The organism is Achromobacter sp. B7, from assembly GCF_003600685.1.
Lineage (GTDB): Bacteria > Pseudomonadota > Gammaproteobacteria > Burkholderiales > Burkholderiaceae_B > Achromobacter > Achromobacter spanius_B.
The window spans coordinates 3,378,020-3,831,734 of sequence record NZ_CP032084.1 but is presented as its reverse complement, the minus strand read 5'-3'; the positions used below and the strand labels follow the sequence as shown (position 1 = coordinate 3,831,734).

The following is a 453,715-nucleotide window of genomic DNA, read 5'->3' as shown; positions in this document are numbered from 1 at the left end:
CGGCGGACAGCTTCGTGGGTTCCTGGAGCGGCGCTTTCGGGATGACGCAGTTCATTCCGACGTCCTTCTACGAACTGGCCGCCGATGGCGACGGCGATGGCCGCATCGATCTTTACAATTCGCTGCCTGACGCGCTGGCGTCTACCGCCAACCATCTGCGCAAGCGCCGCGCCAAGTGGACGCATGGGCTGCCGGCCGTGGTGGAAGTGCGCGTGCCGGCCGAATTGGCCGCCGCCATCCCTCCTGAACCGGACGCGGAGTATGTGGGCTCGCAAGACCGCCGCACGATTGCCCAATGGGCGCAGGCCGGCTTGAAGCAGGGTGATGGGTCGGTGCTGAAGCTGCCGTCGGGCAATGACGAGCAAGCCTATCTGTTCGCGCCCACCGGCGCCAAGGGGCCGGTGTTTCTGGCGACGGTGAACTTTGACGCCATCCTGCATTACAACCAGTCGCGCCGTTATGGGCTGGCGGTGTCGTTGCTGCTGAACCGCTTGCAGGGCCGCCCGGGCATCATCGCGGCGTGGCCGACAGATGACCCCGGCCTGTCGCGCGCCGAGATCAAGCAGTTGCAAGAAGAGCTGTACGGCCGGGGCTACGACGTGGGCGAGGCGGACGGCATACCCGGCGCCAAGACCCGCGACGCGGTGCGCGCCGAACAGGAACGCCGCAACCTGCCGCAAGATGGCCGGGTGGGCAAACGCATTCTGGATGCGCTGAAGGCCGACAAGCCCGACGCCCTGCGCGCGCGGCCCGCGAAGTAAGCCCGCCGTACCGGGGCGGCTACTGTCATGCGTCGCCTTGCGCCGCTATGATGTAGCCGCCCCGTTTTCTTTTCGACTGTCATGCCGCACGCCGCATTTCCTGACGTTTTCCTGACACCCCGCTTGCGCGCCGAGCGCATGCGTCAGTCGCACCTGTCGTTCATCACGCAGATGCATGCCAATGCGGACGTGATGGCCACCATGGGCGGTACGCGCGACGCCGCCGCCAGCCGGTTGTACTTGGCGCAAAACGTGGCCCATTGGCTGGACCATGGCTACGGCATGTATGTGCTGCAAACCCGGGAGCATGGCGCGTTGGCAGGGCGCGCCGGCCTGAAGTTCACGCTTACCGATGAAGGCGGCGCCATCGAGCTTGCCTACGCGTTCGAGCCGGATTGCTGGGGCCGGGGTTACGCCGTCGAGATCTCAACGGCGCTGGTCGGATTGGGTTTCAGGCTGCTGCCGGTGGACACGTTGTGCGCGGTCGCGATCCGATCCAACGCGGCATCGCGCCGGGTGTTGGAAAAGATCGGCATGCGCCTGCTTGGCGATGTGGAGGCGGCAACTGACAACGCCAACAACGCCAACGCCAAGCCCGACTCCAACACCAAGGTCCGCTACGAGATTCACCGCAGGCAATGGCGCGACCAGCAAGACGTGGCCGATGCAAATACAGCGTTGCCGTCGCGTTAACATCCGGCCATGAGCACCCGCCTACCGACCCCGCCCGACGACGATCCCATCCCCGTCCCGCCGGAACCGCCCGCGCCGGATGAATGCTGCAACAGCGGCTGCATCCCCTGCGTGTACGACCGGTATGACGAAGCCATGGAAAACTATCGCCAGGCCTTGAAAGCCTGGCGTAGCCGTCATGAGGCGGTCAGCCCGCCAGCTTCATGTGAATGATGGGGAAGGGGCGGCCGGCGTCATCGTGCGCCGAGCGGCCGGTGTCGACGAACCCGTAGTGCTTGTAGAAGCCATGCGCCTGCGGGTTTTGTTCATTGACGTCCACCAGCAGCGTGCCATGCAGTGAACGGGCAAAGTTCAGCAGGCGGCGGCCCGCGCCCTTGCCGCGCTTGCTGGCATCCACGAACAGCATGTCGACCTTGTTGCCCGTCAGCCCCATGAAGCCGGCGATGTCGCCGTCTTCGTCTTCGCAGACCCACACCCGCACGGACGGCAGGTAAGTGTTGAGGACCTGCGGGTACATGCCCTGGATTTCTTTTTCGGTCAGGAAGGAATGCGTGGCGCGCACCGAACGGAGCCAGATGTCCGCCAGGGCCAGGTCGTCGCCGTGATTGCGTTCTCGGATATTCATTTCTTATTGGTCTTTACAGCCCTGAGCGGTACAGGTCAGTCGCCGCCAGGACGGTTTCCATTTGCACAGTATGCGCGAAGATAAAGCGGTCGCCGTAGACCGTTTCATCCGGAAACTCGGAAATCAGCGCCAGCGGAAGTTCTTCGCGGTCGGTCTCGGTGATCTGCACGGGAATGCCGTTCATGACATCGAATCCCGTTTCGAGCGCATGCGCGTGAAACAGTTCCAATTGGCGCGCATTGAATTCCACCAGCCCCGGCACGTTACGCGCCAGCCGCGCGGTGACGCCTTCTATCAAGCGGCGCGCTCGGTCGCCCCAGCCCGGATGATGGCGCAGCACCAGGAAGAATCCCTTGGGAATCGTCCACAGTTCAAAATTGCGGGGCAGGTAGCCCGATAGCGGCCGGGTCCATTCGTGCGCGGGGTAGCCGTGCAAGTTGATGTGCAATTGCGCGCCGCTGATGGCATGCGCCTGATGGCGCCCGTCGCGTTCGAAAAACGGGGCGTGCTCGCGATACGCGATGTCGTCGCCTAGCGCGCTGTAGCGCGAGGCATGCAGCATGTGGCGCGGGTGGTGTTCGCGCAGGCGGTTGAACAGGGCGTAGCCATCGGGGTTTTCCAAGGCGATCAGCGCGAAGTGCGCGTCGCCGCGTTCGGCCAGCGCCTGGGTGGCGCGCAATGCGCCGACGACGCCCGAGGTTTCATTGGCATGCTGCGCGCCCGAAATGAACACGGCGGGGCCGGGGCCACGGACATAAGTCCCCAGCACCGGGCGGCCTTGACGCGACACTGCCTGGAAGGTGTCGCCGCCAAAAGCCGCCACACAGCCGGCGATCTGGCCCGCCGTCAGGGGCTCGCGGCACTGCGCCAACGGGGCGTTGGGCGGCACGGGCGTGACCGGTGCGACGTGCGTAAACGGCTCAAGCGATATCTGCACTCGCGCCGCGCCGTCATGCCGGCGGATGTCGGGAATGATCTGGCCCGGTTGCAAGCCGCGGTCACCCGACGGGCGGCCGGAATGATGCTGAAAATGTTCCAGCAACGTGAAATATACGTCCTCGTGCAGGGCTTCGAAGGTGCTGACGATTTCTTCATCTACCGGCAGCGCGAAGTCCATGCCGGGCAGGTCCACGCGGATCTCCAGGCGGTCGAAATACGGTTCATGCGCGCCCCACGGGTGGTTGCGCACCGTGTCCACGATGCTGCGGAACGCCTGCTGGTATTCCGTCGATTGCGCGCCATCGGTTTGCACGACGCCGTCAGCGTCCTGCACGCGCAGCCAGCCGGTAGGCGACAGTTCGGGCGTGCCATCCTGGGCCGCGCCCACGACGTTGGGGGCGAACACGCGTGCGTCAACCTGGCGGCCGTCGGCGTAGGTCAGGGTGACGTCGTAATGCAAGTCGTTGGCGCCGGCCTGCATGACGACGCGCACGCCGTCCAGCAAAGCAATCAGCGGATACGCTTCGAGCGTGAAGCGCTTGGCCTGCGCGTGTTCATGCAGCGGGTAGCGCACCAGCGCGGACACCAGGCCCTCGCGCTGGACGTCTTCCAAAAAGAAATGCAGCAGCGGCTTGTAGGCGCTGCGAAAACGCGCGGTGACGCCGGCCTGCGCCAGCCGGGCCTGCGCCGCGCGGCGGGCTTGCACGCCTTCGAACAGCCAGCCTTCCACGACCGCGCCACGCCAGGCGGGCGCCAGGTAGGCATGGGTCCAGGCGTCCAGCGTGCGGTCAAATGTTTTATCAAGCAAAGACATGCTTTGTGTTCCTTCGGGGTTCAGGCGGCATCCTGCAAATTCACAAATGCCCCTTGCGGGGCATTTGGTCTTTTACACCTTTCCGGTGGGGTCCAGGCGGTCGCGCAGCCAATCGCCCAGCAGGTTCAGGCCTAACACGGTCAGCATGATCGCCACGCCGGGAAAGACGCTGACCCACCATGCGGTCTGCATATACGTGCGGCCATCGGCCAGCATGCCGCCCCAGCTGGGAATCATGGGATCCACGCCCAGGCCCAGGAAGGTCAGGCTGCTTTCCAGAAGGATGTTGTTGGCCACGTTCAAGGTCATCAGAATCACCAGCGGGCCCAGCAGGTTGGGCACGATGTGGTGGCGGATCATGGCCAGGTCACGCACGCCGAAGGCGCGGGCGGCCAGCACGAATTCGCGTTCGCGCAGCGCCAGCACCTGGGCGCGCACCAGCCGCGCATACTGCACCCACTGCGACACGATCATGAAGAAGATCACGTTGAACAGGCCGCCGCCCAGGATGGCAATGAACGTGATGGCCACCAGGATGAACGGCAGCGCCAGCTGCACGTCGGCAAAGCGCATGACGATCATGTCCCAGAAGCCGCGGTAGTAGCCGGCGATCAGGCCCATGACGATGCCCAGCAGCGCGCCGCCGATCACGGACGCAAAGCCCACCATCAACGAGATCTTGCCGCCGACGATGACACGCGCCAGCACGTCGCGGCCCAGCGGGTCGGTGCCGAAGGGATGCGCGGCCGACGTGAACGGGGCCATCAGGCGGGCGGCCAGGTCCATGGATTCGCCGCCATCGGGAAACAGCCAGCCCGACGTCAGCACCAACAGGATCATCACGCCGGTCAGCAACGCGCCCAGCACGAATTCCAGCGAACGATAGCGGCTGCGCGGCTTGAAAGGCTTGGGCGCGGCGGCGGTGGAGGAGGTTGTCTGCATAAGGCTCAACGCGTGCGGATACGGGGGTCGACGATGCCGTAGGCGATGTCGACGATCAGGTTGACCAGGACGATGACGGTGGCCAGCACGGTGACCGTGCCTTGCAGCACCGGGTAGTCGCGGCCCGAAATGGCGTCGAACGCCAGCGTGCCCAGGCCCGGCCAGTTAAAGACCATTTCAATGACGACGATGCCGCCGATCAGGCCGCCAAATTGCAGGCCCAGATACGTGATGAGCGGAATCGCGCAATTGCGCAGCGCATGCTTGTACAGCACCACGCGTTCCTTCAGGCCCTTGCTGCGCGCCACCATGATGTATTGCGCCGACAGCGTTTCCAGCATGGTTGTGCGCACCAGGCGGATGTTGGTGGCGCTAAGGATGATGGCCATCGTCAGCGACGGCAGCACCAGGCTGGCCGGTCCGCTCCAGCCCGAAGGCGGCAGCAGCGGAAAGGTGATCGACAGCAGCAGCACCAGCATCAGCGCCAGCCAGAAGTTCGGAAACGACAGGCCCACCAGCGACAGGATGCGGATGGCCTGGTCGGTGGCCTTGCCGCGCTTGATGGCCGCCTGGATGCCCAGCGGCAGCGAGATCAGAATCGACACGATCAACGACGTAAACGCCAGCATCAGCGTGGCGGGCAGGGCGTCGCCGATCAACTTGGCGACAGACGTGCCGCCCATGAAGCTGCGGCCGAAATCGCCGTGCAACAGCCCTTGCATGTACGACAGGTATTGTTCGTGGAAGGGGCGGTTCAGGCCCAGCGCCTGGCGGATGTTGGCCAGGTCTTGTTCGGTCACGCTGCCCGAACCCTGGCTGAGCATCAGCGCGGGGTCGCCGGTCAGGCGTACTGCATAGGAAACCAGCAATGTCACGGCGACGATCACGAAGACCGCCTGCAACACGCGCTTAATAAGAAATCCGGTCATGAGGCGCCGCCCCGGTTTTCACCGGGGCGGATCAGTGAGTGAATGCTATGAGTCCTGCTCGAACCCTGCCAGGGAGGGCCGCGAGGCCGGCCTTGCCGGCCGCGGGCTTGTCCCTGGGGCGAAGCGCCTGGCGCTTCGGGGTCGTTACTCCACGCTGGTCTGAAGGAAACGGAAGCGGATATCGCCGGGCACTTCCAGGTTCTTCACGCGCTTGTTCACGCCCACGATCGTGTTCAGGCTGTACAGCGGCATTTCCAGCGCCTGATCGGCGACGTACGCAGCGATTTCCTGCAACATGGCTTCGCGCTTCTTCACGTCATAGACGGTGCGCTGCGCTTCCAGCATGCCGTTCAGTTTGGCGTCGTTGTCGTACGGGTTCCATTTCTGGCCAGTGTGATACATCAGGTACGCGGTGTTGTCGTAGTCGTACGTCCAGCCGCCCCATTGGTTCTGCCACATCTCGCCCGTCTTGCCGCCCGGGATGATGTCGTTGAGCAGCACGCCGGTTTCATACGGCTTGATGGTGGCGCGCACGCCCACGCCTTGCAGGTAGCCGGACACGGCCTGGGCCACTTCGCGGAAGTTCGAATCGCTGCCGCGCACGTCGATCTGCACGGTGGCGCCCGGCTTCACGCCGGCGGCGGCCAGCAGCTTCTTGGCTTCGGCGGGGTTGAAGGGCAGCGGCTTTTGGTCGGGGTTGTAGCCGAACGATTGCGGGCCCTGGAAGCTGGCAATGACCTTGGCCTGGCCCAGCAGCAGCTGCTTGACGATGGCCTCGCGGTCCACCGCCATGATCAGCGCGCGGCGCACGTCACGGTTCTGCGTGATGCCGCCGGTGGTCTTGTAGCGCAGCGCAAAGGCAACCGGGCCGCCCGTCGAGATAACGTCGGCGTTGCCCGACTTCTTCACCGTTTCGATCAGGCCCAGCGGGATCAGCGTGGCAATGTCGATGCGGCCGGCTTGCAGCTCGGCCACTTGCGTGCCGGGTTCGCTGATGAAGCGGTACACGACCTTATCCAGCTTGGGCTTGCCGCCCCAGTAGTCGTCGTTGCGCGCCAAGGTCACGTTGACCTTGGGTTGATAGCTTTCAAACTTGAACGGGCCGGTGCCGACCGGGTTCGTGTTGAAGTAGTCCTCGCCTTTTTCCTTGATGTACTTGGGTGGCACGATCATGGCGCCGTAGCCGGCCAGCTTGGTCAAGAGCACGGGGTCCGGCTGCTTCAGGATGAAGTCGACGGTGTACTCGTCCACCACCTTGATTTCGCCGATGGAATCGTAGTTGGACTTTTGCGGGCCCTTGGCGCCTTCCGCGCCCAGCAGGCGTTCAAACGTGAACTTCACGGCTTCGGCGTTGAAGGGTTCGCCGTTATGGAACTTGACGCCTTCGCGCAGCTTGAAGCGCAGGCGCTTGTTGTCGTCCAGGTATTCCCAGCTGGTGGCCAGGCCGGGTTGCAGCTTCAGGTCGGCGCCGCGCATGGTCAGGCCGTCATACAGGTTGCCGCCCACCGAGCCCCAGAACGTCACAAAGGTGTCGATGGGATCCCAGCTGCCCGGGTCCTGGTTGATGGCTACGCTGAGCGTGCCGGCGGCATGCGCGGTCGAGAAGACGGCGGGCATCGCGCCGCCCAACGCCAGGGTCAGGGCGGTGGCGGTGAAGGTGGTGCGTAGGAATTGCATGTTCGCTCCAGGGACGGGAACTCGGATCACACCGAGGAAAAAAGGGGGGCTGAGGCTAGGCCGCGCGGGCCACTTGGTGGCCGGGCGCGAATTCAGTCAGCGGAATAATGGCCGGTTCGTCGCCGACGCGGCGTACCGGGCTAGGGATTTCACCTTCGATCAGCGACGTGTCGATGTGGCGGCCGGGCTCGGCCACCGGCACGGCGGCCAGCAGCTTGCGCGTGTACGGGTGCTGCGGCGATTCAAAGATCTGCCGGCGCGTGCCCAGTTCCACGATCTGGCCCAGGTACAGCACCGCGACACGATGGCTGACCTTTTCCACCACCGCCATGTCGTGCGTGATGAACAGGTATGACAGGCCGCGGTCCTTTTGCAGATCCATCAGCAGGTTCAGGATCTGCGCCTGGATGGACACGTCCAGCGCCGACACGGATTCGTCGGCAATGATCAGCTTGGGGTTGCTGGCCAGGGCGCGCGCGATGCACACGCGCTGACGCTGGCCACCCGAGAATTCATGCGGATAGCGCTTGGCATGCTCGGGCTTTAAGCCCACCTGTTCCAGCAGCTCGCCCACTCGGCGCGCGATGGCGTCTTCGCCATGCAGCAAGCCGTGCGTGCGGATCGGTTCGGCAATGCTGAAAGCCACCGTCTTGCGCGGGTCCAGCGACGCGTACGGGTCCTGGAAGATGTACTGGATTTCCTGGCGCAGGCGTTGGCGGCCGGCGGCGTCCATCGAAAAAATGTCCTGGCCGTTGTAGCGCACGGCGCCCGAGGTGGGGGCCACCAGCTGCTGCAAGGTCTTGCCGATGGTCGACTTGCCGCTGCCGGACTCGCCCACCAGCGCCAGCGTTTCGCCGGGATAGACGTCAAAGCTGACTTCTTCCACGGCGTGCACGCGGTGCGTGACGCGGCCGAACAAATTGTGGCCGACGTCAAAACGCGTCGTCAGTTTTTCCACGCGCAGCACGGGGGCGTCGTAGGTGGCCGTGTCTTGTTCGCGGGTTTCGCCCACTTCGCGCAGCGTGTCGCCTTCCAGCACGGTTTGCGGCGTGCGCAGCGGCAGGTCGCGGCCGGTCAGGCTGCCCAGGCGAGGCACGGCGGCCAGCAGCGCGCGCGTGTACGGGTGCTTGGGCGCATTGAAAATTTGCTCGACGGTGCCTTGTTCGACTTTCTTGCCGCGCAGCATCACGACCACGTCGTCGGCCATCTCGGCCACCACGCCCATGTCATGCGTGATGAAGATGACGGCGGTGCCCAGGTCGCGTTGCAGTTCGCGGATGGTGTTCAGGATCTGTGCCTGGATGGTGACGTCCAGCGCGGTGGTGGGTTCGTCGGCGATCAGCAGGCGCGGCTGGCACGACAGTGCCATGGCGATCATCACGCGCTGGCGCATGCCGCCCGACAGTTGATGGGGATAGCGGTCCAGCAGCTGCTTGGCGTCCGGCAGGCGCACCTTGTCCAGCAGCTTGCGCGCGCACGCGCGTGCGGCCGAGCGCGACAGCTGCTGGTGCAGCATGATGGCTTCCACGATCTGGTCGCCGATGGTGAACACGGGGTTCAGCGACGTCATCGGTTCCTGGAAGATCATCGCGATGTCGTTGCCGCGAATGGCGCGCATCTGCTCGTCGGTGGCGCGGGTCAGATCGGTTTCGCGGCCGTTGTCGTCGCGAAACAGGATCTGGCCGGTGGCGATGCGCCCGTTCGAGTAATCCGTCAGCCGCATGATCGCCATGGACGTGACGGACTTGCCCGAACCGGACTCGCCAACAATCGCCAGCGTCCGGCCCGGCTGGACGTCAAAGTCCAGGCCGTCGACGGCGCGAAACACGCCGTTGTCGGTATTGAAGTCAACCGATACGCCGCGCACGGACAGCAGCGGGGCGGATGAAGAAGCGGTGGTGCTAGACAACGTGGATTCTCACAGCGAGGTGGCGGCGCGGGCAGCCTGGTCGTACAGGCCCGACAGGGCGCGCAGGGTGTTGGCCAGCTGGTGGCTGGCTTCGTCCGCGGCGGGCGAGTCGATGAACGACTTGACCAGGCACTGCTCGCGCACTTCGGCGTAACGCGCAATGGCGGCGGCGCCGGCGTCGGTGGTGGTGTAGATCACTTCCTTGCCCGTCTTGGCGCTTTGCACGACGCCCAGCCGCTCAAGTTTCTTAAGCGAATAGTTCACCAGGTGCGTGTCTTCGACGTTCAGGGTGAAGCAGATGTCGGCCAGCTTCTTGCCGCGTCCACGGTGATACACGTGGTTCAGCACCAGGATGTCCAGCGAGGTCAGATCGGGCAGGCCGGCGCAGGCCATGCAGCGCACCATCCAGCGGTTGAACGCGTGCGACGCGATGATCAGGCCAAATTCCACCTCGGATAACTGCGGGGCGGACGTGGCCAGATGGGCGGAAGAAACGATGGCGTCCCGGATGGAGGCAGACATGGCAGGTGTAAAGGGACGGATCGATGACAAAACGTTGGCGAATTATTGACGATTTGTTGTTATGCAGGCATTCGGGATAACCCTGGGTAATAAGGGCCAGGGCCGGGCGCACACCTACAAGCGGTGCGAGAGGCGAGGGCTACTCAGATCCATTTTAGTAATCGTCCTGGTGCTGATTGGGAATCTTCTGATAGTTCTTGCGCGGCCGCTCCCTATCATTTTTCAATCGCTTTGGCCTCAAGTCGGACACGGGCCGCCTTGAGGCCAAAGCCCTTGAAAATCACAATAAAAATGGAAGTGGGATGCGGGATCTCAAGACGTTACTTAAGCGGGTGCTGTTCAAGTTGTCCCCAAGAACGGCCGAACGGTTGAATATCGATTTCCGCCTTCGCGCGCCGAACCGCGACTTTTTGGAGGAATCCGTATTCGGTTATCTGAATGAAATGGCGGCCGTAGCGGACCACGACATCAAAACCCTGTTCGTGGGCATCGACAAGCACAACTGGCATTACCCGCGCTTATTGCTATGCCAGTTTCATTCGCTGGATATCGAGGCGCGCAAGGCAGTGTATGGGCGGCCGGGTAGCCATTGGACGGGGAGCGCCATCCACATGGCGGATCACTATGGCCGGAACGCGTTCGATGTGGTGGTGGCAAACGGCTTGTTGGGTTTCGGTATTAATAACGCAGCCGAGTTCAGGCGTCTGCTGACGCAATGCGAACTCGTATTAAAGCCGGGTGGCCTGCTGGTGCTGGGCTATAACGACCGACCGGATCGGGCACCGTTTCCAGTGATGCCCGTAGTACGCGAGTATTTCGAATCGTTCGTGCCGCCGATTGTCGGGGTGCAGGCTGACATTCATCGCGTGGACGACGACTTTCAGCACGTGTTCGTCTTTGCTAAAAAGCGCAAGGCGCCGCCTCGCCAGGCGCGACTAACCGACATGGCAGAGGCCACCTCCGGCGTCTGAAAAATCTATGCAGGAGCGCTTTCCCGTAGCGACCACGTCCCGTCGTCGCCGCACGTTAAATAGTGCGTGGGGCCGATCCGGTCCTGAAACGCCGCATCGTGCGACACCACCACCATGGCGCCGGGGTAATGCGCCAAAGCGTCTTCCAGCGCCTGCGCCGAGGCCATGTCCAGGTGGTTCGTGGGTTCGTCCAGCAACAGCAACTGCGCGGGTTGCTTTCGCCACAACGCGCAGGCCAGCGCCGCCTTGATGCGTTCACCGCCGCTTAACGTGGCTGCGGGCGCCTGGACCTGCGCTGCGCCCAGGCCCAGCAGGGCCAGCCGGCTGCGCAGTTCGCCCGGTGACAGCGGCGCGCCCTGCGCCTCCAGGGTTTGCAATAGCGACGCGTTTGCGGGCAATGCGTTTGCCGGCAATGCGCTTGCGGGCAATGCGTTTGCAGGCCATGCGCTTGCAGGCAATGCATTTGCGGCCTGGTCCAGCATCGCGGTGGGCACGCGCACGTCGCAGCGGCCGGCACGCGGGGCAAGCACACCGGCCAGCATCGCTAGCAGTGTGCTTTTGCCGCAGCCGTTGGGGCCTTGGATTGCCAGCCGGAACGGGCCGTCCAACGTCAAGCTAAGCGGTTTGGCGCGGGGCGGCCACGGGGGCAGGGCGGCCTCCAGGTGTAGAACGCGCCGCCCGGCCGGCACCGTGGTGTCGGGCAATGCCAGCGCCACGTCCGCGGCCGTGGGGGCCAGCGAGGCGGCCTGTCTGACGGCGACGTCCAAGGCGGCGGCGGCGTCCTGACGGCGCTGGCGATCACGTCCCGCGTGCGCTTGCGCGCTGGCCTTTTTGCCGCCCAGCAACACGGCGGCCTGATTGGTTTCGCGGGCGTTGCGGCTGTTGCGCGCGGTGCGCTGCTGCTGGGCGTCGTGCTGTTGCCGCAGCGCACGCAGGCCCTTGGCGCGTTCATGGCGCGCATGCGCCAGGGCCGTGTGCGCGGCGGCGTCCTGGCTGTCGCGTTGCGCGCGCCAGGCGCTGTAGTTGCCGGCGTGGCCGCGAAGGGCGGCGTTGTCCAGTTCGACGATGCTGTCCATGGCGTCCAGCAAGCGGCGGTCGTGGCTGACGACGATCAGCGCGCCGCGCCATGCGTGGATTTTTTCTGTCAGCCAATCGCGGGCGCGCGTGTCCAGGTGGTTGGTGGGTTCGTCCAGCAACAGGGCGTCGGCGCCTTGCAGGAAGGCGCCGGCCAGTGCCACGCGGGTCAACTCGCCGCCACTTGCCGCGCAGGCGGGATTTGCGGGTTGCCAGTCCGGCAGGGCGGCGTCGGCAAGCATGCGCGCCCAGTCTTGATGGATCAGCCAATGGCCTTCCGCCAAGTCAAAGTCTGCCCGGTCGGTGCTACCTGCTTCGATATTGGCCAAGGCGCGAAACACGGGACCCAGGCCCGCAACATCCGCCAGCGTGGCGGTATCGGGCCAAGCCGGCGTCTGCGCCACATGGGCCAGTTTCCCGTGGCGCACAACGCGGCCGGACTGCGGCGGCAGGGTGCCGAGCATGACGCGCAGCAGCACTGATTTACCCGCGCCGTTGCGCCCGATGACGCCATGGCGGACGCGCGCGAAGTCGTGGGTGACGTCGTCTAGCAGCACGCGGCCGTCGGGCAGCGCGAAGCTGACATGCTGCAAACCAAGGAAGGACGACGCCGAATGCGTCAAGGGTTGCGCCGGGGGCGGCGCGCTGGATGACCGGGCCATGGATAGCTCTCCGAAATAATGAAACGCTTTGCGCGGCAGCGGCCATAGGGCAGCGCACTGCAAGGCAAAGGGAAATCAAAGGGAGTGCTTAAAGAATCATGGCCTGGGGAGTCTCCGGGAGAGTGCGGGCGGCACTGGCGTTCGAACCGCATCGTACGCGAAAGTTCCCGCTCCGGCCCACCGACGTAGCCCTTTCAGGTCTCCAACAGCCGCAGATCGGGCGGCCGGTTTTCGATGATGGCTTCCATGCTGAAAAAGCCCGTCACAGTCGACAGTTCGAAGTCTGTGATGAGCTTTTGGTAGAAGCGGTCGTAGCCGGCCATGCCCCGGCAGACCACCTTGATCAGGTAGTCCCAATCGCCACCGATGCGATAGAACTCGGTCACTTCGGGCAGGCGCTCGACGTGTTGGCGAAAGCCGTCGGCCCAGGCCTTGGCGTGGTGGCTGGTTCGGATCATCACAAACACGGTCAGGTCCAGCCCCAGCGCCACCAGGCTGACCTCGGCGCGGGTGCCGCGAATGATGCCGCATGCGTTCAAGCGCTGTAGCCGGCGCCAGCACGCGTTCTGCGAAAGGCCGACCCGGTCGGCCAGCTCGCGCTGGGACAGGGAACCGTCTTTTTGCAGGCAAGCAATGATGCTCAGATCAAGCTTGTCTATTTTCTCCATCCGTTCGTTCATATGACCCAAGTTATATTGATTTACGCAAAATAACGGTGATGTTTGTTGTCGGCTTCCATCGTATGATATTTCGCATCAATTGGAAGACTTATCATGACGACGCTTACCGCCTCGGCCACGGCCGGGGCCTCAAACACCGCAAGTCCCTTGCAGCAGTTTCAAGACAGCCTGGCATCCCCCGACATCGCGGCCCAGCTTGCCGATGGCCTGATTGGCAAAGACGCGTTCGTCGACGGCCCGTTTGGCCGCAAGCCGCTGGTCTATGCCGACTACGTGGCCTCGGGCCGCGCGCTGATGCAGGTCGAGCGCTTTGTCATGGAACAAGTGCTTCCGTATTACGCCAATTCGCACACCGAAGCCTCGTATTGCGGCGGTTTCATTACCCGCTTGCGCCGCGAGGCCCGCGCCGCTGTCGCGCGTTGCTGCGGCGCCACCGACGCCCATGCCGTGATCTTCGCCGGGTCCGGCGCCACGGCGGGCATCAACCGCCTGGTGCATTTGTTTGGCGTGCATGCGGCGGTAGCGGCAGGCAAGCCCGTCCGCGTCATCATCGGCCCGTACGAGCACCATTCCAATATCTTGCCGTGGCGCGAATGCGGCGCGCAGATTGTGGAAGTTGCCGAAGCCGCCGAGGGCGGTCCCGACTTGGCGGCGCTGGACGCCGCGCTGAACGCGCCCGCCGGCACGCTGCTGATCTGCGCGTTGTCGGCCGCCTCGAACGTGACCGGCATCGTGGCTGATGTGGCCGGCATCACCCGGCGCGTCAAGCAGGCAGGCGCCAAGATGTTGTGGGACTACGCGGGCGGCGCGCCGTACCTGCCGGTCCGTATGTCGCCGGCACCCAATGCGCACATCGACGCCATTGTGTTCTCGCCGCATAAATTCATTGGCGGGCCGGGCGCATCCGGTGTGCTGATCGTTCGCCGCGATGCGGTGATCGACACCACGCCCACCTGGCCGGGCGGCGGCACCGTCAAATTCGTGTCGCCCGAGGGTCATGACTACAGCGCCAGCCTGGAATCGCGCGAAGAGGCGGGTACGCCCAACGTGGTGGGCGACATCCGCGCCGCCTTGGTGCTCCTGGTCAAGGAAGCGCTGGGCGCCGACTTCATGCGTGAGCGCAACGCGCATTTCGTGCAGCGCGCGCTTGCCGCCTGGCAAGGCGCGGAACCCCTGGAATTGCTGGGCTCGCTGACGGCCGAGCGCTTGCCGATCTTCTCGTTTCGGGTACGCGACGGCAAGGGCGGCTATGTGCACCAGCAATTGGTGACGCGCATGTTAAGCGACCGTTTCGGCATCCAGGCGCGCGGGGGTTGCGCCTGCGCGGGGCCGTATGTGCACCGGCTTCTTGATATCGGGCCGGCGCAGTCGCGGCAGATGCGGCAAGCCATCCTGGACGGCCGCGAGATTGAAAAGCCCGGCTTCATCCGCCTGAACTTCAGTGTGCTGTTGCCGGACGCCAAGGCGGATTTCATCCTGGAGTCCGTGCTGGCGCTGGCGGCCGACGCGACGCAGTTCGAATCGCGTTACGGCTTCGATCCCAGCCGCGCCATTTTCTACCCGCAAAGCGTGGAAATGGAAATGACGATCTGAGCGATCGGCAAGGCGGCGGGACAACGGAGGGCAAGGGCCAATGGGCTTATTGACCGACCGGTCGGCCCTTCGCCCCCACTTGCCGTCTGTTCTGCGGTGGGTCCGCGGTCAGTCTTTCATCTGGCGGCCGCAGGTGCGGACCCACGCCGCCTTTGCGTCGGCCAACTCGTCCGACGCGCGAGTCAGGTCGCGCACGACCGACTCCGAGAACGTCGTGCCGTTGCGGCGGCACGCCTCGAAATCATCGACCAACGCATAGCGGGCATCCAGCAGGTCCAGCCGACCCTGGCACAGCTCGCGGTTCAATTGCAGATTGTTGGCGGCTTCGCGCGTGCGCTGCACATCCTGCGCGCGCTTGATCGAGCGCAGTTGCTCGTCGACGCGCGACACACACGCGTCGTCCGCGTGCGCGGACCCGGCGGCGCATGCCGTCAGGATCAAAAAAACGGCCAGGGGCCGGCGGGGGGTTGCTGCCATGCGAAAAGCCTTGGTATGACGTGGTGTGCATCATAACTGGTGCGAAAAATGCCCCGTGGCATGGTGCGCCGCACGCCTGCCACTGCATGGAAAACCAGTATGGTGAATCGCCCGAACGCGTCTACCATCAATCAGCACATCGATCACCGTTCACCTTTTCAAAATGACCCGACCCGCAACGGGATCGGGCGCCTTCTTGGCTGCTGTTCTGTTTTATCAACACGTACGTTGGAGATGAAAGAGAATGACGACACCCCTCATCACGGTCGACCTGGACCAGTCCCCTTACGAAAACAAGCACATCCATAATCGGTGGCACCCCGATATCCCCATGGCCGTCTGGGTCAAGCCGGGCGACGACTTCGTGCTGGAAACCTATGACTGGACCGGCGGCGCCATCAAGAACGACGACAGCGCCGACGACGTGCGCGATGTGGACCTGTCCACCGTGCACTTTCTGTCGGGGCCGGTGGGCGTAGAAGGCGCGCAACCCGGTGACTTGCTGGTGGTTGACCTGCTGGATATCGGCGCCAAGCCCGACAGCCTGTGGGGGTTCAACGGCTTTTTCAGCCGCAATAACGGGGGCGGTTTCCTGACCGAACATTTCCCCCATGCGCAAAAATCCATCTGGGATTTTCACGGCATGTTCACGTCGTCCCGCCATATCCCCGGGGTGAATTTCGCGGGCCTGATCCATCCGGGCCTGATCGGTTGCCTGCCCGACAAGAAGCTGCTGCAAACGTGGAACCGGCGCGAACAGGCGCTGATCGACACCAACCCCAACCGTGTACCGCCGCTGGCGAACCCGCCCGCGCCCAAGACGGCCCACATGGGCGCTTTGCAAGGTGCTGACCGCGACCGCGCAGCAGCCGAGGGCGCACGTACCGTGCCGCCGCGCGAGCACGGCGGCAACTGCGATATCAAGGACTTGTCGCGCGGCGCCCGCGTGTTCTTCCCGGTGTACGTCGACGGCGGCGGCTTGTCGGTCGGCGATCTGCACTTCTCGCAGGGCGATGGCGAAATCACGTTCTGCGGCGCGATCGAAATGGCGGGCTGGGTGCACATGCGCGTGTCGCTCATCAAGGGCGGCATGGAAAAGTACGCCATCAAGAACCCGATCTTCAAGCCCAGCCCCATCACCCCGGCCTACAAGGACTACCTGATCTTCGAAGGCATCTCGGTGGACGAAGAAGGCAAGCAGCACTACCTGGACGTGAACGTGGCGTACCGGCAGGCGTGCCTGAACGCCATCGAATACCTGAAGAAATTCGGCTATTCCGGCGCCCAGGCCTATTCGCTTCTGGGCTGCGCGCCCGTGCAAGGCCACATCAGCGGCGTGGTCGACATCCCCAATTCCTGCGCCACGCTGTGGCTGCCCACCGAGATCTTCGACTTCGATATCCAGCCCTCGGCATCCGGGCCGATCAAACATATCCGGGGCGGGGTAGACATGCCGCTGTCACGCGACCGCCAGGAGAACCGCGATGCCCATGTATGACTATTCCTGCGGCGGATGCGGCGACTTTGCCGCGTTGCGGCCGCTGGCGCAATGGCGCGACCCGGCCGCGTGCCCGCAATGCGGCGCGTTGTCCGCGCGCATCATCGGCGGCGCGCCGGCCATTTCGGCCTTGTCGTCCGCCGTGAACCGCGCGCGTGCGGTCAATGAACGCAGCGCAAACGAGCCGCGAAGCTCGCGCGCGGGCCATGGCATGAACTGCGGGTGTTGCTCGGGCGGCCGTGCGTCCGGCAAGACGCGAACCAGCACCGACGGGGCGAAGTCCTTCGCGGGCGCCAGGCCCTGGATGATCAGCCACTAGTCAGGCGAGCAAGGTCAGGGCGCGTCGTCTTGCGGCGCGTCCTTGTCCATGCCTTGCATGTTCTCCAGCAGCTTCAACAGATAGTGCAGCGTGTGGCTCAGGTCGCCAACCGAGAAGTCGGCCAGCGCGTCTTCGTAGTAATCATGGATGCGCGGAACGGCGTCGTGCACCCACACTTTGCGACCGGATGGCGTCATCGTGATCAAGCGCGAGCGCCGGTCGCGCCCATCCGGCGCACTGCCGATATGGCCGTCACGCTCCATCCGGCCAAGCAAACCCGACAGGCTCTGGCGGCTGACCATCAGGTAGCGCGCCAGATCGCCCACGCTCATTCCGTCGGCCGCCTCTGGCCGCGATAACGCGCCCAATACCGCCCATTGCTGCGTGGTCAGCCCCAGGTGTTCCACCGCTCGGCTACCTGTTTTATGCAGCATGTTGGCGCATTGGTATAACCGGAAGAACAACCGGTTGGCTAACTCCATTCTGGCAGTTTCGGTGTTTTTATTAGGGTTTTTCATAAGCTTCGTACCGTGTTTCGCAACTTGATGCGGCGTCGCCAAGTCTCTAATATACGTCAACATGTTTACGTATATGGGCTTGGCCTGATTCGTTGGCAAGGATACCAAGCCTGCAACCCGCGCAGAGGAAATCATGCAAAGACTGGCAGGCAAGACGGCTGTGGTAACGGGCGGCGGTGGGGGGATAGGGGGCGCGACCTGCGCGCGTTTCTCCAGGGAAGGCGCTGCCGTGGCCGTGCTGGACTTGAACGAAGAGCATGCGCGGCGGGTAGCCGAAAAGATCGAAGCGGCGGGCGGGCGCGCGTTGGCCATCGCTTGTGACATTACTCAGCGCCACGAGGTGGACGCGGCCATCGCCGAAACGGAAACCGTGCTGGGGCCCATCGACATCCTGGTCAACAACGCCGGGTGGGACGTGTTCAAGCCATTCACCAAGACGGAACCCGCGCAATGGGAACGGCTGATCGCCATCAACCTGGTGGGCGCCTTGCATTTGCACCACGCCGTGCTGCCCGGCATGGCGGCGCGCAAGGCGGGGCGCATCGTCAACATCGCGTCGGACGCGGCGCGCGTCGGGTCTTCGGGCGAAGCGGTGTACGCGGCGTGCAAGGGCGGCTTGGTGGCGTTTTCCAAGACCATCGCCCGCGAGCACGCGCGTCATGGCATCACGGTCAATGTGGTGTGCCCGGGCCCGACGGACACCGCGCTGTTCGCCGATTACAAGGAAGGCGCCGGCAACCCCGAGAAATTGCTTGAGGCCTTTACCCGCGCCATTCCCTTGGGCCGCATCGGCCAGCCGGACGACCTGCCCGGCGCGATCCTGTTCTTTGCCAGCGATGACGCCGCCTACATCACCGGGCAGGTATTGAGCGTGTCGGGCGGTTTGACGATGAACGGCTGAAGGCGGACGACACCGCTTTCGCATGCCCCTTGAGGAGCCAAGATGGACTACGAAGACATTCTCTACGACGTGCGCGATGGCGCCGCCTGGATCACGATCAACCGGCCCGAAAAGATGAACGCGTTTCGTGGCCGCACCTGCGACGAACTCATTCACGCCATCAACCGCGCCGGCTACGCGCCCGACATCGGCGTCATCGTGCTGGCGGGCGCGGGCGACAAGGCGTTCTGTACCGGCGGCGACCAATCCGCGCACGCCGGCCAGTACGACGGACGCGGCACCATCGGCCTGCCCATGGAAGAACTGCACAGCGCCATTCGCGACGTGCCCAAGCCGGTGATCGCGCGCGTCCAGGGCTACGCCATCGGCGGCGGCAACGTGCTGTGCACCATTTGCGACATCACGATTGCGTCCGATAAAGCCGTGTTCGGCCAGGTGGGCCCGAAGGTCGGGTCGGTGGACCCGGGGTACGGCACCGCGTACCTGGCGCGCGTCGTGGGCGAAAAGAAGGCGCGCGAGATCTGGTACCTGTGCCGACGCTATCCGGCCTCGGAAGCCTTGGCCATGGGCCTGGTCAACGCCGTCGTGCCGCACGAACAACTGGACGACGAAGTGACCAGGTGGTGCGCCGAGATCATGGAGAAAAGCCCTACCGCCATCGCCATCGCCAAGCGCTCGTTCAATATGGACACGGCGCATCAGGCGGGCATCGCCGGCATGGGCATGTACGCGTTGAAACTCTATTACGACACCGAGGAATCCCGCGAGGGCGTGCGCGCGTTCCAGGAAAAGCGCAAACCGGATTTCCGCCGCTACGCGAAATAACCGAGCCTGCGCCGCAACGACCGGCGCGCCGGAGGAGACAACATGAATCCGTACATCGACGAAGACCTGTCCGTCTTGGCCGAGCACGCGGGGCGATTCGCGGACGGCCGCGTGGCGCCCGGCTACCTGGAGCGCGACAGGACCCGCGTGCTGGATCGCGGCCTGATGCGCGAAATGGGGCAGTTGGGGTTCATCGCGCCCGAGTTGCCCGAGGATTGTGGCGGACAGGGCCTGGGCTGCATGGCGGCCGGCGTCATCCACGAGCAGATCGCGCGCGCCGACTTGAGCTTTTCCTACGTCAATCTGCTGGCTTCGTTGAATGGGCAGATCCTGGCGCAGCATGGCCAGCGCGAGGTCGCCGCGCCGTGGCTGACCCGGCTGACGCAGGGCGATGCGTTGCTGTCCATTGCCTTGACGGAGCCGCGCGGCGGTTCGGATGCCGCCAACCTGCGGCTGCGGGTCGAGCGCGTGGACGGGCACTACGTGGTCAACGGTGAAAAAACATCCATCTCCGCTGCGGACCAAGCGGACGCCGCCATCGTGTTCGGCCGCAGTGGCACCGTGGAATCGGGCGCGCATGGCGTGACGGCCTTGCTGGTGCCGATGGACTTGCCCGGCATCACGCGCAACCGCTTTGACTGCCACGGGCAACGCGCCATCGGACGTGGCTCGCTGTTCTTCGAAAACGTGCGGGTGCCGGCGGACCACCGGCTGGGGCAGGAAGGCCACGGCTTTGTCCAGGTCATGCAGGGCTTTGATTATTCGCGCGCGCTGATCGGGCTACAGGTGCTGGCGGTGGCGCGCGCAGCGCTGGATGAGACGTGGGCGTATGCCGCCCAGCGCGAGGCCTTCGGCAAACCCTTGACCGCATTCCAGGGCGTGTCGCATCCGCTGGCCGAGGCCGAAACCCAGCTTGAGGCGGCGCGGCTGCTGTGCCTTCAGACCTTGTGGCTGAAGGACCGCAACCTGCCCCACAGCGCGCAAGCCGCCATGTGCAAATGGTGGGCACCGAAGCTGGCGTACGACGTGGTGCATCAATGCCTGCTGACGTTCGGCCATGGCGGATACGACCACGGGCTGATGGAGCAACGGCTACGCGACGTGCTGGGATTCCAGATCGGCGACGGCACCGCGCAAATCATGAAAATCATCATCGCTCGCGAGCGCGCGGGTCGACGCGCCGTGGCCGCTTGATATCCCCGCATTCCTTGCAACCTCTCTGGGAGACGCATCCATGGAATTTGACGCCGTATTGATTGCGCCGCGCCGGGCGTTGAGCATCGCGCGCGGCTGGTGGCGGGACGTGACCATCAACGACCTGCTGGACAAATGCGTGGCGGCGGATCCCGACAAAGTTGCATTGACGGCCGTGCAGTCCGACGCCGGCACGCAGCGCACATTCACCTATCGCGAAATGGCGGCGCTGGCCGACCGCGCTGCCGTGGGGCTGGCGCGCCTGGGCGTCGGGCGCGGCGACGTGGTGGCGTGCCAGTTGCCCAATGGCTGGGAATTCGTCGTCACGTATCTGGCCTGCTCGCGCATCGGCGCGGTGATGAATCCGCTGATGCATATTTTTCGGCAGCGTGAGCTCTCTTTCATGCTGCGCCATGGCGAAGCGCGCGTGCTGATCGTGCCGCATCGGTTTCGGGGCTTTGACTACCCGGAGATGGTGGCCGGCTTGCGCGCGGATCTGCCAGCGCTACAGCATGTGATCGTGGTCGGTGGCCAGGGCGCCGACAGCTTCCAGGCGCTGCTGGCGGGGCCTGAATGGGAACGCGAGCCGGATGCCGAACGCATCCTGACCCAGTCTCGCCCCGGCCCGGATGATGTCACACAACTGATGTACACGTCTGGCACCACGGGCGAGCCCAAGGGCGTCATGCACACCGCCAACACCTGCTTGTCCAACATCGCCGCTTACGCCGAGCGGCTGCGCCTGGGCTCGGACGATGTTGTGCTGATGGGCTCGCCTATGGCGCACCAGACCGGCTTTATGTACGGCTTGATGATGCCGTTCTACCTGGGCGCGAGCGCCGTCACGCTGGATATCTGGAATGCCGAGAAAGCCGTTGCGCTGATGCGCGAACTGGGCGTCACGTTCAGCATGGCATCGACGCCGTTCCTGACGGATATCGCACGTCAGGTGGCGCAGTCGGGCTTGACGGTGCCCACGCTGCGCGTCTTTCTTTGCGCGGGCGCGCCCATCCCCGGCCCCCTTGTCGAACAGGCCACTCGCGCGCTGGGCGCGAAAATCATCTCGGCCTGGGGGATGACGGAAAACGGCGCGGTCACGTTGACGTTGCTGGACGATGACGACACGCGGGCCTGCACGACCGACGGCAAGCCACTGCCCGGCGTTGAAATCAAAGTCAGGGACGCGTCGGGCGCAGCCTTGCCCGCCGGCGTCGAAGGCCAGCTTTGGCTACGGTCATGCTCCAATTTTGGCGGCTACCTGAAGCGGCCGCAGTTGAACGCCACCGACGCCGACGGCTGGTTCGATACGGGCGACATGGCCCGCATCGACGCCGACGGCTACTTGCGCATTACGGGGCGCAGCAAGGACGTGATCATCCGAGGCGGCGAGAACATCCCCGTGGTTGAAATCGAGTCGCTGCTGTATCGGCATCCCGCTGTGGAGATGGCGGCCATCGCGGCGTATCCGGACGCGCGCCTGGGTGAACGCGCCTGCGCGGTGGTAACGCTCAAGCCCGGGCAGGCATTGAGCTTGCAGGATCTGGTGCAGTTCTTAAAAGGCTTCGGCGTGACCAGGCAGTACATTCCCGAACGCCTGGAAGTGCTGGACCAACTGCCGACCACGCCCACGGGCAAGGTCCAGAAGTTCAAGCTGCGAGAGATGCTGAGTGCAAGCCTGGGCGAGGGGCAGGGCGGGACACCGGGGTAGGCGCGGACATCGGACATCGGACATCGCATCGGAGATCACATCGGACATCACGTCGGACATCACATCGGACGTCACCTCGGAGCGCGCGTGTCGGACATCACACCGGCTAGCGCACCGGCTAATGCACCGGACATCGCACCGGACGTCACCTTGGGCAACGCCCCGCCCGCGTCGCTCGCATAACGAAGCGGCGGGGCGCGCCCGCCAAAACAATCCGGCTCAGGCCCCCGTCGCTTCCAGCGGCGCCACCGCCGCGCCCTGGATCTTGTGACGCGCCAGCGCGTCGGCCACGAACCCGGCCTTCTTCATCGCTTCCACATAGGCCGACAGATACGCGCTGGCCTTGTCGCCCCGGCTCTTGGGCACGCCCATTGCCTGGCGTATCAGCATGAAATGGCCGTCCAGTAGCCGGAGGCCGCCCAGGCGCGCGGCGTCGGCTTGCAGCTGCTGCTTGACGCCTGCGGCCACTTCCAGATTTTCTTTCATGAAGGTATCGACGACGGCGGGCGAGGTCGGCGCGCGGAAGATCTCGGCGTGCTTCAGTTCGCGCGTCAGGTACAGGTCGTAGGCGCTGCCTTTGCCGACCGTCACTCGCACGCCCTGGCTGTCGACCTGTTCCATGGCGGTGACCGGCGAATCGTCGCGTACCAGGTAGGCGCCTTCGATCACGACGTAGGGGGCGGTAAAGGCGATTTGTTCGCCACGCAAGGGGTCGATCGCGAAGAACCCCACGTCCGCCTGCTCGGCCGCCACCGCGTTGACCGATTCGCCGGCCGATTTGAAAACCACCAATTCCAGCTTGACGTCCAGGCGCCGCGCCAGTTCCGTGGCCAGGTCCACCGAGACGCCAACCGGCTGGCCGGTGGCCGGGTCGGTGTTGGCCAGAATGGGATTGCCCAGGTTGATGGACGCGCGCAGCGTGCCGGTGGGGGCGAATGCGGAAAGCAGCTCGTGGTCGGTCTTCATGGCTTCCTTGATCGGTATGCGCCGCGCCGTCAGGGCGCAGCGGTTTGCCCTCAAGAATAGCCGGATCGACGGCGCCTGTGCATTGCGGGCTTCGCGCCCGCACACGGCCGCACCTGGCTCCTGGAAGTCGCACCTGTGTCCGCGTGCTTTCGCGCCGGCACGAAGCCCGACCCGCGCCTTATTGCGCGCGGCGCAGCACGTAGTGCGGGGCCAGTGGACCCGTGGGGCGGGTGCCGTCGCGGTACAGCATCGTCACCTGGTTCTCGGCGACGAAGTAGCGCTGGCTGTCGCCGGAAGCGTCCAGGCGGATGGTGCTGCCGTCCGACTCCCAGCTGAACGTGCCGGTCACGATTTCGGGTTGCGGCTCACGGTCGAGGTACTGGGTCTGGCGCTCGTAGCGGTCGCCCTTGAGCAGTGTCAAGCGCGTCTTGATGCCGGGGCAATCCGCGCAGGGCAGCGTGCCTTCGTAGCTGCCTGGCCAGTCCAGCGCATTGCGGGCGGTGTGGTTATCGGCGGGCGTATCGCGCGCGTCATGCGACTTGAACGGCGCGCAGCCGGCAACCAAGGCCAGGCTCAGGGTGCAGGTCAGGGTGGTTTTCATCATGGCGAGCTCCTGTGGGTTAGTGTTTTTGCCGGAACATGTCCTGCCGGATTCACGATACGGACAGTAACGGGAGGGTGCTGAAACGGGATGTAAAGTGCCGCAATCCGTTGCGGGAAGGGTGCATGGCAAGGCAGAACTGCTGGGGTAGACTGCCGGCTTAATCTCTTGATGCGCCATGGACCCTGAACTGCTCAACCTGCTGGTGACCCGCGACATGCCGTTCGGCAAGTACAAAGGGCGACTCATCGCCGACCTGCCCGGCCCTTACCTGGCGTGGTTCGCGCGCAAGGGCTTTCCGCCCGGCGAGCTGGGCCGCCTGCTGGCGCTGATGCATGAACTGGATCACAACGGCTTGTCGTCCTTGCTGGCGCCGCTGCGTACGTCGCGGTCCGGGTCTGCGCCCAAGGCGTAGCACCGGATTCAGGCCCAGATTCAGCGTCGGATTTAGCCGCAGATTTGGCCCCGGGTTCAGGCCCGGATTTAGCCCCGGATTTAGCCCCGAGCTTTGCTTCGGACCGAGCCATCTGGGGCCGCCCCAATGCCCGATGGCATGGCCGGGTCGGAAACGGCGCGAAACAACTGCGGGGGCGCTTGTAGCGGTTTGGCACGACGAGAGCGCGCACCGGGCGCTACGATTAGCCGGCGCGCCCCGGGCGGCCGCGCATCCACAATCCGGTCGCCAAGGGCGCTTGCCCATTAAAGAAGAGGTCCCCATGAAGAAATTCTCCGTTCCTGCCGCCGTGTTCGCCGCGCTTTGCACGCTGGGCGCCGCAAGCGTGACGCATGCGCAGTCCATGCAAAGCCCCGCGCCCGCATCCCAGGAAATGCAATTTCCCAGCATGCCTTCCAAGGACGGCAGCCAGTCGCCGCCGTCGACCTTGCGCATGACCGTCACGCCTGACCCGAGCGCACCCCCGCCAGTCATGCGCGACACCGAGGAAAGCCGTGCGCAGTATGTGCGCTGCCGTGAAGTGTCTGACCGCGCGGCGGTGTCCAACGCGCAGATGCAGGCCGGCGTTGCACAGTGCCTGAAAGAGCTGGAACAACGCCGCCAGCAGCAGTAAGCCGTACACCGGACGCGCCGGACCGGGCCGGCATCGGCCAATTGCTGGATTCTGCCGTGTTCTGTTGCCCGCCGGACCGGGTCGGCATCGGCCAATTGCTGGATCCTGCCGGGTCCAGTTGCCCGCTGGACCGAGCCGACTTCAGCCGTTTGCAGGACCCGGTCGGTGTCGCTTGCCGGCCGAGAGCAGCCGTGCCAGCCTGGATGCCGGTTGCTCAGGGCGTGCATTGCAAAATGCCGCTGCGGCGTTCCCAAGATTCATCAGCGCGGTGCCGTATTGATGGCCAGCTTGGGCAGCGCGGCGCTTGCCTTGGGCGGCGAACGCGGCGGCCCCTTGGGCGTGCTTGCCTTGGGGTTGGCCGCCGGGGTGAAGAGGGGCGCGGGCGGAGTCGGCGTCGGCTTGGATGCCTCGGCCAGCAGCGTTTGCGGCAAGACGAACCCGTCAAAACTCGCTTGCGTGAACGGGTTATTGGATTTCTCGGCCGTGATGCGATAGCGCATCGCGCCGTCGTTGGCGGAAAAGCTCAGGTCCACGCTATTGGCCGTTGCGCTGTCCAGGCGCGCCTGGCTCAACAGGCGAAACATCGACCACGACCCGCGATACACCAGCCCGCTGCTGGTGCCCGCCGCGCTGACCAGCGTGATGCGGCTTTCCGTCGAGTCGCCCAGATTGTTCGGCCAGATCAGGCCGACGCTATTGCTAGGCCCGTGGCTGTAGGCAATCAACTGCCCTTCGACGCTTAGCACGCTGCTGCGTCGGCTGGACGTCAGCCCCAGCGGTTCGATACTGAACTGCACGCCCAGCGCCCCTCGGCTGTTGAAGAAGGCATCGCGGATTCGGTCGGCTGCCTCAAGCTGCTCCAGCACGTCCATGCGAACCAGGTAGCCGCCTCGGCGTTCCGAATACAAGGCTTCAAGGTTGTCGTCAAAGAACAATTTCAAGTATTGCTCCTTGAACTGCGCCAGCCTGCCTTGCGGCCCGAACAGCGCCGTGAAGTCTTCCAGCGAGGCGTCCACGCGGCTGTTCGGATTGAACGGATAGCGCCCGGCCAGCCGTTCCTGGTAATAGCGGTAGACGTCGGTGTCCCACCGCCGTTCCAGTTCCTTCAGCGCCTCGATCAGCAGCACCTGCGAGGATTCGTCCGCCAGCTTTTTCACTTGCCGGTTCAGCGGTTCGGGCAGGCCCACCGCCACGCGTTGCAGGTTGCCGATGGGGTCGGCCCCCTTGAGCGCAAAGCGGTCCAGCACGACGGCCAGCGCGGCCTTGCCGGGTTCAGCGCTGTCATGCACGCCTTTCAGCGTGTCGTGGACGCGGCCAATGGCGCCCATGCTTTCGTCCAGGTACGAAGGCTTGTCGCCCTTGGACAGCAGCAGTTCCGACAAGGGCGCAAACGGCCGCGCAATGACCGCCACCTGCGGAACGTTGGCGCCGGTGATGGCATTGGCCGTCACCGGCTCGACCTTGTCGGTGGGCTGGCCCGGCGTGGCGACCCCGGGCGAGGGTGGGCTCAATACCGTGTTGTCGCGCACGGTCTCGAGCAGCCGGCGCAGCGGCGCGGCCGGGCTGGTGACATTGCCCAGCACCGTTACCGCCTGGCCCAGGTCGTTGAAGTCCACCACTTCAAGCTGGTTCAGGTTGCGTTGCCAGGTGTCGATGTAGTCGCTGCTGTACAGCGCGCGCACGCGTTCGGCCAGCACCTGTTTATCGGCCTCTGAATAGTCGATGCGTTGGCGCTCGCCCAGCGTCCAGCGGTCGATCATTGCCAGGTCGGTAAAGTCCTTGCCGTGCGCGGCAAAGTAGCCGTGGTAGCCCGCCGCCGTCAGCAGCGGATCGATGCGCGTGGTCGCGCCCGCCGTGCTGCCCGGCGCGGCCGGATCCTTGTACAGGATGTCGAACGCCGGGCCGACCTCATGGCGCAGGTCCAGCGGCGAATGCAGGATCTTGCCCGCCTGTTCGCGCATCGTCATGTAGACGCGCTGCGGCATGGGCAACTGTCGCAGGCGCTGCTGGACGTCGGCGATGCGCGCCTGGTGTTGGGGAAGCTCGGCGTCGGCATATTTCATGGCGTAGTCCAGATGCCGCATCAGGCCGTTCTGCACCGAGCCCTGGCCCGGGTACGCGGCCTGCCATTGCTGTGTCATCCAGTCTTCGACAATGGGCGCGCGGCGGTTGTCGCGGTCTTCGATCATGCGATAGACGCGCAGCGCCGCCAGTTGCTGGTTGCTGCCCGAGGGCGCGCTATTGATGGCGTGCATGACGCCGCTGGCCAACTCCGGCAGAAAGCGCTTCGACAGCAATTGCAAATAAGCCTCGTCGACCTTAGGCCCGATCTTGCGGCCTTGGTGCAGGCCCAGCTCGGACACCACCGGCCAGGCACTGCGGTAATCGCCCACGACCGCGACGGCGCTGCGAATCTGGTCCAGCGGCTGCAACAGGTTGCGGCCCGTGGGGTCGCTGCTGCCGTCAATCTTGTGGACGCTGAATTCGCGGCTTTTTTCCAGCACGGACATTGCCATCTGGCGGTTGACGCCGTGGTAGTGGTACCAGCCGCCGGCCATCAGCAGGCAGCCCAGCCCGGCCACGCCAAACCCCACCAGCAGCGTGCGGCGCTTGTCGGCCATGACCTTCAGGTTGTCGCCCGCCAGGCCGGCCTCGGGGTAGATGATGCGCTGGAACACCTGCTGCGCGAAATACACCACCGAGCGGCCGCTGGGCTTGGCATGCGCGGGCGCCTCTTCAAGGCCATACGATTGCGACGCGGCATTGATGAAGGCGTCGCACAGCAGCCCCTGCTGATAGACGGACGAAAAATACACGCCGCGCGGCAGGGCGGGCGTGATGTATCGGTCACTGCCCAGGACGTCTTCCAGAAAGCTCAGCAGCACCGGCCGCATGCCGGCCAATTGCCGCACCAGCGAAAACAGTGCTTCGCGCGCCTGCATCGTGGCGGCCTCGCCCAGCGCGTCGAATATCTGTTCGTTCAAGCGTTGGATGAAGCCGTCATAGCGGCCGGCCAGCTCGTCCAGCCACGCGTCGTAGTCGTGCACCGAGTCCAGCGTGAAGGTGAAGCCGAAGATGTCTTCGCGCACGGCACGCGGCAGACGGGCAAAGAACGGTTCGAATCCGTTGAGCAGGTCGAACTTGCTCAGGACCACATACAGCGGCGGGCGCGTGCCCAGGTGGCGGCTCAGTTCCGCCAGGCGCGTGCGCAGCAGAATCGCCAAGGCCTTGCGGTCGCTGGCTTTTTGATTCAGCAGCGTCACCAGGTCAACCATCAACACGACGCCGTTCAGCGGGCGCCGGCTGCGGTTGCGACCCAGCCAGTCCAACAGCCCGGCCCACAGTCTTGCGTGCGCGCCGGGCGGCAACAAGACCTGCCCCAGCGAGCGCGACGAGGGCGCCGCCAGCGGGGGAGATTGTGGGGGAGATTGCGGGGTGACTGGACCGTCGGCTTGGTCGGCGACTTGCGCGCCGCTTTGCGGGGCGGCCTGAGCAGCAGCTGCCGCCGCGCCGCCGGACATGGCGCGATCCGATACACGGTCCGCGACTTCTGGCGCGGGCGCGGCCTCTGTCTGGCTGACAAGTTCGCCGGGTGGGTCGATCAGCACCGCTTCATCACCCATCCACCAATCGATGTCATACGCCAGGTCCGGGTCCGCATACGCGCGGCGCACGCCGGCCTTGATCTCGTTGCTTAGTGAAAAGCTTTGGCTGGATCGGTTGATGAAGCTGGTCTTGCCGGTATTTTCCTGACCCAGCACCAGGTACCACGGCAGCTCGTAGATCGCGTTGCGGCCCTTCAGGTTGGAACGCAGCACGTTCAGGCTTTGATCCAGCGCGCGCTCTTGCGCCTGCACGAAGCGCAGCACCGGGTCGTCTTCGCGCTGCGCCAAGGCGCCGCGCTCGGCCTCCAGCCGGCGATTGCGTCGGCGCAGCGCCCACAGCCACCCCAGCGCCGGCGCCATCAGGATCAGCAGCGTGCACAGGATACGCAAGGTCAGATCGGCAAGGGGTTGCTGGCCACGCCAGGTCCAGAACGGGCCCAGCCACCAAAGGCCGATCAGCAGGAACACGATGGCGATCAGCACCAGGATCGGCATGGCGCTTTTGAATTGGCTGGCGACCGGCATGCCGTAGCGCTTGATCATCGACCACACATTCTTCATCGCAGGACTCCTTGGCTCTTGCTGTCCGCGTCGCTGGCGGGGCGGACGGGCAGGTATGGGTTCAATTGTTCGGCCAGCTCGGGCTCCCATTCGTGGGCGGGCATCGCGCGCAGCGTGACGGCCACATTCGTGTAGAGGTTCTGAGCCAGCCATGACAGGCCGCGAGCGGCAAGCAGGTCCGCTGCGATGACGGTGGCGTACGCGCGCTGGCGTGGCGATTCCGAATTGCCCTGTTGTTCTTGCAGCCGATGCAGCACGGTTTCGACACCGTCGCTGTCCAGCTGCGCAATCAGTTCTTCACGCAGGGCGGCAAATTCCGGATGCGGGCCGACGCTGCCGTCGTGGGCATCCGCGCCGCTGATCCAGGCCAGTGTTTCGCTGTCGACAAAGGCCCGGCCGTCGCTGAAGCTCAGGTCCACTAACGCGGGAATGCGGCGCACGAAGCGTTCCGTGGCAAGCCGGATCGCGGCGGCGGCGTCCTTCATTTCAAGGCGCGCGGCGATACCGGCTGCCAGAAAGCTGCCGCGTATCCAGTAGGGCGAGGCGACGACGCTTTTTTCAACCCGTTGCAGCAGCGCCGGGTTGACGGCGTTGCCGGCCAGGGCTTCGCCGTAGCCGTCCACGATATCGGCCGGCACCGCCATTAATTCGGTGCGCATGCCGTGGCGCGTGTTGGGCGCCGCGTGCAGATGCGCCCACAGGGCGAAGCGGCGCAGCTGGTAACCGGTGGGATCGTAAGCGTCCTGCTGGTTGATGAATTCGGCCACGCTCAACAGGGAACGGCGGTTCTCGCGCTCGTCGCCGGCGCTAAGCGAGGCGGTTGGCGCGGCGCTGGAAAAGGAGCTGGCAGGGGTGCCAGCAGACCCACTGGCAGACCCACCGGGTCCGCCGAAAAAGCTCTCGCTGATGGCCTGGCCGCCTTGTTGCCCGGCACCTCTTCTGGGGGCGGCCGATGCCGCGGCGTCGGGATAGCGGGCCTGTTCGACACGGCGGGAAAAGTGCGCTTCCAATCGGGTCAACAATGCCTGGTCCAGCTTGGCCTGGGGCGCACTGGCCTGAAGCCGGTCCAGCGCGTGCTGCGCGCGCGCCTGATCCGCCTGGTTGAAACTGGCGGCCGGCAGCGTTTCCAGCGCGTCGCGCAGGCGGTCGGCCAACAAAGACACCAGTCGGCGCTTGCCCAGGTAACCCGTCGGGCCGGGCTTGGGATGCCCGGTCTCCCAGTAGTGCTCGACCATGCCCGCCAGCACATCGGCCGCTTCGGCCCAGCGGCGCCATGAGCCTGCCTTGATGCGCGCGGAAATCAAGTGGCCCGCGACGCGAAAATGCTTGCACTGTGACGCCAGGTACTGGCGAGCGGCCTCGTCCACGTACAACCAGTCCAGCCGCGCTTCTTGCAGACCGCCCAGTTTGATCATCTCGTGGTCGATCGCCTGGAAGGTTTCGTCTTCTTCGTCGAAGTGGCCGGCGGGCTGGCGGGCATCCAGTGGCGCCAGCAGGGCATCCATGTCAAGCGGGGCGTAGTGCGTCACCAGTGACACGCCTCGCGCTGGCGCGACAACAGCGCTTGCAGGCCCGTGGCGTCGAACGTCAGGCCGTTGACAGGCGCATAGTCGCTTTCCACACGCAGCCGCGCGCCCGCGACGAAGGGCCGCAGTTGTTCGATGGCAACCAGGCCCCGGCCGGCGTCCGCCACGTTGCCTTCGTCCAGCACGCGCCACGGCCGCGCGGGCGACAGCGGACGGTCGTCCATGTACAGCCGCACCGACATCTGGTGCCGTTCAAACGGCCGGTCGGCCAGTAGCTGCAACCGCGAAATGTTGGACAGGCAGGTGATGGCCAGATAGATAGGCGGGCGCATGTTCAACGCGGGCGCGGAAATCACCACGCGCTGCTGTCCGGCGGGCGGCTCGTTCGAGTCGCTTATCAAAAACGATCTGTCGTTCTCCGGGCGTGTCGATTCGTTCTGCCTGACGATGTCGTACGCACGGGCCGAAGGCGGCAGCAGTGCGGTCGACGCGTCGGGGGCCGGGGCCGGCTCGGCGGTCGAGGGGATGCCTGCGGCCGGGTCCAGCGCAACCGTGTGCCGATGGCCGTTCAGCGGCGCGGAGAGCGTGGGCGGTGTGCCCGCCGCCGCGTCAAAGCAGGCCAGCCGTTCAACGCCGGACACGATCTGCGTGCAGTCGCGCGCGAACGCGTCTAGGTCGTTGGCCGCCTGCCCGACGGGCGCGGCCAGCATCAGCACAACCAAGCTAGGGGCAAGTTTCATGAAGTGTGGTCCTCCCGATCCAGATTCCACGCCTGACAGCGGCGCGCCAGCGTACGTTTGGGGATACCCAGGCTTTGGGCCGCCCGGGTGCGAGATCCATTGACTTGCCGCAGGCGCGCACGGATGACCAGGCTTTGAAAGGCGTCCAGCGCCTGCGGCAGGTTGTCCGTATGCAGCAGGCCATGCAGCAGATCGGCGCCGGCGCTGTGGCCCGCCAGCGGCGGCACGTCGCCCTGCGACAGTTCAAGCGTGTCGGCGCGGATGGCCTGGCCTGGCGCTGTTCTTTCGGACGCCACCAGGATCAGGCTGCGAAGCTGGCGCACGTTGCCCGGCAGGGCGTGCGCCGCCAGCACCGCGAGGGCGTCCGGCGCGATACCCGCCACGCGAGTCTGCCGTTCTCGGTTGTGTTGCAGAACGGTGTGCAGGGCCAGCGCGGGAATGTCTTCCGGACGCTCGCGCAGTGGCGGCAGGGCCAGCGTCAGCTGCCGGATCCGAAAGTACAGGTCTTCGCGAAAACGGCCATCGCGGATCAGCTGCGGCAATGGTCGGTGGGTAGCGCAGATCAGGCGGAAGTCCGAGCCGTGCTCGCGCGTGGCGCCCAGCGGCCGGAACTTCTTTTCATTGAGTAGCCGCAACAGCGTGCCTTGCAACGCCATGGGCATGTCGCCGATCTCATCCAGGAACAGGGTGCCGCCGTCGGCTTCGGCAACCAGGCCGGTACGCGCCTGCACGGCGCCGGTGTACGCGCCGCGCACGTTGCCGAACAACTCGGCTTCGATCAGGTCTTGCGGAATGGCCGCGCAGTTCACGGGCACGAACTTGCCGTTGCGTGACGAGGCCTGGTGTATCAACCAGGCGGCGTGGTCCTTGCCTGTGCCCGTTTCGCCCGTCAGCAGCACGGCCAACGCCGAATCCGCGAAACGCAGCATCGCTTCCCGTGCCGCTTTCGCCGCCGCGCTGACGCCAATGAATTCGGCCGCCAGCAAGCGCGCGGCGCGCTGTTTGCCTGCGTCGGCCGCCGGGGTCTGGCGTAGCGCCTGTTGGTAGCGCGCATCGTCGGCGGCATGCGCCTGGGCGTGCAGCCGTGCGAAAAGCGCTTCGTGCATCGCTTGCAAGGCGCGCCAGACTGGGTGGTCGCGCCACGTGGACAAGGTCAGCGACGGCCCCGCCAGAACCAACACGGCCAACGACTGCCGGCGTGCATCGAGCAAGGGCAGGACCAGCAAGCCATGCCGCGTGCCCAGGCGTTCACGCAGCCGTTCGAAGCCGGACCCCACGCCCACCAGAGCGGACATCTGCTCTACCAGGCAGGGCTTGCCACTGGTCATTGCGTAGACCAGGGGGTCGTCCAGCGCGTCCATGCTGATGTCGTGCAGGTCGGGGCCGGGAGACCCGGCCGACGCCAACGGCACCAGCGCGTCGCCCGTGGCGTTGCGCGCGTACAGGCAGGCGGCCGAGATGGCGGGCGCTGCCGCGCAGGCGGCCACGAACACTTGCGCCAGCGCGTCGGGCCGGCTGGCGCTTGCCATGTCGCGGGCAACGTTTGCCACGCTTTGCGCGTCCATGTCGGGCCTCAATGCAACTGGGCGGTGAATGCGCCCTCGGCCCAATGCAGATGCGCGCCGCCAATGGACTCGCCCGTAGCCAGCCGCCGCAGCACGGCTAATGACAGCGGCGGCAGCAGTTCGCCATCGATGCTGGCGTCGAGCAGGCGCGCACCGTTTTCGTGGCGGATGCAGCGTCCGCGCAACTCGTCGCGGGCGCTTGCCGTAATGTCCAGGGTGGCGTCGTAGCGGGCGGCAAACTGCACGCGCAGGCGCTCAAGGCGGCTATGGATGATCTGGTCCAGCACGTCTTCGCCCAGGTACTGGTAGGGAACCAGCTGCATCCGCGCAAGCAGAGCGGGCTTGAAGAAGGCGCCCAAGCGGGCGCGCAAGGCGTCTTCGGACAGGTCGGCAAGCTGCCCGTCCTGTTGGTCGAAGCCCAGGTTCGAAGTCAGGAAGAACAACACGTTCTTGCAGTCGATCTGGCGGCCTTCGCCGTCGGCAAGCTCGCCTTTGTCGAAGGCCTGGTAGAACAGGCTCATGACTTCGGGGTGGGCCTTTTCCACTTCGTCCAGCAGCACAATGGAATAGGGCTGACGCCGGATGGCTTCGGTCAACACGCCGCCTTCGCCATACCCGACATAACCGGGAGGCGCGCCCAGCAGCCGCGACACCGTGTGCCGTTCCTGGAATTCCGACATATTGATCGTCGTCAGGAACTGCCTGCCGCCAAAGAGCGCGTCGGCCAGCGCCAGCGCCGTTTCGGTCTTGCCCACGCCGCTGGGGCCGGCCAGCAGAAATGCGCCCAAGGGCGTTCCGGGCCGGCGCAGGTCGGCCATGGCGGTCAACAGGTGCTTGTGGATGCGGTCGATGGCCGCGTCCTGGCCCTTGATGCGCGCGCGCAGAACGTCGGGCAATTGCGTCAGCCGTTCCATCTGGCCACGACTGATGGTGGTGGCGGGGATGCCGGTCCAGTCGGCGATGACTTGTGCGATCTGTTCGTGGCCGACGTCGGCGTGCAGCAGCGCGCCATCGCGTTGCAGGTGGTGAAGTTCAGCGACCGTGGCGGCCAGCACGTCGCCATCGCCCGAGCCATCGCCCGAGCCGTCGCCATCTGCGACGGCGCCATCCGCGACGGCGCCATCCGCGACGAGGTTATCCGCGACCGCGTCTTGCGACGGCAGCGCGGCGCGCAGGCCCAGGATCTTATCCACCAGTGCCTGTTGGCGCTCCCATGCCTGTTGCAGCGCCACCATGCGCTCGGTCACGGCCACGCCATCCGTTTCAAGCTGGGCAATGCGACGCGGGTCGGGCGCGCGGCCCGCGCGCGCATCGCGCCGCAACTGGGCCAGTTCCGCCGTGATCTGCATCTGCTCGTGCTCCAGCGCGGTCAAGCGGCGAGGGGGCTCGGCCAGCGCGGTCGCAACGCGTGCGCTGGCGGTGTCCAGCACATCGATGGCCTTGTCGGGAAGTTGACGGCCGGACAGGTAACGCGCGGACAGGCTGACGGCGGCCCGCAAGGCGTCATCGCCGATGTAGACGCGATGCGCCTGTTCGTAGGTCGCCCGCAGGCCGCGAAGAATATGCACCGCTTGTTCCTGGGTGGGCTCTTCCAGTTTCACCAGCTGAAAGCGACGCGTCAGCGCGGGGTCTTTTTCAAAGTACTTTTTGTATTCCGACCATGTGGTGGCGGCGATGGTGCGTAGCTCGCCGCGCGCCAGGGCGGGCTTGAGCAGGTTGGCGGCATCGCTGCCGCCGGCCACATTACCCGCGCCGATCAGCGTATGGGCTTCGTCAATGAACAGGACGATGCGGCCCGCCGACGCCTTGACTTGGTCAATGACGCTTTTCAAGCGCTTTTCGAATTCGCCCTTGACCGACGCGCCTGCCTGCAACGCGCCCAGGTCCAGGCCCCACAGCGCAACATGACGCAATGGTTCGGGCACACGCTGCTGCACGATGCGCAGCGCCAGCCCTTCCACCACCGCGCTTTTGCCCACGCCCGCGTCGCCCACCACGATCGGGTTGTTCTTGCGACGCCGGGAAAGGATGTCGATCATCAAGTCGATTTCGGCGTCGCGGCACAGCACCGGGTCAACCGTGCCCGCGCGGGCCTGCGCGGTGAAGTCGTGCCCGTATCTGGCAAGGGCCGTGTCGTCGCCATCGATCGGCGTGGCGGGCGCGTCCGCCCCGGGACCGGGCGATTCCGCCGACTGCGCGAACAGCGTGTTGAACGCTTTGCGCAGCGCTTCGCGGTTGACGTGTTCGAACAGGGTGATGGCGGCCAATGGCAGGTAGCGCCCGGGGTTCAACAGCGCGGCCAGCGCCAGACTGCCGCCGCGCAGCTTGACCTGTGCAAGTTCAAGCGACGCCAGCAGCCAGGCCTCTTGCAGCCATTCGATCAGCAGCGGAGAAAAGCTGGGGTATTGGCCCGGCGCGGCCTCGTGATAAGGGTTGCCGCCGGCCAGCGCCTGCCGCACGGAATCGGCGTCAAGGCCGGCGTGCTGGATCAGCACGCGCATGTCGGACAGCGGCTGATCCACCAGCTTGGTCAGGACATGCGCAACGGTGATTTCGGCGCAATGCTGGCTGATGCACAGGCTGGCGGCTTCTTCGACCGCCTGGCGGCAGATGGGGTTCAAGCGATCGATGAGGGAAGAGAGATCAATTCTGATCATGACTCACACACTTTCGAACAAAGAAGTAATCCGCAACGACACCATGGCGCGGTTTTTATTTCCATAGGAGGAATCAGAAAGACATAAATATCGCGGTTACTACTAAGTCGAAAAGCCCACATTCGCGAATGTTCCGGCGTTTTCTTATTCGTCCTATTGCGACTTCGTATCCCACGCTCTTAGCATCCCAGCACTACTTATCGCGGTAGCCCCGAGTGGTTTGTCTTATTCACAACAGGAGCTTTCATGTCGAAGAAATCGGTCTCCGTCGCCCCGCCGGAACGGATCAACATCAAGTACGTGCCCGCCACCGGCGACCAGCAAGCCGAAGTGGAATTGCCGTTGAAGATGCTGATCACCGGCGACTTCAAAGGCCACGGTGAAGAGACGGCGTTGGAAGAGCGCCAGGCCGTTCGCATCGACAAAGACAACTTTGACGACGTCATGGGCGAAGCCGGCCTGGCCCTGACGATGCAAGTGCCTTCGCGTCTTGGCGAGGCGGGGCAGGAAGACGACACGCTGAACGTGTCGCTGAACTTCAAGCGCATGAAGGACTTCGCGCCTGACGCCATCGCCCGGCAGGTGCCCGAGCTGAACAAGCTGCTGGACCTGCGCGAAGCGTTGGTGGCGCTTAAGGGCCCGCTGGGCAACGTGCCGGCGTTTCGCAAACAGTTGCAGACGCTGCTGGCCGATGACAAGGCGCGCACGGCGCTGGCCAAGGAACTGAACCTTGTGTTGGACAAGCCGGCCGCGTAAGCCGCCCTTGCTGTCGCAATGCCAAACCGCAATCAAAGGATATGAGCATGAAGGCCCAAGCCGCCGCAAAGTTGGAAGATAAGCCGTCGATCGGGTTGCTGGAGCAGATCATGGCCCAGACCCGCATCGAACCCAGTCACGAAGGCTATGCCGTGGCCGAGCGCGGGGTTGCCGCGTTCATCTCGGAAATTCTACGAACGCAAGAACCGCAACAACAGGTCAACAAGCAGCTGGTCGACCAGATGATTGCGCAGATCGATCGCAAGCTGGGTCTGCAAATGGACGCCATCCTGCACCAGGCGCCGTTGCAAGAGCTGGAGTCGGCCTGGCGCGGCCTGAAGCTGCTGGTGGACCGTACCGATTTTCGCGAGAACATCAAGATCGAAGTCCTGCACGTCACCAAAGACGAAATGCTGGAAGACTTTGAAGGCGCCGGCGACATCACGCGCAGCGGCTTGTACAAGCAGGTCTACACGGCTGGCTACGGCCAGTTCGGCGGCGAGCCGGTGGCCACCATCGTCAGCAATTACACGTTCGGCCCGTCGTCGCCCGACATCAAGCTGCTTGCCTATGTGGCTTCCGTGGGCGCCATGTCGCACGCGCCGTTCCTGGCCGCGGCCGGGGCAGAGTTCCTGAACATCAAGAGCTTCCAGGAACTGCCCAACCTGAAGGAAGTGCGAGACATCTTCGAAGGCCCGCGCTTTACCAAGTGGCGCGGCCTGCGCGAATCCGAAGACGCGCGCTACCTGGGCCTGACGATGCCGCGCTTCCTGCTGCGCCAACCGTACGACCCGCTGGAAAATCCCGTCAACAGTTTCAACTACCGCGAAACCATCGACGGGGCTCACGAGAACTACTTGTGGGGCAACACGTCGTACCTGCTGGCCAGCCGCATCACCGACAGCTTTGCCAAGTACCGCTGGTGCCCCAACATCATCGGCCCCTTGTCGGGCGGCGCGGTGGACGACCTGCCGGTGCACCTGTACGAATCGCTGGGTCAGTTGCAGGCCAAGATCCCCACCGAAGTGCTGATCTCGGACCGCAAGGAATTTGAGCTTGCCGAAGAGGGCTTCATCGCGCTGACGATGCGCAAGGACAGCGACAACGCCGCGTTCTTCTCGGCCAACTCGGTGCAAAAACCCAAGCTGTTCCAAAAGACGCCGGAAGGCCAGGCCGCGCAGACCAACTTCAAGCTGGGCACGCAACTGCCGTACATGTTCATCGTCAACCGCCTGGCGCACTACATCAAGGTATTGCAGCGCGAGCAGATCGGCAGCTGGAAAGAACGCCAGGATCTGGAGCGCGAACTGAACACGTGGCTGCGGCAGTACATCGCCGACCAGGAAAGCCCGTCCGCCGATGTGCGCAGCCGTCGCCCGCTGCGCGCCGCCAAGGTCATGGTGCAGGACATCGATGGCAATCCCGGTTGGTACCAGGTGTCGCTGGCGGTGCGTCCGCACTTCAAGTACATGGGCGCCAACTTCGAGCTGTCGCTGGTTGGCAGGCTGGACAAGGAATAAAGGGGCAGGCGGATGCCCAGGTCGCGGGGGCAGGGCAGTTTGTTTGAACGGCTGGTGCCGGACGCCCAGCCCCGGCGCACCCGTTCCCGGCAGGAGCTGGCCGCCGAACGTATCCACGCCATCAAACGTCACCTGGAACGCATCCTCAATAGCCGGCGGGGCTGCTCGATGAGCAGCCCCGAGTTGGGGCTGCATGATTTCAACGACGCCGCGATGGGCAGCGCCGACTTGCTCGCGCACGTCAGCCAGGACATCCGCGCGTCGGTTCTGGCTTTTGAACCGCGCATCAAGGTCCTGCATGTGCATTCGCGGCCGGACCCTGCCCAACCCCTTAGTTTGAACTTCAGGCTGGAATGCCTGGTGCCGGTCATGAACCACGAAGAACAAGTGGAGATCGATCTGGTGATTCACCATCAGGACCGGTACGCCCGGGTTGTTTGAGCGCGGTGCCACGGAGGCGGGACGACATGCCGTTGCGAGGAAAATTTCGCGAAGAGATCGATTACCTGCGGCGGCTTGGACGCGAGTTCGCGCGTGACAACCCACAGCTGTCGCAGTTTTTGGGGGACGAGGCCGCCGACCCTGACGTGGAACGGCTGCTAGAGGGCTTTGCATTCCTGACGGCCAAGCTGCGCCTGAAGATCGAAGACGACCTGCCGGAACTTACCCATTCGCTGCTGCAACTGCTTTGGCCGAATTACCTGCGGCCCTTGCCCAGCGCGACCATCATGCGGTTCAACCCGGTCGAACGCGCGATCACGACGCGGCAGGTGATTCCGAAGGGCACGCGCGTGCTGTCGCGGCCGGTCGATGGCACCCGTTGCCAGTTTCGTACCAGCACGGATGTGGTGATCTATCCGCTGGAAATCGTCGAGGTCAGCGATGCGCATACGCGCGAGAAATCCATCATGCGCGTCGATCTGGCGCCGCTGGCGGGAAATGCCATCGATACCTTCGACTGCGACAAACTGGATTTTCATCTGTCGGGCGACGACACCACCGCCATGACGCTGTACCTGTGGCTGTCTTGCTACCTGGGCGAAATCCGCCTGGAAGCCGGGGGCAGACGCGCACGCTCTCGCCCCGGCAGGTCACGTTTCCCGGTTTTGCGCCCGAAGAATCGCTGCTGCCGTATCCCAGGAATGTCTTCGATGGGTATCGCATCCTTCAGGAATATTTCATTTTCCCGCGTCGCTTCCTGTTCTTCAGCCTGAATGCGCTGCGCTCGTTGTGGCCCGAGGCCACGACCGAACGCGTGCGGCTGGAGTTCCATTTCACGCGGCCCATGCCCGCCGACATCCGGCTGCGCATCGGTGATCTGGCCTTGTATTGCGCGCCCGCGGTGAATCTGTTCGAGCAGGATGCCGAGCCGATCAACCTGAATGGGCGCGCGGTGGACCAGCGACTGTTGCCCGGCGGCCACCGCGCCGACGCGTGCGAAATATTCAGCATCGACGAAGTCACTGGCTGGCAGAGAGTCGCCGAAGGCAAGCGCGGCCGCTACCTGCGCACGTTTCATCCGTTTGAATCGCTGCAACATGAAATCGAACACGCACGCGGCCGCCACGCGCTGTACTACCGCAGCCGCATCGAAAACGCCATCGGCGAGCAGGGCGTCGCGCATCGCATTGCGTTTATCCGTGGCGACGAAACCGACTACATCGACGAAGACGAAACCGTCTCGCTGGCGCTGACGTGCACCAATCGAGACTTGCCGCTGGCATTGGGCGTGGGCGATATCTGCGTGCAGACGCAGACGACGCCCACGTTCGCCACCTACAGCAACATCGTGCGCCCGACCGCGCCGTACCGGCCGGTATTGGACGGCGCGTTGCAGTGGACGCTGATTTCAAACCTGTCGCTGAATTATCTGTCGCTGCTGTCCACCGAACCGCTGAAGGCTGTCTTGCGTGCCTATGACTTCGCGGCCTTGCATGACATCCAGCATGCGCGCGCCGGCAGCAAGCGGCTGGACGGAATCGGCGACGCCGTCACGCAACCCACCGACCTGCTCATGAAGGGCTTGCCGATACGGGGCCTGAAGACGCGGCTCAAGCTGGATCCCGCCGCGTTTCTCTGCGAGGGCGATCTGTATCTGTTCGGCACGGTGTTAAGCCACTTCTTTGCCTTGTACGCCAGCATCAATTCCTTCCACCTGCTGGAAGCCGCCAACACCGGTAACAACGAGCACTACGAATGGCCGATGCAAACAGGAAGACAACCGCTGATCTAGCGGACCATTTGCTGGCCGATGCGAAGAACTACGACTTCTTCCGGTTGCTGGAGCAACTGCACGGCCTGCATGACGATGACCTGGAGTCCCGGGACAGCCACGAGCCCGAGCGCCAGCGTGTGCGCCTGAGCAGCTACGCGGGGCTGGGGTTTCCCGCATCGGACGTGGCGTTGGCGGAACGCATGCCTGCCGGCGCGCGCGCCGACTACCACGTGCAGGCAACGTTCTTCGGCCTGCACGGGCCGGACTCCCCGTTGCCCGGCCACTACCTGGACCGGCTGGCCTACGAGTACGGCCAAGGCGTGGGCATCCGCCCGGCGTTTCTGGATTTTTTCAACCATCGGTTGTTGACGCTGCTGCATCAGGCGTGGCGCAAATACCGCTACTACGTCAGGTTCCGGCGGGAAGCGCGGGATCGGTTTTCTCGCTATGTGTTTGCCATGGTGGGCCTGGGCGACGTCGAACTGCGCGGCGCCACGCCCATCCCCTGGAGCCGGCTGTTGAGTTTTGCCGGCGTTATCGCCAGCCGCAGCCGCTCACCGCAGGTGGTGTCGGGCATTGTCGCGCATTGCTTTGACCTGAAGCACGTGGGCGTGCGCGAGTTCGAGCAGCGCTACATGCATGTGGCGGACAGCCAGCGCTTGCGGCTTGGACGCCGCAACGGAGTGCTGGGCGACAGCTTCGTGGTGGGCGGGCGGGTGCGCACGCGCTACAGCAAGTTCTCCATTGTGATCGGCGATCTGGATCAGGCGCGGTTCCGTGAATTTTTGCCCAGCGGCGAGAACTTTGAACGGCTGCGCAAGCTGATCGACTTCCTGTTGCGCGACCCCGCCGCCTATGACCTGGAGCTGGGCTTGCGGCATGACCAGGTGCCGCCCTTCAACCTGGGACGCGACACCGGCGCCCACCTGGGCTGGACCAGCTTTGTCCAGCACACGGCGGCGCGCCGACCATTCACCGTTCGTATCAAGGCCCGTCTATGACCGCTACCGCAACCTTGCCCACGGCGTTGGCGCTTGTTGTCGCCAACCCCGGATCCCTGATTCACGGCAGCAAGCCGCGTCACAGTTTTGACGCCGCCGGCGGCACGATAGGGGGACGTGGCGCCGATTGGACGCTGCCCGACAAGAGCGGACGCGTCGACCCGATTCATAGCGAAATCGTCTATCGCGATGCCGCCTTTTGCGTCGTGGACCGCAGCGGCCAGACGCGCGTGAATGATGCCGACGCGCCGCTGGGCAAGATGGTCGCCGCCAAGCTGCGTGACGGCGACGTCCTGCACATAGGGCCGTACCACATCACCGTGCACCTGAATCATCCGCACCAGGAATTGCTGGACCCGGCGCGGCACCTGGCGCAGTACGGCGTAGGCGAGATCCTGGAAGGCGAGTCCAGCGGCCATGACGACTTGCCCGCCGGTTCCTACGTGTTTGAACAAGACGCCGCGCCAGCGCCTGTGGACGCGGACTTTCTGGCGCTGAGCACACCGTTTGACGCGCGTGCCGACAGCGACCCCTTGCGGGCGCTGGATGCCGCCGAGCGCGCCGCCGCGTCGCCTCCCGTGGTGATGGAACCGTGGGATGTGCGCCGCGGCGGCTCGGCCGCGCCGACCCAGGCAGACCTTGCCACCACGCGATTCGAAGCCGTGACGGGGTCGCCCGTGACCGGCTCTCCCTTGCCATTTCCCGGAGAAGTTTCCATGCCGAAGTCCCTGCATAAACCATCGCCCCAACCGTATCGCCTGAACAACCGGCAGGCCATGGTGGGCGATCCGACCGAGGCCGCCGAGCTGTTGATGCAAGGGCTGGAGGTGCCGCTGGGGCCGCTGGACGCGCAGGCCGGACAAGCGCTGTTGCACGAGGCCGGGCAGGCGCTTAATGCCGCCATTCGCGGCATCGCCCGGGTCTACGCTGAGCAACCGGACGCCGCGCAGCCACGGCGGCTGTTGGGCCGCAGCCTGCAACCGATTGAAGACAACCCCTTGCGACTGGGCCTGAGCTATCCCGACACGGTGCGCGCCATGTTCGCCACCGATCGCAGCGTGGTGCACCTGTCGCCCAAGGCGGCGGTCGACGAAAGCCTGGCGCAGTTGCACGCGCACCACGGCGCGGTCACGCTGGCGATCCAGGCCGGGTTGGACGCGGTATTGCGCAGCCTGGCGCCGGCGTTGCTGCTGCAACGCTTCAACCGTTACCGCCCCGACCAGGCATCGGACGCGGGCGGCGGCGATGGCTGGGCGTGGGGCATGTACACGCACTACTACGACGAGCTGGCATCCACACGCCAACGCGGCTTTGAAAAACTGTTCTGGGACGTGTTCGAGCAGGCGTACGACCGGGTGTTGCGGGCGGAGGCCGAATGAAGCGGCTTGTTGTCGTTGTCTTGCTGTCCACGCTGTTGACTGCCTGCGGCACGGTGGGCGATGTGCTGTCCAAGACGGGGCAGATTCTGATGGACCCGTCCATTCCGATCGGGCCACCCGATGAACAGCCCTCGCTGGTCGGCCTGAGCCTGTACGCCGCCGCCGACGTCAACCCCAACCCCGCCAGCATGCCGGACGACAGCGCCGATACCGGGCCGGACCCCGCGTCCAACCGTGAAGAGGGGCCGCTTGAGGTCAAGCTGAAAAGCGGCGACCGCCAGGAGCTGATCGAAAGCCTGCGCAGCCTGCTTGAGGAACTGGAAGAGGGGCGCCCGTCCTTGCACCCCTTGCGGCGCGTGGATACCGGGTCGTCCAAGTTGTGGCGTGATCCGGCCGAGGTGGCGCAGGAGACGGAGGTGGCGGACGTGGCGGACGCGCAGGGCGTGGAGGGTGTGGCAAGCCATGCACCCCCCAAGTCCGTGCCTGCGTCCGGTCCGTCGACGGGCGCCGTCGTCACGCGCGACCTGACGGTGCCGCCGGGCATTTCGGCGCACTACCTGCCGGGGCGGCAATTTGGTTCCGGGCGGCACGTGCTGGAGCAGGACTTTTCAGGCGTGCCCTTGCCGCTGGGCGGTGGCTTGGCCAGCGCGCCGGCGACCGAAGCGCCCGGCGCGATGTCGCCGATGGGGGGCGCGGGCGACCTGGGTTCCGCCACGGGCGGCGACACGGGCACGGGTTCGGCCACCGGCACAGGCCTGGGCCTTGGGCTGGGCCAGTACAGCCGAGGGGCCAGCCTGCCACCGGCCGATCCCGCCCCGCCGCCGCGCGGCGCCGCGACCCCCATCGCCTTCAGGGTGCTGCAACTGAAAGACGATTCGCTGCTGCTGAACGCGGACCCGGAGCAACTGGCCAAGGATTTGAAAAAGGCGCTGGGCAGCACCTATATCAGCCAGGACGACTATGTGTTGCAGCCGGGCCAGTTCAAATTCATCGACTTCGCCCGCATCGATAAAGACACCCGCTACGTCGCCATCGTGGCCGACTTCCACGATCAGAACGGCGCGGTATGGAAGCAGGCTTTCCGACTGGAACCCAATGGCCGCCGCTACGCGCTGTTGATGACGTTGCACGGCAACCGCGTCGGCATTGTCGATGAGAGCTTTCGCGCGTCGCAACCGAGATCCCAACCATGACTACACGCAACCCCGTCATCTGGAACGAAGGGCTGTTCGTCAAGCCCCAGCACTTTCAGCAGCAGGCCCGCGCCCTGGAACACCACGCGAACCAACGCATCGGCGGGGTCAGCGAACACCTTTATGGGCTGAGCGAACTGGAGCTGAACCAGGAATACCTGAGCTTCGGCAAAATCGCCATCGTGCGGGCCAGAGGCGTGATGCCGGACGGCACGGTGTTCGATATCCCCAACGACCAGCCGCCGCCCGTGCCGCTGGCCATCACCGACACGTCGTCCGTCAACCAGACCGTCTACCTGACCCTGCCGCTGCGTTCGGACGGCGTGCTGGAAGTGCAATGGCCGGACACTTATGCCAAGGCACGCTACGTGACACGCAGCGAAGAGGTGCGCGATACGCACAGCCAGGAAGGCGATTACGTGTCGATGGACCTGGCCGCGCCCAACCTTCAGCTGACGCTTGAACGCGAGGACCGCAGCGCGTTCACGGGCGTGGCGCTGTGCCGATTGCTGGATCGGCGCCCGGACGGCAGCCTGCTGTTGGACGATGCGTTCTACCCCACCGGCATGTCGCTGAACGCCATTCCGCCGCTCAAGCGTTACCTGGGCGAGATCGCGGGCCTGATGCGGGAACGCGCCAAGAACATTGCCGAACGCATCGGCTCGCCGGGGCAGGCAGGCGTGGCGGACGTCACCGACTTCAACCTGCTGCTGGTGTTGAACCGACTGCATCCGTGGTTTTTGCACCTGTCCCGCTTGCGCCATGTGCACCCCGAACAGCTGTACATCGCGTTCAGCCAGGCGTGTGGCGAGCTGGTCACCTTTACCGACGAAGGGCGCTTGCCGCAAGAGTTTCCGGCCTATCAGCACGACGACCCCCGACTATCGTTCCGGATGCTGGAAGACACGCTGCGACGCGCGCTAAGCACGGTGTTGCAGCCGCGCGCCGTCTCGCTGCCGATTGAGCGCCAGCAATATGGCGTGCTAACCGCCGCCGTGCATGACCGCGCGCTGTATGCGGACGCCGACTTCATCCTGGCGGTGCGCGCGCGCATGCCGCTGGACCGGTTGCGCCAGCAGTTCATGCAGCAGACCAAGGTGGCGTCGATGGAAAAGCTGGGCGAACTGGTCAGCCTGCAACTGCCGGGTATCCCCTTGCAGCCGTTGCCGGTCGCGCCGCGCCATTTGCCGTTCCACGCGGGGTTCACGTATTTCCAGTTCGACCGCAGCCATCCTTCCTGGCAGATGCTTCGGGATACCGCGGGTTTCGGCCTGCACATCGCCGGCGACTACCCCGAGATGGAATTGCAACTGTGGGCCATCAGGAGCCAATGACATGACGACCCCCGCCACCACCGAGCGTCCCAGCGGCAAGTTCCTGCGCACATCCGCCACGCCCGAAATCAATGACAAAGCGCGCATCGGCTACGACACCATCGGCCATATCGACCGCGACGAAGACCTGGGCTTTCAGCTGCGCGGCCACGGCTACAACCCCTTGGTGGACGGCGCGCTGCCGCTGTTCGGCCTGGTGATCCGCCTGCGCAAACTAAGCGAATACGACGACATCCAAGACCTCTACGCCACCGTACGCGACCAGATATCCGCGCTGGACGAAGAAATCCGCCAGCATGGCTACGACGGCGCCACGCAACTGGCGTACCGCTATGCGCTGTGCACCTTTATCGACGAAGCCGTGATGGGCACGCCCTGGGGCGCGCATTCATCATGGGCGGAACGCTCGCTGCTAAGCGTGAACCACAGCGAAACTTGGGGCGGCGAGAAATTCTTCACGGTCCTTTCGCGCATGATGATGGACCCCGCGCGCTATCGCGACGTGCTGGAATTCAAATACCTATGCCTGTGCCTGGGCTTCAAAGGCAAGTACGGCTTGCAGCACAACCAGAACGAGGCACTGCAAACCATCATCGTCAAGCTGCACCGCGCCTTGCGCGAACTGCGCGGCGAAACCCCGGAAGCCCTGACAGACGCCAGCACCAACATCGCATCCCGCCGCTATCGCGTCGGCCGCCAATGGCCCTGGTGGACGCCCTGGCTCAGCGCCGCGCTACTGCTGGCCGCCCTATACGCCGCATTTGCGCTCAGCCTGGGCAGCACCACCGACATCGTGCTGCATTCGCTGGACGGGATCTTGAAGAACTAGGCTGATGAGCGCGGGCGCGCGCGTGGGGCCGGGGCGGCAAGGAGTCCCGATCTCGTACCGTTCCGATGTGCGGTTTGAGTTTTTCGGTTCAGGCCGGCCCCGCCGCACATAAGTCGCCGAATGGCGCATTTAGGGACAGACCATGACCGCTGCGTCCGGGTGAAGCGAGTACACTTGTCCGCCGTTTTGCTTTCAGCCCCAGAATTCTCCATGATCTCCACCGCATGCGGCGTCGACTTCGGTACGTCTAACTCCACCGTCGGCTGGAGCCGCCCCGATCAGCGCGCGCTTCTCGCCCTGGAAGACGGCAAGACCACCTTGCCGTCGGCCATTTTCTTCCATGACGAAGACGCCGAGGTCAGCTACGGCCGCGCGGCGATTTCCGATTATCTGGCGGGTTACGACGGACGCTTGATGCGTTCGATGAAAAGCTTGCTGGGCAGTTCGCTGATCGACGGGTCCACGGAAGTGCAGGGGCGTTCCATTCCGTTCCGCGTGCTGCTGACGCGCTTTATCGCCGAGCTGAAGCGGCGCGCCGAAACGGCTGCCGGCCGGGACTTTACGCGCGCCGTGCTGGGCCGGCCGGTGTTCTTTGTTGATGACAACACCACCGCCGACCAGACCGCGCAGGATACGCTGGGCGAGATCGCGCGCAGCGTCGGGTTCACCGATATCGAATTCCAGTTTGAGCCGCTGGCCGCCGCGTTCGACTACGAATCGCAGATTGACCGCGAAGAGCTGGTGCTGGTCATCGACATCGGCGGCGGTACGTCGGACTTTTCCTTGATCCGGCTGGGTCCGGGCCGCGCCGCCAAGGCGGACCGGCGCGAAGATATCCTGGCGTACGGCGGCGTGCATATCGGCGGGGTGGATTTCGACAAGCAACTGAGTCTGGCGCACGTGATGCCCTTGCTGGGGCTGGGCAGCCAGTTGCGTAGCGGCAAGGATGTGCCGTCGACCCAATACGGCAACCTGGCCTGCTGGCACACCATCAACCAGGCCTACACGCGCAAGGCGGCAGAGCACTTTGCGTACATCCGTGCCGAAGCCGGCGACCGCGACAAGATCGACCTGCTGTTGAACCTGGTGAAGCAGCGTGCCGGCCACTGGGTGGCGGTGCAGGTGGAAGAGGCCAAGATCGCGCTGTCTGAAAATCCGGCCGCGCGCATTGATCTGTCGCGCGTGGCCCCGGACTTGGGCGTGGACGTGACGCGGGCCTCGTTTGACGCCTGCGTCAGCCGCCTGATTGAAAAGGTGGAAATCACCGTTGGGGCCTTGCTGCGCGACGCGGGCGTGGCCACGGCCGATGTGGACACGGTGTTTTTTACTGGCGGCTCCAGCCGCGTGCCGCGCTTGCGCGAGACCGTGTCGGCCCTGGTGCCGGGCGCGCGCAGCGTGGAAGGCGACCTGTTCGGCAGCATCGGCGCCGGCCTGGCGCTGGACGCCAGGCGCAAGTTCGACTAAGCCTCGCCGTTGCAGGACGCCGGGGGGGCAGGGATGCCTTGCTTCAGTCCGGCGCTGGACGCCTGAGACAAGCGGGTTCAAGCCCGTGCGCGACCCGTTAACGCGCCGCGCCCGGCGGCGATGGTAAGCTGCAAAGCTTGCCCGGGGCGGCCCGCCGCCCGCTTGTTTCAACTGACCCAGTTGCCGTCATGACCCGCCCATCTTCCGTTAGCGATACGCATCTTGTCGAAACGCTGGTGAACAGCGAAGCGCCGTTTGAAGGCAGCTTTTTGAAGGTTCGCCGCGATACCGTCAGCCTGCCCAACGGCCACACCGCCACCCGCGAATACATCGTGCATCCGGGCGCTGTCGTGGTGATTCCGTTGCTTGACGACGGCCGGGTTTTGCTTGAACGCCAGTTCCGCTACCCGATCGGTCGCGTCATGACCGAATTCCCCGCCGGCAAGCTCGACCCGGGCGAAGACCCGCTGGTGTGCGGCAAACGCGAATTGCTTGAAGAAACCGGCTATACCGCCGACCAGTGGGCGCATGCCGGCGCGTTGCATCTGGCGATTGCCTATTCCACCGAGATCATCCACATCTTTTTTGCGCGCGGCCTGCGCGCCGGCGACAGGCAACTGGACCAGGACGAATTCCTGGATGTGATCAGCGCCGACCCCAGCGAACTTCTGGCTGCATGCAGCCGTGGCGAAGTCACCGACGCCAAGACCTTGACGTGCGTGTTGTGGATGCAAAACGTCTTGTCGGGCGCGTGGAAGCTGGACTGGCAAGACAACGCCGCCTAGCCGTCACGGCAAGCCAGTCGCCATGGCCGCATTCCCTGTCCTGGTCCAGCCGTCCGGCCTGCGTTTCGATGCCGAGGCGGACAGCTCGGTGCTGTTGGCGGCCCAGGCGGCCGGCATCAAGCTGCCCAGTTCGTGCCGCAACGGCACGTGCCGGGCCTGCATGTGCCTGATGCTGGATGGCTCGGTGACGTACGCGGTCCAGTGGCCCGGGTTGTCGCGGGACGAAAAGGAAGAGGGTTGGATCCTGCCATGCGTGGCCCGCGCGACCTCGGCGCTTGAGATCCAGGCCCCGCTTGCCGAGCCGCTTGCGCCCACGGCGCCGGTCGCGCGCCCGTTGACCGGGGCGCGGCGCTGAAGGCAGCCAAGGAAGCTCGAGCGCCCTGAGCCCGTCTATACGCGCCCTAAGTCCGTCTCTGCGCGCCTTAAGCCCGTCTCTGCACGCCTTAAGCCCGTCTCTGCGCGCCTTAAGCCCGTCTCTGCGTGCCTTAAGCCCGTCTCTGCGTGCCCTAAGCCCGTCTCTGCGCGCCCTAAACCCATCCCTGCACCCCCCTAAGCCCCTCTCTGCACGCCCTAAGCCCATCTCTGCGCGGCCAAAGGCAGTACCGCCATCGCCATGCCTGCCGCCATGCCCAGTACCAAGCCGACAAACGGCGCGGCGCCGGCCGCTAGCGCCATCCCCACGCCCAGCCGTGCGCCGAGCACCATGCCGGCAGCCATCAGCGCGGCGCACAACATGCGCGCCCCGGTCGACGGCACGCCGGGCCAGGGCGCCAGCGCCGCCAGTGCCATCGCGACGCTGGTGGCGGGCATCAGGACGGCATGCCGCCACGCCAACTCCCACCAGGTGCCCGGCGCGCCGCATTCGCTGGCGAGCAAGGGCGCGGGCGTCTGGCGTGTGTCGATGGCCAGCCCGATCAGCATGGCCGCCACGCAAGCCAGCCATAGCCGTGCCATGGCGCGCGCTGCCCGCGTAGCGGCCCGCGCCCTGCTAGCCGCCCGCGCCGCGCTAGCCGCACGCGTGGCAGGCCGACGGGGCGTTGTCGTACCGGTCATGGTGGCGCACCCAGTCGCCCAGGTTGAAGTGCGGGCCGGATTCGTTACGGCCCAGTGGCGCGAATTCCAGGTAGTTGTAGGCGCCCACCAGGCGTTCCACGCCGCGTTCGAACGTTGAATAGGTGTGGAAAATCTCACCGTCCGGGTCACGGAAAAACGCGCTGATGCCTGATCGCTCTTGCACGCTGCCGTCAGCCTGGGCCACCGAGGCCTGCATGTCGAAATTAAAGTCGCAACCTTCGGACGACACCCATGGAAACTGCCAGCCCATCCGTTGCTTGAACGCTTGCAGCTTGCCCAGCGGCGCGCGCGATACGGCAACTACCGACACGTCGTGATGGCGCAGATGCATCATTGCCGCCTCCAGATGGTCGACCAGGAACGAGCAACCTACGCAGCCTTCCTGCCAATCCGGCCCATACATGAAGTGGTAGACCAGCAACTGGCTGTTGCTGGCGAACAGATCGGCCAGGCCCACCGGCCCGTGCTCGCCTTGAAACTGGTAGCGCTTCTGGACCTGTACCCAGGGCAGCTCAAGGCGTTCGCGGGCCAGCGCGTCCTGGTTGCGGGTCAGTGCTTTTTCGCGGGCCAGCAGCGCCAGGCGCGCGGCTTCCCATTCGGGGCGTGATACGACGGCGTGATTTGTCTGCATGATGCGGCTCCTGATGGCGGGCCGGTCCGGCCCGCGGGCGGCAAGGCAACTCAGACGGCGCTTGCCAGGTGATCCGCCAGCCGATCCATGGCGCCCGCCCAGCCGGCTTCGTGGCCGTCTCGGGTGGGCTGATCGACAAACGGGGTTTGCAGGAAGGCCAATTCGGTGCCGCCCTGCGCGGGGGTGAATTCAAGCGTGATCAATGAGGTGTCGTCGGGCGTGTCGCGCCATGCCCAGGTGAACACCAGGCGGCGCTGCGGTTCGACTTCCTGGTACACGCCGCTGGCGTAATGCGCCTGGCCGTCTTCCGTCACAAAGCCCACTTCATAGGCGCCGCCTACGCGCACGTCGGTGTCGGCCTGCAACACGCGCTGCGTGCCGGTGGGGCCGAACCATTGCATTAGCGCTTGCGGGTCGGTCCACGCGCGCCAGAGGCGTTCGGCCGACGCGGTGAAGCGTCGGGTGAGTCGGAGTTCAAGCGGGGCGCTGGCGTCGGCGTCGCGGCCGGCGCTGCGGCGTTGGTCGCGGCCGGAAGTTGCGGCGCTGTCGCTGGGCTTGTTCGGGATGGGGTCGGTGGGCATGGGTGGATCTCCTCGTCGTGATACAGGTATCGGGCCAGTGAATCCAGTTGCCCGGTCCAGAACTTCTCGTAGCGCGCCAGCCAGTCGGATGCGGCCCGCATCGGCTCGGGCGACAGGGTGCAGCTGACCACGCGCCCGTCCTTGGCCCGTGCGATCAGCCCCGCGTCTTCCAGCACCCGCAGGTGCTTCAGGAAGGCGGGCAAAGACATGGCGTGCGGGCGCGCCAGTTCGCTGACGGACGCGGCGCCGTTTTCCAGGTCGGCCAGCACCCGGCGCCGCGTGCCGTCGGCCAGGGCGGAAAAGACGCTGTCCAGCGTGTCATCGTTTAAGTTAACCATAAGGTTAAGTATCCGCCCGGAAAAAAGCCGGCGTCAAGCCGGCGGTGATTGGGAATTTCCCTGACGTCAATCGTGGCGGTGCATGGCGGATTGATGCTTGGTGTCTCGCATCGTGGCATACACCAGCAGGGACACGAAGATCACGCCCGCCAGGTAGTAGTAGAACCATTGCTCGTGGCCTTGCTGCTTGAAGAACAGCGCGATGGCCGGCGCCGTGCCGCCGAAGATCGACACGGTAATGGCGTAGGGCACGGCCACGCCCGTGGCGCGGATGTTGGTGGGAAACAATTCCGCCTTCACGACAGCGTTGATCGATGTGTAGCCCGCCGTGAAAACCCAGGCGCCGCAGATCAGCAGGAACGCGATGAAAGGGGACCGGGTGTGCGACAGGGTCATCAAAATGGGCACGGTCAGCGCCGCGCCCGCAACGCCGAAGAAAATCAGCAGCGGCTTGCGGCCTACCTTGTCGGACAGCGCGCCATACAGTGGCTGAAGGATCAAGGCAAAGATCAACGAGCCGGCGATGATGTAGGTGGTGGTGATGTCGGTAAAGCCCGCCGTCTGGCGAACAAAGGTCTGCATATACGTGGTGAACGTGTAGAACGCAGCCGTGCCGCCGGCTGTCAGGCCAACCACGATGGCGACCTCGCGCGGGTACTTTGTCAGGCCGCGCAGCGAACTCGTTCTGGGCTTGGCTTTTTGTGCCTCTTGCGCCGCTTTATACGAATCGGTTTCCGGCATGTCGCGCCGCATCAGCGCCGTCACGATGGCCAGCAATGCGCCGATCACGAACGGAATGCGCCAACCCCATTGCACCAGTTCTTCATGCGTCAGGAACACGTTCTGCAACAGCAGCAATACCAGGATGGCGCAAAGCTGGCCGCCGATCAGCGTGACGTATTGGAAGCTGGAATAAAAGCCGCGATGTTCGGGGTCGGCAATTTCGGTCAGGTAGGTAGCGCTGGCGCCATACTCGCCGCCCAGGCTCAGGCCTTCGACCACGCGTGCCAGCGCCAGCAGGGCGGGCGCGGCCAAGCCGATCGTGGCGTAGGTGGGCGTCAGCGCGATGATCAGCGAGCCCACGCACATCATCCCCACCGATACCATCAACGACAGGCGCCGCCCGTGCCGGTCTGCAAGGTGGCCGAACAGCCAACCGCCCAATGGCCGCACGATGAAGCCGGCCGCGAACAGCGTGGCCGCATTCAACTGCTGGACGACGGGATCGTGCGAAGGAAAAAAGGCGGGCGCGAAATACAGCGCAAAGGCGGTGTAGGCGTAGAAGTCGTACCACTCGACCAAGTTGCCCATGGAGCCGATGAAGATGGCCTTGATGCGGCGTTTTGCGTCGGGCATGGCCAGATACGTTTGCGTCATGACTGTTCTCAAGGTGAGCTTGTCGGGGAGTCGCCGGACACGCGAGCGCGCCTAGTCCTCGCCCGTCAAGATCGCAAGGTCAGCCGCGAAATGGAACACGCATGGGCAATATGTTGCGCCTGGCCGCCGCGAAATGCACGCGTCGGCAAGGGCGATTCTTTAAGGATGTAGTCAGGTATGCCGCTTGCGGCCAAGGCACATTCCGCCCCATTGCCGTGCATCGGTACGCATCGCACAGCGCGGCGGCAGGCACGCTATAGAGGCTGTTGGCCGCCTCTGTTTGCCACCTATTTGCCGCGCGGCTTGATGATGTCGCACGCGGCGGCGCGATCGTCCGTCTGGGCGTCGCTGCCCAGCAACGCCTGGGCGCCGCAGACCGATGTGAACATGCCCTTGTTGTCATGCCCGACGCCGCCCACCTCGAAGCTGCTGCGATGCAAAGGCACGGGTTTCGGGCCACGCCCGGCCAGCACATATTCGTATTGGATATAGCCCGTGCCACGGGCCAGGCGCGTGGCGCCCTGGGCTTCGGCGCCGCAGGTCTTGTCCAGCAGCCGGTGTTCGGGGTTGTTGTCGGCGCCGCCCAACAGATAGGTGACGTCGCGCGCCGCGTAGCGTACGAACAGCCGGGTATCGTCGGTTTCGCGGGCGTAGGCGGGCAGCTTGTCCGTGCCGTACTTGTACTGGTTATAGGTGGGACAGATGCCGCGTTCGTAGGGCGCATAGCCCTTGCCGTCGGCGCGGGGGCGCTCGTTGGTCAGGTACAGGTAGGACGACGGGTTGGCGATGACGTAGCGCAACGCCAGGCCATCGCGCCGCAGCGCGCCGTCAACGTTGTTCAGGATGGCGTAGCGTTGCACCAGCTGCGCACCGGCGGAGTGGCCGGCCAGCACGATGCCTGCCAAAGCGGGCAGGCGCTTGCGGTCGTCCAGGCTGCGCAGCAGGTCGTCCAGCACCTGGAACGAGGCCACCGGCGCGGGGCGGCCGCTGGCCTGGATGCTTTCTTCGCCGTCTTCCCAACTGGATTTGCGCCACGCGGCCATGCCGCCAAAGCCCGAGTCGATCGACCCCGAAAACCGGGGCGCCAGAATCAAAGTGTCGCGGGCGCGGTCGGGGTTGTGCGACAGCAGCTGCGCGGCGGTGTCGTAGTAGCGGTCGGCGTCGCGCTTGACGCCGTGCACCACGATCAACACCTGCTTGATGTCGCGCAGGTCGTCCTTGGTCAGGTTGCGGTTGGCGTAGACGGGAATCTTGTAGCGATGGCCCGGCTTGCCCAGTTCAACGGGCTGCCAACGCAAGGGCGCGGCGCGTTTGGGCGCGGGCACCGTTTCGTCGTAGTCATAGGGGTCGGGCAAGGGGGTCTGCGCGGGGGCAAGCCTTGGCGCAAGCAAGGCAGCCAGGGCCAGCGACACGCCCAGCGCTACGCCAAGCGCCCGCCAGGAGGCGGGGCGCGTGGTGGGGCCGACGGCGGCACGAACGCTGGCGAGCGCGGCGTGGGCAGCGGACGGGGCAGGCGCGCGTCGCATGGCGCGGCGGGCGTTCAGCAGGCCTCGTGGCCCAGCAGTTGCTTCAGGGCGGGCAGGTCCAGGATGCGGACCTCGCGCTGGTTGATCTTGATCAGGCCTTCGCGCGCGAATCGGGAGAACAATCGGCTGACGGTTTCCAAGGTCAAGCCCAGGAAGTTGCCGATTTCTTCGCGGCTCATGCGCAGCACGAACTCGGTCGACGAATAGCCCAGCGAGGCATAGCGTTGCGACAGATTCAACAGGAAGGCGGCCAGGCGCTGCTCGGAACGCATCGAACCCAACGAGGCCAGCATCTGGTGCGACCGCGTGATCTCGCGGCTCATCAGGCGGCGAAACTGCTGTTGCAGCGAGGGCAGGTGCGCAGCCACGCGATCCACTTCGTTCAGGCGGATGACGCAAACCTCGGAGTCTTCCAGCGCGACGGCGGCGGACACGTGCTTGCCTTCAAGCATGCCGTCCATGCCGACGATTTCGCCCGGCAGGTGAAAGCCGGTGATCTGGATCTGGCCGGTGGCGTCTTCCAGCTGCGTCTTGATGCTGCCAAAGCGCACGCCATAGACAGCATCAAGCGGGTGGTCCAGCGAGTACAGCATCTTGCCTTTCTCAAGGCGTACGCGTTCTTGCACCAGCTCGTCCAGCTTTTCCACTTCGGCGGCTGCCATGCCCACGGGCACACACACGTGGCCCAACATACACGTGGAACAGTGGGCGGCATCCGGGGCGACGGGAACCCGTTTTTGCATACGATGACCTTTATAGTGCCCGTCGCGCCAGGAATGGCGCGTACGGGTGTACAAGCGTGAAGACAAAAAGCATTGTAGTCGGTTGTTACTACGGGCGTCTTACGTGCCCTTGGTTGCCGGACGCGATTGCCGATAGGCGATCCAGTCGTCTGCCGGGATATCCACGGCCAACGCTCGCAGCGACGGATCAATGGGATAGTACTGGCAGTGCACGTCCCGCGCGCCGTTCAGGGGCGAATCCAGGCGCGCGATGGTCTCCCGGCGCACGAAACAGCAGGCTTGCCCGGGTACGTATTCTTCGATCTCGTCCATCAGCGCGATCAGCGCCGGGTCGACCCGATACACATCGCCGCGCACCCGCCGCCCGTCATCCACCGGGATTAGGCCGGGCCATGAGCCGAAGTCGACCAGCATGCCGGGCACCGTGGCCGGGCCTATCCAATGGGCCTCGGGCAGGCCGCGCCGGGCGGCGGCTTGCGCCAGATCATTGATTTCGCCCGTGCGTAGGGTGCCGTAGACGAAAACGTATATGCTCATAAATCGGTTTATCTCGCACGTCGAAGCAGTGAAGTGGGCGGCAGGGTGTTGAAATTTTGTCATCCGGCCACATATTCAGGGTATCGAGCCAGCCGGCACGTATCGGTCAGGCTCTCCAACAAGCCAAACGACCATTATGCGATTCGACAAACTAACCACCAAGTTCCAGCAAGCCCTGGCCGACGCCCAAAGTCTGGCCGCGCGCAACGACCACCCCTATATCGAGCCCGTGCACGTGCTGTCTGCGCTGCTATCCGACCCGGACAGCGGCGCGGGCAGCCTGCTGGCGCGAGCGGGCGTGGCGGTCAACCGCCTGACCCCCGCGCTTGAAGCAGCGATGAAGTCGTTGCCGCAAGTGCAGGGCGACGACAACGTGCAAGTGGGCCGCGACCTGAACGCGGTGCTGACCCGCACCGACAAGGAAGCCGCGCGCCGTGGCGACACCTATATTGCCAGCGAGCTGTTCCTGCTGGCGCTGGCCGAAGACAAAGGCGAGGCCGGCCGCATCCTGCGTGAAGCGGGGTTGCAGAAGAAAGCCCTGGAAGCCGCCATCGACGCCGTGCGCGGGGGCGAAAACGTGTCCGGCGCCGAAGGCGAATCCAACCGCGAAGCCCTGTCCAAGTACACCCTGGACCTGACCGAGCGCGCGCGCCAGGGCAAGCTGGATCCCGTGATCGGCCGCGATGATGAAATCCGCCGCACCATCCAGATCCTGCAACGCCGCACCAAGAACAACCCCGTGCTGATCGGCGAACCCGGCGTGGGCAAGACCGCCATCGTCGAAGGCCTGGCGCAGCGCATCGTCAACGACGAAGTGCCCGAAAGCCTGCGCGGCAAGCGCGTGCTGTCGCTGGACCTGGCGGCGCTTTTGGCCGGCGCCAAGTTCCGTGGCGAATTCGAAGAACGCCTGAAGGCCGTGCTCAAGGAATTGGGCCAGGACGACGGCAGCAACATCGTCTTCATCGACGAGCTGCACACCATGGTCGGCGCGGGCAAGGCCGAGGGCGCGATGGACGCGGGCAACATGCTCAAGCCCGCGTTGGCACGCGGCGAGCTGCACTGCATTGGCGCGACCACACTGGACGAATACCGCAAGTACATCGAAAAGGATGCCGCGCTTGAACGCCGCTTCCAGAAGGTGCTGGTGGACGAGCCCGACGTGGAATCCACCATCGCCATCCTGCGCGGCCTGCAAGAGCGCTACGAGATACACCACGGTGTTGAAATCACCGACCCGGCCATCGTCGCGGCCGCCGAGCTGTCGCACCGCTACATCACCGACCGCTTCCTGCCCGACAAGGCCATTGACCTGATCGACGAGGCCGGGGCGCGCATCCGCATGGAAATCGATTCCAAGCCGGAAGTGATGGACAAGCTCGACCGTCGCATCATCCAGCTGAAGATCGAGCGCGAAGCCGTCAAGAAGGAAACCGACGACGCCTCCAAGCGACGCCTGGGCGTCATCGAAGACGAGCTGGAAAAGCTGCAACGCGAATACAACGACTTCGAGGAAATCTGGAAGGCCGAGAAGGCCGCCGTGCAAGGCACGCAGGCCATCAAGGAAGAGATCGACAGCGTGCGCGCCGAAATGGCGGAATTGCAGCGCAAGGGCCAATTCGACAAGCTGGCCGAACTGCAATACGGCAAGCTGCCTGACCTGGAATCGCGACTGAAGGCCGCCGAAGTGGGCGCCGCGCAGGCCGCGGAAAACGCCGAGGGCGACAATGGCCGTCCGCGTCTGTTGCGCACGCGTGTGGGGGCGGAAGAAATCGCCGAAGTCGTCTCGCGCGCCACCGGTATTCCGGTGTCCAAGATGATGCAGGGCGAACGCGAAAAGCTGCTGCACATGGAGGAATTCCTGCACAAGCGCGTGGTCGGCCAGGACGAGGCCGTGCGCCTGGTGTCGGACGCCATCCGCCGTTCGCGTGCGGGCTTGGCGGACCCGGCTCGGCCTTATGGATCGTTCCTGTTCCTGGGCCCCACCGGGGTAGGCAAGACCGAACTGACGCGTGCGCTGGCCGAGTTCATGTTCGACTCTGAAGAGCACCTGATCCGCATCGACATGAGCGAGTTCATGGAGAAGCATTCGGTGGCGCGGCTGATCGGTGCGCCGCCCGGATATGTGGGCTACGAAGAGGGCGGCTACCTGACCGAAGCCGTGCGTCGCAAGCCGTACAGCGTGGTGCTGCTGGACGAAGTCGAAAAGGCGCATCCGGACGTGTTCAATGTGCTGCTGCAAGTGCTGGACGACGGTCGCCTGACCGATGGCCAGGGCCGCACGGTGGACTTCCGCAACACGGTGATCGTGATGACGTCCAACCTGGGTTCGCATCACATCCAGAGCCTGGCGGGCCAGCCGTACGACGTGGTCAAGGAAGTGGTGTGGGGCGAGCTCAAGCAGACCCTGCGTCCTGAGTTCCTGAACCGTATCGACGAAGTGGTGGTGTTCCATGGGCTGGAAGCGCAGCACATCGAGTCCATCGCCCGGATCCAGTTGCGCCGCCTTGGCGCCCGGTTGGAAAAGCAGGAGATGCGGCTGGAAGTCACCGAGGCCGCGCTGGCGGAACTGGCGCGTTCCGGCTTCGATCCGGTGTTTGGCGCACGCCCCTTGAAGCGTGCCATCCAGCAGCAGATCGAAAACCCGGTCGCGCGCCTGATCCTGGAAGGCAAGTTCGGGCCGCGCGATGTCGTGCCGGTGGATTGGCGCGACGGGGAATTCGTGTTCACCCGCACGTTGCAGTAAACCGGTAGCGTTGCGGTAAACAAAAAGCCTGGCATTGAAAAATGCCAGGCTTTTTTTACGCTCCGTGCAGGACTTACTGCGCAACCGTCACGAACACCGGGTTCGAATAGAACCACAGGTCGTTGTAGTTGCGCGCGTTGATCGCGTTAAAGCGCGCGACGTTGTCGGCCAGGTCCACCTTGGCGTCGGGCAGCGGTTCACCGGCCGCCGTCTCGCCGGTAACGTCAACGCCAAGATTGGTGCCGCGCAAACGCAGGTACTGGCTCTTGTCTGCCGTGATCGTGGTCTTGATGACGTTGTAGCCGTCGGCGTCCACCGTCCAGTCGGCGCGTGTGTAGCGGGCCAGCACACGGGTGGACGGGTTGGTGTCGGCGTCATATCCCGGGGTGCCGGCGGCGGCGCGTGCCCCGACGTCGCCCACGATCAGGTCCACGTGGTTGACGGTGGGCTTGACGTAGGTGGGGTTGCCGCTTTCGATCGGGTATTCGTAATGGTTGCTGTCCGGGCTGCGAAAGCGGATGGTGACTTCCACCTTTTCGCCCTTCGTGGCTTGCAGTTCGCCGCCCATGTGCACGACGCCGGCCGCGCCTTGCGCCTGGAAGTCCAGCGCATCGATCAGGTCGCCGAACACGCCGAAGACCCGGCCGCTTTTCAAGCCGGCCACCACCGCCTTCATGTCGTCGCCGTCCTTCCACACATGCGTCTTGGCGTATTCGCCCGGCGCGTAGCCCGAGCTGTACAGCCCTGAGGCGGTGCGGAAGTGGAAGTCGGAATCGGCCACCGTCCAGATGCGTCGGCCTTCGCCCAGCAGCGCGTCCCAGGTGCCGCCCAGGTGCGCCACCAGATAGTCCACGCCGCCGTACGTGCGGTTGGGCAGGAACGCGTTGGTGTAGGCCGTGGCGTAGCCGCCGCGATCCGGTTCCATCTGGTTGCCGACCATGCCTTCGATGGCGAAGAAGATGCCGGGCGCCAGGTCGTTCATTTCGCGCAGCTGCGCGGCGGTGTACTTGCCCGCGTAACGCGACGGGTGGTTCAGCAGCATGTAGCTGTCGGGGTGCTTGTCGCGCAGCCACGCCAACGCCGCCAGCGAATCGGCATGCGTGGTGTAGGCGCGCGTCTGGCCCGCCAGGCGCGACACCAGCAAGGGGTCGAACAGGGCAGGGGCGCGGTTGGTGAACAGGTATTCGAATTCGGCCACGGCTTGCAGCGACTTGTCCGACAGCGGGTCGTCGGTGCCGATGCCGATGTTCACGTGGTCATGCGTCGGCATGTCCCATTCGAACGACGAGAAGATGATCTTGTCGGCATAGCGCCCGGCGGCCTGCGCGGTCTTGATGAACGGCACTTCATACTGCGCCATGCCGGTGGAAAACGGGATGGCGCCGCCTGCCAGCGTAGTGCCGGTATGGTCGCGTCCCGATAGCCGCAGGTGGTTTGAAATGGCCGCCCAGTCCAGCTTGTAGCGGTCAAAGGCCTGGTCCAGCGCGCTTTCCAGGCTGACCTGCGCGTCGTCGGACTGATAGGTGTGCACGTGCAGGTCGCCCGTGGTCCAGGCGCCGGTTTCGACGGGCTTGGTGGGCTCGACCGGCGGCGCCGGCTCGGTCACCACAGGCGGGGTGGGGGGCGCGACGGGTTCATCGTCGTCGTCGCTGCCACCGCAAGCGCTCAACAAGGTGACGCAAGCCAGCGACAGGGGCAAGATGGCCCGCCGCACGCGGGATACTTCGAACTGCATGGACACACTCCAACGTCTGGCGACCCGCAGCGGCGGGCCGCAAAACGCCGAACTATGCCCACGACGAGTGACGCGGGCATGACAGCAGGCCACCGCGATACGACGCGGGTGCCTAACGCTTGCGCGTGCTGCCGCCCTTGGCCTTGCCCACGCCCGAGCCCGCGCCGGTGCCCGCGCCGGTGCCCGCTTCGGCGAGCGCCTGCGTGATGATGGCGTTGGCCGTCCAGCGCACCACGTCCGTGACGGCGGGCAGGTCCAGTTGCCAGATGTCTTTCAACACCAGGAACACTTCGGTGCCATACACCAGCGAAAGCGCTTGCGCCACGCGGTCCTGTTGCGCGGATGTCAATGTCTGCGCCAGCGGCGCGATGGCGCGCTTGAGGATGTCGACGCGATGGCCGCGCACCAGTCGAGGCTCGGCGGCGTCCTTGCCGGCGCTGGCTTGCGCATGCTGCTGTAGCGACACCATGATGGCCGCGCGCAGCGGCGCTTCGTGGGACGCCAGCCGGGGGTAGGCAAAGCGCAGCAGTTCGTCGACACGGGCGGCTGCGTCGGACGAGTCGGAATCCCAGGCGAGGATGGGGCCCAGGCTTTCGTCCACCACGGCCGCGATCAATGCGCTTTGGCTGGGAAAGTAGCGATACGCGGTTGCGCGCGACACCTTGGCATGTTCCGCCAATTCCGCTACCGACGGGGTGATGCCCTGGGCCATCAGCTGTTGCGCTGCGTCCAGCAAGGTCTTGCGCATGCGGGCGCGTGGCCCGTGCGGCGGTTCGCCGCTGGCCTCGGCCTGACGGCTGGCGGGCGCGATCAGCCGGGCTGTGCCGCTCGTGGCCGAACGGCTGGCCGGGACGGCGGGAGTTTGACGTGAGACAGGCGTCTCAGTATGATTCTTTCGTCTCATTTCTTGATTCTACACAGGCCTTCAGGGCCTCACATATCGAGGCGCGCACCGAGTGTAGCCGCCCGCGGAGGAGCCATGACGCATTCGAACCGGCGGGTATTTGTTGCCGCCACCTATGACACCAAGGGCCAGGAAGCCGAGTACGTGGTGGACCTGCTGCGCCGCGACGGCGTGGACGTGGTGTCGGTGGACGTGTCCACCACGGGCGCGCCCAGTGCCGCGCAGATTCAGGCGCGCGACGTCGCCGCCAGCCACCCGGGCGGGGCGGAAGCCGTGTTCACCGGTGATCGCGGCACGGCCATCGCCGCCATGGCGCTGGCGTTCGAGCGCTACGTGGCCGGCCACGCCGGCATCGGCGCGCTGTTGGGCCTGGGCGGCTCCGGCGGCACGGCGCTGATCGCCCCGGCCATGCGCGCGCTGCCCATCGGCACGCCCAAGGTGATGGTGTCCACGATGGCATCGGGCAACGTCGCGCCCTATGTCGGCCCGTCCGACATCGCGATGATGTATTCCGTGACCGACGTGGCCGGGCTGAACCGCATTTCGCGCCGCGTGCTGGCCAATGCGGCGGGGGCCATTGCCGGCGCGCATCGCATGGCCGCGGCTAGCGCCACCGCCGATGATGGCCGCCCCGCCGTGGGCATCACCATGTTCGGCGTCACGACGGCCTGCGTGCAGCAGGTGACCCCGCTGCTGGAATCGCGCTATGACTGCCTGGTGTTCCACGCCACGGGCACGGGCGGGCAGTCGATGGAAAAGCTGTTGGACAGCGGCTTGCTGGCCGGCGTGCTGGACCTGACGACCACCGAAGTCTGCGACTTTCTTTTTGGCGGCGTGCTGGCCTGCACGCAAGACCGCTTCGGCGCCGTGGCTCGCACGGGCGCGCCCTATGTGGGGTCTTGCGGCGCGTTGGACATGGTCAATTTTGGCGGCATGGACACCGTTCCCGAGCGCTATCAGGGCCGCCAGTTCTATCCGCACAATCCGCAGGTGACGCTGATGCGCACCACGGTCGAGGAAAATCGACGGCAGGGCGAGTGGATCGCCGAGAAGCTGAACCAATGCAATGGACCCGTGCGCTTCTTGATACCGGAAGGCGGCGTATCAGCGCTGGATGCACCGGGCCAGGCGTTCTGGAACCCCGAGGCCGACGCCGCCTTGTTCGCGGCGCTTGAGGCCAATGTGGTGCAGACCGCCGACCGCCGCCTGGTGCGCGTGCCGTGCCATATCAACGACCCGCTGTTCGCCAGGACGGCGGTGGACCAATTTCTTGACATCGCTACCCGTTGAATTCGCTACCCCTTGAATTCGCTACCCATTAAGGAAGGCCCCATGCCGCGTTTTGACCGTAACGAACTGCTGGACAAGTTTCGCGCCATGGTGCGCGCCCGCACGCCTATCGTCGGCGGTGGCGCGGGCACGGGCTTGTCGGCCAAGTGCGAGGAAGCGGGTGGCATCGACTTGATCGTCATCTATAACTCGGGCCGCTATCGCATGGCGGGACGCGGCTCGCTGGCCGGCTTGCTGGCCTACGGCAACGCCAACGAGATCGTGGTCGACATGGGCCGCGAAGTGCTGCCGGTGGTCAAGAAGACGCCCGTGCTGGCCGGCGTGAACGGCACCGATCCGTTCTGCGATTTCGATGTGTTCCTGGATGACCTGACACGCCAGGGCTTTGCCGGCGTGCAGAACTTTCCCACCGTCGGCCTGATCGACGGCACGTTCCGCGCCAACCTTGAAGAAACCGGCATGGGCTACGCGCTGGAAGTCGACATGATCCGCCTGGCCCATCAAAAGGGCATGCTGACTACGCCGTACGTTTTCAACGAGGACGACGCCGTCGCCATGTCGAAAGCGGGCGCGGACATCATCGTGGCCCATATGGGCCTGACGACGGGCGGGTCCATCGGCGCGGAAACGTCGCAGACGCTGGACGATTGCGTTGCCGCCATCGACCGCATTGCCGATGCCGCGCTGGCGGTGCGTCCGGATATCATCGTGCTATGCCACGGCGGGCCCATCGCCACCCCCCAGGACGCCGCTTACGTGCTGCGCCACTGCAAGCAATGCCATGGTTTCTACGGCGCCAGTTCGATGGAACGCCTGCCCACGGAACTGGCCTTGACCGCCGCCACCCGCGAATTCAAAAACCTGACCTTCTGAGGTGCTCATGTCGCATACCGTCTTCGTCAGTGCCGTTGTCCACGCACCGCTTGAACAGGTGTGGCCGTGCTTTCGCGATTTCAACGGCCTGGCCGCCTGGCATCCGGGCGTGGCGCAAAGCCGCCTGGAAGCGGACGGGCGCCATGACGCGGTGGGCAGCGTGCGGTATCTGGCGCTTGAACCATCGGGCTTTGTGCGCGAACAGTTGTTGATGCTGGACGACCCCAACGCGGCGCTGCGCTATTCGATCATTGAAACCGACCTGCCCATGCGCGACTACACGGCGGGCGTGTCCTTGCATCGCATCACGCAGTCTGAGCAGACATCGGGGCAGCCATCGGGCGAACACACGCTGGTGCAATGGTGGGCGGACTTCCGTGTCGAAGGCGCCGAGCTTGCCGATGTGGCCCATGCCGTGGGGCAGAATGTGTTCGCGGCGGGCCTGGCGGCGCTGGACGAAAAGCTGCGCGCCGGCCAGGCATAGCGGATAGCGCAGTCGCCTCCGCTAAGCCAGCGGCATCTCGGTCAGCGGCATTTCGGTCAGCGGCATTTATTTCAGCAGCATTTAGGTCAGCGGCATTTCGGCCAGCGTCTTGCGGCTGGCAGGCACGCGCTTGCACCCGGCGGGCAGTGGCGCGCCGCGCAGGTAATCGTGGATCGCGCGGATCAACGCCTGCGCCGCCGGACTGGTCGGGTATTCCTTATGGCGGATGACGCACACCGTGCGCACCACCGTCGGGCGCGCCAGCAGCGCATAGGCCAAGCCGGGTTCCTGTACCCGGGCGGCGGCCAGCGCCGGCAACAGCGCCACGCCCAGCCCGGCCTTGACCAGCGCCGCCTGCGACGTGGTGCTGGACGCTTCGTAGAACGGTGCGCCGGCCTCGATCGGCAAGTCGGCGCGGGCGCGCAGCAACGCCATGATGCCGGTTTCGTCCACCACCCCCACCAATTTGCGCCCCGCCAGGTCCGACCAGCGCATCGTGCCGTCCCGCCCCGGCTTCAGATGCGGGTCATCGGCCCGGTACAACACGCCGAAGCGGTCTTCCAGCAAGGGTTCAAAGTGCAGACCGGGCGCATCGGCCCACCGGCTGGTCAAGCCGAAGTCCACTTCGCGCGCCGCCACCTTGCGCTGGATGCGGCCGGAATTGTCGTCGCTCAGGTATAGGCGCACGGCGGGATATTGGGCCGCGAATGCGGCCGCCGCCGGCGCGATGATTTCGGTGATGGCCGATGGCGCGGCGGCCACGCCCACGCGCCCGCGCTCCAGCGCGCCATAGCGCACCACGTCTTCGATCACGCCATCAAAATCGGCCAGCAAGCGCATCACGCGCGGCAAAAATTCTTCGCCCGCCGCGGTCAGCAGCACGCGCCGGCTGGTGCGCGCGAACAGCTGCGTGGCCAGCGCGTCTTCCAGCTGGCGCACCAGGCTGGTCACGGACGATTGGGTCTGGAACAGCCGCTTGGCGGCGTGCGTGAAGCTGGATTCCTGGGCCACCGCGACAAACGCGGTCAGGTGCTTCAAGGTGACATGCTTGGGCAGGCGATTCATTTCAAACCACGATAGATGGATCAATAAAAACAATTTTTCCAGATTGATTGGCCGGACGATACTAGGGGCTTCATCCAGGCAGGACGAACATGCAACACGGAAAATTGGATCTGATCATTGAAGGCGGCTGGGTCATCGATGGCCTGGGCGGCCCGCGACGGCTGGCGGACGTAGGGGTGAAAGACGAACGCGTGGCGGCCATCGGCGACCTGGCCCAGGTCCAGGCCACGCGCCGCATCGATGCGCGCGGCAAGATTGTGGCGCCCGGGTTCATCGATTCGCACGGTCACGATGACTTGATGTTCGTGGAAAAGCCCGGCTTGCCGTGGAAGACCAGCCAGGGCATTACGTCGGTGGTGGTGGGCAATTGCGGCGTCAGCGGCGCGCCCGCGCCCTTGCCGGGCAATACGGCGGCGGCCTTGGCGCTGCTGGGCGAAACGCCGCTGTTTGCCGACATGCACGCCTATTTCGATACCCTGCGCGCGCAGCAACCCATGATCAACGTCGCGGCGCTGGTGGGCCACGCCAACCTGCGCCTGGCCGCCATGCGCGACCCGACCGCCACGCCAACGCCGGACGAGCAGGACACCATGCAGCGCATGCTGGACGATGCGTTGACGGCCGGCGCGGTGGGTTTCAGCACAGGGCTGGCCTACCAGCCGGGCGGCGCCGCGCAACAAGATGAACTGGACGGCCTGGCCCGCGTGGCGGCCGCGCACGGCGCGCTGCACACCAGCCACATCCGCAACGAAGGCGACGAGGTTGAAGCCGCCGTGGACGAGGTGCTTTCCGTCGGGCGCAACACGGGCTGCGCCACGGTGCTGTCGCACCACAAGTGCATGATGCCGCGCAACTGGGGCAAAAGCCGCGTCACGCTGGCCAACATCGACCGCGCGCGCGCCGAGGGCATCGACGTGGCGCTGGACATCTACCCGTATCCCGGCAGCTCGACGATCCTGATTCCCGAACGCGCCGACAGCATCGACGACATTCGCATTACGTGGTCGGTACCGCATCCGGAATGCAGCGGCGAATCGCTGGCCGACATTGCCACGCGCTGGGGCTGCGACAAGACGCAGGCCGCGCAGCGGCTGTGTCCGGCAGGCGCCATTTACTTCGCTATGGACGAGACCGAAGTGCAGCGCATCTTTCAACACGAATGCTGCATGGTCGGGTCGGACGGCCTGCCCAATGATGCGCACCCGCATCCGCGCCTGTGGGGCAGCTTCACGCGGGTGCTGGGCCGCTATGTGCGCGAGGCCGAATTGCTGACGCTTGAAGCCGCCGTGGCCAAGATGACGGCGTTGCCCGCGCGCGTGTTCGGGCTGTCCGGGCGCGGCCAGCTCAGCGTGGGCGCCTGGGCGGACATCGTGGTGTTCGACGCGGACACCGTGGCCGATTGCGCCACCTGGGACGCGCCGACGCTGCCGTCCATTGGCGTTGAACACGTGCTGGTCAATGGCCAACCGGTATTCCCGGAAACGCCGGGCATGAACCGCCCCGGCAAGATCTTGCGGCGCGAAGCCACATACAAAAACCCCAAGGAGACAAACCCATCATGATGCAAAAGACATTGATTGCCCTGGCGCTGGCGGCGCTGTTGCCCACCGCCCACGCCGCGTTCCCGGACCATCCCATCACCCTTATCGTGCCGTTCCCGGCGGGTGGCCCCACCGACATCGTCGGCCGTGTCGCAGCGGCCAAGGCGGGCGAGATCCTGGGCCAGCAGATCGTGGTGGAAAACCGTACCGGCGCGTCCGGCACCATCGGCATGGCGGCCACGGCGCGCGCCAAACCCGACGGCTACACCGTGGGCCTGGCCACCGTCAGCACGCACGGCACCGCGCCGCACTTGTTCCCCAACCTGGCCTACGACCCGGTCAAGGATTTCACGCCGATCAGCAACCTGGTCACCAGCCCCAATATTCTTAGCGTCAACCCGAGCTATCCGGCACGGACGCTGGCCGATTTTGTGGCGCACGTGCGCGCCAATCCGAACAAGGACGGCTACGCCAACGCGGGCGCGGGCGGGGTGAACGACTTGGGCATGATCTGGTTCTTGCAGATCATCGGCGGCAAGATGAACAGTATTTCGTACCGGGGCTCGGCGCCGGCGTTAACCGATACGGTGGGCGGCGTGGTACCGGTCATCTTCGATAATTTCCCGTCGTCGCTGCCGTATGTGAAAAGCAAGCATCTGCACGCGCTGGCCATCACGGGCACCGAGCGCAACCCGCGCCTGCCCGATGTGCCGACGTTCGCCGAGCAGGGTTACAAGGACTACGACGTCACGGCCTGGTACGGCGTGGTGGGCCCGGCCGGCATGCCCGCCGATGTGCGCGACAAGCTGGCCCAGGCGTTTGCGCAAGCCGTGCGCGACCCGGCCACGGCGGCGAAGATGGAGGAAACGGGCGCCTTTGCACTGGGCAATACGCCGGCGGAATTCGCGGAACAAATTCGCACGGAACGCGACCGCTGGAAGACGGTGATCGACCGCGCGCAGATCAAGCTGCAATGAGATCTGGCTGTGATGCGGGCCGGCTGTGATGCGATCAAGCTGCGATGCGATCAAGCTGCAATGAGATCGATCCGCGCGAGATCAAGCCGCAATCAGCAACTGGGGCCGGGCTGCGGCAGGTCCCGGCTGCGATAGTGTCGGGCGCAGCGCCGTAGCCTTAGTACACGTCGCGCCGGTAACGGCCGGCGTGCAGCAACGCCTGCAAGGCGTCGTCGCCCAGCACGTCTTGCAGTGCCGCGTCTACCCCGGACGCCATGCCTTGCAGGCTGCCGCAGACGTAGATGGCGGCGCCGTCCGCCACCCAGGCGCGTAACGCATCGGCTTGCTCGCGCAGCACGTGTTGCACGTAGCGGCGCTGGGCTTGGTCGCGCGAATAAACGGTGTCCACGCGTTCCAGCGTGCCGTCGGCTTTCCAGACGTCGATGTCGGCGCGGCAAAATGCATCGTGCGCGGCGTTGCGTTCGCCGAAGATCAGCCAGTTGCGTCGATGCCCCGCCGCGCGTCGCGCCTTGATCAGCGCGCGCAGCCCGGCCAGCCCGGTGCCGTTACCCACCAATATCATCGGACGGCCATCGTCCGGCGCATGGAAGTTGCGATTGGTGCGTACGCGCAGATCGATCTGATCGCCCACCTGCGCCACCTGTGTCAGCCAGCCGCTACCTACGCCCAGGCCGCCGTCTGCCCCGGGCATCTGGCGCACCAGCAGGTCAATGGCCCCCTCTTCCGGCAGCGACGCAATGGAATATTCGCGGTGTGCTTGCATCGGCCCGCCGCGTTCCAGCCGGGGGCCGATTTCCGCGATATCGCCAGCCAGCCAACTTGGCTTGCCGTGGGCCGGCGGGGTTAGCGTCAACAGGTAGCATGGACCGCCCGCGCTGCCGGGGTTTTGCAGCGTGCGCGCTGCGAGCCGCCACGGTTCGTAGTCCGGCGCCTGCCAATCGGGCAGGTCGCTGCGGCCGGTCAACAGGCTCAGGTGATGTTGCCAGTGGCGCAGCGCAGCGGGGTCGCCGTTGTCCACTTCCACCATGTCGAACAAGGGGGTGGCGCCCTGGGCGTGCAGCCAGTCGTTCAGCTGATGCCCAAAACCGCAGAACCGCGTGTATTCGCTATCGCCCAGCGCCAGCACCGCAACCTGCACACCGGCCAATGCCCGGGAGGGCGCGGCCTGCATCTGGCTGGCAAAGGCGGCCGCGGCGTCGGGCGGATCGCCTTCGCCATAGGTGCTGACCACGAACAGCACGCGGCGGTAGGCGGGCGATTGCCCCGACAAGCGCGCCACATCCAGCTGCCCCAGCGACGCCACATGCACCGTCAGGCCGCCCGCGCGCAGTGATTGCGCGGTTTGTTCGGCCAGGGCCTCCGCATAGCCGGTCTGGCTGGCATATGCGATCAGCACGGCATCGGAATCAGAACCCCCGTCGGCGTTCAGGCTCAAGGCGGCCAGCGCCCGCGCCTGGCTGGCCTGATGCCGCCGCGCGCGGCGCCACGCCCACAGGCACAGCAGCAGCCACACTGCCACCACGCACGCTGCGGCGAACAATCGGGTAGGGCTCATCGGGTCAGGAAGTTCGGGCCAGCGCCTGAAACGCCGGGGTGGCGACGACGCGGTAATCGTGGGCGTCGCGCAGGATGAACAGGGACGCCAGGTCGTGGCGGCGGGCGTAGGCCAGGCCGTCGGCCTCGCCCAGCACCGTCAAGACCGTGGCCAGCGCGTCCGCCTGCATGCATTCGGCGTGCAGCACGGACACGGACGCCACGTTGTTGCGCACCGGCTGCCCGCTACGCGGATCGATGGTGTGGGCATAGCGTGCGTCGCCGCTGCCGGCGTGTCGCCGATAGTCGCCGGACGTGGCGATGCAAAGGTCTTGCAGGGGCAAGGCCAGCGCGTGCTGGTCGCTGGCATCCGGCACCTCGATCGCGACGCGCCAGGCTTGGCCATCGGGCCGCCTGCCGCGCGCGCGCAATTCGCCGCCCACTTCCACCAGGTATTGCGAGATACCGAGCGCGTCCAGCGCCAAGGCCGCGCGGTCCACGCCATGGCCTTTGGCGATGGAAGACAGATCCAGGTACGTGCCGCCGGGCTGCATCGCGGCTTGCCGTGCCACGTCCAGCGGCACGCGGCGCCAACCGCAACGCGCGCGCGCCGCGTCGATGGCGGCAGGCGAGGGCGGTTCAAACGCGCGCTGGTGCGGGCCAAAGCCCCAGGCGTTGACCAGCGGCCCCACCGTTGGGTCATACGCGCCGCCGCTGTCCTCGGCCAAGGCCAGGGCATGGCGCAGCACGTAGAAAAAACCGTCGGGCAGCACCTGCCAGCCTTCTGGGGCCCGGTTGAACCGCGTGATGTCGGAGGCCGATTCCCAGGTACTCATCTGCGCCACGACGTCGTCCAGCGCCGCCTGGATAGCGCGGCGCGCGGCGGCACTGTCGATGCGGGCCGGCAGCGCCAGGCGTGCGGACCACGTTGTGCCCATGGTCGCGCCCGCTAACGCTGCCAGCGCGGGCTGTGCGGGCGGGGCAGGCAGCGCGGTCGGCGCGGACCACGTGGCCACGGCGGGCAACGCTGACAAGGCTGGCGATGCTGACAACGCTGGGGATGCGGGGCGCGCCGCCGGCATGGCGCCATAGCTCACGCGCACGGCGGGGGGCGCCGTGCCGCGAGGCGCATAGGACCGGGCTGCCGACACGCGCACGCCTCAGGGTTGCAGCACTTCGACGGTGCCGGCGTAGGACAGGCGGCGCTTGGTTGCCTTCGGCACGCTGACCTTGGCGTCTTCCATGCCGGCCTCGATCCAGTACAGGCCGGGCTGCGGCCACTTGACCGAGAACTTGCCGTCCTTGTCGGTGGTCAGCTTGATCTCGCCGACCTTGTCGCGATAGCGGCTGCCGCCGGGTACGACGTTCACTTCCAGGTTGGCGGCGGGCTGGCCGTCCAGCAGCATCTGGAAGCTGGCCGCTTCGTCCGTGAATAAGTCGTTCGGGTGCGTGACCGGCGCCAGCTCCAGGCCACGGCCCACCGGCTTGATGGTCGACGGCTTGCCCGCCGTCACGAACGTTTCGACTCGGCCCAGGCTTTGGGACACTTCCAGTTCTTGCGCGTTGGCGGGTACCGCCTGCGCCATGCCTTCGACCTTGCCGAAGTAGCGCTTGTTCTTGCCGTCTTCCTTCCAGCGCGCAAACACGCCGTCGTTGACCACGGCCACGCGATACGTGCCGCTTTGCTTCAGTTGCAGGTCGAACGTGCTGCGCAGCTTGCCACGGTTCAGGTTTTCGGCTTCGGCGGGGTTGCCGTCCGGCGCGATGACGGCCAGGCCGTCCAGGCGCATCGGCGCATGGTTGAAGTAGAACTTGTCGTTGCCGACGGCGGCGTCAACGGTGATCCAGCTGTCGGTGCCCGACAGCACGGTGGACGACGGCACGATCCACACGTCATGCGCGTGGGCGGCAAAGGGCAGGCACAGCGCCAGGGCGGCGGCCAGTTTGGCGGCGGATTTCATGGTTGCGGTCCTTGAAGGCATGCGGGGCATCAGGGTTTGAGGTTGAGCGCGATGGCGCCCAGTTCGTGTTCGCCTTGCGCGGTCAGTTGTTCGGCCTTTTGCGCGGGCCACTGGAAGGGAATGCGCACCAATTCACGGCCGCCGACTTCACGCGCCGCTTCCACCACGACCGCGTACTGGCCGGGTTTGAGGGATGCCAAGGGCTTGGAGGCCGCGTCAAAGCTCAGCGTGTGCTTGCCCACGGGCTTGGTCGCGCCGCTGACTCCGTCCACCGGGAACTGCTGGTTGCGGCCGCTGCGGCGCCACCATTGGCGCATGTCCTTGAGCCACTCGGTGCCTTCGTTGTTCTTCTTGGCCACGTCGTACCAGACGGCCAGGTCGGCGGCCACGCTCTGGTCGGGGTTTTCGATCCAGATCGCGACGTACGGGCGGTGGTATTCGGCCACATCCAGGCGCGGCACCTCGATGGACAGGCCGATGTCGGCCGCATTGGCCGTTCGGGCGATCGCGCCGGCCAAGAGGGCCGACAACAACAGTTTGCGCATGGAAATCTCCAGGGGCGGATCGAAGGAATCAGGGGACGAGCATCAGTGGATGAAGAGCAGCGCCAGGACGACGGGAATCACGACGCCCAGCCCCACCATGGGCCAGGTGGCGCTGCGGTTGCCGGCGTGCATCTTCAGCAGCACCAGCCCGGTCAGCGAAAAGACCAGGCAGGCAACGGCGAAGATGTCCAGGAACCAGCTCCAGGCCAGGCCGGTGTTGCGGCCCTTGTGCAAATCGTTCAGGTAAGACACCCATCCGCGATCGGTGCGCTCGTATTCGACATCGCCGCTGGCGCGGTCGATGGACAGCCAGGCGTCGCCGCCCGCGCGGGGCAATGACAGGTAGACCTCGTCGGCGGACCATTCGGCGGCCCTGCCCGCGGCCCCGGCATCCAGCGTATCGTCCAGCCACCGTGCGACAGGGGCCGGCAACGGCGCCTTTTTCTGGTCGGACGGCGCGGTCAGTTGCTTAAGGACGGGGCCGGGCAATTGCGCTTGCCGGCTCGTTACCACCGCACGGGATTCGATGTGCGACGCGTTGTTCAGCGTGAGGCCGGTGACAGCAAACAGCAGCATGCCCAGCAGGCATAGCGCCGAGCTGATCCAATGCCATTGATGCAGCGTCTTGAGCCAGTAGGCCCGGCGCCGTGGAGTGGGTTGACTGTCCATGCGGGATTCGGTTTGAAGCGGCGGATTCTAACATTTAATGAGAATTACTCGTATAAAAGACCGGGCGGTTCACGGACGCTGATTTCAATCGATTTCGAAGGCGGCGCGGGGGCAAAGCGGGTGGCGCGTTGACGGTTCCCACGCGCCGGCGCGTTCACGATCCCTACGCCGCTGCGCGTTGACGGTTGTTGCGCGGCTGCGCCTTGGGCGCGTTATGCTGCTGCTGGTCTTTTGCCTTGCGCGCCGGCCGATGTCAGGCGCCCCGACTTATGTCTGCCTATCAAACCCTGATCCCGTTGAATTTCCTGGCCGTGGGCCTGGGCGCCGTGCTGGGTGCCTGGACGCGTTGGCTGGTCAGCCTGTGGCTGAACGTCGAGTCGTGGCCCTGGGGCACGTTCACGGTGAATCTGGCGGGCGGTTATTTCGTGGGCGTGGCGTTGGCGCTGGTGGCCGGGCACCCCGAATGGCCGACGTGGATCCGGCTGGGCGCCATCACCGGGTTCATGGGAGGCTTGACGACGTTTTCCACCTTCTCGGCGGAAACGGTATCGATGCTTGAGCGCGGCGCGTATGGTACGGCCCTGGGCTATGCGGGGGTGAGTCTGGCGGGGTCCTTGGCGCTGACGGCCGCGGGCATCGCCACGGTGCACTGGCTGCGCTAGGGGCAAGGCGCGATGCGCGATGCGCGAGGCGCAAGGCGTTAGGCGTAAGGCGGTAGGCGTCAGGCGCCACGGTTAAGTGCCGCGGCAAAACGCTGGGGTTGGGTGCTACGGCCAAGCGCTACGGCCAAGCCCTGCGGCTACGCGCTACGGCCAAGCCCTGCCGCTACGCGCGGGCGGCGGGCTTGCGCCCGCCGCGTTCACGCGTTAATCGGCGCGGGGGTTCAACACGCGAGCGGCTTGCAGGCCGCTGCGCACCGCGCCTTCCAGCACGCCGGGGTAGCCGGTATCGGTCCAGTCGCCCGCCAGGGCCAGCGTGCGCCATGGGGTAGTGTTCAGTGGGCGCGTCACGCCCGGCACCGCCGCGAAAGTGGCGCGCTTTTCAATGAGCAGTTCGGCCGCCGTCACTTCCGGCATGGGGGGCAAACGCGCGGGATGGCGCGCCGCCTGTTCGGCCACCTGGTCGATCAGCGCTTCGATCACCTGGCGCCGGTTGCGTTCGGCGATGCTGGTGGCGGCGCTGGCCACCACGGCAAATTCGCCCGCCTTGGCGTCACCCGCCAATTGCGCACGGTCAAAAACCCATTGCCCCACATGCCCGCGCGCGGCTTCCTCGCGCAGCATCATCATGGGTTCGGGCAGCCGCCAGGGTTCGGCCAGCCGCACGTTCAGGGTGGCGATGGGCAGGTAGTCAAAGGCCTTCAGCGCTTCCAGCAGGCCCGTCGCGCCGGCTTGGCGCAAGGACGCGTCCAGCAAGCGAGCCGCGTACGTCGGGGGCACGGCCAGCACGGCGGCGTCAAAGCGTTCCTGGTTGACCACAATGCCGTCGTCCGACGGATGCAGCTGGCGCACCGTGTTGCCGTAGCGCATGGTGACCTGGCGCGCCGCGGCGTCGGGCCACAGCGCCGACAGGTCGGTGCAGGGCAGCAGCAGATCGCTGTCTTCGCGCGTGCCTGCCAGGCTGTCGCGCAACACGCGCGCAAACAGTGTGGCGCTGGCGGTGGCGCACGGGGTGTTCAGCGCCGCCAGGCACAGCGGTTCCCAAAGCTGCCGGATCAGCGCATCGGACTGCGCGTGATAGTGCAGCAGATGCAGCACTGTCCAGTCGCGCGGCGGAGACCAGGACATGGCTTTCAAACCGCGCATCAGGCGCAGCGACGCATAGCGGTCGGCCCAGCTCAGGCCGCGTGCAAACAGCAAGGCGGCGGCCATGTGCAGGGGCGCGGGCAGCCGGGGCGCGGACAGGCGAAAGCGCCCGTCCAGGCTGGCCAGCCGCAGCGGCCGGCGCATCAGCAGCGCATCGGGGTTGCGGCCCACGCGGCGCATCAGCGCCAGCGTATGCCGGTAGGCGCCCGACAAAATGTGCTGGCCGTTGTCCAGCGGCGCTTCAAACGATTCATGGAAGACGCGGCGCGCGCGGCCGCCGGGCGTGTGGCCGGCTTCAAATACCGTGACCTTGGCGCCGGCTTCGCGCAGCGCGATGCTGGCCGCCAAGCCGGCCCAGCCCGCGCCGATTACCGCCGCCTTCACCGCGCCAGCCGGCGGACCAGTCCGCGTCCGCCGCCCACCCACGTTTTCCAGGCCAGCCACAGCTTGCGCAGTGGCGTGAGCGAGATGCGCTGGTGCAGCACCTGCCAGTTGTCGCGCTCGATTTCATCAAGCAGCGCGTAGTAGATGGCCGCCATCATCAAGCCCGGCCGCTGCGAACGGCGGTCGACCTCGGGCAGGTTGCTCATGGCTTCGCGATAGAGTTCGCGGGCGCGATCGGCCTGGAACTTCATCAGCGCGCTGAAGCGCTCGGAGTATTCGCCATTCAGGATGTCCGAGGCCTTGACCTCGAACTGCTGCATGTCGTTGACCGGGATGTAGATGCGGCCCCGGCGCGCGTCGTCGCCGACGTCGCGGATGATGTTCGTCATCTGGAACGCCAGGCCCAGCTTTTCGGCATAGACCAGCGTCTTGGGATCGCTATAGCCGAACACGCCGGCGGACAATTCGCCCACCACGCCGGCCGCGTGCCAGCAGTATTTGCGCAGGCCGGGCCAGTCCAGGTAGCGCGTCTGGTCCAGGTCCATTTCCATGCCGTCCACCACGGCCAGCAAGCGTTCGCGGGTGATGGAACAGGTTTGTAGGTGCGGTTGCAGCGCGCGCGTCACGGGGTGATCGGGCTTGCCGTCGAACATCTGGTCGACCTGCGTGCGCCACCAGGCCAGCTTGATGCGGGCCAGCGACGGGTCGGTGCATTCGTCGACCACGTCGTCCACTTCGCGGCAGTAGGCGTAAAGCGCCGTGATCGCGCGGCGGCGTTCGGGCGGCAGGAACAGGAATGAGTAGTAGAAGCTGGAACCGCTTTTGGCGGCTTTCTCCTGGCAATATTCGTCAGGGGTCATAGATAGGCAGGGCCTGTTACTTGATAGAGCGCCACAGCATGATGGCCCAGTCTTTGGCGCCCAATTCGGGGCGGTTCATGAATACATCGTAGCCGCTCGCCTCGATACGCTCCAGCACGCGCAGCCCGCCTTGCACCACCAGGCGCAGCTCCAGGCCGATGCGGCCGGGCAAGCGGCGCGCCAGCGGAGCGCCGAAGTGTAGCAGTGCACGCGTGCGTTCGACCTCGAAGGCCATCAGCTCGCGCCATTGCGGGGTCAGCCGGCACGCCGCCAGGTCTTCTTCGGTAATGCCATGGCGGCGCAGGTCTTCTTGCGGCAGGTACACGCGCTGCTTGTGCCAATCGACCCGCACGTCCTGCCAAAAGTTCACCAGCTGCAAGCCGGTGCAGATGGCGTCGCTTTCGGCCACGTCCTGGGGGCTGCACGCGTCGAACAGATGCAGCATCAGGCGGCCCACCGGGTTGGCCGAGCGCGTGCAGTAGTCGGCAAGCGTGCCGTAGTCTTCGTAGCGCTTGACGGTGATGTCCTGCTCGAATGCGGACAGCAGGTCGTAGAACGGCGTGATGGGCAGTTGGTGGCGCGCGATGGTCTGGGCCAGCGGCGTAAAGATGTCGGCCAGCGGCGGCAAGCCCGGCGCGGGCGTCACGCCCGGTTCGGCGCCGATGCGGTGCAGTTCGGTGCGGAAAGCCGCCAGTTGCGCCAGCCGTTCTTCGTCGGACGCGCTGCCTTCATCGGCAATATCGTCCGCGGCGCGGGCAAACCGGTAGATATCGGTCACGGCGCCGCGCAGCCTGCGCGGCAACAGCAGCGAGGCGACGGGAAAGTTCTCGTAGTGATCGATGGACATGGATAGCGGTACAGAGGGCGGTCCCGGGACGGGATCGCACCATTTTAGAGTAGTCGCCTTTGGGGGCGCGATGCCATCAGAGATGTCATTGCAGATGCCCTCCCTCTCGGGCGGCGATCAGTTAGACTTAAGCGCCACAGGATCCCACACCATGCCGCGCCCCATATCCGCCACCGTCTCCGTCTCCGCGCTTGCGCACAATCTTGCCACCGTGCGCCACCATCTTGAACAGACCGCCGCCGCCGCGGGCGGGTTGCCGCCGTCCATCTGGGCAGTCATCAAGGCCAATGCCTACGGCCATGGCATCGAGCAGGCGGTGACGGGGTTTTCCAAGGCGCAGGGCCTGGCCATGCTGGACCTGGACGAGGCCGTGCGCTGCCGCGAGGCCGGTTGGGGCGGCCCGATCCTGCTGCTGGAAGGGTTCTTCAAACCCGCCGACCTGGATCTGGTCGACCGCTATCACCTGAGCACCACGGTACACAATCGCGAGCAGCTGGACATGCTATCGCGCGCCCGTTTCACCCGGCGCGTGGATGTCATGCTCAAGCTCAACAGCGGCATGAACCGCCTGGGTTTCAGCCCGGCTTCCTACCCCGCTGCCCATGAACGCGCCATGTTGCTACAGCAGCAGGGCACGCTGGGGTCGGTGGGCAAGATGACGCACTTTGCCTGCGCCGACGGCCCCCAGGGCGTGAGCGAGCAGCTGGCCCTGTTTAATTCGGTGACGCATAAGATGCCCGGCACCATCAGCGTCTGCAACTCGGCCGCCACGCTGCGCTTTGCCGACATCGCCGTCAGCTCGCCCACTCAGACCCATTGGGTGCGCCCGGGCATCTGCCTGTACGGCGCGTCGCCGTTCGCGGATGCCGAAGCCGCGTCCTTCGGCCTGAAGCCGGCCATGACGCTGGCCTCTGAAATCATCGCCGTGCAGGAACTGAAGGCGGGCGATTCCGTGGGCTACGGTGCGATTTTCCGCGCCGAACGCGCCATGCGGATCGGCATCGTCGCCTGCGGCTACGCCGACGGCTACCCGCGCCACGCCACCACCGGCACGCCCGTGGTCGTGGCGGGCATCCGTACGCAATTGGTCGGCCGCGTGTCGATGGACATGCTGATCGTCGACCTGGACCCGATTCCCGCCGCCGGTGTCGGCGCGCCCGTCGTGTTGTGGGGCGAAGACGGCCCCTCGGTGGACGAAGTGGCACAGGCCGCCGGCACCATCGGCTACGAATTGCTGTGCGCCCTGGCGCCACGCGTGCCGGTCAGCCGCGACGCCTGAGCGTATCGCCGCCCGACCTGGCCGATTTTGGCCGGGTGTCCGGTGGGCAGAAATTGCTACGCAATTTACAAGACAGCCATCCCCGGATGGTGTCTACTTGGAACACCGGGCGCCCACGCGCCCGTTTTTGACCCAGCAATCTGACGACGAGGTTTCAATCCATGAAGGACAAATGTGTGCTCATTACGGGCGCCACCAAGGGCATAGGCTGGGCGCTGACGCAGCGTCTGTCCGACATGGGCTGTCATGTGGTCGGCATTGCGCGCAACACCACCGATGTGGACTTTCCCGGCTATCTGTATGCCTGTGACCTGGCTGACGCCGGCCGCACCGAGGAAGTGCTGCGCGAAATCCGCGAGAAGTTTCCGGTGGACGCCGTGGTCAACAACGTGGGCATTGCGTCGCCGCAGCCCTTGGGCGAAATCGACCTGGCCACGCTGTACAACGTGCTGGACCTGAATGTGCGCGTGGCGGTGCAGGTCACCCAGGCGTTCATCGAATCCATGAAGGTGCGCCGCGCCGGCCGCATCGTCAACGTGGTCAGCCGCGCCATCCATGGCGGGTTGGACCGTACGGCGTACTCGGCCGCCAAGAGCGCACTGGTGGGCTGCACCCGCACGTGGGCCCTTGAACTGGCCGAATACGGCGTGACCGCCAACGCGGTCGCGCCCGGCCCGATTGAAACGGAAATGTTCCGCGCCACCCGCCCGGCAGGTAGCGATGGCGAAAAGCGCGCGCTGGCCTCCGTGCCCATGAAGCGACTGGGCACGCCGGCCGAAGTGGCGGCCGCCATTGCCTTCCTGCTGTCGGACGACGCGGGGTTCATTACCGGCCAGGTGCTGGGCGTGGACGGCGGCGGCAGCGTGGCCGGCCGATCCTGATCACGGTCATGTCCAAACAAAAAGCGCACCGGAATTAGTCGGTGCGCTTTTTTTCTGCCCGTTTGATGCGTCGCGGATTCAGTAGGGGCCTTTGCCCGCCGCCACCGGCCGCACGTCCTTGAATTCGCCGGCCAGGTTTTCCGCCGCGCGCGCCAGCAACACGGCATCCACGCCAACTGCCACGAAGGTCGCGCCCAACGACAGGTAGTGCTTGGCCTGCGCCACGCCGCTGTGCAGGATGCCCGCGGCCTTGCCAGACCGCACGATGCGCGCAATGGCCTGGTCGATGGTTGCCAGCACCTCGGGGTGATCCGGCTGCCCCAAAAAGCCCATGCCCGCGGACAAATCGGCTGGGCCGATGAAGGCCCCGTCCACGCCATCCACCGCCAGGATGTCGTCCAGCGCGTCGATGCCGGCCGGCGTTTCAATCTGCACCAGCACGCACATCTGATCGTTGGCGCGTTCCAGGTAGTTGGGGATGCGGTTCCAGCGCGACGAACGCGCCAGCGCGCTGCCCACGCCCCGGATGCCGGCCGGCGGATAGCGCACCGCCGCCACGGCCGCGCGCGCTTCGTCGGCGGACTGGATCATCGGCACCAGCAAGGTCTGCGCGCCGGTGTCCAGGATCTGCTTGATCTGCACCGGGTCGTTCCACGCCGGGCGCACCACGGGCGCCACCGGATAGGCGGCCACGGATTGCAATTGCGACAAGGTGGTCTGCAAGGTGTTCGGCGCATGTTCGCCGTCGATCAGCAGCCAGTCGAAGCCGGCCCCCGCAATGATTTCAGATGTGTAGGCGCTGGCCAGGCCGGCCCACAGGCCGATCTGGGGTTGGCGGTCGCGCAAGGCTTGCTTGAAGGTATTGGTCAGGATGTCCATGGACGGCGTGCCGTGTTAGTTGAAATGACAGTTGACGGAACCCAGCGCCCCGTAATCGACGTGGAAGGTGTCGCCCGGCCGGGCGGCAACGGGGCGGGTGAAGGAACCCGACAGAATGATCTCGCCCGCTTCAAGCGCCACGTCGTGGGCGGCCAGCTTGTTAGCCAGCCATACTACGCCATTGGCCGGGTGATTCAAGACGCCCGCCGCCACGCCGGTTTCTTCGATCACGGCGTTGCGCGACAAAATCGCGCCGACCCAGCGCAGGTCGAAATCGCCCATCTTTATAGGCCGCCCGCCCATCACCACGCCTGCGTTCGCCGCGTTGTCGGCGATGGTGTCGAACACCTTGCGCGGCCGCTTGGTGTCGGGGTCGATGCCGTGCGAGCGCGCGTCGATGATCTCCAGCGCGGGGATCACGTAGTCCACCGCGTCATACACCTGGAACAGCGTCACGTGCGGGCCTTGCAGCCGCTTGCCCAGCACGAAGGCCAGCTCGACTTCCAGACGCGGCAGGATGAAGCGGCCGGCGGGAATGGTGCCGCCATCCTCGAAGAACATGTCGTCCAGCAGCATGCCGAAATCGGGCTCGTCGATCTGCGATGACTGCTGCATCGCGCGGGACGTCAGACCGATCTTGTGACCGCGCCGGGTGCGGCCTTCGGCCAGCTTGATGTCCATCCAGGCGCGCTGGACGGCGTAGGCGTCGGCGATATCGATGTCGGGATGGTCCAGCGAAATCTGGCGGATCTGCGTCCGCGTGCGTTCTGCTTCATGCAGGCGCGCGGCGATGCTGCGTACGGTTTGGGTGTCTAGCATGGAAGGTCCGGATTAGGGTTAAGACGGGAAGGGCGCCAGCGTGTTGACCAGCCTTCCGACGCCTTCGATTTCCGTCACGACCACGTCGCCGGGCATGACGTTGACGATGCCGTCCGGCGTGCCGGTCAGGATCAGGTCGCCTGGGGACAAGGTCATGAAACTGCTGAAATATTCAATCAGCGCAGGCACGTCGAACACCATGTCGCGCGTGTTGCCAAGCTGGGTCTGAACGCCGTTGACCGTGGTGCGCAGCGTCAGGTTCATGGGGTCGGGCACATCGTCGCGGTCCACCAGCCAGGGGCCCAGCGGCGTGCACGTATCGCGGTTTTTCACGCGCAGGTTGGGGCGATACCAATTTTCAAGGTAGTCGCGCAGCGCATAGTCGTTGGCCACCGTGTAGCCCGCGACATAGTCGTAGGCCAGCCCGCGCGTGACGTTGCGCGCCGTCTTGCCGATGACCACGGCCAGCTCGCACTCGTAGTGCATGAATGCCACGTCGGCCGGGCGCAGTGTGTGCGCGCGATGGCCCACGAACGTGTTGGCGGCCTTCAGAAAACCCAGCGGCTCGTCGGGCGCCTTGAACGCCAGTTCCTTGGCGTGATCCGCGTAGTTGATGGCCAGTGTGAAGGTGGTGCGCGGTTCGATGGGCGGCAACCATGTCACCGCGTCTTCGGCCAGGACGCGCCCGTCCGGCAGCAGTACGCTGCCCGGCTCGCCGTCGGCTTCGGTAACGGAGTGGATGACGCCTTCGTAAGCGATGCGTGCGTGTTTCATGGTGATGTCCTCAGGTTGCGGCCAACGTGTTGCCCAGCGTGCCGACCTGCGCGATGCGGATGTCATAGCGTTGCCCCGCGCGCACGCGTGGCGCATCGTGCGGCGTACCCACCAGCAGGATGTCGCCGGCGTCAAAGCTCATGAATTCGGTCACGTCGGCGATCAGGCGCGCAACGGGGCGGAACAGGTCGGCCGTGCTGGCGCGCTGCCTGACGACGCCGTCCACCAGCACTTCGATGTCCAACGCATCCGGATTGATTGCCGGCGATACCGGCGCCAGCGTGTCGCCGATGGGGCAGAACCCATCGCGGCACTGTTGTTTAAGGGCGGGTCGGAAATAGCTGTCGTGCGGCACGCAAAGGTCCGCCACCACGCGATAGCCCGCCACGTAGTCCAGCGCATCCGCCTGGCTGACACGACTGGCGCGGCGCGCGAACACCACGCCCAGGCAGGCGACTACCTGCACCTCTTGCACATCGGCGGGTAGCGTGATGGTGTCGCCGTCGCGCGCATAGGTGTTGGCGGGCTTGATGTACAGCACGGGTGCGCGCGGGGCGGCCTTGTAGGGCGGCGCGTTGACGGCGTCGCCCAATGCGTCAAGCGACTGGCGCGTGTTGAGCGCCACACCGACCACGGTGCGCGGCGGCTGCGCCAAGGCCGCGCTGGCCGCTTCGGCGCGTTGCGCAAGATAGTGGCGGTAGTTGTTGTGCTTGTAGTTCAGCACCGGGTCCGCTTCTTCGATCTGCATCGAAATGCCCAAGGGCCGCATGGCCAGGTGCGGCGCCAGCGCGGTGTTCAGCGCCAGGAACACCCGCTCGCCCAACGCGGCCTTTTGCGCGTCGGTGCGGCCGTGGCCGATGCGCAGCACCACGTGCACGAACGCGTTGTCGGGGTGGCCGTCCACGATCAGGCAGTCGTCCACACGCAGTGCCCGGGTGCGGGCGCCTGCCAGCGGAAACAAGCTGCCGTCGCCGACGGCGGCGCCTTGCACCGCGCGCATCAGCGCACGGGTATCCAGGGCGAGGTTGCCTGAATACTCGATCCAGATATGGGGCATGGTGTCTCCGCCAAAATAGTTAGCATGTTAATTAGAATAGCGGGAAAGCGGATCGACGGCAATGCGCCAGACGCGCGATGCGACCCGGGAATCCCACCGTTGACAGCGCCATCCCGGCAGCATAAAGTTAACGTGTTAATTAAATGGGGCGACGCATTGCGCCGCGATAAGAACGAGGAGCCGCACGTGAGCATCAAGCATTGGATCAACGGCCAGCAGGTCGATAGCGCTGACCGCTTCGTCACCTACAACCCCGCCACGGGCGAGGCCATTGCCGAAGTGGCGGCGGGCGGGCAGAAAGAAATCGACGCGGCCGTGGCGGCGGCGGCGGACGCGTTTCCCAAGTGGGCTAACACGCCCGCCAAGGAGCGCGCGCGGTTGATGCGCCGCCTGGGCGAACTTATCGACGCCAACGTGCCGCACCTGGCCGAACTGGAAACCCAGGACACGGGCCTGCCCATTTCGCAAACGCGCAAACAGCTGATTCCGCGCGCGTCCGAGAACTTCAATTTCTTTGCCGAAGTCTGCACCCGCATGAACGGCCACACCTATCCGGTGGACGATCAAATGCTGAACTACACGCTGTATCAGCCGGTGGGCGTGTGCGCGCTGGTGTCACCGTGGAACGTGCCCTTCATGACGGCCACCTGGAAGACGGCGCCGTGCCTGGCGCTGGGCAATACCGCCGTGTTGAAGATGTCTGAATTGTCCCCGCTGACCGCCGACCAATTGGGCCGGCTGGCGCTCGAAGCCGGCATTCCCGCCGGCGTGCTGAACGTGGTGCAGGGCTATGGCGCGGACGCGGGCGATGCGCTGGTGCGGCACCCGGGCGTGCGCGCCATCTCGTTCACCGGCGGCACGGTCACCGGCAAGAAAATCATGGCCAACGCGGGCGGCATCAAGAAATATTCGATGGAGCTGGGCGGCAAATCGCCCGTGCTGATTTTTGACGACGCTGATGTCGACCGCGCGCTGGACGCGGCGCTCTTCACGATTTTTTCGCTGAACGGCGAACGCTGCACCGCGGGTTCGCGCATCTTCGTGCAGCAATCCATCTACGACGATTTCGTGCGAAAGTTCGCCGCGCGCGCCCAGCGCCTGGTGGTCGGCGACCCTGCTGATGAGGCCACTCACGTGGGCGCGATGATCACGCGTCAGCATTGGGAAAAGGTCACCGGCTACATTCAGCTGGCCGAACAGGAAGGGGCGCGTATCCTGGCGGGCGGCGCGGGCAAGCCGGAAGGGTTGCCCGCGCATCTGGCGCGCGGCAATTTCGTGCGGCCCACGGTGCTGGCCGACGTGGACAACCGCATGCGTTGCGCGCAGGAAGAAATTTTCGGGCCGGTCGCCTGCCTGATCCCGTTCAAGGACGAAGCCCACGGGCTGGCGCTGGCCAACGATGTCAAATACGGCCTGGCCTCGTACATCTGGACGAGCGACATCGGCCGCGCGCACCGCTTGGCGCGTGGCATCGAAGCAGGCATGGTGTTCATCAACAGCCAAAACGTACGCGATCTGCGCCAGCCGTTCGGCGGCACCAAGGAATCCGGCACGGGACGCGAAGGCGGGGAATACAGCTACGAGGTGTTCGCCGAAATCAAGAACGTGTGCGTGTCGATGGGCAGCCACCACATCCCCAGATGGGGCGTGTGAATGCAACAAGGAGACAACCATCATGGGTAAGCTTGCACTGGCCGCCAAGGTGACCCACGTGCCGTCGATGTACTTGTCGGAGCTTCCCGGCAAACATCACGGTTGCCGCGAGGCCGCCATCGAAGGCCACCGCATCATCGGCCAACGCTGCCGCGAGCTGGACGTGGACACGATCGTGGTGCTGGACGTGCATTGGCTGGTGAACGCGGGGTATCACGTCAACGCCAACCGCGCCTTCAAGGGCTGCTACACCAGCAACGAACTGCCGCATTTCATCAAGGACATGCACTACGCGTACGACGGCAACCCCGATCTGGGTCGCCGCATCGCCGAAAGCGCCAACGCGGCGGGCGTGGGCACGCGCAGCCACGAAATCGACAGCCTGGAACTGGAATACGGCACGCTGGTGCCCATGCGCTACATGAACGCCGATGGCCGCTTCAAGGTGGTGTCGGTAGCGGCATGGTGCGCCTGGCACGGCCTGGACGAAAGCCGGCGCTTTGGCGCGGCGTTGGGCCAGGCCATCCAGGCCAGCGACAGCCGCGTTGCCGTGTTGGCCAGCGGGTCGTTGTCGCATCGCTTTAACGACAACAACAGCCCCGAAGCCGCGATGCACCAGATCAGCCGCGAATTTTTCAAGCAGGTGGACTTGCGCGTCGTCGATCTTTGGCGCCAGGGCGACTGGAAGACGTTTTGCGCCATGCTGCCCGAATACGCCGATTTGTGCGTGGGCGAGGGCGGCATGCACGACACCGCCATGCTGCTGGGCCTGCTGGGGTGGGACGGCTACGACAGGCCGGTGGAAATCGTCACCGACTACTTCACCAGTTCGGGCACGGGGCAGATCAACGCGATCTTTCCGGTGCCGGACTAAGTTTCGGCAGGTGGCGGGCCGATGCTGCTACGCGTCGGCCGTTTCCTTGGCGTCGGCCGGGGGCGGGTCGCGGCGTATCAGCTCGACCATTGTGTCCACGTCCTGATACAGGCGGTCGAGCAATTCCTTGCCGATCTTGGCCTCGATTTCCTGATACTTCGCGTCCACCTGCGGGCGCATGCGGTCGATCAGCTTGTGGCTTTTGGGCGTCAGGGATATTTCCTGGCGACGCTGGTCCGCGCTGGAGCGGGCACGCTTGATCAGGCCCTGTTCTTCCATGCCGGCCAGCATCCGGGTCAGGCTGGGGCTGAGGATCTGGCAACTGCGCGCAATCTGGTTGGGCTCCATCGCGCCCGTTTCGCTAAGGGTGCGCAACACCCGCCATTGTTGCTCGGTGACGCCGGCCGCGTGCAGCACGGGGCGGAAATGCGCCATCAGGGTTTCGCGCGCGTATAGCAGCAGGTGGGGAAGATTGCGGTGGTGGAAGCTGGGACTCATGGCGGCTATGTTAGCAAGAAGCCGCCCATTTTTTGACCACAAATTTTGATGCGTCTTGCGCCCATCAGGCGCCGCCGGCGGCGCCTGATGGGCGCGGCGGGCGGCGGTGCGGGCAAGCAGTGCGGCGTCGCTATGCCCTGCCGTCAAGCGGGGTTCTGCTGCGCCAATTCCTGCAAGTCGTCGGGCAAGGCCAGGTCGGGCGCGCCTTGTTGCAGTTCGTGCAAGGCCTGCACGGCATCGGCTTGCTGGTCGTCTTGCACCAACTGCCGGATGTGCGCCACGCGGGCTTCGATATCGGCTTCGCTGAACGCCACGACCTCGGTGGCGGTGGCGTCGCCTTCCTGTGCAACGCCCGCGGGGGCGGCTTGCGGTTGCGGTTCGGCGGTGGCTGCCGGTAGCGGCGGGACAGCGGCAGGTTCGTTTTGGGGGGCAGAGACGCGTTGGGCCACAGTGGCCGACTTGCCCACCAGTGCTTCCGTCAATGCAATGGGGGCGGGGTTGCGGTCGGTGCTGCTGTCATGGGAGGCGGTCAGCGGCGAATTCTGCTCGTGCATGTCCGCGGCTTCGCGCATGTCCGTCCAGGCGAACAAGCCGGCGACCATGGCGGCGCAGGCGGCGGCTGCCCAGCCGGGGTGCCAGCTGTGGCCAGGGTGCCAGGCACGACGTACCGCCGCGTCCAGTTCGGGGCTGCTGCCGGGTCCGGGCTTGCGGTACAGGGCGCGCAGATCCCGTTCATCGTCTTCGTCGAAGGGGGGCCGATAGGTAATGCTCATGCGCGTACTCCTCGCGGCGGCGTCTGGTGGCAAGACGCCTACGCGTTTGACCTTGCTGGGCGCCGCGCCGGTGGTCCGGCGGTCTCGTCGTGGCTAGGGTCGTGTTCCGGTTTATGCGGCCAGGGCCGCAGGGCGAATGCGCCGCGATTCCCGTTGCCGCGCCCTGAGGGGCGTTCGGCGCCGGGTATGCCGCCCTGGGCTGGGCGGTTCGACAATGCGCTGCACTGGACGATTATGCGCGATTTGCGCGATTCCGGGCGGGGTTTTCTTGCACGGCGGCGATGTTATTTTGGCCCGGCCCTGTTATTGAAAGCAGATTGAAATCTTGCGCTTGCCGGTACACTTTCGCGCATGGCCAAATCCCGAACCGTATATGTGTGCGCCGACTGCGGCGGCACCACCCCGAAGTGGCAGGGCAAATGCCCGCATTGCAACGCCTGGAACACGCTGGAAGAAACCGTCGAGTCCTCGACGCCCGCCGCCGCCGCGCACCGTTACGCGCCGCTGGCCTCTGCCAGCCCGGTGCGCAGCCTGTCTGAAATCGAAGCCCGCGAAACACCACGCCAGCCGACCGGGCTGGACGAATTCGACCGCGTCCTGGGCGGCGGCCTGGTCGCGGGCGCCGTGGTGCTGATCGGCGGCGATCCGGGGATCGGCAAATCCACGCTGTTGTTGCAGGCGCTGGCCTCGCTGTCCGAAACCACCAACGTGCTGTATGTGACGGGCGAGGAATCGGCCGAACAGGTCGCCTTGCGCGCACGCCGGCTGGACTTGCAGACGGGCAACGTGAACCTGCTGGCCGAGATCCGCCTGGAAGCGATCCAGGCCGCCGTGTCCGAACAGAAGCCTACCGTGGCCGTCATCGACTCGATCCAGACCCTGTACAGCGGCGAACTCAGCGCCGCGCCGGGTTCGGTGTCGCAGGTGCGCGAATGCGCGGCGCAATTGACGCGCCTGGCCAAGCAGACCGGCATCGCGATCGTCATGATCGGCCACGTCACCAAGGACGGCGCGCTGGCCGGCCCGCGCGTGCTGGAGCACATTGTGGACACCGTGCTGTATTTCGAAGGCGACACGCATTCCTCGTTCCGGCTGGTGCGCGCATTCAAGAACCGCTTTGGCGCCGTCAACGAGCTGGGCGTTTTTGCGATGACCGACCGTGGCCTGCGCGGCGTGGCCAACCCGTCCGCGCTGTTCCTGTCCCAGCACGAGCAGCAGGTGGCCGGTTCCTGCGTGATGGCCACGCAAGAGGGCACGCGCCCGCTGCTGGTTGAGATCCAGGCCTTGGTCGACAGTTCGCATTCGCCCAATCCGCGCCGCCTGACGGTGGGCCTTGAAGGCAATCGGCTGGCCATGTTGCTGGCGGTGATGCACCGGCACGCGGGTGTCACCACGTTTGACCAGGACGTGTTCGTCAACGCCGTGGGCGGCGTGCGCATCACCGAACCGGCCGCCGACTTGCCGGTGCTGCTGGCCATCATGTCTTCGTTGCGCGACAAGCCCTTGCCGCGCGGCCTGATCGCGTTCGGCGAAGTTGGTCTGGCCGGCGAGATCCGTCCCGCGCCGCGCGGTCAGGAACGCTTGCGCGAAGCCGCCAAGTTGGGTTTTTCGATTGCGCTGATTCCCAAGGCCAACGCACCGCGCCAACCCATTGAAGGGTTGGAGATCTGGGCGGTGGACCGGCTGGACGCCGCGTTGGACAAGTTGCGCTGACGCGCTGTTTTCCCCTTGCCGCGCAGGCAAGGGCTGTTGGAGCAAGACGTGAGTCTGTTAGTGATTGCCGCGTGCCTGGCCGCGGGTAGCCTGATTGGTTTCATGGGCGGCGTGCTGGGCATCGGGGGCGGGCTCATCGCCATTCCGGCGCTGGTGCTGTTGATGGGCATGTCGCAGCAGTTGGCGCAGGGCACCGCGCTGATCATGGTGCTGCCCGCCATCACCATGGCGGTGCGGAAATACAACCAGCAAACGCGCATCGACAAGCGCGTGGCGGCTGCCGGGGCGGCCGGCGCGGTGGTGTTCACGTGGGTGGGCGCGCGGCTGGCGCTGGGCATTGATTCCAGCGTGCTGCGTCGAAGCTTCGCCGTGTTCCTGTTCTTTATCGCGCTGTTCTACGTCTGGCAGACCTGGCGTGCGGGCCGCCTTGCCGCGCGCCGTGCAGCAGGGCAAGCGCCGTCCAAAGCGCAGTCCGACCACAAGCCGCAGTCCGACCAGAAGCCGCACTCCGACCACAAGCGTGCGCCGGTCTTCACCCCGCGCCGCGCCAGCGTGCTGGGCATGCTGTGCGGCACGTTGGGCGGCTTCTTCGGCGTGGGCGGTGCGGTGCTGGCCGTGCCCATCATCACCACGGTGTTCCGCTTGCCGCAGACGGTGGCGCAGGCCTTGGCCCTAAGCATGGTGATCCCCGGATCGACCATCGCGCTGATCACGTATGCATGGGCCGGCCAGGCGGACTGGACGGTGGGCGTGCCCTTGGCCATCGGCAGCCTGCTGTTCGTGCCGGTCGGTGTGCGCCTGGCCTACAAGCTGCCTGAACGCAAGCTGAGAGTCTGCTTTGCGTTGATGCTGTTCGCCACCGTGGCCTTGCTGGCGTTTGAGTCGTAGGCATAACCGTAGGCATAACTTCAAGCCATATCCTTAAGCCATATCCTCAAGCCATATTTCCAAGCGTTAGCAGCCGAAATTTTCTGGTTCCGCGTTGAACCTTCGCAGCCGGTGAACTTCAAACGGAGTACGGGGTAAGCGGCGATGTTGCCGCCCCGTGTCGGTTAGGCTTCGGCCTTGCACATTCAGGAGTTCATGTAATGACGACTCACTCCCGTATCGCTGCGTTCTTATCCACCTCGGCCTTGTGCCTCGGTCTTGCTGCTGCGCCTTCGGCGTTCGCGGCGGGCGCCGATGCCACGACCAAGGCGGGTGATACCAAGACCCACGCGCAGCATAAGCATCACAAGTCTGACAAAACGTCCGCCAAACCGGCGGCCGCGAAATCAGGCGCATCAAAGATGGACCATTCCGGCGCCACGACGCCGGCGAAGTAGGCAGGGGGCTGAAAAGCCCGATGTAGTTCCTTTGCAGGAAGACTACCGACCTCTTGGGGCCGGAAAGTCGAAAGCCTCTCGGTATGGGCACCGAGAGGCTTTTTCGTTTTTGCTTTCTGTTCTTTTGCTATCTGCTTGGCCGCGCCATCGCGCGGCGGCGTTCATTCCACCGGCGTAATCACGTGGCCCGTGTCGAAGTACGCCTTCAGGTTGTCCAGCATCAGGTTTTCCATGGCCAGGCGGGTCTCCAGCGTGGCGCTGCCGATGTGCGGCAGCACGACGGCGTTGTCGCTGGTCTTCAATGCGTCCGGCACCTTGGGTTCGTGCTCGAACACGTCCAGCGCCGCGCAGCCCAGCTTGCCCGCTTCCAGTGCGGCCACCAGCGCGGCCTCGTCAATGACCGGCCCGCGCGCGATATTGACGATGATGCCCTTGGGACCCAACGCTTCCAGCACGGCCTGGTTGACCAGGTGGCGCGTGCTGGGCCCGCCCACGGTGGCGACCACCAGGAAGTCCGCCCACGCGGCCAGGTCCACCAGCGATGCTTCGTAGCCGTACGCGATGTCGTCGCGCTTTCTGCGGTTGTGATAGCGCACGTCCATGTCGAAACCCGTGCCACGCTTGGCGATGGCTTCGCCGATGCGGCCCAGGCCCACGATGCCCAGCTTCTTGCCGCTGACGCGCTGGCCCAGCGGGATGCTGCCGTGCACCTGACCCCATTGGCCGGCGCGCACAAAGCGTTCGCCCTGGCCCATGCGGCGCGCACCCGCGATCAACAAGCCCCAGGCCAGATCCGCGACGCAGTCCGTCAGCACGTCCGGCGTGTTGCTGACCTGCACGCCACGTTTTTTGGCGGCGTCCACGTCGATGGTTTCATAGCCCACGCCCCAGCTGCAAATGGCTTTCAGGTCGGGCAGCGCGTTGATCAGTTCGGCGTCCGCGCCAAAGTTGGCCGACGTGACGACGGCAGCGATGCCCTTGCCATGTTCAGCCAAGGCCGCCTTGCGGTCGGGGAATTTCCATAGCTCCACGACGTCATAGCGCTCGGCTAGGTTCTTGTTGGCGGAAGGCGAGCCGGCCAGCGAGCCGACCTGGATGATGCGATGCTTGGTGGTCATGTTGTCGTACGGATGGGTGGCAAAACGGTCATGCTACTTGATTCGACCTTGAAAACCGCTGAGGGGATGCCCGTAGGCATCCCCTCGCGGTTGCCTGGCCCTGGCCCTGGTCCTGGCGCTGGCCTTGGCCTTGATCGGGCGTGGCGGTTTTCACTCCAGCTGGATGTTCGCCTTCTGGATGACGTCCTTCCAACGCTTGACCTCGCCTTGCTGGAAGGCGGTGAACTGCTGCGGAGTATTCGCCACGACTTCAAAGCCCAGGCCTTGCAGCGTCTGCTCGGTCTTCGGGTCGCGCAACGCCGTCTGCAAAGCCTTGGACAGCTGTTCAACGACTGCCGGCGGCGTGTTCTTGGGCACGGCAAAGCCTTGCCAGGAATACACCACCATGTCCTTGATGCCGGCTTCGGCCAAGGTCGGCACGTTGGGCAGGTCGGTCGCTCGGGCATCGCCGGTGATGGCCAGCGCCTTGAGCTTGCCGGCCTTGATGTGGTTTTGCACCGCGCCCAGGTTCTGGAACGACACGTTCACCTGTCCGCCGATCAGGTCCGCGATGGCAGCGCCGCCGCCCTTGTAGGGCACGTCCACGCCCGTGCTGTCCGTGCGCTGGCGAAACAGCACCGCCGACAGGTGGTCGGACGACCCGGTGCCGGACGACGCGTACGACACGCTGCCCGGATTCTTCTTGGCATAGGCCACCAGTTCGGCCACCGTGCTGGCGGGAAAGTTGGGAGACGCGACCAGCACATTGGGGTTGCGCACCGCCTGCGTCAGGTAAGCAAAGTCCTTGCTGGGGTTGTAGGACAGGTTCTTGTACAGCGCCTCGTTGATAGCGAAGGTGCCGATCGAGCCCACCATCATCGTGTAGCCGTCGGGCGTGCTGCGGGCCAGCGCCTGTGCACCGATGGCGCTGTTGGCGCCGGGCTTGTTCTCGACCACGAAGGTCTGGCCCAGGATCTTGGTCAGCGCGGGCGTGACCGAGCGCGCGGTGATGTCGGACGAGCCGCCCGGCACGAAGGGCACGATCATGGTGACCGGCTTTTCCGGATAACCGGCGGCCTGCGCCGCGGGTCCGGCAAGTAGAACGGCGCCCGCCGCGGCAGCCGCGCAGAACAGTTTATTCATGTTGTCTCCTGGTTCGCGTGGTGATGAAAAGCCCGGCGCTCACGCGTTGCGCACGGGCCTGAATCTGCGTTGGTTCAGTCGACTTTCGCGCCCGAGGCTTTCACCACCTCGGCCCACTTGACGGTCTCTTGCGCCATGAACTGTTTGAACTGCGTAGGCGTGTTGCCCGACGGCGTGGCCCCTTGCGCCTGCAACTGCGCGCGCACCGGCTCTTGCTGCAAGGCCGCGGCCACGTCGCGCTGGATTTTTTCCACGATGGCGGGCGGGGTGCCGGCAGGCGCCAACAGGCCGAACCAGCTGGATGCCTCGTAGCCCTTCACGCCGGCTTCGGCCATCGTGGGCACGTCGGGCAGCGCGGGTGAGCGGGCCGCCGTGGTGACGGCCAGCGGGCGCAGCTTGCCGCCCTTGATGTAGCCCATGGACGAAGGCAGGTTGTCGAAGATCAGGTCGGCCGAACCGCCCATCACGTCGGTCAGCGCGGGGCTGCTGCCCTTGTAGGGCACGTGCGTCATGCGCGTGCCCGTCATTGTCTGGAACAGTTCGCCCGACAAGTGCGTGGACGTGCCGTTGCCGGTGGACGCCATGTTGACGCTGTCGGGATTGGCCTTCAGGTATTTGATCAGGTCCGCCACCGTGCGGATGCCATGCTTGTCCGCGAATTTGGGATTCAGTTCAAGAATGTTCGGCACTGGGATGACCAGCGTGACCGGTACGAAGTCCTTCACCGGGTCGTACGGCAGCTTGCTGTAGACGGACTGGTTGATGGCGTGCGTGCTGACGGTGCCCATCAGCAAGGTGTAGCCGTCGGCCGTGGCGCGCGCGGCTTCGGCCGTGCCCACGTTGCCGCCCGCGCCGGCCTTGTTGTCGACCACCACTGATTTGTTCCAGCTTTTGCCCAGTTCCGCAGCCACCACGCGCGCGGCGATGTCGGCGGTGCCGCCGGCAGGGAAGGGCACGATGATCTTCACGTCGCGTTCGGGATAGTCGGCGTGGGCCTGCGCGGCGGGCAAGGTCAAGGCGATGGCCGTGAGGCTGGCGGCAGCGAGCAGCCGGCGTCGCGCGAATAGGGCATGCATGGTGTTGTCTCCTCGGTGTGCGCGTGGCCGCGCATCGTTTGTGGGATGTTCTGGTGATGCCGTTTCACTTGTCAAACAAATATAGGTATTGAGAATATGCTTGTCAACCAAGTATACTTTTTTCACCTTACTTATCTGACAACTGGATCAGCCAGGAGCCCCGTCCATGAAAACTTCCCCGGTCACCGCGCAGGACTTGCAACGCTCGGTCATTGCCGTGCCGCCTCTGGCGCGCCACGACGATCTTTCGCTGAACGAAGCCGCCAACAAGGCCCTGCTTGGCCATCTGGAAGCAGGCGGCGTGCGCAACGTCATGTACGGCGGCAACGCCAATTTCTACAACGTGGGCGTCAGCGAATACGCGCGCATCGTGGACATGCTGGCCGGCCTGGCCGGCGCGGACACATGGATCCTGCCGTCGGTCGGCCCTGACTACGGCAAGATGATGGACCAGGCCGCCATCCTGCGTTCGCGCGCGTTTCCCACCGGCATGCTGTTGCCGATGTCGTTCCCGTACACGGACGCCGGCCTGGCCGACGGCGTGCGCCGCTTTACCGATGCGCTGGGCAAGCCGGCCGTGGTCTATATCAAGTCGGCCGACTACCTGGCCCCCGAGACCGCCGCGCGCTTGATCGAAGAAGGCCGCATCGCCGCGTTCAAGTACGCCGTGGTGCGCGATGAACCGGCCAAGGACGCGTACCTGTCGTCGATGCTGCAAGCGGTGGACGCGCGCTGGATCGTCAGCGGCATCGGTGAACGCCCCGCCATCGTGCACTATCGCGATTTCGGCTTGAAGAGCTTCACGTCGGGCTCGGTCTGCATCGCCCCGCGCGGGTCCATGCGCTTGCTGCATCTGCTGCGCGATGGCCGCTACGACGAAGCCGAATCCGTGCGCCAACATTATCTGGGCCTGGAAGACTGCCGCGACGGCATCAGCCCGATCCGCGTGCTGCACGACGCGGTGACCTTGTCCGGCGTGGCGAACATGGGTCCCATGTTGCCGCTGCTGACCGGCATTTCCAGCGCCGAACGCGAACGGGTGGCGCCCGTCGCGCGCGAGTTGGCGGCCTGGGACCGGGAAGCCGTGGCGGCCTGAACGTGAACGGCTCGGCCGCGCATCGCCCGTCTTGCCGCCGGTTGGCGGTACGATGGGCGCTGTCCGCGTAAAGGCGGGCAGGCCTTACGCATTCAGGAGGTTTCGTGGCCCGATCCAAAGCAACACCATCATCCGAACCGCAAGCGCCGGCCGAGGCCGAAGTCGCCGGTTCCCATGTGCTTGAACGGGGACACCGGGTGCGGCTGGCGGACCAGGTCTACGGGCAAATCTTCGAACAGATCGTGTCGGGCGGGCTCAATGTCGGCGACAAGCTGCCGTCCGAAAACGAAATATCGGAACGCTTCGGGGTCTCGCGGCCGGTGGTGCGTGAAGCGCTGCTGCGGCTGCGCGCCGATGGCCTGATCACCGCGCATCAGGGGCTGGGCACCTTCGTCAGCCACCAGCCCGCGCCACGCCTGAAAACGTTCAACGATGTGCAGAACGTCAGCGCGTACCTGCGCGCACAAGAGGTGCGCGTGGCGCTGGAAGGCGATGCCGCGCGGTTGGCGGCGCTGCGCCGCACCGACGAACAGCTCAAGAAGATCACTGACGCGCACGCGGCCTTTGCCGACAGCCTGACGCATGGCCAGGTCTCGCCCGAGGCCGACCTGGCTTTCCACGCCAGCATCGCCGAAGCCAGCGGCAATGATTTTTATCTGGGCGTGCTGGAAAGCATCCACGAATCCATCAACGGTTTCATGCGCCTGACGTTGAGCCTGACCCGCACCGGCTCGCGCCAGCGCGCGCAGCGTGTCGTGGACGAGCACGCCACCATCCTGGACGCCATCCGCGAACAGGACAGCGAACGCGCCCGCGTCGCCATGCAGTTTCACCTGGGGCAGGCGCGCCATCGGTTGGTGGACCGCGAACGCGACTGATCCATCCCGCGTGGCGCGCCGCCGCCCTTCACCACATCAAACGGAGACAACCCGTGCAAGGCAATGGAGCAACAGCGAGAAACGTGCCGGTAGAGCAGGTGCTTGAACAGATATTGCAGGTCTTGCAAGCGTGGGGCATGGACGAAGACCTGGCCCACACCACCGCCGGCCTGATGGCGCGGACGGATCTGCTGGGAATTGATTCGCATGGCATTTCGATGCTGCCTTCGTACGAGGAAAAGTGGCGTGCCGGGTCGTTGCGGCTGGATGCCCGCGCGCGCGTGGTGCGCGACAGCGGCGCCAGTGCACTGATCGACGGCATGGGCGGGCTGGGCTATCCGGTGGCGGCGCAGGCCATGCATCTGGCCGTGGACAAGGCGCTGGAACACGGGGTGGGCGCGGTATCCGTCTGCAATTCGCATCACTTCGGCGCGGCCGGCGTTTACGCGCGCATCGCGGTGGAACGCGGCGTGGTCGGCCTGGTGACCAGCAGCGCCAACGGCATCATCATGGTGCCCACGCGCGGCGCCATGCCCATGCTGGGCACCAACCCCATTGCGTTCGGCGCCCCGGCCGCGCACAACGAGCCTTTCGTGCTGGACATGGCCACCACGACAGTGGCCGCGAACAAGGTCAAGGTGTATGACTTTTTGGGCAAGCCCTTGCCGCCCGGCTGGGCGGTGGACGGGCAGGGCGCGGCGGTGACCGATGCCGACGCGGCCATGCAGTACATCTTCAAGCAGCCAGAAGGCGGGCTGACTCCCTTGGGCGGCACACCCGCAATGAGCAGCCATAAGGGCTACGGCCTGGCCATGATGGCGCAGATTCTGGGCGGCACGCTTAGCGGCAGCGCGTTTGCCGCGCGCCGCGCGCCTACGCGCAAGGCCGGTGAACCGGATGACGTGGGCCACTTCTTCCTGGCGCTTAACCCCGATGCGTTCCGCGCGGCGGGCTCGTTCGAATCCGATATGGACGACATGATCGACGCGCTGCACGACACGCCGCCCGCCAATCCCGACGAACCCGTGCTGGTGGCGGGCGAGCCCGAAGCGGCCGAGCGCGCGCGTCGGTTGCGCGCGGGCATACCCATTTCGGCAGCCCTGGCCGAACGCCTGCGCGGCATCTGCGAGCGCGCGGGCACGCCCTATCTGCTGGACGATATCTGATCGCACGGCGCTTGTTGCACTGATTTTGTTGTACCCAAAACAGCAGACCCGGCCACCGGGCTCATTCCCCAAGAAAAACCATACGGAAGAGACAACCATGCAACAACCCAAACCTTCGGCGCGCAGACGCCTTGCCGTGCTCGCGGCGGCCACGCTTGGTGCCCTGACGCTATTGCCCGGGGCGGCCATGGCGCAGGCGGCCTGGCCCGCCAAACCGGTCAAGCTGATCGTACCTTTCCCGGCCGGCGGCAGCACCGATTCGGTCGGCCGACTGCTGGCCGCCGAGCTGTCCAAAGAGCTGGGCCAAAGCGTCATCGTCGAGAACAAGGGCGGCGCCAACGGCAACATCGGATCGGACGTCGTGGCCAAGGCGGAGCCTGACGGCTATACCTTGCTGCTATCGGGCGTGGGTTCCAACGCCATCAGCTACGCGGTCTACCAAAACATGCCGTATCGCAACAGCGACTTCGCACATATCTCCTTGCTGGCCACCGGCCCCAATGTGCTGGTCGCGAACATGGAGTTTCCGGGCAAGACGTTCGCCGATTTCATCAAGTTGGCGCGCGAAAATCCGGGAAAGTACACGCATGCGAGTTCGGGCAGCGGCTCGTCCGGCCATCTGGCCATGGAGATGCTCAAGCAAGACGCCAAGATTGATTTGGTGCACGTGCCCTACAAGGGCGGCGCGGCCGCGATTACCGACATGATCGGCGGGCGTGTGTCAGTGATGTTCTTGAATCAGGACACGCTGCTGCCGCAAGTCAGGTCGGGCAAGCTGCGCGCGTTGGCCGTGGCCAGCGCCAAGCGCAACCCCGCTTATCCCGACACGCCCACGGTGGCGGAATCCGGCTATCCCGGTTTTTCGGCTGAATCGTGGTTCGGCTTGTCGGCGCCCGCCAAGACACCGCCTGCCGTGATCCAGCGCTTGAACCAAGCGACGGTAAAGGCGTTGGCGTCGCCCGAGATCCGTCAAAAGCTCGAAAGCGTGGGCTTTGTGGTGGTGGGCGACGACCCGAAGTCGTTCTCGGCGTTTGTCGATAACGAAATCGCCAAGTGGGGCAAGGCGGCCAAGGCATCGGGCGCGCGCATGGATTAATACGGGCGCGCCGGGTCATGGCCCGGCGCGTTGTTTCTGGTTTTTATTTTGCGACATTGGACGTGGCAATGAACTCACCTTTACCCAACCGTTTCCGCCAACGCATCCTGGCGCGCGAGCGGCTCATCGGCTTTTGGATGTGTATGTCCAGCCACATCACGGCAGAGCTCGTCGGCCTGGCGGATTTTGACTGGCTGCTGCTGGATGGCGAACATTCGCCGAACGAAGTGCCGATGTTCCTGCAGCAGCTACAGGCCTTGCAGGGCAGCGCCAGCGCGGCCGTCGGCCGTCCGTCGTGGAACGATCCGGTGCAGATCAAGCGCTTGCTGGATATCGGCTTCTACAACCTGCTGATCCCGTTCATTGAATCGGAAGCGGACGCGCGGCTGGCGGTAGCCGCCACCCGTTATCCGCCCGAGGGCATACGCGGCGTGGCCGGCGCGCAGCGCAGCAACCGTTACGGCACGGTGCCCGATTACCTGCAAACCATCAACGACAACATCTGCGTGCTGCTGCAAATTGAAAGCCGTCCGGGCATCGATGCGGTGGACGAGATTGCGGCGGTGGAAGGCGTGGACGGCGTGTTCATCGGCCCGTCGGACCTGGCGGCGGCGTTGGGCCACATCGGCAACCCGAGCCACCCCGAAGTGCAAGAGGTCATTCGGCATCTGCACGAACGCGTGTCGGCCCAGGGCAAGGCCGTGGGAATCCTGGCGCCGGTGCAGGCGGACGCGCGCCGCTATCTGGACATGGGCATGCACTTTGTAGCGGTGGGCACGGACCTGGGCGTGTTCAAGCAGGCCACGTTTGCCTTGCGGGAAACCTTTCCCAGCTGATTGCGCCGGCCGGCGTTGATATGCAAAAACGCCCCGCGATGATGCGGGGCGATTTGCATTGCGCGCGCTGTTTGCAGTGCTTTGTTGGTGGTGCTTTGTTGGCAGTGCTTTGCTTTCAGTGCTTCGCTTTCAGTGCTCTGGTGTGGCGCTTTGAGCGTTGTGCCCGGTGTTGCCCGGCGGTCAGTCTTCCAGCGCCAGCAGTTCGCTCACCGTCTGGCGGCGACGGATCAGCCGCGCCTGGCCGTTGTCCAGCAACACTTCAGGCGCCAGCGGCCGGCTGTTGTAGTTCGATGACATCGACGAACCGTACGCGCCCGCGTTGTGCAGCACCATGAAGTCGCCAATGCGCGGCTGCGGCAGCAGCTGGTCCGACATCACGCCGCCTTCTTCCTGCGTGAACACGTCACCCGATTCGCACAACGGCCCGGCGACGGCAATGCGCGTTTGGGCCGCGCCCTGCGGGTCGGAACCGTCCGGCGCATGCACGGAAATGCGGTGGTAGCTGCCGTACATGGCCGGGCGCATCAAGTCATTGAAGCCCGCATCCACCAGCGCGAAGTCGCGCTCGGGGCGGTGGTTGACGGCGTGCACTTCGGTCACCAGCACGCCGGCCTCGGCGACCAGGAAGCGTCCGGGTTCGATCTCCAGGCGGATTGGGTGTTGCAGAAACTGTTCGATGCGCTTGCGGGCCGCGTCCCATTGTTCGAAATAATGGTCGCAGTCGATGCGCGGCTCGCCATCGCGGTAGGGAATCGACAGGCCGCCCCCGGCCGAGATCGCTTCGATGTCGTGGTCCAGCGAGCGCACCACGTCGACCATGGCGTCGCAGACGCTGGACAGGTGGCCGTAGTCCACGCCCGAACCGATGTGCATGTGAATGCCGACCAGCTTCAGGCCGTGGCGGCGCACGATGGACACCGCCCGGGCCACGTCGTCGATCCAGATCCCGTGCTTGCTTTGCGGGCCGCCGGTGTTGGTCTTGTTGCTGTGACCATGGCCGAAGCCGGGGTTGATGCGCAGCCAAACGCGGTGGCCGCGCGAGGCCTGGCCCACGCGGTCCAACATGTCCAGCGAGCCGGCGTTCACGGTGATGCCGTGCCGAAGTACGGTGGCCAGCGTGGCGTGGTCGATCAGGTCGGCCGTGAAGACCATGCCTTCCGGTTCACCCTTGGGGTCGAATCCGGCGGCCAGGCTGCGCTCGATCTCGCCTAGCGAAACCGCGTCGACCACCGCGCCTTCCTCGCGCATCAGGCGCAGGATGTGCAGGTTCGAGCACGCTTTCTGCGCGTAGCGGATGGTGTCGAAGCGGCGCAGCTGCGCGATGCGTTCGCGGATGACGCTGGCGTCGTACACCCACAGCGGCGTGCCATGTTGCGTGGCGAGTTCGGTAAGTTGGCGCGGATCAAAAGCCATGAAGCATGAACCTTGAAAAAGGAAAGGAAACCAGGCGGCATGATGCCGGGTTCGTGTCATCCAGTAAAATGCTTATATGTTGAAGGGTCATTCATTCCTGATATGGAGCGCACCGTGTTGACGCATCGCCATATCGAAGTATTCCGCGCGGTGATGATCGCGGGCAGCGTCACGCGCGCGGCGCAACTCTTGAGCACGTCGCAACCGACCGTCAGCCGTGAATTGGCGCGGATGGAGCAGGGCATCGGCTTTGCCTTGTTTGAACGCGTGCATGGGCGTTTACGGCCCACCATGCCGGCGCTGGCGCTGTACGACGAGATCCGGCAATCGTATGCGGGGCTGGAGCGCGTTGTGTCGGCGGCGGCCCGCTTGCGCGAATTCCGGGGCGGGCAGCTGTCCGTGATCGCTTTGCCGGCGTTCTCGCATTCCATCTTGCCGGATGCGTTTCGGCGTTTTCACGATCTTCATCCTGGCGTCAGCCTGTCCGTGGAGACGCAAGAATCGCCGTTTCTGGAGGAATGGCTGACGGCCCAACGCTACGATCTTGGGTTGACCGAGCGGGATGCCGCGCCGGCCGGCACGCGCTTGCAGCTGTTGCTGCAAGTGGACGAGGTCTGCGTGTTGCCCGATGGGCATCCGCTCTTGGCGCGCCAGGAAATCGATCTTGCTGATTTCGAAGGGCATGCCTTTGTCAGCCTGTCCGCCCACGATCCCTACCGGGTACAGATTGACGAAGCCTTTGCTGAAGCCGGCGTGTTGCGGCGCTCGGTGGTCGAAACGCCCACCGCCGTGTCGGTCTGCACTTTTGTCAGGCAAGGGCTGGGGCTGGCCATCGTGAACCCGCTGACGGCGCTGGACTTCGTCGGCAGGGGCCTGCATATCCGCCCGCTGCGGCGTTCGCTGCCATTTCGCGTGAATGCAGTCTTTCCTGAACACCGGCCCGCCAATCCCTTGGTGCAAGCGTTCGTGGCATCCTTGACCGACGCCGCCAAAGCGATCAAGGCCCGGCTGGCCGGCGGATGATGGCTCTGCTTGTTCTATCGTTCAGGCACCGAAACGACTCAGGCCGCCCGACTCAGGCAGCCCGACTCAGGCAGCCCGACTCAGGCAGCCCGACTCAAGCAGCCGATCCGTTCAGGCAACAAAAAAGGATGCCCGAGGGCATCCTTCTTTATTTGCCGTATTCATGACGCCCCAGAAAGCGGGGCGGCAGAATCTTAGGCCAGCGCCTTGATAGCGGCAGCCAGGCGGCTCTTGTGGCGAGCAGCCTTGTTCTTGTGGATGATGTTCTTGTCAGCCACGCGATCGATCACGCTCGAGGCCTTCTGGAACACGTCGCCAGCCGCAGCTTTGTCGCCAGCGGCGATAGATTGGCGAACGCGCTTGATGGCGGTGCGCAGCATCGAGCGCAGGCTGGAATTGTGCTTGTTGCGCTCAACGGATTGGCGAGCGCGCTTGCGGGCTTGGGCGGTATTGGCCATGTTGCTATATAAGTTGAATTCGGCAAAGTCGAACATTGTAGCAAGTCCCGATGGGATTGCAAGCTTTTAATGTCAGATCTGTCGATGGAGCGCCCGTCAACCGGGCGGGGGGCGCTGGGGGGAAATGTTCCCGGGCTAAAGAGCCCTGGCTAGAGAACCCTTTCGGATGATCCCCTGCTAAAGCCTGAAACACAGCCTTGAGGAAAACCCGCGGCGCCTACTGGATAAAAACACGGTGCTGAGTATACAACGAAGCGGGCGCCAGGCACAGGCGCGCGGCATAGCGTTGTCACGTCGCGACGTTGATAGAGACAAACCACGGGGTAAAGCGGCGGACATGGATGGGCATCATCTCTTGCAGGGTGTCCAGCGCGGCGTTGGTGTCGTCCAGGGGGAAATGCCCCGAGACGGGCAGGCCGCCGGCCGCCATCGACACGCGCAGCGTACCGGTGCGATAGGGGCGCAGCGCCGCAATCACTTCCGCCAGGGGGCGGCCCCGGGCGTCGACCCAGCCGGATTCCCATGCGGCTTCCGCCATCAGCTCGGCGCGCGGGATATCCATGCGTGACACGTCGAACCGCGCGCCCGTTCCCGCACGGACGGTGCCGTGCGCGCCGGCCATCGTTTCGACTTCGACCTCGTGTTCATGCACCACGACCACGGTGCGCTGCGCTTGCTGGCGCACCATGTACCGGGTGCCCAATGCGCGCACGGTGCCTTCGGCGGTCTGTACCAGGAAGGGGCGGCGCGCGTCGGGCGCCACCGAGACTGTTACGGCGCCGTCCAGCAGGCGAACCTGTCGGTAGGCGGGCGTGAAATCCAGGTTGACGCGGCTGCGGGCGTCCAGCAGCAATTGGCTGCCGTCGGACAGCAGGTAGCGGCGGCGTTCGCCGGTGGCCGTGGCCGCATCGGCGGCAACGTTGCTCAGCGGATAGAAGGCGTTGCCGACATAGGCGGCGCCGGCTGCCGTACTGGCGAGCGCCAGCGAGCCGGCCAGAAATCGGCGGCGTGGCGGCACGATGGCCGGGGGCGGAGGGATCAGCGGCTGCGACGTGGGGGCGGCTCCGGCGGCGTACCCGGCTGCGGGATAAGCGTCGCCTAGCCGTCCAAACGTCGAACCTGCCAATGAGCCCGTCAGCTGTTGCCAGGCGTTCTCATGGACAGGGTCAGCCGCACGCCACGCCAGGAAGTCGTTGTAGTCCTGCGCTGTCGCTTTACCTGAGCGCAGCAGTAGCAACCAATTGATCACCTGGTCCGCCATGGGTTGTCCTTGGGCGTACTTCACTTCATGTTCCCGCCCGTGAATCGGCGGGGGTTCCTCTCGATGGCAATTTGTAAATAATAAAGGTTTTTTACCAAAGATTACCGGGCTGTTGGCATTTCTTGACGAATCCAGTGCAAAAAGCCGGCGGGAAGCCGGCTTTTTGGTGGGATTGTCTGCGCAACGGCCGAAATCAGACTTTTGGCCGACGTCCAAAGTCCTTAAGCCGGAAGCCAAAGAGTAACAACGTTCCGAAGTACACCACCCCGCTTGCCACCAAAACGCCACCCAGCAAGCCGGCGCGCTGTCCCGCATGGGCCTGCATGCCCAGCCAGTCGATTTTGCCGTCGGCGTACCACAGCAATGCCGCCAACGCCGCCAGGGCAGGCAGCAGGCGCAGCACGAACACGGTCCAGCCCGGCCCCGGCTGGTACACGCCCCGGCGGCGCAAGCCGATCAGAAGCGCCAAGGCGTTCAGGCAGGCGCCCAGGCCAATGGCCAGCGCCAGGCCGGCATGCGCCATGAACGGTACCAGCACCAGGTTCATGAACTGTGTCAAAACCAGCACGCCGATGGCGATTTTGACGGGCGTGCGGATGTCTTGCTTGGCATAGAACCCCGGGGCAAGAATCTTGACGGCCAACAGGCCGATCAAGCCGGCGGAGTACGACATGACGGCCAGGCGCGTTTGCAGCACGTCTTGCGCGGCGAAGGCGCCATAGTGGAACAGGGTGGCTACCAGGCCGTCCGACAGCAGCGCCATACCCACCGCGGCGGGCAGGCCCAGCAGCAGCACCAGACGCAAGCCCCAATCCAGCAGGCCGCTGTAGCCGCCATGGTCATCGCGGGCGTGGGCGGCGGACAGGCTGGGCAGCAGCACGGTGCCTAGCGCGACGCCCAGCAAAGCGGTGGGGAACTCCATCAGCCGGTCGGCGAAGGACAGCCACGTGACGCTGCCTGGCGTGAGCCAGGTGGCGATGTTGGTGTTGATCAGCAGGGATATCTGCGCCACCGACACACCCAGCGTGGCGGGCGCCATTTGCTTGAGGATGCGCTGCACGGTGGGGTCGGCCCAGGCTTGGCGAAAGCGCAGCGAAAAGCGCGGAGTCAGCCCCAGGCGGGCCAGGGCCACCCATTGCACGGCCAGTTGCGCCACGCCGCCGATCATCACGCCGACGGCCAGTGCGTAGACGGGCACATCCATACGCGGCGCCAGCCAGATGCACGCGGCGATCATCGACAGGTTGAGCAGCACGGGCGTGAAGGCCGGTACGGCGAATCGGCGCCAGGTGTTCAGCACGCCGGAGGCGAACGCAATCAGAGACATGCAGAAGATGTAGGGAAACATCATCCGCGTCATCCAGACGGCAGCGCCGAACTCGGTATCGCGGGCAGCGCCACGCAGGCCGCTGGCCATGGCCGACACCACCCAGGGCGCGGCGACGATGCCGATCAACGTGATCAGCATCAGCGTGGCGGTCAGCAGCAGCGCCACGCGGTCCAGCAAGATGCGGACTTCTTCTTCAGACCGCTTGTTGCGCGCGGCGCCGAGTATGGGCACGAACGCCTGGGCAAACGCGCCCTCGGCGAACAGGCGGCGCAGCAGGTTGGGAATGCGGAAGGCGACCCAGAAGGCGTCGGTGATAGGGCCGGCGCCAAAGGCGCGCGCGACCAGGATGTCGCGAATCAGGCCGGAAATGCGGGACAGCAGGGTGAAGCTGCTGACGGTGGCCGCCGAACGAAACAGGCTCATGGATGGGACTACGAAAAATTGGGGCGGACTGGCCCCGCAAACACAACGCCTGTTGAAAGGACCGGTGCGCTCCCCGCCCACGCACTACGCAAGAATGCCCTTTCCCCGCCGGGCCGCCCCAAGGGGAAAGACGCCCCCTCGGGGGGCAGCAAGCGTGCGAAGCATGCGCGGCGTGGGGGCATTCTTACTTCGGCGGCATGCGGATGGCGCCGTCCAGGCGGATGGTTTCGCCGTTCAGCATGTCGTTCGTGATGATGCTGTAGACCAGCTTGGCGTAGTCTTCCGGACGGCCCAGGCGGGCGGGGAAGGGGATGCTGGCGGCCAGCGAATCCTGCACTTCCTGCGGCATGCCGAAGATCATCGGCGTGCCGAAAATGCCCGGGGCGATGGTCATGCAGCGGATGCCGGTCTTGGCCAAATCGCGCGCGATCGGCAGGGTCATGCCCGCCACGCCCGCCTTCGATGCCGCGTAGGCAGCCTGGCCGATCTGGCCGTCGAAGGCGGCAACGGACGCCGTGTTGATCATGACGCCACGTTCGCCCGTGGGTTCCGGGGTATTGGCGCTCATGGCTTCGGCGGCCAGGCGCATCATGTTGAAGCTGCCGATCAGGTTGATCGACACGACCTTCTGGAACAGTTCCAGCGGGTGCGCGCCGTTCTTGCCGACGATCTTTGCGGCAGGCGCGACGCCCGCGCAGTTCACCAGCCCAAACAACGCACCCAGTTCCAGCGCGGCCGCCACGGCGCTTTTGCCGTCGGCTTCCTGCGTGACGTCGCAATGCACGTAGCGCTGGCCCAATTCCTTGGCCAGGGCCTGGCCCGGCTCGTCCTGCACGTCGGCGATGACGACCTTGGCGCCGTTTTCCACCAGCATGCGCACGGTGCCCGCGCCCAGTCCCGATGCGCCACCCGTAACGATGAATACCTTGTTCGCGATTTCCATGTCTCTACCACCAGTTCAATTCAAAGGGGATGAAAGCGGCGCGGCAGGCGCCGAATGCGACAAGGCCTTCGGGCCGATGCTGGAGCGCAGTGCGTCCAGCCGGCGCCGAAGGCCTTTGGGCCAACCAAGCGCCTATCAGCTGTTGACAGCCTCGAACAGGCGCGACTTGATTTCGTCGACGGCGCCCACGCCCGAGATCTTGCGGTACTTCGGGGCTTCGGCGGCGTTCTGCTGTGCCCAGGTCGAGTAGTAATCAACCAGCGGACGGGTCTGTTCGCGGTACACGGACAGGCGATGGCGCACCGTTTCCTCGCGATCGTCGTCGCGCTGGATCAGTTCTTCGCCGGTGAGGTCGTCGCGGCCTTCAACCTTGGGCGGGTTGAAGCGCACGTGGTAGCTGCGGCCGCTGGGCTGGTGCACGCGGCGCCCGCTCATGCGTTCGATGATGTCCTCTTCGGGCACTTCGATTTCCACCACGTAGTCCAGCTTGACGCCGGCGCTTTTCAGCGCGTCGGCCTGCGGGATGGTGCGGGGGAAACCGTCGAACAGGTAGCCGCCGGCGCAGTCGGGCTGCTTCAGGCGGTCCTGGACCAGGCCGATGATGATCTCGTCGGAAACCAGACCGCCGGCATCCATGACCTTTTTGGCTTCAATACCCAAGGGCGTGCCCGCCTTCACCGCGGCTCGCAGCATGTCGCCGGTGGAGATCTGGGGAATGCCGAAGTGTTGGGTGAGAAACGCGGCCTGGGTGCCTTTGCCGGCGCCGGGAGGTCCGAGCAAGATGAGACGCATGAGTGCTCCTGATGGGGTTTATTTTTTGTGATCCGGGGGATTATGCCGCAACGCAGCAGCCAATGCGGGGCTGCGCCATGGGAAATAACCCTTACATCTGTTTGCTGTAGACCAAGCGCACGCGTTCCAGATCCGCCGGGGTATCTACGCCCGCTGCGGGAGGGTTGAGCGTACGGTGTACGACGATTTGATGGCCATGTTCCATGGCGCGCAGCTGTTCCAGCGCCTCGAAGCGTTCCAGCATGCCTTGCGGCAGCGTCGGGAAGCGGCGCAGGAACGACACGCGGTAGGCGTACAGGCCGATGTGATGCCAGGCGGGCAGCCCGTCGGCCAGCACACGTTCGCCGCTGGCCAGCGCATCGCGCGCCCAGGGAATCGGGGCGCGCGAGAAATACAGGGCGCGATCGTCGGCGGTGCACACGACTTTCACGACATTCGGGTTGAAGAGCGCCTCGGCGTCGGCCAGCGGGCAGGCGGCGGTGGCGATATCGGCGTGGGCGCAGGCTTGCAGCTTGGCCGCCACGGCGTCGATCAGTTCGGGTTCGATCAGCGGTTCATCGCCTTGCACGTTCACGACGATGGCGTCGTCCGGCAAGCCCAGTTGCTGGACGGCTTCGGCCAGCCGGTCCGTGCCCGTGGGATGGTCGCTGCGCGTCATCAGGGCGGTCAGGCCATGGGCCTGCACGGCCGCCTGCACGCGCGCGTCGTCCGTGGCGATGTACAGCCGGGATGCGCCGGACAGCGCGGCGCGGTCGGCGGTGCGCACGACCATCGGCTTGCCGGCGATATCGGCAAGGGGCTTGTCGGGCAGGCGGGTCGAGGCGGCGCGCGCCGGGATCAAGGCGATGAAACTCACGGGGCGGCGGTCAGGTGGGGGCGGTTTCGTCCAGCACTCGGGCTTCCGACTCAAGCATGACGGGGATGCCGTCGCGAATCGGGAAAGCCAGGCGGTCGGCGCGGCAAACGAGTTCGGCGTGCTGCCGGTCGTTTTCAAGGCGCCCCTTGCACAGGGGGCAGACGAGGATGTCGAGAAGTCGGGATTCCATGACCGGGATTCTAAAACAGTTTGCGGCGGGCAAGGCCCGGCGGGCCCGGGCGAGAGTCAGATTTTCAAGTCGGCGGCCGCGCTTGGGTGACTGCCGATGTCGACTTTGGAGCGAGACGTTGGTGTAGCGTTTGTGCCAGCCAGTCAAACAACCGGGCGTCGGAAAAAGCCGCCGTGACGGGGACTTCCCACAGGCGCGCGTCGTGCAGCGCGGCACATTTGATGGCGTCCTTGGACGTCACCAGAATCACGTCGGCCATCAGGCCCTGGAAGGGCGAATCGGCGTAGTCGTGATGGTCGGGCAAGGGCAGCGTCGCGTCCAGTTCGATTCCGGCCGCGCGCAGTGTCGAGAAGAAGCGTTCCGGGTTGCCGATGCCCGCGGCGGCCGCCACGCGCGGCTGGCCCGCAAAGGCAGAAAGCGGGCGCGTTGCGCCGTCTTCGATGTGGCGGGCGTCGCCCGGTTCCAGCCACATCCGCACCGGACGCGGGCGGCGGGCGGGAACAGCGTCGGCGTTGGCGTTAGCCTGGACCCCGGGGCCGACCGGCGTGCCGATGTTGGTGACGACCACATCCACGTCCTGCAAGCGGTGCGCGGGTTCGCGTAGTGGGCCGGCGGGCAGCAGCCGGCCGTTGCCCACGCCGCGCGCGTCCTGCACCACGATTTCGACGTCACGCGCCAGCGCCAGATGTTGCAGGCCGTCGTCCGAGACAATCACGTCCACATCGGGATGCGCCTGGAGCAGCGCACGGGCGGCCAACGCGCGTTTCGGGTGCACGGATACCGGGGCGCCCGTGGCGCGCGCGATCAACGCGGGCTCGTCGCCAAAGCGATCAGCCGCCAATGCACCGACGCCGACCCGGGCTTTGCGGCCGATCTTCACGCCATAGCCGCGGCTGACCACGCCCGGGGTGAACCCGCGCGCCCGCAAGCCTTGCACCGTGGCGATCACCATGGGCGTCTTGCCGGTGCCTCCGACGTAGATGTTGCCCACCACCACGACCGGCACCGGCGCGCGGTAGCTGGGCTTGGCGCCGCTGAGGTAGGCGGCGCGCTTTCTGGCGACCGCCCACTCGGTCAGCGCAGCCAGGGGCGACAGCAGGGTCGACAGCCAGCCGCCATGCTGCCACTGGCGGGCCAGCAGCGAAGGAGACGAACGCGGGGTGCTCACCGTGAGGTCTGGGCGGCGAAGTTGACGCGCCCGATGCCGGCCAGGCGGGCGGCTTCCATGATGTTGATCACGGATTGGTGGGTGGCTTGGGCGTCGGCGTTGATGATGACCAGCGGCTCGGTCTTGCCGGCAGCCGCCTGACGCAGTACGTCGGCGATTTCAGGAGGCGTGGAGACGTCGATCAGCGTACCGTTCAGCGCATAGCGCCCATCCTGGCTGACGGCCACTTCCAGCGCCGGCGGCGTGTCCTGCTCGGACGAGGCCTGCGGCAGGGTCACCTTCAACTGCGTGAAGCGGGTGAACGACGTGGTGGCGGCCAGGAAAATCAGGATGACCAGCAAGACGTCGATCAGCGGGATCAGGTTGATGTCCAGCTCGTCGCGATCGCCCCGGGAACCGCGGAAATTCATGAACGCCCCTCGCGTGCGGGGTAGGCTGCGGGATGGGTGGAAGGGGCCGGCGGCACGGGCGACACGGCGCGGACCAGGCGCGAGGCGGATTGCTCCATGGCGCTGAGATAACCGTCGACCCGACCGCGCAGGTAGCGGTGGGCAATCATGGCGGGAATGGCGATCAGGATGCCGAAGCCGGTGTTGTACAGCGCGATGGAGATGCCGCGCGCCAGTTGGGCGGGGTCACCGCCGCCGGGCGTGTACGACCCGAAGATCTCGATCATGCCGACCACGGTGCCGAACAGCCCCATCAAGGGCGCGACGACGGCGATGGTGCCGATGGCGGGGATGTAGCGGCTGAGGTCATGCGCCACGGCCCGGCCGGTGTCTTCGACCACGTTGCGCAGTTCTTCGCGGGGCAGATGGCGGTGACGCATCACTTCGGCCAGAACCCGGCCCAGCGGCGAGTTTCGTTCCAGGCGGTTGATGGCTTCGGGCGTGTCCTGGCGGTTGCGCAGCATGTCCACGACCTGTTCGTTCAGGCCGCGGGGCAGGATAAGGCTGCGGCGCAGGGAGAGGAAGCGCTCGAAAATCAGCGCCAGTCCCAGCACGGATGTCGCCAGCAGGGGCCAGATGGGCCAGCCGGCCTCGCGCAAAATGGAAAGCAAAGCGTTCAACTCCCGGGGGCCATAGGGCGGCAACAGTGCGTGCGCCGTGGCATCAGATCAAGCCGAAACTGTAACGGCGCGGCGGGTTTGTGGCAAGGCGGGAAGGCCCGCGATTTATCCACAGAAATTGTGGATAATTCTGTGCAAAACTTCGCCGGAACGCTTGTGGGCACAGGGCTTGCGCTTGTTTGCTTCAAATTAGCGCAATCGAGTTTTTATAATTTATATATAAAAATCAATAACTTGCACGGAGTTTGCTGGCTTTCGGGCCTGCCGCTGCAAAAATCTATGGACGCGGTATCATTGCGCCCCGCTACGTATGCCCTGTGGACAGGTACGCATCGGAAAGCCTCATGACAATTGAATTTGCAGTCACAAACAACGCATTCACGCGGGATATCCTGACAGTTGCCCAGCTAAACCAAGCAGTGGGGCAGTTGTTGGAGCGCAGCATCCCGGCTTTATGGGTGCGCGGAGAGATTTCGAACTTCACGCAGGCGGCATCCGGGCATTGGTACTTCACGCTCAAGGACAGCCGGGCCTCGGTGCGGGCTGTCATGTTCCGAAGCCGCGCCAGCGCAGTCGGTTTTGTCCCAAAGGCGGGCGACCAGGTCGAAATCCGTGCGCGGGTGTCCCTGTACGAGCCGCGCGGCGACTACCAGTTGCAGGCCGACGCCATGCGCCGGGCCGGTCTGGGCAATCTGTATGAAGCGTTTCTACGGCTGAAAGAGCAATTGGCCTCGGAAGGCCTGTTCGACCCGGCCCGCAAGCGCGAGCCCGCCCGCTTGCCGCGCGCAATCGGGGTCATTACGTCGCTGCATGCAGCGGCGCTGCGCGATGTGCTGTCGGCGCTTGCCCGGCGCGCGCCGCAAGTGCCCGTCATCATCTATCCGGCCCCGGTTCAGGGCGCCGATGCCGCCAGCCGCCTGGCCGCCCAAGTGCGCTTGGCCAACGCCCGCGCCGAGGTCGACACCTTGCTGCTGGTGCGCGGCGGGGGCAGCATCGAAGATCTGTGGAGCTTCAACGACGAAGACCTGGCGCGGCAGGTCGCGGTCAGCGAAATTCCGGTGATCAGCGGCGTGGGGCATGAAACCGACTTCACCATCGTGGACTTTGTGGCCGATGTGCGCGCGCCCACGCCCACGGCCGCGGCCGAATTGGCCTGCGTGCCCCGTTCCGAATTGATGGGCCGCGTCATGCAGTCGGCCCAAGCCATGGTTCGGGGCCAGCAACGGCGGCTGGAACGCGCCGCGCAGCGCCTGGATCGTGCGTCCGGGCAGTTGGTGTCGCCGTCGCAACGGCTTGAGCACCAGCAAGAACGCCTGAACAGCCTGCGCTTCCGGCTTGCGTCCGCGTGGTCGGGCCCACAAGCCCGGCGCACCGCGCGCGTCAATCTGCTGACGCAACGCCTGGCGCATCGCGTCCCCGATACCGGGCGCGCCGCCGACCGCCTGGCAGGCGCCGTGCGTCAGCTCGGCCAGGTGCATGCACGCCTGCTCGTGCAGGGTCGCAACCGGTTGGCGGCGGCCACGGCGCAGTTGCGCGCGCTGGACCCGGGCAATACCTTGTCGCGCGGCTACGCCATCGCGCGGGACGCCGATGGCCGCATCGTGCGGGATGCCGCAAGTCTGGCGGCCGGGCAGGCGCTGGACCTGAGCTTTGCACAGGGCGGGGCGCAGGTGCAGGTGCAGCAAACCCGCAATAGCCGCGACGCCGGTTAAGCAGAAACGATCCGCCGGCCGGCAGCGCCCACGCATTCGGCGGGGGCGCCGGCGGGGCGGTGCACGACAGGTTGACGCACTCTGAGGCGATGCAATGCGGCACAACGAAAGCATGGGTTGGATGGCCGGTGTGTTGGCCGGAACGGTCATGGCGCTGGGGCATGTAGCGCTAGTGGAAGCGGCAGAGGCCACACCAGTGCCGGTATCAGCGCAGGCAACATCGTCGGAATCAGCACAAGGACCGGCACGGGTATCAGCGCAGGAATCAGCGCAGGTACCGACCCAGACCCCGGCCCAGACCCCGGCCAAGACACCGGCCCAGACCCCGGCCAAGACACCGGCCCAGACCCCGGCCCAGACCCCGGCCCAGGCCGCAAGCCAGCCCCCCGCCGCCAACTGCGATTGCCAGTCGCCCTACCCCGACTACAAAGAGGCCGACACCCCCGACACCCGGGCACTGTTTGCCGCCGTACGCAACAACGATCCGGACGCCTTTGCCTCTGCATTGGCGCAGGTCCGGCAGCCCGGCGACTACGCGCTGGACGGCGTGCCGCTGCTGCACGCGCTGCTCAAGCCGGCGCGCGAATTGCGCGCTCAGAACGTGTACTGGGGCATTTCAACCGAGGATGCCGATCGCATACGCCAAGCTCACCAGGCCACGCTGCCTGCGCGCACGCGCATGCTGGCCGCGCTGCTGGCCACCCGGCCACCGCTGAACGACGTCACCTACGAATCGCGTCGTCCGCCGCTGCATCTGGCGCTGCTGTATGGCACGCCCGAACTCATGGACATGCTGCTGGCGGCCGGTGCCGACGCCAATCAGCGCGGCGATGAACACCGCACCCCACTTGAATTCCTGTTGAATCGCGATTTTGAATTCGCGGTGCGCATGACGTACCTTCCGCGTCTGGTCGACCGCCCATCAATGACACACATGGTGCTGGCCTTGTTCAAGGCCGGCGCCGCCAAGCCCTATGCCGACGCGGGCGCCGACGTGGCGGATTACCTGGCGTGGTCGCCCATGGTTGAACTGACCGAGGGCGCGGCACCGTTGCAGGCGCTGGCCGCCACCGGCACCAAGCCGGCGTATGAAGACGGGCTGACCGCCTTGGCGCTGGCCGCCTACCTGGGCAATGCCGGCGCGGTGCTCGTGTTGAAGGAACTTGGGCCGCGCCAAATCCCCAACACCGGCTACGGCCAGAGCGGCCAATACGACCTCTGGCTGGACGCCGCGCAGGCGGCGGTGCAGGGCGGCCATCCCGATATTGCGGCGCAGTTGCTGCAAAAGAACATGCCGTTCGCTCAACGCGGCCCACAAACGGGTTCCAGCGCGGCGCTGTTCACCAAAGTGGAGTCCGACGCCCAGCCCATCATGAACCTGGCGGCGCGCCGTGGCGACGTGCAAACGCTGCAACGTTTGCTGGCGCTGGGGGCGCCAGTCGATGGCGACCCGCAAGATCAAAACGGCAACACGCCGCTTGCCGATGCGGTACAGGCCCGCAAACCGCAAGCCATCAAGCTGCTATTGGCCGCGGGCGCCGACCCCCGCGCCAAGCGTGAAGGCTATGACGTGAAATCGCCCGTCGATGTCGCGGTGCAATCGGGCGATGCCGCAACGCTGCGCCTGTTTGCCGATGCGGGCTTCGACCTGAAGGCGCTGGGCACGGGGGCGATCCGGCGCGCGCTGGAAAACCGCGATACGTCATTGGCGTTGATGCTGATCGAAGCTGGCGTGCCCACGGAAGTGAAGGCGGGGGACGCGGATAGCGGCGACGGCGCGCCGCTGTTGCTGCTGGCCGCAGCGTCGGGGCAAGTGCCCGTCGTTGACGCCTTGCTGGCCAAGGGCGCGGACCCGGTCGGCCTGGCGCCCGATGGCGAAAGCGCGCTGTATTGGCTGATCGGCAGGCAAGACGCCGCGATGCTGGAACGGCTGCTGCGGGCAGGCGCCAAGTTGGACGATCCACGCCTGCCGCGCGCCCCGGCTTCGTACGCGCTGTTGAACGCGGCGGTGGCCTCGGGCGACATCGCGCTGGTGCGCCGCATCAGCAAAGCCACCGGCCAACCCGTGGCGCAAGCCTGCATGCCCGAACGCGGCGAAGCCAGCCTGATCGAAGCGCCGGGCTATATCGCGGCATTGCAGGCGGCCGGTTTTACCGGCAAGCCCTCGACCTGCGCGCCCGACGCCGCGCCGCTGTCGCGACGCGTTGTGGTTCAGTTGCTTCATAGCCGGCAGTGGTACGTGGCCCGGCAGGAAGAACTTGTGCAGCTGCTGCGGTTCGTGAACGCCACCGGTGGGTCGCTGGACGCCGCACTGGACGACGGCGCGACGCCCTTGAACACCGCAATCGAACTGGGCCGCGAAGACCTGGTCCGCGCCATGCTCACGGCCGGCGCGCGTCCCGACCAGGCCGACGCCATGGGCCGCGGGCCGGCGTGGGTGGCGTTGCAATCCAGCCAGCCCGCCATGCTGTCATTGCTGGCGCGCCACGGTGCGCGTTTTGACAAGGTCGCCGCACCGCCTGGCCAGTCCTTCGCCCACACGCTGGCATGCCAGTCCGCACCCGCGTTCCAGCGTGTCGTCCAAGCGGCCGGTGCATCTCCGCCGGCCACTTGCCCGTCCCCCGCGCCGTCCAGGCGAGGGGCCGCCAAGGTTGCCAGCAAATCCGCCGACTCCGCGGGCTTGGCGGGCCTGTATGTGCTGAACGGTGTGCGTGAAGTCGGCAGCCAATTGCTGTTGTCGCCGGACGGCAGCTTTGACTACATGCTGAGCTACGGCGCCGTCGACATCGCGGCGCGCGGCGCCTGGCGCAGCGACGGCAAACAGGTGTTTCTGGACACGCCGCCGATCCAGCCGTATTCGCCTATCCAGGACGTGCGTGCTGATACCCGGCCCGCACGCCCCGCCCAGCCCGGCTTTTTGTCCGTGCGCGTTTTCTACCGCGATCGCCCGGTGAAAGTTGACGTGGCGATGTCGTCGGCGGATGCCGATCACGGGGGCGGTCCGCGCCCGTCCGAAGGTGAAGACGGCATCAGCGCACCCATCGAGCCGGGCGCCTTGAAAACACTGGCCGTGTTTGTGCCGCTGCCCTCGGGCGCGCGTTGGCATCAGGTGGACATCAGCAAACTGGACGCCGGCACGCGCGCGATACGCGTGGACCTGGACGTACCGGAAGAAGCCGCCGGTGCACCGCTGCACAAGACATTCGCCGTGCACAAAGACGGCACGCTGGTGGAGTCGGAAGGCGGCAGGGAACTGCGATACGAGAAAGAGTAGCGTTTACAAAAACCCAGTGCGACACGCCGTGCGTCGGCGTGAATGCGCATATGCTCATGCGCGCCGTTAACCCCGCGCGGACGCGGGGTTAACGCGGTATCCTCATTAGTTGCCGATACAATTGACCGGCTTGATCGTGCACTCAACAGAAGGAACCAACACATGGCACATACTCTTCCCCCCCTGCCTTACGAACTCGACGCCCTGGCCCCGCACATTTCCAAGGAAACGCTGGAGTTCCACTACGGCAAGCATCACCAGACTTACGTCACGAACCTGAACAACCTGATCCCGGGTACGGAATTCGAAACGCTGTCGCTGGAAGACATCGTGAAGAAGTCCTCGGGTGGCATTTTCAACAACGCCGCTCAAGTCTGGAACCACACGTTCTACTGGAATAGCCTGGCCCCCAAGGCCGGCGGCGCACCCACCGGCAAGCTGGCTGATGCCATCAACGCCAAGTGGGGCAGCTTCGACGCTTTCAAGGAAGCGTTCAACAAGTCGGCAGCCGGCAACTTCGGTTCGGGCTGGACCTGGTTGGTCAAGAAGGCCGACGGTTCGGTTGACATCGTCAACACCAGCAACGCCGCCACGCCGCTGACCACCGCCGACAAGCCGCTGTTGACCTGTGATGTCTGGGAACACGCGTACTACATCGACTACCGCAACGCGCGTCCCAAGTACCTGGAAAATTTCTGGGCACTTGCCAACTGGGATTTCGCCGCCAAGAACTTTGCCTGATCGGTAAAGACAAGCCGGGCCACACACGTGGCCCGCAAGAAAAAACCCCTGGTGCTTTGCACAGGGGTTTTTTTATTCCCTTTCAGGAAGAATTCAGCTGACATAACCCTGTCGATTGTCGATTTCATTCCAGGGAAATGACAAAGAAACAACCTTTTCTTTAGGGTTATCCCTAGGAATCCCGACCGCTATTGTTGCCAGTGGTCAGGGCCGAACCACGGGGCCAACGGATCGCGGCATGCCCGCTTACAACCGGGGTAACTACAGGGAAGGGAAGCATGTTTCGCTTATTTTCAGGCTTGCGCATTGGGGCGCGCCTGTCGGGCGCGTTTTTGCTCGTGGCGGTAATCGGCGGTGCCATCGGGGCCTTTGGTGTTTGGGGGCTGTCGCGCATCAACGAATTGAATGACCGGCTGTACGACACCGAGCTGCGTGGCATCTCGGACTTGAAAGAATCCAATCTGAATCTGATCTACGCGGGCCGCGCCCGCAGCGGCTACCTGGCCGCCAGCACCGATCAGGATCGCCAGGCGTTGAAAAAGCAGTTTGACGACGCCGTCAAGAACATGGACGTGCTGCGCGACAAGGCCGCGAAGAATTTCCACGAAGAAGAGGGCAAGCGCCTGCTGGCGCAGTTTGTCGAAACCGAACAGGTGTGGAAGCGGGAGTCGGAAGCGTTCTTCACGGCGGCGAAGTCGCAGTCGTTGACGCAAACCGATCCGCGTGTGGCCGAGATCGAAAAGCGGGTTATCGCCTCGTCGCAAAAGCTTGACGACCTGATGACCAACCTGGCCGTGGGCAAGGAAAAAGCCACCGCGCAATCGGTGGACGAAGCCACCGACCTGTACGACACCGTGCGCGCCGTGATGATCATCCTGGCCGTGGCCGGCGTGGTGATCGGCATGCTGTTGGGCTGGCTGGTCACGCGCGGCATCGTGCGTCCGCTGGAACAGGCCGTGAAAGCCGCGCGCCAGGTCGCCGCGGGCGATCTGACCACCGACATCCAGGTGGCCACGCGTGACGAAACGGGCGACTTGATGACGGCACTGAAGGCCATGAACGAAAGCCTGGCGCGCATCGTCGCGGACGTGCGCGATGGCTGTGAAAGCATCGCCTCGGCGTCCTCGCAGATCGCGCAAGGCAACTCCGACCTGTCGCAACGTACTGAAGAGCAAGCCTCGTCGCTGGAGCAGACTGCCGCGTCGATGGAAGAGCTGACCAGCACCGTGCAGCAAAACGCCAACAACGCCAGCGAGGCCGATCGTCTGGTGACGCAGGCGTCCACCGTGGCAGTGCGCGGGGGCGAAGTGGTGGAAGGCGTGGTGCAGACCATGAGCGCCATTTCGGACAGCTCGCGCCGCATCGCCGATATCACGGGTGTGATCGACGGTATTGCCTTCCAGACCAACATCCTGGCGCTGAACGCCGCCGTGGAAGCGGCGCGCGCGGGCGAGCAGGGCCGGGGCTTTGCCGTGGTCGCGGGTGAAGTGCGCACCTTGGCGCAACGCTCGGCGGTGGCCGCCAAGGAAATCAAGGCGCTGATCGACGAATCCGCCGCGCGTGTGCAGGGCGGTACGCGCCAGGTGGACGAGGCAGGCCGCACCATGCGCGAAGTGGTCGACAGCGTGCGTCAGGTCGCAACGCTGGTGCGTGAAATTGCCAGCGCATCCGAAGAGCAATCGTCCGGCATCGGCCAGGTCAACCAGGCCGTGGCGCAGATGGATACCGTGACGCAGCAGAACGCCGCGCTGGTTGAAGAAGCCGCCGCCGCGGCCGCCAGCATGCAAGAGCAGGCCGGCCGCCTGGCGCAGGAAGTGCGCCGCTTCAAGGTGGACGCCGCCGCGGGTTCCGGGCGTGGCGCCGAGGCGCGCTTGATTACGCCCACGCCCGCGTCCCTGGCCGCGCGCAAGCCGGCAGCGACCGTGGCACGCGCCAGCCAGGCGCGGCCGGCGCTGGCGCACGCGTCGGACGACGACTGGTCCTCGTTCTAAGCAGCCGCCGGGCGCTGCCGCGCGGGATTGCGCGGTAGCGCCCGGGCGGTAAGTCTGTGGACGGCGGAATCGTGGCCGGCGAGGTTGTGGCCGGCGAGGTTGTGGTCGGCGAAGTTGTGGGCTGCGAGTCAGGTGGGAATGTTAAGGTTAGCGACTTTCCGCCGCATGCCAGCAGCCCATGAGCCTGACTGAACCTTTCCGCCGGACCTCCGCCGCCACCCGCCGCCTGATGCGGCGCAAAGTGCGTCAGATCAACCGCCTGTCGCGCAAGAGCCTGCAAATGGCACTGCTGTTGGGCGGGGCCGGCCTGGTCGCGCTGATGTCGCTCGGTTTTGCGTATCTGGCCGACAAGGCGCTGGACTGGAACCGCGAATGGGTGGGCCACAACGGCTGGCTTGCCTTGCTGGTGCTGCCGTTCAGCCTGGCCGGCTTGCGCTGGCTGACGCTGCGCTTTGCGCCCAACGCGGCCGGTAGCGGCATTCCCCAAGTCATCGGCGCGCTGTCATTGCCGCCGGGGGCCAGCCAGACCAGCCTGGTGTCGCTGGCGCAAACCCTCTGGAAAATTCCCCTGGCGTTCTTCGGCATGCTGGCCGGCGCGTCGATCGGCCGCGAAGGCCCGTCGGTGCAGGTGGGCGCCGCGCTCATGCTGGCATGGGGGGATTTCTGGAAGCGTCGCGGCGTCAAGCTGCGGGGCTTTCACGCCAATGAACTGATCGCGGCCGGCGCGGCCGGCGGCCTTGCCGCCGCCTTCAACGCGCCGCTTGCCGGCGTGATCTTCGCCATTGAAGAGCTGGGCCGAGGCACGGTGCTGCGCTGGCAGCGCCTGGTGCTGATCGGCGTGCTGGCAGCGGGGTTTCTGGTGGTCGCGGTGCAGGGCAACAACCCGTATTTCGGCGTGTTCGGCGGTGCGCCGCTGGCCCATGGCATGGTGATGTGGATTGTCATCTGCGGCGCGATCAACGGCGCGTTGGGCGGTATTTTTGCGCGGCTGCTGGGCAAGGGCGCGGCAGGCGCGGCGCCCGCGGCCTGGCGCGCCTGGATCCGCGCGCATCCTATCTGGACGGCTTTCATCATGGGCCTGGTGCTGGCCGTGATTGGCCTGTGCACGGCCGGCAGCGTGTACGGCACGGGCTATGGGGTGGCGGCCGATCTGCTGTCGGGCAACGACACGGCGCCGGTCGGCTTCGGGCTGGCCAAGCTGGCCGCTACCGTCGCATCGTATTGGGCGGGCATCCCGGGCGGGATCTTCACCCCCGCACTAACCACGGGCGCCGGCATCGGCCAACACATCTGGGAACTGGCGGGCGAGGGCGTGGACCAGCGTGTGCTGGTGCTGGTGTCGATGGCCGCCTTTCTGGCCGCCGCCACGCAGGCACCGTTGACGGCCAGCGTGGTGGTCATGGAAATGACGGGCAGCCAGCCGATGTTGTTCTGGTTGCTGGTGGGGTCGCTGCTGGCCTCGGGCGTGTCGCGGCAGTTCTGCCCGCAGCCGTTCTATCACCTGGCTGCGGGGCGCTTTCGGCGGCAAGCCATCGTCGAGGCAGGTCGCGCCGCGCAGTCCGGGGCGGGCGCCGCAACGGCGCCTTCCAAGCCCGCATCGCCCTGAAGGCCTGCGTCCGGCTTGGCGATCAGGGTGAACGCCTACCGGACACTGTCCATGAGACGGACACCCCAGGTGTGCACCAACTTGGCGCTAAATGCGGTGCGCTAAGATCGTCCGATCCCGAATTTTTCACTTCACTCCGAGCTTCCCATGACCGTGAATGCCTTTATTTGTGATGCGATCCGCACCCCCTTCGGCCGCTACGGCGGTGCGCTGGCCAGCGTGCGTCCTGATGACCTCGCCGCCGTCGCCATCAAGGCGCTGGTAGCGCGCAACCCCGGCGTGCGCTGGGAAGAACTGGACGACGCCATCATGGGCTGCGCCAACCAGGCCGGTGAAGACAACCGCAACGTGGCCCGCATGGCCACGCTGCTGGCCGGCCTGCCCATCGAAGTCCCCGGCGCCACGGTCAACCGCCTGTGCGGTTCCGGCCTGGACGCCATTGGCACCGCCGCCCGCGCCATCCGCGCCGGCGAAGCCGGGCTGATGCTGGCCGGCGGCGTTGAAAGCATGAGCCGCGCGCCCTTCGTCATGGGCAAGGCCGACAGCGCGTTCTCGCGCAATGCCGCCATTTTCGACACCACCATCGGCTGGCGCTTCGTCAACAAGCTGATGAGGGCGCAATACGGCGTCGATTCGATGCCCGAAACGGCCGAAAACGTCGCTGACGACTTCAACATCAGCCGCGAAGACCAAGACCTGTTTGCGCTGGCCAGCCAGCAAAAGACGGCTCGCGCGCAGAAAGAAGGCGTGTTCGACGCCGAAATCGTGCCGGTTTCGATTGCGCAGAAAAAGGGCGATGCCATCATCGTCTCCAAGGACGAGCATCCGCGTGAAACCAGCCTGGAATCGTTGGCCAAGCTCAAGGGTGTGGTCCGCGAAGGCGGCACCGTCACGGCCGGCAACGCGTCGGGCGTGAACGACGGCGCCGCCGCGCTGCTGTTGGCTGACGAAAAGGCGGCCGCCCGCCACGGCTTGACCCCGCGCGCTCGCGTGGTCGGCATGGCTACCGCCGGCGTCGCGCCGCGCATCATGGGTATCGGCCCGGCCCCGGCCACGCTGAAGGTGTTGGCCCAGACCGGCCTGACGCTGGACCAGATGGACGTCATCGAGCTGAACGAAGCCTTCGCCGCGCAGGGCCTGGCCGTGCTGCGCCAACTGGGCATTGCCGACAACGACCCGCGCGTGAACCCCAACGGCGGCGCAATCGCCCTGGGTCACCCGCTGGGCGCATCCGGCGCCCGCCTGGCTACCACCGCGATCAACCAGCTGCACCGCACCGGCGGCCGCTATGCGCTGTGCACGATGTGCATCGGCGTGGGCCAGGGCATCGCGCTCATCATCGAACGCGTCTGAGCTTGCGGCTTCAAGCCTGAAACCTGAAGTGTTGTTTTTTCCGCCGCGCGGTTCGCGGCGGAATCAAAAAAGGGAGCCTCTCGGGGGCTCCCTTTCTACATCCGGCTGGCGCACTGGCGCCCCGGGGCGCCCGACTCAGGGCAGCCCGTCTATTTTCCGGCCCGCCTTGATGCCATGCTCGTCGAACCAACCTTGGGTCATTTCCAGGGCGTAGCGCACGGGCTTGCGGGCGCAATGCGGGTCTTCGGTCTGCGGCGCCATGTCGTCGATGTTGACGATCGTGCCGTCGTCGGCGATAAAGGCAATCGAGAGCGGCAAAAGCGTGTTGCGCATCCAGAAGCACTGCACGTCGGGCCGCTCGAAGACGAACAGCATGCCATCGTTGCCGGGCAGTTCTTTGCGGAACATCAGGCCGGCTTGGCGCGTGGCGTCGGTGTTGGCAACTTCGGCGCGGATAATATGGATGCCGGCTGACAGTTGCGTGGTGGGCAAGGGCGGTTGCGGCCCGGTTTGCGCATGGGCGCCCGCGCCCAGCATCAATGCCGCGCTGGCCAGTGCCGCCGATACGGCTTTAAGGAATGCGGGTTTTATGAACGCCGTCTTGAACAACGTAGGAGTGGCAGGTAATAACTTCGCATTCTTCAGCATGACTGGCGCAGTAAAAAGAAAATAACAAGGCGGGGCCCGAAAGCCCCGCCTGGATAATGGTGCAACCTTACCGCTGCACTTTATAGGGTGTTAGGCGGCCGTGATATTAAGCGCCTGCTTGCCCTTAGGCCCCTGGATGATTTCGAAAGCCACTTTCTGGCCTTCCTTCAGGGTTTTAAAACCATTCATCTGTATGGACGAGAAGTGGGCGAACAGATCTTCACCGCCGTCGTCGGGCGTAATGAAGCCAAACCCCTTTGCATCGTTGAACCATTTGACGGTACCCGTCGATTTGGGATTGTCCCCTTGGACGGCGGTTGCGGTCGTATCAGACATGCGGACTGCCTCATTGAATCGTATGTTGACAGAAGGGCATCGCGGTCTAGACCTCTGTCCCCCCCTCCGGCTTCCTGGCAGATTTTCGATGAGTTGAAAACCCCAGAATGCGGTGATAATGCGCCGCTTTTCTTTGCGTCGTCAAGTATGGAAACTACGTATTTCCGCGTGTAATTTTAAGTAAGTTGCACGTTAGGCGTCCCCAGTTTAAATAGAATAGCCGCCCTATGAGTTCTACCTTGGATACCCAGCATGATTTGGCCGTCGAGAAGGCACCGGCACGCGCCGCGCCGCCTCCGATGTATCAGGTTCTGCTGTTGAACGATGACTACACGCCGATGGAATTCGTCGTGAAAGTCCTGCAAAAATTCTTCAATAAAAATCATGAAGAGGCCACGCGGATCATGTTGCAAGTGCATCACGAAGGGCGCGGAGTTTGCGGGGTGTACCCCCGTGACCTCGCCGCCACCCGCATCGCCCAGGTAGGACAGTATGCGCGGGCGCGCCAGCACCCGCTGCAATGTGTGATGGAACCCGTTTAATACCAAGAATGAAGACGCCGCCCTCGAAGGCGGCGTTCTGCTGTGCGCCAATGGCACGGCAATGTCCGCGTTCGGGGAAGCGCGCGGATCCGGATGGTCGGCAGCTCCGCCGCTAAGGAGCGTTGTATTCGAGTAGGCGGAGGGGTTTGCCGTGAGTGGAAAGGTTAGTAAGACCTGGCTGGCGGTTGCCGGCGTTGTGGTGTTGGCCGGCGCCATAGGCGTGGGCTGGTGGATGGGCAAGGGCAAGCAGGCTGCGGCTCCGGGTGCGGCCCCTGCGGTGTCCGCCCCGGCTCAAAGCCCCGCAGCGGCCCCGCCGGGCGAGGCAAAATCCACGTTGGGCGCCAGCGCCACGGTCGGCGCGCCCGATCCGTTCGCCGCACTGACCTGCCAACCACGCCAATATAACGACGCGCTGTCGTTGTCCGTCACGTTCACCCAGCCGGTGGATGCCAAGGGCAAGCTGGATGACTTCCTTCAGGTCACCGATCTGGGCGCCTCGTCGGGTAAAGCCGACCAGGACAGCGAAACGGCCTCCAACGCCGGCGATCAGCCCGCCTCGGTGAAGCCGGGCGACTCCGCCCCGCAAGGCAAGATCGTCAAAGGCAGCTGGATTGTGGGTGACAACCCGCGCATGGTGTATTTCCCGTATATCCAGCCGCAACGCAAGTACGCCATCACCGTGCGCTCCGGTTTGCCGGGCGTGGGTGACAAGGTCGTGCTGGCGCAATCGTCCAATTGCGAAGTGAACACGCAGGCGATGCCGCCGTCGTTCTATTTCGCCAGCCGTGGCGTGGTGCTGCCGGCCGGCCAGAACGGCGGTTTGCCCGTGGCTACCGTCAACGTGCCGGAAGTGGACGTGCAATTCCTGCGTGTCGCGCCCGACCGCGTGCCGGAACTGTTCGAAACGGTGCTGGGCATTGGCCGCAACACCGCGCAGGCGTCCGATGACGAAGAAGAGGGCGGCTACAACGAAGAAGACAGTTGGCGCTATTCCGACAACCGTGGCCTGAAGGGTTCGGTCAGCAACTGGGATCTGGACCGCCTGAATTCGCTGACCACCAGCGTCTATCAAGGCCGCTTCATCACCGACGACAAGCCGAACCGCCGCCACGTTACCTTCCTGCCCGTTGAGGGCGTGAAGGAACTGCAAGAGCCCGGCATCTATATCGCGGTCATGAGCCAGCCCGGCCGTTTCCGCTACGAATACCAGGTCACGTACTTCTACGTCAGCGATATCGGCCTGCACGCGCGCCGCTACAGCGACCGCGTGGAAGCCTATTCCGTGTCGCTGAAGTCCGGCCAGGCCATCTCCGGCGCGGTCTTTGAACTGGTCGACGGCGCCGGCAAGACGCTGGCCAAGGCCGCTGCCGATGGGCAAGGTCATGTGCGCTTTGATGGCAGCTTCACCAACGCGCGCGTCATCCGTGCATCGCGCGACAAGGAAATGACGGTATTGGCGTTGGCCGAGCCCGCGCTGGATCTGTCGGAGTTCGATACGGGCGGCCATGTGTCGCGCCCGAATAACTTGTTCATTTACGCCGGCCGCAACCTGTATCGCCCTGGCGAAACGTTCAACGTGTCGGTGCTGCCGCGCGACCTGGACGGCCGCATGCTGACGCCCGCGCCGCTGACCGCCACCATCAAGCGCCCCGATGGCCGCGTGGTGCAGAACACGCTGTGGCAGCCCAAGAAGGATCTGGTCGGCTATGTCGAGCGCGCAATCGAATTGCCGCTGGATGCGCAGACCGGCTCGTGGCTGCTGGAACTGCGTGTTGACCCGGCCTCGCGCGCACCCGATGCGTCGTGGAAGTTCCAGGTCGAGGAATTCCTGCCTGAACGTATGAAGATGGCGCTGACCTCTGAGCAAGAGGTGCTGTCGCCAGACGAGGAACTGCTTGTCGATGTGCAGGGCGATTACCTTTACGGCGCACCCGCCGCCGGCAACCGCCTGCTGTCCACCTTCCAGGTCAAGCGCGACCGATTCGCGCAGGCCCAGAAATGGCCGGGCTTCATCTTCGGCGACGTCGCCGATGACACGCGCCGCACGTTTGGCGAACTGCCCGAAGAGGCGCTGGACGACAAGGGCGCTGCTCAGATCAGCGTCAACCCCAACGCGGCAGGCACGCATTCGCCCATGAAGGTGCGCGTGTCGGCCAGTCTGCTGGAATCGGGCGGCCGCCCGGTGGTGCGTTCCATCGAACGCAGCGTCTGGCCCGCCGACAAACTGATCGCCGTGCGGCCCCAGTTCGATAGCGACGTGGCGCGCGAGAGCGCACCCGCCGGATTCGAAGTGATCCGCGTCAACGCCCAGGGCGAGATCCAGCCCCTGGCTCAGGCCCAGATGCGTTTGTTCCGCGAAGAACGCCAATACTATTGGCGCTTTGACGACCAGCGCGGGTGGAACAGCGGCTACACCGAAACCGAAGAACTGATCGATTCGCGCGAAGTGGCGCTGAACGATCGCGCCCAGTTGACCGTGCCGGTCAAGTGGGGCCGTTACCGCCTTGAAATCGCCGACCCGGAAACGGGCGAGACGATGCGCTACCGCTTCTATGCCGGCTGGAACGCGCAGGACGCCGACGCGATGGGCAACCGCCCCGATCGCGTGCAGATGAAGCTGGAAGGCGTGCCGGCCAAGCCGGGCGACACCGTCAAGGTCACTTTGACGCCGCCGCACGACGGCCAGGCGCTGGTCACCGTCGAAGGCGACCGCATGTTGTGGTCCACCTGGGTGGCCGTGAAGGCAACGGGCACCGTGGTCGAAATCCCGGTCAGCAAGGACTGGAAGCGCCACGATCTGTACGTGGCCGCCGCCGTGTTCCGCCCGGGCAGTGAAGGCGACCGCGTGACGCCGGCCCGTGCGCTGGGCCTGGCATTCCTGCCGATTGCCAGCACCGATCGCAAGCTGGATGTAAAGCTGACGGCCGCGCCCAAGGCCGTGCCCGAAACCAAGACGACGGTGCGCGTCAAGGTCGACGGCGCGCACGGCAAGCAAGCCACGGTCACGCTGTCCGCGGTGGACGTGGGCATCTTGAACATCAACCAGTACGCCACGCCCGACCCGCTGGACTACTTCTTCGGCAAGCACCGCTACGCGCCCGAACTGTTGGACATGTACGGCAAGCTGATCGAAAAAATGGACGGCACCAAGGGCAAGCTGAAGTGGGGCGGTGACGCCGCCATGCGCGGCGACAGCAAGAGCCTGCCCAAGAAGGTCAAGCTGGTCGACCTGTTCTCGGGCCCGGTCACGCTGAACGCGCAAGGCGAAGCGGACATCCCGCTGGACCTGCCCGATTTCAACGGCACCTTGCGCCTGATGGCGGTGGCGTTCACGGCCGACAACTACGGCAGCACCGACACCGAAATGGTGGTGGCCGCGCCGATCGTCGCCGAATTGAACACGCCGCGCTTCATCACGCCGGGCGACCAGGCCGCCATTGCGCTGGATCTGACCAACCTGAGCGGCGCCGAGCAAAAGATCAGCATCAAACTGGAAGCGCTGGACCCGCTGGCCATTACGGACGGCGTGCGCACGGTGACGCTGAAGGACAAGCAGCGCACCACCTTGCGCTTTAACGCCACCACGACCGGCTCGTATGGCCTGGGCCTGATGCGCCTGACCATCGACGGGCAGGGCGGCGCCAAGCCGGTGCACATCGTGCGTGAATCGGTGTTGCAAGTGCAGCCGGCCTACGCAGGCGAACACCAGGTGCGTCGCCTGCGCCTGAACCCGGGTGAAACCAACGTGGCGCAGGCCTCGTGGGTGTCGTCTTACTACCCGGATTCGGCGCTGGTCAGCCTGACCGTGTCGAATCGCCCGCCGTTCAACGTGAACAAGCTGGTTGAGGGGTTGCTGGCGTATCCGTATGGCTGCGCCGAGCAGACCATCAGCCGCGCCTTGCCGTGGGTGTTGATCGATGACGCCGTTGCCAAGCAGTTCGGCCTGAAGCCGCATTCGCAGGTGGAACGCGCCGCGCAGGTGTCCGGCGCCATCGGCCGCCTGTCCGGCATGCGCAACGCGGTAGGTTCGTACAACCTCTGGAGCGGTTCCAGCTCGCGCGATGTGTGGCTGACGGCCTATGCCGTCGGCTTCCTGCAAGACGCGCGCGACCAGGGCTTTGAAGTGCCCGAAGCCACGCTGGACCGTTCGCGCCAATGGTTGCTGGAGCAAGTGCAGCAGACGTCGAACACCTTCGGCACGTGGTCGGTGAACCTGCGCCGCAACGTTGAAGCCGGCCGCATCGACGGCAGCGATGCCAACGTCCTGCGCGAAGACCACCGCCGTTTTGCCGGCTTGTCGACCGCCGTGCTGGCGTTGGCTCGCGACAAGAAGGCGCCGTTGTCGACGGTGCGCCAGCTGTTCGACAACTATCAAGAGCGCGCGCGTTCGCCGTTGCCCCTGATCCAGCTGGCAGCGGCGTTCAAACTGATGGGCGACGAAGGCCGCATGAAGTCCGCGCTGGACGCCGCGATGACGCGCGAATACGGTTTCCCGCGCCGCAATTACAACGGCTACTACGACGAATGGCTGGGCGACTACGGCAGCAGCGTGCGCGATTACGCTTTGTCGTACGCGCTGGCCAACCAGTACGGCCTGAAGCACGAACGCCTGGAAAATCTGCTGACGCAACTGACTTCGCGCCTGGGCAACCGTTCGTACCTGTCCACGCAGGAACGCATGGCGCTGTTGATGGCGGCACGCGCCATCGGTGGCGACAAGGGCACGCCGTGGGAAGCCGCGCTGACCGTCAATGGCGTGCGCAAGCCGCTGGACGGCGGAAAGACCGACCAGACCGTCGGCCTGACGGCGGCCGATCTGGCCAACACGCAAATCCTTAACACGGGTGCGCAGTCCTTGTTCCTGGAATACGACATCCAGGGCAGCCCGACGGTTGCGCCCAAGCCGCGCAACGACGTGATCCAGCTCAAGCGTGGCTGGTATCGCCCGGACGGCAAGCCTTGGGATGGCGGCACGCTGCAAAGCGGCGACATGCTGGTGGTGTGGGTGCAGGCCAGCGCCAACCAGAACATTCCGGATGCGCTGATCGAGGACCGTGTGCCGGCGGGTTTTGAAGTCGAAAACCTGAACCTGTCGCAAAGCCCCGAGATGCAGGAATGGACTATTGGCGGGCGCCGCGTGGCCGAAGCCATGGCCGATTCCAACATCAAGCATCGTGAGTTCCGCGATGACCGTTATGTGGCCGCCGTGTCCCTGGGCCGTGGCAAGGTCGACGTGTTCTATCTGGTGCGCGTCGTGACGCCGGGCCGCTATGCGGTGCCCTCGACCGTGGCGGAAGATATGTATCGCCCGGAGATCCGCGGCGTGGGTGAGCAATGGAGCACGGTCGAAATCCGCGATCGCGGCGCCAAGCGTCCTTGACCGCCGCCGCCACCCCCACGGCGGGCGCCTTGCGCGCTCGCCGGTGGCGGCGGCGCGGCATCATCGCGGCCAGCGTGTTGTTTACGCTGGCCGCGTTGTTATTCGTGCTTGACCGCCTTTACCCGCTGCCGCCTGTCGATTCCGGCGGCGCCGCCGTCGTCGTGGCCGCCGACGGCACGCCGCTGCGCAACTACCCCAGCCGCGACGGCATCTGGCGCTATCCGGTCACGCCGGACCAGGTGTCCCCGCGCTACCTGGAAACGCTGCTCACGTACGAGGACCGCTGGTTCTACTGGCATCCCGGCGTCAACCCGGTGGCGTTCGCGCGGGCCGGCTGGCAATGGGCCACGAACCGCCGCATTGTTTCGGGGGGATCAACCCTGACGATGCAGGTCGCCCGCCTGATTGACCCCCAACTGGCGGGCAAGCCGTCGCGCTCCATGTCGGCCAAATTGCGACAGGCGTGGCGCGCGGTGCAACTGGAAATGCACTACAGCAAGGATGAAATTCTGTCCTTGTACCTGACCCACGCGCCCATGGGCGGCATCGTGGAAGGCGTGGAAATGGGTTCGCGGCTGTGGCTGGGCAAGGCTGCCCGTGATCTCGGCCCCGCCGAGGCCGCCATGCTGACCGCGTTGCCGCAAGCCCCCTCGCGCCTGCGTCCCGACCGCCACCCCGAGGCCGCGCAGGCTGCGCGCGACAAGGTGCTGGACCGCATGGCCGAACTGGGCCGCTGGACCCCGGCGGAAGTTGCCGATGCCAAGATCGAAAACGTAATCGCGCCGCCGCTACGCGCACGTTGGCTTGCGCCCCTGGCCGCACAGCGCCTGTTGCAGGAAGCCGGTACCAAAACCACCGCAAGGCGGCCGGGCCAGCGCCCGCCGCTGGTCGCATCGACATTGGATGCTGACATGCAGGCATCGGTGGAACGAATGTTGCTGGACCGTGTCGATAATTTGCCGCCCAAAGTTTCCATGGCGGTGCTGGTGATGGATAACGATACGCTGGAGGTCAAGGCTTACGCGGGGTCCGCCGATTTTTCCGACGATACCCGTTATGCCCACGTGGATATGGTGCGTGGCGTGCGCTCGCCGGGTTCTACTCTTAAACCGTTTCTGTATGCGCAGGCGCTGGACGAAGGGCTGATTCATTCGGAAAGCCTGCTGATCGATGCGCCCATGTCATTCGGCGGCTATGCACCCGGCAATTTCCAGGCCGCTTTTTCGGGCCCGGTCAGTGTGGCGCAGGCGTTGCAGCGGTCGTTGAATGTGCCCGCGGTGGACTTGCTGGACCGTGTCGGCCCCGCCAGTTTTGCGTCGGTTATGCTGACTGGCGGCGTGCGGTTACGAATGCCGGCCGGGGCTGCCCCAAATTTAAGCTTGATTTTGGGCGGGGGTGGCACCACATTGGAAGAACTGGTCGGCGCTTACCGGGCTTTGGCCCGCGATGGCGTCTCGGGACGGCCCCGCCTTCGGACGGAGCAGCCTCGAATCGAGTCCCGTATGATGAGCCCTGGAGCCGCCTGGATCGTTCGCGATATTCTTGAAGGCGGCGGGCATCCCGACCGGCCTTTCTACCAGTCGGGCAGCCCGACCCGGCGGCTGGCCTGGAAAACCGGGACCAGCTTTGGTTTCCGGGACGCCTGGGCAATCGGGGTGACCGACAGATGGACGCTAGGCGTCTGGGTAGGTCGCCCGGACGGCACGCCGAACCCCGGTTTTTTTGGGGCGAATGTGGCGGCGCCGTTACTGCAAGATATTGTGGCCGCGTTGCCGGAAGGCGCGCAGCAGGTCCGTAGCCGGCCCGAAACGGTGCAGGCGGCGGTCACATGTTGGCCACTGGGTTATCGGTTGGGCAGCGTGCCGTCGGGGCAATGTCCCGAACAGCGCGCCGCGTGGCTGTTGAACGACACGGCGCCGCCGTCATTTGCCGGTTACGCCGACGCTACCCAAGGGCCGTTGCGCGTGGGTGGCGTGGCCAGCGGTTCGGTCCTTCGGCCCGTGCCGGGCAGCCGGCAAGTGGCGCTGGATGTAGATGTGCAAGGCGCCGAAGGAGAAGTATGGTGGATGCTTGATGGCCGCGTGGTGAATCACGGCGCGTCGAGTCATCCGTTTAAATTAGTGCTGGCGCAAGACGGCCGGTATACGCTAACCGTCATGGACACGCTAGGCCGCCACGATAGAGTGGTTTTTGAAATCGCTGGCGTTACGCCATGATCGGCATAGAATATGAATCGTGTATTTGACCGCTTCGATGCAATACGGAGGAAGCGTGATTTCTCAAGAGCTTGAAGTCAGCCTGCATATGGCTTTCGTCGAGGCCCGTTCGGCCCGGCACGAATTTATTACCGTCGAGCACCTGCTGCTGTCGCTGCTCGACAACGCTTCGGCAGTCGAGGTTCTGCGCGCATGCGCGGCCAACCTCGACGACTTGCGCCGCAACCTCCGTCAGTTCGTTTCGGAAAACACCCCGGTGATTCCAAGCGGCGCCGAGGTCGACACGCAACCGACGCTGGGCTTTCAGCGCGTGATTCAACGCGCAATCATGCATGTTTCCGCAGGCGGCACCGGCAAGAAACCGGTGACGGGCGCAAACGTGCTGGTGGCCATTTTTGGGGAAAAGGACTCGCATGCCGTGTACTACCTGCAACAGCAGGGCGTCACGCGCCTGGACGTGGTCAATTTCCTGTCGCATGGCATTACCAAACAGCCCCAGGTGGAGTCCGCCGCCGTGCAGAAAGAGCAGCAGACCAACGGTGAAGAGCAGGGCGAATCGCGTCAGTCGCCGCTTGACCAATACGCCACGGACCTGAACGCCGCCGCGCTGGCGGGCCGCATCGATCCCCTGATCGGACGCGAGCACGAAGTCGAGCGCGTCATTCAGGTGTTGTGCCGACGCCGCAAAAACAACCCGCTGCTGGTCGGTGAGGCCGGCGTGGGCAAGACCGCCATTGCCGAAGGCCTGGCCTGGCGCATCACGCGCGGCGAAGTCCCCGAAATCTTGCAAGCCGCCCAGGTCTTTTCGCTGGACATGGGCGCGCTGCTGGCGGGTACCAAGTACCGCGGTGATTTCGAACAGCGCCTGAAGGGCGTGCTCAAGCAGATCCGCGGCAACCCCGACGCGATCCTGTTCATCGATGAAATCCATACGCTGATCGGCGCCGGATCGGCCTCGGGCGGCACCTTGGACGCGTCCAATCTGCTCAAGCCGGCCCTGTCTTCGGGCCAGCTCAAGTGCATCGGCGCCACCACGTATACCGAATATCGCGGCGTCTTCGAAAAAGACCACGCGCTGTCGCGTCGCTTCCAGAAGATTGACGTGCCGGAGCCCAGCGTCGAGCAAACCGTGCAGATCCTGCGCGGCTTGAAGAGCCGTTTTGAAGAACACCACAGCGTGCGCTATTCCGCTGCCGCGTTGTCGGCGGCCGCTGAATTGTCAGCCCGCTTCATCAATGACCGCCATCTGCCCGATAAGGCGATTGACGTTATCGACGAAGCCGGCGCCGCCCAGCGCCTGCTGCCGCGCTCGCGCCAGAAGAAGGTGATCGGCAAGGTGGACATCGAGAACATCGTGTCCAAGATCGCCCGCATTCCGCCGCAGTCCGTCTCCAACGACGACCGCAGCAAGCTGGCCACGCTGGACCGCGATTTGAAAACCGTGGTGTTCGGCCAGGACGGCGCCATCGATGCCTTGTCCGCCGCCATCAAGATGGCGCGCTCGGGCTTGGGCAAGCCGGAAAAGCCTATCGGCGCTTTCCTGTTGTCCGGTCCCACCGGCGTGGGCAAGACCGAAGTGGCGCGTCAACTGGCGTTCACGCTGGGGGTCGAGCTGCTGCGTTTCGACATGTCGGAATACATGGAACGCCACGCGGTGTCGCGCCTGATCGGCGCGCCTCCGGGATACGTCGGATTCGACCAGGGTGGCCTCTTGACCGAAGCCATCACCAAGCAGCCGCACTGCGTGCTGCTGCTGGACGAAATCGAAAAGGCGCACCCGGATGTGTTCAACATCCTGCTGCAGGTCATGGACCACGGCACGCTGACCGACAACAACGGCCGCAAGGCGGACTTCCGCAACGTCATCCTCATCATGACGACGAACGCGGGCGCCGAGACCTTGAACCGTCCGTCGATCGGGTTTGCCAATTCGCGGATGCTGGGCGACGAAATGGCGGAAATCCGCCGCATGTTCACGCCCGAATTCCGCAACCGCCTGGACGCAATCATCCCGTTCGCCGCGTTGGACCGCGAGGTCATCCTGCGCGTGGTGGACAAGTTCCTGATGCAGCTGGAAGATCAGTTGCACGAGCGCCGCGTGGAAGCCGTGTTCACCACGAAACTGCGCGAACACCTTGCCAAGGAGGGGTTCGACCCGCTGATGGGCGCGCGTCCCATGCAACGTCTTATCCAGGACACCATCCGCCGCGCGCTGGCCGACGAACTGCTGTTCGGCAAGCTGGTGGACGGCGGTTCGGTTACGGTGGATCTGGACGACACGGGCAAGGTGACGCTGGACTTCGACGACAACGGGAAACCGCCGTCTTCGGATGCGCCGGACAAGCAGGAAGTTGAACTGATCGATTGATGACCGCGGACAGCCAGCCGCTGATCGAGTGCGAACATTGCGCAAGCGTTTATCGCCGACATCAGCTTGAACCTGGCGAGACCGCCAATTGCGCCCGCTGCGGGGCCACGTTGTGGCGCTACAGCGGGCTTACTTTGTCCAATTGGCTGGCGCTTGCCATCACGGCCCTGATCGTTTTCGGGGTGGCTAACGCCTACCCGGTCGCTTCCATGTCCGTGCAGGGCATGGTGCAAGAAGCGTCCCTGCTGGACGCCATTTCCATTACGTGGCGCCAAGGCCACTGGGTGGTCGCCGTGATGACGGGGCTGGCCGGTTTTGCCTTGCCGTTGCTGCAACTGACCGTATTGCTGTGGGTGCTTGGCCCCTTGTCGCGGGGCCACGAGCCCGTCGGGTTCCGCGGCGCCATGCGTCTGCTGGGGTTCCTCTCGCCGTGGTGCATGGTGCCGGTGTTTTTGCTGGGCGTGCTGGTCGCGGTGGTCAAGCTGGCGGGTATGGCGGCGGTGCAACCCGGTATCGGCCTGGGCGCCTTCGGCCTGCTGACTGTTTTTCTGACGATGCTGGGGCGCTTGTCGCCGCACGTACTGTGGCGTTACGCCGAAACGGCGGGCGTGGCCCCCGTGCATATTCCCGAAAGCGGTCCGGAAACCGTGCTGGCCGGCTGCCATGTTTGTGGCCAGGTGCAGGCCTTGCCGCGCGATGCCGATCCCGAAGAAGAACATCACTGCGTGCGTTGTGACGCCATCGTGCATTACCGCAAGCCGGATCACCTGGCGCGCACCTGGGCGCTGCTGCTTGCCGCGGTCGTGTTCTATATCCCGGCTAACGTCCTGCCCGTCATGCAGGTCAGTTCGGTGTTGGGCGACAGCGCCCATACCATCCTTGGCGGCGTTGTCGAGCTCTGGCAGATGGGGTCCTGGGATATTGCGCTGATCGTGTTTATCGCCAGTGTGGCCGTGCCGCTGACCAAGCTGTTGGCGCTGATCCTCTTGCTGCTGACCGAGCAATGGCGCAGCACCACCAATCTGCGGCCGCGTACCCGCTTGTATCAGATGGTCGAGTTCATAGGCCAATGGTCGATGCTGGATGTTTTTGTCGTTATATTGCTGGCGGCGCTGGCCGATTTCCAAGGGCTGATGGAGATCAGCGCCGGCGCGGGGGCGGCGGCGTTTGGCGTCGTTGTGATCCTGACCATGCTGGCGGCCATGAGCTTCGATCTGCGCCGCAGTTGGGATCTTGAAGGCGAGGTCGACGTCGACTTCGACGCGCCCGAGATCGAGGGCCGGGCGCATCCGGCCCAGGCGGCGCATCATGCGCCGTCCGTGACAAGCAGGGAAGTGGGCTAGCAACAACCGTGGTTCCCGCTCAAGAAGAAAAAGGAAAGTAGATGTCCGACCAAGCACCCGGTGCCGGTGAAGAGAAGTTCAAATCGCCGACTATCTCGCGCAAGCAGAAGCGCCGGATTTCATGGATATGGCTCGTGCCCATCGTGGCGGCGCTGATGGGCATGTCGCTTGTCATACGCACCTGGATGCAGGCCGGCCCGGATATCTCGATCTCGTTCAATACGGCCGAAGGGCTGGAAGTGGGCAAGACGCAGCTGCGCTACAAAGACGTGAACATCGGCACGGTGAAGTCCATCGGCTTTAATTCCGACCGCAGCAAAGTCGTGGTGAAGGCCGAGCTGGCCAAGGAAGTGTCGGACCTGGCGCGTGAAGGCACCAACTTCTGGGTGGTGCGTCCGCGTCTGGATGTCAGCGGCGTATCGGGCCTGGGTACCTTGTTGTCGGGCGCCTACATTGGCGTGGACGCGGTGGAAGGCAAGAACGGCGAGGAAAAGGCCACCAAGTTCAGCTTTGAAGGGCTGGAAATCCCGCCTGCCGTCACGCATGACCGGGCCGGCAAGCGCTTCATGCTAAAGGCGTCGGACCTGGGGTCCCTGGACATCGGCTCGCCGGTCTATTTCCGTCGCATCAATGTGGGCCGCGTCATCGGCTACGAGCTCGACAAGACCGGCACGGCGGTCAACGTCGAAGTGTTTGTCGACGCGCCGAACGACAAGTTCGTCACCAACGGCACGCGCTTCTGGAACGCCAGTGGCGTGGACTTCAGCGTCAACGCCGATGGCCTGAAGGTACGCACGCAGTCGCTGGTGTCGATGGCGGTGGGCGGCGTGGCATTTGAATCGGTGCAAAGCGTGCGCGACGGCAGCGCCGCCGCGCCGGCCGACGCGCACTTCGATCTTTACCCCACCGAGGCCGCCGCCAAGGCCAACCCCGACGGCGAAGCCTTCCCGATCCGCATGCGCTTCGATCAGTCGATTCGCGGCCTGACCGTCGGTGCGCCCATCGACTTCAACGGCATCACGCTGGGCAACGTTACGCAGATCAATCTGGACTTCGACCCCGCCACCAAGCGCTTCTATTCCATCGTGGACGCCACGCTGTACCCGGAACGCCTGGGCCGCGTGTACGAAGAAGTGCGCGAACGCGCGCTCAAGGACGGCGACGAGGCCGGCAACCGCCTGCTGGGCGTGATGATCAAGTACGGGCTGCGCGCGCAGTTGCGCACGTCGAACCTGCTGACGGGCCAGCTGTACGTGGTGCTGGATAACTTCCCGAATGCCAAGCCGGTGGAATTCACCCCGTCCGACCCGGCCGTGATCCCCACTATCCCGGGCAACCTGGATCAGTTGCAGCAGCAGGTCAGCAACATCGTCGCCAAGATCGAGAAAATTCCGTTCGACAAGATTGGCGAGGATCTGCGCACCACCCTGGCCAGCACGTCCAAGCTGATGAACCGGCTGGACAAGCAGGTGGCCCCGGAGGCGCAGGGCATGCTCAAGCAGGCCCGCGAATCCATGGCGAACATCAACTCGATGCTGGCTTCCGACGCGTCGCTGCCGGTCAATACCGAAAAGGCCATGCAGGAACTGAGCCGCGCCGCGCGCTCGTTGCGGGCATTGGCCGATTTCCTGCAATCGAACCCCGAAGCCTTGCTGCGCGGCCGTGGCAAAGACCCGATTCCCGGCTCCGGCCCTGTCAGGAACTAAAGAATCATGACTTTATCTTCCCTGCGCCCTGTCCTGTCCTTGCTGGTGCTGAGCGCCGCCCTGGCCGGCTGCGGCTCGTCGCCGCCCGTGCATTACTACACGCTGCAAGGGCCCGCCGCGCCGTCCACCGCCGCGCCCGCCGGCTCCGCGGACTTTTTGATCGAGGTACAACCGGTCAGCCTGTCCACACAAGCCGACCAGCCCCAGTTGATGGTGCGCACGGGCGACGGCAGCGTATCGGCACTGTATTCCGAGCGTTGGAGTTCGCCGCTGGGCGACGAGGTGCGCGGCGCCTTGTCCGATGCCCTGAAGGGCGAATTGGGCGCGCTGGACGTGCAGATGGTCAAGCCTGGCCCGGGCGCGCCCGTGTGGCGGGTGCAAACCGACGTCCAACGCTTCGAGCTGGTCTCGGGCAGCATGGCGCAGCTGGATGCCACGTGGCGCGTCCGGCCCGTCAATGCCAAGGGCACGGGCTTGCTGTGCCGCAGCGTCGTCACCGAAAAGGTGTCCGAGACGGGCATCCCGGCGCTGATCGCGGCCCAACAGCGCGCCGTCGTGGCGCTAGCCGGTGCCATGGCGTCCGCCATACGTGGTCAAACCCCAGCGGGCTCGGCGTCCGTGCAGATGCTGGGATGTTCGCCCCTGAAGGACGCGCCGAAAGACCAGGACTGACATGGGCGCTTCCCGGTAAACCTGCGCCAAGTCAATCGGTTAACCTAGGGTTAACCTTAATACAAGCCGGGTTGCAACCTGTTTAGCATACGGTCCTACCCATACTGGGTTTCGTTCGAGTCCAGTATCACCTTTGCCATGCGACAGGAAGCAATCTCTTATGGCCAGCACGACCCTCGGCGTCAAAGTTGACGACGCACTGCGCGACCGCTTGAAGGCGGCCGCGAACAAGCTCAACTGCACGCCCCACTGGCTGCATAAGCAGGCAATCCTTTCTTATCTGGACAAGATCGAGCGTGGCCATCTGCCCGCCGAAATGTCGCACCTGGGCGTGGACGCCGGCACGGAAGACGACACGGGCGATGCGCCCGCCGCGCCCACGCCGCCGTTCTACGAGTTTGGGCAGGACGTGCAGCCGCAGTCCGTGCTGCGCGCCGCGATTACCGCTGCGTATCGCCGCCCCGAGCCCGAATGCGTGCCGCTGTTGCTGGGCCAGGCCCGTGTGCCCAATCTTGAAAAAGTGCACGCGATGGCCTCCGACCTGGTCAAGAAGCTGCGCGGCAAGCGCAGTGGTGGTGGCGTTGAAGGGCTGATCCAGGAATTTTCGCTGTCCAGCCAGGAAGGCGTGGCGCTGATGTGCCTGGCCGAAGCGCTGCTGCGCATTCCCGACCGCGCCACGCGCGACGCGTTGATCCGCGACAAGGTCGCCCGTGGCGACTGGAAGTCGCACATGGGCGGCTCGCAATCGCTGTTCGTCAACGCCGCCACCTGGGGCTTGATGATCACCGGCAAGCTGGTGGCCGTCAGCAGCGAACAATCGCTGTCCAAGGCGCTGACCCGCTTGATCGGCAAGGGCGGGGAACCCCTGGTGCGCAAGGGCGTGAATATGGCCATGCGCATGATGGGCGAACAGTTCGTCTCGGGCCAGACCATCTCTGAAGCCCTGGCCAACAACCGCAAGATGGAAGCCCGCGGCTTCCGCTATTCCTACGACATGCTGGGCGAAGCGGCCACCACGGCCGAAGACGCCGAGCGCTATTACGCGTCGTATGAGCAGGCCATCCACGCCATCGGCAAGGCCGCGGCCGGCCGTGGCATCTATGAAGGCCCTGGCATCTCGATCAAGCTGTCCGCACTGCACCCGCGCTATTCGCGCAGCCAGCGCGAACGCGTCATTGCTGAACTGCTGCCGCGCGTGAAGGCACTGACGGCGCTGGCACGCAGCTACGACATCGGCCTGAACATCGACGCCGAAGAAGCCGACCGCCTGGAAATCTCGCTGGATCTGCTGGAAGCGCTTTGCTTTGCGCCCGAACTCGAAGGTTGGAACGGCATCGGTTTCGTCATCCAGGCTTATCAAAAGCGCGCGCCGTTCGTGATCGACTACGTGATCGACCTGGCCCGCCGCAGCCGCCATCGCATCATGGTACGCCTGGTCAAGGGCGCCTACTGGGACAGCGAAATCAAGCGCGCCCAGGTCGACGGCCTGGAAGGCTACCCCGTCTACACCCGCAAGCTGTACACCGACGTCGCCTACCTGGCCTGCGCGCGCAAGCTGCTGGGCGCACCCGAAGCGGTGTACCCGCAGTTCGCCACGCACAACGCATACACGCTGGCCGCCATCTACCAGCTGGCCGGCCAGAACTACTACCCCGGCCAATACGAATTCCAGTGCCTGCACGGCATGGGCGAGCCCCTGTACGACGAAGTGGTCGGCCCGCTGGCGCAAGGCAAGCTGAACCGGCCGTGCCGCATCTATGCGCCGGTCGGCACGCACGAAACGCTGCTGGCTTACCTGGTGCGCCGCCTGCTGGAAAACGGCGCCAACACCTCGTTCGTCAACCTGATCGGCGACGACAGCATTCCGGTGGAAACGCTGGTGGCCGACCCGGTGGACGCGGCGTCGCGCATCGTGCCGCTGGGTGCGCCGCACGAAAAGATTCCGCTGCCGCGCGAGCTCTACGGCAATCTGCAACAAGGGGCGCGCGCCAACTCGGCCGGCCTGGACCTCACCAACGAACACCGTCTGGGCTCGTTGTCGGCCGCGTTGCTGGCCAGCGCGGGCACGCCGTGGCGCGCCGGCCCCATGTTGGGCGAAGGCGAACAGGCTTGGGACGCGGCGCGCGCCGTTGAAGTGCGCAACCCGTCCAACCTGCGCGATGTCGTTGGCCACGTGATCGAAGCGCAAGCGGACGAGGCCGACGCCGCCTTGCGCGCCGCCGCCAATACCGCGCCCATCTGGCAATCCACGCCCGTGGCGGAACGCGCGCAGTGCCTGCGCCGCGCCGCGCAATTGCTGGAAGAGCAGATGCAGATGCTGCTGGGCCTGATCGTGCGCGAGGCCGGCAAGTCGCTGCCGAACGCCATCGCCGAAGTGCGCGAAGCGGTGGACTTCCTGCGCTACTACGCGGACCAGGCCGAACGCGAATTCAGCAACGACACGCACCGCCCGCTGGGCACCGTGTTGTGCATCAGCCCGTGGAATTTCCCGCTGGCCATCTTTACCGGCCAGGTCGCGGCCGCGCTGGCCGCCGGCAACACCGTCGTGGCCAAGCCCGCCGAACAAACGCCCTTGATCGCGGCGCAAGCCGTGGCCATTCTGCGCGCCGCCGGCGTGCCGGCTGGCGCCGTGCAGTTGCTGCCGGGCCGTGGCGAAACCGTGGGCGCGCAGCTGGTTGCCAGCCCCGCCGTGCGCGGCGTGATGTTCACGGGGTCGACCGACGTGGCGCGCATCATTGCGCGCACGCTGGCCGACCGCCTGGACGACGACGGCCACACCATTCCGCTGATCGCCGAAACCGGTGGCCAAAACGCCATGGTGGTGGATTCGTCCGCGCTGTCCGAACAAGTGGTGTTCGACGTGTTGAGTTCGGCCTTCGATTCGGCCGGCCAACGTTGTTCTGCGCTGCGGGTGCTGTGCGTGCAGGAAGACAACGCCGATCACGTGCTGACGATGCTGCGCGGCGCGATGCGCGAGCTGTCCGTGGGCAACCCTGACCGCCTGTCGGTGGACGTCGGGCCGGTGATCGACACCGACGCCCGCAACGGCATCCAGCGCCACATCGAGACGATGCGCACCGCCGGCCATCGCGTGGACCAGGTAGAACTGAACGGCGAATGCCGCCACGGCACCTTCGTTCCGCCCACCATCATCGAAATCGACCACATCAGCGAATTGACGCGCGAAGTGTTCGGGCCGGTGCTGCACGTGGTGCGCTATAAGCGCGACGAACTGGATGCCTTGCTGGATGCCATCAACGGCACCGGCTATGGCCTGACGTTTGGCGTGCACACCCGCATCGACGAAACCATCGCGCACGTGACGGGGCAGGTGCATGCCGGCAACGTCTACGTCAACCGCAACATCGTGGGCGCGGTCGTGGGCGTGCAGCCGTTTGGCGGCGAATGCCTGTCGGGCACCGGCCCCAAGGCGGGCGGCCCGCTGTATATGTACCGCTTGCTGGGCACGCGCCCGGCCGGCCTGCCGCCGGCGCTGGACGCCGCCGCGCCGCTGCCCCAGCGCATCGCGCTGCCGGGTCCCACCGGTGAAACCAACACCTATATGGTCGAACCGCGTGGCGCCGTGTATTGCGTGGCCGCCACCGAAGCCGGTGCGCGGGCGCAGTGGTCGGTTGCCCGTCTGACCGGCAACCACGCCTGGTTTGCGGACACGCCCGCTGCCCAGGCGCTGCTGGCCACGCTGGACGCCGAGCAACAAGGGCAAGCCGGCATCCTGGCTGACGATGAGGTCGATCAGGCCGACTACCAGGCGGTTCTGTTCGAAGGCGATGGCGACGCGCTGCAAGCGCTGAACCAGCGCATCGCGCAGCGCCCGGGCGCCATCCTGTCGGTGCATGGCCTGACGTCCGACGCCCTGGCGGCCGGCGCCAGCTACGTGCCGGAGCGCCTCTTGACCGAGCGTTCCATCAGCGTCAATACGGCCGCCGCCGGGGGCAACGCCAGCCTCATGACGATCGGCTAAGGGTGACCGAGGGGTAACCCTCGATGACCGAGGGTTATCTCCAATATCGGGCAGGTTGCACTGGAACGAAAATCCGGTCGCACTTCAAGTCCGGATGTCGCAACCCGACATCCGGACTTTGCAGAAAATGCATACGCGGGACCGGGCCACAGCCCGGCTCGCGGTAGTAGAAAAAACCAAAAGCCTGGCTATAAGCTCAGGTATAACAAGGCCTTAAGACCAAGGCCAACTGTCCCGATACCCGGAGGGTTTTCCCATGAAGTTCCGCACCACTTTGAAGCTTCTCGCCGCCAGCATCGCCGCTGTGGGCATGACGGCCGCCGCGCAGGCCGCCGACATCAAGCTTGGCTTTGCCGCCCCCCTGACCGGTCCGCAATCGCACTACGGCGAAGACATGCAGAACGGGCTGAACCTGGCTTTGGAAGAAGCCAACAAGAACGGCATCAAGGTCGATGGCCAGCCCGCCAAGTTCGTGCTGGTGTCGCGTGATGACCAGGCCGACCCGCGCGTGGGCGTGCAGGTGGCGCAGCAGCTGGTCGACCAGGATGTCGTGGGCATTCTGGGCCACTTCAATTCGGGCACCACCATTCCCGCGTCGCGCGTCTACCATGAGGCCGGTCTGCCGCAGATCGCCATGGCGACCTCGCCGGAATACACCAAGCAAGGCTACGAAACCACGTTCCGCATGATGACCAGCGACACCCAGCAGGGCGCCGCGGTCGGCAAGTTCATGGTGCAGAACCTGAAGGCCAAGAAGGTCGCCATCATCGACGACCGCACGGCTTACGGCCAGGGCCTGGCCGATGAAGTGGAAAAGGCCGTCAAGGCCGCCGGTGGCGAAGTGGTCCGCCGCGAATACACCACCGACAAGGCCAACGACTTCACCGCCATCCTGACCAACATCAAGGGCGCGGCGCCCGACGCCATTTTCTACGGCGGCCTGGACGCGCAGTCCGGACCGATGAAGCGCCAGTTGGCCACGCTGGGCCTGAAGGCGCCGCTGGTCTCGGGCGAAATGACCCGCAGCGACACCTTCATCAAGCTGGCCGGCGACGCCGCCAACGGCACCTTCGCCTCGCTGGCCGGCGTGCCGCTGGACAAGATGACCGCGGGCAAGGACTTCGAACAGCGCTATCAGGCGCGCTTCAAGAAGGCGCCGGGCGTGTACGCGCCGTACGCCTATGACGGCGCCTGGAACATGATCACGGCCATTGAACAGGCCGGTTCGTCCAAGCCCGAGAAGTACCTGCCGGTGCTGGCCAAGCTGGACCGCAAGGGCGCCACCAGCGAGCACATTTCCTACGACGCCAAGGGCGACCTGAAGGAAATCTCGGTCACCATCTACGAAGTCAAGAACGGCAAGTGGGAGATGGTTGAAACGATGGTCAGCCAAGCCAACTAAGGCCGGCTGAACCCGTAGGGCGGACGTGCCGGCGCTGCCGGCGTCCGCCAACGCTTTGCGCACACGCCGCTCGGCGTGTCGCCGCGAGCGCCGCGTTCCATGCATCATGGCGCGGGCCGCTGCAGCGCGATTTTTCCAGGCTTATTTTCGCGGCCCCTATGGATATCTTCATTCAACAACTGATTAACGGCGTCACGCTAGGCAGCGTGTACGCCCTGGTCGCCCTTGGCTACACCATGGTGTACGGCATCATCGGGCTGATCAACTTCGCGCATGGCGACGTCGTCATGATCGGCGCCATGGCGGCCACCACGATCGCCATTTCACTGGTGGGCGGCGACCCTGGCGTGTCGGCGTTCGTGGTGCTGGGCGTGGGCCTGCTGGTGTCCGTGCCGCTGTGCATGGCGGTGGGCTGGACGGCCGAACGCGTCGCCTACCGGCCGCTGCGACGCGCGCCCCGGCTGGCTGCGCTGATCACCGCCATCGGCGTGTCCATCATTCTGCAGAACGTGGCCATGATGGCCTGGGGCCGCAATTACTTGAACTTCCCGCAGGTGCTGTCGCCGCGCGTGTTCGAGTTTGCCGGCGCGCGCATGAGCACGCTACAGATCGCCATCGTGGTGATCGCGGCGCTGATCATGGGCGGCCTGCTGGCCATCGTGCACAAGACGCGCCTGGGCACGGCGATGCGCGCCACCGGGCAGAACCGCGAGGTGGCGGGGCTGATGGGCGTGAACATCAATACCGTGATTTCGGCGGCGTTCCTGATCGGCTCGGCGTTGGCCGCCGTGGCGGGCATGATGGTGGCCACCTATTACGGCGTGTCGCAATACACCATGGGCTTCATGCTGGGCCTGAAGGCGTTTACCGCCGCGGTGCTGGGCGGCATCGGCAGCATGGTGGGCGCGATGGTCGGCGGCCTGTTGCTGGGCGTGATCGAATCGCTGGGCGCGGGATACATCGGCGACATCACCGGCGGCTTCCTGGGCAGCCATTACCAGGACGTGTTTGCGTTCTTCGTGTTGGTGCTGGTGCTGATCTTCCGCCCCTCGGGCCTCTTGGGCGAACGCGTGGGAGACCGGGCATGAACACCTCCTTGAAACACAGCGGGCTGTCGACGCGCAACCTGATTGGCATTGCGCTGATCGGTATCGTGCTGGCGGTGCTGCCCTTTGTGATCGGCATGGCCGGCCAAAGCTGGGTGCGCATCCTGAACTTCGCGTTGCTGTACGTGATGCTGTCGCTGGGCCTGAATATCGTGGTGGGCTTTGCCGGGCTGCTGGACCTGGGCTATATCGCGTTCTACGCGGTGGGCGCCTACACGTGGGCGCTGCTGGCGTCGCCGCATTTCGGGCTGCACCTGCCGTTCTGGGCGATTCTGCCGATTGCGCTGGCGGTGGCCTGCCTGTTCGGCGTACTGCTGGGGGCGCCCACCTTGAAGCTGCGGGGCGATTACCTGGCTATCGTGACGCTGGGGTTTGGCGAAATCATCCGCATCTTTTTGAACAACTTGAATGCGCCGGTCAATATCACCAACGGGCCGCAGGGCATCAACCGTATCGATCCGTTCAAGGTCGGTGAATTCACGTTCGGGCGTACCGAGACCTTGATGGGCATCCGCTTCACCGGGCCGGAAAAGTACTACTACCTGCTGCTGGCGCTGACGCTGATCATCATCGTGGTATGCGTGCGTTTGCAGAATTCGCGTATCGGCCGCGCCTGGGAAGCCATCCGCGAAGACGAAATCGCGGCCAAGGCCATGGGCATCAATACGCGCAACATCAAGCTGCTGGCGTTTGCGATGGGGGCGTCTTTTGGCGGCGTGGCCGGTGCGTTGTTCGCGTCGATGCAGGGCTTTGTCAGCCCCGAAAGTTTCTCGCTGATGGAGTCGATTTCGATTCTGTGCATGGTGGTGCTGGGCGGTATGGGCCACATCCCGGGCGTGATCCTGGGCGCGCTGATCCTGGCGGCCTTGCCGGAATTCCTGCGGGCCGTGGTGGAACCCTTCCAGCACATGGTGTTCGGCGCGGTGGTGCTGGACCCTGAAGGCATCCGCATGTTGTTGTTCGGCCTGGCGATGGTCTGCGTCATGCTGTTCCGCCCGGCCGGCCTGTGGCCGTCGGCGGTGCGCAAGCGTGAGCTGTCCACCAAGACGCAAGGGGGGCCGGCATGAGCAAACTGCTGCAAGCTCAGGGGCTGGGCAAACGCTTTGGCGGCCTGCAAGCGCTGTCCGACGTCAGCTTCGATATCGAACAGGGCGAAATCTATGGCCTGATCGGCCCGAACGGCGCGGGCAAGACCACGCTGTTCAATGTGCTGACCGGCCTGTACATCCCGGAAGACGGCAGCTGCACGTTCAACGGGCAGTCGATGTCGGGCAAGAAGCCGCACGAAGTCGCCCACGCGGGCCTGGCGCGCACGTTTCAGAACATCCGGCTGTTCGCGAATTTGTCGGCAATTGAAAACGTGATGATCGGCCGGCACCTGCGCACGAAGGCGGGTGTGTTCGGCGCGGTGCTGCGCACACGCCGCACGCGCGCTGAAGAAGCGGCCATCGAGGCCCGGGCGCAGGAACTGCTGGACTACGTGGGCATCGGCCATCGCGCCAACGACGTTGCGCGTTCGCTGCCGTATGGCGACCAGCGCCGTCTGGAAATCGCCCGCGCCCTGGCCACGGACCCGAAGCTGCTGGCGTTGGACGAACCGGCGGCCGGCATGAACGCGTCGGAAACGGTGGTGCTGCGCAAGCTGGTCGAAAAGATCCGCAACGACGGCGTCACGGTGCTGCTGATCGAGCACGACATGAAGCTGGTGATGGGCCTGTGCGACCGAGTGCTGGTGCTGGAATACGGCAAGGTGCTGGCCATGGGCAAGCCCGCTCAGGTGCAGCGCGACCCCAAGGTCATTGAAGCGTATCTGGGTGCGGGCGCCGCGCAAGACCCGCTGATTCACAAGGAGAGCCCGGCATCATGACGGCATCCCAACCCTTATTGGAATTGCGCGGCCTGCAAGTCGCGTATGGCGGCATCCGCGCCGTGCGCGGCATCGACCTGCGCGTGGACGCAGGTGAACTCGTGTGCCTGATCGGCGCCAACGGCGCGGGTAAAAGCACGACGCTGCGCGCCATCTGCGGCCTGGTGCCGCTGGCGGGCGGCGAAATCGTCTACGACGGGCAGTCCATCGGCGGTCAGAAGTCGCACGAGCTGGTGCGTCGCGGGCTGGTCATGGTGCCCGAAGGTCGGGGCATCTTCGGCCAGCTGACCATTGAAGAAAACCTGGCCATGGGCGCGTACATTCGCCGCGACGCCGCGCAGGTCAGGCAAGACACCGACCGCGTGTTCACGCTGTTTCCGCGTCTTGCCGAACGCCGCAAGCAGGCGGCCGGCACCTTGTCGGGCGGCGAGCAGCAGATGGTGGCCATGGGCCGCGCCATGATCGCGCGCCCCAAGCTGTTGCTGCTGGACGAGCCCTCGATGGGCCTGGCGCCCTTGATGGTCGAGAAGGTGTTCGAGGTGGTGCGCACCATCGCCAGCGAGGGCGTCACGATTCTGCTGATCGAGCAGAATGCGCGCCTGGCGCTGGAGAACAGCCATCGCGGCTATGTGATGGAATCGGGCGAGATCATCTTGTCCGGGCCGGCCAGCCAGATGCTGCACGACCCCAAGGTCAGGGCGGCGTATCTGGGCGAAGTCGAGGGCGCGCCGGCCTGACGGCGACGCGCGCCTTGACGTGCGCAACAAAAAAAGCCCGGCATGTGAATGCCGGGCTTTTTCTTGCGGATGCGAATCGACGCGCCTAGGTGGGCTTAAGCGGGCCTAAGGGATCTTAAGCGGGCACAGGCACCACCCGCTTCTTGCCGATTCGCAGTGCAATCACCGCGGCGATCAGGCCCGTGGCGCCGGAAATCAAAAAGGCCATCATGTAGCTGCCCTGGGCTTCCCGGATCGCGCCGGCCATCCAGGCGGCGCTGGCCGCGCCCAGCTGGTGGCCCGCGACAATCCATCCGAACACAATGCCGGCGTCGCGTTCGCCGAAGGCTTCCGTCGTCAGCCGCAAGGTGGGCGGCACGGTGGCAATCCAGTCCAGGCCGAAGAAAATGGCGAAGATCGACAGGCTGTAGAACGAGAAATCGGAATAGGGCAGGTAGATCAGCGACAGGCCGCGCAGGGCGTAGTAGACAAACAGCAGCTTGCGCGGGTCGTAGCGGTCGGTCAGCCAGCCGGATGCCGTGGTGCCGACCAGATCGAACACGCCCATCAGCGCCAGCAGGCCGGCGGCTTGCACTTCCAGCATGCCGTGGTCGCCGCACAGGGCGATCAGATGCGTGCCGACCAGGCCGTTGGTGGTGAACCCGCAAATGAAGAACGTGGCGAACAAGAACCAGAATGTGGGGGTCTTCGAGGCCCGGGCCAAGGCGCCAAAGGTGGCGGCCAACATGCCGGTGCGCGGCGCGACGGGGGCGGGCGGCGCGTCGGGGTCGCTGCCGAACGGCGTCAGGCCGACGTTGGCCGGGCGGTCGGGCACCAACCACCAAGCCAGCGGCACCATGGCGGCAGCGGCGGCTGCAACCGTCCAGACGACGCGCGTCCAATCCCCGGACGAGGCCAGCGTGGCCAGCACGGGCAGGAAGACCAGCGTGCCGCTAGCGGTGCTGGCGGTCAGCAAGCCCATTACCAGGCCCCGATGCTTGGTGAACCAGCGGTTCACGATGGTGGCGCCCAGCACCGAGGCCACCGCTCCGGAACTCAGGCCCGAGAACACGCCCCACGTCATCAGCAGGTGCCAGGGCTCGGTCATGTAGGCGCTGACGGCGCTTGAGGCCGACATCAGCACCAGGGCGCTGATCAGCACCCGGCGCAGGCCGAAGCGTTCCATCGCGGCGGCGGCGAAGGGGCCGACCAAGCCATACAAAAAGATGCCAGCCGCCGCCGCGAACGAGATCGAGCTGCGGCTCCAGCCGAAGGCTTCCTCTAGTGGCACCAGCAGCACGCTGGGCGTAGAGCGCAAACCGGCGGAAACCAGCAAGGCCAGGAAAATGACGGCAACCACGACAAAGGCGTACTTTTGTCCGGCGCGCTGAAAGGGAAGCGGAGGTTGGGCTATACTCATGTTACTGACCGGTACGTATCTGGTTTGAGATCAGCGAATAGTACGTACCGGTCAGTAACATCGTCAAGCGATTTTTCGGCGATTTGTTTTTTGAAGGCGCGGCCGTCCGCTCGTGTTGCGGGAACGCCGTCCGCCTTCCGTTTCAGGAGTCCAGCATGGCCAGCAAGCCTTCCAATGCCTCAGGCGCCACCGCAAAAGCCGGCCCCAAGCCGCTACTGGCGGCAGACCGCATCCGCAAGACGGCACGCGAAATGTTCTACCGCGACGGCATCCGCGCCGTGGGCGTTGACGCCATCGTCAACCAGGCCGGCGTGACCAAACCCAGCCTGTACCGCAGCTTTTCGTCCAAGGATGAATTGGCGGCGGCCTATCTGCGCGACTACGACGCCGAATTCTGGGCCCGCTTCGACGCCGCCTGCGCCGCGCATCCCGGCGATCCGCACGCACAGCTGCTGGATTATCTGTCGGGGCTGGCGACGCGCGCCGTGGCAAACGGGTATCGCGGCTGCGGCCTGACCAATGCCGCCGTTGAATACCCTGAACCCGAACACCCCGCGCGCGCAGTGGCCGTCGAGCACAAGCTGCAATTGCGCCGGCGCCTGAACGAGATGGCGTTGGGCATGGGCGCCCGAGACCCCGCGGCCCTGGCGGACGGCCTGCTGCTGTTGATTGAGGGCGCGTTTGTCTCTAGCCAGCTGTTTGGCGAAGGAGGCCCGGCGGCGCGGGTTGCCGACATGGCCGACAAGCTGATCCAGGCGCATCGGGCCGGCTGAATGGGGGAGGGCGCTGCACAAGACTAGTGCTTAATGTGGTGCCGCATGCACCGTAATGGTGGTGTTTGTCCCCATTGCGCAACGATTAAAAAAATGCTTGAAGTTTTTATTGCGACGCAACAAACGCGGATCTAACATCAAGTCGTGTTGTTCCACATCGCGCTTTCTCAAGGAGAGAATCATGAGCGATACCGCGTTGAAAAATGCCCGTATGTCGGATGCGCTGGAGCGGTCCTTGATCCGCGAGGCCGTCAAAGCGGAAACCTTGTCCGGCCCCTTCAACCGCGGTCTGTGGTTGCGCCTGAAGGTGCGCATGGCCTCGTTGGGCGGCGCCGTCGGCGAAATCCTGCACGACATGGACGCCGGTCGACAGCAGCATCCGGTGATCTCCGCCCGCCACTGAAGCGCCCGGGGCCAGCTAAAAAAACGCCAGCATATGCTGGCGTTTTTTTTGGGCGAGCCCGCTTCAAGCCACCATGTCGATCAGCAGATAGCCATCAAGAATGACGATGCCGACGGTGGCGCCGACGGCGGCCCAGGCCCAGGCGCCGCGCAGCGCGTATGCGCCCATCACCTGTTTGCGGCAGGCCAGCACCACCAGCGGTCCCAACGCGAAGGGCAGCGCCAGGCTCAGGATGACCTGGCTTAACACCAGCAGTTCGTCGGGGTCCTTGCCACCGGTGAAGATCAACAGGCCGACGGCCGCCGCGCCCGCGATCAAGCGCGTTGCCAGCGCCCGGCGCCGATCCGACCAGTTGCTGCGAATCTGAAACCCCTTGGACAGGATGCGCCCGGCCAGCACGCCGGTAATCGTCGAACTTTGGCCCGCCGCATACAAGGCAACGGCAAAGACGATGGCGGCGCCCACGCCCAGCGTATGGCCGATGACGGCATGCGCGTCGTCCAGGCTGGATACGATCAGGCCGGATCCGGACAGCGATGCCGCCGCCACGATCATGATGGCCGAGTTGATCAGCATGGCCACGCTCAACGACACGATGGTGTCGTTGCGCGCCACGCGCATGGCCATGTCGCGCGCCGAAGCTGGCAGGGACTGCGCGCGTTCGGCCAACGAGCCGGAATGCAGGTAGAGGTTATGCGGCATCAACGTGGCGCCCAGGATGCCCAGCGCGATCAGGAAACCTTGGGGGTCGCGCAGCGCCTGGCCGGTCTGCGTCATGCCGTGCGCCACGGCGGTCCAGGCGGGGTTCGCCTTGAACAGCAGGAAAACGAATGACGCGGCAACCACGCCCAGCAACACCGCGATGACGCGCTCATGGCGGTCGGCATTGCCGCGCGTCAGCGCCAACACCGCGAATGTGCCGACGCCGGTCACCGCCACGCCGGCGATCAAAGGCAGGCCGAACAGCAGGCGCAGCGCAATGGCGCCGCCGATGAGTTCGGCCAGGGCGGTAGCCAGGATGGCGGCCTCGCCGGCCAGCCAGGCCGCCTTGGACCAGCGCGGCGACAGGTGGCGGGCAGTCAGCGTGGCCAGGTCTTGGCCGGTGGCCAGCGCCAGGCGCGACACCAGAATCTGAAAACCCAGCGCCAGCAATGCGGAGCAGATGACGACCATCAACAGGCCGTATCCAAAGCCGCTGCCGCCCGCGATGTCGGTAGCCCAGTTGCCCGGATCGATGTAGCCCACGGCCACCAGGATGCCCGAGCCGACCATGCGCCGCAGGTTGGCCGACACCCGCGCGTCCTGAGCCAAGGCGGCCTTGCCGCCAGAAATTGCGTAGATGAATCCGGTCATGCGGCACTCCTGAGAATGGTTCTCATTTTCTTGAAGTGCTGGAAGACCGTCAAATTGATTTTGCCCAAGCCCGGGATAGGGCCGACCAATGGCGCGGCCCGGGACAGGACGCGCCATTGGCCAGGCGCAGCGCTTAGGACTTGAGCTTGGCGTCCATGGTGATCTTGGCGTTCAAGACCTTGGACACCGGGCAGCCCTTTTCAGCCTTGCGGGCGGCGTCTTCGAACGCCTGCGCGGTGGCTCCCGGGATGACGGCTTCCACGGTCAGGTGCACGGCGGTGATGGAAAAGCCGTCGTCGACTTTGTCCAGCGTCACTTCCGCCTTGGTGTCCAGGCTGGTGGCCACCAGGCCGGACTCGGACAGGATGTTGGACAAGGCCATCGTGAAGCAGCCTGCGTGCGCCGCGCCCAGCAGCTCTTCGGGGTTGGTGCCCGGCGTGTCGCCAAAGCGCGTGTTGAAGCCATAGGGCTGGGCCTTGAGCGCGCCGCTTTGCGTGGAGATCGTGCCTTTGCCCGTCTTCAAGTCGCCCGACCAGGCGGCGGATGCGGTTTTCTTCATAGTGACTCCTGTAGAGGGGGCGCGCGCGTGGTGGCGCGGCCGGTGCAAAAAACGACCGCCGGTGACGGCGGTGTGCGTTGCCTTGCAAGGCATGAACGATGATACGGCGATGCCGGGGGGCGGACGCGGAATCCACCGGTGCGCAACGGCAAGCCGATGTAACGGCCCACGGGCATCAGGCAAAATAGCGGCATCCGTTTCAACCGTCCCAAGAGCTGCTGTCATGTCTCGCACTTTTCTACGCTATGCCTGCGCCGTTGCGCTGGCGCTGCCCGCCTTGTCCGCCCATGCCGAAATCGTGATTGGCGTGGATGTGTCCACGACCGGCCCCGCCGCCGCCATCGGCATCCAGACCAATAACGCCATCCGCCTGTGGCCGCAGACGCTGGGCGGCGAACCGGCGCGCTATGTGGTGCTGGACGATGGCACCGACGTCAGCCGCGCGGTCAAGAACATGCGCAAGCTGACGTCCGAAGACAAGGTCGACGCCATCGTCGGCCCCAACACCACGGCGGCTGCCCTGGCCGCGCTGGACGTGCTGGCTGAAACCAAGACACCCATGATTGCGCTGGCCGCCTCAAGCGTCATCGTGGAACCTTTGTCCGACCCCAAGCGCGCCTGGGCGTTCAAGATGCCCCAGAACGATTCATTGATGGCCACCGTGCTGGTGGACGACATGAAGAAGAAAGGGTTCAAGAACGTGGCCTTCATCGGCTTCGCGGATTCCTACGGCGACAGCTGGTGGAAGGAATTCACCGCGGCGGCCGGCACTGACTTGAAGGTCGTGGCGCAGGAACGCTTCCAGCGCACGGACGCGTCGGTGGTGGGGCAGGCGTTGAAGGTGATTGCCGCCAAGCCGGACGCGGTGCTGATCGCAGGCGCGGGCACGCCGTCGGCCTTGCCGCAGAAGACGCTGCTGGAACGCGGTTACACCGGCGCCATCTACCAGACGCACGGCATCGGCACGCTGGAATTCCTGCAAGTGGGCGGTCGCGATGTGGAAGGCACGCTGTTCCCGACCGGCCCCGGCGTCGTGGCGCGCGAGCTGCCGGACAGCAACCCGGTCAAAAAGGTCGCCGTGGAATTTGCCGACAAGTATGAAGGCCAGTACGGCGCCAATACCCTGACGCAATTCGCGGGCGACGCGTATGGCGCCTGGATGCTGCTGGATTCGGCAGTGGGCCGGGCACTGAAAACGGGCGCCAAGCCCGGCACGCCGGAATTCCGCGGCGCCTTGCGCGACGCGCTGGAAAACACCCGCGACTTGATCGTTCCCAATGGGGTCCTGAACATTTCCAAGCACAACCACCAGGGCTTCGACGAGCGGGCACGAGTGATGGGCGTGGTCAAGAACGGGCGCTTCTCGTACGCCCAGTAGCCGCCGCCACGGATTTCTACGTACCGTAACGTTTGCTAACGATTCATAGGGCAACGGACGCTAAAAGCGGGCTTAGGCCCGCTTTTTTACGCCCATATGATTAGTGTCGAAATCATTTAATAGCGTATTATTTTTAGCGAAGCCATGCACCTAGAAATAGATTCGGGAGAAATCATTCATGACCTTGCTGCAATCCAAACGCTTGCTGTTGGCCCTGGGCCTTGGCGTGTTGGCCGCGTGTTCGGACTCGGGCGGAGACAAGCCCGCGCCCGCTACCGGCGGCGCGCCGGCTACCGCAACCAGCACGCTTGACGCCGCCAAGGCCGCCGGCAAGATCCGTATCGGCTATGCCAACGAGGCGCCGTTTGCGTACATGGACAGCAAGGAAGCCAAAGTCACCGGCGAATCGGTCGAGATTGCGCGCGTGGTGCTCAAGCGCATGGGCATCAATGAAGTGGAAGGCGTGCTGACGGAATTCGGCTCGTTGATTCCCGGCCTGGCCGCCAAGCGTTTCGACATCATTGCCGCCGGCATGTACGTCACCCCCGAACGCTGCCAGCAGGTCGCGTTTTCCGACCCCACCTACGGCGTGGGCGAGGCCTTCCTGGTCAAAGAGGGCAACCCCAAGAACCTGCACAGCTATGAAGACGTGGTGAAGAACCCCGACGCCAAACTGGGCGTTGTCGTGGGCGCCATCGAAGGCGAGTACGCCGAAAAAGTGAAGGTGCCCGCCGGCCAGGTGGTGGTCTTCCCCGACGCCGTCAGCGCCTTGTCCGGCGTGCAGGCGGGCCGCGCGGACGCCTACGCGGCCACGGCGCTGACCATCAACGACCTGATGGGCAAGACACAAGCGGGCAGCGGCCTGGAAAAGGCGGAGCCCTTCACCGACCCGGTGATCGATGGCAAGGGTGTGCGCGGCTATGGCGCGTATGCCTTCCGCACCGACGACAAGGCCTTTGCCGATGCCTTCAACGCCGAACTCGCCAAATTCATCGGCACCGACGAGCACAAGAAACTGGTGGCGCCGTTTGGCTTCACCGATCAGGAACTGCCGCAGGGTGTGACGGCCGCCAAGCTCTGCGCCGGCCAGTAAGGATCGCCGATGCAAGTCGTTTCCGAACACATCGCGACACTCGTGCCGCCCTTGCTTGAGGGGCTGGTGGTGACGCTGCAAATCATGGGGGGCGCCGTCGTATTGGCGGTGCCGCTGGCCCTGGCATCGGGCGTCGGGCGCTTGTCGCCCGTGCGGCCATTGCGGTGGCTGTCGTCCGTGTACGTTGAAGTCTTCCGGGGCACGTCGGCCCTGGTCCAGCTGTTCTGGTTCTATTTCGTGCTGCCGCTGTTTGGCGTGCAACTGCCGGCCATGCTGGTGGGCATTGTGGTGCTGGCCCTGAACGCGGGCGCCTATGGGGCCGAAGTCGTGCGCGGCGCGATCCGTGCCGTGCCGCCCGGCCAGCGCGAGGCGGGCGTGGCCCTGAACCTGACTCGCGCGCAGATCCTGCGGCGCATCGTGGTGCCGCAAGCGATTCCGGCCATGCTGCCGCCCGCCGGCAACCTGCTGATCGAACTGATGAAGAACACCGCGCTGGTCTCGCTCATCACCATCACCGACCTGACCTTCCGCGGCCAGCTGTTGCGCAGCGAAACCCTGCGCACGACCGAGATCTTTGCCTTGATGCTGCTGATGTACTTTGCCGTCGCCCTGGTGATCACGGCCGGCGTGCGCGCCCTTGAGCGGAGGGTCCGAGTCCGATGACACCGATATTCGATTGGGCTTTCGCGCTGGAGATCCTGCCTACGCTCGGTTCGGCGCTCATCATCACGATCGAGGCCACGGTGCTGGGCATGCTGGTGGCCGTCACCCTGGGTCTGGTCCTGGCGATGATGCGGCGTTCGCGCCTGCGCATCGTGTCGCTGCCCACCGCCTTCGTGATCGAGTTCATCCGCAGCACGCCCCTGCTGGTGCAGATGTATTTCCTGTTCTATGTGCTGCCGCTGACGGGGGCGCAGATGTCGCCGCTGGCCACCGGCATTGTGGCGCTGGGGCTGCATTACGCCACGTATTGCGCCGAGGTCTACCGCGCCGGCATCGAAGCGGTGCCGCGTGGGCAGTGGGAAGCGGCCACGGCGCTGAACATGTCGCGCTGGCGCACGGCGGTGGGCGTGGTGTTGCCGCAGGCGATTCCGCCCGTGGTGCCGGCGCTGGGCAACTACCTGGTTGCCATGTTCAAGGACACGCCGCTGCTGTCGGCCATCACGGTGGTTGAACTGCTGCAACAAAGCAAGATGATCGGGTCGGCCACGTTCCGGTACACCGAACCGCTGACGCTGGTGGGCGTGCTGTTCCTGGCGTTGAGCCTGGTGGCGGCATGGGGTGTGCGCGGCCTGGAGGCCCGCCTGCAACGATATGGAGGAAAGCGATGAGCGCCAGCTTGACCATCAAGAATCTGCACAAGCGTTACGGAGAGCTGGAGGTGCTGCGCGGCATCAACCTGGAAATTCCAGCGGGCCAGACGGTGGCCGTGATCGGGCCGTCGGGTTCGGGAAAATCCACCTTGCTGCGGGTGCTGATGACGCTGGACCAACCCACCAGCGGCGACATTGAAATCGACGGGCAGCCGATGTGGACCGATGATCAGGGCCGGCCGGTGGGCGTCAATTCCGAATACCTGCGGCGCGTGCGCGGCAAGATCGGCATGGTGTTCCAGCACTTCAATCTGTTCCCGCACATGACGGCGCTGGGCAACACGATGGAAGCGCCGGTGCATGTGCTGGGCATGACGAAGGACCAGGCGCGTGAACGCGCCGTGGAATACCTGGACATGGTGGGGCTGGGCGACAAGCTGGACGTTTACCCCGCGCAGTTATCCGGCGGCCAGAAGCAGCGCGTGGGCATCGCGCGCGCGCTGGCGATGTGCCCGGAAATCATGCTGTTCGATGAAGTGACCTCGGCGCTGGACCCCGAGCTGGTTGGCGGCATCCTGGAGATCCTGCGCAAGCTGTCGGCCCGCCGCAGCATGACGATGATCATCGTGACGCACCAGATGAAGTTCGCCGAACGCAGCTCGGATCGCACGCTGTTCTTCGACCAGGGCAACATCGTCGAGGACGCTGAATCGTCCGTGCTGTTCAGCCAGCCGAAAGAAGCGCGCACGCGTCAATTCCTGGATTCGGTGATCGAAGGGCAATAGGGGCAGCGGCCGCACGCATTTAACCCTGACGGGGGCGATGGGATTGCGGCCGGTGTCATGGCCGGGGCGCTATGCTTTCGCATCCCAAGCCCGGAGGCCTACATGAGTCACCTGTTCAGTCCCACGTCGGTTGGCAACGTCCAGCTGTCCAATCGCATCGTCATCGCGCCGATGTGCGAATACTCGGCCGAAAACGGCTGTGCCAACGACTGGCACATGATCCACCTGGGTCACCTGGCCCTGTCCGGTGCGGCGCTGCTGTTTACCGAAGCCACCGCCGTCGAGCCCGACGGTCGGATTTCGCCGGGGGATCTGGGCCTGTGGTCTGACGAGACGGAAGCGGCACTGGGCCGCGTGGTGGCGGCGGTGCGGCGCTATTCGCCCATCAAGCTGGGCATCCAGCTGGGCCACGCGGGGCGCAAGGCGTCCAGCGACGCGCCCTGGAACGGCGGCCAGTTGGTGCCGCCGTCGGCAGGCGGCTGGCAAGGCTGGGCGCCATCGGCCATCGCGCACAAGGCCTCCGAACCGCCGCCCCATGCGCTGGACGAAGCCGGCCTGGCGCGCGTGCGCAACGCCTTCGTGGACAGCGCGCGGCGCGCCATCAGGCTGGGCTTTGACGCCATCGAGGTGCATGCCGCGCACGGCTATCTGCTGCATCAATTCCTGTCGCCGGTGGCCAACCAGCGCGACGATGCCTATGGCGGTTCGCTTGAAAACCGCATGCGCTTTCCGCTGGAAGTCTTCCAGGCGCTGCGTGAAGTCGTGCCGGCGTCGATGGCTTTGGGCGTGCGCGTGTCGGCCACCGATTGGGTCGAGGGCGGTTGGGACCTGGACCAGACCATTGCGTTCGCGCATCGGCTGAAGGCGCTGGGATGCGAGTTCATCGACGTGTCCAGCGGCGGCGTATCGTCGCAGCAGCAGATTCCCGTGGCGCCGAATTACCAGGTGCCGTTCGCGGCCGAGATCAAGCGGCAGGTTGGCATGCCGACGATCACGGTGGGCCTGATCACCGAGGCGCAGCAGGCCGAGGACATCCTGGCGCAAGGGCAGGCCGACATGGTCGCGCTGGCGCGCGGCATGCTGTATGACCCGCGCTGGCCGTGGCATGCGGCCGCGCAACTGGGCGGCCAGGTCGCCGCGCCGCATCAGTACTGGCGTTCGCAGCCGCGTGAGTTCAAGGAACTGTTCGGCGAAACGCGCTTCGGCCAACGCTGACATCCCGGCCAGCCGGGGCACAAAAAAAATCGCCGCGTATCGCGGCGTTTTTTTTGTCCGAACGAGGATGCCTTCGGATTACTTCAGGCGTGCGTAGGCCTGTTCCAACTCGCGCGCCATCGCATCGGCAAAATCGGCGCTGGTCGGGTCCAGTTGCGACAGCAGGCGCGCCAGCACCACGTTGTCTTCTTCGCCGTTCCAGATCTTGATGTACGTGCCTTCCTTGTAGCCATGTTGCTGGCGGAAGATGTTCAGCACGTTCTTGGACACGTACTGGGTGTAGGCGTCGTTCCAGCTCATTTCGCACGCCGTCATGGTCTGTTCCAGCACCTTGTAGCTGGCGCGGCCGCAAACGGCCAGGCCGCCGATCAGCTCCAGCAGTTCCGGCACGGGCAGGCCGTCCAGCGCGTAGGCGCGGCCATCAAGCGTGACGGAGGCGGGCGTGGCCAGGTCTGCCATCAGCGCGCTGGCCGCCTCGGCTTGCTGGCCGCCGGCCTGGACGATGGTGTGCGACAGGTAAAAGTGCAGGATGTCGACCAGTTCCATTTGCACCTGGGGCAGGTCGATGGTCTGCTTTTTCCACCATTTCCAGCCGTAGTGCTCAAGCGCCTCGGCCGATTCGACGAAGGCGGCGCGCAGGAAGCGCGAACCGCCGTTGACCCAGTCAGGATTGATCATGCTGTTCAAGTGGTCTTGCAACTTCAGCATCGTGGCCGCCTGGGCCTGGTTCAATCCGACAACGTTATTCACTTTCACTCCGTAATTCTTCAAGGGTCTTTGCGACAGCGGCGGAAATGTTAGCACCATTGCCATGCGCGTCCGCCCGGCTTCAGCTGTCCTTGCGATACGAAGACGTCTTCAAGGGCGGCAGCTTGCCCGGCGACATACCGCGCGGCTTGCGCGCGCTGCCGGCCGCCTTGAGCAGCATGAAGGCGAAGAAGGCCAGGAACACGGCGGGCATCAGCTGATCAAGCTCGAAATGCGAAGCCCGCAGGGCGCGGAACGCGATGTTGACCGCCGCCCAACCGGCCAACACGCCGCCGATGGTCAGGATGATGCCAACCTTGCGCTGGCGGGCGCGCCCCGCCAGCGATGCATCGGCCGCGTCCGACGGGGCAGTGGCGCCCGGCGCGCCGGCGGACGAGCGCGGCGATGCGGTATTGCCCCAAGGGGCGGTGGACAAGGAATCGCCCGTGGCGGGCGCGGGCACGGCTACCGTGGCTGTCGCCTGAGCGGACGCACGGCGCTTTTCGGGCACCTTGCCTGGCGTGACGCCGCCCGCCTGCGACAGGTTTTCGATGTAGCGCGCGAAATCGCCGTCTTTGGGCTCCAGGTCTATCGCCATGCCAATTCTCCGATCAGTTGCTGCGCCGTTGCCGCGCCGGCTGGCGGCGCTTGCGCACCATCGCCAGCAGAAGCCCGCATCCTAGCAGCACTGAGAGGCCCGCGCCGATCATCATGGCGATCTGCTGCGCATTTTCCGCGGTACCCAGACTGCGCGCGGTGATGTAGCCCGGCGCCAGCATCAGCGGCATCCAGAGCAGGGCCGACATGACGTTGGCCAATTGGAAGCGGTGATGCGCCATGCCCATCACACCGGCCACCGTCGGGATGGTCGAGCGAATCGGGCCGAGGAAACGGCCTATCAGTACCGACGCAAAGCCATAGCGGTAGAAAAACAGCCGCGCACGCGCCACGCCGGTGCGTTGCTGCTTGAGCGGCCAGCGGCGCAACACGCCCGGGCCGGCCCAGCGCCCCAGCCAATAGGAAATTGCATCGCCGACGATGGCGCCCGCGATGCCCCACGCGATGACGCCCCAAGGGTCCAGCGTGCCGGCGCCGATCAAGCCGCCGGTCAGCAACATCAGGGCCGTGGCGGGGATGAACAGGCCCACCAATACCAGCGATTCCCCAAGCGTCAGCAGGAAGGTGATGGGGCCGGCCCACACCTGGTTGGCCTCGATGAACAGCCCGATTTTGTCGATATATTGATCCATGAAGGCGAAGTCTGAAAATTAGCTGAAAGCAATCGGGTATCTTAACGCCTACCTGGATGGCCAAATGTTATCTAGGCTGTCTGATTGATGCGGTGCGACTGACGGGGTTGATTGGGAAGCTATGGATTCGGTAACACAAGCGGTGCTGGGCGCGGGCATACAGGGCGTCATGCTGGGGCGGTTTCAGGGGCGCCGGGCGTTGGTGTACGGGGCGGCGCTGGCAACGGTGCCCGACCTGGACGTGCTGATGCGCTATCCCGACCCGGTGTCGCTGATGACCTACCACCGGGGGTTTTCCCATTCGATATTCGTGCTGACCGGGCTGGCGCTGTTGCTTGCCTGGCTGATACGCAAATATTGGCCGCAGGCGCCGTATAGCGGCAGGCGGCTTTTCCTGACCTTATGGCTGGTGCTGGGGACGCACCCGGTGCTGGACGCCTTCACCGTGTATGGCACTCAGCTTTTCTGGCCACTGACGCCCGTTCCCGAAAGCTGGTCGGCAATCTTCATCATTGACCCGGTCTATACCGTGCCCTTGCTGCTGGCGGTGCTCTTCGCCATCGCCGTCGGCATGACGGGCCGCGCGCGGCGCCTGATGGCCGGCGCGCTGATCTTCAGCACGGCGTACCTGGGTTTCGGCCTGGCCAGCCGCATGGTGGCCGAAGACCGCGTACGCGACGCGATGCGCCAGGAAGGCATTGCCGTGACCGAGCTGCGGGCCGTGTCGATGCCGTTCAACACCCTGGTGTGGCGGGTCATCGCCAAGACGGCGGACGGCAATTATTACGAAGCCGTCAGCAGCCTGTTTGATCGCGACCGGCCGGAATGGCTGCGTCAGCCGCTGAACCTGGACCTGGCCCGGGTGCTGGACGATGTGCCCTTGCACCAACGCCTGCGTTGGTTTACCGATGATTGGCTGCGCTATGACGCCATTGGCGACGCGCTGGTCGTCAGTGACCTGCGCATGGGCATGGCAGGCCATTACACCTTTCGCTTCAAGATGGCCGAGCGCACGCCCGGCGGCGGCTGGACGCCGGTGACGCCGTCCACCTGGCCCAGCGAGCGGGGCGGTTGGGCGGAATTGAAGCTGGTGCTGGCGCGCATCCTGCATGCGCAGCCGCCGTTGCCGCTGGCGCAGTGGTCCACGCTTGCCGACCGCTAATCGCCCGCGCTGAAACCCACGCGGTCCCAGCCTCCAGCCCCCGGCACCCCGGGGGCTTTTTCTTTGCGGCAACGATCGGTATTGACCGCGTTCCGCGCCCGCATTATCCTTGTTCTCTATTAAGGAACCCAGGTTCCGGTTTATGGAACAAGCATGAGCATTCTCGATGGAGTCCAGCGCGTCCTGTCGCTCTACGCGGACGGCGCCATGGAACTGAGCTTTACCGACGTCGCCGCGCGCCTGGCCATGCCCAAGAGCACGGCATCGCGCCTGCTGAACCATATGCAGCGTTACGGCATGCTGGATCAGGACCCCGCCACGCGCCGCTATCGGCCTGGCGCCTTGCTGGCGCAGGCGGTACGCGCCGGCATGGCCGCCACCCCGCTGGACGAAGCCTGCCGCGATGTGCTGGTACGGCTGTCCGAAGACAGCGGGCTGACCGCCTACCTGTCCACCTTGAACCAGCGCGAAACCGTGGTGCTGCAACGTTTGAACGGGTCCCATCCCGTGCAGGTGCTGTCGCCGCCCGGTTCCCGCCGCAACGCGTCGGGCACCGCCATGGGCCGCGCACTGCTGTCGCGCTTGAGCGATGCCGAATTCCAGGCGCTCTATGGCGCCGACCCCGCGCAGCCGCTGCCCACTGAAGGCCGCGATTGCCCCGCTACCGTGGGCGACTTGGCGCGGCTGGTCGAGCAGACGCGCGCCGATCACTACGGCGTCGCCATCGATCAGGCCATGCCCGGCATCGGCGCCGTGGCCGCCGCCGTGCGCGACCCGGCCACCGGCGAATTGCGCGGCCTGTGCCTGTCGTTCGTGTCGTTTCAGGCTGATGCCGAGCGCGTGGCGCGCTTGCGTGAATTGGTCCTGACGCAAGTGGCCGGCCTGGGCCGCAAGTTGAACGACCCCTACTGGCTGACCTGAATTCTTCCCTTTGCCTTGTTGATGGAATCTTCCCCATGAACCTTTTGCTACTCAGCAATTCCAGCAGCGACGCCGGCTACCTGGTGCACGCCATGCCGGATATCCGCGAGCTGATCGAATCCTTGCCGCAAGGCGCGCCCGCCGTTTTTGTGCCGTTCGCCGGCGTCACGCGTGACTGGGACGACTACACCGCGCTGGTGGTATCCGCGCTGGCGGACACCGGCCTTGCCATCGAAGGCCTGCACCGCGCGCAAGACCCGGTAGCGGCGCTGGAAAAGGCCGCCGTCATCATCGTGGGCGGCGGCAACACCTTCAACCTGCTGGGCCAGCTGCGCCGTCAAGGCCTGCTGGACGTGGTGAAGCGCCGCGTGCGCGAGGGCGCGGCGTATCTGGGCTGGAGCGCGGGCTCCAACCTGACGTGCCCCACCATCTGCACCACCAACGACATGCCCATTACCGACCCGGGTGGTTTCGACGGCCTGGGCCTGATCACGTTCCAGATCAACCCGCACTACACCAACGCGCATCCCCCCGGCCACCGAGGCGAAACGCGGGCCCAGCGCCTGGCCGAGTTCTGCACCCTGAATCCCGACATGCCGGTGTTGGGGCTGCCCGAAGGCGCGGGGCTGCGCGTGCGCGGCGCCAAGGTGGCGCTGGTCGGCCCGCATGATGCGCCGTTGTTCCTGGGTCACACCGAGCCGCGCGTGTTCCGCCCCGGCCCGCTGGAGATCGCGGCATGAAGCAGGTGATAGACACCATCGAACTCCTGTCCTCGGCGCACATCACCGGCGAGGCGGTGGCGCGGGTGCTGCGCGACGCGGGCGATTGCGAGGTGCAAGTCACGCACCTGGAACGCGACGGCGCGGCGACCGATTTTTTGTCCATCGTCATTCCGGGCCTGGATGCATCCGCGCCGCAACTGGGCATAGTCGGCCGCCTGGGCGGCATCGGCGCGCGGCCCGCCGTGACCGGCCTGGTGTCCGATAGCGACGGGGCGGTGGTGGCGATTGCCGCGGCGCTCAAGCTGATGGCCATGGCGCGCCAGGGCGACGTGATGCCGGGCACCGTGCGCATCCGCACGCACATCTGCCCGCGCGCCGGCACGCGTCCGCATCATCCCGTGCCGATGATGCGCTCGCCTTTTCCCATGCGCGAAATGATGTCGCACGAGGTGGACCCGCGCATGGACGCCATCCTGTCCGTGGACACCACGCGCGGCAACCGCCTGGTGAACAAGCGCGGCGTGGCGCTGACGCCGGTGGCCAAGCAGGGCTATCTGCTGCGCATTCCCGAAACGATGCTGGACGTGATGGGCTGGGTCAGCGGCGAACTTCCCGTGACGCTGCCTTTGACGACGCAGGACATCACGCCCTACGAAAACGGCCTGTGGCACGTGAACTCGCTGATGCAACCGGCGATCGTCACCGACGCGCCTGTCGTTGGCGTGGCGCTGACGGCGCAAACCACCGTGCCCGGCTGCGCCACCGGCGTGACCAACGCGGTGGATGCCGACGTAGCGATGCGTTTCTGCATAGAAATTGCCAAGCTGTATGGCCTGCGCACGATGACGTTCTTCGATGATGCGGAATGGCGCGCGCTGCAATCGCGATACGGATCCATGGCGCACTTGCAAACCGTTGGGCATGACGATGGCGGTGCAGCATGAGCGCCGCCGCGACACGTCGCGTGGCGTTCTTCACCATCGGCCAATCGCCGCGCAGCGACGTCGTGCCCGAAATGGCGCGCCTGCTGGGCGAGGCCGTACATATCGATGAATTTGGGGCGTTGGACGGCTTGGACGCGGCCGCGCTGGCTGCAATGGCCCCGCGCGACGGGGAATATCGCTTTGCCACCCGCATGCGCGACGGCACGCAAATCGAGCTGGACGCCGCCGCCGCCGAAGCCCGGTTGGCCCAGGTGATGCGGCAGGCGGACGACGCCGGTTACGACGCGCTGGTGCCCCTGTGCACGGGCACCGCCATCGCGCCCATGCGCACCTTGGTGGTTGAGCCGCAGCAGGTCGTCGACCACCTGGTCGCGGGCCTGTCGCAGCACTGCCGCAACGTGGGGCTGGTTGTGCCCCTGGCTGAACAGGTCGACTTCTTTCACCTGGCGGTGCCGCTGGCCTGCGGCACGCAGATCGTGCATGCGTCGCCCTATGAAGCCGATGCGCTGCGGGCCGCGCAGAACTTCGCCCAAGCCGGGCAGGCCTTGGCATCGTGCGACCTGATCGTCATGCATTGCATGGGCTATGGGCAGCAGATGCGCGACGCGGTAGCCCAAGCCTCGGGCCGGCCGGTGCTGTTGTCCAACCGCATCGTGGCGCAGGCCTTGTCGCAATTATTGGAATAAAGCCGCCGATGTTTCAGCACGGCGTGGCGGTGGCGTTTTCATGCGCCGTCATGCCGGATGAGCGGCATGGGGAGACGAAGCTGTCTTCGTCAATTTATTGTTGGGAGTTGTTTTCATGTTCAGCCGTACCTTGCACCGCGCCGTTGGCGCCTTGTCCGCCGTTACTGTCTTGACGGTCTTGCCCGCGCTGTTGGCGCCCGCCCACGCCGCCGACGCGTGGAAGCCCACCAAGCCCGTGCGGCTGCTGGTGGGCTTTGCGCCCGGCGGCTCGGCCGACACCTTGGCGCGTCTGCTTGCCGATCCGCTGTCCAAGCGCCTCGGGCAGTCCGTTGTGGTTGAAAACCTGGCCGGCGCCGGCGGCAACATCATGGCGTACCGCCTGTCGCAATCGGCTGCCGACGGCTACACCATCGGCATCGCGGCCGCTGGTTCCATGGCCATCACGCACGTCCTGAATCCCAAGGGCACGAACTACAAGCCGTCGGACTTCACGCCGATCACGCTGGCTGCCGTGCAACCCAACGTGGTCATCGTCAACAAGGACGTGCCGGCCAATAATCTGGCCGAGTTGAAAGCGTATTTTCAGAATACGCCAACCGCTACCTACGGCACGGCGGGCGTGGGCATTTCCAACCACCTGATCGCCGAGACCATGCTGTACAAGTTGGGCGTGAAGGTGCCGCACGCGGCCTATCGTGGCGCGGCGCCGGTCATCACGGATTTGCTGGGCGGGCACATCGCCATGACGATGGACAACATCTCGACCGCCGCGCCGCTGGCCGCGCAAGGCAAGGTCAAGGCGATTGCCGTGGCCTCGCTCAAGCGCGCGCCGCAGCTGCCCAATGTGCCGACGCTGGATGAGCAAGGCCTGAAGGGCTTCGACATGCCAACGTGGCAGGGCGTGTTCGCACCCGCGGGTTTGCCGGCCGACGTGCTGGCCGCCTATTACGCCGCGCTGCAAGACGTGCTGAAAGACCCGGCGCTGGTTGAAAAGATGGCGGGCCTGGGTTCCGAGCCGGTTACGGAAATGACGCCGGAGAAGACGGCGCAGTTTCTTGAGAAGGATCGGCAGCAATGGGCCGATATCGTGAAGGCCGCGAACATCAGCCTGGAGCAGTAAAGCAGAAGGGCCCGCAAGGGCCCTTCTTTTTTTTTGGCGGAGAGCTGCCGGTCGGTGAGATGTGGATTGGCAAGAAACTGGCTGGCAAGAAACTGGCGCGCAAGAAGGGGGCCGCAAAGATGCGGCCCGAAAAGAATTTACTGGGAAAGATCTAGGCGGTAAAGAATTAGGCGGTAAAGAACTAGCCGGGAAAAATATCAGCCCGGTACGCGCGCCGCGATTTCGGCGATCAGGCGGCGGGCCGCTTCCAGCTTGTCACCCGCCGGCAGCGGGTGCGCGCCTTGCTCGTCGAACAGCACCAGTTCGGTGGTGTCGGCGTCCATGACCTTGTGCGCCAGGTTGCCCACCAGCAGCGGGATGCCCTTGCGCTGGCGCTTGGCTTCGGCATGTTCGGCGAGCTTTTCGGTCTCGGCCGCAAAGCCCACGCACCAGGGGCCGTTTTCCAGCTTGGCCACTTCAGCCAGGATGTCCGGATTCGGTTCGAATTCCATCACCGGCGCGCCGCCGCCTTCGCTGGTCTTTTTCAGCTTTTGCGTGCTGACGTTCTTCACGCGCCAGTCGGCCACGGCAGCCACGGCGATGAAGATGTCGGCGTCCGCCGCGCTGGCCATGACCGCGTCGTGCATCTGGCGCGCCGTCATGACGGACAGCGCCGTCACGCCGCGCGGCACGGGCAGGAACGTGGCGCCGGTAATCAAGGTGACGCGAGCGCCCGCTTCACGCGCGGCGCGGGCCAGCGCGTAGCCGGTCTTGCCCGACGAACGGTTGCTAAGCACGCGCACCGGGTCCACGGGTTCGGACGTGGGGCCGGCGGTCAACAACACATGGCGCCCGGCCAGCAGCTTGGGCTGAAAGAAAGCGATCAGGTCGGTCAGAAGCTCGTGCGCTTCCAGCATGCGGCCGTCGCCCGTTTCGCCGCAAGCCTGCTCGCCAGCCGACGGCCCCAACACGCTGACGCCATCCGCGCGCAGTTGCTGCACATTGCGCTGCGTGGCCGGGTTGGCCCACATCTCGCGGTTCATGGCGGGCGCCACCAGTAACGGGCAGGCGCGCGCAAGGCATAGCGTGGACAGCAGGTCGTCGGCCATGCCGTGCGCCAGCTTGGCCATGAAGTCGGCGCTGGCGGGCGCGATCAGCACGGCGTCGGCGCCGCGCGTCAGGTCGATGTGCGCCATGTTGTTGGGCACGCGCGCGTCCCAGGCGTCCACGAATACCGGGCGGCCCGACAGGGCCTGCATCGTCACGGGGGTGATGAAGTGCGTGGCCGCCTCGGTCATCACCACATCGACGGTGGCGCCTTGTTCGGTCATGCGCCGCACCAGCTCGGCGATTTTGTAGCAGGCGATGCCCCCGGTCAGACCGAGGACGATGCGTTTGCGGGCGAGATCGAGCATGAGGGCGTGGCGGCGGGTTCAGCGCCGTGAAATCAAGGAATGGAGGGTGATTTTATTCTGCATTGCGGCATTGCGCCGTTCGTCATGCATTCAGGGGGTATCAAGCGAGGCAAAAGCCGGGGGGGGCAGGGGCGGCCGGGGCAGAGCGCCCCGGCGCGAAGGCGTCAGGCCTGAGGCTTCTTACGGGCGCGGAGCAACTCGTCCAGCACCAGCAGCACGGCGCCGCAGCTGATACCCACGTCGGCCAGGTTGAAGGCCGGAAAGTAGGACTCGTTCCAGTAGAACAGCAGGAAGTCCACCACGTGGCCATAAGCAACGCGATCAATGACGTTGCCGATGGCGCCGCCCAGGATCAGCGTCAGCGCCAGGCTGAAGCGCGGCTGGCCATGCGTGCGACGCAGGATGATCGTGATGACCACGGCGGCCACGCAGCCCAGGCCGGTGAACAGCCAGCGCTGCCAGCCTTCCTCGGACGCCAGGAAGCTGAACGCCGCGCCGCGGTTGTACATCAGCGTGAAGTCGAACACCGGCAGCACGTTGACGCGTTCGCCATACTGAAACGAGGTGTTGAAGTACACCTTGGTCAGTTGGTCCAGCACGATGATCAGCAGCGCCAGCGCCAGCCAGCCGCCCACGCGCGCGGGCGCGGCGCGGGTGGCTGGGGCGGCCGAGGCTCCGGCGTCAGAGGGGCGGGCCATGTTCACGCCTTGTCGCGCGCTTCGCCCGAACCGAACAGGTTCGACACGCAACGGCCGCAGATCTCGGGGTGGTCGGCGTCCTGGCCAACGTCCAGGCGCCAATGCCAGCATCGTTCGCACTTTTTGTGCGTCGACGGCGTGACATCGATGCGCGTCTCGCCTTCACCCGCGTGCACGGTGGCGCGCGACACGATCAGCACAAAGCGCAGGTCGTCGCCCAGGCTGGCCAGCAGTTGCTGGTCGTCGCCGCTGGCGTAAAGATCCACTTCGGCCTGCAACGACGAACCGATATCACCCGCCGTGCGCACCTCTTCCAGCTTGCGCTGGACTTCGGCACGAATGGCGCGCAGGCGCGACCACTTTGCGGACAGCGCATCGGCGTCGGCAAACGGCGGCAACGCGTGGTAGACCTCGGTGAAGATGGTCGTGCGCGCGGCGTCGGCCTGGTGCTTGAGTGCCGAGCCAACCAGTTCCTTCCAGGCTTCTTCGGCCGTAAAGGACAGGATCGGGGCCATCAGCTTGAGCAGCGTCTGGGTGATATCCAGCAACGCCGTCTGCGCCGAGCGTCGCGCCACGCTGCCCGGAGCCGACGTGTACAGGCGGTCTTTCAGGATGTCCAGGTAGAACGCGCCCAGGTCTTCCGAGCAGAACGTCTGCAAGCGCGATACCGCCGGGTGGAAGTCGTAGCGTTCGTAGTTGGCCTGCACTTCGGCCTGCATCTGCGCCGTCATGGCCAGCGCGTAGCGGTCGATTTCGAACAGGTCGCCGTAGGGCACGGCTTGCGACACCGCGTCGAAGTCGGCCACGTTGGCCAGCAGGAAACGCAGCGTGTTGCGGATGCGGCGGTAGCCTTCGACCACGCGCTTCAGGATTTCGTCCGAGATGGACAGCTCGCCCGAATAGTCGGTAGAGGCCACCCACAAGCGCAGGATTTCCGCGCCCAGCGAGTCGGACACCTTTTGCGGGGCGATCACGTTGCCCACCGACTTGCTCATCTTGCGGCCCTGGCCGTCAACGACGAAACCGTGCGTCAGCAGCGCCTTGTACGGCGGTTGGCCGTACAGCATGCAGCCGGTCAGCAGCGACGAATGGAACCAGCCGCGATGCTGGTCCGAGCCTTCCAGGTACAGGTCGGCGGGCCAGCCCAGTTCGGCGCCGTGCGAGCCGGCGAAGTCGCCGTCCTTGCCGCCCAACACCGTGGCGTGCGTGCTGCCGGAATCGAACCAGACATCAAGCGTGTCGCGGTTCTTTTCGTATTGGTCGGCTTCGTCGCCAAGCAGGTCGCGCGGTTCAAGCGCTTGCCAGGCTTCAATGCCGCCTTGCTCGACGCGCTGCGCCACCTGTTCCAGCAATTCGGTCGTGCGCGGATGCAGCTCGCCGGTTTCCTTGTGCACGAAGAAGGCCATCGGCACGCCCCACTGGCGCTGACGCGACAGGGTCCAGTCCGGGCGGTTCGCGATCATGGCGTGCAGGCGGGCGCGGCCCCAGGCCGGGTAGAAGGCCGTGGCATCGATACCGGCCAGCGCCGATTCGCGCAGGGTCGGGCCGCCGTCTTTCGGGGCCACGTCCATGCCGGCGAACCATTGGCTGGTGGCGCGATAGATGATCGGCGTCTTGTGGCGCCAGCAGTGCATGTAGCTGTGCTTGTGCTTTTCGACGTGCATCAGCGCGCCGGCTTCGGTCAGCGCTTCGACGATCTTGGGGTTTGCGTCCCAGATGGACAGGCCGCCGAACAGCGCCAGGCTGTCCACGTACTTGCCGTCGCCCATGACGGGGCTGATGAAGTCGGTGTCTTTCATGCCGTGCGCCTTGCACGACACAAAGTCTTCAATGCCGTAGGCCGGGGCCGAGTGCACGACGCCCGTGCCCGAGTCGGCCGTGACGTAGTCGCCCAGGTAGACGGGGGCGCGGCGATCGTAGGCCGGGTTGAACTGCGCCAGCGGATGGCGGAATTCGATTTCGGACAGCGCTTGGCCGGGCGCCGTGGCGATGATTTCGCCTTCCAGGTTCCACGACTTCAGGCACGCTTCTACGCGGTCTTTGGCCACCAGCAGCAGCGGGCCGAACTTGGGCGCGGGCGATACACGCACCAGCGCATATTCGATTTCGGGGTGCACGTTCAGCGCCTGGTTGGACGGGATGGTCCAGGGCGTGGTCGTCCAGATGACGATCGCGCCGTTGTCCACCGAGTCCAGCCCGAAAGCCGCCGCCAGCTTGGCCGGTTCCGCGAACGGGAAGGCGACGTCAACCGCAGGGTCGACGCGGTCGGCGTATTCGACTTCGGCTTCGGCCAGTGCCGAACCGCAGTCAAAACACCAGTTCACGGGCTTCAGGCCACGGAACACATAGCCCTTGTCCAGGATGCGGCCCAGTGCGCGGATTTCGTCGGCTTCATTGCTGAAGTTCATCGTCATGTACGGGCGATCCCATTCGCCCAGCACACCCAGACGCTTGAAATCCTTACGCTGGCGGTCGATCTGCTCAAGCGCGTAAGCGCGAGCCTTCGACTGCACTTCGGCCACGGGCAGGTGCTTGCCGTATTTCTTTTCGATCTGGATTTCGATCGGCATGCCGTGGCAATCCCAGCCGGGCACGTAATGCGCGTCATAGCCGGCCATGTTGCGGCTCTTGACGATGATGTCCTTCAGGATCTTGTTGACCGCGTGGCCGATGTGAATGTCGCCGTTCGCATAGGGCGGGCCGTCGTGCAGCACGAAACGCGGCCGGCCGCGGCTGGCCGCACGAATCGCCTGGTAGACGTGGTTTTCCTCCCACTGCGAAATCCAGGCGGGCTCGCGCTTGGCAAGGTCGCCCCGCATGAGGAAGGGGGTATCGGGCAGGTTGAGGGTCTTTTTATAGTCCATGAACGGCAAAATAGGCGCGCGCGTTTCGCGCGTCTTCGGCGATGGCGGCAGTCAGGGAAGGGAGGTCAGGAAATTTTTCTTCATCCCGCAGCTTGTGCAGGAATTCGACGCGTACGAGTTTACCGTAAGCGTTGACGGTGTCGTCGAGCAGGTGTGACTCAAGTAGCACTCGGCCACGGTCTTCAACGGTTGGGCGCACGCCCAGGCTGGCCACGGCGGGCAACGGCCGGTCGGCCAGGCCATAAACCTGCACCACATAAATGCCCGAGCGCGCGGCGCAGCGTTCGGCCACGCGCAGATTCATCGTGGGGTAGCCCAGCGTGCGGCCCAGTTTCTGGCCGTGGATGACGTGGCCGCTGATATGGTACGGATGGCCCAGCAGATGGCGCGCACGGTCCAGATCGCCTACGGCCAAGGCCGTGCGGACTTCGGAACTGGAAATGCGATGACCTTGCTGGTCGGTGACGTCGGCAAGCGTTTGCACCTCGAATCCGTGGTGCATGCCGGCTTCACGCAGCAGGTCGATGTCGCCGCTGCGTTTATGGCCAAAGCGGAAATCCTCGCCCACCAGCAGCCACTTGGTTTGCAGGCCCTGCACCAGCAGGTTTTCGATGAAGGCGTTGGCCGACATCTCGGCCAGCCGGGCGTTAAAGCGCTGCACCACGACTTGGGAAACGCCGTAGCGCGCCAGCGCCGACAGCTTGTCGCGCAGCCCGGAAACCCGGGTCGGCGCCAGTTCGGGGCGTTGGTTCAAGGTGGCGAAGTACTCCCGCGGATGCGGTTCGAACGTCATCACGGAAGGGGTAAGCCCGCGCTCGCGGGCGGCTTCGCAGACGCGCGCCAGCATGGCTTGATGCCCGCGATGGACGCCGTCGAAATTGCCGATCGTCAGCGCGCAAGGAGCGCGCCGGTCGGGCGGAGGCAGGGATCGGTAGATACGCAGCGATGGTTTCACGAGCGAGAGTTTACAATTTTGGATTCCGGGTTTGTTCCAATCCCCCCAATCGTTCACGCGCCGACCGGTTTTCATGGCGTGGGAAGAGGGCGGACAAGCCCGCTGCGCCAAGCGAACCGCGTCCCAGCCGGGCGCGTTGGGGGCCATCTTTGGATTCTTTATCTTGCCGGAAACACAACTTTCTAAGCGCCGCCTTGTCATCCTGATTTCAGGGCGGGGCAGCAACATGCAGGCGCTGGCCGAGGCCTGCCGAAATGAGGGCTGGCCGGCTGACATTGCCGCCGTCATCGCCAGCCGCCCTGACGCGGGCGGCCTGGAATGGGCGGCCGCCCAGGGCATTCCCACCGCGGCCCTGTATCACAAGGACTACGCCAGCCGGGATGCTTTCGATGCCGCGCTGGCCGCCGAAATCGACCGCTATGCGCCCGATTACGTCATCCTGGCCGGCTTCATGCGCGTGCTGACGCCGGGTTTTGTCAACCATTACGCCGGTCGGCTGGTCAACATTCACCCGTCGTTGCTTCCGGCGTTTCCCGGCCTGCATACCCACGCGCAAGCGCTGGCGACGGGCGTGCGGGTGCACGGTTGCACGGTGCATTTCGTGACCCCGGTGCTGGATCACGGCCCGATCATTGCGCAGGGCTGTGTGCCGGTTCTGGCCGGTGATACGCCCGAACTGCTGGCCAACCGCGTGCTGGCAGTGGAACATCAGGCTTTTCCGGCCGCCGTGCGCTGGCTGGCCGAAGGCCGGGTTACCCTGACAACCGACCATCGAGTGGACGTGCAGGGGGATCCCGCACGCCTTTTCACCTGGTCGCCGGCCGCCTGAGCGGCCCCGAATCGCTTTTATCGGGCGGAACTCCTCCGCCCCACTGGAACACACCATGACTAAACCCCAATCTCCGCGTTCTCGTCCGGCAGGCTCCCCGAGGGCCGCTTCCGAAGGGCGCGACGGTCGGTCCTTTTTCTCGCGTCCGAAGGGCGAAGCCCGCGAGGCGCCGGCGCGCGAGCAGCGTACCGAGCGAGGGCGCGATGAGCGTCCCGCCCGCGATGCGGGCCGCCCGGCGCCGCGCGCGTCGTTTGACGCCCAACGTGGCGAAGGGCGCGGCGAAGGCCGTGCCGGGGCGCGCGGCGATCGCGGCTCCTTTGGCGGCGATCGCGGCTCGTTCGGAGGTGACCGCCGGGAAGGGCAAGGCCAGGGCCGCCCGGCCCCCCGCCCGTCCTACGACGCCCCGCGCGGTGAAAACCGTGGCGGCGAGCGTGGTTCCTATGGCGCGGAGCGCCGTGGTGGCCAAGGACAAGGCCAAGGCCGCCCGGATTCGCGTCCGTCCTATGGCAACGGCCCGCGTGGCGAGAATCGTGGCGGCGAACGTGCTTCCTATGGTTCGGAACGTCGTGGTGAACAAGGGCAAGGCCAAGGCCGCCCGGATTCCCGCTCGTCCTACGGCAACGGCCCGCGTGGCGAGAATCGTGGCGGCGAACGTGCTTCCTATGGTTCGGAACGTCGTGGTGAACAAGGGCAAGGCCAAGGCCGCCCGGATTCCCGTTCGTCCTACGGCAACGGCCCGCGTGGCGAGAATCGTGGCGGCGAACGTGCTTCCTATGGTTCGGAACGTCGTGGTGAACACGGCCAAGGCCAAGGCCGCCCGGATTCCCGTCCGTCCTATGGCAACGGCCCGCGTGGCGAGAATCGTGGCGGCGAACGCGCTTCCTATGGTTCGGAGCGTCGTGGTGAGCACGGCCAGGGCCAAGGCCGCCCGGATTCTCGTCCGTCCTATAACAATGGTCCCCGTGGTGAAAGCCGTGGCGGCGAACGCGGTTCCTACGGGGCCGAGCACCGTGGGGGTGAGCGCGGTACCTCCTATGGCGCCGAGCGCCATGAACGTCAGTCGCGCCCGTCCTACGACGGCCCTCGTGGGGATGACCGTGGGGAGCGCGGCCAGTATGCCGGCCCGCGCGGCGGTGACGCCGGGCAGGGCAATCGCGAACAGTCGTCGCAAAAGCCGCAGTTCAACCGTCCGCGCCAATCGTATGCGGCCATCCGCATCGATCAAGTCCAGCGCGTGCTGGGCGAAATTCTGCAATGGACCTATCCGGCCGACGCCGCGCTGTCGCACTGGCTGCGCCACCACCCGAACCTGGGCGCGCGCGATCGCTCCGAGGTCGCCGAAGCCGTTTACGACGTGCTGCGTCACCTGCGTCGCTACCGCCAATTCGGCGAAAGCGGCGTGGGTCCCGCGTCGCGTCGCCTGGCCATTCTTGGTTTGAACGCCACCCTGGGCGCCGAAGCGCTGGAAGAGGGCCTGGATGCCGCCGAAGCGGAATGGCTCAAGCGCGTGTCGCAGATCGATTTGTCCACGTTGCCGCGCGCCGTGCGAGGAAGCATCCCTGACTGGCTCGACGAGCGCCTGGCGCTGATGGACAGCCCGGACACGCTGGTCGAAGCGCTGAACCGTCAGGCCAGCCTGGATCTGCGCGTCAACCCGCTTAAGGTCGAACGCGACGCCATGCTGACGGAACTGCAACAAAGTGCAGGCCGCTACGAGCCCGTCGCCATGCCGTTTTCGCCCTGGGGCATCCGCATGGAAGGGCGTCCGGCGATCAACCGCTGGCCGCAATTCGAAAACGGCAGCATCGAGGTTCAAGACGAAGGCAGCCAGTTGCTGGCCCTGCTGGTCGCGCCGCGCCGTGGCGAAATGATCATCGATTTCTGCGCGGGCGCCGGCGGCAAGACGCTGCTGCTGGGCGCGCTGATGCGCTCCACCGGCCGCCTGTACGCGTTTGACGTGTCGGCCGCGCGCCTGGCCCGTGCCAAGCCGCGCTTTGCGCGCAGCGGTCTGTCGAACGTGGTGCCGGTTGTGATCGACAGCGAGAACGACGCCCGCGTAAAGCGCCTGGCCGGCAAGGCGCAACGCGTGCTGGTGGATGCCCCGTGCAGCGGTATTGGCACCTTGCGCCGCAATCCCGACCTGAAGTGGCGCCAGCACCCGCAGGCACTGGCCGAACTGGGCCAGTTGCAGGAGCGCATTCTGAACAGCGCCGCGCGATGCGTGGCGCCGGGCGGACGCCTGGTGTACGCCACGTGCAGCCTGCTGGCCGAAGAAAACGAAGTACAGGCCGAGCGCTTCCTGGCCAGCCATCCCGACTTTGAACGCGTGGACGCGGCCGAGATCCTGGCTTCGCGTTGCGAAAACCTGAAGCTGGAAGGCCCGTATCTGCAACTGCGTCCTGACGTGCACGGCACGGACGGCTTCTTCGCGGCGGTATTCGAGCGCAAAAAGAAGGGCGCGGCCACCGACACGGCAGCGGGTGCGGACGCCGTTGTGGCAGCGGAAGCGGCCGACGCCGATCTTCTGGAAGATGGCATCCCTGACGAGCAATCGGATCGGGAACTGGAAACGGCGACCGCGACGGCCACCCCGCCGGCAGCCGTCGATTCCGAGGCTGGGGACGATGCCCAGCTGATTCCTGAGTCGGCAGCGTCTGAGGCGGTATCCGATCCGGCAGCCGACGCCGGTAAGCAGGACAAACCCGCCTGACGCTCCGGGTGGGCGGCGACACGGTCGGTGGGCGGGTCCTGCGATCTTCGGATTGCTCCCCGCTTGCCGGGCCGAGCCTACCGGGCCGGCGCCACGCCGATGGTCGCGCTATAGCGCCGGGTGCCCAGCGTCTTGTTCTGGTATTTCACTTCCCAGGCCAGGGTGTCGGCGCCCGGTTGATCCGCGGCGTACACCACCTGCGATACCGGCACGGCCTTGTAAGCGCACCGCCCGCTGTCACTGGACTGGCCGCGCGTCTGCACGATGCTGGCCTTGCCCAGCGTCGGGTTTTGCGTGATCACCACTCGTGGCGCCCGCAGCGCCAGGCAGTCAGACCCCCGTATCTCGTAGTACGACGCCAGCACGGTTACATCGCCGGACTTCAAGTTCTGCGCTAGCGCGGGTGTGTGGGCGGTCAGCGCCATCAGCGTCAAGGCCGCGAAAAATAAGGGACGGGTTTTTCTGAACAGCATGAGTGGGGCAAAAGAGACAGTTTTGGACCGCATTGAGCGCAACAAACAGGCATCGCAAGGCGCCTCGGCGGGCGGAACGCTGTTTGCTGACAGGAACTTTAGTACCGGAATGTAGCCAAAACCTGGTGTCTTTGCGAATACCCCCCACATAGAAGGGGTAGCCGGCCCTGAAGGCCGTCTATCGGCGAGACCAGCCTCGCGATCGGCCTGAAGCGGTCGCGAGAGAGGGTTTTTGTGCTCTGAAATCGGGGCTTAGTCCTTGATTTCGCTCAAAAACTATTTTGAAACTCCCTTGTCATAAGTCGGCAAAGGTAAGCTAAACTTCAGGCACTTAACAAGCGAGGCTCATAACAGCTTTATGGATTACATCCTCTCCTTCATTGCCGGTGGTCTGACCCAAGCCTCTTGGTGGCAGATCGTCGTATTCACCTTGGTCGTGACGCACATCACGATTGTTGCGGTCACCGTCTTTCTCCATCGCAGCCAAGCGCACCGCGGTCTGGATCTCCATCCTGCCGTCATGCATTTCTTCCGCTTCTGGCTCTGGATGACGACCGGTATGGTCACCAAGGAATGGGTTGCCATTCACCGCAAGCACCACGCCAAGTGCGAAAAGGAAGGCGATCCTCACTCGCCCATGTTGTTCGGTATCTGGAAGGTGCTGTTCCGCGGCGCGGAGCTGTATCGCGAAGAATCGAACAACAAGGAAACCATGGCCAAGTTCGGCCACGGTACGCCTGACGACTGGCTCGAACGCAACGTCTACAGCAAGCACAGCTTGTGGGGCGTGCTGTCCATGCTCGCCATCGACGTCGCCCTGTTCGGCGCGGTCGGCGTGACGGTGTGGGCGGTTCAGATGGCCTGGATTCCCTTCTGGGCAGCCGGCGTCGTCAACGGTATTGGCCACTATTGGGGCTACCGCAACTACAACAGCCCGGACACCAGCACCAACGTGTTCCCCTGGGGCATCGTGATTGGCGGCGAAGAGCTGCACAACAACCACCACGCCCACGGCACGTCGGCCAAGTTCTCGGCCAAGTGGTACGAATTCGACATCGGCTGGTGCTACATCAACATCCTGAAGTTCTTTGGCCTGGCCAAGATCAAGAAGGTTGCGCCCAAGCTCAAGCTGGATGACAGCCGTACCGGCATCGACCTGCGCACGTTGCAAGGCGTGATCACGCACCGCTACGAAGTCATGGCCCGCTACGCGGACGTGATCAAGAGCGCCGCTCGCGAAGAGATGAACAAGCTGAAGGCCTCGCGCCAGGAAGGCAACGCAGACTGCGACTACACCAAGTTGCGCCAAGTGCGTCGTGCCATCCACCGCAACGAGGAAATCCTCCAGCCTGAACAGCTTGCCGCCGTGGATAGCGCCATTGCCAAAAACAAGTCGCTGTCGACCTTGGTGCAGATGCGTCGTGAACTCGGCCGCATCTGGGAAAGCTCCAGCGCCAGCAGCGAACAGCTTCTTCATGACCTGCAGGCCTGGTGCCAGCGCGCCCAGCAAAGCGGCATCGCCGGGCTCGAGCAATTCGCTCAACATCTGCGCCGCTACGCGGCATGATGCTAGAGAAGCTCAACCCTGAACAACGCGCCGCAGTAACGTTAGAACCGCAGCACGCCCTGGTCTTGGCCGGGGCGGGCAGCGGCAAGACCCGGGTACTGACTACCCGCATGGCCTGGCTGATTCAAACCGGCCAGGCTTCGCCTTTTGGGCTTCTGGCGGTTACGTTCACCAATAAGGCCGCGCGCGAAATGCTGGCGCGTATGTCGGCGATCTTGCCGATCGATACGCGCGGCTTGTGGATCGGCACGTTTCACGGCCTTTGCAACCGCATGCTGCGCGCGCATCACCGCGATGCCGGCTTGCCGCAAAGCTTCCAGATCCTGGACGTGACGGACCAGCTTGCCGCCATCAAGCGCCTGATGAAGGCCAATGGCGTCGACGACGAAAAGTATCCGCCCCGGGACGTCCAGCGCTTCATCAACGGCGCCAAGGAAGAAGGCCTTCGTCCGCAAGACGTCGAGGCCTATGACGCCCATCGCCGCCGCCTGATCGAGATCTATCAGCTGTACGAAGCCCAGTGCCAACGCGAAGGCGTGGTCGACTTCGCCGAGCTGCTGCTGCGCGCCTACGAATTGCTGTCGCGCAATGCGCCGGTACGCGAGCACTACCAGCGCCGCTTCCGCCATATTCTGGTCGACGAGTTCCAAGACACCAACACGCTCCAATACAAGTGGCTGCGCCTGCTGGCCGGCGGTGGCGCGGCCATCTTTGCCGTGGGCGACGACGACCAATCCATCTATGCGTTCCGTGGCGCGAACGTCGGCAATATGTCCGACTTCGAACGCGACTACGCGCACGGCACCGTCATCCGCCTTGAGCAGAATTACCGCTCGTTCGGCCACATCCTGGATTCCGCCAACGCGCTGATCGGCCATAACAGTGGCCGCCTGGGCAAGAATCTTTGGACGGATCAGGGCGAAGGCGAACCGGTGCGCGTCATCGAACAGCCCTCCGACGGCATGGAAGCCCAATGGATCGTGGACGAAATCCGTTCGCTGATCCACGACGGCAGCCTGCGCCGCGAGATTGCCGTGCTGTATCGCAGCAACGCGCAGTCGCGCGTGATCGAGCACGCCATCTTCTCGGCCGGTATTCCGTACAAGGTCTATGGCGGCCTGCGCTTTTTCGAGCGCCAGGAAATCAAGCACGCCCTGGCGTACTTGCGCTTGATGGCCAATCCGCATGACGACACGTCGTGGATGCGCGTGGTCAATTTCCCGACGCGCGGCATAGGCGCGCGCACGCTAGAGCAACTGGCCGACGCGGCCCGCGCGCACGACACCAGCCTGTACGGCGCGGTGGCCCTGGTGGCCGGCAAGGGGGGGTCCAACCTGGCGCAGTTTGCCCAGCTGATCCACCGCCTGATCGAAGAAACGCGCGATCTGCCGCTGCCGGAAATGGTCGAGCACATGCTCGAAACCAGTGGCCTGAACGCTCACTACAAGGCGGAGCGCGAAGGCGCCGAACGGCTGGAAAACTTGAACGAATTGATCACGGCCGCGGCCGTGTTCGCGTCGGAAGAAAACTACGATGGCATGCCTGCCGGCGTGGTGCCCGACCAGGCCACGTCGTCAACGCTGATGCCGGGCGTCGTCGACGCGCCCATCGTGGCCTCTGACGGGCTGACGCCGTTGGCGGCGTTCCTGTCGCATGCCGCGCTTGAAGCCGGCGATAACCAGGCCCAGCAAGGCCAGGACGCCGTCCAGCTCATGACGGTGCACGCCGCCAAGGGCCTGGAGTTCGACGCGGTTTTCATCACCGGTCTTGAAGAAGGCCTGTTCCCGCACGAGAACAGCATCCTTGAGCAGTCCGGGCTGGAAGAAGAGCGGCGCCTGATGTACGTGGCGATTACCCGCGCACGGCAGCGTTTGTACATCAGCCTGGCACAAAGCCGGATGCTGCATGGCCAGACGCGCTACGCGATGCGCTCACGCTTCCTTGACGAGATTCCCGAAGAGCATCTGAAGTGGCTGTCGCCCAAGGCCGGCTTGGCGCCGGTCAGCAGCACGGGCGCCGGCTGGGGCGGCGGCAATCGGGGTGATGCGTTCGGCCGCAAAGCCACCAATACCATTGCGCCGCGTCAACCTCGCGGCATCGCAAGCGGTGTCACGGTGGGCGACAAGCAGTATCGTGTGGGTCAGGGCGTGCATCACGCGCGGTTTGGCGATGGCACGATTATTGGCTTGAGCGGCGCTGGACAGGACGCCCAGGCGGAAATCCAGTTTCGTGACGTGGGCGCCAAAACCTTGGCGCTGGGTATCGCGAAGCTTGATATTGTTCAGGGTTAAACATGGCCAACAACGAGTCTCCGAAAGCCGAGCTGGCGTCCCTGCGTGCCGAGGTCGATGAAATCGATCAGCAGATCATGCTGCTGTTGGGCGTGCGGTTTCGCTGCACGGACATGATTGGTGAATTGAAAACCAATCACGGAATGGACCTGGTGGACCCGCAACGGGAAAGCCAACAGGTCGAGCGCATTCGACGCCTGGCGGAAGAGGCCGGCGTGCCGCCCGCGTTGGCCGAGACCATCCTGCGCGAGGTGATCGACACCGTGATCGATCACCACACCCGCCTGCGCGAACGTCCTTACTCGTAATAAAAGAAGCGGGGGGCCAATCGGCCCCCCGTTTTCCATAGCGATCCAAGCTGTGCCGCTGCGCCGCTGTTGCGGGTTTTGCAGCGGTTGCAGCCGTACGTTTGGATCATCCCTCGCTTTGGTCGATTTCTTCCAGCGAACCCTGGATTTCCAGCCATTGCTCTTCCAGCTCGTCCATGCGCTTGCCGTGTTCGCCGTGCTCGGCCATGACCTTTTGGCGCTCGGCGCGGCGCGCGTCTGAATACAGGTCGGCGTCGGCAATGATGGCGTCCAGCGCGTGCAATTTGACGCGCAGCTTTTCCATCTCGGCCTCGACCTTGGCCAACTTCGACTCCAGCGGTTTGCGCAGTGCGGATAGGCGTTGGCGCTGTTCGGCTTCAGCGCGGCGTTGCGCCTTGCGGTCCACGACGGGTTCGCTGCCGTCGGCATTTTCGCGCGCGGCTTCGGCGCGCTCGCCGGCGTTGCGGGCGGCCAGCCAGTCGCGGTAGTCCTCCAGGTCGCCATCGAATTCGCGCACCGCGCCATCCGCGACAATCCAGAAGCTGTCCACGGTAGTACGCAGCAGGTGCCGGTCGTGCGATACCAGCAGCATGCTGCCGCCGAAGTCGGCAAGGGCGGCGGCCAGCGCTTCGCGCGTTTCGACATCCAAGTGGTTGCTGGGTTCGTCCAGCAGCAGCAGATTGGGTTTTTGCCAGACGATCAAGGACAACGCCAGGCGTGCTTTTTCGCCACCGGACATCGGGCCGACTTTGCTGGTGACCGTGTCGCCCGAAAAGCCGAAGCCGCCGAGGTAATTGCGCAGCTCTTGTTCGCGCGTGTCCGGCGCCAGCCGTGCCAGATGGGCGATAGGCGTGCTGTCCACGTCCAGCATATCCAGCTGATGCTGGTGAAAGTAGCCAATCGCCAAGCCACGCGAGGCACGCCGTTCGCCTGCTTGCACGGGGATCTCTTCGGCCAGCGTCTTGATCAGGGTACTTTTGCCGGCGCCGTTGGCCCCCAGCACGCCGACACGGCTGCCCGCGCGAACCATCAACGTCACATCGCGCAGAATCGGAATGGCGTTGCCTGCCGCGTCCGTATACCCGGCCGACAGGTGTTCCAGCGTCAACAGCGGGTCAGGCACCTGGTCGGGCGAGGGGATGCGGATGTCGATGCCGGCTTCAGCGTGCAGCGGCGCCAGCACCTGCATGCGCGCCAGCGCCTTGACGCGGCTTTGCGCCTGCTTCGCCTTGGAAGCCTTGGCTTTGAAGCGGTCGATAAACCCTTGCAGGCGGGCCGTCTCGCGCGTCTGGCGTTCGTAGGCGATGTTGGTCTGGCGCAGGCGCTCGGCGCGTTGCGTCAGGAAATCACCGTAGCCACCGCGATACCGCACCAGTTTGGCGTGGTCGAAATGCAGGATGGACTTGGCCACCGCGTCCAGGAATTCGGTGTCGTGGGAAATCAGCATGACGGTGCCCGGATAGGCCCCCAGCCATTTCTCCAGCCACAGCATCGCGTCCAGATCCAGGTGGTTCGTGGGTTCGTCCAGCAGCAGCAATTCGGAAGGGGCCATCAGCGCGCTGGCCAGTGCCAGGCGCATGCGCCAGCCGCCCGAGAAGCTTTCGACCGGCAGCATCCATTCGTTGGGCTTGAAACCCAGGCCGGCCAGCAACTGCTCTGCGCGCGAGGCGGCGCTCCAGGCGCCGGCTTCGATCAGCGCCGCTTCCACTTCGGCGATTTGCGTGCCCTGGTCGTCCGTCAGTTCGGCGCGGCGCGCCTGCAATTCGCGCAAGTGCGTGTCGCCGTCGATGACAAATTCACGAGCCGGGCGGTTGTCGGCGTCCAACTCTTGCTTGACGCTGGCAATGCGCCAGCCCGCCGGCAGGTTCACGGTGCCGGCATCCAGGTCCAGCGCGCCGGTCAGCAGCGCGAACAGCGAGGACTTGCCCGCGCCGTTCTTGCCAACGATGCCGACGCGCTCGCCGGGGTGTACGACAAATTCAGCGCTATCTAACAGCACTTTCGTGCCGCGGCGCAGGGTCAATCCAGTGGCGCGTATCACAGGCTGAGTTGCTCTCGGGTAAGCAGCAGGATCTGGTCCGACGCTTCTTCTGTGTCCAGCCAGACGGGCGAGAGCTGCGGGAAGGCGGCTTCGAAGAAGTCGCGCTCGTGGCCGATCTCAAGCACGATCACGCCCTCAGGTGCCAGGTACTGTGGCGCCGACGCCAGGATGCGCCGCACCAGGTCCATGCCGTCGTCGCCACCCGCCAAGGCCAGCTGCGGCTCATGACGGTATTCCTGGGGCAGCACGTCCATAGAACCGCTGTTCACATAAGGCGGATTGCAGATGATGACGTCGTACTGGCAAGCCGGCAGATTGTCGAAGAGGTTGCTGGCATGCAGGTCCAGACGGTCGGCCAAGCCGTAGTCGTCGACGTTGCGGCGGGCAACCTCCAGCGCATCGGCCGACACGTCCACCGCGTCAACGTGGGCATTGGGGAAGGCCATGGCCGACAGGATGGCCAGGCAACCCGACCCGGTGCACATGTCCAGCACATTTTCCACGGCGTAAGGGTCCTGGACCCAAGGCGACAGCCCTGCGTCCAGCAGTTCGGCAATGGGCGAACGCGGCACGATGACGCGCTGGTCCACGTAGAAGCGGTGGCCGCGCAGCCAGGCCTCGTTGGTCAGGTAGGCCGCGGGCACGCGCTCGGTCACGCGGCGTTCCAGCAGGTCCAGCACGCGGTCGCGTTCTTCACGGACCACGCGGGCGTCCAGGAACGGTTCAAGCGTGTCCAGCGGCAGGTGCAGCGCGTGCAGCGTCAGATAGACGGCCTCGTCCCAGGCGTTATCGCTGCCGTGCCCCAGCGCCACCTGGGCGCTGTTCAGGCGCGACACACCATAGCGGATCAGGTCGCGCAGCGTCAGCAATTCTTGGCGGGCGGATTGATACATAACAGGCCTTATATCCCCGTCCAGCATGCCGAACCGGGAAAAAACACGCCCCCTGTGAAGGGGGCAGAGCGCTTGCGCAGCGTGCGAAGCGCGGGGGTCTCTTTATTTCAGCAGCAGATTTTCCAGCGTGCGGCGATAGATGTTCTTCAGCGGTTCCAGCGAAGCCACTTCGACGCGCTCATTCACCTTGTGGATCGTGGCGTTGCCGGGACCGAACTCGATCACCTGCGGGCAAATCTTGGCGATGAAGCGGCCATCGGACGTGCCACCCGTGGTGGACAGTTCGGCGGTCACGCCGGTTTCGCTGTGAATCGCCTGCACCAGCGCATCGGTCAACGAGCCGCGCGGGGTCAGGAAGGGCTCGCCGCCCAAGTCCCAGTCCAGCTCGTATTCCAGGCCGTGCTTGTCCAGCACGGCGTGCACGCGCGCCTTCAGGCTTTCAGGCGTGCTGGCCGTGGAGAAACGGAAGTTGAACAACGCAACCGCTTCGCCGGGAACCACGTTGGTGGCGCCGGTGCCCGAGTTCAGATTCGACACCTGGAACGTCGTGGGCGGGAAATACTCGTTGCCCTGGTCCCATTCAATCGAGACGATTTCGGCCAACGCGGGCGACAACTGGTGCACGGGGTTGCGCGCCAGATGCGGGTAGGCGACGTGGCCCTGGATGCCCTTGACCGTCAACTTGCCCGACAACGAGCCGCGGCGACCATTCTTGCAGGTGTCGCCCAGCACGTCGCCGGAAGTCGGTTCGCCGACGATGCAGTAATCCAGCTTTTCGCCGCGCGCCTTCAATGCGTCGCAGACGATGGCGGTGCCGTCGATGGACGGGCCTTCTTCGTCGGACGTGATCAGCAGCGCGATCGAACCGTCATGCTGCGGGTGGGCCGCCACGAATTCCTCGGCCGCCACCACGAAGGCGGCAATCGAGCTTTTCATGTCGGCCGCCCCACGGCCGTACAGCCAGCCGTCGCGTTCAGTGGGCACGAACGGGTCGCTATCCCACTTTTCGCGTGGACCCGGAGGCACCACATCGGTGTGACCGGCAAACACGGTCAGCGGCGCGGCGCTGCCGCGACGGGCCCACAGATTGGTGACGCCGCCCTGTGCGATGGTTTCGCACGTGAAGCCGATGCGCTCGAGCCGGGCGGCCAACGCCGCCTGGCAGTCTTCATCCGCCGGCGTGACCGACGGGCGGGCGATCAGGTCCTTGACCAGATCCAGTACGGCTGACGTGCTCATTACGCCCTCAGCAGATCATTGATGCTGGTCTTGGCGCGCGTTTGCGCGTCGACACGCTTGACGATGACGGCGCAAGCCAGGCTGTGCGAGCCGTCGGCCGACGGCAGCGAGCCCGGCACCACGACGGAACCCGACGGCACGCGGCCGTAGGTGATCTTGCCCGTGGCGCGATCAAAAATCTTGGTGCTTTGCGACAGGAACACGCCCATGGCCAAGACCGAGTTTTCTTCCACGATCACGCCTTCGACGACTTCCGAGCGGGCGCCGATGAAGCAGTTGTCTTCGATGATGGTGGGGTTGGCTTGCAGGGGTTCCAGCACGCCGCCGATGCCCACGCCACCCGACAGGTGCACGTTCTTGCCGATCTGCGCGCAAGAGCCGACGGTGGCCCAGGTGTCAACCATGGTGCCTTCGTCAACGTAGGCGCCGATGTTCACATAGGACGGCATCAGCACGACGTTGCGGCCGATGAACGCGCCACGGCGCGCGACGGCGGGCGGCACCACGCGGTAGCCGCCTTGCTTGAAGGCGTTGTCGCCGTATTCCGAGAACTTGAGCGGCACCTTGTCGTAGAACTGCAGCGGCGCCTGGCCCATGATGGCGTTTTCGTTCAGGCGGAACGACAGCAGCACGGCCTTTTTGATCCACTGGTGCACGACCCAGTCGTCGTTGATTTTCTCAGCCACGCGCAGGCGGCCCAGATCCAGCCCGTCGATGGTGTGTTCCACCGCTTCGCGCACTTCGGCGCTGGCGTCGGAGGGAGTCAGGTTGGTCCGGTCGTCCCAGGCTTTTTCGATGGTGGTCTGCAGGTCGAGAGTCATAGCGGCTCAGCTTTTAAAGGTTGATCAAACAGAAGTATGTACAAAATGGGCGATGCGTTCGGCTGCTTGCACGCAATCAGCCAAAGGCGCCACCAACGCAATACGGATGCGGCCGTGGCCGGGATTGACGCCATGCGCTTCCCGCGCCAGGAAACTGCCCGGCAGAACGGTAACACCGGTACGGCCATAAAGGTCGCGCACAAACGCCGTATCCGAGCCCGGCGTGGCCGCCCATAGGTAGAAAGAGGCTTTCGGGCGTGACACATCCAGCACGTTTTCAAGTATGGGGACGACCGTGTCGAATTTTTCGCGATACAGGCGGCGGTTGTCTTTCACATGCGCCTCGTCGGCCCAGGCCGCGATGCTGGCCGCCGACACCAGGGGGCTCATGGCACTGCCATGATACGTGCGATACAAAAGGAACCGGCCGATCAGCGCGGCGTCGCCCGCTACAAAACCCGACCGCAAGCCTGGCACGTTGGACCGCTTGGACAGGCTGGAAAACGCCACCAGATTGCGGTAGTCGTCCCGGCCCAGGCGGCGCGCCGCCTGCAGGCTGCCCAGGGGGGCATCGCCTTCGTCCAGATAGATCTCGGAATAGCATTCGTCCGACGCAATCACAAAGCCGTAACGGTCGGACAGCTTGAAGAGGACTTCCCATTCATCCAGCGACATGACGTTACCGGCCGGGTTGCCCGGCGAGCACACGAACACCAGCCGGGTCTTCTTCCAGACGGCGTCAGGCACCTGATTCCAGTCGCTGGAAAAATTGCGCAACGGATCGGCGTTGACGAAGTAGGGCGTGGCGCCGGCCAGCAGCGTCGCACCTTCGTAGATTTGGTAGAACGGGTTGGGGCAGATCACGACCGACCCAGCGGACGGGTCAATCACGGTCTGGGTAAAAGCGAACAGCGCTTCGCGCGAACCCAGGGCGGGCAAGACCTGCGTGTCGGCATCAGGGGCGGGAATGCTGTAACGGCGCGCCAGCCAGGCAGAAATCGCCTGGCGCAGCGCGGGATCGCCCTTGGTGGACGGGTACACGGAAAGCCCGTCCATATGCCCGCGAATGGCGTCCGCCACGCATTCGGGCGCGGCGTGCTTGGGCTCGCCAATCGATAAGTTGATAGGCGTCAGACCGTTCTGCTGCGCGGCGGCGCAAGCCAGCAACGCGCGCAATTTTTCGAACGGGTAGGGGTGTAAAGCATCGAGGCGCGGATTCATGACGCAAGATTTTAACAAGCAAGCTACAATAGCGGGCTTGACCTTTAGCGAAGGTGGCGAAATTGGTAGACGCACCAGGTTTAGGTCCTGACGCCGTAACAGGTGTAGGGGTTCGAGTCCCCTCCTTCGCACCATACAACTGAGAACCGTTGAATCCCTATAATCAGGGTCTTTAAAATCAACGGTTTAGCGGGAAGGGTGGGTGATCGGTTGACTGCTAAAAATCAAGAATTCGCAGCTTCCGGCCCCATCCTGGCCCCATCTCAGGCCCCACATGGCAAGCATCCAAAAGACCGCAAAAGGGTATCGGGTCCAGGTCAAATTATTGGGCCAACGCGATAGCCAGGTGTTCCCCACGCGGCGCGAAGCCGTCGAATGGGGCGCTAGGCGTGAGGCGGAAATCCGCGACAAGGCCACAAAACCGGCCGGCGACTTGCACACGTTGCGCGAAGCGTTGCGAAAATACAGCGATGAGATTTCACCTCTCCGAAAGGGCGAGCGGTGGGAGCAGGTTCGCCTGGCCGCCTTCGAAAGCTACCTTCTACCCTTGGACCTTCCGATATCCAAGGTCACGCCGCAGCACGTTGCAGCATTCCGGGACGCGAGAAGCAAAAAAGTTGGCGCCTCGTCCGTGCTGCGCGAATTGAGTCTGCTGGCGTCCGTATTTGAGGCCGCGCGCCTCGAATGGGAGTGGGTTGACCTAAATCCATGTCGGGGCATCAGAAAGCCACTTAAGGGCAAGCACCGCGAACGGACGATACATATCTGGGAGATTCGAAAGATGCTCCGCGCGATGGGGTATGACCGTCGCGCCCGTGTTGCCAGCATGGGCGAGGCCATCGCACATTGTTTCCTTCTGGCGCTTCGCACTGGTATGCGCGCCGGCGAGCTTTGCGGCCTGACCTGGGAGCATGTCTACGACCAGCATGTCCACCTTCCAAAAACAAAAAGCGACCGTCCGCGTGATGTGCCTCTATCCACGCGGGCGGTCGCAATTCTGAAAAGAATGAAAGGGTGGGACGACAAGCTGGTGTTCGGCGTCAAGTCGGCTTCGCTGGACGCACTGTTTAGGAAGTACCGGGGGCGCGCGGAGGTGGAAGGATTTACCTTCCACGACAGCCGCCACACCGCAGCAACGATGATTTCCAAGAGGATTGACGTGCTGGACCTGTGCAAAATGTTTGGATGGACCGATCCCAAGATGGCGATGGTCTACTACAACCCGCATGCAGTTTCGATTGCTGTCCGCCTGGGATAAAAAAATGAAAGCCAGCGCCAAATCGTCGTCTCCAATACTTCGTCAAGATGATCTGTTCCCCCCCGAAATCGCCGAATTGCTGAAGGACATCGGCACCTCGCAAGACGATGCCGGTGTGCTTCTTCGCTGCCACCTGGTTGCCGAATCTATTCTCGGAAAATTCTTGTCGACGCATCGAACTGGTGCGCTTAGGACACTGATACCCGAGCCTCAGCAATTTGGACACAAACTAGCTTTGTCCAGTGCGTTCGGGCTTCCAGTAGAACTTGGATTGGCAATGCATCAATTGAATTTGATGCGGAACAAGTTAGCGCATGGCAGAGGAGCAAGCGTCTTGCCGTCAGATGTGCAGGAGTTTGGAAGGAAAGTCTCCGCAGCGCTGAAATCCATTCCTGGGCTGAGGCCAATGGAGGACTTCAAGATACGCTTGGAAAGTTCCAAGCATGCGGGACCGCAAGCATATGGCGGAACCGGCAATAGAACTGATCTGGTTTTTGCATTCGCCATGCTCTATACAACGCTCGCTACATGGATCGTGACTCCAGCAGAAGATAGCGTCGGATCTCGGCACCGGTAATGCGACCATCAACAGCGCGGATTTTCCGTTCCAGAATGCGCTTCTTCAATGTGTTGTAGCTGATACCCAGACGCGTGCAAGCGTCTTTCAGGTGGTAGCACACCATGTCCTCAATTGCGTAGTTCGCGCCGATCCTTGCGGCTTCCACCAGCATCTGTTGAAGTTCGTGCTGTTCAAGTGTGAGTGTCATTGATGTCCCTCGCTTCTTACGCCGTCTTTATCCGCCTCGGCTTGTTCGGCCCGCCAATCCCGGTAGCGCTCCAGGCTTCCTTTAGCGCTGGCGGTCGGCGGCGTGATGCCCTGATGGTTGTCCAGCCACGCCTGCACCTCGCCGCCTGACCACATCTTGCGCAGATGGGTGGGGAACAGGATGCGCACCGCCTGGCTGGCCTGGGGCGCGGCATACAAGGGTGTCTTGCGCACCAGACCCGGGAAGCCCCTGGGCGGCTCATTAAAATCGAACGACCGGTGCAGCGCATAACCATCCGGAGTGGTTTCCAACAGCCACACCATTGGCTTTTGCGCCTCCCCGGCTACAGGGGCGCTTGCCAGGGCGGCGCTGGATGAGGACAGGAGCCATTCCCCGTACTCGGTCACGCGGTGCTTTCCGAATCCAAGCGATTCCAGCGCGCCCGCTTGTGCAAGCTGCTGGATCATCGGCTTACCGATTTTGTGGAACCCGTCCTGAATCACGGTCAGCTTGAAATCGCGGAGCGCATCGAGCCCGTCACTCGGGAGCATTTGGGCGCCCGCCTGCACGCCCTCCGCGCGCAGCTTGGATAGCGCCTCGTGTGCTTCGTACATGAGCAGGGTTACGCTGTTCTCGCCGCCGTTCAGGCCGATCCACTGCCACAGCCGGGCTATGACTGCTTCATGGCTGTCGTAGCCGTGCTGACGTATCACCGCGTTGACGTACTCGTCGCTCAGCGGGTCTTGCTCTGCCGCCTGGGCGGCGTTCTTCTGGTCGGTCATGATGACTCCAAGATTTGATTCACTCGATCGATCCGCTGGCCGATCCAGCGCACATTGGTCACGCACCAGGAATTGCCCAGTGCTTTGTATCTAGGGCCGTCCACGTCCCGGACGCGCCATTTATTGGTCTTCTGGGTCTGGCGAACCTCCATACCAGCGGCACGGCAGGATTCGGGGGTTTCGTTGGCGTCCATGGCGCGCCAGCCGTTCCAGCTTGGGATGCGGGTGTAGCCGCGAGGGTAGGCCTGTAACGCCTCGCATTCTTCGGGGGTGAGGCGGCGAACCTGCATGCCGTAATGGACGGCGCCGACGCCGATGCCCGCGCGTCCGCCATTCGGAGTCAAGAGAGCGTTGGCCGTACCGTCCGCGCGGGTCTCCAGGTTGTGTGAATCGCCGCGACCTCGGATTGCTAGGGTCGTGACGACCGCTTGATGGCCGCCGCCATTCGTGTGGCCACTGCTATGCGACATGGCCCGCTGCGTTCCCGCCACCTCAAAGCCTATGCCAAATCCGTTTTGGCCACTGCTCTTGCAGTCGAAGGCGATAGCAGGGGCGTGAGCACCAGCGGCGAGAGGGTGGCAGGGGTCGCCTGGCTTTGGGTTGCTGCCGTTCTCTGGGCTGGTGATCTGGGTCGTGTCGAACGGAATTGGCACGAGCGGCGTGCCGCGGCCTGTGCCGTCCTCGCTCGCATCGAAACCCTCGCCCCGCAGGCTGTGGGTAATGTACGTGTCTTGGTCGGCGGCGTGCGAGCTGTTGTGCTTGCCCAGCAAGGTGTGCGCGATCAGAGTTTCCGATTCTGCGTCGTAGCGCTGGCCGCCACCAGAGCCGCGGGTGAGGCAACGCGCGATCAGCAGACCCGATTCGGCATCTTGTTGAGTAGCGCTCCCTGCCGCCTTTCCGTTCGCCTGGAGCGTCCCCGCGATCAGCCCCCCGTCGCAATCGAAATCGGTTCCGAGTCCGCCACCGCCTTGAGCGCGAGCGCTAATGGTGGGGGCAATGCCTTGCCGCGCTTTTCTGCTCGGCGCAGGATTCCCCGACAAGCCGTGGCGCTCAAAAAGAACCGCTGCGGCACTTCGCCAGTCTCCAAGACATCCGACAACGAACACACGACGGCGTCGCTGGGGTACTCCAAAGAACTGAGCGTCAAGAATTCGGTAGGCGAACCCATACCCGAGTTCGCCCAGCATCCCGAGGAAGGTTCCAAAATCTTTGCCCTTGTTGCTCGACAAGACGCCGGGGACGTTCTCCCATACCAGCCACTTGGGGCGGTACTTTGCAGCAATTGCACCAAAGGTGAGCATGAGGTTGCCACGCGGGTCATCCAGTCCTTTTCGAAGTCCTGCGACGCTGAAAGACTGGCAGGGGGTGCCTCCGCAAAGAAGGTCAATTGCGACATCTGGCCATTCCTTGTATTTGGTCATATCGCCCCAGTTGGGCGTGTCGGGGTAGTGGTGGGCGAGGACGGCGGACGGGAACGGCTCGATTTCGCTGAAGGCCACGGCCTTCCAGCCGAGCGGGTTCCATGCCACGCTTGCCGCCTCGATGCCACTGCAAACGCTGAGAAAGCGCATGGTTGCCTCTGTATTGTTGGGGTACGATGCGGCGTCACTTAAACGGAGAGGTGAACGATGCACGAGGGAATTGAGGTCGTGGAAGTAGGTGGTGTCCACATCCAGACGCATGTATTCGAGAATGTCACGGGTTTCTGGACAGTCGTCTATTACAAGGACGACGCAGAGGGCACCGAGGTGTTCGTAACTGAGACGGCCACGACGGAGAAAAAGGCTCGCACTGCCTTGTCGAAAGCGCTCAAAGCGTACGTGGCCAGCCTTTAATAAAAGGGCGTGTCACCGGCCACGGCACCCTGTTCTAGGATTGACGCATCGGTCGGCAAAGAAGTTGCGCGCGTATCCAGGGCGGAGTTCAAGGGGGCACCGAGGGCAGTATCAGCATCGTCGTTAATGATCTTGTGGGCGTTCATCTGTCGGCTCCTGTCCGGGGATCTGGGCTTGGCCAGGGGCGGCAGCGGCCTCGGTGGCGCGGCGCTGCTTGTCGGCCCGCTTGGAGCGGACGGTTTCGACGGCGCCGTGTGCCTGGAACAGTTCCAGTAGGGCGACGGTCGGGATGGTGATGGTTTCGGTCGCTACGCGGCCTTCCTGGACATCCAGCAGGGTTGCGCGTTGGTTTGCGTCCAGGCCATTGATAAAGGCGTCCACGCCGCTGATGAGCGGGGACACTACCTTGCGGGGGAGGGCGCGGCCGTGGATGGTGCTGGCGGTCACTTTCGTTTTGCCGGCTGCCTTCGCCTGGTCGACCTTGCCGCCCAGAAATTCTCCGGCTTGGGCGCCATGCCGGCGTATAGCGTCGATTGCTACTTCGACGGAGACAGCGCCGTTGCGGACGAGGGCCTGCAAATCGGGTTCGGCGTCTGCGAGGACAAGATAGTTTTCGATGTGCGGCCGGCTGCGGTGGACCAGGGCCGCGATTTCCTCGATGTCCAGGCCCATCCCACGGAATCGCTTAAAGCCGCGTGCCGCTTCAAGAGGGCGTAGCTTGACGCCTTCGTTGCTCGTATAGATGCGCGCGCGGCGCTCGATCTCGTTGCCCTGGAACCCAACCACGGCCACCCATTCGATGGGTGCACCGCGTTGGATCGCGCGTCCAATGGCGTCATAGCGCCGATGACCGTCCACCACCTCAACGCCGGAGCCGTCCGGCAGTGCGATGACCTCGAGCGCCGGGAACGTGCCGCCATCCAGGATGTAGGAGGCCAGGGCCTCGATGCCCGCGTCGTATTCGTCATCGAGGTCACGAAGGTTGAAACCCTCTTTCACGCGAATATCGGAATAGCGGACTTTCATTGCGTCGGCGCGTTTGATCGTGCCGTCCTTAATCATCGTCTTGAACGATGCGGGGGGATGCGTCATGCTGACACTCCATGGTGGGTTGAGTACGATCGGTAACCTGTGTAGATGAATCCGAGCGAATTTATGACGATGCCTCCGAAATCCCTTGGCATTTCAACGAGCCGGGACTGGTACCACAAGTTGGTATGGGAATCGAGGCGACTTGACCACCTAAGAAATGACGGCGGTTACGAGTTCGCCTATTCATTCATCAATGCCGCGTTGACGGCGTGGCATATGGCGGATTGGGTGCACGCGGAGTTCGGAGACGAAGGGAAAGCGAAATTCCCTCAAATGCGGCATCTGCACGCCTATCTTCAGAATGTGTCGGGATACCTGACCATTTGCCGAGAGGTGGCGGATGGTTCAAAGCACGCAGTGCTTCGGAATTACGACCCCGAGATTGGTACGAGCCGCGTCTCCGTGCAGTTGGATGGGGAGTCGGAAATCCGGGAATGGGTAATGTGGTGCATTGATGACGGTGCGGTGAAGCATCAGCCACAACAGGTGATTAGAAGTGCGCTTTATTTTTGGACGGACTTCCTGTCGAGCGATATGAAATGCTGGGGGATTCCAGGCAGTGGGTTGACGGTATAGAAGTCGCGTTCTTCGGCTGACACCTTGTGTGGGTTGAGCTACGATCCCTGGCTATTCAATGCCTGGGGATGGATGTGCGAGGAATGCTGGTGGGCGCGGTGCTGGCGCTGCTCGGGCTTGTGCTGGGCTTCGTGCTGGCGACAAAGGTGGATGCGGTTGCCGAAGCGAAGTGGTGGGACTTGATGACCGCGTTTGGTACTGTAGGGGCCGTGGTGGTGGCCCTAGTGGTCGCGGAGCGAACAAGTCGGCAACAGGTGTCTGAGAGTCGTGCAAAAGCAGGGCTGGCAGCCGCAAGCGTGGCGGTTCACCTGGCCTCTGTCCGTATTGATTTGGGCGTTGCCGTTCGCTACTCAGAGTTATTCACTTCCGTTGACCCAAAACCCGAGCAGTTGGATGAAATATGCGAGGAAGTGGAGCGAGTGAACGCAATGGCAATTCCCCGTGAGGAATTGCTTGCCCTAACGCCTTTGCCAAATGATTGTGCGGAGAAAATATCAGCGGCGTTTGCCTGCATCCGTCTGGTTCATGCGCGATTGCTGGGAAGGCGTGCCGAGGTAAAGCGGTGGGTCGGGGAAGAGCGGATGAACCTATTGAAGTTCTGCCACGAACAACTGGAACACGCCGAGAACCTTTTAAAGCAGGCCCACGACGATTGCGCTCGTGCGACTAAGGTAAAGATCTATTTGCCCGACAAGGCGTCTGGGTAGGTTGGTCCGGGTCACATTGCGAATTGGAGAAGCCAGCCAAGAATTTCATGGCCGAAGAGGACGAACGCCGCGAAGCCGATGCCGGCGGCCCAAGCCCACACAGCGGGAATGTCCGCGTCCTGGCTCCAGTTGCCTCGGCCCGCATGGTCGCGTGGCGCAATGAGGTTGGTCAGCTTGTATGCCGCTTGCGTGATGGTCGGCAGCTTGCGGCGGCGCGCGGCAAGCGCGGTTACAGTGATAGCGTTCATGATGCTTTCCAGGGATCGGCCGCGACATAGCGGCGGTTGAGGTATTCGCAGGCGGGGACCAGCGCCACCGCCGCCAAGGCGAGCAGGGCCAGGCCCCACCAGAGGGCGGGGATGGTTGAAGGCATGGGGATGTGCGCGAACGCGCGGTGATGGGCTTTGGAGAGCAGGCCGGAGGCCCGGTTAATCCCTGAAAGTCACTTTCAGCGTCGGTGACGTTGCGACGCCGGCCCACTCTCCAAAGCCGCCCCGGCGGTGCGGGGCTGGCGGGGTGCTACTTGCTGATGTTGCTGCCGAAGTTAAAGACGTCGATCAATTCTTCGATGAAGCGGACGATCATTGCGACCATGGTGAAAGCTCCGGGGTAGGGTGATGAGGGATCAGGCAGCGCCTGCCGATACCCCGCACGCGGGGCATGAGCCGGGGCTCGGCATGGCCGGTTGAGCAGCACGACATATTTCTCGGTCTGTACTGGCTTGCGTTAGTACGGATAGATTGCCGATAATTTTCTGTGTCAGCCCTAACTAATACTCGTGGAATACGAATGCCAGACATCAGAGAAATTGCAACTTCAGCTTCCGTGTCAGACCCAGTGCTTCGCGATCGCGCCGACCGAGCGAAAAACGATAGATCCCGAAATTTCATAGCAAAGCTCAATCAACATGATGTTGGATTTCTTTGCTACGAAGATTTGAGTGAACAGTTCATCGGCTTCATATATGAGATATATGTTCTGCCTGCCTATCGAGAGCAAGGCATCGGCAACAGATTACTTTCCCACGCAGAAGAGTTGGCACGGAGTCTTGGTCACACCTCAATTCGGCTGGAGCCCCGTAATTTTGATCAGGCAGTCACACAGGATTTGCTTCGTTCGTGGTACGCGAGCAAAGGGTATGTGCCCATGTCCGACGATTCGAGCAAGTTAGAGAAGGCACTATCTACCTAACCGACTTAACAATCGTCACGCTCCATCGCGGAAGTGTTGCTTATGAGGCAATTTTCTCGGTAAGTTGGCTTCGGTAAGCGCTGACTCGCAGCGCTGGCCGAAACCCGCTTTTCAGCGGAATCGGATCTCATGCCGGGGTTATCGTCGCCACGCCCGGCTGGGCGTTGCTTGGCTGTCGAAGCCCAAGCACACAGGGTCCGGGGGCGCGCTGGCGCCTGGCTGTCCTGTTTCGCCCTTCCTCCCTCGCGGGGGCGGGCGGCCTAAGTTGTTAAAGAGCGGCGCTTCGTGTTTGTCACCCGAAGCATGCGTGCAGTATTACCGAAGTGGTAATAGCAGTCAAACCAAAAGGGTAACTTTTCCATTGCATTTGTTTACCGATTGGGTAATTTTGATAGTCGCGGCTGCGCAACACCGACTTGCGGGGGGTAGGCCGGGACGAAAAAAAGCCGCCCGGTGGGCGGCTGATTGCTTGGTAGACGCTTTAAAGCAAGCGCTGATCGACCCCGTTTCGCAGGTCGTATGGCGACCAGAGGATCCGGCCGACAATGCGCACATCGCGACCATCTTCCTTTTCCAAGGGGAACGGCGGATAGGCGGGGTTCAGTGATTTGGCAAGCCAAGTGCCGTCCCGTTCGCGCGATAGGCACTTCACGATCATCTTGCCGCCATGGTTGATGGCATAGACCGTGCGCGGATCGATCAGACGGGCGTCTGCCACCGTTTCTTCATAAAAAAGCATTGGACCTTCGTTACGGATAACCGGCTCCATGCTATCGCCGTCCGCATACACAATCTTCATGCGCTCGATGGGAAGCTTGAACGATTCCAAGAATGACCGGCGCAAAAGGATTTCCCCGATAGCGGTCTCTTCATAGTTCTCGATCCCCAGCCTCCCAGCGGCAAGCCTGACATCCAGCTCGGGGACCGAAAGGAATTCTTGGTCATTGGCGGAATAGCCAGCGCGCGGCACATGGCCGACGTTCGCGGCATGGCTGATGCGCAAGGATTGGATTGTTCCCTCTGTTTGCTTAGTCGTAGCGCCACCTTCCCAGGGGGCGATAGGCAGGCCGCCAATGGGCATTGGAAACTCGTCGGCGCCGTCATCCGCGTACCGGCCGACGCGCGGTGCGCGTAGAGGAGTTGCTCCGACCGGCCGGGCTGGCGCTGTCACCGTGATACCTAGGTTCAGTTGGGCAATTGCCAAAGCCATAGCCCCTTCCAGCGCGCTCAACTGTGCAGCGGGCAAGGCGCGCACGGCTGCCTCTGCTATCGATGGGAAGGGCCAAGGGCGAGCATAGCCCTGCACATTTGCACGGTCGTCGTGAGCCGGCGTGTGGTCGGCGTCCATCCAGTTACTCGGAAGCCCGAAAGCTTCCTCCATCTTGCGCGCGGCTCGGTCGCCAATGTCCTTCTTGCCCGTAGCGTAGCGGCTCACGAGGGAAGGCGTGGAGTACTCAAGGCGCGTGGCGGCCTCGGTCTGATTGCCGGAGCATTTTTCCTCGATGGCGCGAGCGAAGTTCGCCCGGCGGATTTCTTTGATGGACTTCATGGTGGTCATTGGACCCGCGTTTACCTTGTAGGTAAATAAACCAAATGGGTAACTTCTTTCGGTTGATATATTACCAAAAAGGTAATAACATCTTGCGTCATGAACATCGCCAAACCCAAACCGAGCTTTAAGGCCTTCTACCTCGCCCTTTCGTCTGACGACAGGGCGAAGTTCGCTAAGCGGGCCTGCACGACCGTCGCGTACATCGAAACGCACCTTCTGTACGCCCGCAAGGTGCCTCGAAAGGGAACGATGGATGCGTTGTGGCAAGCCAGCCAGGATTTTGGCGCTCCTTTCAATCACGGAGAGTTGCTCGGGTTTTTCTACGGCGGCCCGACGCCGCAGCAGCCGACCTCTCCCCATTCAACTAAGACCCTTACGGAGAGCGCCGATGGATAGCGCGAATTCGCCGGCAGTGCCGGCAGACCAGACAGCCCAAGTGCCGGCGAAGTCCGAAGACAAGGTTCAGATTGGGCCGCTGGACGTCTGAAGGTCGTTTTCCATGCTTCACATCTTAGGGGCGGCAGAACACCGCCGAAACCCTGATATTTCTCGATTCCAAGGTATGCCCGATGACCATCCGCCTGTACTCCCACCATTGGCTTGATGTCCTCTACAACGATGTGCGTAGCGCGCCCGGCGGCGTCAAGGACGCGGCCAGCTTTCTGACCGAACGCCGCGGCAAGCGGATCCACTACGAATCGCTGCGCGCCAAGCTGAGCGGCCAAGAAGGCGAGTCGATGACCTTCGAAATGGCGGACCTGCTTACGGAATGGCTCGCGCAGAAGGCCGGGGGCGCTGAAGTGGCACACCGCTGGGCGCAGACCTACGCGATGGTCGAGCATGGTCTTACCTGCTTGGACGTGCCCGCACCTCCTGAGGGCGGCTGGCCTGACGAGTTGAAAGCCATCCACGAAAAGGTATTGAAGGTAGGTGCCAAGGTCGGAGGCTTGAATGCGTCGACTCTGGACGCGATGGGTGACGGCCGCATTGACCCCGATGAGCGCAGCGCGCTGTACACGCTCTTCATGGACTTGGCCGTGTTGGCGTTCCGTGGCGCGCGCAATGTGTCGAGGGTGCAATGCTGACCCGTGGAACTTCTGGTGTACCCGTGCGGGCGCGTGTCTCGTCCACGGAGCGTAAGGGGGGCGCGCTGGCGCGTGCGGCTGGGCAACTCTGCGGGAACGACCGGTTCCAGGCTTGGGTTGTTGCCCGCATCGGTGCCGCCCCCCCGGGTGTGACCGCCCAGCAGCATGCTGCGCAGTTCGTCCGTGATGCGTGCGGTATCACCAGCCGTGCGCAGCTGGATCACAACGCCGAAGCGGCGGCGCTCTTTCATGAGGCCGTGCGAAAGCCGTTTGTGAAGTGGAGCGGCATCTATGGCTGACTGCCTGCACATGTTCCGAGGGTATCGGGTGCCGCCTGAAACCGTGGAAGCGGTCAAGCAGGCCATTATCAACACCCCGCGCCGTGTTGATGTGCCGGCCTTGCGGAGCATCGTCGAGCCGGCGCTTGTGCCGGTGAATCCGTGGCGCAGTACGAAGCGCTCGGATGCTGCTGCCTGCGCAGTTGATTCGTTCCTGTTCGATGCCACTCGGGCGGGTCTGATCGTTCGGCGCACGAATGGCTGGAAGTTCCCGTACTGGTGGCGTGTCAAGGCTGAGCCGGGGGCGGAATGTCGTTGATGCGCCGCACGCCCCTCAAGAACAAGACGCCGATGAAGCGCAGCACCACGCCGATGATGCGTGCCGCGCCGATTCGGGCCACCGCCCCCATGCCGCCCCCGCGCGCGTCTATGAAGGCGCGCAAGAAGGGCAAGAAGCCGCCCAAGACGATCTATCGCAACCAGGCGCTGCTTGATCTTGCCAAAGGCGAGGAATGTCTCTTACGCGTTCCCGGGTATTGCCGGTACGACAAGGAGACGACAGTTGCCTGCCACTCCAACCGGTTGCGCGATGGCAAGGGAAAGGGAATCAAAGCGCATGACTGGTGTATCGCCTTCGGCTGCGGGCCGTGCCATTGGTTCATTGATCAATCACGGACAGCGGCAGCGCTCAAGCTTAGCTATTTCATCCCCGGCTTGCGCCTTACGCGCCTGCGGATCATTGCCTTAGGCAAGTGGCCTGATGAGGCCGAGCAGGGGTTTCAACTTTTGTATGGAGAGTCGTCATGAGCGTTCAGGCGATGACATGGGCCTTGGCGCAAAGGATTGTGACCGAGGCATCCGCCCGTCACGTGCTGTTGTGCCTTGCCAATTACGCGGGGCCAAAGGGTGAGGGCGCTTTCCCCTCTGTGGCTACTCTGGCGGAAGACACCGGGCTGTCCACTCGAACGGTGCAGAACAAGCTGCGTGAGTTGGAAACCCAAAAGGTAATTCAGCGCGGCAATCAGGATCTGGTCAAAGCCTACATCCGGCGTGCCGATCAGCGTCCGGTTTGCTACGACATTGATCTTTCACGGGGTGCACCAGTTTCACCCCGCGTGGAACATTCCAAAGATGACGAGCGGGGCGAACCTGCTGCACCCCGTAACGAACGGGGTGAATCTGACGACGCTACGGGGTGCAGCTCACGACGTCACGGGGTGAATCTGACGACGTCACGGGGTGAACGTGCTGCACCCGAACCGTCATTGAACCGTCAAGGAACCGTCAATGAACCTAAGGGCGTGCGCAAGCGCTCGCCGGGGTTCGACCCGATGAGCGTGGAATTGCCGGATTGGCTGGATGCCGACCTGTGGGGGCGCTGGGTTCGTCACCGCGTGCAGATCCGCAAGCCGCTGACCGAAGAGGCCGCCAAGCAGCAGGTGACGGACCTGGACGGATACCGCAAGCAAGGCCACACGCCGGAGGCTGTCATCACGCACGCAATCGGCAAAAGCTGGCAAGGGTTGTTTGCGCCGAGCGGCGCAGCAACAGGGGGCGCACCGCGTCCCGGCAAGTTCAACCCCACCGACTACGTGAACCGCAATCGAAACCAAGGAGGCCACGACTATGACGACGGTCGCACAATCGACGGCTAACCGGTCCATGTGGGCCGTGCCGATGGCAAAGCTGGAAGGCATTTCCCTGATCGACCACCTTTGGAATCGCCTTTCGGGCACGTATGGGGGGCGCTGGCTGAAAGACTTCCCGGACATGCAGAGCATCGAGAACTGGAAAGAGGCCTGGGCGGAAGCGTTCGACGAAGAGAACCTGGCGCCGCAGGACGTGGCCGAAGGGCTCCGGGCATGCCGTCGCATGTCGCCCGACTGGCCGCCCAGCGTGGGCGAGTTCATTCGGGCCTGCCGGCCGGCGCTTGAACCCGAGGTGGCGTTTTACACGGCGGTCGCAGGAATGGCCGCCCGGCACAACGGCGAGCCGGGGACCTGGCCGCATCCGGCCATCTTCTGGGCGGCGGTAGAGGTGGGGGCGCATGACCTTCAGCATTGCCCGTACACGACGATGAAGGCCCGCTGGGAACGGTCGTTGAATGAGGTTCTTGCCCGTGGCGAATGGAAGCCGATTCCCGCCATGGTCAAAGCGTTGCCAGCGCCGCCCGTTACGGCGATGAGTCGCGCCCAGGCTGAAGAGCAAATGCGAAAGATCGGGGCGACGGGAATCATGAACCAGTCCGGCCGCGATCCGTTGCGTGGGTGGAAGCGAATCATCGCCGAGACCCAGGACCCCAAAGGCAAACGCTACTCGCCGGGCATCGTTGCGATGGCGCGGAACGCGCTGCGCCTGGACGCGGGGCAGGGGGCGCAACCATGAGCGGCGCAATGGCACGCAACAAGGGCGCCGCGTTTGAGCGCAAGGTGGCCAACATGCTGACAGAGGCGACCGGGAAGGTTTGGCGGCGGCGCGTGCGCAACGCGGTCGGCGATAGCGACGTGGTTGCAGACGATCCGGCCTTCTCGCGCATCAGCATCGAATGCAAGCACGCCAATACGCTCTGTCTGCCTGCATGGTGGCGCCAGGCGCAGCAGCAGGCAGGCGAGCAGGGCGTACCGGTGCTGATCTACAGACAAACGGGGGCGCGTGGCGAATCGGTGATGGTCGATGCCCACGACGTGAACCCAAGGATTTTTCCTGTCCGGGGGCGGCACACCGTGACCCTGGGATGGGACGCAGCAATGCAATGGATGCGGGAAATGCTGCCCGCCAAAGTGACTTTTTCTCCGGGGATTTACTGATGACTACCCTTTCGCTCTCCCGCGTACCCTCGGCCCCGGCCGTGAAAGAAAAGCCCGAGGCGCTTTTCCGTAGCGCCCACGCCGCGCTGGTTTACGCGTTGAACTACTCGATGCAGCAATATGACCGGCCCTTGATGAACAAGGCGATGTCAGGCAAGCCGGAAGGCAAAGGCAAGGGACTATCGGGCGTTGATGGGGCAGGGCAGGCGGGCATGATCCGCGCGGAGCTTGCGCGCCTGCCGCCACTGTTTCGCGCGGTGCTGATTGCCAGCACTGCCCAATCGGAAATCCCCTGCGAATGCATGGCGGCATGTTGCGTCGGCCGGAAAGTTAATCCCGAGTGGCAGGACGCAATGAGCGAGGTGACAACGGCTGCCGCAGCTGGGGCGCTGTCGGGCTGCGTGTCGAACGGGCGCTTGCGCTCCGCGTTGATTCAGCGGCTGATGGGTGCAAAGGTCACGCTGTCTGATTTGGCCGCGCGTCATGACGTTGATGAAAAGACGGCGGGGGCGCACAGTGCGAAGCTGAAGCGGTGGCTTTTCGGGGGAGCGGACAGTGCGCCGGGACTGCATCAACAGGCAAGCCGTGCGTTTTCTGACCGACTTCAGGCGTCAGGTTTGGTTGATGCAGCTGACCTCGAAAAATAAAAGACATTGACCATTGGGTTTTTTTCCCCCAATATGGGCACCTAACGGATACGGTCTATTACTGCGTCCAGACAAACCCGTCGTGCGAAAGTCAACGGGTTTTTCATTTGGCGAACATTCGGCCAAGATCAGAGCACACCATTGATTTCATCCAGCTTGGTCCCGACCAATTGTTGTGTATTTGCTGGCACGTTGGCGCGGTGTGCATGGTCATAGAGGCAAGCACGATAAGCAGAGCGGCGCAGAATGAAAGTGAAGCAAAGTTCAGCTTTCTCTGGCGCCTTATGCCGTGACGAGATTGCGGCATCTTCAGCATGTAGGGTTCACCTGCCTCGATAGATCTTCTCATCCTGATTTCTCTGCGGCACAAAGCACCGTGTTGATTCGCAAGCGTGCCGACGCCCAATACAAGAGCGCCAAATAACAGCATGCAAACTACGATTGCCATGCGTGGCCCAATAACGTCAATCTGACGCAGGGCCGCAGCCCCGGCAATGCCCGCAATGGAAACTGTGGCAAGGCTCTTGGCATAGTCACGTTCGACAGAAAGACGTTCCGCTTCAACGGCCAACTGCGCCTTTAATAGAACGTCGCCCGAAATGGTGCCAATTGGGTGACCACCTGCACCCTCATCGGGATCATCGTCGGGCTCGTCCCCTTCACCTTGATTGAAAGGTTCGGTGGAGAGGCGGCCAATTCCAATTCCGACCACAGCGCCCAATATGGCGAGCGAAAGTGTTTGGATATCCAATTTCTCCCTCCTAGTTTCAGATGATGATAGCCGACGTACCTTCAAGCTCGGCCACCTGTCGCACACATCAAACCGGATGTCGCGCATGTCGTGGAGGGCGACTTCAACGAGATGGGTCAGATGGAAAAGTTAAGGCTGAAAGCGCTGAAGCCGCGGTTGGCGACGGTGAGCGAGTGCATTCCTATCGCTGCTACACCTGGCGCCAAGCGCATGACGGGGCGCAAGCTGCAAGAGCGGCGGTTGCGTCTCTGGTCTGCTGACCCGCATTGTGCGCGTTGCGGCGCGCTGACCGTGTATCCCTACGGGTTCGAGCTGGACCACAAGGTGAGCCTGAACGATGGGGGGACCGACACGGACGAGAACTCGCAAGTGTTGTGCGTGTCGCGCGATGCTCTCGGGCGCAAGGTCGGATGCCACGACGTCAAGACGCGGCAGGACATGGGATACAGGAGCCGGACGTAATGGCACAACACACAGTCAAGCTATCCATTCGCGTCGCGTGGTGGGTACGCTGGTATCTGGCCGGGGTCGCCGTCGCGGCACGCCTGACCGGCGCAATGCCGAACATGGCCAAGGTTGAACGGAGAATCAGGCTCGGCCTGTCCGCACACGTCAGCAGCAGGCCGTAGGAGCCGCTGTTGCGAAGCAGTGCCGAGGCGTCAGCGGTATCGCCGTCGCGTCCTGTGGGGGCTGTGCGCGGGTCTCTGGGGCATTGGCACAGGTCAGGGCGGGCGGCAGGCAGGGGGGGCGGGTCGAAAGTCTGGCGGGTTGCCGGACTGGAAACCACCTGTTCCCTCACGCGCAGAAAATTTCCCCTTAACCGGATTTGTTAACCGAGGTTGTTAATGGCATTAACCGACAAAAAGCGCCGCTTTGTGCAGGCGTTGCAGTCGGGCCTGTCCGGTGCGAAAGCTGCTATCCATGCGGGTTACAGCGAGAAAGGGGCGGCCGTTGCAGCGTCTCGACTCATGAAGGACAAGGACGTCCAGGAAGCCCTGGGCCGTGTTAACCAAGTTAACAAACTGAAGGAAGAGGCCGCAGCTGCGGGTAAGGCGCTTTCGCTACCGGATTTGGGCAAGATCTATTCCGATCCGCTGGATTTTTTGAAGGCCGTTGCAAACGATCCCGGGCAGGACATGAAGTTGCGCGTGGATGCAGCGAAAGCGTGGGTTCCCTATGTCCACGGAAAGATCGCGGACCAGGGGAAGAAGGATGCCAAGAAAAAAGCGGCTGGCGAAGCAGCGGCCGGTGGCAGGTTTGGTGCGCCGCAACCGCCGCCTCACTTGCGTGTCGTCGGGAAAGGGTAAGCCATGGCCTGGACAACGGCATGCCCCGATTGGGCGGAGCGCCTGCGCACGCGCAAGTCGATAATTCCGCCGCCGATCTACCCTGACCAAGCCGAATATGCGCTGGGCATCTTCAAGCAGCTCAAGGTCGTTGACCTAGCCCAGGTCTATGACGAAGCCATTGGGACGTACCGACACCAGACCTTCGGGGAATGCTCCGAAGAATGGGTTTTTGACTTTGTGCGAGCGATCTTCGGCGGATATGACGTCGAAACCGGAAAGCAACGGATCCGGGAATATGGGCTGCTCATCAGCAAGAAGAACACGAAATCGACTATTGCCGCCGGCATCATGTTGACGGCGGTAATCATCTGCTGGCGCCAGGAAGAGGAACACTTGATCCTGGCCCCCACCAAGGAAGTCGCAGACAACAGCTTCAAGCCTGCGGCGGCAATGGTTCGGGCGGATGAGGAGCTGTCGGACATGTTCCACGTCCAGGACCACATCCGCACCATTACCCATCGCACGACTCGCAATAGCCTTAAGGTGGTAGCTGCCGACACTGACACGGTGTCGGGCAAGAAGTCCGGTCGCATCTTGGTGGACGAATTGTGGCTATTCGGCAAGCGTGCTAACGCTGTGGCGATGTTCCTTGAGGCGCTTGGCGGCCAAATATCGCGTGATGAAGGCTGGGTGATCTACCTGACCACTCAAAGCGATGACCCGCCCGCAGGCGTCTTTAAAGAGAAGCTGGCGTACTGGCGCGATGTCCGTGACGGGAAGGTGGTCGACCCGAAGACATTGGGCATTCTGTACGAGTTCCCGGAGGATATGTTGGAGGCAAAGGCCTATCTTGACCCGGCCAATTTCTACTTCACCAATCCCAATATCGGCCGCTCAGTCAGCGCCGAGTGGCTGGAGGATCAGCTCAAGCTGCTGCGCGCCAGGACGGACGGCGCGTTCCAGCAGTTCCTGGCAAAGCACCTCAACGTCGAAATCGGCCTGAATCTGCGGTCTGACCGTTGGGCTGGGGCGGACCACTGGCAAGCGCATGGCGACCCGAGTCTGCGCCACCTTGATGATTTCCTGCTTCGCGTGGAGGTCATAACAGGAGGTATCGACGGTGGCGGCCTAGACGACTTATTGGGGCTTGGGTTGGTAGGCCGAGAGCCTGGGACGGGGCGCTGGTTGCATTGGGGGCGAGCTTGGGCGCATCCGTCCGTGTTGGAGCGCAGAAAGGAAATAGCGCCGCGTTTGCGGGACTTCGAGCAGGACAAAGACCTGGTCATCGTCAACCGGATTGGGGACGACGTGGCCGAGTTGGCCGAGATCGTCAAGAGGGTGTATGACGCCGGGCTATTCCCCGAAAAGGAAGGGGTCGGGGTTGACCCTAGTGGCATCACATTTGCGGAAGCATTTGCAGATGCGGGCATCCCAGACAACGTTCTTGTCGGTGTTTCGCAAGGTTGGCGCCTTGGAGGCACCATCAAGACCGTGGAGCGCAAGCTCGCGGAGGGGGCCTTTTCTCACGGCGGACGCCCAATGATGGCGTGGGCCGTCAGCAATGCGCGCATCGAGCAGCGCGCGAATTCAATTCTCATCACGAAGCAGGCCAGCGGCACGGCAAAGATTGACCCGCTGATGGCGCTTTTCGATGCCGCGCAACTGATGGCGCTGAACCCATTGGCCGGCCCCAAGAAAATTCAACAAGGATTCGTGGTGATGTGATGGGACTACTTTCCAGATTCTTCGGCTCGGACGGCCAGGCAGTACAGCCAGACAGCCGACAAGAGCCAGCAATAGGCAATATCGCCGACGGCGGGACGGTCTCATCGTCCGACATCCGCATGTTTGAGATTTTTGGTGATCCTCGGACAGCGGCCGGCGCTGTGGTTAATGACCAGACCGCAATGCGGGTGTCGGCCGTGTATGCGTGTGTCTCGCTGATCGCCGGATCGATCGCCCAACTGCCGCTTCCCGTCTTTGAGCGCGTGGCCGGGGCACGTCAGCAAGTGGACCACGCGTATTGGTGGACGCTGAACGAGCAGTTTTGCCCCACCTGGGTGGCGTCTGCGGCGTGGGAATTCTTGGTGACGCAGATGCTGCTGCGGGGCGATGGTATTGCATACATCGTCCGCAATCGTGCCGGCACCATGACGAACCTTATCCCCTGGCCCCGCTCTCGTGTGGAGATCCGGGAGCAGGAGCGCGAAAGCCCGCGCGAGCTGCGGCGGTTGCAATACACCTTCTACGACGACAAGGGATTCTTCACGGTCGATCAGGATGACGTGATCCACATTCCCGGATTCGGATTCAACGGCATCAGTTCGATGTCCGTAATTCAGTGGGGCGCGCGCAACGGCATTGGCATCGCCATCCAGGGTGACGAGCATGCCGGGAAGTTCTTCAGCGAAGGGGGCAAGCCCGAAGTCGCCATCAAGGCGCCAGCAGCCATGTCTTTCGACATGCAGGAAGACTTCCGCGCCGCCTGGGTTGCCAAGTATGGAGGTATCCAGGGGAACCGCCGTATACCGCTGATTCTGACCGAAGGGTTGGACATCAAAGAATTGACTATGTCGGCGGTGGACCAGCAGCTGCTGGAGTCTCGGCAATGGCAGGTGATCGACATGGCGCGCGCCTTTGGTGTCCCGCCGCACATGATCGGTGAAATGACGAAGTCCAGCAGCTGGGGTAGCGGTATTGAGCAGATGGGTATCGGCTTTGTGAAATACACATTGGCCCCTCACTTGAAGCGGATCAAGGGCGAGTTGAACCGAAAGCTATTCCGCACCGCGCGGTATTTCACCGAGCACAACACAGATGGGCTCATGGCCGGCGATTCCAAGGCTCAGGCGGATTACTTCGCCAAGGCGCTGGGCGGGCCTGGTGCGCAGGGCTGGATGAGCGTGGACGAGGTCCGCCGCGTGAAAAACCTCCAGCCCTTAGGCGGTGATTTTGACCGTCCGACGCGGGCGGGCGTGCAAGCTCCACCCGCACCCGAGGACGATAACGATCAAGAAAGGGAAACAGAGAATGAAAATTCCGAAACTGCTTCAGCTGGCGCGCGATAACGCCTCTGAATCGAAGCCTCTGCGCGCGGAGGCGGACAACGGCGAACATACGATTTACCTGCATGGTGTGATCGGCGGTTGGTGGGGCGACATCGACGCGACCGAGTTTTCCAAGACCCTCTCTGGAATCAAGGCCGACACGATCCACTTGCGCATCAACTCGCCAGGGGGCGATGTGTTCGACGCCCGCGCGATGATGACCGCCATCCGTCAGCATTCGGCGAAGGTGGTTGCCCATATTGACGGCTTGGCTGCCTCCGCGGCGACCGACATTTGCATGGCCTGCGACGAGGTCGAGACCACGCAGGGGGCATTCTTCATGATCCATAACGCCTGGACAGTTGCCATCGGCAACAAGGCCGACATGCGGGAGACGGCTGATCTGCTTGAAAAGGTGGACGGCGCGATCACGGCTGACTACGTGGCCCGCTCCGGCCAGTCGGCGGATCAGGTCAAGACCTGGATGGACGCGGAGACCTGGTTCAGCGCCGACGAGGCGCTGGAACATGGCTTTGTCGATCGCATCGTCGACGCTGCTGCGAAGAAGCCGGCCGCCTCAAATGCATGGAATCTGGCGGCCTACCAGAACGCGCCCAAAGCGCTCACCGACCCGAAATCGTCTGGTGTCGATGACGCCGAGGTCCAAGCCCTAAGAAATGATCTTGAGCGGCGGTTTTCGCTGATCGAGGCCACCCCTGCATAAGCGGCTCCCGCACGCAGGACAACCCACCGCCTTCGGGCGGTTTTTTTTCGACTGAAGGAACCTAAGTTATGGCTTTCAATCTTCAAGCCGAGCGGGAGCGCCGCAACGCGCTGGCCAAAGAAACCCGCGCCCTGCTGGACAACAACCCCGGCGCAAACTGGAACGCCGACCACCAAAAGAAGTACGACGACAACACGGCGGAAATCGAACGCATTGACGCCTCGATCGAGCGCCATCAAAAGATGATGGACCTGACGGCTGAAAGCGGTCTGCATGACGCCGGCGTGCGTGAGCATGAGACCCGCCCCGGTGCGAAGGGCAACCGCAGTGCCGACGTGGCACTGTTTGATAAATGGTGCCGTGGTGGCGACAACGCGCTCACCGCCGAGGACTGGACCCAGGTCCGCAACGCCATGAGCGGCAACCCGGCAGTGAATCCGGAGCAGGGCGGCTATACGGTGCCCACCACCGTCGCCAGCTCCATTATCGATACGCTGAAATCGTTTGGCGGCATGCGCGCCGTTGCGGACGTCTTCTCGACCGGCGGCGGCGAACCCATGCAGTACCCGACCAGCGACGGGACGAACGAAGAAGGCGAAATCGTCGAAGAGAACCAGTCCGCAAGCGACGAGGACGTGAGCTTTGGCACGAAGGGCTTGGCGGTTTACAAGTTCAGCTCGAAGGTTGTGACCGTGCCCTGGGAACTGTTGCAGGACAGTTCGTCCAACATCGAGGGCTTCATCACCAAACGTCTGAACACCCGGCTTGGCCGCGTCACCAATCGCCACTACACCGTTGGTCCCGGCACGGCCGGCCCGATGGGCCTGGTCACCGCCGCTACGGTCGGCAAGATCGGCGCCGTCTCGGCAATTCCGGTGATCACCTACGACGACCTGGTGGACATCGAGCACAGCGTGGACCCGGCGTACCGCCTGGGCGCGAAGTGGATGTTCCACGACGACATGCTGAAGATGATTCGCAAGATCAAGGATGATCAGGGCCGCCCGATCTTCGTGCCGGGATACGAGCAGGGCAATCCCGGCGGTGCGCCGGATCGCCTGCTGAATCGTGACATCCAGATCAACCAGCACATGCCGGTGCCGGCGGCCGCAGCAAAGTCCATCGCGTTCGGCGATTTCAGCCTGTACAAGATCCGCGACGTGATGGCGATCACGCTGTTCCGCTTCAACGACTCGGCCTACGTGAAGAAAGGCCAGGTTGGCTTCCTGGCGTGGATGCGCTCGGGCGGCAATCTGATCGACGTGGGCGGCGCAGTGAAGCTGTTCCAGCACGGCGCCGCCGCTTAAGCGGCCCCGGGTGATCGTAGGCCGGCGGGTGATCCTGCCGGCCTTCTCTTTCAAGGAAGAAACCATGGCACGAAAAACGACAGCCCAGGCCGCGCCGAGTGGCGATCCGCCGGCCCCGTCCGCTCTGTCTGACCAAGTGGACACAACGTCGCCTGCTGCCGCTTCGCCGGGGCATGGTGAGGCCGGAGGCACCGACCCGGCGGCGACACTGCCGGGTCCGCCCGATGCACCGGCGCTGGCCCCCGAGCCGGACACCCGAGAACGGGTGAAAGCTCTGGTGCTGCACGACAGCATCTATGGCAAGTGCGGCGAAGTGCGAGAGTTTGACGCCGACCATGTTTCCGCGCTGAAAGGCGCTGGCTACATCGACCCCCACCCGAAAGCGGTTGAATCGGCAGGAGGCTGACCATGCTGCGCCTGATTACTGCCGCGACGGTTGAACCCGTGAGCATGGCGCAGGTAAAGCGGCTTCTGCATATTGACCACGACGCACTGGACGAGGATATCCCCGGCGTCATTACCGCCGCGCGCGAACTGGTCGAACGCAGAACGGGCTTTGCATTGGCCGAGGCATCGTATGAATGGACGCCGGTCGGCGGCCGAGAGTCCCCGCTGCCTATCTGGCCCGGGGAAGCCACCAGCGAAGCCGGCGCTTTCCCGATTCTGTTCACGAGCAAGCCGGGGCCAGTGCCGGAGCCGTTAAAGCTCGCGATTGTCATGTTGGTGGGAGACATGCTTGAAAACCCCGAGGCTGCGGGCGAGAAGGTTCTTCACGAAAACCCGGGCTTCGCGCGCTTGGTGTTTCCCTACACCCGGGTGCGACCATGACCGCCCGTGCGCGGAATCGCCGCATTCTGGTGCAGCGACGTACTGGCGAGACCGACGAGGCAGGCCAACCTCTGAATGAATGGACGGACGTCGGCGTGCTTTGGGCAGGTATCGCAAACGAGACGGGGCTCGGGGCGATTCGGTCCAGTTTGCAAGGAAACGTCTCGCCATCCATCGCGCGTTACAGCTTCCTGGTGACCTTTGAGGCCGCCAGGGGCTTGGGCGTTGATGCGGGAATGCGCGTGCTTCACGACGGCGAGATTTTCGAAGTCAAGGGCATTACCCGCGACTTTAAGGACAGAAAGAGCGCGTTCGTGATCTGCGAGCAAGGGGGCAGCGATGGCTAAGGGGCTACAGGCAACGTTCGACACGTCCGGCTGGTCGGCGGGTCTGGATCGCCTGCTTGGTCCCGCAAGGGTCAGCCTCGCGCGCTCCATGGCCGTTGCTGGCGGCGAGGTGCTACGGGACGAGGCCAAGGCCCGCGTGAGCACGCACAAGGGCGTCCTGGCCAATGCGATCTATTTGGCGTTTCGAGAGGCGTATTCCACCGACAAGGAAGTCCAGTACGCCGTCACCTGGAACAAAAGCAAAGCGCCCCACGGTCACCTGGTGGAATTTGGGCATTGGCAAATCTACGCGGTGATTCGGAAACCGGACGGCAGCTATATCACCGACAAGCGCCGCAAGCTGGCGACGCCCAAATGGGTGCCTGCCCATCCATTCTTGCGACCCGCGTATGAGGCGGCGGCGACTCGGGCGCAAGCCGCGATGGTTCAACGGGGGCGCGAGCGATTGCCGCAGTTGCTGGCCGCCCAAGGGGGGAACGATGAGCCTTGAAGCAAAGCTGAAGACGCTCTTGGGGCCTCTAGTGGACGGGAGGGCATACGCGGACGTCACGCCGGACAAGCCGGTGTTTCCGCTGATTGTCTACCAAGGCGCCGGCGGCATCGAGCAGTGGTATGTCGAAGGCAAGCGACGCGAAAAGCGCCACCAGCGCATGCAGCTTTACGTCTGGTCCACAAGTCGCGCCGAGGCGAGCGCCATTGCGGATGCAATCGGCACCGCGCTTTGTGAAAGTGACTTTCCCGCCGTGGAACCCTACGGCGCACCGGTCAGCCTCTACGAAGAGGCGATCAAGAAGTACGGCACCCGCCAGGACTTCGGTATCTGGTTCCTTCCCTCCTGATTCTGACCCTCCACATTCGACCCGGCCCCGCGCCGGGTTTTTTCATTTGAGGAACGCAAATGTCTTCCATCTTCATCAACGGCACCAGCTATGCCATTTCGACCGCGCTGGCTGCGGCGATGCCCATGACTGCCATCACCAACGCGAAGCCTGCCGTCGCCTCGGCGGCAACGCCGCCGGCGGACGAATCCATCCTGGTTCTGAAATCGGCCTGGACCAACTTGAACGAGACGGTCGCGCGTAGCGCCAATGCTGACGCCGACAGCTTCGAGCTCGAGGGCGTGGACACCACCAGCACAGTGCTTTACCCGGCAGCGGGGGGCGCCGGCAGCTTTCAGGCCGTCACGTCCTGGGTCGAGTTGGACCAAGTACGCGACGTGGTGATGGCCGGCGGCGATCAACAGTTCTTCAACTATCAGTACGTCGAAGATCCCACCAGCCGCCAGCGCCAGAAGCCCACGTTCAAGAACGCGATGACCATGACCGTATCGCTGGACTACGACCCGGATAAGCCGTGGTATGCGGCACTGATCGAGGCCGACCGCCTGCGTGAACCGGTCGTTGTTCGCGGCGTACTGCCCAACGGCTCCACGCTGTTCTATTACGCCTACCCCTCCTTCAACAAGGTGCCCGTGGGCCAGGTGAACGAGAACTTGCAGAACACTGCGGTCTTCTCGCTGATCGCTGACCCCATCCGCTACGAGGCCGCGTAATGACGTTCAAGATCAAATCGAACCCGACCATTGACGCCAGCATCACCATCGTCGGCCAAGGGCGCGAGCAGCAACTGAACGTCACGTATCGGCACAAGACCGGCAAAGAGTACGACGCCCTGATGCAGCAGTTGGCGAACGACGAAATCACCACTGCGGACTTGTTGCTGTTGCTGATCGATAAGTGGGATGCGGACATGCCCGTGTGCAAGGAATCGATCGATCTGCTTTGCGAGCACCAGCCGGGCGCCGACTTGGCTATCGCCAGCGCTTTCAACGACGCCATCCGAGTCGAACGCCGAAAAAACTGACCGAGGCTGTGGCGGCTTTTCTTTTCGAGCCGCCATCAGCCGCAACGTTAGCGATGGCCGGGTTAAGGGTTAGCGACTTCCCCCGGCCGTGCGCAGAACTCTGGCCGGACCACGTGTCGGCGTTCAACCTCTTCACCCGCAACTACACCCAATGGCGCGTAGGGGCAGGAGGGCCGATAGGGCTGGATTACGGGGTCCTGTATCACGATCTGGACCGTCAAGAGCTTCCTAAGGCGGAGCAGCAGGAAATCATGGACGTTCTTCGGATCATCGAGCGGGCGGCCCTGGAAATCTTCCATAAGAGTTGAACATGGCACAGGAAAGCATTGGCACTGCGCGGCTAGACATTGTTGTCGATACCTCGCAGTTTGACGCCGCGATTGCTTCGGCCAAGCGCGGCACCAGCGATATGTCGCAGGCCGCGCAAGCGGACTACACGAAGCTGGCCGCTGTGGAGCGGCGCCGTGTTGACGCCTTGGTGAACCAGGTCAACACCATAGGGATGACCCGAAAGGAGCAGATCCTATACAACGCGGCCCTGCGTGGCGTGCCGACTTCGATCTTGGATGAGCTCAAGACCAAGCTGGCAGCGACCGGGACAGCAGCTGCTGCGGCGGGCAAGCAGCTTAATCAATACGGGGTCAGTGCCGCCCAGCAGTCTGCCGCGCTTCGCGGCGTGCCGGCACAACTTACGGACATCGTTGTGTCGTTGCAGGGCGGCCAACAGCCCCTTACGGTGTTGCTCCAGCAGGGCGGTCAGCTGAAGGATATGTTCGGCGGCATCGTGCCGGCAGCTCGGGCGCTCGGCAGCACGATTCTAGGATTGGTGAATCCGTGGACCGTCGCGGCAGGCGCTGTGGCGCTGTTCTCCACCGCTATCGTGGCCGGCAAAGGCGAGCTGCCCGAGTTCACCAAGACTCTGATTCTGAGCGGCAATGCGGTCGGTCAGACCGCCGCCGGAATGTCGAACCTCGCCACGCGAATTGCCGACGTTGCGGGTTCGCGCGGCAAGGCCGTGGACGCGCTGAACCTTATCGCCGGGTCCGGAAAGATCGCCGGCCAAAACATGGAGGCGGTCGGCGTCGCAGCGGTAGCGATGAACCGCGCGACCGGCAAGGCGATTGCGGACACGGCGCAAGAGTTCGAATCGCTGCGCGGCAAGCCGGCTGAGGCAATTGCAGCCCTGAACGAACAGCAGCACTTCCTGACGCTGGAAATCTATCAGCAGATCGCCAGCCTTGAGCGGCAAGGGCGCACGCAGGAAGCCGCTGCGCTTGCACAACGCACCTATGCGGACGCGGTGAAGCAGCAGGCGCAGGAGGTGCGGCAAAACCTGGGCACGCTAGAAACCGCCTGGGATGCGGTCAAGCAGGGGGCGACCGGCGCCTGGGAGGCGATGAAGAGCCTGGGGCGTGCCCCGAGCTTTGATGACCTGACGAGCAAGCTGCGCGCGGTCAATGCTGAACTGGTGCAGATGCGCGCCAATGCCACGCCTCAGACGGACGAATCGCAAGCGTTCTTCGGGGACGGCGGTCGCGGTGCGCGACGGCGCGCCCGGCCGCTAGAGCAGGAGAGCCGCCGCCTGATCGCTGAGGCCGCAGCGTTGCAGGACCAGGCCGACCAAGCTGCAATTGTGGGATCGCAGAAGCGCCAGGAAGCCGAAAAGATCGCCGCCGCGACCCGACTGGCGGCGCTTGCCAAAGAAACGGAGACCAATCGCCAGAAGCGCGAGCGGGAGATTGCGCAGGTCAAGAAAGACTCCGAACTCACTGGCGCGACCCTGGAGACGCAGAAGAAGCTGATCGACCAGATCAATGACAAGTACAAGGATCCGGCGGTCAAGGCGTACACGGAGAACGCCGCAGCCAAGCTATTGCAGCAGTACCGGGAGGCAGAAGCGTCCTTGCGTGCTCAGATTGGCAGCGAGGACAAGCTTGCTACCTGGGGGCAGAAGCGCGCCGAGTTCGAGCAGCAGATTGCCGACCTGAAGGATAAGAAGATCCTCACGGCCGATCAAAAGAGCCTGCTGGCCCAGCAGGATCTGCTGCGGCGCCAGTTGGATCTGAACGTTGCGGCAGAAAAGGAACTTCGCACCAAGCAGGAAACCGCCAAGGTAGATGCACTGCGCGCTAGCTTGGCCGCCACTCGGGACTTGGAGCAACAGCAGTATGCCGACCAGGTGGCCGGGGTAGGGCTGGGCGACCGTGCGCAGGAGGAGCTTCGCGCACGTCAAGGGATTCTGCGGGACCACCAGCGCCAGCAGGCGCAGTTTGACCGGTCGATGGCGTCGGGGCAGATCTCGCAGGAGACGTATCAGAGCGAGACGGCGCTCTTGCAAGAACACTTGAATGCGCGTCTGTCGATGCAGCAGGGGTACTTCGACCAAGTGCGGCAGGCCCAGGGCAATTGGAAGAACGGCGCCACTTCGGCGTTGGCTAATTATCTGGATTCCGCGTCGAACGTGGCCGGCCAGACGAAGGCTTTATTTTCCAACGCATTCCAAGGCATGGAGGACGCAATTGTCCGGTTCGCCACCACAGGAAAGCTGTCGTTCAAGGACTTCGCTGCATCGATCATCGCTGATATGACGCGGATTGCTACACGCCAAGCCACCGCTGGGATTTTGGGAAGTGTCTTCAGCATGGTTGCCGGCGCTGCGGCAGGCGGTATTACGGCTAGTGCGGGCTACCAGGGCATGGGCGGGGCTGCGACCGGCAGTGTCGATGGCATGTCCGGTGTTCCGTCCTCGTGGGGATCGGTTGCTGGGGCCCGGGCGTCGGGTGGACCGACAGCCGCAAACTCGCTCTATCGCGTAAACGAGCTTGGTCCAGAGTTGTACTCGGAAGACGGGGAAACCTACCTCATGAGCGGTGCGAGCGGCGGGTACGTCACACCTCTGAAGAGCAGTGCGCCTAGCCGGGGATCTGTCGGCGAAGCGCCTCGGATCCAATTCAATCTTATTAATCAAGGCGGCGAACAGATGGAGGCGCAACAAAGCGGTTCTCGTTGGGACGCTGGACTGTCGGCTTGGGTTTGTGACGTCGTCCTGACACGCGCACGCAAGGACCGCGGCTTCCGCCGACAACTACAGGAACCGGCATAAATGGCAACCTTTCCTCTCTATGCCCGCATCATCGATGCGGGGTATTCGAAACGGTCCGATTACGGCGTCTTGCGTACCGACATGGACGGTGGTATCGCCAAGCAGCGGCCTCGTTGGTCCACGCCGAGTATTACTAGGGCGGTGACCATACTGGTGCAAAGCGTTGGCGACCGCGATGCGTTCGACGACTGGATGGCGGACGAGATTGGGGGCGGCGCTGGCTGGTTCAATTGGGTCGACGAAAGCGGCGCGCTCAAGCAAGCGCGCATAGTCTCTGGCGATGTGTCGTGGACGTCGCCCGGAGTAGTTTGGACTGGCCAGGCTCGTCTGGAAACGGTGGGCTGACATGACAAGGTCACTTTCCATAGCCGCCGCGCGTAACGTCCTGGCCACGTCTGCCGACGAACCACTGCTTATCGCCATCGAGATTCTGCATGCGGAGTTAGAGGTGCCGGCACGCTTCGTCAACGACACATCAGATATTGAAATCGAGGGGAATAAATTCTTCGCGTGCCGCTTTGACCTGACGCTGCCTGATGACCAGGACGAACAGGTTCCAGAGGCGCGCCTAGAAGTCGACAACATCGGGCGTGAACTGACGCAATGGCTGGAGCGCAGCCAGGGAGGGAAGGGAGCCAAGTGTCGGACCCTCATGGTGTTGCGATCCAACCCGGGCAACTTGGAGTTCGACATGACCATGGACTTGGCCGGATTGGAAATCAGCAATCTGCGCGTAAATGGCAGCTTGGGCTTCAAGAACACACTTATGCAATCTGCTGTGACGGTGCGATACGACCCGTCCACGGCACCGGGGGTATTTTGAAATGCACTGGTCCGATAGATATGTGAATGTCCCTTACGTCCCAGGAACAGGCGATTGCGCTGCCTTCGCAGAGCGCGTAGCCCTCGAGGTTCTGAAAATTCGTCCTGGCTTGCCCGTCACGAATGTGTCTGGCCTCCGTGACCAAGCCCGTCAGATAGCGACCCTGAAAACCGATTTTGCAGAGAGAGTCGATGTTCCCGCTGAGGGGCACCCCGTGCTACTGAAGGCCCGTGGCGACCTTTTCCACATCGGGGTCATGTGCAAGCTCGCCAACGAATGGTGGGTGTTGCATGCTGACAAGGGCTTCGGCGCCGTCATCCGCCAGCGCTTGCGATCCATGACGGTCGTCGACTACAAAATTGAGGGGTTTTATAAGTGGAAGTCTTAGAACACCTCGATACCCCCGCTCCGTCATTTGTGGTTTTGCAAAACCCGCTTCGTCCAGATTTGAAAGCCTGTTCGTATGCAGCATTTTTGCCCGGAGAGACACTGGGCCGCTATGTTGAGCGCGTCGCCCTGAAAGTGCCATCGCGCCATGTGAACGTGTGGCATAACGGCCGACGGGTTCCAACGAACCTATGGACGAGGCTGATCCCGAGGGCAGGCGATCAAGTCCTTATCGCGCCCCAGATGCAGGGCGGTGGTGGCGGTAGCAAGATTCTTCGTTCGGTGGCATTGATCGCTCTTGTGGTGGTGAGCGCGGGTTATGGTGCCGCACTTGGGGGCGCACTGGGGTTTACAGGCGCTACGGCTGGAGCTATCGGCAGCAGCATCATCATGCTGGGAGGGACGATTCTCATCAATGCTCTCATCCCTATGCCGTTGCCCACTGCGGCAAAGCTTGGCGCCGGGGAGAAATACGAAAGCAGCCCGTCCTATTCTATTCAGGGCGGCCGCAACCGTCCGCGACCCTGGGAACCCATGGTGCTGGTGTTCGGTCGGCATCGGATCGTTCCAGACTTGGGCGCGTCGCCCTACAACCAACAGATGGGAGATGACCAGTATTTAAATCAAGTCTTCCACTTTGGATTGCAGGGTATCTCGATTGCACTCAGTGATTTCAAGATCGGCGACACACCTGTCGCGGATTTCCAGGACGTTCAGCTTCAGGTGTCTGCGCCCGATGGAAAGTTGTCTATGTTCCCTGGAAACGTCGATACGATCCAGGGGTTCGCAATCGCCCAGGCTGATGGCTGGCAATCAAGGACTACGCCTGCCAAAGTCACTAATATCTGGATCGAGTTTGCCAGCCGGCTGTTCCGAGTCAACGATGACGGCAGTATGGCCACGCGCTCCGTAGACGTGCGCGTTCAATATCGCCGTGTCGGCGCCACCGCCTGGACGGAGTACGGCACCATCGAGGCGGTCTTTGCCACGCATTACTGGTCGGCAGTTGTGTTCCCTGAGCAGACGCAGATCCAGTATGGCAGTGTCAACCCCGGCGATCACATTGAGGGCGATTTATTCGTGATCCCCGATCCTAATCAGCCTGGGGTAGTGCGCACGGGGCAATGGCAATGGAAGCCGCACCCGTATCAATTGGGTCAGCCTTGGCAGGGCATGGCGCCGGATCCGCTCATTACGCCCGGTGCACGAGGGAATCGGTTCTTCGGTTCCAGGCAGGAACCCATACGCGCCGCAATCAGTTGGGGAGTCCCAGAAGGCCAGTACGAAGTCCGGGTCATGAAGGTAACGGCGGACATCAACGATTCGCGCGAGTCGAACGAGACTGCTGTGAGCCAGATGCTGGCCTTTCAGAGGGACTCCGCCGACTACACCGGTCAATGCCGCGCTGCGCTTCGAATCAAGGCGACGGGGCAGTTGAATGGTGCGGTTGACGAGTTTAGCGCTATCGCTTCGGCATGGTGTTCCGTCTGGACCGGCTCGGCGTGGGATTTCCTGCCGACTTCTAACCCAGCATGGTGGTTCCTATACTTCGCCCGTGGCGGATTTAGCTCAGTTGGGAATCGCATTTTTGGCGGCGGCTTAAGCGACTCTCAAATTGACATCGAGGGCATCAAGGCTTGGGCGGCATGGTGCGATCAGAAGCAACTGACCTTTGACTATGTGCTGGATCGCAAGATGAGCGCTGCCGGGGTGTTGCAGATCATCGCTCGTGCCGGGCGCGCGACGATGTCCTACCAAACCGGAAAACTGGGAGTTATCTGGGACGCCGAAGCGCTCCCAATTACCGCCATGTTCGGGCCATTCAACATCAAGGCCGGATCATTCAAAGTAGCCTATCTTAATGAGGGCACGGTTGACGAAGTCGTGGTCAACTTCGTCGATAAAGACGCTGGCTGGACCATGGGCGAAGTGCGAGTAAAGGTGCCTGGCGCGACCTCGACCAACAATCCGCTTCAATTGGATCTGGACGGCTGCACGAACAGCAACATGGCGGGCCGAGAGGCGAATTTGATCGCGGCCAGTCAAGTGTTTCGGCGCCGTAAGATCACCTGGGAAACGGACGTAGAGGGCCTGGTTTGCACGCGCGGTGATGTGGTGAGCTTCTCCCACGACCTTACCGTGTGGGGCTACTCCGGTCGTCTTGCGCCGGGTTCGCACGGGGGCGCCACGCCGACGCTTGTCCTGACCCAGGGCGTGGCCACCGACGGTGACGGCATCATTCTGCTGCGTGACCCCCACGGAAACATGCGTGTCGGCAACGTTGTGTCGGAAGTGGGCGATAAGGTCACTGAGCTCAAGCTTGTGTCGCCGCTCGCTGGCTTCCCGTTGCCCGGCGACCCAGGGTACGAGGATTATTCGCCGTTCGATTGGGCCTGGCAGTTTGATCCAATCACTACGCCAGGACGCCGCTTCAAAATAACTGGCGTGGCCCCTGCTGGCGATGGAATCCGATTCGAGGCTACAGATGAGGATTACAACTATTACTTGAGCGAATCCAATCCGTACGCGTACACGCCTCCAAGGGATGGCGCGCTGCTGGGCGGCATTGTGTTTTCCGTCACGTTCTCGGAGTCCATTCGCAATGTCGCATCGGATCTGATCGACGTCCAGATCGGGTGGGTCTTGTCGGCGGCCAATCGAGTCCAGCTCAACTACAGCATCAACGGTGTGCCGCAGAACCCGACCACCACCATGGAGCGTCAGGCGACGGTCCAAGCGAAGAGTGGTGACGTAATTGTCGCAACCGTTCGCCCGGTAAACCAGCTCAGCATCGGTACGCCGTACCGCCAGCAATATGTGGTCGAGGGGTTGAATGTCCCCCTGCCCGCGGTGAACGGCCTGACCAGCGTATTTCGAGACGGCCTCACTGTCCTAACCTGGCGCAGGGTGGCGGATGTCCGCGAGCCGGCCTACGAAATACGAATCGGGGACACGTGGACGAATGCCAGTGTTGTGGCGACCACCGACAGTACGGACATCCTTGCAGTTGGGAACGCCATGTATTGGGTCGCGGCTCGCTTCCGTCTGTCAAGCGGGGTAGTGCTGTATGGGCCGCCCGCCCGATTGCTCATCTCAGGAGCGGTGCTTGTTCGGAACGTCTTGATCGTGCGCGACGAAGCGCCGGAATGGCACGGAACTGTTGCGGAAGGCGCTGCTGTCTTCGGGTCTGTTCTCACGCTGACGCCTCAGGGAGATCTGCTTGCAAGTTCGGATTTGCTTGCGGAACCGGACCTGTTGTGGCTGGGTGGGCCGGCCGAATCCGGTATGTACGCCATAGCTGGGACGGACCAGGTAGACGTCGGATTCGTTACCCCGGTCCGCATCGATGTGACGACGGATCTGTTGGCGTTCAACGTGGACGATGACTTGTTGACGTCTTCGGATCTGCTGGCGGTGGCCGATCTATTGAATGGATCTGCACGCCAAGCCATCACGCTGCGCCCACAGATTCGCTCCGCGCAGGTCGCGGGCGAGTGGGGCGACTGGGTGGATTATGTGCCCGGGCTGATCAACGCGCGGTACTTCGACCTTCGTTTGCTCCTAGCCACGTCGGATCCAAAGGTGATCCCCTTTGTCACAAAGTTTGAATGGACGATTGATGTGCCTGATTTGGTGCAGAGGGCTGAGGCAGTTCTTGTGCCGACTTCTGGGTTGCGGGTCACATTCCCGAAGACGTTTCATGCGAGGCCCAACGTGCAGGTGACAGTGCTGGATGCTCAGGCCGGAGATCGATCGGTAGTGCTGGAGACGACAACAGATGAAGAGGGGTTCGACATCGCGATCATGAACGGTTCGACCGCAGTTCAAAGACGAATTAATTGGATAGCACAGGGATATTGATATGCAAGCAAACCCGCAACTTTCGACTACCCCGCCACTGCCTGGCATCGTGGGCATACCGGCCATAAACGCTGCACTTTCGGCAATCGCGACTGAATTTTCTGGAACGACTGACCCTGCTGCGTATGCCTGGCCATTCTCGAAATGGGCGGACACTGCTTCGGGCTTGTTGAAGCGCCGAAATGCCGCGAATACGGCGTGGATAGTCCTGGGAGAGATATTCCCGTCAGGCAGTACAGGGTACATGCTGGTAACTGAAGAAAAGGCCGTCGGCATGAGTGCCGGCGCGTCAGTCGCTGGCACGTTCTCGGTTCGAGCGCTGAATACGATCCGAGCTAACACCATCACCGGGGCGTCCCTGGCTTCGTCCCAGATAACGTTGCCTGCGGGCACCTACAGGATTTCCGCGAGCTCCCCCGCTAATGGCGTCAACCTTCATACGGCACGGCTCTACAGCGTTTCGGACAGCGGAAGCATCATGTTTGGTACCTCGGAAAACACTTCGTCGTTCGCGGCAACGCCAGGGGAAACGTCGATGACGCGTTCATTCGTGCAGGGTCGCCTTGTATTGACGTCGCCGAAGGTTTTCGAGTTACGCCACTACTGCCAAGAGTCCGTGTCGTCGGGTTTGGGAAGTCCTGTGAACGTGAGCACGTCCGAGGTTTACGCGACGATTGAAATCATTAAGGAGTCTTAAAATGCGCTTTGCTTATGTTGACCAAGAAGGGCGCGTTGTTAGCGCCCACAATGATGACACCGTGGACGCCGTTCCTGTCGGCGCTGTGCCTCTCGATGAGGCGCAATTTGAAGACCGCTTCAGTCTGAAGTGGGATCAAACGGGTTGGGTTCGCGACGAAGCGGCAGGTGCGGGCGGTCCCTCTCCCGCCAGGGACATTCAGGTGTCCCGCTTCCAGCTATTCGGGGCGCTGCTCGAACTGAACGAGCTCAGCGCCGTCCTCGAGTGGGGCGAACAGGAGGCGGAACCGTTGCACAAGCTCGCCTTGGAAACCTCCGCCGTGTTTTCAAACTCTAGTGCGGCCATCTGCGCATTGGCCACGGCACGCGGCTGGGATGAGAACTACGTCGTTCAGTTGTTCCAACGCGCGGCACAGGTCCGCGCCTGATCGAACTCGGAGTCCGCCGTGATTATCACACCGGTTCAAGACCCTCAAGGGTACAAAGTCATCTTAATGCAGGACCCTGCCGACTGGATCTCCGCCCACGGCGGAGTGCCTGCTGGTAGCGGCAAATGGTCAGACTATGCCTGTGACTTCCATTTCTGGAAGCGTGGCACGATTGACCAAGTAGTGCGGGTTGAGTTCGAGAACGACGGCGGGGAGATGGGGGTTTACGCCGAGTCTAATCATGGGAAACCTGCGTGGTTTGGCTACCAGCAAGGATCCACCCACCACTGGTCGCATGGCTACGATCCCGCCGACGGCAACACCTGGAAGATGTTCGCGGGCTTCGGCATCCCGGCACAGTGCAATGCGTTCCTGAACGTGCGCAAGGATAACGGTGACGTGTATCCAGCAAAGGATGGTGCGGGCAGCTTCGCCCTTTACTGGGGAGCAACACCCACTGCCCGGATCACGGCCCCCGGCCAGAACAATCTCGATATCCTAACGGGTGGTGCAGGGGGCATGACGCGAGCCGTCCGATTCACTTCATCGGAGACGCGGAACATGCTGATCGGCCCAACCGCCAAGGCCGGGACGGGCATGACTGGCGGGGTGGCTATCGGTGTTGGCACAACGCCAATTGCGCCGGTTGCTGGGGTGGTTCAGCTTTGGGTGGAAAATGGCGCGTTGAAGGCGATGGGCGGGAACGGCACGATTACCGTTCTGGCCCCGGCCTAGTAGGCGTACTTCTTGATCGCCTCGGGAAGCTTGAAGTCGACGGGTTCCGGATCGTCAGCGAGGCGCGCGACGATAAAGAGCTTGTCCAGATCTTCGATGCCGTGCTTGAGGAAGCAATTCACCATGCGGTACCGCTCAATGGTGAAGTACTTGTTCATGATGGCGACCTTGTGTTCCATGTCGCCATCGTCACCCATTCCGCCTTTCCCTTCCGCGAAAACATTGTGGCTCTCGAATAGGAGGTGGCCACCGGGGCGAAGAAACGAAACGATCCGCTTGATGTAGTTCTCGAACCCCATGTCAAGGTTCCCATCGATGGTGTGGTGGTTCGAGAACGACAGGACCACATCGTATTTTCGGTCGCTTTGGAACGTGGAGAAGTCGCCGTCGATGACCTCCATATTGCTCAGTTTAAAGTGCTTTGCGGTGTCGCGGGCTACGCGGTTGAGATGCGGGTTCAATTCGATCGCTGTGACGGACTTGGCCCGCCAGGCACAGTAAACGGCGACAAAGCCAGCGTTACTGCCGATATCAAGAATGTCAGCGTTATTCAGAATCTGATCGACGTCGTACTGCTTAAAGCGAAAACCGGTTGGCTTGCCACCAGTAATCCCAAGTTCTTCTAGGCCTTGGTAGAAATACCCGTGTGTGTATTGCTTTTCCTTCGGCCACGACTTCACCTGCTCCTTGAGATGTCCGAAAAGCTTGCGCTGAATCAGCACTTTGCCTTTGAACAATCCTTTCCAAAAGTCATATACAGGAAACTTCCGGTGGTAGGGGATAGCCATGTCGCCCTCGCTTGTCGAAGGAGGGGATTTTATCTTTTTCACAGATTTAGGATAGCGGCCCGCATCAGCGGGCCTTTTTACGTCTATAGGGGACGCGATTGAACATCCAAGATTTCGACGCCCTCGCGGCAAAGCTGGCCGGCGTGATTGGCGCGATGGTGTCTATGCGGTTCCTACAAGGATCGCGGACGGCGAAGGCCAGCATGGCCGCGACCGGGGCCGCGTTGGCCTACTACGGGTCGCCGTGGCTGGCGCAGTTCCTCGGGATTCCCGAGGGCCTGTCGGGCTTCCTCTGCGGTTTCCTGGGCATGGCGATCATGTCGCGTATGTGGCAGGCCGTGCAGGAAGCGCCCATCGGTGCCCTGTGGCAAGCAGTACTTGACCGCGTTCGCGGCAAAGGAGCCTGACATGGATACCAAGATCTATATCACTTTGTGGGCTGTGCTGGCATTCGTCTGCTGGCTTGTAGTTGCGGGCGGTGCTGCGCTCGCGGTCTTTGCGAGGTCGATCAACGACACGACGCTGGAGCGCATCGGCCTGGCCACAGTCTGCCTTACCGCGACGGGCGCAGCGTGCCGGGTCTTCGTGGCGGGATGGGCCAGCGCGGGCGATGCTGCCCTCGCTGCGTCCGCCGCCTTCTACGTGGCCGCAGTGACGGCCAAGCACATCAGGACACCGAAGCAATGAACCTCTCCGAGATCACCAAGACGGGTATCAACCCGGCGCTGGCGCTGCTGCCAGCCAAGATGGACACGCCGGCGGCGCGCGTGATGCTGCTGGCCATTGGGTTGCAGGAAAGCCGGTTCGAGCATCGCCGCCAGATCGTGGGCAACCCGCCGCGCCCGACCGGGCCGGCCAAGAGCTTCTGGCAGGCAGAGCAGGGCGGGGGCATGGTTCATGGCGTCCGCTTGCACGCCGCCACCAAGGCAGCCGCGGCGGCTCTGTATCAAGCGCGCGGCGTTCCGGCCCGTGATGCGGCTATCTGGGATGCAATCGAAAACGACGATGTGCTGGCCGCAGGCTTGGCGCGTCTGCTTCTATGGAGCGATCCCGGCCGCCTGCCGGCTGTGGGTGACGCGGATGCCGCCTGGGCGCTGTACCTGCGCACCTGGATCCCTGGCAAGCCGCACCCACAAACCTGGCCAGACCTCTACCGCCAGGCCGTCGCCCAGGTGGTGCCATGAACCCGCTGGCCAAGCTGACGGGCGCGTTTGGGGGCTGGAAAGGGTACGCCGCAGCTCTGTCGGCGGGCGCCATCGTCGCCGGTGGCGCTGCGTGGAAGGTACAGGGCTGGCGGTATGGCGCTGAGGTCGCAGCGATGAAGGCCGATCAGTCGGCCCGAGTCGCCGAGTCGCGGCGCCAGGCCCGCGAGATCCTGGAGCGCCGCGTGGCCGAGGTTGGCCAGATCAACGAACGGAACGCCAAGGCCGAATGGGCCGCCTACGGAGGGATGCGCAATGCGCAAGTACAAAACGATGCTCTGCGTGCTGACGTTGATGCTGGGCGCCAGCGGCTGCACGTCGCTGCCACCTGCTCTCCCGCCAGCAGTGGATTGCCCCAAACCGGAGCCGGCGCCCGCGTGGGTGATGGAGCCCGCGCCGAACTTGATCCCGGTGCTCGATCGGATTATTTCGCCCTCCGGGCCGGGATCCAAAGAGTGACCGCGCAGCTGGAGGCTTGCCAAGCGCGATCGCGCTAGCCTACGCGTCCCGCGCGGCTTCTTTGTATTGTCTTTCCAAAGAGGCCATTGCTCCTTGGACCTGGGCCAATAAGGCCTCCGGTGTAAGCGTGTCATCCAAAAACCCTCGCGCGGCGGATAACGCTTCCTGACGGCCCAGTGCGAATGCCTCGATCAGCGTGTCACTTTCCGCGCGCAGCCGTAGGGTGATTTCGAACTTGGTCTTGCTTGCTTCGAACACTCGAATTTCAGGTAACCCCGGACATGCGAACGAATTGATGCGTATGTCTTCTAGCGCCGCGCGGGCCACGGCGCCCGCTATATCGCAAGTGGACACTCGTTCTTGAGCATAGAAGGCCATGATCGCCCCTGCGTTGATAGGTGCGGACAATTATGAACCGTTTATGCCTGTGCGCGTTCCCTAGTCGGCCAGCCCCTACGGTTTTTTGTGGGCGACGGCGATGCCGATGGCGCCGCAGGGCAACCGGTATTTGCCATCGCCAAGCCAAGTGACCGGTTCGCCGGTGGGAAGAGTACACACATACTGGTGAACTGGCGCTGCATTGGGACTGCGCTTGATCACCAGGCGCCGCTCCACTCGACATGTGGACCGATCAGGCAGTTTGACGATAACGTCGGACAACCGGGAGCCGGAAGCCATAAATTGCCCCTCCTGTAGCCTGCACGTCCGCATCGGGATCGACGTCATGTGCCGGCGGTCAGCGCTTTCCCGTGGCACTTCATTCGTACCATGCAGGGAAGGGCGGGGCGTATCCCCCAATCTGCCTATGGACAAGGGCCGCGAAACTCTAGGCAATAGAAAGCGCCCCGTAGAGGGGCGCTGAATGGCGGGCGGGCATGCCGATTGCTGCGACGCATCGGCTCGCAAATCAAAGGCCCCGCCATGCTACGTGATGAACTTCTCGCGAAAATGATCTCCCACGCTGCCCCCGGTCAAAATTTCGATGATTGGGCGCAAGTGCTTACCGAGTACGCCAACTGCCTTGTGGAAATCAGCGACAGGCTGAGCGTTGATGAGTGCACCAGGCTCGTCAATGTGGGCTCCATGTTCTACCGCACGCTAGCCCGTGCTGAGGACTACCGCAGAACTTCGGTTCGCGGCGACTAGAGCGCGAACTCGGCCTCGCACCGTGGGTGACCGAGCCCGCACATGCTTTCGGAACCCTGCTTCCCATGCCTCGATCTTCAGTACCCAATCCGAGATCCGTTCTCCGGTATGTCCCGGCATTTCGGCAGCGCGTAAGTATGGGCAGTCCCACAGGGTCAACCCCTCGCGGGCGGCTTTCGCGCCGAGCTTCTGGATGTGATCGCAGTGCATTGCTGAACCCTCCAAAAGTATGGTGAATGGGAGGCCAGTATGCCGTCGCTCGTGCGGCGCTTGCAATAGTGTTGCGGCACTACGGTCCGAGTGCGGAAAGATCAGCCGTCGATCCATTGCATCCACCAGCCCTGGTAGTAACGCTTGCCATCGATCTCCTCAAAGCCGCAGACCATCATGCCGCGATCAGATCCGAAGGTCAGCAGCTCGGGTTGAACTAAATCCGGGATCGCGCCTTTTTGCGATGCGCCGAACGTCTGGAGGCTGTCCATCGTCATGATCCTGACGTACCGCTTCAGGTCATCGCGCATGATCGAGTACATGCGCACTGTGCCCGTGATAGTCGGGCCGGGATCGCGGTCGGGGCGCTTTTCGCCCAGGCAGTGGGTGCGGGTGACGGTACAGAGCATAGGTTGCTGCCTAAATACTGGATAAAAATACAGTATATTGCAGCAAAAAAAGGGGTCACTTCATCGGCGTGGCGACGAGCTTGTCCGAGGGGAAGGGGAGGAGAAAATCCCGGGTGGTAGCGGCCGGCGCGGTCAGCCAGTCGCCGTACGCGCCTTCCGGCAGGATGACGACCATGCGCTTTTCCTTGCCCGCCTGGTGGTAGTCGCGGAATAGCGGGTCGTCGTCAGCATTGATGGTCAGCATGGTGTAGCTCTCTTGCCACTGGCCGGCAGCATCGCACCACCGGTCCCAAAGGCCCGCGATGCCGAGTGGCGCGCCGTCAGCCCGCGTGAACCGCGTGGGCACGGCCGACCCCGACCGCCAGTCGGGTTCGAAGATGGCATCCGCCGGGATGATGCAGTGTTGGGCGCGACGCCATGCGTTGCCAAAGGTGAAGGACTTGGGTGCGGTCTCGCTGCGGGCGTTGAATGTAGAGAGCTTGCCAGCTTTGTCCAACCCATCGAGCTTCGTCATGGCGCTGATGAGACCCCAGCGGCCAGCCACTGCTTCCCGCTCCGGCACAGCGTCGTCTCCCGCGTCATGCTCCACGGGGCGGCGCACGAATACGCCTTGATACCTGGGCCACATTTCGTACTTGCCAACGGCGGGCGGCTTCTCGCGCACTCCAAATTTCTTGAGCAGCAATTCGGCGTCTTTCAGCGTCTGGTAGTGGCTGCACATAGAACCCTCGCTATTGAACGCCCAGTATATGAGGTTGCCCCATGCCGCTAAAATGGATGGCCACGCCACGGCGTCATTGGCGAGCGATGCTGACCGACTGGGGAATCGCTAGGGGACTGGGAATTGTGCCCGCCGAAGTTTGATCGAGTGGCCCCAAATTGGCCCCAAAATCCCCGGGAAGCCGCGCCGATGCTAGCTTTTCGAGTCCCCTCCTTCGCACCATACAACTGAAAGCCGTTGCTTGGCCCCCAGGGGCCGTGCTAAGTGCCCGCAAGGCGCTTTTGAATCAACGGCTTAGCGGGAATGGTGGGTGCCGATTGACTGCCCATAACAACTAGAATTTGCAGTCTTTCAGCCCCATCTTGGCCGCATTCCTCCGCACACAGTAGATGGCCTGGCGCCGGCGCCGTTGGTGCCCCGGTTAGCTAACTACCCGAATGCATCCCCGGAATGCATCCCCGGGGTGCACCAACGGCGTTCAATCCGCTATCAGTTCTTGACCTTGATGCGGTCGCGACGCTTTTCGGTTCTGGGTTCGATATCGCGGCCCAATTCCACGTCCATCAGGATGGCGGCATGGACTTTGGCGCGGCTGGCTTCGATGCGCGGCACGCATGCCCAGCCTCGATCGGCAGCCACCGACAATTTCTTGTCCAGTTCTTGATGGCGACGACGCTTGTTTTCCGTCGACATATTGCTGAGTTCTTGATCGGTGATTAAGCGCATGGGTTTCTCCTTGGTAAAACGATGTGGTTGCGATGGACATGGGTATTGCGAACAGGCGTGCGCCTGCATGGCGCGCGTGTATGCCACGTCGCGCCACGATGTGTTTTTGTTATTCGGGAATCGGGCGGGGGGGCGGGGCCGGGAATCGGCGGGCCCGCACGGTGAAGCCAAGATCAAACAGCGGGCGTAGTTTGACAGCTTAAATATTTATTGCAAGTCATTGAAAAATAAGAAGAAAAAGATATAAAAACCCCGCGTTCCATATACTTTTCCAGCGCTTTGGATACTTTCCCAACGCCTCCGTTAATCAAGCCCGATATGCCGCGCGGAACAGGGTTTATCCTGATGCCCGCAAGGCTTGACACCCCTCTGCCCAGCCCATAAAGTCACCGCACAGATTTAGATAAAAGACCATCTGTAGGGTGGTCTTTTATTGCGCGCAGTTTGCGTCGACCTCTTACAGAAATAATTCCAAGAGGAGACGACTGTGCAATCATCGACCGTAAAAATACGTGGCATCGACGATGTCATCGCTTTTATCGACTCACGCCCCGGTATCACCGGGCGGGCTGGCCTGATCTGGTGGCTGGCCCTGGGTGGACTATTCCTGGATGCGTTTGCCAACTCCGCGTTAAGCGCGGGGCTGGGGCCCATGACGCGCGACCTGGGCCTTGCGGCCGGTCAAGTCGCGCTGATGACCTCGTTTGCCGCGTGGGTGGCCATTGCGTTCAATCCCATCGGCGGTTGGATGGCGGATCGTTGGGGCCGGATCCGGCCCTTGGTCATCGCAAAATTCCTGGCCGTCATCGGCGCGCTGCTGGTGATGTTTGCACCCAGCTTTGAAGTCATTCTGGTCGGCCGGTTTTTCGTAGGCGCCGCCTACGGGATCGACTTCGCCATCGCGATGGCCGTCCTGGCCGAATTCACCCCGCTTAAATTCAAAAGCCGCCTTAATACCTGGCAGGGCATGTGGTACACGGCCGTGTGCACGAACCTGCTGCTGGCGCTGTTGTTTTTCTCATGGGATGTGGGCGATTCCATCTGGCGTTATTCGGTTGCGGCTACCGCCGTCTTCGCGGTCGTGATCCTGCTGCTGCAAATGCGCTACATGGTGGAAAGCCCGATCTGGCTGGCCCGCAAAGAGCGTGTCGAGCAGGCGGCGCGCGCCATGACGCGCATCTACGGGCAGCCGTTCGCGGCGGCGCCGATGCACGAGCGTGTGCCGGTGGTCAACCAGGCCAGGCGCGGCATTGCCAACGTGCTGTTGATCTTTCGTGGCGTTTACCTGCCGCGCACCATCCTGGCGGCAACGGTCCAGATCGGCCAGTCGATCCAGTATTTCGCCGTGGGCTGGTATCTGCCCTTGATCAGCGCCGCGCTGTTCGGCAAGGACTTCGTCTTCGCCACCATCGGCGCGCTGGTGTTCAACGTGTTCGGCATTTTTGGCGGCTTTCTGTCGCCGTACATCGGCCGCAAGCTGGGCCTGCGCCGGGCGTCGGCATTCGGCTTTGCCGCGGTGTTTCTGATGCTGCTGATCCTCGGTACCTTCCACGGCAAGATGCCGCTGTGGCTGGCCGTTGTGGTGCCGTCGCTGTTCATCCTGTTCCATTCGGGCGGGCCGGGGGCCAACGGCAAGAGCCTGTCGTCGCTGTCGTTCCGCAGCGAACTTCGCGCGGGCGCCAACGGCATCATCGGCGCGCTGGGCTCCACGGGGGCCGCGATCGGACTGCTGGTGTTTCCGCTGTTTCGCGAAAACTACGGCCTTGAAAAGACCTTCCTGATTCTCTCCATCGTGCCGCTGATCGCCAGCATCATCTGCTTCACGATCAAGTGGGACCCCACCCGCACCCCCATCAACCCGGACAACGAAGCCGACGCGCCCCAGTTCAAGGACGACGCCGTGCTGCCTGCCCTGGACCCCGCCATTGGGAAAGCCTCGCGATGACAAACAACAAAGTGATTCTGGCCATAGACGAGGGCACGTCCGGCACGCGGGCGGCCACGGTGTCTCAGCACGGCCATGTATCTTGCCTGCAATACGTGGCGCTGCATGTCGACTCGCCCCGGCCGGGTGTTGTGGAGCAGGACGCTAACGACATCCTGGACCGCACCGTCCAGGTCTGCCGGGATGCCATCGCACAAGCGGTCGCCGAGGGGCAGGAAATTGCTGCGCTGGCGCTGGCCACACAACGGGCCACGGCCGTGCTGTGGGACACGCAGACAGGGCGTGCGCTGGTCCCGGCCATGGTCTGGCAAGACACGCGCTTTGTCGACGAACTGGACCAACTGGCGCCGGAATGGGACGCCCGGTTGCGAGAGCGCGTCGGTCGGCCGGTGGGGGTGCGCTCGTTGTATCTCTGGGCGGCGCGTCACCTGCGCGATTCACCGCTTGTTGCCCAGGCGTGGCGCGACAAGCGCTTGGCCTTCGGCACCGTGGACACGTGGTTGCTGTGGCATTTTTCGCAGCGGCGCGAATGCGTGACCACGCCCACGAACGCGACCTCCGCCGGCGCGTACGTGCTTGCCGACCATCGTTACTACCTGGAGTGGATTCAGGAGCTTGGCTTTCCGCACGAGCTGCTGCCGACCCTGCGCCAGGACGCGGATGATTTCGGTAGAACTCGTCCGGAGCTCTTGGGTATCGACGTGCCAATCCTGGCGTCGGCCGGCGACCAGCACGCGGGCGCCATCGGCCTGGGATGCCTGAACCGGGGACAGGCGATGTGTGTGCATGGCACGGGCAGCTTCGTGGACCTGGTCATCGGCACCGAACCTCCCTTGGAAGCCGGCATGTCCGACGGGTCGTTGACCATGACGGCCCGGCGTCAGTCAGGCGTGTCGCACTTCGCGGTCGAAACCTTTGTGGCAACAACCGGGTCGGCATTGAACTGGGTCTGCGAAAAGCTGAAATGGTTCAAGGACGCCCACGAGATCAGCGCGTTGGCAGAAACGGTGAACGCGTCGAACGGCGTGACCTTCGTGCCGGCCTTGACCGGGCTGCGCGTGCCCCGGATGGAAGCCGCGGCCCGCGCGTCGCTGACGGGCGTATCGATGGCCACGACGCAGGCCGAAGTGGCCTACGCCATTCTGGAAGGCATTGCGCATTCGGTGGCCAGCTGCATCGAAGCGGACGAGCAAGCCTCCGGCGTGCGGGTGTCCGAACTGGTCGTGGGCGGCGGCCTGTCGCGCAGCGACCCCTTGTTGCAGATTCAAGCGGACTTGATCGGCATTCCGATTCGTCGCATGCAAGAGGCCGATCGCGCCAGCTTGCGCGGCATCGCGTATCTGGCGGGCTCGGCGGGCTTGCTGTGGCCGTCATTGCACGAGGCCTGCAAAACCATCGTGACCGACGCCGTGTTTCGGCCCGCCGTTGACGCCGACGAACGTCGTCGCCGCCGCGCCTTGTGGCACGCCCGGGTGGGGTCGGAATTGGGCCACGTCAAACAGTTCAAGCAAGACAACCAGGAGGCATTGCACAAATGATCGGGTGGCTATCCAGAAAGCCCAGGAAGGACCGGGCCGACATGACCAGCACCGAACCCCTGCGCCTGAACCGGCACGAACAGCTGGATCGGTTGGGCAGCGAGCAGTTCGACATCCTGATCGTGGGGGGCGGTATCACCGGCGCCTATGCCGCGCTGGACGCCGCCTTGCGCGGCTATCGCGTGGCGTTGATCGAAAAGGACGACTTCGCCTCGGGCACCTCGTCCAAGTCCTCGAAGATGGTGCATGGGGGCTTGCGCTATATCGAACAGGGCAACCTGGGCTTGGTGCGCCATTCCCTGCATGAACGCCAACGGCTGCGGCGCAACGCGCGGCATCTGGTGCAGCGTCTGCCGTTTTTGTTTCCCATCCTGGAACGCGACGGGGTGTTCGACAAGCGCCTGTCCAAGGCATTTGAAAGCCTGCTGTGGACGTATGACGTGGCAGGCGGATGGCGCGAGGGCATCCTGCACCAGAAGCTGACGGCGGCCGAAGTGCTGTCGCATTGCCCAACGTTCAAGGAAGACGGACTGCTGGGCGGTTTCCTGTATTACGACGCCCGCGTCGACGATGCGCGCCTGACGCTGACGGTGGCGCGTACCGCCGCCTTTCACGGCGCGGCGGTGACCAATCATGCGAAGGCGGTAGAGGTCACGCGTGACACGCACGGCAAGGTGGATGGCGCGATCATCCACGCGGACAACAAAGAAATCCGCGCGCGCGCCCGGGTCGTCATCATGGCGACGGGCGTCTGGCTGCGCGATTGGACCGGGGCGAAAAAAGGCGATGAACCCGTGTTGCACGTGCGCCCGGCCAAGGGCGTGCACGTGGCGGTGCCCTGGATCAAGGTCCGCAACGATTGCACGGTGACCATTCCCGTGCCCGGTCGCAGCCGGCGCGCCACGATCACGCGCTGGGGCGACGTGTCTTACCTGGGTACCACCGACGAAGACTACGAAGGAAACCTGGACGACGTGTATTGCACGCGGCGCGAACTGGACTTCCTGCTGGAAGGCGCGCGCTCGGCGCTCAAGACCGATCTGCAAGCCGAAGACGTGGTGGGCAGCATCGCCGGCTGTCGCCCGCTGGTGGCGCCGCCCGGGGGCAAAACGCTGGAGATCAAGCGCAACCACGAAATCCGCGTGTCCGGCGACGGGCTGGTCACGATAGTGGGCGGCAAGCTGACCACGTCGCGGCATATGGCGGAACAGACCATCGACGCCGCGCAACAGGTGCTGGGGCAGCGCAATGCCTGCCAGACCAAGAAGGCCTATCTGCTGGGAGCCGCCGGATACGACCCGCAAGCCATCGTGGCGTCCGGCGGCATGTCGGCGCATCTGGGCGAACGCTATGGCACCGAGGCGCGCTTTGTCAGCGACTTGATGCAGGCGTCGCCGGCTTTGCTGACGCCGATTGTCGACGGCTTGCCCTACACCGAAGCCGAGGTGCTTTACGCCGTGCGCCATGAAATGGCCGGCACCGTTGAAGACGTGCTGGCCAGGCGCATGCGCACGCGCCTGATGGCGCGCGACGCCTCCGCGCTTGCCGCCGGCCGCGTCGGACAGATCTTGCAGGCGGAACTTGGTTTGCCGCCCGCCACCATCGCGCAGCAGGTGAACGACTACCTGGCTGCCATCAAGCACGAAAAATCCATACTCATGGGAGACGAACAATGATCAGCAAAGAAGCCATCAAGCGCGGCTACAACCGTGGCAATTACGTCGTGGGCGCACACACGCCGCCTGCCTATGCCGCCACCTTGACCGACGAAGGCGCTGCCACCGAACCCGGCCTGCAACGCGACCCCGTGCGCGTCAGCGATGCGCAGGTCGATGCCCTGCGGCACGTGGCCGACAACGTCATGACGGCCACGGCTGACGTCGTCGCCTGGACGCGCGATTGGTGGGCGGGGTCCATGGTGTCGGAAACCGGCGGCAAGCCTGCTACGCCGCAGGCGGTGATCGTGACGGTGTCATCGGTGCAGCAGGTGCAGGCGGTCATGCGTTACGCCAACGCCGAAGCCATCCCGGTCACGGTGTCGGCGGGGCGCAGCAATGTCACCGGGGCCGCCTTGCCGGTGCGCGGTGGCATCGTGCTGGACGTCTGCCAGCTGAACCAGCTGATCGGCGTGGACCGCGAAAGCCAGATCGTGGAAGTGGAAGCGGGCATGTTTGGCGACGTCTTTGAACAGACCATCCAGAATGAATACGGGCTGACGATGGGCCATTGGCCGTCGTCGTTCGGCATCAGCACGGTGGGAGGCTGGGCGGCTTGCCGGGGGGCAGGGCAGTTGTCCACGCGCTACGGCAAGATCGAAGACATGGTGTTCGGTATGGACGTTGTACTGGCCGACGGCAGCCTGATCACGGTGGGCGGCTATTCCCGCGCGGCGGTGGGCTCGGACCTGCAACAGTTGTTCATCGGCTCTGAAGGCACGCTGGGCGTGATCGTGCGGTTGCGCCTCAAGCTGCATCGCCTGCCCGATTACGGCCGCGCCATAGCGTACGGTTTCAAGACATTCGCCATCGGCCTGGACGCGTGCCGCGAGATCATGCAGCGCGGCGCCAACCCGGCTGCGTTGCGGCTGTATGACGAACTGGAAAGCGGGGTGCAGTTCAATCGACCCGACCTTAACGTGCTGCTGGTGGCCGACGAGGGCGCACGCCAGATTGTGGACGCCGTCATGCAGATCAGCGAAGGCGTCTGCGAAGAACTGGGCGAAAAGCTGGACGGCGACGCCATCTTTGAACGCTGGCTGGAAACGCGCTATCTGACGGGCAAGAGCGCCGAGGGCTTCAAGCGCAGCCCGGGGTTCGTGGCCGACACGCTTGAAATGTCGGGCCGCTGGAGCGACCTGTCCGCCATTTACAGTGAAGTGGTGGCGGCGGTGAACGCGGTGCCCGGCACGTTGGCGGGTTCCGCGCACCAGTCGCATGCTTACGTCGACGGGGCCTGCCTGTATTTTTCGTTGCGCGGCGACGTCGAGGTGGAGCGGCGCGCCCAGTGGTATCGCGCTGCATGGGATGCCGCCAACGCCGTGCTGATTAAATACAATGCGGCGCTCAGCCATCATCACGGCGTGGGCCTGCTGCGGGCGCCGTACATGCAGGAATCGCTGGGTAGCGCTTTTAACGTGCTGCTTGCGGTCAAGCGCCAGTTGGACCCGCAGAACATTCTTAATCCCGGCAAGCTGGGCTTGAGCGATCAACGCCATTATGGTCAGGAAAGTCGATAACCATGGATAGGTCATTTGGGGCATGCCTGGCGCGTCATCCAGTCATTGCGACGCTGTATGGGCTTGAGCAAATCAACACGTTCGTGGGCAGCGTGGCCGAGATCGGCATCGTGGCCAACGTTGAGTTGCGCAAGCTGGCGCCGGTCATCGCCACCTTGAACCGCGCGGGCAAATTCGCGATCGTCAATATCGACAGCTGCGAAGGCCTGTCGCAGGACAAGGGCGGGGTGGAATACCTGGCTGATATCGGCGTGGCCAGCCTGGTTTCAACCCGCGTGGCCACCATTCAGCGAGCCAACCGTGCCGGTATGGTCACGATGCAAAAAGTGTTTGTGACCGACCGTTCCACCTGGCCGCGCAGCGTCAAGGCGCTGGAACAAAGCGACCCCAACCTGGTTCAGTTGATGCCGGCGCCGATGCTGGCGCACATGGCCCCCCAAGACCTGAAAGCCCTGCCGCCCATCGTGGCGTCGGGCTTTGTCTGCAACCAGGCGGACATTGCCACGGCCATGAGGCACGGCGCAGTGGGGGTGTCGACCAGCGATCCGCAACTGTGGAGCCTGGAAGGGCGGCAGCTTAAGGGCTGAAAACGGGTAATCCAGCCCGCCGCCCCTACGGCACTTCGTCCAGTTGCGCGATCTGCGCGTCTTCCGGGAAGCCCTGCGTGCGGTAGCGCGCCGGGTAGCCCTTTTCACGCGCCAGCAGCGGTTGCAGCAGGTGCGCGGCCTGTTCCCATGACACCACGCGCACTTCGCCGATGTTGTCCTCGGCGTCTGGGCGCACCAGCGCAAGACGGTCCACCTTGGGCAGCGACGTGTCCACGCCGCGCGTCCAGGACGCCAGCGAAAACGACATGACGGGCTCTTCGTCGCTGGTGAAGAGGTTGTAGTTGGCCACGAAAATGTCCTGGCCCTGTTCTTCGTGGATATGGTCCAGCGCCTCTTTCTGCGCGTCGTATTCGGATTTGTCCAGCAGGCGCTCCAGATGCGCAAGCCGCTGCGCCAGCGCAGGGTTGCTCGGCACGTATCGAAGCGGTTGCCGATCTTCGTAGTGGTACATATGCGCGCTGACCGACCGCCCTTGCATGAGCGCTTGGTGCGCCAGTTCCACCATGTTCGCCAAGCCAACGTCATCGTTGTCGCCGGCCACCAACAGCACGTCGCGTGTAGGCGCCATGAACACCGGCCGGCCCCGCACCGGCACACGCTCGATCATGTCGGGCAGCAGGGCCCGGCTGATGTCGTAGCCGTCTGCCCAGGCGCCCCGATAGACGCCGGCAGCAATCTCGGCAAAGTCGTCCGGCGCGTCGCGCAGGTTGTCGATGGCAACCGCCAAGGCCTGGTCGAACGTCAATTGCCAAGCGGCCTCGGGGCCGTTGGTCAGGGTGGAGATGGCGTCTGGGTGGTCCAGCGCCAGCAGCACCACGCAATCCTCGCCAAAGGGCAGGTAGGCCGGATGGAACGCGGAATCGTCGCCTTCGGTGCGCACATGGTGCAGGCGCACGTCTTCCAGGGCGGTGCGGCTGCGGATAACGGCCCGCAGCATGGGGCGCGCCACCGTGGCCTGTTGCGGCGTCGATTGCTTGCTGCTGGCCAAGGCCGAGACGAAACCCTGCAAGGCGCGCTGTTGCTGCGCGCCCCGGGTGTTGTAGTAAGCGTGATAAGCGTTGTGCAGGTTGAAGAACGAACCTTCGCCCAGCAGCAAGCGGAATTCATCGGCCTTGTAAGTCAGGTCGCCCTCGAAGCCTTGCTTGCGAGCCGCCGCCACGAACAGTTTGGCAAATTGATCCGGCGTAGGCCTGCGCCGGAACAGCGTGTCGAAAAAACCCATGTGCCCGCCTTCAATCAGATGCTGGACGGCGCTTTGACCGTCCACGACGGGTCATTGTGGCCACGGTTCCGGGCCGCGTCCAGTGATAACGCCGCGGGGATGCGGCGCGCTTGCTCAGGACACCGTAAGTCGGAACTCAATACGCTCGGGGGTTACCTTTCAGGCTCAAATCCCTACGATGACGACGTCACCCTTGCAGGCGAATTACCCCGGCCCATCGCACTATGACCGCATGACGATTGCGTTGCATTGGTTGACGGCGTTTCTGGTCGTGGGCTTGTTTGCCCTGGCGGAAATCTGGAGTTTCCTGCCGCGCGGCACGCCGACCCGTCGGCTGCTGCAATCGCTGCACATTTCGTTCGGCTTGCTGTTCACCGCGGTGTTCGTGCTGCGCGTCGTGTGGCGGTCCACCGGTGGCCGGCGCCTGCCGCCCGCTGCCACCGGCTTGATGGGCCTGGCTAGTACAGGCGTACACGGGCTGCTGTACCTGTTGATGGCCGCGCAGATCGTGCTGGGCTTTCTGTTTCGCTGGGCGCAGGGCGAACCGTTTGCTTTCTTCGGGTTGTTCGACGTGCCCCGGTGGATTGCGATCGACCGCGAACAGCGCCACTTCATTGGTGGGCTGCACGACACGGTGGCGTGGACGATCATCGCGTTGGCCTTGGTGCATGCGCTGGCGGCGTTGGTTCACCATTACGCCTTGCACGATGGGGTGTTGCGCCGGATGCTGCGCAGCCGCTGAGGGCGGTGGGGAAAAATCGGCGGATGAGGTGAAATCGGGGCGGGGCAGGTTGTACATTACGCACTGTCACCCGCCTTATTCCTACAGGATTTTCCCATCATGACCGCCCCAGAAGTCGTAATTTCCTCGTCGATACCCTGCGCCAATGACCGCCCCTTCGTGCTGTTTGGCGGCATCAACGTGCTGGAATCCCTGGATCTGGCGCTGCGCGCGTGCGAAGAATATCAACGCGTGACCCAAAAGCTGGGCATTCCGTACGTGTTCAAGGCGTCGTTCGACAAGGCCAACCGATCTTCCATCCATTCCTACCGGGGCCCCGGCCTGGAAGAGGGCATGAAGATCTTCGAAGCCGTCAAGAAAGAGTTCGGCGTGCCGGTCATAACCGACGTGCACGAACCCTGGCAGGCGGCGCCCGTTGCTGAAGTGGTGGACATCCTGCAATTGCCCGCCTTCCTGGCGCGCCAGACGGATCTGGTGGTGGCGCTGGCCAAGACGCAGCGCATCGTCAATATCAAGAAGCCGCAGTTTCTCAGCCCGACCCAGATGCTGAACATCGTTGAAAAGTTCACCGAAGCGGGCAACGACAAGCTGATCCTGTGCGATCGCGGCACCAGCTTCGGCTACGACAACCTGGTGGTCGACATGCTGGGTTTCGGCGTGATGAAAAAGGTGTCCGGCAACCGGCCCTTGATTTTCGACGTGACCCACGCGTTGCAGCAGCGTTCCGCCTTGGACGCCGCCTCGGGCGGTCGCCGCGAGCAGGTTGCCGAACTGGCGCGCGCGGGTATGGCGGTGGGCCTGGCGGGGCTGTTTCTAGAGGCTCACCCCGACCCGAAGAACGCCAAGTGCGATGGACCCAGCGCGTTGCCGCTGGACAAACTGGAACCCTTCCTGACCCAGCTCAAGCAGCTGGACGATCTGGTGAAATCCTTTGCGGACATCGATATCGAACCCTGACGCGCGCGGGCATGCCATCGACGGCAGCTTGCTATACGATCCAGGCCACACCACTACAGGGAGGCCCGGATGTCTTTTTACGTAATCGTCGCTGTTCGAAAAGAGCCCATCAGCGGGCACATTGCCTATGTGCGCTGGGGCCAGGCCGAGCGGGGCGTGCCAGGCTGGGTCACCGAGCCGGTCACGGCCTCGGCGTCCGAGGTGATTGACGTGATCAAGGAGGGGGCCGACGTGGAAACCGCCATCAGCGTGGACGGCACCAGCGTGGCGCTGCGCCCCGTGCGCGTGCTGACCACCGACGACGGCCACGAACTGCTGGCGTCCGTGCCGGTGCCTAGCTCGACCTTGCACACGCTGTTCGACCTACCCGAGTTCTAGGCGGCTTGGCGGCGGCCTTCGGCGAAGCTTTTCAGCGCGTCGTCGGTCAGGCGGTAGCGGACCCACTCATCCAGCGGCACCGCGCCGATCGATACGTAGAAGTCGATTGCCGGCTTGTTCCAGTCCAGCACGCTCCATTCCAGCCGCCCGCAGCCGTTGGCCACCGCTTCTTGCGCCAGGTGGCGCAGCAGGTCGCGTCCGGCCCCGATGCCGCGATGCTCGGGCGTGATGTACAGGTCTTCCAGGTAAATACCGTTCTTGCCGAGCCAGGTGGAATAGCTGTAGAAATAGACCGCGTACCCGATAGGTTTGCCATCCGCCAGGCACATCAGCGCCTTGGCGGGCGCCTGCGGGGCAAAAAGGGTACGGGCGACGTCGTCTGCGCTGGCGATCACTTCGTGCGCGGCGCGCTCGTACACGGCCAGTTCAGTAATGAAGGCATAGATCTGGGCCGCATCCGAGGGGATGGCGGGGCGGATGGCGATATTCACGTTGACTTCCTCCAAATAGGAGGGCCATGCTACCCGCTATTCCAGGCGCTTGCTGACGGGCGATCCGGTCTGACGCGTACACGAAGGAGACATCCTCGATGGCTGAGTCTGGTTCTGCCGCAGCTCGCACGCCGCCGCGCAAGGGGCGCCGCGTTTCCTGGATCTGGCTGGTCCCGGTGGTGGCCGTCATCGGCGGATTGCTGCTGGTGGTGCAGGCCTGGCTGAATGCAGGGCCCACGGCTACCGTCCACTTCCAGACCGCCGAAGGCCTGGAAGCGGGCAAGACGCAGGTCCGCTACAAAGAAGTCAATGTCGGCCTGGTTGAACGCGTCAACCTGAACCAGGACCGCACGGGCGTGGTGGTCACGATCCGCGTGGACAAGGACGCGGCCAACCTGTTGCGCGACGGCACGGTATTTTGGGTGGTGCGCCCGCGGCTGACGCTCAGCGGGGTGTCGGGCCTGGGTACGCTGTTGTCGGGCTCGTATATTGGCCTGGACCCAGCGGGCGGCCAGGGCAAGGGCGGCGCCCGCAGCGAGCGTAAAAGCGAATTCACCGGTCTGGAAGTGCCGCCCGAGGTCGCGCAGGACCGGGCCGGAAAGCGCTTCACGCTACACGCCAACGATCTGGGCTCGCTGGATGTCGGCTCACCCGTGTACTACCGCCGCATTGCCGTGGGGCAGGTGGTGAACTACCGGTTGGCCAAGGACGGCGATGGGGTCGACGTGCAGGTGTTCGTCGACGCGCCGAACGATTCCTACGTCAATGAGAGCACGCGCTTCTGGAACGCCAGCGGCGTCGACTTCAGCGTGGATGCGCGCGGTTTGCAGATGCGGTCCCAGTCCCTGGTTTCCGTAATTGTGGGGGGCGTGGCATTCGACACCCTGGAACGGGCGGCCAGCCAGCCCGCGGCGGCGGGCGCGGCGTTCCCGCTTTTCTCCAGCGAAGAGTCGGCCCGGGCCGAACCGGACGGCGCGCCGCTACACGTGCGCATGCGTTTCGATCAATCTGTGCGGGGGCTGGTGGTGGGGGCGCCTGTCGACGCGTATGGCGTCACGGTCGGCAAGGTGGACGCCATCGACCTGGACTTTGATCAGTCGGCCAAACAGTTCTACGCGCTGGTATCCGCCACGCTGTACCCGGAGCGGCTGGGCGACAAAACGTTCCACCAGATCAAGAACTTCGCGGGCCCGGATGTCAAACACCCCAGCGGCAGGTTGATGACAGCCTTGGTCGCACGGGGCACCCGGGCGCAGTTGCGCATCGGCAACTTGTTGACCGGCCAGCTGTATGTCGCGCTGGCGGAATTTCCTGATGCGCCCGCCGCCACTTTCAAGATGGAAGATCGACCGTTCATCCCCACCGTGCGCAATAACCTGGACCAGCTGCAACAGCAGTTGAACAGCATCCTGACCAAGGTCGACAAGGTGCCGTTCGATGCCATCGGTACGGAACTGGCCGGGGCGCTTCGGGGCGCCTCGCGTCTGGTCAAGCGGCTGGATACGCACCTGGCGCCAGAGGCGCAGGCCGTGCTGAGGCAAGCAAACCAATCGTTGGCGGCCGTGAGCGCGTTGCTGGCCCCCGAGTCCGCGTTGCCGCTAAATACCGATACGGCGCTGCGCGAGTTGGGGCGCGCGGCGCGTTCGTTGCGGCAGTTGGCGGATTATCTTCAGGCCCATCCCGACGCGCTGTTGCGGGGCAGGGCGCCGGATGCGGCGCCCGGGCGGTAGGTAGACACCGGCGTGCACGGTTTTGGGCATGACACTTGCTGGAAGCTTTCTACGAACGGTTGCAGCACTGCGGCCGGCGGTGCGGTATCCGAGGGGGGACCACCGAATGGATCATAGTGAAATGATGGTGCGCATGATTTCCCAGCCGGTCGCGCCGGACCAGCTGGACGGCTGGGACGGCGTGTTGTCCGCGTATGCGGACTGCCTGTTGCAGGTACAGGGCAAGCTGACCGACGCGGACGTCAGCCGCTTCCTGGATGTAGGCGCCTTGGTTTTTCGTTCGTGTTGCCAGGACGAAGCACGCCTGCGGTGGACAGCCGAGGAACTGGCTGCTTTTCACCGCAAGCCGGAATGCGGCGCGTAGGCTTGGCAACAACGCGCTGACAATAAACGCCTGGAACAAAGAGCGTTCAGTACAAGCATTGGCTAAGCGCGAATTTACGGCCAAATGCATGGACCTCGTCACCGTCCACCGCCGCCGCCACATCCCAGTGGCCGCCGCGCGTCACCAAAAACGATTGCCCGGTCAGCGCATGCCGTAATGCAAAGCGCCAAAAGGCCGGTTCGGAGCCGATGGGCTCCAGGTCGTGGGGCCCGATCATCAGCCGGGTGGGGCGGGGGGTGGCGCCCAGCGACCATCGCACCGCAATCGCCAGGAAGGCGAACCGCGCGGACATCGACGACGGTTGAACGCAAAGGACTCGTATCTTGTTGCTCATGGGCGCCACCTTTTGCAGGTGCTTCTGAGCGTAGCAAAGACGCGCGTGACGTTCCATACCGCCTTTGCTGTATTTCGGCCCCAATGGTCTGACGATTGGCAGCATCGCGTGGACTTGCGTGATGCCGCCAATCAAGGCGCGTTACGCATCCGGCCCCGGCGCCACAGCCCGCGTCACGCGAGGCAGCAGGATCAGCGCCAGTGCCGGCATCAATGCAAACGCCGCGAACAGCCAGCCCGCGGCATGCCGAGCCCCTTCGACACCGCCGGGGTCGGCAAGCCCCGCGCTATTGACGACCACGCCGGCCAGTGCCGCCGTTACCGCCGCCGCATAGAGCTGCACGGTGGTAATCGACGAAGACGTCAGCGTCTCTTCGCCCTTGGGCGCCGCGTTGAACACTTTGGTCAGAAGATGCGGCCAGGCCAGCCCGATGCCGAATCCCACCCCCGCCAACGCAACGATGTACGCGCCCAGGCCGGCCGGGGTGGCAAGCAGTGACGCCTGCGGTGTCATGATCCCCAGACCGATCAGCGACCCCAGGATCACGATGGGGCTGATGCGTATCAGCCGGTCGGCGTCGCGGCCCGTCCGGGTGGCGCTGGGCATGGCGGCCAGCGTCCAGCCGGCGCCCATGGCAGCGGTCAGGTAGCCCGCCTTCAGCGGCGGCATGCCGTGGATGACTTGCAGGAAATAGGGCACGAATATCTCGGTGGCGATAGCGGCCACCACCAGGCACATCGTCGCGTACAACGCGCCCAGCGGCGCGCGCAGGCTATAAGCGCCGGTGGGCAGCAGGCGATGGCGAGCGCGGGCGTCGACCCGGGCGATAAGCAGGGCGATGATGAGCCCCGCCCCAATGCCCGCCACGTTCCACACTAGCTGCGTCGACAGGCTGGCCAGCGTGACGGCGATTACGGAGGCGACCAGCAAGGCCAATGTGCGCAGCGGCAGCACCGAGCGCGGCGCAGGCGGTACCGACGCCCGTCCGCCCACCTTGAATGCGACGATCAACGCCAGCACGGCGGCAACCGGTAACAGGGCCCAGAACGCCAGGCGCCAGTTTCCCGACTGCGCGAATATCCCGCCGATGGCGGGCCCGGACAGCGTTGCAACGCCCCACATGCAAGACACCAAGGCCATGGCGCGGGACCACAACGGGGCGTCGAACACCAGCCGGATCAATGCGTAGCTCAACGCGAAAAGAATGCCGCCGCCCAGCCCTTGCACGCTGCGTCCCGCCAGCAGCACCGGCATGCCCGGGGCCATCGCGCAGATAACGGCTCCGGCGCTGAAGACGGCCACGGCGAACAGGTAGGCGCTGCGCGGCCCTAGTGTTTCGATCAGCTTGGCCGACAGCGCGGATCCGATGATGGACGTCACCACGAACAGCGTCGTGTTCCAGGCGTAGTACTCCAGGCCGCCTATGTCCTCGATCACCGTGGGCAGGATGGTGGTGACGATATAAACGTTGATGGCGTGCAGCGCGACGCCGCCCGCCAGGGCAATCGACCGCAGGGCATTGGCGCCTTGAAGCAGGTCGGCCCACGAAGCGCTGGGGGCGACGGGCTCAAGGGTGGGGCTGGGGGGCACAGGCGCTCCGATAATTTAAACAAGCAAATTCTTTGATAATACGTGCGTTGCAGAAAGCGCACAACGCGGGCGCGGAGGTTCCTTGCGGCGTGTCTCGATCCGGCTCCTGACCGGGTCCAGACTCAGACCCCGACCCAAGCCGGACCGTATCAAGGCCTGCGTCGCAAGCCACGAAGCATCAAGTCCAGGGTGTGCAGCGCATCATCAAGGCGATCCGATTCGCCGGCCGAACCGGCGATCCATAACGCGCTGTCCGTCAGCCCGCCATTGATGAAATTGGCGATGGCCCGGGGGTCGGCGGTTTCAATGAGCCCGTCGTCGATCAGTTGCTTCAGCAACGCCGCCATGGAGGCAACGCACTGCGACTGCGCCGCGTTCGGCCCCGCGCCCAGCACCGCCGGCGCGTCTTGCAACACAATCCGCCGAATGGCCGGTTCGGTTGCCATTCGCAAATACGCGCGGCAGCGTTCGCGCAGCGCCGTCCACGCGTCCGGAGCTTGATCCGAAATATCCTTCAAGCGCCGGTCCATATCGTCGTCGATCTGTTGGACCACGGCGGCAAGCAAGCCTTGTTTGTCATTGAAATGGTGATACAAGGCTCCTCGCGTCAACCCGACCCGGGCGGTCAGATCGTCCATGGACGTGGCGGCATAACCGACGTGTTCGAACGCGTGACGGGCGGTGGCAAGCAGCTTGGCGCGAGTCGCTTCGATCATTTCCGCGCGGGTGCGGGGCATGTGCGTCTCCCATGACATACGGTGCGCAGGTTAATTGACATACGGAATGTATGTGAATAGGATCCGCCTGTCCACCCAATCAGCAAAAGGTCTTCGGTGTCCAATCCGTATCGTGAGTTATTCAACGCGCCAGGCGCCCTTGGTTTCGTCCTGGCCGGCGCCATCGCGCGCCTGCCTTTGCCGATGATCGGGATCGGCATCATCACGATGCTGTCGGAAGTGCGGGGTGCTTACGGCATGGCGGGCGCTGTTGCCGCCACGTTTGCGTTGGCGACCGCGTTGCTGGCCCCGCGCATTTCGCGGCTGGTGGACCGTCATGGGCAAGGGCGCGTGCTGCCCGTCGCTGCGGGGATCTGCGTGGCCGCATTGCTTGGTTTATCGGCCTGCGTAGAGTGGAACGCGCCGGACTGGACGCTGTTCCTGTTTGCCGCGCTGGCGGGCACGTTGCCCAGCATGCCCGCGATGATCCGTGCGCGTTGGACCGAGATCTTTCGCGACCAGCCGCAACTGCGTACCGCCTATGCGCTGGAGTCGGTCGCTGACGAGGTCAGCTTCATCCTGGGTCCGCCCTTGGCCGTGGGCCTTAGCGTGGCGTTGTTTCCGCAAGCGGGGCCGCTGGTTGCCGCGTTGCTGTTGGCGGTGGGTGTGACGGCTTTCGTCTTGCAGCCCGCCACGGCGCCCACGGTGCAGGCCGTCCCGGCCGGGCGGCAGGCGTCGGTGTTGCGCATGCCGTCGATGTTCGCGCTGGTGGCCATGATGGCGGCCATGGGCGTCATCGTGGGCACCATCGACGTCTTGAGCGTGGCCTTCGCCCGCGCTCAGGGCGTGCCGGCGGGGGCAAGCCTTGTGCTATCCACCTACGCACTGGGTTCGTGCGTGGCGGGGCTGGTGTTCGGTGTCATGAAGTTCCAGATGCCGCTGGCCCGCCTGCTATCGATCGCGGCGGCCGTGACGGCATTCACGACGTTGCCGCTGCTGCTGGTGAACGACCTGGTGACCTTGGCGTTGGGCGTGTTGCTGGCCGGCCTGTCCTTCGCGCCCACCATGATCATCGCGATGGCATTGGTGGAAAGCAGCGTGCCCGGCCAGCGTCTGACGGAGGGGCTGACCTGGCTGGTTACCGGGCTGGGGGCCGGCGTTGCGGCGGGCGCGGCGATAGCGGGCTGGGTCGTGGATCACCATGGCGTGCAAGCCGGATTCTGGACTGCCACGGTAGCTGGCGCGATCGTGTTGCTGGTGGCTTTGCCCGGCGCGCGCCGGCAGGGGGTGGCACGCGTCCCGCTGTAAAGCAAGGCGTCGCTAGAATGGCGGCTCCGGCGTGCTGTGGGGGCGCGCCGTTCACAGGAGCACGCATGTCCAGAACCGTTGTCAATCCCGATACCGTTTTCAACACCGTCCAGTACGGCTTCAGCCAGGCGGTGATCGTTACCGGGCAGCGCAGAATGCTGTTGTCTGGCCAGGTTGGTGTCGACATTAACGAACGCACCGTTGGCCCCGGGCTGCAAGAACAAACCCAGGCGGCACTGGACAATATCGAACGTGTGCTGGCCGCCGCGGGCGCCAACCTGGCCCAGGTCATCATGCTGCGCATCTACATCTGCGAGACCGCGCGAGAGGATCAGGAAGTGATCGCCCAGGCGCTGCGCGCTCGCTTTCCGAAAGACCCGCCGCCGTCCTCATGGATCATCGTCAGCGGGCTGTCACTGCCGGAATGGCTGGTGGAGATCGAAGCGGAAGCCATGCTGGATTGACATGGGCTTTGGCTAGGGCTTGTCGCGCCAGGGCGTCGAGGCGAAGGCTTCGCGCAGATGCGCCAGGAAACCGCCGGTGCGGGCCGATTGCTCCTGGCGCGACTTGACCAGCGCCACGACGTTGGCATCCGGCAAGCTCCACCCCGCCAGCAGCGGCACCAGCGCGCGCGCCTTTAGATGTTCCGCCACGTCCCATTCCGAACGCGCAACGATGCCGTGCCCGGCCAAGGCCCACTGCACGGCGGCCGCGCCGGTGTTGCTGGACAGCACCGGCGATACGCGTACGCCCACGGCGGGGCCTCGGCCGCGCTTGAATCGCCATAAGGTCACGTCTTCGTCGTTTTCGCGCAGCGCGATGCAGTCATGGTCGCGCAGGTCTTCCGGTTTGGCGGGCGCGCCATGGCGCGCCAGGTACGCCGGCGACGCGCACAAGATGCGGCGGTTGGGCGCCAGGGGGTAGGCCACCAACGTCGAGTCGCGCAGCTCTCCGATGTGGATCATGACGTCCCAGTTGTCCGTGGCCAAGCGGGGAGGGCCATCGGACAGCGTCAGGCTTGCGGTGATGTTGCCGCTGGTTTTTCGGAATTCCGCCACCAGCGCGGCAACGTAGCGTTGCCCGAAGCCCAGCGGCGCGACGACGCGCAAATGCCCCGCCACCACACCCCGGCGGCCGGCCAATTCGTCGGCCAGATCGCCGAGTTCGCCGCAGATCTGGCCGGCGCGCAACGCCAATAGACGGCCTTCGTCGGTCAGTGCGGTGCCTTTGCCGGATCGGTTTACCAGGCGGACGCCCAGACGCTTTTCCAGTGCATGCAGCCGTTGCGTAACGGCCGGGGGCGTCACGTCCAGCGCCCGGGCGGCCTGCGCAAGCGAGGGCGTCGCCGCGAGACTCAGGAAAAATCGCAGGTCGTCCGTTGTGATCATTCAGTTTTGACTTAATGAAAAATTAAGCTGACATTAAACACGTGCGCGTTGCGTCACGCCATACTTGGACCGACCAAATCAGAATATTCCGCATTGTCTTCGCCTTTTTCGAGACCCGCTTATGACTCCCGCCACCCTTGCCGCCACCGTCGACAGCCTTGAAACCCCATGCCTGCTGCTGGACGAAACGCGCATGACGCGCAATATCCAACGGCTGGCCACCCTGATGGCCAAGCACGGCGTGCGACTGCGCCCACACCTGAAAACGCCCAAGTCGATCGAGGTGGCGCGCCGGGTGATGAGCGGCCCCCACGGGCCGGCCGCTGTTTCGACCTTGCAGGAAGCAGAGCAATTTGCGGCCGCCGGCGTCACCGATCTGCTCTACGCGGTGGGCGTGTCGCCGGGCAAGCTGCCGCGTGTGCTGGCGCTGCGCCAGCGCGGCGTGGACCTGACGGTGGTTGTCGACAGCCTGGACGCGGCGCGCGCGGTAGCGGCGCAGGCGCAGACCAGCGGCGGCGGGATACCCGCGTTGATCGAAATCGATTGCGACGGCCACCGGGCAGGGGTGCAGCCGGGTAATGCCGAGCAATTGCTGGCCATTGCGCGGGTGCTGCACGCGGCCGACAGCCTGCGCGGTGTCATGACGCACGCCGGCGAATCCTATGGCTGCCACAGCGTCGACGCCATCGCCGACATGGCCGAGCAAGAGCGCGCCGCTGCGGTCGGCTGCGCCCAGACCATCCGTGCGGCTGGACTGCCGTGCCCGGTTGTGAGTGTGGGGTCGACACCCACCGCCCATTTCGCCCGCAACCTGGACGGCGTGACGGAAGTGCGCGCGGGCGTGTATGTGTTTTTCGACTTGGTGATGGCGGGCCTGGGCGTCTGCTCAATGGACGACATCGCCGCCTCGGTGCTCACCACGGTGATCGGACACCAGCCGGATAAGGGCTGGATACTGGTTGACGCCGGGTGGATGGCCATGTCGCGCGACCGCGGCACCGCCAAGCAGGCCGTCGACCAGTTGTACGGCGTGGTCTGCGACGTAAAGGGAAACGTCTACCCCGATCTGCTGTTGGCCGAAACCAACCAGGAGCAGGGCATCATCAAATTGCGCGCGGGCAGCACTGCCCGCCTGCCGGACCTGCCCCTGGGTACCAAGCTGCGCATCCTGCCCAACCACGCCTGCGCAACGTGTGCCCAGCACGAGGCCTACGAAGTCGTTCGACCCGGCGAGCCCGGCGTGGTGGCGCACTGGGAACGGTTTCGCGGCTGGTGAATCGGCGCCCCGCAGGGGGCCGCCTATAATGCGCACGCCTCAACGATTACGGGGGAGACGTTCGCATGCAGTACGAATATTTGTTCTGGTCCATGGCCGCCATGGTGGCGGCCGCGCTGATCGGCGGTTCGCTTTGTGGCCGCCTGCGCTCGGTCAAGCAAGTGCTGCTGGGCGTGCTGGCCCTGGCCGTGGCCATCTGCGCTGCCGTTGTGCTGCTATCTCATCAAGGCGGCTTTGGCGACTTGTCGGCGATGCTGTCCATCGCCGCCTTCATGTTCAGCCTGGTGATCGGCACCGCGGCATCCTTGCTCACGCGGCGCATCCTGCAACGCCGCTGAGCCTTTATCTGTAGCCTTTACATCACTCTTCGGCGTCGAATTCCTCGGCGTCGTCCTCGTCGTCCTCATCCTGCTCCAGCGCGTCGTATCCCTTCCACGTGATACGCCAGCGCGCGGCACCGGCATTGGCGGCGGTTTCGCTCACTTGCTTGACCAGGCCGGCATCGGCCAACAGGTCCAGATGATGCGCAATGACCTGCAAGCCCTGTTCTTCGGGGTGCGGCGCCAAAGCGGCGTTCTTGATGTCGTGCGTGCTCAGGTTGGGGCCGGGCGCGTCGCGCAGGGCGCCAAGAATCGTGACGACCAAGTCGAAATCGCGTTGCATGATGTTCACCGTAAGAAAAATAGTAGGCTGACAATAGCAGAGTTCCGTGGCGTGAATGCGACGGTGCGCAAGGCCGGGTTACAGTCGATGGTTCTCGACAACCGACACTTACCTACAGAACTTTATGAAGAAACCCGCTGAACGCGATTGCCTTGCGGTGATCCCCGGTTATTCGGGCCAGGCCGCCAAGCTTTACCTGACGCGTGGCGAAGACGAGCGCATCGAAGGCGTGACGATTTTCGACCTGCTTGGCCACGTCAAGCAACAAGGCGACGCCGACGCGGCCGCCGCCTGGATCGGCGAATGGCTGGCCCAGGAAGCCGACAACCGCAGGGCGCGCCGCACGCAGCTGCAGGCGCAGATGTTCATCTGCAAGCTCACCGGCGATGACAAGAATGCGTTCCTGGCCGCCCAGAAGCCGCTGATCCGCGTGCTGACCGATGCAGGGGTGCGCTGCCGTAGCGTAGCGGCCACGTCTGGGGCCGCTCGCCAGTCGCTGGGCCCAAATGTCAAAAAACATTAGGCGAAGGCTGTTATAGTCGCGCCTGGGCGTGAGATTGCACCTTCACGGTGCGTGCGTCCAAGCGGGCCCAGCCCGCTGATCAAGGAAGAGTGAACATGGAAATAGTAAGTCGGCACCTTGCCGACGTAGAGGGCGGCGTCGAGCTGCTCACGACGCTGGATGGCGAGCCCATCAGCGTCTACGTGGTGGTGGGCGTAACCGATCTCAATGCGATCGCTGACATCGTCCCCATCGAAAAAGTCGAAGCCGGAGCGGATATACACGCTTCAAATGTCGACAATGTTGATAATGCGCAAGAACAAATCGACCAGGTCCTGGAAAATATGAATCCCGGCGACGTGGCGGTTTTCCTTTGCTCGGGATCCGATGCTTTTGGCGCGGCTCTCGATCTGTTGGGTTTACCTATCGACCAGTAAGCCTGACGGCAAACCAAAGTGCTGATCCGAATGACGTATGAAAGACGTATGCGTTAAGACAGCATTTATATAAGCCCCGATTGTTTTTTTATGTTGTATGGGTGTTTACACCTATGCAGGGACAAGTTTTGCCTATGAAAACGTGCAAATTTTCAACGCAGTTTCTCTTTGTTGCATTATTGGCACGTATTTTTTAGGATTATGTTGACTTGTGAGGGGAACATAACGATAGTGTCGGCACACGATCACAAGCGTTGCGATTTTCGTTCAGTGCCGTGCCTTTTCCGGCTCAGCGTTATTGTTCTACTGTCCCCTCCTTGATTGATTCGTGACCTCCGGGCATTTGCCCATTATCTCTAGGAAATACAGTATGGAAACCGGCGTCGTTAAGTGGTTCAATTCGGAAAAAGGCTATGGCTTCATCACCCCGGAAGCGGGTGGTAAGGATCTGTTCGCTCACTTCTCCGAAATCCAGGGTTCTGGCTTCAAGTCTCTGGAAGAGAACCAGCGCGTCAGCTTTGTGACGGCCAATGGCCCCAAGGGCCCGCAAGCCACGAAGATTCAGGTCCTGTAAAGGTCTGAGTTTTCGCAAAAAAGCCCCTTCGGGGGCTTTTTTTGTTTTTGCGGCGCGCTATTCTGCATCTGCCAGCACGGCCACAGCGCCGCGCTGGCCTGTACCGCTTCAATGCCTTCAGGACGGCTTCCATGACTGCTTCTTCGCCAATGGCCCTAACCACGCAAGCGACCGACGTCGTGGCCTTCTGGGCCGATGCAGGGCCGCAGCAGTGGTATCGCAAAAGCGATGCGTTCGACGCCGAGTTCCGGCAGCGCTTCGAAACGGCGCATTGGGCCGCCGCATCGCGGCAGCTGGACGCCTGGCAAGAAGATGCCGATGGCGCGCTGGCCCTGATGATTTTGCTGGATCAGTTTCCTCGCAACGCGTATCGCGGCACGGCGCATATGTTCGCCACCGACCCATTGGCGCAGTATTTCGCCGAACGGGCTATCGCGGCAGGGCACGATCTGGCGGTGCAGCCGGTGATGCGGCAGTTCTTCTACATGCCGTTCGAGCATTCGGAAAGCCTGGTCATGCAAAATCGTGGGGTTGCGCTGATGGAGCCGCTGGAGCCGGATACGCTGCGCTGGGCCATCTTGCATCGGGACATCATCAAGCGCTTTGGTCGCTTCCCGCATCGCAATGCCGTGTTGGGGCGACAGACCACTCAGGCCGAACATGAGTTCCTGGCTGCCGGCGGATTTGCCGGCTGACCGAGCTTGCACCCCATGCGCTGACGCGAAGTCAGTGGGTATCGGCATGTATCTTTTCATACCAATGTGAAAATATTCGTCGTTATATGGCCCGCGCCTGCCGACAAGCTTCGCGCGTGCGTCGACCATTCGCATATTTGACGTTTTTCCGGGTTCACCAATACACTGAGTTCAGCGAGATTTTCAAGCGACGCGGTCTGCGTCAACTTGTCGCCGTCAGTGGTGCTGCGGTTGCTTCCTCTCCCATCCTTGATGATCTGGCGCCCCGCGAGAAATCGCATCTTTTAGGTTCAAGGACAATCCATGGCAACCGGCATCGTTAAGTGGTTCAACGCCGAAAAGGGTTACGGCTTCATCATGCCCGACGACGGCAGCAAAGACCTTTTCGCCCATTACTCCGAAATCCGCAGCGAAGGCTATAAGTCCCTGCAGGAAAACCAGCGCGTCACCTTCGAGGTTGGTACCGGTCCCAAGGGTCCCAGCGCCAAGAACATCAAGGTCGCGTCCTGACGCTTTGCGGGTAGCGCCCCGGGTGCGCCCGGTGTTCGGCCCATAAAAAAGCCCCCACACGCAATGTGTGGAGGCTTTTTTTTACGACAAACGCAACGCGTTGGCGCGCGCGTCTTAATGCCTAGGTGTCTTAGTGCCTTAGTGCCTTAGTGCTTATGCACGGCCGGAGTCGACAGCTTGTCGACCAGCGCGATACCCAATGCGGACAGTATGAACAACGCGTGGATGATTGTTTGCCACATGACGCCGGCTTCGGTGAAACGCGCGTTCGGCGTGCCAATCGTGCCGGCTTCGATGAACGTGCGCAGCAAGTGGATGGACGAGATGCCGATGATCGCCATCGCCAGTTTCACCTTCAGCACGCTGGCGTTCACGTGGCTTAGCCATTCCGGTTGATCCGGATGATTCTGCAAGCGCAGTCGTGACACGAAGGTTTCGTATCCGCCGACGATCACCATGACAAGCAGGTTCGAGATCATGACCACGTCGATCAAGCCCAACACCAGCAGCATGATTTCCATTTCGCCAAAGCTGTTGGCGTGGGTCAGCAGGTGCCATAGCTCTTTCAGGAACAGCATGACGTAGACGCCTTGCGCCACGATCAGCCCAAGGTACAGCGGCAATTGCAGCCAGCGCGAACTGAAGATCAAACTGGGCAATAGGCCCAGGCGGGGAGGGGAGGGTTCAATCATGTTGGGTGCGAGCCATTTGTTGTTTGCGATAAAAGCGCGGCGGCAATTCTAACAACGCCAAGACGACGCCGGCAGCAGATTTTTATGACAAAGCCGCGTCATGTCGTCACGGCCCGCTAGCACTTCCGCACAGGGTTTGCCCGACTTTTATGTAAGCGAAACTGCCATTTGCGAAACTCTGTGGCGAAACGCTTGGAGCGCTTTCGGCATATATAGAATTGCCGCCTCGCTCGCATAGAGTCAGTCAAGAGGAGTTTGTTCCCATGAAGATCCGCTACACCGTTGCCGCGTTGACCGTCGCGCTTGCCCCTTATTCCGCGTCGCATGCCTTCGACATCGGCGGCCTGGTGGGCGCTGGCAGCAAGGTTGTGCAAGCTGCCACCTTGAGCGACGCCGAAATCAAGACCTTGTCGGACAAGGCGTGCGCGCAAAGCGATTCCCAAGAAAAGATTGCCGCGCCGGGCAGCAAGTACGATGCGCGTCTGCAAAAGATCGCCAAGGCGCTGGGCGGCACTGTCAATGGTCAAAAGGCCAACTACAAGGTCTACATCACCAAGGACGTCAATGCCTGGGCCATGGCCAACGGCTGCATCCGCGTCTATAGCGGCTTGATGGACATGATGACGGACGACGAAGTCATGGGCGTGGTCGGCCACGAAATCGGCCACGTTGCGCTGGGCCATAGCAAGAAGGCCATGCAAACTGCCTACACCGTGTCCGCCGCGCGCGATGCCGCCGGTGCCGCGGGGGGCGCCACGGTCGCAGCTCTGAATTCGTCGCAATTGGGCGACCTGACCGAAAAGTTCATCAACGCGCAGTTCTCGCAATCGCAGGAAAGCGCCGCGGACGACTATTCGTTCGATCAGTTGCAGGCCAAGAAGCTCAATACGCGGGGTTTGGTCACGGCTTTCCAGAAGCTTGCCGAGCTTGATGGCGGCAAGAGCGATATGATGAGCTCGCACCCGTCCTCGGCCAAGCGCGCTCAACACATCGAAGACCGCATCGCCAAGGCCAAATAAGGCGTCAAAGCGACGTTCGCCCTCCCTTTTCGGGCGGAAAACGGGGCGCGAGTATCCGGGCAATTCCGGGGCTCGCGCCCCTTTGCGTCAGGGTTCCGGAAGTTTCCGGTAAAATGGCGTGTTTATCCGCCCGTAATCTCATCTCTCGGAAAATAGGTCTTTTAATGCAGCCTGTGGTTGAAACCCTCTCCGGCCTGGAGCGCCGTGTTGATCTGGCCGTCTCGGTGGCCGACGTCGAAAAGGAAGTCCAGGCGCAATTAAAGCGCGTGGCTCGCACCGCCAAGGTCCCCGGCTTCCGCCCGGGTAAAGCTCCGCTCGCCATGCTCGAGCGTAGCCATGGCCCCAGCATTCGCTACGACGTGATCAATAGCCAAGTTGGCCGTGCCTTCGAACAAGCCATCGACGGCGCCAAGCTGCGCGTCGCTGGCGCCCCGAACCTCGAACCCAAGACTGAAGGCGTTACCGACGACACGCTGGCGTTCACCGCCACGTTCGAGGTCTACCCCGAAGTTGCCGTGCCGGATCTGTCGGCGCTGGCTGTCACGCGCTACGAAACCGCCGTCACCGACGCCGAAGTTCAACAAACGCTGGACGTTCTGCGCAAGCAGCGCGCCACGTTCGAAGCCCGTGAAGGCCGCGCCGCGCAAGATGGCGACCGCGTCACGCTGGACTTCGCCGGCACCATCGACGGCGTGCCGTTCGAAGGCGGCAAGGCCGAAGACTTCCCGTTCGTGCTCGGCCAAGGCCGCATGCTGCCGGAATTCGAAGAAGCCGCTCGCGGCCTGAAGGCTGGCGAAACCAAGGTCTTCGAACTGAAGTTCCCGGATGACTACCAAGGTGTGGAAGTCGCCGGCAAGACCGCCGAATTCACCATTACCGTCAAGGAAGTGGCTGAAGGCGTTCTGCCCGAACTGAACAGCGAATTCGCCAAGTCCCTCGGCCAAGCCGAAGGCGACGTCGAAAAGCTGAAGGCCGACATCCGCAGCAACATCGAACGCGAAGTCAAGGTCCGTTCGGCTGGCCGCACCAAGTCCAGCGTCATGGACGCCTTGGTCGAAGCCGGCAAGTTCGACGTACCGAAGGCGCTGGTCGACAACGACGTTCAAGGCCGTGTCGCCGCTGCCCGCGAAGAGCTCAAGCAGCGTGGCATCCCCAACGCCGAGTCCGTGCCGATCCCGGCTGAAGCTTTCTCGAGCGAATCCGAACGCCGTGTCCGCCTGGGCCTGCTGGTGTCGGAACTGGTCAAGCAAGCCCAGTTGCAAGCCAAGCCCGAGCAAGTTCGTGCGCGCATTGAAGAATTCGCGGAAAACTACGAACAACCCGCTCAGGTTGTCAGCTATTACCTGGCTGACCGCCAGCGTCGTGCTGAAATCGAGGCTATCGTGCTGGAAGACAATGTCGTCGCGCACGTTCTGGAAAAAGCTAAGGTCACCGAAGAAAAGGTGCCTTTCGATCAGTTGATGGGGATGGCGTAACACTATGCAGAGATTCACCGATTTCTATGCGGCAATGAATGGCGGGTCTTCGGTGACCCCCACCGGCCTGGGCTACATTCCCATGGTTATCGAGCAGTCGGGGCGCGGCGAGCGCGCCTACGACATCTATTCGCGTCTGCTCCGCGAACGGCTCATTTTCCTGGTGGGTCCGGTCAATGACGCAACGGCCAACCTGGTTGTGGCGCAGTTGCTGTTCCTGGAATCGGAGAATCCTGACAAGGACATTTCCCTGTACATCAACTCGCCTGGCGGGTCCGTGTATGCGGGAATGGCCATTTTTGACACCATGCAGTTCATCAAGCCGGACGTATCGACCCTGTGCACCGGCCTGGCGGCCAGCATGGGCGCGTTCCTGCTGGCGGCTGGCAAGAAGGGCAAGCGTTTCACGCTGCCCAACTCCCGGATCATGATCCACCAGCCGTCGGGCGGCGCCCAGGGCCAAGCGTCCGACATCCAGATCCAGGCTCGCGAGATCCTGGACCTGCGCGAACGTCTTAACCGGATCCTGGCCGACAACACCGGCCAGTCGATGGAGCGAATCGGCCTGGACACGGAACGTGACAACTTCATGTCCGCCGAAGATGCGGTATCGTATGGATTGGTGGACAAGGTGATGAGCTCCCGCTCGGAAGGCTGACTTCCAGGTTGATCCGAACCCGCTGCCACCAAGTTTGAGTAAGCGCATGCGCTGGACCCGTTATCGGTCTGGCGCGTCTTTACCTGAGATACGAAACAAATATGCCTGAAAAAAAGGGATCGGCAGACGCAAAAGTGCTGCATTGCTCGTTTTGCAATAAAAGCCAGCATGAAGTCCGCAAGCTGATCGCGGGTCCGTCGGTGTTCATCTGTGATGAATGCATAGATCTGTGCAACGACATCATCCGCGAGGAAGCGCAAGCGACCGCGCGCGCGGCGATTCGTTCCGAGCTGCCCACTCCGGCCGAAATCAAGACCTTCCTCGATCAGTACGTCATTGGGCAGAACTCGCCCAAGCGCATGCTGGCCGTGGCGGTTTACAACCATTACAAGCGCATTCGTCACGGCGAGATCAAGGGTGACGAAGTCGAGCTCTCCAAGAGCAACATCATGCTGATCGGGCCCACGGGCTCGGGCAAGACGCTGTTGGCGCAGACTTTGGCGCGCATGCTGAATGTGCCTTTCGTCATGGCTGACGCCACGACGCTGACCGAAGCCGGCTACGTCGGCGAAGACGTCGAGAACATCATTCAGAAGTTGCTGCAAAACTGCAACTACGAAGTCGAGAAAGCGCAACGCGCCATTATCTACATCGACGAAATCGATAAGATTTCCCGCAAGTCGGACAACCCGTCCATTACGCGCGACGTTTCCGGCGAAGGCGTGCAGCAGGCGCTGCTCAAGCTGATCGAAGGTACGGTTGCCTCGGTGCCCCCGCAAGGCGGACGCAAGCATCCGAACCAGGACTTCGTGCAAGTGGACACGACCAACATCCTGTTCATCGTGGGCGGCGCCTTCGACGGACTGGAAAAGGTCATCCGTGACCGTACCGAAAAGTCCGGCATCGGGTTCTCGGCCTCGGTACGTGCCAAATCCGAACGCGGTGTAGGCGAGCTGTTCTCGGAAGTCGAACCCGAAGATCTGATCAAGTTCGGCTTGATCCCGGAACTGGTGGGTCGTCTGCCCGTGGTCGCCACGCTGGACGAGCTGGACGAAGCGGCATTGGTTCAGATCCTTACCGAGCCGAAAAACGCTTTGCTCAAGCAATTCCAGAAGCTGTTCGCCATGGAAGGCGCCGAGCTGGACCTGCGTCCTGCGGCATTGAAGGCGATCGCCCGCAAGGCGCTCAAGCGTAAGACGGGTGCCCGGGGCTTGCGTTCGATAATCGAACAAACGCTGTTGGACACCATGTATGAGTTGCCTTCGCAGGGCAACGTAAAGCGTGTGGTCGTCGACGAGAACGCAATCGAAGGCGAGGGCAAGCCCTTGCTTATCTATGCGGACGAAGCCGGCGAATCCGACAAGCCGGAGCGTGGAGAAGTCCGCGACGCTGCAGCCTGATATTTCAAAAAAGCCCGTTCCTGTAACGGGTTTTTTTGCCGTAGGAGTGCCCTCCGGGGCATTTTTTTTTGCCTTTTGCCTATCCGGCAGCCGGGATCTTGAATTTTCGGCTATTGTTCCCATAACAGACGTAACTGACGCGGATAGCCCGGGTACTCTCTCCCAGGCTCCCCGTCCCCGATACGCCGAGTCATACCGAGGAACCTCCTATGTCTGCCAGCCAGACCCTGCCTTCCGACCCGATCGACCTGCCTTTGCTCCCACTTCGCGACGTCGTGGTGTTTCCGCACATGGTCATCCCGCTGTTCGTCGGCCGTCCGCGCTCTATTCGCGCGCTCGAGGTTGCGATGGAAGCGGGCAAAAGCATCATGCTGGTGGCCCAAAAATCCGCCGGCAAGGATGATCCCACCCCCGAAGACGTCTACGAGATCGGCTGCGTTGCCGGCATCCTCCAGATGCTCAAATTGCCCGACGGCACCGTTAAGGTTCTGGTCGAAGGCACTCAGCGTGCCCGCATCAACAGCATCGAAGATGCCGATTCGCATTTCACCTGCCAGGTGACGCCGATCGAGCCGGACGCCATGCAGGGCTCCGAAACCGAGGCCCTGCGCCGCGCGATCGTTGCCCAGTTCGAACAGTACGTAAAGCTCAACAAGAAGATCCCTCCGGAGATCCTGACCTCGTTGGCCGGCATCGACGATGCGGGTCGCCTGGCTGACACGATCGCCGCGCATCTTCCGCTGAAGCTCGAGCAGAAGCAAAAAATGCTCGAGATCGTCGGCACGTCCGAGCGCCTTGAAGGTCTGCTTACCCAGCTGGAAACCGAAATCGACATTCTTCAGGTCGAAAAGCGGATTCGCGGCCGCGTGAAGAAGCAGATGGAAAAGAGCCAGCGCGACTACTACTTGAATGAGCAGGTCAAAGCCATTCAGAAGGAGTTGGGCGAGGGCGAAGAGGGCGCGGACATCGAAGAGCTTGAAAAGAAGATCATCGCTGCCCACATGCCCAAAGAGGCGCGTAAAAAGGCCGATGCCGAGCTCAAGAAGCTCAAGCTCATGTCGCCCATGTCGGCCGAAGCCACCGTGGTGCGCAACTACATCGATACGCTCATCAACCTCCCCTGGAGGAAGAAGAGCAAGATCAACAACTCGATCGCCAACGCCGAGACGGTGCTGGACAACGACCATTACGGTCTGGAAAAGGTCAAGGAACGCATTCTCGAATATCTTGCCGTGCAACAGCGCGTAGACAAGGTCAAGGCACCGATCCTGTGCCTGGTCGGCCCCCCGGGCGTCGGCAAGACCTCGCTGGGCCAGTCCATTGCCAAGGCCACGAACCGCAAGTTCGTGCGTATGGCGCTGGGCGGCGTGCGTGACGAGGCCGAGATCCGAGGCCATCGCCGTACTTACATCGGTTCGATGCCCGGCAAGATCGTGCAGAACATGTCGAAGGTCGGCGTGCGCAATCCCTTGTTCCTGCTTGATGAAATCGACAAGCTGGGCATGGACTTCCGCGGCGATCCTTCTTCGGCGTTGCTTGAAGTGCTGGACCCGGAACAAAACCACACGTTCCAGGACCACTACATCGAAGTCGACTTCGACTTGTCCGACGTCATGTTCGTGGCCACCAGCAACACGCTGAACATCCCGCCGGCTCTGTTGGACCGTATGGAAGTGATCCGCCTGTCCGGTTACACGGAAGAGGAAAAGATCCATATCGCTCGCGACCATCTGCTGCCCAAGCTGATGCAGAACAACGGCGTGAAGGACAACGAACTGACGGTCGATGACAGCGCGCTGCGCGATATCGTTCGCTATTACACCCGGGAAGCCGGTGTGCGCGCCCTTGAACGCGAAGTGGGCAAGATCTGCCGCAAGGTCATCAAGCAGTTGCTGACCCAGAATGATCGCGCCAAGGCGGAAGGCAAGACCATCGAGGTCAAGCCGGTCAACGTCACGGGCGACAACCTGAGCGACTACCTGGGCGTGCGCCGCTATACCTTCGGGATGGCCGAGAAGGAAAACCAGATTGGTCAGGTGACCGGTCTGGCCTGGACGGAGGTCGGCGGCGATCTGCTGACGATCGAAGTGGCGGACATGCCGGGTAAGGGCGTGATCCAGCGTACGGGTTCGCTTGGCGACGTGATGAAGGAATCGGTGGAAGCGGCTCGCACGGTGGTGCGGTCCCGCGCTCGCCGCCTGGGCTTTGCCGACAGCGTCTTCGAGAAGCACGACATGCACGTCCACGTGCCGGAAGGTGCGACGCCCAAGGACGGCCCGTCCGCGGGTATCGCGATCACGACGGCCATGGTTTCGGCGTTGTCGCGCATTCCGGTGCGCGCCAATGTTGCCATGACCGGTGAGATCACGCTGCGCGGCGAAGTGCTGCCTATCGGTGGCCTGAAGGAAAAGCTGCTGGCGGCCCACCGTGGCGGTATCAAGACGGTCTTGATTCCAGAGGAAAACGTCAAGGACTTGGCGGAGATCCCCGATAACGTCAAGAACCAACTTGAGATCGTGCCGGTCCGCTGGATCGACAAGGTGCTGGAATTGGCGCTGGAGCGTCTGCCGGAGCCGCTGGCCGAGGAAGAAGCCGTCAAAGACGCGCTGGTGACCAAGCCTGCCGAGCCCGGCTCGACGGACCCGGTTCTGAAGCACTGATCAGCTGGTATGGCTGGGCGCCCGAAGTATGGTCGTCCAACAAAAAACCCCGCCATGTGAAAACCCCCGAAAGGTTGGATCTACGTCCAACTTTCGGGGGTCAGTTCAATGTGGCGGGGTTTTTTTATGGCCATCATTTTGGCCTTCGCGGTAACTTTGGTTATGGCCGTTGCCGGGCGAACGCTACGGCGAGGCTAGGCAGACCGTGCCTGATCCACCCCGTGCTGCGTCAGTGCAACGCGTGCGTACGGATTAGACCGACGGCGATGCCTTCCAGCGCGAACTCTTGGTCTGCTTCAACGATGATGGTTTGAAAGTCCGGATTTTCCGGCAGCAGTTCGATGTGCCCATTGGTGCGTTGCAGGCGCTTGACCGTCACGTCGTCGCCCAAACGTGCCACGACGATCTGGCCGTTGCGCGCTTCAGAGGCCTTCTTCACCGCAAGCAAGTCACCTTCCAGAATGCCCGCATCCCGCATGCTCATGCCGCGCACCTTCAGCAGGTAATCGGGCGCTTGGGCAAAAAGATGGGGGTCCACGCCAACCTCGCGTTCGACGTGTTCGGCCGCAAGGATAGGGCTGCCTGCCGCAACGCGCCCGACCAACGGCAGCAGCAACTGCGCTAACGAAGGTATGGCCAGGGAGGTCTGAGACTGGGAGGGCCCGTCTTTCAAGCGTATGCCGCGCGAGGCGCCGGCGGTGAGCTCGATAGCACCCTTGCGGGCTAATGCCTTAAGGTGGTCTTCTGCCGCATTCGGTGAGCGGAAACCAAGGGCCTGGGCGATTTCGGCACGCGTCGGCGGAAAGCCTGTGCGCGTGACGGTCTGCCGGATGAGGTCCAGGATTTGTTGCTGGCGGTCGGTGAGTTTGCTGGCCATGGCGATGATCCGGTATGAGCGGACTGTACATATATACAGCGCCATTCTGGGGGACGTAGCGGAAAAAAGCAAGCCGGCGGCGGGCCCGAAAGCAAAACGGAGCCATAGGGCTCCGTTACGTCATAACAGGGCCGCGGACGGCCCGTACAGGCAGGCGTTACAGCACGGCGGCGATGCCGGCAGCTACCTTGTCAATGTTGCCGCTGTTCAGCGCAGCCACGCAGATGCGGCCGCTGGACACCGCGTACACGCCATGCTCTTCGCGCAGGCGATCCACTTGAGCCGACGTCAGGCCCGAGTACGAGAACATGCCGCGTTGCTGCAGGACAAAGCTGAAGTCCTGCTTGGCGCCGTGTTCCTTGATCTTTTCCACCAATTGCTTGCGCATCAGGCGGATGCGGTCGCGCATGCCGGCAAGTTCTTCTTCCCACATGGCGAACAGTTCCGGCGTGTTCAGCACCGTCGACACCACCGTGCCGCCGTGGGTCGGCGGGTTGGAATAGTTGGTGCGAATGACGCGCTTGAGCTGGCTCAGGACGCGGCCCGCCGCTTCCTTGCTGCCAGCGACGATCGTCAGTGCGCCCACGCGTTCACCGTAAAGCGAGAACGACTTCGAGAACGACGAACTGATGAACATGGTCATGTCCAGATCGGCGAACATGCGCACGACAGCGGCGTCCTCGGTCAGACCCTCGCCAAAGCCCTGGTAGGCGATGTCCAGGAACGGAACCAGGTTGTTTTCCTTCACAACCGCGGCGATCTGCTTCCATTGCTCCGGCGTGGGGTCCACACCGGTCGGGTTGTGGCAGCACGCGTGCAGCACGACGACGGTCTGCGCCGGGGCTGCCTTCAAGTCCGCCAGCATGGCTTCGAAGTTCAGGCCGCGGGTGGAAGCGTCATAGTACGAATACGTGCCGACCTCAAAGCCGGCGCGCTCGAACAGCGCACGGTGGTTTTCCCAGCTGGGGTTGCTGATCAACACCTTGGAAGAGGGCAGCAATTGGCGCAGGAAGTCGGCGCCGATCTTAAGCGCGCCGGTGCCGCCCAGCGCTTGGGTGGTCAACACGCGACCGGCTGCGGCCAGCGCGGAATCCTTACCCAGCAACAGGGCTTGAGCGCCCTGGTTGTAGCCGGCGATGCCTTCGATGGGCAAATAGCCGCGAGCGGCGGCCGCTTCGATGCGGGCGGTTTCGGCCTTGCGAACGGCGCCCAACAGGGGGATCCGTCCCTGGTCGTCGTAGTACACGCCCACGCCCAGGTTGACTTTACCCGGACGCGTGTCCGCGTTGAATTGTTCGTTCAGACCAAGAATGGGGTCGCGCGGCGCGAGTTCGACGGAATCGAAAAGGTTGCTCATGGGACTCTGATGAGGATGGGTGGACGCAGTACGAGGTGCTGTGGATAATGGGGGGTTTACCCTGGAACAGTCTAGCATGCCAAACAGCCCAATAGACCCGAGCGGCGCGGGAGATCTGGCCCAGAATCTCGCTGGAAATGCCGTGGTACCAGTATCGGCTGACGCACCGCCCGTTGCTGGCGCGGAACCGCGCTTTGTGGAATATCCCGGTAGCCCGTTCCAGCTGTTCCAGCCCTATCCTCCGGCCGGCGATCAGCCTACCGCGATCAACGGGTTGACCCAGGGTATCGAAGACGGCCTGATGTTCCAGACGCTGCTGGGCGTGACGGGCTCGGGCAAGACCTACACCATGGCGAACGTGATCGCGCGGCTGGGACGCCCTGCGTTGGTGTTGGCGCCCAACAAAACGCTTGCGGCGCAGCTATATGCCGAAATGCGGGAGTTCTTTCCGAAGAACGCGGTCGAGTATTTCGTTTCGTACTACGACTATTACCAGCCCGAGGCCTATGTCCCGACGCGCGACCTGTTCATTGAAAAGGATTCGTCCATCAATGAGCACATCGAACAAATGCGTCTATCGGCTACCAAGAGCCTGCTTGAACGCCGGGACACTATTATTGTCGGCACGGTGTCTTGCATCTACGGTATTGGTAATCCCGGCGACTACCACGCGATGGTTTTGATTCTGCGCAGCGGTGACCAGATCTCGCGGCGGGAAATCCTGGCGCGTCTGGTTGCCATGCAATACACCCGCAATGACGCCGAATTCACGCGGGGGGCGTTCCGGGTCCGTGGCGAAACCATCGACATCTTCCCGGCAGAAAGCCCCGAGCTGGCGCTGCGCCTGACGCTTTTTGATGACGAGATCGAAAGCCTGGAGTTGTTTGATCCCCTGACGGGCCGCATTCGGCAAAAGCTGCCACGGTTTACCGTGTATCCCGGGTCGCATTACGTCACCCCGCGCGATACGGTTCTGCGCGCGATTGAAACGATCAAGGTGGAACTGCGAGAGCGTGTCAAACGCTTCGTGGACGACGGTCATCTGGTCGAAGCCCAGCGTCTGGAACAGCGCACGCGGTTCGATCTGGAAATGCTGCAGGAGTTAGGCTTTTGCAAGGGGATCGAAAACTACTCCCGCCACCTGTCCGGCGCCGCACCAGGCGACCCGCCACCCACGTTGATCGATTACCTGCCGTCCGACGCGCTGATGTTCATCGACGAAAGCCACGTGACCATTGGCCAGCTCAGCGCCATGTATCGCGGCGACCGGTCGCGCAAGGAAACGTTGGTGCAATATGGGTTCCGGTTGCCCTCCGCGATGGACAATCGGCCCCTCAAGCTTGAAGAATTCGAGGCGCGGATGCGCCAATGCGTGTTCGTGTCGGCCACGCCAGCGGCTTACGAGAAAGAACACGCTGACAACGTCGTTGAGCAGGTCGTTCGGCCCACCGGCTTGGTCGATCCTTTGGTCGAGGTATTGCCAGCTCGCACCCAGGTGGACGATTTGTTGGGCCAAATCAAGGCACGGGTTTCGGTGGGCGAGCGGGTGCTGGTCACCACCCTGACCAAACGCATGGCCGAAGATTTGACGGATTTCCTTAGCGAACACGGCGTCAAGGTGCGCTACTTGCACTCCGACATTGATACCGTCGAGCGCGTGGAAATTCTGCGGGACCTGCGCCTAGGCACCTTTGATGTGTTGGTGGGCATCAACCTGCTGCGCGAGGGGCTGGATATTCCCGAGGTTTCGCTCGTGGCAATTCTTGACGCCGACAAGGAAGGCTTCCTCCGATCCGAGCGCAGCTTGATCCAGACGATTGGCCGCGCGGCCCGCAACCTGAACGGCCACGCCATTCTCTATGCAGACCGTATTACGGATTCGATGCAGCGCGCGATGGAGGAAACCAGCCGTCGGCGCGCAAAGCAGCTGCAGTTCAATATCGACAATGGCATTACGGCGCGCGGCGTCCGCAAGGCCGTGCGTGAGCTGATCGACGGCATCGTCGCGCCAGTGCAGCACGACGCCCTCGAAGCCGCCGTGCCGGCCGAGTTCCTCAAGGACGAGAAGGCCTTGGCTCGCGAGTTGAAGCGCTTGGAGAAGCTGATGATGGACCATGCTCGAAACCTGGAGTTCGAACAGGCCGCTGCCGCACGCGATGCGCTTACCGCGCTGAAGCAACGTGTTCTTCTTGATGGGGCCGTATAAGCGCTCGCGCCGCGCCGCGCCGCGCAGCGCAGCGCAGCGCGTCGGTATGGGCTGACAGGTAGCTGACATAATGCTGAAAATGGTGCGCAGGACGATCGATATGCGCGCCGAGCAGGAAAGGGCGCCTGGCGCCCACTGGGAGTGGAGGGGTGACGTTCAAATATCCCGATAACCCGTTGATATTAAAGGGGCTTGTGAACGCTCCGGCCGACCTTTACTCATTTGTTTCTTTGCAAAAAAAGCTTGCCTTATCTCGGGTTTTCCCTCACACTTACTCCCATGATGACCAAGGTACTTTTCGTTTGCATGGGCAATATCTGTCGCTCGCCGAGCGCAGAGGGCGTGTTTCGCCATTTGGTGAATGACGCGGGGTTGAGCGACGTTGTTCGCATTGACTCTGCGGGCACGCATGCGTTTCATATCGGCGAGGCGCCTGATGCCCGGGCGCAGGCTGCGGCGCGTAAACGCGGCTACGAGATCACGCACTGTGAGGCCCGTCAGGTCACCGCAGAGGATTTCCGCGACTTCGATCTTATCCTCGCCATGGATTGGGACAACCTGTCTGCGATGCAGCAGCAGTGCCCCAAGACCTATCAGCACAAGCTGATGCTGCTGATGCGCTTTGCCAATGAGTTTGAAGAGGCCACTGTGCCCGATCCTTACTACGGCGGCGCGGATGGTTTTGGCAAGGTTCTCGACTACTTGGAAGACGCCTGCCAAGGTGTCCTGGAATTGGTCCGCAAGCGCGCTACCCAGTACCAAGCGGCCTGACCGCTTTTCCGTAGAGCCGCTCACAGTGCGGCTCTTGGGGTACATGGCAACGAAAAAACCGCGCAACAGCGCGGTTTTTTCTGGCCAGGAGCCATACCAAATTAGTCGGGAATAGGCTATACTTGACCCAATTACTCGGGTATTGACCGCCGGATTCGCTGGCGGCCATTGCCGAATCACAGGGAACCCACCATGCGGCTAACTACCAAAGGGCGTTTCGCCGTGACTGCCATGATCGATCTCGCGATGCGCCAGCACAGCGGCCCGGTCACTCTTGCGGCCATCAGCCAGCGTCAAAACATCTCGCTTTCCTATCTGGAACAGCTGTTCGGGAAACTGCGTCGCCACGAACTCGTGGACAGCGTGCGCGGCCCGGGCGGCGGTTATTCGCTTGCGCGCCTTGCACGCAATGTGACCGTCGCGGACATCATCTTTGCAGTGGACGAGCCGCTGGACGCCACCAGCTGTGGCGGCAAGCGCGACTGTACAAGCGGCAATGACGGCAAGCCCGGCAAGTGCATGACGCACGAACTCTGGGCGACGTTGAACCGCAAGATGGTCGATTACCTGGATTCGGTGTCCCTGCAAGATCTGGTCGATCAGCAGCGCGTGCGCCAGTTGCAGGAAGCCAGCAATCAAGCGCAGGCCTGCGCAGTACGTGTCAATCGGGTGGGCGGCGCCAATGCCGCTGCCAATTCCCCGACCACGACCGTCGCGGCTAACGCCACCGTATAAGCAGTATCAGGAGTTGTAGACATGACCACCCGTCCGATTTATTTTGATTATTCGGCCACCACCCCCGTCGACCCGCGCGTCGTGGACAAGATGGTGCCGTGGCTGTACGAGAACTTCGGCAATCCGGCCTCCCGTAGCCATGCGTATGGTTGGGATTCGGAAGAAGCCGTCGAACGCGCCCGCGAAGAAGTCGCCAAGCTGGTCAACGCCGACCCGCGAGAGATCGTCTGGACTTCTGGTGCGACCGAGTCCAATAACCTGGCCATCAAGGGCGCTGCGAATTTCTACGCGGAACGCGGCAAGCACGTCATCACCGTCAAGACCGAGCACAAAGCAGTGCTTGACACCTGTCGCGAGCTGGAACGCCAGGGTTTTGAAGTTACCTACCTGAACGTGAAGGACGACGGTCTGATCGACCTGGACACGTTCAAAGCCGCGCTGCGCCCTGATACGGTGCTGGTGTCGGTGATGATGGTGAACAACGAAATCGGCGTCATCCAGGACATCGAATCGCTGGGCGAAATCTGCCGCGAAAAGGGCATCATTTTCCACGTCGACGCCGCTCAGGCGACTGGCAAGGTGGAAATCGACCTGCAAAAGCTGAAGGTTGATCTGATGTCGTTTTCGGCGCACAAGACGTACGGCCCGAAGGGTATCGGCGCGCTGTATGTGCGTCGCAAGCCGCGCATCCGTATCGAAGCGCAAATGCACGGTGGCGGCCACGAGCGCGGTTTCCGCTCGGGCACGCTGGCTACGCACCAGATTGTCGGCATGGGCGAGGCTTTCCGCCTGGCGCGCGAAGAAATGGGTACCGAGAACGAGCGCATCCGCATGCTGCGTGATCGCCTGTGGAATGGCCTGTCGCAGATCGAAGAGGTCTATCTGAACGGCGACATGGACCAGCGTGTACCGCACAACTTGAACGTCAGCTTCAACTATGTCGAAGGCGAGTCCCTGATCATGGCGATCAAGGAACTGGCCGTTTCCAGCGGCTCGGCTTGCACGTCTGCCAGCTTGGAACCGTCGTACGTGTTGCGTGCCCTGGGCCGCAATGACGAACTGGCGCACAGTTCCATCCGTTTCACGCTCGGCCGCTTCACGACCGAAAAGGAAGTGGACTACGCGATTGAATTGCTCAAGAGCCGCGTTGGCAAGCTGCGCGATATGTCGCCGCTGTGGGAAATGGCCAAGGAAGGCATTGACTTGAACACCGTGCAGTGGGCCGCGCACTAAGCGCCCGCGCCAAGAAATACGTGGAGAAATAACATGTCTTACAGCACCAAAGTTCTGGATCACTACGAAAACCCGCGCAACGTCGGTTCGTTCGACAAGTCGGACGAATCGGTTGGCACCGGCATGGTCGGCGCGCCCGCCTGTGGCGACGTCATGAAGTTGCAGATCAAGGTCAATGAAGCCGGCGTGATCGAAGACGCGCGTTTCAAGACCTACGGCTGCGGCTCCGCCATTGCGTCCAGCTCGCTCGTGACCGAATGGGTCAAGGGCAAGACGCTGGATCAAGCGATGAACATCCGCAACACGCAGATCGCCGAAGAATTGGCGCTGCCGCCGGTGAAGGTGCACTGTTCCATCCTGGCCGAAGACGCTATCAAGGCCGCGGTGCAGAACTACAAAGAGAAGCATTCGGCCCCGGCCGAAGCGGTGGCAGGCTGATCATGTCCGTTACCCTAACCCAACAGGCTGCCACCCACATCGGCCGCTACTTGCAAAAGCGCGGAAAGGGTATCGGCTTGCGGCTCGGCGTTAGGACGACGGGCTGTTCCGGCATGGCCTACAAGTTGGAATATGTGGACGACTCGGCGCCGGAAGACGTCGTGTTCGAAAGCTTCGGCGTAAAGGTCTTCATTGACCCCAAAAGCCTGGCTTACCTGGACGGAACCGAGCTTGATTACGCCCGCGAAGGCTTGAACGAAGGCTTCAAGTTCCGCAACCCCAACGAGAAGGCGACCTGCGGCTGCGGCGAGTCGTTCACGGTGTAAGTCTTGGCTGTAGACGACCACTTCAGCCTGTTCGGCTTGCCGGCCCGCTTTGACCTGGATGCGCAAGCACTGGAAACGTCGTGGCGAGCCGTCGCGGCGCAGGTGCATCCCGATCGCTATGCCACCGCCAGCCCCGCCGAGCGCCGTGTCGCCATGCAATGGGCGGCGCGTGCCAATGAGGCGTATCGCGTTTTGCGCGATCCCTTGCTGCGGGCCCGCTATCTGTGCGAACAGGCGGGCGTGGACTTGCAGACCGAGAGCAACACGTCCATGGACACGGCGTTCCTGATGCAGCAGATGACGTGGCGCGAAATGCTGGACGACGCGCGTGACGACGCTGACGCGCTGGCGACCCTGCGCGCGGAACTGGACGAGGCTCGCGTGTCGATGCGCGCCACGCTCAAGCGCCTGCTGGACGATGAGCACGACCATGCCGCCGCGGGCCTTAAGGTACGCGAATGGATGTTCGTGGAAAAACTGGCGCAAGAGCTGGCGCACGCCCAGCCCGCTGGATAGCCAACGCTGCGTTGTGGCGCCCGAGCACCGGGTGCCTGCACATCGCCGCCAACTGACCAGAAAAAAATAGATCATGGCCTTATTGCAGATATCCGAGCCCGGTGAATCGCCCGCGCCGCACCAGCGCAAGCTGGCGGTGGGGATCGATCTGGGCACTACCAATTCCCTCGTTGCGGCAGTGCGCAGCAGCGTGGCTGAAGTGCTGCCCGATGCGCAGGGCCATGCCCTGCTGCCGTCGGCGGTGCGCTACCTGCCGGGTGGCAAGGTCACAACGGGCCGCGAGCCCCTCGCGCAGCAAGCCGAAGACCCCTTGAATACCGTAGTTTCCGTGAAGCGATTCATGGGCCGTTCGCTGGAAGAGGCGCGCGCCACGCGTGCGCCTTATGAATTTGTGGACGCGCCCGGCATGGTCCGGATCCGCACGGTGCAGGGCGATTTGAGCCCTGTTGAAGTGTCGGCCCAGATTCTGGCGGTGCTGCGTCAGCGCGCCGAAGACGTATTGGGCGATGACTTGGTGGGCGCGGTGATTACCGTGCCCGCTTACTTTGACGACGCCCAGCGCCAGGCAACGCGCGACGCCGCGCGGCTGGCCGGGCTGAACGTGCTGCGCCTTCTGAACGAACCGACCGCTGCCGCCATCGCCTATGGCTTGGACCACGCATCGGAAGGCGTTTATGCCGTCTATGACCTGGGCGGCGGCACCTTTGATATTTCCATCTTGCGGCTGACGCAGGGCGTATTCGAAGTGATCTCCACCGGCGGCGACACGGCGCTGGGGGGTGACGATTTTGATGCGTTGATTGTCGATCACGCCGTGGCCAAGCTGGCGGCCGGCGAGTTTTCTGCCGCTGACCGGCGCGGTTTGTTGATGGCTGCGCGCGCCGCGCGTGAAGCCTTGTCCAGCGCGGACAGCGCGACGCTGAAGCTGGCGCTGGCCGACGGCCGCAACGTGGATCTGGTACTGACCCGCGCCGAATTCGAAACCTTGGCCCAGCCGCTTATCGAACGCACGCTGGATTGCGCGCGCCGCGCGCTGCGCGATGCGTCTTTGACGCCGGCGGACGTGAAAGGCGTGGTGATGGTGGGTGGCGCGACGCGCATGCCTGTCGTGCGGGCCGCAGTGGGCAAGGTGTTTGGCACGGAGCCCCTGACCGACCTGGACCCGGATCAAGTCGTCGCGCTGGGCGCGGCGTTGCAGGCGAATCTGCTGGCCGGTAATCGCGCACCGGGTGAAGATTGGCTGCTGCTGGACGTGATTCCGCTGTCGCTGGGTCTGGAAACCATGGGCGGGCTGGTTGAACGGGTGATCCCGCGCAACAGCACCATTCCCGTGGCGCGCGCCCAGGAGTTCACCACGTTCAAGGACGGCCAGACCGCCATGAGCATTCATGTGGTGCAGGGCGAACGCGACCTGGTGGCGGACTCCCGTTCCCTGGCTCGCTTCGAACTGCGCGGCATTCCGCCGATGGTGGCGGGCGCCGCGCGCATCCGCGTGACGTTCCAGGTGGATGCCGACGGCTTGCTCAGCGTGACTGCGCGCGAGCAAAGCACGGGCGTCGAGGCCGCCGTGTCGGTCAAGCCGTCTTACGGATTAAGCGACGACGAAATTGCCCAGATGCTGGCCGACAGCGTGGCGCAAGCCGATACCGACGCCCGCGCCCGCATGTTGCGCGAGCAGCAAGTGGACGCGCGCCAGTTGGTGGAGTCCGTACAAGCCGCGCTGGCGGTTGACGGCGACCTTCTGGACGCCGACGAGCGCCGCCGCGTTGATGAATGCCTGCAAGCCGCCATCGACGCCCAAGCTGCCGACGATGTGGACACCGTGAAGGGCGCCGTGCAGGCCTTGTCGGCCGCAACCGACGACTTCGCCGCGCGCCGCATGGACCGCAGCATTCGCGCCGCCTTGGCGGGTCGAAAACTTGATGAGATTGCCTGATAAGACGCTATGCCGAAACTGACTGTATTGCCTCATCCCGACTACTGTCCTGAAGGCGCCGTAATCGAGGACGCGCCCAAGGGCGTGTCGATCTGCCGCATTTTGCTGGACAACCATATCGACATCGAGCACGCCTGCGAACTATCGTGTGCGTGCACCACCTGTCATGTGGTCATCAAGCAGGGCTATTCCGCACTGGAAGACGCGACGGACGACGAAGAGGACTTGCTGGACAAGGCTTGGGGCTTGACGCCCACGTCGCGCCTGTCGTGCCAGGCGCTGGTGACCGATGCTGATCTGACGGTTGAAATTCCCAAGTACACCATCAACCATGCCAAAGAGGGCCATTGATGAAGTGGACCGATACCTACGACGTTGCGGCCGCCCTGGTCGACGCGCATCCTGACGTGGACCCCAAAACGCTGCGCTTCACGCAGCTGCGCGAATGGGTCATGGCCTTGCCTGGTTTCAACGACGACCCCGCCCACTGTGGCGAAAAAATCCTTGAAGCCATCCAGATGGCTTGGATCGACGAAGCGGACTGACCGCATCAAACAAAAACGCTCCCGGATGGGGGCGTTTTTGTTTGCGCGGCCGTCGTGCCGCCGTGCCGCCGTCAAGCGGCCACGTTATCATCAAGGATCCGTACGTTGTGTTCCACCTTGTCCGAGTCTACTGATGCCCGCTGCTCCATTGCGCTTTGGCCTGGCCGCCAACCGGCTGCACCACGAAACCCCCGATGCCGCTTTGTTCACCTGGTTGCGCGCGTGCTCGTCCACGATACGCGAGCTGGGCGTCCAACTGCACACCGTCGGCCGCACCCATGACGCCATCGTGCGCGAAGGGATGTTGCAGGGCTACAGCGGGCTGATCCGGTATCCCTACGGGCGCGAAGGCGGACTGATGAAGCTGGTGGCGCGCGTGACCGAAGGGCGCGACGGGCAGGCGCCGTTCGACGGCGCTATCTATCTGATCGACCCGGTGGATCCGTCGTCGATTTTCCCGGAAGCCTTGGCGTTAAAGCGTCAGTGCATCACGCATGGCCGACCGTTTATTTCAACGGTGGCCGGTGCCATCGAATGGATGGAAGTGGAACGCGTGCATGCCGGGTTGGCGCCTGATGCGTCCGTGTCGCGTCTGTTCAACTTTACGGGCCAGACGCTGGCCATGATCGCGCACGATGCGCTCAAAGACGAGATGGTGGCGTTTGCCAGCGAGCATTTCGACGTGTTGTCGCAGTTTGCCCGGCGCGTGGCGACAGGCACCACAGGCGGCCGGCTGAACGAATTGGCATGGTCGCGCGGGTGGCCCAAGGATACGCCGTGGGTGCATCGCTACCTGAGCGGTCCGCTGGGCGGCGACGCGCAGATTGCCGAACTGGTGCTTGAGCATCAGTGCCAGCGCGTGATCTTCTTCGAAGACCCGCATGTGGCGCGCCAGCACGAGGCCGACATTCAACTGCTTGAACGCGCCGTGCGCGTGGTGACCGACTCCGCCACCTGCGCAACCTCGCCGACCGTGGCGCGGCGCTGGGCGCAGGCGGTCGAGAAGCGCGCCGGCCTGATCTGACACGCGAGCTAACCGGGCAAGCCGCCATCGATGATGATCCGGCTTACCCGGTCCGCCACGGCGTTGGCCGCCATGGACAGCGGCAGCACGTCCGAACGGCATAGGAATACCGGCCGCGTCAGGCGCGGCGCTTTTATCCGGCGCAGCGACACCTCGCCGCGCATCGCCTCTTTGCGCACGGCTTCGTAGGACAGGATCGTGTGCGCCAGCCCGGCGTGAACCAGTTCTATCAATTGCGGGATCGCGTTGGCTTCTGCAATGACGCGAAACGCCGTGCGTTCCTGCTGCTGATACTTGTCCAGCAGCCGCCGCAAACTATGTGGATTGCCGGGCAAAACCAGCGGTAGTTTGGCCAGGGCGCCTAACCCCATCTTGGGTAACGCGGCCAACTGCCCGGACCACGCTTTTGCACCACCGCGTGCTGCCGGTGGCGACACCACCACCAGTTCCTCATCGATCAAATGCTGAAAATGCAGGTCCACGGCCGCGTCGTCGCTGAACGTCAGGCCCAGGTCGGCGTGTCCCGAACTGACGAAACCCGGGATGTATCCGGTGCTGGATTCGATGATCTTCAAATAGACGTCGGGCCAGGTTTGCAGGCTGAATCGCAGCAGCGGTACGGCCACAAGCTTGGCCATGGACATTGACATGGCCAAGGACACCGTGCCGCGCGGGGCGACCAGGTCTTCGCGCACATCGGCGCGCGCCGCGTCGATGCGGCCCAGTATCTCGCGGGCGTGAGACAACAGTCGTGCCCCAGCGGCGGTGGCGGTGACGCCGCGCGATGTCCGGTGCAGCAGCACCACGCCCAAATCTTCTTCGAGGTTGCGGATCAACAGGCTAAGCGCGGGCTGCGCGACATGCAGCGCGGCCGCCGCGCGGCTGATCGAGCCGGTTGAAACCACCGCAACAAAGCACTGCATTGCACGAATCGACATCGACATTGAAAGGTCCTGGTCGGGATTGCCTATAACAATTTTATGATAGCCCGCATATAAAAACGGTATTTCTCATATAACTACCCGCTTTGCATAATGCAGCCGCCACCATCGAAAAAACACAAGGAGACATCATGGCGCTGATGAAAGCACTGGCCACCGCGATTGCCGCGGCGGTTCTGGCAACGCCCGCGGTCGCGGATACCTGGCCGTCCAAACCCATTACGTTGCTGGTGCCGTTTTCCGCGGGCGGCCCCACGGATTTCATCGCACGCCTGGTGGCTGATCCGCTGTCGCGCGAGTTGGGCCAGCAAGTCATCGTGCAGAACAAGCCGGGCGCCAGCGGCAACGTCGGCTATCAAAGTGTGCTGAATGGGCCCGCCGACGGCTACACGCTGATGCACAACACCGTTGGCATGCAGGCCATCAACCCGTTGATGTATCCCAGCGCCAACATGCAGCCGCTGACCGACTATGTGCCGGTTGGCACAACCGGCGCCATGCCGAACCTGCTGGTCGTCAACCCGGAGCGCACTCCGGTCAAGACGCTGGCTCAGCTGGTGGAGCGTGGCCGCGCAGCCTCTCATGGCCTGAGCTACGCCACGTTTGGGCCGGGCAGTTCGCCGCATGTGTATGGCGCGCTGTTGCAGAAGCTGGCGAAGTTTGACGCCGTGGGCGTGGCATACAAGGGCAGCGCCAACGCCGTGACCGATGTGATCGGCGGCCAGGTCGATTTTCTGTTCGACAGCATGTCGACCAGCATCGGGCAGGTGCAGGCGGGCAGGCTGCGGGCCCTGGCCATCACGTCGGGCGCGCGGTCGCCGCTGCTGCCGGATGTGCCCACCTTGAAAGAGGCCGGCTACGCGGCACTGGACTTGAAGTTCTGGTTCTCGCTGCAAGTGCCGGCCGGCACGCCGCCCGAGGTCGTGGCAAAGCTGCGCACGGCCGTGGCCAATGTGGTGGCCAGTGAAGCGTATCGCAAGGCCATGCAGGAACGTGGCGCCGAAGCGTTGTCCGTGCCGCCGGCCGAGCTTGACGCGTTCTTCAAGCGTGAAACGGCTCAATGGACCCATGCCGCCCACACCGTCGGATTGAAGGCTGAATGATGAACATGCCGACTCCTACGCGCATGGCGCCACTGAAAGACATTACGGTGCTGGATCTGAGCAAGGTGCTGGCCGGCCCGTTGTGCGGCCAGTATCTGGGCGAGCTGGGCGCGCGCGTCATCAAGGTTGAGCCCGTGGGCACCGGCGACGACACGCGCGCCTGGTTGCCGCAGGACACCGGGCAATCCGCCACGTTCCTGGCCGTCAACCACAACAAGCGCAGCCTGGCCGTCGACTTGAAATCCGACGCGGGCAGGGCAGTGGTGCATCGGCTGGCCCAGCAGGCGGATGTGGTGTTGCAGGGGTTCGGCGGCAAGACCGCCGCGCGGCTCGGCGTTGACTACGAGACGCTGGCCCGCCTGAATCCGGCGCTGATCTATTGCGAAATTTCCGGGTATGGCCGCGAAGGTCCGATGGGTGACGAGCCCGGTTATGACGTGATGCTGCAAGCCTTCAGCGGCATGATCAGCACCATGGGGGAGCCGGGCGGCAACTTCGCCCGCGCCAGCTTTTCGCCGGTGGACCTGGGCACCGGGTCGTTTGCGTTAAGTGGCATTCTGGCGGCGCTGCTTCAGCGTGCGCAGACGGGGCAAGGAAAGTATCTGGACGTGTCGTTGCTGGATACCTCATTGGGCTTGATGTCGTACATGGCGCAGAATTATTGGCGCACTGGCCAGATTCCGCGTCGCATGGGCACGGGCCACCCGGCGATGTGCCCATATCAGGCGTTTCGCGCGGCGGATGGCGACCTGATGCTGGGCGTGGGCAATGACGCACAATGGCAGCGCTTTTGTGCCGTCGCCGGTTTGCAGGACAAGGTGAACGATCCGGAATTCGCCAGCAACGCGGCGCGCGTGCGCAACTTTGACGCGACCGTGGCATTGGTGCAGGCGCGGATTGCGACGCGAACGGTGGCCGACTGGATCGCCACGCTCAAGCCCGCCGGCATTGCCTGTTCGGCCATACACACGCTGGACCAGGCGCTGTCGCACCCGCAGGTGGCGGCACGCGAACTCATCGTCAGCAGCCAGCATCCAGTGCTGGGTACGGTTCAGAACGTGGGCTTGCCCGTGCGGTTCGGCAAGCAGCCGCGCCACGCCGCCATGCCTGCGCCGCTGCTTGGACAGCACAGCCGCGAGATTCTGGCAGACTTGGGCTACACGCCCGACGACATCGACGCCTTGCTTGCCGCCGGCAGCGTGCAGGAAGCACCCCAGCAAGCCCCCCAGCAAGCCCCCCAGCAAGCCCCCCAGCAAGCCCCCCAGCAAGCACCCCAACAAGCAGCCCAAGCGTCGCCCCACACAGCACTCGGAGAACCATCTTGACCCATCTACGCTACGAAGTGCGCGACCGGATCGCCGAGATTCACCTGTGCCATGCGCCGGTCAATGCACTGGATGTGGACATGCTGGATGCGTTGATCGCCGCGCTGGAGCGCGCCAATGCCGATACGGCCGTGCGCGCGGTGCTGCTGGCCAGCGATCTTCCCGGCCGCTTCTGCGCCGGGTTGGACATGAAGAAATTGATGGCCAGTTCAGCCGGCGAAATCCATGCGCTGTTGTCCCGGCTGTACGTCAAGCTCTACGACGCGCAATTCAACCTGACCAAGCCGTCGATATCCGTGGTGTCGGGCGCCGTGCGCGGCGGCGGCATGACGGTGGCCATTTCCAGCGACATGATCGTGGCGGCCAACAACGCCACGTTCGGGTATCCCGAGATTGATGTTGGTGTGCTGCCGGCCATTCACTACGCGCATCTGCCTGCCATCGTGGGCAAGCATCGCGCGTTTGATCTGCTCTTTACCGGCCGCACATTCAGTGCGCAGGAAGCGCACGCGCTGGGCCTGGTGGCGCGCGTTGAAGAAGAAGCCCAGTTGTTGGCGCAGGCGCGCCAGTTGGCGCAATCGTTGGCAAGCAAGCCGCCACAGGTGCTGGCCATGGGCCGCCGCGCGTTCGTGTTTGCCAACGATAACGACTACCGCCGCAAGCTGGCGACCGCTGTCGAGGTGTTTTGCAACGCTGCCGCCACGCTGGATGCCGCTGAGGGACTGTCGGCGTTCGTGGAAAAGCGTGCGCCGGTTTGGAAGGAAGCGTAGGGAACAACAACGGCGGGGAGGGTCCATGAAGGCCGCGCGCCGCTCACGAACCCCTAACGCCCCTGCCCGGGCTATTACCCCTTGAACTGCGGCGCGCGTTTTTCGCGGAACGCGCGCACGCCCTCGGCAAAGTCCGCCCGACCCGCGGAATCCAAAAAGCGCGCCGTCTCCTCGGCCAGTTGCGTCTCCAAGGTGGCGTGCTGCGCGCTGCGCAGCAACGCCTTCGCACCTGCAATTCCATGCGGCGCGTGGCGGGCCAGTTCCTGGGCGTAGCGTGCACCCGCCTCAGCCAGATCCGAAGCGGGCGCGCTGCGGTTAAGAATGCCCCATGCCAACGCATCGCTTGCCGTGAAGGCATCGTGTCGCAGCAGCAGGTCCAGCGCGCGCCGTGCGCCCAGCACGCGAACCAGCCCGTGCGTCATACCCGCGTCGGGCGTTGCGCCCAGCTTCAAGTACGCAGTCATGAAGCGTGTGTCGTTATCGGCAATGGCCAGATCGCAGGCCAGCACCAGCGACAAGCCAGCGCCCGCCGCGACGCCATGCGCTTGTGCCAACCAGATCTTGTCCATGCGTGCGATGCGCGCGATGAAATCATTCAGCGGCGTGAACAGGTCCAGCAAGGTCGCGCGCACCTGCGCCGCTTCGCCGGTGAACATGCTGATGTCGCCGCCGGCGCAAAACGCCTTGCCCGCCGCACGCAACCGAACGACCCGAATATCCTTCTGCGTTTCCAGCCATTGCGCGGCGCGTTGCAGGTCGCGCGCCATGGCGACGTCGATGGCGTTAAGCGTGTCGGGGCGGTTCAGCGTGACGGTGGCCAGCGTGCCGTCCGCCTCCAGCAGCACGGAATCGAACGTGGGAAGTTCCTGGGTCATGGCGTGTCTCCGTTATCGGGTAAGTACCAACTGTCGATCCAAAAACCGCGATGCTATGGTCTGAACCGAGCGCTTGCTTGGTTTTGTTTTAAGCAGGCCTAGCGTAACGCATAGCACTGCCGCATAGCACTGTCGCATTGAACGATTTTCCGGCGCTGGATTGGCGTAGGTAAAAGACAGGTTCGTTGCATCGCCTGCCTGGCGGGTCGCCCGATTCATCGCCCAAAAAAATGTCCGCCACAAGGCGGCAAATAACTTCGCGATCAATCAGCGAGGAGACAAATGGTGGATCAGTCCGAACACGCTCCCTTGCTGGAGGTGGATGGCGTTACCTTGGCTTTTGGCGGCGTAAAAGCGCTGACGGGCGTGGGCTTCCGGGTGGCGCCCGGCACCATCACCACCGTCATCGGCCCCAACGGCGCAGGCAAGACGTCGCTGTTCAACACCATTTCCGGCTTCTACAAGCCGGCTGCAGGCCAGATCCGATTTGAAGGCCGCGACATCAGTCGCGTGGCGGCGCCCGAGCGCGCGCGAATGGGCCTGGCGCGCAGCTTTCAGAACATCGCGCTGTTTCGCGGCATGACGGTGCTGGACAACATCAAGCTGGGGCGCCACGCGCACCTGCGCACCAACGTGCTGGATGCGCTGCTGTACCTGGGCCGCGCGCGCCGCGAAGAAATGGCGCTGCGGGCTGACATCGAAGAACGCATCATCGACTTTCTTGAAATCGACCACATCCGCCATGCGCCCGTGGCGGCGTTGTCCTATGGGTTGCAAAAGCGCGTGGAACTGGCCCGCGCGCTGGCCATGCAGCCCAAGGTGCTGATGCTGGACGAACCCGTGGCCGGCATGAATCGCGAAGAAACCGACGACATGGCGCGCTTCATCTTGGATGCGCGCACCGAGTGGGGCGTGACGGTGCTGATGGTTGAGCACGACATGGGCATGGTGATGGACCTGTCGGATCACGTCGTGGTGCTGAACTTTGGCCAGGTGATTGCCGATGGCACGCCCGCCGAGGTGCAAGCCAACCCCGAGGTCATCAAAGCCTATCTGGGCGCGGGGGATGTGGGCGACCTGCGCCGCCGCCTGCGGGAGGCCGCGTGATGGATGCGCTGTTCTTCCTGGAAGTGACCCTGGCGGGACTGGGCAGTGGCGGCCTGTACGCGCTGGCTGCCCTGGCGTTCGTCATCGTCTACAAGGCCACGCGCGTCGTGAACATCGCCATCGGTGAATTCCTGATGCTGGGCGCCTATGTGTTCTACGCGTTTGCCACCGGCATGCAGTGGCCCATCTGGCTGGCCATTGTGGGTGCTGTCGTCGTGTCGGGCGCGTTGGGCGCGCTGGTCGAACGGCTGACGATACGGCCGATGCTGGGCGAAGCGCCCATCTCGGTATTCATGGTGACCGTGGGCCTGGCCTCGATTCTGGTGGGGGTGGTGGAACTGATCTGGACAGCGGATCAACGGCGCTTGCCGGAATTCATGCCGCGCTCGCCCGTGATGATCGGCGAGGCGTTTGTTGCGCCCAAGGTGTTCTACGGATTCTGGGTGGCGGTGGTGCTGGCGTTGCTGGTGCTGGTGGTGTTTCGCTACTGGCGCGGCGGCGTGGCCTTGCGCGCCACGGCGTCCGATCAGGGCGCGGCCTATGCGATGGGCATCAACGTGCCGCGCGTGTTCTCGTTGGCCTGGGTGGCGGCGGGCGCGCTGGCGGCGGTGTCGGGCGTGATCGTGGGCGCCATCGGCGGCATCTCTTCGTCGATGGGCGTGTTCGGCCTGTCGGTGTTGGTGGTGGTGATCGTGGGCGGCTTGGACAGCGTGGCGGGGGCGCTGGTGGGCGGTGTGTTCATCGGCTTGCTGGAAGCCTGGGCAGGCGCCTATCTGGGTGGCGAATTCAAGCTGCTGGCCACTTTCATCGTGCTGGTCGTGGTGCTGATGGTCAGGCCCTACGGCCTGTTTGGCACCCGTGAAATCGAGAGGCTCTGACCCATGCGCATCGCGACCGCGAAACAGACTTACCTGGCCGACGAGGCTCTGTTCGATACGCGCACCCAGCACGTGTGGCTGGCCTTGCTGGCGGCTTCGCTGGTGTTGTTCCCATTCGTGGCCGACGCGTACTGGTTGTACCTGGCCTGCCTGGTCGCCATCAATATCGCCAGTGCCACGGGCTTGAATATCCTGACGGGCTACACCGGGCTGGTCAGCCTGGGTCAAGCCGCGTTCATGGGGCTGGGCGCGTACACGGTGGCGGTGATGGAACTGCGCCTGGGTACGCCGGTGCTGGTCAATTTGCTGGGGGGCGGGGTGGTGGCCATGTTGGGCGGGCTGCTGGTGGGCATCCCGTCGTTGCGGGTGAAGGGCTTGTACCTGGCCATCGCCACCATCGCTGCGTCATTCATCGCGCATTTCATCTTTGCCAATTGGCAATTTACGGGCGGCACCACCGGCTTGCAGGTGCCCCCCGCGCGCTTGCTGGGCGTGGACCTGGACACGTCGTTCAAGATCTATTGGCTGATCGTGCCCGTGACGATCCTGATGGTGCTGGGCGCTGCCAACCTGTTTCGCACCCGCATCGGCCGCGCCTTCATCGCCATCCGCGACCGCGATATCTCGGCCGAAGTGCTGGGCATCCACCTGCTGCGCTACAAGCTGCTGTCGTTCGGGCTGTCGTCTTTTTATGCGGGCGTGGCGGGCGGCTTGTGGGCGTACTTCTTTCGCGTCGTCACGCCCGAGAGCTTTCCGCTGATCATGTCGATTTTTTTCCTGGCTGCGATCATCGTGGGCGGCATGGGCTCGATCCTGGGGGCCATCCTGGGCGCGGTCTTTATGACGATGGTGCCGGAACTGCTCAAGCTGATCGTCGGTTGGCTGCCCGTAGGGGGCGACGCGCTGCGCTTGGTATCGCCGGTGCGCACCATTGTTTTTGGCCTGCTGATCGTGGGCTTCCTGATCTTCGAGCCGCATGGGCTCGCGGAAATCTGGCGGCGCGTGCGTCGCTTCTTTCACCTGTGGCCATTCCGGACCTGAACGCGGATTGGCCGATTGCATGATCCAAAAAGACCCAAGGAGACACACCATGAAGCGCATCCGGATAGGCAGCGGTTTATCGAGGTTGTTGGCCCCGCTGGGCCTGGCGGCGGCAATAGCGGCAGCGCCCGCCGCGCACGCTGCCGACGACCTGGTGCTGGGCGGGTCGATTCCCTTGAGCGGCGTGTTCGCGTTCGCCGGCCAGGGCATCCACGCCGGCATCACCGACTACGTGAAGATCATCAACGACCAGGGCGGCATCAAGGGGCGCAAGCTGCGCTACGTGCCGGAAGACACGGCGTACAAGGTCGATGCGTCGGTGGCCGCCTTCAAGAAGATCACCAGCCAGAACAAGGTGAATTTCTACTACGGCGATTCCACGGGGTTTTCAAAGACCATCAACGCTGAATTGAACCGCACGGGCGACATCCTGATGACGGGCGCGTCGTTCGCCACCGAGCTGAACGACCCCGCCAAGTATCCGGCGCAGTTCATGCTGGGGCCCGACTACACCGAAATGTTCGGCATCCTGCTGCGCTACATCGCCAAGGAGCAGCCCGGCGCGAAAGTCGCGTTCGTGTATTCCGACACCGAGTTCGGCCGCGACCCGATTGCCAGTTCGCGCGCGGTCGCGGAAAAGCTGGGCCTGAAGGTCGCCACCGAGATCATGACGCCGCCGGGCAGCGTGGACGTGTCCACCGAAGTCATCAAGCTGCGCCGCGCCGACCCTGACTTCACGATCTTCCACGGCTACGTGCTGGCGCCCATCCCCGAATTCGTGGGGCAGGGCAAGCGCATGGGCTTGAAGACGCGCTACATGGGCACGTTCTGGACGATGGACAACTCCACCGTGATGCAGATGGGCGAAGACGCCGAGGGCTTCATGGGCGTGATGCCGTATCGCTACTACTACGACACCGAGGGCGATGCGCCGATGCTCAAGAAGATTCGCGAGATGCGTCCGCAATATCAAAGCACGGGCTATATGCAGGGCTTCCTGGCCGCGATGCTGTTTTCCGAAGTGGCCAAGCGCACGCTGGACGCCGGCAAGGATTTGACCAGCGCCAACATGAAAGCCGCGCTGGATGGCATTAAGGACTTCGACACGGGTGGGCTGATCGGCGTGCCCATCACCATCAAGGGCAACTCCATTCCGGTGGGCCGGATCTATCGCGCCGATGTGAAGCAAAAGCAGATGGTGCCGGCGTCCGACTGGATCGTGCTCAAGTGAGGCGCCTGTGACGTTCGCCCCTGACGCGCACGCGGCATCGACCGGCACCGCCACGCCCGCGGCGGTGCTGGACATCAACAATATCGAAGTCGTCTACAACAAGGCGGTGCAGGTGCTGCGTGGCCTGTCCCTGTCGGTGCCGGCCGGCAACATCGTGGCGCTCTTGGGCAGCAACGGCGCGGGCAAGTCCACCACGCTCAAGGCCGTGTCGGGTTTGCTGGACCTGGAAGACGGGGCGCTGGTGCGCGGCCACATCGTGTTCAACGGCGGCGACACTCGCGGCGCCAAGCCGCAGAACCTGGTGCGATCGGGCCTTGCGCACGTGATGGAAGGGCGCCGCGTATTTGAAGACCTGACCGTGGAAGAAAACCTGGTGGCCGCCACCTACGCGCTGACGGGCAGGCCCGGCGCGGGGGTGGACTTCGACCTGGTCTACGGCTACTTTCCGCGCCTGTTCGAGCGGCGGCGCGGCCTGGCGGGCTATCTGTCTGGCGGTGAACAGCAGATGCTGGCCATCGGCCGCGCATTGATCGCGCAGCCGCGCCTGATGCTGCTGGACGAGCCCTCGCTGGGCTTGTCGCCGATGCTGGTCGAAAACATTTTTTCCATCATCGCGCGCATCAACGCCGAGCAGGGCGTGTCGATGTTGCTGGTTGAGCAGAACGCCTCGGTGGCGCTGGCCGTGGCGCACTACGGCTACATCATGGAAACCGGCAAGGTGGTGATCGACGGCTCGGCCGACAAGCTGGCCGCCGACCCCGACGTGCGCGAATTCTATCTGGGCGTGGGCGGCACGGGCGAGGCGCGCGGCTTTCGCGATATCAAGCATTACAAGCGCCGCAAGCGCTGGCTGTCATGAAGGACAAGGCCATGGTTGCGTTGACTGATCCCGCCGTCTGGCCCGAGCTGACCCTGCCGCAGATGTTGCGCGAGCAGGCGCGGCGCAAACCCACGGCCATCGCCATCCGGCAAAAAGACTTTGGCATCTGGAAGCCGCTGTCGTGGGCGGACTACTGGCAGCGCGCCTGCCGCGTGGGCCTGGGGCTGCGTGCCCTGGGCTTGGGGGTGGGCGGGCGCGTGGCCATCGTGTCGGAAAACCGCGTGGAATGGCTGCTGACGCAGTTGGGGGCGGGGACGGTGGGCGGCGTGGCGGTGGGTGTGTATTCGACCAGCCCGGCCGAGGAAATGGGTTATGTGCTGGAGCATGCCGACGTCGAACTGGTGGTGTGCGAAGACCAGGAGCAGACCGACAAGGTGCTGCAAGTGGCCCACCGGCTGCCGTTGCTGCGCCGCATTGTGATGATGGAGACCAAAGGCCTGCGGTCATACCCGCCCGCCGACCGCACGCGCATCGTCACCTTTGCCGAGGTCGAAGCCGACGGCGCGCGTCGCGAGGCCGTCGAGTTTCCCGCGCTGAACGCCGCGCTGGATACGCAGCGGCTGGATGACACGGGGCTGATGATTTATACGTCGGGCTCCACCGGCAAGCCCAAGGGCGCCATGCTCAGCTACCGCAACATGCGCGGCGTGGCGCCGGGCATCGCGGACCGGCTGTCGATGGATGCGGCCAGCGTGCACCTGTCGTATCTGCCGTTATGCCATGTGGCCGAGCAAATGCTGTCCACCTTCGTGCCTCTGTACCTGGGGTCGCAGGTGAACTTTGGCGAATCCATTCGCACCGTGCAGGAGGACCTGCGTGAAGTGGCGCCGACGATTTTCCTGGGCGTGCCTCGCATCTGGGAAAAGTTGCACGCGTCGATCTCGATCAAGATGCAGGAGGCGGGGCGGCTGCAACAGTGGTTGTACTGGCGGGCGCTGGCGCGTTGTGCGCCGTTTCTTGAAAAGTCGCCTGCGCAATACAGCGCGCGCGAACGGCTGACGCATGCGCTGTGGTACTGGCTGGTGCTGCGCGCCTTGCAGAACTTCATCGGCTTGCGGCGCGTGCGCGTCGCGATGACGGGCGCCGCGCCGATACCGCCCGATGTGGTCCGCTACTTTCGCAATTTGGGCGTGCCGCTGCTGGAAGTCTATGGGCTGACCGAGTCCGCCGGCATGATCTTCGGCCAACACCCCGATCGCGTAAAGGTAGGCACGGTGGGTGAACCGATCCTGGGCGTGGAATGGAAGATGGGCGAGGCGGGTGAATTGCTGGTGCGCGGCGACATGGTGTTCCAGGGCTATTACAAGAACCCGGACGCCACCGCCGACACGGTGCGCGACGGCTGGCTGCATACGGGCGACGTGGTGGCGGAACAGGACGGCCGCGTGCGCATCGTGGATCGCCTGAAAGACATCATGATCACGGCCGGTGGCAAGAACCTGACGCCGTCCGAGATCGAAAACGCCGTCAAGGGCAGCCCGTATGTGAAGGAATGCATCGTGATCGCGGATGGGCGCAAGTTCGTGTCGGCGCTGATCCAGCTTGAGTTCGACACGGTGGGCAAGTGGGCCGAGTCGCGCCGCATTGCGTTCACGCATTTCCGGTCGCTGGCGGAATCGCCCGAGGTGCGCGAGCTGGTGCAGCAAGAAGTGTCGCGCGCCAACGCCGGGCTGGCGCCGGTGTCGCAGATCAAGCGCTTTCACCTGTTGACCAAGGAACTGGACCACGATGATGGCGAGGTCACGGCCACCATGAAAGTGCGCCGGGCCAGCATCTATCGCACGTACGCGAACGAAATCGAAAGGCTCTACGTTGAGGAGACGATGGCATGAATGACGCCGTGATCGTGGAGGCGGTTCGCACGCCGTTTGGTCGGCGTGGCGGATGGTGGGCCGATACGCGGCCCGATACGTTGCTGGCGCAGACGGTGGATGGCTTGCTGGCGCGTGCCGGCTTGCCGGGCGACAAGGTCGAGGACCTGATCGCGGGCTGCGTCAGCCAGGCGGGTGAGCAGGGCGCAAACGTGGGGCGGCTGGCGGCACTGCTGTCCGGCGTGCCGGCAACCGTTCCGGGCGTAACGCTGAACCGCATGTGCGGCTCCAGCCAGCAGGCGGTGCATTTTGGCGCGCAAGCCATCGCGGCGGACGATATGCGCTACGTGGTCGCGGGCGGCGTCGAAAGCATGAGCCGCGTGCCGATGTTCCTGGACGTGACCTTGGGCCAGGGCGAATTCAAGGGTTTTGAATCGCTGAACCCGGCGCTGTTGGAACGCCATGCGCTAGTGCATCAGATTGAAAGCGCCGAGCGCATCGCCGACCACTGGACACTGTCGCAGGCGGACATGGACGATTGGGCGCGCGAAAGCCACGCACGCGCCTGGGCCGCCGCGCGGGCCGGCCTGCATGCCGAACTGCTGCCCGGCCCGCAAAACGCCGCGCATCGGGACGAAGGTATCAGGGAGAAGACCGACGCGGCGCGTATGGCTGCCATGGCGCCCGCGATGCGGCCCGCTGGCCAGGGCGGCGTTACCGCCGCCAACGCCAGCCAGCTGGCAGACGGGGCGGCGGCGGTGTTGCTGGCGGATCGCGACACCGCGCTGTCCGACGGGCTGCGGCCTCGGGCGCGTTTCCTGGCGCGGGTGGTCGTGGGGTCCGACCCGGTGATGCAGCTGACGGGCGTGATCCCGGCGGCGCGTCAGGCCTTGGCGCGTGCCGGGTTGGCGCTGGAAGACATTGACTGGATCGAAATCAACGAAGCCTTCGCCAGCGTGGTGTTGGCGTGGCAGCGCGAGCTTGATGCGAAGCCCGCGCGCGTGAATCCCTGGGGCGGCGCCATCGCGCACGGCCACCCTTTGGGTGCGACCGGTGCCGGGCTGATGGCCAAGATGCTGGCGGGGCTGGAGGCAACCGAAGGCGAAATCGGCATGCAGCTGATGTGCATCGGCCATGGCATGGCCACGGCCACCATCATTCAAAGGCTGTGATCGGCCATGACCAAGACCGCGGCCCTTGTGCCGCGCGAAGAGGGCGCTGATTCCGAACGCCGGCGCGAACTGGTGCTGACGGCCGGCAGGCTGTTCTGCAAGCACGGCTACGAACGGACCACGGTGCGCGAATTGGCGCGCGCCGTGGGCTTGCAGTCGGGCAGCCTGTTCCATCACTTTCGCAGCAAGGAAGAGATCCTGGTGGCGGTGATGAACAACGGCATCCAGGAAGTGATCGACGGGGGCGAACGCGCGCTGGCGTACTACGATGCGCCGGCGGATCGGCTTGCCGCGCTGTTTCGCGTGCACATGTGGAGCATGCTGCAAGGCGCGGGCGGCGATGCAATGAATGCGCTGGTGTACGAATGGCGCAGCTTGTCCGCGCCCAGCCAGTCGGCGGTCAAGGCGCTAAGCGATCGCTACGAAGCGATGTGGCAGTCGGTGGTGGCGGATGCCGTTCAGGCGGGACTGATCCAGGGCGACGCGCGCGTCATCAAGCGCTGCGTGCTGGGGGCGATGAACCTGACGGTGCAGTGGTACAAGCCTGGCGGGCGTCTGGCGCCGGCGGCTTTCATCGATGCGATGTTGTTGGCGTCGTTGCCGGCGTTGCCGGAAGGGGCGGGCGCGTGGCCGCTGGATGCCGCCGCCTAGCCGCGACGCTTCAGGAATGCCGCCACGGCGCACGCCACGCCCAAGGCCAGCAGGCAACCGGAGACAGGCAGCAGGAAGTCGGCTTCGCCGTGATAGCCGCCGCCGGTGACGCCGCCGGCCACGCCACCCATCCACAACAGCGCCGTCAAGATCGCGGCCACCACGGAGATGGCGGTGGCGATGCATAGCGCAATGAACACCGGGCGGCGTGGCCGCGCGGGCGCGTAGGTCGCGCCCGGCAGGACGCGGCGGGGTTGCTTGATCCAATAGACCAGCCCCGCCACGATCAGCAGCAGCATCAGGATCTTGAAGATCACGACGCTGCTCCGGCGCTCGCCTGCGCTGCTGCGACCTTAGTCTTCACGACGCAGGTGCGGGAACAGGATGACGTCGCGGATGCTGGGGCTGTCGGTCAGCAGCATGACCAGGCGGTCGATGCCGATGCCGCAGCCGCCCGTCGGAGGCATGCCGTATTCCAGCGCGCGGATGTAGTCCGCGTCGTAGAACATGGCTTCTTCGTCGCCGGCGTCCTTGGCTTCGACTTGCGAGCGGAAGCGTTCGGCCTGGTCTTCGGGGTCGTTCAATTCCGAGAAGCCGTTGGCGATTTCGCGGCCGGTCATGAACAGCTCGAAGCGCTCGGTGATGCCGTCGCGTGTGTCCGAGGCTCGTGCCAGCGGCGACACTTCAACCGGGTAGTCGATGATGTACGTGGGGTTCCAGAGCTTGGCTTCGGCCGTCTCTTCGAACAGCGCCAGTTGCAGCGCGCCCAGGCCGGCGCGCGACAGCACGGGGCCGTCAGCGTCCGCGCCCAGCTTCTTGAGTTCAGCGCGCACGAAAACCGGGTCGTCCAGCTGTGCCTGCGTGTAGCCCGGCGCGTACTTCAGGATGGCTTCGCAGATGGTCAGGCGGTCGAACGGCTTGGACAGATCCAGCTCGCGCTCCTGATACGTCAGCACGGCGCTGCCGGTGGCCGAGATGGCGGCCTGGCGGATCAGTTCTTCCGTGAAGTCCATCAGCCAGCGGTATTCCGCATAGGCCGCGTAGAACTCCATCATCGTGAATTCAGGGTTGTGACGCGGGCTGACGCCTTCGTTGCGGAAGTTGCGGTTGACTTCGAACACGCGTTCGAAGCCGCCGACGATCAGGCGCTTCAGGTAGAGTTCGGGCGCGATGCGCAGGTACATTTCCATGTCCAGCGCATTGTGGTGCGTGACGAACGGCTTGGCCGCCGCGCCGCCCGGAATCGGGTGCAGCATGGGCGTTTCCACTTCCAGGAAACCGGCGTTCAGCATGAACTGGCGGATGCTGCCCACGGCCTTGCTGCGCGCTTCGAACGTGCGGCGCGTGGCGTCCGTCATGATCAGGTCAACGTAGCGCTGGCGGTAGCGCAGTTCCTGGTCGGCCACGCCGTGGAACTTGTCGGGCAGCGGACGCAGCGACTTGGACAGCAAGCGGGCGGTGGCGGCGTGCACCGACAATTCGCCCTTGTTGGTCTTGAAGACCGACCCTTCGATCGCGATGATGTCGCCGATGTCCCATTGCTTGAACGCGGCGTAGTTGTCTTCGCCCAGCGTGCCCCGGTCCAGGTAGATCTGGATGCGGCCGGTGCTGTCTTGCAGCGTGGCGAAGCTGGCCTTGCCCATGACGCGCTTGAGCATCATGCGGCCGGCCACCTTGACGGTGACGCCGGCGGCGGCCAGGGCTTCCTGTTCCTCGCCGTCGTACTTGTCGTGCAGCGCGGCGGCGCGGGCGTCCGGAACAAAGTCGTTCGGGTACGCAACCCCGGTTTCGCGCAGTTTGGCCAGCTTGGCGCGCCGTTCGGCGATCAAGCGGTTTTCATCCTGGGCGGGTGCCGGAGCGGTCGAGTGGTCGGTCATGGTAAGGGATCAGTCGTAATTGCGGATGTCGTCGATGTCGGTCGTGCCGAAATCTTCGCGATCCAGGTAGGCAAGGATGCGGGCGGCCACATTGGCGGGCGAAGCGAGCTTGCCCGTGGCGTGGAAGTCCTGGAACTTGGCCAGCGCGGGGAAGCTGTCGGGGTCGCTGGAACGGATGGCGACCTGCATGTCGGTGTCGACAATGCCGGGGGCCAGCGCGACGATGCGCGCGCCGTCGGCGCCTTGTTCCTGCTTGACCACGCGCGTGTACATGTCCAGCGCGGCCTTGGTGGCGCAGTAGACGCCCCAGCCGGCGTTCGGGTTGCGGCCCGCGCCGGAGGAAATGTTCAGCACGCGGCGGTCAGCGTTAAGGCCTTCGACGGCGGCCAGAAAGCGCGCGGTCAGCAGCATGACGGCGGTGACGTTCAGGTTGAAGGCGGCGGTAATGGCCGCGCTGTCGATCAGGGCGTCGGTGCCGGCCACGGGGTGCACCGTGCCCGCATTGTTGATAAGCAGATAGCGCTTGGCATCGCGCGGCAGGGCCGCGCAGATGCGTTCAGCCGAGGCTTCGGCCGCTTTCAAGTCCGAGAGGTCCACGGACAGTTGTTCCAGCTGCACATCCCGCGACTGCGCGTAGGCGGCCAGTTCGGGGTCTTCGCGGCGCGCCAGCGTGATCAGGCGGGTGCCCGGTTTGGCCAGGCCGCGCGCCATGGCGGCGCCGATGCCGCGCGAAGCGCCGGTAAGGATTGCGATGGTGTCAGACATTCGTGGACCTCTGGGTACGGTTAGCGGAAGTATCGCGACAGACTTAAACGCCTTGCTTCAGGCTGGCCTGGATGAAGGGATCCAGGTCGCCGTCCAGCACTTTCTGCGTGTTGGAGATTTCAACGTTCGTACGCAGGTCCTTGATGCGGCTTTGGTCCAGCACGTACGAACGAATCTGGTGGCCCCAGCCCACATCGGTCTTGGAGTCTTCCAGCTTCTGCTGTTCGGCCATGCGGTTGCGCATTTCCAGTTCGTAGAGCTTGGACTTCAGCATCTGCATGGCTTCGGCGCGGTTGCGATGCTGCGAGCGGTCGTTCTGGCACTGCACCACGATGCCCGTCGGGATGTGCGTCAGGCGCACGGCGGAATCGGTCTTGTTGATGTGCTGACCGCCCGCGCCGGACGCGCGGTAGGTGTCCACGCGCAGGTCGGCGGGGTTCACTTCCACTTCAAACGATTCATCGACTTCGGGGTATACGAAGACGCTGGCGAACGAGGTGTGGCGGCCGCCGGACGAATCGAACGGGCTCTTGCGAACCAGGCGATGCACGCCGGTTTCGGTACGCAGGTAGCCAAAGGCGTATTCGCCTTCCATCTTGATGGTGGCCGACTTGATGCCCGCGACGTCGCCTTCGGATTCTTCCAGGACTTCGACCTTGAAGCCCTTGCGCTCGGCGTACTTGAGGTACTGGCGCAGCAGCATCGATGCCCAGTCCTGGGCTTCCGTGCCGCCCGCGCCCGCCTGGATGTCCAGGAAGCAGTTCAGCGGGTCGGCCGGGTTGGAGAACATGCGGCGAAATTCCAGGTTTTCCAGCTTTTCCTGGAACGCGTCGGCGTCCTTTTCGATGGATTCGAGCGTGGAATCGTCGTCGTCGGCCTCGGCCAGTTCAAACAATTCGTTGGCGTCGGCCAGGCCCGTGCCAAGACCGGTGAGCGTTTCCACCACGTCTTCCAGGGCTTTCTTTTCACGGCCCAGGTCCTGGGCGTGCTTGGGGTCGTTCCAGACCGCCGGGTCTTCGAGCTCGGCGTTTACAACGTGCAGGCGTTCAGCTTTGGCATCGTAGTCAAAGATACCTCCGTAGAGCCTGTTCGCGCTCCGCGTAATCGGCGAGGCGGGCTGCGAGCTGGTTCTGACGTTCGGCTTCCATGATGATCCTGTCCTGATGACTTTTGTGCGAAACCTGGCATTTTACCGTGGTTGGGGCAACTACGCGGGCGCGTGTTGCAACAGGGGGGGACGGATCGCTGGTTGGGAAGCGATCGTGCCGGCGTCGGCTTCCCCCCCAGGCTTTACCCCGCGTGCTCGATCACCAGCTGCACCGACACCATGCCGTTCCAGACGTTCTGTTCCAGGCGGTACGCGGCCTGGATGTGTTCGGGCAGCGACTGGTCGTGGCCGAACCAGATGGCGTCAAAGCGCTGGTGGCCGCGTTCCAGCGACAGCTTCAAGTGCTTTTCGCCGACCAGGCGCTGGTTGCGTACGGTGAATTCGTCCAGGAACAGGGGGGCGGCAAAGCCCGCGCCCCAGACCTGTTGCTGCAACATGCCGGCGATTTCGGCGTTGGCGTAGCCGGTTTCCAGCGACCCGTCGGTTTCAATGACCGGTTCGAAGGTGTCGCGGCCGGTCAGCTCGCGCACGGCGGCGTCGAACGCGGGCGCGAAGGCGGGAAAGTCGGCGCGGCCCAGCGTCAGGCCGGCCGCCATGGCGTGGCCGCCGAACTTGCGGATCAGATTGGGGTGGCGCTTGGACACGAGGTCGAGCGCATCGCGCAGATGCACGTCGGGAATGGAGCGGCCCGAGCCACGGATTTCGTCATCGCCCGCCGGCGCGAAGGCCAGCGTGGGACGCCAGAATTTTTCTTTCAGGCGCGAGGCCACCAGCCCCACCACGCCCTGGTGCCAGCCAGGGTCGAACACGCAGACCGTGGCGCCCGCCGCCGCATTGGGCGCTTCCATGGCGGCCAGTGCCTGTTCGCGCATTTCGGCTTCGATCGTGCGGCGTTCGCGGTTGATGTTGTCGAGCTCGCGCGCCATTTCCAGCGCTTGCGCTTCGTCATCCGTCGTCAGGCAGGCGATGCCCAGGCTCATGTCGGCCAGGCGGCCCGCCGCGTTGATGCGCGGGCCCAGCGCAAAGCCCAGGTCGAACCCATTGGCGCTGCGCGGTTCGCGGCCCGCCACGGCAAACAGCGCGCGCAGGCCCGGTTGCAGCCGGCCGCTGCGCATGCGCTGCAAGCCCTGCGTGACCAGCAGGCGGTTGTTGGCGTCCAGCTTGACCACGTCGGCAACGGTGCCCAGCGCCACCAGGTCGGACAGCGCGTCCAGGCGCGGGCCGCCATCGGCGGGGTAAACACCACGGCGACGCAACTCGGCGCGCAGCGCCAGCATCATGTAGAAGATCACGCCCACGCCGGCCAGGTTCTTGGACGGGAAGCCGCAGCCGGGCTGGTTCGGGTTCACGATGGCCAGCGCGTCGGGCAGGGTGTCGCCGGGCAAGTGGTGGTCGGTGATGACCACGCCGATGCCCGCGTCGTTGGCGGCGGCCACGCCGTCCACGCTGGCGATGCCGTTGTCCACGGTGATGATGATGTCGGGCTTGCCGCTGCGGTGGCGCACGGCCAGCTCGACCACGGCGGGCGACAGGCCATAGCCGGTTTCAAAGCGGTTGGGCACCAGGAAGTCGACGTCGGCGCCCATGGCCGACAAGGCGCGCAGCCCGACCGCGCAGGCGGTGGCGCCGTCGCAATCGTAGTCGGCCACGATCAAGAGCTTTTTGCCGGCCTGGATGGCATCGGCCAGCACGCCGGCGGCGTGCGCGGAATGAGTCAGGCCGGCGGGCGGCAACAACGATGGCCAGGCCAGCTTGGTCTGATCAGGATGCGTAACGCCGCGCGCGGCCCACAGGCGGGCCAGCAAGGGATGGATGCCCGACGCTTCCAGGACGCGGCAGGCGTCCAGGTCGGCGGGGCGAGTCGTTAAGCGGGGTGAGACCACCAGGCGCTCCAGTTTTTCTTGGGCGCGGGCAGCAAGCCCAGCAGGCCCCCGCGCGGTTTCAGGGTCAGGGCGACTTGGCGGTCGTCGCCCAGCAGCAGCAGTTCGGCGGGCCTGTCGGGCACGCCCTGCTTGCCCGCCAGGGGGCGCAAATGCTGCGTATCGAGTTCGGTCAGGGCATCAAGCCAGGCGGCCCAATCGCCCGCGCGCTGGGGCGCGTCAAGGCCGGTCAGCACGCGTTCCGGGCCGGGCGCGGCCACCGGCCAGGGCGTGCCGCCGCCGTACAGCCATAGCGCATTGACGGGCGGCAGGCCGCGCGCGGCGCGGTCGTCGTTGACGGGGTGTTCGTGCCACGCCATCTGTATTTCATTCAGCAAGCGCCGCCACGGCCGCGTTTCCGCGTCCTGGCGCCACCATTCATTCAAGCGATGCCCCGCCACGACCAGCGGCGATGCCGTCTGCGGACGCAGGCCGTCAGGCAAGGTCAGCCGCCAGCGCTGCGGGGACAGGGGTTGGACCGTAAAACCGGTGCCGTCGAACAAGGGCTGCGCCGTGTCCAGCAAGGCGGCGGATTCTTCGGGGCGCAGATCCATCTGGCCCGGGTCCAGCAGATTGGCCTGGTCCGCGCCCAGGGCCAGGTGGACCAGCTCGGCCAGCCACACGGCTTGCCCGGCCGGGGCCTGCTCATCGGCCAGCAACGGACCCAGACCCGCGCCTTGCAGCAGGCCGGGTTCGGGTCGGTAGCCCGCGCGGGTCAGTTGCCAGGATTCGAAAGCCGTGCACCCGGCGGCACGTACATCGAAGGGGGCGGCCCGGGCGGCGCCGGCCAGCAACCAACGGTGCAGCGTGGGGGCGCGTTCAGGCAGCAGCTTGGCCAGTTCGGCGGCAACGGGAAGGGCGGGCAGGGCGCCCGGAATGACGATCAGCATGGCCGCGATTGTAGTCCGCCCGGGCGGCGGGAACTAAGCGGCGGTGGCGGCTGCCATAGGTTGACACGGCTGGTCGTGGAACCGCACATCCGCGGCGCGATTTCAAGGCCGTTAATGCCATAATGCGCACGTGCTGAAAATACCCTACGAACTCTGGATAGGCGCCCGCTATGCCGGGATGGCCCGAATCCGCCAGCGACGCGGGCGCCGCGATCGCTTCATCTCCTTCATCGCCGCCAGCTCCATGGCGGGCATCGCGCTGGGCGTTGCCGCCCTGATCGTGGTGCTGTCCGTGATGAACGGTTTCCAAAAAGAAGTGCGCGACCGCATGTTGTCGGTGCTGCCGCACATCGAACTCTATATTCCTGGCGCCTTGCCCGAACAGGTGCTTGAGCGCTGGCAGCAGTTCGCCACCGCCGCCGAGCAGAACCCCCAGGTCAAGGCCGGCGCGCCCTTCGTGGCGGCGCAGGGCATGCTGGTGAGGGGGCAGGCGCTGCGTGGTGTGCAGGTACGGGGTATCGACCCGGCCACCGAAGGCAACGTGTCGGACCTGCCGCGCCAGATGGTGTCGGGCAAGCTGACCGATCTGAAAGCCGGTGGCTTTGGCGTGGTGCTGGGCAACGAACTGGCCGACGGGCTGGGCGTGAAAGTGGGCGACACGCTGTTGATGATGGCGCCGCAAGGCTCCATCAGCCCGGCCGGCTTTGCGCCGCGCATGCGCCAGTTCACCGTGGTGGGCGTGTTCTCGTCGGGCCACTATGAATACGATTCGTCGCTGGCGTTTGTCGATAACCAGGACGCTGCCCGCGTGTTCCGTGAAAGCGGCACGGCCGGTGTGCGGCTGCGCATTGCCGACATGCAAAAAGCGCCCGAAGTCGCCAATGAACTGAAGAAGGTGCTGCCGCCCTACGTGATGGCCAGCGACTGGTCGCGCAACAACCGCACCTGGTTCGCCGCCGTGCAAACCGAAAAGCGCATGATGTTCCTGATCCTGGCGCTGATCGTCGCCGTGGCAGCGTTCAACCTGCTGTCGTCGCTGGTGATGGCCGTGAAGGACAAGCAGTCGGACATCGCCATCTTGCGCACGCTGGGCGCGGGGCCGGGCGAAGTCGCGCGCATCTTCCTGGTGCAAGGCGCGATGATCGGCGTCATCGGCACCTTGCTGGGCGTGCTGGGCGGCATTGCCATTGCCTACAACGTGGATGTGATCGTGCCGTTCATCGAGCGCATGCTGGGCGTGCATTTCCTGCCGCGCGAAGTCTATTTCATCAGTGCGTTGCCGTCCGACCCGCAAATGGGCGACATCGCCACCATCGGCCTGACGTCGCTGGTGCTGTCGTTGCTGGCGACGCTGTATCCCAGCTGGCGCGCCTCGCGTCTGCAACCGGCACAGGTGCTGCGCCATGATTAAGATTCCAAACGCAGACGCCCTGACGCCCGCGTTGCAGGCCGAGAACATCGTCAAGTACTACGACGAAGGCCCCGCCCGCATCGACGTGCTCAGCAACGTCAGCCTGTCGGTGGCGCGCGGTGAAATGGTTGCCATCGTGGGCGCTTCCGGCTCGGGTAAGAGCACCTTGCTGCACATCCTGGGCTTGCTTGACGTGCCCACCAGCGGCTCGGTGTCGGTGGACGGCAAACTGGCCGTGGGCTTGTCCGAGGCCAAGAAAAGCGCCGTGCGCAACAGCAGCCTGGGCTTTGTCTATCAGTTTCATCATCTGCTGCCGGAATTTTCCGCGCTGGATAACGTGGCCATGCCGCTGATCGTGCGCCGCGAGACCCGCGACAAGGCTCGCGCCGCCGCGCGCGAAGTGTTGGCGCTGGTGGGCCTGGCCGCGCGCGAGGACCATTTTCCGGGGCAGTTGTCGGGCGGAGAACGCCAGCGTGTGGCGCTGGCGCGCGCGCTGGTCACGCGGCCCGTTTGCGTGCTGGCCGACGAACCCACCGGCAACCTGGACCGCAACACCGCGCACAAGATGTTTGAATTGTTGACGCGCGTGAACCAGGAATCGGGCACGGCATTCGCCATCGTCACGCATGATCCCGAACTGGCCGCCCGCGCCGACCGCCAACTGCTGATGGAAAACGGCCGGCTGGTGTCGGGGTAGCAGGGCCATGCCGGCGGCGAGCATAATGGCGCCAAGGAGACCCCGCCCATGCTGATCGACACCCACTGCCATCTGGACGCCGCCGAGTTCAACGCCGACCGCCAGCAGGTAGCCGACCACGCATGCGAAGCCGGCGTGGGGTCCATCGTGATCCCCGCCGTCGAACGAGCCAACTTTTCCGTGGTGCAGGCACTGGCCGGGCAGATCGCCGGCGGCGCCTACGCGCTGGGCATCCACCCGCTGTACGTGCAGCGCGCCGACGATGCCGACCTGGACGTCCTGCGCGACACCATCAAGCAATGCCTGGGCGACCCCCGCTTTGTCGCCATCGGCGAAATCGGCCTGGATTTCTTCGTGCCCGAGATCGCCACGGGTGAACCGCGCGAACGCCAGGAACGCTTCTATGCCGCGCAGCTGGCCATGGCCGCCGAGTTCAAGCTGCCGGTGCTGCTGCACGTGCGCCGTTCGCAAGACATCCTGCTCAAGTACCTGCGCCGCCATGGCCCCATCGGCGGCATTGCACATGCCTTCAACGGCAGCGCGCAGCAGGCGCAGGCGTTTATCGACCACGGTTTTGCCTTGGGCATGGGGGGCGCGATGACCTATGAACGCGCCTTGCAGATCCGTCGCCATGCGGTGGATGTGGACTTGTCCCATCTGGTGCTGGAGACGGACGCGCCCGATATCCCGCCCGCCTGGCTGCACCCGCCGCAGCGCCGCAACCGGCCAGGCGAACTGCCGCGCATTGCCGCCGTGCTGGCCGAGCTGCGCGGCATCACGCCCGCCCAGGTGGCGCACGCCACTACCGCCAACGCCATGCGCGTCCTGCCGCGTTTGCCCGCCGCCATTCTGGCCGGCGACGACTGAATCCGTCCCCGCATGATGCCGCCGGAAGGCGGCATTTTGTCGTCTGGATACATCAGAGATCCGAGAAATTTCTTAAAACTTTCTAAAAACTGAATTAAAGCTGACAAAAAGTTGAATCGCATATTGGGAATGCCTATCATTGCCGTTCATTGAAATTCCCAATCAGCGCACTGCGCGCCGCCCGCCTCGGGTGGTTGTCCCGATTCCCCATGTCGACTCAGAAAAGCACTAAAGACCTCGACCTCGTCGCGTCCCGTCCTTCCCCTCGCGTTCCTCGTCTTGCCCGCCGTCCTCGCTTCCGTCTGTTGCCGCTGGCGCTGGCCATTACCGCGTCATGCGCGGCGCATGCGCAACACACGGCCGGCGCCATGGAAGACACCATGGGCGTGGCGCAACTGGACACCGTGGTGGTAACGGCCGCCGGCTTCGAACAGGAAATCAAGAACGCGCCTGCGTCCATTTCGGTCATCACGCGTGAGCAGCTGGAGACGCGCCCGTTTCACAACCTGGCCGATGCGGTTGCCGACGTCGAAGGCGTGACGGTCGAGCGGGGCGGCAAGGCGGGTGGCATGAACATCAGCATCCGTGGCCTGCCCAGCGACTACACGCTGGTGCTGGTCGACGGCAAGCGCCTGAACCAGAACAGCTCGGGCGCGCGGCCCAACGGCTTTGGCGACGTCGACACCAACTTCATCCCCCCGATGGCCGCCATTGAACGCATCGAAGTCGTGCGCGGCCCCATGTCCACGCTGTACGGCTCGGATGCCATGGGCGGCGTCATCAACATCATCACGCGCAAGGTCAGCCAGGACTGGACCGGCCAGATCACGCTGGACGGCACCGCGCAAGGCGACAACACCTACGGCAACAACTATGGCGCGGCCTTCTACCTTAGCGGCCCCATCAAGACCGACAAGCTGGGTCTGACGCTGCGCGGCGGCCACTACCGCCGGCTTGGCGCCAACGGCAGCTACCCGGTCAACCAGGCCGAATACAACAGCGGCAACTACACCGGCGACATCGCCAGCTTTTCCGGCCTGGGCGACAGCACCCAACAGAACGTGGGCCTGCGCCTGGCGCTCACGCCCAACCGCAACCACGACGTGCTGTTCGACGTGGACAGCAACTGGCAAACCTATGACAACGGCAACGGCGAACTGGGCACGCTGAACACCAGCATCGCGCCCAATCGCCAGGGCGGCGGCTACGACCCGGAAATGGAGTTCAACCGCCAGCGCTATGCGTTGACGCACCTGGGCCGCTACGGCGGGTCGGTCAGTTCCGATAGCAGCTTGGTCTATGACACGACCGAGACCATCGGCCGCACCAACCCGATGAACGCGCCGCGCCGCCCGACCGACGGCGACAAGCGCGATCTGGAATACGACAACTGGGTGTTCGACACCAAGTGGACGATGCCGCTGTTCAATGAACGCCACAACCTGACGGTGGGCGGCCAGTGGCGCGAACAGCACTTCAAGGACACGCTGGTGTCCGCGCCGCTGGACCAGCGCCAGTATCAATGGGCATTGTTCGCCGAAGACGAATGGCGCATCGTGGACGACCTGGCCCTGACGGCGGGTGCGCGTTACGACCGCAACGAGCAATTCGGCGGCAAGTGGAGCCCGCGCGGCTACCTGGTCTGGAACGCAACGCCGATGTGGACGGTGAAGGGCGGGGTCAGCAAGGGCTACAAGACGCCCGACATCAATCTGATGACCGACGGCATCATCGGCCTGGGCGCCCAAGGCACCATGCCGCTGTTGGGCAATTCGCAGCTGAAGCCGGAAAGTAGCACCGCGTCCGAATTGGGCCTGCTGTTTGACGATGGGGAAGGCCTGTCGGGCAACCTGACGGCATTCCACACCAAGTTCAAGGACAAGATCGACAGCCAGAACGTGCCCAACTGCCTGGCGGCAGGTGGCCCGGCCGCAGGCTGCCTGGACCTGGGCGTATGGGAACGCAACGGCATCCCGGTGGCCAATTTCTCGCAACGCGTGAACGTCGATACCGCAACCATCCAGGGTTTCGAGCTGGGTGGACGCGTGCCGCTGGGCGGCGGCGTGTCGTTCAACGGCAACTACACCCTGACCGCCAGCGAAGTGACTTCGGGCGTCAAGCAGGGCCAACCGCTGGGTTCGCAACCGCGCCACGCGCTGAACCTTGGCTTGAACTGGCGCATCAACGACCAGTTCAACGTGTGGGCGCGCGGCGAATACCGCGCCAAGCAGTTCAACGACATGGATTGGGAAAAAGAGCAGGTGTTCTACAACCCGTACTGGCTGGCCAGCACGGGCGGTTCATACGTGGTCAACAAGAACGTGACCTTGTCGGCGTCAGTGTTCAACCTGTTCGACAAGAACTTCGTGAACTACGGCCCGACCAAGGTAGGCGCCACGACGCCAGCTGCTAACGCCAACTGGACCAATTCCTACCGGCAGGTGCTGGAAGGGCGCCGCTTGTGGGTGTCGGCCAACATCACGTTCTGATCGGGGCCGGGGAGCCAGGCGGCGGAGCGGGCAGCGGAACAGGCAACGGATGTGGCACTTCAATGCGCACCGCCAGCCCGTGCGGCGACACGTTCCGTGCCGCTATCCGCCCCTTGTGCGCGGCCACGGCGGCCTGGGCAATCGACAGGCCCAGGCCCGCTCCGGAGCCCGGTGTCTTGGCGCCCGAGGCCGCGCGAAAGAAGGGTTCGAACAATGATTCCAGATCATTCGGCGACACGCCGGGCCCTCGGTCTTCAATTTCCACGCAGGCGTAATTCGCGTTCTGTATCAGCCGCACGCGGATGGCGCTGTGCGCCGGCGCGAAACGCAGCGCGTTGCGCATGACGTTTTCAATGGCGCTGGACAGGCTGTCGCGCTCGCCTGTGATCAGCACCGGCGGGGGCGGTTCCCAGGCGATGCGCACTTGCAACGTGGTCGCTTCAAAGCGGGCGTCTTCGACCACGGCGTTGACGATGTCGCCAAGGTCCAGCGTGTCGTTCGGTTCGGGCAGCGCGCCCAGCCGCGCCAGCCGCAGCGTGCTGCCGACCAGCGCATCCAGCCGTTCGCATTCACGTTCGATACGGTCCAGCTGCACATCCTGGCGTTCATCCTTGCGCCGCGCCAGCTCGCTGGCCAAACGCAGCCGCGCCAGCGGCGAACGCAATTCATGCGCGATGTTGTGCAGCAGTTGTTCACGCGTGTCGACCACCGCTTTCAGGCGGTCGGCCATGGCGTTGAAGTCGCGCGCCAACAGGCCAAGTTCGTCCTTGCGGCCGGCCAGCTTGGCCGGCGTGTGCGCGCCCAGATGGCCCGCTGCCAGCGCCTGCGTGGTGTGACGCAGCTGCGTCAAGGGCGCCGTCACATGGCGGGTCAGCGCCCAGCAGAACGGCGCCGTCACCGCCAGCGCGAACAGCAGCAAGGCCAGCGCCACGGGCGACAGTCCCAAGACTTCCCAGTGCGACGAGTCGAACGGCAGGAACAGCATCAGCAGCTCGGCGCCATCCGGTAGCACCAGCAGCTGCGGCTGCCACCAAGATACGCGTTGAACAGAGGGGTCCGGCTGCGCCGGGTCCGCTGGCACGGGCCGGTCGGGCGCCGCGCGGTAAGCGCTTAGCCAATCGTGCATGCGGGCCGGCAGCGTGCGGCCCAGGATCTCGCGGTCGTCCGTATCCAGGATGAAGATCTTCAGCGCGGAATAGCGCTGGTCCATCGCTTGCACCCAGCGTTCCAGGCCGTCCTTGCCGTGGATGCGAGCCACCTGGGCGGCGTCATGCGTCAGGCTGCCCGGGTTCAGGCCGTCCAGCGAATTGATGCGATACCAGGCCACGGCCGCCGTGAACAGCATGCCGCACACCAGGATGATGGCCATGGCGGACCAGAAGGTCAGGAACGCGCGCCAGAACAGCGAGCGCGTCGGCAATAACCAGCGCATCAGGCCGCGCCCGCCAGCACGTAACCCAGGCCGCGCAGATTGCGGATCGACAGCGTGCCGTTGGCCTGATCCAGCCGCAGCTTCTTGCGCAGCGCGCTGATGTGCGTGTCGATACTGCGGTCATAGCGGTCGGGCCGCCGGCCCAGCGCATACATGCCGATCTGTTCGCGCGCCACGACCTGGCCCGGCGCGCGCATCAGCAGTTCCAGGATGCGCTGTTCGGCGCCGGTCAGCAGCACCTCCTCGGCGTCCAGGCAGGCGCGCCCGGAGGCCGGGTCCAGCGACAGCGCGCCCAGCGTCAGGCTGGGCTTGGTGGTTTCAGGCACCTCTTCAAAGCGCCGCAGCACGGCGGTGATGCGGGCCTTGAGTTCGCGCGGGCTGAAGGGCTTGGCCAGGTAATCGTCGGCGCCGAATTCCAGCCCCAGCACGCGGTCGGTTTCGCCGCCGTGCGCCGTGAACATGATGACGGGGCGGCGCGAGCGTTGCCGGTATTGCTTGAGCAGGTCCAGGCCACTGCCGTCCGGCAGCATCAGGTCCAACAGGATCAGGTCGTAGTCGTCCTGCGCCAGCAGGGCCAGCCCGTGCGTGCCCGTATGCGCCAGGGTCAGCACGCAATGGTTGGGTTCAAGGTATTCACGCAGCATCTGTGCCAGTTCGACGTCGTCGTCGATAAGCAGGATGCGGCGCGCGACCGCTGATTGGGAGAAGAGCATCCGTAGTGTGTTCCGCACCCGGCAGTGTGGCCGATGGCCGCCCGCCGAAGTGTCAAGAAGTCTGAAGAAGATAAAAGTTGCGGAAAGGTGTTTGCCCGGTTCCGAAAGCCTCAATTCTAATATGAGAATAGTTTTCATTAAGAAATAAGAGGCAGCGCCGAGGCCGCACGCGGGGTGCGGCAGGGCGCTGGTACGGGAGAAAACAAGCATCATGAGCAGCAACGATCTGGCCTTGGGCGGCCGTGTTTTGACATCGCGCACGCAGCTGGCGGCGGCGTTGTGCGCGGCCGGCCTAGGCATGGCGCCGGCGGCGTCGTGGGCGCAGGCCGCAAGCGAGGCCAAGACGCTGGACACCGTGGTGGTCACGGCCAGCGGCTTCGAACAGCAGATCCAGGACGCGCCGGCTTCCATCAGCGTCATCACCCGCGAAGACCTGGACAAGAAGTTCTACCGCGACGTGAATGACGCGCTGATCGACGTGCCGGGCGTCATCGTTACCGGCGGTGGCGACCGCCAGGACATCAGCCTGCGCGGCATGGGCCCGCAGTACACGCTGATCCTGATCGACGGCAAGCGCCAAAGCTCGCGCGAGACCCGCACCAATTCCGACTCCGCCGGGGTCGAAGGCGGCTGGACGCCGCCGCTTGCCGCCATCGAACGCATTGAAGTCGTGCGCGGCCCGATGTCGTCGCTGTACGGCTCGGACGCCATGGGCGGCGTCATCAACATCATCACCCGCAAGGTGCCCAAGGAATGGCACGGTGAAATCCGCATGGATACCACCATCCAGGAAAGCAGCAAGTCGGGCGATATCTACCAGGGCAACTTCTACCTGGCCGGCCCCATCAAGAATGACCTGCTGGGCCTGCAAATCTACGGCCAGGCCTCGCAGCGCGACGAAGACAATATCGTTGACGGATTTCGCAAGCGCAATTCCGACAGCGTCACGGCCAAGCTGGCGCTGACCCCCAACCGCGACCACGACATCGTGCTGGAAGCCACCACGATGCGTCAGAAAATCCAGGAAACGCTGGGCAAGACGGTCGCGCCGCTGGCGCCGGGCGAGGCGTGCGCGCGCACCGGTTGCCCCGCGTCGGCGCAGAACGACTACCGCAGCAACAAGTGGGCGCTGTCGCATACCGGGCGCTGGGGCTGGGCGGTGTCGGACAGCTATGTGCAGGAAGAAGAATTCGACAACCGCTCGCGCCAGATGAAGGTCAAGAACCTGAACCTGCAAACCAGCTGGACCCTGCCGCTGGGCTCGCACATGCTGACGCTGGGCGGCACCTACCTGAGCCAGCGCCTGAACGACCAGACCGGCAACCAGCTGTCCGGCGGCCCCAACAAGATCGACCGCTACCAGTGGGCATTGTTCGCTGAAGACGAATGGCGCCTGACCGAGCAGTTTGCCGTCACTGCCGGCCTGCGCATGGACGAAGACGAAAACTTCGGCACGCACTTCAGCCCGCGTCTGTACGGCGTGTGGCATTTCGCCGACCGCTGGACCCTGAAGGGCGGCGTGTCCACCGGTTTTCGCGCGCCGGACCTGCGCCAGACGGTGGCGGGCTGGGGGCAGGTCAGCCGGGGCGGCAACATGTACGGCAACCCGGACCTGACGCCCGAGAAGTCCGTCACGGAAGAAATTGGCCTGCTGTATGACGACGGCGAAGGCTTTAACGCGGGCGTCACGCTGTTCAACAACGACTTCAAGGACAAGATCACGCGCGTGGCGTGCCCCTTGTCCCAGTGCACCGAAGGCCCTAACCAGTTCGGCTCCAACCCCACCACCTACATGAACGTGGACAAGGCCGTGTCGCGCGGCGTGGAAGCCAGCATGAAGTTGCCGCTGGCGCGCGACTGGTCGGTGACCAGCAGCTACACGTTTACCAAGTCGGAACAGAAGTCGGGCCAGTACAAGGGCGAACCGCTGAACCAATTGCCCAAGCACCTGTTCACCACCACGGTGGACTGGCAGGCGTCCGACGCGCTGCAAGCGTGGGCGCGCGTGAACTATCGCGGCAAGGAAAGCCAGCCGATCACGGGCGCATCGTCGTCGTCGGTGGTGGCGCCGTCCTACACCTTCGTGGACATGGGCGCGTCGTACGCGGTGAACAAGACCGTGTCGGTGTATGCCGGCATCTACAACCTGTTCGACAAGCAGGTCACGTATGACGATTACGAATACGTCGAAGACGGCCGCCGTTACTGGCTGGGCGTCGGCGTGAAATTCTGATCGGGATGAATGAACTGGGGGGGGGGGCGATTCCTGCTTCCCCGCGAAGCCTAAGAGGTACGTATGACGATGCAGCAAAACACCGGCCATGGCCGACGCCGACTGATCCAGGCAGGCGCCGCGCTGGCCCTGTCGGCCGCCTTTGGCGTGTGCATGGCGCAAGCCACCGTGCCGGTCAAACACGCACGCGGGCAGACGAGCGTGCCGGCCAATCCCACCAAAACCATCGTGATGGACATGGCGGTGCTGGACACCCTGGACGCGCTGGACGTGGAAGTGGCCGGCGTGCCCACGGCCGCCAAGCTGCCGCCGCAGCTGGCGCAATATGCCGAGCCGCGCTACCTGAAAGTGGGTTCGCTGTTCGAGCCCAACTACGAAGTGATCCACGCCGCGCAGCCGCAGGTGATTATCGTCGCCGGCCGGTCGGCGCCGAAGTACGACGAACTGTCCAAGCTGGCGCCCACCATCGACCTGACCGTCGACCCGCGCGACCTGGTCGGCAGCGTCACCCGCAACACCGAAACGCTGGCCGCCATCTACGGCAAACAGGCGCAAGCGCGCCAGAAGCTGGACGCCTTGCGTGCATCGATTTCCGCGCTGCAAGGCCAGGCCGCCACGGCCGGCACGGCGCTGGTCATCCTGACCACGGGTGGCAAGATGAGCGCCTACGGCCCGGGTTCGCGCTTTGGCGTTATCCATGATGCGTTCGGCCTCAAGCCCGCGGCCAAGGGGCTGAACGTGTCCAACCACGGCCAGGCCATCTCGTTTGAATTCATTGCCGAGACGAACCCCGACTGGCTCTTCGTGATTGACCGCGATGCCGCGATCGGCCGCGAAGGCGTGTCGGCCCAGCGCATGCTGGACAACGACCTGGTGCGCGCCACGGCCGCGTGGAAGAACAAGCGCGTGGTCTATCTGAACGGCTTTAACTGGTACCTGCTGGGCAGCGCCGGGCTGACGGCCATGCAGCAGAACGTGGACGACATCGCGGCCGCGCTGGCGCCGCGAAAGTAAGCGGCATGACTGGGGCAAGGGAAGGCCGCCGATGACCTGGCGGCGCACGATAAGCGGGTGGGGCGGGCTGACGCTGGCGGTGATGGTGCTGTTGGCGCTGTGCGCGGCCAGTGTCAGCCTGGGCGCGGGCACCTTGTCCGTCTCGGCGCTGTGGGGCAGCGGCGAAGAGGCCGAGCGCGCCTGGCGCCTGTTGATGGTCAGCCGCGTGCCTCGCACGCTGGCCTTGCTGCTGGCCGGCATGGCGCTGGCGGTGGCGGGGTTGATCATGCAGATGCTGGTGCGCAACCGCTTTGTGGAACCCACCACGGCCGGCACCGTCGAATCGGCCACGCTGGGCATTCTTGTTATTACCTTGCTGGCGCCCGATACGCCGGTAATCGGCAAGATGATGACGGCCACGGCTTTTGCGCTGGCCGGCACTTTGCTGTTTTTGGCCTTGCTGCGCCGCGTGCCGCTACGCACGCCGTTCATCGTGCCGCTGATCGGCCTAATCCTGGGCGGGGTCATCCACGCGGCCACTACCTTCATTGCCTTTCGTTTTGACCTGCTGCAATCGCTGCACGCCTGGACCACCGGTGATTTCTCGGGCGTGCTGCGCGGCCGCTATGAATTGCTGTGGATCGGCTTCGCACTGGCCTGCGCCGCCTATGTAGCGGCGGATCGCTATACGGTCGCGGGCATGGGCCGCGAGTTCGCGTCCAACCTGGGCTTGAACCACGCGCGCCTGACGTTCGTGGGCCTGCTTATCGTGTCGGCCATTTCAGCCGTGGTGGTGGTCACGGCGGGCGGCATACCCTTCCTGGGCCTGATCGTGCCCAACGCCGTCAGCCTGGTGCTGGGCGACAACATGCGCCGCTCCATCCCGTGGGTAGCCTTGCTGGGCGGCGTCTTCGTGCTGGCCTGCGACATCATCGGGCGGCTGGTGATCCACCCCTACGAAATCCCGATCGGCACCGTGGTGGGCGTGGTCGGCAGCATTCTGTTCCTGTGCCTGCTGCGTTTGAAAAGGACTCGTCTTGGCTGATCCGGCTATCTTGCCCGCCGTGCAGATGCGCGCACGCTCGCCGCAGCGCGCGCGGCTGCTATGGCTGTCCGCCGTGGCGCTGGCCTGCGTGGCGGCGTATATGAGCCTGGGCGCCAATGGCCAGTGGTCGTTCGTGATCCCGTTTCGTGGCGGCAAGCTGGTGGCGATGGTGCTGGTGGCGTATGCCGTGGCCGTGTCGTCCGTGCTGTTCCAGACCATCACGCACAACCGCATCCTGACGCCCGCCATCATGGGCTTCGATGCGCTGTACCTGCTGATCCAGGCGATGGTGGTGTTCGGCTTCGGCCAGGCCGCCACGGCGGCCCAGCATCCCGTGGCGGCCTTCATGCTGGAGGTGTGCGCGATGACGGCGTTTGCCTGTCTGCTGTTCCGATGGCTGTTTTCGGATGCGTTGCGCAGCCTGCACCTGATGATGCTGGTGGGCATTGTTTTCGGCCTGCTGTTTCGCAGCCTGTCCAATTTTGTCGTGCGCTTGATCGACCCCAACGAATTCCTGGTGCTGCAAGACCGCATGTTCGCCAGCTTCAATGCCGTGCGCGTGTCGCTGTTGCCCATTGCCCTGGCGGCGGTATGCGCGGCCACGCTGGTGATCTGGCGGCTGCGCCAACGCTACGACGTGTTGGCGCTGGGGCGGGACATTGCCGTGAGCCTGGGCGTGGACTATCGCCGCAGCCTGCTGCTGACGCTGGGCGCTATCGCGGTGCTGGTGTCGGTGTCCACCGCGCTGGTCGGCCCCGTCACCTTCTTCGGCCTGCTGGTCAGCAACCTGGCATACCAGGCGATGGGGTCCGACAAGCACCGCTACACCGTGCCGGCCGCCACCTTGCTGGGCGTCATCTTCCTGGTTGGCGGGCAAACACTGCTGGAACGCGTGCTGGGCTTGAACACCACCGTCAGCGTGGTGATCGAATTTGTGGGCGGCGTGATGTTCCTCGCCCTGATCCTGCGCAAGGGGCGCCGATGATAGAAATAGACAAGGTCAGCAAGCACTACGGCGACAGCGTGGTGGTGGATGACGTCACGCTGCGACTGCCCGCCAACGGCGTCACCGCCATCATCGGGCCCAACGGCGCGGGCAAGTCCACGCTGCTGTCCATGGTGAGCCGGCTGCTGCCCGCATCCACCGGGCGCATCCATGTGGACGGCCTGGACGTGATGCGCGCGGACAGCCGCGAGCTGGCGCGTCGCCTGTCCATCCTGCGGCAAGACAACCACCTGCCGCTGCGCCTGACCGTCCGCGACCTGGTCGCGTTCGGCCGCTATCCGCATACGGGCGGGCGGCTGACCGTGGACGACAAGACCCACATCGACCGCGCCCTGGCGTATCTGAACCTGGAACCCCTGGCCGGGCGCTATCTGGATGAGATGTCTGGCGGCCAGCGCCAGCGCGCTTTCGTTGCGATGGTGCTGTGCCAGGACACGCGCTACGTGCTGTTGGACGAACCGCTGAACAGCCTGGACATGAAGCACGCGGTGGCCATGATGGGCACCTTGCGCCGCGCCGCCGATGAGCTGGGCAAGACGGTGGTGCTGGTGCTGCACGACATCAATTTCGCGTCCAGCTACGCGGACCGCATCGTGGCCATGCGGCAGGGGCGCGTGGCGTATCAAGGCACCCCGGCCGAACTGATCCGGCCCGAGGTGCTGAGCCCGCTGTATGAATTGCCGATCGACGTGCACGAGATCGGCGGCAAGCGCATCTGCGTGTATTACCGCTAAGGAAGGTCGTGCGGCGCGCCACAACCCCTACGCTGATTCGGCGCTGGCGGTAAGCCCGGCCTGCCGCCTGGCGCGATGGCGGCGTTCCAGCATCACCGCCCACAGCCACAAGGGCATGCTGCCGATGGCCAGCAAACTGCCCACCCAACCCGTCGACGTCCAGCCGTAGCCCGCCGCGATGGCCAGGCCGCCCAGGAAAGGCCCTAGCGCATTGGCGGTATTGAAGGCGGAATGGTTCAGCGCGGCGGCCAGGCCCTGGGCATCGCCCGCCACGTCCATCAGGCGCGTCTGCAACACGGTGCCCAGCGCGCCGCCCACGCCCACCAGGAACACGTTCAGCGTGATCAGCCAGACGTTGTGCGCCATCAACGGAAATAGCGCCAGCACCACGGCCGACCACACCAGCAGCAGCCCGGCGGTGCGCATCACGGCGCGGTCGGCAAACACCGGCACCACCATGTTGCCCACCGTCAGCCCCACGCCGAACGCGCTGAGCACAAAGGGCACGGTGGTGGGCGCTACCTGCGTCACGGCGGTCAGCGTGTCGGCCAGGTAGGTGTAGATGGAGAACAGGCCACCAAAGCCCACCGCGCCGATCGCCAGCGTGATCCAGACCTGACCTCGGCCCAGTGCGCTCAGCTCGCGCAGCGGGCTGGCCTTGTGGTCGGCGGGCGTATCCGGCGCGTAGATGGCCACGCTGATCATCGTTAGCACCGCCAGCAGCGACACCAGCCCGAAGCTCCAGCGCCACCCGATCACCTGACCCAGCCAGTTGGCCAGCGGTACGCCGACGATGGTGGCCACCGTCAGCCCCAGGAACACGCGCCCGACGGCCATGGTGCGGCGATTGGCCGGCACCAGCGAACTGGCCACCAGCGACGCAATGCCAAAGTACGCACCATGCGGCAGCCCGCTAAGAAAGCGGAAAAACAGCATCCAGTGATAATCCGGCGCAATCGCGCTCAGGCCGTTGCCAACGGCAAACAAGCCCATCAACGCAATCAGCAGGCGGCGGCGCGGCATTCTGGCGCCCAGCACGGCCAGGATCGGCGCGCCAACCACCACGCCCAGCGCATAGGCGCTGATGACGTGGCCGGCGGTGGGGGCGTCGATTCCTAGGGATTGGGAAAAATAGGGCAGCAGGCTCATCGTGGCGAACTCGGTGGTTCCGATGGCGAAGCTGCCCACAGCAAGGGCAAGCAGCACCAGCGCGGGGCGGTGCTGCAAGGAAGCAGGGTGAGACATGGGGATGGCTAGGGGTGATTCAAGGAATGTTGCAACGCAACAGCCGTATTGTAAGCACCCCTGGCTGTCATCCACATGTCTACGCGGCCTACTGGGTCAGATCCACCGCATAGCGCGACAACTGCGTCGTAGCGTCCGGGGTGGCGTCATACACGCTGACATTGGTCACGCCGTGCGCCGCCGCCATCGGCAAGGTGCCGGGCACCGACCAGAACACCACGGGGCCGGCCAGCCCGCTTAGCGGCTTGAAGCGCCAGCTGCGGTCCAGGCCGTAGGTGGCCAGGTCCAGCGTCGGGTTCTTCTTGATAAAGCTGATCAGCACGTCGCGGCTGGCGTCCGGGGCTTGCAGCACGATGTCGCCCTTGCCGCCCGCCAGGCCAGGAAAGTCACCGCCACCGCTGGCGCGGTAGTTGTTGGTGACCACCAGGAACTGCGCGGCCAGATCCAGCGGCGCACCTTGGTAGGTCAGGTTCGAGATACGCGTACCCTTGGGCCGGCTGACATCGATTTCGTACTTCAGCGCATTGCCCGGGGCATAGAGCACATCGAAATTGAACGTGGGGAAGGTCGTGTCGACCAGGTCTTGCGGTGCGACCTGGGCGGGGTCGATCTGCTTGAACTGTTCGGCCGTCTTCTCCAGCCACTGGCGGACCGTATCGCCCGTGACGCGCACCACCTGCAAGGTATTCGGGTACAGGTACAGGTCGGCCGCGTTGTTGATGGCCACGTTGCCTTGTTTGACGAACGTGAAGTCGCCCGGCCCGTTGCGCCCGCCCTTGAACGGCGCGGCGGCCGACAGGATGGGCAGGGCGCCGTAAGCCGGATTGTTCTTGGCGATATAGTCCTTCAGGTAATCGATCTGCGCCATGTTCACGATTTGCAGCGCCGACACGTCGCCCGTCAGCGCGTAGTAGGTTGCCATGTCGAACTGGCTTTGGCCGATTGGCGTCTTCACGTAGTCGATGGTGGCGGCATGCTCGCCTTGCACCAACTGCTGCACGGCGGTGTCCGGCGCCACGTAGGTGGCCGGCGTCGAGCCGCTTTGCGCGGTCAGGCGCGTGGAAATGCGCTGCACCGTGGTCGCGTCCTGCTGCACGCGCCAGCCCTTGTCGTACGACAGCTTCAACGTGATCTGGCCCAGGTTGTTGCCCCACTGGCCCGCCTGCACGGCCGGCACGCCGTTGACCAGGCCACGCACCGGGTCCACGCCCGGCTGCCCGACGAACGGGGACGTGGCGCTGGTGTCCGGAAACAGCAAGTGCTGGTGGCCCGTGATCAGCGCGTCGATGCCCGGCACCTGGCTCAGGTACCCGGCGCCGTTCTCCATTGCCGGGTCGTACGCTGTCTTCATGTCGATGCCGCCGTGCGCCAGCGCCACGATGATGTCCGCGCCCGCCGCCTTCATCTCGGGCACGTAGCGCTGCGCGGTTTCCTTCCAGCCCGTGACCTGCACGTGGCCTTCCAGATTGGCCTTGTCCCATTGCAAGATCGGCGGCGGGGCAAACCCGATCACGCCCACCTTGAACGGCACATCTATCGTCTTGCCACCCGCGTCCGTCGCCTTGAAAGTCTTGTCCAGCAACACCCAGGGCTTGAAGATGGGTTGCTTGCTGGCGGCCGACACCACGTTGGCCGACACGAAGGGGAAGGCCGGCGCGGCGCAGTTCTTGGCGCCGGTGGGATTGGTCTTGTCCGTGCCTTTGCCAATGCCGGCCAAGCCGAAGTCCACATTCGTGATCTGCGACAGATAAGGCAGGCCGTAGTTGAATTCGTGATTGCCCATCGTGCCCGCGTCGTAGGCCAGCAGGTTCATCTGCTTGTAGATGGCGATCATGTCCGAGCACTGCACCGGCGCTACCAGCGCCTGGTAGTCGGACAGCGCGGTGCCCTGGATGGTGTCGCCGTTGTCGAACAGCAGCGTGTTGGCGTGCTGCTTGCGTGCGTTGGCGATCAGCGTCGCGCTGCGGTCCACGCCATAGCTCTTGTCTTCGGCCAGCTTGTAGTAGTCGTAGCCCAGCACATTGGCGTGCAGGTCGGTGGTGGCCAGGATCGCCACGTCCAGCGCGGCGCCTTGCGGCACGCTGGCGACGGGCGGGGTGACTACGCCGGTGTCATCATCATCATCGTCGTCGCCGCCGCAGGCGGTCAGGCCCGCCAAGAGCGCAACGCTGGCCGATACCGCGAATAGTTTTCGTACGTGGGGCTTCACCGTCATTCCTCCGTGTCATGAAGGAATCCGAGTGTGAGGATGGTGTGTGACCTGGGCGTGACACGGATGATGCCGGGTATGCAAGCCGGGGTATGCAAGCCGGGGTATGCAAGCGGGGTGTGCCCGCCGGGGTATGCAAGCCGGGGTGTGCAAGCCGGGTAAGCGGCGTCCTAACGCAGCGGTGATGCTCTTGTCAGGCTGTCGGGTTCCAGCGCCGCCAGCGCATCCAGGAAGCGCCACGCGAATGAGCCCGGGCCTTCCGCCAGCGCGCCCGCGCGTTCGCCTGCGATGGCAAAGCAGGACAGGGCGGCAACGGCCGCGATGTACGGGTCGTCTTTGGACACGGCGGCAAAAGCGCCCACCACTGCCGTCAACGCGCAGCCCGTGGCCGTGACGCGCGGCATCAGCGGCGAGCCGCCCGTGATGTGCACTGAACGCTGGCCATCGGTGACGTAATCGGTTTCGCCCGTCACGGCCACCACGGTGCCATGGGCAGCAGCAATGGCGCGTGCCGATTGTTCTGCCTGCGCCACGGCGTCGCGCGCATCCACGCCCTTGCCGGCGCTGTGGCCGCCCGCCAACGCAATGATTTCCGACGCGTTGCCGCGCACGATAGTCGGTTGCAAGGCTAGCAATTGCCGCACGGCGTCGCGCCGGAAAGCGGTGGCGTGGTGCGCCACCGGGTCCAGCACCCACGGCACGCCGGCCTGCCGCGCCGACGCTGCTGTCAACAGCATGCTTTCCAACCAGGGCGCGGACAGCGTGCCGATATTGATGACCACCGCCCCGGCCATGCGCGCAAACTCCGGCGCTTCTTCGGTGGCGTGCACCATGGCGGGCGATGCGCCGATTGCCAGCAGCACATTGGCCGCGATGTTCATGGACACGAAATTGGTCAGGCACTGCACCAGCGGTGCATCCTGCCGCAGCGCCGTGTACCGGTCTTGGCACGCGCGCGCCAAGGCGGCGGTGTCGAGGTCGATGGAAGATTCAGCCATGCCTAAAGGTCCTTGCTACGCGTTCCGATGGATCGGCGTATGTTCTGGTGTTGCCGGGCACGCTGTCAATCGAGTCTGGTCGCGACCGTTCGTCACCTTACTTCGCGGACGGCCAGCGTCCGCCCAGGGCGCGCGTGGCGTCGGCCGCCGCTTCCTGCACCAGCTTGGCCATTTTCTTGACGGCCGCGGGCGAATAACGTTCTTTAGGGCCAGACAAGGAAATCGCCCCGCAGATGTCGCCGTCGGGGCCGAATACCGGGCTGGCCACCGCCGCGCAGTTCGGGTCGCGTTCGCCCATGGACGTCAGCATCAGGCCGACTTCGGCGGGGGACTTGCCGTCGACCAGATACGCGGTCAGCAGCCTGCCCGCCGCTCCCTTGTCCAGCGGCAGCAGGTCGCCGACACGAATACGGTCCAGCGTGGAATGGTGCGAATCCACGCGCAGCACGCAGGCGCGTGAATTGGCATCGTGGTAGACGTGGAACGACGCGCTTTCGGTGCCCTTATCGACCAGGGCTTGCAGCAGCGGCAGGATGGTTTCGGTCAGGCGGTAGGTGGCTTCGTACGCGCGCCCCAGGTGATGCGCGTAAGGCCCCAGGGAATAGCGGCCGTCGGCGCGGCGCACCACCAGCGCCACTTTTTCTAGCGAGGCAATCAGCCGCAACAAGGTGCTTTTGTAGAACCCCGTGGCCCGGGAAAGGTCGGCAAGCGTGATGGGCTCGGTGCGTTGCGCAACGGCCCCGACGATGGTCAGGGCGCGTTCGACGGCGGCGACGCCGTCAGTGGAATTGTCCTGAGTAGGGGTGCGACTCATTGGAATGGTAGGGATGATTAGGCATGGGTTCCCGACTCCGGATCGATCACCCGGCTGATGACCGGGAAATAGCGGTTGCCATGGCCCTGGGCCAACGCGGCGCTGAACCAGTGTTCAACGTTGCGGGCGCCCAGCGCTTGTACGCCGGTTTGTTCCGCCAACGCCAGCGCGTAGCGCAGGTCTTTGCGGGCATAGTCCACGGGGAAGGCTTTTTCGGGAAATTCACCGGGCAGAATAGCCTTTAAGCCGTGGTTGCGCAACGCGAAGCTATCCGCCGAACCGCGCGTGAAAGTTTCCAGCAATACCTGCGGATCCACGCCGGAACGCCGCGCAATTGCGCGTGCTTCCGACAACGCCACCACGGTTTCGAACAGCACCATATTGTTCAGGATCTTCACCACCTGGCCGCTGCCGACCGGGCCGCAATAGGTGATTTCGTTGGCGAAGGTGGACACCAGCGGCTTGACCCGCTCAAACGTCGCGGTCTCGCCGCCGATCATCACGGACAGCGTGCCGGCCTCGGCCGCGGCGCGGGTGCGGGCAACGGGGGCGTCGATGAACGTTGCGCCCTTGGCGGCAAATTCACCGGCCAGCTCGCGCGTCACATCAACGGGCGACGTGCTCAGGTCCACGATCAACTGGCCGCTGCGTGTATTGGCCAGCAAACCATCGGCGGCGCGCGCCAGCTGCGCCACGACTTCGCCGGACGGCAGCGACAGGAACACCACGTCGCAGTCGCGCATGATCTGCTGGGCCGTCGCGGTCTGGACGCCATGCGGGGCCAGACGCTGCAAGGGTGCCGCGGCGGTGTCGCAGCCCAGCACGGGCAGGCCGCCCTTGGTGGCCAGGTTGCGGCAGATGGGTTCGCCCATGACGCCCAGACCGATGAAGCCGGCTCGTTGAAATTCAGACATGTGGATAGTCTCCGAAGAAGGGGGGCCGTCGTCGCGGCCCTGGAAAGAATGCGTACAGGCTCCTGCGGCCTACATGCCGAAGTAGATGCCCTTGGATTGTTGGTACAGACGCAGCCCGCTGACGCCTTTTTCGCGACCGATGCCGCTTTGCTTGAAGCCGCCGAACGGCGTGGATATCGACAATTGCTTATACGTGTTGATCCACACGCTGCCGGCTTCCAGGCGCCTGGCCACGCGCCACGCGCGCCGGTAGTCCGCCGTCCATACGCCGGATGCGAGGCCGTAGACGCTGTCGTTGGCCTGGTCGATCAAATCGTCTTCGTCCTCGAAGGTCAGCGCGCACAGGACCGGGCCGAAGATTTCTTCGCGCACCACGTGGGCATCGCGAGACAGCCCGCCCAGGATGGTGGGCCGGTAGAACGCGCCCGCTTGCAGCGCGTCGTCGTCGGGCCGCTGCGCGCCCAGCAACACTTGCGCGCCGTCGCGCTTGGCGGATTCCACCATGCCTTCAATCTTGTCGCGATGGCCAAAGGACGCGATCGGGCCCATCTGGGCGCCGGTGGCGTCGGGCAGGTTGACATTGAGCCGTGCGGCACGCGCCACAAGTTTTTCGATAAACGCTTCTGCGATACCGCGCTGCACGTACAGCCGCGATCCGGCAACGCAGGATTGCCCGCTGCCTTCAAAAATGCCGCCGATCACGCCGTCTATCGCCGCGTCCTGGTCCGCGTCGTCAAACACGATGTGCGGGGACTTGCCACCCAGTTCCAGTGCCACGGGCATTAGCTTTTCAGCGGCGGCATGGGCGATGGCCCGACCGCTGGCGGTGCCTCCGGTGAACGACACCATGCGCACGCCCGGATGTTCCACCAGGCGACGGCCCACGGTGGCGCCCAGGCCGGTGACCACGTTGAGGATGCCAGGCGGCAAGCCGGCTTCCAGCGCGATGCGGCCCAGCGCCAGGGCGGGCGACGAGGTCACCTCCGACGGCTTGAGGATCACGGCGTTGCCGGCGGCCAGCGCGGGCGCCACCTTCTGCGCTTCCATCGTCAGCGGCGAGTTCCACGGCGTGATCGCCACGACCACGCCATACGGCTCGTAATGCGTCATGGACAGGTAGTTGCCGCGCGCCGGCGTGACTTCCGCGCCCAGCGTTTCGCACACGCCCGCGTAATAGCGGAAGGTGGCCGCCGCGCTGGCGACCTGCGTCTTGCATTCCGCCCAGACCTTGCCGTTTTCAATCATCTGCAAGCGTGCCAGCAGTTCCGAATGCTGTTCGATGCCATCGGCGATGCGGCGCAGGATCGCGGCGCGCTGGTGCGGCAGCATGTCGCGCCAGGCAGCCTGGCGCACTGCCTTCCAGGCGGTATCCACGGCCTGGTCAACCTGCGCGTCCGACGCGGCGCTGACCAAGTAGTTCTGCGCGCCCGTGGCCGGGTTGGTGGACGCGAATGCCGCCTCTTGCCGGGCGATCCATTCACCGCCGATCAGCATGGATTTAAGGGTTTCCGATGATTCGGACATGACGTGATGTTCCTCTCTTGATGGGATTTTCCGGCGCGTCCGATGGCGGCCGGTATGCATTTATTCGTTGACAGTCGCTGGTCGAAAAAATATAAAATAGAATAGGCGTTCTGTCTACAGGAACGGTAAGAATAAACAAACCGTCATTCAAAGACAAGAGGAGACAACTCGATGCACCGCAATGTCTTGTGCGCGCTGGCATGTGCCACGGCGCTGTTCGCGGGAACGGCGCAGGCCGATTCCTACCCTTCAAAACCCGTGTCGATGATCGTGCCGTATCCGGCCGGCGGCGCCACCGATGTGGTGGCGCGCGCCGTCGCTGAAAAGCTGACGCAGTCGTGGGGCCAGTCCGTCATCGTTGAAAACCGCGCGGGCGCCGGCACCACCATCGGCGCCAGTTCGGTGGCGCGGGCGCCGGGCGATGGCTACACGCTGTTCATGACCACGTCTGCCCACACGATCAGCGGCCATCTGTACAGCAAGCTGAACTACGACCCGGTCAAAGACTTTGCCCCCATCACGCTGGTCACCAAGGTGCCGCTGGTGCTGGTGGTCAACCCCGCCATCCCGGCCAAGACATTGCAGGAATTTTTGGCCTACCTGAAGCAGAACAGCGGCTCGGTCAACTTTGCGTCTCCGGGCAACGGCACCGCGCAGCACCTTAGCGGTGAGCTGTTCAAGATCGCCACGCAGTCCAGCATCACGCACGTGCCTTATCGGGGTGACGCGCCGGCCTTCACGGACCTGGCGGGCGGCCAGGTGCAGATGATGCTGGCCACGATTACGTCGGCGCTGCCCTTGATTGAATCCGGCAAGCTGCGCGCGCTGGCCGTGGCCAACGGCACGCGCGTGCAGGCGCTGCGCAATGTGCCGACCTTTGCCGAAGCCGGCATGCCCGGCTTCGAGGCCGCAACGTGGTTCGGGCTGCTGGCCCCCGCATCGCTGCCACCGGCGCAGGCGCAACGCATCTACGAGGACGTGTCCAAGATCGTGGCCACGCCCGCGATGCAGGCGCGCATCGAGAGCCTGGGCGGCGAAGTGGTCAACAGCACCCCGCAGGCGTTCGCCGCGTTCATGTCCAGCGAGCAGGACAAGTGGGGCCGCGCGGTCAAGGCGTCCGGCGCCGTCGCCGCGCAGTAATCACAACGCCAGGCACATAGCCAGGCACAGCAACGGCCCGGAGCCGCGCGCCGATGCAGCGCAAGGCACGGGTTCAGGCAACCACGGAGGAGACACATCATGACAGTTTCAAAATGGCTGGCAGCAAGCGTGTTCGTGTTGTCGACGGCAGCGCCCCTTGCGGCAAGCGCTGCCGACTACCCCAGTGCACCGGTGAAGTTCGTGGTGGGCTTCAGCCCCGGCAGCACTATCGACACGGTGGCGCGCATCGTCGGCGAGGCGCTGTCCGCGCGGATGAAGCAGACCTTCGTCGTGGACAACAAGACGGGCGCCAACGGCATGATTGCGGCACGCGCCGTCGCGCAGGCCAAGGCGGACGGCTACACCATCCTGGTCAGCAATTCCAGTTCGATCACCGTCAATCCCTTGCTCTACAAGGATCTGCAATACGACCCCTTGAAGGATTTTGCCCCGGTCACCACGGTGATGTCGGTGCCCTTCATCCTGACCATCAACGCCGAGAACCCCCGTGTGGCGGGTGTGACCGACGTCAAATCGCTGGTGGCGCTGGCCAAGCGCAATCCCAATACGGTCAGCTATGGCTCGGCCGGCAACGGCAACCTGATGCATCTGGCGGGCGCGCAGCTTGCCGCCATGTCCAACGTGCAGATGCTGCACGTGCCGTACCGGGGCGCCGCGCCGATGGAAGCCGGGCTGCTGTCCAAAGAGGTCGACTTCGGCTTTGACACCTTGTCCGGCGTACCGCTTATCAAGTCGGGCAAGTTGCGTGCGCTAGCGGTGTCGTCCGCCGACCGCTGGCACGACCTGCCGGACGTGCCCGCCGTGTCCGAGCTGGGCTATCCCGGGTTCGACATCTCGTTCTGGGTCGGCATCTTTGCGCCCGCGGGCACGCCGCAGACGGTGGTGGACCGGCTCAATCGGGAAATCGCAGCGGTAACCCAGGACCCCGAGGTGCGCGCACGGCTGGCGGCGCAGGGCAATCCGCTGACGCAATCACCACAGGCTTTCCGCCAGAAGATCGCCGAAGAACTTACGCAAAACGAAGCGCTGATCAAGCGCGCCAACATCAAGATCGATTGACCGGGCGGCAACCGCCGCATCGGCAACGGGCAGGGAGGAGCACACGTGTCCTGGGACAAAGAACTGCAAGAACTGGCGCTGCGCAAAGAACTGGCGCAGCGCATGGGGGGCGAGGCCAAGGTGCGCCGGCATCGAGAGGGCGGCAAGCTGCCGGTGCGCGAACGCATTGCGCACATGGTCGATGTGGGATCGTTTCGCGAGGTGGGCGCGCTGGCGGGCAGCGGGGAATACGATGCCGAAGGTCGCTTGACGGATCTGACGCCGTCGAACTTGCTGATCGGCCGCGCCAAGGTCGACGGCCGGCCGGTGGTGGTGGCGGCCGACGACTTCACGGTGCGTGGCGGCGCCAACGACGGCGCGGTGGGCGATAAGCTGGTCGAGGCCGAACGCATGGCGCATGACCTGAGGCTGCCGCTATTGCGGCTGGTGGATGGCACGGGCGGCGGCGGGTCGGTGCGCAATATCGAAATCAAGGGCCACACCTTGCTGCCCAAGCTGCGCATGTGGCCGTTGATGGCACAGAACCTGGCCACCGTGCCCGTGGTGTCGCTGGCCCTGGGGTCGGTGGCGGGCCTGGGCGCCGCGCGCGTGGCTGCCAGCCATTACGCCATCATGGTGCGCGAGACCTCGCAGCTGTTCATCGCCGGCCCGCCGGTCGTGGCGCGCATCGGCCAGACGCTGGACAAGAATGAACTGGGCGGCAGCGACATCCATACCCGCAACGGCGTGGTGGACGACGAAGCTGATTCGGAAGCCGACGCCTTTGCCATGGCGCGGCGCTTCCTTTCTTATCTGCCGCGTTCGGTGCATGAATTGCCGCCCCGCGAGACCGGCACCGCCGTCGCGTCGGCTGACCAGGATTGGCTGCGCAAGGCCATCCCCGCCGACCCGCGTGCCGTCTACAAGATGCGACCCATCGTGTCGGCCTTGATGGACGAAGGCTCGTTCATGGAGATCGGCAGGCGCTGGGGCAGGGCGGTCATCACGGGGCTGGCGCGCATCGACGGCTGGCCGGTGGCGGTGTTTGCCAGTGACCCCTATCACTACGGCGGCGGCTGGGACGGCCCGGCCGCCGAGAAGTTCACGCGCTTGCTCGACCTGGCCGAAACGTTTCACTTGCCGGTCGTGAACCTGGTGGATGTGCCCGGCTTTCAGATCGGCCTGAACGCCGAGAAGGCCGGCGCCATGCGCTACGGCGTGCGCGCGCTGACGGCGGTGGCGCAGTCCACCGTGCCCTGGTGCTCGATCATTGTGCGCAAGGCCTTTGGCGTGGCGGGCGGCGGCCACCAAAGCGCGGGCCGCTTCAATTTCCGCTATGCGTGGCCGTCTGCCCAATGGGGATCGTTGCCGGTCGAAGGCGGCCTGGAAGTGGCCTACAAGGCCGAGATCGAAGCCGCCGCCGACCCCCAGGCCAAGATGCGTGAAATTGAAGCGCGCGTGCGCGGCCTGACCTCTCCGTTTCGCAGCGCCGAAGCTTTCGTCGTGGAAGACATCATCGACCCGGCCACCACGCGGCAGGTGCTGGAAGAGTTCGTGGAAGTGGTTGCGCCGCTGCGCGAACCCGGCCCGCGCGCCTTTGGGTATCGGCCATGACGGCGGGCTTGGAGCGCAATATGAAAAGAGTCATCGTCGCCAACCGGGGCGCTGTCGCCCGGCGGGTCATCCGAGGGTTGCGCGCGCTTGGCCTGGAATCGGTTGCCGTGTATTCCGAGGCGGATCGCAATCTTCCTTATCTGCGTGAAGCGGACGTGGCCGTTCCCATCGGGCCGGCGCCCGCCGCGCAAAGCTATCTGAACCGCGACACGCTGCTGCGCGTGGCGCGCGAGACGGGCGCCGATGCATTGCATCCCGGTTATGGCTTCCTGTCCGAGAACGCGGACTTTGCCCAGGCGGTGGAATCGGCCGGCATGATCTTCGTCGGCCCGTCGCCGCGCTGGATACGAATGCTGGGGCACAAGACGCGGGCGCGCGATGCGATGCGGGCGCTTGGCATGCCGATGGCCGCCAGCAGCGCCGTGTTGGGCGCCGACCTTGACGCTGTGCGCCATGCCGCCCAGGACCTGGGCTACCCGGTGCTGATCAAGCCGGCCTCGGGTGGCGGCGGCATCGGCATGATTCCGCTGCACGGCCCGCAGGAGGTGGAACCCGAATGGGCGCGGGCGCGGCAGATCGCCGAGCGCAGCTTTGGCGGATCGGACCTGTATCTGGAAAAGCTGCTGGTCAACCCGCGCCATGTGGAATTCCAGTTCCTGGCGGACCGCCATGGGCAAGTGCGCTGCCTGTATGAACGCGACTGCTCTACGCAGCGGCGGCACCAGAAGGTATTGGAAGAGGCGCCCGCGCCGGGGCTGGACCGAGACTTGGTGGCCGACATGGCGGCAAAGCTGGAAGGCATGTTGTCGACGTTGGGCTACGACGTGATTGGCACCGTTGAAATGCTGTACACGCCCGAGTCCGGCTTTTCGTTCCTGGAAATCAACACCCGCCTGCAAGTTGAACACGCCGTGACGGAAGCGGTTACGGGCATCGACATCGTGGCCGCTCAACTGAGGCTGGCGGCGGGCGAACGGATGGACAGCGTGTTGGCGCGGGTGCCGCCCTTGCAAGGGCATGCGCTGGAGGCGCGCGTCTACGCGGAAGATCCTGTGCGTCTTCTGCCGTCCCCCGGTGTGCTGCAAGTCTTTGCGCCGCCCGTGCTGCCCGGCGTGCGCGTGGAGACGGGCTACGCCGAAGGTTGCCGCGTGTCCAGCCACTACGACCCGATGCTGGCCAAGGTGATCGCGCATGCCGCCACGCGCGACGAGGCGTTGCTGTTGTTAAAGCAAGCGCTGACGCAGTTTCAGGTGGACGGCGTCAAGACCAACATTCCCTTCATGTTGCGCGTGCTGGACGACCAGGGCTTTGGCGCGGGCCAGGTGTCCACCGGCATGGTGGCCCGCATTCTGGACGCGACGCGCGCGGCGCAGGCGGCGTGAATAGCGAATCAGCAGCCAGGCGTTGACCGCCTTGGCATCGTGGACTGAACCGAAGTATCCAAGGAGACAACAATGTTCAAAGTAGAAACCCCGGTTGTGGGCCGAGTGGTTGCCGTCAGTGTGCGTCTGGGCCAGCGTGTCGACGCTGGCGATAGCGTCATCAAGGTCGAGTCGATGAAGATGGAAATCCCCGTCGAAGCCGAACGCGCCGGGGTCGTGGCGCGTGTGCTGGTGGGCGAAGGCGACGAGGTGGACGAAGGCCAGGTTGTGGTCGAGCTGGAGTAACGCCGCCATGCTGATCCATACGGAACGAACCGAGGCGGGCCGGGTCGCGATGCTGCGGTTGCGCAACCCGCCGGTCAATAGCTTGAGCTCGGACTTGCGCAGCGAATTGCAAGCGAGCATCAAGGACGCGCTACAGGACCCGGAAGTTCGCGCACTGGTCTTGATCGGGGGCGGCGGCTTCTTTTGTTGCGGGGCCGAGATCCGGGAATTCAATACCCCTATGTCGACGCGCGAACCGACACTGCGGTCCCTGATCGCGTTGATCGAAGGCGCATCCAAACCCGTCGTTGCGGCAATACATGGCGCCGCCTTGGGCGGTGGGCTGGAGCTGGCGCTGGGTTGTCATTACCGGATCGCGCTGCAAGGCGCGTCGCTGGGTCTGCCCGAGGTGAAGCTGGGCGTGCTGCCCGGCGCGGGCGGCACGCAGCGACTGCCCAGACTCGTCGGCGTCGAGCGCGCGCTGACGATGATTGCGCAGGGCGACCCCATCGACACCGCAACCGGCCTGGACTGGGGCCTGCTTGATGCGGTCGTGGCCGACAATCTGCCCGAACGCGCCGCTGCCTATGCGCGGGCGAAGGCCGACGCGCCACTGGCCGGGCGCAACGTGGGCGCGCGGCAGGTGCCCGCGCCGCAAGATTCGGGCGTGTACGAGCGTGCCCGCGAACAGGCCGCCCGCCGTTATCGTGGCTGCGTGGCGCCGCTGGCGTGCATCGATTGCGTGAAAGCTGCCACCCACAGCACGCTGGAAGACGGCCTGGCGTTTGAACGCGAGCACTTTCTGGACCTCGTTAACGGTAGCCAGTCCAAGGCGCAGCGTCACCTGTTCTTTGCCGAACGCGCCGCCGTCAAATTGCCGAAGGAGTGGACGGCCACAGCCGGCATCACGACCGTGGGCGTGGTCGGCGCGGGCACGATGGGCGGCGGTATCGCGATGAGCCTGGCCAACGCCGGGCTGGACGTCGTGCTGGTCGAACGCGATGCGCAGGCGCTGGAACGCGGCTGGTCGGCCATCCGCAAGAACTACGCCGCGACGGCGGCGAAGGGCAAGCTGACGGCGGCGCAGGTGGACGAACGGCAGGCGCGCATCCGCCTGTCACTGGATATGGACGATCTGCGCGATGTCGATCTGGCGATCGAAGCCGCGTTCGAGGACATGGACGTCAAGCGCCAGATCTTCACCGCGCTGGACGCGGTGTGCAAGCCGCAGGCGATTCTGGCCTCGAACACGTCGCGTCTGGATATCGACAAGATCGCCGGCTTTACGCGTCGGCCCGCCCAGGTGTTAGGCATGCACTTCTTCAGCCCGGCCCACGTCATGCGCTTGCTGGAAGTGGTCAAGGGTGGCCAGACGGATGGCAACGTCATCGCCTCGGTGTTCCAGCTGGCGCGCCGCATGGACAAGTTGCCGGTGCTGGTGGGCGTATGCGACGGATTCGTCGGCAACCGCATGGTCAGCCCTTACACGCGCGAGGCGCATTTTCTGCTGGAAGAGGGCGCGTCGCCGTCGCAGGTGGACGGCGCCTTGCAGCGTTTTGGGCTGGCCATGGGGCCGCTGCGCATGGCGGACATGGCGGGTCTGGACATCAGCTGGGCGTTTCGCAAGCGCACCGCATCGACCCGGCCGGCGCACCTGCGCTATTCGCGCGTGGCCGACAGCCTGTGCGAACAAGGGCGCTTTGGGCAGAAGACAGGCGCCGGCTTTTATCGCTACGCAGCGGGCAGCCGTGAGCCGTTGGAAGACGCGCGGGTGTTGGCGTTGATCGAGGCATGCGCGCGCCAGGACGGCATCGTGCGACGCGACATCACCGACGAGGAAATCGTGCAGCGCACGATGTACGCGCTGGTGAACGAAGGCGCGCGCATCCTGGAAGAGGGCATCGCCCGCCGCGCGTCGGATATCGACGTCATCTACGTCAACGGCTACGGCTTTCCGGGGCATCGGGGCGGCCCGCTGTTTTATGCCGACCAGCAAGGCTTGCCGAATGTGCTGGCCACGATTCGGCGCTTTCAAGATCAACACGGCGAACTTTGGCAGCCCGCCCCGTTATTGGAACGCCTGGTGGCGCAGGGCAAGCGCTTTGCGGACTTGTAAATCGTTGGCCCGCCGCGCCGTGACATCGGGCGCGGCGACTCAGAACAAATAGAAGGAGACAGCAATGCATACGGAACAAGCCGAGGCCTTGTCGCGGGGGCCACAGGAACAGTACTTTGCCGCGTTGGCCAAAGGCCGTTTTCAAATTCAGCGCTGCGCGGCATGCGAACGGCATCAGTTCTTTCCCCGCACGCTTTGCGTGCAGTGCGGCGCGACCGACCTGGCGTGGATCGAGCCCGCAGGCACCGGCACGGTCTATTCGTTCAGCATCGTGCGGCGCAAGCCGGAAGCGGGCGGCGACTACAACGTGGCGCTGATCGATCTGGACGAGGGCGCGCGCATGATGAGCCGGGTGGACGGCGTGCCGTTGGAACGGCTGCGGATCGGCATGCCGGTCAAGGCGCGGGTGTTGTTGGATGCGGCCCAGCCGCTGGTGGTGTTCGAGCCCGTGGAGGCCGCATGATGACGCTGGAATCACTGCGCGGCCGGGTCGCCATTGCCGGGGTCGGGCACGCGGGCCTGGGCGAAGTGCACGGCCACACCGAAATGGAAGTGCTGGCCCAAGCCGCGTCGCGGGCAGTGGCCGATGCCGGGCTGACCATGAAGGATATCGACGGGCTGGCCACATGCAGTTCATCGGCCACGATGTGGAGCATGCCCGTTGCCGAATACCTGGGCCTGCGTCCTCGGTATATCGAAGCGACGATGCTGGGCGGGTCCAGCTTTGTCTCGCACCTGCTGCCCTCGGTGATGGCATTGGCGTCGGGGCAATGCAATGCGGTGCTGGTCTGCTATGGCAGCACGCAAAAGACCGCCACGTTCGGCCGCAAGGAAGGCATCAAGGCGCGTACGTTGCTGGACCCCCAACCATTCGAACATCCGTATTCGCCGCTACAGCCCGTGACGTCCTACGCGTTGGCCGCCGCCCGCCACATGCATCAATACGGCACAACCCGCGAACAGCTGGCCGAAGTGGCCGTCGCGGCGCGCGCTTGGGCGGCGCTGAACCCCGAGGCCGCGATGCGCGACCCCTTATCGATCGAGGACGTGCTGCGTTCGCGCCCGGTCTCGGATCCATTGACGGTGCGCGACTGCTGCCTGGTCAGCGACGGTGGCGGCGCCTACGTGATGGTGCGCGCCGACCGAGCCCGCCAGCTGCGGCAGCCTCCCGTGTACGTGCTGGGCAGCGCCACGGCGGTGTGGAACCGCCAGATATCGTCCATGGAAGACCTGACCGTGACGGCGGCGGCGGAATCCGGCAAGCGCGCGCTGGCCATGGCTGGTTTGAACGTGGCGGACGTGGACGTGGCCGAGCTTTATGACGCCTTCACGATCAACACGCTGCTGTTCCTGGAAGACCTGGGCTTTTGCAAAAAGGGCGAAGGCGGCGCCTTTGTTCAGGGCGGCGGCATTGCGCCCGGTGGGCGTCTGCCGGTGAACACGAACGGCGGCGGCTTGTCGTGCGTGCATCCCGGCATGTACGGCATTTTCCTGGTGATAGAAGCCGTGCGTCAGCTGCGGGCTCAGGCGGGCGAACGACAGGTGGCGGGCGCGGATATTGCGCTGGTACACGGCAACGGCGGCACCTTGTCCAGCCAGTCCACCGCCATCCTGGGCGGCCCGTCCGCGCGCTGACGCCGGCCTTGCGCCTTCCTTAGAAAAGGGATTTTCATGCTGGAAAAAACAGTCGATACGCTGGCCGCCGCGGTGGCCGGCGTGCAAGACGGCGCGGTGATTCTGATCGGCGGCTTTGGCGCCTCGGGCGTACCGACCGAACTGGTTTGCGCGCTGCTTGACCAAGGCGCGCGCGACCTGACCATCGTCAATAACAACGCCGGCAATGGCGAACGTGGCCTGAGCCAATTGGTGCGAGCCGGCCGGGTGCGCAAGATGGTCTGCTCGTTTGCGCGTTCGTCGGATCGCAAGAACCCAAACGCCGCCGCCTTCGCCGAGGCCTATCACGCGGGAAAAATCGAGCTGGAATGCGTGCCGCAGGGCACGATGGCCGAGCGCATGCGCGCGGCGGGCGCGGGGCTGGGGCCGTTTTTCACGCCGACCGCCTTTGGCACGCCCTTGGCGAAAGGCAAGGAGACGCGCGTGATAGACGGCGTTGGGTACGTGCTGGAAGCCCCGTTGAAGGGCGACTTTGCTTTCGTCAAAGCTCGCACGGCAGACCGCTGGGGCAATTTGGTGTACCGCTATGCCGGGCGCAATTTCGCGCCGGTCATGTGCATGGCGGCCACCACCACGGTGGCGCAGGTGGACAGCATCGTGGACCTGGGCGCCATCCCGCCCGAACACGTCATGACGCCGGGAATTTTCGTTAAACGAGTGGTGCAAGTGGAGCGCGATCATGGAATATGAAAAGCTGAATCGACGCCAGATTGCACGCCTGGTGGCCCAGGACATTCCGGATGGCGCCTATGTGAACCTGGGCATCGGCATACCGACGCTGGTATCGGCCTTTTTACCGGCCGACCGCGATGTCATCCTGCACACCGAAAACGGCATCGTCGGCATGGGGCCGGGCGATCCCGACGCGCCGCTGGACCTGGACCTGATCAACGCCAGCAAAGAAGCGGTCACCTTGTTGCCGGGTGCATCCATTACCGACCACGTGGTGTCGTTCGCCATGATGCGCGGCGGCCATCTGGACCTGACGGTGCTGGGCGCATTCCAGGTGTCCGCGCGCGGCGACCTGGCCAACTGGGACACCGGTGCGCCGGGCACGATTCCGGCCGTGGGCGGCGCGATGGACCTGGTGGCCGGCGCGCGCCAGGTCTACATCACGATGGACCACGTGACCAAGGATGGGCGGCCCAAGATCGTGCGCGAATGCACTTATCCACTGACTGGCGCGGGCGTGGTCGACCGCATCTATTCTGATCTGGCCATCATCGATGTGCTGCCGGATGGCATGCGAGTGATCGCGATGGTGGCGGGGCTGCGGTTTGACGCCTTGCAGGACCTGACGGATTGCCCGCTGACGCTGGCGGGCGATTGGCGGGTGTTGTCGCCTGAATAGCCTTCGGCTCGTACTTCCCCGTGTTGACAGGGGAAGTTTTCGATACTTAGAATGTTCTTATAGAAAGAATATACGTTCTGCACATAAGAACAACATAAGCGGGAAGAGACAATGGAAAACCACGCCACGCCAGCGCAACACGCGTCGGACGCGCAGCTTGCGCATCGATTCCGTAGCCGCGCGCTGTCGTTCTCGCGGCCGCGCCAGGTCGATATGGACCTGCTGGTGCGGGTCGGCGATGCGCCGCTGCTTGTACGCATTCGCGACGGCCGGGTCACCAGCGCCGACGCGCCCGCTGCGCCGCTGCCTTCCTGCGACGTATCGCTGCGCGCCTCTGCCGCCGCCTGGTCGCGCTTCTGGCAAGCCGTGCCGGATGCGGGCTGGCATGACATCTTTGCGCTGAGCAAGCGCGGCGAACTGGCTATCGAAGGCAACTTGCAACCCTTGATGGCGCACTTGCAGTTCGTCAAGGATCTGCTGGCCAGGGGCCGCGAGGCGCACGCATGAACGCCGCCCTGGAACCCATCGTTGGCCGTTATGTGCACATCGACATCGGCGGCAAGCCTTGCCGTGTTTACTTCGAAGAAGCGGGCGAGGGCATCCCGCTGGTCTGCCTGCACACCGCCGGCGCCGACAGCCGCCAGTACCGCCACATGCTGTGTGATGCGGACATCACGTCGCGCTATCGCGTCATTGCTTTCGACATGCCATGGCACGGCAAGTCCTACCCGCCGGCCGGCTGGCAGGACGAGGAATATCGCTTGTCCACCGAACGTTATGTGGAAACGGTCATGGCGTTCTGCCAGGCGTTGGCGCTGGATCGCCCCGCGCTGATCGGCTGCTCGATCGGCGGACGCATCGTGTTGCAGCTGGCGCATCAGCACACCGAACGTTTTCGCGCGTTGATCGGAGTCGAAGCGGCTGATTTCCAGCAGCCCTGGTACGACACCTCGTGGCTGCATCGCGGCGACGTCCATGGCGGCGAGGTCTGCGCGGCCTTGGTATCGGGCTTGGTGGCGCCGCAGTCGCCGGACGTCTATCGCCACGAAACCTTGTGGCAATACATGCAGGGCGGCCCCGGCGTGTTTCGCGGCGACCTGTATTTCTACCGTGTCGACGGCGATTTGCGGGGCCGGCTGGACGGCATCCGCACCGAGCGTTGTCCGCTATTTCTGTTGACGGGGGAGTACGACTTTTCGTGCACGCCCGAAGACACCTTGCGCACCGCCGCCGGTATTCCCGGTGCGCAGGTCACCATCATGCGCGAATTGGGGCATTTCCCCATGAGCGAGAACCCACAGCAGTTTCGCGGCTACATATTGCCGGTGCTGGACGCCATCGCCCGCCTATAGCGCGGCAACAACGACGGGCGGCATTGCCCGCGACTCACAGGAGGCATCATGCGTTATCCGATCATTCTGGCCGGCATCTTTGCGCTGGCCGCGGTTCCCGCCGTCAAGGCGCAAGAGGCACAAGGCACACTCAAGCTTGGCGCCTTGGTCACGCTGTCCGGCGCCGGCGCCGCCTGGGGGCAGGGCATGAAAAATGCCGCCGAGATTGCGGCGGACCAGGTGAACGAGGCGGGCGGACTGGAGGTGGGCGGCAAGAAGTATCGCGTGCAGGTGGTGGCCTATGACGACAAGTACCAGGCCAACGAAGCCGTCACCGTGGCCAACCGCCTGGTGTTCGAGGATAAGGTGCGCTATGTGATCGGCCCGGTGGGATCGGCGCCGGTGCTGGCCATCCAGCCCATGACGGAAAAGAACAAAGTGATCGTCATGACGCTGGGCTTTACCGCCAAGGCGCTGGCCGCGGACAAGCCCTTTACGTTCCGTCCCAACGTCACCACGGCCGAGGTGTCGCAGCCGCAGATCGACTGGCTGGTCAAGTCGCAAGGCCTGCGCAAGGTGGGGGCGCTGTTCCCCAACGACGAAACGGGCCAACAGATCGCGCTGGACCTGGAAGCTGCCTACAAGAAGGCGGGCGCGGCCTTGTCCGTCAAGGAATTCTTCGAACGCGACCGGGTCGACTTCGTGCCCGTGCTGACGCGCATGATGGCGCGCGGCATCGACGCCATCGAACTGGACGGCAATTCGCCGACTACCGCCGGCTTGATCGTGAAGCAGGCGCGCGAACTGGGCTTTGAAGGACGCATCGTGCGTACTGGCGGCCCGGCCACGCAGGAAATCGTCAACGTGGCCGGCAAGGCGGCTACCGAGGGCATGTTCGTCCATACGCCGATCGATCCCGAGCTGCCCGCTACCAAGGCCTACGCCCAGCGGTATGCCGCCAAGTACAAGCACGCGATGAACGGCTTCAGCCCCGCGTTTTATGACGGCACCAACATGCTGTTCGAAGCCATGCGCCGCGCCGGCACGGTGGAAGACACGGACCGCGTGCGCGTCGAACTGGAAAAGCTGGAAGGCTTTGACGGATCACTGGGCAAGCTCAGCTGGACGGGCAAGGCCATGTACGGCATCAATCATCAGTTGAACGCGCCGTTCTACGTGGCCGAGGTCAAGGATGGCCGCGAGGTGATCCGCGCGCGCTGCACCGTCGAGGGATGCCGCTAGCGCGGCGGGGGATGCCACGTGGATTGGAGCATTTTGCTGACGCAGGCCACGATCAACGGCTTGATCGTGGGGTTGCTGTATCTGTTGATGGCGGTGGGCTTCACGCTGGTGTTCGGCGTGATGCGGATGGTGAACTTTGCCCACGGCGAGTTCTACATGCTGGGCGCTTTTGGCGCCTATTACCTGACGACCCAGGCGGGCTTCTCGTTTCTGCCTGCCGTGGCGCTGACCTTTGCGTTGTCGGTGGTCGGCGGCGCCGTGCTGGAATGGGGCGTGCTCAAGCCGTTTCGCCGGGACGAACTGAACGGCATGATCGCCACCATCGGCCTGGCGATGATCCTGCAAAACCTGGCCTTGATGTTCTTCGGCCCCGACCCCTTGTCCATGCCCGCCGTGGCGCAGGGCACCGCCCGCATGGGCAAGCTCGTTGTGCCGTTGTCGCGCGTGTACGTGGTGGTGTTCGCCTTGCTGGCGCTGGCCTTGCTGTATGGCTTCCTGCGTCACTCGCGGCCGGGCCGCGCGCTGCGCGCCGTGGTCGAGGACTTTGAGATTGCCGGCATCCAGGGTATCCGCTCGCGCATCTATTACCCGCTGGGTTTTGGCCTGGGGGTAGGGCTGGCAGCGGTGGCCGGCGCGCTGATGGCGCCGCTGTTCTCGGTGTCGCCATTCGTGGGCGCCACGCCGCTGCTCAAGGCGTTCATCGTCGTGATCCTGGGTGGGCTGGGCAGCATCCCGGGCGCGGCTTTCGCGGGCATGGCGCTGGGCCTGGCGGAAAGCTATGGCAGCCTGCTGTTCGACAGCAGCACGGCGGACATGCTGATTTTCGCCGTCGTGATCGTGATGTTGGTCGTGCGGCCCAAGGGCTTGCTGGGCCGGGGGGAGGCATAAACCATGACGGACCTTTCACTTGATGCAGCCGTGACGCGGCCCGCGCCATTACGCTGGCTGTTGTGGGCGGCGTTGGCCGTGGCCGCGTGCACGCCGTGGTTTGCCGGGCCGTTCGCGCAACATCTGGCGGTGCTGACCTGCCTGAACGTGCTGATCGTCAACGGCTTGGCGCTGATTGCACGCTGCGGGCAATTGTCGTTGGGACACGCGGCCTTCGTCGCGCTGGGCGCCTACGGCTCGGTGCTGGGCGCCCGCTACCTGGGCTGGGGCTTTTTGCCGTCCACCTTGGTGGGGGTGGCGTTGACGGCGGGTGTGGCGCTGATATTGGGCGCGATCATCCTGCGCTTGAAAGGCGTTTATTTCGTGCTGGTGACGTTTGCGTTCGGGGAACTGGTGCGGCTGATTTTGCTGGACGGGTCGTCCTGGTCGGGTGGCGCGAACGGAGTCGCCAGCATCCCGCCGGCCGCGCTGGCCGGTATCGTGTTCGATACGCGGGCCAGCTTTTACGGTCTGGCGCTGTGCGTGGCCCTGGGCTCCGTCGCGCTGTTGAGCGCGGTGGCAAGGCAGCCATTCGGCCACGCCATCGACGCCGTGGCCGCGAACCCGGCCCTGGCCGAATCCACCGGCCTTAGCGTGCACCGGATCCAGCTGTGCGCCTTTGTGGCCGGTTGCGCGCTGGCGGCAGTGGGCGGCGCCTTGCAGGCGCGCTACGTGGGGTACGTGTCGCCCGAGTCATTCAACGCCAGCATATCCATCGGCTTCATCATCATGCTGGTCATCGGCGGCCGTCGCTCAGTATGGGGCGGGCTGATCGGCGCTATGGTGCTGACGCCGCTGCCCGAGCTGTTTCGCGGCGCGGTGCAAACGCAGCACATCTTTTACGGCGCGGCGCTGATCCTGATCCTGCGTTTTCTGCCGGCGGGCCTGGCCGGCTTGCCGGGGCCGTGGCAATCGCGTCGGCACAAGGAGTCCCCATGAATCCACCTTTATTGCAGGTGCAGGGCCTGTCGCGCAGCTTCGGCGGCTTGGCAGCCTTGCGCAACGTCAGCTTCGCCATCGCGTCGGGCGAAATCGTGGGTTTGATCGGCCCCAACGGCGCGGGCAAGACAACGGCCTTCAACGTCATCAGCGGCACGATGCCGCCGTCGTCGGGCTCCGTGCATTTCGATGGCGGTGATATTTCCGGCGGCCCGCCCAGCCGTGTCGTGGTGCGAGGGCTGGCTCGTACGTTTCAATCCACCTCGACCTATCCCGAGGCCACCGTGGCCGAGAACATCCGGCGCGGCATGCTGTCGCGCATTCAGCATTCGTGGCTGCGTCGTCTGGCCGGGCGTAACCAGGATCTGTTGCCGGCGTCGGAAGTGACGCGGGAGGTCGACCGGCTGCTGGTCCTGCTAGACCTGCAAGGCTGGCGCGACGCGGCGGCCGGATCGCTCGCCTACGGCTTGCAGAAAAAGCTGGGCATCGCCGTTGCGCTGGCCTGCCGGCCGCGCATGTTGTTGTTGGACGAGCCGGCGGCGGGGCTGAACCATGAAGAATGCAACGAGCTGGGGCGGTTGCTGCGCCGCCTGCAATCCGAGGAAGGGCTGACGATGCTGCTGGTGGAACATCACATGGCGCTGGTCATGGAACTTTGCCATCGCATCGTGGTGCTGGTGCAGGGAGAAAAAATCGCCGAGGGCACGCCGCAAGCCATCCGCGACAACCCCGCCGTGATCGAAGCCTATCTGGGAGCGCCCGACTATGCCCATGCTTGACGTCCAGGACCTGAAGGTTCGCTACGGGCCGCTGGAGGCGGTGCGCGGCATCAGCTTTACGGTTGAACAAGGCCAGATCGTTGCGCTGGTCGGCTCGAACGGCGCCGGCAAAAGCTCTACCTTGAAAGCGCTGATCGGCCTGGCGCCGGCCGCGGGCGGCCGCATTGTGTTCGACGGGAAAGACATCGCGCGACTGGGTTCGGCGGCGCGCGTATCGGCCGGCTTGTCCTTGTCGCCGGAGGGGCGGCGCTTGTTCGGCCGCATGACCGTGCTGGATAACCTGATGGCCGGCGCGCATGGGGTGAGGTCGCGCAGCCGCGTTCGCGCGCGGCTGGACGAGGTCTACACGCTGTTTCCGCGTGTGCAGGAACGGCGTGCGCAGTTGGCGGGCTCGTTGTCCGGTGGCGAGCAGCAGATGGTGGCCATCGGCCGCGCGCTGATGGCGCAACCCCGCTTGTTGATGCTGGATGAACCGTCGTTGGGCATCGCGCCCAAGGTCGTGGCCGAAATCGCGGACGCCATTCAGCGCATCAACCGCGACAGCGGCATCGCCATTGTGCTGGTGGAGCAAAACGCGCGGCTGGCGCTGCGCCTGGCGCATCATGCCTATGCGTTCGAACATGGCGAGGTGGTCCGCAGCGGCAAGGGCGCCGACCTGCTGGCCGACCCCTTCGTGCAGAAAGCCTATCTGGGCATATGAAGAGAGCCTTGGCGATGCAGAACGTTCTTCCCGAATACGAAATCTACGCCATCCGCTACGCCCGCATGCCGCGCCAGCGACGCGACAACTTCTTGGGCGGCGATCCGCATAATGGCGACATGCCCATGGACTTCTACGTGTGGCTGATACGCGGCGCGGGCCGCGTTGTTCTGGTCGACACGGGGTTCAATGCGGACATGGCGCGGGTGCGGCGGCGTGAGCTGATCCAGTGCCCGATCTCGGCCCTGGCCCAACTGGGCGTGCAGCCAGAAGACGTGCAGCACGTGGTGCTGACCCATCTGCATTACGACCATGCGGGTAACCTGGACTTGTTGCCGCAGGCGCGCTTTCACGTGCAAGACGATGAGCTTGACTACGCTACCGGCCGTTGCATGTGCTTTGAACCGCTGCGGCATGCCTACGCGGTGGAAGACGTGGTCACGCTGGTGCGGCGCGTGTACGACGGCCGGGTGCAGTTTCATGACGGCGACGGCACGTTGTTGCCGGGCCTGGAACTGCTGCATATCGGCGGCCACACGAAAGGCCTGCAAGCGGTGCGCGTGCATACCGAACGCGGCTGGGTAGTGCTGGCGTCCGACGCCAGCCACTACTACGAAAACATGGGGCAGGGCAGGCCGTTTCCCATCGTCTACAACACGGCCCAGATGCTGTCGGGATACGCCAAGCTGTTTGGCGCGGCGCAGTCCGAGCAGCATGTCGTGCCGGGGCATGATCCGTTGGTGCTGGATCGGTATCCAAAGTGGCAGGAGTCAGCGCACGTGGTGATGCTGCATCGCGAACTTCTGCCTGACGGTGCGCAGCAGCCGTAACAACGATTCCCCTTACCGCCCCAACCGTTCAAGCCCGCCCTCACGCGCAGCCCGGTCCCGAGCGCCGCCTCGTCGGACCGGGCTGCGTTATCGTTTCCACTAATTATCGTAATCCCTAGCTTTTTATGGACCTACAGCGCGTCCATAATTTGCGGAAACGTTTCCACAAAAAGGGATTCCCATGAGTACCGAGTTGCAGGCTGCACGCGTCAAAACCGTCGTTGACCACATGGCGCTGGAATGCGTTCAGGAGTGGGACAAGGTCATCGACACCTTCGAACATCCCCGATACGAGATGCACTCCAGTGGTGCGGTCTTTGACGGCGAGAGCGAAGTCATGGGGTATTTCGAGTCGTCGCGGGCCTCGTTTCCCGACTTGAAGAACGAGATCATCGCGGTGGCCGCCGCCGAGGGCACGGACATCGTCCTGGTGGAGTTCTGGCTTTCAGGCACGCATGCCGGCCCGTTCACTGTTGACGGCAAGACGTACGAGCCGACGGGACGCCAGTTTCGCGTTCGCATGGCGGCCACGTTCGAATTCGCGCCGAACTCGGCCAAGGTGATCTGCGAGCGTCCGTACACCTGTCAGAACGCCAAGCTGCGTTCGCTCGGGTTGCTGTAGGGATAGCGGTAGCGGTAGCGGTTGTTCCGTTCAGGAGGCGGGCAACCTGGTTGGGCCAATGCGTTCTACAGAAAAAACCGGGCAGGCCGGTCAGGCGCTGCACCCGGAGATAAATCCGAGGAGACAACAATGAAGAAGCTGTCCGTTGCAGCCGCGCTGCTGACCTTGCTGGGCATGGGCGCGGCCCATGCCGACGACTACCCGAATCGCCCGATTCGCATGCTGTTGCCGTTCTCGGCCGGCGGCGGTGGCGACACCTTGGGCCGGATCCTGGCAGAGCGATTTTCAGCCGAACTGAAGCAGCCCGTCATCGTCGAGAACAAGCCCGGCGCAGGCGGCACGATCGGCATCGCCGCCGTGGCCCGCTCGGCGCCGGATGGCTACACGATCACCATCGGGGGGATGACCACGCACATCCTGTCTCCGTCGGTCTACAAGGACCTGCCGTATGACCCGATCAAGAGCTTTACGTCGCTGGGCGCCATCGGCAATTCGGCCATCATGGTGGTCGCGAACAACAACTTCCCGGCCAACGATATTGAAGGGCTGAAGAAACTGGCGGAATCCCGCAAGGACCCTATCCAGTACGCAAGCTGGGGCATCGGCTCAACGGGGCACTTCTGCGGCGAAGTCATGGTGCAGAAGGGCAACCTGAAGATGCAGCACGTGCCCTACAAGGGCACCACGCAGATCATGACGGACATCATGGGCGGTCATATCGACCTGGGTTTTGTCGACATGGCCACCGCCACGCCGATGGTCACGCAGCACAAGGTGAAGGGGCTGGCCGTCTGTACCAAGCGGTCGCCCAGCGTGCCGGAAGTTCGCAGCTACAAGGAACAGGGCATCGACTTTGACCGCGACCTGAATTGGGCGATGTACGTGCCCGCCGGCACGCCCCAGCCCATCGTCGATCGCCTGTCCGGCACCTTGGAAAAGGTGCTGAAAGAACAGGAAGTGATCGACAAATTGCTTGGCCTTGGCATTTCGGCTCGGTACGTTGCCGGGCCCGCGCACCAAAAGGCAAACATGGCCGACATCGAAGCCTGGCGCGTGGTGGCGAAAGAAGCCGGCATTACGCCGCAATAGACGGTTCCTTGGCTGTGGCAACGAACCGTCGCGTTGCCCCCTTACCTGCACGAGACACTATGAAACTGCTTCAAGACCGCGTGGCCGTCATCTCGGGGGCCGCGCACCCCAAAGGCATCGGTAAAGCCACCGCAAAGCTCTTTCTTGAGCATGGCGCGCGCGTGGCGATCCTGGACGTTGACGAGGCACGCATACAGGAAAGCGCGGCGGACCTGGGCGCCCCAGCGGCTCAGCTGCTTGCGCTGGCTTGCGACGTGGGCAGCGACGAGCAATGTCGCGCTGCCATCGACAAGGTGGCCGCCTGGTCCGGCGGCGTCGTCGACGTGCTGGTGAACAACGCGGCGATCACGCAGAAAGCCACGTTCCGGGACATCACCCCCGCCGACTTCGAACGCATCCTGCGGGTCAACCTGACCGGCGTGTTCAACCTGAGCCAAGCGGTCATCCCCTTCATGGTTCAGCGCGCCGGGGGAAGCATCATTTCCATTTCGTCGCTGTCGGCGCAAAACGGCGGCGGCATCTTCGGCGGCGCCCATTACTGCGCCGCCAAGGCGGGCGTGCAGGGCATTACCCGCGCCATGGCCAAGGAATTCGGCGAACACAAGATCCGCGCCAACGCGATTGCGCCAGGCCTGATCACAACGGACTTTTCGCGCACCGGACGCTCGGATGAAAGCAAGGACGACGCCGCGCAAGTCTGGCCGCTGCGTCGCGCCGGACGCCCGCATGAAATCGCGGGCGGCTGCCTGTTCCTGGCCAGCGACCTTTCCAGCTACATCACCGGCACGACGTTGGATATCAACGGCGGCGCCCACATGAATTAAGGAACATCAATGAGCAAGAATTTTGGCGGCGTCCGGCAAGTGGGCTATGTAGTCCGCGACATTGAAAAGGCCATGCGCCACTGGTCCGAGGTGCTAGGCGTCGGACCCTGGTTCTACAAGGAAGAGGTCGGGACCACTGAATTCCGATATCGCGGCCAGGTCTCGCAACCACCGCGCTTGTCGATTGCATTGGCCAATTCCGGCGACCTGCAAATCGAGCTGATCCAGCAACGAGACGAGGCGCCATCGCTTTATCTGGATTCCCTGCGTGCAAGCGGGGAATGCGCGCAGCACGTGGCGTTCTGGACGCTGGACAACTTCGACGAGTTTTGCGACCGGCTGCGTGGCAGTGGCTACGAAGAAGGGCACGGCGGAAGGATGGGCCTGCGCGGCCGCTTCGCGTACTTCGTGCATCCTGATTTGCCCAGCGGCATGATCGAAGTGTCTGAAATGAAAGGCGGCAAGGGCGAATATTTCGACGAGATCAGAAGGGCGGCTGAAACCTGGGATGGGTCCGCGCCGATACGCCCGCGCACCTAGCCGGCCCGGTGCCGAAGACGGTGTATGTTAGCCACTTCCGGCACAGACAAAACCAACATCATGAAAGACCGAAGCACCCGAATCACCATACGCGACGTCGCCAAGAAAGCGGGGGTATCCCTGGGCACGGCGTCGCGCGCCCTGAACCGCACCGGCCGTGTCAGCGAAGCCGCCATTGCGGCGGTCGAGCAGGCGGTACGCAGCCTGGACTATCGCCCGGATGCCGTGGCCAGAAGCCTGCGCACGAAGTCCTCGGGCGTGATCGGGCTGCTGGTGTCCGACCTGGCCAACCCGCTGTACGCCCGCATCATCACGGCCACCGAGACCGCGCTACAGGCCGAAGGCTATTCGTTGCTGGTGGCCAGCACGCATAACGAAAGGCGTCGCGAAGCGTCGCTGATCGACATCTTTCGCGGCCGCCGCGTTGACGCATTGATTCTGGGCCCGTGCGAAAAAGAATCCGCTGACCTGATCGACAAGCTGTCTCAAGAAGTTCCCGTTGTGGCGCTGGACCGGGAGTTTGGCGACGTGTCCGTCGGCATCCATGTGGATCATGCAACGGGGGCGTTCCAGGCGACCCAGTATCTGCTGAACCTTGGCCACACACGGATTGCGCTGTTGACGCCGGGTACGGATTTGCGCACCGGCAAAGAGCGTATCGCGGGCTTTCGCCAGGCGTTCAAAGAGCGCGGCATGGTTCCTGACCCGGCGCTGATCCGGGCGGAACAGTCCGCCATGCAGTTTGCGTTTTCGGAGGCGATGTCGCTGCTGTCGCACGCGAATCGACCCACCGCGTTTGTGTGCCTGGGGACCAGAATTTTGTCCGGCGTGCTGCAAGCCCTGCGTCATACCGGAGACGCGGTGCCCAACGATATCAGCGTGATCAGTATTGGCGACACCGATCTGTCTCAGCTGTTCAGCCCGGCCATCACCTCGCTTAGTTGGGACCTTGAGGCGGTGGGCACTTGCGCGGCCCAACTGGTCCTAAAGCAACTTGATCGCCAGAGCGCGCCCGCGCAAGGCGATCGCATCGTTATCAAGACGCAGCTGATATTGCGCGAATCGTGCGCGCCCGCAGCGCCGTCTTGACCCTACACCCTAATCAGGAACGCTCATGACACTACCGTACACCGTCACCCATCAAGATCGCCTGCTGACCGTCAACATCGAAGACGGCGTCCAGCTGCCAGGCGCCGCCCCGGGCTCGTCGATCATTCCGTTGTTCCTGGATCGGGAAAACGGCGTGTGGGTGCTGTACGGCAAGTTCGCGCCGGGCACCCGCCTGCCCACGCACTTTCATACGGGCGTCGTCCACTTCTACACCACCAAGGGGCAGTGGAACTACCTGGAGTATCCCAACGACGTGCAGACGGCCGGCAGCTATCTGTACGAGCCGGGCGGGTCCGTTCACACCTTTTCAGTACCCGAGGACGCCAAGGAGTCGGCCGAAGGATTCATGGTCGTTTTCGGCGCCAACATCAACTTCATCGACGGCCAGTTCGCCAACATCCGCGATGCCGGCGCCATCGAGGACTCGATTATCGACGCGGCCAAGAAGGCCGGCTTGCCCATCCCTCGCTATATCCGCCCCAAGGGCGGCGCCGAGTTCACGCGCGACTGAGCGCAGGAGTCGGATCATGCGTCTGGCATCGAAAGTGGCGCTGGTAGCGGGCGCCGGAACGTTAAGAAATTCGTTTTCCGCCGCCGACCAGGTCGGCAATGGCGCAGCCTGTGCGATTCGCTTCGCCCGAGAGGGGGCGGCGGTCATCTGCACCGACCGGTCCTTGGCCGCCGCGCAAGAGACCGCCCGGCAGATCCGGTCGGAAGGCGGCGTGGCGGAGGCTATCGAGCTCGACGTTACCGACTCGGCGCAAATCGCGCGGGTGGCGCAAGACGTGGCATCGCGCTTTGGCGGCATCGATATCCTGCACAACAATGTCGGCATCGAAATCCAGGGCGACCTGCTCGCCGTGCAGGACGACGAGTGGGACCGCGTCATGACGGTCAACGTGCGCGGCTCCATGGCGATGGCGCGCGCCTTTCTGCCGCAAATGAAGGCGCGCGGCGGCGGGGCCATCATCAACGTCTCGTCAACCGCGAGCCTGAAATGGAGCCCGATGCAATTCCTGTCGTACAGCACGGCAAAAGCGGCGGTCAACCACATGACGCGGGTCATCGCCCGTCAGTACGCGGCGGACCAGGTGCGGTGCAACTGCATCATCCCCGGCATGATCCGCACGCCGCATGCGGACGCGCTGTATGCAAGCAGTGAGGCGGCGCAAGAAGGGCATAAGGCTCGGGACGCCAGGTGCCCGATGGGGCGCCAGGGCAGCCCGTGGGATATTGCGAACGCGGCGCTGTTTCTGGCGTCTGACGAGTCCGCTTATGTCACGGGGTGTTTGATGGTGGTGGATGGGGGGTCAAGTTTGTGAGCGGCTTGCGTGGCAAGGCGCCCGCTTGCGGCAAACCGAGGTGGATAAAAACGTTCATTCGGTGATTGCCCTACGGCCGGCTTGTCCTACGCTTCTGGTTTCAGGAGGCGGACATCACCGGTCGTTCTTTTTGCCTGGCGTTCGTGGGCGGCGCGGCGTGGGTGCAGTGCTTCCCGGTATTGCCCGGCGCCTTCGTTCTGTCGCTGATAGGCATTGCGGGGGGCGTTGCTGCCGTCGTTGTGGTCGTCGTTGCGGCCGTCGTTTCGGCCGGCGTTTTGGCCGTCGTTTCGGCCGGCGTTGCGGCTGCGGATCGCCTGCGATGCCGCGCCGGTTCTTTGCGCGTTGTCTGTGCTCTTGTGCTGGGCCTTTGCGCCGGCACGCTTAACGCGTGCCTTCAGGCGCACCTGCGCCTTGACGATTCACTGGCGGACTTGCATCAGGACCAAGTCTCCCGCCTGACCTTGCGCGTAGCCGAGCTGCCGGATGGCGATGGCCGGCATCATCGCTTCATTGCCGAACGAGCCGAGCCCGCGCGCCCGGGCATTCCGTCACGCATCCAGGTCACATGGCAAGCGCCGCCCGGTGCGACCGTGCCACTGCCCGCACTGCTGCCGGGCCAGATCTGGCGCATGGCGCTTGTGTTGCGGCGGCCGCATGGCGTACTGAACCCGGCAGGGCCGGACGCGGAAGGGCGCATGTTCGCGCGGGGCTTGCGGGCGGTGGGCACGGTGCGTGGGCGGCCGCAGTTGTTGGATGACAAGCCTTGGGCGTCGGCAGGGGCGGCCATCGAACGGGCGCGACACCACGTGCGCGTGGGTTTGCGGCAAGCCTTGGGCGAACACCGTTATGCGCCGGTGCTGATTGCTTTGGCCATTGGCGACCAAGCGGGCGTGGCGCGCGATGACTGGCGCATCTTCAACCGCAGCGGCATTACGCATTTGGTGTCGATCAGTGGCATGCACGTGACGTCTATCGCGGGTATCGCGGGCGTGCTGGTGGCGGCGGGGTGGCGGCGGGCGCGATGGCGTGGGACGGGCTTGCCGGAATTCGTGCCGTCGCGCGTGGCGGGCGGCGCGGCGGCGGCCGTGGTGGCGCTGCTGTATTGCCTGCTGGCGGGCTGGGGCGTGCCGGCCCGGCGCACGTTCTTCATGTTGTCGGTGGTGCTGGCGGCGGTGATGTCGCGGCTGCCGCTCACGGCGGGCAGGGTGTTGGCGTGCGCTGGGGCGGTCGTGGTTGCGTTGGACCCGTGGGCGCCGTTGTCGGCAGGGTTCTGGCTGTCTTTCGGCGCGGTGGCGATATTGCTGCGCATTGCCGAGCTGCCGTTTGATGCCGAGGCGGGCTGGCGCCGCCGTTGGGCAAGCCGGTTGGCGCAAGCGACGCGTTTACAGCTGCTGGTCACACTGGGCCTGACGCCGCTGCTGGCGTTTCTGGTGTATCAGGTATCGGTCGGATCGCCCCTGGCCAACGCCGTGGCAATTCCGTCGGTGACGTTCATCGTCACGCCCTTGGCGTTGCTGTGCGCGGCGCTGTCCGTGGTCCCCGGTGCGCAGGCGGTGGCCGCGTGGGTCGGCCAGGTGGGGTTGGCGGCGTTTGATTACACGATGGCCCCGGTGGCGTGGGTAGGTAATGCTGATTGGGCCAGCTTTGCCGTGGCGGCGGCGCCTTGGCCTTGGCTGCTGGTCGCGGTATCCGGCATGGTCTGGGCCTTGCAGGTGCGCGGCTGGCCAGCGCGACACCTTGGCTGGGTCTGCATGCTGCCCCTGCTGTGCTGGCGGCCGGACAAGCCCGAGCCCGGCCATTGGCGCATGACGGCCCTGGACGTGGGGCAGGGCAGCGCCATCCTGGTCGAAACGGCAACGCAGACCCTGCTGTTCGATGCCGGCCCGCGCCATTACGGCGGCAGCGACGCGGGCGATCGAGTCGTGGCGCCGTTCATGCAGGCGCGCGGTATCGATGTGCTGGATGTGCTGGTGCTGTCCCACGCCGACCAAGACCACGTCGGCGGCGCGCGCGCGGTGATGGCGGCGGTACCGGTGCGGCGTAGTTATGCGTCATTTGATGTGGAGGCGTTTGTACGGCGGGATGCGAGTGTGTGGCCGGTGGGTGGGACGGTGGGCGGGACGCGGGGTTGGACGGCAGGCGGGATGGCGGGAGGGACGGCGGGAGGGACGGTAGGCGGGACGGCGGGTGGGCCGGCGGGAAGGACGGTGGGTGGGCCGGTGGGTGGGCCGACGTCAGGTGCGGCGTCGAGCCAAGCGGCGCCCGGCACGCCGTCCACGCTGCCCGATCGTATGTTGCGCTGCCGTCGCGACGACTCCTGGGAGGCGGACGGCGTGCGGTTCACCTTTCTGCATCCTGGCGACGGCGGCGGCGCCGAACCGGTTGACCGTAACGCGGACAGCTGTGTGCTTTTCGTAGAAGGAGCCAGCCATTCCCTATTGCTGACGGGCGACATCGGCGTGGCGCAGGAGCGCGAACTCGTCGCACGCGGGGTGCCTAAAACCGATGTGGTGCTGGCCCCGCACCACGGCTCAGCATCGTCATCCGGGCGCGACTGGGTACGCGCCGTGCAAGCCACTCATGCCATTGCGCAAGCGGGCCATCTAAACCGTTTCCGCCATCCCGCCCCGGCGGTGGAGCGGCGTTGGCTAGCGGCGGGGGCGGTGTTCTGGCGTAGTGACCGGGACGGCGCGGTGATGGCGCTATCCACTGCAAACGGTCTGTCGGTTTGGTCGCAGCGTGATGACGGTGCGCGCTACTGGCATGGGCGATGACTGTCGGCTAAGGCGCGATAGGCAAGCGCGTGGGGAAGGCTAGACGCGGACCGCAGCCAGTCTAGCCGCCGCTGTGCTAGCCCACACCCACCACCAACCGATCGAACAAATCGTCCCCGCCCATCTGTCCGCCCTTAAGCATCAACTCCACACCATCAACCACCGGGTTGTCGCTGCGGGCAACGCTGACGGTGACGCCCGGCGCCAACACACATCGGAACTGCAAACCCCACAAACCCAGCGCCAGCGTGGCTTGGCTTGAAGTGTCGCCGCCGGCGATGCCGACCCGTGCAAGCCGGGTTCCCGCTTGCGCACTGGCGGTGATGATGGCGGCGGCAAGCTGTGCGGTGGCGCGGGCGGTGGAGGCCGCTTCGTCCGAGGTGACGGCCTGTTCGGGGCGGTCGGTGTGGACGAGCACGTTGTGGCCTTGCGCCAAGGCGGCGACCGCCGATTGAATTTGTTCGGCTACGTAGGCGGGTGACGCCAACAGCGCCTGTACTTGCAGGGGCTGATGCTTGTAGCGGGTGCTGGCAGAGATTTGCCGAGCGGTGACGGGTGACAGGCTGCCGGCCATGACCAGCACGGGGCCAGAGGCCGGGGCAAGCGGGACTACGCCACTGAGTAAAGAGGTAGTGGCATCACGCGCAGCCATCTTGCCGCCGTGCGCGGCCGCGTGCCCGTCCGGGCCAGCCACCGCTTTGTCACGCTGAAACACGCTTGCGTCGCGCTCGAACGCCGCCGCGCGCGCCAGCGCCTGCTGTACGCTGCTTGGGCCAACCGCCAACAACGGCGCACTTGCCGCCGCGCGCCAGATCAGGCGGCCAATCACGGCGAGTTGCTCGTCGCCCGTCACGTCGAACAGGACCGGGCCGTCACTGGTGTTGATCAGGTCGTCGATCCAGGCATCCAGTTGGGCGACGTCGTTCGCACCCACCGCGCCCATCGCACCCGACGCACCCGTCGCACCCGACGCACCCATCGCACCCGACGCACCGGCATCCCCAGCACCCCGCAAACGCGGATACGCAATATGCGGCACCGACCGAATCCCCTCCAGCCCCTGCGCGGCCAGATGCCGTCGCAAATCTGCCTCATGCATCGGCGTGACCGGGTGCTGGCTCATCACCGGATGCCGGTCGATGCGATACACCTCCGGCGCGGCCCCGGCGCGGGCGAACAATTGGGCAAAGCTGCAATAGCGTCCGATGCTGGGTTGCCCGCCCACAATCGGTACCAGCCGGTTCGGCATGTGGCGCCGCAGTTCGCGGATGGCGACGCCGATGCTGCCGACGTGCGGCGCGCTGTCGAAGGTGGAACAGCACTTGTAATGCAGCACGCGTGCGCCGGTGCCGGCCATGAAGCGGCCGACAGAACGTAGTTCCGTTTCCATATCGGTGGGGGGCATGGCGCGCGCGGCGCCCGCGATGCCGATGGCGTCCAGCGGGCCGGCGCGGCGCAGTTGTTCGGGCGTGGGCACGCCAAGGAACAGCAAGCCGCGCAGGCCGGCGCGCGCGACTTCGGCCAGCGTGTCGGTGGCGCCGGTGAAATCGTCGCCGTACCAGCAGATGCTTGGTGCGGTCAGGCTGCCTGCGGCCTTTGCGCTGCTCGCGTCATCGGCATGGCCTGGGCCGTCGTGATCTTTGGCGCTGCCCGCCTCACCGCCAGCGCTACCGACCCCCGCAGTCATGCCCGCCCACCAAAAAATTCCAATGCCCGCTGCAACTCGGGCGCGTTCCGCGCAAAGTCTTCCAGCGCCTGTCCGTCCCGCACCGCCTGCCACGCCTGCCGAATGCTCTGCACGCCCGCGGCTGGCCCATCCGGATGCGCCAAAATCCCGCCGCCGGACATGAACATCAGATCGTCAGTACGCACAGCTGCCCACGTGGCGGGCACGGTGCCGGCCCATTGGCCGGACGAGAACGCGGGCATGACCGGGTCGTCGATGCCGGGCGTGAGCGAGGCCAGGCAGTCGCGCGCCGATTCGACGACTTCGCTGTCTTCCTGTGCGAACTTGCCTTGCAGGCCGTGCACGTGCATATGGTCCACGCCGGCCAGACGCCACAGCGTTTGATACGCCTGAAAGCCGATGCCCAGCAAGGGCGCGCGGGACAGGGCGCCGAAGCCGTTGCGATGGCCGTGCAAGGCCAGCGGCGTGCTGCGGCGCAGGGTCTGGATGGCGGAAAAGCCGCACCAGTTCAGGCTGGCCATGACGCAGGTGCCGCCTTCGCGTTCGATCAGGTCGGCGTGGCGGCGCATGGCGTCGGTTTCGTCGCTGATGTTGAACGCCACCATCACCTGGCGGCCGGTGCGTTCGCGGTGGGCGCGCACCACCGCCATGACGGCGGCGACGCGTTGCGCCAGCGGCGCGTGCGCGGGGTTGGCGCACACCTCGTCGTCCTTGATGAAGTCCACGCCGGCCGCGCACAGCTGGGCGACCAGATGCGCGGTTTGCTCGGGCGACAGGCCCACATTGGGCTTGATGATGGTGCCTACCAGCGGCCCCGTTGCCACGCCCGTCAATTGCCGCGTGCCGGCGATGCCCACTTGCGGCATGTCGAACTGGGCGCGGTAGTTGGCGGGCAGCTCCATGCTTTCCAGGCGCAGGCCGGTGACTTCGCCCAGGTCGTACAGGTTGCCGCCGACGGTGGCTGCCAGCGTGGGCAGGTTAGCGCCCACGTTGGCCACGGGAAAGGCGATGCGGACGCGAGCGCGCTGGTACTCGCCCGGCATGCCGCCCGCTTGGCGCGCCAGCCAGGCGTTGGGCAGGCTGGGTGTGTCGGTGGTGTCCAGCAGGTCGATGGATTCAATGCGCGCGCGGGCCCGGGCGCGCAGCTCGTCGGTTTCGCCTTGCACGCGGGTGAAGGTGCCGCAGGACTGCTCGCCCGCCATCACTTCGGCGACCCGCGCGGGGTCCATCGGGGTTTCGATCAGGTAGGTCGCGCTAAAGGACTGGGAATTCATAGGCTTGGGAATTCAAAGGGGGCGGCGGGCGGCAATATTGGGTCAGCAAGGGACAGCGGGCGGCAGTAGCGATCAGCATGCGACAGAGGCATCAGCGGGCACTAAGCACGCACTAAGCAGGCACCAGCAGGCACCAGCAGGCGTCAGCAGATCAAAGGCGCGACAAATCCGGGAACGGGCGGACCGGGTCCTTGCCGTCCCAGCCGTTGGCGCTTTCTCGGATCAGGTCGAACAATCGGCCCTTGGGGCCGGCCACTTCCGACAGTTCGATGACGGTGCCCGGGTGGTACTCGGTGTCGAAATAAATGAAGCGGCCTTTCTCGCCGACTTCGCCGCTCATCTTGGGCTTGAAGCCCTGGGCCAGCAGGCGTTCCAGATCGGCGTCGTAGCTTTCGGTCCAGTAGGCCACGTGTTGCAGGCCGGTGCGGCCGGCTTGCAGGAAGTCGCGGTACATCGACGGCACGTCGTTGCGCGTCTGGATCAGTTCAACCTGCACGAAGCCGGAGTTGGCCAGCGCCACGGAATTGTGCGGCTGGTGGCTTTCGCCGCCGTACTGGTAATTGACGATTGGCACGCGCGGGTTGTAGTACCACGGGCCTACGCCCAGCGTGGTGCTCCAGTACTCCATGGCGGCTTCGATGTCGTGCACCACATAACCGAGTTGGCGGATTTCGCCCAGGAAACGACTCATGATGGATCTTTATAAAAGGAAGACGAAGAGGGGGGGAGGCGGCCCGACGCGGATCTGCGCGGGCCGCGTCGGGTCACAGGAAGCCGATGGAGAACCAGGGAAAGGCCGCCACGATGATCAGGCCGATCAACAGCGCCGCAACGTAACCCCAGATGGGGCCGATGCCCTCGTTGGGGTCGACGCGGCTGATGGCGCAGGCGCCGTAATAGCCCACGCCGAAGGGCGGCGCGAACAGGCCGATGCCCATGGCGAAGATGACGACCATCGCGTAATGCACTTCGTGCACGCCGGCCTGCACCGCGATCGGGAACAGCAAGGGGCCGAACAGCACGATGGCGGGTATGCCTTCCAGCACGCTGCCCAGGATGATGAACGCCACGATGGACACGGCCAAAAAGCCGTAGCTGCCGCCGGGCATGCCGGCCATCAACTTGGCCAGATCGCCCGAGAAGCCGGACTGCGTCAACGCCCACGCCATGGCCGTGGCGCAACCCACGATCAGCATGATGGCGCCGGACAGCGAGGCGGTTTCGATCAGCATGGGGCGCAGGCGCGCCCAGTCGAAGCGGCGGTAGATCAGGATGCCGATCAGCGCGGAATACACGATGCCGATGGTGGACACTTCGGTGGCGGTGGCCACGCCTTCGACCACTGCCGCGCGGATGACAAACGGCAGAGCCACGGCGGGCAGGGCGATCACGAAAAAGCGGCCGATCTCTTTGAAGCTGAAACGTTGCACCAGGCTCAGGTCTTCACGGCGATAGCGCCACCACACCACCGAGCACAGCGCCAGGCCCAGCACCACAGCGGGCAGCAGGCCGCCCGTGAACAGCGCGGCAATCGACACGCCGGTAACCGAGCCGATGGTGATCAGCACAATCGACGGCGGTATGGTCTCGGTCTGCGCGCCGGTGGCCGACAGCAGCGCCACCAGGTCGCCCGGCTTGGCGCCGCGCTTGCGCATTTCCGGGAACAGCACGGGGGCGATGGCCGCCATGTCGGCGATCTTCGAGCCCGAGATGCCCGACACCAGATACATCGCGCCGATCAGCACGTACGACAAGCCGCCGCGCACGTGTCCCAACAGGCTGGCCAGGAACTGGATCATGGCGCGCGCCATGCCGGTCATCTCGATCAAGGACCCCAGGAAGATGAACAGCGGCACGGCCAGCAGCATCAGGTGCGACATGCCTTCGTCCAGCCGGCCCACCATGACTTCCATGGGCGTGTTGGTCGTCAACGCCAGGTACGAAAACGTGGCCAGCGCGAACGAGAACGCAATCGGCACGCCCGAGAACACGGTGGCCGCGACGATGCCCACGAAGAAGATCACCAGGTTCAGCTTGCCCAGCCCCTTGAACATGGGCTGCGCCAACCAGAACAGGGCAACCACCACGGCCACGCCGGCCAACGCCACGAGCACATGGCGCAGGGGTTGCGTGCGCAACAGGCGCAGCAAGGCCACCACGCCCATCAGCGCCATGCCCACGGGAATGGCGGCGGCGCGCCAGGCGTTGGACAGTTCCAGTGCGGGCGTGATGATGAAGTGTTCTTCGTGCGCGTATTCGATCGCAGGCGACAGGATCAGCACCAGGAACGCCAGTGACGCGGCCAGCGCCGCCGTTTCCAGCTGCGCGCGCCGGGCCGGGCTGACGTTGTTGACCAGGGCCGTCATGCGCATGTGTTCACCGCGCCGCAGCGCAACCACGGCGCCCAGCATCGACAGCCACAGGAACAGGATGGAAGCCAGTTCGTCGGACCAGACCAGGGGGCTGTGGAAGGCGTAGCGCGCGACGACACCCGCGAACAGCACGCAGATCTCGACCAGCACGATGGCGGCCGCAACGTGCTCGACCACGCCGCCCAGCACGCTGTCCAGCGCGTTGGCGGCGCGCCGCAAGGGGTTGGCCGGCAGCACCGGGGCGGCGGCGTGGGGGGCGGACAAGGAAGACATGGCGCGACCTCAGGCCAGCTTGCCGACGCTTTGTTCCAGCAGCGACCAGGCTTCGTTGCCGAAGCGGCCCTGCCATTCCTTGTAGAAGCCGGCGGTGCGCAGCGCCTGGCGGAAGGTGTCCGGGGCCGGCTGGTTGAATTTCAGGCCCTTGGCTTCCAGGTCGGACTGCACCGACGCGTTCAGCTTCTTGATGTCTTCACGCTGCGCCAGGCCGGCTTCGTTGATGCCGCGCGCAACGATGGTCTTCAGGTCTTGCGGCAGGCCTTCCCACATGCGGCCGTTGGCGATGAACCAGTAGCCGTCCCAGATGTGGTTGGTCAGCGAACAATACTTCTGCACTTCGTACAGCTTGGCCACCTGGATGATGGGCAGGGGGTTTTCCTGGGCGTCGACCACTTTGGTCTGCAACGACGAATACACCTCGCTGAACTGCAAGCTGGCGGGCGCGGCGCCCAAGCCCTTGAACATCGAGATGGGCAGCGAGCTGACCGGCACGCGAATCTTCAAGCCGTCCATGTCGGCGGCCGTGGTCACGGGCGCCTTGCTGCTGGTGGTTTGGCGGAAACCGTTGTCCCACATCTTTTCAAACGCGTAGAGCTTGCGCTGCGCGATGGCGGCGCGCACGTGCGCACCCAGCGCGCCGTCCATGGCGCCCCAGACCTGGCTGTAGTCCTTGAACGCGAAGCCCACGGCGTTGATGGCGGCCACCGGCACCAGGGTGGCGATAACCAGCGCCGACGGGGTGAAGAAGTCGATGCCGCCCGAGCGCACTTGCGCCAGCATGTCGGTATCGCCGCCCAGTTGGTTGTTCGGGAAAATCTTGATGTCGACGCGGCCGTTGCTTTCTTTCAGGATGCGGTCGGCGGCTTCTTGCGCGCGGATGTTCAGCGGGTGCGTCACCGGCAGGTTGTTGCCGTACTTGAGCGTGTAGTCGGCCGCGCGGGCGATCAGTGGGAATCCGCCGGTCAGGGCAACGGCGGGCACCGCGCAAAGGCGGCGCAGAACACTACGGCGTGTCAGCAGCTTCATGGTTGTCTCCAAAATCGGTTTTATGATGTTTTTTGATGTGCCACAAAAGCGCCATAACCATGCGGCAGACTGGACAATAGTGAATTGACGCTATCATCGTCAAACCTTATTCATGATGGTTTTTGATGTGAATAGAACGTCGCCCGACCGCAAGCTAGCCCGTTTGGCCGATGTGGCCGCACGCGCCGGCGTGTCTACCGCTACCGCCGATCGTGTGTTGAATCGCCGGCCCGGCGTGCGCGCCAACACCGCCCAGAAGGTGTTGAAGGCCGCCATGGAACTGGACTATCTGCCCGAACAGGAACTGGCCGCCGCCTTGCCGGCCGAGCCAATGCGGCTGGTGTTCTTGCTGCCGCGTGGCAGCAACCGGTACTTGCGCATGCTGGGCGACACCGTCAGCTATGCGCATGAACACTTCGGCCCGCTGAACGCCAAGTGCCAGATCGAATACGTTGAAAGCTTCAACCCCGACGCGCTGGCCCAGGCGCTGGTCAAGCACGGCAAGCGCGCCGACGGCATTGCCTTCATGGCGCTGGAACATCCGGTGGTGCGCGAAGCCGTCAACACGCTGGCGCAGCAGGGCGTGCCCACGGTGACGCTGATTTCGGACCTGGCCAACAGCGCGCGCACGGCTTACGTGGGGCTGGACAATCGCGCCGCCGGGCGCACGGCGGGTTACCTGATCGCGCGCTTTGTCGGCCCGCGCGCGGCGCACGTGGCGCTGATTGCGGGCTCGCGCCATTACCGCGCGCACGAGGAACGCGAAAGCGGCTTCTTGCAGTTGTATGCCGAACAGTTCCAGGCGATGCAGGTGGTGGATCTGCGTGAAGGCTATGACGATGCGCAGCGCAACTACGAGCAGACGCGGCAGTTGCTTGAGCAATATCCCAATCTGGCGGGCATCTACAACATCGGGGGGGCGTCGGACGGCGTGGCGCGCGCGTTGAAAGAGGCCGGCTTGCAACATCGCGTGGTGTTCATCGGCCACGGGCTGACGCCGGACACGCGCTCGCTGTTGATCGACGGCACCATGGACGCCGTGATTACGCAAAGCCCGATGGAGGCGCTGATGAGCTGTGTGCGCATCTTCAGCAATCTGCGCGACAAGCGCAGCCCGATGAACGGCGTGGAACTGGCGCGCAGCCAGGTGATTTTTCGCGAAAACCTGCCCTGAGGGAAGTTTGCTTCAACATGCTTGCTATTTAACTGCCTAGGCAGATAAAATCCGCTATCGGCAATCGCAATCGCCATCGCAATCGCCATCGCAATCGCCATCGCAATCGCCATCGCCATCCACCCCACGAGACAACCATGGCCACCGCCAAACCCGCCGTGCTGGACCGCTTCTACACCGGTGAGCTCGGTTTCATGATCACGTCCGTGCGCGGCAGCATTCACGATGCGCTGGAGCGCGAACTGGCGCCGTTTGACCTGACGACCCCGCAGTACGTGGTGCTGAACTGCCTGGCCAAGGGGTGGGGCCGCACGCTTAGCGATTTTTGCCGGGTGCTGGCGTATGACTCGGGCGCGATGACGCGGCTGCTGGATCGCATTGTGGCCAAGGGCTATATCCGCCGCGTGGAAAACGAAGCGGATCGGCGCAGCTACCTGATCGAATTGACCGAACAGGGGCAGGCTGCATTGCCGCAGGCGCTGGCCGCCACGGAAGTCGCCATGCGCGGGCTGCTGGCCGGCTTTTCTGAAGCGGACGCTGAGACGCTGCACAAGTTGTTGTCGCGCGTGTTGATGAATGCGCAGGCGGACGAGGCGTAGGCAGCCCGTACGCAGCGACCCGTACGTAGCGACCCGTACGCAGCGACCCGTACACAGCGACCCGTACGCAGCGACCCGTACACAGCGACCCGTACACAGCGACCCGTACACAGCGACCCGCAGGCCCTTTTCCCCAGCATTTTTTTTATCCATTTATCTGCCTAGGCATATACAGCCTGGGCATAAAAATAAGCCAAAGCCATGCAAGCCTTTTCCAGCGACGCCCCAGCCACACCCCGAATCCCTCCCGCCTTGCTCGCCACCATCGGCGCGCTGACGTTCATCGACTTCCTGCAAAACGGCATGGTCACGTTTGCCGCCACGCCCATCATGGGAGAAATCGGCGCCAGCCCCGAGGAATACACGTCCGTTGCCGTCATCTACGCCTGCGTCGCCGTGGTGATGATTGCGTTGCAAGGCTGGCTGGTGCATCACCTGGGCCTGCGCCGTTATCTGCTGGCGTCGCTGGGCGCGGCGGCAGCGGGCGCGGCAGTGTGCGCGATGTCTCGGGGCGAGGCCGGCTTTCTGACGGGCCGGGTGATGATGGCGATGGGGTGCGCGGCCATGCTGACGTCGTCCCGTTTGACGGTAAACCTGATCGCGCCGGGGCCGGCGCGCTTTCATGGCATCAAGGCGCTTGCCACGGGCCTGTGCACCGGCACGGCGCTGGGGCCGTTGTTGGCATCGGCGGCGGTGGACCACGATGGCTGGCCGCTGATGTTCTGGTTGGTGGCCGGGCTGTCGCTGCTGGCGATGTGGCCGGTGGCGCGCGCCATGCCGGGCAAGCAGGCGGGCGCCACGGTGGCCGGGCAGGCACGCCTGGCGCCGATTGCGGCGTTGGGCGTGGGCAGCTTTTTGCTGCTGCATGCGTTGCAGCGGTCCTACTACGATTTTTTCAGCGACCGCCATCGGCTGGTGCTGTTCGCCCTGGCCGGCCTGCTGGCGCTGGCGTATTTCATCCGCGCCGAGACGCGCAACGGCGCGCCGCTGCTCAAGCTGGGCGGCATGAACGAGGTGCGCTTTCTGTGCGGCCTGGCGTTATTCATGTTTTGTTATTTGATGTTGGGCGCCAACGGCTACCTGGTGCCGCAGATGCTGCAACGCGCGCTGGGCCTGTCGTGGGCCAACACGGGGATGTTCTTCGCGATGGGGCTGGGGGCGGGCGTGCTGACTTTTGCGGTCATGGCCCAGCTGCTGCCGCGTTGGCCGTCGCCACGCAAGTTCTTCGTGGCCGGGTTTGTGGCGCTGGCGGCGTTCAGTGTACTGATGGCTCGGCTGACGCCAATGGCCGATCCGTGGGCCGATGTGCTGCCCGCGTTGGCTTGCTATGGCGTCTTCATCATGATCTTGATGCCGGCCACCGCCATGAACACGTTCACCGGGCTGACGCATGACCCGGCGGTGTTTGCGCATGCGCAGCAGGTCAAGAACATGCTGGCGCAGGTGGGGCAGGCGCTGGGCATCATGGCGGCCACCGTGGGGCAGCAGTGGTTGACCTCCAAGCACTACAACGTGCTGCAAGCGGGCGTGACGCAGGGCAACATCAATGTGGAAGCCGCGAAGGCCGCGCTAAGCGGCGTGTATGCCGCGGTGGCCGATCCGGTGCAGGCGCAGCGCATGGCGCTGGCGCGCATCGCGCAGCTGGTGGATCAGCAGTCGGCGCTGCTGGCCAATCTGGATCACTTTCGCGCGCTGGCTGTGTTGGCGGTTGTCGGCGTGCTGATCAGCTGGACGCAGCGGGTGTTCCGGTAGCGTGCCCGTGCCGATAGCGCGCATGTTCCGATACCGCGCAGGTTCCGGTACCGCATGTTCCGGTACCGCGCCTGTTTCGAACCCGCAGCCACCCGAACCCGCAGCCACCCGAACCCGCACCCGCCCGAACCCGCAGCCGCGCCGACACTGCCGCTCAGTTTGGCCCCAGCTGCCCGATCACCTGCCGCGCCACATCGGCCAGGGACAGGCCGCCGTCCATGGCCGCGCGTTGCAGGCGTTCATGGGCGGCCTGCTCGGTCAGGCCGTATTGGTTGATCAGCAGCCGCTTGGCGCGGTCGATGCGCTTTCTTTCTTCCAGCGCGACGCGCACGGTGTTCAAGGCGTCGTCGGTGCGCTGCATGTGCAACGTCTGCTCGCGCATCATTTCAAGAATGGACCGCTCCAGCACGCTGCCCACGCCATCGGCGGGCGGCGTGTCCAGGGGCCGGCTTTGCACGCTGAACACCATGCTGGGCGCGCGGCCGCTGGCATGGTCGGCGTAGCGCGACAGCAGCAGTTGTCGGTCGTCCAGTTCCTGGCGGGTCTCGACGATGCGGCGTTCGCATTGCCGCGCCAGCGCCTGCGCCAACAGGCTTTCAACGTCGCGCATGGCGTCGATGCGGGCCGTGCACAGCTCGAACCACAACTCGGCCAGCGTGCCGTCCACACGCTGGTCGGCGGACGTGCGTTGCGCCATGTCGCGTAGCCGTTCGACCGGCTGGCCTTGTTGCTGGATGCTTTCCCAGCGTTGCAGCGCGGCGTCTTCGGCATATTGCGCGTAGATGTCGAAGCTGCGGGCCTGGTGCGCGGCCAGGCCCAGCATGCGGGCCTTCTGCGGGTCGGTGAAGAAACCGTTGGTGAAGCCGATGACGCCGGTGGCGCGTTCCTGGCCGCTGAGTTCCTTGCCCTGCATGAAGTTCAGCAGCGCGACCAGCAGGCGCGTCACGCCGGGGTCCAGCGCGGAATCGGCGGCTTCGAACACCACGGCCAGCAGGCTGCTGATGATTTGCGTGTAGCGGGCATCGGCGTCTTCGGCGGGCACGGACACATCACGCACCTGGCGGCGCAGCGCCGGCAATTCGTCCAGCCGAAACAGCGCGAAGGCAATGCAGTTAAGCAGGCGCGCCTTGTCGCCGGCGTGGGGGGCGGTGGCCGCCAGCCCGTCAAGAAAACGGCGGACGTCGGCCTCGACGCGGGCGGATTCTTGAGCCAGCCCGCTCAGCGTCCGGGCCTTGCCGTCTTGCGGCACGCCGTTCTGTGCGCTGCACAGTGTCAGATTGGAATAGCCGCGTTCTTTTTGCAGCGCGTGCACCAGCGCGCTGACGTGCACGGCCAGCTCGCACGTGACAGCCAGGCTTTCCAGGCCGTGCAGTTCACTGCGCCGCGCGGCAAGCAGGAAACGCAGCGGGGGTGGGATGTGGCGTTCGACCATAAGGGCAAAGGGAGGATCAGGCGCTGCGGCGCATCAGCGGTTCGGCGGCTTGCGGCCGGGGGGTATCAACCCTGTCAAGCACGTGGCATGCCGCGACGTCGCCGATGACCAGCACGGCGGGGCTGCGCAGCTGAAAGGCGGCGGCGTCGGACGTCATGCCGGACAGCGTCGAGCGGCATTCACGTTGATCCGCCAGCGAAGCGCGTTCGATCATCGCCACGGGCGTGTCGGGCGCCATGCCGGCCGCCAGCAACTGGCTGCTCATGTCGTGCAATTTGGCTACCCCCATGTAGACCACCAGCGTCGTGCCGCTTTGCGCCAGCCCCGTCCAGTCGGGCGTGGCGCCGTCCTGGGAATGGGCGGTGATCAGTGTAACGCCCTGGGCCATGCCGCGTTGGGTCAATGGGATGCCGCAAGCGGTGGCGGCTGCCAGCCCGGCCGTGATGCCGTTGACGATTTCACAGGCCACCCCGTGGTCGCTCAGCCATTGGGCTTCTTCGCCACCGCGTCCGAAGATGCAGGGGTCGCCGCCCTTTAGCCGCGCCACGCGCAGCCCTTGGCGGGCATAGCGCAGCATCAGCCGCTGGATGAATTCCTGCGGGGTTGAACGGCAGCCACCGCGCTTGCCCACATAGACCAGCCGCGCCCGCGGGCAGTAGTCCAGCACTTGCGGGTTGACCAGGTCATCGACCAGGACGACGTCGGCTTGTCCCAACGCCCGCACGGCTTTGATCGTGAGCAGTTCGGGGTCGCCGGGGCCGGCGCCGATCAGCCAGACGGAAGGGTTCATGATGGGCTCCAGGGGATGCAGGGGATCAGCGATCAAGCAAAAGAAAAACTACCACCACGAACTGGACCAGGCACAGGCCTTTCCAGAACGCCAAAGGGTTGCGTTCCAGCAGCGGCAGCCGTTCGCCCCGGCGCGTGGCCTCGGGCGGATGGCGCAGCGCGTGCGTGAATTCCGATAGCTCGGCGGTGCGCAGCGCGGGGTCGGGGTGCAGCGCGCGGCTCAGGACTCCGTCAACCCAGGCGGGCAGCTCGCGCTCGCGGTCCAGCACCGACACATAGGTCAGCCGCATCTGCGCGGCGCGGCTGCGCGCGCGCGCCACGTCGGCGCCATAGGGCAGCCGGCCGGACAGCATCTGGTAAAGCATGGCGGCCAGGGAATACAGGTCGGATCGCGGCGTGCCGGCTTCCCCCAAAAAGTATTCGGGCGCGGCGTATTGGGCGGTGCCCAGCATGGCGGGCGGCTCGTCGCCCCGCGCGGCGGCGTCCCACAGCCCGGCCGCCTGGGTCGAGCCCAGGTCGATGATGCGCGCCACGCCGTCGTCACCGATCAGCACGTTGTCGGGCCGCAGGTCCTGGTGCACGATGTCCAGGCGATGAAACGCTTGCAGGCCACGGGCAACCTGTTCAATCAGCGTCACCGCCTGCGCCAGCGTGGGGCGGGGGTTTTGCGCCATCCAGCGCGTCAGCGTGCGCCCGGGCAGGTATTCGCTGACGGTGTACAGCGTGCGGCGCTCGCGCGGCATGGGCCAGGCGCGCACGACGTGGCGGCTGTCGATCCGGCGGGCGATCCATTCCTCGGTCAGCAGGCGTTCCAGATACGCCGGGTCATGCCGCAGGTCCAGCGACGGAATCTTGATGACCACCGCGTCGCCGCTGTCGATGTCATGCGCCAGATAGACGTGGCTGCGGTGGCTGGCGTGCAACTCGTCCTGGATGCGAAAGCCCTCGAATTCCATGCCGGCCGCCAGCAGCGGCGGGCAGGGCAGGTTCAGGCTGTATTGGGCCAGTTCAAAGGCGCGGCGCGCAGGCAGGGCGTCGATGCGGACGATTTGCGCGGTCAGGTTGTCGGTGCTGCCGCGTTCCAGCGCCCGCTGCGCCAGGCGGCGCGCTGCCGCGTCCAGTGCGTCGGGATGCGCCGCGATGGCCTGGGCGACGTCGTCCGCATTGATATGTTCGTAGACGCCATCGGTAGCCAGCAAGAAGACGTCGCCGGCTTCCAGCGGCTGCGTGTGGTAGTCCACTTCCAGGTGCGGCGCCAGGCCCAGCGCGCGGCCCAGATAGCTTTTGTCTTGCGATATCCAGACGCGATGGTCGTCGGTCAGCTGCTCCATCACGCCCGCGCGCAAACGGTAGATGCGCGCGTCGCCAATGTGCAGGATGTGCGCGGTAGTGGCTTTCAGCACCATCACCGTCATGGTGCAGACGTAACCCCGATCCGCATCGCGCGGCTGGTCGGCGTGATGGCGTTGGCGCGTTTGCCCGTGCAGCCAGCTGTTGGCCGCGCTTAATACCTTGTGCGCCGACTTTTTCACCGACCAGGTTTCGGGCGTGCAGTAATAGTCTTCCAGAAAGCTTGCCACCGCCGTTTCGCTGGCGATGTGGCTGACCTGGCTGCTGCTGATGCCATCGGCCAGCGCAATTGCGATGCCCTTGGTGTGCAGCAAGGGCTCGCCGGGCACGCACAGGCCGTGAAAATCCTGGTTGACGGGTTTGACGCCCGGCTCGGTGTGCTGGCCCACCGCCACCCGCAACGTAGCGGCGGTGCTGGGGCCGGGTTCGCGGCGGTCCATTGCGGTGGGCGTCCCGATGCGCAATCAGTTGAAGCGGCGCTTGGGCGCGGTCTTCATGTGCGTGGTGTACAGCGTCAGGCCGGTCAGCGAGATGCCGCCGATCAGGTTGCCCAGCACCACGGGGATCTCGTTCCAGATCATGTAGTCCATGATCGAGAACTTGCCGCCCATGATCATCGCCGACGGGAACAGGAACATGTTGACGATGGAATGCTCAAAGCCCATCGCGAAGAACAGCATCACGGGCATCCACATGGCGATGACCTTGCCGCTGACCGACGTCGAAATCATGGCGCCGACCACGCCCAGCGACACCATCCAGTTGCACAACACGCCTCGGATGAAGATCGTCAGCATGCCGCCCGCGCCGTATTCCTTGTAGCCCAGCGTGCGGTTTTCACCGATGTGCGCAATGACTTCACCGACCTTGTTGGGTGGTACGGAAAAGCCGTAGGTAAACACAATCGACATCAACACGGCCACCGTCAACGCACCCAGGAAATTGCCCACGAAGACAACGCCCCAGTGCTTGAGGATGGCCTTCGCGGTCACGCCCGGGCGCTTGTCGAAGAGGGCCAGCGGCGTCAGCACGAACACGCCGGTCAACAGGTCAAAGCCCATCAGGTACAGGATGCAAAAACCCACGGGGAACAGCGCCGCGCCCAGGATGGGCGAGCCGGTCTGCACCGTGACGGTCACCGCGAACACGGCGGCAATGGCCAGGATGGCGCCCGCCATGAAGGCGCGGATCAGAACGTCGCGCGTCGCCATGTAGATTTTGGATTCGCCGGCGTCCACCATCTTGGTGACGAATTCGGAAGGGACCAGGTAGGACATGATTTACCTTTTGCGTTGGTGACAGTGATAAGGGGAGCGGGCGTCAGGCAATTTCAACGGTGTCGCCGTTGAAGCGGGCCTGCCAGGTGCGCAATTGCTGTTCGGGGTACTGCACGCAGCTGCCGTCGGCCAGACGGAAGTGCTGCTTGTAAAGCGGCGAGGCCACGACCAGATCGCCGCCCAGATGGGCAAGCAGGCCGCGCCCGATAACGTTGGCGCCGGATTTGGGATCGCGGTTTTCAATCGCGTATAAGTCCGGGCCGTCGGCGTCGGGCAGGTAGAACAAGGCAATCTGCTGGCCATCCAGCAAGACGACCACGCCGGAGTCGGCAACGAGGTCATCGCGCGTGCAGACCGCGCGCCAGGTCGATGCGCGGGAGGCGGGGGCGGCAGTGCGGGCGCCAGTGGAGACGGGGGCTAGGGCGTTCATCAGACGATCTCCTCGGCGATGGGGATGACGCGCGCCGCCGGGCGTGCAGGCGAGGGGGCCGGGGCGGGCCGGGGTTGGCCGCGTTCTTGAACGAACTGAATGTCCGGGTCGCCGCCACGCTCGTTGACGAAAGTGCGGAAGCGCTTGAGCTTTTCCGGGCTGCTGACGGTGTTGGCCCATTCGCATTCATAGCGGTCCACCACCAACTGCATTTGCGCTTCCAGCTCGGCGCCCAGGCCCAGGCTGTCGTTCAGCACCACGTCCTTCAGATAGTCCAGCCCGCCTTCCAGTGACTCGCGCCAGACGGACGTGCGTTGCAGCTTGTCGGCGGTGCGGATGTAGAACATCAACACGCGGTCGATCATGCGGATCAGCGTGGCGTCGTCCAGGTCGGTGGCGAACAGTTCGGCGTGGCGCGGGCGCATGCCGCCGTTGCCGCACACGTACAGGTTCCAGCCGTTTTCGGTGGCGATGACGCCGATGTCCTTGCTTTGCGCCTCGGCGCATTCACGGGTGCAGCCGGACACCGCGAACTTCAGTTTGTGCGGCGACCGCAGGCCCTTGTAGCGGTGTTCGATGTCCAGCGCCATGCGCACGCTGTCCTGCACGCCGTAGCGGCACCACGTGCTGCCCACGCAGGACTTCACCGTGCGGGTGGACTTGCCGTAGGCATGGCCGGTTTCAAAGCCGGCGGCGATCAGCTCGCTCCAGATGTCGGGCAGTTCGTGCAGCTGCGCGCCGAACAGGTCGATGCGCTGGCCGCCCGTGATCTTGGTGTACAGCTTGTATTTCTTGGCGACGGCGCCGATGGCGATCAGGCCGTCGGGCGTGATCTCGCCGGCCGGTATGCGCGGCACCACCGAATAGGTGCCGTTCTTTTGCATGTTCGCCATGAAGGTGTCGTTGGTGTCTTGCAGCGGCACCAGGCGCGGTTCCTGAATGGGGCGGTTCCAGCACGACGCCAGAATCGACCCCACGGCGGGCTTGCAGATGTCGCACCCGACGTGGCCCTTGCCATGGCTGGCCAACAGTTCTTCAAACGTTTCGATGCCGCCGACGCGCACGATGGCGTAGAGCTCCTGGCGGGTATAGGCAAAGTGTTCGCACAGGCTTTTGTCGACGGCGACGCCGCGACTGGCCAGTTGGTGTTCCACCACCTGCTTGAGCAGCGCGGCGCAACCGCCGCAGCCCGAGGCCGCCTTGGTGCAGCTTTTTACGCCGGCCAGGTCGGTGCAGCCGCCGTCGATGGCGGCGCTGACGGCGCCTTTGCTGACGTTGTGACAGGAGCAGATCGTGGCAGTGGCGGGCAAGGCATCGACGCCCAGCGCGGGCGCGGCGCTGCTGGCGGGCAGGATCAGGCTGGCGGGGTCGGCAGGCGGCGCGATGCCGTTCTGCGCGTATTGCAGCAAGGTGTCGTAGTAGCGGTTGTCGCCCACCAGCACCGCGCCCAACACGCGCTTGCCGTCTGCCGACACGACCAGGCGGCGATAGCTGGCGCCGGCTTCGTCGATGTAGCGGTAGCTGCGCGCGCCGGGCGTCGTGCCGTGGGCGTCGCCGATGGAACCCACATCCACGCCCAGCAGCTTGAGCTTGGTGGACATGTCGGCGCCGGTAAAGGGCTGTTCCGGCGCGCCGCACAGCTCGGCGGCGGCGATGCGCGCCATCTGGTAGCCCGGCGCCACCAGGCCGAACACGCTGCCGTTCCAGGCAGCGCATTCGCCAATGGCGTAGATGTTCTCATCGCTGCTGCGGCAATGGTCGTCGATGGCCACGCCGCCGCGTTCGGCCAGCGCCAGCCCGGCGCGGCGTGCCAGCGACACCTGGGGGCGGATGCCGGCCGAAAACACGATCAGGTCGGTTTCCAGCGGCGCGCCTTCGGCAAAGCGCATGCGATAGCGGTACTGCGTGCCGGGCTTGATGTCTTGCGTGGCGCGCGACAGGTGCACGCCCACGCCCAGCGCCTCGATGCGCGCCTTGAGCGCGGCGCCGCCTTCCTCGTCCAACTGCACCGGCATCAGGCGCGGCGCGAATTCCACCACGTGCGCTTCCAGGTTCAGCGACTTCAAGGCGTTGGCCGCCTCCAGCCCCAGCAGGCCGCCGCCCACCACGACGCCACGGCGCGCGCCTTGCGCGGCCGCGCGGATCAGGTCCAGGTCGTCGATGCTGCGATACACCAGGCGCGACGCGCCCTCGGCGCCGGCGATGGGCGGCACGAACGGGTAAGAGCCCGTGGCCAGCACCAGCTTGTCGTAGCCGAGGCGGCCGTTGGCCGTGACCACTTCGCGCGCCTGGCGGTCGATGTCCAGCACCGGTTCGCCAAGATGCAGGGTCAGGCCGTCGCGGTCATAAAAGGCGGCCTCGCTCATCGACATCGATTCGGCGTCGCGGCCATTCAGGTATTCGGACAGATGCACGCGGTCGTAAGCGCGGCGCGTTTCCTCGCCATAGACGTGGATGCGATAGCGCTCCAGCGCGCCGCGTGCAATCAACTGTTCGACGCAATGGTGGCCCACCATGCCGTTGCCGATGACAACCAAGGTCTGCAAGGAGGCGGGAGTGGCCGTTGCTTTCATGAATTTCCCCAGGCTTGTGGTTTGGGTTTCAAAAGACAAAAAGCGCCCTGGACCTGTCGGTCGGGGCGCCTTTGCCGGTACTGCTTAAATTGTGCCGCGGGCCTGTTGGGGCCTGCATGAACACTTAAGCAAAGACCATGCCAGGTTGGAAAAGGACGGCCGCGCGGGGCGGGGTTGCGCGCGGCGTCATAGGGAAAAGGGCGGAAAGCGTGGGGACATCAGGCGACACGCGCGGTCTCCAGGCGGGCCGCGCAGTGCGTCAAAGCGGTGCAAGTTGTTGTGCGCCGCGCACTGCTTTGGCGCGGCGCGGCAGGGTTGCCGTCAGGGGTGGGCGCCTTTGCCCGCGCGGAACGCGCCGCGTCGTACCCGCAGGCTGCTACGGACGGTGGTCTTGCTGCCCCTGACCGACTTCGATCGGCGTGACTTGGTCCCCTTGGAGCGGTCGCTGCGTGCCTTGGCGCGAGCGCGTGCCGTGCACGCCGCGGCTAGCGCCAGCAGTTTGTCTTCGTCCAGTTGTTCGGCGTCCACCAGTTGTTCGTCCGCGCCTTTCAAGGCGATCAGCAGTTCGTCCAGCTTCAGGTGCAGCGCGCGGCCGTCCTTGTTCTGACTTTGCTGAATCAAGAACACCATCAGGAACGTGACGATGGTGGTGCCGGTGTTGATGACCAGCTGCCAGGTTTCCGAATAACCGAAGAAGGGGCCGGTGACGGCCCACACGATCACGGCGCACAAGGCCGAGCCGAACGCGATGGGCGAGCCCGCCCAATGCGTGACGCGCGCGGCAAAATGGTCGAAGAATTTTGTGAAGGCATTCGACTTCGGCACGGGTTGCGGCTGCTTGCCTTGCTTGTCGGCCGGCGTGTCGCCCGGCTTGTCGTTTTGCTTATCGCCCGGCTTGTCGCCGTGCTGTTGCGCCGTCTTCTTCGCTTCCACATCGTTCTTCATGAGCATCACCTGCTAATCCTCATCCTCTGATTGCATTGCATCTACAAAGCTACCGTCCCGGCTACTTGGGCCGCGGGTCGTGCAGCCCCGCATCGGGCGCGGTCAATTCACCGGCGCGCAGGCGTGGCAGGCAGTTCGCCATGGCGCGCGCAACGTTGCGCACCTCTTCCTGCACCGCCGTGTCCAGGTCCAGGTCGGCGTGGCTGGTGGCGTAGGGCTTGTAGTAGCCGATGTACCGCTCCAGCCGGGCCATCGACCCGGCATCAATCAGGCCCATCCAGTCCAGCCAATCGCTCAGCGCGCGCCGCTGGCCCTCGATACCGGCCACGTCGCCGTGCACCACCAGGCCGTAAGCCCGGCCCGCCAGGTGTTTCGGATAGGGCCAGCCGTCTAGTTCAATGGCCTTGGCCTTGGCCGCGTCCTTGCCGGACGTGGTGGTCGGGTCCGGGTTGCCGCCGTCGGCGCACACCAGCCGGTCGATCATCAGCTTGAGCGGGCTGGGCGACTGATACCAATAGGTGGGCGCCAGCAGGATCACGCCGTGCGCCGCCACCCACTGCTCGTAGATGTCGTTCATGGCGTCGTTGTCCTGGCCTAGCGAATGGTTGGGATAGCAGCTGCACGGCCAGTGGCAAAGCGGCATGGCGGTGGACACGCAGCCTTTGCACGGATGGATCTGATATTGGTATTCGGACGTGAGCCGGCTTAAGTCCAGCAGGTCGGCCTGGACGTGGGCGGCTTCCAGCTCGGCGCACACGATCTGCGCCAGACGCCACGTTTTGGATACCTCGCCCGGACAGGTGCCGTCGTTGCGCGATGCGCCCACCACGACCAGCACGCGCGACGGCGTATCCGGGCGGCGCTGCTTCTGTGCGGCTTGCGCCAGGCGGTCGTGGGCGTCTTTCCATTCCACCGACAAGTCGTAGTCGGGATCGGCGTAGGCCGCGCCGGCCTTGACGGTGATGGGCGCTTTGCGGCCGCCCTGGTAGGCGTCCCACGCAATGGCTTCCAGCCGGTCCAGCGCGGCTTGTTCGGCCTGGAAGGCGGGGTCATAGAAGCGGCGCATGAAGCGCAGCCGGAAGGTGTCGCGCGAAAGTGGTCCGGAATATTGGCCGGTGCGCACATCGGGCTTGGGTGCGGTCATGAAGCTCTGCCTGCGAACAGTGACGCATCGCAAGCAGCAAGCCGCGTGCCCGTCAGTTGCCGCCCGTCATCACCACCATGATCTCGGCTGGCCGGGCGCTGCGCGTTAAATAGATGTGCCCCACGCCGCTGTCGAAATAGGCCGTCTCGTGCTTGGCCAGCACCAGCGATTCCCCGTTTTCGAAGCGAATTTCGATTTCGCCTTCCAGCACCACCAGGAATTCCTGGCCGGCGTGGCGCATGTAGTCATCGAATTCCGACGCGTCGCGCGCCAGGATGCGGCCGTACATGGGCGTCATGCTGCGCTGGGGATACTGGCCGGCCAACAGTTTGTAGTCGTAGGCGCCGGTCATGTAGCCGGGCGATTCGGCCAGGGTGCAGCGCAGGGCGGCCGGGGCAGGGCGGCCGTTTTCCGCGGGGGTGACGGGGCCGAACAGGTGGGCAATATCGACGTCAAGCGCACGCGCCACGGCGGCGAACTTGGCGTAGCTGATCGACACCTGGCCCAGTTCCATCTTCGATAGCGTGGACAGCGCCACGCCGGTCAAGGCCGACAGTTCCTTTAACGTCATTGAGCGCGCCCGGCGCAGGCCCCGCAATCGGACGCCCAGGCTGGTCCGGTCGGCCAGGATGTTGCTGGCGGGCGAGGCGGCGGGGGGCGTAGAGGCGGGCGGTCGGATGATGGGCATGTCGGTGCTTTCCCTAGGCGTCAGGGGCAAGCGCTAGGCTGGCCGGTTTTTTTCGTTGACGGATATTTTGTCATATCCGAGAATTCTCAAATCCGAGAAATATCTGGCTCGTACATTCACACGTACGTTGGGACTGCAAGTGGAACACGCATCGAAAGCGCAGCAATTTGACGTGGTGATTGTAGGCGCGGGCATTGCTGGCGCGTCGTTGGCGTATCGCCTGACCGCCGAAAAACCGGGACAGACGCGGGTCATCTTGCTGGAACGCGAGTCGCAGCCTGGCTACCACTCCACCGGCCGCTCGGCCGCGATGTTCATGGAAACCTATGGCACGGCGCAGATCCAGGCGCTGACGCGCGCCAGCCGCGCTTTCTATGAGAACCCGCCCGCCGGTTTCACCGAACACCCTTTGCTGCAGGAACGCGGCTGCCTGTATATCGCCAGTGCCGAGCAGCGCGACCAGCTGATGCAAGGCTATGAGGCGGCGACGGCGCAGGCGGGCAACGTCCAATTGCTGGACGCCGCCCAGGCCATGGCACGCGTGCCGTGTATCCGCCCCGAAGCGGTGGCGGGCGGCGCCTTGTTTGAAGCAGACGCGCGCGACCTGGACGTGCATGCGTTGCACCAGGGCTTTCTGGCGGCAGCGCGGCGGCAGGGGGCGGTCGTGCATTGCAATGCCGAGGTGGAATCCGGCCAACGGTCGGACGACGGCGTGTGGACGTTGCGGTTGACGGACGGCGCCACACTGCACGCAGGCGTGGTGGTCAACGCGGCGGGCGCGTGGGCCGACGACCTGGCCGGGCGCTGCGGCGTGGCGCCCGTGGGCTTGCAGCCCTGCCGGCGCAGCGCCTTCATTTTTGCGCCGCCGGACGGCGTGGATTGCAGCGCGTGGCCGGCGGTGGTCGGCATCGACGAAAGCTTCTACTTCAAGCCGGACGCGGGTCAGTTGCTGGGCTCGCCCGCCAACGCGGACCCGGTTGCCCCGCACGATGTGGTGGCCGAAGAACTGGACGTGGCCACCGGCATCTATCACATCGAATCCGCCACCACGCTGACCATCCGGCGGCCGTCCCACGTGTGGGCCGGGCTGCGTTCGTTCGTGCCGGACGGCGACATGGTGGTGGGCTATGACGTGGCCCAGCCCGGGTTTTTCTGGCTGGCGGCGCAAGGCGGCTACGGCATCCAGTCGGCGGCGGGCGTGTCGGCGATGGCGGCGGCGTTGCTGGCGCAACAGCCGTTGCCAACGTGGCTGGTGGACGAGGGCGTTGCGCCGTCTCTGATGGCACCGGGCCGGCTGCGCTAGCGTGGACGGCCGGCGGCTGGGGTGCGGCCGGGGCGCGGTCGGGGTGCGGCCGGGACTTGCGGCGGGACTTGCGGCGGGACTTGCGGCCGGCGTTGGCTGGGCAGCTACTTTGCTGCCGACTACCCGAACGCGGCCCTGACTGCCGTGAAGGCCGCCGCCACCAGAGGATCGGCGCGGCGGGTGGCTTGCGTGATAAACGACAGTTCCGCTTGGATCGCCAGCCCGGGCAGCAACAGCAGCCCGTTCGCCTGAGACTCACGCAGCGCAATGGAATCGCGCACCAGCGACAGCCCCACGCCCGACCGCACCAAGTCCAGCATCGAGGCTTCCTGATCCACCTGCGCCACCGCGTTCGGCGTGACGCCCAGCGCATCGAACCGGGTGGCCAGCAGCCGATGGTGCACGGAATCCGGCGGCGTCCAGATCCATGGCAGCGCGGCAATGTCCTGCCATCCACGCCCGGCTACCTGCGCGCCCCATCCCTTGGGCGCCACCACGTAGTACGTGAACGTGGCCAGCGGCAACACGTCCAGCAGCGGTGGGCCGCCCGTGCCCCCGGCCGGACCCAGGAAGAACCCCACATCCAGCTCGCCCGCCCGCACCTGGCGGCCGACCGACCCGGACATGCCGTGGCGCAGCGTGGGGCGGATTTTCGGATAGTGCTCCATCAGGTGTTGCAGCGTGGCCCCCAGCCGCAGGAACTCCGGGTCCAGGATCGTGCCCATGCGCAGTTCGCCCTGCACGGTGTCGCGCAAGGCGCTGATGGCGCGCTGGAAGTCTTCCATGGCGTCCAGCACGCGCAGCGCGGCGGGCAGCAGCGCGCGTCCGTCGGCATTGGGCGCCAAGCCCTGGGCGCTGCGTGCGAACAGCGTCAGGTCCAGCGATTCCTGAAAGTTCTTCAGTTGCAGGCTTAACGCCGGTTGCGTCAGGTGCAGGTGTTCGGCCGCGCGGGTCAGGTTGCCTTCGCGCGCCACGGCGGCAAAGGTGCGTAGATGCTTGAGGTCCATGGCGCCGTCCGAAATGGGGTGAGCATTATTAAAGATGCTTATAAACGGATTTTCAACATTTCATTGGACAGCGGCGGCGTGCTGCGCCAGAGTCACGCCAGATGCCCGGCGTGCGTGGCAACGCCGAAGCCGGGTCGGCTCAATGTGGCGGCAGGTGTAAATCCCGCCAAGCAGATAAGAAGAGCTTATGGAGACATACGACTTCGTCATCGTGGGCGCGGGCTCGGCCGGCTGCGTGCTGGCCAACCGGCTCAGCCAGGACCCCGGTATCCGGGTGCTGCTGCTGGAGGCAGGCGGCCGCGACAACTACCACTGGATCCATATCCCGGTGGGCTATCTGTATTGCATCGGCAACCCGCGCACCGACTGGATGTACCGCACCGTGAAAGAGCCGGGGCTGGGCGGCCGCTCCCTGATCTACCCGCGCGGCCGGGTGCTGGGCGGGTGTTCGTCCATCAACGGCATGATCTACATGCGCGGCCAGCGTGAAGACTATGAAGACTGGGCCGCGCTGTCGGGGGACCCGGCCTGGGGCTGGGACCAGGTGCTGCCGGTGTTCAAGCGCAGCGAAGACCACCACCGGGGCGCCAACGAATTTCACGGCGCCGGGGGCGAATGGCGGGTCGAGGCGCAGCGCTTGCGGTGGGACATCCTGGAAGCCTTCGCGCAAGCGGCCGAACAGGAAGGCATCCCGCGCGTGCAGGACTTCAACCGGGGCGACAACTTCGGCAGCGGCTATTTTGAAGTGAACCAGCGCAGCGGCTGGCGCTGGAATACGGCCAAGGCGTTTTTGCGCCCGATTCGAAAGCGGCCCAACCTGCATGTGATGACGGGGGCGCAGGCCGAGCAGCTGGTGTTTGAAGGCAAGCGCTGCGTGGGCGTGCAGGTGCGCGTTCAAAGCCAGGGGCAGGGCAAAGGGCAGGGCAAGGGCGAGCCGCGCCTTGTCACCGTGCGCGCGCGACGCGAGGTGGTGATGGCGGCCGGCGCGGTCAACACGCCGCATCTGCTTGAACAGTCTGGCATCGGCGAACCCGCGCGTTTGCGCGAAAGCGGCATCGCGCTGCGCCATGCCTTGCCGGGCGTGGGCGAAAACCTGCAAGACCATCTGCAATTGCGCGTGATCCTGAAGGTCAATGGCGTCAAGACGCTGAACCGGATCGCGGGATCTTGGTTGGGCAAGGCGGGCATCGGGCTGGAATACCTGCTGCGCCGTAGCGGCCCGATGAGCATGGCGCCGTCGCAGCTGGGGGCGTTTGCCAAGTCCGACCCGGGCCAGGCGCGCGCGAATGTAGAGTTTCATGTGCAGCCCTTGTCGCTGGGCGCGTTTGGCGAACCGCTGCACGCCTTCGACGCCTTCACGGCCAGCGTGTGCAACCTGCGGCCGACGTCGCGCGGCAGCGTGCATGCGCAGGGCGCGGCGGGCACGCCCGCTGGCGCGGCGCCGGTCATTGCCGCCAATTACCTCAGCACTGAGGCCGACATCCAGGTGGCGGCCGATTCCATCCGATTGGTCCGCCGCATTGCCGCCGCGCCGGCGTTGCAGCGCTATCGCCCAGAGGAATGGTTGCCGGGGCCGGACTACCAGACGGACGCGCAACTGCGCGAGGCCGCCGGCAAAATCGGCACCACGATCTTTCACCCGGTGGGCACGTGCGCGATGGGCAAGAGCGCGGACAGCGGCGCGGTGGTGGATGCGCGCCTGCGCGTGTTCGGGCTGGAGGGGTTGCGCATCGCCGACGCGTCGGTGATGCCGCTTATCACGTCGGGCAACACCAATTCGCCCACCATCATGATCGCGGAGCGCGCCGCCGACATGATCCGCGAGGACGCCGACATGCGGCGTTAGGTGGGCGAATGGCGCCGCGTCAGCGCAGCGAGCGGTACACGTCCTGGCGCTGCGGGTGCGTCAGGATGACTTGCCACAGCTGTCCTTCGCGTGACCGGAAGAACCCGGCGCAACACATCAAATAGTATTTCCACATGCGGTAGAAGCGCGTGCCGTAACGCGCTTGCAGCGACGGCCAGGCGCGTTCAAAGCGGTCCCACCAGGCCATCAGCGTGCGGTCGTAGTCGGCGCCGAAGTTGTGCCAGTCTTCGATGATGAAGCGGTGTTCCACGGCGCCGGCGATTTCGCGCGCGGACGGCAGCTTGCCGTTCGGGAACACATAGCGGTCGATCCACGGGTCGGTGCTTTGGCTGGTGGCCGCGATGCCGATGGTGTGCAGCAGAAAGATGCCGTCCGGCGACATCAAACGCTGCACGTTGCTGAAGTACGTGTCGTAGTTCTTCGGCCCCACATGTTCAAACATGCCCACCGACACGACCTTGTCGAAGTTGCCTTGCAGGTCGCGGTAGTCTTGCAGCAGCAGTTGCACCGGCAGGCCCTTGACGCGATCCTGCGCCAGCGCCAACTGCTCTTTCGATACCGTCACGCCGGTGACCGACACGCCGTAGTTTTCAGCCGCGAACTTGGCCAGCCCGCCCCAGCCGCAGCCGATATCCAGCAGCGTTTCACCGGGCTTGAGTTGCAGCTTGCGGCAGATCATGTCCAGCTTGGCCAACTGCGCTTCTTCCAGCGTCTGGGCGTTTTCCCAGTAGGCGCAGGAATAGATCATGCGACTGTCCAGCATGGCTTCGAACACGTCGTTGCCGGCGTCGTAATGCTGTTCGCCCACTTCAAAGGCGCGATGCTTCGATTGCAGGTTGAACAGCTTGTGCCGCAGGTGTTCGGCAATCAGCTTGATGCGCGCGACCCCTAGCGCGGCCGAGCCCATGTCGGCGCGCAGCAGTCGGGTGAACAGCTCGTCGAGCCGTTCGCAGTCCCATTCGCCGTCCATATAGGATTCGCCCAGCCCCAGCGACCAGCTGGCGAAGACGCGTTCGTACATATGTTTGTCATGTACCTGGATGTCCCACGGGCGCGTGCCGTTGATCTGCACGTCGGCGCGAGACAACACGTCTTGAAGCACTTTTGGCGGTTCGGGGGGCGGGGGGCTGACGTCGGGTGAAGAATGGTCGGCGGTCAGCGGAGAGACAGGACTGCTTTGCTGCATACGGACTCCATATCAATTTTGGGATGACTGATCTGGCAATGCCTGAAGCTCATAACTCTGGCCCCAACGAACGGCCGATTCCAATTTAATGAATGGATCGGCTTGATAGCCAACGGCAATTTACCTGCCGTGCAAACCGGGGGCGCCAGTGAGAATGGGGTGATCGTAGCGAGGCGCGGGCGCAGTGTCCAGCCTGCGGCACGCGGGCGAATTCAGAGTGGGCGGCCGCGCAACTGTCGTGCGTTTGTCCGGCTGGCGCGATTACACTAGTCCGCCTTGGTGAACCGCCGTTTCGGCGCGCGCCGATCCGTTCGATACGTGGAGCCTTTACATGGTGGACGCCAGCCTGCAACCCCGTTTGGAATTCGTCACCTGCGCCAGCCCGGCGGGCTTGCACCGGATGGCGTATTGGGAATGGGGCGACCCGGCCAATGACCAGGTGCTGCTCTGCGTGCACGGCCTGACGCGTAGCGGCCGGGATTTCGACGTGCTGGCCCGCCGCCTGGCGTCGCGCTACCGCGTCGTGTGCCCCGACGTGGTGGGCCGTGGCCGGTCGGACTGGCTGGCCAACCCCGCGTTCTACACCGTGCCGCAGTACGTGTCCGACATGGTCACGCTGCTTGCGCGGCTGGCCCCGGCCCGGCTGGCCTGGGTGGGCACGTCGATGGGCGGCTTGATCGGGCTGGCGCTGTCGGGCGCCGCGGTATTCGCCGGCGCCATGCAGGCGATGCGGCCCCACGCGGGCATGCTGCCGCCCGGTCAGGGCATCCAGCTGGACAAGCTGGTATTGAACGACGTGGGCCCGCGCCTGGAAACGGGCGCCTTGTCGCGCATCGGCCAATACGTCGGTCAGCCGGGCGAATTCGCCACGTTTGAAGAGGCGGTGGCTACGATGCGCGCCAATTCCGAAACCTTCGGCCCGCACACCGACGCGCAATGGACCGAGCTGGCCCGGTTCCTTTACCCGGAGTTCGGTGGCAAATGGGTCAAGCATTACGACCTGGCGCTGGCCCAGGCATTGGCCGCGCAAACGCCGGACGAACTGGCCGCCGGCGAACAGATCCTGTGGCGCTCGTATGACGCCACGCCGTGCCCGATCCTGATCGTGCGGGGCGAAAAGTCCGATCTGCTGACCCGCGCCACGGTTGACGAAATGCTGAAACGCAATCCGCGCGCGCAGGCGCTGGAAGTGCCGGGCGTGGGGCACGCGCCCACCCTGATCGCCGATAGCCAGGTGGAACCCGTGGCGGCGTTCCTGTTGGCTTGAATGTCCGCCGTGCGATTACGGGGACGGCATGGCGCTATTCAGCGCGTCGGGCCTTCTCTACAATAGCCCGATGACATCGCCCACCCTGAACATCGATCTGCATTGCCATTCCACTGTGTCCGACGGCGCGCTGGCGCCTCGCGACGTGGCGCAGCGCGCGCACGCCAACGGCGTCGACGTCTGGGCATTGACGGATCACGACGAGGTAGGCGGGCTGGCCGAAGCGGCCAGCGCGGCCCAGGACCTGGGCATGCGGTTTTCCACCGGTGTTGAAATTTCGGTCACGTGGGCGGGCTTGACGGTGCACATTGTGGGCTTGCAGTTCGACCCGAACAACGCCGACTTGGTGGCCGGCCTGCGCCAGACCCGCTCGGGCCGCGCCGAACGCGCCAAGCGCATCGGCGACCGGCTGGCCGACATGGGCATGCCGGGCGCCTACGAAGGCGCGCTGCCGTTTGCCGGCAACCCCGAACTGATCAGCCGCACGCACTTTGCGCGCTACCTGGTCGAAGCGGGCTACTGCCCCGACGTGCAAACCGTATTCACCAAGCACCTGGGCGACGACCGCCCCGGCCATGTGCCCATGCAATGGGCCACGCTGGCCGAAGCCGTGGGCTGGATCCGCGGCGCGGGCGGACGGGCGGTCATCGCGCACCCGGGCCGCTATAAGTACACGCCGCTGCAATTCGCCGCGCTGTTCGACGAATTCCTGCAATTGGGCGGCGAGGGCATCGAAGTCACCACCGGCAGCCACACCGTCGAAGAAGCGCGCCAGTATGCCGAGGTCGCGCGCCGCTACGGCTTCCTGGCATCGCGCGGGTCTGACTTTCACAGCCCCAAGGAAAGCCGGATCGACCTTGGCCGCCTGCCGTCGCTGCCGTCCGACCTGAAGCCGGTCTGGCACGATTGGTTCTGACGCGGGCGGCCCGCGCCGCCCCGCCTGCCAGCCCAGACTAATGTGATTGCGCCGTCACGGCGCCAGTGCTTGAGCATCGCCATGAATAAAGCCTTTGTTAAAGAGTCCGACAACGAGGACGACGACGACCTGCCGCAAGCCCAGGCTTTGCCCGTGGGCACCAAGAACTACATGACCCCCGAGGGCTACGAACGCCTGCGCGCCGAACTGACGCATCTGATGAACGTCGAGCGTCCGTCGGTGGTGCAAGTGGTGTCGTGGGCGGCGTCCAACGGCGACCGCTCGGAAAACGGCGACTACCTCTACGGCAAGAAACGCCTGCGGGAAATCGACCGCCGCATGCGCTTTTTGACCAAGCGGCTGGACATCGCCGAAGTGGTGGACCCGGCCTTGCAGCCCAACCGCGACCAGGTCTTTTTCGGCGCCACGGTGCTGTATAGCGACAAGGCCGGCGAAGACCACACCGTCACCATTGTGGGCGTGGACGAGGCCGAGCCGCTGGCCGGCAAGATCAGCTGGATTTCTCCGGTGGCGCGCGCGCTGATCAAGGCCAGGGAAGGGGACACGGTGGTGTTGCGCACGCCGGGTGGCATCGAAGAGCTGGATATTCTGGAAGTGCGCTACCCGTAGGCGCGACGGGGAAAAAGGCAAAAGCGGCAACAGGGGCAAAAGGGCAAAAGCGGGAAAAAGGGCAGAAGGGCAAAAGCGCAACAGTGTCCGCGCGCAAACCGGAACATTGCCCGCCACCCAAAAAGGAAACAGGCGCCAGCTTTTGACTGGCGCCTGTTTGGTTGGGAGGGCTCTGACGTCCCTGCCTCGGTTTGGCGGCTTGCGCCGTCGTTCCCCTGGGGCTTGCTGCTTAAATCGATGCGTAGGTGTCGGTGTCGGCGTTGGCGTTGGCGTTGGCGTTGACGTTCAACGAGCCGGCCTTACTTCTTGCGCGCGGCGATGGACTTTTCGGCCATGTTGACCAGGTCTTCGCCGATCTGCTTCTTCCACTTGTCATACACGGGTTGCGTGACCTTGGCGAAGGCGTCGTGTTCGGCCTTGGACAAGGACGTCACGGTCACGCCGTGGCCTTCAATTTCCTTCAGCAGCGACGGGTCTTCGGGCGTGACGCCCTTGCGCGCAATCACGATCTGCTGCTTGCCGGCATCCAGCGCGGCCTGGCGCACGATGTCGCGATCCTTTTCCGACCACGAATTCCACACTTCGCGGTTCACCACGAAAATCAGCGGATCCGCCACGTAGTTCCACAGCGTCAGGTGTTTTTGGCCCACCGTATACAGCTTGGAACCCGTGTAGATCGACAGCGGATTTTCCTGCCCGTCGACTGCGCCGCTGGCCAGCGCCGGTTGCGCATCGGCCCAGCTCATCTGCGTGGGGTTGGCGCCCAGCGCGGTGAACGTGTCGATGTACAGGGGCGATCCCACCACGCGCAGCTTCATGCCCTTCATGTCTTCGGGCTTTTTGATGTCGCGCTTGGAATTGCTGAGCTGGCGATAGCCGTTTTCGCCCCATGCCAGCGGCACGACGCCAGCCTTTTCAATCAGCTTGAACATTTCGCGGCCCACGTCGCCTTGCACCAGCGCGTCGATGGCGGCGTAGTCGGGCATCAGGAAGGGCAGCGAGAACAGGTTCAGCTGCTTGACCTGCGGCGACCAGTTGATGGTGGACCCCACGGCCATGTCGATCACGCCCTGGCGGATGGCGGTGAATTCGCGCGTCTGGTCGCCCTGCACCAGCGACGTGCCCGGGTACACCTTGATGTTGATGCGGCCATCGGTGCGTTCGCGCACCAGCTTGGACCAGATCTCGGCGCCCTGGCCCCACGGGAAGGTCGTGCCCACCACGATGGACAGCTTGTATTCGGGTTTGTAGTTCTGCGCGTGCGCCGGCGTCATGCCGACCACGGCGGCGGCGCACAGCGCGGCGCCGATCAGGTTGCGGAATTTCATGGGGTGTCTCCTCTCTCTGAGTGTGTCTGTTGTTGTTGTCGGTTGTTTGTTGTCGGTCGTTGATGGTTGTGCTGCAACCTGCTCTTTCAATAGCCCAGCTTTTTCGGCAACCACAGCGCCAGCTGCGGAAACACCAGCACCGCCACCAGCACCAGGAACATGGCGCCCAATAGCCACACCACCCAGCGCACCGTGGATTCCATCGGCACGCGCGCAATGCGGCACGACACCATCAGGTTCACGGCAAGCGGGGGGGTGAACTGGCCCAGCGCCACCTTCAAGGTCAGGATCACGCCGAACCACACCGGGTCCCAGCCGTAGGCATTGGCAATGGGCATCAGCAACGGCACGAAGATCAGGAAGATCGAAATGCCGTCCAGGAACATGCCCACCGTCATCAGCAGCAGAATCAGCAGCGACAGCACGCCCCATTCGCCCAGGCCGGAATTGACGATGGCGTTGGTGATCGGGTCAATCACGCTAAGCGTGGACAAGGCCCACGCGAAGATGCCCGCCAGCGTCACCACCAGCATGATCACGGCGGACAGTTCGGCCGCCTCGCGCAAGATGGTGTACAGGTCGCGCAGCTTGATGGTGCGGTGGATGAAGCCGCCCACGAACAAGCCGTAGAACACCGCCACGACCGCCGCCTCGGTGGGCGTGAACCAGCCCAGGCGCATGCCGCCCAAAATCAGCACCGGCGCGGCCAGGCCCCATGACGCTTCGCGCAGGCTTGCCCAGAAGGGCGGGCGCGGCAAGTGCGCCTCCAGCGCGCCCATCTTGTATTTGCGCGACAGCCAGACGGCCGGAATGATCAGCGCGAAACCGGCCAGGATGCCGGGGATCATGCCCGCTGCGAACAGCGCCGGCACCGACGCGCCGGGCACCAGCACGGAATAGATGATGAAGGCGACGGACGGCGGAATCAGGATGTCGGTGGCGGCGCCGGCTGCAACGACGGCCGCCGAGAACGAACCCGGGTAGCCGGCGCGCGACATGGCGGCAATCATCACCGCGCCCACCGCCGCCGCGCATGCCGGGCCCGAACCCGAAATGCCGCCCAGGAACATGGCCACTGCAATCGACACCAGCGGCAGCATGCCCGGGCCCCGGCCCACGATGGCAATCGCAAAGTCCACCAGCCGCTTGGCCACGCCCGAACGGTCAAAGATGGACCCGACAAGCACGAACATGGGGATGGCCAGCAGCGGGTACTTGGCCAGCCCTGCGTAGAAGTTCTGCGGCACGGTCAGCAGGCCATACCAGGGCGTGTCCAGGTTGGACAGCACGATGGCGACGGTGCCGCCGATGCCCAGCGCCACGCCCACGGGCACGCCGATCAGCATCAGCACGATGAAGACAACGAAGAGCAGGGTGGCGATCATTTCGTGTCGGCGCCCCGGGCGATGCGGCGGATGGTGCCCAGCGTGCGCAGCGAGATCGCCGCGGCCATCACGGGCAGCCAGATCGAATACCACCAGGTAGGCACGCCAATGGCCGGCGACGTTTCTTCGTAGATGAATTCGTCGGACACCAGCTTGACCGACAGCACGGTCAGCAGCACGAAAAAGGCCAGCACGCAGCCGTTGGAGATCAAGGCCAGGATGCGCTGGCGGCGGGGCGAGCCGCTGTCCGCCAGGATTTCGATGCGGATGTGGTGGTTGCGCACGAACGCCACGCTGCCGCCCGCCATGGTCAGCACGATCAACAGGAACACCGAGATTTCTTCGGTCCAGGCGAATGACTGGTCGGTGAAGTAGCGCACCAGTACGTTGGCGAAGGTGATCAGCGCCAGCGTGGCCAGCAGGATGACGGCCAGCCAGTCTTCGATGGCAAGCGGCACCTTGACGGCGGGTTCGGATTCAACGGGGATGATCGGTTCGACGGGTTCGGCGGGGGCTTCAGGGCGGGACATGGGTGCGGCGACGGCAGGGCGCTTGGCGCGTTCTAGTCATGGGGTCGCTGCATCCTACCGTCGGCCCGCAGGCGCCGGTCTTCGTGTTTTCCCGTGGTGCGGGGCGGCAACAACATGCTGCGTTGCGTCAGAGTCGGCCGTGCCTTCCGGGCCGCGCGGCGCCTGTCGCCAGCGACAGGGCGCGATGACACCAAGGCTTTACCGCGATATTGCCGTGCACCATTTTTGTGCGGCGGCGTTGGAATTCTTTTGTAACATCGGCCGAAATGGCCGCTTGGCAAGCTTCTTGAACAACAGCTCCGGGAAAACCCCCTAAACAGGTAAAATCACTTTTTGCACCCATCCTTATACGGCGCCCGCATCGTGTCCCTAGTTCAGCATCTGCCTGGTTCCTCCGTCCTGTCCTCCTTTCGTCGCGATCGCCTGTTGGCGCAATTGAAGGAAGCCGGCCTGCCGGTGGCCGACATCTCCGCTCGCTACGAGCACTTCGTCAGCACCGACGCCGCCTTGACGGCCGAACAGCAGCAACACCTGACCCAACTGCTGGATTACGGCACTCCCAGCACAGCCGACGCCCCGGCCAAGAGCCTGTCGCTGCTGGTCATTCCGCGCCTGGGCACCATTTCCCCGTGGGCCAGCAAGGCCACCGACATCGCCCACAATTGCGGCCTGTCGTCGGTGCACCGCATCGAGCGCGGCGTGCGCTATGTCATCACCCCCGAACGTGGCCTGCTTGGCACCAAGTCGTTTGACGACGCCATGCTGGCGCGCGCGGCCGACTGCCTGCACGACCGCATGACCGAAACCGTGGTCGACGCCAACTTCGACGGCCAGGCGCTGTTCCAGACGCTGGCCGGCAAGCCGATGCGCACGGTCGGCGTGCAGGCAGATGGCGTCAAGGCGCTGGCCGAAGCCAACGTGTCCTTGGGCCTGGCCCTGTCAGAAGACGAAATCGAATATCTGGCCAAGTCCTTCACCGACCTGGGGCGCGACCCCACCGACGTGGAACTGATGATGTTCGCGCAGGCCAACAGCGAACACTGCCGCCACAAGATCTTCAACGCCGAATGGGTCATCGACGGCCAATCGCAACCGAACACGCTGTTCGGCATGATTCGCGCCACGCACAAGGCGCAGCCGGAAGGCACGGTCGTGGCGTATTCGGACAACGCCGCCATCATGGAAGGCGGCCCCGCGCAGCGCTTCCAGGCCGGCGTGCCCGGCGTCACGGGGCAGGGCGCTGACGGCGCTAGGTACATCCGCCGCGACACCACCGTGCACACCTTGATGAAGGTGGAAACGCACAACCACCCGACCGCGATTGCCCCGTTCCCGGGCGCATCCACCGGCGCGGGCGGCGAAATCCGCGACGAAGGCGCCACCGGTAGGGGCTCCAAGCCCAAGGCCGGCCTGACCGGTTTTACCGTGTCGCACCTGCGTTTCGACGACGCGCTGCAACCCTGGGAAGCCGACCACCACGGCCTGCCCGAGCGCATCGCCTCGCCGCTGTCCATCATGATCGACGGCCCCATCGGCGGCGCGGCGTTCAACAACGAATTCGGCCGTCCCAACCTCTTGGGCTACTTCCGCTCGTTCGAGCAGACGGCAGGCGGCACGCGCTGGGGCTATCACAAGCCCATCATGATCGCGGGCGGCCTGGGCAGCATCGACGCCGGCCTGACCCACAAAGACGTGATTCCCCCCGGCGCGCTGCTGATCCAGCTGGGCGGCCCGGGCTTCCGTATCGGCATGGGCGGCGGCGCCGCCTCCAGCATCAGCATGGGCAGCAACTCCGCCGAACTGGACTTTGATTCCGTCCAGCGCGGCAACCCGGAAATCGAACGCCGCGCGCAAGAAGTCATCGACCGCTGCTGGCAGCAGGCCGAGAACAACCCCATCATCGCCATCCACGACGTGGGCGCGGGCGGCTTGTCCAATGCCTTCCCGGAATTGGTCAACGACGCCGGCCGTGGCGCCATCTTCGACTTGAAGCGCGTGCCGCTGGAAGAGTCGGGCTTGTCGCCCGCTGAAGTCTGGAGCAACGAATCGCAGGAACGCTATGTCCTGTCGATTCTGCCGAAAGACCTGGAACGCTTTGACGCCATCGCCCGCCGCGAACGTTGCCCGTATGCGGTGGTGGGCGTGGCCACTGAAGAACGCCAGCTGCGCGTGGTGGACGGCGAGGGCCTGCCCGGCCTGGACACGATCCGCCCGCAAGGCGAGGCCGAAGTGCGCCCCGTGGACGTGCCGATCGACGTCATCCTGGGCAAGCCGCCGCGCATGACGCGCGACGTGCGCCGCCTGCCGGGCGTGTCCGCGCCGCTGGATCTGGCAGGCATCGACCTGACCGAAGCCGCCTACCGCGTGCTGCGTCACCCCACCGTTGCCAACAAGTCCTTCCTGATCACCATCGGTGACCGTACCGTGGGCGGGCTGTCCAGCCGCGACCAGATGGTCGGCCCGTGGCAAGTGCCGGTGGCGGACTGCGCCGTGACGCTGGCCGACTACGAAGGTTTCCGTGGCGAAGCCATGTCGATGGGTGAACGTACCCCCATCGCCATGCTCGACGCCCCGGCGTCCGGCCGCATGGCCGTGGCCGAAGCGTTGACCAACCTGGCTGCCGCCGACGTGGCGCGCCTGGAAGACATCAAGCTGTCCGCCAACTGGATGGCCGCTTGCGGCGTCGATGGCCAGGACGCCGCGCTGTATGACACCGTGTCCGCCGTCAGCGAACTGTGCCAGGCCACCGGCCTGTCCATCCCCGTGGGCAAGGATTCGCTGTCCATGAAAACGTCCTGGGAACAGGACGGCGAGCAGCGCCAGGTGGTCGCGCCGGTGTCGTTGGTGGTGACGGCGTTTGCGCCGGTGGCCGACGTGCGCGCCAGCCTGACCCCGCAACTGCGTACCGATGCCGGCGACAGCGTGCTGATCCTGATCGACCTGGGCCGTGGCCGTCACCGCATGGGGGGCTCGATCCTGGCGCAGACGTACAACCAGATCGGCGAAACCGTGCCGGACATCGACGCGCCGCAAGACCTGCGCGCGTTCTTCATCACCATCCGCACGCTGGCCGAAGCCGGCACCATCCTGGCCTACCACGACCGTTCCGACGGCGGCCTGTTCGCCACGTTGACCGAAATGGCCTTCGCCGGCCGCACCGGTATTTCCGTGAACCTGGACATGCTGACGTTCGATCCGCAATCGGCGGACTGGGGCGACTACAAGATCCGCCCGGACCAGGTGAAGGTGCAGCGCGAAGAACTGACGCTCAAGGCGCTGTTCTCGGAAGAAGCCGGCGCCGTCATCCAGGTGCCCGCCGCGCAACGCGACGCGGTCATGCAAGTGCTGCGCGGCGCGGGCCTGTCGGCTCACTCGCACGTCATTGGCGGCCTGAACGGCGCCGACGAAGTCGAGTTCTACCGCGACGGCAAGAAGGTCTGGGGCCAGCCGCGCGCTGAACTCGGCCGCGCCTGGAGCGAAGTGTCCTACCGCATCATGGCCCGCCGCGACAACCCGGCTTGCGCGCAAGCCGAACTGGACGTCTGGAACGATACGACCGACCCGGGCATGAGCCCGAACGTGTCGTTCGACCCGCAAGAAGACATTGCCGCGCCGTTCATCAACACCGGCAAGCGTCCGCGCGTGGCCATCCTGCGCGAGCAGGGTTGCAACAGCCAGGTGGAAATGGCCTGGGCGTTCGACACCTCGGGCTTCGAAGCCATCGACGTCCACATGACCGACCTCTTGGCCGGTCGCGTGGACCTGGCGCAGATGCAGGGCCTGGTGGCCGTGGGCGGTTTCAGCTACGGCGACGTGCTGGGCGCCGGCGAAGGCTGGGCGCGCACCATCCGCTTCAACAGCCAGTTGTCGGATCAGTTCGCCGCGTACTTCGCGCGTCCGGATACGTTTGCGCTGGGCGTGTGCAACGGCTGCCAGATGATGGCGGCGTTGGCTCCGATGATTCCGGGCGCCGAGCACTGGCCGCGCTTCACGCGCAACCAGTCGGAAAAGTACGAAGCACGCCTGTCGATGGTGGAACTGGCCAAGTCGCCGTCCATCTTCTTTGCCGGCATGGAAGGCGCCCGCATCCCGGTCGCGGTTGCGCACGGCGAAGGCTTTGCCGACTTTTCCCAGCAGGGCGATGCCGGCCGCGTGCTGACCGCCGCGCGCTACATCGACAACCGTGGACTGGCCACCGAAGCCTACCCGTTCAACCCGAACGGCAGCCCGGGCGGCCTGACTTCCGTCACCACCGCCGATGGCCGCTTCACGGTGATGATGCCGCACCCGGAACGCGTGACCCGCAACGTCATGATGTCGTGGGCGCCCGAGAAATGGGGCATCGCCGACCAGGGTGGCACGTACAGCCCGTGGATGCGCATCTTCCGCAATGCGCGCGTCTGGCTGAAGTAAGCCCGGGGGCGGCAATGCCGCCGCCGTATGACAAGAAGGACGGGCCAGGGGCCCGTCCTTTTTTTGTTGTTGCCGGACGGGCGTTGCCCGTCCTTTTTGTTGTCACTGCGTCCGCTGTGACGCTTAACTGGCAGCCGCCCGCAGCGTTCCCGCTTCGCGTTCAAACTGGCTGGCCAGCTCTTCCGCCGCGGGTGTCAACGGCTGCGATGTGCGTTGCAGCAGCCCGATCACGTAGTCGGGCAGCGGGTCGGTGATGGGCACGATGTCGAGCTGTTCGCGCAGCATCCCGGTGGCGATCAACGTGGTCGGCAGCAACGCCATGCGGTCGCTGTTGGCCACCAGCGCCGCCGTGTCGATCACCCCGTCCGTGTGCATGTCCACGCGCGGCGTGCCCAGGCCGGCCTGCAAGAACACGTCGTACACCGACGCGCCGGGCTGGCCGGGCGGCCCCGCCACCGCGAACACCACGTCGCGCAGTTCCTGCAACGCCTGGGCTTGCCGCAAAGGGTGGTTGCGGCGCGCCGCGACCACCAAGGGGCAGGTCAGCAAGGCGCGTGCGGTCAGGTTCGGGTCGGCTTGGTCCGTGTTGACGGGGCAGATGGCGAAATCCAGTTGCCCATCGCGCAGCAGCGGCATCAGGGAATGGTAAAGGCCGCTGCGGCAGTGCAGTTCAACCTCGGGGTAGCGCTGCCGAAAGCGCTGAATCGCCGTGGGTGCCAGCAGCACCGAGGCCGCCGCCGAAATGCCGTATTGAACGGTACCCAGCCGTTCGCCCCGCATTTGCGCCATGGTGTCGCGGGCGCGCTTGGTTTCGTGAACCAGGTATTGCGCGTGCGGCAAGAAGCGCTTGCCGTAGTCGTTGGGCCGCATCCCCTTGGCGTGCCGGTCGAATAACGACAAGCCCAGCGTGCGTTCAAGACGCCGCAGGGACTTGGTCATTGCCGGTTGGGTTTGTCCGGTGGCGCGGGCTGCCGCGTGCACGCTGCCATGTTGCGTGACGGCAAGAAAATCGAATACCTGCTGCAACTTCATGTTGATGCCCCCTATTGCTCAGTCGAGCTTGCTGAAAGGTCCCCGGCTACTCATCCAAAGTGCTGACCGACCGTAGTTCATTAGCTGTCAAGGTAGCAAGCAAGAGCAGGGCGCCGCAGCCGTGTCCAGCGCATGCGGATTCAACACTGGCGCGGCTTGCGGGCCGATTGGGGCTTGCGAGGCATCGCCCGCTGACAATCTTTTGTAACGTAATGAGATATTTAACTTTTCGTTGCAACCTGCCGTAAACCCGTAGAGCGTAATGCAACCCGGAGTGGCTTTTCATGTTCAAGAACCTAAGTATTCGCGCAATCCTGACGACCGCCTTGGGCGTCTTTTTCGCGCTTTTCCTATTGACCGGCGTGGCCGTCTATCAACAATTGACCTCCAACCGCACCTCGATCGAAGTGCTGCTGGACACCAACCTGGTCCGCGCCAACGCGGTGGATGGCGCGGGCGCTGAACTGCTGCGCGCCCGCCTCGTGCTGCTGGCTGCGCAGAGCGCGCTGCTGGAAGGCAAGTCCATCGACAACATGGCCAGCATGCAGCGCCTGGATGGCTATACCAAGAAGGCGTCTGATTTGATCGACGCCGCTCGCAAGCTTCCAGAAACTACGGAAGTGGGTAAGCCGTTGTTCGACGGCGCGCTGGCCGCCTACGACGTCTATGTGCGCGACGCCATTGCGCCGATGGTGGCGGCCATTCGCGCGGGCAAGCCGCAGGACGCCAGCCGCCTGAACCTGGAAAAGGTCACGCCGCTGGGCATCCTGTTCACGCAGGCCATCCAGAAGTACGTGGATTACGCCGACGACGTGGGCCAGCGTGTGGCGCGCGAGGCGTCCACGCGCATCAATGGCGCGATCGTCGTGCTGATCTGTTTGTTGGTGGTGGTGGCGGTGTTGGTGGTCAGCCTGTACGCGATCTTTGCGCGTTCGGTGTTCCGTCCGCTGCACGAGGCCGGCCGCTTGTTTGACCGCATTGCCGGCGGCGATCTCAGCAACCGCATCGAGCAGCGTGGCAATAACGAAATCGGCGTGCTGTATGCCGCCGTCAAGCGGATGCAGGACAGCTTGTCGCGCACCGTGTCGGCCGTGCGCCTGGGCGTGGAAGAAATCCACACCGGCTCGCGCGAGATCGCGGCGGGCAACATCGACCTGTCGTCCCGCACCGAGCAGCAGGCCGCGTCGCTGGAAGAAACGGCCGCCAGCATGGACGAGCTGTCATCCACGGTGAAGAACAATGCCGACAGCTCGCGCAGCGCTTCGCAATTGGCGTCGGCGGCTTCGGAAGTGGCCACGCGCGGCGGCAAGGCCGTGGGCGACGTGGTGGGCACGATGCGCGGCATTGCGGATAGTTCCAAGCGCATCGCCGATATCGTGGGCGTGATCGACGGCATCGCCTTCCAGACCAACATCCTGGCGCTGAACGCGGCGGTGGAAGCGGCGCGCGCGGGCGAGCAGGGCAAGGGCTTTGCGGTGGTGGCCAGCGAAGTGCGCGCCTTGGCGCAGCGCAGCGGCCAGGCTGCCAAGGAAATCAAGGGCTTGATCGACGAGTCGGTGCAGAAGGTGTCGATCGGTTCGGACCAGGTGGAAGCCGCGGGCGCCACCATGCAGGAGATCGTGACGTCGGTGCGCCGCGTGACGGACATCATCAACGAAATCTCCAGCGCGTCGGAAGAGCAGTCGCAAGGCATTCAGCAGGTGAACCAGGCGGTGTCGCAGATGGACAGCGTGACGCAGCAAAACGCCGCGCTGGTCGAGCAGGCGGCCGCGTCCGCCGCGTCGCTGGAAGCCCAGGCGCAACGCCTGCGTGAAGCGGTGGCGGTGTTCAAGCTGCAAGCCGGCGGACAGGTGATCGATGCCGACGCCGCTGCCTTGGGCCGCAATGGCGAACCGGCGCTGCTGGGCGCCTGAGCCGGGGCGTCTTAGCCGGGTCCCCGACCGGGGAGCCGCAACCCAGCCTTTCCCAGCCTGCCCACGGCCGACCGCGACACCGCCGTCGGCCAATAAGAAAAGCGCCCCTCGGGGCGCTTTTCTCATTTCCGTCTTACTGGTCCAGCTGAATATTGGCGTCGGCGGCGACGTTCTTCCACTTCTTCACGTCGCTGGCGATCACTTGCTGGAATGCGTCCGACGAACCAGCCACCACCGTGCCGCCCAGGCTGGCCAGCTTGGCCTTCACTTCCGGCGTGTTCAGGGCCTTGACCGACGCGTCGTGCAGCGCCTTCTTCACGTCATCCGGCAACCCCTTGGGCGCCAGCAAACCGTTCCAGGCGTTGGCTTCGTAGCGCGGCAGGCCGGCTTCCTTGAAGGTGGGCGTGTCGGGCAGTTCGGGCGAACGCGCGTCGGCCGCGATGGCGATGGGCCGGATCTGGCCGCCCTTGATGTACGGCAGCGACGCCGGCACCGGTTCCCAGATCATCGACACCTGGCCGCTGATCACGTCGGTGAACGCCGGGCCCGCGCCACGGTAGGCGATGTGCATCAGCTTGGCGCCCGTCATCGACTTCATCAGCTCCATGGCCAGGTTGCCCAGCCCGCCCGCGCCGGACGAGGCGTAGGTGTACTTGTCCGGGTTGGCCTTGGACGCGGCGATCAGCGCGTTCAGGTCGGTGGCGGGAAAGTCCTTGGTCACGCTCAGCACGCCCGGCACCGTCACCAGCTGCGTGATGGCGGTGAAGTCCTGCACGGGGTCATACGTCAGCGACTTGTACACGGCCGGGTTGGTGCCGTGCGTGCTGGACGAAGCCAGCAGCAGGATGTAGCCGTCGGGCGCGGAGTCCGCCACGAAGCGCGTGCCGATCGAACCGCCCGCGCCGGCCTTGTTTTCAACGACCACGGTGGCGCCCAGCTCGGTGCCCAGCTGCGCGGCGAACACGCGGCCGATGATGTCGGCGGTGCCGCCCGGTGCAAACGGCACGATCAGGCGCACAGGCTTGGCGGGGTAGGCGGCTTGCTGGGCCGACGCGGCGCCGGCGGCCAGCGTGGCGCCGGTCAGCAGTGCCAGCGCGATGGTGGTTTTCTTGAAAGTCATCAGTGTCTCCAGGCGAAGGTTAGTCGAGGCTGCGGGCGAGCCAATCGACGATCAATTCGGCGATCTGGTCGCTATTGCGGTCCAGCATGCAGAAATGGGAATTGCCGGCGATGCCGGTGGCGGGCAGGTCCAGCACGTCGGCGCGCTGGCCGGCCGCGCGCAGCGCCGCCCAGTACGCGTCGGTTTGCGCGCGGTAGCGCTGCCAGGTGTCGTCGGCGCCAAAGTGGTCGCCCCATACCAGCAATTGCGGGGGCAGGCCGGGGGCGGCGGCGGCGGGCGTGCCGGTGGGTTCCAGCGCCACCACGGCGCGTACCGTGCTGGCGTATTCCTGGGCCAACAGCGTGGCGTAGCCGCCGCCCTGGCTGTGTCCGACCACGATGCACGGGCCGGTAAGGTCGAGCAGGGCGCGGTAGGCGTCCAGCGCCATCTCGCCATGCGTCAGCCAGCGCGGCACGAACTGCTTGGCGAACGTGTCGAAGGCCTCTACCGGGAATTGCTGCGCGGGATAGGCGCGGCGCGGCTGGCCGGCCGGTGCATAGCCGGCTTCCGAGCCGATGCGAAACAGGCGCCACGCCTCTTCCTTGGAGCGAAAGATGGGCGCGCTGTCGTACACCTGCGGGTACATGGCCCAGGACGCGCGGCCCCGTTCGGGCGCGTCGGATACGAAAACGTCATAGCCCGATTGCAGCAGCCGCCACAGCCAGCCCTGGCGTCCGTCCGGCGTGCTTTCCCATTGCGCGCCCGTCATGCCGCCGCCGTGCCAAAGCAGCACGGGGTAGGGGTGGCGCGGTTGTGCCAGCCGGTATTCCTGCACGTACAACTGCCCGACGGGGTAGCCGCCGTTCATGTCGATCAGGCGGGGCGCGTTGTCAACGACCTGCATTTGCTGCATGGGCACGCCGCCGGCCACGGCCTCGGCACCGCCCACGAAATGGCTGCGGATGGACTTGAGCAACACGGGGGAGTCGGGCATCAGGGTTTTCCAGAAGTCGATGTCGGGATGTTAGTTGCCAGATGTTTCTGGCTTGTGCAAAATGCGCAATGCCTGTGCCGAATCGGCACAGATGAAACAGGGCTGGGACGGAGCAATACCGATGGACACGAAATGGCTGGAGGACTTCGTCGCGCTGTCGAAGTCGCGCAATATGTTCCAGGCGGCCGAGGCGCGCAGCGTGACGCACCCGGCGTTCGGGCGCCGCATCAAGGCGCTGGAGGAATGGGCGGGCGTGCCGCTGGTGGAACGCGGCCATCAGGTGTCGACGCTGAACGCGGCCGGGCGCAGCATGCTGGCGGCGGCGATCGATGTGCTGGATATCCTGCGCGACACGCGCCAGGCCCTGCAAAAGCCCGAGCAGGAACGCAATCGAAAAATCACCATCGCGTCGGGCAAGACGCTGGCGCATTCGGTGCTGCCCGGCGTGATGGCGCGCGTGCAGCAGGGCATGGCGCCGTTTCAGCTCAAGGTGGTCACCACCACGCTGAACTACGGCGTGGACATGCTGGCCGATGGCGAAGTGGACTTTCTGCTGTGCCACGCGCACGAGCCGCTGTACGCAAAGATCGACAACCCCGGCTACCGCTGGCGCCGCGTGGGCGCCGACAAGCTGGTGGCTGTCAGCGCGCCGGTGGCGGCGGGCGGGCGGCATCCGCGCTACGCCGTGCCCAAGCTGCCGTCCGATCCGCCCGTGCCTTTTTTGGCCTATGCCGACAGCATGTCGCTGGGGCGCATCCTGGACGATCGGTTGCGGGGCTTGTGCCTGATCGGGCAGTTGCAGACGATGTACGAGTCGGACCTGGCCGACGCGCTACACGCCATGGCGCGCCAAGGGTTCGGGCTGGCCTGGCTGCCGCACACATTGATCGAATCGGATCTGCGCGCAGGCACCCTGGTGCGCGCCGACAGCGCCCGCAATGACATCCATATGGAAATCCGGATTTATCAATCGGTAGACAACGCCAAACCCCTGGCGCGCGATGTGTGGGGGCGTATCGAAGCGTACGCGGCTCGATGACGCACTTGCGTGGGGCGACGCGGACTGGGGGCGGCCATAAATGACGGCGAGCCGAAGCCGCCGACGCCGCGCCCGCTCCCCGCGATGCCGGCCGCGGGCATAAAATACCGGATTACCCCAATCCCGCCCCCCACGCACCCTACAGGATTCCGCGCCATGAACGCCCGTATCCCCGACGACGCCCTGCCGCCCACCCTTGATCCCGACGCCCTCCAGGCGTTTGTCGACGACAAGTGGGACAACGAAATCATCCCCGCGCTGACCGACTACATCGCCATCCCGGCCAAGAGCCCGGCGTTTGACGCCGACTGGGAAAAGAACGCGTTCATCGAACGCGTGGTGCGCGATGCCGCCGCCTGGGTCGAAGCGCAAAAGGTCTCGGGCCTGAAGCTGGAAGTGGTGCGCCTGCCGGGCCGCACGCCCGTCATCTTCTTTGACGCGCCCGCCACGCGTAGCGACAACGGCGACACCGTGCTGCTGTATGGCCACCTGGACAAGCAGCCGGAATTTTCGGGCTGGCGCGCGGGCCTGGGCCCGTGGACCCCCAAGTATGAAGACGGCAAGCTCTATGGTCGTGGCGGCGCGGACGACGGCTATGCCGTGTACGCCTCGCTGACGGCAATCATGGCGCTGGACAAGCAGGGCATTCCGCGCCCGCGCTGCGTGGGCATCGTGGAAACCTGTGAGGAATCGGGCAGCTACGACTTGCTGCCGTACGTGGACGCGCTGCGCGACCGCCTGGGCAACGTCGCCCTGGTGGTGTGCCTGGATTCGGGCGCGGGCAACTACGACCAGCTCTGGATGACGACCTCGCTGCGCGGCATGGTGTCGGGCACGCTGGAAGTGCAGGTGCTGGACGAAGGCGTGCATTCGGGCGATTCCAGCGGCGTGGTGCCGTCGTCGTTTCGCATCCTGCGCCATCTGCTGGACCGCCTGGAAGACAGCGCCACCGGCCGCCTGCTGCCGCAAAGCCTGCATTGCGAAATTCCCGCCGAACGCGTTGAACAAGTGGCCGCCACCGCGCGCATTCTGGGCGACGAAGTGTGGCGCCGTTTCCCCTGGAGCTGCGGCGCCGAAGGCGGCTTTGTGCTGCCGATGACGACCGAGCCCGAACAAGCGCTGCTGAACCGCACGTGGCGCCCGACCTTGTCGGTGACCGGGGCCGAAGGCCTGCCGCCGCTGTCCAGCGCCGGCAACGTGCTGCGTCCGCGCACCGCATTCAAGCTGTCGCTGCGCCTGCCGCCGCTGATCGACGCCGTGGCCGCCTCGCAGGAAATCAAGGAACTGCTGGAAGCCGACGCCCCCTACAACGCCAAGGTCATCTTCAAGGCCAACGAAGGCGCCGCCACCGGCTGGAACGCACCGGCTTCCGTGCCCTGGCTGACGCAGGCGCTGGACGCAGCGTCCCAGCAGTACTACGGCCAGCCTTGCGGCTATATCGGCCAGGGCGGCACGATTCCGCTGATGAGCATCCTGCAAAAGGGCTTTCCGAAGGCGCAGTTCATGGTGTGCGGCGTGTTGGGTCCCAAGTCGAACGCGCACGGCCCCAATGAATTCCTGCACGTGCCTTATGGCAAGAAGCTGACGGCCGCCGTTGCGCAAACCATGGCGGCCATGCCGGCATGATTTCGACTTCCGACGCTTATGCCAACGTGGTGGCTGAAACCCGCCACTGGCTGAATCAGGCCGTGATCGGCCTGAACCTTTGCCCGTTCGCCAAGGCGGTTCAGGTCAAGGACCAGATCCGCTTTGCCGTCAGCGACGCCACCGACGCCGAAGGGGTGCTGACCGACTTGCAGGACGAGCTTGCCCTGCTGGCCGAGACCGACCCCGAGAAGATCGACACCACCTTGTTGATCATTCCCGACGCGCTGGACGACTTCCTGGATTTCAACGATTTCGAGGACCTGTCCGACCGCCTGCTCAAGCGCATGCGGTTGGTGGGCGAATTGCAGGTGGCCACGTTCCACCCGCAATTCCAGTTTGCCGACACGCAGCCGGACGACATCGAGAACTACACCAACCGCGCGCCGTACCCAATCCTGCACTTGCTGCGGGAAGACAGCATCGACCGCGCGGTGGAGTCGTTTCCGGACGCCTCGGACATCTATGAAAAGAACATCGACACGATGAAAAAGCTGGGCCTGGAAGGCTGGAAAAAACTGATGACCCGGCCCTAGGCATCCATTTCGCCGTTTGCTTCGTATATGGGATGACACCCCGCGGGCTGCCCCCGCCGGGTAGACCCTTCCCACGACGCGACAGGAGACGGCGGTGCCACACTTTTCACTGATCGCGCGGGCGCGCGGCGATGCGTAGCGTGCCCGTGGCGTCTTTGCTGGCGTTGCTGCTGGCCGGCTTGCTGATCCTGGGCTTGACGGCCTGCTCGCCGCTGACGGTGCTTAACGGCGCGGTGCCCGACAACGCCAGCCGCATCGTCACCGATGTGGCCTATGGCGACGACCCGCGCCAACGCGTCGATATCTACGCGCCACCCGGGGTGCGGAACCCGCCCGTGGTGGTTTTCTTCTATGGCGGCAGTTGGCGCAATGGCTCGCGCGCCGACTACAAATTCGTGGGCGACGCGCTGGCCTCGCGCGGCATCCTGGCCGTGATCGCCGATTACCGCCTATACCCCGACGCCGCCTATCCCGACTTCCTGGACGATTGCGCGCGCGCCGTCGCGTGGACGCTGCGCCACGTGGCCGACTACGGCGGCGACCCCGCGCGCGTCTTCGTGGCGGGCCACAGCGCGGGGGGCTACAACGCCGCCATGATCGCGCTGGACCCGCGCTGGCTACAGCGCCAGGGCGCCTCACCGTCGATGCTGCGCGGGTGGATCGGCATGGCCGGCCCCTATGACTTCCTGCCGATCGTGGCGGCCAGCCTGAAGCCGGTCTTCCGCTTCCCGGGCACGCCGCCCGACTCCCAGCCGATTACCCACGTCACGGCCAACGCGCCGCCCACCTTGCTGATGGCCGGCATGGCGGACACCACGGTCGACCCGCATCGCAACACCGAAGGCCTGGCCGCCGCCTTGCAGGCCGCCCATGTGCCCGTGACGCTGGTGCGTTACGACGGCCTGGGGCATGCGCTGCTGGCCGGCGCGCTGGCGCGTCCCTTGCGCTGGCGGGCGCCGGTGCTGGACGACTTGGCGGGTTTTGTCTTGGATGCGTCGGGCGGGCCGCTGCGGGCCGACCCATAGCGCGTTCAAGTAGCGCATGGGTCGCATATCGGCCCGGTGCTACGGGTTTTCCCCGATGAATCCAATGCATCCGGGCGTACGTATATACGGCATCCACACGCGCAGCCGGGAATTCCGACGCCCACCGAAACCCCTGCGCTTAACCCTCCGAACCAGGAGAAGACCGATGAGATCTCCCTCTGACTCCGAACGCCTGGCGCTGGACAAGGCTTGCGCGCCTCAGGCCGCGCAGCCCCTGTCGCTGACCGAGCGCCTGTTGCGTCGGCGCTTGCTGGGACAACTGGCGCAATTGCAAGGCGGACGGTTGGTGATTGACGACGCAATGGGCAGCGTTGAACTGGGCGGGCAGGACGCCACGGCGGGCCGGCCGTTGCGCCTGCGGGTGCGCGATCCGGCCTTCTACCGCGCCATCGCCGCCAACGGCAGCGTGGGCGGGGGCGAATCCTATGGCGACGGCCATTGGCACTGCGACGATCTGACCGGCCTGATCCGGCTGCTGGTGCGCAACCGCGATCTGCTTGACGGCATGGAGCGTGGCGTGGCGCGGTTGGGCGGCGTGGCGATGCGCGCCTTGCATGCGTGCCGCCGCAACACGCGCGCCGGCAGCCGCCGCAACATTGCCGCCCACTACGATCTGGGTAACGACTTTTTCGGCCTGTTCCTGTCGCAAGACATGATGTATTCGTCCGCCATGTGGGCGGGCGAGGACGACACGCTGGAGCAGGCGTCCACCCGCAAGCTGGATGTGATCTGCCGCAAGCTGGACCTGCAACCCGGCCAGCATGTGGTCGAGATCGGCACGGGGTGGGGCGGTTTTGCGCTGCACGCGGCGCGCCACTACGGCTGCCGTGTTACCACCACGACGATTTCGCGCGAGCAGCACGCGCTGGCCACAGAACGCATCCGCCGCGCCGGCCTGCAATACCGCGTGGACGTGCTGCTGCAAGACTATCGCGACCTGCACGGGCAGTTCGACAAGCTCGTGTCCATAGAAATGATCGAGGCGATCGGGGCCGACTACCTGCCCACGTATTTCGGCAAGGTGGGCCAGCTGCTCAAGCCCGATGGGATGGCGCTGATCCAGGCCATCACCATCGAAGACCATCGTTATGCGCAGGCGCTCAAGGCGGTGGACTACATCAAGCGGCATATCTTTCCCGGCAGCTTCATGCCGTCGATCCAGGCGATGCTGCAAGCCAAGACGCGCGCCAGCGACCTGAGCCTGGTGCATCTGGAGGACTTTGGCCTGTCTTACGCGCGCACGCTGGCAGCGTGGCGCGAGCGCTTCATGGCGAACCTGGACGCGGTGCGCGGGCAGGGCTTTGACGACCGCTTCATCCGCCTGTGGGAGTTTTACCTGGCCTACTGCGAAGGCGGCTTTCGCGAACGCGCCATCGGCGTGTCGCATCTGTTGTTGGCGCGGCCCGGGGCCACGCCGGCAGCGGCGCGGTGGGCGGCGCCATGACGCCCGACATGACGCCCGACATGACGCCCGACATGACGCCCATCATGCAAGCCCTGATGGTGGCCGCCGTGGCCGCGTTGCTGATGGCCGGCGGCTGGCTGTGGCAGCGGCGCCATCACAACGCGGGCATCGTCGACGCGATGTGGGCATCCGGCATGGCCGTGGCCGCCGTCCTGCTGGCCTGGACCGGCCCGGGCGCGGCCACCCCGCGTGTGCTGCTGGCCGTGTTGGGCGGCGTCTGGGCGGGACGGCTGGCGCTGCACATCTGGAAGCGCGTGCGCCACGGCGAAGAAGACGGCCGCTACCGTGCCCTGCGCGCGCACTGGAACGGCAGCCAGGGCAAGTTCGCGCTGTTCTTCCTGGCGCAGGCGGGGCTGGTCGTCTTCATGTCCTTGCCGTTCATTGCCGTGGCCGCCAACCCCGTGCCCGGCATGACGCCTTGGGCCTGGCTGGGCGTGCTGGTGTGGGCGGTGTCGGTGGCGGGCGAAACCGTGGCTGACCGGCAATTGGACGCCTTTCGCGCCGACCCCGCCAACCGTGGTCGCACCTGCCGTGCCGGCCTGTGGCGCGTATCGCGGCATCCCAATTATTTCTTCGAATGGTTGCACTGGTTCAGCTACGTGGCGCTGGCGGCGGGCAGCGGCTTGGCCTGGCTGGCGTGGGTGGGCCCCATCGCCATGTACCTCTTCCTGCGCTGGATCAGCGGCATTCCCTACACCGAGGCGCAAGCCCTGCGCAGCCGGGGCGAAGACTATCGCCAGTATCAACGCACCACGCCGATGCTGTTTCCGTGGTTTCCGAAGCGCGATTGCGCCGGATCACCGCATCACCGCACCCCGACGCCAGAGGAATAATCATGAACGCTGCCACGTTGACTGAATCGCGCCTGGCTTCCGACCGGGCCGCGCCCGGCCTGCTGGGGCTGGCTGAACGCGGCCTGGTGCCCGACGCGCTTTTGCGCCTGGGCATCCGGCGCCTGTGCGCACAACGCCTGCGCGACGAAAGCGCCGGGGGTCCCGCCGCCCAGGCGCGGCGCTACCAACATCTGATCGATGAACTGCGCGCCAGCCCCGTGGCCATACACACCGACGACGCCAACGCCCAGCACTACGAACTGCCCGCTGAATTCTTCACGCTGTGCCTGGGCCGTCAATTGAAGTATTCCGGCTGCTATTACGCCACGGGGCGGGAAACGCTGGACCAGGCCGAAGCCGCCATGCTGGAGCTTTATGGCGTGCGCGCCGAACTGGCGGACGGCCAGCGCATTCTGGAACTGGGTTGCGGCTGGGGCTCGTTGACCCTGTGGATGGCCGAACGCTATCCGACGGCGCGCATCACCGCCGTGTCGAACTCCGCCTCGCAGCGCCAGCACATCCAGGCGCAATGCCGCGCGCGCGGGCTGGACAACGTCGAGGTCATCACCTGCGACGTCAACACGCTGCAACTGCATCCGCAGACCTTCGACCGCTGCGTGTCCGTGGAAATGTTCGAGCACATGCGCAATTACCAGGCGCTGCTGGCGCGGATCGGGTCATGGCTGCGTCCGGGCGGCAAGCTGTTCGTGCACCTGTTTGCGCACCGCAGCCTGATGTACCCCTTCGAGACCGAGGGCGACGACAACTGGATGGGCCGGCATTTCTTCACGGGCGGCCTCATGCCGTCGGCAGACACCTTGCTGTGGTTTCAGGGCGACCTGCGCATCGAAGCGCGCTGGCTGGTTGACGGCAGCCACTACCAACGCACCGCGAACCACTGGCTGGCCAACCAGGACGCCCATCGCGCCCAGGTGCTGACAGTGCTGGAAAAGGCCTACGGCGCGCCGCTGGCCCGCCTGTGGTTCAACCGCTGGCGCATGTTCTGGATGGCGTGCGCCGAGTTGTTCGGCTACCAGAACGGGCAGGCCTGGATGGTGGCCCACTACCGCTTTGCGCGGCCAGACTGAAGGAGGGCACTGCCCATGCGCAAGACCTTACGCGTTGCCGGCTTGGCGTTGCTTGCCGCCTTGACGGGCTGCGGCGGCCCCACGCCCATGCCGCCCGTGGCGCAGGTGGACATCCCGCGCTTCATGGGCGATTGGTACGTCATCGCCGGCATTCCGACCTGGCCCGAGCGCGCGTCGTTCAACGCGGTGGAAACCTACGCCTTGCTGCCCGACGGGGGCATTCAGACCACGTTCCGCTATCGCCACGGCGGCTTTGACGCCAAGGTGAAAACGATGCGGCCCGAAGGCACGGTGCAACCCGGCACCGGCAACGCGGTGTGGGGCATGCAGTTCATCTGGCCGATCCAGGCGGAATACGTCATTGCCTATGTGGACGACGCCTATCAGCAGACGATCATCGGCCGCAGCAAGCGCGACTACGTCTGGATCATGGCGCGCACGCCCACCTTGCCGGATGCCGACTATGCGCGCCTGGTCGACAAGGTGCGCGAGCTGGGCTACGACCCGGCATTGCTGCGCCGCGTGCCGCAGCAGTGGCCCGAACAAGGGCCGGACCCGCGCACCTACCCTGAAGCGGGCAAGGGCTAGGGGTTAGGGGGCAGGGCAAGGGCCAGGGCAGGGCGTCGGAATGCGCCGCGAGCTAAATATTTTTTGGTTATATAAACCGGCGTTTTTATTTGCCGGTCGAATCCGGCATCGCGCCATCTGATCCGGTCCCCATACCCGTGCAGAAGGCAATGACGCGGCCCTGAAAGCGGGGCTGGTCATACCAGTGCCGTGACGCACAAAAATTTCACGAAACTTACGGCAAGGGTTTTCCCGCTACGTACGGCGTTTATTTTTCCCATAGCATCGCACCCAAAATCAAAAGCGCGACCATTTGTTACCCATGGGATCGCGCCCACGGGGCTCCACCAATTCGCCCCAGGACCCGGAAAAGAACTTTATCCAAGTTGGGAGACTTGCATGCAACGCCGTTCGTTTTTGAAGAAAGCCACTTTGGGAGCCGCTGCCGGCGGCGCCACCCTGGCGGTGCCCGCCATCGCGCAGGAAGCCCCCACGCTGAACTGGCGCCTGGCCTCCAGCTTCCCCCGCAGTGCCGACGCCATTTTCTCGGGCGGCGAAAGCGTCGCCAAGTACGTGTCGGAAGCCACGGGCGGCAAGTTTTCCATCCGCGTGTTCCCGGCCGGTGAAATCGTTCCGGCGCTGCAAGTGCTGGACGGCGTGCAAAACGGCACGATCGAATGCGGCCACAGCGCCTCGTACTACTACTACGGCAAGGACCCGGTCCTGAGCTTTGACGCCGCCGTGCCGTTCGGCCTGAACACCCGCCAGATGAATTCGTGGATGCGCCACGGCGACGGCCTGTCGCTGCTGCGCGACGTCTTCAAGACCTACAACATCGTCAACTTCCCCTGCGGCTATACCGGCACGCAGATGGGCGGCTGGTTCCGCAAGGAAATCAAAACGGTGGACGACCTGAAGGGCCTGAAGTTCCGCGTCAGCGCGTTCGCGGGCGCGGTGCTGTCGCGCCTGGGCGTGGTGCCGCAGCAGATCGCCGGCGGCGACATCTACCCGGCGCTGGAAAAGGGCACCATCGACGCGGCCGAATGGATCGGCCCCTACGACGATGAAAAGCTGGGCTTCAACAAGGTGGCCCCGCACTACTACTACCCGGGCTGGTGGGAAGGCACGCTGCAAGTGTCGCTGTACGTCAACCAGGACGCCTACAACAAGCTGCCCAAGCACTACCAGGCCATCCTGGCGCAGGCATCGGCCGCGGCGACCAACGACATGATCGCCAAGTACGACGCCGAGAACCCCGCCGCGCTGCGCCGCCTGATCGCCCAGGGCGCCAAGCTGCAATCGTTCCCCAAGCCCGTCATGGACGCGTGCTTTGCGGAATCGGTCAAGCTGTACGACGAAATGAGCGCCAAGAATCCGGTGTTCAAGAAGGTCTACGAAAGCATGAAGAACTTCCGCGACAACGAACTGCCCTGGTTCCGTGTTGCCGAAGGCAGCTATGACAGCTACATGGGCACGATCAACCGCGGCAAGTAAGCCCCGGCCAGTGCCCAAGGCGCGCGGGGATGTGCCGCATCCCCGCGCGCCTGCTGGATTTTTGCCGCTGTTTTTTCGCCTCTGTCCTGTCTGTCTCTCCTCAAGTTGCACATTGACCGCGCGTAAGTCCCGCGCCGGTCCGGATATCCAACATGAATGCCCTCTTAGCCCTATCCCGTTTGATCGATGCGATCAACACGGTGGTCGGCCGGTGCGTGACGTGGTTGACGCTGGTCGTCGTCCTGGTCAGCGCCGGCAACGCCGTCGTGCGCAAGGTCTTCCAGATCAGCTCCAACGCCTGGCTTGAAATGCAGTGGTACCTGTTCGGCGCCATCTTTCTGTTGGCCGCCGGGTACACGCTGCTGCGCAACGAACACGTGCGCGTGGACGTGCTGTCCTCGCGCCTGTCGCGGCGCAAGCAGATCTACATCGACATCTTCGGCGTCATCTTCTTCTTGATGCCCGCCTGCCTGCTCATCACCTACCTGTCCTGGCCGGTGTTCATGGATTCGTTCGTGACGAATGAACAGTCGTCCAATACCGGCGGCCTGGTGCGCTGGCCGGTCAAGCTGCTGATTCCTGTTGGCTTTGCCTTGCTGGTGTTGGCGGGCCTGTCGCACTTGATCAAGTGCGTGGGCTTCCTGATGGGCAAGTGCCCGGACCCCGGCGCGCGCGCCACCGAGATTTCCGCCGAGGAAGCCCTGGCGCTGGAAATCGCCGAAGAAGCGCGCGTGCGTGAAGAACGCGCGTTGGCGGCGCAAGGTGGGAAGCCGCCCGGCGGCGCCGGCGATCAACACGGACAGGACGGACGCTGACCATGGAATTCTTGACTGCAAACATGGCTCCCATCATGTTCGCCACCTTGGTGGTGTTCTTGCTGATGGGCTTTCCCGTGGCCTTCGCGCTGGCGGCCAACGGCATTCTTTTTGCGTTGATCGGCATTGAACTGGGCCTTTTGAACGCGGCGTTGTTCCAGGCCTTGCCGCAACGCATCTTCGGCATCATCTCCAACGACACGTTGCTGGCGGTGCCATTCTTTACCTTGATGGGGTTGGTGCTTGAACGATCAGGCATGGCCGAGGACCTGCTGGAAACCATCGGCCAGTTGTTCGGCACCGTGCGCGGCGGCCTGGCCATCGCAGTGGTGTTCGTGGGCGCGATGCTGGCCGCCACCACCGGCGTGGTGTCGGCCTCGGTCATCTCGATGGGCCTGATCTCGCTGCCGATCATGCTGCGCTATGGCTACGACCGCAGGCTGGCCAGCGGCATCATCGCCGCGTCGGGCACGCTGTCGCAGATCATCCCGCCGTCGCTGGTGCTGATCATCCTGGCCGACCAGCTGGGCCGTTCGATCGGCGACATGTACCGTGGCGCCATCGTGCCCGGCTTCATGTTGGCCGGCACCTACGTGTTGTTCGTCATCATCAAGTCGTACCTGAAGCCCGATTCAGCGCCGGCGCTGCCCGAAGAAGCACGGTCGTTTCACGAAGCCAACGGCACGCGCGGCGGTCGTTCGCTGCTGGTGCTGATGGTGATCTCGGCGTTGTCCGCGTACTTTGTCGGCCAATACATCGAAGCCGATACGGCGCCGGTGGACGAGCAGATTGTGCTGTCGCTGCTGATCTGGGGGCTGACCGCCTTCATCATTGCCGGCGTCAACAAGGTCTTCAAGATCGGCCTGCTGTCGGCTCTTGCCGAACGGGTCACCTTCGTGATGATCCCGCCGCTGTTCCTGATCTTCCTGGTGCTGGGCACCATCTTCATCGGCGTGGCGACGCCGACCGAAGGCGGCGCCATGGGCGCGGTGGGCGCCATCATCATGGCGCTGATCCGTGGCCGCCTGACGCTGAACCTGATGAAGCAGGCCATGGACACCACCACCAAGCTGTCCACCTTCGTGGTGTTCATCCTGGTGGGCTCGACGGTGTTCGGCCTGACCTTCCGGGGCGTCAACGGCGACTTGTGGGTGGAACACCTGCTGATCAGCCTGCCGGGCGGCGAGCTGGGCTTCTTGATTGCCGTCAGCGTGCTGACCTTCGTGCTGGCCTTCTTCCTGGACTTCTTCGAATTGGCCTTCATCATCGTGCCGTTGCTGGGGCCGGTGGCCGACAAGCTGGGCATCGACCTGATCTGGTTCGGCGTGCTGCTGGCGGTCAACATGCAAACCTCGTTCATGCACCCGCCGTTTGGGTTTGCGCTGTTCTACCTGAGATCGGTGGCGCCTAAGGATAGGTACAAGGACAAGGTCACGGGCAGGATGATCGAACCCGTCACCACGGGCCAGATCTATCGCGGTTCCATCCCGTTCATCGTGATTCAGCTGGCGATGGTGGCGGCGGTGATGGCGTTTCCCGGCCTGGTCATGCACTACAAGAGCGACGAGGCGCAGGTGGATTCCAGCAAGGTGAAGATCGAGGTCGATACGTCCTACGGCACCAGCACCTATGGCGGTGACGATCCGGGGGCGGACTTCAAGTAGCGGACCAGAATGCCGGCAGCGATGCCGGCATTTTTCTTTTGGGGATATCCCTAAATGGCGGTCCAAAGGTATTGCATACAAGATACCGTCATTGTGACCGCCGCTGTTCGGCGTGCGGCCTGTGCGTCTTTCCCCATTTCCTGTGTCCGGCCACGCGGCGTCTTGTCATGGCACGCGCGGACGGTGCCGCATTGCCTTGTCTTTGCCCTTGCCCCGCTGGAGAGTCGTATGAATGTGTCCCGCCGCCATGCCCTGGCCGCGCTTGCCGCGCTGCCCCTGATGCCGCTCACCTCGCGCCTTGCGTGGGCGCAGCCCGCATTTCCGACGCGCCCCGTGCGCCTGCTGGTGGGCTTTGCGCCCGGCGGCCTGACCGACATTGCGGCCCGCGCGCTGGCCGAGCGCATGGGCAAAACCCTGAAGCAGAACGTGGTGGTGGAAAACCGGCCGGGCGGCCAGGCCATCATCGCCACCGTGGCGGTGGCGCGCGCCGAACCCGACGGCTACACGCTGGGCTTTGCCGGCACCAACGGCATGATCCTGAACCCCTTGCTGTACAACAACCTGCCGTACCAGCAGTCGGACTTCAAGCAGCTGGGGTCAATGGGCAAGTCGCCCATGCTGTTGATCGTGCACCCCGACCTGGGCGTGAATACCGTGCAGGAATTCATTGCGCTGGCCAAGAAAAAGCCCGGCGACATCACCTGCGCCCATGCCGGGCGAGGCGTTATCAACCACCTGGCGTTGCTGCATTTCCAATCCAAGACCGGCACGCAGTTTCAAGACGTGCCGTACAAGGGCAGCGGCCCCGCGCTGCTGGACCTGATGGCCGGCACGGTGCAAAGCACGTTCGACTTTCCCACGTCGGCCTTGGCCAACATCAAGTCGGGCAAGCTGAAGGTGCTGGCCGTGACCGCCGACAAGCGCCTGTCCAGCCTGCCCGATGTGCCCACCATGAAAGAGGCGGGCGTGGATGGCTTCGAGCTGTACACGCGCATGATGATTTCCGGCCCCGCCGCCATGCCGGCGGACGTGGTGAAGGTGCTTGAGAACGCCGTGCGCGAAGGCACGCGCGACCCTGGCCTGATCCAGCAATTCGCCGAGCAGGGCGTGGCCGTTGAGTTCACGTCGTCGGCGGACCTGGACAAGGTCATTGCCGACGAATCCGCCATGTGGGCCGAGGTCATCAAGGCCAACGGCGTGCCCAAGACCGATCTGAAAGCGTAAGGACGCACCGTGACCGACCAAGCCCGCATTACCGTCAGCCCCGAAATCGCCCTGATCGACGTCGCCCGCGACATCCGCATCGAAGGCTTTCCGGCCTATGCCTTCATCACTGTCCGGGCCAGCATGCAGATGTGCGGCGCGCCGTGGCGCTCGCAAGCCGTGTTCGTGGCGGGCCACGACGGCAGCCTGGACCTGGGGCGCGACAGCCCCGTGTCCGGCAGCTACGCCGAGCCGTCCGCCATGGGCCTGGTGTGGTCCATGGTGTGCGAAGACATGAGCCGCGTGGTGTTTCCGCCCGATCGCACCGAGCCGCTGGTGGTCCAGATTGACGCGACGGACGGGACGCAGCACGCGTCGGCGCAACTGGTGCAGGATTTTCTGGAAGAGGGCGTCACGCATCGCGCGGTGCGCGAACAAGTCGGCGGCATGACCATTTCGGGCGAACTGTATACGCCGGCGGGGCCGGGGCCGCATCCGCTGGTCATCTACATGAACGGCTCGTCGGGCGGCGTCAACGCGCCGCGCGCCGCGCTGTTTGCCGCGCGCGGTTTCCAGTGCCTGGCGCTGGCCATCTTCAACTACGACGGCCGCCCGAAGTACCTGAACGACATGCCGCTGGAGTATTTTGAACACGCGCTGCGCTGGGCGCATGCCGAGCTGGCGCCGCGCGACGGCTTCGTGGCACTGTCGGGCATCAGCCGGGGCGGCGAGACCTCGCTGTTGGTGGCCTCGCACTATCCCGATTTGGTCAGCGCGGTGGCCGCCTACGTGCCGTCGCCCGTCATGCACGGCGTGGTCAGCGCGGGCTCGCCCGGCACGGGCCGCGATGCGCAGGTGTGGACGAAAAACGGCGAGCCGCTACCGCATCTGTGGCAGAACAACGCCAGTGCCGATTGGGAAGCGGCCTACGCGTCCGAGCCGCCGTATCGGCAAACCCACGCCTTTCTAAGCGCCACGCGCGATGCGGCGGCGGTCGAGCGCGCTCGCATTCCGGTCGAGAACTACCCCGGCCCGGTCATGCTGATCAGCGCGTCCGATGACGGCTTCTGGCCCAGCACCGCATATTCCGAAATGGTGATGCGCCAGCGCCAGGCGCATGGGCTGGCCACGTTCCACCACGTGTGCATGGGGGCGGGGCATCACGTGCACTACCCGTACCTGCCGGCCACGCTGATCAGCAAGCCGCACGCAATGTCGGGCCTGCTGCTGGACGCGGGGGGGTCGCCAGCCGCGAATGCGGCGGGCAACGAGGGGTCTTACCTGGCGGTGCTGGAATTCTTGAACCGGGCAGCGGGCACGCCGGCTGACGGCTTGTGAGCCATGGGAGCCGGGGCCACTATTCCTCGGTAGCCCATTCCACCTGCACGCCCAGGCTGCGCAGGTTTTCCACGAACTGCGGATGCGCGCGGCGAATCGGCGTTGCGTTGCGGATTTCGGAACGCCCCTTGATGCTGCTGGCGACCATGAACAGCGCGATCGCCACGCGGATGATGTAGGGGCTTTCCACCACGGCCGGCGTCAGCGGCATGCCGCCGAACGTCACCACGCGGTGCGGGTCCGAAGAAAACACGTGCGCCCCGAATTTGGACAGCTCGCCCGTCCAGCCCAGCGCGCCGTCATAGACCTTGTTCCAGAACATGGCGTTGCCTTCGGCGCACACGCCCAACGCGATGAAGATGGGCAGCAGGTCCACCGGAAAGTATGGCCACGGCGCGGCTTCCACCTTGGTCAGCACGTTGCTGGTGAAGGGCGTTTGCACCTTGAGCGGGCCGGTGCGCAGCGCGCGCGACCAGCCGTCCTTGTGCTCGATCGTGACGCCGAACTTGGCGAAGGTGCGGTCGATCAGCGGGAAGTTGCCCGGCGTGCGGTTGCGCACCACGACATCGCCGCCGGTAATCGCACCCAGCGCGAGGAACGTAGTGATTTCGTGGAAATCTTCTTCAAAGGTGAACTCGCCGCCGCCCAGCGTTGCGCCACCGCGCACGGTCAGGCGCGACGTGCCGATGCCGTCGATGTCCGCGCCCATCATCACCATGAAGCGGCAGAACTCCTGCACGTGCGGCTCGGACGCGGCGTTGGTCAGCGTGGATTCGCCTTGCGCGGCGGCCGCGCACAGCACGAAGTTTTCGGTGGTGGTGACCGACGCGTAATCCAGCCAGTGATGCGTGGCCGTCAACGGTCCGCTGCTGCGCACCAGCAACGACCCGCTGGCGCGTTCCACCTGCCCGCCGAACGAACGGAAAATGTCCACGTGCGGATCGATTTCGCGCACGCCCAGCGTGCACCCCTTGACGTTGTCTTCCAGCCGCGCCACCCCGAAGCGCGCCAGCAGCGGCGGCACCAGCATGATCGACGAGCGCATCTCTTCGGGCAGGCGGTGCGCGGTGGCGTCGAACGCGGTGTGCCGATGATGCAGCGCCAGCGTGCGCGTGGCTTCATCCAGCTTTACCTCGCTGCCCAAGGTGCGAAAGATGTCCAGGATCTTGCGCACGTCGGTAATGTCCGGCACGCCATGCAGGGTCAGCGGCTGGTCGGTCAACAACGTGGCGCACAGAATTGGCAGCACCGCGTTCTTGTTGGCCGAAGGAATGACGCGGCCGCGCAGGGGCGTGCCGCCGTGGACGATAAGGTTGGACATGGGGAAAGGGCGGCCGAAGCGCGGACCTGAAGCAAGAAGTGGCGGGAATTGTACTGGTACGCCCCGAGGTGGGCCCGCCCGCCGGGTGAACAAACGTATCAAACTGCAATCGACACGGCGGGGCACAGGGCGGGGCATACGGCGGGGCATACGGCGGGGCATACGGCGGGGAACACGGAGGGGAACACGGTGAGGTACGCGGCGATGCTAATGGCCCGCCACCAGCGCGCCGGACGTGCGTAATCCGGGCCGGAACGCATGCGCGTGCGCGCCCCATGCAATCAGGAAGGCGACGCCGACCAAGGCCAGCAGCACCCAGGGGAACGCGGCAACGCCCCAGCCCCCAAGCAGCATGCCGCCCACCACGCCGGCCGAGGCGATTGCCCCGTTCCAGGCCACCACGTTCATGGACAGCGCCACATCGGCGCCCTTGCCCGCCGCGTCGGCCAGCGCGGTTTGCAACAGGGTGGCGGCGCCGCCGAAGCTTATGCCCCACACCGCCACGCCCAGGTAAACAATGGCGGGGGTAATGGGCGCCACGCCAAACACCAGCGCGGTCACGCCGAACGCGCCCAGGCTGGCCAACACGGTGGCGCGCAAATGGCGGTCCACCAGTTTGCCGGTCACCCAGATGCCCGCCAGGGCGGCCGTGCCGAACACCAGCAACACCAGGTCCACGCGCTTGCCCAACCCGGCCGGCGCCACAAACGGCGCGATGTAGGTATAGAGGATGTTGTGCGCCAGCATCCATGCGATGACCACGGCCAACACCGGGCGCACGCCCGGCGTCAGGAACACGCGGCGCAGCGGCATGCGTTCGTGCGACGACTGGCCCGGGTAGTCGGGCACCTTGGCCAGCACCCAGGCAATCAGCACCAAGGTCAGCGCGGACATGATCCAGAATGCCATGCGCCAACCCACCGTGGCCCCCAACAAGGTGCCCAGCGGTACCCCGAGCGACAGCGCGATGGGCGTGCCCACCATCGCCAACGCCAATGCGCGCCCCTGTTGCCACGGCGCCACCATGCGCCGCGCATAGCCTGCGATCAGGCTCCATGCCAGCCCGGCCGCCACGCCGGCGAAGAACCGTGCGACCAGCGTCAGCCAATAATTCGTCGACAGCGCGGTGGCGGAGTTGAAGACCAGGAAGCCGATGATGGTCATCAGCAGCACGGTGCGGCGGCGCCAGCCGCGCGTGGCGATCGTCAACGGGATGGCGGCCAGCAATGATCCCAATGCGTAGGCGGTCACCATCTGCCCGGCCCATGCCTGGCTTACGCCCAGCCCGGCACTGACCTGGGGCAGCAGCCCGGCGGGCAGGGTTTCGGTGACGATGCAGATAAAGCCGGTCATGGCCAGCGCCAGCAGCCCCGCGACGGGCAGGCGGTCGGGCGCGGTTGGCGCGGGGGTCAGGGTAGGGGATGTCACACGAAATCCTTTTCTTGCCCGGGCAGGCAAGCTGTTGCGGTGCTCGGGCGGTGATTGTTTTGGGGGCCGTCAGGGCGACGGTGTTTCCGAATTCGACGATACATGTGTACCGATTGATATAAATGTAGAGGTGGGGCTTTCGCGTTGTCAACGACTTTTGTATCGATTAGTATTGATGTCGCGAATTTCGAGTCGCTGATTTCAACGGAGGCACCGGCATGGCGCAAATGGGCAGGCCACGCGCGTTCGACCGCGAACAGGCGGTGGATCAGGCGCTGCATTTATTTTGGGAACAAGGCTATGAATCAACGTCGCTGAGCCAGCTGAAAGCGGGCATCGGCGGCGGCATTTCCGCGCCCAGCTTCTATGCGGCGTTCGGCTCGAAAGAGGCGCTGTACCAAGAGGCCGTTCAGCGCTACCTGGACACGTACGCGCGCGTCACGGAGAGCCTGTGGGACGACGCCCTGCCTCCGGCACAGGCCATTGAGCTGGCGTTGCGCCGCTCGACCAAAATGCAGTGCGAACGCCACCATCCCAAAGGGTGCATGGTGGCACTGGGCGTCATGAGTGCGCCCACCCCCGAGCACACCGCCGTGACGCAGCCCTTGACGCAGTCGCGCCAGCGCACGTATGCGGGTTTTATCCGCTGCGTGGAACGCGGCATCGCCAGCGGCGAGCTGGACCCCGCCACGGATGCCAAGGCGCTGGCCACGGTGTTCAACAGCTTTCTGTTGGGCGTGTCCATCGCGGCGCGCGACGGCGTGCGCCACGCGGTATTCGACGCCGCCATCACGCAGCTGATGCGCCAGTGGGACGTGGCGCGTGCGCAGGCGGGCTGAGCCGAGGGAAGCGGTCTGAGGCGAGCTGAATCGGTCCGAAGCGCCCTGAAGGGACCTGAAGCGACCTCAAGCCACCCGGACGTAAGACGATGCCCCCATCGCTGACCGTCGCACCCGTCGCCTAGCCGGCGTTGGCAGCGCTGCCGCTTTTGCCGTCACCCTCGCCGTCATCGCCCGCAAACGTCAGTTCGCGGGCGCGTTCGTCCATGCCGGCGCGGTCGCGCGCCAGGCGGCGGCGCAAGCGCCATCCGCCAAACCAGCCGCTGGCGTCGTTGATCTCGGCGCTAAGGCGTTGCAGGTATTCGTTATCGGGCGACAAGGCCAGCGCGCGGGCGACCCATACGTGGGCCAGATAGGCGTTGGCCTCGCAGCCACGGCCTTCCATGAAGGCGATGGCGTAGCTGCGGGCGGCAGTTTCGCGGTCGCCGTCGTGGTCCTGGTTCCACAGCCAGGGCAGCACGCTGTCCAGCGCGGCGCGCTGGTCTTCTTCCGACCCGCTGTGCATCAGCATCAGCCAGCTCAGGTTGCGCGCCGCCATGGCTTCCATGCGCGAGCCCCGGTCGGCCACGCGCCAATTGTTTTCCAGCCACCCTCGGTACGTCTGGTATTCATGCGCCGCAATGTCGCGGCCTTCGTCGATGGCGGCGTAGGCCAGGTTGTTGCGCGCAATCAGGTCGCCCGCTTCGGCGGCCTGCGTCAGGAAATTTCTTGCGGCGGCCTTGTCGATGCCCGGATAGTTGGCGTCGATCTTGCCGGCATACAGCTCGCTAAGCGACATCAGCGCGTCGGCGCGCTGGCGCCGGGCGCCTTCCTGCCACAGGAACAGCGCGGCCTCGGGCGACACGTCGCCCCACAGGTTGCGGCCCAGCTGCGCCAGGTTGAAAGAGCGGTCCTTGCCGTCCAGCGCAAAGCCGCGTTCAAGCAAGGCCTGGGTGTCCAGCTCGTCCACCTGCAAGCCGAACAGGCCGAACTTGCTGCCCACCGCTGCCAGCAAGACGGCTTCCACATCGTCGCCCCAGTGCGCGCCGCGCGTCAAAACCAGCGGGAACAGGCGCTGTGCGTCCGGCATGCCCTGAAACCACACGCAGGCCTGCAAGGTGAACAGCACGCCGGGGTAAGCGTCGTCCGCCAGGTCGATGTTGGTGGGCGCCACGGCGCATGCGCGCGTCAACAACGCGTAGGCGTGCTGCAACAGCCCGGCGTTCCAGTGCACGTCGCCGTCGTCGTCTTCACGGCGGGCGCGCGCTGTCTGGAAGTTGGCGTAGTGGCACAGCGCGCGGCATTGCAATTCGGCGGACACATCCAGCGTCAGCCATTGCTCGAAGGCGTCGCAAAACGCCGCGTTACGTTCGTCGTCGTCCACTTCCGGGTAGAAGGCGGGGTAGCCCAGATAATCCAGCTCTTTGTAAAACCGCAGCTCTTCGCGCTGTGCGTCGGTCAGCCCGGCGCAGACCGGGCCGTCGATGAAAGCCTGCATGTCGGCATGGCTGCCGTTCCATCGCGGGTACAGGAAGTACAGGTAGCTGATCAGCGCGCTCAGGTCGTTCGGGCGCAGCGCCAGCGACGTGCGCAGCCAATAGGTCTTGGGGTCGTCCTTGTCCTGGGGCGTGCGCGTGGGCAGGCCGTCGGGCCGCGAGGCCGGTAGTTCGGCCAGCCCCATGCCGCTGCGTTCGTCCAGCAGGCGCAGCGCCTGTTCCCAGACGTCGGGCGACCAGCTTGCCTGCAAGCCGTCGTGCGACGCGGCCACGCCATGTTCCAGCAAGTCGGCCAGCCAGTCGGGCTCGTCCAGGTACGCGCATACGCGCATGGTGCGCTGCACGGCCACCACGGGGCGTTCGTGCAAGGCCATGGCGTGCAGGAATGCCGCCACGGCGTGGTCGCGGGCCATCATCGCGCCGGCCCACTGGGCATCGTTTACGTAGTCGGCAGTGTTGCTGCTGCGTATGAGGCCGGCGATGCTTTCCCATTGGTTGCCGTAGGCCAGGTGGGCGTGATACGACGCCGGGCGCGCATCGCGCCGGGCGCGCACGCGGGCCAGGTTGTCGGCCGGCGCACGTTGCGGATCGCTGATGACGTCCAGCATCCACCGATACCCATAGCTTTCTCCGTCGCTGTCCAGCCAGCGCAAGGCGGCCGCTTCCAATAGGGCGTCCAGGTCGTCGTATTGGCCGGCGTCAAGCCATTCGCGCAGTTGCGCGCGGCGCGCGAGCAGGGTGTCGATCGTGTCGTTGGATGGGGTCATTCGCTACGGCAAGGTGGGTTCAGGGAACGGCGAACCCGGCGCGGCCGCGCGGAGGGCATGGCGCTTCGGGGCCGCTGTCTTTAACAACGGCAGCTTGGCCGGATAGTTAAATGGTGGGGGTGGCGGACGCGGCGGGCTCGCGGCTTTTGCGGATCAGCACCGCGCCCAGGATGGTCAACGCCAGGCCGCCGCCGACGTAGGGCAGCCCGAATATCAGGGCCCAGAAAAACAGCGCGGTGTTGGCGTCGTTGGCCGCTTGCGCGCCCGCCGTGGCTGCCTGGTGCGCACTGAAATCCATGGTCAACATCGTAGCGGGGATGGTCAGCATCAACGCCACGCCCAGCACCACGAAACCCCAGCCAATCAGGCGGCGCAGGTCGGCAATGCGGGCCAGCAATACCGCGGCCACCACGGTGATCAGCAGCCAGACCGCGGTGCCGACGTACATCATTGTGTCGCCGTCCGCCGCGTCAGGATCGGGCAAGCCGGCCAGCAAAAGCGGAAGCAGCACGCCATAGCTGACCTTGCCGATAAGCAGCCCCAACACAATGCTGACGATCCATTTGACGCTGTTAGAGGGCATGCGGGATTCCTTCGGTTTCGGTGTGGGGCGGGTGTGCTTGTGCCCGCTACGCAGTGCAGGGTGCCGCGCTACTACGCGCGGCGGCGCAGCTTTTCCTGATGCAGCTGCCTGACCTGTTCTGCGAATTCGGCCACCGGGCCATCGACGGCCACGCCGTCAATAACGTCCTGAATGGCCAAGGGTTTCACACGCGACGGCGCCACGCCCCATTCCTGCATCCATTGCCGATATTGCTGCGACGAGCTGGCATAGACGATGCGGCCCAGCCCCACCCAGCCATGCGCGGCGGAACACATCGGGCAATGTTCGCCCGACGTGTAGACGGTGCAGGAGGCGCGTTCGGCAGGCGGCACGTTGTTGGCCGCCCAGCGCGCAATCTCGAACTCGGGATGCTGCGTGTGGTCGCCGCCCGCAACGTGGTTGTGGTCTTCAAACAGCACCTCGCCTTGGGCGGACACCAGCACCGAGCCAAAGGGCTCGTCGCCAGATTCCAGCGCCTGCCGGGCCAGGGCCACGCAACGCGCCAGATGCTGCTTGTCGTGTTCATCGATCATGCGAAACCTCGTTGGTATGCGGAGCCGGGGGGCGGCAGATGCCGGAATGTCGGGGCACGCTGAAGCGTCAATAGCCCTGTCGCGTCACTCGCGTCAATCGCGTCAATAGTAGATATCGACGTAATCGGTCAGGCGGCCGCAGCTTTCCATCTGCTGCAAGCGCCAGTACTTGCGCTTGCCGGTGGCGCGGAATTCATAGTCGCCCGTGCGTTCGCAGCGGCGGCCTTTCTCGGGCGCGTCCAGAATCAGGATGGTGCCGCGAAAGACAAAGCGGTCGCTGTCGATGGACACGATCTCGCCGTTGATCTTCAGGGTGCCTTCGAAGTTGGCCTGCGTGCCGTCGATGCGCACGACGTCATTGACGTCCTTGGCGCTGAGCTGGCCCCGATCGGCCGACCACAGCCACTGCACGGTGACGCCGCTATTGTTCATCAGGCGCTCGTAGGCGGCCTGGTTGCGTATGTCCGTCTTGGTGACCGGCGCCAGGGCCGTCGCGCTGTTTTGCTGCGTGGGCGCCGGTGCCCGCGCCGGGGTCTGGATCTGTGTCTGGGGCTGGGCCGCCGCACCGTTTTGCTGCGCCGGCGAATGGGCGCGCACGGGGTCGCCTTGCGCCGCGATCATCGGCGACGCCGCGGCCAGGGCCAGGCCGAACGCCAGCGGCAGGATGCGGGATAGGCGTTGATTGCGCTTGGCGGGGTTCATATCGCGAGCAGGCGTCTTATGCATGTTCATGAAAAGTAGGGGCCTTTGGACGGCCGCCCCGGACGTGGGCGGTTACGGGCGCCTAAATTAGCACGCTGATTGCATCTGGTAATTGCTGACCTTGTGCGTTATGTATCTATCCGTTAACAAGCTGCGCGAAAGGTGTAGCGAACCGGCGCCGCGCGGGGTTTTGGCGCGGGCTCGGCGCGTGGACGGCGGCGATGCCGATGTGGGCAAAGCGGCGTAGAGTGGCAACGTTGCTTTCCCGGCGCTACCCCTTTCTAAAGGACTTTCATGCTGACCGTGCACCATCTGGGTAAATCGCAGTCCGAACGTATTGTCTGGCTGTGCGAAGAACTTGCCATCCCGTACAACCTGAAGGTCTACGACCGGGATGCCAACACGCGTCTGGCGCCGCCGGAATACAAGGCCCTGCACCCGCTGGGCACCGCCCCGATCATCACCGACGGCGACACCGTGCTGGCCGAATCCACGGCTATCGTCGAATACATCCTGGCCCGGTATGGCGATGGCCAACTGAGCGTGCCACCCAGCGACCCCGCCTATGCCGACTACCTGTATTGGTTCCACTTCGCCAACGGCTCGCTGCAACCGGCGCTGATGCGCAACATGGTGCTGGCCCGCGCCGAGGTGCCCGCCGACAAACCCGTGGCGCAGTTTGCCGACGCGCGCCGCCAGCAGGCGCTGGCGCTGGTCGACAAGCAATTGGGCAACACGCATTACCTGGCCGGTAATGTGCTGACGGCGGCCGACATTGTCGCGGTGTTTTCACTGACGACGATGCGGCTGTTCTATCCCTACGACTTGTCGCCGTATCCGAACATCCTGGCGTACCTTCAGCGCATCGGCGCGCGCGACGCGTATCGCCACGCCATGAAGAAAGGCGATCCCGACATGGAGCCGATGTTGGCCTGAAAAGGGAAAGGCGATGGCGACGGGCGCGTAAGCCAGGCGCCGCGCCATCGCAGGTCAGCAGATGAGTGAACCCTGGCCGCCGATGCCGTTCAACACAGCGGCAGGCGGCCAGTCATGCAATTACAGCGTCAACGGCGATATCTTGCTGCCGTCGATAGACACGCCCGCCATCAGACCGCCATTGTTCAGCACAAAGCCGACGATGGGCTGCTGGGCGGTGTACGAATCAAGCGCCCCGTTGGCGGCCAGCTTCGCGACGGCAACGGTGGCGTCCGCCCCGATCGTCCAGCCGCTACTGGCGCGGAACTTGGCCAAGGCGTCATCCGTCATGAAAAGCAGCACCATGGCCTTGGACTGCGCGCCCGCCTGAAAGCCGATCGACCCCCCCGTGATGCTGTAGTAGTTGGTGTCCTGGCCATTCATGCGCAGCACGCCCGAGCCATGTTCCGCGCCCACGATGAAGCTGGCGCTGAGCACGGCGGGAAACACCAGCACGCCACGGGCGCGCTGTACCAACTGCTTGGACTGCGGGGACGCTGCGTACAGCTGGGTCAGCGTGGCGTTGGCGGCGGTATTGAGTTCCTGCCGTTTTTCGGCGGAGGTCGGGGTCGCCTTGGGGCCATTCGTCGTGCACCCCGCGAACAGCACGCTTGCCACGCCCAACGTTACCGCCGCCAGCGTGGTCCTACGCCATGTTGAAGAGATCTTGTTCATTTGCGCTTCCTTTTTAGGTTGCATACGGGTTTGCGGACGCGTTTGCCAACGCGCTGCAAGGTTCCTGACGAACTTCTGACCACTCACATCGGGATGTCTCCCTGGCAGCAGATTACTCTCGTTAGGCGCGGTTTAACATCGCGATATGTTCCTGCTTATTCTTCTTTGGGTCGTGCTGGCGGTGGTGGTGGGCGTCATGGCCGCCGGCCGTGGCCGTCGCGGCATCGGCTGGACGGTGCTGGCCGTCCTGATCAGCCCGCCGCTGGCGGGTGCTTTTCTGCTGACGCTGCCGGACCGCTCACCCCGTGCGCGTGTACCGGTTGCGCCAACGCACGTCGATTGCCCGCGCTGCGCGGGGCGCATTCTTCGCGACGCAAGGGTGTGCCGGCATTGCGGGGGAAGGGTGGGGGGTTAGGGCTGGCGGCGGCACGTCCGTTTTCAGGTCCGAGATTCCGCGTCCATGTCGGCCGGCCATTGCACTCTTGGCGCCAAGCGCAGGGCCAGATTGCACGGCGGCACTTTGTTCGGGTCGTTGAATGTTTCGACAGCGGGCAGGGCGCCGGGTCCGTGCCGCATATAGGCGCGGACATAATCCCACGAACTGCCTTCGTCCTGGCCAACGCTTAACGGAAACCGATCAATCACCTGGTTAGTGCCCGGCTTGACGACCGCGATCGACACGCCCCACGTAATGATCAGGCCGCCTTGGCCGGTGGCTCCACGTTGCCGCCAGACTTCGGCGCGCAGGTCGGTCCAGTGATACGCGTTTGTGGTGACGTACCAGCGGGCGAAAGGGTTCCACCAGATGTAATGGAACCGGTATACGTATATTTTGCGGCGCAGCCGATTGAAGCGGATGGGCTCGTCACGGGGAATGGAAATATCAACCCGGATCATGGTGACGGTCCACCACAGCATCGCGATGGCGCCTACCGCGACTTCCAGCGGAAACATCGTTTCTGACGTCGCCAGGATGTATATCGAGAAGGCCAGCCACGTGATACCCAGTGGGGCCAAGGCCAACAGCAGCCCCCGCATTTTGTGCGTCTTGCGGCTTAACTCAAGGCAAGTGGCGTCCATCGAATTAATGGCGGGAATTTCATAGTCGCGGATCGGTGTTGATGAGTCTTCATCAGGCCCGGGCAAGTCATGGACCCATCCGCGATGCGCGGGGGCAAGAGCGGGCCTGTTTGCACCACGAATCCCGTTTTTTTTTAGCAATACCGACTCCGGCGAGAAATGAACGTTTCTTTGTTGGGCATTCATTTGCCGTTAGCGCTGCGCTCTGGCCGTGATTTCGCCGTAGAGGCTGGCATCGGCTGTGTCCGGCCAGTACCTGATTTTGAGCGTCGCGGATTCAATGTCTGCATCGTCCAGGTCTAGTAGGATTGTCCCGGCAATCAGCGGCAGCGTCGCGGTGGGGCGGTGTGTGGCGGCCTCGTCGACGTGGTATCCCGGTCGCTTGGGGACAGGTGATACTTCTCCAAGTGGTGAAGCCCTGTGCTGCTCTGCAATAACGACTTGTTCAGGGGTGTGCCTTTTCAATGCCATCGACATGGCATATCCAGACCGTTCTGCGGACCAGACAGGTAGGGTGATGCTGTATTCAAGCGTCGTTCCCCAGTGCATTCCGCTACCGATCACCAGCGCGGTCGACAGCCTTGGCTTGAGATGAAATCCAAAGCTCGTTTCCAGTCCCAGCAAAGCCGCGTTTAGAGCGCCGATTGCAGTATCTTTGTCTACGTTTGCCAGCACGCCTTTGTCGATTTCAATCTGTGGATCAGAGTAGGCTGGAACGGAAACGCCGGTTCTCGCAGCGTTCCACCATACGGCCGGGTTTTCGTCATGGTTGCCAAAATAGCAACGGCGTGCCCATTGTTCGAGGGAAGTGGATCTATTTCTTTTTGCATTTGCCGAAGCGGCGTAGGCGAGCAGACCCAAGACAATCGCCCATCCCAACGGACCAAGAAGCGATGACGCCCCGGCGAGTGCTGCGTACGCTGCGACCCATCCGGAAAGTATGGCGAGCCCACTGGCAAAGAAGTAACGGTTGCGTGCGACGACATCGCCGGATCGCCCCGCTCGTAGAGCGGCAGAACCGAACTGCAACCCTTCCACGACGCCCGATAGGGCACTCGTCACGCCGCCAAAGCGAATCATGCCCTTGCCCAGCATCAACGCGTTCGTAGCGCGCGTTTCGGCGATAGAGGCCCTTTTCATCGCCTGCACCACGCTTCGTATTCCCACGCCCGTCGCCTCAATGGCCACACCCATGGTGCCCATCGCGCTTGCCGCAACGCCCCCGACGGCTTCCGGGTATTGGTCACCCGTTACGCGTTCCAGCTCTTGCAGGCTGCTTTTCAGCCCATCCTGCTGGAAGAACAATGCGCCCATGGACAACGCCACGTCCAGGTTCGCCATCCCGCGCATACCCACGAAGGCCCCATGTGCTCGGAGCTTTGCATCGGCTGCCGTGGTGCGCAGCTGCCCGGCAATCGCCTGCGCCTTCGGTTCCAGTCCGCCCGCGCTTACCAGCACGCTGCGCCAGCCGGCTTCCATGGCGTTCGCACCGGCTTCGGAAACCGCGGTCAATTTCTCTTTTAGCCCTTCCGCTGTGTCCGCAATCCAAAACGTGGCTTTGAATACCTGGTTCTGCGCCGGACCGGGCAATGTCAACATGCCGCTGAAGATCAGCGCGCGGGCCTTCTTGCCGGCATCCTTCGCGGCCTTGTCGTACTGCTGGCGCATCTGCTGGGTAAGTAATTCCTGATACTCGCCCAATGTCAGTTCAAGCTGAACGCGCAGCATTTGGACGCGCTCGCATAGCAGCAGGGCGGCTTGATGCACCGTGGCGGCCACGGGTAGAAGCTGTTCTTGCGCCCGTGCGTCCATCGTCAACATCGCGTTGATCATCGCGCCTTGCAGTTGGCCCACCGCGTCTCTCACGCTGCTGCGTAGGTACATATCGCCTTCTTGCGAGGCCATCACGTCTTTGATCGCGGCATACAGCTTGCCGGAATCATTGGCCTTGAAGCCTTCCGTAAAAGTGGGACGCAGGCCTTCAAGCAGGCGGGCGTTCTTGGCCAGTAGCGCCTGGTACAGAATGCTGTCGGGGTTTTCCAGCAAGGCCTTCCACAGCTGCTGCGTGGGACCAAGATCCGCGCCACCAACCGGGGGCGCTTCGCTGGGGCCGCCGTCCAGGCAGGCTGCCACCATCTTGGTGTACGCCGCTGCCGAGTGCGGATCGGTAGCCGAGTAGTCGTATCGCGCGATGCGCAACCAAGCCAGGGATTGCAACCATGCGACATAGCGGGCCGCCATCGTATCTATCAGTCCTTGCCTGCGCTGCCATTCCTTATCGTGCATGTCCTGAAACTGCTGGCGACGCGGCTCGCTGTAGCGTTGTTCCAGGCGTTCGTGATACTCAGCCGTGATGCGCCTGGCTGCGATCTCCGTTTCTCGTGGGACATCCACTGGCGGCAAATGGGAACGCGTGCCAAGCACCGGATGGTCATTATGTTGTCGGCGGTATTCGATCTGTTTTTCGACTTCCTGTACCGCTTGGGTGTGTGCCCAGGTCTTCTCCAACTCTCTGATCTGCACCAGCGCCGCCGATGTAAACAGCAGATACTGCCGTTCGGCATTGCCCGCCCATGCGAGCCGGTCATTAATCAACAAATGGCGTTGTTGATTGAATTCCAACACCGCGCCCACCGGATCGGGCAACGCCAATACCGGCACACCTTGCGGCAGGCCTTGCGTCTTTGCGATGTCGTCGACGTAATCATTTATCGGCACAAACCTGGGGGTACGTGTACGCACCGCATGCCGGCTGCCGAAATCTTCCCCGTCGTAACGGTATTCCCACACGTGATCGGTCAGAAACCCATCGGCGAATTTCAACCCGTGCAATACCGTTTGGGGCGTTTCTCGCAACGTTGCCAGGTCCACTTTCAAGAACCGCGCGGATGGCGCCGTCTGCGCCTTGTAGGCATCCAACACCGGCTCAGGCCACCGATCTTGCGAGAACGCGATCCACGCTTCCTTGTAGACCTTCGTGTCGACGTGTATGAACGAAGCGCGCACGTCGTGCCCTACACCCGTGCAAGCCTTGGACAAGGGGCGGGGCGTGCCCTCGGGCATTCGGTACGGATCATATTGGCGCATGTGCCCGTCGGCGGTGACTTGGTACGCGTGCCAGATTTCCTGATCCAGCAGCACATACACAAACCCTTCGCGCAGTACGCGATAGTTGCCCGGCTGCATATCGATGCGTACGCGGTCTTGTTCGGGATCGAAGGGGGATGGCCCCGGCGGCAATGCCGCATCGCGCAGCAACAGGATCGGCATCCCGCTGCGCTCGCACGCGCGGCAAGTACCGACCGGCACCGCCATGGTTTCCAATACCGCCAGCCGAGCCTGATAGGCGAACGAACCCGCATGCGAACCCATGATGCAACTCCCCTGGTTGGCCTAACGCGAATACCGGGGCGTCGGTCGGTGCTGCCGTCAAACGCCCGCACCGGCTGCCGGCGATTGTTCATGAAGCCATGCGCCGGGCTCGGTCAATATCTCGGGGTAATGCAATAACCGTGCCATGAAACCGAATCTTAAAAATAGACGCGCGATATCAATGGCTTGCGGCGAAATTGGCGGACTTGTAGTGGCATGCGGTCGGTGCCATGCCCGGAAAACGCCCGTTTTTCACGAGAAATCGAGCCAGATATGACTCGATTAAAAATAACCTGCGTTTTATCAACGACTTATAGCGGGCCAGATTTGGCCCGATCGGGTCAGATCTGGCCCGGTTGCAGGTTTCGCCGCAAGCGCTCCGCATACACGACCAGCGGAATTGCGCAGGCCGCGCAGGCCGCCATGACCATGAAGCCGCCCGGCGCATAACTGCGATACAGCGCGCCGCCCAATTGGATGCTGGCAAACATGAACACTCCGCCGGACAACAGCGCGTACAGGGCGATTGCCGACGTCTTGTGCGCGGCGGGCACGTGTCGCGTGATGTACCACATGATGGCTGCGTTGTTGCCGGCCAGCGTGAAGCACTGCAACAGCTGCAAGACGCCGATCAGCGTCGGGTCCGTGGTGACGGACAAGCCCGCCCAGCGGATGGCCGACATGAACGCCGACGCCAGGATCAGCCACTGGGCGCCGCTGCGCGCCAGGATCTTGGGCGCCAGGAAGAAGAACAGCACTTCGCTGCTCACGCCAACGACCCAAAGCAATGAGATCAATGTGGTCGACAGGCCGCTGGCCGTCCAGTAGAGCGTGGAATAGGAATACAGGAAACCATTGCTGGCCTGCACCAGCGAGGCAGCGCCGATACACATCAGCAACGGCCGATCACGCACGACCTCCAGCATGGGCAGGCGCGCGCGGGGTGCGGCCATGGCCTGCGTCGGCGTCCCGGACCCGGGCTGCGCCGCTTGGGGCAGCAGCCGAACACACGCCAGGCACGCCACGATCAGCAGCATCGACAGCCACATCACCCAGTTGGCATCGAAAGTCTTGATCAGATAGCCGCCTGCCACCGTCACCGTCGCAAAACCCAGCGATCCGCACGCCCGCATGATGGTGTACGAATTGCCTTGCGCGCGGCCGCTGGCAATGGCCATGCGGTCCATTAACGGCAGCACCGCGGGAAACACCGCGTTCAAGACCAAGGTGACGCCCAGCAACCAGCCCGGCGCGTGCATGAATGGATAGCAGATGAACAACACCAGCGAGGCCGCCAGCGCGGACGCAATCAAGGCGTGCGCGCGGCCGGTCTGGTCGGCCACGTGCGCGACAACCGGTGTGGACAGGATCTTCGGCAAGAACGACGTGGCGACGATCAGGCCGATCATGGCCGGGTCCAGGCCACGGCTGGCCAGCCAAAGAGGAAGAAAGGGGATGCTGACGCCCTGCAAGCCGTAATACAGGAAATAGAATCCGTGCAACGCGATGGCGCCTTGTCTGGCGTCGGGATTGCCGCGCATAGCGATGGGTGAATCTGGCGGGGAGAAGCGGCGTAGGATACTCCTTTCGGAATGTGTCCGATCGCGGCGCTACAGGCGGATACGCGACGCGTTTTTTTGAAGGGAAGCATCATGCGGCAGGTGGGTTTGATCCTTGAAGACGGCTTCCAGCTGATGGGCCTGGCGGCGCTGTCGGCGTTTGAACTGGCCAATGCCGAGTTGGGCGATGACGGATACCGGTTGACGGTGTTGTCCGAGCAGGGCGGCACCATTCGGTCGTCGATGAATGCGGGCATTGAAACGACGCCGTTCGGGGTCATACCGGACACGCTGATGGTGGCGGGGCAACTGGTGCCTCAGGAAATTTCGCCCGGCGTGCGGGCGTATGTGGCGCGGGCGGGCATAGACGCCCGGCGGGTTGCCGGCGTCTGCACGGGCGCGTTTGTGCTGGCGCAAGCCGGCTTGCTGGATGGCCGCGCCGCCACCACCCATTGGGCTCACGCGCGCACGCTACAGGTGCGCTTTCCAAAGGTGCGGGTGGACGAAGATCGCATCTTCGTTCGTGATGGCAACGTCTGGACATCGGCGGGCATGTCGTCGGCCGTCGACCTGACGCTGGCGTTGATCGAGGAAGACCACGGGTCGACCCTGTCCCGCCTGCTGGCTCGCAAGCTGGTCGTGTACCACCGCCGCCACGGCGGTCAGTCGCAATTTTCGGCGCTGTTGGCGCTGGAGCCTCGCTCTGATCGGGTCAAGCGCGCGCTGGCCTATGCCCGCGAAAACCTGCGCAACGCCCTGTCCGTCGAGGAATTGGCCGAAGCGGCCAGCTTGTCGCCGCGTCAGTTCAGCCGCGTATTTAGGGAAGAGACGGGGCGGTCGCCGGCCAAAGCGGTGGAGATGCTGCGGCTGGAGGCCGCGCGCGTCATGCTGGAAGACGGGCGGTACCCGCTGGAAGTCGTCGCGCGCGACACCGGGTTTGCTGACCGCGACCGGATGCGGCGCGCGTTCCTGCGCAACCTGGGCCAGCCGCCGGCCAGCGTCAAGCGCGGCCTGGCGCTGATGCAGGATGCCGCCTGACCGCCCGAGCGCATCAGCGCGTGGGGGCGGGCCACGGTCGCCATGTCCGTAAATGCCGGATCTACGACATTTGAGACTACGCCCGAACCGCGCATAGTTCGTCCATGGAAGGCGCCATCCAGGTGCCGCTCAAGGACACATCATGCAAATGACGGGCAATACGATCTTCATCACCGGCGGCACCTCGGGCATTGGCCGCGCGCTGGCGGAACAGTTTCATTCGCTGGGCAATAAGGTCATCGTCGCCGGGCGGCGCCAGGCGCTGCTTGACGAAGTGGCCGCCGCCAACCCCGGGATCGATGGCGTGGCGCTGGACATTTCAGACGCTGCCGATATCGAACGCGTGGCCGCGCAGCTGATCCGCGACTATCCCACGCTGAACGTCGTGATCAACAACGCGGGCATCATGCCGTTTGACGATCCCTCGGGCCGGATCGACGACGCCGTCTCGCGCCAGATCCTGGACACGAACCTGCTTGGGCCAATCCGACTGACCTCGGCACTGGTCGAGCATCTGAAGGCCCAGCCGCGCGCCACCATCATCCACAACACCTCGGTGCTGGCCTACGTGCCCATCGCCACCAACGCGGTCTACTCGGCGTCCAAGGCGGCGTTGCATTCCTACGCGCTGTCGCAACGCTTCATGCTGCGCGACACCAGCGTCACCGTGCAGGAAATTGCGCCGCCGTGGGTCGATACCGACCTGATCAAAAAGAGCGGCGACCCGCGCGCCATGCCGCTGGACGCCTTCATCGCCGAAACGATGACCGGGCTGGCAACGGATGCGCCGGAAGTGTTCGTCGAGGCAATCCGCGCCTTGCGCGACAACCCCGGCCTGGGCGAACACGCGTTGGTGCACGGCTTCAACGCCGAAATCGCCGCCAATCCCATTCCCGTCTAAGGCAAGGCATGTCTGCTGCCGGGGCCGCGTTTGCGCGACGCCGGCGGCAGCGCCTGTCAGGAGCACCGCGTTATGTCCGCGTCACTTGCGCAAGACTCGCGCGCCGTCTTGCTGCCCGCCGGCTTCCTGGCCCTGGGCACATTTGCCATCGGCACCGAAGGCTTCATGATTGCGCCGCTGCTGCCGGTCATGGCGCAGGACTTCGCGCTGCCCGTGCCCACCGTCGCCTTGCTGGTCATCATCTTCACATTGGTGCTGGCCTTGTCATCGCCCGTGGCCACGGTGGCAACCGGGCGTATGGCGCGCAAGCAGGTGCTGCTGGCCGCCATGAGCTTGTTCGCCATCGGCAACGTTGTGGCCGCGCTGTCGTCGTCGTTCGCCGTGCTGATGCTGGCGCGCGTGCTGATGGCGATTGCGGCGGGGCTGTATGTGCCGGCCGCCAACGGGCTGGCCGGCGTCATCGTGCCGGTGGCGATGCGCGGGCGCGCCCTTGCCATCGTCAGTGCAGGGCAGACGCTGGCCATTGCGCTGGGTCTGCCTCTGGGTGGGCTGATCGGGCATGCGTTCGGGTGGCGCGCCACCTTCCTGCTGGTGGGCGCGATGAGCGTCGTGGCAATCGCGGGCATCCTGACCGGCATCGAGCGCGACGCGGGGCAGGGCATCGCGGTGGCAAGCCTGCGTCAGCGCGTGTCCGTGGTGCGCCAACCCGCCGTGCTGCGTTTGCTGGCGGTGAGCTTGTTCTGGTCCATCGGCGCGTTTACCGCCTATCCGTACCTCGCCGAATACTTGAACGCCGTGTTGGGCTTCGGGCCGTTGGAGATCACCGCGTCGGTGTCGTTGTGGGGGCTGTCGGCGGCGGCCGGTGTCATGACGGGCGGGATCCTGAACGACCGCTTCGGACCTGGCCGCGTGGTGCGCGCATCGCTGATGTTGCTGGGGCTGGCGTTTGTGGTGCTGGCGATGGTGGCGTTGCCGATGGCGACGGCGCTGTCCAGGGGCGTCTTGCTGGGCCTGGTGCTGCTTGCCGTCGCTTTGTGGGGCTTCACCGTGTGGTCGTTCTTTCCGGCGCAGATGGCAAGGCTGATCGGGGCGGGCACGCCGTCGCAAGCGCCTGTCGCGTTGGCGCTTAACACTTCGACCATGTACTTCGGGTTTTCGGTGGGCAGCGCTTTGGGCGCGGCGGTGTTGGGCGCCGGCGCCATCTGGGCGATTGGGGCGGTGGCGGCCCTGGCCGAAACGATCGCCTTGGGCGTGAACGCAGCGCCAGGCCGCAAGGCTTGATGGCATCCGATCCGGTGCGTGGCTGCCGGCAAGAGGCCGTTGCCGTGAACAAGCCCCGCCGGGCGGGCGATGCGCTAGGCTTGTTCCAGCGGCCAGACTTCGACCACGCCGTGCGCCACCGCGCATGGCGTTTGCGAGACGATGGCGATGGCCTGGGCCAGGTCCGTGGCTTCGATGATGGCAAAGCCGGCCACGGGCAAGGGCGACTGCAAGTAGGGGCCGTCCGTGGTTTCCACCCCGGCCGCGCCGGTGTTGCGCACCTGCACCGGCGTGCCCGCAATGCCCATCAGCACACCTTCTTTCTGCAATTGCGCGTCGTGCGCGTGCGCGGCGTCTCGCAGGGCGACCGGGGTGCGGTCGTAACCTGCCTGGTCGCCATATCCTATCGTCACGAATTTAGGCATGAGAAGTCCTTTGCAGAGGGGGGATGAGACGCCGAACCGCTAATCGCCGAAGCGCGGGTACGCCGGTACGCCGGATCGCCGGACCGCCGGATCGCCGGAACGCCGGATCGCCGGACCGCCGGAACGCCGGAACGCCGGTACGACCCTTCAGCCCTGTTTGCCGAAACCGCCGCTGGCCCATTCCGATGCGCGCTGCACGGTCAGCTTGTACGTCGGCGGCACGTTGACCTGGGCCAGTTGTTCGCCGGATTCATCGTACGCGCTTAGCACGGCGTAAGGCTCGTCTTCGTCGGGCACGATGTCCAGCTTGACCGTCAAGCGGCCCGCCTCGGCGTCGATCTTCACGCTTTTGTGCAGCGTGGCATGCAGCTGCTGTTCGTGGCGGCGCAGCACTTCGTTGGCGGTCTTGACCAGGGTGATGAAGGCGGGCGAATCAAGCGGCTTGGGGTTTTTCTTGTCGCGGCCCATGGTCCATGGCCCGACCAAGGCCGGCTCGGATTGCCCGTCCATCGTCATTTCGACGGCCCAGCCGTCGTCTTCCTCGTTCTTGATGATCCGGGCGGTCCAGCCGTCATCGCGCCAAAGCCTGGGCTCCTGTTCCTTGCGGTCTTCGGGGCTGTCAGGATCGGGTAGGCGGGTGTCGTTCACTGCGGTGTTTCTCCAGGATTTCGGGGCTCGACGTCCAAAATTTTGTCGGCCCCCCGGCACTGTAGCCTAACGAACCCGCGCGGTCCTGCCGGGTGGGATGTTTGAAGCACCCCGGGCAAGGAAGGCGCGCGGTGCCCAATCGCTTGCTGACATGAATCCATCGGCATGAAATTGTTGACTCGCAACCGACCAACTAGTAGATTGGCTTCCATGCGCGGCCCTGCCAATATTCCAGTAGGGGCCAACTCGTAAACCGAACTGGAAATCCATGAGTTTGGAACTCTCGCCCAGAGCCCTTGAAATTGTCGAGCAGACGCGATTGCTGCTTGCCGCCGGCGGCTATCACGGGTTCAGCTATGCCGATGTGTCGGAAAAGGTGCACATCGGCAAACCCAGCATCCACCATCATTTCCCCACCAAGGAAGACCTGGTCCTGAGTGTGGTGACCGTGCACCGTGAACAAGCGCGCCAGGGGCTGGCCAAGCTTGACCAGCACGTTGAAGATCCGCAAGCCCGCTTGACCGCCTACACGGAATACTGGGCCAAGTGCATCCGCGAGGGCACCATGCCCATGTGCATATGCGCCATGCTGGCTGCCGAGGCGCCCCTGATTCCCAGCGCCGTCGCCGCTGAGGTCCGCGCCTATTTTGCCGAGCTGGCAGCCTGGATCGGTTCCGTGCTGGCCAGCGGGGCGGCCAAGGGCCAATTCCAATTGCGCGACAAGGTCGAGGCCGAAGCGCAGGCGTTCATGTCGATGGTGCACGGCGCGATGTTGACCGCGCGCGCGTTTGGCGACCCCAAGGTATTCGAATCGATTTCACGCGCCGCCATCAAGCAGTTGAGCGCCGCGGGCTGACAGTGGGATACGCGCACCTCGGGGTGCGCGCCGTTGACCGTTAACACCCCCGCATTTGCAGTGCCGCTTTATTCCGCTTTTTTTGCCCTGATGGCCGACCAACTAGTCGGTTTGTTCCCTGTCTGGAGTTCTTGCCATGCCACATCCTATTTCCGCCTTGGGCGCCGCCCACACCCTCATCAGCCTTGTCCCTGCCGTTGTCGGCCTGTACAGCTTTGCGCGGTATCGAGGCATCGACCCCACAACGCGCACGGGCAAGCTTTATCTGGGCGGGCTGCTATTGGCGGTGCTGACGTCGTTCGGGCTGTCCAGCTCTGGTGGCTTCAATGCCGGGCATGCGTTGGGAATCCTGGCGTTGCTGGCAGTGTCGGGGGCGTTGTTGGCGCCGCGCCTGTCCTGGCTGTCGCGGTCGCGTCCCTATCTGTCGCAGCTGGGGTTTTCGTTCAGCTTTTTCTTGATGTGGGTGCCCGGCATTGCCGAAACGCTGACGCGCCTGCCCGTTTCCCATCCGCTTGCCGACGGCCCGCAATCGCCCCTGGTGCGCGGTGCGCTAGGGGTGTGGTTGGCGATTTTCGTGGTGGGGTCGACGGCGCAGTTGTTGTGGATGGCAGCCCAACGCCGCATGCCCGCCAAAGCCGCCGGGCGACCGTAGCGGTGCAACCGAAGCCGACATTTCCGGGGCACGACCCGTCGCCCACGCATCACCAAGGAGGCCGCCATGACTGCCCGCGCTATTGATCCGACCGGCCAGGTCCGTATCGCCGATATTCAGCGTCCATACGTTCAAGACCGCTACATTCATGACCCTTACCGTAGCGAACGCCTGCGGGCGCCAACGCGTGCCGCGCCTTCGACGCAACTGCGCCCGAGCTCCTACGCGCGGATTCAAGCCGCGCAGGGATCGGTCGCGATGGCGGCTGGGGCGCCCTTCGCGCCCGCCGCCCATCGACCCGCCGGCGTTGATGCTGCTCAGCCCCCCGCGTCCGTCGACGCGATGCGGGATCAATACACGGCCCATTGCCTTAAAAACGCCATCCAGGCCTACCACGATCAGCAAGCCCGGCTGGATGCGCGTTCCGTCGCGGCCAATCGCCAGCTGCGCGACGAGCAAACCGCCTTGCAAGCGCGGGCCGACGCGGCGCATGACCTGAGCACGATCCAAGGCCTGCTGCCGTACCAGGCCTATCGATTTTCCGCTGGCGTGGCGGCCGTGCTGCCGCCGCCTTTTACCGTGGCAGCGGGCATGCCGCTGTTAATGGTCGGGCCGGTCGGTACCGCCGCAAAACCGCGCCACAGTACCGACGACGCGTCCGGGGGCGCGGCTCCCTATCCAAGTTCGTGAGGGGTGCTCATTGCAGGTTTGCGCTACCAGCGCACGGTTTGGACGAAGTCGACGAAAGCGCGCAGCGGCGCCGGCAGATAGCGGCGCCCCGGGAAGTAGAGCGACGGGCCGTTGAAGCTGGGCCACCAGCGTTCCAGCACGGGCGCGAGCTCCCCACGATCGATGTAGGGTTGCAGCCATTCCTCAAAAAGGTAAACCACGCCGGTGCCCGCAACGGCCGCATCCACGGCAAGGTCGGCTGCTGCGCCCAGGCCCACGATCAAGGGGCCCGTCACGTCCACCGTGACGGTTTTTCCCTGTTGCTCGAAGTCCCACGAGGGCATGGCGCCACTGGAAAAGCGGCCGCGCAGGCAGATGTGCTTGCGCAGATCTTCAGGGCGACGCGGGCGCCCATGCTTGGCCAGATACGCGGGCGACGCCGCGACGGCCATGCGCTGGCGCTTGGGGCCGATCGGAATCGCCACCATGTCCTGGTCCATGCTTTCTTCGTAGCGAATGCCCGCATCGCAATCCGATTGCAGCAGGTCCACAAAGCGGTCCTCGACAACGACCTCAAGGCAGATCTCCGGGTAGGCGGCCAGAAACGGGGGGACGATGCGCGGCAGCACCAGCTTGGATGCCGCCAGCGGCACATTCAGCCGCAACCTGCCAGCCGGCCGATCACGAAAGTGGTTGGCCACGTCCAGCGCCGATTCCACCGCGTTGAGCGCGGGCGTCAGCTGTTCCAGCAAGCGCTGTCCGGCAACCGTCAGCGCCACGCTGCGCGTCGTTCGGTTAAGCAGCCGCAAACCCAGCCGCGTTTCCAGCCGGCGCACCGCTTCGCTCAATTGCGATGCGCTGGCCCCGGTCATGCGCGCAGCGCCACGAAAGCCGCCATGCGTGGCAACGGCAACAAAGGCGCTGATGTCTTGAAGGTCGACCACGGCGTTTCTCGATTGTTCGGATTTCCGCACAAGCTGTGCGATTGTGCCCGATTGTCGCACGGCCAATCCAGGCCTAGACTGCCAGGCATTCACCCCCGTTCAAGGAATACCCCATGACCCAAGCCCAACAAGCCGGCACCTACCGCCTGGCCCAATTCAACGTCAACCGCCTAGGCTACGGCGCCATGCAACTGGCCGGCCCACACGTGTACGGTCCGCCCAAGGACAAACAGCAGGCTATCGCCGTGCTGAAGGAGACCGTGGAACTGGGCATCAACCACCTGGACACCAGCGATTTCTACGGGCCGCACATCACCAACCAACTGATCCGCGAAGCACTGCATCCGTATCGCGACGACCTGGTCATCGTGACGAAAGTGGGGGCGCGACGCGGCGCCGATGCGTCCTGGATACCCGCCTTCTCTGCCGCTGAACTGGAATCGGCCGTGCACGACAACCTGCGTAATCTGGGGCGCGACGTGATGGACGTCGTCAACCTGCGCTTGATGTTCGACGTGGCCGGCCCGGCGGAAGGCGACATCGAAGCATCCATGACCACGATGGCCGAACTGCAACGCAAGGGCCTGGTGCGTCACATCGGCCTTAGCAACGCCACCGCGCGGCAAGTGGAGCAGGCGCGCGGCATTGCCGACATCGTTTGCGTGCAGAACCAATACAACCTGGCCCATCGCGGCGACGGCCCGCTGATCGATGCACTGGCCCGCGACGGCATTGCCTACGTGCCGTTCTTCCCGCTGGGTGGTTTCTCGCCGCTACAGTCGGCGGTGTTGTCGGACGTGGCGAACAAGGTGCAAGCCACGCCGATGCAGGTGGCGCTGGCCTGGTTGCTACAGCGTTCGCCCAACATCCTGTTGATTCCGGGTACGTCGTCGGTGAAGCACCTGCGCGAAAACGTCGATGCCGCCGCGTTGCGCTTGAGCGACGATGACATCCAGGCGCTGGATGCCATCGCGCCGGAACCGCGCTGATAGGCGGATGCGGGGCAATATGCCAGGCCCAGGCACCCAGCCCGCGCGCTATTGACGGGTCCAGCGGCCCAAGCCGGCATCGTCATAGAACTTGATGGCGAAGCCGGCGGCACGGCCCTGGTTCATCTCGAACACCAGCGACGCCCGCGAAGCGACCAGTTCGGCTTCGCCCACGGGCGAAAAAGCGTAAGTGTCGCCATCCCAGTGCGTGAGCGGAAAGCGCATTGCGCGCGGGCCTAGAACCAGCGTCAGGCCATCGTCGGCCTGTTCGATCCGCGCCGCGCCGTAGTACGGATTGTCAAAGCCGCCGGCGTAGGCGGCCACGGCTTGTGCGGGTGTCGGCTTGGCCGGTTTAACCTTGCCGGAAAGGTCCGCCTGCGGTTCAAAAAAGCCCTTCATCGCCCCGTGATAGGCCGCGTACCAGTCCCGGGTCGGCTTGCCGTAAAGCGCCGTATCGGTAAACGCCGCCGCCACGGATTCGGCCGCGCCGATGGGCGCGCCATTGGTCAGCACCACAATGCCGATGCCCGCCGACGGCACGATCTTGAAGGTGGTGCCCGTGCCCATCAGGAAGGCGCCCGAATGCCCCATCGACGGCCGGCCGCCCAGTTCGGTGTTGACGTTGAAGCCATAGCCATAGAAGCCTGAACGCGAATTCAGATCGTGGGCACGCGCGGAAAACGCCTGGGCGGTCAGGGCGGGCAGCAGCGCGCCGGGGGCGATAAGCCTCTTGCCCTGATATTGGCCGTCGGCCAGCAGCAGCTTCAGCCACTCGGCCATGTCGATGACGGTGGACGACGCGCCGCCGGCGGGCGCCTGCTGGTCCGCATTGCGCTGGCCCAGCGACACGAACTTGCCTTGTTGGTAGCCATGCAGAACGGCGTGATTGGCGTGCGCCATGAAGTCGTCGAAGCGATAACTGGTGGCCTGCATGCCCAAGGGCTTGAACAGCCGTTCGTCAGCCAGCTTGTCCCATGGGCGGCCCGCTGCCCTGGCCACGGCGTTGGCGCCGATAGTCGTGCTGAAGTTGGCGTAGTGATAGGACGTGCGAAAGGCATCCAGCGGCAATTGCCGCAAGCGCGTGATGACGTCGGCCTGCTTGTACCCCAGGTCTTCCAGGTCGTCACCCGCAGTGCCAGGCAGCCCCGACCGATGCGCAAAGAAGTCGCCGATGGTGGCGTGCCGGGACACATAGGCGTCTTGCAGGCGGAAGTCCGGCAGGTATCGGGCCACGGGGTCATCCCAGGCCACGGTGCCTTGGGACACCTCGATCGCGGCCACCGTTGCCGACAGTGACTTGGAGATGGATGCGATCTGGAACACCGTGCTTGCGTCCACGGGCGCATTCCTGCCGACCTCGCGCGTGCCCCAGCCGCGTACCAGCACCGTCTTGCCGTCCACCACCACGGCCACGGCCATGCCCGGCACCCCGCTGCGCGTCATGATGTCTTGCACGATGCCCGGAAGCGCCTGGACGGCGTGTTGCGCGCTGCCTGAGGGAATGGCCACGACGTCCGCCGGCGGGCTGGCCGCGCTGTCGATCGCCACGGTCTGCGCCCACGCCCCGGAACCGCCAAGCGCCAAGGCGCATGCCCAGGCCGGAAATAGTGTTTTGCTTGTCATGGTGCCCTCAGAATCCCGCCTGGTAAGCGATGCGAAAAACGCCTTGGTTGATACGAATGGCCTGGTCGCGCTGGTGCGTCAACCCCGCCTGCACAATGAAGCCCAAGGGCGTCACGTAGGTCAGGGCGCCCGATAGCGCCCAATCGACGTCGTCCTTGAGTCCGTAGCGCGCTAGCTTTTGTTCGCTGCCCGATAGCCTGCGCACGGCGGCTGTGGCGGTCAGTTGCCAGCGGTCGCGCGACAGCGACACCGACGTCACGCTGTTGCCGTTTGCCACCGGCGCGCCTCGAAAGGCGGTGGCGTAGGTGGCCTCGTTGAACCAGCCCAGGCTCCACGCGTTGCCCAGCGGCGCGTCATAGCGCAGGCGGGCCGACACGGTGTTGGCGCTTTTTCCGTGGGACGGGTCCACGTACAGCCTGCCCGCATCCACGCCGCCCGACAGGCGCTCCAAACTCGGCAGGTCGCGGAAGTCATAGGACACGATGAAGGACTTCATCTGGTCGCTGAAGGCGGGTGGTGCGTCCGTGCGGATGAAGCCATCGTCCAGGCTCAGGCGGCGGTTCAGCGCCGTGTCGTCACGCTTGAACAGCACCGCCGCCACGGAATGCGCGCCTTGGCCGGGCGTGTCCAACGTGTAGCGTCCGCCCAAGCCGATCGATCCGCGAAACTCCGAGTTTTCGTTAAAGCCGGTGTACACGCCGTCGATGACATGCCAGGCATCCCCGAAGCCCAGGTCCATCTTGCCGCCATACAGCGCATAGTGATCGGCCGTATAGGCCGCGAACAGGTTGTTCATATCGACGCCCAGGTCGGAAAACGCGTTGTCCTTTGTTTCGTTGTTGGCCGAGTTGAACGTGGCCTTGGTTCGGATGGAAAATTCCCGCGTCAGTTGCAAGACCAGGGCAGCCTCGGCGGTGGGCTGCACGCTGCTCCAATGGGATCGCGGGATCTGGCCGTTGTCGTCCTTGATGCCGAAAAAGCCGGTGTAGCCGGTCATCAGTAGAAAGCGGCCGTTCAGCTGCGGGTACTGACTGTCGTCATCGCCCAGTTCGCTATAAGGCGTCAAGAAGATCTCGGTCTTGAAGATGTCTCTGGCTTCTTGCGCCGACGCCGTGTGCGCGATCAGCATGGCAAGCATCCCGAATAACCCAAACAACCCAGACAACCCAGACAACCCAGACAACCCAGACAACCCAGACAACCCAGACAACCCAGACACCGCGGCGTGGATTGGCGACACGGCGCGCGGCACCGACTTCAACCCGATCACCGCGCCAACTCGGCCGCCAATGTGCGTACTTGCGAATGGATGTTCTCGAACATGGCGAAGTTGACGCGGCTGGCCACCACAAAAATGCCCAGATCACGGTTCGGCGACAGCACCGCATAGCTCATGAAGCCCCCCAGCCCGCCGCTTTTGCCCAGCAGCAACGGCGCGCCATTGCGCGGCAACGTGGCCACCCAGCCCAAACCCATGCCGTCGGCGTCGGTCACTTCGGTGCCCACCACTGACTTCAGCCCGTCATACGGCAGCCACATCAGGTGGTCCAGCGCGAACGCTTCTTTGGCCTGCCTGGCGCCGTCCAGGTGCCAGCGCATCCATCGCGCCATATCGCTGGCCGACGAATAAATGCCGGCGCTGGCATACATCACGTCGGGCACCGTCGCGTTCGCGTCCGGCTTGCCGAACGGGTCCAACCCCGTCATTAACCGCTTCTTTTGCGCATCGTTAAGCACGTTGGTGGTATCCACCAGGCCCGCCGGTCGAGTTACTTCGTTGGTCAGCACCGTTGAATAGTCCGTGCCCGCCGCCTTGGCCAACGCGTCGCCCAGCAAGCCGAAGCCCAGGTTGGAATACAGCGTGGTGGTGCCGGGTACATAGGCCGGCTTGTTGGCGCTCATCCATTTCCAGTAATAGGCGCGGTCAAAGGCGGCGTAGGGGTTGTCTGACGGCTTGGCGTCCGGGTTGGGCAGTTCGCGCGGCAGCCCGCCAGAATGCGTGGCCAGATCCAACAGGGTGATCGGACGGCCGTGGGATTGAAGCTGGGTGCCGTCCGGTGCGTACTTGGCCAGCGGGTCCGTCAGTTTGAGTTTGCCCTTGGCGGCCAAGGACGCCAGCACATCGGTGGCGAAAACCTTCGAGACGGACGCGATCCGGAAGACGGAATGTTCGTCGGGTTCGACCCCGTTGCCCGGCGCCGTCTCGCCATAGCCCTGGATCACGACCTCGTCGCCGCGTACCACCGCGATGATGACGGCGGGGGCGCCCGAATTCAGATAGAGCTGCATGCCGGCCATCGACACGGCGTCCTGTAGCGCGGGGTCGGCGGCGTTGGCTGGGGCGGTGCCCAGCGCGCACGCGACGGAAAACGCCAGGGAGGTGAAGCGCGAAGCAAAGCGGGACGCCAGCATGCCGATCCTGAAGAAAAAGCGCCGGGGGAACGGGGGTTCCTCCGCATGCCGAGATAATCCCAAGAACTTGGCGAACGGTCTTCTGCGTCAGGACGAAACAACATGCCGGCATGACGAATGACATCCGCCGGTGCACGGCAGGGGTGGGCTTTCAGATCCCCATGCGCTCGCGCAGCAGCTTGCGGTACGACCGCGATACCGGCCAGTGGCTGTTCACCGACCGCATTCGGATCAGCCACTTGTCGACGCTTCTGCGGTCCACGTCCATGACATGCAGCGCGTTGGCAATGGCGGTGCGGTGTACACGAAAGAAGGTCTTGTCCGGCAGCAGGGTGCACCACATGCCCAGCGCGCGGGAATCCAGCACCATCGAGCCGTCGTCCAGCCAGATCTCGCTGTAATTGCCGGCCGAGCGCACGCCCACGATGGCTTCGGGCTGTACGCCCCGGACCACGCCGCGCATGGTCAGATAGATGACGGCGGTCGTGCCGTCGTAGACGGCGCGCCGGTCATCGAGGCGGTTGGCGTACTTGGCTTGCCCGATCAGGTTGGCGCATTGATATACGGCCCGAACTTCTTGCGGGGACCACGTCCTGTACTGCGCGGTGGTGTCGAAACCGATGATGCCGTAGAGCTTTCCGTCATGAAAGACCGGCACGCTGAGCACGCTTTTATTACCCTGACGCTGGAATTCCATCTGGATCGGCCGCGCGGTACGCGGCAGGTCGTTGATGTCATGAATGGCCACGGCCAAGCCTTTCACCATGAACCGGTGCAACCAGGCGATCAGGGTCGTCGGCACATCCTGCAATTGCTCAACGAAGGGTTGAGTCTGGCCCCGGCACCATTCGTGCGTGTTGCGCAGGCGTAGCAGGTCGGGGCGGTATTCGATCATCCAGGCGCGGTCTGCGTCCGAGGTCTCGCCCATGAAGGCCAGCAGATCCGCGATGGCGTCATTGACGGGGCGCTTAAGCAGGCCCATCGCGCATTGGTACAACCAGTCCGAGGGCGGATTGCCGTCGAGATACGTAGCATTGTGCGTTGCGTACTGACCAGCATCTTTCACACGCAGTTCCCCCGGCGGCCGGATCACCTGTCCTCGCGCTGGCTGCGCCGCGCGCCCTGGGGCGATTTTCACCTTGCCCGGCGGGAATGACAAGAGAGCCGGGCACGCGCAACGTGCCCAAGCCCCCGGCCGGCTTCTAGCCCGTGTCCCGCGCCAGGAACCGCTGCGCCAGGCGCACGAAATACGCGGCCCCCAGCGGGATCGCTTCATCGTTGAAGTCATACGACGGGTTGTGCAAGCGGCAAGGCCCGGGCCCGTGCCCCGCGTCCCGATGCGCGCCCGCGCCGTTGCCCAGCAGCACGTAGCAGCCCGGTCGTTCGGCCAGCATGAAAGAGAAGTCCTCGGACCCCATCAGCCGGGCAAGGTCATCCGACACGCGCTCTTGGCCCGCGACTTCACGCATGACCTCGACCGCAAAGCGCGTCTGTTCCGGGTCGTTCACCAGCGACGGATAGCAGCGTTCGAAGGTCAGCGTGGCCGTGCAGCCGAACGTGGTGGCGGCACCGTTGGTGATTTCTTCGATGCGCCGCTGGATCATGTCCAGCGTGTCGTCGCGGTGCGTGCGCACCGTGCCGCCCAGCCACGCCGCTTGCGGGATGACGTTGACCGCGTCGCCGCCGTGGATCTGCGTGACGGACAGCACCGCCGGTTCGTCGGGCGCGCGGTTGCGCGAGATCACGGTTTGCAGCGCCAGCAGGATGTGGCCGGCGCAGACCAACGGGTCGACGCCCAGTTCCGGCTGCGAGGCGTGCGCGCCCTTGCCCGTGATGTCGATGCGAAAGCGGTTGCTGGACCCCATGAAAGGCCCGGCCCGCACGCCGAAGCTGCCCACGGGCAGGTCCGGCCAGTTATGCAGCGCGAACACCGCATCGCAGGGGAAGCGGTCGAACAAGCCGTCTTCGATCATGGCGCGCGCGCCGGCCTGGCCGCCTTCTTCGGCGGGCTGGAAGATGCAGTGGATGGTGCCGTCGAACTGCGCGTGCCGCGCCAGGTACCAGGCCGTGGCCAGCAGGATGGCGGTATGGCCGTCGTGGCCGCAGGCGTGCATGCGGTTCTCGTGTTGCGACTTGTGCGCGAAGGCGTTGGCTTCGGGCATCGCCAGGGCGTCCATGTCGGCGCGCAGGCCGATGCGGCGCGCGCCCGTGCCGCGCGTCAGCGTGCCGACCACGCCGGTGCCCCCGATGCCGGTCGATACTTGCCAGCCCCAGGCGGCCAGTTCGCGGGCGACGAGCGATGCGGTGCGGTGTTCTTCAAAGCCGATTTCCGGATGCGCGTGCACATCGCGGCGGATGGCGCGAAACGCCGGGTTGGCGCTGATGGTGGCAAGTATGTCGGCGGCGTCGGCGGCGTCGGCGGTGAGAGCGGCGTCGGCGGGGGCAATGCCGATGTTGTCGCGGCCGGCGTCGGGGTCTTGGTGGGTCGTCATGCGGTTCCTCAAGGCTGCGTCGGAAGGTTCAAGGCGCGCAACGCGGTGACGTCGTCACGGATGCGGGCATCGAAGCTGGCTTTGTCGTAGGCGGTTGCCGATTCCATGCCCATGGCCAGTACGCGTTCGCGCACCTCGGGCTTGTCCATCACGGCGGCAAGCGCGTCGCGCACGCGTTGCAGGCGCTCGGGCGGCACGCCCTTGGGGGCCAGCACGCCCACCCAGCCGACCATCTCCATGCCTTTGACCGTCTGGCTTTCGTTGATGGTGGCCAGGTCGGGGTAGGCCGCCAGGCGCTGGCGGCTGATCACGCCCAGCGATTTGATGCGGCCTTGTTGCAGATGCGGCAGCGCGGTGGGCGGCGCCATGACGGCCATGTCGATCTGCCCGCCCAGCAGGTCATTGACCAGCGGCGATGCGCCCTTGTACGGCACGTGCAGCATCTTGGTGTCGGTGCGGCGTTGCAGGTCTTCAACCACCACCTGCTGAAACGTGCCTTGGCCCGGGCTGCCATAGCTCAGGCTTTCCGGGGCGGCGCGCAGCGCCTGCACGACCTGATCGATATTCGATTGGGGAAGATCCTTGCGGGCCACCAGAATGAGCGGCGACGTGAATACCAGCGACACCGGGTCGAAACTGTCCGTGGCATACCGCAGGTTGCGATTGACCAGCGGCTGCAAGACCACGTCGTTGATGCTGCCGGCCAGCAGCGTCGTGCCGTCGGGCTTGGCCTGCGCCACGCGGCCCGCGCCGATAGCGCCGCTGGCGCCGCCCACATTCTCGATGACTACGGTTTGGCCCAGGCGTTCGCTCAGTTGCGGGGAAATCGCCCGCATCACGGCGTCGATCGAGCCGCCGGCGGGGAAGGGGATGATGATGGTGACCGGCTTGTCTGGCCAGGTTTGCGCTTGCACGGGCGCCAACCAGGCCCCCGCGATCAGCGCCGCGGACAGCGCGGCGCGAACCCGCGCGCGACGAAAAAAGTGCAGCATTTCAAACCCCTTGTTTTGTTGGTGTCAGGCCGCTATTGCGCCTTGAATAGCTATACTTGAAAAGTGAAATATCAATAAAAGATATGCCGTTTCGGAATAGCTGAATCCATGCGTACCGCCACCGCCACCGCCACCCCCGGCAGCCCGTCTTCTGCCGCCACGCTCTTTAACCGCCTGATCGCGCGTACCCGGCTGCGGCATTTGCAGCTGATCGTGCTGGTGGCCGAATTGGGCAGCGTGCAGCACGCCGCCGCGCAGATCGGCCTGACCCAGTCGGCGGCCACCAAGATGGTGCTGGAAGTCGAGCGCGTGCTGGAAGCGCGCTTGTTCGAACGACACGCGCGTGGCATGCGGCCCACCTTTGCCTGCCGGGATTTGCTGCCGTTGCTGCGCAATGTGATGAACAGCCTGACCGGTTGCGCCGAGTCCTTGGCGGCGGCGGGCGCGGGCTTTGAAGGCACGGTGCGCGTGGGCGCGATCACGGCTGGCGTCAGCGGCGTCATCAACCCCGCGCTGCCCGAGTTCTTTGCCCGCCAGCCGCAGGTTCGTCTGGAATTGTTCGAAGACGCGTTGCCGGTATTGCTGGGTCGTTATGCCGATGGCGAACTGGATTTTCTGGTTGCGCGCGAACCCGCGCAGCTGGCGCCCGATTCCCAGTTCCAGGCATTGCTGGCCGATATCTGCGTGGTGGCCTCGGGGCCCGGGCACCCGCTGCTGGGCCGCCGCAATCTGCAACCCGCCGATTTGCTGGCCTACCCCTGGGCCAGCCCACCGCTGGATAGCCAGACCTATCGCGCGTTCGAGGCGCTGTTTGCCGAATGCGGGGAACTGCCGCCCCAGCAACCGCTCAGCACGCGCTCATTTGCCACCATGGTGCATTACCTGCGCGCCAGCCAGGCCCTGATGATGGGCCCCTTGAGCTTCGTGCGCGAAGGCTTGGATTCCGGCGCGCTGGCGCGGCTGGATTGCACGCTGGCCGACACCTTGCCGCCGTTGGGCCTGGTCAGCCGTACCGAACCGCGCAACCGCAGCGTGGCGGCTTTCCAGGCGCATCTGTTGGAGACCCATGCGGCTCGCCGCCCCGGATCGCAACGCGCGGGCTAGGGGATGACCGAGTAGATGGACGCCGGCACCGGGCCTCCGTGCAGTTGCAGCCGATTGCGCGCGGTGCATTCAAATTGCGCGCCTGCCTTGCGCGCCACCGCCTCGCTTGCCACGTTGCCCTGGGCAATCACGATCTCGACGCGGTGCATGCCCAGGGTGTTAAAGGCGTAGGGCAGCATCGCCCGCACCGTGCGATGCGCGACGCCTTGCCGTTGGGCCGACTGCCTTACCCAGTAGCCCAGATTGCAAAACAGGTTCTGCTGATTGATCGCGTTCAGCCCCACGCCACCCAGCAGCCGGCCAGCGTCTTCCGAGAACACGCCGAACTCATGGCCCGTCTGCGCATCGCGGCTGGCGCGGCACATCGCAAACCAGTCCAGCGCGTTTTGCTCGGAAAACGAAGCCGTGCACCACGGCATCCAGCGGCCGACGGTATCGACGGATTCCCGTGCGGCATTCGCGAAATCTTGGGCGTCGGTATCGCGGAATTCACGGAACAATAGGCCTTGGAAAACGAAGGGCTGCATGGCTTTTTCTTTGGGCGGTTGGAGGCAACGGTGGAACATTATCGCTGGATGATTGCGCGTTGCGGGCGGCCGTTGGCGGCCTCTGCGCGCTGACGCAGCCCGGCATTGCGAGTAAGGTAGCGGTTTACACGCTTGAGGCCTGATTGCCCGGCACATCGGCCTGTGCCGCCAGCAGGAAACCGATCATCATGAAGATTCTTCGTTCAGCAGTACGGTGCGTCATTGCCCCGCTTTGTTTCGCGGCAATGGCCGCTTGCACAAGTCAGCCCGCGCGGCAAACCGATATGGACTATCACAGCCGGCCGTCTTCCACGACGCAGTCCGCAACCGGTAACCCGGGTTCATCAGGCCAGCGCCTGACCATACAGTCCGGCGAAGGCGAAAGGTTGAATCTGCCTTGGTTCATCCAGGATACGCAGGACTGGGTCAACAGCAACTGATCGACCCAGCGCCGCCACGACACGCGGCGCCGCACACCGATTTCTGAAAACGCCCAGCCGATGCTGGGCTTTTTTGTTGTGGGGCTGGGAACGGCAATTGCTGCCGACGTCGATGTTTCCGCGCGCGAGTCCGCTACTTTAAGAGGCGATCAGACGTGACCCAACTTATCGAAAACAGATATGCCCTGACCGTGCACCCCGTGCCGGCAGTCTTCCTGGCCGGGATGTTCCCGTGGTTTCTAGGCGCCGCGCTGGCCGATGCGGCCTATGCGCAGTCTTTTCACATCCAGTGGAATAATTTCGCGTCGTGGCTGATCATCGGCGGCCTGGTGTTCGGCGGCATCGCGCTGCTGTTCGCCATCGTGGATCTTTTCCGGGCCTATCAGCGCGCACGCGGCATCGTTCCGTACACGGTGGTGCTGTTGGCCACCTGGGTGTTGGGCATTATCAACGCCTTGATCCACGCGCGCGATGCCTGGGCGAGCATGCCGCTGGGCTTGATCCTGTCGGTGATCGTGGCGGTGCTTGCGTGCGCCGCGATCTGGCTGGGCTTTCGCACGCCGCACATCAGAGGGGCCAAATGAAACACGCCAGCTTGCTTGCCGTTATCCCGTTTGCCGCCGCAGCCGGAATTTGCCTGGCCCAGGGCCAGCCGTCTCAGGTCGGACCCACGCCGGAACTGCCCAAGCCCGAGCAGGGGCTGCTGCCTGACATGGTCATCGCCAAACCCGCGGACTGGGGCGACAAGATGCCCACGGTGCCTGAGGGCTACAAGATCACCGCCATCGCCAAGGACCTGAAAATACCGCGCCAGACGCTGGTATTGCCCAATGGCGACATCCTCGTGGCAGAGGGCAGGGGCGGCAATGCGCCCAAGCTCAAGCCCAAGGACGTCATTGCCGGCATCATCAAGGCGCGCGGCACCAGTTCGGTAAAAGGCGGCAACCGCCTGACCTTGCTGCGCGATGCCGATGGTGACGGCACGTACTCGGCCTCGACCTTCGCGGAAAATCTGGATGCGCCCTATGGCCTGGCATTGATCGACAACAAGCTCTATGTCGCCAACCAGGGCGCCTTGGTTCGCTTCGACTACCAACCGGGCCAGACACGGGCCAGCGGCCCGCCTGAAACCGTGACCGAGTTGCCGTCCGAGATCAATCACCACTGGACCAAAGCGCTGGCCGCCAGCGCGGACGGTGAGCATCTGTATGTGGGCATCGGCTCTAACAGCAACATCACGGAACGCGGCATGGACGTGGAGGCGGACCGCGCGCGAATCTGGCAGATCAACGCCCGCACGGGCGAACACAAGGTCTACGCCACGGGGCTGCGCAATCCCACCGCGTTGACGATTGAACCGGGCTCCGGGCAGCTGTGGGCCGTGGTGAACGAGCGCGACGAGCTGGGTCCGAACCTGGTTCCCGACTATTTGACCGCCGTGCAGGCGGGTGCCTTCTATGGCTGGCCGTATAGCTACTGGGGGCAGAATATCGATGACCGCGTGCGCCCGCAGAACCCGGACAAGGTGGCGGCCGCCATCAAACCGGACTACAGCCTGGGGGCGCACGTGGCGGCCCTGGGCGTTGATTTTTCGTCCGAGGCGATGGGCGCAAAATTCGCCAATGGCGTGTTCGTCGGCGAGCACGGCAGCTGGAACCGCAGCGACCCGGTGGGCTACAAGGTCGTCTTTGTGCCGTTCCGCGACGGGCGCCCGTCCGGTCCGCCGCAGGACTTTGTGGCAGGCTTTCGGGATAGCGACGGCACCACGCGCGGCCGCCCGGTAGGCGTGACGGTGGACCCGAAGGGCGCGCTGATCGTGGCGGACGACCTGGCAAATATGATCTGGCGTATTACGCCGACGTCGGAAGCGGGGGCGGGCAAAGGCCCGGGCACAGGCACAGGCACAGGCACAGGTCCCGGTTCCAGCCCAAGCGCAGCCCCAACCCCAAGCTCAGCCCCAAGCTCCGGCCAAGCCGCCAGCCCAAGCTCCGGCCCAGCCCCCAGCCAAGGCTCCCCCCAGCAACCCGCCGCCGCGCCGCAATAGGATCAACTTCAGCTCAAGCCGCCGCTGCAACAGATAGCGCAACGCTCGCCACGGGCCGGTCGCCTATCCATTCGGAAAAACGCAGCAGATAGCCGTCGGGGTCCTGCACCAGAAATTGCTGGACCCCGATCTCGATCTGCCCGTTTCGATACCAACGTTGCTGCATCGCCCGGTACATCGGCCAGTCCGCCGCCAGCAGCCGTTCGTATAACGGCCCGACGGACTTCACCTTGATCTCAAAATTCACACCCCGCCCCAAAGGCGCTTGCAGCGGGGCGGTGATCCATCCATCGTCTCCCCGGATCTCGTCCAGCATGAATTGCGCGCCGTCCCGATCCAGAAACACAAAACCCTCTTCCTCGCGCTGGTAGACGACCTCGAATCCACACAGGTCGATCCAGAAGCGCCGGCTTTGCGCTATGTCTCGAACCATCAGCTCCGGGACCAGGCGCGCTCGGTACGATTTATCTTCCATCGTCTCTCCTTGTGTCTCGATTCGTTGGGCCGCCATGATATCGCCCGGCGGCGTTGCGCGGTCAGCCCGCGTGTGACGTTTCCGGCACGTTTAGGCGGCCGGCAGCACATACAGCACCCGTGTCGCAACAGGACTTGCGGCGCTGCTTGACCCTCACGTAACGTGATGGCCCAGAGTTTGGCCTGCGCATTCGAAGGAGGAAACATGCAGCTGACCGTAGGAGAACTGGCAAAGCGTAGCGGGCTGACCGTGCGCACGCTTCACCACTATCACGCGATTGGTTTGCTGACGCCTTCAGCGCGCGCCGACAACGGCTATCGCCTGTACGGTCGCGACGAAATTGCCCGTCTGCATCAGATTCAGGCATTGCGTCGCTTCGGATTGGCCTTGGCGGAAATCGGCGCCTACCTCGACCAGCCCGGCGTTCCCTTGGCGGACGTGATCTCTAGGCAGATTGCCATGCTGGACCGTCAGATGCAGCAGGCCGCGCGCTTGCGCGAGCGCTTGGCGCAACTGCACGGGCAGTTGACGGACGGCACGGAGCCCGAGCTGGCCGATTGGCTAAATACTCTGGAAATGATGACTATGTACGATAACTATTTTTCGCCCGAAGAACTGGCGCGCCTGCCCCTGTATACGCATGGGCCGGACGGCGACCCGGACTGGCTTGCGTTGGTTCAGCAAGTGCGTCAGCAGATGGAGCAGGGCGTGGCGCCCGAGGAAGCCAAGCCACGCGAGCTTGCCCGGCGCTGGATGGAACTGCTGCTGCGCGATACCAACGGCGATCCGCGCTTGTTGGTGAAGCTCAATCGCATGCACGAGCAGGAACCTGGCATGCAGACGCACGTCGGTATTTCCAAAGCCATGCGCGACTATGTGCTGCGCGCCTTCTCGGAAAGCAAACTGCTGATCTACGAAAAGCACCTGACGCCGGACGAAGCCCGGTTCATGCGCGAACATTACGGCGACCGGATCTCGGAATGGCCGTCGCTGATTGCGGAGGTCCGAAACGCCATTGATGCGGGCGTGGCGCCCGATTCGGAAACCGGCCAGGCCCTGGCGCGGCAGTGGCTGGAACTGTTCAGTTCGTACGCGGGCAAGGACCCGGCCACACACGCCAAGTTCCGGCAGGCGTTGATGACCGAGCCCGAGTTGACCGCCGGCACCTGGGCCGACGACGCGACGCTGGCGTTCATGCGGCAGGCGATGGGGGCGCTGGCCAAGTAAGCCAACCCCCCAGCCGTTCCGGTGCTAGCCCGGCGGGCGCGGCGTTACCAGCTTGATCTCGTCGATCTGGCTGGCATAGCTGGCGCCTTGCAGCAGCAGCACCGTTTGCGGGTTGCCCTGGCGCCGGTCGATCCACTGCGATTGGGTCCCCGGCGTCTTTTTGCGGAACTGGATGTCGTAATCGGCGGCGGCGTTGTCGTAAGGCAGGCGCACGTCGATCCAGCTTTCGCCCAGCAGACGATTGACCGTGCGACGGCTATCGCCGATTTTCAGGCCGACGATGCTGCCCGTGAACGGCGCGCGCACGGTGATGGTGTCCACCTTGCCGGCAAAGTCGAACACCAGCTCCATGCCCCGATCCGGAAAGTCCAGCTTGGTTTTGCCGGACTTGCCCGCGGGCACCGGCATGGCCGTGGTGCCAAAGGCCGTTTGCACCTGGCTGATCGAATCGCCCAGCCACACGCCCAGGCCAGTCGTCACCAGCGTGTCGTCGCCCGCGCCTGCCGGTTTGTCGCCAAAGCGTTCGCGATAGGCGGCGGTTTGCACGGCCAGGTTGGCGCGGTCGCGCAGAACGTCGCCGGCCAGCCAGTTGCTCATGAAGTCACGCATCGGCTCGCCTTGGCAGTCAAAGCGGTCCGACGCGTTGCGCGCCGCCAGTTGCTGCGCTTTTTCGACGTAGGCGTTGTCTTTATCGGTCAGCAGCGCGGGGATCTCGTCCAGCACGAAACGTTTGCCGGGGTTGTTGCACTTTTCGGCATACAGGTTGTAAAGCGTGGCGTTGGCGTGGATACGCGCCAGCGACGTGGCGATGTCATCACGCAGCAGCACCTGGCTGACCGTGGCCGAGCGTTGCTCGGTGCGTGCGCGCACGTCCTTGTCCAGCTCGCTTGCCAGGGATTTCGGACGCGGCTCGCTGGGGCCGAACAGCCGGCTTTGCAGGTTGTCAATCGACTGGCCGACGTTGACGTTGTACAGGCCGGCGCTTTGGCCGATCTGGAAAATGCACAGCAGACCCGCCGCCACGCACAGCACCGTGCGCGGCCACCCGCGCGCGGGCTCGCCGTACGAGCCGTCGTTCTTGAGCATCTTTGCCGCCATCACCAAACCGGCAATAGCCAGGATCAGGCCCAGGATATTGAAACGGGTGTCCTGCACCACCATGCCGTTCACCGAAGCCTGCTGGGTCGTACCCATGAATAGCCAGAAAGGCAGCATGCCCAGAATCAGCGCGAAGATTGGGCGGCGCAGTCGATGCCAAAGGCCGGGGGTGTTCTGACTCATATCGCAGGGTCTCTCTGTCTTGGTTTCGAGGACCCGCATTATTAACTGGATCGGCGTCACCGTTTTTTCCTTTCAAAGGGCTGCGGTGTGGGCGCGCATATCAGAAAGGTATGGAACGCCTGGGTGGGGCGCGCGTGCGTTTCGCGTCTGAGTCATTGTTTTTCACTGATCGTAAACCCGTATGGATCCCAGAATTCCGTAGCTGTGAAGCAGCCGGCTCACCCAGGAAATTCCGCCATATATACCGTCAAGGTATCAATTTGGACATTCAAAGTATTGGACGATAAAAGTGCGTCGGACCTATAAATCCACATCCCACCCTTAACCATTCCTGTGCCGAACATGCCCGTAGCAACTATCGAACGCATCGAAACGTCTCTTGTCGACCTCCCGACCATTCGGCCTCACAAGCTGTCCGTGGCCACGATGCACGGGCAGACGCTGATGCTTGTTCGCGTGGTGTGCAGCGATGGCGTCGTGGGTATCGGTGAAGGCACCACCATTGCCGGCATGGCGTACGGGCCGGAAAGCCCCGAGGCCATGAAGCTGGCCATCGACGCCTATTTCGCGCCCGCCATGATTGGCCAGGACGCCACCCGCATTCAGGCGCTGATGGCGCACGTGGGCAAGCTGGTCAAGGTGAACCACTTTGCCAAGAGCGCGCTGGAAACGGCGTTGCTGGATGCGCAAGGCAAGCGCCTGGGTGTGCCCGTCAGCGAACTGCTGGGCGGGCGCCGCCGTGACCGCCTGCCGGTGGCCTGGACGCTGGCCTCGGGCGATACCGCCCGCGACATCGCCGAAGCCGAGCAAATGCTGGATACGCGGCGACATCGGATTTTCAAGTTGAAGATTGGCAGCAGGGACCCCCGCGTCGACATCCAGCATGTGGCCGATATCAAAAGCGCGCTGGGCGACCGGGCGTCGGTGCGGGTGGACGTCAACATGGCGTGGAGCGAGACGCAGGCCGCCTGGGCCATCCCGGCGCTTGCGCAAGTGGGCTGTGAACTGGTCGAGCAGCCCGTGGCCAGCGCCGTGTCGCTGGCGCGATTGATGCGCCGCTTTCCCGTCGCCTTGATGGCCGACGAAGTGCTGCAAGGCCCCGAAAGCGCTTTCGAGATCGCGCGGGGGCACGGCGCGGATGTGTTCGCTATCAAGATCGAACAGAACGGAGGTCTGTTTGCCGCCCAGCGCGTGGCCGCGATTGCCGATGCGGCGGGTATAGAACTGTACGGCGGCACGATGCTGGAAGGCGCCGTCAGCACCATTGCCGCCGCGCATCTGTTCGCCACTTTTGCGCAACTGCAATGGGGCACGGAATTGTTCGGCCCCTTGCTCATCACCGAAGAGATCCTGACGCAGCCGCTCGATTACAGCGACTTCGAACTGACCGTGCCCAAGGGCCCCGGCCTGGGCATTGAACTGGACGAAGCCCGCATCAAGCGCTTTACGCGTGATGGGCTGATCAAGGTGACGGCCAAACGGCATTGATCGCGGGCGTTGTGCCCCGCGTGCAGCGAAACGCTAGCGATACCCCAGCGATACCCAAACGGAGACAAAATCATGAGCCTCAACATTTTTAACAGCAAAGAAGTGCAGGACCTGCTGACCGCCGCCTCGAACGTGGACGGCGGCGAGGGCACGCCGCGCTTCAAGCAGATCGTGCACCGCCTGTTAAGCGATCTTTTCAAGGCCATTGACGACCTGGACATCACGCCGGACGAGGTCTGGGCGGGCGTGAACTATCTGAACAAGCTGGGCAGCGACGGCGAAGCCGCGTTGCTGGCCGCCGGCTTGGGCCTGGAAAAGTACCTGGACATCCGCATGGACGAAGAGGACAAGCGGGCGGGCCTGGACGGCGGCACGCCGCGCACCATTGAAGGCCCGTTGTATGTGGCGGGTGCGCCGCTGCGCGACGGTGTGTCGCGCATAGATCTGGACCCGGACGACGCCGCCGGCCCGCTGGTGATTCGCGGCGTGGTCACCGATACCAATGGCGCGCCGCTGGCCAATGCGGTCGTCGAATGCTGGCACGCCAACTCCAACGGCTTTTACTCGCACTTCGACCCCACCGGCGCGCAAACCGATTTCAACCTGCGCGGCGCCGTCAAGACCGGCCCCAATGGCGAATACGAATTCCGCACGCTGATGCCCGTCGGCTACGGCTGTCCGCCGCAGGGCGCCACCCAGCAACTGCTGGACTCGCTGGGCCGCCACGGCAACCGCCCCGCGCACGTGCACTTCTTCGTCAGCGCCGACCAGCACCGCAAGCTGACCACGCAATTCAACATCGAAGGCGACCCGCTCATCTGGGACGACTTTGCCTATGCCACGCGTGAAGGCCTGATTCCGCCGGTGGTTGAAAAAACCGGCGGCGACAAGCTGGGTTTGAAGGCCGATACCTACAAGGAAATCGAATTCAACTTTGCGTTGACCAGCCTGTTGCAAGGCAAGGACAACCAGATCGTCAACCGCCTGCGCGCCAGCGCCCAGGCGTAATCGCCCACGGCCTCGCGCGGCGATGCGCGGGGCCTTTATTACCGCATTGCAGTGCAGTCTTGACCACATACCAATAACGCATAACGCACCAAGCGAAATCACGAGGGGACTTTCATGTCAGCAACGCTATCCATACCCAGCCTGATCGATAAGAATCGAATGAGCGCCTTCCAATGGCGCGTCTTGATTCTGTGTTTTTTGATTGCCCTGTTCGACGGCTTCGACACGCAGGCCATGGCCTTTACCGGCCCTGCGATTCTGGTGGCCTTCAAGCTTCAGTCGGGCGAACTGGCGCCCATTCTTACTGCCGGCATCGTGGGCATGACCGTGGGCGCCATGCTGTTGGGCCTGGTGGGCGACCGCATCGGCCGACGGCCCGCCGCCTTGATGGGTGTTGCCGTGTTTGGTGTGGCGACGCTGATGACGGCCGGTGCCACCGAGACCTGGCAGATCCTGGCGCTGCGCTTCATTGCCGGCCTGGGCATGGGCGGCTGCACGCCTATCGTCCTGGCGTTGGCTGCCGAGTATGCCCCCGCGCGCTTGCGCGGCACCGTCATCACCGGCGTGCTGCTGGGCCTGCCCGCCGGCGCCATGCTGGGCGGCCTGCTGGCCGCGCGCATGCTGCCCGTGATTGGCTGGCAAGGCATCTTCATCGTGGGCGGCGTTGCGCCGTTGTTGTTGCTGCTTGCGTTGTTCGTGCTGCTGCCCGAATCGCTGCAATTCAAGGCCATGCGCGGCGATGCCGCCGGCCAAAGCTATGTGGCCCGCATCCTTGCCAGGATCTCGGGCCAGCCGCTGCCTGCCGGCACGCGCTTTACCGTGCCGGAAGACGCCACGATCCGCGCCAGCGTCAAGGCGTTGTTCGCCGATGGCTATGCGCGCAAGACCATCGCAATCTGGTCCATCTATCTGCTTAATTGGGTGGCGTGGTTCATGCTGCTGTCGTGGTTGCCCACGGTGCTCAAGGCCGCCGGACTGCCCGCCGACCAGGCGCCCATGGGCACGTTCACCGTGAACCTGGTCTTCATCGTCTGCGCGATCCCCCTGTCTTACCTGATGCCGCGCGTGCCGACGCGTTCGTTGCTCATCGCCATGTTCGCACTGGGTATCGCGGTGTCGTTGGGCCTGGGCTACGCGGGCACCGACTGGACGATGGTCTTCATTCTGGTGGGGGCAGCCGGCCTGGGCATCGGCGGCCAGCAACTGGCGCTGAACTACCTGGTGATTGGCGCTTATCCCACCGCGCTGCGCGCCACGGCCACGGGCTGGTCCATCGGCGTAGGCCGTGCCGGCGCCATCATCGGCTCGGCCATCGGCGGCAGCTTCCTGGGCTGGTTCGGCCCGTCGGGCTTCTTCCTGGCGCTGGCCGTTCCGCTGGCGGGCGCCTTGCTGGCCGTGCTGCTTGTCGACACGAAAACGTCGCGGCCCGTGCCGGGCGAACTGTCGCGCGCCCACTAAATAGAAAGGCGTTCCATGAACCGTTTTGAAGATCAGATTGCATTGGTGACGGGCGCCGCCCAGGGGGTGGGGCGCGCGACGGCGCGGCGGCTCGCCGCCGAGGGCGCCAGCGTGGTCCTTGTTGACCGTGCCGCCGACCTGGGCGCGGCCGTGGCCCGCGAGATCCGCGAGGCGGGCGGCCGCGCGTCCTTCATCAGCGCCGACCTGGAGACCCATGCCGGTGCGCAGGCGATGGTCGAGTACACGCTGGACACCCACGGCCGCATCGACGTGTCGGTGCACAACGTGGGCGGCACCATCTGGATGAAGCCCTTCTGGGAATACACCCCGGACGAGATGCAGCGCGAGGTCAACCGCTCGTTGTGGCCGACGCTATGGTCTTGCCGCGAAGTGATTCCGGTGATGCGCAAGCAAGGCCGCGGCGCCATCGTCAACGTGGGCTCGAACGCCACGCGCGGCATCTACCGCGTGCCGTACTCGGCGTCCAAGGGCGGCGTGCACACCGCCACCATTTGCATGGCGCTGGAGCTTGCCGAAAGCGGCGTCCGCGTCAATTGCGTGTCGCCCGGCGCGCTGGACAACGGCGTGCGCGCCATCCCGCGCAACACCGAGCCGCCGTCGGAACAAGACCAGGCCTGGCAACGCGAGATGTACACGGATTGCCTGGCGACCACACCGATGCACCGCATGGGCAGCATGGAAGAGGTCGCCGCCGCCATCTGCTTCATGGCGGCGCCGGAAGCGTCGTACATCACGGGGCAGGTGATGTACGTGGCGGGCGGGCATTTAGGGTAGGGCAGCGGGTTTGCGCCGCAGCATGACCGGTATGAAGCACGCCAGACCCAATAGCGGGCCAGGCAGCAGATACCAGGCCACGCTCGCGCCCAGCATCGGAAAACCATGCGTCACCAAGGTGATTGAAAATACGGTAATCAAAAACCCGATGCTGTTCTGTATTGCCAGCGCCCCGCCCACCAGTGCCGGCGGGCAGGCGCGCGCGGATATCGCGGAGAACTGCGGCGAGTCAGACACGACCGTCAGGCCCCACAACAGCAGTATCGGAATACAGAGCCCCATGCCGAAGGGCCTGGCAAACGGATAGGCAAGACACATCAAGCCGGATACGCCCAACGATGCCGCCGCCACGATTGGGCTGCCCACGCGTTGGCTTAATCTGCCGCCGATGATGCTGCCCAATGCGCCGATGCCGATAATGGAAAACGACAAGGCCGGTGCCAGTGCAGGGCTTGCATCGGCGGCGACCCCCGGCGTGCTTATCAAGTCGTGCACGAAAAAGGGAACCAAGGTCCAAAACGCGTACAGCTCCCACATGTGCCCGAAGTAGCCCAGCGCCGACGCACGAAACTGCCTGCCCTTGAAAGCGGTGAGCGCCATGCCCCATCCCACCCGCGACGCTTGCGCGCGGGGCAGATACGGCCCGTCCCCCAAGGCTTGAACCAACGCGCCGCCGGCAATGGCCAACAGACTGGAAGCCAGCACCACCTCGTGCCAGGACAGGGCGCCGCCGCCGGCCCGCACGGCGTGGGGCAGGGCGGTGCCCAGCGTCAGCATGCCCACCAGTAAACCCAATGTGGATCCGGCGGCGGTCTGGGTCCAGCCGATCACCATTTTCATGCCCAGGGGGTAGATTCCCGCCAGGCAGATACCGACGGCAAAGCGTAGCGCCAGCCCTTCGGTGAAATCCGACGCGAACCAGGCGAAGCAGGCGTTCAATATGGCGCCCAGATAACAGGCGCCGGCGAACAGTCTGCTGGCCGGGTAGCGGTCCGCCACGCCGCTGGCGGCCAGGACCAATGTGCCCAGAATGAAACCGATCTGCGTTGCGCCCGTCAGTTGGCCGAACTGGGCAGTGCTAAGCGCCCATTCGGCCGAAAGGCTGTCCGCCGCGCTATTCGGGCTGAACCACAACGATGTACCGCATAGTTCGGCGACGACGATCAGCGCGAGAGGGTAGCGAAGCAACACGTTCATGGAAGCTCCAGCTTTGGGCCTGGGGTCGGTTCGTGTCGGGGTTCGGGTCCGGGTTCGGTTCCGGGGTCGACATCCCCGTCGGAGTTACGCTAGGAATCTACGCCGATCCCGCCTTGAACGTGAATAAAAATCCCCCGATCGCCCCGCCGCCCGGCTTTGCGCGCCACCTTCCGGGGGATGACGTCGGGTATACAATCGTCGGCAACCCTTTAACACGCGAGTTCCCCGTAGTGAGCGACACATCAAATACCCCCACCGCTGCCTTGCTGGATGGGGCCACAGTGCGGACGGAGGTGTGCTTGCCGATGCGGCTGCTGGACGGGCGGGACGTCGAGGCGCAGGTTTACACCTTTCATGGTCTTGCCGACGGCAAAGAGCACATCGCCCTGAAGTTCGGCAAGCCGGGCGCGGCGCCCCTGGTGCGCCTGCATTCCGAGTGCCTGACCGGCGACGTGTTCGGTTCCCTGCGCTGTGATTGCGGCCCGCAACTGCACGAAGCGCTGCGCCTGCTGAACAACGAAGGCGGTTACCTGCTGTACCTGCGCCAGGAAGGGCGCGGCATCGGCCTGTATTCCAAGCTTGATGCGTATCGCCTGCAAGAGCAGGGGCGCGATACCTACGCCGCCGACCGCGAGCTGGGCCACGGCACGGATGCCCGCGACTACACGGCGGCCGCGCAGATGCTGCGCGCCTTGGGGCTCCAGCGTATCGAGCTGCTTAGCAACAATCCCGACAAGTCGTCGCAGCTGGAGCAGCACGGCATCCAGGTGGCAAGCCGGCTGACGGGCGTACACGCCAACCCGCATAACGTCGGCTACCTGCGCGCCAAGGCCACGCAGACGCATCACGTGCTGGCAACGATTCTTCCGAACTTTCCGGTCGGCGCTTCCTGATTCCGCTTTCTTGATTCATTCATGGCCGCTGGCCCGCGCCTATCAAGGCGCCGCCGCCGTGGCGCGTTTGCGCTTAGACCGGCCGCGCCACCTCGCCCCGCCGCCGGCTTTCTATCGGGTCATAAAACCGATACCCCATCCCCCGCAGCGTCGCAACCGGTAGTTCTCGGTCGCAGGCCTGTTCGACTTTTCTGCGCAGCCGGCGCATCTGCGTATCCAGACTGCGCCGGTCATAGGTCCAGTAGTCCTTCCCAAGCGCTTCCACGATGGCCCGACGGCTGGCGCCCTGGTGATGGGCGGCAAGCGTCGCCAGGACCGTGTAGTCCTGGTGCGACAAAGGAATGGGCGAAGCCCCCGGAGGCACCAGGCAGGGCGGCGAATCGCAAAGTTGCCATGGCTGCGGTTGCGCCGGCGCCAGCTTATCTTCCAAGGCAGCGCGCTCCACATACCGTTCGGATACGTCACGTGCCACCGCGACGCGAATCTGTTTGTCCGGATACCATCGCGCCGACCACATGATGTGCACCAGCCGGCCGTCCTTGCGCACGTATCGGTTCTCAAAATCGTATTGCAGCTTGCCGCCCATCAGCTGGTCGACGGCCGCCAGTGTCGCGGGCCGGTCGGCTTCGCAGATCAGGTCCATCATCGGGCGGCCCACCATCTCTTGGGGCGTGTAGCCGAAGATCTGTTCGCACGCGCCGGTCACGCTGAGGAACACGCCCGACTCGCTCACGACACATACGGCGTCCAGGAGCATGGGCATCAGGTCGGCAGGCGGCGTGGCGGACATCAGAGTTTGTGGGGGGTGAGTATCGGGGCACCGGTGTACCTGTACCGGAACGGAATCGCGCGGCGCACAGTGTAACCAGTCTTGCCCGCCGAGCGCAGCGCTTTCTTTGCATGCCGCCCGGCAGGTAATCCAGCGTGTGCGCTTAGCTTTCCTCAGCATTGCCGCTCAGATTTGCTCAGCTTCAGACGCGCGCAAATTCCTATACTCCGCGTCGACGCGCCGGGATGCAAACGCCCGGCAGCCCCAACACCTGGAAGCCAAGAATGAAGCTGATGCGCCTGTCACCCGTAAATTCCCCTTTGACTCTGCGTCCGCTTTCAGCGGCCATTGCCATGGCCGCCGCCGTGCTTGGCACGCCCAGCGCCGTTGCGGCGCCCCTAACCTGGATCGGCGGTGCGGGCGGAGCCTTTTGGGGCGTCCCCGCGAACTGGGGCGGTGCCCTGCCCAGCATTGCAGACGACGCCTATGTAGGCGCCGGCGTTGTTCAGCTGGACGGGGCCAGCGAAGCCGGCACATTGCTGGTGGGAGACACGGCGGCGGGCACATTGGTGTTTCGAACGGGCGGCAGTTTGAACACGGGCAGCTTCGTGCTGGGCAACGGCGGTGGATCAAACGGCGCGGCCTTGCTGGGCGGCGCGGGCGTCGGCACCGTCTGGAACTCTGTGAACGGCACGATCGCCAAAGGCGTCAACAGCACCGGGTTCTTGACCGTGATGGGCGCCGGCAGTCGGGTCGAAGTGTCGTCCGTGTTGTATGTGGGCGAACGCGGAACGGCCGCGCTGGGCATCATCAATGCCGGCGAGTTGTGGGCGGGCGATCTGACAGCCGGCCGGGGTGGCGACGCGTGGGGAGAAATACAGGTGACCGACGCAGGCTCCAGCTTGCACGTCGGGACCCTGCGGGTGGGCGGCGATGAGTTCGGGCCGGCCAGCACCAGCGCTCGCGGCACGGTGCGCGTGCTGGCGGGCGCGTCGCTTATCGCCACCGCAATCAACGTCGCCGACTCGGCGCTTTCCACAGGCTTTGTCCAGGTAAGCGGAGCGGGATCGTCGGCGGATTCCGCATTGCCGCTCAGAGTGGGGCATCTTGGCAACGGCGCGTTCGAGGTCAGCCATGGGGGGCGCGTGCAGAGCGGTGGCTTGATCGCGGCGGACAGGGCGGGCTCGACCGGCAGCGTCTCGCTAATAGGCGCGGGTTCGTCCTGGACCAGTTCGGGGCCTGTGGAAATCGGCAACGAGGGCAGCGGCACGCTTTTGGTGGCCGACGGCGCGACGCTCAGCGGAACGTCCGGCTTCGTTGGTGGCGGGGCGGGCAGCCTCAGCACTGCCTCGATTGGCGGCGCGGGATCTTCCTGGATCAACAGTGGGATCTTTGTCGTCGGCGAGGCCAACGGCGCGCGCGGCGGCTTGGGCGTTTCCGACGGCGGGCAACTGCTCAGCTGGAACGGTACGCTGGGCAGGCGGGCGGGGTCTTATGGCAACGTGACGATTTCGGGCGACGGATCGAACTGGACGTCTACCGGCCCGGTGACCGTGGGCGATGCCGGCGAAGGAAGGCTGCTGCTGATGTTCGGCGGGGCACTGAACGCAAGTGAAGTCGTCATCGCGAACGCGGCGGGTTCCAAGGGCACGCTAGTGATGGGCACGCCCGCGGATTTTGGCGCCGCGCCAGTCGGCTTGTTGAACGCGCCCGTATTGCGCTTTGGCGCGGGCGACGGTGAACTGCTGTTCAACTTTGTCGGCCCGGCCCTAACCTACGGCGGCAGCATACAAGGCAATGGCCGGGTCAACATCCTGTCCGGCGACGTGATACTTACCGGCATCAGCAGCAACACCGGCCTGACCACCGTATCGGCAAGCACGCTTACGGTCAATGGCGCTTTGGCCGGACCGGTCAGCGTGGGGGCGGGTGCCACCCTGGCCGGTTCGGGTTCGGTGGGGCCGACCACGTTGGTCGCCGGGTCGATTCTCAGCCCCGGCAATTCGATCGGCACCCTGACCGTCAACGGCGACCTGACCTTTGCGCCGGGGTCTACCTACCGCGTCGAAGCGGCGCCCACATCGGCCGCCAGCGATCGGGTCGTGGTGAATGGTATTGCGCGCCTGGCGGGCTCCGTGCTGCACGTGGGGCCGGACGGCAACTTCACGCCCAACCAGCGCTACACCATTCTTAGCGCCCAGTCGTTGCAAGGCCGGTTCGACAGCGTGTCGTCGAACTACGCATTCCTGGATCCCCAGCTTTCCTACAGCGCCACGGACGTGACGCTGGGCTTGCTGCAAACGCGCACCTTTCCCACCGGCGCCACGACGCCCAACCAGCGCGCCGTGGCGGGCGCCTTGCAAAACATGAACGCGGACAGCGCGTTGCGCCAATATGCGGCAACGCTGGCGATGGGCCAGACCGAAGACGCGTTCGACAGCCTGTCCGGTGAAATACACGCCAGCGTGTCCAGCACGCTGCTTCAGGGCGCGGCGCTGGTGCGCCAGACGCCCTTGGCCAAGCTGCGAGCCAACCTTCAGGCGACCGCGCGCCCCGGCAGTCCCCTCGCCGCAGGAGGCGCGTCCGATGCCCCGGTCGCACCCGGACAGATGCCCGCGTCTGGCGCTTTGCCCGCCTGGGCCGAAGTCGTGGGCAACTGGCAGACGATCGATGCCGACGGCAATGCCGCTCAAGTCCGCCAGCATGTTGGCGGCTTGTTCGTGGGCGCCGACCGTCCGGTCGGTGCGGGCTGGCGCGTCGGCGGCGCACTGGGCTACACCGACAGCAACGCGCGTGTCGACCAGCGCTCGTCGCAGGCGGATGTGTCCAGCTACAGCGCGTTGATCTATGGCGGAAAGTCCTTCGCGGTCGGACCCGGCGCGTGGCAATTTATGGCGGGCGCGGGCTACACGTGGCACGATATCTCGACGCGGCGCTACGCCAACAGCCAGACCGCTGCCTTGACGGCGGACTATGGCGCCAGCACCAGCCAGGTGTTCACCGAACTGTCCTATGCCCGGCCAATCGGGGAACGCACCACGCTGGAGCCGTTCGTGGGTCTGGCCTGGAGCAATTTGCGCACGCGCGGCTTTGCGGAAAGCGGCGGCGACGCCGCGCTGTCGGGCCAATCAGGCAGCATGCAGCAAACGTCTACAACGCTGGGTCTGCGCGCCGCCCAGGAATTCGATGTCGGCGGCCGTCAGGGCAGGGTGTTTGGCACCGTGGGTTGGCGCCACGTGTTCGGTGACGTAAAACCGGAATCCGTATTGGCGTTCGACGCCGGTCAGCCGTTTACCGTCGCGGGCGCGCCCATCGGCCGCGATGCAGCGCTGGTGGAATTGGGAGCCGAGGTGGCGATTGCACGCGCAGCGTCAGTAAGGCTTGGGTATGCGGGCCAGTATGCCGGCGACAGTCGCGACCATTCCATCAACGCGAATGTGCGCTGGCAGTTCTAAAGGCGGGCGACGTCATCGCCCAGGTGCATATTTTGGGAAACCGACATCATGGGAATGCTGACTTTCGCTTTCAACGTCACTCTTGACGGCTGCGTAGACCACCGAGAAGGCATCGTTAACGAGGAAACGCATGCCTTCTTCACCCGGCTGATGGACGAGTGCGGGGCGATGCTGTGGGGCCGCGTCACCTACGAGATGATGGAAGCCTACTGGCCGGCGGTCGCCCGGGGCGACGTGGACGCATCACCGGCCATGTGCGAGTGGGCCATCAAGCTACAGGCCAAGCCGAAATACGTGGCGTCCTCGACGCGAAAAGACTACCCGTGGACCAACAGCCACCACCTGGCGGACGAGCTGCGCGCCAGCGTACAGAAGCTGAAGAACGCCACGCCGGACGGCGTACTGCTGGGCAGCGGCCGGCTTGCCACCGAGTTGGACCGGCTGAACCTGATCGACGAATACCAATTCCTGGTGCACCCGATAATCGCCGGGCACGGTCCCACCCTGTTCGAGGGCGGGCTACCCGGCTCGCGACGGCTTGAGCTGATTTCCGCCAAGCCGCTACGAGGCGGCGCCGTCGCCATGCACTACCGGCGCGTGCCCGGCTTGCTGTAGCCGCCACTTCGGGATCTGATATTCGTAGCCGGCGGCTTCCAGCGTTTGGTACCGGGCGAACCAAGGCGCCATGTACTGCTCGATATCCTGCGGCAGCGTTGCCAGCCATGCGCGTAAATCTTCGGGTTCGCACAGCGCCACCGGCGCGCCGCTGGCAAGCGTGTCTTCCGGGACCAGGCCCTTTCCGGGCACCAGGTAGGCGCGGCGATAGAGGCGGCCCTTGTCCCAGACTTCGGGGGGTACATAGACCGGCCAGCCACCTTCATGCGGCACGGAAACGTAAACGCCGATCGAGACCAACTGCCGATTCTCGAAGGAATCCTTGTAGCGGTTCAGCACCAGCCCCTGTTCCACCTCGCCAACCATGCGCCACAGGCAACGCTTACGCTTTTTGCGCCAACCGGCGAACGCGGGGTGAGGGCGCAAGACGTCCATGAATCCGTCTTCAATCAGTGCAAAATCCAGGGGCATTTTCAGGGTCCGGTCGGGGGGCGGTTGGGCTGGTCTCTATGTGATGGTTCAGCGCGCCGGCAGTAGATATTTCATCGCCTGCATGAAGCCTCGTGGTGCGACGGTGAGATGATCCTCGTCGTTCAAGACCGCTGATTTCAATGTCAAGCTCGGGTACTTCCTGCTTTGCAGCGCCGCTTCCAACGCCCGGTTGTCGGCAACCATGTCCACGGTCTGGTTATAGCGTCGATCACCCTTGCGCAAGGCCTCATACTCGCCGACATAAAGATAGACCTTCGCATTCAGATCCTGATTTTTCTTGGCATAGCTCGCTTCCAGCTTCAACGCATGTCGCTTGTCGTACCAAAGCGATGGACTGCCAAGGATATAACTGCTGAACAGGCCAGGTTCGGTGAAAAGGATTTGCGTCCCAAGCAGTGCGCCGTAGGAGTGGCCCAGAAATATTGCTTTGGCAGGGTCCGCCCGGTACTGAGCGTTGACAAAGGGCTTTACCTGGTCGCGCAGATACTGTTGATAAGCCTGCGCCTGACCGTGGACGGCGTTGGGCGATGCCGTGCTCGGGCCGTTTGGTGTCGGCGTGTAGTCGCGCTGGCGGCTGACACCCCCGTTCTCGCCTTTGCCATAGGACAGGCCGATCAGAATGAACTCCTCGACCTGGGGGCCTTCAACATTCAGGCGGCGCGCTAGCTGGCGGATGATCGGAAAAGCGTAGTCGGCGTCGGTCGCATACAGCACGGGGTAGCGCCGCTGCGGTTGCGCGGCATAGGACGGCGGCAATGCGACGAAGACCTGGTAGCCGCGTTTGGAAATGGGATCGGGCACGTCCCATACCTCGCTATCGGGGATCTCGTAGGGGTGCCCGTTTCCAGTTTGCATCCTGGGCGAGGAGGGGGCCTGAGCGTACGTCGGAGCGCTAACAGTGCCGAAGCTGATAATAAGGGCGACCAACAGGGCATTTGGAAAACGTCGATGCATGTGGATTCTTGGTGTATACGCCCAGCCCTCGGCACCCGGGTATGACACGGCCCATGATGAGTGGCAGGTTTGCGCAGCAGTAGGGCCGCATATCCTAGCCGATTCGTTCTTCGTGCGCGTGGCGACCCGACCCTACGGCGGGTTTTTGGATCTTTAGCTGCGTTCTCTGCGGGATCCATGCGCTTGGGCATAAACGCGGGTGAATTCCGCGCCCAGCAGAAATACCTGGGCCGCGTAATAAACCCAGATCAGCACGATTACCAGCGACCCCGCCGCCGCATACGACGAGGCGACGGATGCCTTGGCCATGTACAGGCCGATCAGGAACTTTCCGATTTCGAACATCACGGCGGTGACGAACGCCCCTGCCCAGACGTCTCGCCACGCGACCGAGACCTGGGGCATAAACCGGTAGATCATCCCAAAGAGCAGGGTGAGTATGCCCAACGTAATTGCCTCGTTGAGCACTTGCAGAAGCACTCCCCAGCCGGGTATCCCGCTGCCCAGCCAACTGCCCAATGCCGCCAGCACGGTGCTGACGACCAGCGAGACCAGCAATAAAAACGCCAAGGTCAAAATCAGGCCAAACGAAAGCAGACGCGCGCGGATGACGGCCCAGATGCCGGACTGCTTCTTGGCGTTGACCTTCCAGATCCGGTCCAGCGCGCTTTGTAGTTCCGAAAATACTGTCGTCGCCCCGACCACCAGCACCACGACGCTGATGACCGTGGCCGCGATGCCCTGCGCGGGTTCTTGCGCGCCCAATACGACACTTTCCACCGCCTTCCCGCCCTCAGCGCCGACCAAGGCGCTGACCTGCTCCAACAACTGCCCCTGCGCGGCTTCGTGGCCCCAAAAGAAGCCGGCGATACCGATCACGATAATAAGAAGTGGCGCCAGCGAGAACACCGTGTAGAACGCGATGGCGGCGCCCATGCTGGGCGCATAGTCGTCCAGCCAGTTCGTCACCGTTTGCTTAACTAACGCATAGAACCCTTTGATAGCCATTTCCACACTCCCAGCGCATGCGGAAGGCGTAGCAAGTGGCGTGCCGAGCCCATGGCCGGCGCCGAGCAACGTAAAATGTCAGGCTTCCACCCTCTACGTGCTTCCCACATGAACCTTGAACGACTCCGTCGCGAATTTCCCGACTACGACATCACAACCCTGCCGACCCTTCCCGAAGGGTATTTCGACGCGTCCAGCTATATCGATGCAGCGCCATCATTTGAGAACAAAGAGCGCGGCTTGAAGGTGTTTATCGACTACGCCAACTATGCCGACCGTCCGTCCGGCAGGAGCCAGCGCTTCTGTGTGTCCCGCTACGACGAGGAAGAGGGCGACTTCGAGGACGTGGCCCTGTCGACGAACGACTGGGCCGAAGTCTTGCGCTTCCTGACCGCCTGAACGCCCTGGTCAGCGCCGCTCGAACGTCGGCGCGCGTTTTTCTTCGAATGCCCGCCGGCCTTCCTTGGCGTCGGCGGTGGCAAAGCAGATCGCTTGCAGATCGCGCTCGTATTCCACTGCCTTCTCAAGCGGCATCGACAGCGCGGCGCGCAGATTGACGCGTGCCGTCTCGGCCGCGATCGGCGCGCGCGAGGCAATGGTGGCGGCAAGCGCTTGCGCGCGCTCGCGCAGCTGCTCTTGCGGCACCACCTCGCTTACCAGGCCCCAGGCCAGCGCCTGTTCGGCGCGGATGGGGTCGCCGGTCAGCACCATCAGCGCCGCGTTGCTCGGGCCTACCGCATGGACAAGCTGGGCCGTCATGCCGCCGCCGCCGATCCAGCCTAGCTTGATCTCGGGCGCGCCCAGGCGGGCGTTGTCGGAGGCGATGCGGATATCGCAGGCCAACGCCATCTCCAGGCCGCCGCCGAAGGTATAGCCATTGATCGCCGCCACCGTGGGCTTTTTCAACATGCGCACGCAGTCGCAGTAGTCAAGCCGATTGCGGAAATCCCACGGGGTGGCGTAGCGATCAAGCTCGGTAATGTCCGAGCCGGCGCAGAAGGCCTTGGGGCCCGCGCCGGTCAGGATCACCGCGCGCACCTGCGAGTCGGTGTTGCATTGCTGCACCGCCGCGATCAGCAGGTCGGCCATCTCGGGCGTCATCGCGTTCAGCTTCTCGGGGCGATTGAGTTCGATGATGGCGACATGGCCATCGATACTGAGGTTAACGAGTGCGTTCACGTCGACATCCTTAGGTTGCGGTGTGCTTGGGGGCGCGGGCCAGGCTGGCCTGGAAGCGCTGAGTCAGGCCGCGCGCCAATAAGTGGGAGGATGCGCGTGCGGCGACGCCGTCACGCAGGAATTGCGAGGCCTCGGCCTGGAAGGCGATGTAGCCATCGTGCCGGGGGCGGATCGAGGCAGCCTCAAGCGTGCGAGCCGTGTTGACATAGAAGTTGCCGCTGGCCGCATTGACGTTCGCATCCCCCCAACTGTCGCGATGGCTGGGCTGCCCTTCGTGCTGCGGGATGAAGCCGCTTTGGGTATCGGCCGCGAGCAACCACAACAGATGCGCGCGCAATTCCGGCCCCACGATGCAGCGCCGTGATATCGCAATGCCGGTGCCGCCGAGGATCGAGCCGGGCCTGCCCGCGTCAGCCTCGGGCGCGTCGCGGAACGTCAGCGGTTTCGCGACCGCCAAGGTGGCGTAGTTCACATAGCCATAGACCAGCGGACAGAGCGCGATGTCATCGCGCGAGCTCATGTGGCCAAGCAACGCAATCGGGTTGTACGCCAGGGCGTGCGCGGGCGTGAGCCGCGCCAATTCGCTGAGCACCTCGCAAGCCTCGGCAAGCGTCGCCTCGTCGTGCCACGCGCCGTGCGGGCGCAGGTCGGTATCGGGCGCGATGGCGGCCGCAATCGACAACAGCGACAACAACGGGTGCGGGCCGCCCCAACTGAGCGCGACCGCGCCGCTGCGTTGCGACAGCGTCAGCACCTCGCGCCAGGTGCGCGGCACGGGGCCGTCGAGCCGATCGGCGCGCGTGGCCATGACCTGCGTGGCGGCGTCCAGCGGCAGCGCCCATTGGCGATCGTCCATGCGATAGCTGTCGTACGACAGCCCGATGCTGTCGCGCGCAATCCGCGCCAGCTCGTCAGGCGCGAACACGGTGTCTAGCGCTTGCACGCAATCGTGCGCCAGGGCCTCGCCCAGATGCGGATGATCCAGCACCACGAGGTCATAGCGGGCGCAGAGTTCGGCGATGGGCGCCGATTCGAAGCCTTCAAGCGACTGCTTGTCCCAGTGCACAAGTGGCGCGTGCGCGGTGGCAGCGTGCAGCGCATTGAAGCCGCGCGGGTGATCCCAGGTCAAGCCGCGGTAGGGCAGGGCGCGCTCGCTCATTCAGAGGCTCCACGCAGCACCGCGCCCGAGGCGGCATGCGCGGCGATCTCGTCGGCGCTGAAGCCGAAATCGCGCAGGACTTCGTCGGTGTGCTGGCCGGTCAGCGGTGCCCCGCGCACCACCTGGCTTGGCGTCTTGGAAAAGCGGATCGGAAAGCCCGGTGTCTTGATCTTGCCTTCAGTCGGATGCTCATATTCGACGAAGGTGCCGTTGTGCGCGATCTGCGGGTCGTCGACCAGATCGGCGTATCCATAGACGGGGCTGCACCAGATGCCGGCGGCATCAAGCTTGGCGAACCAGTCGGCCGTCGAGGCCTTGGCAAGCGTGTCGCGCACCAGCGCATAGATTTCGTCGCGCTTTTCCCAGCCGTCGCGCTCGTCGGTGTACTGGCCCAGGCGCGGCTCTTCGGTCACGCGCGCCAGCACGTTCATGTCGGGCATGGCCAGCGCCAGATAGCCGTCGTTCGTCGCGAAGGTGCCATAGGGGGCGCGGATGTACACGTGGGCATGCGGCTCGGCGCTGCGCACCTGCGGCTTGTGCCCCACGGTGTAGACCGAGAGCTCCTGCATCTGGATCGTGGTGATCGCATCCAGCATGTTGACTTCGACCTTCTGGCCTTCGCCGGTACGCTCGCGGTGCAGCAGCGCGGCTAGCACGCCTTCGAAGGCGCAGTACGCGGTGACGGCGTCGACCACATACTGGCCTGCCGCGCGTGGCGCTTCGCCCGCACGGCCCGACGACAGCATGGCGCCCGACATCGCCTGCAACAGCAGGTCCTGACCGGGGCGCGTGGCATAGGGGCCGTCTTCGCCGAAGCCCGACATCGATACATAGATCAGGCGCGGGTTCAGCGCCGACAGGGTCTCGTAGTCCACACCCAGACGGCCGGCGACACCCGGACGGTAGTTCTGGATAAACACATCGGCCTGCGCCGCGAGTTTCTGGATGATCTCCTTGCCGCCGGCACTCTTCAGATCGATCGCCAGCGAGCGCTTGTTGCGGTTCAGCGAAAGAAAGGACACGTTGATCTTGTTGCCCGTGATGCCGCCGGCCGGCGCGTGCCGCTGCCATTCGCCGGTGGGCGGCTCGATCTTGATCACGTCGGCGCCCAGGTCGCCCAGGCGCTGCGCCGCGAACGGCCCCGCCATGGCGATGGAGCAGTCCAGAACCTTGTAGCCAGAAAGAATACTCATGCTTCTACCCTCTGCGTGCGCCGATGCGCTTCAATGCATGACCCAGCCGCCGTCAACCGCCAGCGTCTGTCCGGAAATGAAACCCGCCTCGTCCGAGGCAAGGAAAACGATGGCCGCGGCGATGTCGCCCGCGTGCCCACGGCGCTTTACCGACTGGCGTTCCAGCACCATGCGGTTGTAGCCCTCGGGATCGGGATGAATCTTCTCGGCGTCGGTGGGAAACGCGCCCGGCGAAATGGCGTTGACCGTGATGCCCCACTTGCCGAACTCGCGGGCGAAGGCGCGCGTGGCTCCCACCATCGCGCCCTTGGATTGCACATAGGGCAGCAGGTTTTCCCAGCCGCCCGACAGCGTGATCGACGAGATGTTGATCACGCGGCCCCATTGCTGCTCGCGCATGCCGGGCAGCGCCGCGCGGATGATCTGAATCGCCGCCTCCACGTTCACGCGGTGCACGCGCGCCAGCTCTGCGTCGCTGTATTCCTCGAATGGGCGCGAGGGGTAGATGGCCGCGTTGTTGATGACCACATCAATCGGGCCCTGGGCCGTCAGCTGCTCAAGCTGCGATTGCAGCGCGTGGGCGTCGGCCAGATCGACCTGCACGATGTGAAGCTGGTCGGAAAACCGCGCGGGCACGGTGCTGCGCAGGCGATCGATATGCCCCGCGTGGTTGTCGAGCGCGATCACGCGGGCGCCCGCTTCCAGCAGCGCAATCGTGGTGTCCACACCGAAGCCGCCCGCCGCGCCCGTGACCAAAACACGGCGGCCTTGCAATGAGAAGCGCGCGCTCATGTGCGCCCCGCGATGGGCGCAAAGCGCCCCGACAACGGCGGATAATCGGCCTCGGGCTGCACCGCGATCGCGCGGATGCGGGCTTCGCATGCCGCGATATCGGCGGGCGAGCCCAGCACGCTGAACGTGGTGTCGTAGCGGCGCTCTTCCCCATGCTCAAGCCAGATGAGCTCGTTGCGTTCACGCGCCGCGCCCTGGCCCAGCACATGGTTGGTCGACGGCTCGATGCCCATCGCATACTGGCCCGATTGCAGGTTCTGCCATTGATACTGGCAAGGGAATTGATGCTTGAAGGTGCTGACCTGCATGCCCAGGCCCAGCTTGTCGTTGACCAGGGCCACCGGGACGCTGCCGTCGTCGGCGGCGGCCATCTCCTGCTGCCACACTTGCTCATGAAAGCCCAACTGCGGCGCCGGCATGCGGCGGTAGCCCACGCCTTGCTTGCGGTAGGTTTGCTCGTGCGCGGCCCACACCACATCGCGGATCGGCGCCAGATAGCGCGAGTCGGCGTCCAGCACCGGATAGCCCAGGTTGATGTGATAGCAGAGCATGTGCGGCGTGCGGTAGAAGCCGCGATTCACCACGCGATCCGACAGTTTGATGTCGTTGGTGCCTACCTCGATCTCGATGCGGCGGTGCAGCTCCAGGTGCTCGCCGAACACGGTGCCCTGGCTGACGATTCCCTCTGCCCACAGCACGCAGCGATCGCCTTCCCAACGTTCGCCGTAGCCGGTCAGGCGCGCCGGAATGGTGCCCACGCGGCCGTGGATGGACTGCTTGGCGGTCTTGCGCGGGCCGTAGACGTAATTGTCGGCCGGCGCGTCGTACATGAACAGAATGTGGTCCAGTCCGCAAGTAATCATGAGGCCCGAGAACGAGCGCATCCAGCCCAGTCCGCCTTCGCCTTCGTAGTCATGCAGGCCGGGATGGCGATAGCCCGACGGCGACTGCCATCCCATGGCAAAGCCTCGGTAGTCGCAATCGGCGATGTCCATCGCGCGATCCACCAGCACCGTGAAACGCAGGCCCGTACCGCTGCGGAACTCCAGCATGCGGATACCGCGCTCCAGCCCGTCGTCCAGCGTCATCAGGCGTACGCCGGCAAACTGCGCAAGCTGCCCGGTGCGCGCCTCCACGTCGCGGCGCGTCATCCAGGTTCCGTAAATGTCAGGCATGAGTTCTCCCTGGCAAAGGCGCGGGTGCGCGCTTGCCGGTGTCGGTGTTCAGAATCGTGTTGGTAGTCGTGTTCCCAGGCGCGCCGGGGGCCTTATGCAAAGGTGCCTCGCGGCGCGCCTGTGTTGCGGCAGGCGGCCTACAGGCCGTTCGCGCGCAGCCGCTCGTCCAGGAAGGTCTTGGCGCGCGGCACGTCGTCTTCGGTCAGGTGTTCGATGATGATGGGAATGTTGGGGTGCTTCTTGGCCAGGCGTTGCAGGTAAAGGTCGTAATTGAGCGCGCCCAGGCCCGGCGCCGGCAGTTCGATCTCGCCCACGCCACGGAAGGTGTGGCTCTCGGCCGCGCCCTCGTCACCAATGTCGCTGTGCTTTTCCGACTTGTCATCGCCCGAACGCTTCACGTCCTTGGCATGCGCGATGCAGATCTTGTCGGAGAGGGCGTCGAACACCTGATTCAGCGTGCGGTCCATCTGGTCGATGTTGTGCGCTTCGAAGTAGTTCGTCGGGTCCATCAAGAGGCCCAGGCCAGGGTGATCCACCTCGGCGAACATGCGCAACGTTTCCTCGACGGATCCCACCACGTTGTTCACGTAGGTCTCAAGCAGGAACACCGCGCCATGGTCATAGGCATGTTGGGATAGCTCGGCGATCACCGTGCGGCACTGGTCCCAGCCTTCCTCGGTCTTGTTTTTGGGGTGATGCACCCAGTCGCTGTCGGTGGCAAACGTGCCGGTTTCCGAGATCACGTAAGGCGAACCCAACTGGCGTGCGTGCGTGAGGATCTCTTTGAGATAGCCGTTGCGGCGTTGGCGCTCGGCGGGATCCGGGTGAACGATATTGGTATAGGCCGAGATGCAGGACACCGGCAGGTTGTAGTGGCGGAAGGTGTCGCGGATCTGCGTGCATTTCTGCGCGGTCAACTGCCCCGGGCCGAGTTCCATGTCCTTGAAATGCAGGTCCAGCTGCACGGTGTTGAAGCCGTGCGAGCGGATCACCTTGGCGGTGCGCTCCAGCTCATAGGGAAAGTAGCCCGAGAAGATTCCGGTCTGGATCATGATGCTTGTCTCCGTCTGTTTTTTGTCTGGTTATTCAACAGCCGGCAGCCGTACTGTGCGGCCTTCGGCGATGGACGTATACGCGGCCTCGACCAGCGCCATGGTGCGTACGTTGTCGGTCACGCTCAACGCAGGCTCGGTGCCGCTGGCCAGCGCGTACTGCAACTGCTCCATCACGCCGATGAAGGCATGCGGAAACCACATCGTGTCCCACGTGGGGGTTACCCAGCGCCCGTCGGTATGGCCCTGGGCCGCGCGCGAGGCGTAGCTCAGGGTCGACGGCTCGCCGGTGGGCCAGCCGATGGTGCCGCGCGCGACGCCCTCGGTGCCTTCCACGCGCCAGCGAATGTGCTGGTCGTCGGGGTATCCCTCGGCGCGCGGGCCCGACCACACATCTTCAAGCGACAGCGCGAGCAGGCCGTTGCCAAAGCGCAGCGTGGTGCTTACCAGCCCATCCTGATGCGCGAACTGGGTGCGCGGATCGGGGCGGGTGATGCTGGTGATCTCGGTGGGCTCGCCAAACAGATAACGCAGGGCATCAAGGTGATGCACGCTCATGTTCGAGAGCGTCAGCCGGTCATAGCCGCGCAAAAAGTCCTGCCAGTGCGGGATCGCGTGCATGTCGATCTGCGCGAACACCGGCGTGCCCAGCACGCCCTGGTCCAGCAGCTGCTTAAGCGTGCGCATCGATTGGTCGTAGCGCATGTTCTGGTTGACCGACAGGATCTTGCCGGCGGCACGAGCCTCGTCGCGCAGGGCGCGGGCTTCGTCCAGCGAGAGGGCAAGCGGCTTCTGCGCCAGCACGCCGCGCACGTGCGGGGCGCGCAAGGCGGCGCGTATCAGCTCGGGCTGCATATCGGGCGGATACGCGATGTCCACGATTTCGATCCGCGGATCGGCGATCAGGGCCAGGGGATTCTCATGCACTAGCGGGATGCCGTAGCGTTCGGCGACCTTGGCCGCTTTGCTGCGAGTACGCGACGCGATCGCCGCCACCGTGAAGCCGGCCTGCTGATAGGCCGCCAGATGGCATTCGGCCATGATCATGCCGGCGCCGATGCAGCCGATGCGAAAGCGCCGTTCCCGAATGGGCGGGTCGGGCACCAGGGTAGGGTGCGACATGTGCTCCTCCTGCCGGCTTGGTATGCACTGTCGACTGCCTGGCATCCTGCCGTGCGGTGTTTGATGTTATTGAGCCGCGATAATCACATCAAAACAATCAGGGGTAAAGGTGGCTGGCGCCCATAGGGCAGCAACGTTACCTTTTTGATCCAGAATGATTGCAAATGATGGGTTATGATCGCCTCGCTGCCATCGTCCTGATGGTGTCTTGAGAGCCCGGTCCCGCATGCGCCCCACCATTTCCCTCATTGCCCGTGAAGCCGGCATGTCCACCGCCACCGTGGACCGCGTGCTGAACGACCGCGACGGCGTGCGCGGCAAGACACGCGACCGCGTGCTGGCAATTGCCAATCGCCTTGGCTACTTCGTCCAGGGCGCCGATGCCGCAAGCCAGGACGTGCGGGTCGATTTCGTTTTACCCGCCGGCACCAACAGCTTCATGACCGCGTTGGGTCAGCACCTGCTTGAAGAAGCCGCCACCCGCCCCGATGTGCGCGCACGCCTGCATCTGATCGAGGGATTCGACGCCAATAAGCTCGCGCAAAAGCTCTACGAGCTGCGCGGCCAGACCCAGGCCGTTGGCCTGGTCGGGCTGGACCATCCACAGGTGCGCGACGCCATCATGGCGCTGCGCGACAGCGGCGTGCATGTGAGCACCCTGGTGTCGGACATTCCGATCTCGGCGCGCCTGGGTTACGTGGGCATCGACAACCGCGCCGCGGGCCGCCTGGCCGCGCTGTTGCTCGGCCGGTTTCTGCCACAGCATACCGAGCGCAAGGTCGCGGTGTTCGTGGGGTCACTGGCGTATCGCGGCCATGAAGAGCGCGAGATGGGCTTTCGCTCGCTGCTGAGCGAAGAGTTTCCGCACCTGCGCATCGCACACATTCTTGAGATCGGCGACGACCGCGACCGCGCCTTTGCCGTCACGCAGGAGCTGCTGCGCAACGAGCCGCCGCACGCGATTTACAACATCGGCGCCGGCAATCAAGGCATCGCGCGGGCGCTGAAAGAGGCGCGGCCGGCTGAGGCGCGGCCGGCTCAGGCGCGGCCGGCCGAGGCGCGGCTTACCGAGGCATGGCCCAACGAGGCTCGCTCAAACCAGGCCGCCTCGGCCCATCGCATTGTCTTCGTGGGTCACGACCTCACCGAAGCCACGCGCCGACTGTTGCTCGATCGCACCATGGACGCCGTGATCGACCAGAACCCGCGCGTCGAGGCACGCGAAATCGTCAAGCTGCTGGTGGCGGCCGTGAAGGGCGCGCCCGAACCCAGCTACCTGCCGCGGCTTCAGGTCATCTTCCGGGAAAATATTCCGGAGCCGTGATAGTTGGTCAGCGGTGGCCATGCTGCGGCGCATTGATCCTGCGGTTCATCGCCACAACTTCTTCGTGTGTCGGGCTCGGCCCCAGTTTGGCAAAAGCCTCCGCCATCTGGTCGCGTTTTCGCTCGGCATCGCCCTTTACCGCCGATGCCAGGGCTGCGCGCGTTTCGTCGGCGTCCCAGTCGCAGCAATAGGCGGGCGTGCAGGGCTGCTGTCGCCAGGACTCGCTCAAAGAGCCGGCGTCGACTGGATCAAAACCGACTTGGTCAACCAGGTTCATCGCGACCTGCTTACATCCCTCGTCGTCACCCGCAACCGCGATGGCCAAGCGGCCTTGGGCGCCCCTAGGCGTTCCCAGGTTCGCCAGGGTGTAAGCCAACGCATTGTTGAATGCCTTGGTCACCGGGCGGCCAACCTGCTGAGACACCCATACGCTCTCAGGCATTCCGTCGTCAATTTCTGCGATGCGCGCGTCTCGCATGCCGGGGTAGTAGTTGCTGGTATCGATGATAGGCACAACGGTCGCGACCGAATTGAACAAGCCGGCCGGAAGCTGCTGCATCGCCGGCAGGGGAATGGCGAGGATGATGGCGTCCACATTGTCCACTGCGTCCCAGACGTCTGCTGCCGTCGCGCCCATCTGCTTTGCAAGCGTGGATACGCCTTCTCTGCCCTTGGAATTGGCTACGCGCACTTGATGCCCGGCCGCCGTCAGTTTGCGAGCGAGGGTGCCGCCGATGTTTCCTGTCCCGATGATTCCGATATTCATATGAACTCCTGCGTATGAAGGGTCCACTGTAGAATTCCGCTTTCGAAATTGGAAGTACCCACTAAAACCTCAGTAACCCACCAAGGAGGCCTTATGACCGGGGATCGGGAATGGAACTGTGAAGACCCCAATCGTCGACGCGAGTGGGCGGCGGCGACTACTGAAACCTTGCGAGTCCTTGAGGGGAAGTGGAAGATCATCATTCTGTGCCAGCTGTTTGCCGCTAAAAAAGCGATCCGTTTTTCAGAGCTGGAACGGCTTATCGATGGCGTGAACCAGAAGATGTTGATTCAGCAACTGAAGCAGCTTGAAGCGGACGGAATCGTGCATAGAACGGTTTTTCCTCAGGTCCCTCCCAAAGTGGAATATCAGCTGACAGAGGCGGGATACGCGCTCGGGCCCTCGATGCAGGCGCTTATCGAATGGGCAGAAAGGCGCCATGAGTTTGTCGCGTCACATGTTCCTGGGCAATGACGTCACCGCTCGCTTGCACAAGGCTCGGGCGTGGGCCAGGGTGGGCCTCGATAATCCTCAGCGCTTCTGCATACCGGTCCTAAGCGGGATGCAGGCCAACCCATCCATTCATCCCCACATAGACGCCCACGGCAATGATCAGCAAGCTGGAGAGATACGGCGCTTGCTGGGCAACCGCGTTAAACCAAGGCACACGTTTGTTGACGTGGCGGACGCTTAGCGCCGCCACGGCGCCGACCGTCACCAGCGTGATGGCCAGCCCGATCGAGAAGCACAGCACCAGCACGGCGCCCAGCGTGAACTCCTTGAGTTGAAGGCACAACAACAGCACGGTGATCGCCGCGGGGCAGGGGATCAGGCCACCGGTCAGGCCGAACAAGGCGATCTGCCAGTTGGTCACGTTGCGGTTCGTGAAACGCCGCCGGATGTCATTGGCGTGCGCAAGCTGGTGAGCATCCTGGTATCCCTCGGCCCCTACGTCCAGTCCTCGCGGCGCTTCTTGGCGGTGGTGCTGCTGATGCTCATGGCGATGGTGGTGTCCATGTCCATTTTCATGGTCATGTCCATGGACATGGTGATGATGGCCATGGCCCGCACCATGCTGCTCGCGCCAGGTCCGCCAGAACATCCACGCCGCGATCAGCACGATGATCACCCCGGACGCCAGCTGGAAATACGGCTCCAACTCCTCCGCCGCGACGCCACGCCACAGATACATGCCGCCCAGGCCGATCCCCCACACGATCGCCGTGTGCGAAATAGTCGCGGTGATGCCGAGCAACACCGCCTGCGCCACCGAACCCCGGATCGCGACGATGAACGCCGCCATCATCGTCTTGGAATGGCCGGGCTCCAGCCCGTGCAGGGCGCCCAGCAGGATGGCGCTGGGAATGAACAGCCAGGCGTGCGATGCACCCTGGGCGATCAGATCGGAAAACGACAGCATGGATCCGTCCTTAGAGGTACTTGGTGATTTCTTTGAATTCGTCGATCGCGCGCTGCCGGTCCGCGTCCAGCTCGCCCACCGCGTCCTGCAGGCAGTGGTCGATGTGGTCCTGAATCAGGACTTTCTTGGCCTGGGAAATGGCACGCTCAACCGCGTGTAGCTGCTGGGCAAGCTCAAGGCAGGGACGGTGTTCTTCCATCATTGCCAGAATGCTGCGCAAATGGCCTTCCGCCCGCTTGAGACGTTTGGCGACGGCGTCGTGATGATGGTGGGGATCAGGTTTTTCCATGCGGAAATCATATCCCCCCCGGGAGGATATCCAGGCATGAAAACCATGCCGCCAATCAGGGCAAGCGAAAAAAGCGTTGTAGCGATCTCTACATGATTGCAGAGATCGCAACCTCTTCTTATTCTGCTTCCCATGGACACCTCGCTCGCATCCTCGTGGCTTCTGCTTATCGTCAGCCTGCCCACCGGCGGTGCCACCGCGCGCATGCGCATCTGGCGCAAGCTGAAGGCCCTGGGCTGCACCGCCTTGCGCGACGGCGCCTATCTGCTGCCGGCTCATGCCGAGCAAGCCGCACAATTGGCCGATCTGGCCACCGAAACAACTGAAGAAGGCGGCCAGGCCTGGTTGCTGCGGGTCCAGCCCCGCGACAACGACGAGTCCGCCTCGTTCCAGCAGCTGTTCGACCGCTCGGCCGACTACGAAGCCTGGCTGGCGGAACTGGCCCAGGCGCGCCAGACGCTGGCCGGTTTGAATGGGCCGGAACTGAACCGCCTGTTGCGCCGTCACGAACGCAGCTACCTGGCGTTGCAGCGGATCGATTTCTTCCCGGGCGAAGCCTCGCTGCGCGCTCAAGCCCAGCAGCGCGATTTCGCCAATGCCATCGAATCCCTTCTGTCGCCCGGCGAACCTCATGTCGCCCAGGAGGGAAGCATCGCGCGCCGCGATCCCATGCATTACCGGGGCCGGCTCTGGGCGACCCGGCGCCATGTCTGGGTAGACCGGGTCGCTAGTGCCTGGCTGATCCAGCGCTTCATCGACCCGTCCGCGCGCTTCCTTTGGATCGAGAACCCGGTCGACTGCCCGCCTGATGCCCTGGGATTTGACTTCGACGGTGCCACTTTCACACACGTGGGCGACAGGGTGTCGTTCGAGGTGCTGCTTGCCAGCTTCGGACTGGAAGACAACCGGGGCCTTGCACGTCTGGGCGCCTTGGTGCATGGGCTTGACGTCGGCGGCGCCGCCGCGCCGGAAGCTGCCGGTTTCGAGGCCATGCTGGCCGGCGCGCGCAAGCGCCTGCCCGACGACGATGCCCTGTTAGCCGAGGTCGGCGCCGTGCTGGATTCTCTGTACGCCCATTTCTCCGGTGGGCGTCAGACATGACCCTTCCTTGCCAAGAGCGCGACCGTGAATCCCGCTGAAGAATCCGCCCGCGACCACGCCGCGACGTTTGTCTCGCCGCCTGGCTATACCCTTTGGCAATTAGCCTGGTATTTCGTCCGGCTGGGGGCCATCGGTTTCGGCGGGCCTGTTGCCTTGGCCGGCTACATGCACCGCGATCTAGTCGAGGGCAGGGGCTGGATCACGGACGGCGATTACAAGGAAGGTTTAGCGCTGGCCCAACTGGCGCCAGGCCCTCTGGCCGCGCAGCTTGCCATCTACCTCGGCTACGTGCACTACCGCATTCTTGGCGCCACGCTGGTGGGCATCGCCTTCGTCCTACCATCGTTCTTCATGGTTGTTGCGCTGGGCTGGGCATACGTGCGTTTCGGCGGCCTGGCCTGGATGCAAGCGGTGTTCTACGGCGTGAGCGCCGCCGTGATCGGCATCATTGCCATCAGCGGCTACAAGCTCACTACCAAGAGCGTGGGCCGCGACAAGCTGTTGTGGGCCATCTATCTGGTGCTGGCTGTCGTAACCGTTATCACCGAGTCTGAAATAGCCTGGCTGTTTCTGGCGGCCGGCCTGCTCGTCTGGTTTTGGCGCGCGCCGCCCCAGTGGCTGAAGTCCGGCCATCTGCCGGCAGCGGCCGCGATGTTCGCGCCAGCGGGCACGGCGCTAACTACGCTGGATGGGCCGCTGCTCTGGCAGATCGGACTGTTCTTCGCCAAGGCGGGCGCTTTCGTTTTTGGTTCCGGCCTTGCCATCGTGCCGTTTCTCTATGGCGGCGTGGTGACCGACTTTCACTGGCTCAATGACAAGCAGTTCGTGGATGCCGTAGCGGTGGCCATGATCACGCCGGGACCCGTCGTTATCACGGTGGGTTTCATCGGCTACCTGGTGGCCGGTTTTCCCGGGGCCTGTGTGGCGGCGCTGGCCACCTTTCTGCCTTGTTATCTGTTCACCATCGTCCCAGCACCCTATTTTAAAAAGTACGGAAAACTGCCCGGTGTCCTCGCATTCGTTGACGGCGTGACGGCCGCGGCAATCGGCGCTATCGCGGGCGCAGTCATCGTTATCGCCCGACGCACAATCGTCGATATGCCGACACTGATGTTGGCGATGGCCGCGGTGCTGCTGTTGTTACGGTTTAAAAAACTGCCCGAACCGATGATCGTGACGGGCGCGGCGCTGATCGGCCTGGCGATTTACCCGCTGATGCATTAAGCCCGCTCAAGGAGTCCATCATGCAAAGCATATCCATTCCGGAACTTGCGCTTTGGCGCAGCGCCGGGTTTCCCCATACGTTGATAGACGTGCGACGCAAGCTCAGGCGCATGGAGGATGGGGTGTCAATCCCTGAAGGCCAATGGCTTGACCCCGCTTTGTGGCTGGACTGGAAAGACACGATAGCAAACACGCAGGCCGTGGTCGTCTATTGCGCCGAAGGCCACGAACTTAGCCAAGGGCTGGCGGCCACCCTTCAGGCGATGGGCATCGACGCCAGATATT

Annotated in this window: 427 protein-coding genes, 1 tRNA gene and 2 pseudogenes (2 of these 430 cut by a window edge); 255 read left to right on the top strand and 175 right to left on the bottom strand. The window is 64.4% G+C overall.

Annotated elements, in window-relative coordinates; translation table 11 throughout:
- The 3 genes from DVB37_RS17245 to DVB37_RS17235 form a co-directional block, all read left to right on the top strand.
- Positions 1-761: the 3' end of a lytic murein transglycosylase gene (locus DVB37_RS17245; protein ID WP_120156297.1), read on the top strand. 901 nt of this gene lie to the left of the window's left edge; the window shows 761 of its 1,662 coding nt (coding positions 902-1,662); its start codon lies off the left edge, out of view; the stop codon is at positions 759-761.
- Positions 762-899: 138 nt separating this feature from the next.
- Positions 900-1,454, top strand: a complete 555-nt coding sequence (locus DVB37_RS17240; protein WP_240433907.1) for a GNAT family N-acetyltransferase — start codon at positions 900-902, stop codon at positions 1,452-1,454.
- Between the two features lie 9 nt (positions 1,455-1,463).
- Positions 1,464-1,667, top strand: coding sequence for an oxidoreductase-like domain-containing protein (locus DVB37_RS17235; RefSeq protein ID WP_082134625.1), 204 nt, complete (start codon positions 1,464-1,466; stop codon positions 1,665-1,667).
- On the opposite strand, the gene DVB37_RS17230 is transcribed toward DVB37_RS17235, so the two are convergent.
- From DVB37_RS17230 to DVB37_RS17200, 7 genes are all read right to left on the bottom strand, one after another.
- Entirely contained in the window at positions 1,642-2,079 is a 438-nt protein-coding gene (locus DVB37_RS17230; protein ID WP_120156295.1) for an acetyltransferase, read from the bottom strand. The two genes, DVB37_RS17235 and DVB37_RS17230, sit on opposite strands and share 26 nt — an antisense overlap.
- 13 nt (positions 2,080-2,092) lie before the next feature.
- Positions 2,093-3,832, bottom strand: a complete 1,740-nt coding sequence (locus DVB37_RS17225; protein ID WP_120156294.1) for a peptidase M14 — start codon at positions 3,830-3,832, stop codon at positions 2,093-2,095.
- A gap of 72 nt (positions 3,833-3,904) precedes the next feature.
- Positions 3,905-4,774: an ABC transporter permease gene (locus tag DVB37_RS17220; protein WP_046806973.1), complete on the bottom strand. Its 870-nt coding sequence runs from the start codon at positions 4,772-4,774 to the stop codon at positions 3,905-3,907.
- Between the two features lie 5 nt (positions 4,775-4,779).
- A complete protein-coding gene (locus DVB37_RS17215) occupies positions 4,780-5,703 on the bottom strand; it encodes an ABC transporter permease (protein WP_046806974.1) in 924 nt (307 codons plus the stop codon).
- 144 nt (positions 5,704-5,847) lie between these two features.
- Positions 5,848-7,380: an ABC transporter substrate-binding protein gene (locus tag DVB37_RS17210; RefSeq protein ID WP_120156293.1), complete on the bottom strand. Its 1,533-nt coding sequence runs from the start codon at positions 7,378-7,380 to the stop codon at positions 5,848-5,850.
- 55 nt (positions 7,381-7,435) lie between these two features.
- Complete coding sequence (locus DVB37_RS17205; protein WP_162941238.1) at positions 7,436-9,289, bottom strand: dipeptide ABC transporter ATP-binding protein; 1,854 nt, start codon at positions 9,287-9,289, stop codon at positions 7,436-7,438.
- Positions 9,290-9,298: 9 nt separating this feature from the next.
- A complete protein-coding gene (locus tag DVB37_RS17200; RefSeq protein ID WP_046806977.1) occupies positions 9,299-9,811 on the bottom strand; it encodes a winged helix DNA-binding protein in 513 nt (170 codons plus the stop codon).
- A 197-nt stretch (positions 9,812-10,008) separates the two neighbouring features.
- Here DVB37_RS17200 and DVB37_RS17195 point away from each other — a divergent pair, with 197 nt between their 5' ends.
- Positions 10,009-10,782 (top strand): hypothetical protein, encoded by a 774-nt coding sequence (locus DVB37_RS17195; RefSeq protein WP_240433906.1) that lies wholly within the window; start codon positions 10,009-10,011, stop codon positions 10,780-10,782.
- 5 nt (positions 10,783-10,787) lie between these two features.
- Here DVB37_RS17195 and DVB37_RS17190 read toward each other — a convergent pair whose 3' ends face one another.
- Both DVB37_RS17190 and DVB37_RS17185 read right to left on the bottom strand, forming a co-directional pair.
- The gene (locus DVB37_RS17190) at positions 10,788-12,518 is read right to left on the bottom strand and encodes an ABC-F family ATP-binding cassette domain-containing protein (RefSeq protein WP_120156291.1); all 1,731 of its coding nucleotides are present in this window, start codon (positions 12,516-12,518) and stop codon (positions 10,788-10,790) included.
- A 194-nt stretch (positions 12,519-12,712) separates the two neighbouring features.
- On the bottom strand, positions 12,713-13,186 hold the full coding sequence (locus DVB37_RS17185) for an Lrp/AsnC family transcriptional regulator (RefSeq protein WP_240433905.1): 474 nt from the start codon (positions 13,184-13,186) through the stop codon (positions 12,713-12,715).
- A gap of 105 nt (positions 13,187-13,291) precedes the next feature.
- On the opposite strand from DVB37_RS17185, the gene DVB37_RS17180 reads away from it, so the two are divergent.
- A complete protein-coding gene (locus tag DVB37_RS17180; RefSeq protein ID WP_046806980.1) occupies positions 13,292-14,791 on the top strand; it encodes an aminotransferase class V-fold PLP-dependent enzyme in 1,500 nt (499 codons plus the stop codon).
- Between the two features lie 108 nt (positions 14,792-14,899).
- Here the strand turns inward: DVB37_RS17180 and DVB37_RS17175 are convergent, their stop codons facing one another.
- On the bottom strand, positions 14,900-15,268 hold the full coding sequence (locus DVB37_RS17175; RefSeq protein ID WP_104144372.1) for a hypothetical protein: 369 nt from the start codon (positions 15,266-15,268) through the stop codon (positions 14,900-14,902).
- A 244-nt stretch (positions 15,269-15,512) separates the two neighbouring features.
- On the opposite strand from DVB37_RS17175, the gene fmdA reads away from it, so the two are divergent.
- The gene (fmdA, locus tag DVB37_RS17170) at positions 15,513-16,766 is read left to right on the top strand and encodes a formamidase (protein WP_120156289.1); all 1,254 of its coding nucleotides are present in this window, start codon (positions 15,513-15,515) and stop codon (positions 16,764-16,766) included.
- Entirely contained in the window at positions 16,753-17,085 is a 333-nt protein-coding gene (locus DVB37_RS17165) for a zinc ribbon domain-containing protein (protein ID WP_046806983.1), read from the top strand. Before fmdA ends, DVB37_RS17165 begins: the two co-directional genes overlap by 14 nt.
- 14 nt (positions 17,086-17,099) lie before the next feature.
- Here DVB37_RS17165 and DVB37_RS17160 read toward each other — a convergent pair whose 3' ends face one another.
- Positions 17,100-17,603, bottom strand: coding sequence for a MarR family winged helix-turn-helix transcriptional regulator (locus DVB37_RS17160; protein ID WP_162941237.1), 504 nt, complete (start codon positions 17,601-17,603; stop codon positions 17,100-17,102).
- Positions 17,604-17,736: 133 nt separating this feature from the next.
- Between DVB37_RS17160 and badH the strand changes: the two genes are divergently transcribed.
- The 4 genes from badH to aliA are packed head-to-tail and all read left to right on the top strand — an operon-like array spanning position 17,737 to position 22,231.
- Entirely contained in the window at positions 17,737-18,504 is a 768-nt protein-coding gene (gene badH, locus DVB37_RS17155) for a 2-hydroxycyclohexanecarboxyl-CoA dehydrogenase (protein ID WP_120156287.1), read from the top strand.
- Positions 18,505-18,546: 42 nt separating this feature from the next.
- Positions 18,547-19,329 (top strand): 2-ketocyclohexanecarboxyl-CoA hydrolase, encoded by a 783-nt coding sequence (badI, locus tag DVB37_RS17150; protein WP_120156286.1) that lies wholly within the window; start codon positions 18,547-18,549, stop codon positions 19,327-19,329.
- A 42-nt stretch (positions 19,330-19,371) separates the two neighbouring features.
- Complete coding sequence (gene aliB / locus DVB37_RS17145) at positions 19,372-20,523, top strand: cyclohexanecarboxyl-CoA dehydrogenase (RefSeq protein ID WP_120156285.1); 1,152 nt, start codon at positions 19,372-19,374, stop codon at positions 20,521-20,523.
- 40 nt (positions 20,524-20,563) lie between these two features.
- Entirely contained in the window at positions 20,564-22,231 is a 1,668-nt protein-coding gene (aliA, locus tag DVB37_RS17140; protein WP_120156284.1) for a cyclohexanecarboxylate-CoA ligase, read from the top strand.
- A gap of 219 nt (positions 22,232-22,450) precedes the next feature.
- On the opposite strand, the gene DVB37_RS17135 is transcribed toward aliA, so the two are convergent.
- A complete protein-coding gene (locus tag DVB37_RS17135) occupies positions 22,451-23,197 on the bottom strand; it encodes an ABC transporter substrate-binding protein (protein ID WP_046806989.1) in 747 nt (248 codons plus the stop codon).
- A gap of 178 nt (positions 23,198-23,375) precedes the next feature.
- Positions 23,376-23,801, bottom strand: coding sequence for a copper resistance protein NlpE (locus DVB37_RS17130; RefSeq protein ID WP_120156283.1), 426 nt, complete (start codon positions 23,799-23,801; stop codon positions 23,376-23,378).
- A 175-nt stretch (positions 23,802-23,976) separates the two neighbouring features.
- On the opposite strand from DVB37_RS17130, the gene DVB37_RS17125 reads away from it, so the two are divergent.
- Positions 23,977-24,213, top strand: coding sequence for a DUF3820 family protein (locus DVB37_RS17125; protein WP_104144378.1), 237 nt, complete (start codon positions 23,977-23,979; stop codon positions 24,211-24,213).
- A gap of 301 nt (positions 24,214-24,514) precedes the next feature.
- On the top strand, positions 24,515-24,865 hold the full coding sequence (locus DVB37_RS17120) for a hypothetical protein (protein WP_120156282.1): 351 nt from the start codon (positions 24,515-24,517) through the stop codon (positions 24,863-24,865).
- 260 nt (positions 24,866-25,125) lie between these two features.
- On the opposite strand, the gene tssM is transcribed toward DVB37_RS17120, so the two are convergent.
- From tssM to tssH, 5 genes are read right to left on the bottom strand one after another with little or no spacing between them, the layout of a single operon-like run.
- Complete coding sequence (gene tssM, locus DVB37_RS17115; RefSeq protein ID WP_120156281.1) at positions 25,126-29,031, bottom strand: type VI secretion system membrane subunit TssM; 3,906 nt, start codon at positions 29,029-29,031, stop codon at positions 25,126-25,128.
- Positions 29,028-30,560: a type VI secretion system protein TssA gene (tssA, locus tag DVB37_RS17110; protein WP_205571571.1), complete on the bottom strand. Its 1,533-nt coding sequence runs from the start codon at positions 30,558-30,560 to the stop codon at positions 29,028-29,030. Before tssA ends, tssM begins: the two co-directional genes overlap by 4 nt.
- Positions 30,557-31,297, bottom strand: a complete 741-nt coding sequence (locus DVB37_RS17105) for a type VI secretion system-associated protein TagO (protein ID WP_205571570.1) — start codon at positions 31,295-31,297, stop codon at positions 30,557-30,559. The genes tssA and DVB37_RS17105 overlap by 4 nt, the downstream gene beginning before the upstream one ends.
- A complete protein-coding gene (locus DVB37_RS17100) occupies positions 31,294-32,862 on the bottom strand; it encodes a sigma 54-interacting transcriptional regulator (RefSeq protein ID WP_120156279.1) in 1,569 nt (522 codons plus the stop codon). Before DVB37_RS17100 ends, DVB37_RS17105 begins: the two co-directional genes overlap by 4 nt.
- Before the next feature lie 8 nt (positions 32,863-32,870).
- Positions 32,871-35,519, bottom strand: coding sequence for a type VI secretion system ATPase TssH (tssH, locus tag DVB37_RS17095; protein ID WP_120156278.1), 2,649 nt, complete (start codon positions 35,517-35,519; stop codon positions 32,871-32,873).
- Positions 35,520-35,765: 246 nt separating this feature from the next.
- Here tssH and tssB point away from each other — a divergent pair, with 246 nt between their 5' ends.
- From tssB to DVB37_RS17035, 12 genes and pseudogenes are all read left to right on the top strand, one after another.
- Positions 35,766-36,275, top strand: a complete 510-nt coding sequence (gene tssB / locus DVB37_RS17090) for a type VI secretion system contractile sheath small subunit (protein WP_046806996.1) — start codon at positions 35,766-35,768, stop codon at positions 36,273-36,275.
- Positions 36,276-36,322: 47 nt separating this feature from the next.
- Complete coding sequence (gene tssC, locus DVB37_RS17085) at positions 36,323-37,795, top strand: type VI secretion system contractile sheath large subunit (protein WP_205571569.1); 1,473 nt, start codon at positions 36,323-36,325, stop codon at positions 37,793-37,795.
- 39 nt (positions 37,796-37,834) lie between these two features.
- The gene (gene tssE / locus DVB37_RS17080; RefSeq protein ID WP_205571568.1) at positions 37,835-38,236 is read left to right on the top strand and encodes a type VI secretion system baseplate subunit TssE; all 402 of its coding nucleotides are present in this window, start codon (positions 37,835-37,837) and stop codon (positions 38,234-38,236) included.
- Positions 38,149-40,028: pseudogene (tssF, locus tag DVB37_RS28960) on the top strand (type VI secretion system baseplate subunit TssF). Before tssE ends, tssF begins: the two are co-directional and overlap by 88 nt.
- Positions 39,992-41,011, top strand: a complete 1,020-nt coding sequence (tssG, locus tag DVB37_RS17070; RefSeq protein WP_046807007.1) for a type VI secretion system baseplate subunit TssG — start codon at positions 39,992-39,994, stop codon at positions 41,009-41,011. Before tssF ends, tssG begins: the two are co-directional and overlap by 37 nt.
- Entirely contained in the window at positions 41,008-42,390 is a 1,383-nt protein-coding gene (tagH, locus tag DVB37_RS17065; protein WP_120156276.1) for a type VI secretion system-associated FHA domain protein TagH, read from the top strand. Before tssG ends, tagH begins: the two co-directional genes overlap by 4 nt.
- A complete protein-coding gene (gene tssJ / locus DVB37_RS17060) occupies positions 42,387-43,583 on the top strand; it encodes a type VI secretion system lipoprotein TssJ (RefSeq protein ID WP_120156275.1) in 1,197 nt (398 codons plus the stop codon). The genes tagH and tssJ overlap by 4 nt, the downstream gene beginning before the upstream one ends.
- The gene (gene tssK, locus DVB37_RS17055) at positions 43,580-44,917 is read left to right on the top strand and encodes a type VI secretion system baseplate subunit TssK (RefSeq protein WP_046807001.1); all 1,338 of its coding nucleotides are present in this window, start codon (positions 43,580-43,582) and stop codon (positions 44,915-44,917) included. Before tssJ ends, tssK begins: the two co-directional genes overlap by 4 nt.
- A gap of 1 nt (position 44,918) precedes the next feature.
- The gene (icmH, locus tag DVB37_RS17050) at positions 44,919-45,746 is read left to right on the top strand and encodes a type IVB secretion system protein IcmH/DotU (RefSeq protein ID WP_082134626.1); all 828 of its coding nucleotides are present in this window, start codon (positions 44,919-44,921) and stop codon (positions 45,744-45,746) included.
- 210 nt (positions 45,747-45,956) lie between these two features.
- Complete coding sequence (locus DVB37_RS17045; RefSeq protein ID WP_046804759.1) at positions 45,957-47,210, top strand: Hsp70 family protein; 1,254 nt, start codon at positions 45,957-45,959, stop codon at positions 47,208-47,210.
- 188 nt (positions 47,211-47,398) lie between these two features.
- Positions 47,399-47,995 (top strand): NUDIX domain-containing protein, encoded by a 597-nt coding sequence (locus tag DVB37_RS17040; protein WP_120156274.1) that lies wholly within the window; start codon positions 47,399-47,401, stop codon positions 47,993-47,995.
- A gap of 22 nt (positions 47,996-48,017) precedes the next feature.
- Entirely contained in the window at positions 48,018-48,350 is a 333-nt protein-coding gene (locus DVB37_RS17035) for a 2Fe-2S iron-sulfur cluster-binding protein (RefSeq protein ID WP_120156273.1), read from the top strand.
- A 215-nt stretch (positions 48,351-48,565) separates the two neighbouring features.
- Here DVB37_RS17035 and DVB37_RS17030 read toward each other — a convergent pair whose 3' ends face one another.
- The 8 genes and pseudogenes from DVB37_RS17030 to DVB37_RS16995 form a co-directional block, all read right to left on the bottom strand.
- Positions 48,566-48,949, bottom strand: coding sequence for a hypothetical protein (locus DVB37_RS17030; RefSeq protein ID WP_162941236.1), 384 nt, complete (start codon positions 48,947-48,949; stop codon positions 48,566-48,568).
- Between the two features lie 52 nt (positions 48,950-49,001).
- The gene (locus DVB37_RS17025; protein WP_120156272.1) at positions 49,002-49,700 is read right to left on the bottom strand and encodes a thioredoxin family protein; all 699 of its coding nucleotides are present in this window, start codon (positions 49,698-49,700) and stop codon (positions 49,002-49,004) included.
- Positions 49,701-49,750: 50 nt separating this feature from the next.
- Positions 49,751-50,113: pseudogene (locus DVB37_RS17020) on the bottom strand (SRPBCC domain-containing protein); the annotation flags it as partial.
- Positions 50,101-50,619 carry a metalloregulator ArsR/SmtB family transcription factor gene (locus DVB37_RS17015; protein ID WP_120156271.1) on the bottom strand — a complete coding sequence of 173 codons (519 nt, stop codon included), beginning with the start codon at positions 50,617-50,619 and terminating at the stop codon, positions 50,101-50,103. The gene DVB37_RS17015 and the pseudogene DVB37_RS17020, both read right to left, overlap by 13 nt.
- A 66-nt stretch (positions 50,620-50,685) precedes the next feature.
- Positions 50,686-51,996 carry an MFS transporter gene (locus DVB37_RS17010; protein WP_046804752.1) on the bottom strand — a complete coding sequence of 437 codons (1,311 nt, stop codon included), beginning with the start codon at positions 51,994-51,996 and terminating at the stop codon, positions 50,686-50,688.
- Between the two features lie 287 nt (positions 51,997-52,283).
- Complete coding sequence (locus tag DVB37_RS17005) at positions 52,284-53,522, bottom strand: hypothetical protein (protein WP_104144393.1); 1,239 nt, start codon at positions 53,520-53,522, stop codon at positions 52,284-52,286.
- 14 nt (positions 53,523-53,536) lie between these two features.
- Positions 53,537-54,265 carry a helix-turn-helix domain-containing protein gene (locus DVB37_RS17000; protein ID WP_046804751.1) on the bottom strand — a complete coding sequence of 243 codons (729 nt, stop codon included), beginning with the start codon at positions 54,263-54,265 and terminating at the stop codon, positions 53,537-53,539.
- 99 nt (positions 54,266-54,364) lie between these two features.
- Positions 54,365-54,802 (bottom strand): gamma-glutamylcyclotransferase, encoded by a 438-nt coding sequence (locus DVB37_RS16995; protein WP_120156270.1) that lies wholly within the window; start codon positions 54,800-54,802, stop codon positions 54,365-54,367.
- 136 nt (positions 54,803-54,938) lie between these two features.
- On the opposite strand from DVB37_RS16995, the gene clpB reads away from it, so the two are divergent.
- Positions 54,939-57,545 carry an ATP-dependent chaperone ClpB gene (clpB, locus tag DVB37_RS16990; RefSeq protein WP_046804749.1) on the top strand — a complete coding sequence of 869 codons (2,607 nt, stop codon included), beginning with the start codon at positions 54,939-54,941 and terminating at the stop codon, positions 57,543-57,545.
- A 73-nt stretch (positions 57,546-57,618) separates the two neighbouring features.
- Here clpB and DVB37_RS16985 read toward each other — a convergent pair whose 3' ends face one another.
- Together DVB37_RS16985 and DVB37_RS16980 are read right to left on the bottom strand one after the other, a co-directional pair.
- Positions 57,619-59,280 carry an S-layer protein gene (locus DVB37_RS16985; RefSeq protein ID WP_120156269.1) on the bottom strand — a complete coding sequence of 554 codons (1,662 nt, stop codon included), beginning with the start codon at positions 59,278-59,280 and terminating at the stop codon, positions 57,619-57,621.
- A gap of 112 nt (positions 59,281-59,392) precedes the next feature.
- Positions 59,393-60,094, bottom strand: a complete 702-nt coding sequence (locus DVB37_RS16980; protein WP_240434156.1) for a TetR/AcrR family transcriptional regulator — start codon at positions 60,092-60,094, stop codon at positions 59,393-59,395.
- Between the two features lie 165 nt (positions 60,095-60,259).
- Between DVB37_RS16980 and DVB37_RS16975 the strand changes: the two genes are divergently transcribed.
- From DVB37_RS16975 to DVB37_RS16965, 3 genes are read left to right on the top strand one after another with little or no spacing between them, the layout of a single operon-like run.
- The gene (locus DVB37_RS16975) at positions 60,260-61,474 is read left to right on the top strand and encodes a Tm-1-like ATP-binding domain-containing protein (RefSeq protein WP_120156267.1); all 1,215 of its coding nucleotides are present in this window, start codon (positions 60,260-60,262) and stop codon (positions 61,472-61,474) included.
- Positions 61,475-61,516: 42 nt separating this feature from the next.
- Positions 61,517-62,347: a phosphoenolpyruvate hydrolase family protein gene (locus tag DVB37_RS16970; RefSeq protein ID WP_120156266.1), complete on the top strand. Its 831-nt coding sequence runs from the start codon at positions 61,517-61,519 to the stop codon at positions 62,345-62,347.
- Between the two features lie 7 nt (positions 62,348-62,354).
- Positions 62,355-62,831, top strand: a complete 477-nt coding sequence (locus DVB37_RS16965) for an SRPBCC family protein (protein WP_120156265.1) — start codon at positions 62,355-62,357, stop codon at positions 62,829-62,831.
- Between the two features lie 81 nt (positions 62,832-62,912).
- On the opposite strand, the gene DVB37_RS16960 is transcribed toward DVB37_RS16965, so the two are convergent.
- Entirely contained in the window at positions 62,913-63,896 is a 984-nt protein-coding gene (locus DVB37_RS16960) for a LysR family transcriptional regulator (RefSeq protein WP_120157536.1), read from the bottom strand.
- An 89-nt stretch (positions 63,897-63,985) separates the two neighbouring features.
- Here DVB37_RS16960 and DVB37_RS16955 point away from each other — a divergent pair, with 89 nt between their 5' ends.
- Positions 63,986-65,458, top strand: coding sequence for an amidohydrolase family protein (locus DVB37_RS16955; protein WP_120156264.1), 1,473 nt, complete (start codon positions 63,986-63,988; stop codon positions 65,456-65,458).
- Entirely contained in the window at positions 65,455-66,414 is a 960-nt protein-coding gene (locus DVB37_RS16950) for a tripartite tricarboxylate transporter substrate binding protein BugE (protein ID WP_162941235.1), read from the top strand. Before DVB37_RS16955 ends, DVB37_RS16950 begins: the two co-directional genes overlap by 4 nt.
- A 157-nt stretch (positions 66,415-66,571) precedes the next feature.
- Here the strand turns inward: DVB37_RS16950 and DVB37_RS16945 are convergent, their stop codons facing one another.
- Genes DVB37_RS16945 through DVB37_RS16925 form a run of 5 tightly spaced genes read right to left on the bottom strand, consistent with a single transcriptional unit; the run spans position 66,572 to position 71,122 of the window.
- A complete protein-coding gene (locus DVB37_RS16945) occupies positions 66,572-67,969 on the bottom strand; it encodes a sulfite reductase subunit alpha (protein ID WP_120156263.1) in 1,398 nt (465 codons plus the stop codon).
- A 4-nt stretch (positions 67,970-67,973) separates the two neighbouring features.
- Positions 67,974-69,098: an FAD:protein FMN transferase gene (locus DVB37_RS16940; protein ID WP_120157534.1), complete on the bottom strand. Its 1,125-nt coding sequence runs from the start codon at positions 69,096-69,098 to the stop codon at positions 67,974-67,976.
- Positions 69,099-69,107: 9 nt separating this feature from the next.
- Positions 69,108-69,908: a DUF4198 domain-containing protein gene (locus DVB37_RS16935; RefSeq protein ID WP_104144401.1), complete on the bottom strand. Its 801-nt coding sequence runs from the start codon at positions 69,906-69,908 to the stop codon at positions 69,108-69,110.
- A 29-nt stretch (positions 69,909-69,937) separates the two neighbouring features.
- Positions 69,938-70,453 carry a DUF2271 domain-containing protein gene (locus DVB37_RS16930; protein ID WP_046804739.1) on the bottom strand — a complete coding sequence of 172 codons (516 nt, stop codon included), beginning with the start codon at positions 70,451-70,453 and terminating at the stop codon, positions 69,938-69,940.
- A 42-nt stretch (positions 70,454-70,495) separates the two neighbouring features.
- The gene (locus DVB37_RS16925; RefSeq protein WP_120156262.1) at positions 70,496-71,122 is read right to left on the bottom strand and encodes a PepSY-associated TM helix domain-containing protein; all 627 of its coding nucleotides are present in this window, start codon (positions 71,120-71,122) and stop codon (positions 70,496-70,498) included.
- A gap of 269 nt (positions 71,123-71,391) precedes the next feature.
- Between DVB37_RS16925 and crcB the strand changes: the two genes are divergently transcribed.
- Complete coding sequence (gene crcB, locus DVB37_RS16920; protein WP_046804737.1) at positions 71,392-71,784, top strand: fluoride efflux transporter CrcB; 393 nt, start codon at positions 71,392-71,394, stop codon at positions 71,782-71,784.
- Positions 71,785-71,988: 204 nt separating this feature from the next.
- On the opposite strand, the gene hpnE is transcribed toward crcB, so the two are convergent.
- Genes hpnE through hpnC form a run of 3 tightly spaced genes read right to left on the bottom strand, consistent with a single transcriptional unit; the run spans position 71,989 to position 75,018 of the window.
- On the bottom strand, positions 71,989-73,311 hold the full coding sequence (gene hpnE, locus DVB37_RS16915) for a hydroxysqualene dehydroxylase HpnE (RefSeq protein ID WP_120156261.1): 1,323 nt from the start codon (positions 73,309-73,311) through the stop codon (positions 71,989-71,991).
- Complete coding sequence (gene hpnD, locus DVB37_RS16910) at positions 73,308-74,171, bottom strand: presqualene diphosphate synthase HpnD (protein ID WP_046804735.1); 864 nt, start codon at positions 74,169-74,171, stop codon at positions 73,308-73,310. Before hpnD ends, hpnE begins: the two co-directional genes overlap by 4 nt.
- Before the next feature lie 16 nt (positions 74,172-74,187).
- A complete protein-coding gene (gene hpnC / locus DVB37_RS16905; protein ID WP_120156260.1) occupies positions 74,188-75,018 on the bottom strand; it encodes a squalene synthase HpnC in 831 nt (276 codons plus the stop codon).
- A gap of 151 nt (positions 75,019-75,169) precedes the next feature.
- Here hpnC and alr point away from each other — a divergent pair, with 151 nt between their 5' ends.
- The gene (alr, locus tag DVB37_RS16900; protein ID WP_046804733.1) at positions 75,170-76,297 is read left to right on the top strand and encodes an alanine racemase; all 1,128 of its coding nucleotides are present in this window, start codon (positions 75,170-75,172) and stop codon (positions 76,295-76,297) included.
- A gap of 161 nt (positions 76,298-76,458) precedes the next feature.
- On the top strand, positions 76,459-77,178 hold the full coding sequence (locus DVB37_RS16895; RefSeq protein ID WP_046804732.1) for an SDR family oxidoreductase: 720 nt from the start codon (positions 76,459-76,461) through the stop codon (positions 77,176-77,178).
- Between the two features lie 78 nt (positions 77,179-77,256).
- Here the strand turns inward: DVB37_RS16895 and hpaI are convergent, their stop codons facing one another.
- Genes hpaI through DVB37_RS16875 form a run of 4 tightly spaced genes read right to left on the bottom strand, consistent with a single transcriptional unit; the run spans position 77,257 to position 80,707 of the window.
- Entirely contained in the window at positions 77,257-78,057 is an 801-nt protein-coding gene (gene hpaI, locus DVB37_RS16890; protein ID WP_046804731.1) for a 4-hydroxy-2-oxoheptanedioate aldolase, read from the bottom strand.
- A gap of 15 nt (positions 78,058-78,072) precedes the next feature.
- Positions 78,073-78,876 (bottom strand): 2-oxo-hept-4-ene-1,7-dioate hydratase, encoded by an 804-nt coding sequence (gene hpaH, locus DVB37_RS16885; RefSeq protein ID WP_120156259.1) that lies wholly within the window; start codon positions 78,874-78,876, stop codon positions 78,073-78,075.
- Positions 78,877-78,894: 18 nt separating this feature from the next.
- Positions 78,895-79,650 (bottom strand): fumarylacetoacetate hydrolase family protein, encoded by a 756-nt coding sequence (locus DVB37_RS16880; protein WP_120156258.1) that lies wholly within the window; start codon positions 79,648-79,650, stop codon positions 78,895-78,897.
- 10 nt (positions 79,651-79,660) lie between these two features.
- Entirely contained in the window at positions 79,661-80,707 is a 1,047-nt protein-coding gene (locus tag DVB37_RS16875) for a fumarylacetoacetate hydrolase family protein (RefSeq protein WP_120156257.1), read from the bottom strand.
- A 186-nt stretch (positions 80,708-80,893) separates the two neighbouring features.
- Here DVB37_RS16875 and hpaE point away from each other — a divergent pair, with 186 nt between their 5' ends.
- Positions 80,894-82,360, top strand: a complete 1,467-nt coding sequence (gene hpaE, locus DVB37_RS16870; protein WP_120156256.1) for a 5-carboxymethyl-2-hydroxymuconate semialdehyde dehydrogenase — start codon at positions 80,894-80,896, stop codon at positions 82,358-82,360.
- 22 nt (positions 82,361-82,382) lie between these two features.
- Entirely contained in the window at positions 82,383-83,234 is an 852-nt protein-coding gene (hpaD, locus tag DVB37_RS16865) for a 3,4-dihydroxyphenylacetate 2,3-dioxygenase (protein WP_046804726.1), read from the top strand.
- Between the two features lie 27 nt (positions 83,235-83,261).
- On the opposite strand, the gene hpaR is transcribed toward hpaD, so the two are convergent.
- The gene (gene hpaR / locus DVB37_RS16860; RefSeq protein ID WP_104144408.1) at positions 83,262-83,732 is read right to left on the bottom strand and encodes a homoprotocatechuate degradation operon regulator HpaR; all 471 of its coding nucleotides are present in this window, start codon (positions 83,730-83,732) and stop codon (positions 83,262-83,264) included.
- A gap of 143 nt (positions 83,733-83,875) precedes the next feature.
- Positions 83,876-84,505, bottom strand: a complete 630-nt coding sequence (locus DVB37_RS16855) for a hypothetical protein (protein ID WP_120156255.1) — start codon at positions 84,503-84,505, stop codon at positions 83,876-83,878.
- 351 nt (positions 84,506-84,856) lie between these two features.
- Between DVB37_RS16855 and radA the strand changes: the two genes are divergently transcribed.
- The 3 genes from radA (at position 84,857) to DVB37_RS16840 (ending at position 87,543) form a co-directional block, all read left to right on the top strand.
- On the top strand, positions 84,857-86,218 hold the full coding sequence (gene radA, locus DVB37_RS16850; protein ID WP_046804723.1) for a DNA repair protein RadA: 1,362 nt from the start codon (positions 84,857-84,859) through the stop codon (positions 86,216-86,218).
- 48 nt (positions 86,219-86,266) lie between these two features.
- Positions 86,267-87,106, top strand: coding sequence for a sulfite exporter TauE/SafE family protein (locus DVB37_RS16845; protein WP_120157533.1), 840 nt, complete (start codon positions 86,267-86,269; stop codon positions 87,104-87,106).
- Positions 87,107-87,306: 200 nt separating this feature from the next.
- Positions 87,307-87,543: a hypothetical protein gene (locus DVB37_RS16840; protein ID WP_046804722.1), complete on the top strand. Its 237-nt coding sequence runs from the start codon at positions 87,307-87,309 to the stop codon at positions 87,541-87,543.
- A gap of 161 nt (positions 87,544-87,704) precedes the next feature.
- On the opposite strand, the gene DVB37_RS16835 is transcribed toward DVB37_RS16840, so the two are convergent.
- The 3 genes from DVB37_RS16835 to DVB37_RS16825 form a co-directional block, all read right to left on the bottom strand.
- A complete protein-coding gene (locus DVB37_RS16835) occupies positions 87,705-88,661 on the bottom strand; it encodes a 2-hydroxyacid dehydrogenase (RefSeq protein ID WP_046804721.1) in 957 nt (318 codons plus the stop codon).
- 150 nt (positions 88,662-88,811) lie between these two features.
- Positions 88,812-89,783: a tripartite tricarboxylate transporter substrate binding protein gene (locus DVB37_RS16830; RefSeq protein ID WP_104144410.1), complete on the bottom strand. Its 972-nt coding sequence runs from the start codon at positions 89,781-89,783 to the stop codon at positions 88,812-88,814.
- 74 nt (positions 89,784-89,857) lie between these two features.
- Positions 89,858-90,859 carry a tripartite tricarboxylate transporter substrate binding protein gene (locus tag DVB37_RS16825; protein ID WP_046804719.1) on the bottom strand — a complete coding sequence of 334 codons (1,002 nt, stop codon included), beginning with the start codon at positions 90,857-90,859 and terminating at the stop codon, positions 89,858-89,860.
- A gap of 166 nt (positions 90,860-91,025) precedes the next feature.
- Here DVB37_RS16825 and DVB37_RS16820 point away from each other — a divergent pair, with 166 nt between their 5' ends.
- From DVB37_RS16820 to garL, 5 genes are all read left to right on the top strand, one after another.
- Positions 91,026-91,955, top strand: coding sequence for a dihydrodipicolinate synthase family protein (locus DVB37_RS16820; protein WP_120156254.1), 930 nt, complete (start codon positions 91,026-91,028; stop codon positions 91,953-91,955).
- Positions 91,956-92,131: 176 nt separating this feature from the next.
- A complete protein-coding gene (locus DVB37_RS16815; RefSeq protein WP_162941334.1) occupies positions 92,132-92,833 on the top strand; it encodes a FadR/GntR family transcriptional regulator in 702 nt (233 codons plus the stop codon).
- Between the two features lie 137 nt (positions 92,834-92,970).
- Positions 92,971-93,999 (top strand): Ldh family oxidoreductase, encoded by a 1,029-nt coding sequence (locus DVB37_RS16810; protein ID WP_240434154.1) that lies wholly within the window; start codon positions 92,971-92,973, stop codon positions 93,997-93,999.
- A gap of 97 nt (positions 94,000-94,096) precedes the next feature.
- Entirely contained in the window at positions 94,097-95,095 is a 999-nt protein-coding gene (locus tag DVB37_RS16805) for a tripartite tricarboxylate transporter substrate binding protein (RefSeq protein WP_162941234.1), read from the top strand.
- A 68-nt stretch (positions 95,096-95,163) separates the two neighbouring features.
- Positions 95,164-95,931: a 2-dehydro-3-deoxyglucarate aldolase gene (gene garL, locus DVB37_RS16800; protein ID WP_104144412.1), complete on the top strand. Its 768-nt coding sequence runs from the start codon at positions 95,164-95,166 to the stop codon at positions 95,929-95,931.
- A 180-nt stretch (positions 95,932-96,111) separates the two neighbouring features.
- Here garL and lysA read toward each other — a convergent pair whose 3' ends face one another.
- Positions 96,112-97,344: a diaminopimelate decarboxylase gene (lysA, locus tag DVB37_RS16795; RefSeq protein WP_046804713.1), complete on the bottom strand. Its 1,233-nt coding sequence runs from the start codon at positions 97,342-97,344 to the stop codon at positions 96,112-96,114.
- 114 nt (positions 97,345-97,458) lie between these two features.
- Between lysA and DVB37_RS16790 the strand changes: the two genes are divergently transcribed.
- Positions 97,459-98,367, top strand: coding sequence for a LysR family transcriptional regulator (locus tag DVB37_RS16790; RefSeq protein WP_120157532.1), 909 nt, complete (start codon positions 97,459-97,461; stop codon positions 98,365-98,367).
- A 194-nt stretch (positions 98,368-98,561) separates the two neighbouring features.
- Here DVB37_RS16790 and rpsT read toward each other — a convergent pair whose 3' ends face one another.
- The 10 genes from rpsT to DVB37_RS16740 all read right to left on the bottom strand — a co-directional run bounded on the left by rpsT (position 98,562) and on the right by DVB37_RS16740 (position 106,848).
- A complete protein-coding gene (rpsT, locus tag DVB37_RS16785) occupies positions 98,562-98,825 on the bottom strand; it encodes a 30S ribosomal protein S20 (RefSeq protein ID WP_025135824.1) in 264 nt (87 codons plus the stop codon).
- A gap of 289 nt (positions 98,826-99,114) precedes the next feature.
- Entirely contained in the window at positions 99,115-100,086 is a 972-nt protein-coding gene (locus DVB37_RS16780) for a FecR domain-containing protein (protein WP_046804712.1), read from the bottom strand.
- A gap of 193 nt (positions 100,087-100,279) precedes the next feature.
- A complete protein-coding gene (gene murJ / locus DVB37_RS16775) occupies positions 100,280-101,839 on the bottom strand; it encodes a murein biosynthesis integral membrane protein MurJ (RefSeq protein WP_104144414.1) in 1,560 nt (519 codons plus the stop codon).
- Between the two features lie 184 nt (positions 101,840-102,023).
- Positions 102,024-102,782, bottom strand: coding sequence for a 3-hydroxyacyl-CoA dehydrogenase (locus DVB37_RS16770; protein WP_046804710.1), 759 nt, complete (start codon positions 102,780-102,782; stop codon positions 102,024-102,026).
- A 135-nt stretch (positions 102,783-102,917) separates the two neighbouring features.
- A complete protein-coding gene (adk, locus tag DVB37_RS16765) occupies positions 102,918-103,574 on the bottom strand; it encodes an adenylate kinase (RefSeq protein ID WP_046804709.1) in 657 nt (218 codons plus the stop codon).
- A 91-nt stretch (positions 103,575-103,665) separates the two neighbouring features.
- Positions 103,666-104,430, bottom strand: a complete 765-nt coding sequence (gene kdsB, locus DVB37_RS16760; protein ID WP_120156252.1) for a 3-deoxy-manno-octulosonate cytidylyltransferase — start codon at positions 104,428-104,430, stop codon at positions 103,666-103,668.
- Between the two features lie 10 nt (positions 104,431-104,440).
- Positions 104,441-104,620, bottom strand: coding sequence for a Trm112 family protein (locus DVB37_RS16755; protein WP_120156251.1), 180 nt, complete (start codon positions 104,618-104,620; stop codon positions 104,441-104,443).
- 64 nt (positions 104,621-104,684) lie between these two features.
- The gene (gene lpxK, locus DVB37_RS16750; protein ID WP_120156250.1) at positions 104,685-105,788 is read right to left on the bottom strand and encodes a tetraacyldisaccharide 4'-kinase; all 1,104 of its coding nucleotides are present in this window, start codon (positions 105,786-105,788) and stop codon (positions 104,685-104,687) included.
- The gene (locus tag DVB37_RS16745; protein ID WP_046804705.1) at positions 105,785-106,198 is read right to left on the bottom strand and encodes a biopolymer transporter ExbD; all 414 of its coding nucleotides are present in this window, start codon (positions 106,196-106,198) and stop codon (positions 105,785-105,787) included. Before DVB37_RS16745 ends, lpxK begins: the two co-directional genes overlap by 4 nt.
- Positions 106,195-106,848, bottom strand: coding sequence for a MotA/TolQ/ExbB proton channel family protein (locus DVB37_RS16740; RefSeq protein WP_120156249.1), 654 nt, complete (start codon positions 106,846-106,848; stop codon positions 106,195-106,197). The genes DVB37_RS16745 and DVB37_RS16740 overlap by 4 nt, the downstream gene beginning before the upstream one ends.
- Positions 106,849-107,201: 353 nt before the next feature.
- Here DVB37_RS16740 and xseA point away from each other — a divergent pair, with 353 nt between their 5' ends.
- From xseA to pcaF, 6 genes are all read left to right on the top strand, one after another.
- Positions 107,202-108,569, top strand: coding sequence for an exodeoxyribonuclease VII large subunit (xseA, locus tag DVB37_RS16735; protein ID WP_104144418.1), 1,368 nt, complete (start codon positions 107,202-107,204; stop codon positions 108,567-108,569).
- Positions 108,570-108,663: 94 nt separating this feature from the next.
- Positions 108,664-111,843, top strand: a complete 3,180-nt coding sequence (locus DVB37_RS16730; RefSeq protein ID WP_240433904.1) for an ankyrin repeat domain-containing protein — start codon at positions 108,664-108,666, stop codon at positions 111,841-111,843.
- 162 nt (positions 111,844-112,005) lie between these two features.
- Positions 112,006-112,584: a superoxide dismutase [Fe] gene (sodB, locus tag DVB37_RS16725; RefSeq protein ID WP_046804702.1), complete on the top strand. Its 579-nt coding sequence runs from the start codon at positions 112,006-112,008 to the stop codon at positions 112,582-112,584.
- A 278-nt stretch (positions 112,585-112,862) separates the two neighbouring features.
- Entirely contained in the window at positions 112,863-114,575 is a 1,713-nt protein-coding gene (locus DVB37_RS16720) for a methyl-accepting chemotaxis protein (RefSeq protein WP_120156248.1), read from the top strand.
- A 178-nt stretch (positions 114,576-114,753) separates the two neighbouring features.
- Positions 114,754-116,181, top strand: coding sequence for a chloride channel protein (locus DVB37_RS16715; RefSeq protein WP_046804700.1), 1,428 nt, complete (start codon positions 114,754-114,756; stop codon positions 116,179-116,181).
- A gap of 147 nt (positions 116,182-116,328) precedes the next feature.
- Positions 116,329-117,534 (top strand): 3-oxoadipyl-CoA thiolase, encoded by a 1,206-nt coding sequence (gene pcaF / locus DVB37_RS16710; protein WP_120156247.1) that lies wholly within the window; start codon positions 116,329-116,331, stop codon positions 117,532-117,534.
- Between the two features lie 135 nt (positions 117,535-117,669).
- On the opposite strand, the gene DVB37_RS16705 is transcribed toward pcaF, so the two are convergent.
- Both DVB37_RS16705 and DVB37_RS16700 read right to left on the bottom strand, forming a co-directional pair.
- Positions 117,670-118,071: a DUF192 domain-containing protein gene (locus DVB37_RS16705; protein WP_240434153.1), complete on the bottom strand. Its 402-nt coding sequence runs from the start codon at positions 118,069-118,071 to the stop codon at positions 117,670-117,672.
- 201 nt (positions 118,072-118,272) lie between these two features.
- Complete coding sequence (locus tag DVB37_RS16700; protein ID WP_006220277.1) at positions 118,273-118,518, bottom strand: cold-shock protein; 246 nt, start codon at positions 118,516-118,518, stop codon at positions 118,273-118,275.
- 227 nt (positions 118,519-118,745) lie between these two features.
- On the opposite strand from DVB37_RS16700, the gene clpS reads away from it, so the two are divergent.
- The 13 genes from clpS (at position 118,746) to DVB37_RS16635 (ending at position 141,839) form a co-directional block, all read left to right on the top strand.
- Positions 118,746-119,060 carry an ATP-dependent Clp protease adapter ClpS gene (clpS, locus tag DVB37_RS16695; RefSeq protein ID WP_006220276.1) on the top strand — a complete coding sequence of 105 codons (315 nt, stop codon included), beginning with the start codon at positions 118,746-118,748 and terminating at the stop codon, positions 119,058-119,060.
- 151 nt (positions 119,061-119,211) lie between these two features.
- Positions 119,212-124,440, top strand: coding sequence for an alpha-2-macroglobulin (locus DVB37_RS16690; protein ID WP_162941233.1), 5,229 nt, complete (start codon positions 119,212-119,214; stop codon positions 124,438-124,440).
- Positions 124,437-126,656: a penicillin-binding protein 1C gene (gene pbpC, locus DVB37_RS16685; RefSeq protein WP_046804780.1), complete on the top strand. Its 2,220-nt coding sequence runs from the start codon at positions 124,437-124,439 to the stop codon at positions 126,654-126,656. Before DVB37_RS16690 ends, pbpC begins: the two co-directional genes overlap by 4 nt.
- 55 nt (positions 126,657-126,711) lie before the next feature.
- The gene (gene clpA, locus DVB37_RS16680; protein ID WP_039884291.1) at positions 126,712-129,024 is read left to right on the top strand and encodes an ATP-dependent Clp protease ATP-binding subunit ClpA; all 2,313 of its coding nucleotides are present in this window, start codon (positions 126,712-126,714) and stop codon (positions 129,022-129,024) included.
- Entirely contained in the window at positions 129,024-130,367 is a 1,344-nt protein-coding gene (locus DVB37_RS16675) for a paraquat-inducible protein A (RefSeq protein ID WP_104144422.1), read from the top strand. The genes clpA and DVB37_RS16675 overlap by 1 nt, the downstream gene beginning before the upstream one ends.
- A gap of 41 nt (positions 130,368-130,408) precedes the next feature.
- Positions 130,409-132,073 carry an intermembrane transport protein PqiB gene (locus tag DVB37_RS16670; protein WP_120156245.1) on the top strand — a complete coding sequence of 555 codons (1,665 nt, stop codon included), beginning with the start codon at positions 130,409-130,411 and terminating at the stop codon, positions 132,071-132,073.
- A gap of 6 nt (positions 132,074-132,079) precedes the next feature.
- Positions 132,080-132,745 (top strand): membrane integrity-associated transporter subunit PqiC, encoded by a 666-nt coding sequence (locus DVB37_RS16665; RefSeq protein WP_120156244.1) that lies wholly within the window; start codon positions 132,080-132,082, stop codon positions 132,743-132,745.
- A 160-nt stretch (positions 132,746-132,905) separates the two neighbouring features.
- Positions 132,906-136,727, top strand: coding sequence for a trifunctional transcriptional regulator/proline dehydrogenase/L-glutamate gamma-semialdehyde dehydrogenase (gene putA / locus DVB37_RS16660; protein WP_046804694.1), 3,822 nt, complete (start codon positions 132,906-132,908; stop codon positions 136,725-136,727).
- A gap of 256 nt (positions 136,728-136,983) precedes the next feature.
- Positions 136,984-138,129 carry a branched-chain amino acid ABC transporter substrate-binding protein gene (locus tag DVB37_RS16655; protein WP_120156243.1) on the top strand — a complete coding sequence of 382 codons (1,146 nt, stop codon included), beginning with the start codon at positions 136,984-136,986 and terminating at the stop codon, positions 138,127-138,129.
- Positions 138,130-138,287: 158 nt separating this feature from the next.
- On the top strand, positions 138,288-139,217 hold the full coding sequence (locus tag DVB37_RS16650; protein WP_120156242.1) for a branched-chain amino acid ABC transporter permease: 930 nt from the start codon (positions 138,288-138,290) through the stop codon (positions 139,215-139,217).
- Positions 139,214-140,302, top strand: a complete 1,089-nt coding sequence (locus DVB37_RS16645) for an ABC transporter ATP-binding protein (RefSeq protein WP_046804692.1) — start codon at positions 139,214-139,216, stop codon at positions 140,300-140,302. The genes DVB37_RS16650 and DVB37_RS16645 overlap by 4 nt, the downstream gene beginning before the upstream one ends.
- Positions 140,299-141,102 (top strand): ABC transporter ATP-binding protein, encoded by an 804-nt coding sequence (locus DVB37_RS16640; RefSeq protein ID WP_120156241.1) that lies wholly within the window; start codon positions 140,299-140,301, stop codon positions 141,100-141,102. The genes DVB37_RS16645 and DVB37_RS16640 overlap by 4 nt, the downstream gene beginning before the upstream one ends.
- Positions 141,099-141,839, top strand: a complete 741-nt coding sequence (locus tag DVB37_RS16635) for an ABC transporter ATP-binding protein (RefSeq protein WP_120156240.1) — start codon at positions 141,099-141,101, stop codon at positions 141,837-141,839. The genes DVB37_RS16640 and DVB37_RS16635 overlap by 4 nt, the downstream gene beginning before the upstream one ends.
- Before the next feature lie 115 nt (positions 141,840-141,954).
- Here the strand turns inward: DVB37_RS16635 and DVB37_RS16630 are convergent, their stop codons facing one another.
- Positions 141,955-143,238 carry an MFS transporter gene (locus tag DVB37_RS16630; protein WP_046804689.1) on the bottom strand — a complete coding sequence of 428 codons (1,284 nt, stop codon included), beginning with the start codon at positions 143,236-143,238 and terminating at the stop codon, positions 141,955-141,957.
- Between the two features lie 155 nt (positions 143,239-143,393).
- Between DVB37_RS16630 and DVB37_RS16625 the strand changes: the two genes are divergently transcribed.
- Both DVB37_RS16625 and DVB37_RS16620 read left to right on the top strand, forming a co-directional pair.
- Positions 143,394-144,011: a TetR/AcrR family transcriptional regulator gene (locus tag DVB37_RS16625; protein WP_120156239.1), complete on the top strand. Its 618-nt coding sequence runs from the start codon at positions 143,394-143,396 to the stop codon at positions 144,009-144,011.
- A 181-nt stretch (positions 144,012-144,192) separates the two neighbouring features.
- Positions 144,193-144,414: an XRE family transcriptional regulator gene (locus DVB37_RS16620; protein ID WP_104144431.1), complete on the top strand. Its 222-nt coding sequence runs from the start codon at positions 144,193-144,195 to the stop codon at positions 144,412-144,414.
- Between the two features lie 63 nt (positions 144,415-144,477).
- Here DVB37_RS16620 and DVB37_RS16615 read toward each other — a convergent pair whose 3' ends face one another.
- Both DVB37_RS16615 and DVB37_RS16610 read right to left on the bottom strand, forming a co-directional pair.
- The gene (locus DVB37_RS16615) at positions 144,478-145,767 is read right to left on the bottom strand and encodes an Nramp family divalent metal transporter (protein WP_120156238.1); all 1,290 of its coding nucleotides are present in this window, start codon (positions 145,765-145,767) and stop codon (positions 144,478-144,480) included.
- A gap of 133 nt (positions 145,768-145,900) precedes the next feature.
- Positions 145,901-146,326, bottom strand: a complete 426-nt coding sequence (locus tag DVB37_RS16610; RefSeq protein ID WP_046804685.1) for an OsmC family protein — start codon at positions 146,324-146,326, stop codon at positions 145,901-145,903.
- Positions 146,327-146,549: 223 nt separating this feature from the next.
- On the opposite strand from DVB37_RS16610, the gene DVB37_RS16605 reads away from it, so the two are divergent.
- The 6 genes from DVB37_RS16605 (at position 146,550) to DVB37_RS16580 (ending at position 152,110) form a co-directional block, all read left to right on the top strand.
- Positions 146,550-147,704 (top strand): ABC transporter substrate-binding protein, encoded by a 1,155-nt coding sequence (locus DVB37_RS16605; RefSeq protein WP_120156237.1) that lies wholly within the window; start codon positions 146,550-146,552, stop codon positions 147,702-147,704.
- A gap of 178 nt (positions 147,705-147,882) precedes the next feature.
- Entirely contained in the window at positions 147,883-148,797 is a 915-nt protein-coding gene (gene ehuB, locus DVB37_RS16600) for an ectoine/hydroxyectoine ABC transporter substrate-binding protein EhuB (protein ID WP_120156236.1), read from the top strand.
- A gap of 9 nt (positions 148,798-148,806) precedes the next feature.
- Positions 148,807-149,460 (top strand): ectoine/hydroxyectoine ABC transporter permease subunit EhuC, encoded by a 654-nt coding sequence (gene ehuC / locus DVB37_RS16595; protein ID WP_120156235.1) that lies wholly within the window; start codon positions 148,807-148,809, stop codon positions 149,458-149,460.
- Complete coding sequence (gene ehuD / locus DVB37_RS16590) at positions 149,457-150,128, top strand: ectoine/hydroxyectoine ABC transporter permease subunit EhuD (RefSeq protein WP_046804682.1); 672 nt, start codon at positions 149,457-149,459, stop codon at positions 150,126-150,128. The genes ehuC and ehuD overlap by 4 nt, the downstream gene beginning before the upstream one ends.
- The gene (gene ehuA / locus DVB37_RS16585) at positions 150,125-150,895 is read left to right on the top strand and encodes an ectoine/hydroxyectoine ABC transporter ATP-binding protein EhuA (protein WP_104144436.1); all 771 of its coding nucleotides are present in this window, start codon (positions 150,125-150,127) and stop codon (positions 150,893-150,895) included. Before ehuD ends, ehuA begins: the two co-directional genes overlap by 4 nt.
- A gap of 102 nt (positions 150,896-150,997) precedes the next feature.
- Positions 150,998-152,110: an NADH:flavin oxidoreductase/NADH oxidase gene (locus DVB37_RS16580; protein ID WP_046804680.1), complete on the top strand. Its 1,113-nt coding sequence runs from the start codon at positions 150,998-151,000 to the stop codon at positions 152,108-152,110.
- 78 nt (positions 152,111-152,188) lie between these two features.
- Here the strand turns inward: DVB37_RS16580 and DVB37_RS16575 are convergent, their stop codons facing one another.
- From DVB37_RS16575 to DVB37_RS16565, 3 genes are all read right to left on the bottom strand, one after another.
- Positions 152,189-152,842, bottom strand: a complete 654-nt coding sequence (locus tag DVB37_RS16575; RefSeq protein ID WP_120156234.1) for a dUTPase — start codon at positions 152,840-152,842, stop codon at positions 152,189-152,191.
- A 97-nt stretch (positions 152,843-152,939) separates the two neighbouring features.
- Positions 152,940-153,455: a hypothetical protein gene (locus DVB37_RS16570; RefSeq protein WP_120156233.1), complete on the bottom strand. Its 516-nt coding sequence runs from the start codon at positions 153,453-153,455 to the stop codon at positions 152,940-152,942.
- 13 nt (positions 153,456-153,468) lie between these two features.
- Positions 153,469-154,107: a DedA family protein gene (locus DVB37_RS16565; RefSeq protein ID WP_104144439.1), complete on the bottom strand. Its 639-nt coding sequence runs from the start codon at positions 154,105-154,107 to the stop codon at positions 153,469-153,471.
- A 121-nt stretch (positions 154,108-154,228) separates the two neighbouring features.
- Here DVB37_RS16565 and DVB37_RS16560 point away from each other — a divergent pair, with 121 nt between their 5' ends.
- From DVB37_RS16560 to DVB37_RS16535, 6 genes are all read left to right on the top strand, one after another.
- Positions 154,229-155,269, top strand: coding sequence for a metal-dependent hydrolase (locus tag DVB37_RS16560; RefSeq protein ID WP_120156232.1), 1,041 nt, complete (start codon positions 154,229-154,231; stop codon positions 155,267-155,269).
- A gap of 153 nt (positions 155,270-155,422) precedes the next feature.
- Positions 155,423-156,190 (top strand): IclR family transcriptional regulator, encoded by a 768-nt coding sequence (locus DVB37_RS16555; RefSeq protein ID WP_046804675.1) that lies wholly within the window; start codon positions 155,423-155,425, stop codon positions 156,188-156,190.
- A 35-nt stretch (positions 156,191-156,225) separates the two neighbouring features.
- Entirely contained in the window at positions 156,226-156,930 is a 705-nt protein-coding gene (gene pepE / locus DVB37_RS16550) for a dipeptidase PepE (RefSeq protein WP_104144442.1), read from the top strand.
- A complete protein-coding gene (locus tag DVB37_RS16545) occupies positions 156,927-157,856 on the top strand; it encodes a DUF1177 domain-containing protein (RefSeq protein WP_120156231.1) in 930 nt (309 codons plus the stop codon). The genes pepE and DVB37_RS16545 overlap by 4 nt, the downstream gene beginning before the upstream one ends.
- The gene (locus DVB37_RS16540) at positions 157,853-158,542 is read left to right on the top strand and encodes an AroM family protein (RefSeq protein ID WP_120156230.1); all 690 of its coding nucleotides are present in this window, start codon (positions 157,853-157,855) and stop codon (positions 158,540-158,542) included. The genes DVB37_RS16545 and DVB37_RS16540 overlap by 4 nt, the downstream gene beginning before the upstream one ends.
- Before the next feature lie 115 nt (positions 158,543-158,657).
- Entirely contained in the window at positions 158,658-159,662 is a 1,005-nt protein-coding gene (locus DVB37_RS16535; RefSeq protein ID WP_120156229.1) for a tripartite tricarboxylate transporter substrate binding protein, read from the top strand.
- Positions 159,663-159,859: 197 nt separating this feature from the next.
- Here the strand turns inward: DVB37_RS16535 and coaBC are convergent, their stop codons facing one another.
- The 4 genes from coaBC to DVB37_RS16515 all read right to left on the bottom strand — a co-directional run bounded on the left by coaBC (position 159,860) and on the right by DVB37_RS16515 (position 165,573).
- Positions 159,860-161,056, bottom strand: coding sequence for a bifunctional phosphopantothenoylcysteine decarboxylase/phosphopantothenate--cysteine ligase CoaBC (gene coaBC, locus DVB37_RS16530; RefSeq protein ID WP_120156228.1), 1,197 nt, complete (start codon positions 161,054-161,056; stop codon positions 159,860-159,862).
- A gap of 164 nt (positions 161,057-161,220) precedes the next feature.
- Positions 161,221-161,754, bottom strand: a complete 534-nt coding sequence (gene lspA, locus DVB37_RS16525) for a signal peptidase II (RefSeq protein WP_104144446.1) — start codon at positions 161,752-161,754, stop codon at positions 161,221-161,223.
- Positions 161,755-161,756: 2 nt separating this feature from the next.
- Complete coding sequence (ileS, locus tag DVB37_RS16520) at positions 161,757-164,618, bottom strand: isoleucine--tRNA ligase (RefSeq protein WP_120156227.1); 2,862 nt, start codon at positions 164,616-164,618, stop codon at positions 161,757-161,759.
- A complete protein-coding gene (locus DVB37_RS16515) occupies positions 164,608-165,573 on the bottom strand; it encodes a bifunctional riboflavin kinase/FAD synthetase (RefSeq protein WP_046804667.1) in 966 nt (321 codons plus the stop codon). The genes ileS and DVB37_RS16515 overlap by 11 nt, the downstream gene beginning before the upstream one ends.
- Before the next feature lie 226 nt (positions 165,574-165,799).
- Here DVB37_RS16515 and purN point away from each other — a divergent pair, with 226 nt between their 5' ends.
- Together purN and DVB37_RS28955 are read left to right on the top strand one after the other, a co-directional pair.
- Positions 165,800-166,402 (top strand): phosphoribosylglycinamide formyltransferase, encoded by a 603-nt coding sequence (gene purN / locus DVB37_RS16510; RefSeq protein ID WP_240434151.1) that lies wholly within the window; start codon positions 165,800-165,802, stop codon positions 166,400-166,402.
- Positions 166,403-167,636: 1,234 nt separating this feature from the next.
- A complete protein-coding gene (locus tag DVB37_RS28955) occupies positions 167,637-169,112 on the top strand; it encodes an RsmB/NOP family class I SAM-dependent RNA methyltransferase (protein WP_120156225.1) in 1,476 nt (491 codons plus the stop codon).
- 77 nt (positions 169,113-169,189) lie between these two features.
- Here the strand turns inward: DVB37_RS28955 and DVB37_RS16495 are convergent, their stop codons facing one another.
- Positions 169,190-169,585 carry a hypothetical protein gene (locus tag DVB37_RS16495; protein ID WP_120156224.1) on the bottom strand — a complete coding sequence of 132 codons (396 nt, stop codon included), beginning with the start codon at positions 169,583-169,585 and terminating at the stop codon, positions 169,190-169,192.
- 358 nt (positions 169,586-169,943) lie between these two features.
- Here DVB37_RS16495 and DVB37_RS16490 point away from each other — a divergent pair, with 358 nt between their 5' ends.
- Genes DVB37_RS16490 through DVB37_RS16480 form a run of 3 tightly spaced genes read left to right on the top strand, consistent with a single transcriptional unit; the run spans position 169,944 to position 173,751 of the window.
- Positions 169,944-171,152, top strand: a complete 1,209-nt coding sequence (locus DVB37_RS16490) for a fatty acid desaturase (protein ID WP_104144451.1) — start codon at positions 169,944-169,946, stop codon at positions 171,150-171,152.
- Positions 171,149-173,443, top strand: a complete 2,295-nt coding sequence (locus tag DVB37_RS16485) for a UvrD-helicase domain-containing protein (protein WP_104144452.1) — start codon at positions 171,149-171,151, stop codon at positions 173,441-173,443. The genes DVB37_RS16490 and DVB37_RS16485 overlap by 4 nt, the downstream gene beginning before the upstream one ends.
- Positions 173,444-173,445: 2 nt before the next feature.
- A complete protein-coding gene (locus DVB37_RS16480) occupies positions 173,446-173,751 on the top strand; it encodes a chorismate mutase (RefSeq protein WP_046804661.1) in 306 nt (101 codons plus the stop codon).
- 106 nt (positions 173,752-173,857) lie between these two features.
- Here DVB37_RS16480 and DVB37_RS16475 read toward each other — a convergent pair whose 3' ends face one another.
- The 5 genes from DVB37_RS16475 to dapC form a co-directional block, all read right to left on the bottom strand.
- Positions 173,858-175,792, bottom strand: a complete 1,935-nt coding sequence (locus tag DVB37_RS16475) for an ABC-F family ATP-binding cassette domain-containing protein (protein ID WP_120156223.1) — start codon at positions 175,790-175,792, stop codon at positions 173,858-173,860.
- Positions 175,789-176,685, bottom strand: a complete 897-nt coding sequence (gene prmB / locus DVB37_RS16470; RefSeq protein ID WP_104144454.1) for a 50S ribosomal protein L3 N(5)-glutamine methyltransferase — start codon at positions 176,683-176,685, stop codon at positions 175,789-175,791. The genes DVB37_RS16475 and prmB overlap by 4 nt, the downstream gene beginning before the upstream one ends.
- A gap of 102 nt (positions 176,686-176,787) precedes the next feature.
- The gene (gene dapE, locus DVB37_RS16465) at positions 176,788-177,924 is read right to left on the bottom strand and encodes a succinyl-diaminopimelate desuccinylase (RefSeq protein WP_046804658.1); all 1,137 of its coding nucleotides are present in this window, start codon (positions 177,922-177,924) and stop codon (positions 176,788-176,790) included.
- Positions 177,924-178,745: a 2,3,4,5-tetrahydropyridine-2,6-dicarboxylate N-succinyltransferase gene (gene dapD / locus DVB37_RS16460; RefSeq protein ID WP_046804657.1), complete on the bottom strand. Its 822-nt coding sequence runs from the start codon at positions 178,743-178,745 to the stop codon at positions 177,924-177,926. Before dapD ends, dapE begins: the two co-directional genes overlap by 1 nt.
- Before the next feature lie 24 nt (positions 178,746-178,769).
- Entirely contained in the window at positions 178,770-179,966 is a 1,197-nt protein-coding gene (dapC, locus tag DVB37_RS16455) for a succinyldiaminopimelate transaminase (RefSeq protein ID WP_162941231.1), read from the bottom strand.
- Between the two features lie 47 nt (positions 179,967-180,013).
- Here dapC and DVB37_RS16450 point away from each other — a divergent pair.
- The 3 genes from DVB37_RS16450 to DVB37_RS28395 all read left to right on the top strand — a co-directional run bounded on the left by DVB37_RS16450 (position 180,014) and on the right by DVB37_RS28395 (position 181,801).
- Positions 180,014-180,100, top strand: a tRNA-Leu gene (locus tag DVB37_RS16450).
- A 140-nt stretch (positions 180,101-180,240) separates the two neighbouring features.
- A complete protein-coding gene (locus DVB37_RS16445; RefSeq protein ID WP_120156221.1) occupies positions 180,241-181,224 on the top strand; it encodes a site-specific integrase in 984 nt (327 codons plus the stop codon).
- A gap of 4 nt (positions 181,225-181,228) precedes the next feature.
- Positions 181,229-181,801 (top strand): hypothetical protein, encoded by a 573-nt coding sequence (locus tag DVB37_RS28395; protein WP_162941230.1) that lies wholly within the window; start codon positions 181,229-181,231, stop codon positions 181,799-181,801.
- Here DVB37_RS28395 and DVB37_RS16440 read toward each other — a convergent pair.
- From DVB37_RS16440 to DVB37_RS16420, 4 genes are all read right to left on the bottom strand, one after another.
- On the bottom strand, positions 181,749-181,991 hold the full coding sequence (locus tag DVB37_RS16440) for a hypothetical protein (protein ID WP_120156220.1): 243 nt from the start codon (positions 181,989-181,991) through the stop codon (positions 181,749-181,751). The two genes, DVB37_RS28395 and DVB37_RS16440, sit on opposite strands and share 53 nt — an antisense overlap.
- Positions 181,988-182,773 carry a hypothetical protein gene (locus DVB37_RS16435; protein WP_120156219.1) on the bottom strand — a complete coding sequence of 262 codons (786 nt, stop codon included), beginning with the start codon at positions 182,771-182,773 and terminating at the stop codon, positions 181,988-181,990. Before DVB37_RS16435 ends, DVB37_RS16440 begins: the two co-directional genes overlap by 4 nt.
- Positions 182,770-184,443, bottom strand: a complete 1,674-nt coding sequence (locus tag DVB37_RS16430; RefSeq protein WP_240433902.1) for a DNA cytosine methyltransferase — start codon at positions 184,441-184,443, stop codon at positions 182,770-182,772. The genes DVB37_RS16435 and DVB37_RS16430 overlap by 4 nt, the downstream gene beginning before the upstream one ends.
- A 288-nt stretch (positions 184,444-184,731) precedes the next feature.
- Entirely contained in the window at positions 184,732-185,700 is a 969-nt protein-coding gene (locus tag DVB37_RS16420; protein ID WP_120156216.1) for a hypothetical protein, read from the bottom strand.
- Between the two features lie 63 nt (positions 185,701-185,763).
- Between DVB37_RS16420 and DVB37_RS16415 the strand changes: the two genes are divergently transcribed.
- Positions 185,764-186,276: a hypothetical protein gene (locus tag DVB37_RS16415; protein WP_162941229.1), complete on the top strand. Its 513-nt coding sequence runs from the start codon at positions 185,764-185,766 to the stop codon at positions 186,274-186,276.
- A gap of 89 nt (positions 186,277-186,365) precedes the next feature.
- Positions 186,366-186,983: a hypothetical protein gene (locus DVB37_RS16410; protein WP_162941228.1), complete on the top strand. Its 618-nt coding sequence runs from the start codon at positions 186,366-186,368 to the stop codon at positions 186,981-186,983.
- 11 nt (positions 186,984-186,994) lie between these two features.
- Here DVB37_RS16410 and DVB37_RS16405 read toward each other — a convergent pair whose 3' ends face one another.
- Together DVB37_RS16405 and DVB37_RS28845 are read right to left on the bottom strand one after the other, a co-directional pair.
- On the bottom strand, positions 186,995-187,231 hold the full coding sequence (locus DVB37_RS16405; RefSeq protein ID WP_120156213.1) for a hypothetical protein: 237 nt from the start codon (positions 187,229-187,231) through the stop codon (positions 186,995-186,997).
- Positions 187,228-187,356: a hypothetical protein gene (locus DVB37_RS28845; RefSeq protein ID WP_256373639.1), complete on the bottom strand. Its 129-nt coding sequence runs from the start codon at positions 187,354-187,356 to the stop codon at positions 187,228-187,230. Before DVB37_RS28845 ends, DVB37_RS16405 begins: the two co-directional genes overlap by 4 nt.
- A gap of 416 nt (positions 187,357-187,772) precedes the next feature.
- Here DVB37_RS28845 and DVB37_RS16400 point away from each other — a divergent pair, with 416 nt between their 5' ends.
- Positions 187,773-188,174 carry a GNAT family N-acetyltransferase gene (locus tag DVB37_RS16400; RefSeq protein ID WP_120156212.1) on the top strand — a complete coding sequence of 134 codons (402 nt, stop codon included), beginning with the start codon at positions 187,773-187,775 and terminating at the stop codon, positions 188,172-188,174.
- 481 nt (positions 188,175-188,655) lie between these two features.
- Here the strand turns inward: DVB37_RS16400 and DVB37_RS28720 are convergent, their stop codons facing one another.
- Entirely contained in the window at positions 188,656-189,732 is a 1,077-nt protein-coding gene (locus DVB37_RS28720; RefSeq protein ID WP_240433901.1) for a LexA family transcriptional regulator, read from the bottom strand.
- Between the two features lie 90 nt (positions 189,733-189,822).
- Here DVB37_RS28720 and DVB37_RS16390 point away from each other — a divergent pair, with 90 nt between their 5' ends.
- From DVB37_RS16390 to DVB37_RS16350, 8 genes are all read left to right on the top strand, one after another.
- Positions 189,823-190,122 carry a hypothetical protein gene (locus tag DVB37_RS16390; RefSeq protein ID WP_120156211.1) on the top strand — a complete coding sequence of 100 codons (300 nt, stop codon included), beginning with the start codon at positions 189,823-189,825 and terminating at the stop codon, positions 190,120-190,122.
- Positions 190,123-190,295: 173 nt separating this feature from the next.
- On the top strand, positions 190,296-190,811 hold the full coding sequence (locus tag DVB37_RS16385; RefSeq protein WP_120156210.1) for a hypothetical protein: 516 nt from the start codon (positions 190,296-190,298) through the stop codon (positions 190,809-190,811).
- 291 nt (positions 190,812-191,102) lie between these two features.
- Positions 191,103-191,408: a hypothetical protein gene (locus DVB37_RS16375; protein WP_120156208.1), complete on the top strand. Its 306-nt coding sequence runs from the start codon at positions 191,103-191,105 to the stop codon at positions 191,406-191,408.
- Positions 191,408-191,896: a nuclease domain-containing protein gene (locus DVB37_RS16370; RefSeq protein WP_240433900.1), complete on the top strand. Its 489-nt coding sequence runs from the start codon at positions 191,408-191,410 to the stop codon at positions 191,894-191,896. Before DVB37_RS16375 ends, DVB37_RS16370 begins: the two co-directional genes overlap by 1 nt.
- Complete coding sequence (locus DVB37_RS16365; protein WP_120156206.1) at positions 191,893-192,744, top strand: helix-turn-helix domain-containing protein; 852 nt, start codon at positions 191,893-191,895, stop codon at positions 192,742-192,744. The genes DVB37_RS16370 and DVB37_RS16365 overlap by 4 nt, the downstream gene beginning before the upstream one ends.
- Positions 192,716-193,474: a replication protein P gene (locus DVB37_RS16360; protein WP_162941227.1), complete on the top strand. Its 759-nt coding sequence runs from the start codon at positions 192,716-192,718 to the stop codon at positions 193,472-193,474. Before DVB37_RS16365 ends, DVB37_RS16360 begins: the two co-directional genes overlap by 29 nt.
- Positions 193,475-193,482: 8 nt before the next feature.
- Positions 193,483-193,896, top strand: coding sequence for a hypothetical protein (locus tag DVB37_RS16355; RefSeq protein WP_120156204.1), 414 nt, complete (start codon positions 193,483-193,485; stop codon positions 193,894-193,896).
- Positions 193,896-194,543, top strand: a complete 648-nt coding sequence (locus DVB37_RS16350; protein ID WP_120156203.1) for a hypothetical protein — start codon at positions 193,896-193,898, stop codon at positions 194,541-194,543. Before DVB37_RS16355 ends, DVB37_RS16350 begins: the two co-directional genes overlap by 1 nt.
- A 103-nt stretch (positions 194,544-194,646) precedes the next feature.
- Here DVB37_RS16350 and DVB37_RS16345 read toward each other — a convergent pair whose 3' ends face one another.
- On the bottom strand, positions 194,647-195,294 hold the full coding sequence (locus DVB37_RS16345; RefSeq protein WP_120156202.1) for a hypothetical protein: 648 nt from the start codon (positions 195,292-195,294) through the stop codon (positions 194,647-194,649).
- Between the two features lie 90 nt (positions 195,295-195,384).
- Between DVB37_RS16345 and DVB37_RS16340 the strand changes: the two genes are divergently transcribed.
- From DVB37_RS16340 to DVB37_RS16240, 22 genes are all read left to right on the top strand, one after another.
- Positions 195,385-195,756: an HNH endonuclease gene (locus DVB37_RS16340; RefSeq protein ID WP_240433899.1), complete on the top strand. Its 372-nt coding sequence runs from the start codon at positions 195,385-195,387 to the stop codon at positions 195,754-195,756.
- 383 nt (positions 195,757-196,139) lie between these two features.
- Positions 196,140-196,601 carry a terminase small subunit gene (locus DVB37_RS16335; RefSeq protein WP_120156201.1) on the top strand — a complete coding sequence of 154 codons (462 nt, stop codon included), beginning with the start codon at positions 196,140-196,142 and terminating at the stop codon, positions 196,599-196,601.
- Between the two features lie 3 nt (positions 196,602-196,604).
- Positions 196,605-198,308 carry a terminase large subunit gene (locus tag DVB37_RS16330; RefSeq protein WP_120156200.1) on the top strand — a complete coding sequence of 568 codons (1,704 nt, stop codon included), beginning with the start codon at positions 196,605-196,607 and terminating at the stop codon, positions 198,306-198,308.
- The gene (locus DVB37_RS16325) at positions 198,308-199,651 is read left to right on the top strand and encodes a phage portal protein (protein ID WP_120156199.1); all 1,344 of its coding nucleotides are present in this window, start codon (positions 198,308-198,310) and stop codon (positions 199,649-199,651) included. Before DVB37_RS16330 ends, DVB37_RS16325 begins: the two co-directional genes overlap by 1 nt.
- Positions 199,614-200,354: a head maturation protease, ClpP-related gene (locus DVB37_RS16320; RefSeq protein WP_120156198.1), complete on the top strand. Its 741-nt coding sequence runs from the start codon at positions 199,614-199,616 to the stop codon at positions 200,352-200,354. Before DVB37_RS16325 ends, DVB37_RS16320 begins: the two co-directional genes overlap by 38 nt.
- Positions 200,355-200,422: 68 nt before the next feature.
- Entirely contained in the window at positions 200,423-201,661 is a 1,239-nt protein-coding gene (locus tag DVB37_RS16315) for a phage major capsid protein (RefSeq protein WP_120156197.1), read from the top strand.
- 64 nt (positions 201,662-201,725) lie between these two features.
- A complete protein-coding gene (locus tag DVB37_RS28390; RefSeq protein ID WP_162941226.1) occupies positions 201,726-202,067 on the top strand; it encodes a hypothetical protein in 342 nt (113 codons plus the stop codon).
- 2 nt (positions 202,068-202,069) lie between these two features.
- Positions 202,070-202,489, top strand: a complete 420-nt coding sequence (locus tag DVB37_RS16310) for a head-tail connector protein (protein WP_120156196.1) — start codon at positions 202,070-202,072, stop codon at positions 202,487-202,489.
- Positions 202,486-202,836 (top strand): phage head closure protein, encoded by a 351-nt coding sequence (locus tag DVB37_RS16305; RefSeq protein ID WP_120156195.1) that lies wholly within the window; start codon positions 202,486-202,488, stop codon positions 202,834-202,836. Before DVB37_RS16310 ends, DVB37_RS16305 begins: the two co-directional genes overlap by 4 nt.
- Positions 202,829-203,326 (top strand): HK97 gp10 family phage protein, encoded by a 498-nt coding sequence (locus DVB37_RS16300; protein ID WP_120156194.1) that lies wholly within the window; start codon positions 202,829-202,831, stop codon positions 203,324-203,326. The genes DVB37_RS16305 and DVB37_RS16300 overlap by 8 nt, the downstream gene beginning before the upstream one ends.
- Positions 203,316-203,675 (top strand): DUF3168 domain-containing protein, encoded by a 360-nt coding sequence (locus tag DVB37_RS16295; RefSeq protein ID WP_046806246.1) that lies wholly within the window; start codon positions 203,316-203,318, stop codon positions 203,673-203,675. Before DVB37_RS16300 ends, DVB37_RS16295 begins: the two co-directional genes overlap by 11 nt.
- Before the next feature lie 59 nt (positions 203,676-203,734).
- Entirely contained in the window at positions 203,735-204,388 is a 654-nt protein-coding gene (locus DVB37_RS16290) for a phage tail protein (RefSeq protein ID WP_120156193.1), read from the top strand.
- Complete coding sequence (locus DVB37_RS16285) at positions 204,388-204,699, top strand: phage tail assembly chaperone (RefSeq protein WP_046806244.1); 312 nt, start codon at positions 204,388-204,390, stop codon at positions 204,697-204,699. Before DVB37_RS16290 ends, DVB37_RS16285 begins: the two co-directional genes overlap by 1 nt.
- A gap of 113 nt (positions 204,700-204,812) precedes the next feature.
- Positions 204,813-205,007, top strand: a complete 195-nt coding sequence (locus DVB37_RS16280; RefSeq protein ID WP_240433898.1) for a DUF1799 domain-containing protein — start codon at positions 204,813-204,815, stop codon at positions 205,005-205,007.
- 2 nt (positions 205,008-205,009) lie between these two features.
- Complete coding sequence (locus DVB37_RS16275; protein ID WP_120156191.1) at positions 205,010-207,802, top strand: phage tail tape measure protein; 2,793 nt, start codon at positions 205,010-205,012, stop codon at positions 207,800-207,802.
- A complete protein-coding gene (locus DVB37_RS16270; RefSeq protein WP_120156190.1) occupies positions 207,803-208,147 on the top strand; it encodes a hypothetical protein in 345 nt (114 codons plus the stop codon). It begins immediately after the preceding gene.
- 1 nt (position 208,148) lies between these two features.
- Positions 208,149-208,625 (top strand): DUF1833 family protein, encoded by a 477-nt coding sequence (locus DVB37_RS16265; protein WP_120156189.1) that lies wholly within the window; start codon positions 208,149-208,151, stop codon positions 208,623-208,625.
- A 214-nt stretch (positions 208,626-208,839) separates the two neighbouring features.
- Entirely contained in the window at positions 208,840-209,013 is a 174-nt protein-coding gene (locus tag DVB37_RS28715; RefSeq protein ID WP_240433897.1) for a hypothetical protein, read from the top strand.
- Positions 209,001-212,873, top strand: coding sequence for a host specificity factor TipJ family phage tail protein (locus tag DVB37_RS16255; protein WP_240433896.1), 3,873 nt, complete (start codon positions 209,001-209,003; stop codon positions 212,871-212,873). Before DVB37_RS28715 ends, DVB37_RS16255 begins: the two co-directional genes overlap by 13 nt.
- A gap of 1 nt (position 212,874) precedes the next feature.
- Positions 212,875-213,570 carry a hypothetical protein gene (locus tag DVB37_RS16250; protein ID WP_162941225.1) on the top strand — a complete coding sequence of 232 codons (696 nt, stop codon included), beginning with the start codon at positions 212,875-212,877 and terminating at the stop codon, positions 213,568-213,570.
- 1 nt (position 213,571) lies between these two features.
- Complete coding sequence (locus DVB37_RS16245) at positions 213,572-213,997, top strand: hypothetical protein (protein WP_120156186.1); 426 nt, start codon at positions 213,572-213,574, stop codon at positions 213,995-213,997.
- Between the two features lie 18 nt (positions 213,998-214,015).
- A complete protein-coding gene (locus DVB37_RS16240) occupies positions 214,016-214,732 on the top strand; it encodes a hypothetical protein (RefSeq protein WP_120156185.1) in 717 nt (238 codons plus the stop codon).
- Here DVB37_RS16240 and DVB37_RS16235 read toward each other — a convergent pair.
- Complete coding sequence (locus DVB37_RS16235) at positions 214,729-215,520, bottom strand: bifunctional 2-polyprenyl-6-hydroxyphenol methylase/3-demethylubiquinol 3-O-methyltransferase UbiG (RefSeq protein ID WP_120156184.1); 792 nt, start codon at positions 215,518-215,520, stop codon at positions 214,729-214,731. The genes DVB37_RS16240 and DVB37_RS16235 overlap by 4 nt on opposite strands.
- Positions 215,521-215,618: 98 nt before the next feature.
- On the opposite strand from DVB37_RS16235, the gene DVB37_RS16230 reads away from it, so the two are divergent.
- Genes DVB37_RS16230 through DVB37_RS16215 form a run of 4 tightly spaced genes read left to right on the top strand, consistent with a single transcriptional unit; the run spans position 215,619 to position 217,219 of the window.
- Positions 215,619-215,927, top strand: a complete 309-nt coding sequence (locus DVB37_RS16230; protein ID WP_046806235.1) for a hypothetical protein — start codon at positions 215,619-215,621, stop codon at positions 215,925-215,927.
- 1 nt (position 215,928) lies between these two features.
- Positions 215,929-216,207 carry a hypothetical protein gene (locus tag DVB37_RS16225; protein WP_120156183.1) on the top strand — a complete coding sequence of 93 codons (279 nt, stop codon included), beginning with the start codon at positions 215,929-215,931 and terminating at the stop codon, positions 216,205-216,207.
- Positions 216,204-216,704 carry a hypothetical protein gene (locus tag DVB37_RS16220; RefSeq protein ID WP_120156182.1) on the top strand — a complete coding sequence of 167 codons (501 nt, stop codon included), beginning with the start codon at positions 216,204-216,206 and terminating at the stop codon, positions 216,702-216,704. Before DVB37_RS16225 ends, DVB37_RS16220 begins: the two co-directional genes overlap by 4 nt.
- On the top strand, positions 216,701-217,219 hold the full coding sequence (locus DVB37_RS16215) for a lysis system i-spanin subunit Rz (RefSeq protein ID WP_120156181.1): 519 nt from the start codon (positions 216,701-216,703) through the stop codon (positions 217,217-217,219). The genes DVB37_RS16220 and DVB37_RS16215 overlap by 4 nt, the downstream gene beginning before the upstream one ends.
- A gap of 1 nt (position 217,220) precedes the next feature.
- Here DVB37_RS16215 and DVB37_RS28385 read toward each other — a convergent pair whose 3' ends face one another.
- The 5 genes from DVB37_RS28385 to DVB37_RS16185 form a co-directional block, all read right to left on the bottom strand.
- Positions 217,221-217,559 carry a hypothetical protein gene (locus tag DVB37_RS28385; RefSeq protein ID WP_162941224.1) on the bottom strand — a complete coding sequence of 113 codons (339 nt, stop codon included), beginning with the start codon at positions 217,557-217,559 and terminating at the stop codon, positions 217,221-217,223.
- A 720-nt stretch (positions 217,560-218,279) separates the two neighbouring features.
- Positions 218,280-218,537, bottom strand: coding sequence for a CrpP-related protein (locus tag DVB37_RS28880; protein WP_120156178.1), 258 nt, complete (start codon positions 218,535-218,537; stop codon positions 218,280-218,282).
- A gap of 101 nt (positions 218,538-218,638) precedes the next feature.
- Positions 218,639-218,947: a hypothetical protein gene (locus DVB37_RS16195; protein WP_240433895.1), complete on the bottom strand. Its 309-nt coding sequence runs from the start codon at positions 218,945-218,947 to the stop codon at positions 218,639-218,641.
- 55 nt (positions 218,948-219,002) lie between these two features.
- Positions 219,003-219,668, bottom strand: coding sequence for an SOS response-associated peptidase (locus tag DVB37_RS16190; protein WP_120156177.1), 666 nt, complete (start codon positions 219,666-219,668; stop codon positions 219,003-219,005).
- A gap of 489 nt (positions 219,669-220,157) precedes the next feature.
- The gene (locus DVB37_RS16185) at positions 220,158-220,394 is read right to left on the bottom strand and encodes a toluene tolerance protein (protein WP_104145000.1); all 237 of its coding nucleotides are present in this window, start codon (positions 220,392-220,394) and stop codon (positions 220,158-220,160) included.
- A 487-nt stretch (positions 220,395-220,881) separates the two neighbouring features.
- On the opposite strand from DVB37_RS16185, the gene DVB37_RS16180 reads away from it, so the two are divergent.
- From DVB37_RS16180 to DVB37_RS16160, 5 genes are read left to right on the top strand one after another with little or no spacing between them, the layout of a single operon-like run.
- Positions 220,882-222,339 (top strand): MFS transporter, encoded by a 1,458-nt coding sequence (locus DVB37_RS16180; protein WP_120156176.1) that lies wholly within the window; start codon positions 220,882-220,884, stop codon positions 222,337-222,339.
- Positions 222,336-223,877, top strand: coding sequence for an FGGY-family carbohydrate kinase (locus DVB37_RS16175; RefSeq protein ID WP_120156175.1), 1,542 nt, complete (start codon positions 222,336-222,338; stop codon positions 223,875-223,877). The genes DVB37_RS16180 and DVB37_RS16175 overlap by 4 nt, the downstream gene beginning before the upstream one ends.
- Entirely contained in the window at positions 223,874-225,553 is a 1,680-nt protein-coding gene (locus DVB37_RS16170; protein WP_120156174.1) for a glycerol-3-phosphate dehydrogenase/oxidase, read from the top strand. The genes DVB37_RS16175 and DVB37_RS16170 overlap by 4 nt, the downstream gene beginning before the upstream one ends.
- Positions 225,550-227,112 (top strand): FAD-binding oxidoreductase, encoded by a 1,563-nt coding sequence (locus DVB37_RS16165; RefSeq protein ID WP_120156173.1) that lies wholly within the window; start codon positions 225,550-225,552, stop codon positions 227,110-227,112. The genes DVB37_RS16170 and DVB37_RS16165 overlap by 4 nt, the downstream gene beginning before the upstream one ends.
- A gap of 2 nt (positions 227,113-227,114) precedes the next feature.
- A complete protein-coding gene (locus DVB37_RS16160) occupies positions 227,115-227,699 on the top strand; it encodes a glycerol-3-phosphate responsive antiterminator (RefSeq protein WP_104145005.1) in 585 nt (194 codons plus the stop codon).
- Between the two features lie 25 nt (positions 227,700-227,724).
- Here the strand turns inward: DVB37_RS16160 and DVB37_RS16155 are convergent, their stop codons facing one another.
- Positions 227,725-228,987, bottom strand: a complete 1,263-nt coding sequence (locus DVB37_RS16155) for a hypothetical protein (protein WP_240433894.1) — start codon at positions 228,985-228,987, stop codon at positions 227,725-227,727.
- A 133-nt stretch (positions 228,988-229,120) separates the two neighbouring features.
- Here DVB37_RS16155 and DVB37_RS16150 point away from each other — a divergent pair, with 133 nt between their 5' ends.
- The 3 genes from DVB37_RS16150 to DVB37_RS16140 all read left to right on the top strand — a co-directional run bounded on the left by DVB37_RS16150 (position 229,121) and on the right by DVB37_RS16140 (position 231,019).
- Entirely contained in the window at positions 229,121-229,684 is a 564-nt protein-coding gene (locus tag DVB37_RS16150) for a cytochrome b (protein WP_046805816.1), read from the top strand.
- Positions 229,685-229,783: 99 nt separating this feature from the next.
- Positions 229,784-230,641 (top strand): 3-deoxy-8-phosphooctulonate synthase, encoded by an 858-nt coding sequence (kdsA, locus tag DVB37_RS16145; RefSeq protein ID WP_046805815.1) that lies wholly within the window; start codon positions 229,784-229,786, stop codon positions 230,639-230,641.
- A gap of 69 nt (positions 230,642-230,710) precedes the next feature.
- Positions 230,711-231,019 carry a carbohydrate isomerase gene (locus tag DVB37_RS16140; protein ID WP_046805814.1) on the top strand — a complete coding sequence of 103 codons (309 nt, stop codon included), beginning with the start codon at positions 230,711-230,713 and terminating at the stop codon, positions 231,017-231,019.
- Here the strand turns inward: DVB37_RS16140 and DVB37_RS16135 are convergent.
- A complete protein-coding gene (locus DVB37_RS16135) occupies positions 231,016-231,510 on the bottom strand; it encodes a GNAT family N-acetyltransferase (RefSeq protein ID WP_046805839.1) in 495 nt (164 codons plus the stop codon). The two genes, DVB37_RS16140 and DVB37_RS16135, sit on opposite strands and share 4 nt — an antisense overlap.
- Positions 231,511-231,608: 98 nt before the next feature.
- Between DVB37_RS16135 and DVB37_RS16130 the strand changes: the two genes are divergently transcribed.
- Positions 231,609-233,240, top strand: a complete 1,632-nt coding sequence (locus tag DVB37_RS16130) for an intermembrane transport protein PqiB (RefSeq protein WP_120156172.1) — start codon at positions 231,609-231,611, stop codon at positions 233,238-233,240.
- A 106-nt stretch (positions 233,241-233,346) separates the two neighbouring features.
- On the top strand, positions 233,347-233,604 hold the full coding sequence (locus tag DVB37_RS16125; RefSeq protein ID WP_046805812.1) for a hypothetical protein: 258 nt from the start codon (positions 233,347-233,349) through the stop codon (positions 233,602-233,604).
- A 46-nt stretch (positions 233,605-233,650) separates the two neighbouring features.
- On the opposite strand, the gene DVB37_RS16120 is transcribed toward DVB37_RS16125, so the two are convergent.
- The 3 genes from DVB37_RS16120 to DVB37_RS16110 form a co-directional block, all read right to left on the bottom strand.
- Positions 233,651-233,959, bottom strand: a complete 309-nt coding sequence (locus DVB37_RS16120; protein WP_046805838.1) for a hypothetical protein — start codon at positions 233,957-233,959, stop codon at positions 233,651-233,653.
- A gap of 141 nt (positions 233,960-234,100) precedes the next feature.
- A complete protein-coding gene (locus DVB37_RS16115) occupies positions 234,101-235,549 on the bottom strand; it encodes an MFS transporter (RefSeq protein WP_120156171.1) in 1,449 nt (482 codons plus the stop codon).
- A gap of 149 nt (positions 235,550-235,698) precedes the next feature.
- Positions 235,699-236,286 carry a TetR/AcrR family transcriptional regulator gene (locus DVB37_RS16110; RefSeq protein ID WP_120156170.1) on the bottom strand — a complete coding sequence of 196 codons (588 nt, stop codon included), beginning with the start codon at positions 236,284-236,286 and terminating at the stop codon, positions 235,699-235,701.
- 96 nt (positions 236,287-236,382) lie between these two features.
- On the opposite strand from DVB37_RS16110, the gene DVB37_RS16105 reads away from it, so the two are divergent.
- Both DVB37_RS16105 and DVB37_RS16100 read left to right on the top strand, forming a co-directional pair.
- Positions 236,383-237,573, top strand: a complete 1,191-nt coding sequence (locus tag DVB37_RS16105) for an MFS transporter (protein WP_120156169.1) — start codon at positions 236,383-236,385, stop codon at positions 237,571-237,573.
- 65 nt (positions 237,574-237,638) lie between these two features.
- On the top strand, positions 237,639-238,037 hold the full coding sequence (locus DVB37_RS16100; RefSeq protein ID WP_120156168.1) for a RidA family protein: 399 nt from the start codon (positions 237,639-237,641) through the stop codon (positions 238,035-238,037).
- Between the two features lie 12 nt (positions 238,038-238,049).
- Here DVB37_RS16100 and DVB37_RS16095 read toward each other — a convergent pair whose 3' ends face one another.
- Positions 238,050-238,961 (bottom strand): LysR family transcriptional regulator, encoded by a 912-nt coding sequence (locus DVB37_RS16095; RefSeq protein WP_120156167.1) that lies wholly within the window; start codon positions 238,959-238,961, stop codon positions 238,050-238,052.
- A gap of 121 nt (positions 238,962-239,082) precedes the next feature.
- Between DVB37_RS16095 and DVB37_RS16090 the strand changes: the two genes are divergently transcribed.
- Both DVB37_RS16090 and DVB37_RS16085 read left to right on the top strand, forming a co-directional pair.
- Positions 239,083-240,237 (top strand): DSD1 family PLP-dependent enzyme, encoded by a 1,155-nt coding sequence (locus tag DVB37_RS16090; protein WP_120156166.1) that lies wholly within the window; start codon positions 239,083-239,085, stop codon positions 240,235-240,237.
- 65 nt (positions 240,238-240,302) lie between these two features.
- Positions 240,303-240,575 carry a hypothetical protein gene (locus DVB37_RS16085; RefSeq protein ID WP_046805806.1) on the top strand — a complete coding sequence of 91 codons (273 nt, stop codon included), beginning with the start codon at positions 240,303-240,305 and terminating at the stop codon, positions 240,573-240,575.
- Between the two features lie 22 nt (positions 240,576-240,597).
- Here DVB37_RS16085 and DVB37_RS16080 read toward each other — a convergent pair whose 3' ends face one another.
- A complete protein-coding gene (locus DVB37_RS16080; RefSeq protein WP_046805836.1) occupies positions 240,598-240,900 on the bottom strand; it encodes a DUF2513 domain-containing protein in 303 nt (100 codons plus the stop codon).
- Positions 240,901-241,024: 124 nt separating this feature from the next.
- Here DVB37_RS16080 and DVB37_RS16075 point away from each other — a divergent pair, with 124 nt between their 5' ends.
- From DVB37_RS16075 to DVB37_RS16050, 5 genes are all read left to right on the top strand, one after another.
- Complete coding sequence (locus DVB37_RS16075) at positions 241,025-241,423, top strand: hypothetical protein (protein WP_120156165.1); 399 nt, start codon at positions 241,025-241,027, stop codon at positions 241,421-241,423.
- Between the two features lie 95 nt (positions 241,424-241,518).
- The gene (locus DVB37_RS16070) at positions 241,519-241,839 is read left to right on the top strand and encodes a hypothetical protein (protein ID WP_046805804.1); all 321 of its coding nucleotides are present in this window, start codon (positions 241,519-241,521) and stop codon (positions 241,837-241,839) included.
- A 370-nt stretch (positions 241,840-242,209) separates the two neighbouring features.
- Entirely contained in the window at positions 242,210-242,413 is a 204-nt protein-coding gene (locus tag DVB37_RS16065) for a cold-shock protein (RefSeq protein WP_006220190.1), read from the top strand.
- A gap of 131 nt (positions 242,414-242,544) precedes the next feature.
- On the top strand, positions 242,545-243,108 hold the full coding sequence (locus DVB37_RS16060) for a DUF924 family protein (RefSeq protein ID WP_104145014.1): 564 nt from the start codon (positions 242,545-242,547) through the stop codon (positions 243,106-243,108).
- A 303-nt stretch (positions 243,109-243,411) separates the two neighbouring features.
- Positions 243,412-243,618: a cold-shock protein gene (locus DVB37_RS16050; protein ID WP_046805802.1), complete on the top strand. Its 207-nt coding sequence runs from the start codon at positions 243,412-243,414 to the stop codon at positions 243,616-243,618.
- 146 nt (positions 243,619-243,764) lie between these two features.
- On the opposite strand, the gene DVB37_RS16045 is transcribed toward DVB37_RS16050, so the two are convergent.
- A complete protein-coding gene (locus tag DVB37_RS16045; protein ID WP_046805801.1) occupies positions 243,765-244,310 on the bottom strand; it encodes a TIGR00645 family protein in 546 nt (181 codons plus the stop codon).
- A gap of 263 nt (positions 244,311-244,573) precedes the next feature.
- Between DVB37_RS16045 and DVB37_RS16040 the strand changes: the two genes are divergently transcribed.
- The 5 genes from DVB37_RS16040 (at position 244,574) to lon (ending at position 251,522) form a co-directional block, all read left to right on the top strand.
- The gene (locus DVB37_RS16040; protein WP_006220185.1) at positions 244,574-245,329 is read left to right on the top strand and encodes a M48 family metalloprotease; all 756 of its coding nucleotides are present in this window, start codon (positions 244,574-244,576) and stop codon (positions 245,327-245,329) included.
- 164 nt (positions 245,330-245,493) lie between these two features.
- Entirely contained in the window at positions 245,494-246,804 is a 1,311-nt protein-coding gene (tig, locus tag DVB37_RS16035) for a trigger factor (protein ID WP_120156164.1), read from the top strand.
- A gap of 4 nt (positions 246,805-246,808) precedes the next feature.
- Positions 246,809-247,462: an ATP-dependent Clp endopeptidase proteolytic subunit ClpP gene (gene clpP / locus DVB37_RS16030; protein WP_006220183.1), complete on the top strand. Its 654-nt coding sequence runs from the start codon at positions 246,809-246,811 to the stop codon at positions 247,460-247,462.
- Between the two features lie 101 nt (positions 247,463-247,563).
- Complete coding sequence (gene clpX, locus DVB37_RS16025) at positions 247,564-248,862, top strand: ATP-dependent Clp protease ATP-binding subunit ClpX (protein ID WP_046805799.1); 1,299 nt, start codon at positions 247,564-247,566, stop codon at positions 248,860-248,862.
- A 209-nt stretch (positions 248,863-249,071) separates the two neighbouring features.
- Positions 249,072-251,522, top strand: a complete 2,451-nt coding sequence (gene lon / locus DVB37_RS16020) for an endopeptidase La (protein WP_046805798.1) — start codon at positions 249,072-249,074, stop codon at positions 251,520-251,522.
- Positions 251,523-251,751: 229 nt separating this feature from the next.
- Here lon and lexA read toward each other — a convergent pair whose 3' ends face one another.
- Together lexA and DVB37_RS16010 are read right to left on the bottom strand one after the other, a co-directional pair.
- The gene (lexA, locus tag DVB37_RS16015; RefSeq protein ID WP_046805797.1) at positions 251,752-252,399 is read right to left on the bottom strand and encodes a transcriptional repressor LexA; all 648 of its coding nucleotides are present in this window, start codon (positions 252,397-252,399) and stop codon (positions 251,752-251,754) included.
- A gap of 157 nt (positions 252,400-252,556) precedes the next feature.
- Positions 252,557-253,756 carry an amino acid aminotransferase gene (locus DVB37_RS16010; protein WP_104145018.1) on the bottom strand — a complete coding sequence of 400 codons (1,200 nt, stop codon included), beginning with the start codon at positions 253,754-253,756 and terminating at the stop codon, positions 252,557-252,559.
- 76 nt (positions 253,757-253,832) lie between these two features.
- Between DVB37_RS16010 and uvrB the strand changes: the two genes are divergently transcribed.
- The 11 genes from uvrB (at position 253,833) to DVB37_RS15955 (ending at position 263,486) form a co-directional block, all read left to right on the top strand.
- Positions 253,833-255,962, top strand: a complete 2,130-nt coding sequence (gene uvrB, locus DVB37_RS16005; RefSeq protein ID WP_240433893.1) for an excinuclease ABC subunit UvrB — start codon at positions 253,833-253,835, stop codon at positions 255,960-255,962.
- A gap of 279 nt (positions 255,963-256,241) precedes the next feature.
- A complete protein-coding gene (locus tag DVB37_RS16000) occupies positions 256,242-256,733 on the top strand; it encodes a low molecular weight protein-tyrosine-phosphatase (RefSeq protein ID WP_046805835.1) in 492 nt (163 codons plus the stop codon).
- Between the two features lie 192 nt (positions 256,734-256,925).
- Positions 256,926-257,468, top strand: a complete 543-nt coding sequence (iscR, locus tag DVB37_RS15995; RefSeq protein WP_006220176.1) for a Fe-S cluster assembly transcriptional regulator IscR — start codon at positions 256,926-256,928, stop codon at positions 257,466-257,468.
- A 21-nt stretch (positions 257,469-257,489) separates the two neighbouring features.
- Entirely contained in the window at positions 257,490-258,701 is a 1,212-nt protein-coding gene (locus DVB37_RS15990; protein ID WP_046805794.1) for an IscS subfamily cysteine desulfurase, read from the top strand.
- Between the two features lie 33 nt (positions 258,702-258,734).
- On the top strand, positions 258,735-259,139 hold the full coding sequence (gene iscU, locus DVB37_RS15985; RefSeq protein ID WP_006220174.1) for a Fe-S cluster assembly scaffold IscU: 405 nt from the start codon (positions 258,735-258,737) through the stop codon (positions 259,137-259,139).
- 2 nt (positions 259,140-259,141) lie between these two features.
- Positions 259,142-259,465, top strand: a complete 324-nt coding sequence (gene iscA, locus DVB37_RS15980; protein ID WP_006220173.1) for an iron-sulfur cluster assembly protein IscA — start codon at positions 259,142-259,144, stop codon at positions 259,463-259,465.
- 3 nt (positions 259,466-259,468) lie between these two features.
- Complete coding sequence (gene hscB, locus DVB37_RS15975; protein WP_120156163.1) at positions 259,469-259,981, top strand: Fe-S protein assembly co-chaperone HscB; 513 nt, start codon at positions 259,469-259,471, stop codon at positions 259,979-259,981.
- 73 nt (positions 259,982-260,054) lie between these two features.
- A complete protein-coding gene (gene hscA / locus DVB37_RS15970) occupies positions 260,055-261,917 on the top strand; it encodes a Fe-S protein assembly chaperone HscA (protein ID WP_120156162.1) in 1,863 nt (620 codons plus the stop codon).
- A gap of 9 nt (positions 261,918-261,926) precedes the next feature.
- A complete protein-coding gene (fdx, locus tag DVB37_RS15965; RefSeq protein WP_046805791.1) occupies positions 261,927-262,268 on the top strand; it encodes an ISC system 2Fe-2S type ferredoxin in 342 nt (113 codons plus the stop codon).
- Positions 262,268-262,462 (top strand): Fe-S cluster assembly protein IscX, encoded by a 195-nt coding sequence (gene iscX, locus DVB37_RS15960; protein ID WP_046805790.1) that lies wholly within the window; start codon positions 262,268-262,270, stop codon positions 262,460-262,462. The genes fdx and iscX overlap by 1 nt, the downstream gene beginning before the upstream one ends.
- Before the next feature lie 133 nt (positions 262,463-262,595).
- Positions 262,596-263,486, top strand: a complete 891-nt coding sequence (locus DVB37_RS15955) for a methylglyoxal synthase (protein ID WP_046805789.1) — start codon at positions 262,596-262,598, stop codon at positions 263,484-263,486.
- A gap of 8 nt (positions 263,487-263,494) precedes the next feature.
- Here DVB37_RS15955 and DVB37_RS15950 read toward each other — a convergent pair whose 3' ends face one another.
- Positions 263,495-264,430 (bottom strand): LysR family transcriptional regulator, encoded by a 936-nt coding sequence (locus DVB37_RS15950; protein ID WP_162941223.1) that lies wholly within the window; start codon positions 264,428-264,430, stop codon positions 263,495-263,497.
- Between the two features lie 128 nt (positions 264,431-264,558).
- On the opposite strand from DVB37_RS15950, the gene DVB37_RS15945 reads away from it, so the two are divergent.
- The 3 genes from DVB37_RS15945 to DVB37_RS15935 are packed head-to-tail and all read left to right on the top strand — an operon-like array spanning position 264,559 to position 267,625.
- A complete protein-coding gene (locus tag DVB37_RS15945; protein WP_120156161.1) occupies positions 264,559-265,530 on the top strand; it encodes a tripartite tricarboxylate transporter substrate binding protein in 972 nt (323 codons plus the stop codon).
- A 5-nt stretch (positions 265,531-265,535) separates the two neighbouring features.
- A complete protein-coding gene (locus tag DVB37_RS15940; protein ID WP_240433892.1) occupies positions 265,536-266,855 on the top strand; it encodes a CaiB/BaiF CoA-transferase family protein in 1,320 nt (439 codons plus the stop codon).
- A complete protein-coding gene (locus DVB37_RS15935) occupies positions 266,852-267,625 on the top strand; it encodes an enoyl-CoA hydratase/isomerase family protein (RefSeq protein ID WP_120156160.1) in 774 nt (257 codons plus the stop codon). Before DVB37_RS15940 ends, DVB37_RS15935 begins: the two co-directional genes overlap by 4 nt.
- Before the next feature lie 74 nt (positions 267,626-267,699).
- Here the strand turns inward: DVB37_RS15935 and DVB37_RS15930 are convergent, their stop codons facing one another.
- A complete protein-coding gene (locus DVB37_RS15930) occupies positions 267,700-268,500 on the bottom strand; it encodes an enoyl-CoA hydratase/isomerase family protein (protein ID WP_120156159.1) in 801 nt (266 codons plus the stop codon).
- A gap of 282 nt (positions 268,501-268,782) precedes the next feature.
- Here DVB37_RS15930 and DVB37_RS15925 point away from each other — a divergent pair, with 282 nt between their 5' ends.
- The 8 genes from DVB37_RS15925 (at position 268,783) to DVB37_RS15890 (ending at position 277,271) form a co-directional block, all read left to right on the top strand.
- A complete protein-coding gene (locus DVB37_RS15925) occupies positions 268,783-269,607 on the top strand; it encodes an ABC transporter ATP-binding protein (RefSeq protein ID WP_162941222.1) in 825 nt (274 codons plus the stop codon).
- Complete coding sequence (locus DVB37_RS15920; protein ID WP_046805786.1) at positions 269,607-270,485, top strand: branched-chain amino acid ABC transporter permease; 879 nt, start codon at positions 269,607-269,609, stop codon at positions 270,483-270,485. Before DVB37_RS15925 ends, DVB37_RS15920 begins: the two co-directional genes overlap by 1 nt.
- A 3-nt stretch (positions 270,486-270,488) precedes the next feature.
- Entirely contained in the window at positions 270,489-271,526 is a 1,038-nt protein-coding gene (locus DVB37_RS15915; RefSeq protein ID WP_046805785.1) for a branched-chain amino acid ABC transporter permease, read from the top strand.
- Between the two features lie 49 nt (positions 271,527-271,575).
- Positions 271,576-272,757, top strand: coding sequence for an ABC transporter substrate-binding protein (locus DVB37_RS15910; protein ID WP_082134542.1), 1,182 nt, complete (start codon positions 271,576-271,578; stop codon positions 272,755-272,757).
- A gap of 64 nt (positions 272,758-272,821) precedes the next feature.
- Positions 272,822-273,616, top strand: coding sequence for an ABC transporter ATP-binding protein (locus tag DVB37_RS15905; protein WP_120157523.1), 795 nt, complete (start codon positions 272,822-272,824; stop codon positions 273,614-273,616).
- Positions 273,617-273,627: 11 nt separating this feature from the next.
- Positions 273,628-275,469, top strand: coding sequence for a long-chain fatty acid--CoA ligase (locus DVB37_RS15900; RefSeq protein ID WP_371683071.1), 1,842 nt, complete (start codon positions 273,628-273,630; stop codon positions 275,467-275,469).
- The gene (locus DVB37_RS15895; RefSeq protein ID WP_120156157.1) at positions 275,466-276,620 is read left to right on the top strand and encodes a thiolase family protein; all 1,155 of its coding nucleotides are present in this window, start codon (positions 275,466-275,468) and stop codon (positions 276,618-276,620) included. The genes DVB37_RS15900 and DVB37_RS15895 overlap by 4 nt, the downstream gene beginning before the upstream one ends.
- A 6-nt stretch (positions 276,621-276,626) precedes the next feature.
- Positions 276,627-277,271: a TetR/AcrR family transcriptional regulator gene (locus DVB37_RS15890; protein ID WP_046805782.1), complete on the top strand. Its 645-nt coding sequence runs from the start codon at positions 276,627-276,629 to the stop codon at positions 277,269-277,271.
- On the opposite strand, the gene DVB37_RS15885 is transcribed toward DVB37_RS15890, so the two are convergent.
- From DVB37_RS15885 to DVB37_RS15860, 6 genes are all read right to left on the bottom strand, one after another.
- The gene (locus tag DVB37_RS15885; protein WP_104145032.1) at positions 277,268-277,588 is read right to left on the bottom strand and encodes a preprotein translocase subunit TatB; all 321 of its coding nucleotides are present in this window, start codon (positions 277,586-277,588) and stop codon (positions 277,268-277,270) included. The two genes, DVB37_RS15890 and DVB37_RS15885, sit on opposite strands and share 4 nt — an antisense overlap.
- 36 nt (positions 277,589-277,624) lie before the next feature.
- Positions 277,625-279,148: a lysine--tRNA ligase gene (gene lysS / locus DVB37_RS15880; protein WP_120156156.1), complete on the bottom strand. Its 1,524-nt coding sequence runs from the start codon at positions 279,146-279,148 to the stop codon at positions 277,625-277,627.
- Positions 279,149-279,157: 9 nt separating this feature from the next.
- Positions 279,158-279,913: an SDR family oxidoreductase gene (locus DVB37_RS15875; protein WP_120156155.1), complete on the bottom strand. Its 756-nt coding sequence runs from the start codon at positions 279,911-279,913 to the stop codon at positions 279,158-279,160.
- Positions 279,914-279,956: 43 nt separating this feature from the next.
- Positions 279,957-281,061 (bottom strand): peptide chain release factor 2 gene (gene prfB / locus DVB37_RS15870; RefSeq protein WP_100856261.1). Its coding sequence is split into 2 segments (ribosomal slippage): positions 279,957-280,979 and positions 280,981-281,061, totalling 1,104 coding nucleotides; the frame shifts between segments, so codons are not numbered across the junction.
- A gap of 142 nt (positions 281,062-281,203) precedes the next feature.
- Entirely contained in the window at positions 281,204-282,904 is a 1,701-nt protein-coding gene (gene recJ / locus DVB37_RS15865; RefSeq protein ID WP_046805778.1) for a single-stranded-DNA-specific exonuclease RecJ, read from the bottom strand.
- The gene (locus DVB37_RS15860; protein WP_120156154.1) at positions 282,886-283,830 is read right to left on the bottom strand and encodes a hypothetical protein; all 945 of its coding nucleotides are present in this window, start codon (positions 283,828-283,830) and stop codon (positions 282,886-282,888) included. Before DVB37_RS15860 ends, recJ begins: the two co-directional genes overlap by 19 nt.
- Before the next feature lie 178 nt (positions 283,831-284,008).
- Here DVB37_RS15860 and DVB37_RS15855 point away from each other — a divergent pair, with 178 nt between their 5' ends.
- The 4 genes from DVB37_RS15855 (at position 284,009) to DVB37_RS15840 (ending at position 289,294) form a co-directional block, all read left to right on the top strand.
- Entirely contained in the window at positions 284,009-285,241 is a 1,233-nt protein-coding gene (locus DVB37_RS15855; protein ID WP_240434150.1) for a lipoprotein-releasing ABC transporter permease subunit, read from the top strand.
- Positions 285,234-285,938, top strand: coding sequence for an ABC transporter ATP-binding protein (locus DVB37_RS15850; protein WP_046805775.1), 705 nt, complete (start codon positions 285,234-285,236; stop codon positions 285,936-285,938). Before DVB37_RS15855 ends, DVB37_RS15850 begins: the two co-directional genes overlap by 8 nt.
- 48 nt (positions 285,939-285,986) lie before the next feature.
- Positions 285,987-286,805 carry a TatD family hydrolase gene (locus DVB37_RS15845; RefSeq protein WP_120156152.1) on the top strand — a complete coding sequence of 273 codons (819 nt, stop codon included), beginning with the start codon at positions 285,987-285,989 and terminating at the stop codon, positions 286,803-286,805.
- A 209-nt stretch (positions 286,806-287,014) separates the two neighbouring features.
- Positions 287,015-289,294, top strand: a complete 2,280-nt coding sequence (locus DVB37_RS15840; RefSeq protein WP_240433891.1) for a TonB-dependent receptor domain-containing protein — start codon at positions 287,015-287,017, stop codon at positions 289,292-289,294.
- On the opposite strand, the gene DVB37_RS15835 is transcribed toward DVB37_RS15840, so the two are convergent.
- Together DVB37_RS15835 and DVB37_RS15830 are read right to left on the bottom strand one after the other, a co-directional pair.
- Entirely contained in the window at positions 289,284-290,726 is a 1,443-nt protein-coding gene (locus DVB37_RS15835) for a HAMP domain-containing sensor histidine kinase (RefSeq protein ID WP_120156151.1), read from the bottom strand. The genes DVB37_RS15840 and DVB37_RS15835 overlap by 11 nt on opposite strands.
- Positions 290,726-291,439, bottom strand: a complete 714-nt coding sequence (locus tag DVB37_RS15830) for a response regulator transcription factor (RefSeq protein WP_104145039.1) — start codon at positions 291,437-291,439, stop codon at positions 290,726-290,728. Before DVB37_RS15830 ends, DVB37_RS15835 begins: the two co-directional genes overlap by 1 nt.
- Before the next feature lie 211 nt (positions 291,440-291,650).
- Between DVB37_RS15830 and DVB37_RS15825 the strand changes: the two genes are divergently transcribed.
- The 5 genes from DVB37_RS15825 (at position 291,651) to DVB37_RS15805 (ending at position 297,450) form a co-directional block, all read left to right on the top strand.
- Positions 291,651-293,672: a ligand-gated channel protein gene (locus tag DVB37_RS15825; RefSeq protein WP_120156150.1), complete on the top strand. Its 2,022-nt coding sequence runs from the start codon at positions 291,651-291,653 to the stop codon at positions 293,670-293,672.
- Positions 293,673-293,735: 63 nt separating this feature from the next.
- Positions 293,736-294,686, top strand: a complete 951-nt coding sequence (locus DVB37_RS15820) for a siderophore ABC transporter substrate-binding protein (RefSeq protein ID WP_120156149.1) — start codon at positions 293,736-293,738, stop codon at positions 294,684-294,686.
- A gap of 31 nt (positions 294,687-294,717) precedes the next feature.
- Positions 294,718-295,710, top strand: a complete 993-nt coding sequence (locus tag DVB37_RS15815; RefSeq protein ID WP_046805768.1) for an ABC transporter permease — start codon at positions 294,718-294,720, stop codon at positions 295,708-295,710.
- 25 nt (positions 295,711-295,735) lie between these two features.
- Positions 295,736-296,695, top strand: coding sequence for an iron chelate uptake ABC transporter family permease subunit (locus DVB37_RS15810; RefSeq protein ID WP_205571626.1), 960 nt, complete (start codon positions 295,736-295,738; stop codon positions 296,693-296,695).
- Complete coding sequence (locus DVB37_RS15805; RefSeq protein ID WP_120156148.1) at positions 296,692-297,450, top strand: ABC transporter ATP-binding protein; 759 nt, start codon at positions 296,692-296,694, stop codon at positions 297,448-297,450. Before DVB37_RS15810 ends, DVB37_RS15805 begins: the two co-directional genes overlap by 4 nt.
- 27 nt (positions 297,451-297,477) lie before the next feature.
- On the opposite strand, the gene DVB37_RS15800 is transcribed toward DVB37_RS15805, so the two are convergent.
- From DVB37_RS15800 to DVB37_RS15775, 6 genes are all read right to left on the bottom strand, one after another.
- Positions 297,478-298,695, bottom strand: coding sequence for an MFS transporter (locus DVB37_RS15800; protein WP_046805766.1), 1,218 nt, complete (start codon positions 298,693-298,695; stop codon positions 297,478-297,480).
- A gap of 88 nt (positions 298,696-298,783) precedes the next feature.
- On the bottom strand, positions 298,784-300,910 hold the full coding sequence (locus DVB37_RS15795) for a 5'-nucleotidase C-terminal domain-containing protein (protein ID WP_120156147.1): 2,127 nt from the start codon (positions 300,908-300,910) through the stop codon (positions 298,784-298,786).
- A gap of 164 nt (positions 300,911-301,074) precedes the next feature.
- The gene (thiM, locus tag DVB37_RS15790) at positions 301,075-301,902 is read right to left on the bottom strand and encodes a hydroxyethylthiazole kinase (protein WP_120156146.1); all 828 of its coding nucleotides are present in this window, start codon (positions 301,900-301,902) and stop codon (positions 301,075-301,077) included.
- Positions 301,903-301,999: 97 nt separating this feature from the next.
- The gene (locus tag DVB37_RS15785; RefSeq protein WP_046805764.1) at positions 302,000-302,716 is read right to left on the bottom strand and encodes an IclR family transcriptional regulator; all 717 of its coding nucleotides are present in this window, start codon (positions 302,714-302,716) and stop codon (positions 302,000-302,002) included.
- A gap of 17 nt (positions 302,717-302,733) precedes the next feature.
- Positions 302,734-303,630, bottom strand: coding sequence for an NAD(P)-dependent oxidoreductase (locus tag DVB37_RS15780; protein ID WP_120156145.1), 897 nt, complete (start codon positions 303,628-303,630; stop codon positions 302,734-302,736).
- Between the two features lie 69 nt (positions 303,631-303,699).
- Positions 303,700-305,154 carry an aldehyde dehydrogenase gene (locus DVB37_RS15775; RefSeq protein ID WP_120156144.1) on the bottom strand — a complete coding sequence of 485 codons (1,455 nt, stop codon included), beginning with the start codon at positions 305,152-305,154 and terminating at the stop codon, positions 303,700-303,702.
- 171 nt (positions 305,155-305,325) lie between these two features.
- Between DVB37_RS15775 and DVB37_RS15770 the strand changes: the two genes are divergently transcribed.
- The 25 genes from DVB37_RS15770 (at position 305,326) to DVB37_RS15650 (ending at position 328,009) form a co-directional block, all read left to right on the top strand.
- Positions 305,326-306,294, top strand: a complete 969-nt coding sequence (locus tag DVB37_RS15770; RefSeq protein ID WP_046805761.1) for a tripartite tricarboxylate transporter substrate binding protein — start codon at positions 305,326-305,328, stop codon at positions 306,292-306,294.
- A 99-nt stretch (positions 306,295-306,393) separates the two neighbouring features.
- Positions 306,394-307,374, top strand: a complete 981-nt coding sequence (locus tag DVB37_RS15765) for a tripartite tricarboxylate transporter substrate binding protein (protein ID WP_120156143.1) — start codon at positions 306,394-306,396, stop codon at positions 307,372-307,374.
- A gap of 45 nt (positions 307,375-307,419) precedes the next feature.
- Positions 307,420-308,967, top strand: a complete 1,548-nt coding sequence (locus tag DVB37_RS15760) for an acyl-CoA carboxylase subunit beta (RefSeq protein WP_120156142.1) — start codon at positions 307,420-307,422, stop codon at positions 308,965-308,967.
- A 20-nt stretch (positions 308,968-308,987) separates the two neighbouring features.
- Positions 308,988-310,349, top strand: a complete 1,362-nt coding sequence (locus tag DVB37_RS15755; protein ID WP_120156141.1) for an acetyl/propionyl/methylcrotonyl-CoA carboxylase subunit alpha — start codon at positions 308,988-308,990, stop codon at positions 310,347-310,349.
- A gap of 72 nt (positions 310,350-310,421) precedes the next feature.
- Entirely contained in the window at positions 310,422-310,634 is a 213-nt protein-coding gene (locus DVB37_RS15750) for a biotin/lipoyl-containing protein (protein ID WP_120156140.1), read from the top strand.
- A gap of 7 nt (positions 310,635-310,641) precedes the next feature.
- On the top strand, positions 310,642-312,729 hold the full coding sequence (locus DVB37_RS15745; protein ID WP_120156139.1) for a 3-hydroxyacyl-CoA dehydrogenase NAD-binding domain-containing protein: 2,088 nt from the start codon (positions 310,642-310,644) through the stop codon (positions 312,727-312,729).
- 64 nt (positions 312,730-312,793) lie between these two features.
- The gene (locus tag DVB37_RS15740) at positions 312,794-313,192 is read left to right on the top strand and encodes a Zn-ribbon domain-containing OB-fold protein (RefSeq protein WP_120156138.1); all 399 of its coding nucleotides are present in this window, start codon (positions 312,794-312,796) and stop codon (positions 313,190-313,192) included.
- Positions 313,192-314,364 carry a thiolase gene (locus DVB37_RS15735; RefSeq protein ID WP_120157520.1) on the top strand — a complete coding sequence of 391 codons (1,173 nt, stop codon included), beginning with the start codon at positions 313,192-313,194 and terminating at the stop codon, positions 314,362-314,364. Before DVB37_RS15740 ends, DVB37_RS15735 begins: the two co-directional genes overlap by 1 nt.
- Before the next feature lie 36 nt (positions 314,365-314,400).
- Complete coding sequence (locus DVB37_RS15730) at positions 314,401-315,093, top strand: 3-oxoacid CoA-transferase subunit A (RefSeq protein WP_120156137.1); 693 nt, start codon at positions 314,401-314,403, stop codon at positions 315,091-315,093.
- Positions 315,083-315,754, top strand: a complete 672-nt coding sequence (locus DVB37_RS15725) for a 3-oxoacid CoA-transferase subunit B (RefSeq protein WP_120156136.1) — start codon at positions 315,083-315,085, stop codon at positions 315,752-315,754. The genes DVB37_RS15730 and DVB37_RS15725 overlap by 11 nt, the downstream gene beginning before the upstream one ends.
- Positions 315,755-315,865: 111 nt before the next feature.
- The gene (locus tag DVB37_RS15720) at positions 315,866-316,261 is read left to right on the top strand and encodes a hypothetical protein (RefSeq protein ID WP_046805754.1); all 396 of its coding nucleotides are present in this window, start codon (positions 315,866-315,868) and stop codon (positions 316,259-316,261) included.
- Positions 316,258-317,106 (top strand): alpha/beta fold hydrolase, encoded by an 849-nt coding sequence (locus DVB37_RS15715; protein ID WP_046805753.1) that lies wholly within the window; start codon positions 316,258-316,260, stop codon positions 317,104-317,106. Before DVB37_RS15720 ends, DVB37_RS15715 begins: the two co-directional genes overlap by 4 nt.
- A gap of 48 nt (positions 317,107-317,154) precedes the next feature.
- Complete coding sequence (locus tag DVB37_RS15710; RefSeq protein WP_189371607.1) at positions 317,155-318,327, top strand: ABC transporter substrate-binding protein; 1,173 nt, start codon at positions 317,155-317,157, stop codon at positions 318,325-318,327.
- Positions 318,328-318,345: 18 nt separating this feature from the next.
- Positions 318,346-319,215 (top strand): branched-chain amino acid ABC transporter permease, encoded by an 870-nt coding sequence (locus DVB37_RS15705; protein WP_046805752.1) that lies wholly within the window; start codon positions 318,346-318,348, stop codon positions 319,213-319,215.
- A gap of 3 nt (positions 319,216-319,218) precedes the next feature.
- Positions 319,219-320,193, top strand: a complete 975-nt coding sequence (locus tag DVB37_RS15700) for a branched-chain amino acid ABC transporter permease (protein ID WP_120156135.1) — start codon at positions 319,219-319,221, stop codon at positions 320,191-320,193.
- A complete protein-coding gene (locus DVB37_RS15695) occupies positions 320,190-320,972 on the top strand; it encodes an ABC transporter ATP-binding protein (RefSeq protein ID WP_120156134.1) in 783 nt (260 codons plus the stop codon). Before DVB37_RS15700 ends, DVB37_RS15695 begins: the two co-directional genes overlap by 4 nt.
- Positions 320,959-321,672: an ABC transporter ATP-binding protein gene (locus DVB37_RS15690; RefSeq protein ID WP_046805749.1), complete on the top strand. Its 714-nt coding sequence runs from the start codon at positions 320,959-320,961 to the stop codon at positions 321,670-321,672. Before DVB37_RS15695 ends, DVB37_RS15690 begins: the two co-directional genes overlap by 14 nt.
- A gap of 14 nt (positions 321,673-321,686) precedes the next feature.
- Positions 321,687-322,502, top strand: a complete 816-nt coding sequence (locus DVB37_RS15685; protein WP_120156133.1) for an N-acyl homoserine lactonase family protein — start codon at positions 321,687-321,689, stop codon at positions 322,500-322,502.
- Between the two features lie 181 nt (positions 322,503-322,683).
- Positions 322,684-323,124, top strand: coding sequence for a nuclear transport factor 2 family protein (locus DVB37_RS15680; protein WP_046805748.1), 441 nt, complete (start codon positions 322,684-322,686; stop codon positions 323,122-323,124).
- Positions 323,125-323,253: 129 nt separating this feature from the next.
- Positions 323,254-324,213: a tripartite tricarboxylate transporter substrate binding protein gene (locus tag DVB37_RS15675; RefSeq protein ID WP_104145062.1), complete on the top strand. Its 960-nt coding sequence runs from the start codon at positions 323,254-323,256 to the stop codon at positions 324,211-324,213.
- A gap of 59 nt (positions 324,214-324,272) precedes the next feature.
- Positions 324,273-325,037 (top strand): SDR family NAD(P)-dependent oxidoreductase, encoded by a 765-nt coding sequence (locus DVB37_RS15670; protein ID WP_120156132.1) that lies wholly within the window; start codon positions 324,273-324,275, stop codon positions 325,035-325,037.
- 9 nt (positions 325,038-325,046) lie between these two features.
- Positions 325,047-325,577: a VOC family protein gene (locus tag DVB37_RS15665; protein ID WP_120156131.1), complete on the top strand. Its 531-nt coding sequence runs from the start codon at positions 325,047-325,049 to the stop codon at positions 325,575-325,577.
- 60 nt (positions 325,578-325,637) lie between these two features.
- Positions 325,638-326,666 carry a LacI family DNA-binding transcriptional regulator gene (locus DVB37_RS15660; RefSeq protein WP_240433890.1) on the top strand — a complete coding sequence of 343 codons (1,029 nt, stop codon included), beginning with the start codon at positions 325,638-325,640 and terminating at the stop codon, positions 326,664-326,666.
- Between the two features lie 25 nt (positions 326,667-326,691).
- Complete coding sequence (locus DVB37_RS15655) at positions 326,692-327,198, top strand: 2,4'-dihydroxyacetophenone dioxygenase family protein (protein ID WP_120156129.1); 507 nt, start codon at positions 326,692-326,694, stop codon at positions 327,196-327,198.
- 16 nt (positions 327,199-327,214) lie between these two features.
- Positions 327,215-328,009: an SDR family NAD(P)-dependent oxidoreductase gene (locus DVB37_RS15650; RefSeq protein WP_120156128.1), complete on the top strand. Its 795-nt coding sequence runs from the start codon at positions 327,215-327,217 to the stop codon at positions 328,007-328,009.
- 86 nt (positions 328,010-328,095) lie between these two features.
- Here the strand turns inward: DVB37_RS15650 and DVB37_RS28710 are convergent, their stop codons facing one another.
- Positions 328,096-328,413, bottom strand: coding sequence for a hypothetical protein (locus DVB37_RS28710; protein ID WP_240434192.1), 318 nt, complete (start codon positions 328,411-328,413; stop codon positions 328,096-328,098).
- Between DVB37_RS28710 and DVB37_RS15645 the strand changes: the two genes are divergently transcribed.
- Positions 328,324-330,783 carry a DNA internalization-related competence protein ComEC/Rec2 gene (locus tag DVB37_RS15645; protein WP_240434149.1) on the top strand — a complete coding sequence of 820 codons (2,460 nt, stop codon included), beginning with the start codon at positions 328,324-328,326 and terminating at the stop codon, positions 330,781-330,783. The genes DVB37_RS28710 and DVB37_RS15645 overlap by 90 nt on opposite strands.
- Before the next feature lie 76 nt (positions 330,784-330,859).
- Here DVB37_RS15645 and DVB37_RS15640 read toward each other — a convergent pair whose 3' ends face one another.
- The 5 genes from DVB37_RS15640 to DVB37_RS15620 form a co-directional block, all read right to left on the bottom strand.
- Entirely contained in the window at positions 330,860-332,470 is a 1,611-nt protein-coding gene (locus DVB37_RS15640; RefSeq protein WP_120156127.1) for a four-carbon acid sugar kinase family protein, read from the bottom strand.
- Complete coding sequence (locus DVB37_RS15635) at positions 332,467-333,744, bottom strand: ribulose-bisphosphate carboxylase large subunit family protein (protein WP_104145068.1); 1,278 nt, start codon at positions 333,742-333,744, stop codon at positions 332,467-332,469. The genes DVB37_RS15640 and DVB37_RS15635 overlap by 4 nt, the downstream gene beginning before the upstream one ends.
- 151 nt (positions 333,745-333,895) lie before the next feature.
- Positions 333,896-334,435, bottom strand: a complete 540-nt coding sequence (locus DVB37_RS15630; RefSeq protein ID WP_120156126.1) for a VOC family protein — start codon at positions 334,433-334,435, stop codon at positions 333,896-333,898.
- 73 nt (positions 334,436-334,508) lie between these two features.
- Positions 334,509-336,389 (bottom strand): TRAP transporter large permease subunit, encoded by a 1,881-nt coding sequence (locus DVB37_RS15625; RefSeq protein ID WP_104145069.1) that lies wholly within the window; start codon positions 336,387-336,389, stop codon positions 334,509-334,511.
- Between the two features lie 9 nt (positions 336,390-336,398).
- Complete coding sequence (locus DVB37_RS15620) at positions 336,399-337,418, bottom strand: TRAP transporter substrate-binding protein (RefSeq protein ID WP_120156125.1); 1,020 nt, start codon at positions 337,416-337,418, stop codon at positions 336,399-336,401.
- 112 nt (positions 337,419-337,530) lie between these two features.
- On the opposite strand from DVB37_RS15620, the gene DVB37_RS15615 reads away from it, so the two are divergent.
- The 3 genes from DVB37_RS15615 to DVB37_RS15605 all read left to right on the top strand — a co-directional run bounded on the left by DVB37_RS15615 (position 337,531) and on the right by DVB37_RS15605 (position 340,943).
- Positions 337,531-338,592: a LacI family DNA-binding transcriptional regulator gene (locus tag DVB37_RS15615; RefSeq protein ID WP_120156124.1), complete on the top strand. Its 1,062-nt coding sequence runs from the start codon at positions 337,531-337,533 to the stop codon at positions 338,590-338,592.
- Positions 338,593-338,729: 137 nt separating this feature from the next.
- Positions 338,730-339,191, top strand: a complete 462-nt coding sequence (locus DVB37_RS15610) for a MarR family winged helix-turn-helix transcriptional regulator (RefSeq protein ID WP_120156123.1) — start codon at positions 338,730-338,732, stop codon at positions 339,189-339,191.
- A 201-nt stretch (positions 339,192-339,392) separates the two neighbouring features.
- Positions 339,393-340,943, top strand: coding sequence for an MFS transporter (locus DVB37_RS15605; RefSeq protein ID WP_120156122.1), 1,551 nt, complete (start codon positions 339,393-339,395; stop codon positions 340,941-340,943).
- A gap of 154 nt (positions 340,944-341,097) precedes the next feature.
- On the opposite strand, the gene DVB37_RS15600 is transcribed toward DVB37_RS15605, so the two are convergent.
- From DVB37_RS15600 to DVB37_RS15560, 9 genes are all read right to left on the bottom strand, one after another.
- Positions 341,098-342,375, bottom strand: coding sequence for a nitrate- and nitrite sensing domain-containing protein (locus DVB37_RS15600; protein ID WP_120156121.1), 1,278 nt, complete (start codon positions 342,373-342,375; stop codon positions 341,098-341,100).
- A 16-nt stretch (positions 342,376-342,391) separates the two neighbouring features.
- Positions 342,392-343,165: a uroporphyrinogen-III C-methyltransferase gene (gene cobA / locus DVB37_RS15595; protein WP_046807847.1), complete on the bottom strand. Its 774-nt coding sequence runs from the start codon at positions 343,163-343,165 to the stop codon at positions 342,392-342,394.
- A 25-nt stretch (positions 343,166-343,190) separates the two neighbouring features.
- Positions 343,191-344,954 (bottom strand): bifunctional protein-serine/threonine kinase/phosphatase, encoded by a 1,764-nt coding sequence (locus tag DVB37_RS15590; protein ID WP_120157518.1) that lies wholly within the window; start codon positions 344,952-344,954, stop codon positions 343,191-343,193.
- 24 nt (positions 344,955-344,978) lie between these two features.
- Positions 344,979-345,791 (bottom strand): formate/nitrite transporter family protein, encoded by an 813-nt coding sequence (locus DVB37_RS15585; protein ID WP_046807848.1) that lies wholly within the window; start codon positions 345,789-345,791, stop codon positions 344,979-344,981.
- A 43-nt stretch (positions 345,792-345,834) separates the two neighbouring features.
- Positions 345,835-346,221 carry a nitrite reductase small subunit NirD gene (nirD, locus tag DVB37_RS15580; RefSeq protein ID WP_104145074.1) on the bottom strand — a complete coding sequence of 129 codons (387 nt, stop codon included), beginning with the start codon at positions 346,219-346,221 and terminating at the stop codon, positions 345,835-345,837.
- On the bottom strand, positions 346,221-348,794 hold the full coding sequence (gene nirB, locus DVB37_RS15575) for a nitrite reductase large subunit NirB (RefSeq protein WP_120156120.1): 2,574 nt from the start codon (positions 348,792-348,794) through the stop codon (positions 346,221-346,223). The genes nirD and nirB overlap by 1 nt, the downstream gene beginning before the upstream one ends.
- Before the next feature lie 321 nt (positions 348,795-349,115).
- Positions 349,116-349,739, bottom strand: a complete 624-nt coding sequence (locus tag DVB37_RS15570; RefSeq protein ID WP_082134623.1) for a low affinity iron permease family protein — start codon at positions 349,737-349,739, stop codon at positions 349,116-349,118.
- A gap of 61 nt (positions 349,740-349,800) precedes the next feature.
- Positions 349,801-350,883: a flavodoxin family protein gene (locus DVB37_RS15565; protein WP_104145076.1), complete on the bottom strand. Its 1,083-nt coding sequence runs from the start codon at positions 350,881-350,883 to the stop codon at positions 349,801-349,803.
- 52 nt (positions 350,884-350,935) lie between these two features.
- On the bottom strand, positions 350,936-351,571 hold the full coding sequence (locus tag DVB37_RS15560; RefSeq protein ID WP_120156119.1) for a helix-turn-helix domain-containing protein: 636 nt from the start codon (positions 351,569-351,571) through the stop codon (positions 350,936-350,938).
- Between the two features lie 139 nt (positions 351,572-351,710).
- Here DVB37_RS15560 and DVB37_RS15555 point away from each other — a divergent pair, with 139 nt between their 5' ends.
- Positions 351,711-352,874, top strand: a complete 1,164-nt coding sequence (locus DVB37_RS15555) for an FAD-binding oxidoreductase (protein WP_104145116.1) — start codon at positions 351,711-351,713, stop codon at positions 352,872-352,874.
- Positions 352,875-352,993: 119 nt separating this feature from the next.
- On the opposite strand, the gene DVB37_RS15550 is transcribed toward DVB37_RS15555, so the two are convergent.
- Positions 352,994-353,881, bottom strand: coding sequence for a LysR family transcriptional regulator (locus DVB37_RS15550; RefSeq protein WP_120156118.1), 888 nt, complete (start codon positions 353,879-353,881; stop codon positions 352,994-352,996).
- A gap of 187 nt (positions 353,882-354,068) precedes the next feature.
- On the opposite strand from DVB37_RS15550, the gene DVB37_RS15545 reads away from it, so the two are divergent.
- The gene (locus tag DVB37_RS15545) at positions 354,069-355,727 is read left to right on the top strand and encodes a GMC family oxidoreductase (protein ID WP_120156116.1); all 1,659 of its coding nucleotides are present in this window, start codon (positions 354,069-354,071) and stop codon (positions 355,725-355,727) included.
- Between the two features lie 19 nt (positions 355,728-355,746).
- On the opposite strand, the gene cfa is transcribed toward DVB37_RS15545, so the two are convergent.
- A complete protein-coding gene (cfa, locus tag DVB37_RS15540; protein WP_120156114.1) occupies positions 355,747-356,934 on the bottom strand; it encodes a cyclopropane fatty acyl phospholipid synthase in 1,188 nt (395 codons plus the stop codon).
- A gap of 331 nt (positions 356,935-357,265) precedes the next feature.
- On the opposite strand from cfa, the gene DVB37_RS15535 reads away from it, so the two are divergent.
- The 3 genes from DVB37_RS15535 (at position 357,266) to greB (ending at position 359,747) form a co-directional block, all read left to right on the top strand.
- On the top strand, positions 357,266-358,201 hold the full coding sequence (locus tag DVB37_RS15535; protein WP_120156112.1) for an alpha/beta fold hydrolase: 936 nt from the start codon (positions 357,266-357,268) through the stop codon (positions 358,199-358,201).
- Between the two features lie 70 nt (positions 358,202-358,271).
- Positions 358,272-359,117: a 3',5'-nucleoside bisphosphate phosphatase gene (locus tag DVB37_RS15530; protein WP_046806948.1), complete on the top strand. Its 846-nt coding sequence runs from the start codon at positions 358,272-358,274 to the stop codon at positions 359,115-359,117.
- An 81-nt stretch (positions 359,118-359,198) separates the two neighbouring features.
- Positions 359,199-359,747, top strand: a complete 549-nt coding sequence (gene greB, locus DVB37_RS15525) for a transcription elongation factor GreB (RefSeq protein ID WP_046806947.1) — start codon at positions 359,199-359,201, stop codon at positions 359,745-359,747.
- Between the two features lie 299 nt (positions 359,748-360,046).
- On the opposite strand, the gene DVB37_RS15520 is transcribed toward greB, so the two are convergent.
- From DVB37_RS15520 to DVB37_RS15510, 3 genes are all read right to left on the bottom strand, one after another.
- On the bottom strand, positions 360,047-361,075 hold the full coding sequence (locus tag DVB37_RS15520; protein ID WP_104145082.1) for a DctP family TRAP transporter solute-binding subunit: 1,029 nt from the start codon (positions 361,073-361,075) through the stop codon (positions 360,047-360,049).
- Between the two features lie 86 nt (positions 361,076-361,161).
- Positions 361,162-362,460: a TRAP transporter large permease gene (locus tag DVB37_RS15515; protein ID WP_046806945.1), complete on the bottom strand. Its 1,299-nt coding sequence runs from the start codon at positions 362,458-362,460 to the stop codon at positions 361,162-361,164.
- Complete coding sequence (locus DVB37_RS15510; protein ID WP_104145083.1) at positions 362,457-362,990, bottom strand: TRAP transporter small permease; 534 nt, start codon at positions 362,988-362,990, stop codon at positions 362,457-362,459. Before DVB37_RS15510 ends, DVB37_RS15515 begins: the two co-directional genes overlap by 4 nt.
- 363 nt (positions 362,991-363,353) lie before the next feature.
- On the opposite strand from DVB37_RS15510, the gene purL reads away from it, so the two are divergent.
- Positions 363,354-367,403 carry a phosphoribosylformylglycinamidine synthase gene (gene purL, locus DVB37_RS15505; RefSeq protein ID WP_120157517.1) on the top strand — a complete coding sequence of 1,350 codons (4,050 nt, stop codon included), beginning with the start codon at positions 363,354-363,356 and terminating at the stop codon, positions 367,401-367,403.
- Positions 367,404-367,526: 123 nt separating this feature from the next.
- On the opposite strand, the gene DVB37_RS15500 is transcribed toward purL, so the two are convergent.
- Positions 367,527-368,435, bottom strand: coding sequence for a LysR substrate-binding domain-containing protein (locus tag DVB37_RS15500; protein WP_046806943.1), 909 nt, complete (start codon positions 368,433-368,435; stop codon positions 367,527-367,529).
- A 284-nt stretch (positions 368,436-368,719) separates the two neighbouring features.
- Between DVB37_RS15500 and DVB37_RS15495 the strand changes: the two genes are divergently transcribed.
- Positions 368,720-370,348, top strand: coding sequence for a methyl-accepting chemotaxis protein (locus DVB37_RS15495; protein WP_046806942.1), 1,629 nt, complete (start codon positions 368,720-368,722; stop codon positions 370,346-370,348).
- A 133-nt stretch (positions 370,349-370,481) separates the two neighbouring features.
- Here the strand turns inward: DVB37_RS15495 and DVB37_RS15490 are convergent, their stop codons facing one another.
- Together DVB37_RS15490 and DVB37_RS15485 are read right to left on the bottom strand one after the other, a co-directional pair.
- The gene (locus DVB37_RS15490) at positions 370,482-371,468 is read right to left on the bottom strand and encodes a tripartite tricarboxylate transporter substrate binding protein (RefSeq protein ID WP_120156110.1); all 987 of its coding nucleotides are present in this window, start codon (positions 371,466-371,468) and stop codon (positions 370,482-370,484) included.
- Positions 371,469-371,487: 19 nt separating this feature from the next.
- Positions 371,488-372,441: an alpha/beta fold hydrolase gene (locus DVB37_RS15485; protein ID WP_046806940.1), complete on the bottom strand. Its 954-nt coding sequence runs from the start codon at positions 372,439-372,441 to the stop codon at positions 371,488-371,490.
- Between the two features lie 121 nt (positions 372,442-372,562).
- Here DVB37_RS15485 and DVB37_RS15480 point away from each other — a divergent pair, with 121 nt between their 5' ends.
- From DVB37_RS15480 to DVB37_RS15420, 13 genes are all read left to right on the top strand, one after another.
- Entirely contained in the window at positions 372,563-373,480 is a 918-nt protein-coding gene (locus DVB37_RS15480; protein WP_104145086.1) for a LysR family transcriptional regulator, read from the top strand.
- Positions 373,481-373,636: 156 nt separating this feature from the next.
- Entirely contained in the window at positions 373,637-375,106 is a 1,470-nt protein-coding gene (locus tag DVB37_RS15475; protein ID WP_046806938.1) for a M20 family metallopeptidase, read from the top strand.
- Positions 375,103-375,660: a DUF1415 domain-containing protein gene (locus tag DVB37_RS15470; protein WP_104145087.1), complete on the top strand. Its 558-nt coding sequence runs from the start codon at positions 375,103-375,105 to the stop codon at positions 375,658-375,660. The genes DVB37_RS15475 and DVB37_RS15470 overlap by 4 nt, the downstream gene beginning before the upstream one ends.
- Before the next feature lie 131 nt (positions 375,661-375,791).
- A complete protein-coding gene (locus DVB37_RS15465; protein ID WP_120156108.1) occupies positions 375,792-376,685 on the top strand; it encodes an alpha/beta hydrolase in 894 nt (297 codons plus the stop codon).
- A 166-nt stretch (positions 376,686-376,851) separates the two neighbouring features.
- The gene (locus DVB37_RS15460) at positions 376,852-378,150 is read left to right on the top strand and encodes a cyclopropane-fatty-acyl-phospholipid synthase family protein (RefSeq protein ID WP_104145089.1); all 1,299 of its coding nucleotides are present in this window, start codon (positions 376,852-376,854) and stop codon (positions 378,148-378,150) included.
- Positions 378,147-379,004, top strand: coding sequence for a DUF1295 domain-containing protein (locus DVB37_RS15455; protein ID WP_240433889.1), 858 nt, complete (start codon positions 378,147-378,149; stop codon positions 379,002-379,004). The genes DVB37_RS15460 and DVB37_RS15455 overlap by 4 nt, the downstream gene beginning before the upstream one ends.
- Positions 379,005-379,006: 2 nt before the next feature.
- Positions 379,007-380,092 (top strand): cyclopropane-fatty-acyl-phospholipid synthase family protein, encoded by a 1,086-nt coding sequence (locus DVB37_RS15450; RefSeq protein ID WP_120156106.1) that lies wholly within the window; start codon positions 379,007-379,009, stop codon positions 380,090-380,092.
- A 15-nt stretch (positions 380,093-380,107) separates the two neighbouring features.
- On the top strand, positions 380,108-380,680 hold the full coding sequence (locus DVB37_RS15445; protein ID WP_120156103.1) for a lipocalin family protein: 573 nt from the start codon (positions 380,108-380,110) through the stop codon (positions 380,678-380,680).
- Between the two features lie 378 nt (positions 380,681-381,058).
- On the top strand, positions 381,059-382,153 hold the full coding sequence (locus DVB37_RS15440; RefSeq protein WP_046806934.1) for a TRAP transporter substrate-binding protein: 1,095 nt from the start codon (positions 381,059-381,061) through the stop codon (positions 382,151-382,153).
- Positions 382,154-382,305: 152 nt separating this feature from the next.
- Positions 382,306-382,968, top strand: coding sequence for a TRAP transporter small permease subunit (locus DVB37_RS15435; RefSeq protein ID WP_104145092.1), 663 nt, complete (start codon positions 382,306-382,308; stop codon positions 382,966-382,968).
- 2 nt (positions 382,969-382,970) lie between these two features.
- Positions 382,971-384,632 carry a TRAP transporter large permease subunit gene (locus DVB37_RS15430; protein WP_046806932.1) on the top strand — a complete coding sequence of 554 codons (1,662 nt, stop codon included), beginning with the start codon at positions 382,971-382,973 and terminating at the stop codon, positions 384,630-384,632.
- 228 nt (positions 384,633-384,860) lie between these two features.
- Positions 384,861-385,856: a tripartite tricarboxylate transporter substrate binding protein gene (locus DVB37_RS15425; protein ID WP_120156101.1), complete on the top strand. Its 996-nt coding sequence runs from the start codon at positions 384,861-384,863 to the stop codon at positions 385,854-385,856.
- 9 nt (positions 385,857-385,865) lie between these two features.
- Positions 385,866-387,173 carry an acyl-CoA thioester hydrolase/BAAT C-terminal domain-containing protein gene (locus tag DVB37_RS15420; protein ID WP_120156099.1) on the top strand — a complete coding sequence of 436 codons (1,308 nt, stop codon included), beginning with the start codon at positions 385,866-385,868 and terminating at the stop codon, positions 387,171-387,173.
- Between the two features lie 19 nt (positions 387,174-387,192).
- Here the strand turns inward: DVB37_RS15420 and DVB37_RS15415 are convergent, their stop codons facing one another.
- Positions 387,193-388,494 carry a UDP-N-acetylglucosamine 1-carboxyvinyltransferase gene (locus tag DVB37_RS15415; RefSeq protein WP_120156097.1) on the bottom strand — a complete coding sequence of 434 codons (1,302 nt, stop codon included), beginning with the start codon at positions 388,492-388,494 and terminating at the stop codon, positions 387,193-387,195.
- 207 nt (positions 388,495-388,701) lie between these two features.
- Positions 388,702-389,847, bottom strand: coding sequence for an MFS transporter (locus tag DVB37_RS15410; protein ID WP_120157515.1), 1,146 nt, complete (start codon positions 389,845-389,847; stop codon positions 388,702-388,704).
- Positions 389,848-390,140: 293 nt separating this feature from the next.
- On the opposite strand from DVB37_RS15410, the gene DVB37_RS15405 reads away from it, so the two are divergent.
- Entirely contained in the window at positions 390,141-390,761 is a 621-nt protein-coding gene (locus tag DVB37_RS15405; protein ID WP_104145095.1) for a TetR/AcrR family transcriptional regulator, read from the top strand.
- Positions 390,762-390,882: 121 nt separating this feature from the next.
- Here DVB37_RS15405 and DVB37_RS15400 read toward each other — a convergent pair whose 3' ends face one another.
- The 4 genes from DVB37_RS15400 to DVB37_RS15385 form a co-directional block, all read right to left on the bottom strand.
- On the bottom strand, positions 390,883-393,003 hold the full coding sequence (locus DVB37_RS15400) for a DUF4034 domain-containing protein (RefSeq protein ID WP_120156095.1): 2,121 nt from the start codon (positions 393,001-393,003) through the stop codon (positions 390,883-390,885).
- A gap of 106 nt (positions 393,004-393,109) precedes the next feature.
- Positions 393,110-393,586, bottom strand: coding sequence for a hypothetical protein (locus tag DVB37_RS15395; RefSeq protein ID WP_120156093.1), 477 nt, complete (start codon positions 393,584-393,586; stop codon positions 393,110-393,112).
- Between the two features lie 71 nt (positions 393,587-393,657).
- Positions 393,658-394,140, bottom strand: a complete 483-nt coding sequence (locus tag DVB37_RS15390) for a nucleoside deaminase (protein ID WP_120156091.1) — start codon at positions 394,138-394,140, stop codon at positions 393,658-393,660.
- A gap of 102 nt (positions 394,141-394,242) precedes the next feature.
- Entirely contained in the window at positions 394,243-394,872 is a 630-nt protein-coding gene (locus tag DVB37_RS15385; RefSeq protein WP_240433888.1) for a hypothetical protein, read from the bottom strand.
- A 264-nt stretch (positions 394,873-395,136) separates the two neighbouring features.
- Between DVB37_RS15385 and DVB37_RS15380 the strand changes: the two genes are divergently transcribed.
- A complete protein-coding gene (locus DVB37_RS15380) occupies positions 395,137-395,778 on the top strand; it encodes a glutathione S-transferase family protein (protein ID WP_120156087.1) in 642 nt (213 codons plus the stop codon).
- A 120-nt stretch (positions 395,779-395,898) separates the two neighbouring features.
- On the opposite strand, the gene DVB37_RS15375 is transcribed toward DVB37_RS15380, so the two are convergent.
- Positions 395,899-396,492: a YSC84-related protein gene (locus DVB37_RS15375; protein WP_120157514.1), complete on the bottom strand. Its 594-nt coding sequence runs from the start codon at positions 396,490-396,492 to the stop codon at positions 395,899-395,901.
- Between the two features lie 145 nt (positions 396,493-396,637).
- Here DVB37_RS15375 and DVB37_RS15370 point away from each other — a divergent pair, with 145 nt between their 5' ends.
- Complete coding sequence (locus tag DVB37_RS15370; RefSeq protein ID WP_104145101.1) at positions 396,638-396,907, top strand: hypothetical protein; 270 nt, start codon at positions 396,638-396,640, stop codon at positions 396,905-396,907.
- Between the two features lie 23 nt (positions 396,908-396,930).
- Here DVB37_RS15370 and DVB37_RS28705 read toward each other — a convergent pair whose 3' ends face one another.
- From DVB37_RS28705 to DVB37_RS15355, 3 genes are all read right to left on the bottom strand, one after another.
- Positions 396,931-397,758, bottom strand: a complete 828-nt coding sequence (locus DVB37_RS28705; protein ID WP_240433887.1) for a DUF6708 domain-containing protein — start codon at positions 397,756-397,758, stop codon at positions 396,931-396,933.
- A 6-nt stretch (positions 397,759-397,764) separates the two neighbouring features.
- Positions 397,765-400,944, bottom strand: coding sequence for a T6SS effector BTH_I2691 family protein (locus DVB37_RS15360; RefSeq protein ID WP_120156085.1), 3,180 nt, complete (start codon positions 400,942-400,944; stop codon positions 397,765-397,767).
- Positions 400,945-401,285: 341 nt separating this feature from the next.
- Positions 401,286-402,485, bottom strand: coding sequence for an MFS transporter (locus tag DVB37_RS15355; RefSeq protein ID WP_120156082.1), 1,200 nt, complete (start codon positions 402,483-402,485; stop codon positions 401,286-401,288).
- Between the two features lie 111 nt (positions 402,486-402,596).
- Between DVB37_RS15355 and DVB37_RS15350 the strand changes: the two genes are divergently transcribed.
- The 3 genes from DVB37_RS15350 (at position 402,597) to DVB37_RS15340 (ending at position 405,723) form a co-directional block, all read left to right on the top strand.
- Positions 402,597-403,541 (top strand): GlxA family transcriptional regulator, encoded by a 945-nt coding sequence (locus DVB37_RS15350; RefSeq protein ID WP_120157512.1) that lies wholly within the window; start codon positions 402,597-402,599, stop codon positions 403,539-403,541.
- A 142-nt stretch (positions 403,542-403,683) separates the two neighbouring features.
- The gene (locus DVB37_RS15345) at positions 403,684-404,442 is read left to right on the top strand and encodes an SDR family oxidoreductase (protein ID WP_104145319.1); all 759 of its coding nucleotides are present in this window, start codon (positions 403,684-403,686) and stop codon (positions 404,440-404,442) included.
- Positions 404,443-404,514: 72 nt separating this feature from the next.
- Positions 404,515-405,723, top strand: coding sequence for an MFS transporter (locus DVB37_RS15340; protein WP_120156080.1), 1,209 nt, complete (start codon positions 404,515-404,517; stop codon positions 405,721-405,723).
- Positions 405,724-405,797: 74 nt separating this feature from the next.
- Here the strand turns inward: DVB37_RS15340 and DVB37_RS15335 are convergent, their stop codons facing one another.
- Both DVB37_RS15335 and DVB37_RS15325 read right to left on the bottom strand, forming a co-directional pair.
- Positions 405,798-406,127 carry a YciI family protein gene (locus DVB37_RS15335; RefSeq protein ID WP_120156078.1) on the bottom strand — a complete coding sequence of 110 codons (330 nt, stop codon included), beginning with the start codon at positions 406,125-406,127 and terminating at the stop codon, positions 405,798-405,800.
- Positions 406,128-406,274: 147 nt separating this feature from the next.
- A complete protein-coding gene (locus DVB37_RS15325; protein ID WP_104145316.1) occupies positions 406,275-406,775 on the bottom strand; it encodes a hypothetical protein in 501 nt (166 codons plus the stop codon).
- A 268-nt stretch (positions 406,776-407,043) separates the two neighbouring features.
- On the opposite strand from DVB37_RS15325, the gene DVB37_RS15320 reads away from it, so the two are divergent.
- From DVB37_RS15320 to DVB37_RS15310, 3 genes are all read left to right on the top strand, one after another.
- The gene (locus tag DVB37_RS15320) at positions 407,044-407,631 is read left to right on the top strand and encodes a TetR/AcrR family transcriptional regulator (RefSeq protein WP_120156074.1); all 588 of its coding nucleotides are present in this window, start codon (positions 407,044-407,046) and stop codon (positions 407,629-407,631) included.
- 136 nt (positions 407,632-407,767) lie between these two features.
- Positions 407,768-408,283, top strand: coding sequence for a hypothetical protein (locus DVB37_RS15315; RefSeq protein WP_120156072.1), 516 nt, complete (start codon positions 407,768-407,770; stop codon positions 408,281-408,283).
- A 66-nt stretch (positions 408,284-408,349) separates the two neighbouring features.
- Complete coding sequence (locus DVB37_RS15310; protein ID WP_120156070.1) at positions 408,350-408,973, top strand: hypothetical protein; 624 nt, start codon at positions 408,350-408,352, stop codon at positions 408,971-408,973.
- A 23-nt stretch (positions 408,974-408,996) separates the two neighbouring features.
- Here DVB37_RS15310 and DVB37_RS15305 read toward each other — a convergent pair whose 3' ends face one another.
- A complete protein-coding gene (locus DVB37_RS15305; protein WP_104145312.1) occupies positions 408,997-409,896 on the bottom strand; it encodes a LysR family transcriptional regulator in 900 nt (299 codons plus the stop codon).
- A gap of 113 nt (positions 409,897-410,009) precedes the next feature.
- On the opposite strand from DVB37_RS15305, the gene DVB37_RS15300 reads away from it, so the two are divergent.
- Positions 410,010-410,885, top strand: a complete 876-nt coding sequence (locus DVB37_RS15300) for an aldo/keto reductase family oxidoreductase (protein ID WP_120156068.1) — start codon at positions 410,010-410,012, stop codon at positions 410,883-410,885.
- A gap of 48 nt (positions 410,886-410,933) precedes the next feature.
- Here the strand turns inward: DVB37_RS15300 and DVB37_RS15295 are convergent, their stop codons facing one another.
- The 6 genes from DVB37_RS15295 to DVB37_RS15270 all read right to left on the bottom strand — a co-directional run bounded on the left by DVB37_RS15295 (position 410,934) and on the right by DVB37_RS15270 (position 418,404).
- Positions 410,934-412,508 (bottom strand): serine hydrolase, encoded by a 1,575-nt coding sequence (locus DVB37_RS15295; protein ID WP_120156066.1) that lies wholly within the window; start codon positions 412,506-412,508, stop codon positions 410,934-410,936.
- 7 nt (positions 412,509-412,515) lie between these two features.
- The gene (locus DVB37_RS15290; RefSeq protein ID WP_240433886.1) at positions 412,516-413,637 is read right to left on the bottom strand and encodes a hypothetical protein; all 1,122 of its coding nucleotides are present in this window, start codon (positions 413,635-413,637) and stop codon (positions 412,516-412,518) included.
- A 137-nt stretch (positions 413,638-413,774) separates the two neighbouring features.
- Positions 413,775-414,920, bottom strand: coding sequence for a D-alanyl-D-alanine-carboxypeptidase/endopeptidase AmpH (gene ampH, locus DVB37_RS15285; RefSeq protein ID WP_104145308.1), 1,146 nt, complete (start codon positions 414,918-414,920; stop codon positions 413,775-413,777).
- A 151-nt stretch (positions 414,921-415,071) separates the two neighbouring features.
- Positions 415,072-415,986, bottom strand: coding sequence for a GAF domain-containing DNA-binding protein (locus tag DVB37_RS15280; RefSeq protein WP_223264979.1), 915 nt, complete (start codon positions 415,984-415,986; stop codon positions 415,072-415,074).
- 136 nt (positions 415,987-416,122) lie between these two features.
- On the bottom strand, positions 416,123-417,412 hold the full coding sequence (locus tag DVB37_RS15275) for a M20 aminoacylase family protein (RefSeq protein ID WP_120156062.1): 1,290 nt from the start codon (positions 417,410-417,412) through the stop codon (positions 416,123-416,125).
- An 8-nt stretch (positions 417,413-417,420) separates the two neighbouring features.
- Entirely contained in the window at positions 417,421-418,404 is a 984-nt protein-coding gene (locus tag DVB37_RS15270) for a tripartite tricarboxylate transporter substrate binding protein (RefSeq protein WP_046807791.1), read from the bottom strand.
- A 108-nt stretch (positions 418,405-418,512) separates the two neighbouring features.
- On the opposite strand from DVB37_RS15270, the gene DVB37_RS15265 reads away from it, so the two are divergent.
- Complete coding sequence (locus DVB37_RS15265; RefSeq protein WP_120156060.1) at positions 418,513-419,508, top strand: LysR family transcriptional regulator; 996 nt, start codon at positions 418,513-418,515, stop codon at positions 419,506-419,508.
- Here DVB37_RS15265 and DVB37_RS15260 read toward each other — a convergent pair.
- On the bottom strand, positions 419,505-420,035 hold the full coding sequence (locus DVB37_RS15260) for a GNAT family N-acetyltransferase (RefSeq protein WP_046807792.1): 531 nt from the start codon (positions 420,033-420,035) through the stop codon (positions 419,505-419,507). The two genes, DVB37_RS15265 and DVB37_RS15260, sit on opposite strands and share 4 nt — an antisense overlap.
- 188 nt (positions 420,036-420,223) lie before the next feature.
- On the opposite strand from DVB37_RS15260, the gene DVB37_RS15255 reads away from it, so the two are divergent.
- The 3 genes from DVB37_RS15255 (at position 420,224) to DVB37_RS15245 (ending at position 422,519) form a co-directional block, all read left to right on the top strand.
- On the top strand, positions 420,224-420,475 hold the full coding sequence (locus DVB37_RS15255) for a hypothetical protein (RefSeq protein WP_120156058.1): 252 nt from the start codon (positions 420,224-420,226) through the stop codon (positions 420,473-420,475).
- Between the two features lie 155 nt (positions 420,476-420,630).
- Positions 420,631-421,059, top strand: coding sequence for a DUF2231 domain-containing protein (locus DVB37_RS15250; protein WP_104145302.1), 429 nt, complete (start codon positions 420,631-420,633; stop codon positions 421,057-421,059).
- Positions 421,056-422,519: a sorbosone dehydrogenase family protein gene (locus DVB37_RS15245; RefSeq protein ID WP_120156056.1), complete on the top strand. Its 1,464-nt coding sequence runs from the start codon at positions 421,056-421,058 to the stop codon at positions 422,517-422,519. Before DVB37_RS15250 ends, DVB37_RS15245 begins: the two co-directional genes overlap by 4 nt.
- A gap of 13 nt (positions 422,520-422,532) precedes the next feature.
- Here DVB37_RS15245 and DVB37_RS15240 read toward each other — a convergent pair whose 3' ends face one another.
- The gene (locus DVB37_RS15240; protein WP_120156054.1) at positions 422,533-422,994 is read right to left on the bottom strand and encodes a VOC family protein; all 462 of its coding nucleotides are present in this window, start codon (positions 422,992-422,994) and stop codon (positions 422,533-422,535) included.
- 204 nt (positions 422,995-423,198) lie between these two features.
- Here DVB37_RS15240 and DVB37_RS15235 point away from each other — a divergent pair, with 204 nt between their 5' ends.
- The gene (locus DVB37_RS15235) at positions 423,199-424,221 is read left to right on the top strand and encodes a MerR family transcriptional regulator (protein ID WP_120156052.1); all 1,023 of its coding nucleotides are present in this window, start codon (positions 423,199-423,201) and stop codon (positions 424,219-424,221) included.
- Positions 424,222-424,245: 24 nt separating this feature from the next.
- Here DVB37_RS15235 and DVB37_RS15230 read toward each other — a convergent pair whose 3' ends face one another.
- A complete protein-coding gene (locus DVB37_RS15230; RefSeq protein WP_120156050.1) occupies positions 424,246-425,502 on the bottom strand; it encodes a hypothetical protein in 1,257 nt (418 codons plus the stop codon).
- Between the two features lie 342 nt (positions 425,503-425,844).
- Here DVB37_RS15230 and DVB37_RS15225 point away from each other — a divergent pair, with 342 nt between their 5' ends.
- The 4 genes from DVB37_RS15225 to DVB37_RS15210 all read left to right on the top strand — a co-directional run bounded on the left by DVB37_RS15225 (position 425,845) and on the right by DVB37_RS15210 (position 430,251).
- Entirely contained in the window at positions 425,845-426,990 is a 1,146-nt protein-coding gene (locus DVB37_RS15225; protein ID WP_120156048.1) for a muconate/chloromuconate family cycloisomerase, read from the top strand.
- 72 nt (positions 426,991-427,062) lie between these two features.
- On the top strand, positions 427,063-427,998 hold the full coding sequence (catA, locus tag DVB37_RS15220; RefSeq protein WP_120156046.1) for a catechol 1,2-dioxygenase: 936 nt from the start codon (positions 427,063-427,065) through the stop codon (positions 427,996-427,998).
- Positions 427,999-428,157: 159 nt separating this feature from the next.
- Positions 428,158-429,456: an MFS transporter gene (locus DVB37_RS15215; protein WP_104145296.1), complete on the top strand. Its 1,299-nt coding sequence runs from the start codon at positions 428,158-428,160 to the stop codon at positions 429,454-429,456.
- 15 nt (positions 429,457-429,471) lie between these two features.
- Positions 429,472-430,251, top strand: a complete 780-nt coding sequence (locus DVB37_RS15210) for a 1,6-dihydroxycyclohexa-2,4-diene-1-carboxylate dehydrogenase (protein ID WP_120156044.1) — start codon at positions 429,472-429,474, stop codon at positions 430,249-430,251.
- Here the strand turns inward: DVB37_RS15210 and DVB37_RS15205 are convergent.
- Positions 430,243-431,448: an MFS transporter gene (locus DVB37_RS15205; protein ID WP_205571566.1), complete on the bottom strand. Its 1,206-nt coding sequence runs from the start codon at positions 431,446-431,448 to the stop codon at positions 430,243-430,245. The two genes, DVB37_RS15210 and DVB37_RS15205, sit on opposite strands and share 9 nt — an antisense overlap.
- 305 nt (positions 431,449-431,753) lie before the next feature.
- On the opposite strand from DVB37_RS15205, the gene ribA reads away from it, so the two are divergent.
- Complete coding sequence (ribA, locus tag DVB37_RS28700; RefSeq protein ID WP_104145295.1) at positions 431,754-432,341, top strand: GTP cyclohydrolase II; 588 nt, start codon at positions 431,754-431,756, stop codon at positions 432,339-432,341.
- A 73-nt stretch (positions 432,342-432,414) separates the two neighbouring features.
- Here ribA and DVB37_RS15195 read toward each other — a convergent pair whose 3' ends face one another.
- A complete protein-coding gene (locus DVB37_RS15195) occupies positions 432,415-433,131 on the bottom strand; it encodes a PAS domain S-box protein (RefSeq protein WP_120156041.1) in 717 nt (238 codons plus the stop codon).
- A 332-nt stretch (positions 433,132-433,463) separates the two neighbouring features.
- Here DVB37_RS15195 and DVB37_RS15190 point away from each other — a divergent pair, with 332 nt between their 5' ends.
- A complete protein-coding gene (locus DVB37_RS15190; protein WP_162941219.1) occupies positions 433,464-436,565 on the top strand; it encodes an autotransporter domain-containing protein in 3,102 nt (1,033 codons plus the stop codon).
- Positions 436,566-436,613: 48 nt separating this feature from the next.
- Entirely contained in the window at positions 436,614-437,180 is a 567-nt protein-coding gene (locus DVB37_RS15185) for a dihydrofolate reductase family protein (protein ID WP_120156036.1), read from the top strand.
- On the opposite strand, the gene DVB37_RS15180 is transcribed toward DVB37_RS15185, so the two are convergent.
- The 3 genes from DVB37_RS15180 to DVB37_RS15170 form a co-directional block, all read right to left on the bottom strand.
- Positions 437,127-437,651, bottom strand: a complete 525-nt coding sequence (locus DVB37_RS15180; RefSeq protein ID WP_046806380.1) for a hypothetical protein — start codon at positions 437,649-437,651, stop codon at positions 437,127-437,129. The genes DVB37_RS15185 and DVB37_RS15180 overlap by 54 nt on opposite strands.
- A gap of 48 nt (positions 437,652-437,699) precedes the next feature.
- Entirely contained in the window at positions 437,700-438,473 is a 774-nt protein-coding gene (locus DVB37_RS15175; protein WP_240433885.1) for an alpha/beta hydrolase, read from the bottom strand.
- Positions 438,474-438,779: 306 nt separating this feature from the next.
- Positions 438,780-439,562: a YihY/virulence factor BrkB family protein gene (locus DVB37_RS15170; protein WP_240433884.1), complete on the bottom strand. Its 783-nt coding sequence runs from the start codon at positions 439,560-439,562 to the stop codon at positions 438,780-438,782.
- A gap of 180 nt (positions 439,563-439,742) precedes the next feature.
- Between DVB37_RS15170 and DVB37_RS15165 the strand changes: the two genes are divergently transcribed.
- The gene (locus DVB37_RS15165; RefSeq protein ID WP_120156030.1) at positions 439,743-440,033 is read left to right on the top strand and encodes a hypothetical protein; all 291 of its coding nucleotides are present in this window, start codon (positions 439,743-439,745) and stop codon (positions 440,031-440,033) included.
- A 9-nt stretch (positions 440,034-440,042) separates the two neighbouring features.
- Here the strand turns inward: DVB37_RS15165 and DVB37_RS15160 are convergent, their stop codons facing one another.
- From DVB37_RS15160 to DVB37_RS15130, 7 genes are all read right to left on the bottom strand, one after another.
- On the bottom strand, positions 440,043-440,813 hold the full coding sequence (locus DVB37_RS15160; RefSeq protein ID WP_120156028.1) for an enoyl-CoA hydratase/isomerase family protein: 771 nt from the start codon (positions 440,811-440,813) through the stop codon (positions 440,043-440,045).
- Positions 440,814-440,823: 10 nt separating this feature from the next.
- The gene (locus DVB37_RS15155; protein ID WP_120156025.1) at positions 440,824-441,972 is read right to left on the bottom strand and encodes a carbohydrate ABC transporter substrate-binding protein; all 1,149 of its coding nucleotides are present in this window, start codon (positions 441,970-441,972) and stop codon (positions 440,824-440,826) included.
- Positions 441,969-443,165, bottom strand: a complete 1,197-nt coding sequence (locus DVB37_RS15150; protein ID WP_120156023.1) for a CaiB/BaiF CoA-transferase family protein — start codon at positions 443,163-443,165, stop codon at positions 441,969-441,971. Before DVB37_RS15150 ends, DVB37_RS15155 begins: the two co-directional genes overlap by 4 nt.
- Before the next feature lie 30 nt (positions 443,166-443,195).
- On the bottom strand, positions 443,196-443,957 hold the full coding sequence (locus DVB37_RS15145; protein ID WP_120156020.1) for an SDR family NAD(P)-dependent oxidoreductase: 762 nt from the start codon (positions 443,955-443,957) through the stop codon (positions 443,196-443,198).
- Positions 443,954-445,132 (bottom strand): aldose 1-epimerase family protein, encoded by a 1,179-nt coding sequence (locus tag DVB37_RS15140; protein WP_120156018.1) that lies wholly within the window; start codon positions 445,130-445,132, stop codon positions 443,954-443,956. Before DVB37_RS15140 ends, DVB37_RS15145 begins: the two co-directional genes overlap by 4 nt.
- Positions 445,133-445,269: 137 nt before the next feature.
- Entirely contained in the window at positions 445,270-446,184 is a 915-nt protein-coding gene (locus DVB37_RS15135; protein ID WP_046806371.1) for a sugar phosphate isomerase/epimerase, read from the bottom strand.
- Positions 446,185-446,214: 30 nt separating this feature from the next.
- Positions 446,215-447,306 carry a Gfo/Idh/MocA family protein gene (locus DVB37_RS15130; RefSeq protein WP_046806370.1) on the bottom strand — a complete coding sequence of 364 codons (1,092 nt, stop codon included), beginning with the start codon at positions 447,304-447,306 and terminating at the stop codon, positions 446,215-446,217.
- 265 nt (positions 447,307-447,571) lie between these two features.
- On the opposite strand from DVB37_RS15130, the gene DVB37_RS15125 reads away from it, so the two are divergent.
- Positions 447,572-448,630, top strand: coding sequence for a LacI family DNA-binding transcriptional regulator (locus DVB37_RS15125; protein WP_205571565.1), 1,059 nt, complete (start codon positions 447,572-447,574; stop codon positions 448,628-448,630).
- A 7-nt stretch (positions 448,631-448,637) separates the two neighbouring features.
- Here the strand turns inward: DVB37_RS15125 and DVB37_RS15120 are convergent, their stop codons facing one another.
- Complete coding sequence (locus tag DVB37_RS15120) at positions 448,638-449,396, bottom strand: NADPH-dependent F420 reductase (RefSeq protein ID WP_120156013.1); 759 nt, start codon at positions 449,394-449,396, stop codon at positions 448,638-448,640.
- Between the two features lie 93 nt (positions 449,397-449,489).
- Here DVB37_RS15120 and DVB37_RS15115 point away from each other — a divergent pair, with 93 nt between their 5' ends.
- Positions 449,490-449,870, top strand: coding sequence for a helix-turn-helix domain-containing protein (locus DVB37_RS15115; protein ID WP_082134582.1), 381 nt, complete (start codon positions 449,490-449,492; stop codon positions 449,868-449,870).
- Positions 449,871-449,949: 79 nt separating this feature from the next.
- Here the strand turns inward: DVB37_RS15115 and DVB37_RS15110 are convergent, their stop codons facing one another.
- Complete coding sequence (locus DVB37_RS15110; RefSeq protein WP_120156011.1) at positions 449,950-450,816, bottom strand: nickel/cobalt efflux transporter; 867 nt, start codon at positions 450,814-450,816, stop codon at positions 449,950-449,952.
- A 10-nt stretch (positions 450,817-450,826) separates the two neighbouring features.
- Positions 450,827-451,105 (bottom strand): metal-sensing transcriptional repressor, encoded by a 279-nt coding sequence (locus tag DVB37_RS15105; RefSeq protein ID WP_104145279.1) that lies wholly within the window; start codon positions 451,103-451,105, stop codon positions 450,827-450,829.
- Positions 451,106-451,237: 132 nt separating this feature from the next.
- Between DVB37_RS15105 and DVB37_RS15100 the strand changes: the two genes are divergently transcribed.
- The 3 genes in view from DVB37_RS15100 to DVB37_RS15090 are tightly spaced (at most 24 nt apart) and all read left to right on the top strand, a layout consistent with a single transcriptional unit that may run on beyond the window.
- Positions 451,238-452,206 carry a chromate resistance protein ChrB domain-containing protein gene (locus DVB37_RS15100; RefSeq protein WP_120156009.1) on the top strand — a complete coding sequence of 323 codons (969 nt, stop codon included), beginning with the start codon at positions 451,238-451,240 and terminating at the stop codon, positions 452,204-452,206.
- Positions 452,207-452,230: 24 nt separating this feature from the next.
- Positions 452,231-453,430, top strand: coding sequence for a chromate transporter (locus DVB37_RS15095; RefSeq protein WP_120156006.1), 1,200 nt, complete (start codon positions 452,231-452,233; stop codon positions 453,428-453,430).
- 20 nt (positions 453,431-453,450) lie between these two features.
- A protein-coding gene (locus DVB37_RS15090) for a rhodanese-like domain-containing protein (protein WP_104145276.1) crosses the window boundary here: on the top strand, positions 453,451-453,715 show its 5' portion. Its footprint extends 86 nt past the window's final position; the window shows 265 of its 351 coding nt (coding positions 1-265); the start codon lies at positions 453,451-453,453; its stop codon lies off the right edge, out of view.

Coding starts and splice junctions, on each gene's coding strand:
- DVB37_RS17240 (WP_240433907.1), top strand. CDS start 900: ATGCGTCAGTCGCACCTGTCGTTCATCACGCAGATGCATGCCAATGCG.
- DVB37_RS17235 (WP_082134625.1), top strand. CDS start 1,464: ATGAGCACCCGCCTACCGACCCCGCCCGACGACGATCCCATCCCCGTC.
- DVB37_RS17230 (WP_120156295.1), bottom strand. CDS start 2,079: ATGAATATCCGAGAACGCAATCACGGCGACGACCTGGCCCTGGCGGAC.
- DVB37_RS17225 (WP_120156294.1), bottom strand. CDS start 3,832: ATGTCTTTGCTTGATAAAACATTTGACCGCACGCTGGACGCCTGGACC.
- DVB37_RS17220 (WP_046806973.1), bottom strand. CDS start 4,774: ATGCAGACAACCTCCTCCACCGCCGCCGCGCCCAAGCCTTTCAAGCCG.
- DVB37_RS17215 (WP_046806974.1), bottom strand. CDS start 5,703: ATGACCGGATTTCTTATTAAGCGCGTGTTGCAGGCGGTCTTCGTGATC.
- DVB37_RS17210 (WP_120156293.1), bottom strand. CDS start 7,380: ATGCAATTCCTACGCACCACCTTCACCGCCACCGCCCTGACCCTGGCG.
- DVB37_RS17200 (WP_046806977.1), bottom strand. CDS start 9,811: ATGTCTGCCTCCATCCGGGACGCCATCGTTTCTTCCGCCCATCTGGCC.
- DVB37_RS17190 (WP_120156291.1), bottom strand. CDS start 12,518: ATGGCCCGGTCATCCAGCGCGCCGCCCCCGGCGCAACCCTTGACGCAT.
- DVB37_RS17185 (WP_240433905.1), bottom strand. CDS start 13,186: ATGGAGAAAATAGACAAGCTTGATCTGAGCATCATTGCTTGCCTGCAA.
- DVB37_RS17180 (WP_046806980.1), top strand. CDS start 13,292: ATGACGACGCTTACCGCCTCGGCCACGGCCGGGGCCTCAAACACCGCA.
- DVB37_RS17175 (WP_104144372.1), bottom strand. CDS start 15,268: ATGGCAGCAACCCCCCGCCGGCCCCTGGCCGTTTTTTTGATCCTGACG.
- fmdA (WP_120156289.1), top strand. CDS start 15,513: ATGACGACACCCCTCATCACGGTCGACCTGGACCAGTCCCCTTACGAA.
- DVB37_RS17165 (WP_046806983.1), top strand. CDS start 16,753: ATGCCCATGTATGACTATTCCTGCGGCGGATGCGGCGACTTTGCCGCG.
- DVB37_RS17160 (WP_162941237.1), bottom strand. CDS start 17,603: ATGAAAAACCCTAATAAAAACACCGAAACTGCCAGAATGGAGTTAGCC.
- badH (WP_120156287.1), top strand. CDS start 17,737: ATGCAAAGACTGGCAGGCAAGACGGCTGTGGTAACGGGCGGCGGTGGG.
- badI (WP_120156286.1), top strand. CDS start 18,547: ATGGACTACGAAGACATTCTCTACGACGTGCGCGATGGCGCCGCCTGG.
- aliB (WP_120156285.1), top strand. CDS start 19,372: ATGAATCCGTACATCGACGAAGACCTGTCCGTCTTGGCCGAGCACGCG.
- aliA (WP_120156284.1), top strand. CDS start 20,564: ATGGAATTTGACGCCGTATTGATTGCGCCGCGCCGGGCGTTGAGCATC.
- DVB37_RS17135 (WP_046806989.1), bottom strand. CDS start 23,197: ATGAAGACCGACCACGAGCTGCTTTCCGCATTCGCCCCCACCGGCACG.
- DVB37_RS17130 (WP_120156283.1), bottom strand. CDS start 23,801: ATGATGAAAACCACCCTGACCTGCACCCTGAGCCTGGCCTTGGTTGCC.
- DVB37_RS17125 (WP_104144378.1), top strand. CDS start 23,977: ATGGACCCTGAACTGCTCAACCTGCTGGTGACCCGCGACATGCCGTTC.
- DVB37_RS17120 (WP_120156282.1), top strand. CDS start 24,515: ATGAAGAAATTCTCCGTTCCTGCCGCCGTGTTCGCCGCGCTTTGCACG.
- tssM (WP_120156281.1), bottom strand. CDS start 29,031: ATGAAGAATGTGTGGTCGATGATCAAGCGCTACGGCATGCCGGTCGCC.
- DVB37_RS17105 (WP_205571570.1), bottom strand. CDS start 31,297: ATGAAACTTGCCCCTAGCTTGGTTGTGCTGATGCTGGCCGCGCCCGTC.
- DVB37_RS17100 (WP_120156279.1), bottom strand. CDS start 32,862: ATGGACGCGCAAAGCGTGGCAAACGTTGCCCGCGACATGGCAAGCGCC.
- tssH (WP_120156278.1), bottom strand. CDS start 35,519: ATGATCAGAATTGATCTCTCTTCCCTCATCGATCGCTTGAACCCCATC.
- tssB (WP_046806996.1), top strand. CDS start 35,766: ATGTCGAAGAAATCGGTCTCCGTCGCCCCGCCGGAACGGATCAACATC.
- tssC (WP_205571569.1), top strand. CDS start 36,323: ATGAAGGCCCAAGCCGCCGCAAAGTTGGAAGATAAGCCGTCGATCGGG.
- tssG (WP_046807007.1), top strand. CDS start 39,992: ATGGCCGATGCAAACAGGAAGACAACCGCTGATCTAGCGGACCATTTG.
- tagH (WP_120156276.1), top strand. CDS start 41,008: ATGACCGCTACCGCAACCTTGCCCACGGCGTTGGCGCTTGTTGTCGCC.
- tssJ (WP_120156275.1), top strand. CDS start 42,387: ATGAAGCGGCTTGTTGTCGTTGTCTTGCTGTCCACGCTGTTGACTGCC.
- tssK (WP_046807001.1), top strand. CDS start 43,580: ATGACTACACGCAACCCCGTCATCTGGAACGAAGGGCTGTTCGTCAAG.
- icmH (WP_082134626.1), top strand. CDS start 44,919: ATGACGACCCCCGCCACCACCGAGCGTCCCAGCGGCAAGTTCCTGCGC.
- DVB37_RS17045 (WP_046804759.1), top strand. CDS start 45,957: ATGATCTCCACCGCATGCGGCGTCGACTTCGGTACGTCTAACTCCACC.
- DVB37_RS17040 (WP_120156274.1), top strand. CDS start 47,399: ATGACCCGCCCATCTTCCGTTAGCGATACGCATCTTGTCGAAACGCTG.
- DVB37_RS17035 (WP_120156273.1), top strand. CDS start 48,018: ATGGCCGCATTCCCTGTCCTGGTCCAGCCGTCCGGCCTGCGTTTCGAT.
- DVB37_RS17030 (WP_162941236.1), bottom strand. CDS start 48,949: ATGGCACGGCTATGGCTGGCTTGCGTGGCGGCCATGCTGATCGGGCTG.
- DVB37_RS17025 (WP_120156272.1), bottom strand. CDS start 49,700: ATGCAGACAAATCACGCCGTCGTATCACGCCCCGAATGGGAAGCCGCG.
- DVB37_RS17015 (WP_120156271.1), bottom strand. CDS start 50,619: ATGGTTAACTTAAACGATGACACGCTGGACAGCGTCTTTTCCGCCCTG.
- DVB37_RS17010 (WP_046804752.1), bottom strand. CDS start 51,996: ATGACGCAAACGTATCTGGCCATGCCCGACGCAAAACGCCGCATCAAG.
- DVB37_RS17005 (WP_104144393.1), bottom strand. CDS start 53,522: ATGCGACGCGCGCCTGCCCCGTCCGCTGCCCACGCCGCGCTCGCCAGC.
- DVB37_RS17000 (WP_046804751.1), bottom strand. CDS start 54,265: ATGCAAAAACGGGTTCCCGTCGCCCCGGATGCCGCCCACTGTTCCACG.
- DVB37_RS16995 (WP_120156270.1), bottom strand. CDS start 54,802: ATGAGCATATACGTTTTCGTCTACGGCACCCTACGCACGGGCGAAATC.
- clpB (WP_046804749.1), top strand. CDS start 54,939: ATGCGATTCGACAAACTAACCACCAAGTTCCAGCAAGCCCTGGCCGAC.
- DVB37_RS16985 (WP_120156269.1), bottom strand. CDS start 59,280: ATGCAGTTCGAAGTATCCCGCGTGCGGCGGGCCATCTTGCCCCTGTCG.
- DVB37_RS16975 (WP_120156267.1), top strand. CDS start 60,260: ATGACGCATTCGAACCGGCGGGTATTTGTTGCCGCCACCTATGACACC.
- DVB37_RS16970 (WP_120156266.1), top strand. CDS start 61,517: ATGCCGCGTTTTGACCGTAACGAACTGCTGGACAAGTTTCGCGCCATG.
- DVB37_RS16965 (WP_120156265.1), top strand. CDS start 62,355: ATGTCGCATACCGTCTTCGTCAGTGCCGTTGTCCACGCACCGCTTGAA.
- DVB37_RS16960 (WP_120157536.1), bottom strand. CDS start 63,896: ATGAATCGCCTGCCCAAGCATGTCACCTTGAAGCACCTGACCGCGTTT.
- DVB37_RS16955 (WP_120156264.1), top strand. CDS start 63,986: ATGCAACACGGAAAATTGGATCTGATCATTGAAGGCGGCTGGGTCATC.
- DVB37_RS16950 (WP_162941235.1), top strand. CDS start 65,455: ATGATGCAAAAGACATTGATTGCCCTGGCGCTGGCGGCGCTGTTGCCC.
- DVB37_RS16945 (WP_120156263.1), bottom strand. CDS start 67,969: ATGAGCCCTACCCGATTGTTCGCCGCAGCGTGCGTGGTGGCAGTGTGG.
- DVB37_RS16935 (WP_104144401.1), bottom strand. CDS start 69,908: ATGAAATCCGCCGCCAAACTGGCCGCCGCCCTGGCGCTGTGCCTGCCC.
- DVB37_RS16930 (WP_046804739.1), bottom strand. CDS start 70,453: ATGCGCAAACTGTTGTTGTCGGCCCTCTTGGCCGGCGCGATCGCCCGA.
- DVB37_RS16925 (WP_120156262.1), bottom strand. CDS start 71,122: ATGGACAGTCAACCCACTCCACGGCGCCGGGCCTACTGGCTCAAGACG.
- crcB (WP_046804737.1), top strand. CDS start 71,392: ATGTCTGCCTATCAAACCCTGATCCCGTTGAATTTCCTGGCCGTGGGC.
- hpnD (WP_046804735.1), bottom strand. CDS start 74,171: ATGACCCCTGACGAATATTGCCAGGAGAAAGCCGCCAAAAGCGGTTCC.
- hpnC (WP_120156260.1), bottom strand. CDS start 75,018: ATGTCCATCGATCACTACGAGAACTTTCCCGTCGCCTCGCTGCTGTTG.
- alr (WP_046804733.1), top strand. CDS start 75,170: ATGCCGCGCCCCATATCCGCCACCGTCTCCGTCTCCGCGCTTGCGCAC.
- DVB37_RS16895 (WP_046804732.1), top strand. CDS start 76,459: ATGAAGGACAAATGTGTGCTCATTACGGGCGCCACCAAGGGCATAGGC.
- hpaI (WP_046804731.1), bottom strand. CDS start 78,057: ATGGACATCCTGACCAATACCTTCAAGCAAGCCTTGCGCGACCGCCAA.
- hpaH (WP_120156259.1), bottom strand. CDS start 78,876: ATGCTAGACACCCAAACCGTACGCAGCATCGCCGCGCGCCTGCATGAA.
- DVB37_RS16880 (WP_120156258.1), bottom strand. CDS start 79,650: ATGAAACACGCACGCATCGCTTACGAAGGCGTCATCCACTCCGTTACC.
- DVB37_RS16875 (WP_120156257.1), bottom strand. CDS start 80,707: ATGCCCCATATCTGGATCGAGTATTCAGGCAACCTCGCCCTGGATACC.
- hpaD (WP_046804726.1), top strand. CDS start 82,383: ATGGGTAAGCTTGCACTGGCCGCCAAGGTGACCCACGTGCCGTCGATG.
- hpaR (WP_104144408.1), bottom strand. CDS start 83,732: ATGAGTCCCAGCTTCCACCACCGCAATCTTCCCCACCTGCTGCTATAC.
- DVB37_RS16855 (WP_120156255.1), bottom strand. CDS start 84,505: ATGAGCATTACCTATCGGCCCCCCTTCGACGAAGACGATGAACGGGAT.
- radA (WP_046804723.1), top strand. CDS start 84,857: ATGGCCAAATCCCGAACCGTATATGTGTGCGCCGACTGCGGCGGCACC.
- DVB37_RS16840 (WP_046804722.1), top strand. CDS start 87,307: ATGACGACTCACTCCCGTATCGCTGCGTTCTTATCCACCTCGGCCTTG.
- DVB37_RS16835 (WP_046804721.1), bottom strand. CDS start 88,661: ATGACCACCAAGCATCGCATCATCCAGGTCGGCTCGCTGGCCGGCTCG.
- DVB37_RS16830 (WP_104144410.1), bottom strand. CDS start 89,783: ATGAATAAACTGTTCTGCGCGGCTGCCGCGGCGGGCGCCGTTCTACTT.
- DVB37_RS16825 (WP_046804719.1), bottom strand. CDS start 90,859: ATGCATGCCCTATTCGCGCGACGCCGGCTGCTCGCTGCCGCCAGCCTC.
- DVB37_RS16820 (WP_120156254.1), top strand. CDS start 91,026: ATGAAAACTTCCCCGGTCACCGCGCAGGACTTGCAACGCTCGGTCATT.
- DVB37_RS16810 (WP_240434154.1), top strand. CDS start 92,971: ATGGACGAAGACCTGGCCCACACCACCGCCGGCCTGATGGCGCGGACG.
- DVB37_RS16805 (WP_162941234.1), top strand. CDS start 94,097: ATGCAACAACCCAAACCTTCGGCGCGCAGACGCCTTGCCGTGCTCGCG.
- garL (WP_104144412.1), top strand. CDS start 95,164: ATGAACTCACCTTTACCCAACCGTTTCCGCCAACGCATCCTGGCGCGC.
- lysA (WP_046804713.1), bottom strand. CDS start 97,344: ATGGCTTTTGATCCGCGCCAACTTACCGAACTCGCCACGCAACATGGC.
- rpsT (WP_025135824.1), bottom strand. CDS start 98,825: ATGGCCAATACCGCCCAAGCCCGCAAGCGCGCTCGCCAATCCGTTGAG.
- DVB37_RS16780 (WP_046804712.1), bottom strand. CDS start 100,086: ATGGCGGACCAGGTGATCAATTGGTTGCTACTGCTGCGCTCAGGTAAA.
- murJ (WP_104144414.1), bottom strand. CDS start 101,839: ATGAGCCTGTTTCGTTCGGCGGCCACCGTCAGCAGCTTCACCCTGCTG.
- DVB37_RS16770 (WP_046804710.1), bottom strand. CDS start 102,782: ATGGAAATCGCGAACAAGGTATTCATCGTTACGGGTGGCGCATCGGGA.
- adk (WP_046804709.1), bottom strand. CDS start 103,574: ATGCGTCTCATCTTGCTCGGACCTCCCGGCGCCGGCAAAGGCACCCAG.
- DVB37_RS16755 (WP_120156251.1), bottom strand. CDS start 104,620: ATGGAATCCCGACTTCTCGACATCCTCGTCTGCCCCCTGTGCAAGGGG.
- DVB37_RS16745 (WP_046804705.1), bottom strand. CDS start 106,198: ATGAATTTCCGCGGTTCCCGGGGCGATCGCGACGAGCTGGACATCAAC.
- xseA (WP_104144418.1), top strand. CDS start 107,202: ATGACAATTGAATTTGCAGTCACAAACAACGCATTCACGCGGGATATC.
- DVB37_RS16730 (WP_240433904.1), top strand. CDS start 108,664: ATGCGGCACAACGAAAGCATGGGTTGGATGGCCGGTGTGTTGGCCGGA.
- sodB (WP_046804702.1), top strand. CDS start 112,006: ATGGCACATACTCTTCCCCCCCTGCCTTACGAACTCGACGCCCTGGCC.
- DVB37_RS16720 (WP_120156248.1), top strand. CDS start 112,863: ATGTTTCGCTTATTTTCAGGCTTGCGCATTGGGGCGCGCCTGTCGGGC.
- DVB37_RS16715 (WP_046804700.1), top strand. CDS start 114,754: ATGAGCCTGACTGAACCTTTCCGCCGGACCTCCGCCGCCACCCGCCGC.
- pcaF (WP_120156247.1), top strand. CDS start 116,329: ATGACCGTGAATGCCTTTATTTGTGATGCGATCCGCACCCCCTTCGGC.
- DVB37_RS16705 (WP_240434153.1), bottom strand. CDS start 118,071: ATGCTGGGCGCGGGCGCCCATGCGCAAACCGGGCCGCAACCGCCCTTG.
- DVB37_RS16700 (WP_006220277.1), bottom strand. CDS start 118,518: ATGTCTGATACGACCGCAACCGCCGTCCAAGGGGACAATCCCAAATCG.
- clpS (WP_006220276.1), top strand. CDS start 118,746: ATGAGTTCTACCTTGGATACCCAGCATGATTTGGCCGTCGAGAAGGCA.
- DVB37_RS16675 (WP_104144422.1), top strand. CDS start 129,024: ATGACCGCGGACAGCCAGCCGCTGATCGAGTGCGAACATTGCGCAAGC.
- DVB37_RS16670 (WP_120156245.1), top strand. CDS start 130,409: ATGTCCGACCAAGCACCCGGTGCCGGTGAAGAGAAGTTCAAATCGCCG.
- DVB37_RS16665 (WP_120156244.1), top strand. CDS start 132,080: ATGACTTTATCTTCCCTGCGCCCTGTCCTGTCCTTGCTGGTGCTGAGC.
- putA (WP_046804694.1), top strand. CDS start 132,906: ATGGCCAGCACGACCCTCGGCGTCAAAGTTGACGACGCACTGCGCGAC.
- DVB37_RS16655 (WP_120156243.1), top strand. CDS start 136,984: ATGAAGTTCCGCACCACTTTGAAGCTTCTCGCCGCCAGCATCGCCGCT.
- DVB37_RS16650 (WP_120156242.1), top strand. CDS start 138,288: ATGGATATCTTCATTCAACAACTGATTAACGGCGTCACGCTAGGCAGC.
- DVB37_RS16645 (WP_046804692.1), top strand. CDS start 139,214: ATGAACACCTCCTTGAAACACAGCGGGCTGTCGACGCGCAACCTGATT.
- DVB37_RS16640 (WP_120156241.1), top strand. CDS start 140,299: ATGAGCAAACTGCTGCAAGCTCAGGGGCTGGGCAAACGCTTTGGCGGC.
- DVB37_RS16635 (WP_120156240.1), top strand. CDS start 141,099: ATGACGGCATCCCAACCCTTATTGGAATTGCGCGGCCTGCAAGTCGCG.
- DVB37_RS16630 (WP_046804689.1), bottom strand. CDS start 143,238: ATGAGTATAGCCCAACCTCCGCTTCCCTTTCAGCGCGCCGGACAAAAG.
- DVB37_RS16625 (WP_120156239.1), top strand. CDS start 143,394: ATGGCCAGCAAGCCTTCCAATGCCTCAGGCGCCACCGCAAAAGCCGGC.
- DVB37_RS16620 (WP_104144431.1), top strand. CDS start 144,193: ATGAGCGATACCGCGTTGAAAAATGCCCGTATGTCGGATGCGCTGGAG.
- DVB37_RS16615 (WP_120156238.1), bottom strand. CDS start 145,767: ATGACCGGATTCATCTACGCAATTTCTGGCGGCAAGGCCGCCTTGGCT.
- DVB37_RS16610 (WP_046804685.1), bottom strand. CDS start 146,326: ATGAAGAAAACCGCATCCGCCGCCTGGTCGGGCGACTTGAAGACGGGC.
- DVB37_RS16605 (WP_120156237.1), top strand. CDS start 146,550: ATGTCTCGCACTTTTCTACGCTATGCCTGCGCCGTTGCGCTGGCGCTG.
- ehuB (WP_120156236.1), top strand. CDS start 147,883: ATGACCTTGCTGCAATCCAAACGCTTGCTGTTGGCCCTGGGCCTTGGC.
- ehuC (WP_120156235.1), top strand. CDS start 148,807: ATGCAAGTCGTTTCCGAACACATCGCGACACTCGTGCCGCCCTTGCTT.
- ehuD (WP_046804682.1), top strand. CDS start 149,457: ATGACACCGATATTCGATTGGGCTTTCGCGCTGGAGATCCTGCCTACG.
- ehuA (WP_104144436.1), top strand. CDS start 150,125: ATGAGCGCCAGCTTGACCATCAAGAATCTGCACAAGCGTTACGGAGAG.
- DVB37_RS16580 (WP_046804680.1), top strand. CDS start 150,998: ATGAGTCACCTGTTCAGTCCCACGTCGGTTGGCAACGTCCAGCTGTCC.
- DVB37_RS16570 (WP_120156233.1), bottom strand. CDS start 153,455: ATGGCGATAGACCTGGAGCCCAAAGACGGCGATTTCGCGCGCTACATC.
- DVB37_RS16565 (WP_104144439.1), bottom strand. CDS start 154,107: ATGGATCAATATATCGACAAAATCGGGCTGTTCATCGAGGCCAACCAG.
- DVB37_RS16560 (WP_120156232.1), top strand. CDS start 154,229: ATGGATTCGGTAACACAAGCGGTGCTGGGCGCGGGCATACAGGGCGTC.
- DVB37_RS16555 (WP_046804675.1), top strand. CDS start 155,423: ATGAGCATTCTCGATGGAGTCCAGCGCGTCCTGTCGCTCTACGCGGAC.
- pepE (WP_104144442.1), top strand. CDS start 156,226: ATGAACCTTTTGCTACTCAGCAATTCCAGCAGCGACGCCGGCTACCTG.
- DVB37_RS16545 (WP_120156231.1), top strand. CDS start 156,927: ATGAAGCAGGTGATAGACACCATCGAACTCCTGTCCTCGGCGCACATC.
- DVB37_RS16540 (WP_120156230.1), top strand. CDS start 157,853: ATGAGCGCCGCCGCGACACGTCGCGTGGCGTTCTTCACCATCGGCCAA.
- DVB37_RS16535 (WP_120156229.1), top strand. CDS start 158,658: ATGTTCAGCCGTACCTTGCACCGCGCCGTTGGCGCCTTGTCCGCCGTT.
- coaBC (WP_120156228.1), bottom strand. CDS start 161,056: ATGCTCGATCTCGCCCGCAAACGCATCGTCCTCGGTCTGACCGGGGGC.
- lspA (WP_104144446.1), bottom strand. CDS start 161,754: ATGGCCCGCCCCTCTGACGCCGGAGCCTCGGCCGCCCCAGCCACCCGC.
- ileS (WP_120156227.1), bottom strand. CDS start 164,618: ATGGACTATAAAAAGACCCTCAACCTGCCCGATACCCCCTTCCTCATG.
- purN (WP_240434151.1), top strand. CDS start 165,800: ATGCAGGCGCTGGCCGAGGCCTGCCGAAATGAGGGCTGGCCGGCTGAC.
- DVB37_RS16495 (WP_120156224.1), bottom strand. CDS start 169,585: ATGCTGTTCAGAAAAACCCGTCCCTTATTTTTCGCGGCCTTGACGCTG.
- DVB37_RS16490 (WP_104144451.1), top strand. CDS start 169,944: ATGGATTACATCCTCTCCTTCATTGCCGGTGGTCTGACCCAAGCCTCT.
- DVB37_RS16485 (WP_104144452.1), top strand. CDS start 171,149: ATGATGCTAGAGAAGCTCAACCCTGAACAACGCGCCGCAGTAACGTTA.
- DVB37_RS16480 (WP_046804661.1), top strand. CDS start 173,446: ATGGCCAACAACGAGTCTCCGAAAGCCGAGCTGGCGTCCCTGCGTGCC.
- prmB (WP_104144454.1), bottom strand. CDS start 176,685: ATGTATCAATCCGCCCGCCAAGAATTGCTGACGCTGCGCGACCTGATC.
- dapE (WP_046804658.1), bottom strand. CDS start 177,924: ATGAGCACGTCAGCCGTACTGGATCTGGTCAAGGACCTGATCGCCCGC.
- dapD (WP_046804657.1), bottom strand. CDS start 178,745: ATGACTCTCGACCTGCAGACCACCATCGAAAAAGCCTGGGACGACCGG.
- dapC (WP_162941231.1), bottom strand. CDS start 179,966: ATGAATCCGCGCCTCGATGCTTTACACCCCTACCCGTTCGAAAAATTG.
- DVB37_RS16445 (WP_120156221.1), top strand. CDS start 180,241: ATGGCAAGCATCCAAAAGACCGCAAAAGGGTATCGGGTCCAGGTCAAA.
- DVB37_RS28395 (WP_162941230.1), top strand. CDS start 181,229: ATGAAAGCCAGCGCCAAATCGTCGTCTCCAATACTTCGTCAAGATGAT.
- DVB37_RS16440 (WP_120156220.1), bottom strand. CDS start 181,991: ATGACACTCACACTTGAACAGCACGAACTTCAACAGATGCTGGTGGAA.
- DVB37_RS16435 (WP_120156219.1), bottom strand. CDS start 182,773: ATGACCGACCAGAAGAACGCCGCCCAGGCGGCAGAGCAAGACCCGCTG.
- DVB37_RS16420 (WP_120156216.1), bottom strand. CDS start 185,700: ATGACGCATCCCCCCGCATCGTTCAAGACGATGATTAAGGACGGCACG.
- DVB37_RS16415 (WP_162941229.1), top strand. CDS start 185,764: ATGACGATGCCTCCGAAATCCCTTGGCATTTCAACGAGCCGGGACTGG.
- DVB37_RS16405 (WP_120156213.1), bottom strand. CDS start 187,231: ATGAACGCTATCACTGTAACCGCGCTTGCCGCGCGCCGCCGCAAGCTG.
- DVB37_RS28845 (WP_256373639.1), bottom strand. CDS start 187,356: ATGCCTTCAACCATCCCCGCCCTCTGGTGGGGCCTGGCCCTGCTCGCC.
- DVB37_RS16400 (WP_120156212.1), top strand. CDS start 187,773: ATGCCAGACATCAGAGAAATTGCAACTTCAGCTTCCGTGTCAGACCCA.
- DVB37_RS28720 (WP_240433901.1), bottom strand. CDS start 189,732: ATGACCACCATGAAGTCCATCAAAGAAATCCGCCGGGCGAACTTCGCT.
- DVB37_RS16390 (WP_120156211.1), top strand. CDS start 189,823: ATGAACATCGCCAAACCCAAACCGAGCTTTAAGGCCTTCTACCTCGCC.
- DVB37_RS16385 (WP_120156210.1), top strand. CDS start 190,296: ATGACCATCCGCCTGTACTCCCACCATTGGCTTGATGTCCTCTACAAC.
- DVB37_RS16375 (WP_120156208.1), top strand. CDS start 191,103: ATGGCTGACTGCCTGCACATGTTCCGAGGGTATCGGGTGCCGCCTGAA.
- DVB37_RS16370 (WP_240433900.1), top strand. CDS start 191,408: ATGCGCCGCACGCCCCTCAAGAACAAGACGCCGATGAAGCGCAGCACC.
- DVB37_RS16365 (WP_120156206.1), top strand. CDS start 191,893: ATGAGCGTTCAGGCGATGACATGGGCCTTGGCGCAAAGGATTGTGACC.
- DVB37_RS16360 (WP_162941227.1), top strand. CDS start 192,716: ATGACGACGGTCGCACAATCGACGGCTAACCGGTCCATGTGGGCCGTG.
- DVB37_RS16355 (WP_120156204.1), top strand. CDS start 193,483: ATGGCACGCAACAAGGGCGCCGCGTTTGAGCGCAAGGTGGCCAACATG.
- DVB37_RS16350 (WP_120156203.1), top strand. CDS start 193,896: ATGACTACCCTTTCGCTCTCCCGCGTACCCTCGGCCCCGGCCGTGAAA.
- DVB37_RS16335 (WP_120156201.1), top strand. CDS start 196,140: ATGGCATTAACCGACAAAAAGCGCCGCTTTGTGCAGGCGTTGCAGTCG.
- DVB37_RS16330 (WP_120156200.1), top strand. CDS start 196,605: ATGGCCTGGACAACGGCATGCCCCGATTGGGCGGAGCGCCTGCGCACG.
- DVB37_RS16325 (WP_120156199.1), top strand. CDS start 198,308: ATGGGACTACTTTCCAGATTCTTCGGCTCGGACGGCCAGGCAGTACAG.
- DVB37_RS16320 (WP_120156198.1), top strand. CDS start 199,614: ATGAAAATTCCGAAACTGCTTCAGCTGGCGCGCGATAACGCCTCTGAA.
- DVB37_RS16315 (WP_120156197.1), top strand. CDS start 200,423: ATGGCTTTCAATCTTCAAGCCGAGCGGGAGCGCCGCAACGCGCTGGCC.
- DVB37_RS28390 (WP_162941226.1), top strand. CDS start 201,726: ATGGCACGAAAAACGACAGCCCAGGCCGCGCCGAGTGGCGATCCGCCG.
- DVB37_RS16310 (WP_120156196.1), top strand. CDS start 202,070: ATGCTGCGCCTGATTACTGCCGCGACGGTTGAACCCGTGAGCATGGCG.
- DVB37_RS16305 (WP_120156195.1), top strand. CDS start 202,486: ATGACCGCCCGTGCGCGGAATCGCCGCATTCTGGTGCAGCGACGTACT.
- DVB37_RS16300 (WP_120156194.1), top strand. CDS start 202,829: ATGGCTAAGGGGCTACAGGCAACGTTCGACACGTCCGGCTGGTCGGCG.
- DVB37_RS16295 (WP_046806246.1), top strand. CDS start 203,316: ATGAGCCTTGAAGCAAAGCTGAAGACGCTCTTGGGGCCTCTAGTGGAC.
- DVB37_RS16290 (WP_120156193.1), top strand. CDS start 203,735: ATGTCTTCCATCTTCATCAACGGCACCAGCTATGCCATTTCGACCGCG.
- DVB37_RS16285 (WP_046806244.1), top strand. CDS start 204,388: ATGACGTTCAAGATCAAATCGAACCCGACCATTGACGCCAGCATCACC.
- DVB37_RS16275 (WP_120156191.1), top strand. CDS start 205,010: ATGGCACAGGAAAGCATTGGCACTGCGCGGCTAGACATTGTTGTCGAT.
- DVB37_RS16270 (WP_120156190.1), top strand. CDS start 207,803: ATGGCAACCTTTCCTCTCTATGCCCGCATCATCGATGCGGGGTATTCG.
- DVB37_RS16265 (WP_120156189.1), top strand. CDS start 208,149: ATGACAAGGTCACTTTCCATAGCCGCCGCGCGTAACGTCCTGGCCACG.
- DVB37_RS16250 (WP_162941225.1), top strand. CDS start 212,875: ATGCAAGCAAACCCGCAACTTTCGACTACCCCGCCACTGCCTGGCATC.
- DVB37_RS16245 (WP_120156186.1), top strand. CDS start 213,572: ATGCGCTTTGCTTATGTTGACCAAGAAGGGCGCGTTGTTAGCGCCCAC.
- DVB37_RS16235 (WP_120156184.1), bottom strand. CDS start 215,520: ATGGCTATCCCCTACCACCGGAAGTTTCCTGTATATGACTTTTGGAAA.
- DVB37_RS16225 (WP_120156183.1), top strand. CDS start 215,929: ATGGATACCAAGATCTATATCACTTTGTGGGCTGTGCTGGCATTCGTC.
- DVB37_RS16220 (WP_120156182.1), top strand. CDS start 216,204: ATGAACCTCTCCGAGATCACCAAGACGGGTATCAACCCGGCGCTGGCG.
- DVB37_RS16215 (WP_120156181.1), top strand. CDS start 216,701: ATGAACCCGCTGGCCAAGCTGACGGGCGCGTTTGGGGGCTGGAAAGGG.
- DVB37_RS28385 (WP_162941224.1), bottom strand. CDS start 217,559: ATGGCCTTCTATGCTCAAGAACGAGTGTCCACTTGCGATATAGCGGGC.
- DVB37_RS28880 (WP_120156178.1), bottom strand. CDS start 218,537: ATGCACTGCGATCACATCCAGAAGCTCGGCGCGAAAGCCGCCCGCGAG.
- DVB37_RS16195 (WP_240433895.1), bottom strand. CDS start 218,947: ATGCTCTGTACCGTCACCCGCACCCACTGCCTGGGCGAAAAGCGCCCC.
- DVB37_RS16190 (WP_120156177.1), bottom strand. CDS start 219,668: ATGTGCAGCCACTACCAGACGCTGAAAGACGCCGAATTGCTGCTCAAG.
- DVB37_RS16185 (WP_104145000.1), bottom strand. CDS start 220,394: ATGCGCTTAATCACCGATCAAGAACTCAGCAATATGTCGACGGAAAAC.
- DVB37_RS16175 (WP_120156175.1), top strand. CDS start 222,336: ATGACAAACAACAAAGTGATTCTGGCCATAGACGAGGGCACGTCCGGC.
- DVB37_RS16170 (WP_120156174.1), top strand. CDS start 223,874: ATGATCGGGTGGCTATCCAGAAAGCCCAGGAAGGACCGGGCCGACATG.
- DVB37_RS16165 (WP_120156173.1), top strand. CDS start 225,550: ATGATCAGCAAAGAAGCCATCAAGCGCGGCTACAACCGTGGCAATTAC.
- DVB37_RS16160 (WP_104145005.1), top strand. CDS start 227,115: ATGGATAGGTCATTTGGGGCATGCCTGGCGCGTCATCCAGTCATTGCG.
- DVB37_RS16150 (WP_046805816.1), top strand. CDS start 229,121: ATGACGACGTCACCCTTGCAGGCGAATTACCCCGGCCCATCGCACTAT.
- kdsA (WP_046805815.1), top strand. CDS start 229,784: ATGACCGCCCCAGAAGTCGTAATTTCCTCGTCGATACCCTGCGCCAAT.
- DVB37_RS16140 (WP_046805814.1), top strand. CDS start 230,711: ATGTCTTTTTACGTAATCGTCGCTGTTCGAAAAGAGCCCATCAGCGGG.
- DVB37_RS16130 (WP_120156172.1), top strand. CDS start 231,609: ATGGCTGAGTCTGGTTCTGCCGCAGCTCGCACGCCGCCGCGCAAGGGG.
- DVB37_RS16125 (WP_046805812.1), top strand. CDS start 233,347: ATGGATCATAGTGAAATGATGGTGCGCATGATTTCCCAGCCGGTCGCG.
- DVB37_RS16120 (WP_046805838.1), bottom strand. CDS start 233,959: ATGAGCAACAAGATACGAGTCCTTTGCGTTCAACCGTCGTCGATGTCC.
- DVB37_RS16110 (WP_120156170.1), bottom strand. CDS start 236,286: ATGCCCCGCACCCGCGCGGAAATGATCGAAGCGACTCGCGCCAAGCTG.
- DVB37_RS16100 (WP_120156168.1), top strand. CDS start 237,639: ATGTCCAGAACCGTTGTCAATCCCGATACCGTTTTCAACACCGTCCAG.
- DVB37_RS16095 (WP_120156167.1), bottom strand. CDS start 238,961: ATGATCACAACGGACGACCTGCGATTTTTCCTGAGTCTCGCGGCGACG.
- DVB37_RS16090 (WP_120156166.1), top strand. CDS start 239,083: ATGACTCCCGCCACCCTTGCCGCCACCGTCGACAGCCTTGAAACCCCA.
- DVB37_RS16085 (WP_046805806.1), top strand. CDS start 240,303: ATGCAGTACGAATATTTGTTCTGGTCCATGGCCGCCATGGTGGCGGCC.
- DVB37_RS16080 (WP_046805836.1), bottom strand. CDS start 240,900: ATGCAACGCGATTTCGACTTGGTCGTCACGATTCTTGGCGCCCTGCGC.
- DVB37_RS16075 (WP_120156165.1), top strand. CDS start 241,025: ATGAAGAAACCCGCTGAACGCGATTGCCTTGCGGTGATCCCCGGTTAT.
- DVB37_RS16070 (WP_046805804.1), top strand. CDS start 241,519: ATGGAAATAGTAAGTCGGCACCTTGCCGACGTAGAGGGCGGCGTCGAG.
- DVB37_RS16065 (WP_006220190.1), top strand. CDS start 242,210: ATGGAAACCGGCGTCGTTAAGTGGTTCAATTCGGAAAAAGGCTATGGC.
- DVB37_RS16060 (WP_104145014.1), top strand. CDS start 242,545: ATGACTGCTTCTTCGCCAATGGCCCTAACCACGCAAGCGACCGACGTC.
- DVB37_RS16050 (WP_046805802.1), top strand. CDS start 243,412: ATGGCAACCGGCATCGTTAAGTGGTTCAACGCCGAAAAGGGTTACGGC.
- DVB37_RS16045 (WP_046805801.1), bottom strand. CDS start 244,310: ATGATTGAACCCTCCCCTCCCCGCCTGGGCCTATTGCCCAGTTTGATC.
- DVB37_RS16040 (WP_006220185.1), top strand. CDS start 244,574: ATGAAGATCCGCTACACCGTTGCCGCGTTGACCGTCGCGCTTGCCCCT.
- tig (WP_120156164.1), top strand. CDS start 245,494: ATGCAGCCTGTGGTTGAAACCCTCTCCGGCCTGGAGCGCCGTGTTGAT.
- clpP (WP_006220183.1), top strand. CDS start 246,809: ATGCAGAGATTCACCGATTTCTATGCGGCAATGAATGGCGGGTCTTCG.
- clpX (WP_046805799.1), top strand. CDS start 247,564: ATGCCTGAAAAAAAGGGATCGGCAGACGCAAAAGTGCTGCATTGCTCG.
- lon (WP_046805798.1), top strand. CDS start 249,072: ATGTCTGCCAGCCAGACCCTGCCTTCCGACCCGATCGACCTGCCTTTG.
- lexA (WP_046805797.1), bottom strand. CDS start 252,399: ATGGCCAGCAAACTCACCGACCGCCAGCAACAAATCCTGGACCTCATC.
- DVB37_RS16010 (WP_104145018.1), bottom strand. CDS start 253,756: ATGAGCAACCTTTTCGATTCCGTCGAACTCGCGCCGCGCGACCCCATT.
- uvrB (WP_240433893.1), top strand. CDS start 253,833: ATGCCAAACAGCCCAATAGACCCGAGCGGCGCGGGAGATCTGGCCCAG.
- DVB37_RS16000 (WP_046805835.1), top strand. CDS start 256,242: ATGATGACCAAGGTACTTTTCGTTTGCATGGGCAATATCTGTCGCTCG.
- iscR (WP_006220176.1), top strand. CDS start 256,926: ATGCGGCTAACTACCAAAGGGCGTTTCGCCGTGACTGCCATGATCGAT.
- DVB37_RS15990 (WP_046805794.1), top strand. CDS start 257,490: ATGACCACCCGTCCGATTTATTTTGATTATTCGGCCACCACCCCCGTC.
- iscU (WP_006220174.1), top strand. CDS start 258,735: ATGTCTTACAGCACCAAAGTTCTGGATCACTACGAAAACCCGCGCAAC.
- iscA (WP_006220173.1), top strand. CDS start 259,142: ATGTCCGTTACCCTAACCCAACAGGCTGCCACCCACATCGGCCGCTAC.
- hscA (WP_120156162.1), top strand. CDS start 260,055: ATGGCCTTATTGCAGATATCCGAGCCCGGTGAATCGCCCGCGCCGCAC.
- fdx (WP_046805791.1), top strand. CDS start 261,927: ATGCCGAAACTGACTGTATTGCCTCATCCCGACTACTGTCCTGAAGGC.
- iscX (WP_046805790.1), top strand. CDS start 262,268: ATGAAGTGGACCGATACCTACGACGTTGCGGCCGCCCTGGTCGACGCG.
- DVB37_RS15955 (WP_046805789.1), top strand. CDS start 262,596: ATGCCCGCTGCTCCATTGCGCTTTGGCCTGGCCGCCAACCGGCTGCAC.
- DVB37_RS15950 (WP_162941223.1), bottom strand. CDS start 264,430: ATGTCGATGTCGATTCGTGCAATGCAGTGCTTTGTTGCGGTGGTTTCA.
- DVB37_RS15945 (WP_120156161.1), top strand. CDS start 264,559: ATGGCGCTGATGAAAGCACTGGCCACCGCGATTGCCGCGGCGGTTCTG.
- DVB37_RS15940 (WP_240433892.1), top strand. CDS start 265,536: ATGCCGACTCCTACGCGCATGGCGCCACTGAAAGACATTACGGTGCTG.
- DVB37_RS15930 (WP_120156159.1), bottom strand. CDS start 268,500: ATGACCCAGGAACTTCCCACGTTCGATTCCGTGCTGCTGGAGGCGGAC.
- DVB37_RS15925 (WP_162941222.1), top strand. CDS start 268,783: ATGGTGGATCAGTCCGAACACGCTCCCTTGCTGGAGGTGGATGGCGTT.
- DVB37_RS15920 (WP_046805786.1), top strand. CDS start 269,607: ATGGATGCGCTGTTCTTCCTGGAAGTGACCCTGGCGGGACTGGGCAGT.
- DVB37_RS15915 (WP_046805785.1), top strand. CDS start 270,489: ATGCGCATCGCGACCGCGAAACAGACTTACCTGGCCGACGAGGCTCTG.
- DVB37_RS15910 (WP_082134542.1), top strand. CDS start 271,576: ATGAAGCGCATCCGGATAGGCAGCGGTTTATCGAGGTTGTTGGCCCCG.
- DVB37_RS15900 (WP_371683071.1), top strand. CDS start 273,628: ATGGTTGCGTTGACTGATCCCGCCGTCTGGCCCGAGCTGACCCTGCCG.
- DVB37_RS15895 (WP_120156157.1), top strand. CDS start 275,466: ATGAATGACGCCGTGATCGTGGAGGCGGTTCGCACGCCGTTTGGTCGG.
- DVB37_RS15890 (WP_046805782.1), top strand. CDS start 276,627: ATGACCAAGACCGCGGCCCTTGTGCCGCGCGAAGAGGGCGCTGATTCC.
- lysS (WP_120156156.1), bottom strand. CDS start 279,148: ATGACCGACCACTCGACCGCTCCGGCACCCGCCCAGGATGAAAACCGC.
- DVB37_RS15875 (WP_120156155.1), bottom strand. CDS start 279,913: ATGTCTGACACCATCGCAATCCTTACCGGCGCTTCGCGCGGCATCGGC.
- DVB37_RS15860 (WP_120156154.1), bottom strand. CDS start 283,830: ATGCTGATCGTCATTCCGGGCGCCCTGCCCGCCCTTCCCGTTGCCGCC.
- DVB37_RS15855 (WP_240434150.1), top strand. CDS start 284,009: ATGGCCCGAATCCGCCAGCGACGCGGGCGCCGCGATCGCTTCATCTCC.
- DVB37_RS15850 (WP_046805775.1), top strand. CDS start 285,234: ATGATTAAGATTCCAAACGCAGACGCCCTGACGCCCGCGTTGCAGGCC.
- DVB37_RS15845 (WP_120156152.1), top strand. CDS start 285,987: ATGCTGATCGACACCCACTGCCATCTGGACGCCGCCGAGTTCAACGCC.
- DVB37_RS15840 (WP_240433891.1), top strand. CDS start 287,015: ATGTCGACTCAGAAAAGCACTAAAGACCTCGACCTCGTCGCGTCCCGT.
- DVB37_RS15835 (WP_120156151.1), bottom strand. CDS start 290,726: ATGCGCTGGTTATTGCCGACGCGCTCGCTGTTCTGGCGCGCGTTCCTG.
- DVB37_RS15830 (WP_104145039.1), bottom strand. CDS start 291,439: ATGCTCTTCTCCCAATCAGCGGTCGCGCGCCGCATCCTGCTTATCGAC.
- DVB37_RS15825 (WP_120156150.1), top strand. CDS start 291,651: ATGAGCAGCAACGATCTGGCCTTGGGCGGCCGTGTTTTGACATCGCGC.
- DVB37_RS15820 (WP_120156149.1), top strand. CDS start 293,736: ATGACGATGCAGCAAAACACCGGCCATGGCCGACGCCGACTGATCCAG.
- DVB37_RS15815 (WP_046805768.1), top strand. CDS start 294,718: ATGACCTGGCGGCGCACGATAAGCGGGTGGGGCGGGCTGACGCTGGCG.
- DVB37_RS15810 (WP_205571626.1), top strand. CDS start 295,736: ATGCGCGCACGCTCGCCGCAGCGCGCGCGGCTGCTATGGCTGTCCGCC.
- DVB37_RS15805 (WP_120156148.1), top strand. CDS start 296,692: ATGATAGAAATAGACAAGGTCAGCAAGCACTACGGCGACAGCGTGGTG.
- DVB37_RS15800 (WP_046805766.1), bottom strand. CDS start 298,695: ATGTCTCACCCTGCTTCCTTGCAGCACCGCCCCGCGCTGGTGCTGCTT.
- DVB37_RS15795 (WP_120156147.1), bottom strand. CDS start 300,910: ATGACGGTGAAGCCCCACGTACGAAAACTATTCGCGGTATCGGCCAGC.
- thiM (WP_120156146.1), bottom strand. CDS start 301,902: ATGGCTGAATCTTCCATCGACCTCGACACCGCCGCCTTGGCGCGCGCG.
- DVB37_RS15785 (WP_046805764.1), bottom strand. CDS start 302,716: ATGAGTCGCACCCCTACTCAGGACAATTCCACTGACGGCGTCGCCGCC.
- DVB37_RS15780 (WP_120156145.1), bottom strand. CDS start 303,630: ATGTCTGAATTTCAACGAGCCGGCTTCATCGGTCTGGGCGTCATGGGC.
- DVB37_RS15775 (WP_120156144.1), bottom strand. CDS start 305,154: ATGTCCGAATCATCGGAAACCCTTAAATCCATGCTGATCGGCGGTGAA.
- DVB37_RS15770 (WP_046805761.1), top strand. CDS start 305,326: ATGCACCGCAATGTCTTGTGCGCGCTGGCATGTGCCACGGCGCTGTTC.
- DVB37_RS15765 (WP_120156143.1), top strand. CDS start 306,394: ATGACAGTTTCAAAATGGCTGGCAGCAAGCGTGTTCGTGTTGTCGACG.
- DVB37_RS15755 (WP_120156141.1), top strand. CDS start 308,988: ATGAAAAGAGTCATCGTCGCCAACCGGGGCGCTGTCGCCCGGCGGGTC.
- DVB37_RS15750 (WP_120156140.1), top strand. CDS start 310,422: ATGTTCAAAGTAGAAACCCCGGTTGTGGGCCGAGTGGTTGCCGTCAGT.
- DVB37_RS15745 (WP_120156139.1), top strand. CDS start 310,642: ATGCTGATCCATACGGAACGAACCGAGGCGGGCCGGGTCGCGATGCTG.
- DVB37_RS15740 (WP_120156138.1), top strand. CDS start 312,794: ATGCATACGGAACAAGCCGAGGCCTTGTCGCGGGGGCCACAGGAACAG.
- DVB37_RS15735 (WP_120157520.1), top strand. CDS start 313,192: ATGACGCTGGAATCACTGCGCGGCCGGGTCGCCATTGCCGGGGTCGGG.
- DVB37_RS15730 (WP_120156137.1), top strand. CDS start 314,401: ATGCTGGAAAAAACAGTCGATACGCTGGCCGCCGCGGTGGCCGGCGTG.
- DVB37_RS15725 (WP_120156136.1), top strand. CDS start 315,083: ATGGAATATGAAAAGCTGAATCGACGCCAGATTGCACGCCTGGTGGCC.
- DVB37_RS15720 (WP_046805754.1), top strand. CDS start 315,866: ATGGAAAACCACGCCACGCCAGCGCAACACGCGTCGGACGCGCAGCTT.
- DVB37_RS15715 (WP_046805753.1), top strand. CDS start 316,258: ATGAACGCCGCCCTGGAACCCATCGTTGGCCGTTATGTGCACATCGAC.
- DVB37_RS15710 (WP_189371607.1), top strand. CDS start 317,155: ATGCGTTATCCGATCATTCTGGCCGGCATCTTTGCGCTGGCCGCGGTT.
- DVB37_RS15700 (WP_120156135.1), top strand. CDS start 319,219: ATGACGGACCTTTCACTTGATGCAGCCGTGACGCGGCCCGCGCCATTA.
- DVB37_RS15695 (WP_120156134.1), top strand. CDS start 320,190: ATGAATCCACCTTTATTGCAGGTGCAGGGCCTGTCGCGCAGCTTCGGC.
- DVB37_RS15690 (WP_046805749.1), top strand. CDS start 320,959: ATGCCCATGCTTGACGTCCAGGACCTGAAGGTTCGCTACGGGCCGCTG.
- DVB37_RS15685 (WP_120156133.1), top strand. CDS start 321,687: ATGCAGAACGTTCTTCCCGAATACGAAATCTACGCCATCCGCTACGCC.
- DVB37_RS15680 (WP_046805748.1), top strand. CDS start 322,684: ATGAGTACCGAGTTGCAGGCTGCACGCGTCAAAACCGTCGTTGACCAC.
- DVB37_RS15675 (WP_104145062.1), top strand. CDS start 323,254: ATGAAGAAGCTGTCCGTTGCAGCCGCGCTGCTGACCTTGCTGGGCATG.
- DVB37_RS15670 (WP_120156132.1), top strand. CDS start 324,273: ATGAAACTGCTTCAAGACCGCGTGGCCGTCATCTCGGGGGCCGCGCAC.
- DVB37_RS15665 (WP_120156131.1), top strand. CDS start 325,047: ATGAGCAAGAATTTTGGCGGCGTCCGGCAAGTGGGCTATGTAGTCCGC.
- DVB37_RS15660 (WP_240433890.1), top strand. CDS start 325,638: ATGAAAGACCGAAGCACCCGAATCACCATACGCGACGTCGCCAAGAAA.
- DVB37_RS15655 (WP_120156129.1), top strand. CDS start 326,692: ATGACACTACCGTACACCGTCACCCATCAAGATCGCCTGCTGACCGTC.
- DVB37_RS15650 (WP_120156128.1), top strand. CDS start 327,215: ATGCGTCTGGCATCGAAAGTGGCGCTGGTAGCGGGCGCCGGAACGTTA.
- DVB37_RS15640 (WP_120156127.1), bottom strand. CDS start 332,470: ATGACTGCGGGGGTCGGTAGCGCTGGCGGTGAGGCGGGCAGCGCCAAA.
- DVB37_RS15635 (WP_104145068.1), bottom strand. CDS start 333,744: ATGAATTCCCAGTCCTTTAGCGCGACCTACCTGATCGAAACCCCGATG.
- DVB37_RS15630 (WP_120156126.1), bottom strand. CDS start 334,435: ATGAGTCGTTTCCTGGGCGAAATCCGCCAACTCGGTTATGTGGTGCAC.
- DVB37_RS15625 (WP_104145069.1), bottom strand. CDS start 336,389: ATGTCTTCCTTGTCCGCCCCCCACGCCGCCGCCCCGGTGCTGCCGGCC.
- DVB37_RS15620 (WP_120156125.1), bottom strand. CDS start 337,418: ATGAAGCTGCTGACACGCCGTAGTGTTCTGCGCCGCCTTTGCGCGGTG.
- DVB37_RS15615 (WP_120156124.1), top strand. CDS start 337,531: ATGATGGTTTTTGATGTGAATAGAACGTCGCCCGACCGCAAGCTAGCC.
- DVB37_RS15610 (WP_120156123.1), top strand. CDS start 338,730: ATGGCCACCGCCAAACCCGCCGTGCTGGACCGCTTCTACACCGGTGAG.
- DVB37_RS15605 (WP_120156122.1), top strand. CDS start 339,393: ATGCAAGCCTTTTCCAGCGACGCCCCAGCCACACCCCGAATCCCTCCC.
- DVB37_RS15600 (WP_120156121.1), bottom strand. CDS start 342,375: ATGGTCGAACGCCACATCCCACCCCCGCTGCGTTTCCTGCTTGCCGCG.
- cobA (WP_046807847.1), bottom strand. CDS start 343,165: ATGAACCCTTCCGTCTGGCTGATCGGCGCCGGCCCCGGCGACCCCGAA.
- DVB37_RS15590 (WP_120157518.1), bottom strand. CDS start 344,954: ATGGACCGCCGCGAACCCGGCCCCAGCACCGCCGCTACGTTGCGGGTG.
- DVB37_RS15585 (WP_046807848.1), bottom strand. CDS start 345,791: ATGTCCTACCTGGTCCCTTCCGAATTCGTCACCAAGATGGTGGACGCC.
- nirD (WP_104145074.1), bottom strand. CDS start 346,221: ATGAACGCCCTAGCCCCCGTCTCCACTGGCGCCCGCACTGCCGCCCCC.
- nirB (WP_120156120.1), bottom strand. CDS start 348,794: ATGAAAGCAACGGCCACTCCCGCCTCCTTGCAGACCTTGGTTGTCATC.
- DVB37_RS15570 (WP_082134623.1), bottom strand. CDS start 349,739: ATGAAGAACGATGTGGAAGCGAAGAAGACGGCGCAACAGCACGGCGAC.
- DVB37_RS15565 (WP_104145076.1), bottom strand. CDS start 350,883: ATGACCGCACCCAAGCCCGATGTGCGCACCGGCCAATATTCCGGACCA.
- DVB37_RS15560 (WP_120156119.1), bottom strand. CDS start 351,571: ATGCCCATCATCCGACCGCCCGCCTCTACGCCCCCCGCCGCCTCGCCC.
- DVB37_RS15550 (WP_120156118.1), bottom strand. CDS start 353,881: ATGGACCTCAAGCATCTACGCACCTTTGCCGCCGTGGCGCGCGAAGGC.
- DVB37_RS15545 (WP_120156116.1), top strand. CDS start 354,069: ATGGAGACATACGACTTCGTCATCGTGGGCGCGGGCTCGGCCGGCTGC.
- cfa (WP_120156114.1), bottom strand. CDS start 356,934: ATGCAGCAAAGCAGTCCTGTCTCTCCGCTGACCGCCGACCATTCTTCA.
- DVB37_RS15535 (WP_120156112.1), top strand. CDS start 357,266: ATGGTGGACGCCAGCCTGCAACCCCGTTTGGAATTCGTCACCTGCGCC.
- DVB37_RS15530 (WP_046806948.1), top strand. CDS start 358,272: ATGACATCGCCCACCCTGAACATCGATCTGCATTGCCATTCCACTGTG.
- greB (WP_046806947.1), top strand. CDS start 359,199: ATGAATAAAGCCTTTGTTAAAGAGTCCGACAACGAGGACGACGACGAC.
- DVB37_RS15520 (WP_104145082.1), bottom strand. CDS start 361,075: ATGAAATTCCGCAACCTGATCGGCGCCGCGCTGTGCGCCGCCGCCGTG.
- DVB37_RS15515 (WP_046806945.1), bottom strand. CDS start 362,460: ATGATCGCCACCCTGCTCTTCGTTGTCTTCATCGTGCTGATGCTGATC.
- DVB37_RS15510 (WP_104145083.1), bottom strand. CDS start 362,990: ATGTCCCGCCCTGAAGCCCCCGCCGAACCCGTCGAACCGATCATCCCC.
- DVB37_RS15500 (WP_046806943.1), bottom strand. CDS start 368,435: ATGAAGTTGCAGCAGGTATTCGATTTTCTTGCCGTCACGCAACATGGC.
- DVB37_RS15495 (WP_046806942.1), top strand. CDS start 368,720: ATGTTCAAGAACCTAAGTATTCGCGCAATCCTGACGACCGCCTTGGGC.
- DVB37_RS15490 (WP_120156110.1), bottom strand. CDS start 371,468: ATGACTTTCAAGAAAACCACCATCGCGCTGGCACTGCTGACCGGCGCC.
- DVB37_RS15485 (WP_046806940.1), bottom strand. CDS start 372,441: ATGCCCGACTCCCCCGTGTTGCTCAAGTCCATCCGCAGCCATTTCGTG.
- DVB37_RS15480 (WP_104145086.1), top strand. CDS start 372,563: ATGGACACGAAATGGCTGGAGGACTTCGTCGCGCTGTCGAAGTCGCGC.
- DVB37_RS15475 (WP_046806938.1), top strand. CDS start 373,637: ATGAACGCCCGTATCCCCGACGACGCCCTGCCGCCCACCCTTGATCCC.
- DVB37_RS15470 (WP_104145087.1), top strand. CDS start 375,103: ATGATTTCGACTTCCGACGCTTATGCCAACGTGGTGGCTGAAACCCGC.
- DVB37_RS15465 (WP_120156108.1), top strand. CDS start 375,792: ATGCGTAGCGTGCCCGTGGCGTCTTTGCTGGCGTTGCTGCTGGCCGGC.
- DVB37_RS15460 (WP_104145089.1), top strand. CDS start 376,852: ATGAGATCTCCCTCTGACTCCGAACGCCTGGCGCTGGACAAGGCTTGC.
- DVB37_RS15455 (WP_240433889.1), top strand. CDS start 378,147: ATGACGCCCGACATGACGCCCGACATGACGCCCGACATGACGCCCATC.
- DVB37_RS15450 (WP_120156106.1), top strand. CDS start 379,007: ATGAACGCTGCCACGTTGACTGAATCGCGCCTGGCTTCCGACCGGGCC.
- DVB37_RS15445 (WP_120156103.1), top strand. CDS start 380,108: ATGCGCAAGACCTTACGCGTTGCCGGCTTGGCGTTGCTTGCCGCCTTG.
- DVB37_RS15440 (WP_046806934.1), top strand. CDS start 381,059: ATGCAACGCCGTTCGTTTTTGAAGAAAGCCACTTTGGGAGCCGCTGCC.
- DVB37_RS15435 (WP_104145092.1), top strand. CDS start 382,306: ATGAATGCCCTCTTAGCCCTATCCCGTTTGATCGATGCGATCAACACG.
- DVB37_RS15430 (WP_046806932.1), top strand. CDS start 382,971: ATGGAATTCTTGACTGCAAACATGGCTCCCATCATGTTCGCCACCTTG.
- DVB37_RS15425 (WP_120156101.1), top strand. CDS start 384,861: ATGAATGTGTCCCGCCGCCATGCCCTGGCCGCGCTTGCCGCGCTGCCC.
- DVB37_RS15415 (WP_120156097.1), bottom strand. CDS start 388,494: ATGTCCAACCTTATCGTCCACGGCGGCACGCCCCTGCGCGGCCGCGTC.
- DVB37_RS15410 (WP_120157515.1), bottom strand. CDS start 389,847: ATGACCGGCTTTATCTGCATCGTCACCGAAACCCTGCCCGCCGGGCTG.
- DVB37_RS15405 (WP_104145095.1), top strand. CDS start 390,141: ATGGCGCAAATGGGCAGGCCACGCGCGTTCGACCGCGAACAGGCGGTG.
- DVB37_RS15400 (WP_120156095.1), bottom strand. CDS start 393,003: ATGACCCCATCCAACGACACGATCGACACCCTGCTCGCGCGCCGCGCG.
- DVB37_RS15395 (WP_120156093.1), bottom strand. CDS start 393,586: ATGCCCTCTAACAGCGTCAAATGGATCGTCAGCATTGTGTTGGGGCTG.
- DVB37_RS15390 (WP_120156091.1), bottom strand. CDS start 394,140: ATGATCGATGAACACGACAAGCAGCATCTGGCGCGTTGCGTGGCCCTG.
- DVB37_RS15385 (WP_240433888.1), bottom strand. CDS start 394,872: ATGAACATGCATAAGACGCCTGCTCGCGATATGAACCCCGCCAAGCGC.
- DVB37_RS15380 (WP_120156087.1), top strand. CDS start 395,137: ATGCTGACCGTGCACCATCTGGGTAAATCGCAGTCCGAACGTATTGTC.
- DVB37_RS15375 (WP_120157514.1), bottom strand. CDS start 396,492: ATGAACAAGATCTCTTCAACATGGCGTAGGACCACGCTGGCGGCGGTA.
- DVB37_RS15370 (WP_104145101.1), top strand. CDS start 396,638: ATGTTCCTGCTTATTCTTCTTTGGGTCGTGCTGGCGGTGGTGGTGGGC.
- DVB37_RS28705 (WP_240433887.1), bottom strand. CDS start 397,758: ATGAATGCCCAACAAAGAAACGTTCATTTCTCGCCGGAGTCGGTATTG.
- DVB37_RS15360 (WP_120156085.1), bottom strand. CDS start 400,944: ATGGGTTCGCATGCGGGTTCGTTCGCCTATCAGGCTCGGCTGGCGGTA.
- DVB37_RS15355 (WP_120156082.1), bottom strand. CDS start 402,485: ATGCGCGGCAATCCCGACGCCAGACAAGGCGCCATCGCGTTGCACGGA.
- DVB37_RS15350 (WP_120157512.1), top strand. CDS start 402,597: ATGCGGCAGGTGGGTTTGATCCTTGAAGACGGCTTCCAGCTGATGGGC.
- DVB37_RS15345 (WP_104145319.1), top strand. CDS start 403,684: ATGCAAATGACGGGCAATACGATCTTCATCACCGGCGGCACCTCGGGC.
- DVB37_RS15340 (WP_120156080.1), top strand. CDS start 404,515: ATGTCCGCGTCACTTGCGCAAGACTCGCGCGCCGTCTTGCTGCCCGCC.
- DVB37_RS15335 (WP_120156078.1), bottom strand. CDS start 406,127: ATGCCTAAATTCGTGACGATAGGATATGGCGACCAGGCAGGTTACGAC.
- DVB37_RS15320 (WP_120156074.1), top strand. CDS start 407,044: ATGAGTTTGGAACTCTCGCCCAGAGCCCTTGAAATTGTCGAGCAGACG.
- DVB37_RS15315 (WP_120156072.1), top strand. CDS start 407,768: ATGCCACATCCTATTTCCGCCTTGGGCGCCGCCCACACCCTCATCAGC.
- DVB37_RS15310 (WP_120156070.1), top strand. CDS start 408,350: ATGACTGCCCGCGCTATTGATCCGACCGGCCAGGTCCGTATCGCCGAT.
- DVB37_RS15300 (WP_120156068.1), top strand. CDS start 410,010: ATGACCCAAGCCCAACAAGCCGGCACCTACCGCCTGGCCCAATTCAAC.
- DVB37_RS15295 (WP_120156066.1), bottom strand. CDS start 412,508: ATGACAAGCAAAACACTATTTCCGGCCTGGGCATGCGCCTTGGCGCTT.
- DVB37_RS15290 (WP_240433886.1), bottom strand. CDS start 413,637: ATGCTGATCGCGCACACGGCGTCGGCGCAAGAAGCCAGAGACATCTTC.
- ampH (WP_104145308.1), bottom strand. CDS start 414,920: ATGCTGGCGTCCCGCTTTGCTTCGCGCTTCACCTCCCTGGCGTTTTCC.
- DVB37_RS15275 (WP_120156062.1), bottom strand. CDS start 417,412: ATGACGACCCACCAAGACCCCGACGCCGGCCGCGACAACATCGGCATT.
- DVB37_RS15270 (WP_046807791.1), bottom strand. CDS start 418,404: ATGCTGCACTTTTTTCGTCGCGCGCGGGTTCGCGCCGCGCTGTCCGCG.
- DVB37_RS15265 (WP_120156060.1), top strand. CDS start 418,513: ATGCGTACCGCCACCGCCACCGCCACCCCCGGCAGCCCGTCTTCTGCC.
- DVB37_RS15260 (WP_046807792.1), bottom strand. CDS start 420,035: ATGCAGCCCTTCGTTTTCCAAGGCCTATTGTTCCGTGAATTCCGCGAT.
- DVB37_RS15255 (WP_120156058.1), top strand. CDS start 420,224: ATGAAGATTCTTCGTTCAGCAGTACGGTGCGTCATTGCCCCGCTTTGT.
- DVB37_RS15245 (WP_120156056.1), top strand. CDS start 421,056: ATGAAACACGCCAGCTTGCTTGCCGTTATCCCGTTTGCCGCCGCAGCC.
- DVB37_RS15240 (WP_120156054.1), bottom strand. CDS start 422,994: ATGGAAGATAAATCGTACCGAGCGCGCCTGGTCCCGGAGCTGATGGTT.
- DVB37_RS15235 (WP_120156052.1), top strand. CDS start 423,199: ATGCAGCTGACCGTAGGAGAACTGGCAAAGCGTAGCGGGCTGACCGTG.
- DVB37_RS15230 (WP_120156050.1), bottom strand. CDS start 425,502: ATGAGTCAGAACACCCCCGGCCTTTGGCATCGACTGCGCCGCCCAATC.
- DVB37_RS15225 (WP_120156048.1), top strand. CDS start 425,845: ATGCCCGTAGCAACTATCGAACGCATCGAAACGTCTCTTGTCGACCTC.
- catA (WP_120156046.1), top strand. CDS start 427,063: ATGAGCCTCAACATTTTTAACAGCAAAGAAGTGCAGGACCTGCTGACC.
- DVB37_RS15215 (WP_104145296.1), top strand. CDS start 428,158: ATGAGCGCCTTCCAATGGCGCGTCTTGATTCTGTGTTTTTTGATTGCC.
- DVB37_RS15210 (WP_120156044.1), top strand. CDS start 429,472: ATGAACCGTTTTGAAGATCAGATTGCATTGGTGACGGGCGCCGCCCAG.
- DVB37_RS15205 (WP_205571566.1), bottom strand. CDS start 431,448: ATGAACGTGTTGCTTCGCTACCCTCTCGCGCTGATCGTCGTCGCCGAA.
- ribA (WP_104145295.1), top strand. CDS start 431,754: ATGCGGCTGCTGGACGGGCGGGACGTCGAGGCGCAGGTTTACACCTTT.
- DVB37_RS15195 (WP_120156041.1), bottom strand. CDS start 433,131: ATGTCCGCCACGCCGCCTGCCGACCTGATGCCCATGCTCCTGGACGCC.
- DVB37_RS15190 (WP_162941219.1), top strand. CDS start 433,464: ATGGCCGCCGCCGTGCTTGGCACGCCCAGCGCCGTTGCGGCGCCCCTA.
- DVB37_RS15185 (WP_120156036.1), top strand. CDS start 436,614: ATGGGAATGCTGACTTTCGCTTTCAACGTCACTCTTGACGGCTGCGTA.
- DVB37_RS15180 (WP_046806380.1), bottom strand. CDS start 437,651: ATGCCCCTGGATTTTGCACTGATTGAAGACGGATTCATGGACGTCTTG.
- DVB37_RS15170 (WP_240433884.1), bottom strand. CDS start 439,562: ATGGGCGCCGCCATCGCGTTCTACACGGTGTTCTCGCTGGCGCCACTT.
- DVB37_RS15165 (WP_120156030.1), top strand. CDS start 439,743: ATGAACCTTGAACGACTCCGTCGCGAATTTCCCGACTACGACATCACA.
- DVB37_RS15155 (WP_120156025.1), bottom strand. CDS start 441,972: ATGAGCGAGCGCGCCCTGCCCTACCGCGGCTTGACCTGGGATCACCCG.
- DVB37_RS15150 (WP_120156023.1), bottom strand. CDS start 443,165: ATGAGTATTCTTTCTGGCTACAAGGTTCTGGACTGCTCCATCGCCATG.
- DVB37_RS15145 (WP_120156020.1), bottom strand. CDS start 443,957: ATGAGCGCGCGCTTCTCATTGCAAGGCCGCCGTGTTTTGGTCACGGGC.
- DVB37_RS15140 (WP_120156018.1), bottom strand. CDS start 445,132: ATGCCTGACATTTACGGAACCTGGATGACGCGCCGCGACGTGGAGGCG.
- DVB37_RS15135 (WP_046806371.1), bottom strand. CDS start 446,184: ATGATCCAGACCGGAATCTTCTCGGGCTACTTTCCCTATGAGCTGGAG.
- DVB37_RS15130 (WP_046806370.1), bottom strand. CDS start 447,306: ATGTCGCACCCTACCCTGGTGCCCGACCCGCCCATTCGGGAACGGCGC.
- DVB37_RS15125 (WP_205571565.1), top strand. CDS start 447,572: ATGTCCACCGCCACCGTGGACCGCGTGCTGAACGACCGCGACGGCGTG.
- DVB37_RS15120 (WP_120156013.1), bottom strand. CDS start 449,396: ATGAATATCGGAATCATCGGGACAGGAAACATCGGCGGCACCCTCGCT.
- DVB37_RS15115 (WP_082134582.1), top strand. CDS start 449,490: ATGACCGGGGATCGGGAATGGAACTGTGAAGACCCCAATCGTCGACGC.
- DVB37_RS15110 (WP_120156011.1), bottom strand. CDS start 450,816: ATGCTGTCGTTTTCCGATCTGATCGCCCAGGGTGCATCGCACGCCTGG.
- DVB37_RS15105 (WP_104145279.1), bottom strand. CDS start 451,105: ATGGAAAAACCTGATCCCCACCATCATCACGACGCCGTCGCCAAACGT.
- DVB37_RS15100 (WP_120156009.1), top strand. CDS start 451,238: ATGGACACCTCGCTCGCATCCTCGTGGCTTCTGCTTATCGTCAGCCTG.